The 458,386-nt window shown below is 54.9% G+C and carries 458 protein-coding genes, 15 tRNA genes, 1 other RNA gene, 6 pseudogenes and 1 riboswitch (1 of these 481 only partly in view); of the genes and pseudogenes, 184 read left to right on the top strand and 296 right to left on the bottom strand.

From position 1 onward, the window contains the following. The 7 genes and pseudogenes from AAC621_RS12255 to AAC621_RS12225 all read left to right on the top strand — a co-directional run. Positions 1–334: pseudogene (locus AAC621_RS12255) on the top strand (carboxymuconolactone decarboxylase family protein); the annotation flags it as partial. A gap of 67 nt (positions 335–401) precedes the next feature. Beyond that, positions 402–1,595, top strand: coding sequence for an FAD-binding domain-containing protein (locus AAC621_RS12250; protein ID WP_340256215.1), 1,194 nt, complete (start codon positions 402–404; stop codon positions 1,593–1,595). A gap of 76 nt (positions 1,596–1,671) precedes the next feature. After that, positions 1,672–2,736 carry an Ldh family oxidoreductase gene (locus AAC621_RS12245; protein ID WP_340256212.1) on the top strand — a complete coding sequence of 355 codons (1,065 nt, stop codon included), beginning with the start codon at positions 1,672–1,674 and terminating at the stop codon, positions 2,734–2,736. Then, positions 2,733–3,911 (top strand): NAD(P)/FAD-dependent oxidoreductase, encoded by a 1,179-nt coding sequence (locus AAC621_RS12240; protein WP_340256209.1) that lies wholly within the window; start codon positions 2,733–2,735, stop codon positions 3,909–3,911. The genes AAC621_RS12245 and AAC621_RS12240 overlap by 4 nt, the downstream gene beginning before the upstream one ends. Before the next feature lie 27 nt (positions 3,912–3,938). Further along, entirely contained in the window at positions 3,939–4,385 is a 447-nt protein-coding gene (locus AAC621_RS12235) for an OsmC family protein (RefSeq protein ID WP_340256206.1), read from the top strand. Positions 4,386–4,409: 24 nt separating this feature from the next. Next, positions 4,410–5,219, top strand: coding sequence for an enoyl-CoA hydratase (locus AAC621_RS12230; RefSeq protein ID WP_340256204.1), 810 nt, complete (start codon positions 4,410–4,412; stop codon positions 5,217–5,219). Continuing rightward, positions 5,216–6,847 (top strand): acyl-CoA synthetase, encoded by a 1,632-nt coding sequence (locus tag AAC621_RS12225; protein ID WP_340256201.1) that lies wholly within the window; start codon positions 5,216–5,218, stop codon positions 6,845–6,847. Before AAC621_RS12230 ends, AAC621_RS12225 begins: the two co-directional genes overlap by 4 nt. Before the next feature lie 5 nt (positions 6,848–6,852). On the opposite strand, the gene AAC621_RS12220 is transcribed toward AAC621_RS12225, so the two are convergent. After that, complete coding sequence (locus AAC621_RS12220; protein WP_340256198.1) at positions 6,853–7,785, bottom strand: 3-hydroxyacyl-CoA dehydrogenase; 933 nt, start codon at positions 7,783–7,785, stop codon at positions 6,853–6,855. Between the two features lie 931 nt (positions 7,786–8,716). On the opposite strand from AAC621_RS12220, the gene AAC621_RS12215 reads away from it, so the two are divergent. Continuing rightward, positions 8,717–10,876, top strand: a complete 2,160-nt coding sequence (locus AAC621_RS12215; RefSeq protein ID WP_340256195.1) for a phage/plasmid primase, P4 family — start codon at positions 8,717–8,719, stop codon at positions 10,874–10,876. Positions 10,877–10,974: 98 nt separating this feature from the next. On the opposite strand, the gene AAC621_RS12210 is transcribed toward AAC621_RS12215, so the two are convergent. The 8 genes from AAC621_RS12210 to AAC621_RS12175 all read right to left on the bottom strand — a co-directional run bounded on the left by AAC621_RS12210 (position 10,975) and on the right by AAC621_RS12175 (position 17,503). Further along, the gene (locus AAC621_RS12210; protein WP_340256192.1) at positions 10,975–11,331 is read right to left on the bottom strand and encodes an HGGxSTG domain-containing protein; all 357 of its coding nucleotides are present in this window, start codon (positions 11,329–11,331) and stop codon (positions 10,975–10,977) included. A gap of 251 nt (positions 11,332–11,582) precedes the next feature. Further along, positions 11,583–12,365: a glucosamine-6-phosphate deaminase gene (nagB, locus tag AAC621_RS12205; protein WP_340256189.1), complete on the bottom strand. Its 783-nt coding sequence runs from the start codon at positions 12,363–12,365 to the stop codon at positions 11,583–11,585. Continuing rightward, a complete protein-coding gene (locus tag AAC621_RS12200; RefSeq protein ID WP_340256186.1) occupies positions 12,362–13,255 on the bottom strand; it encodes an ROK family protein in 894 nt (297 codons plus the stop codon). Before AAC621_RS12200 ends, nagB begins: the two co-directional genes overlap by 4 nt. Before the next feature lie 9 nt (positions 13,256–13,264). Beyond that, on the bottom strand, positions 13,265–13,906 hold the full coding sequence (locus AAC621_RS12195) for a putative N-acetylmannosamine-6-phosphate 2-epimerase (RefSeq protein ID WP_340256183.1): 642 nt from the start codon (positions 13,904–13,906) through the stop codon (positions 13,265–13,267). 35 nt (positions 13,907–13,941) lie between these two features. Next, positions 13,942–15,216 carry a TRAP transporter large permease gene (locus tag AAC621_RS12190; protein ID WP_340256180.1) on the bottom strand — a complete coding sequence of 425 codons (1,275 nt, stop codon included), beginning with the start codon at positions 15,214–15,216 and terminating at the stop codon, positions 13,942–13,944. Beyond that, positions 15,213–15,692: a TRAP transporter small permease gene (locus AAC621_RS12185; protein WP_340256177.1), complete on the bottom strand. Its 480-nt coding sequence runs from the start codon at positions 15,690–15,692 to the stop codon at positions 15,213–15,215. The genes AAC621_RS12190 and AAC621_RS12185 overlap by 4 nt, the downstream gene beginning before the upstream one ends. 56 nt (positions 15,693–15,748) lie before the next feature. Next, the gene (locus AAC621_RS12180; protein ID WP_340256174.1) at positions 15,749–16,717 is read right to left on the bottom strand and encodes a sialic acid TRAP transporter substrate-binding protein SiaP; all 969 of its coding nucleotides are present in this window, start codon (positions 16,715–16,717) and stop codon (positions 15,749–15,751) included. Between the two features lie 45 nt (positions 16,718–16,762). After that, positions 16,763–17,503 (bottom strand): FCD domain-containing protein, encoded by a 741-nt coding sequence (locus tag AAC621_RS12175; protein ID WP_340256171.1) that lies wholly within the window; start codon positions 17,501–17,503, stop codon positions 16,763–16,765. 148 nt (positions 17,504–17,651) lie between these two features. On the opposite strand from AAC621_RS12175, the gene AAC621_RS12170 reads away from it, so the two are divergent. Together AAC621_RS12170 and AAC621_RS12165 are read left to right on the top strand one after the other, a co-directional pair. Next, positions 17,652–18,548: a dihydrodipicolinate synthase family protein gene (locus AAC621_RS12170; protein WP_340256168.1), complete on the top strand. Its 897-nt coding sequence runs from the start codon at positions 17,652–17,654 to the stop codon at positions 18,546–18,548. A 147-nt stretch (positions 18,549–18,695) separates the two neighbouring features. Further along, a complete protein-coding gene (locus tag AAC621_RS12165; protein ID WP_340256165.1) occupies positions 18,696–19,382 on the top strand; it encodes a D-lyxose/D-mannose family sugar isomerase in 687 nt (228 codons plus the stop codon). 630 nt (positions 19,383–20,012) lie between these two features. Here AAC621_RS12165 and AAC621_RS12160 read toward each other — a convergent pair. The 14 genes from AAC621_RS12160 to AAC621_RS12095 form a co-directional block, all read right to left on the bottom strand. Beyond that, positions 20,013–21,020, bottom strand: coding sequence for a nuclear transport factor 2 family protein (locus tag AAC621_RS12160; RefSeq protein WP_340256162.1), 1,008 nt, complete (start codon positions 21,018–21,020; stop codon positions 20,013–20,015). 87 nt (positions 21,021–21,107) lie between these two features. After that, complete coding sequence (locus tag AAC621_RS12155) at positions 21,108–22,256, bottom strand: DUF6538 domain-containing protein (protein WP_340256159.1); 1,149 nt, start codon at positions 22,254–22,256, stop codon at positions 21,108–21,110. An 84-nt stretch (positions 22,257–22,340) separates the two neighbouring features. Further along, a tRNA-Arg gene (locus tag AAC621_RS12150) sits at positions 22,341–22,417 on the bottom strand. A 56-nt stretch (positions 22,418–22,473) separates the two neighbouring features. Further along, positions 22,474–23,694: a cysteine desulfurase gene (locus AAC621_RS12145; protein WP_340256156.1), complete on the bottom strand. Its 1,221-nt coding sequence runs from the start codon at positions 23,692–23,694 to the stop codon at positions 22,474–22,476. 9 nt (positions 23,695–23,703) lie between these two features. After that, positions 23,704–24,300: a Yip1 family protein gene (locus AAC621_RS12140; RefSeq protein WP_340256153.1), complete on the bottom strand. Its 597-nt coding sequence runs from the start codon at positions 24,298–24,300 to the stop codon at positions 23,704–23,706. 4 nt (positions 24,301–24,304) lie between these two features. Further along, entirely contained in the window at positions 24,305–24,811 is a 507-nt protein-coding gene (locus AAC621_RS12135; RefSeq protein WP_340256150.1) for a YIP1 family protein, read from the bottom strand. 15 nt (positions 24,812–24,826) lie between these two features. Continuing rightward, positions 24,827–26,125 carry a SufB/SufD family protein gene (locus AAC621_RS12130; protein WP_340256147.1) on the bottom strand — a complete coding sequence of 433 codons (1,299 nt, stop codon included), beginning with the start codon at positions 26,123–26,125 and terminating at the stop codon, positions 24,827–24,829. Continuing rightward, positions 26,125–26,880, bottom strand: coding sequence for a Fe-S cluster assembly ATPase SufC (gene sufC / locus AAC621_RS12125; protein WP_340256144.1), 756 nt, complete (start codon positions 26,878–26,880; stop codon positions 26,125–26,127). Before sufC ends, AAC621_RS12130 begins: the two co-directional genes overlap by 1 nt. Before the next feature lie 33 nt (positions 26,881–26,913). Next, positions 26,914–27,225, bottom strand: coding sequence for a heavy metal-binding domain-containing protein (locus tag AAC621_RS12120; protein WP_340256141.1), 312 nt, complete (start codon positions 27,223–27,225; stop codon positions 26,914–26,916). Positions 27,226–27,230: 5 nt separating this feature from the next. Further along, positions 27,231–27,425 (bottom strand): hypothetical protein, encoded by a 195-nt coding sequence (locus AAC621_RS12115; RefSeq protein WP_340256138.1) that lies wholly within the window; start codon positions 27,423–27,425, stop codon positions 27,231–27,233. 4 nt (positions 27,426–27,429) lie between these two features. Then, positions 27,430–27,624 (bottom strand): hypothetical protein, encoded by a 195-nt coding sequence (locus tag AAC621_RS12110; protein ID WP_340256135.1) that lies wholly within the window; start codon positions 27,622–27,624, stop codon positions 27,430–27,432. Further along, entirely contained in the window at positions 27,624–29,141 is a 1,518-nt protein-coding gene (gene sufB, locus AAC621_RS12105; RefSeq protein ID WP_340256132.1) for a Fe-S cluster assembly protein SufB, read from the bottom strand. Before sufB ends, AAC621_RS12110 begins: the two co-directional genes overlap by 1 nt. A gap of 120 nt (positions 29,142–29,261) precedes the next feature. Continuing rightward, positions 29,262–30,314: a cysteine desulfurase family protein gene (locus AAC621_RS12100; RefSeq protein ID WP_340256129.1), complete on the bottom strand. Its 1,053-nt coding sequence runs from the start codon at positions 30,312–30,314 to the stop codon at positions 29,262–29,264. Next, entirely contained in the window at positions 30,314–30,775 is a 462-nt protein-coding gene (locus AAC621_RS12095; protein WP_340256538.1) for an Rrf2 family transcriptional regulator, read from the bottom strand. Before AAC621_RS12095 ends, AAC621_RS12100 begins: the two co-directional genes overlap by 1 nt. A gap of 255 nt (positions 30,776–31,030) precedes the next feature. On the opposite strand from AAC621_RS12095, the gene AAC621_RS12090 reads away from it, so the two are divergent. Both AAC621_RS12090 and AAC621_RS12085 read left to right on the top strand, forming a co-directional pair. Beyond that, positions 31,031–31,690, top strand: a complete 660-nt coding sequence (locus AAC621_RS12090; protein ID WP_317654925.1) for an alpha/beta hydrolase — start codon at positions 31,031–31,033, stop codon at positions 31,688–31,690. Positions 31,691–31,794: 104 nt separating this feature from the next. Further along, positions 31,795–32,163: a DUF6976 family protein gene (locus tag AAC621_RS12085; RefSeq protein ID WP_340256126.1), complete on the top strand. Its 369-nt coding sequence runs from the start codon at positions 31,795–31,797 to the stop codon at positions 32,161–32,163. Between the two features lie 24 nt (positions 32,164–32,187). On the opposite strand, the gene AAC621_RS12080 is transcribed toward AAC621_RS12085, so the two are convergent. Then, entirely contained in the window at positions 32,188–33,303 is a 1,116-nt protein-coding gene (locus AAC621_RS12080) for a Ppx/GppA phosphatase family protein (protein WP_340256535.1), read from the bottom strand. A 367-nt stretch (positions 33,304–33,670) separates the two neighbouring features. Here AAC621_RS12080 and AAC621_RS12075 point away from each other — a divergent pair, with 367 nt between their 5' ends. The 5 genes from AAC621_RS12075 to AAC621_RS12055 all read left to right on the top strand — a co-directional run bounded on the left by AAC621_RS12075 (position 33,671) and on the right by AAC621_RS12055 (position 38,320). Then, positions 33,671–33,973, top strand: coding sequence for a virulence factor (locus tag AAC621_RS12075; RefSeq protein ID WP_317654931.1), 303 nt, complete (start codon positions 33,671–33,673; stop codon positions 33,971–33,973). A 29-nt stretch (positions 33,974–34,002) separates the two neighbouring features. Continuing rightward, positions 34,003–34,932: a methylenetetrahydrofolate reductase gene (locus tag AAC621_RS12070; RefSeq protein WP_340256532.1), complete on the top strand. Its 930-nt coding sequence runs from the start codon at positions 34,003–34,005 to the stop codon at positions 34,930–34,932. Between the two features lie 6 nt (positions 34,933–34,938). Next, positions 34,939–36,015: a methyltetrahydrofolate cobalamin methyltransferase gene (locus tag AAC621_RS12065; protein WP_340256121.1), complete on the top strand. Its 1,077-nt coding sequence runs from the start codon at positions 34,939–34,941 to the stop codon at positions 36,013–36,015. A 101-nt stretch (positions 36,016–36,116) separates the two neighbouring features. Beyond that, complete coding sequence (locus AAC621_RS12060) at positions 36,117–38,180, top strand: ASKHA domain-containing protein (protein WP_340256118.1); 2,064 nt, start codon at positions 36,117–36,119, stop codon at positions 38,178–38,180. Between the two features lie 66 nt (positions 38,181–38,246). Beyond that, positions 38,247–38,320, top strand: a tRNA-Gly gene (locus AAC621_RS12055). A gap of 15 nt (positions 38,321–38,335) precedes the next feature. On the opposite strand, the gene bhcD is transcribed toward AAC621_RS12055, so the two are convergent. The 4 genes from bhcD to bhcA are packed head-to-tail and all read right to left on the bottom strand — an operon-like array spanning position 38,336 to position 42,650. Beyond that, positions 38,336–39,295, bottom strand: coding sequence for an iminosuccinate reductase BhcD (gene bhcD / locus AAC621_RS12050; protein ID WP_340256115.1), 960 nt, complete (start codon positions 39,293–39,295; stop codon positions 38,336–38,338). 12 nt (positions 39,296–39,307) lie between these two features. Then, entirely contained in the window at positions 39,308–40,471 is a 1,164-nt protein-coding gene (gene bhcC / locus AAC621_RS12045; RefSeq protein ID WP_340256112.1) for a 3-hydroxy-D-aspartate aldolase BhcC, read from the bottom strand. A gap of 4 nt (positions 40,472–40,475) precedes the next feature. Further along, positions 40,476–41,447 (bottom strand): beta-hydroxyaspartate dehydratase BhcB, encoded by a 972-nt coding sequence (gene bhcB / locus AAC621_RS12040; protein WP_340256109.1) that lies wholly within the window; start codon positions 41,445–41,447, stop codon positions 40,476–40,478. Positions 41,448–41,459: 12 nt separating this feature from the next. Beyond that, on the bottom strand, positions 41,460–42,650 hold the full coding sequence (bhcA, locus tag AAC621_RS12035) for an L-aspartate--glyoxylate aminotransferase BhcA (RefSeq protein WP_340256106.1): 1,191 nt from the start codon (positions 42,648–42,650) through the stop codon (positions 41,460–41,462). A 168-nt stretch (positions 42,651–42,818) separates the two neighbouring features. Between bhcA and bhcR the strand changes: the two genes are divergently transcribed. Next, positions 42,819–43,634: an HTH-type transcriptional regulator BhcR gene (bhcR, locus tag AAC621_RS12030; RefSeq protein ID WP_340256103.1), complete on the top strand. Its 816-nt coding sequence runs from the start codon at positions 42,819–42,821 to the stop codon at positions 43,632–43,634. Positions 43,635–43,640: 6 nt separating this feature from the next. Here the strand turns inward: bhcR and AAC621_RS12025 are convergent, their stop codons facing one another. Further along, positions 43,641–44,867, bottom strand: a complete 1,227-nt coding sequence (locus tag AAC621_RS12025) for a urate hydroxylase PuuD (RefSeq protein ID WP_340256100.1) — start codon at positions 44,865–44,867, stop codon at positions 43,641–43,643. Positions 44,868–44,971: 104 nt separating this feature from the next. On the opposite strand from AAC621_RS12025, the gene AAC621_RS12020 reads away from it, so the two are divergent. Beyond that, positions 44,972–45,889: a LysR family transcriptional regulator gene (locus AAC621_RS12020; protein WP_340256096.1), complete on the top strand. Its 918-nt coding sequence runs from the start codon at positions 44,972–44,974 to the stop codon at positions 45,887–45,889. Here AAC621_RS12020 and uraH read toward each other — a convergent pair. After that, entirely contained in the window at positions 45,886–46,239 is a 354-nt protein-coding gene (uraH, locus tag AAC621_RS12015; RefSeq protein ID WP_340256093.1) for a hydroxyisourate hydrolase, read from the bottom strand. The genes AAC621_RS12020 and uraH overlap by 4 nt on opposite strands. 175 nt (positions 46,240–46,414) lie before the next feature. Here uraH and puuE point away from each other — a divergent pair, with 175 nt between their 5' ends. Then, the gene (gene puuE / locus AAC621_RS12010) at positions 46,415–47,827 is read left to right on the top strand and encodes an allantoinase PuuE (RefSeq protein WP_340256090.1); all 1,413 of its coding nucleotides are present in this window, start codon (positions 46,415–46,417) and stop codon (positions 47,825–47,827) included. After that, positions 47,824–48,306, top strand: a complete 483-nt coding sequence (locus tag AAC621_RS12005; protein WP_340256087.1) for an ureidoglycolate lyase — start codon at positions 47,824–47,826, stop codon at positions 48,304–48,306. Before puuE ends, AAC621_RS12005 begins: the two co-directional genes overlap by 4 nt. Here AAC621_RS12005 and AAC621_RS12000 read toward each other — a convergent pair. Together AAC621_RS12000 and AAC621_RS11995 are read right to left on the bottom strand one after the other, a co-directional pair. Further along, the gene (locus AAC621_RS12000) at positions 48,301–49,116 is read right to left on the bottom strand and encodes a bifunctional allantoicase/(S)-ureidoglycine aminohydrolase (protein ID WP_340256084.1); all 816 of its coding nucleotides are present in this window, start codon (positions 49,114–49,116) and stop codon (positions 48,301–48,303) included. The genes AAC621_RS12005 and AAC621_RS12000 overlap by 6 nt on opposite strands. A gap of 112 nt (positions 49,117–49,228) precedes the next feature. Continuing rightward, positions 49,229–49,591, bottom strand: a pseudogene (locus AAC621_RS11995) (GTP-binding protein); the annotation flags it as partial. 180 nt (positions 49,592–49,771) lie between these two features. Between AAC621_RS11995 and AAC621_RS11990 the strand changes: the two are divergent. Together AAC621_RS11990 and AAC621_RS11985 are read left to right on the top strand one after the other, a co-directional pair. Continuing rightward, positions 49,772–50,461 carry a fumarylacetoacetate hydrolase family protein gene (locus AAC621_RS11990; protein ID WP_445322507.1) on the top strand — a complete coding sequence of 230 codons (690 nt, stop codon included), beginning with the start codon at positions 49,772–49,774 and terminating at the stop codon, positions 50,459–50,461. A 25-nt stretch (positions 50,462–50,486) separates the two neighbouring features. Further along, positions 50,487–50,963, top strand: a complete 477-nt coding sequence (locus tag AAC621_RS11985; protein ID WP_340256081.1) for a DUF2938 domain-containing protein — start codon at positions 50,487–50,489, stop codon at positions 50,961–50,963. Here AAC621_RS11985 and pgi read toward each other — a convergent pair. Genes pgi through zwf form a run of 3 tightly spaced genes read right to left on the bottom strand, consistent with a single transcriptional unit; the run spans position 50,960 to position 54,698 of the window. Continuing rightward, positions 50,960–52,570, bottom strand: coding sequence for a glucose-6-phosphate isomerase (pgi, locus tag AAC621_RS11980; RefSeq protein WP_445322525.1), 1,611 nt, complete (start codon positions 52,568–52,570; stop codon positions 50,960–50,962). The genes AAC621_RS11985 and pgi overlap by 4 nt on opposite strands. Continuing rightward, positions 52,571–53,242 (bottom strand): 6-phosphogluconolactonase, encoded by a 672-nt coding sequence (pgl, locus tag AAC621_RS11975; protein ID WP_340256526.1) that lies wholly within the window; start codon positions 53,240–53,242, stop codon positions 52,571–52,573. A 4-nt stretch (positions 53,243–53,246) separates the two neighbouring features. Further along, positions 53,247–54,698 carry a glucose-6-phosphate dehydrogenase gene (zwf, locus tag AAC621_RS11970; RefSeq protein WP_340256075.1) on the bottom strand — a complete coding sequence of 484 codons (1,452 nt, stop codon included), beginning with the start codon at positions 54,696–54,698 and terminating at the stop codon, positions 53,247–53,249. A 412-nt stretch (positions 54,699–55,110) separates the two neighbouring features. On the opposite strand from zwf, the gene AAC621_RS11965 reads away from it, so the two are divergent. Beyond that, the gene (locus tag AAC621_RS11965) at positions 55,111–55,692 is read left to right on the top strand and encodes a YqaA family protein (RefSeq protein WP_317654961.1); all 582 of its coding nucleotides are present in this window, start codon (positions 55,111–55,113) and stop codon (positions 55,690–55,692) included. Beyond that, positions 55,689–56,186, top strand: coding sequence for a disulfide bond formation protein B (locus tag AAC621_RS11960; protein WP_340256072.1), 498 nt, complete (start codon positions 55,689–55,691; stop codon positions 56,184–56,186). The genes AAC621_RS11965 and AAC621_RS11960 overlap by 4 nt, the downstream gene beginning before the upstream one ends. Before the next feature lie 20 nt (positions 56,187–56,206). Here AAC621_RS11960 and AAC621_RS11955 read toward each other — a convergent pair whose 3' ends face one another. Further along, entirely contained in the window at positions 56,207–56,497 is a 291-nt protein-coding gene (locus AAC621_RS11955; RefSeq protein WP_340256069.1) for an usg protein, read from the bottom strand. 253 nt (positions 56,498–56,750) lie between these two features. Between AAC621_RS11955 and gyrA the strand changes: the two genes are divergently transcribed. The 5 genes from gyrA to gluQRS all read left to right on the top strand — a co-directional run bounded on the left by gyrA (position 56,751) and on the right by gluQRS (position 62,677). Then, positions 56,751–59,525 (top strand): DNA gyrase subunit A, encoded by a 2,775-nt coding sequence (gene gyrA / locus AAC621_RS11950; RefSeq protein ID WP_340256066.1) that lies wholly within the window; start codon positions 56,751–56,753, stop codon positions 59,523–59,525. A gap of 143 nt (positions 59,526–59,668) precedes the next feature. Beyond that, the gene (locus AAC621_RS11945) at positions 59,669–60,151 is read left to right on the top strand and encodes a hypothetical protein (protein WP_340256062.1); all 483 of its coding nucleotides are present in this window, start codon (positions 59,669–59,671) and stop codon (positions 60,149–60,151) included. 39 nt (positions 60,152–60,190) lie between these two features. After that, on the top strand, positions 60,191–60,421 hold the full coding sequence (locus AAC621_RS11940; RefSeq protein ID WP_340256059.1) for a hypothetical protein: 231 nt from the start codon (positions 60,191–60,193) through the stop codon (positions 60,419–60,421). A gap of 56 nt (positions 60,422–60,477) precedes the next feature. Then, complete coding sequence (gene trmFO / locus AAC621_RS11935) at positions 60,478–61,827, top strand: methylenetetrahydrofolate--tRNA-(uracil(54)-C(5))-methyltransferase (FADH(2)-oxidizing) TrmFO (protein WP_340256056.1); 1,350 nt, start codon at positions 60,478–60,480, stop codon at positions 61,825–61,827. Then, positions 61,811–62,677: a tRNA glutamyl-Q(34) synthetase GluQRS gene (gene gluQRS / locus AAC621_RS11930; RefSeq protein ID WP_340256053.1), complete on the top strand. Its 867-nt coding sequence runs from the start codon at positions 61,811–61,813 to the stop codon at positions 62,675–62,677. Before trmFO ends, gluQRS begins: the two co-directional genes overlap by 17 nt. Here gluQRS and hisI read toward each other — a convergent pair. Continuing rightward, positions 62,674–63,075, bottom strand: a complete 402-nt coding sequence (hisI, locus tag AAC621_RS11925; protein ID WP_340256050.1) for a phosphoribosyl-AMP cyclohydrolase — start codon at positions 63,073–63,075, stop codon at positions 62,674–62,676. The two genes, gluQRS and hisI, sit on opposite strands and share 4 nt — an antisense overlap. A gap of 57 nt (positions 63,076–63,132) precedes the next feature. Between hisI and AAC621_RS11920 the strand changes: the two genes are divergently transcribed. After that, positions 63,133–63,579 carry an iron-sulfur cluster assembly scaffold protein gene (locus AAC621_RS11920; protein ID WP_340256523.1) on the top strand — a complete coding sequence of 149 codons (447 nt, stop codon included), beginning with the start codon at positions 63,133–63,135 and terminating at the stop codon, positions 63,577–63,579. 173 nt (positions 63,580–63,752) lie between these two features. On the opposite strand, the gene AAC621_RS11915 is transcribed toward AAC621_RS11920, so the two are convergent. The 5 genes and pseudogenes from AAC621_RS11915 to AAC621_RS11895 all read right to left on the bottom strand — a co-directional run bounded on the left by AAC621_RS11915 (position 63,753) and on the right by AAC621_RS11895 (position 69,357). Further along, positions 63,753–63,875 carry a hypothetical protein gene (locus AAC621_RS11915; RefSeq protein WP_317654970.1) on the bottom strand — a complete coding sequence of 41 codons (123 nt, stop codon included), beginning with the start codon at positions 63,873–63,875 and terminating at the stop codon, positions 63,753–63,755. A gap of 90 nt (positions 63,876–63,965) precedes the next feature. After that, positions 63,966–66,065: an ATP-dependent DNA helicase RecG gene (gene recG / locus AAC621_RS11910; RefSeq protein ID WP_340256047.1), complete on the bottom strand. Its 2,100-nt coding sequence runs from the start codon at positions 66,063–66,065 to the stop codon at positions 63,966–63,968. Positions 66,066–66,068: 3 nt separating this feature from the next. Then, positions 66,069–68,258, bottom strand: a complete 2,190-nt coding sequence (gene ligA, locus AAC621_RS11905) for an NAD-dependent DNA ligase LigA (protein ID WP_340256044.1) — start codon at positions 68,256–68,258, stop codon at positions 66,069–66,071. 63 nt (positions 68,259–68,321) lie between these two features. Next, positions 68,322–69,026, bottom strand: a pseudogene (ctrA, locus tag AAC621_RS11900) (response regulator transcription factor CtrA). 64 nt (positions 69,027–69,090) lie between these two features. Beyond that, positions 69,091–69,357 carry a DUF1153 domain-containing protein gene (locus tag AAC621_RS11895; protein WP_340256042.1) on the bottom strand — a complete coding sequence of 89 codons (267 nt, stop codon included), beginning with the start codon at positions 69,355–69,357 and terminating at the stop codon, positions 69,091–69,093. Positions 69,358–69,612: 255 nt separating this feature from the next. On the opposite strand from AAC621_RS11895, the gene mnmA reads away from it, so the two are divergent. Beyond that, positions 69,613–70,758, top strand: coding sequence for a tRNA 2-thiouridine(34) synthase MnmA (mnmA, locus tag AAC621_RS11890; protein ID WP_340256040.1), 1,146 nt, complete (start codon positions 69,613–69,615; stop codon positions 70,756–70,758). 36 nt (positions 70,759–70,794) lie between these two features. Here the strand turns inward: mnmA and AAC621_RS11885 are convergent. The 3 genes from AAC621_RS11885 to AAC621_RS11875 form a co-directional block, all read right to left on the bottom strand. Further along, positions 70,795–70,871 (bottom strand) — tRNA-Asp (locus AAC621_RS11885). A gap of 34 nt (positions 70,872–70,905) precedes the next feature. After that, positions 70,906–70,982: transfer RNA gene (locus AAC621_RS11880), tRNA-Asp, on the bottom strand. 149 nt (positions 70,983–71,131) lie between these two features. Then, the gene (locus AAC621_RS11875) at positions 71,132–71,347 is read right to left on the bottom strand and encodes a superinfection immunity protein (RefSeq protein WP_340256037.1); all 216 of its coding nucleotides are present in this window, start codon (positions 71,345–71,347) and stop codon (positions 71,132–71,134) included. Positions 71,348–71,489: 142 nt separating this feature from the next. Between AAC621_RS11875 and AAC621_RS11870 the strand changes: the two genes are divergently transcribed. After that, entirely contained in the window at positions 71,490–71,966 is a 477-nt protein-coding gene (locus AAC621_RS11870; protein ID WP_340256034.1) for a hypothetical protein, read from the top strand. Positions 71,967–72,030: 64 nt separating this feature from the next. Then, positions 72,031–72,375, top strand: a complete 345-nt coding sequence (locus AAC621_RS11865; protein WP_340256031.1) for a hypothetical protein — start codon at positions 72,031–72,033, stop codon at positions 72,373–72,375. Between the two features lie 49 nt (positions 72,376–72,424). On the opposite strand, the gene AAC621_RS11860 is transcribed toward AAC621_RS11865, so the two are convergent. The 6 genes from AAC621_RS11860 to tgt form a co-directional block, all read right to left on the bottom strand. Further along, positions 72,425–72,500: transfer RNA gene (locus AAC621_RS11860), tRNA-Val, on the bottom strand. Between the two features lie 91 nt (positions 72,501–72,591). Beyond that, the gene (locus AAC621_RS11855) at positions 72,592–73,197 is read right to left on the bottom strand and encodes a histidine phosphatase family protein (protein WP_340256029.1); all 606 of its coding nucleotides are present in this window, start codon (positions 73,195–73,197) and stop codon (positions 72,592–72,594) included. A 58-nt stretch (positions 73,198–73,255) separates the two neighbouring features. After that, a tRNA-Val gene (locus AAC621_RS11850) sits at positions 73,256–73,330 on the bottom strand. A 48-nt stretch (positions 73,331–73,378) separates the two neighbouring features. Beyond that, on the bottom strand, positions 73,379–73,837 hold the full coding sequence (locus AAC621_RS11845) for an HU family DNA-binding protein (protein WP_340256026.1): 459 nt from the start codon (positions 73,835–73,837) through the stop codon (positions 73,379–73,381). A gap of 145 nt (positions 73,838–73,982) precedes the next feature. Beyond that, positions 73,983–76,388: an endopeptidase La gene (gene lon, locus AAC621_RS11840; protein WP_340256520.1), complete on the bottom strand. Its 2,406-nt coding sequence runs from the start codon at positions 76,386–76,388 to the stop codon at positions 73,983–73,985. A 257-nt stretch (positions 76,389–76,645) separates the two neighbouring features. Continuing rightward, positions 76,646–77,776, bottom strand: a complete 1,131-nt coding sequence (tgt, locus tag AAC621_RS11835) for a tRNA guanosine(34) transglycosylase Tgt (protein WP_340256023.1) — start codon at positions 77,774–77,776, stop codon at positions 76,646–76,648. Positions 77,777–77,869: 93 nt separating this feature from the next. Here tgt and rimK point away from each other — a divergent pair, with 93 nt between their 5' ends. From rimK to AAC621_RS11820, 3 genes are all read left to right on the top strand, one after another. Further along, entirely contained in the window at positions 77,870–79,255 is a 1,386-nt protein-coding gene (gene rimK / locus AAC621_RS11830; RefSeq protein ID WP_340256021.1) for a 30S ribosomal protein S6--L-glutamate ligase, read from the top strand. A gap of 84 nt (positions 79,256–79,339) precedes the next feature. After that, a complete protein-coding gene (locus AAC621_RS11825) occupies positions 79,340–79,717 on the top strand; it encodes an SUF system Fe-S cluster assembly protein (protein WP_317654983.1) in 378 nt (125 codons plus the stop codon). A gap of 1 nt (position 79,718) precedes the next feature. Then, entirely contained in the window at positions 79,719–80,096 is a 378-nt protein-coding gene (locus tag AAC621_RS11820; RefSeq protein ID WP_340256019.1) for a HesB/IscA family protein, read from the top strand. Between the two features lie 185 nt (positions 80,097–80,281). Here AAC621_RS11820 and AAC621_RS11815 read toward each other — a convergent pair whose 3' ends face one another. After that, positions 80,282–81,190, bottom strand: coding sequence for an isopenicillin N synthase family dioxygenase (locus tag AAC621_RS11815; RefSeq protein ID WP_340256017.1), 909 nt, complete (start codon positions 81,188–81,190; stop codon positions 80,282–80,284). Positions 81,191–81,267: 77 nt separating this feature from the next. Here AAC621_RS11815 and tpiA point away from each other — a divergent pair, with 77 nt between their 5' ends. Beyond that, a complete protein-coding gene (gene tpiA / locus AAC621_RS11810) occupies positions 81,268–82,020 on the top strand; it encodes a triose-phosphate isomerase (protein WP_340256014.1) in 753 nt (250 codons plus the stop codon). A gap of 6 nt (positions 82,021–82,026) precedes the next feature. Here tpiA and AAC621_RS11805 read toward each other — a convergent pair whose 3' ends face one another. The 7 genes from AAC621_RS11805 to AAC621_RS11775 all read right to left on the bottom strand — a co-directional run bounded on the left by AAC621_RS11805 (position 82,027) and on the right by AAC621_RS11775 (position 94,200). Beyond that, entirely contained in the window at positions 82,027–83,262 is a 1,236-nt protein-coding gene (locus AAC621_RS11805) for a DVUA0089 family protein (RefSeq protein WP_340256011.1), read from the bottom strand. Between the two features lie 89 nt (positions 83,263–83,351). Then, positions 83,352–86,219, bottom strand: a complete 2,868-nt coding sequence (uvrA, locus tag AAC621_RS11800) for an excinuclease ABC subunit UvrA (RefSeq protein WP_340256008.1) — start codon at positions 86,217–86,219, stop codon at positions 83,352–83,354. Positions 86,220–86,411: 192 nt separating this feature from the next. Next, entirely contained in the window at positions 86,412–87,806 is a 1,395-nt protein-coding gene (lpdA, locus tag AAC621_RS11795) for a dihydrolipoyl dehydrogenase (protein WP_340256005.1), read from the bottom strand. A gap of 100 nt (positions 87,807–87,906) precedes the next feature. After that, positions 87,907–88,485, bottom strand: a complete 579-nt coding sequence (locus AAC621_RS11790; protein ID WP_340256002.1) for a DUF924 family protein — start codon at positions 88,483–88,485, stop codon at positions 87,907–87,909. 45 nt (positions 88,486–88,530) lie between these two features. Continuing rightward, positions 88,531–89,811 carry an MFS transporter gene (locus AAC621_RS11785; RefSeq protein WP_340255999.1) on the bottom strand — a complete coding sequence of 427 codons (1,281 nt, stop codon included), beginning with the start codon at positions 89,809–89,811 and terminating at the stop codon, positions 88,531–88,533. Positions 89,812–89,867: 56 nt separating this feature from the next. After that, complete coding sequence (gene queA, locus AAC621_RS11780) at positions 89,868–90,923, bottom strand: tRNA preQ1(34) S-adenosylmethionine ribosyltransferase-isomerase QueA (RefSeq protein ID WP_340255996.1); 1,056 nt, start codon at positions 90,921–90,923, stop codon at positions 89,868–89,870. Positions 90,924–90,966: 43 nt separating this feature from the next. Next, a complete protein-coding gene (locus AAC621_RS11775) occupies positions 90,967–94,200 on the bottom strand; it encodes a YhdP family protein (protein WP_340256517.1) in 3,234 nt (1,077 codons plus the stop codon). A gap of 316 nt (positions 94,201–94,516) precedes the next feature. Between AAC621_RS11775 and AAC621_RS11770 the strand changes: the two genes are divergently transcribed. From AAC621_RS11770 to AAC621_RS11755, 4 genes are all read left to right on the top strand, one after another. Further along, the gene (locus AAC621_RS11770) at positions 94,517–94,981 is read left to right on the top strand and encodes a peroxiredoxin (protein ID WP_340255993.1); all 465 of its coding nucleotides are present in this window, start codon (positions 94,517–94,519) and stop codon (positions 94,979–94,981) included. Between the two features lie 47 nt (positions 94,982–95,028). After that, the gene (locus AAC621_RS11765) at positions 95,029–95,829 is read left to right on the top strand and encodes a ferritin-like domain-containing protein (RefSeq protein ID WP_445322524.1); all 801 of its coding nucleotides are present in this window, start codon (positions 95,029–95,031) and stop codon (positions 95,827–95,829) included. A 200-nt stretch (positions 95,830–96,029) separates the two neighbouring features. Beyond that, a complete protein-coding gene (locus tag AAC621_RS11760; protein ID WP_340255987.1) occupies positions 96,030–97,370 on the top strand; it encodes a M23 family metallopeptidase in 1,341 nt (446 codons plus the stop codon). Beyond that, positions 97,360–97,887, top strand: coding sequence for a bactofilin family protein (locus tag AAC621_RS11755; protein ID WP_340255984.1), 528 nt, complete (start codon positions 97,360–97,362; stop codon positions 97,885–97,887). Before AAC621_RS11760 ends, AAC621_RS11755 begins: the two co-directional genes overlap by 11 nt. 17 nt (positions 97,888–97,904) lie before the next feature. Here AAC621_RS11755 and AAC621_RS11750 read toward each other — a convergent pair whose 3' ends face one another. The 3 genes from AAC621_RS11750 to AAC621_RS11740 all read right to left on the bottom strand — a co-directional run bounded on the left by AAC621_RS11750 (position 97,905) and on the right by AAC621_RS11740 (position 99,088). Continuing rightward, entirely contained in the window at positions 97,905–98,501 is a 597-nt protein-coding gene (locus tag AAC621_RS11750) for a DUF2189 domain-containing protein (protein WP_340255981.1), read from the bottom strand. Next, positions 98,482–98,748 (bottom strand): hypothetical protein, encoded by a 267-nt coding sequence (locus tag AAC621_RS11745; protein WP_340255978.1) that lies wholly within the window; start codon positions 98,746–98,748, stop codon positions 98,482–98,484. The genes AAC621_RS11750 and AAC621_RS11745 overlap by 20 nt, the downstream gene beginning before the upstream one ends. A gap of 79 nt (positions 98,749–98,827) precedes the next feature. Continuing rightward, positions 98,828–99,088 carry an RpiB/LacA/LacB family sugar-phosphate isomerase gene (locus AAC621_RS11740; protein WP_340256514.1) on the bottom strand — a complete coding sequence of 87 codons (261 nt, stop codon included), beginning with the start codon at positions 99,086–99,088 and terminating at the stop codon, positions 98,828–98,830. 120 nt (positions 99,089–99,208) lie between these two features. Here AAC621_RS11740 and fsa point away from each other — a divergent pair, with 120 nt between their 5' ends. Then, positions 99,209–99,862, top strand: coding sequence for a fructose-6-phosphate aldolase (gene fsa / locus AAC621_RS11735; RefSeq protein ID WP_340242504.1), 654 nt, complete (start codon positions 99,209–99,211; stop codon positions 99,860–99,862). 251 nt (positions 99,863–100,113) lie between these two features. Here fsa and AAC621_RS11730 read toward each other — a convergent pair whose 3' ends face one another. The 7 genes from AAC621_RS11730 to AAC621_RS11700 all read right to left on the bottom strand — a co-directional run bounded on the left by AAC621_RS11730 (position 100,114) and on the right by AAC621_RS11700 (position 108,333). Then, positions 100,114–101,277: an iron-containing alcohol dehydrogenase gene (locus tag AAC621_RS11730; RefSeq protein ID WP_340255975.1), complete on the bottom strand. Its 1,164-nt coding sequence runs from the start codon at positions 101,275–101,277 to the stop codon at positions 100,114–100,116. 5 nt (positions 101,278–101,282) lie between these two features. Continuing rightward, positions 101,283–101,720, bottom strand: coding sequence for a 6,7-dimethyl-8-ribityllumazine synthase (locus AAC621_RS11725; protein WP_317655021.1), 438 nt, complete (start codon positions 101,718–101,720; stop codon positions 101,283–101,285). 98 nt (positions 101,721–101,818) lie between these two features. Continuing rightward, positions 101,819–101,953, bottom strand: a riboswitch (FMN riboswitch). A 74-nt stretch (positions 101,954–102,027) separates the two neighbouring features. Further along, positions 102,028–103,155 carry a peptide chain release factor 2 gene (prfB, locus tag AAC621_RS11720; RefSeq protein ID WP_340255973.1) on the bottom strand — a complete coding sequence of 376 codons (1,128 nt, stop codon included), beginning with the start codon at positions 103,153–103,155 and terminating at the stop codon, positions 102,028–102,030. 86 nt (positions 103,156–103,241) lie between these two features. Continuing rightward, the gene (locus AAC621_RS11715; protein ID WP_340256511.1) at positions 103,242–105,791 is read right to left on the bottom strand and encodes a penicillin-binding protein 1A; all 2,550 of its coding nucleotides are present in this window, start codon (positions 105,789–105,791) and stop codon (positions 103,242–103,244) included. Between the two features lie 119 nt (positions 105,792–105,910). Next, complete coding sequence (locus AAC621_RS11710) at positions 105,911–106,651, bottom strand: N-acetylmuramoyl-L-alanine amidase family protein (RefSeq protein WP_340255970.1); 741 nt, start codon at positions 106,649–106,651, stop codon at positions 105,911–105,913. A gap of 122 nt (positions 106,652–106,773) precedes the next feature. Next, positions 106,774–107,118: a hypothetical protein gene (locus AAC621_RS11705; RefSeq protein ID WP_340255967.1), complete on the bottom strand. Its 345-nt coding sequence runs from the start codon at positions 107,116–107,118 to the stop codon at positions 106,774–106,776. A gap of 63 nt (positions 107,119–107,181) precedes the next feature. Next, positions 107,182–108,333, bottom strand: a complete 1,152-nt coding sequence (locus AAC621_RS11700; RefSeq protein WP_340255964.1) for a pyridoxal phosphate-dependent aminotransferase — start codon at positions 108,331–108,333, stop codon at positions 107,182–107,184. A gap of 63 nt (positions 108,334–108,396) precedes the next feature. Between AAC621_RS11700 and AAC621_RS11695 the strand changes: the two genes are divergently transcribed. Both AAC621_RS11695 and AAC621_RS11690 read left to right on the top strand, forming a co-directional pair. Further along, the gene (locus AAC621_RS11695; RefSeq protein WP_340255961.1) at positions 108,397–109,713 is read left to right on the top strand and encodes a M48 family metalloprotease; all 1,317 of its coding nucleotides are present in this window, start codon (positions 108,397–108,399) and stop codon (positions 109,711–109,713) included. Between the two features lie 11 nt (positions 109,714–109,724). Further along, a complete protein-coding gene (locus AAC621_RS11690) occupies positions 109,725–110,486 on the top strand; it encodes a DsbA family protein (RefSeq protein WP_340255957.1) in 762 nt (253 codons plus the stop codon). Between the two features lie 68 nt (positions 110,487–110,554). On the opposite strand, the gene AAC621_RS11685 is transcribed toward AAC621_RS11690, so the two are convergent. From AAC621_RS11685 to purC, 8 genes are all read right to left on the bottom strand, one after another. Further along, the gene (locus AAC621_RS11685) at positions 110,555–113,209 is read right to left on the bottom strand and encodes an Rne/Rng family ribonuclease (protein ID WP_340255954.1); all 2,655 of its coding nucleotides are present in this window, start codon (positions 113,207–113,209) and stop codon (positions 110,555–110,557) included. A 609-nt stretch (positions 113,210–113,818) separates the two neighbouring features. Continuing rightward, the gene (locus AAC621_RS11680; protein ID WP_340255951.1) at positions 113,819–114,502 is read right to left on the bottom strand and encodes a hypothetical protein; all 684 of its coding nucleotides are present in this window, start codon (positions 114,500–114,502) and stop codon (positions 113,819–113,821) included. An 85-nt stretch (positions 114,503–114,587) separates the two neighbouring features. Then, on the bottom strand, positions 114,588–115,910 hold the full coding sequence (locus AAC621_RS11675) for a sigma-54-dependent transcriptional regulator (protein WP_340255947.1): 1,323 nt from the start codon (positions 115,908–115,910) through the stop codon (positions 114,588–114,590). Between the two features lie 22 nt (positions 115,911–115,932). Further along, on the bottom strand, positions 115,933–117,705 hold the full coding sequence (locus AAC621_RS11670; RefSeq protein WP_340255944.1) for an ATP-binding protein: 1,773 nt from the start codon (positions 117,703–117,705) through the stop codon (positions 115,933–115,935). A gap of 83 nt (positions 117,706–117,788) precedes the next feature. After that, positions 117,789–118,457 (bottom strand): phosphoribosylformylglycinamidine synthase subunit PurQ, encoded by a 669-nt coding sequence (gene purQ, locus AAC621_RS11665; RefSeq protein WP_340255941.1) that lies wholly within the window; start codon positions 118,455–118,457, stop codon positions 117,789–117,791. A gap of 18 nt (positions 118,458–118,475) precedes the next feature. Continuing rightward, positions 118,476–119,513 carry a zinc-binding dehydrogenase gene (locus tag AAC621_RS11660; protein ID WP_317655036.1) on the bottom strand — a complete coding sequence of 346 codons (1,038 nt, stop codon included), beginning with the start codon at positions 119,511–119,513 and terminating at the stop codon, positions 118,476–118,478. Positions 119,514–119,525: 12 nt separating this feature from the next. Next, the gene (gene purS / locus AAC621_RS11655) at positions 119,526–119,756 is read right to left on the bottom strand and encodes a phosphoribosylformylglycinamidine synthase subunit PurS (protein ID WP_340255939.1); all 231 of its coding nucleotides are present in this window, start codon (positions 119,754–119,756) and stop codon (positions 119,526–119,528) included. A 47-nt stretch (positions 119,757–119,803) separates the two neighbouring features. Next, positions 119,804–120,562 (bottom strand): phosphoribosylaminoimidazolesuccinocarboxamide synthase, encoded by a 759-nt coding sequence (gene purC / locus AAC621_RS11650; protein WP_340242480.1) that lies wholly within the window; start codon positions 120,560–120,562, stop codon positions 119,804–119,806. Between the two features lie 229 nt (positions 120,563–120,791). Here purC and AAC621_RS11645 point away from each other — a divergent pair, with 229 nt between their 5' ends. From AAC621_RS11645 to AAC621_RS11630, 4 genes are all read left to right on the top strand, one after another. Further along, on the top strand, positions 120,792–121,106 hold the full coding sequence (locus tag AAC621_RS11645) for a DUF1476 domain-containing protein (RefSeq protein WP_340255937.1): 315 nt from the start codon (positions 120,792–120,794) through the stop codon (positions 121,104–121,106). A gap of 162 nt (positions 121,107–121,268) precedes the next feature. Further along, the gene (gene bmt / locus AAC621_RS11640) at positions 121,269–122,282 is read left to right on the top strand and encodes a betaine--homocysteine S-methyltransferase (protein ID WP_340255934.1); all 1,014 of its coding nucleotides are present in this window, start codon (positions 121,269–121,271) and stop codon (positions 122,280–122,282) included. A 135-nt stretch (positions 122,283–122,417) separates the two neighbouring features. Continuing rightward, on the top strand, positions 122,418–123,122 hold the full coding sequence (locus AAC621_RS11635) for a corrinoid protein (RefSeq protein ID WP_317655041.1): 705 nt from the start codon (positions 122,418–122,420) through the stop codon (positions 123,120–123,122). Between the two features lie 6 nt (positions 123,123–123,128). Beyond that, positions 123,129–123,779: a DUF1638 domain-containing protein gene (locus AAC621_RS11630; RefSeq protein ID WP_340255932.1), complete on the top strand. Its 651-nt coding sequence runs from the start codon at positions 123,129–123,131 to the stop codon at positions 123,777–123,779. Here AAC621_RS11630 and AAC621_RS11625 read toward each other — a convergent pair. Next, positions 123,776–124,201 (bottom strand): SufE family protein, encoded by a 426-nt coding sequence (locus AAC621_RS11625; protein ID WP_340242476.1) that lies wholly within the window; start codon positions 124,199–124,201, stop codon positions 123,776–123,778. The two genes, AAC621_RS11630 and AAC621_RS11625, sit on opposite strands and share 4 nt — an antisense overlap. A gap of 128 nt (positions 124,202–124,329) precedes the next feature. On the opposite strand from AAC621_RS11625, the gene AAC621_RS11620 reads away from it, so the two are divergent. Further along, a complete protein-coding gene (locus tag AAC621_RS11620) occupies positions 124,330–124,773 on the top strand; it encodes a hypothetical protein (protein ID WP_340255929.1) in 444 nt (147 codons plus the stop codon). Here AAC621_RS11620 and rnd read toward each other — a convergent pair. From rnd to purM, 3 genes are all read right to left on the bottom strand, one after another. Then, positions 124,770–125,930 (bottom strand): ribonuclease D, encoded by a 1,161-nt coding sequence (gene rnd, locus AAC621_RS11615; protein ID WP_340255926.1) that lies wholly within the window; start codon positions 125,928–125,930, stop codon positions 124,770–124,772. The two genes, AAC621_RS11620 and rnd, sit on opposite strands and share 4 nt — an antisense overlap. Before the next feature lie 76 nt (positions 125,931–126,006). Beyond that, the gene (gene purN, locus AAC621_RS11610) at positions 126,007–126,609 is read right to left on the bottom strand and encodes a phosphoribosylglycinamide formyltransferase (protein ID WP_340255924.1); all 603 of its coding nucleotides are present in this window, start codon (positions 126,607–126,609) and stop codon (positions 126,007–126,009) included. Beyond that, positions 126,606–127,667, bottom strand: a complete 1,062-nt coding sequence (purM, locus tag AAC621_RS11605; RefSeq protein ID WP_340255920.1) for a phosphoribosylformylglycinamidine cyclo-ligase — start codon at positions 127,665–127,667, stop codon at positions 126,606–126,608. Before purM ends, purN begins: the two co-directional genes overlap by 4 nt. Positions 127,668–127,792: 125 nt before the next feature. On the opposite strand from purM, the gene AAC621_RS11600 reads away from it, so the two are divergent. Continuing rightward, positions 127,793–127,869, top strand: a tRNA-Ile gene (locus AAC621_RS11600). 16 nt (positions 127,870–127,885) lie between these two features. Here the strand turns inward: AAC621_RS11600 and AAC621_RS11595 are convergent. Beyond that, the gene (locus AAC621_RS11595) at positions 127,886–129,220 is read right to left on the bottom strand and encodes an ATP-binding protein (protein WP_445322523.1); all 1,335 of its coding nucleotides are present in this window, start codon (positions 129,218–129,220) and stop codon (positions 127,886–127,888) included. A 52-nt stretch (positions 129,221–129,272) separates the two neighbouring features. On the opposite strand from AAC621_RS11595, the gene AAC621_RS11590 reads away from it, so the two are divergent. The 4 genes from AAC621_RS11590 (at position 129,273) to AAC621_RS11575 (ending at position 131,246) form a co-directional block, all read left to right on the top strand. After that, complete coding sequence (locus AAC621_RS11590; RefSeq protein ID WP_340255917.1) at positions 129,273–130,127, top strand: MBL fold metallo-hydrolase; 855 nt, start codon at positions 129,273–129,275, stop codon at positions 130,125–130,127. A gap of 71 nt (positions 130,128–130,198) precedes the next feature. Continuing rightward, positions 130,199–130,273, top strand: a tRNA-Asn gene (locus tag AAC621_RS11585). 88 nt (positions 130,274–130,361) lie between these two features. Beyond that, positions 130,362–130,775, top strand: a complete 414-nt coding sequence (locus AAC621_RS11580) for a hypothetical protein (RefSeq protein WP_340255914.1) — start codon at positions 130,362–130,364, stop codon at positions 130,773–130,775. A 132-nt stretch (positions 130,776–130,907) separates the two neighbouring features. After that, positions 130,908–131,246 carry a TfoX/Sxy family protein gene (locus AAC621_RS11575; RefSeq protein ID WP_340255911.1) on the top strand — a complete coding sequence of 113 codons (339 nt, stop codon included), beginning with the start codon at positions 130,908–130,910 and terminating at the stop codon, positions 131,244–131,246. A gap of 55 nt (positions 131,247–131,301) precedes the next feature. On the opposite strand, the gene ndk is transcribed toward AAC621_RS11575, so the two are convergent. After that, entirely contained in the window at positions 131,302–131,724 is a 423-nt protein-coding gene (ndk, locus tag AAC621_RS11570) for a nucleoside-diphosphate kinase (RefSeq protein WP_340255908.1), read from the bottom strand. Between the two features lie 103 nt (positions 131,725–131,827). Here ndk and AAC621_RS11565 point away from each other — a divergent pair, with 103 nt between their 5' ends. Together AAC621_RS11565 and AAC621_RS11560 are read left to right on the top strand one after the other, a co-directional pair. Next, entirely contained in the window at positions 131,828–133,678 is a 1,851-nt protein-coding gene (locus AAC621_RS11565; protein ID WP_340256505.1) for an ABC-F family ATP-binding cassette domain-containing protein, read from the top strand. Positions 133,679–133,733: 55 nt separating this feature from the next. Next, a pseudogene (locus tag AAC621_RS11560) lies at positions 133,734–134,111 on the top strand (MarC family protein); the annotation flags it as partial. Between the two features lie 11 nt (positions 134,112–134,122). On the opposite strand, the gene AAC621_RS11555 reads toward AAC621_RS11560, so the two are convergent. The 3 genes from AAC621_RS11555 to AAC621_RS11545 all read right to left on the bottom strand — a co-directional run bounded on the left by AAC621_RS11555 (position 134,123) and on the right by AAC621_RS11545 (position 136,545). After that, positions 134,123–134,476, bottom strand: a complete 354-nt coding sequence (locus AAC621_RS11555) for a protoglobin domain-containing protein (RefSeq protein ID WP_340255905.1) — start codon at positions 134,474–134,476, stop codon at positions 134,123–134,125. A gap of 117 nt (positions 134,477–134,593) precedes the next feature. Beyond that, positions 134,594–135,076 carry a DNA polymerase III subunit chi gene (locus AAC621_RS11550; protein WP_340255902.1) on the bottom strand — a complete coding sequence of 161 codons (483 nt, stop codon included), beginning with the start codon at positions 135,074–135,076 and terminating at the stop codon, positions 134,594–134,596. Then, a complete protein-coding gene (locus tag AAC621_RS11545) occupies positions 135,076–136,545 on the bottom strand; it encodes a leucyl aminopeptidase (RefSeq protein ID WP_340255899.1) in 1,470 nt (489 codons plus the stop codon). Before AAC621_RS11545 ends, AAC621_RS11550 begins: the two co-directional genes overlap by 1 nt. Positions 136,546–136,755: 210 nt before the next feature. On the opposite strand from AAC621_RS11545, the gene AAC621_RS11540 reads away from it, so the two are divergent. The 5 genes from AAC621_RS11540 (at position 136,756) to rsmA (ending at position 142,234) form a co-directional block, all read left to right on the top strand. Next, positions 136,756–137,919 carry an LptF/LptG family permease gene (locus AAC621_RS11540; RefSeq protein WP_340255896.1) on the top strand — a complete coding sequence of 388 codons (1,164 nt, stop codon included), beginning with the start codon at positions 136,756–136,758 and terminating at the stop codon, positions 137,917–137,919. Then, entirely contained in the window at positions 137,916–139,010 is a 1,095-nt protein-coding gene (gene lptG, locus AAC621_RS11535) for an LPS export ABC transporter permease LptG (protein WP_340255893.1), read from the top strand. Before AAC621_RS11540 ends, lptG begins: the two co-directional genes overlap by 4 nt. Positions 139,011–139,150: 140 nt before the next feature. Next, positions 139,151–140,410, top strand: coding sequence for a peptidylprolyl isomerase (locus AAC621_RS11530; RefSeq protein ID WP_340255891.1), 1,260 nt, complete (start codon positions 139,151–139,153; stop codon positions 140,408–140,410). A gap of 4 nt (positions 140,411–140,414) precedes the next feature. Beyond that, entirely contained in the window at positions 140,415–141,401 is a 987-nt protein-coding gene (gene pdxA, locus AAC621_RS11525; protein ID WP_340255888.1) for a 4-hydroxythreonine-4-phosphate dehydrogenase PdxA, read from the top strand. Next, positions 141,398–142,234 carry a 16S rRNA (adenine(1518)-N(6)/adenine(1519)-N(6))-dimethyltransferase RsmA gene (gene rsmA / locus AAC621_RS11520; protein ID WP_340255884.1) on the top strand — a complete coding sequence of 279 codons (837 nt, stop codon included), beginning with the start codon at positions 141,398–141,400 and terminating at the stop codon, positions 142,232–142,234. Before pdxA ends, rsmA begins: the two co-directional genes overlap by 4 nt. Before the next feature lie 65 nt (positions 142,235–142,299). Here rsmA and AAC621_RS11515 read toward each other — a convergent pair whose 3' ends face one another. The 4 genes from AAC621_RS11515 to AAC621_RS11500 all read right to left on the bottom strand — a co-directional run bounded on the left by AAC621_RS11515 (position 142,300) and on the right by AAC621_RS11500 (position 145,503). Then, positions 142,300–142,860 carry a DUF4167 domain-containing protein gene (locus AAC621_RS11515; RefSeq protein WP_340255882.1) on the bottom strand — a complete coding sequence of 187 codons (561 nt, stop codon included), beginning with the start codon at positions 142,858–142,860 and terminating at the stop codon, positions 142,300–142,302. A gap of 238 nt (positions 142,861–143,098) precedes the next feature. After that, positions 143,099–143,950 (bottom strand): peptide chain release factor N(5)-glutamine methyltransferase, encoded by an 852-nt coding sequence (gene prmC / locus AAC621_RS11510; RefSeq protein WP_340255879.1) that lies wholly within the window; start codon positions 143,948–143,950, stop codon positions 143,099–143,101. Further along, entirely contained in the window at positions 143,947–145,002 is a 1,056-nt protein-coding gene (gene prfA, locus AAC621_RS11505) for a peptide chain release factor 1 (protein ID WP_340255876.1), read from the bottom strand. The genes prmC and prfA overlap by 4 nt, the downstream gene beginning before the upstream one ends. Positions 145,003–145,047: 45 nt before the next feature. Beyond that, positions 145,048–145,503 carry a DUF1499 domain-containing protein gene (locus AAC621_RS11500; RefSeq protein ID WP_340255873.1) on the bottom strand — a complete coding sequence of 152 codons (456 nt, stop codon included), beginning with the start codon at positions 145,501–145,503 and terminating at the stop codon, positions 145,048–145,050. A gap of 175 nt (positions 145,504–145,678) precedes the next feature. On the opposite strand from AAC621_RS11500, the gene AAC621_RS11495 reads away from it, so the two are divergent. Continuing rightward, positions 145,679–145,885, top strand: coding sequence for a cold-shock protein (locus AAC621_RS11495; protein WP_317655813.1), 207 nt, complete (start codon positions 145,679–145,681; stop codon positions 145,883–145,885). A 63-nt stretch (positions 145,886–145,948) separates the two neighbouring features. Here the strand turns inward: AAC621_RS11495 and AAC621_RS11490 are convergent, their stop codons facing one another. Further along, a complete protein-coding gene (locus AAC621_RS11490) occupies positions 145,949–146,884 on the bottom strand; it encodes a hydrogen peroxide-inducible genes activator (RefSeq protein ID WP_340255871.1) in 936 nt (311 codons plus the stop codon). 173 nt (positions 146,885–147,057) lie between these two features. Here AAC621_RS11490 and katG point away from each other — a divergent pair, with 173 nt between their 5' ends. Together katG and AAC621_RS11480 are read left to right on the top strand one after the other, a co-directional pair. Beyond that, on the top strand, positions 147,058–149,220 hold the full coding sequence (gene katG, locus AAC621_RS11485; protein WP_340255868.1) for a catalase/peroxidase HPI: 2,163 nt from the start codon (positions 147,058–147,060) through the stop codon (positions 149,218–149,220). 186 nt (positions 149,221–149,406) lie between these two features. Then, positions 149,407–150,048 (top strand): hypothetical protein, encoded by a 642-nt coding sequence (locus tag AAC621_RS11480; RefSeq protein WP_340255866.1) that lies wholly within the window; start codon positions 149,407–149,409, stop codon positions 150,046–150,048. On the opposite strand, the gene AAC621_RS11475 is transcribed toward AAC621_RS11480, so the two are convergent. The 5 genes from AAC621_RS11475 to AAC621_RS11455 all read right to left on the bottom strand — a co-directional run bounded on the left by AAC621_RS11475 (position 150,025) and on the right by AAC621_RS11455 (position 154,404). After that, a complete protein-coding gene (locus AAC621_RS11475; protein WP_340255863.1) occupies positions 150,025–150,795 on the bottom strand; it encodes a maleate cis-trans isomerase family protein in 771 nt (256 codons plus the stop codon). The two genes, AAC621_RS11480 and AAC621_RS11475, sit on opposite strands and share 24 nt — an antisense overlap. Positions 150,796–151,088: 293 nt before the next feature. Next, positions 151,089–151,916, bottom strand: a complete 828-nt coding sequence (locus AAC621_RS11470) for a sulfite exporter TauE/SafE family protein (protein ID WP_340255861.1) — start codon at positions 151,914–151,916, stop codon at positions 151,089–151,091. Positions 151,917–152,027: 111 nt separating this feature from the next. Further along, positions 152,028–152,477 carry a YtoQ family protein gene (locus tag AAC621_RS11465; RefSeq protein ID WP_340255858.1) on the bottom strand — a complete coding sequence of 150 codons (450 nt, stop codon included), beginning with the start codon at positions 152,475–152,477 and terminating at the stop codon, positions 152,028–152,030. A 26-nt stretch (positions 152,478–152,503) separates the two neighbouring features. Next, positions 152,504–153,484 carry an Ldh family oxidoreductase gene (locus AAC621_RS11460; RefSeq protein WP_340255856.1) on the bottom strand — a complete coding sequence of 327 codons (981 nt, stop codon included), beginning with the start codon at positions 153,482–153,484 and terminating at the stop codon, positions 152,504–152,506. Between the two features lie 32 nt (positions 153,485–153,516). Then, a complete protein-coding gene (locus tag AAC621_RS11455; protein WP_340255853.1) occupies positions 153,517–154,404 on the bottom strand; it encodes a LysR family transcriptional regulator in 888 nt (295 codons plus the stop codon). 95 nt (positions 154,405–154,499) lie between these two features. Between AAC621_RS11455 and AAC621_RS11450 the strand changes: the two genes are divergently transcribed. The 7 genes from AAC621_RS11450 (at position 154,500) to AAC621_RS11420 (ending at position 162,736) form a co-directional block, all read left to right on the top strand. Further along, complete coding sequence (locus AAC621_RS11450) at positions 154,500–155,948, top strand: aldehyde dehydrogenase family protein (protein WP_340255850.1); 1,449 nt, start codon at positions 154,500–154,502, stop codon at positions 155,946–155,948. After that, entirely contained in the window at positions 155,945–156,985 is a 1,041-nt protein-coding gene (locus AAC621_RS11445; RefSeq protein WP_340255847.1) for a membrane dipeptidase, read from the top strand. Before AAC621_RS11450 ends, AAC621_RS11445 begins: the two co-directional genes overlap by 4 nt. Continuing rightward, positions 156,982–158,682, top strand: coding sequence for a hypothetical protein (locus tag AAC621_RS11440; RefSeq protein ID WP_340255844.1), 1,701 nt, complete (start codon positions 156,982–156,984; stop codon positions 158,680–158,682). Before AAC621_RS11445 ends, AAC621_RS11440 begins: the two co-directional genes overlap by 4 nt. After that, entirely contained in the window at positions 158,672–159,334 is a 663-nt protein-coding gene (locus AAC621_RS11435; protein ID WP_340255842.1) for a DUF3726 domain-containing protein, read from the top strand. Before AAC621_RS11440 ends, AAC621_RS11435 begins: the two co-directional genes overlap by 11 nt. Continuing rightward, positions 159,327–160,583: a glycine betaine ABC transporter substrate-binding protein gene (locus AAC621_RS11430; RefSeq protein WP_340255839.1), complete on the top strand. Its 1,257-nt coding sequence runs from the start codon at positions 159,327–159,329 to the stop codon at positions 160,581–160,583. Before AAC621_RS11435 ends, AAC621_RS11430 begins: the two co-directional genes overlap by 8 nt. A 70-nt stretch (positions 160,584–160,653) precedes the next feature. Further along, on the top strand, positions 160,654–161,661 hold the full coding sequence (locus AAC621_RS11425; protein WP_340255837.1) for an ABC transporter permease: 1,008 nt from the start codon (positions 160,654–160,656) through the stop codon (positions 161,659–161,661). A 25-nt stretch (positions 161,662–161,686) separates the two neighbouring features. Continuing rightward, positions 161,687–162,736, top strand: coding sequence for a quaternary amine ABC transporter ATP-binding protein (locus AAC621_RS11420; RefSeq protein ID WP_340255834.1), 1,050 nt, complete (start codon positions 161,687–161,689; stop codon positions 162,734–162,736). Positions 162,737–162,790: 54 nt separating this feature from the next. On the opposite strand, the gene hemA is transcribed toward AAC621_RS11420, so the two are convergent. The 13 genes from hemA to AAC621_RS11355 all read right to left on the bottom strand — a co-directional run bounded on the left by hemA (position 162,791) and on the right by AAC621_RS11355 (position 174,343). Next, a complete protein-coding gene (hemA, locus tag AAC621_RS11415) occupies positions 162,791–164,023 on the bottom strand; it encodes a 5-aminolevulinate synthase (protein ID WP_340255831.1) in 1,233 nt (410 codons plus the stop codon). After that, positions 164,020–164,478, bottom strand: coding sequence for a DUF302 domain-containing protein (locus AAC621_RS11410; RefSeq protein WP_340255828.1), 459 nt, complete (start codon positions 164,476–164,478; stop codon positions 164,020–164,022). Before AAC621_RS11410 ends, hemA begins: the two co-directional genes overlap by 4 nt. A gap of 68 nt (positions 164,479–164,546) precedes the next feature. After that, positions 164,547–165,818 carry an NAD(P)/FAD-dependent oxidoreductase gene (locus AAC621_RS11405; protein WP_340255825.1) on the bottom strand — a complete coding sequence of 424 codons (1,272 nt, stop codon included), beginning with the start codon at positions 165,816–165,818 and terminating at the stop codon, positions 164,547–164,549. Positions 165,819–165,860: 42 nt separating this feature from the next. Next, complete coding sequence (locus tag AAC621_RS11400) at positions 165,861–166,553, bottom strand: c-type cytochrome (RefSeq protein ID WP_340255822.1); 693 nt, start codon at positions 166,551–166,553, stop codon at positions 165,861–165,863. Positions 166,554–166,556: 3 nt separating this feature from the next. Beyond that, positions 166,557–167,609, bottom strand: a complete 1,053-nt coding sequence (locus AAC621_RS11395) for a c-type cytochrome (RefSeq protein ID WP_340255819.1) — start codon at positions 167,607–167,609, stop codon at positions 166,557–166,559. Between the two features lies 1 nt (position 167,610). Next, positions 167,611–168,879 (bottom strand): sulfite dehydrogenase, encoded by a 1,269-nt coding sequence (gene soxC, locus AAC621_RS11390; protein WP_340255816.1) that lies wholly within the window; start codon positions 168,877–168,879, stop codon positions 167,611–167,613. A gap of 33 nt (positions 168,880–168,912) precedes the next feature. Then, a complete protein-coding gene (gene soxB, locus AAC621_RS11385) occupies positions 168,913–170,607 on the bottom strand; it encodes a thiosulfohydrolase SoxB (protein WP_340255813.1) in 1,695 nt (564 codons plus the stop codon). Positions 170,608–170,691: 84 nt separating this feature from the next. Continuing rightward, on the bottom strand, positions 170,692–171,549 hold the full coding sequence (gene soxA / locus AAC621_RS11380; RefSeq protein ID WP_340255810.1) for a sulfur oxidation c-type cytochrome SoxA: 858 nt from the start codon (positions 171,547–171,549) through the stop codon (positions 170,692–170,694). A gap of 30 nt (positions 171,550–171,579) precedes the next feature. Next, complete coding sequence (gene soxZ, locus AAC621_RS11375; protein WP_340255807.1) at positions 171,580–171,909, bottom strand: thiosulfate oxidation carrier complex protein SoxZ; 330 nt, start codon at positions 171,907–171,909, stop codon at positions 171,580–171,582. 15 nt (positions 171,910–171,924) lie between these two features. Then, positions 171,925–172,347: a thiosulfate oxidation carrier protein SoxY gene (gene soxY, locus AAC621_RS11370; protein ID WP_340256502.1), complete on the bottom strand. Its 423-nt coding sequence runs from the start codon at positions 172,345–172,347 to the stop codon at positions 171,925–171,927. Positions 172,348–172,373: 26 nt separating this feature from the next. After that, positions 172,374–172,856: a sulfur oxidation c-type cytochrome SoxX gene (gene soxX, locus AAC621_RS11365; RefSeq protein WP_340255804.1), complete on the bottom strand. Its 483-nt coding sequence runs from the start codon at positions 172,854–172,856 to the stop codon at positions 172,374–172,376. Positions 172,857–173,008: 152 nt separating this feature from the next. Then, positions 173,009–173,578 (bottom strand): SoxW family protein, encoded by a 570-nt coding sequence (locus AAC621_RS11360; protein WP_340255801.1) that lies wholly within the window; start codon positions 173,576–173,578, stop codon positions 173,009–173,011. A 24-nt stretch (positions 173,579–173,602) separates the two neighbouring features. Then, on the bottom strand, positions 173,603–174,343 hold the full coding sequence (locus AAC621_RS11355) for a cytochrome c biogenesis CcdA family protein (protein ID WP_340255798.1): 741 nt from the start codon (positions 174,341–174,343) through the stop codon (positions 173,603–173,605). A 79-nt stretch (positions 174,344–174,422) separates the two neighbouring features. On the opposite strand from AAC621_RS11355, the gene AAC621_RS11350 reads away from it, so the two are divergent. The 4 genes from AAC621_RS11350 to AAC621_RS11335 all read left to right on the top strand — a co-directional run bounded on the left by AAC621_RS11350 (position 174,423) and on the right by AAC621_RS11335 (position 177,251). Beyond that, a complete protein-coding gene (locus AAC621_RS11350; protein WP_340255795.1) occupies positions 174,423–174,761 on the top strand; it encodes a hypothetical protein in 339 nt (112 codons plus the stop codon). A gap of 101 nt (positions 174,762–174,862) precedes the next feature. Continuing rightward, a complete protein-coding gene (locus tag AAC621_RS11345) occupies positions 174,863–175,171 on the top strand; it encodes an ArsR/SmtB family transcription factor (protein WP_340256499.1) in 309 nt (102 codons plus the stop codon). Between the two features lie 45 nt (positions 175,172–175,216). Continuing rightward, positions 175,217–176,266, top strand: coding sequence for a YeeE/YedE family protein (locus tag AAC621_RS11340; RefSeq protein ID WP_340255792.1), 1,050 nt, complete (start codon positions 175,217–175,219; stop codon positions 176,264–176,266). 64 nt (positions 176,267–176,330) lie between these two features. Further along, complete coding sequence (locus AAC621_RS11335; protein ID WP_340255789.1) at positions 176,331–177,251, top strand: MBL fold metallo-hydrolase; 921 nt, start codon at positions 176,331–176,333, stop codon at positions 177,249–177,251. A 40-nt stretch (positions 177,252–177,291) separates the two neighbouring features. On the opposite strand, the gene AAC621_RS11330 is transcribed toward AAC621_RS11335, so the two are convergent. After that, entirely contained in the window at positions 177,292–177,864 is a 573-nt protein-coding gene (locus tag AAC621_RS11330) for a hypothetical protein (RefSeq protein WP_340255786.1), read from the bottom strand. Positions 177,865–178,045: 181 nt separating this feature from the next. Between AAC621_RS11330 and AAC621_RS11325 the strand changes: the two genes are divergently transcribed. From AAC621_RS11325 to AAC621_RS11305, 5 genes are all read left to right on the top strand, one after another. After that, the gene (locus tag AAC621_RS11325; protein ID WP_340255783.1) at positions 178,046–178,651 is read left to right on the top strand and encodes a LysE/ArgO family amino acid transporter; all 606 of its coding nucleotides are present in this window, start codon (positions 178,046–178,048) and stop codon (positions 178,649–178,651) included. 36 nt (positions 178,652–178,687) lie between these two features. Beyond that, positions 178,688–179,599: a BadF/BadG/BcrA/BcrD ATPase family protein gene (locus tag AAC621_RS11320; protein ID WP_340255780.1), complete on the top strand. Its 912-nt coding sequence runs from the start codon at positions 178,688–178,690 to the stop codon at positions 179,597–179,599. After that, positions 179,596–180,732 (top strand): N-acetylglucosamine-6-phosphate deacetylase, encoded by a 1,137-nt coding sequence (gene nagA / locus AAC621_RS11315; protein ID WP_340255777.1) that lies wholly within the window; start codon positions 179,596–179,598, stop codon positions 180,730–180,732. Before AAC621_RS11320 ends, nagA begins: the two co-directional genes overlap by 4 nt. Before the next feature lie 150 nt (positions 180,733–180,882). After that, positions 180,883–181,878: an inositol 2-dehydrogenase gene (gene iolG, locus AAC621_RS11310; RefSeq protein WP_340255774.1), complete on the top strand. Its 996-nt coding sequence runs from the start codon at positions 180,883–180,885 to the stop codon at positions 181,876–181,878. 233 nt (positions 181,879–182,111) lie between these two features. Beyond that, on the top strand, positions 182,112–182,759 hold the full coding sequence (locus AAC621_RS11305; RefSeq protein ID WP_340255771.1) for an RraA family protein: 648 nt from the start codon (positions 182,112–182,114) through the stop codon (positions 182,757–182,759). A gap of 78 nt (positions 182,760–182,837) precedes the next feature. Here AAC621_RS11305 and AAC621_RS11300 read toward each other — a convergent pair whose 3' ends face one another. After that, on the bottom strand, positions 182,838–183,749 hold the full coding sequence (locus AAC621_RS11300) for a dihydrodipicolinate synthase family protein (protein WP_340255768.1): 912 nt from the start codon (positions 183,747–183,749) through the stop codon (positions 182,838–182,840). A 315-nt stretch (positions 183,750–184,064) separates the two neighbouring features. On the opposite strand from AAC621_RS11300, the gene AAC621_RS11295 reads away from it, so the two are divergent. Beyond that, positions 184,065–184,391, top strand: coding sequence for a GYD domain-containing protein (locus AAC621_RS11295; RefSeq protein ID WP_340255765.1), 327 nt, complete (start codon positions 184,065–184,067; stop codon positions 184,389–184,391). A 50-nt stretch (positions 184,392–184,441) separates the two neighbouring features. Here AAC621_RS11295 and AAC621_RS11290 read toward each other — a convergent pair whose 3' ends face one another. From AAC621_RS11290 to AAC621_RS11255, 8 genes are all read right to left on the bottom strand, one after another. Beyond that, on the bottom strand, positions 184,442–184,648 hold the full coding sequence (locus tag AAC621_RS11290) for a hypothetical protein (RefSeq protein ID WP_340255762.1): 207 nt from the start codon (positions 184,646–184,648) through the stop codon (positions 184,442–184,444). After that, the gene (locus AAC621_RS11285) at positions 184,635–185,009 is read right to left on the bottom strand and encodes a hypothetical protein (protein ID WP_340255759.1); all 375 of its coding nucleotides are present in this window, start codon (positions 185,007–185,009) and stop codon (positions 184,635–184,637) included. Before AAC621_RS11285 ends, AAC621_RS11290 begins: the two co-directional genes overlap by 14 nt. Positions 185,010–185,507: 498 nt before the next feature. Then, complete coding sequence (iolB, locus tag AAC621_RS11280; protein ID WP_340255756.1) at positions 185,508–186,314, bottom strand: 5-deoxy-glucuronate isomerase; 807 nt, start codon at positions 186,312–186,314, stop codon at positions 185,508–185,510. A 19-nt stretch (positions 186,315–186,333) separates the two neighbouring features. Continuing rightward, on the bottom strand, positions 186,334–188,166 hold the full coding sequence (gene iolD / locus AAC621_RS11275; RefSeq protein WP_340255753.1) for a 3D-(3,5/4)-trihydroxycyclohexane-1,2-dione acylhydrolase (decyclizing): 1,833 nt from the start codon (positions 188,164–188,166) through the stop codon (positions 186,334–186,336). Continuing rightward, positions 188,163–190,076 (bottom strand): bifunctional 5-dehydro-2-deoxygluconokinase/5-dehydro-2-deoxyphosphogluconate aldolase, encoded by a 1,914-nt coding sequence (locus AAC621_RS11270; protein WP_340255750.1) that lies wholly within the window; start codon positions 190,074–190,076, stop codon positions 188,163–188,165. Before AAC621_RS11270 ends, iolD begins: the two co-directional genes overlap by 4 nt. A gap of 9 nt (positions 190,077–190,085) precedes the next feature. Beyond that, positions 190,086–190,973: a formyltetrahydrofolate deformylase gene (purU, locus tag AAC621_RS11265; RefSeq protein WP_340255747.1), complete on the bottom strand. Its 888-nt coding sequence runs from the start codon at positions 190,971–190,973 to the stop codon at positions 190,086–190,088. A 43-nt stretch (positions 190,974–191,016) separates the two neighbouring features. Further along, positions 191,017–192,012, bottom strand: coding sequence for an inositol 2-dehydrogenase (gene iolG / locus AAC621_RS11260; RefSeq protein ID WP_340255744.1), 996 nt, complete (start codon positions 192,010–192,012; stop codon positions 191,017–191,019). Positions 192,013–192,033: 21 nt separating this feature from the next. Beyond that, positions 192,034–192,621: a Gfo/Idh/MocA family oxidoreductase gene (locus AAC621_RS11255; RefSeq protein ID WP_340255740.1), complete on the bottom strand. Its 588-nt coding sequence runs from the start codon at positions 192,619–192,621 to the stop codon at positions 192,034–192,036. Positions 192,622–193,019: 398 nt separating this feature from the next. Between AAC621_RS11255 and AAC621_RS11250 the strand changes: the two genes are divergently transcribed. Both AAC621_RS11250 and AAC621_RS11245 read left to right on the top strand, forming a co-directional pair. Next, entirely contained in the window at positions 193,020–194,714 is a 1,695-nt protein-coding gene (locus AAC621_RS11250; protein WP_340255735.1) for an FG-GAP-like repeat-containing protein, read from the top strand. Between the two features lie 374 nt (positions 194,715–195,088). After that, the gene (locus AAC621_RS11245; RefSeq protein ID WP_340255732.1) at positions 195,089–196,258 is read left to right on the top strand and encodes a tyrosine-type recombinase/integrase; all 1,170 of its coding nucleotides are present in this window, start codon (positions 195,089–195,091) and stop codon (positions 196,256–196,258) included. Between the two features lie 313 nt (positions 196,259–196,571). Here AAC621_RS11245 and AAC621_RS11240 read toward each other — a convergent pair whose 3' ends face one another. Next, the gene (locus AAC621_RS11240; protein WP_340255729.1) at positions 196,572–196,946 is read right to left on the bottom strand and encodes an HGGxSTG domain-containing protein; all 375 of its coding nucleotides are present in this window, start codon (positions 196,944–196,946) and stop codon (positions 196,572–196,574) included. 249 nt (positions 196,947–197,195) lie between these two features. Here AAC621_RS11240 and AAC621_RS11235 point away from each other — a divergent pair, with 249 nt between their 5' ends. The 3 genes from AAC621_RS11235 to AAC621_RS11225 are packed head-to-tail and all read left to right on the top strand — an operon-like array spanning position 197,196 to position 201,453. After that, on the top strand, positions 197,196–198,530 hold the full coding sequence (locus AAC621_RS11235; protein WP_340255726.1) for a hypothetical protein: 1,335 nt from the start codon (positions 197,196–197,198) through the stop codon (positions 198,528–198,530). A 49-nt stretch (positions 198,531–198,579) separates the two neighbouring features. Then, on the top strand, positions 198,580–200,541 hold the full coding sequence (locus AAC621_RS11230; protein WP_340255723.1) for a hypothetical protein: 1,962 nt from the start codon (positions 198,580–198,582) through the stop codon (positions 200,539–200,541). Between the two features lie 18 nt (positions 200,542–200,559). Next, the gene (locus tag AAC621_RS11225; RefSeq protein ID WP_340255720.1) at positions 200,560–201,453 is read left to right on the top strand and encodes a hypothetical protein; all 894 of its coding nucleotides are present in this window, start codon (positions 200,560–200,562) and stop codon (positions 201,451–201,453) included. Between the two features lie 2 nt (positions 201,454–201,455). Here the strand turns inward: AAC621_RS11225 and AAC621_RS11220 are convergent, their stop codons facing one another. Further along, a complete protein-coding gene (locus AAC621_RS11220; RefSeq protein WP_340255717.1) occupies positions 201,456–201,857 on the bottom strand; it encodes a tellurite resistance TerB family protein in 402 nt (133 codons plus the stop codon). A gap of 104 nt (positions 201,858–201,961) precedes the next feature. Here AAC621_RS11220 and AAC621_RS11215 point away from each other — a divergent pair, with 104 nt between their 5' ends. Next, positions 201,962–202,510 (top strand): thermonuclease family protein, encoded by a 549-nt coding sequence (locus tag AAC621_RS11215; protein WP_340255714.1) that lies wholly within the window; start codon positions 201,962–201,964, stop codon positions 202,508–202,510. A gap of 151 nt (positions 202,511–202,661) precedes the next feature. On the opposite strand, the gene AAC621_RS11210 is transcribed toward AAC621_RS11215, so the two are convergent. Further along, the gene (locus AAC621_RS11210) at positions 202,662–203,213 is read right to left on the bottom strand and encodes a hypothetical protein (protein WP_340255711.1); all 552 of its coding nucleotides are present in this window, start codon (positions 203,211–203,213) and stop codon (positions 202,662–202,664) included. 75 nt (positions 203,214–203,288) lie between these two features. Here AAC621_RS11210 and AAC621_RS11205 point away from each other — a divergent pair, with 75 nt between their 5' ends. The 3 genes from AAC621_RS11205 (at position 203,289) to AAC621_RS11195 (ending at position 204,826) form a co-directional block, all read left to right on the top strand. Further along, on the top strand, positions 203,289–203,771 hold the full coding sequence (locus AAC621_RS11205) for a hypothetical protein (protein ID WP_340255708.1): 483 nt from the start codon (positions 203,289–203,291) through the stop codon (positions 203,769–203,771). 84 nt (positions 203,772–203,855) lie between these two features. Next, positions 203,856–204,419, top strand: coding sequence for a hypothetical protein (locus tag AAC621_RS11200; protein ID WP_340255705.1), 564 nt, complete (start codon positions 203,856–203,858; stop codon positions 204,417–204,419). Positions 204,420–204,430: 11 nt separating this feature from the next. Beyond that, positions 204,431–204,826 carry a hypothetical protein gene (locus tag AAC621_RS11195; RefSeq protein ID WP_340255702.1) on the top strand — a complete coding sequence of 132 codons (396 nt, stop codon included), beginning with the start codon at positions 204,431–204,433 and terminating at the stop codon, positions 204,824–204,826. Here the strand turns inward: AAC621_RS11195 and AAC621_RS11190 are convergent. From AAC621_RS11190 to AAC621_RS11175, 4 genes are all read right to left on the bottom strand, one after another. After that, complete coding sequence (locus AAC621_RS11190) at positions 204,823–205,740, bottom strand: tetratricopeptide repeat protein (RefSeq protein WP_340255699.1); 918 nt, start codon at positions 205,738–205,740, stop codon at positions 204,823–204,825. The genes AAC621_RS11195 and AAC621_RS11190 overlap by 4 nt on opposite strands. Before the next feature lie 8 nt (positions 205,741–205,748). After that, complete coding sequence (locus AAC621_RS11185; protein ID WP_340255696.1) at positions 205,749–206,747, bottom strand: tetratricopeptide repeat protein; 999 nt, start codon at positions 206,745–206,747, stop codon at positions 205,749–205,751. A gap of 398 nt (positions 206,748–207,145) precedes the next feature. Then, positions 207,146–207,221: transfer RNA gene (locus AAC621_RS11180), tRNA-Thr, on the bottom strand. Between the two features lie 137 nt (positions 207,222–207,358). Beyond that, on the bottom strand, positions 207,359–207,646 hold the full coding sequence (locus AAC621_RS11175) for a DUF2312 domain-containing protein (protein ID WP_340255693.1): 288 nt from the start codon (positions 207,644–207,646) through the stop codon (positions 207,359–207,361). 160 nt (positions 207,647–207,806) lie between these two features. Here AAC621_RS11175 and AAC621_RS11170 point away from each other — a divergent pair, with 160 nt between their 5' ends. The 3 genes from AAC621_RS11170 to AAC621_RS11160 all read left to right on the top strand — a co-directional run bounded on the left by AAC621_RS11170 (position 207,807) and on the right by AAC621_RS11160 (position 209,565). Then, positions 207,807–208,022 carry a hypothetical protein gene (locus AAC621_RS11170; RefSeq protein ID WP_340255690.1) on the top strand — a complete coding sequence of 72 codons (216 nt, stop codon included), beginning with the start codon at positions 207,807–207,809 and terminating at the stop codon, positions 208,020–208,022. A gap of 145 nt (positions 208,023–208,167) precedes the next feature. Further along, entirely contained in the window at positions 208,168–208,605 is a 438-nt protein-coding gene (locus AAC621_RS11165) for a TIGR01244 family sulfur transferase (RefSeq protein WP_340255687.1), read from the top strand. Between the two features lie 18 nt (positions 208,606–208,623). Then, the gene (locus tag AAC621_RS11160) at positions 208,624–209,565 is read left to right on the top strand and encodes a lysophospholipid acyltransferase family protein (protein WP_340255685.1); all 942 of its coding nucleotides are present in this window, start codon (positions 208,624–208,626) and stop codon (positions 209,563–209,565) included. 8 nt (positions 209,566–209,573) lie between these two features. On the opposite strand, the gene AAC621_RS11155 is transcribed toward AAC621_RS11160, so the two are convergent. From AAC621_RS11155 to AAC621_RS11130, 6 genes are all read right to left on the bottom strand, one after another. After that, a complete protein-coding gene (locus tag AAC621_RS11155; RefSeq protein ID WP_340255682.1) occupies positions 209,574–210,350 on the bottom strand; it encodes a DUF1223 domain-containing protein in 777 nt (258 codons plus the stop codon). A gap of 139 nt (positions 210,351–210,489) precedes the next feature. Beyond that, positions 210,490–210,948 (bottom strand): methyltransferase family protein, encoded by a 459-nt coding sequence (locus AAC621_RS11150; protein WP_340255679.1) that lies wholly within the window; start codon positions 210,946–210,948, stop codon positions 210,490–210,492. Continuing rightward, entirely contained in the window at positions 210,945–211,727 is a 783-nt protein-coding gene (locus AAC621_RS11145) for a glycosyltransferase family 25 protein (RefSeq protein WP_340255676.1), read from the bottom strand. Before AAC621_RS11145 ends, AAC621_RS11150 begins: the two co-directional genes overlap by 4 nt. Continuing rightward, complete coding sequence (locus tag AAC621_RS11140) at positions 211,724–212,776, bottom strand: glycosyltransferase (protein WP_340255673.1); 1,053 nt, start codon at positions 212,774–212,776, stop codon at positions 211,724–211,726. The genes AAC621_RS11145 and AAC621_RS11140 overlap by 4 nt, the downstream gene beginning before the upstream one ends. Further along, on the bottom strand, positions 212,773–212,922 hold the full coding sequence (locus AAC621_RS11135; protein WP_340255670.1) for a hypothetical protein: 150 nt from the start codon (positions 212,920–212,922) through the stop codon (positions 212,773–212,775). Before AAC621_RS11135 ends, AAC621_RS11140 begins: the two co-directional genes overlap by 4 nt. Positions 212,923–212,926: 4 nt before the next feature. Continuing rightward, positions 212,927–213,787 (bottom strand): glycosyltransferase family 25 protein, encoded by an 861-nt coding sequence (locus AAC621_RS11130; protein WP_340255667.1) that lies wholly within the window; start codon positions 213,785–213,787, stop codon positions 212,927–212,929. On the opposite strand from AAC621_RS11130, the gene AAC621_RS11125 reads away from it, so the two are divergent. After that, positions 213,786–214,640, top strand: a complete 855-nt coding sequence (locus tag AAC621_RS11125) for a glycosyltransferase family 25 protein (protein ID WP_340255664.1) — start codon at positions 213,786–213,788, stop codon at positions 214,638–214,640. The genes AAC621_RS11130 and AAC621_RS11125 overlap by 2 nt on opposite strands. Before the next feature lie 48 nt (positions 214,641–214,688). Here the strand turns inward: AAC621_RS11125 and acnA are convergent, their stop codons facing one another. Continuing rightward, complete coding sequence (gene acnA, locus AAC621_RS11120; protein WP_340255661.1) at positions 214,689–217,376, bottom strand: aconitate hydratase AcnA; 2,688 nt, start codon at positions 217,374–217,376, stop codon at positions 214,689–214,691. A 178-nt stretch (positions 217,377–217,554) separates the two neighbouring features. Here acnA and ccmA point away from each other — a divergent pair, with 178 nt between their 5' ends. The 7 genes from ccmA (at position 217,555) to AAC621_RS11085 (ending at position 222,949) form a co-directional block, all read left to right on the top strand. Next, complete coding sequence (ccmA, locus tag AAC621_RS11115) at positions 217,555–218,178, top strand: heme ABC exporter ATP-binding protein CcmA (protein ID WP_340255658.1); 624 nt, start codon at positions 217,555–217,557, stop codon at positions 218,176–218,178. Beyond that, positions 218,175–218,831, top strand: coding sequence for a heme exporter protein CcmB (ccmB, locus tag AAC621_RS11110; protein ID WP_340255655.1), 657 nt, complete (start codon positions 218,175–218,177; stop codon positions 218,829–218,831). The genes ccmA and ccmB overlap by 4 nt, the downstream gene beginning before the upstream one ends. A gap of 57 nt (positions 218,832–218,888) precedes the next feature. Then, positions 218,889–219,617, top strand: a complete 729-nt coding sequence (locus tag AAC621_RS11105) for a heme ABC transporter permease (protein ID WP_340255652.1) — start codon at positions 218,889–218,891, stop codon at positions 219,615–219,617. After that, complete coding sequence (gene ccmD, locus AAC621_RS11100; RefSeq protein ID WP_340255649.1) at positions 219,614–219,805, top strand: heme exporter protein CcmD; 192 nt, start codon at positions 219,614–219,616, stop codon at positions 219,803–219,805. The genes AAC621_RS11105 and ccmD overlap by 4 nt, the downstream gene beginning before the upstream one ends. After that, positions 219,805–220,380 carry a DsbE family thiol:disulfide interchange protein gene (locus AAC621_RS11095; protein ID WP_340255646.1) on the top strand — a complete coding sequence of 192 codons (576 nt, stop codon included), beginning with the start codon at positions 219,805–219,807 and terminating at the stop codon, positions 220,378–220,380. The genes ccmD and AAC621_RS11095 overlap by 1 nt, the downstream gene beginning before the upstream one ends. Positions 220,381–220,474: 94 nt before the next feature. Then, on the top strand, positions 220,475–221,638 hold the full coding sequence (locus AAC621_RS11090; RefSeq protein ID WP_340255643.1) for an alpha-hydroxy acid oxidase: 1,164 nt from the start codon (positions 220,475–220,477) through the stop codon (positions 221,636–221,638). 147 nt (positions 221,639–221,785) lie between these two features. Further along, positions 221,786–222,949, top strand: a complete 1,164-nt coding sequence (locus AAC621_RS11085; RefSeq protein WP_340255640.1) for an alpha-hydroxy acid oxidase — start codon at positions 221,786–221,788, stop codon at positions 222,947–222,949. A gap of 85 nt (positions 222,950–223,034) precedes the next feature. Here AAC621_RS11085 and AAC621_RS11080 read toward each other — a convergent pair whose 3' ends face one another. Genes AAC621_RS11080 through AAC621_RS11070 form a run of 3 tightly spaced genes read right to left on the bottom strand, consistent with a single transcriptional unit; the run spans position 223,035 to position 224,633 of the window. Then, positions 223,035–223,820 carry a 2-keto-4-pentenoate hydratase gene (locus AAC621_RS11080; protein WP_340255637.1) on the bottom strand — a complete coding sequence of 262 codons (786 nt, stop codon included), beginning with the start codon at positions 223,818–223,820 and terminating at the stop codon, positions 223,035–223,037. A 54-nt stretch (positions 223,821–223,874) separates the two neighbouring features. Next, entirely contained in the window at positions 223,875–224,168 is a 294-nt protein-coding gene (locus tag AAC621_RS11075) for an FAD assembly factor SdhE (RefSeq protein WP_340255634.1), read from the bottom strand. Between the two features lie 36 nt (positions 224,169–224,204). After that, positions 224,205–224,633: a helix-turn-helix domain-containing protein gene (locus AAC621_RS11070; protein WP_340255631.1), complete on the bottom strand. Its 429-nt coding sequence runs from the start codon at positions 224,631–224,633 to the stop codon at positions 224,205–224,207. 228 nt (positions 224,634–224,861) lie between these two features. Between AAC621_RS11070 and AAC621_RS11065 the strand changes: the two genes are divergently transcribed. Further along, the gene (locus tag AAC621_RS11065; protein WP_340255628.1) at positions 224,862–226,064 is read left to right on the top strand and encodes a pyridoxal phosphate-dependent aminotransferase; all 1,203 of its coding nucleotides are present in this window, start codon (positions 224,862–224,864) and stop codon (positions 226,062–226,064) included. A gap of 170 nt (positions 226,065–226,234) precedes the next feature. On the opposite strand, the gene AAC621_RS11060 is transcribed toward AAC621_RS11065, so the two are convergent. Next, entirely contained in the window at positions 226,235–226,666 is a 432-nt protein-coding gene (locus AAC621_RS11060; RefSeq protein WP_340255625.1) for a DUF6314 family protein, read from the bottom strand. A 108-nt stretch (positions 226,667–226,774) separates the two neighbouring features. On the opposite strand from AAC621_RS11060, the gene purB reads away from it, so the two are divergent. From purB to AAC621_RS11045, 3 genes are all read left to right on the top strand, one after another. After that, complete coding sequence (gene purB / locus AAC621_RS11055) at positions 226,775–228,076, top strand: adenylosuccinate lyase (protein WP_340255622.1); 1,302 nt, start codon at positions 226,775–226,777, stop codon at positions 228,074–228,076. Positions 228,077–228,276: 200 nt separating this feature from the next. Beyond that, positions 228,277–229,050 (top strand): short-chain dehydrogenase/reductase, encoded by a 774-nt coding sequence (locus AAC621_RS11050; RefSeq protein WP_340255619.1) that lies wholly within the window; start codon positions 228,277–228,279, stop codon positions 229,048–229,050. A 120-nt stretch (positions 229,051–229,170) separates the two neighbouring features. Next, positions 229,171–230,286, top strand: a complete 1,116-nt coding sequence (locus AAC621_RS11045) for a serine/threonine protein kinase (protein WP_340255616.1) — start codon at positions 229,171–229,173, stop codon at positions 230,284–230,286. A 151-nt stretch (positions 230,287–230,437) separates the two neighbouring features. Here AAC621_RS11045 and AAC621_RS11040 read toward each other — a convergent pair whose 3' ends face one another. Continuing rightward, positions 230,438–230,728, bottom strand: coding sequence for a DUF1330 domain-containing protein (locus tag AAC621_RS11040; RefSeq protein WP_340255613.1), 291 nt, complete (start codon positions 230,726–230,728; stop codon positions 230,438–230,440). Between the two features lie 90 nt (positions 230,729–230,818). Continuing rightward, complete coding sequence (locus AAC621_RS11035; protein ID WP_340255610.1) at positions 230,819–231,490, bottom strand: GntR family transcriptional regulator; 672 nt, start codon at positions 231,488–231,490, stop codon at positions 230,819–230,821. Between the two features lie 102 nt (positions 231,491–231,592). On the opposite strand from AAC621_RS11035, the gene AAC621_RS11030 reads away from it, so the two are divergent. After that, positions 231,593–232,621 (top strand): C-terminal binding protein, encoded by a 1,029-nt coding sequence (locus tag AAC621_RS11030; RefSeq protein WP_340255607.1) that lies wholly within the window; start codon positions 231,593–231,595, stop codon positions 232,619–232,621. Between the two features lie 15 nt (positions 232,622–232,636). Beyond that, on the top strand, positions 232,637–233,326 hold the full coding sequence (locus AAC621_RS11025) for an RraA family protein (protein ID WP_340255604.1): 690 nt from the start codon (positions 232,637–232,639) through the stop codon (positions 233,324–233,326). A 277-nt stretch (positions 233,327–233,603) separates the two neighbouring features. Here AAC621_RS11025 and AAC621_RS11020 read toward each other — a convergent pair whose 3' ends face one another. Both AAC621_RS11020 and AAC621_RS11015 read right to left on the bottom strand, forming a co-directional pair. Beyond that, positions 233,604–234,548, bottom strand: a complete 945-nt coding sequence (locus tag AAC621_RS11020; protein WP_340255601.1) for a DMT family transporter — start codon at positions 234,546–234,548, stop codon at positions 233,604–233,606. Positions 234,549–234,739: 191 nt separating this feature from the next. Beyond that, positions 234,740–235,519, bottom strand: coding sequence for an SDR family NAD(P)-dependent oxidoreductase (locus AAC621_RS11015; protein WP_340255598.1), 780 nt, complete (start codon positions 235,517–235,519; stop codon positions 234,740–234,742). An 81-nt stretch (positions 235,520–235,600) separates the two neighbouring features. On the opposite strand from AAC621_RS11015, the gene AAC621_RS11010 reads away from it, so the two are divergent. Continuing rightward, positions 235,601–236,596 carry a hypothetical protein gene (locus AAC621_RS11010; protein ID WP_340255595.1) on the top strand — a complete coding sequence of 332 codons (996 nt, stop codon included), beginning with the start codon at positions 235,601–235,603 and terminating at the stop codon, positions 236,594–236,596. Between the two features lie 10 nt (positions 236,597–236,606). Here AAC621_RS11010 and AAC621_RS11005 read toward each other — a convergent pair whose 3' ends face one another. The 11 genes from AAC621_RS11005 to coxB all read right to left on the bottom strand — a co-directional run bounded on the left by AAC621_RS11005 (position 236,607) and on the right by coxB (position 246,804). After that, a complete protein-coding gene (locus AAC621_RS11005; protein ID WP_340255592.1) occupies positions 236,607–237,707 on the bottom strand; it encodes a mandelate racemase/muconate lactonizing enzyme family protein in 1,101 nt (366 codons plus the stop codon). 89 nt (positions 237,708–237,796) lie between these two features. Beyond that, positions 237,797–239,203, bottom strand: coding sequence for an FAD-binding oxidoreductase (locus AAC621_RS11000; protein ID WP_340255589.1), 1,407 nt, complete (start codon positions 239,201–239,203; stop codon positions 237,797–237,799). A gap of 27 nt (positions 239,204–239,230) precedes the next feature. After that, complete coding sequence (locus AAC621_RS10995; protein ID WP_340255586.1) at positions 239,231–239,815, bottom strand: GNAT family N-acetyltransferase; 585 nt, start codon at positions 239,813–239,815, stop codon at positions 239,231–239,233. Beyond that, entirely contained in the window at positions 239,815–241,077 is a 1,263-nt protein-coding gene (locus tag AAC621_RS10990) for a M16 family metallopeptidase (protein WP_340255583.1), read from the bottom strand. Before AAC621_RS10990 ends, AAC621_RS10995 begins: the two co-directional genes overlap by 1 nt. Further along, a complete protein-coding gene (thrC, locus tag AAC621_RS10985; RefSeq protein ID WP_340255580.1) occupies positions 241,074–242,462 on the bottom strand; it encodes a threonine synthase in 1,389 nt (462 codons plus the stop codon). The genes AAC621_RS10990 and thrC overlap by 4 nt, the downstream gene beginning before the upstream one ends. Positions 242,463–242,475: 13 nt before the next feature. Continuing rightward, positions 242,476–243,174, bottom strand: a complete 699-nt coding sequence (locus AAC621_RS10980; protein ID WP_340255577.1) for an SURF1 family protein — start codon at positions 243,172–243,174, stop codon at positions 242,476–242,478. Between the two features lie 91 nt (positions 243,175–243,265). Beyond that, complete coding sequence (locus AAC621_RS10975; protein WP_340255574.1) at positions 243,266–244,075, bottom strand: cytochrome c oxidase subunit 3; 810 nt, start codon at positions 244,073–244,075, stop codon at positions 243,266–243,268. 23 nt (positions 244,076–244,098) lie between these two features. Continuing rightward, positions 244,099–244,656 (bottom strand): cytochrome c oxidase assembly protein, encoded by a 558-nt coding sequence (locus tag AAC621_RS10970; RefSeq protein WP_340255571.1) that lies wholly within the window; start codon positions 244,654–244,656, stop codon positions 244,099–244,101. Further along, positions 244,653–244,862, bottom strand: a complete 210-nt coding sequence (locus tag AAC621_RS10965) for a hypothetical protein (RefSeq protein WP_340255568.1) — start codon at positions 244,860–244,862, stop codon at positions 244,653–244,655. Before AAC621_RS10965 ends, AAC621_RS10970 begins: the two co-directional genes overlap by 4 nt. A gap of 3 nt (positions 244,863–244,865) precedes the next feature. Then, entirely contained in the window at positions 244,866–245,834 is a 969-nt protein-coding gene (gene cyoE, locus AAC621_RS10960) for a heme o synthase (RefSeq protein ID WP_340255565.1), read from the bottom strand. 85 nt (positions 245,835–245,919) lie between these two features. Next, positions 245,920–246,804: a cytochrome c oxidase subunit II gene (coxB, locus tag AAC621_RS10955; protein ID WP_340255562.1), complete on the bottom strand. Its 885-nt coding sequence runs from the start codon at positions 246,802–246,804 to the stop codon at positions 245,920–245,922. A gap of 191 nt (positions 246,805–246,995) precedes the next feature. Here coxB and tldD point away from each other — a divergent pair, with 191 nt between their 5' ends. The 5 genes from tldD (at position 246,996) to AAC621_RS10930 (ending at position 253,760) form a co-directional block, all read left to right on the top strand. Next, entirely contained in the window at positions 246,996–248,456 is a 1,461-nt protein-coding gene (gene tldD / locus AAC621_RS10950; RefSeq protein ID WP_445322506.1) for a metalloprotease TldD, read from the top strand. Between the two features lie 46 nt (positions 248,457–248,502). Further along, positions 248,503–249,594, top strand: a complete 1,092-nt coding sequence (gene dprA / locus AAC621_RS10945; protein WP_340255556.1) for a DNA-processing protein DprA — start codon at positions 248,503–248,505, stop codon at positions 249,592–249,594. Positions 249,595–249,708: 114 nt separating this feature from the next. Beyond that, positions 249,709–252,390 carry a type I DNA topoisomerase gene (gene topA / locus AAC621_RS10940; RefSeq protein WP_340255553.1) on the top strand — a complete coding sequence of 894 codons (2,682 nt, stop codon included), beginning with the start codon at positions 249,709–249,711 and terminating at the stop codon, positions 252,388–252,390. Then, positions 252,387–252,980, top strand: coding sequence for a nitroreductase family protein (locus AAC621_RS10935; RefSeq protein ID WP_340255550.1), 594 nt, complete (start codon positions 252,387–252,389; stop codon positions 252,978–252,980). Before topA ends, AAC621_RS10935 begins: the two co-directional genes overlap by 4 nt. A gap of 78 nt (positions 252,981–253,058) precedes the next feature. Further along, positions 253,059–253,760: an EI24 domain-containing protein gene (locus AAC621_RS10930; protein WP_340255547.1), complete on the top strand. Its 702-nt coding sequence runs from the start codon at positions 253,059–253,061 to the stop codon at positions 253,758–253,760. On the opposite strand, the gene AAC621_RS10925 is transcribed toward AAC621_RS10930, so the two are convergent. Together AAC621_RS10925 and mce are read right to left on the bottom strand one after the other, a co-directional pair. Then, positions 253,754–254,041, bottom strand: a complete 288-nt coding sequence (locus AAC621_RS10925) for a DUF1467 family protein (protein WP_340255544.1) — start codon at positions 254,039–254,041, stop codon at positions 253,754–253,756. The genes AAC621_RS10930 and AAC621_RS10925 overlap by 7 nt on opposite strands. Next, positions 254,041–254,445, bottom strand: coding sequence for a methylmalonyl-CoA epimerase (gene mce / locus AAC621_RS10920; protein WP_340255541.1), 405 nt, complete (start codon positions 254,443–254,445; stop codon positions 254,041–254,043). Before mce ends, AAC621_RS10925 begins: the two co-directional genes overlap by 1 nt. A gap of 144 nt (positions 254,446–254,589) precedes the next feature. Between mce and AAC621_RS10915 the strand changes: the two genes are divergently transcribed. Next, positions 254,590–255,285 (top strand): response regulator, encoded by a 696-nt coding sequence (locus tag AAC621_RS10915; protein WP_340255538.1) that lies wholly within the window; start codon positions 254,590–254,592, stop codon positions 255,283–255,285. Here the strand turns inward: AAC621_RS10915 and AAC621_RS10910 are convergent. The 3 genes from AAC621_RS10910 to AAC621_RS10900 form a co-directional block, all read right to left on the bottom strand. Then, positions 255,280–255,978, bottom strand: coding sequence for a GNAT family N-acetyltransferase (locus AAC621_RS10910; RefSeq protein ID WP_340255535.1), 699 nt, complete (start codon positions 255,976–255,978; stop codon positions 255,280–255,282). The genes AAC621_RS10915 and AAC621_RS10910 overlap by 6 nt on opposite strands. A 78-nt stretch (positions 255,979–256,056) precedes the next feature. Next, positions 256,057–257,835 carry an aspartate--tRNA ligase gene (gene aspS, locus AAC621_RS10905; RefSeq protein ID WP_340256496.1) on the bottom strand — a complete coding sequence of 593 codons (1,779 nt, stop codon included), beginning with the start codon at positions 257,833–257,835 and terminating at the stop codon, positions 256,057–256,059. A gap of 149 nt (positions 257,836–257,984) precedes the next feature. Next, a complete protein-coding gene (locus tag AAC621_RS10900) occupies positions 257,985–258,308 on the bottom strand; it encodes a 2Fe-2S iron-sulfur cluster-binding protein (RefSeq protein WP_340255532.1) in 324 nt (107 codons plus the stop codon). A gap of 147 nt (positions 258,309–258,455) precedes the next feature. Between AAC621_RS10900 and AAC621_RS10895 the strand changes: the two genes are divergently transcribed. Continuing rightward, positions 258,456–258,818, top strand: a complete 363-nt coding sequence (locus tag AAC621_RS10895) for an OB-fold nucleic acid binding domain-containing protein (protein ID WP_340255529.1) — start codon at positions 258,456–258,458, stop codon at positions 258,816–258,818. A 206-nt stretch (positions 258,819–259,024) separates the two neighbouring features. Here the strand turns inward: AAC621_RS10895 and AAC621_RS10890 are convergent, their stop codons facing one another. The 5 genes from AAC621_RS10890 to AAC621_RS10870 all read right to left on the bottom strand — a co-directional run bounded on the left by AAC621_RS10890 (position 259,025) and on the right by AAC621_RS10870 (position 263,926). Beyond that, positions 259,025–260,587 carry a trimethylamine methyltransferase family protein gene (locus tag AAC621_RS10890; protein WP_340255526.1) on the bottom strand — a complete coding sequence of 521 codons (1,563 nt, stop codon included), beginning with the start codon at positions 260,585–260,587 and terminating at the stop codon, positions 259,025–259,027. Positions 260,588–260,710: 123 nt separating this feature from the next. Next, on the bottom strand, positions 260,711–261,412 hold the full coding sequence (locus AAC621_RS10885) for an HAD family hydrolase (protein ID WP_340255523.1): 702 nt from the start codon (positions 261,410–261,412) through the stop codon (positions 260,711–260,713). A 31-nt stretch (positions 261,413–261,443) separates the two neighbouring features. Continuing rightward, a complete protein-coding gene (locus AAC621_RS10880; protein ID WP_340255520.1) occupies positions 261,444–261,758 on the bottom strand; it encodes a DUF3572 family protein in 315 nt (104 codons plus the stop codon). 198 nt (positions 261,759–261,956) lie between these two features. Further along, positions 261,957–263,156 (bottom strand): DegT/DnrJ/EryC1/StrS family aminotransferase, encoded by a 1,200-nt coding sequence (locus AAC621_RS10875; RefSeq protein ID WP_340255517.1) that lies wholly within the window; start codon positions 263,154–263,156, stop codon positions 261,957–261,959. A 41-nt stretch (positions 263,157–263,197) separates the two neighbouring features. After that, positions 263,198–263,926, bottom strand: coding sequence for an HAD hydrolase-like protein (locus AAC621_RS10870; protein WP_340255514.1), 729 nt, complete (start codon positions 263,924–263,926; stop codon positions 263,198–263,200). Positions 263,927–264,100: 174 nt separating this feature from the next. On the opposite strand from AAC621_RS10870, the gene glmU reads away from it, so the two are divergent. The 3 genes from glmU (at position 264,101) to AAC621_RS10855 (ending at position 268,574) form a co-directional block, all read left to right on the top strand. Further along, positions 264,101–265,453: a bifunctional UDP-N-acetylglucosamine diphosphorylase/glucosamine-1-phosphate N-acetyltransferase GlmU gene (gene glmU, locus AAC621_RS10865; RefSeq protein WP_340255511.1), complete on the top strand. Its 1,353-nt coding sequence runs from the start codon at positions 264,101–264,103 to the stop codon at positions 265,451–265,453. 5 nt (positions 265,454–265,458) lie between these two features. Continuing rightward, positions 265,459–267,267 carry a glutamine--fructose-6-phosphate transaminase (isomerizing) gene (gene glmS / locus AAC621_RS10860; protein WP_340255508.1) on the top strand — a complete coding sequence of 603 codons (1,809 nt, stop codon included), beginning with the start codon at positions 265,459–265,461 and terminating at the stop codon, positions 267,265–267,267. A 68-nt stretch (positions 267,268–267,335) separates the two neighbouring features. Next, the gene (locus AAC621_RS10855) at positions 267,336–268,574 is read left to right on the top strand and encodes an aspartate kinase (RefSeq protein WP_340255505.1); all 1,239 of its coding nucleotides are present in this window, start codon (positions 267,336–267,338) and stop codon (positions 268,572–268,574) included. A gap of 366 nt (positions 268,575–268,940) precedes the next feature. On the opposite strand, the gene AAC621_RS10850 is transcribed toward AAC621_RS10855, so the two are convergent. After that, a tRNA-Leu gene (locus AAC621_RS10850) sits at positions 268,941–269,027 on the bottom strand. A 188-nt stretch (positions 269,028–269,215) separates the two neighbouring features. Here AAC621_RS10850 and lipB point away from each other — a divergent pair. The 3 genes from lipB to AAC621_RS10835 all read left to right on the top strand — a co-directional run bounded on the left by lipB (position 269,216) and on the right by AAC621_RS10835 (position 272,370). Then, complete coding sequence (lipB, locus tag AAC621_RS10845) at positions 269,216–269,923, top strand: lipoyl(octanoyl) transferase LipB (protein WP_340256493.1); 708 nt, start codon at positions 269,216–269,218, stop codon at positions 269,921–269,923. 204 nt (positions 269,924–270,127) lie between these two features. Continuing rightward, positions 270,128–271,792: a cytochrome c oxidase subunit I gene (gene ctaD / locus AAC621_RS10840; protein WP_340255502.1), complete on the top strand. Its 1,665-nt coding sequence runs from the start codon at positions 270,128–270,130 to the stop codon at positions 271,790–271,792. A 32-nt stretch (positions 271,793–271,824) separates the two neighbouring features. Then, positions 271,825–272,370, top strand: coding sequence for a DUF2244 domain-containing protein (locus tag AAC621_RS10835; protein WP_340255499.1), 546 nt, complete (start codon positions 271,825–271,827; stop codon positions 272,368–272,370). 14 nt (positions 272,371–272,384) lie between these two features. Here the strand turns inward: AAC621_RS10835 and AAC621_RS10830 are convergent, their stop codons facing one another. Continuing rightward, entirely contained in the window at positions 272,385–272,843 is a 459-nt protein-coding gene (locus AAC621_RS10830; RefSeq protein ID WP_340255496.1) for a GatB/YqeY domain-containing protein, read from the bottom strand. A 196-nt stretch (positions 272,844–273,039) separates the two neighbouring features. Here AAC621_RS10830 and carA point away from each other — a divergent pair, with 196 nt between their 5' ends. After that, entirely contained in the window at positions 273,040–274,179 is a 1,140-nt protein-coding gene (carA, locus tag AAC621_RS10825) for a glutamine-hydrolyzing carbamoyl-phosphate synthase small subunit (RefSeq protein ID WP_340255493.1), read from the top strand. Between the two features lie 228 nt (positions 274,180–274,407). On the opposite strand, the gene AAC621_RS10820 is transcribed toward carA, so the two are convergent. Further along, positions 274,408–275,049, bottom strand: a complete 642-nt coding sequence (locus tag AAC621_RS10820) for a GntR family transcriptional regulator (protein WP_340255490.1) — start codon at positions 275,047–275,049, stop codon at positions 274,408–274,410. Positions 275,050–275,141: 92 nt separating this feature from the next. Between AAC621_RS10820 and AAC621_RS10815 the strand changes: the two genes are divergently transcribed. Beyond that, positions 275,142–275,807 (top strand): pyrimidine 5'-nucleotidase, encoded by a 666-nt coding sequence (locus AAC621_RS10815; protein WP_340255487.1) that lies wholly within the window; start codon positions 275,142–275,144, stop codon positions 275,805–275,807. Here the strand turns inward: AAC621_RS10815 and AAC621_RS10810 are convergent. The 8 genes and pseudogenes from AAC621_RS10810 to AAC621_RS10775 form a co-directional block, all read right to left on the bottom strand. Next, positions 275,804–276,583 (bottom strand): gamma-glutamyl-gamma-aminobutyrate hydrolase family protein, encoded by a 780-nt coding sequence (locus AAC621_RS10810; RefSeq protein ID WP_340255484.1) that lies wholly within the window; start codon positions 276,581–276,583, stop codon positions 275,804–275,806. The genes AAC621_RS10815 and AAC621_RS10810 overlap by 4 nt on opposite strands. Positions 276,584–276,702: 119 nt before the next feature. Further along, positions 276,703–277,107 (bottom strand): annotated as a pseudogene (locus AAC621_RS10805) (RidA family protein). Further along, entirely contained in the window at positions 277,104–277,523 is a 420-nt protein-coding gene (locus AAC621_RS10800; protein ID WP_340242257.1) for a GlcG/HbpS family heme-binding protein, read from the bottom strand. The pseudogene AAC621_RS10805 and the gene AAC621_RS10800 overlap by 4 nt, the downstream one beginning before the upstream one ends. A 63-nt stretch (positions 277,524–277,586) precedes the next feature. After that, on the bottom strand, positions 277,587–277,748 hold the full coding sequence (locus tag AAC621_RS10795; RefSeq protein WP_340255481.1) for a hypothetical protein: 162 nt from the start codon (positions 277,746–277,748) through the stop codon (positions 277,587–277,589). 260 nt (positions 277,749–278,008) lie between these two features. Beyond that, complete coding sequence (locus AAC621_RS10790; RefSeq protein WP_340255478.1) at positions 278,009–280,153, bottom strand: malate synthase G; 2,145 nt, start codon at positions 280,151–280,153, stop codon at positions 278,009–278,011. Positions 280,154–280,280: 127 nt separating this feature from the next. Further along, complete coding sequence (locus AAC621_RS10785) at positions 280,281–280,436, bottom strand: DUF2256 domain-containing protein (RefSeq protein ID WP_340255475.1); 156 nt, start codon at positions 280,434–280,436, stop codon at positions 280,281–280,283. An 18-nt stretch (positions 280,437–280,454) separates the two neighbouring features. After that, complete coding sequence (locus AAC621_RS10780; protein ID WP_340255472.1) at positions 280,455–280,913, bottom strand: Lrp/AsnC family transcriptional regulator; 459 nt, start codon at positions 280,911–280,913, stop codon at positions 280,455–280,457. After that, a complete protein-coding gene (locus AAC621_RS10775; RefSeq protein ID WP_340242252.1) occupies positions 280,910–281,365 on the bottom strand; it encodes an Lrp/AsnC family transcriptional regulator in 456 nt (151 codons plus the stop codon). The genes AAC621_RS10780 and AAC621_RS10775 overlap by 4 nt, the downstream gene beginning before the upstream one ends. 138 nt (positions 281,366–281,503) lie before the next feature. On the opposite strand from AAC621_RS10775, the gene ilvC reads away from it, so the two are divergent. Both ilvC and AAC621_RS10765 read left to right on the top strand, forming a co-directional pair. Further along, entirely contained in the window at positions 281,504–282,526 is a 1,023-nt protein-coding gene (gene ilvC / locus AAC621_RS10770) for a ketol-acid reductoisomerase (protein ID WP_317655201.1), read from the top strand. A 133-nt stretch (positions 282,527–282,659) separates the two neighbouring features. Further along, positions 282,660–283,574: a DMT family transporter gene (locus AAC621_RS10765; RefSeq protein ID WP_340256490.1), complete on the top strand. Its 915-nt coding sequence runs from the start codon at positions 282,660–282,662 to the stop codon at positions 283,572–283,574. 5 nt (positions 283,575–283,579) lie between these two features. On the opposite strand, the gene AAC621_RS10760 is transcribed toward AAC621_RS10765, so the two are convergent. From AAC621_RS10760 to AAC621_RS10750, 3 genes are all read right to left on the bottom strand, one after another. Then, a complete protein-coding gene (locus tag AAC621_RS10760; protein ID WP_340255470.1) occupies positions 283,580–284,038 on the bottom strand; it encodes a CAP domain-containing protein in 459 nt (152 codons plus the stop codon). An 18-nt stretch (positions 284,039–284,056) separates the two neighbouring features. After that, complete coding sequence (hisN, locus tag AAC621_RS10755) at positions 284,057–284,881, bottom strand: histidinol-phosphatase (RefSeq protein WP_340255467.1); 825 nt, start codon at positions 284,879–284,881, stop codon at positions 284,057–284,059. Between the two features lie 72 nt (positions 284,882–284,953). After that, entirely contained in the window at positions 284,954–285,319 is a 366-nt protein-coding gene (locus AAC621_RS10750; protein WP_317655204.1) for a helix-turn-helix domain-containing protein, read from the bottom strand. A gap of 313 nt (positions 285,320–285,632) precedes the next feature. On the opposite strand from AAC621_RS10750, the gene AAC621_RS10745 reads away from it, so the two are divergent. Together AAC621_RS10745 and AAC621_RS10740 are read left to right on the top strand one after the other, a co-directional pair. Continuing rightward, positions 285,633–286,604 (top strand): NADPH:quinone oxidoreductase family protein, encoded by a 972-nt coding sequence (locus AAC621_RS10745; protein ID WP_340256487.1) that lies wholly within the window; start codon positions 285,633–285,635, stop codon positions 286,602–286,604. Between the two features lie 194 nt (positions 286,605–286,798). Then, positions 286,799–287,539, top strand: a complete 741-nt coding sequence (locus AAC621_RS10740; protein WP_340255463.1) for a Bax inhibitor-1/YccA family protein — start codon at positions 286,799–286,801, stop codon at positions 287,537–287,539. A 132-nt stretch (positions 287,540–287,671) separates the two neighbouring features. Here the strand turns inward: AAC621_RS10740 and rpmG are convergent, their stop codons facing one another. After that, positions 287,672–287,839 carry a 50S ribosomal protein L33 gene (gene rpmG / locus AAC621_RS10735; RefSeq protein WP_111731977.1) on the bottom strand — a complete coding sequence of 56 codons (168 nt, stop codon included), beginning with the start codon at positions 287,837–287,839 and terminating at the stop codon, positions 287,672–287,674. Positions 287,840–287,929: 90 nt separating this feature from the next. Continuing rightward, the gene (gene chrA / locus AAC621_RS10730) at positions 287,930–289,195 is read right to left on the bottom strand and encodes a chromate efflux transporter (protein WP_340255460.1); all 1,266 of its coding nucleotides are present in this window, start codon (positions 289,193–289,195) and stop codon (positions 287,930–287,932) included. 167 nt (positions 289,196–289,362) lie between these two features. Here chrA and gatC point away from each other — a divergent pair, with 167 nt between their 5' ends. The 5 genes from gatC to rnpB all read left to right on the top strand — a co-directional run bounded on the left by gatC (position 289,363) and on the right by rnpB (position 293,111). After that, on the top strand, positions 289,363–289,650 hold the full coding sequence (gatC, locus tag AAC621_RS10725) for an Asp-tRNA(Asn)/Glu-tRNA(Gln) amidotransferase subunit GatC (RefSeq protein WP_340255457.1): 288 nt from the start codon (positions 289,363–289,365) through the stop codon (positions 289,648–289,650). After that, positions 289,650–291,134 carry an Asp-tRNA(Asn)/Glu-tRNA(Gln) amidotransferase subunit GatA gene (gene gatA, locus AAC621_RS10720; RefSeq protein WP_340255455.1) on the top strand — a complete coding sequence of 495 codons (1,485 nt, stop codon included), beginning with the start codon at positions 289,650–289,652 and terminating at the stop codon, positions 291,132–291,134. Before gatC ends, gatA begins: the two co-directional genes overlap by 1 nt. A 15-nt stretch (positions 291,135–291,149) precedes the next feature. Continuing rightward, entirely contained in the window at positions 291,150–292,028 is an 879-nt protein-coding gene (locus tag AAC621_RS10715) for a hypothetical protein (RefSeq protein ID WP_340255452.1), read from the top strand. Continuing rightward, on the top strand, positions 292,025–292,717 hold the full coding sequence (locus AAC621_RS10710; protein WP_340255449.1) for an N-acetylmuramoyl-L-alanine amidase: 693 nt from the start codon (positions 292,025–292,027) through the stop codon (positions 292,715–292,717). The genes AAC621_RS10715 and AAC621_RS10710 overlap by 4 nt, the downstream gene beginning before the upstream one ends. A gap of 12 nt (positions 292,718–292,729) precedes the next feature. After that, positions 292,730–293,111: RNase P RNA component class A (gene rnpB / locus AAC621_RS10705), an RNA gene on the top strand. A gap of 13 nt (positions 293,112–293,124) precedes the next feature. On the opposite strand, the gene AAC621_RS10700 is transcribed toward rnpB, so the two are convergent. Continuing rightward, a complete protein-coding gene (locus AAC621_RS10700; RefSeq protein ID WP_340255446.1) occupies positions 293,125–293,580 on the bottom strand; it encodes a nucleoside deaminase in 456 nt (151 codons plus the stop codon). Positions 293,581–293,643: 63 nt separating this feature from the next. On the opposite strand from AAC621_RS10700, the gene AAC621_RS10695 reads away from it, so the two are divergent. Further along, positions 293,644–294,519, top strand: a complete 876-nt coding sequence (locus AAC621_RS10695; RefSeq protein ID WP_340255443.1) for a pseudouridine synthase — start codon at positions 293,644–293,646, stop codon at positions 294,517–294,519. Here AAC621_RS10695 and AAC621_RS10690 read toward each other — a convergent pair. Genes AAC621_RS10690 through ftsY form a run of 3 tightly spaced genes read right to left on the bottom strand, consistent with a single transcriptional unit; the run spans position 294,494 to position 297,301 of the window. Further along, the gene (locus AAC621_RS10690; protein ID WP_340255440.1) at positions 294,494–295,099 is read right to left on the bottom strand and encodes an inner membrane-spanning protein YciB; all 606 of its coding nucleotides are present in this window, start codon (positions 295,097–295,099) and stop codon (positions 294,494–294,496) included. The two genes, AAC621_RS10695 and AAC621_RS10690, sit on opposite strands and share 26 nt — an antisense overlap. Positions 295,100–295,114: 15 nt before the next feature. Continuing rightward, entirely contained in the window at positions 295,115–296,017 is a 903-nt protein-coding gene (locus tag AAC621_RS10685; RefSeq protein WP_340255437.1) for an EamA family transporter, read from the bottom strand. Positions 296,018–296,035: 18 nt separating this feature from the next. Beyond that, the gene (gene ftsY, locus AAC621_RS10680; RefSeq protein WP_340255434.1) at positions 296,036–297,301 is read right to left on the bottom strand and encodes a signal recognition particle-docking protein FtsY; all 1,266 of its coding nucleotides are present in this window, start codon (positions 297,299–297,301) and stop codon (positions 296,036–296,038) included. 490 nt (positions 297,302–297,791) lie between these two features. Between ftsY and AAC621_RS10675 the strand changes: the two genes are divergently transcribed. The 3 genes from AAC621_RS10675 to AAC621_RS10665 are packed head-to-tail and all read left to right on the top strand — an operon-like array spanning position 297,792 to position 299,633. Then, the gene (locus AAC621_RS10675) at positions 297,792–298,076 is read left to right on the top strand and encodes a hypothetical protein (protein ID WP_340255431.1); all 285 of its coding nucleotides are present in this window, start codon (positions 297,792–297,794) and stop codon (positions 298,074–298,076) included. After that, on the top strand, positions 298,028–298,381 hold the full coding sequence (locus tag AAC621_RS10670) for a hypothetical protein (protein WP_340255428.1): 354 nt from the start codon (positions 298,028–298,030) through the stop codon (positions 298,379–298,381). The genes AAC621_RS10675 and AAC621_RS10670 overlap by 49 nt, the downstream gene beginning before the upstream one ends. 40 nt (positions 298,382–298,421) lie before the next feature. After that, positions 298,422–299,633 (top strand): UbiH/UbiF family hydroxylase, encoded by a 1,212-nt coding sequence (locus AAC621_RS10665; protein WP_340255425.1) that lies wholly within the window; start codon positions 298,422–298,424, stop codon positions 299,631–299,633. On the opposite strand, the gene recN is transcribed toward AAC621_RS10665, so the two are convergent. From recN to AAC621_RS10555, 22 genes are all read right to left on the bottom strand, one after another. Continuing rightward, entirely contained in the window at positions 299,630–301,288 is a 1,659-nt protein-coding gene (recN, locus tag AAC621_RS10660; protein WP_340255422.1) for a DNA repair protein RecN, read from the bottom strand. The two genes, AAC621_RS10665 and recN, sit on opposite strands and share 4 nt — an antisense overlap. A gap of 23 nt (positions 301,289–301,311) precedes the next feature. Next, positions 301,312–302,205, bottom strand: a complete 894-nt coding sequence (locus tag AAC621_RS10655) for an outer membrane protein assembly factor BamD (protein WP_340255419.1) — start codon at positions 302,203–302,205, stop codon at positions 301,312–301,314. A 97-nt stretch (positions 302,206–302,302) separates the two neighbouring features. Next, positions 302,303–303,223, bottom strand: a complete 921-nt coding sequence (gene lpxC, locus AAC621_RS10650) for a UDP-3-O-acyl-N-acetylglucosamine deacetylase (RefSeq protein WP_340255416.1) — start codon at positions 303,221–303,223, stop codon at positions 302,303–302,305. Between the two features lie 249 nt (positions 303,224–303,472). Further along, positions 303,473–305,053 (bottom strand): cell division protein FtsZ, encoded by a 1,581-nt coding sequence (gene ftsZ / locus AAC621_RS10645; RefSeq protein ID WP_340255413.1) that lies wholly within the window; start codon positions 305,051–305,053, stop codon positions 303,473–303,475. Between the two features lie 250 nt (positions 305,054–305,303). Further along, positions 305,304–306,638 carry a cell division protein FtsA gene (gene ftsA, locus AAC621_RS10640; RefSeq protein ID WP_340256484.1) on the bottom strand — a complete coding sequence of 445 codons (1,335 nt, stop codon included), beginning with the start codon at positions 306,636–306,638 and terminating at the stop codon, positions 305,304–305,306. Then, positions 306,638–307,573, bottom strand: coding sequence for a cell division protein FtsQ/DivIB (locus tag AAC621_RS10635; protein WP_340255410.1), 936 nt, complete (start codon positions 307,571–307,573; stop codon positions 306,638–306,640). The genes ftsA and AAC621_RS10635 overlap by 1 nt, the downstream gene beginning before the upstream one ends. Further along, a complete protein-coding gene (locus AAC621_RS10630; protein WP_445322505.1) occupies positions 307,561–308,439 on the bottom strand; it encodes a D-alanine--D-alanine ligase in 879 nt (292 codons plus the stop codon). Before AAC621_RS10630 ends, AAC621_RS10635 begins: the two co-directional genes overlap by 13 nt. Positions 308,440–308,587: 148 nt before the next feature. Then, on the bottom strand, positions 308,588–309,508 hold the full coding sequence (murB, locus tag AAC621_RS10625) for a UDP-N-acetylmuramate dehydrogenase (RefSeq protein WP_340255407.1): 921 nt from the start codon (positions 309,506–309,508) through the stop codon (positions 308,588–308,590). Positions 309,509–309,685: 177 nt separating this feature from the next. After that, positions 309,686–310,663: a hypothetical protein gene (locus AAC621_RS10620; RefSeq protein ID WP_340255404.1), complete on the bottom strand. Its 978-nt coding sequence runs from the start codon at positions 310,661–310,663 to the stop codon at positions 309,686–309,688. A 248-nt stretch (positions 310,664–310,911) separates the two neighbouring features. Next, on the bottom strand, positions 310,912–312,312 hold the full coding sequence (murC, locus tag AAC621_RS10615; protein ID WP_340255401.1) for a UDP-N-acetylmuramate--L-alanine ligase: 1,401 nt from the start codon (positions 312,310–312,312) through the stop codon (positions 310,912–310,914). Then, on the bottom strand, positions 312,309–313,415 hold the full coding sequence (locus AAC621_RS10610; protein WP_340255399.1) for a UDP-N-acetylglucosamine--N-acetylmuramyl-(pentapeptide) pyrophosphoryl-undecaprenol N-acetylglucosamine transferase: 1,107 nt from the start codon (positions 313,413–313,415) through the stop codon (positions 312,309–312,311). The genes murC and AAC621_RS10610 overlap by 4 nt, the downstream gene beginning before the upstream one ends. A 4-nt stretch (positions 313,416–313,419) precedes the next feature. After that, positions 313,420–314,586 (bottom strand): peptidoglycan glycosyltransferase FtsW, encoded by a 1,167-nt coding sequence (locus tag AAC621_RS10605; protein ID WP_340255396.1) that lies wholly within the window; start codon positions 314,584–314,586, stop codon positions 313,420–313,422. A 101-nt stretch (positions 314,587–314,687) separates the two neighbouring features. Further along, positions 314,688–316,094, bottom strand: coding sequence for a UDP-N-acetylmuramoyl-L-alanine--D-glutamate ligase (gene murD, locus AAC621_RS10600; protein WP_340255393.1), 1,407 nt, complete (start codon positions 316,092–316,094; stop codon positions 314,688–314,690). A gap of 19 nt (positions 316,095–316,113) precedes the next feature. Then, the gene (gene mraY, locus AAC621_RS10595; protein WP_340255390.1) at positions 316,114–317,199 is read right to left on the bottom strand and encodes a phospho-N-acetylmuramoyl-pentapeptide-transferase; all 1,086 of its coding nucleotides are present in this window, start codon (positions 317,197–317,199) and stop codon (positions 316,114–316,116) included. Between the two features lie 24 nt (positions 317,200–317,223). Beyond that, complete coding sequence (locus AAC621_RS10590; protein WP_340255387.1) at positions 317,224–318,627, bottom strand: UDP-N-acetylmuramoyl-tripeptide--D-alanyl-D-alanine ligase; 1,404 nt, start codon at positions 318,625–318,627, stop codon at positions 317,224–317,226. After that, positions 318,624–320,120, bottom strand: a complete 1,497-nt coding sequence (locus AAC621_RS10585; protein WP_340255384.1) for a UDP-N-acetylmuramoyl-L-alanyl-D-glutamate--2,6-diaminopimelate ligase — start codon at positions 320,118–320,120, stop codon at positions 318,624–318,626. The genes AAC621_RS10590 and AAC621_RS10585 overlap by 4 nt, the downstream gene beginning before the upstream one ends. Before the next feature lie 29 nt (positions 320,121–320,149). Next, positions 320,150–321,955 (bottom strand): peptidoglycan D,D-transpeptidase FtsI family protein, encoded by a 1,806-nt coding sequence (locus tag AAC621_RS10580; RefSeq protein ID WP_340255381.1) that lies wholly within the window; start codon positions 321,953–321,955, stop codon positions 320,150–320,152. Further along, positions 321,952–322,290, bottom strand: coding sequence for a cell division protein FtsL (gene ftsL / locus AAC621_RS10575; protein WP_340255378.1), 339 nt, complete (start codon positions 322,288–322,290; stop codon positions 321,952–321,954). The genes AAC621_RS10580 and ftsL overlap by 4 nt, the downstream gene beginning before the upstream one ends. Positions 322,291–322,301: 11 nt before the next feature. Further along, a complete protein-coding gene (gene rsmH / locus AAC621_RS10570) occupies positions 322,302–323,318 on the bottom strand; it encodes a 16S rRNA (cytosine(1402)-N(4))-methyltransferase RsmH (protein WP_340255375.1) in 1,017 nt (338 codons plus the stop codon). A 2-nt stretch (positions 323,319–323,320) separates the two neighbouring features. Beyond that, complete coding sequence (locus AAC621_RS10565; RefSeq protein ID WP_340255372.1) at positions 323,321–323,896, bottom strand: division/cell wall cluster transcriptional repressor MraZ; 576 nt, start codon at positions 323,894–323,896, stop codon at positions 323,321–323,323. A gap of 172 nt (positions 323,897–324,068) precedes the next feature. Continuing rightward, positions 324,069–324,284 (bottom strand): hypothetical protein, encoded by a 216-nt coding sequence (locus AAC621_RS10560; protein WP_340255369.1) that lies wholly within the window; start codon positions 324,282–324,284, stop codon positions 324,069–324,071. A gap of 132 nt (positions 324,285–324,416) precedes the next feature. Beyond that, positions 324,417–325,532, bottom strand: a complete 1,116-nt coding sequence (locus AAC621_RS10555) for an Mrp/NBP35 family ATP-binding protein (protein ID WP_340255366.1) — start codon at positions 325,530–325,532, stop codon at positions 324,417–324,419. Positions 325,533–325,825: 293 nt separating this feature from the next. On the opposite strand from AAC621_RS10555, the gene AAC621_RS10550 reads away from it, so the two are divergent. Next, the gene (locus tag AAC621_RS10550; RefSeq protein ID WP_317655235.1) at positions 325,826–326,047 is read left to right on the top strand and encodes a DUF1127 domain-containing protein; all 222 of its coding nucleotides are present in this window, start codon (positions 325,826–325,828) and stop codon (positions 326,045–326,047) included. 303 nt (positions 326,048–326,350) lie between these two features. On the opposite strand, the gene AAC621_RS10545 is transcribed toward AAC621_RS10550, so the two are convergent. Further along, on the bottom strand, positions 326,351–328,783 hold the full coding sequence (locus AAC621_RS10545; RefSeq protein WP_340255363.1) for an ATP-dependent helicase: 2,433 nt from the start codon (positions 328,781–328,783) through the stop codon (positions 326,351–326,353). Between the two features lie 112 nt (positions 328,784–328,895). Between AAC621_RS10545 and AAC621_RS10540 the strand changes: the two genes are divergently transcribed. The 4 genes from AAC621_RS10540 (at position 328,896) to AAC621_RS10525 (ending at position 334,387) form a co-directional block, all read left to right on the top strand. Further along, the gene (locus AAC621_RS10540) at positions 328,896–330,047 is read left to right on the top strand and encodes an alpha-hydroxy acid oxidase (protein ID WP_340255360.1); all 1,152 of its coding nucleotides are present in this window, start codon (positions 328,896–328,898) and stop codon (positions 330,045–330,047) included. Between the two features lie 55 nt (positions 330,048–330,102). Beyond that, complete coding sequence (locus AAC621_RS10535) at positions 330,103–330,537, top strand: hypothetical protein (protein ID WP_340255357.1); 435 nt, start codon at positions 330,103–330,105, stop codon at positions 330,535–330,537. A 139-nt stretch (positions 330,538–330,676) separates the two neighbouring features. Then, positions 330,677–334,120, top strand: coding sequence for a pyruvate carboxylase (locus AAC621_RS10530; RefSeq protein ID WP_340255354.1), 3,444 nt, complete (start codon positions 330,677–330,679; stop codon positions 334,118–334,120). A 192-nt stretch (positions 334,121–334,312) separates the two neighbouring features. Continuing rightward, positions 334,313–334,387: transfer RNA gene (locus tag AAC621_RS10525), tRNA-Gly, on the top strand. 82 nt (positions 334,388–334,469) lie between these two features. On the opposite strand, the gene AAC621_RS10520 is transcribed toward AAC621_RS10525, so the two are convergent. The 4 genes from AAC621_RS10520 to AAC621_RS10505 are packed head-to-tail and all read right to left on the bottom strand — an operon-like array spanning position 334,470 to position 337,935. After that, complete coding sequence (locus tag AAC621_RS10520) at positions 334,470–336,458, bottom strand: TRAP transporter permease (RefSeq protein WP_340255351.1); 1,989 nt, start codon at positions 336,456–336,458, stop codon at positions 334,470–334,472. Positions 336,459–336,477: 19 nt separating this feature from the next. Then, positions 336,478–336,975: a DUF1850 domain-containing protein gene (locus tag AAC621_RS10515; RefSeq protein ID WP_340255348.1), complete on the bottom strand. Its 498-nt coding sequence runs from the start codon at positions 336,973–336,975 to the stop codon at positions 336,478–336,480. Next, positions 336,975–337,802 carry a TAXI family TRAP transporter solute-binding subunit gene (locus AAC621_RS10510; protein ID WP_340256478.1) on the bottom strand — a complete coding sequence of 276 codons (828 nt, stop codon included), beginning with the start codon at positions 337,800–337,802 and terminating at the stop codon, positions 336,975–336,977. Before AAC621_RS10510 ends, AAC621_RS10515 begins: the two co-directional genes overlap by 1 nt. A 1-nt stretch (position 337,803) precedes the next feature. Beyond that, on the bottom strand, positions 337,804–337,935 hold the full coding sequence (locus AAC621_RS10505; RefSeq protein WP_340255345.1) for a hypothetical protein: 132 nt from the start codon (positions 337,933–337,935) through the stop codon (positions 337,804–337,806). Between the two features lie 255 nt (positions 337,936–338,190). Between AAC621_RS10505 and hisB the strand changes: the two genes are divergently transcribed. From hisB to AAC621_RS10480, 5 genes are read left to right on the top strand one after another with little or no spacing between them, the layout of a single operon-like run. Then, a complete protein-coding gene (gene hisB / locus AAC621_RS10500) occupies positions 338,191–338,778 on the top strand; it encodes an imidazoleglycerol-phosphate dehydratase HisB (protein WP_317655243.1) in 588 nt (195 codons plus the stop codon). A gap of 5 nt (positions 338,779–338,783) precedes the next feature. Then, complete coding sequence (hisH, locus tag AAC621_RS10495) at positions 338,784–339,422, top strand: imidazole glycerol phosphate synthase subunit HisH (RefSeq protein ID WP_340255342.1); 639 nt, start codon at positions 338,784–338,786, stop codon at positions 339,420–339,422. A gap of 26 nt (positions 339,423–339,448) precedes the next feature. Further along, entirely contained in the window at positions 339,449–340,174 is a 726-nt protein-coding gene (gene hisA / locus AAC621_RS10490; protein WP_340255339.1) for a 1-(5-phosphoribosyl)-5-[(5-phosphoribosylamino)methylideneamino]imidazole-4-carboxamide isomerase, read from the top strand. Further along, complete coding sequence (gene hisF, locus AAC621_RS10485) at positions 340,174–340,935, top strand: imidazole glycerol phosphate synthase subunit HisF (protein ID WP_340255336.1); 762 nt, start codon at positions 340,174–340,176, stop codon at positions 340,933–340,935. Before hisA ends, hisF begins: the two co-directional genes overlap by 1 nt. Further along, positions 340,932–341,243 (top strand): phosphoribosyl-ATP diphosphatase, encoded by a 312-nt coding sequence (locus tag AAC621_RS10480; RefSeq protein ID WP_340255333.1) that lies wholly within the window; start codon positions 340,932–340,934, stop codon positions 341,241–341,243. The genes hisF and AAC621_RS10480 overlap by 4 nt, the downstream gene beginning before the upstream one ends. A 153-nt stretch (positions 341,244–341,396) precedes the next feature. Here the strand turns inward: AAC621_RS10480 and AAC621_RS10475 are convergent, their stop codons facing one another. Both AAC621_RS10475 and rlmB read right to left on the bottom strand, forming a co-directional pair. Next, entirely contained in the window at positions 341,397–341,576 is a 180-nt protein-coding gene (locus AAC621_RS10475) for a hypothetical protein (protein ID WP_340255330.1), read from the bottom strand. A 127-nt stretch (positions 341,577–341,703) separates the two neighbouring features. Next, entirely contained in the window at positions 341,704–342,489 is a 786-nt protein-coding gene (rlmB, locus tag AAC621_RS10470) for a 23S rRNA (guanosine(2251)-2'-O)-methyltransferase RlmB (RefSeq protein WP_340255327.1), read from the bottom strand. Between the two features lie 97 nt (positions 342,490–342,586). On the opposite strand from rlmB, the gene AAC621_RS10465 reads away from it, so the two are divergent. After that, positions 342,587–342,670, top strand: a tRNA-Tyr gene (locus tag AAC621_RS10465). A gap of 30 nt (positions 342,671–342,700) precedes the next feature. Here the strand turns inward: AAC621_RS10465 and gph are convergent. From gph to AAC621_RS10450, 3 genes are all read right to left on the bottom strand, one after another. Further along, positions 342,701–343,357, bottom strand: a complete 657-nt coding sequence (gene gph, locus AAC621_RS10460; protein WP_340255324.1) for a phosphoglycolate phosphatase — start codon at positions 343,355–343,357, stop codon at positions 342,701–342,703. Positions 343,358–343,562: 205 nt separating this feature from the next. Further along, positions 343,563–344,831: an ATP-dependent Clp protease ATP-binding subunit ClpX gene (gene clpX / locus AAC621_RS10455; protein ID WP_340255321.1), complete on the bottom strand. Its 1,269-nt coding sequence runs from the start codon at positions 344,829–344,831 to the stop codon at positions 343,563–343,565. 153 nt (positions 344,832–344,984) lie between these two features. After that, on the bottom strand, positions 344,985–345,611 hold the full coding sequence (locus tag AAC621_RS10450) for an ATP-dependent Clp protease proteolytic subunit (protein ID WP_317655253.1): 627 nt from the start codon (positions 345,609–345,611) through the stop codon (positions 344,985–344,987). Between the two features lie 160 nt (positions 345,612–345,771). Between AAC621_RS10450 and AAC621_RS10445 the strand changes: the two genes are divergently transcribed. Next, a complete protein-coding gene (locus AAC621_RS10445; protein WP_340255318.1) occupies positions 345,772–346,428 on the top strand; it encodes a class I SAM-dependent methyltransferase in 657 nt (218 codons plus the stop codon). Between the two features lie 4 nt (positions 346,429–346,432). Here AAC621_RS10445 and AAC621_RS10440 read toward each other — a convergent pair whose 3' ends face one another. Next, positions 346,433–347,416, bottom strand: coding sequence for a zinc ABC transporter substrate-binding protein (locus AAC621_RS10440; RefSeq protein WP_340255315.1), 984 nt, complete (start codon positions 347,414–347,416; stop codon positions 346,433–346,435). A 96-nt stretch (positions 347,417–347,512) separates the two neighbouring features. Between AAC621_RS10440 and AAC621_RS10435 the strand changes: the two genes are divergently transcribed. The 6 genes from AAC621_RS10435 (at position 347,513) to AAC621_RS10410 (ending at position 353,045) form a co-directional block, all read left to right on the top strand. Further along, the gene (locus AAC621_RS10435; protein ID WP_340255312.1) at positions 347,513–347,995 is read left to right on the top strand and encodes a Fur family transcriptional regulator; all 483 of its coding nucleotides are present in this window, start codon (positions 347,513–347,515) and stop codon (positions 347,993–347,995) included. Beyond that, the gene (locus tag AAC621_RS10430) at positions 347,992–348,777 is read left to right on the top strand and encodes a metal ABC transporter ATP-binding protein (RefSeq protein WP_340255309.1); all 786 of its coding nucleotides are present in this window, start codon (positions 347,992–347,994) and stop codon (positions 348,775–348,777) included. The genes AAC621_RS10435 and AAC621_RS10430 overlap by 4 nt, the downstream gene beginning before the upstream one ends. Next, positions 348,777–349,568, top strand: coding sequence for a metal ABC transporter permease (locus tag AAC621_RS10425; protein WP_340255306.1), 792 nt, complete (start codon positions 348,777–348,779; stop codon positions 349,566–349,568). Before AAC621_RS10430 ends, AAC621_RS10425 begins: the two co-directional genes overlap by 1 nt. 59 nt (positions 349,569–349,627) lie before the next feature. Further along, positions 349,628–350,842: an acyl-CoA dehydrogenase gene (locus AAC621_RS10420; RefSeq protein WP_317655824.1), complete on the top strand. Its 1,215-nt coding sequence runs from the start codon at positions 349,628–349,630 to the stop codon at positions 350,840–350,842. Positions 350,843–350,860: 18 nt separating this feature from the next. Then, on the top strand, positions 350,861–352,153 hold the full coding sequence (locus AAC621_RS10415; protein ID WP_340255303.1) for an NAD(P)/FAD-dependent oxidoreductase: 1,293 nt from the start codon (positions 350,861–350,863) through the stop codon (positions 352,151–352,153). 208 nt (positions 352,154–352,361) lie between these two features. Further along, positions 352,362–353,045, top strand: a complete 684-nt coding sequence (locus tag AAC621_RS10410; protein WP_340255300.1) for a DUF1045 domain-containing protein — start codon at positions 352,362–352,364, stop codon at positions 353,043–353,045. A gap of 59 nt (positions 353,046–353,104) precedes the next feature. Here AAC621_RS10410 and AAC621_RS10405 read toward each other — a convergent pair whose 3' ends face one another. After that, a complete protein-coding gene (locus AAC621_RS10405; protein WP_340255297.1) occupies positions 353,105–355,258 on the bottom strand; it encodes an esterase-like activity of phytase family protein in 2,154 nt (717 codons plus the stop codon). A 328-nt stretch (positions 355,259–355,586) separates the two neighbouring features. Here AAC621_RS10405 and modA point away from each other — a divergent pair, with 328 nt between their 5' ends. Genes modA through modC form a run of 3 tightly spaced genes read left to right on the top strand, consistent with a single transcriptional unit; the run spans position 355,587 to position 358,133 of the window. Continuing rightward, positions 355,587–356,369: a molybdate ABC transporter substrate-binding protein gene (modA, locus tag AAC621_RS10400; RefSeq protein ID WP_340255294.1), complete on the top strand. Its 783-nt coding sequence runs from the start codon at positions 355,587–355,589 to the stop codon at positions 356,367–356,369. After that, entirely contained in the window at positions 356,366–357,067 is a 702-nt protein-coding gene (modB, locus tag AAC621_RS10395; RefSeq protein ID WP_340255291.1) for a molybdate ABC transporter permease subunit, read from the top strand. The genes modA and modB overlap by 4 nt, the downstream gene beginning before the upstream one ends. Next, positions 357,060–358,133 (top strand): molybdenum ABC transporter ATP-binding protein, encoded by a 1,074-nt coding sequence (gene modC / locus AAC621_RS10390; RefSeq protein ID WP_340255288.1) that lies wholly within the window; start codon positions 357,060–357,062, stop codon positions 358,131–358,133. The genes modB and modC overlap by 8 nt, the downstream gene beginning before the upstream one ends. Positions 358,134–358,214: 81 nt before the next feature. Here the strand turns inward: modC and AAC621_RS10385 are convergent, their stop codons facing one another. The 8 genes from AAC621_RS10385 to AAC621_RS10350 form a co-directional block, all read right to left on the bottom strand. After that, positions 358,215–359,228, bottom strand: coding sequence for a YeiH family protein (locus tag AAC621_RS10385; RefSeq protein ID WP_340255285.1), 1,014 nt, complete (start codon positions 359,226–359,228; stop codon positions 358,215–358,217). Next, positions 359,225–360,286, bottom strand: a complete 1,062-nt coding sequence (locus AAC621_RS10380) for an ABC transporter ATP-binding protein (protein WP_340255283.1) — start codon at positions 360,284–360,286, stop codon at positions 359,225–359,227. The genes AAC621_RS10385 and AAC621_RS10380 overlap by 4 nt, the downstream gene beginning before the upstream one ends. After that, positions 360,286–361,722, bottom strand: coding sequence for a carbohydrate ABC transporter permease (locus AAC621_RS10375; protein WP_340255280.1), 1,437 nt, complete (start codon positions 361,720–361,722; stop codon positions 360,286–360,288). The genes AAC621_RS10380 and AAC621_RS10375 overlap by 1 nt, the downstream gene beginning before the upstream one ends. Further along, positions 361,719–362,783 (bottom strand): carbohydrate ABC transporter permease, encoded by a 1,065-nt coding sequence (locus tag AAC621_RS10370; RefSeq protein ID WP_340255277.1) that lies wholly within the window; start codon positions 362,781–362,783, stop codon positions 361,719–361,721. Before AAC621_RS10370 ends, AAC621_RS10375 begins: the two co-directional genes overlap by 4 nt. Positions 362,784–362,806: 23 nt before the next feature. After that, positions 362,807–364,072, bottom strand: coding sequence for an ABC transporter substrate-binding protein (locus tag AAC621_RS10365; RefSeq protein WP_340255274.1), 1,266 nt, complete (start codon positions 364,070–364,072; stop codon positions 362,807–362,809). A gap of 72 nt (positions 364,073–364,144) precedes the next feature. Beyond that, a complete protein-coding gene (locus tag AAC621_RS10360; RefSeq protein WP_340255272.1) occupies positions 364,145–364,669 on the bottom strand; it encodes a flavin reductase family protein in 525 nt (174 codons plus the stop codon). A gap of 11 nt (positions 364,670–364,680) precedes the next feature. Further along, positions 364,681–365,574 (bottom strand): aldo/keto reductase, encoded by an 894-nt coding sequence (locus AAC621_RS10355; protein WP_340256473.1) that lies wholly within the window; start codon positions 365,572–365,574, stop codon positions 364,681–364,683. Between the two features lie 17 nt (positions 365,575–365,591). After that, positions 365,592–366,746: an LLM class flavin-dependent oxidoreductase gene (locus AAC621_RS10350; RefSeq protein WP_340255269.1), complete on the bottom strand. Its 1,155-nt coding sequence runs from the start codon at positions 366,744–366,746 to the stop codon at positions 365,592–365,594. 125 nt (positions 366,747–366,871) lie between these two features. On the opposite strand from AAC621_RS10350, the gene AAC621_RS10345 reads away from it, so the two are divergent. From AAC621_RS10345 to AAC621_RS10335, 3 genes are all read left to right on the top strand, one after another. Beyond that, the gene (locus AAC621_RS10345; RefSeq protein ID WP_340255266.1) at positions 366,872–367,591 is read left to right on the top strand and encodes a GntR family transcriptional regulator; all 720 of its coding nucleotides are present in this window, start codon (positions 366,872–366,874) and stop codon (positions 367,589–367,591) included. 9 nt (positions 367,592–367,600) lie between these two features. Further along, positions 367,601–368,722, top strand: coding sequence for a Gfo/Idh/MocA family protein (locus tag AAC621_RS10340; RefSeq protein ID WP_340255263.1), 1,122 nt, complete (start codon positions 367,601–367,603; stop codon positions 368,720–368,722). Positions 368,723–369,064: 342 nt separating this feature from the next. Further along, positions 369,065–369,988: a 3-hydroxyacyl-CoA dehydrogenase NAD-binding domain-containing protein gene (locus AAC621_RS10335; RefSeq protein WP_340255260.1), complete on the top strand. Its 924-nt coding sequence runs from the start codon at positions 369,065–369,067 to the stop codon at positions 369,986–369,988. A 61-nt stretch (positions 369,989–370,049) separates the two neighbouring features. On the opposite strand, the gene AAC621_RS10330 is transcribed toward AAC621_RS10335, so the two are convergent. Genes AAC621_RS10330 through xdhA form a run of 7 tightly spaced genes read right to left on the bottom strand, consistent with a single transcriptional unit; the run spans position 370,050 to position 379,232 of the window. Beyond that, on the bottom strand, positions 370,050–371,132 hold the full coding sequence (locus AAC621_RS10330; protein ID WP_340255257.1) for a BMP family ABC transporter substrate-binding protein: 1,083 nt from the start codon (positions 371,130–371,132) through the stop codon (positions 370,050–370,052). 51 nt (positions 371,133–371,183) lie between these two features. Beyond that, complete coding sequence (locus AAC621_RS10325; protein ID WP_340255254.1) at positions 371,184–372,089, bottom strand: ABC transporter permease; 906 nt, start codon at positions 372,087–372,089, stop codon at positions 371,184–371,186. Further along, positions 372,089–373,174: an ABC transporter permease gene (locus tag AAC621_RS10320; RefSeq protein ID WP_340255251.1), complete on the bottom strand. Its 1,086-nt coding sequence runs from the start codon at positions 373,172–373,174 to the stop codon at positions 372,089–372,091. The genes AAC621_RS10325 and AAC621_RS10320 overlap by 1 nt, the downstream gene beginning before the upstream one ends. Continuing rightward, complete coding sequence (locus tag AAC621_RS10315; protein WP_340255246.1) at positions 373,167–374,678, bottom strand: ABC transporter ATP-binding protein; 1,512 nt, start codon at positions 374,676–374,678, stop codon at positions 373,167–373,169. The genes AAC621_RS10320 and AAC621_RS10315 overlap by 8 nt, the downstream gene beginning before the upstream one ends. After that, the gene (gene xdhC / locus AAC621_RS10310; RefSeq protein WP_340255242.1) at positions 374,675–375,598 is read right to left on the bottom strand and encodes a xanthine dehydrogenase accessory protein XdhC; all 924 of its coding nucleotides are present in this window, start codon (positions 375,596–375,598) and stop codon (positions 374,675–374,677) included. The genes AAC621_RS10315 and xdhC overlap by 4 nt, the downstream gene beginning before the upstream one ends. Continuing rightward, positions 375,595–377,877: a xanthine dehydrogenase molybdopterin binding subunit gene (gene xdhB, locus AAC621_RS10305; RefSeq protein WP_340255237.1), complete on the bottom strand. Its 2,283-nt coding sequence runs from the start codon at positions 377,875–377,877 to the stop codon at positions 375,595–375,597. Before xdhB ends, xdhC begins: the two co-directional genes overlap by 4 nt. After that, on the bottom strand, positions 377,874–379,232 hold the full coding sequence (gene xdhA / locus AAC621_RS10300) for a xanthine dehydrogenase small subunit (protein ID WP_340256470.1): 1,359 nt from the start codon (positions 379,230–379,232) through the stop codon (positions 377,874–377,876). The genes xdhB and xdhA overlap by 4 nt, the downstream gene beginning before the upstream one ends. A gap of 218 nt (positions 379,233–379,450) precedes the next feature. Between xdhA and AAC621_RS10295 the strand changes: the two genes are divergently transcribed. Further along, positions 379,451–380,827, top strand: coding sequence for an 8-oxoguanine deaminase (locus tag AAC621_RS10295; RefSeq protein ID WP_340255232.1), 1,377 nt, complete (start codon positions 379,451–379,453; stop codon positions 380,825–380,827). Here the strand turns inward: AAC621_RS10295 and AAC621_RS10290 are convergent. Both AAC621_RS10290 and AAC621_RS10285 read right to left on the bottom strand, forming a co-directional pair. Next, on the bottom strand, positions 380,824–381,828 hold the full coding sequence (locus AAC621_RS10290) for a Gfo/Idh/MocA family oxidoreductase (protein WP_340255227.1): 1,005 nt from the start codon (positions 381,826–381,828) through the stop codon (positions 380,824–380,826). The two genes, AAC621_RS10295 and AAC621_RS10290, sit on opposite strands and share 4 nt — an antisense overlap. Before the next feature lie 98 nt (positions 381,829–381,926). Continuing rightward, on the bottom strand, positions 381,927–383,210 hold the full coding sequence (locus tag AAC621_RS10285) for a DEAD/DEAH box helicase (RefSeq protein ID WP_340255223.1): 1,284 nt from the start codon (positions 383,208–383,210) through the stop codon (positions 381,927–381,929). A 371-nt stretch (positions 383,211–383,581) separates the two neighbouring features. On the opposite strand from AAC621_RS10285, the gene AAC621_RS10280 reads away from it, so the two are divergent. Beyond that, positions 383,582–384,466: a DMT family transporter gene (locus AAC621_RS10280; RefSeq protein WP_340255220.1), complete on the top strand. Its 885-nt coding sequence runs from the start codon at positions 383,582–383,584 to the stop codon at positions 384,464–384,466. A 1-nt stretch (position 384,467) separates the two neighbouring features. Here the strand turns inward: AAC621_RS10280 and AAC621_RS10275 are convergent, their stop codons facing one another. Then, a complete protein-coding gene (locus AAC621_RS10275) occupies positions 384,468–385,631 on the bottom strand; it encodes an NADH:flavin oxidoreductase/NADH oxidase (protein ID WP_340255215.1) in 1,164 nt (387 codons plus the stop codon). A gap of 162 nt (positions 385,632–385,793) precedes the next feature. On the opposite strand from AAC621_RS10275, the pseudogene AAC621_RS10270 reads away from it, so the two are divergent. After that, positions 385,794–385,898, top strand: a pseudogene (locus tag AAC621_RS10270) (TRIC cation channel family protein); the annotation flags it as partial. Between the two features lie 123 nt (positions 385,899–386,021). Here AAC621_RS10270 and AAC621_RS10265 read toward each other — a convergent pair. Further along, positions 386,022–386,570 (bottom strand): hypothetical protein, encoded by a 549-nt coding sequence (locus tag AAC621_RS10265; protein WP_340256544.1) that lies wholly within the window; start codon positions 386,568–386,570, stop codon positions 386,022–386,024. 30 nt (positions 386,571–386,600) lie between these two features. After that, complete coding sequence (locus AAC621_RS10260; protein ID WP_317655336.1) at positions 386,601–386,897, bottom strand: hypothetical protein; 297 nt, start codon at positions 386,895–386,897, stop codon at positions 386,601–386,603. 56 nt (positions 386,898–386,953) lie between these two features. On the opposite strand from AAC621_RS10260, the gene AAC621_RS10255 reads away from it, so the two are divergent. Next, positions 386,954–387,220, top strand: a complete 267-nt coding sequence (locus tag AAC621_RS10255; protein ID WP_340255206.1) for a hypothetical protein — start codon at positions 386,954–386,956, stop codon at positions 387,218–387,220. Positions 387,221–387,245: 25 nt separating this feature from the next. Here AAC621_RS10255 and AAC621_RS10250 read toward each other — a convergent pair. The 5 genes from AAC621_RS10250 to AAC621_RS10230 all read right to left on the bottom strand — a co-directional run bounded on the left by AAC621_RS10250 (position 387,246) and on the right by AAC621_RS10230 (position 390,590). Continuing rightward, a tRNA-Ile gene (locus AAC621_RS10250) sits at positions 387,246–387,322 on the bottom strand. Positions 387,323–387,343: 21 nt separating this feature from the next. Further along, entirely contained in the window at positions 387,344–387,583 is a 240-nt protein-coding gene (locus tag AAC621_RS10245) for a hypothetical protein (protein WP_340255203.1), read from the bottom strand. A 167-nt stretch (positions 387,584–387,750) separates the two neighbouring features. Next, on the bottom strand, positions 387,751–388,728 hold the full coding sequence (locus AAC621_RS10240; RefSeq protein ID WP_340255200.1) for a 2-dehydropantoate 2-reductase: 978 nt from the start codon (positions 388,726–388,728) through the stop codon (positions 387,751–387,753). A 10-nt stretch (positions 388,729–388,738) separates the two neighbouring features. Next, positions 388,739–390,250 (bottom strand): AMP-binding protein, encoded by a 1,512-nt coding sequence (locus AAC621_RS10235; RefSeq protein ID WP_340255197.1) that lies wholly within the window; start codon positions 390,248–390,250, stop codon positions 388,739–388,741. Positions 390,251–390,383: 133 nt separating this feature from the next. Next, positions 390,384–390,590 carry a hypothetical protein gene (locus AAC621_RS10230; RefSeq protein ID WP_340245311.1) on the bottom strand — a complete coding sequence of 69 codons (207 nt, stop codon included), beginning with the start codon at positions 390,588–390,590 and terminating at the stop codon, positions 390,384–390,386. A gap of 331 nt (positions 390,591–390,921) precedes the next feature. On the opposite strand from AAC621_RS10230, the gene AAC621_RS10225 reads away from it, so the two are divergent. Next, positions 390,922–391,488, top strand: coding sequence for a hypothetical protein (locus tag AAC621_RS10225; RefSeq protein WP_340255194.1), 567 nt, complete (start codon positions 390,922–390,924; stop codon positions 391,486–391,488). 10 nt (positions 391,489–391,498) lie between these two features. Here AAC621_RS10225 and AAC621_RS10220 read toward each other — a convergent pair whose 3' ends face one another. The 19 genes from AAC621_RS10220 to AAC621_RS10130 form a co-directional block, all read right to left on the bottom strand. Continuing rightward, entirely contained in the window at positions 391,499–391,921 is a 423-nt protein-coding gene (locus AAC621_RS10220) for a CBS domain-containing protein (protein ID WP_340255191.1), read from the bottom strand. Positions 391,922–392,186: 265 nt separating this feature from the next. Further along, positions 392,187–393,149, bottom strand: a complete 963-nt coding sequence (locus tag AAC621_RS10215) for an ABC transporter ATP-binding protein (RefSeq protein WP_340255188.1) — start codon at positions 393,147–393,149, stop codon at positions 392,187–392,189. Then, positions 393,146–394,135, bottom strand: a complete 990-nt coding sequence (locus AAC621_RS10210; RefSeq protein WP_340255186.1) for an ABC transporter ATP-binding protein — start codon at positions 394,133–394,135, stop codon at positions 393,146–393,148. Before AAC621_RS10210 ends, AAC621_RS10215 begins: the two co-directional genes overlap by 4 nt. Next, complete coding sequence (locus AAC621_RS10205) at positions 394,135–395,052, bottom strand: ABC transporter permease (protein WP_445322522.1); 918 nt, start codon at positions 395,050–395,052, stop codon at positions 394,135–394,137. The genes AAC621_RS10210 and AAC621_RS10205 overlap by 1 nt, the downstream gene beginning before the upstream one ends. Before the next feature lie 16 nt (positions 395,053–395,068). Next, entirely contained in the window at positions 395,069–396,052 is a 984-nt protein-coding gene (locus AAC621_RS10200) for an ABC transporter permease (RefSeq protein ID WP_340255180.1), read from the bottom strand. Between the two features lie 72 nt (positions 396,053–396,124). Beyond that, entirely contained in the window at positions 396,125–397,690 is a 1,566-nt protein-coding gene (locus AAC621_RS10195) for an ABC transporter substrate-binding protein (protein ID WP_340256467.1), read from the bottom strand. Between the two features lie 289 nt (positions 397,691–397,979). Next, positions 397,980–398,672, bottom strand: coding sequence for an RraA family protein (locus tag AAC621_RS10190; protein WP_340255177.1), 693 nt, complete (start codon positions 398,670–398,672; stop codon positions 397,980–397,982). Continuing rightward, a complete protein-coding gene (locus AAC621_RS10185; protein ID WP_340255174.1) occupies positions 398,672–399,364 on the bottom strand; it encodes an alpha/beta fold hydrolase in 693 nt (230 codons plus the stop codon). The genes AAC621_RS10190 and AAC621_RS10185 overlap by 1 nt, the downstream gene beginning before the upstream one ends. Next, on the bottom strand, positions 399,364–400,494 hold the full coding sequence (locus tag AAC621_RS10180; RefSeq protein ID WP_340255171.1) for a cobalamin-independent methionine synthase II family protein: 1,131 nt from the start codon (positions 400,492–400,494) through the stop codon (positions 399,364–399,366). Before AAC621_RS10180 ends, AAC621_RS10185 begins: the two co-directional genes overlap by 1 nt. A gap of 27 nt (positions 400,495–400,521) precedes the next feature. Next, the gene (locus tag AAC621_RS10175; protein ID WP_340255168.1) at positions 400,522–401,487 is read right to left on the bottom strand and encodes a cupin domain-containing protein; all 966 of its coding nucleotides are present in this window, start codon (positions 401,485–401,487) and stop codon (positions 400,522–400,524) included. Between the two features lie 48 nt (positions 401,488–401,535). Continuing rightward, a complete protein-coding gene (locus tag AAC621_RS10170) occupies positions 401,536–402,513 on the bottom strand; it encodes a nuclear transport factor 2 family protein (RefSeq protein WP_340255165.1) in 978 nt (325 codons plus the stop codon). Further along, positions 402,510–403,529 carry a LacI family DNA-binding transcriptional regulator gene (locus tag AAC621_RS10165; RefSeq protein ID WP_445322504.1) on the bottom strand — a complete coding sequence of 340 codons (1,020 nt, stop codon included), beginning with the start codon at positions 403,527–403,529 and terminating at the stop codon, positions 402,510–402,512. The genes AAC621_RS10170 and AAC621_RS10165 overlap by 4 nt, the downstream gene beginning before the upstream one ends. Next, the gene (locus tag AAC621_RS10160; protein WP_340255162.1) at positions 403,529–404,293 is read right to left on the bottom strand and encodes an SDR family NAD(P)-dependent oxidoreductase; all 765 of its coding nucleotides are present in this window, start codon (positions 404,291–404,293) and stop codon (positions 403,529–403,531) included. The genes AAC621_RS10165 and AAC621_RS10160 overlap by 1 nt, the downstream gene beginning before the upstream one ends. Beyond that, complete coding sequence (locus AAC621_RS10155; RefSeq protein WP_445322503.1) at positions 404,290–405,333, bottom strand: ester cyclase; 1,044 nt, start codon at positions 405,331–405,333, stop codon at positions 404,290–404,292. Before AAC621_RS10155 ends, AAC621_RS10160 begins: the two co-directional genes overlap by 4 nt. 39 nt (positions 405,334–405,372) lie before the next feature. After that, positions 405,373–406,701, bottom strand: a complete 1,329-nt coding sequence (gene hisD, locus AAC621_RS10150) for a histidinol dehydrogenase (RefSeq protein WP_340255159.1) — start codon at positions 406,699–406,701, stop codon at positions 405,373–405,375. A gap of 58 nt (positions 406,702–406,759) precedes the next feature. Continuing rightward, positions 406,760–407,641 carry a carbohydrate ABC transporter permease gene (locus AAC621_RS10145; RefSeq protein ID WP_340255156.1) on the bottom strand — a complete coding sequence of 294 codons (882 nt, stop codon included), beginning with the start codon at positions 407,639–407,641 and terminating at the stop codon, positions 406,760–406,762. After that, entirely contained in the window at positions 407,641–408,666 is a 1,026-nt protein-coding gene (locus tag AAC621_RS10140; RefSeq protein WP_340255153.1) for a carbohydrate ABC transporter permease, read from the bottom strand. The genes AAC621_RS10145 and AAC621_RS10140 overlap by 1 nt, the downstream gene beginning before the upstream one ends. A 63-nt stretch (positions 408,667–408,729) precedes the next feature. Next, a complete protein-coding gene (locus AAC621_RS10135; protein WP_340256458.1) occupies positions 408,730–409,971 on the bottom strand; it encodes an ABC transporter substrate-binding protein in 1,242 nt (413 codons plus the stop codon). A gap of 89 nt (positions 409,972–410,060) precedes the next feature. After that, positions 410,061–411,110: an ABC transporter ATP-binding protein gene (locus tag AAC621_RS10130; protein WP_340255150.1), complete on the bottom strand. Its 1,050-nt coding sequence runs from the start codon at positions 411,108–411,110 to the stop codon at positions 410,061–410,063. 160 nt (positions 411,111–411,270) lie between these two features. Here AAC621_RS10130 and AAC621_RS10125 point away from each other — a divergent pair, with 160 nt between their 5' ends. Next, positions 411,271–412,260 (top strand): nuclear transport factor 2 family protein, encoded by a 990-nt coding sequence (locus AAC621_RS10125; protein ID WP_340255147.1) that lies wholly within the window; start codon positions 411,271–411,273, stop codon positions 412,258–412,260. A gap of 151 nt (positions 412,261–412,411) precedes the next feature. Here the strand turns inward: AAC621_RS10125 and AAC621_RS10120 are convergent, their stop codons facing one another. Further along, a complete protein-coding gene (locus AAC621_RS10120; protein ID WP_340255144.1) occupies positions 412,412–412,966 on the bottom strand; it encodes a carboxymuconolactone decarboxylase family protein in 555 nt (184 codons plus the stop codon). Positions 412,967–413,070: 104 nt separating this feature from the next. Beyond that, complete coding sequence (locus AAC621_RS10115) at positions 413,071–413,562, bottom strand: flavin reductase family protein (protein WP_340255141.1); 492 nt, start codon at positions 413,560–413,562, stop codon at positions 413,071–413,073. A gap of 108 nt (positions 413,563–413,670) precedes the next feature. Here AAC621_RS10115 and AAC621_RS10110 point away from each other — a divergent pair, with 108 nt between their 5' ends. Next, positions 413,671–414,615, top strand: a complete 945-nt coding sequence (locus AAC621_RS10110; RefSeq protein WP_340255138.1) for a LysR family transcriptional regulator — start codon at positions 413,671–413,673, stop codon at positions 414,613–414,615. Between the two features lie 65 nt (positions 414,616–414,680). Continuing rightward, positions 414,681–415,694 (top strand): Gfo/Idh/MocA family protein, encoded by a 1,014-nt coding sequence (locus tag AAC621_RS10105; protein ID WP_340255135.1) that lies wholly within the window; start codon positions 414,681–414,683, stop codon positions 415,692–415,694. Positions 415,695–415,713: 19 nt separating this feature from the next. On the opposite strand, the gene pcaD is transcribed toward AAC621_RS10105, so the two are convergent. The 4 genes from pcaD to AAC621_RS10085 form a co-directional block, all read right to left on the bottom strand. Next, positions 415,714–416,532 (bottom strand): 3-oxoadipate enol-lactonase, encoded by an 819-nt coding sequence (gene pcaD / locus AAC621_RS10100; protein ID WP_340255132.1) that lies wholly within the window; start codon positions 416,530–416,532, stop codon positions 415,714–415,716. Beyond that, positions 416,529–417,635 (bottom strand): LLM class flavin-dependent oxidoreductase, encoded by a 1,107-nt coding sequence (locus AAC621_RS10095; protein WP_340255129.1) that lies wholly within the window; start codon positions 417,633–417,635, stop codon positions 416,529–416,531. The genes pcaD and AAC621_RS10095 overlap by 4 nt, the downstream gene beginning before the upstream one ends. A 129-nt stretch (positions 417,636–417,764) precedes the next feature. Next, the gene (locus tag AAC621_RS10090) at positions 417,765–419,081 is read right to left on the bottom strand and encodes a TRAP transporter large permease (RefSeq protein WP_340255126.1); all 1,317 of its coding nucleotides are present in this window, start codon (positions 419,079–419,081) and stop codon (positions 417,765–417,767) included. 14 nt (positions 419,082–419,095) lie between these two features. After that, positions 419,096–419,617, bottom strand: a complete 522-nt coding sequence (locus AAC621_RS10085; protein WP_340255123.1) for a TRAP transporter small permease — start codon at positions 419,615–419,617, stop codon at positions 419,096–419,098. A 226-nt stretch (positions 419,618–419,843) separates the two neighbouring features. On the opposite strand from AAC621_RS10085, the gene AAC621_RS10080 reads away from it, so the two are divergent. Further along, entirely contained in the window at positions 419,844–420,920 is a 1,077-nt protein-coding gene (locus AAC621_RS10080) for a C4-dicarboxylate TRAP transporter substrate-binding protein (RefSeq protein WP_340255120.1), read from the top strand. Positions 420,921–420,992: 72 nt separating this feature from the next. Then, positions 420,993–421,874 (top strand): polysaccharide deacetylase family protein, encoded by an 882-nt coding sequence (locus AAC621_RS10075; RefSeq protein WP_340255117.1) that lies wholly within the window; start codon positions 420,993–420,995, stop codon positions 421,872–421,874. A 40-nt stretch (positions 421,875–421,914) separates the two neighbouring features. On the opposite strand, the gene AAC621_RS10070 is transcribed toward AAC621_RS10075, so the two are convergent. The 3 genes from AAC621_RS10070 to AAC621_RS10060 are packed head-to-tail and all read right to left on the bottom strand — an operon-like array spanning position 421,915 to position 425,633. Continuing rightward, positions 421,915–424,305, bottom strand: a complete 2,391-nt coding sequence (locus AAC621_RS10070) for a xanthine dehydrogenase family protein molybdopterin-binding subunit (RefSeq protein WP_340255114.1) — start codon at positions 424,303–424,305, stop codon at positions 421,915–421,917. Beyond that, positions 424,302–424,781, bottom strand: coding sequence for a (2Fe-2S)-binding protein (locus tag AAC621_RS10065; RefSeq protein WP_340255111.1), 480 nt, complete (start codon positions 424,779–424,781; stop codon positions 424,302–424,304). Before AAC621_RS10065 ends, AAC621_RS10070 begins: the two co-directional genes overlap by 4 nt. After that, the gene (locus AAC621_RS10060) at positions 424,782–425,633 is read right to left on the bottom strand and encodes an FAD binding domain-containing protein (protein WP_340255108.1); all 852 of its coding nucleotides are present in this window, start codon (positions 425,631–425,633) and stop codon (positions 424,782–424,784) included. It lies immediately after the preceding gene. Positions 425,634–425,747: 114 nt separating this feature from the next. Here AAC621_RS10060 and AAC621_RS10055 point away from each other — a divergent pair, with 114 nt between their 5' ends. Continuing rightward, positions 425,748–426,209 carry an OsmC family protein gene (locus AAC621_RS10055; RefSeq protein WP_340255105.1) on the top strand — a complete coding sequence of 154 codons (462 nt, stop codon included), beginning with the start codon at positions 425,748–425,750 and terminating at the stop codon, positions 426,207–426,209. A gap of 16 nt (positions 426,210–426,225) precedes the next feature. Next, the gene (locus tag AAC621_RS10050) at positions 426,226–426,741 is read left to right on the top strand and encodes a peroxiredoxin-like family protein (RefSeq protein ID WP_340255102.1); all 516 of its coding nucleotides are present in this window, start codon (positions 426,226–426,228) and stop codon (positions 426,739–426,741) included. A 46-nt stretch (positions 426,742–426,787) separates the two neighbouring features. Here AAC621_RS10050 and AAC621_RS10045 read toward each other — a convergent pair whose 3' ends face one another. Both AAC621_RS10045 and AAC621_RS10040 read right to left on the bottom strand, forming a co-directional pair. Continuing rightward, on the bottom strand, positions 426,788–427,420 hold the full coding sequence (locus AAC621_RS10045) for a TetR/AcrR family transcriptional regulator (protein ID WP_340255099.1): 633 nt from the start codon (positions 427,418–427,420) through the stop codon (positions 426,788–426,790). A gap of 13 nt (positions 427,421–427,433) precedes the next feature. Further along, entirely contained in the window at positions 427,434–427,922 is a 489-nt protein-coding gene (locus AAC621_RS10040; RefSeq protein WP_340255096.1) for an OsmC family protein, read from the bottom strand. 149 nt (positions 427,923–428,071) lie between these two features. On the opposite strand from AAC621_RS10040, the gene AAC621_RS10035 reads away from it, so the two are divergent. Together AAC621_RS10035 and AAC621_RS10030 are read left to right on the top strand one after the other, a co-directional pair. Then, the gene (locus tag AAC621_RS10035; protein ID WP_340255093.1) at positions 428,072–429,028 is read left to right on the top strand and encodes a cyclase family protein; all 957 of its coding nucleotides are present in this window, start codon (positions 428,072–428,074) and stop codon (positions 429,026–429,028) included. Further along, a complete protein-coding gene (locus AAC621_RS10030) occupies positions 429,025–429,654 on the top strand; it encodes a glutathione S-transferase family protein (protein ID WP_340255091.1) in 630 nt (209 codons plus the stop codon). The genes AAC621_RS10035 and AAC621_RS10030 overlap by 4 nt, the downstream gene beginning before the upstream one ends. 12 nt (positions 429,655–429,666) lie before the next feature. Here AAC621_RS10030 and AAC621_RS10025 read toward each other — a convergent pair whose 3' ends face one another. Further along, complete coding sequence (locus AAC621_RS10025) at positions 429,667–430,860, bottom strand: FAD binding domain-containing protein (protein WP_340255088.1); 1,194 nt, start codon at positions 430,858–430,860, stop codon at positions 429,667–429,669. A gap of 77 nt (positions 430,861–430,937) precedes the next feature. Between AAC621_RS10025 and AAC621_RS10020 the strand changes: the two genes are divergently transcribed. From AAC621_RS10020 to AAC621_RS10010, 3 genes are all read left to right on the top strand, one after another. After that, on the top strand, positions 430,938–431,357 hold the full coding sequence (locus tag AAC621_RS10020; protein ID WP_340255085.1) for a hypothetical protein: 420 nt from the start codon (positions 430,938–430,940) through the stop codon (positions 431,355–431,357). Positions 431,358–431,525: 168 nt separating this feature from the next. Continuing rightward, positions 431,526–432,482: an SLAC1 anion channel family protein gene (locus tag AAC621_RS10015; protein WP_340255082.1), complete on the top strand. Its 957-nt coding sequence runs from the start codon at positions 431,526–431,528 to the stop codon at positions 432,480–432,482. 58 nt (positions 432,483–432,540) lie between these two features. Continuing rightward, a complete protein-coding gene (locus tag AAC621_RS10010; protein ID WP_340256455.1) occupies positions 432,541–432,774 on the top strand; it encodes a tyrosine-type recombinase/integrase in 234 nt (77 codons plus the stop codon). Between the two features lie 149 nt (positions 432,775–432,923). On the opposite strand, the gene AAC621_RS10005 is transcribed toward AAC621_RS10010, so the two are convergent. The 14 genes from AAC621_RS10005 to AAC621_RS09940 all read right to left on the bottom strand — a co-directional run bounded on the left by AAC621_RS10005 (position 432,924) and on the right by AAC621_RS09940 (position 441,364). Further along, a tRNA-Phe gene (locus tag AAC621_RS10005) sits at positions 432,924–432,998 on the bottom strand. Between the two features lie 93 nt (positions 432,999–433,091). Beyond that, positions 433,092–433,310: a DNA gyrase inhibitor YacG gene (locus AAC621_RS10000; RefSeq protein ID WP_317655407.1), complete on the bottom strand. Its 219-nt coding sequence runs from the start codon at positions 433,308–433,310 to the stop codon at positions 433,092–433,094. After that, entirely contained in the window at positions 433,307–434,359 is a 1,053-nt protein-coding gene (locus AAC621_RS09995) for a ribonuclease E/G (RefSeq protein WP_340255078.1), read from the bottom strand. The genes AAC621_RS10000 and AAC621_RS09995 overlap by 4 nt, the downstream gene beginning before the upstream one ends. Further along, on the bottom strand, positions 434,356–434,931 hold the full coding sequence (locus AAC621_RS09990; protein ID WP_340255075.1) for a Maf family protein: 576 nt from the start codon (positions 434,929–434,931) through the stop codon (positions 434,356–434,358). Before AAC621_RS09990 ends, AAC621_RS09995 begins: the two co-directional genes overlap by 4 nt. 6 nt (positions 434,932–434,937) lie before the next feature. Then, entirely contained in the window at positions 434,938–435,156 is a 219-nt protein-coding gene (gene infA / locus AAC621_RS09985) for a translation initiation factor IF-1 (RefSeq protein WP_011455993.1), read from the bottom strand. A gap of 73 nt (positions 435,157–435,229) precedes the next feature. Continuing rightward, complete coding sequence (locus tag AAC621_RS09980) at positions 435,230–436,123, bottom strand: carbon-nitrogen hydrolase family protein (protein WP_340256452.1); 894 nt, start codon at positions 436,121–436,123, stop codon at positions 435,230–435,232. Next, the gene (locus AAC621_RS09975; protein ID WP_340255072.1) at positions 436,120–436,704 is read right to left on the bottom strand and encodes a GNAT family N-acetyltransferase; all 585 of its coding nucleotides are present in this window, start codon (positions 436,702–436,704) and stop codon (positions 436,120–436,122) included. The genes AAC621_RS09980 and AAC621_RS09975 overlap by 4 nt, the downstream gene beginning before the upstream one ends. After that, a complete protein-coding gene (locus AAC621_RS09970; RefSeq protein WP_340255069.1) occupies positions 436,701–437,093 on the bottom strand; it encodes a ketosteroid isomerase-related protein in 393 nt (130 codons plus the stop codon). Before AAC621_RS09970 ends, AAC621_RS09975 begins: the two co-directional genes overlap by 4 nt. After that, entirely contained in the window at positions 437,093–437,569 is a 477-nt protein-coding gene (locus tag AAC621_RS09965; protein WP_340255066.1) for an arsenate-mycothiol transferase ArsC, read from the bottom strand. The genes AAC621_RS09970 and AAC621_RS09965 overlap by 1 nt, the downstream gene beginning before the upstream one ends. A 4-nt stretch (positions 437,570–437,573) precedes the next feature. Continuing rightward, a complete protein-coding gene (locus tag AAC621_RS09960) occupies positions 437,574–438,056 on the bottom strand; it encodes a UPF0262 family protein (RefSeq protein ID WP_317655415.1) in 483 nt (160 codons plus the stop codon). Beyond that, the gene (gene hisD / locus AAC621_RS09955) at positions 438,053–439,366 is read right to left on the bottom strand and encodes a histidinol dehydrogenase (RefSeq protein WP_340255063.1); all 1,314 of its coding nucleotides are present in this window, start codon (positions 439,364–439,366) and stop codon (positions 438,053–438,055) included. Before hisD (AAC621_RS09955) ends, AAC621_RS09960 begins: the two co-directional genes overlap by 4 nt. Positions 439,367–439,431: 65 nt before the next feature. Continuing rightward, the gene (locus tag AAC621_RS09950; protein ID WP_340255060.1) at positions 439,432–439,893 is read right to left on the bottom strand and encodes a DUF2948 family protein; all 462 of its coding nucleotides are present in this window, start codon (positions 439,891–439,893) and stop codon (positions 439,432–439,434) included. Next, complete coding sequence (gene murA / locus AAC621_RS09945) at positions 439,886–441,157, bottom strand: UDP-N-acetylglucosamine 1-carboxyvinyltransferase (RefSeq protein WP_340245242.1); 1,272 nt, start codon at positions 441,155–441,157, stop codon at positions 439,886–439,888. Before murA ends, AAC621_RS09950 begins: the two co-directional genes overlap by 8 nt. A gap of 33 nt (positions 441,158–441,190) precedes the next feature. After that, positions 441,191–441,364: a hypothetical protein gene (locus AAC621_RS09940; RefSeq protein ID WP_317655419.1), complete on the bottom strand. Its 174-nt coding sequence runs from the start codon at positions 441,362–441,364 to the stop codon at positions 441,191–441,193. Between the two features lie 176 nt (positions 441,365–441,540). Here AAC621_RS09940 and AAC621_RS09935 point away from each other — a divergent pair. Further along, positions 441,541–441,615 (top strand) — tRNA-Thr (locus AAC621_RS09935). A gap of 136 nt (positions 441,616–441,751) precedes the next feature. Here AAC621_RS09935 and AAC621_RS09930 read toward each other — a convergent pair. Next, positions 441,752–442,426 (bottom strand): endonuclease/exonuclease/phosphatase family protein, encoded by a 675-nt coding sequence (locus tag AAC621_RS09930; protein ID WP_340255057.1) that lies wholly within the window; start codon positions 442,424–442,426, stop codon positions 441,752–441,754. 499 nt (positions 442,427–442,925) lie between these two features. Here AAC621_RS09930 and AAC621_RS09925 point away from each other — a divergent pair, with 499 nt between their 5' ends. Beyond that, positions 442,926–443,186: a hypothetical protein gene (locus AAC621_RS09925; protein WP_340255053.1), complete on the top strand. Its 261-nt coding sequence runs from the start codon at positions 442,926–442,928 to the stop codon at positions 443,184–443,186. A gap of 922 nt (positions 443,187–444,108) precedes the next feature. On the opposite strand, the gene AAC621_RS09920 is transcribed toward AAC621_RS09925, so the two are convergent. Beyond that, a complete protein-coding gene (locus tag AAC621_RS09920; protein WP_340255050.1) occupies positions 444,109–445,002 on the bottom strand; it encodes an NAD(P)-dependent oxidoreductase in 894 nt (297 codons plus the stop codon). A gap of 182 nt (positions 445,003–445,184) precedes the next feature. On the opposite strand from AAC621_RS09920, the gene AAC621_RS09915 reads away from it, so the two are divergent. The 4 genes from AAC621_RS09915 (at position 445,185) to AAC621_RS09900 (ending at position 449,216) form a co-directional block, all read left to right on the top strand. After that, complete coding sequence (locus AAC621_RS09915) at positions 445,185–446,387, top strand: CaiB/BaiF CoA transferase family protein (RefSeq protein WP_340255047.1); 1,203 nt, start codon at positions 445,185–445,187, stop codon at positions 446,385–446,387. Further along, positions 446,384–447,160, top strand: a complete 777-nt coding sequence (locus tag AAC621_RS09910) for an enoyl-CoA hydratase (protein WP_340255045.1) — start codon at positions 446,384–446,386, stop codon at positions 447,158–447,160. Before AAC621_RS09915 ends, AAC621_RS09910 begins: the two co-directional genes overlap by 4 nt. A gap of 108 nt (positions 447,161–447,268) precedes the next feature. Continuing rightward, positions 447,269–448,276, top strand: a complete 1,008-nt coding sequence (locus AAC621_RS09905; RefSeq protein ID WP_340255042.1) for a 4-hydroxythreonine-4-phosphate dehydrogenase PdxA — start codon at positions 447,269–447,271, stop codon at positions 448,274–448,276. 52 nt (positions 448,277–448,328) lie between these two features. Beyond that, on the top strand, positions 448,329–449,216 hold the full coding sequence (locus AAC621_RS09900) for an amidohydrolase family protein (RefSeq protein WP_340255040.1): 888 nt from the start codon (positions 448,329–448,331) through the stop codon (positions 449,214–449,216). Positions 449,217–449,239: 23 nt separating this feature from the next. Here AAC621_RS09900 and AAC621_RS09895 read toward each other — a convergent pair whose 3' ends face one another. The 8 genes from AAC621_RS09895 to AAC621_RS09860 all read right to left on the bottom strand — a co-directional run. Then, complete coding sequence (locus tag AAC621_RS09895; protein WP_340255037.1) at positions 449,240–451,159, bottom strand: acyl-CoA synthetase; 1,920 nt, start codon at positions 451,157–451,159, stop codon at positions 449,240–449,242. A 116-nt stretch (positions 451,160–451,275) separates the two neighbouring features. Beyond that, positions 451,276–453,102: an ABC transporter transmembrane domain-containing protein gene (locus AAC621_RS09890; protein WP_340255034.1), complete on the bottom strand. Its 1,827-nt coding sequence runs from the start codon at positions 453,100–453,102 to the stop codon at positions 451,276–451,278. Positions 453,103–453,198: 96 nt separating this feature from the next. After that, the gene (locus AAC621_RS09885; RefSeq protein ID WP_340255031.1) at positions 453,199–453,834 is read right to left on the bottom strand and encodes a chloramphenicol acetyltransferase; all 636 of its coding nucleotides are present in this window, start codon (positions 453,832–453,834) and stop codon (positions 453,199–453,201) included. Positions 453,835–453,843: 9 nt separating this feature from the next. Next, positions 453,844–455,178: a phosphonate ABC transporter, permease protein PhnE gene (gene phnE / locus AAC621_RS09880; RefSeq protein ID WP_445322521.1), complete on the bottom strand. Its 1,335-nt coding sequence runs from the start codon at positions 455,176–455,178 to the stop codon at positions 453,844–453,846. 7 nt (positions 455,179–455,185) lie between these two features. Further along, entirely contained in the window at positions 455,186–456,061 is an 876-nt protein-coding gene (phnE, locus tag AAC621_RS09875) for a phosphonate ABC transporter, permease protein PhnE (RefSeq protein WP_340255025.1), read from the bottom strand. A gap of 76 nt (positions 456,062–456,137) precedes the next feature. Further along, positions 456,138–457,037, bottom strand: coding sequence for a phosphonate ABC transporter substrate-binding protein (phnD, locus tag AAC621_RS09870; RefSeq protein ID WP_340255022.1), 900 nt, complete (start codon positions 457,035–457,037; stop codon positions 456,138–456,140). Positions 457,038–457,089: 52 nt separating this feature from the next. After that, the gene (gene phnC / locus AAC621_RS09865; protein ID WP_340255019.1) at positions 457,090–457,920 is read right to left on the bottom strand and encodes a phosphonate ABC transporter ATP-binding protein; all 831 of its coding nucleotides are present in this window, start codon (positions 457,918–457,920) and stop codon (positions 457,090–457,092) included. Positions 457,921–458,012: 92 nt separating this feature from the next. Beyond that, positions 458,013–458,386 carry the 3' end of an alpha-D-ribose 1-methylphosphonate 5-triphosphate diphosphatase gene (locus tag AAC621_RS09860; RefSeq protein ID WP_340255016.1) on the bottom strand. 769 nt of this gene lie beyond the right edge of the window, so only the last 374 of its 1,143 coding nucleotides appear in the window; the start codon falls outside the window, past its right edge — the gene reads right to left on this strand; the stop codon is at positions 458,013–458,015.

The raw sequence follows: 458,386 nt of genomic DNA, 5'->3' as shown, positions 1-458,386 counted from the left end.
GGGCTCGGATTATGAATGGGCGCATCATGTCAGCCGTGCGCGCGCCCTTGGGTTTGAAGATCACCGCATCGCGCGTCTCGCAGGCCCAATTCACGAGATCACAGGTCAAGATCAAACCATCGTCCGCGCAGTCGATGCCCTGATGACCACGCGCGCGATCCCCCCCCAGATGCAGGGGCCGCTTGAGGCCGAAATTGGCAAAGAGGGCATTTTTGATTTGATTGCCACAGTGGGCTTTTATAGCACGCTTGGTTTTATCCTTAACTCCTTTCCCCCACCGCTGGATGAGGCGGTCGCGCGCGAGCTGCGCGAAACGCCGTTTGAGGGCGCTTAGGCGCAGTTGACCTCGCCCCCTGCTGCCTTAGCTAGGTTTGCAAAGCACATCCAAGCGAGGCAAAAACATGCAGGCCACACGGGCAGGGGCAGAGGCGCGTCTGATCGAATTCACCCCCAAAATGGGCAAGGCCTATGCCAATGGGCGCAATTACGATCTGGGACATGGTGCACATAAATCTGTGTCGCGCCTGTCGCCTTATATCCGCCGCCGCCTGATCCGCGAAGCAGAGGTTATCAAAACCGCGCTTGGCACACATGGCGCGGTTTCCTCTGAAAAATTCATTCAAGAGGTGATTTGGCGCAGCTATTTTAAGGGCTGGCTTGAGATGCGCCCCGCCATATGGCGCAGTTACGTGTCAGGTCTTGAGGCCGATATGGCCGTGCTCGACCAAGATCGCCCTTTGTCCCGCGCCTATACCCGCGCCATCGAAGGGCGCACGGGGCTAGACTGCTTTGACCATTGGGCGCGCGAATTGGTTGAAACGGGCTATCTGCACAATCACGCGCGGATGTGGCTTGCCTCGATCTGGATATTCACGCTGCGATTGCCATGGCGGCTTGGCGCGGATTTCTTTTATCGTCATCTCTTAGATGGGGATGCAGCGTCTAACACCTTGGGCTGGCGATGGGTTGCGGGCCTACATACGCGGGGCAAATTTTATGCGGCCGAGGCGTGGAATATCGCAAAATTCACGCAAAATCGATTTACCCCGCGCGATGTAGATTTGGCCGTGGTGACAGAAGGGCTTGAAGCGACCGAGCCTGATGGCCTGCCCCCGACCCTGCCACTGCGCAACCCCGTTGCGCCACAGACGGGGGCGAAAACCCTTTTGCTGATCACTGATGAAGACTGCGGGATCACAGGCGCCGATATTGCGGGCTTTGATGTTGGTGCCGTGGTGGGGTTGACCCAATCGCATTTGCGCCATGCAAGCCCAGATGTCGCCGCCTTCGAGGCGGAGGCCATTCGCGATTGTGCAAATCGGCTTGGCCTGACCGCTGAAATGGTCGAGGCGCGCGATCCAAAACTCTTGGCGCAAATGGCCACGCGGCTTGGGGCCGTGCAAATCGCCACCCCCTATATCCCGCAAGGGCCGTTATTCGATTGGATCACCGAAGCGCGCAGGCCCCTTGAGGCTGCAAATATCACCTTCGCCGAATGGTGCGACCCATGGGATCAAAGGATATGGCCCCATGCCACGGCGGGTTTCTTCAAGGTAAAACAGAAAATCCCCCAGCTGATTGCCGCATTGGATTGAGAGATAAATTCTTAACTGGCATCGCCCGTGGCGGTGAGGCAACATGCGCGAAATTGTAAGCTGGCGGGAGGATAACATGACAGCGCAAGGGCAGGATGATAATCAAATTTGGGTCAGTGCCGAGGCGATCACAACCTTTAGCCGCGCTATATTGTGCGCTGCGGGCGCAGATGAGGCCACAGCCACAACCACTACAGATGCCATGATGCATGCCAGCCTGCATGGCGTAGACAGCCACGGCTTCCGCCTTTTGCCGCATTATCAGGCGGTGATGCGCGGCGGGCGCGTCAACCCGCGCCCCAATCTCAAATTCATCAAAACCCGTGCAGGCACAGGCATGTTGGATGCGGATGATGCGCATGGCGCACGCGCGCTTTATGCCGCGGCGGATCATGCCGCCGATTTGGCCCGTGAGGCGGGCATTGGCGCGGTTGGGGTGATGAACAGCTCGCATTACGGCGCTGCGGGGGCTTATACCATGGCCTTGGCCAAGCGCGGGATGGGTGGCATGGTCTTTGGCAATTCAGACAGTCTTGTGCGCCTGCATGACGGGGCCGAACGGTTTCACGGCACCAATCCGATCTCCATCGCCTTTCCCACCGCAGGCAACCCTTGGCTTTTGGATATGGCGACCAGTTCCGTGCCCTATAACCGCGTGCAACTTTATGCTTCCCTTGGCGTGACCTTGCCCGAAGATGTCGCATCTGACGCCGCAGGTGTTAACACAACCGACCCTAATAAAGTTGAAATGTTGGCCCCGCTCGGGGGCGAATTCGGGTTTAAGGGGGCCGCATTGGGGGGCGTTGCAGAAATCTTTTCAGCGGTTTTCACGGGCATGAAAATCTCGCCCGATCTCGATGCCATGGTGGGCGGTGACATAACCCGTCCGCGGGGCGTGGGGGGATTTGTGATTGCCATTGACCCTGAGGCCTTTTTGACAGGCCCGATATTCATTGCGGGCATGGAGCATTACCTGACCAAGCTGCGCAACAGCACGCCCCGCACAGGCGCGCGCGTCATGGCGCCTGGGGATCGCGAATGGGATGTGGCAGCCTTACGCGCTCAAAAGGGCATCCCCCTTGACCCTGTTACCCAAGCAAGCTTTGCCGAACTGACCAAGACAACAGGATTGTCGCTGTGACGGGGCGCTTTGATATCGCGGTGGTTGGTCGTGGCCTGATGGGCACAGCCGCCGCGCGGTATCTGGCGCAAATGGGTCATCGCATGGCCCTAATCGGCCCCTCCGAGCCGCAAAACCGTGCAACCCATGATGGCCCCTTTGGCAGCCACCATGACGCAGGCAGGATCACGCGCGGCCTTGCGGAAAAGGCTGATTGGTCCCGCCTCGCCTTGCGCTCAATGGCGCGATACCGTGAACTTGAGGCGGTATTAGGGCAAGAGTTCTACACCCCATGCGGGGTGATGATGGCAGGGCCAATCGCAGGGCCCGCTGCGGATTTTACGCACGCCTTTCTGCAGGCTGCTGAGGCCTTGGCCATTCCTCATGAGCGGCTTGATGATGCAGGCCTTGCGGCGCGCTTTCCCTTTATGCGGTTTCCCGTAGGAACAGCCGCCGCATGGGAGGCCGCAGGCGGTTGGATCAACCCCCGCTTGTTGCGCGCCGCAGAGGAGCGCGCGATGGAACAGGCGGGGGGCGTGGTGATTGACGCCGCCGCCGTGGCGCAGAATCAGGGCACAGTCACCCTTACAACGGGCGATACAGTGGATGCGGGGCATGTCGTCATCGCCACGGGGGGCTATGCGCGCACCGACAGGCTTTTGCCCGCCCGCCCCGATATGAACGTGATGGCACGCACCGTGCTTTTGGCCGAAATCGCGCCCAATGATGTGGCGCGCTTGGCCGAGATGCCCACGCTGATTTCCATGCCCGAAGATGGGCGCATGGATGAAGACCTGTATCTGCTGCCACCGATCCAATATCCCGATGGGAAATATTATCTGAAAATCGGGGGCGAACCTGCCTCACCAAGCCTGACCACTCAGGCCGAGATGACCGCATGGTTCCGCTCTGAGGGCAGCGCAGAGGCCGCCGCGCGCTTGCAAGGCTATTTGACGGCAATTTTACCTGATCTGCCAGTGCAATCCTATCACACTGATACCTGCGTCATCAGTTTCACCGCCACAGGATACCCCTATATCGAGCGGCTTGATGATCACCTGACCATCCTGACAGGTGGCAATGGGGCCGCCGCGAAAAGCTGTGATGAAATCGGTCGCCTAGGGGCTTTGGCGGCCACAGGCCAACCCCTCGCCCCTGAGGGGTATGACACCGATTTCAAAGCCAAATTTATCTGATTGTAATGAAAGAAAGGTTGCCGCGTTATGAGCCTATCTATCACCCTAAACTGGCAGCGCCAAGAGGCCACGCTGACCCCGCAGAAATACAGCAACGCCCATGAGATCACCTATACTGATGACACCAAGGTCATGGGGGATGCCGCGCCCGATTGGGGCGGGAATCCCGCCTATACCAATCCAGAACAGGCCTTAGCGGCTGCGATGTCGAGTTGCCATATGATGACCTTTCTGGCCCTTGCCGCAAAGGCAGGTTGGCCTGTGGCAAGCTATACCGACCATGCCGCGGCCTATTTGGGCAAAAGCCCCAAAGGCCGCATGGCCGTGACCCGTATTGATCTGCACCCCAAAGTGACCTTTGATACCGGCTTTTCGGTGGATCAGGAAACGGTTGACGAGATGCAGCACCGCGCCCATCGTTATTGCTTTGTTGCGAATTCCATCGCCGACTATGTTGAGGTGACGATCAGCTAAGCCCCTAATCTGGGAGAGGATGCCATGACCATAGCCAGCCAAACCAATATCCTAGACAGCGCGCTTGATGCGCGGGGGATTTTACGTCTGACCCTGAATGACGAAAAACGCCGCAATGCGCTGTCTGAGGCGATGCTGAACCGCCTTCTTGAGGCGATCCATGCGGCAGGCGATGATCCTGAGGTGCGGGTGGTCATTCTTGCCTCTCGTGGCCCCGCTTTTTGTGCGGGCCATGATCTCAAGGAATTGACCGCGGCCCGCGCTGAGGGCGATGGGGGGCGCGCCTATTTTACCAAGATCATGGCGCTTTGCGCATCCGTGATGCAGGCAATTGTGGCCTGCCCCACGCCCGTGATTGCCGAGGTGCGGGGCGTGGCCACGGCGGCGGGGTGCCAATTGGTTGCGACCTGTGATTTGGCGGTGGCCGAAGACGGCGCGCGCTTTGGCACACCAGGGGTGCATATTGGGCTATTTTGCTCGACCCCCATGGTCGCTTTGTCGCGCAATGTCAGCCATAAACACGCGATGGAGATGCTGTTGACGGGCGATATGGTCGCGGCCCCGCGTGCGGTGGAAATGGGATTGGTGAATAAGGCTGTCCCAGAGGCGGAACTCAGCGCCACAATCGAAGAGATGGCCGCCAAAATCGCCGCAAAATCCACAATGACCCTCGCCACTGGAAAATCGGCCTTCTATCGCCAAGCCGAAATGGGTCTGGCCGAGGCCTATAATTATGCCGCGCAGGTTATGGTGGACAATATGCTGACCCATGATGCCGAAGAAGGGATCGGGGCCTTTATCGAGAAACGTCATCCACAATGGCAGGACAAATGAGCCAGATTTATCACGATGACCCAAGCCTTGCGCGGCGCGCGGCCAATCATCAACCCCTCAGCCCGCTGAGTTTTCTTGAGCGCGCTGCAGGCACTTATCCTGATCATGTGGCCATCATTCATGGCCCCTTGCGCCGCGGTTACCGCGATTTCTATGCGCGCGCACGGCAATTAGCGTCTCGCCTGACACAAGACGGGGTGCGCAAAGGCGATAATGTCTCGGTGATCCTTGCCAATACACCCGCCATGTTAGAGTGCCATTACGGCGTGCCAATGTGCGGCGCTGTTTTGCATTCTATTAACACGCGGCTTGATGCGGCCATCATCGCCTTTCAGATCGACCATGCCGAAAGCAAAATCCTGATCGTGGATGCGGAATTCATGCCACTGGCCCAAGAGGCGCTGCAACTGGCGAAATCCAAGCCGCACTTGGTGCAATATGACGACCCCGAATATGACGGCCCGCGCAGCGATGTGATGGCCGAAGATTACGAGGCCTATCTGGCCAAAGGTGATCCTGACTATCACTGGGCCCTGCCCGATGATGAATGGGATGCGATTGCGCTTAATTACACCTCTGGCACCACGGGCGATCCCAAAGGTGTGGTTTATCACCATCGTGGGGCTTATTTGCTGGCACAGGGCAACGCGCTGATCACTTCGATGCAGAAACACGCGGTCTATCTGTGGACCTTGCCGATGTTTCACTGCAACGGCTGGTGTTTCCCTTGGACAATTTCCGCCATTATCGGCACCCATGTCTGCCTGCGCCAAGTGCGCAGCTCGCCGATTTGGCGCGCCCTGACCGAGGATGGCGTAACCCATCTATGCGGCGCGCCAATTGTGATGTCGGTGATCTTGGATGCGCCCGAGCGAGAGCAACTGCCATCACAGGTGAATTTCTTTACCGCCGCAGCCCCGCCACCAGAGCGGGTCTTGGCCGATATGCAACAGGCAGGGTTTGATGTGACCCATCTTTATGGCCTGACCGAAACCTATGGCCCCGCCGTGGTCAATGAATGGCATCAGGAATGGTCAGATTTGCCCCTGCCCGAACAAGCGCGGCTTAAATCGCGTCAGGGCGTGAAATACACGCCGCTGGAACAGCTGGATGTGCTTGATCCCGATACGTTGCAGCCTGTCCCGCGCGATGGGGAAACTTTGGGCGAGGTCATGTTCCGCGGCAATGTCGTGATGAAGGGATATTTCCGCAACCCAAACGCCACCGAAAAAACCTTTGCGGGCGGCTGGTTCCATTCGGGCGATTTGGCGGTGATCCACCCAGATGGGTATATTCAGCTGAAAGACCGCTCAAAGGATATCATCATCTCAGGAGGCGAGAATATTTCCTCAATCGAGGTCGAGGAAGTGCTTTATGCACACCCTGCCGTGGCTGTCGTGGCCGTGGTGGCCCAGCCAGACGAGAAATGGGGCGAGACGCCTTGCGCCTTTATCGAGTTGAAATCAGGGGAAAGCGCCAGCGCAGAGGATCTGCGCGAATGGTGCCGCGACCGCCTCGCCCATTACAAATGCCCGCGTGATTTTATTTTCACGGAGATCCCGCGCACAAGCACGGGTAAAATCCAAAAATTCCAATTGCGCGACATGGCAAAGGCAGGGGCAAGCTAACAGGCTTACCCCCTGCGATCCCCCGCACGCCGCATGCGCAAAAGCTCCATAAGCTTCAGATCGCGCGCGCGATGCGCCTCGGGCAGGCTGTCTTGCGGGTGCAGGGCATCCAAATAGGACGTCAGTCCCTGGTCTAAGGCGGATGACCAATCGCTTATCTTTGTATCGCCCTCAAACATGCTCTGATACATGCCCGCAAAGCGCGTGACATAATCCGACACGCCCCCTGGTGCATTCAGGTGGATCGTTTCAAACGGCCCCATAAACGACCATCGCATCCCCAAACCATCGCAAATGGCGCGGTCAATATCCTCGGGCGCGGCCACGCCGTTTTGCAGCAGCTTAAACGCCTCAATCAGCAACGCACCTTGCAATCGGTTAACCACGAACCCGTCAATCTCGCGCTTTAATGTAATTGGAATTTGCCCTGTCTGTGCAATCAAATCGCGCACTTTTTCGGTGACCTCAGCTGCGGTAAAAGGGGCAGGCACAATCTCAACGGCGGGCACCAGATGGGGGGGATTGATCGGATGCACGACCAAGCAGCGCCCGCGCCCCGCGACATCAGCCGCATAGGACGAGGCAGGAATGCCCGAGGTTGAACTGCCAATCGGCACATCAGGTGGCAGAATTGCATCCATCTCCGCAGTCAGGGCCGCCTTTACATCGCGTTTTTCTGGGCCACTTTCTTGGACATATATCACACCCTCAAGCGCCGCGGCCAAGCTCGCAGCCACGCTGATCTGACTGCGATACTCTCGTGCGGCAATCAGGCCGTGATCGGCTAAATCCTGCAACCGCGCCAAAACCTTTGGCGCCGCGCCATCGGCAACACCCGCGATAGGATCATAAAGCACAACATCATGGCCAGCTGCCACAAACACAGCCCCCCATGCCTGACCAATCAGCCCGGCCCCCACAATCGCAATCTTGACCATATCTCCCGCCCTCCAAAATCATATCTGTCGATATGCTATAGGATCGGCGGGGCGGCATTCCAGATGAAAAAGAAAACTGGCGCACCCGAGAGCAGGTTCGATGCCTATCCTAAGCGCCATCAAGAAACTGAATCCAGCTATTTCAATAGGTTAGCGCATCCTCAAGAAAGTTCAAGTGTCGAAACCTTACCTGCAACCTTGCCGGAGGTATTCCAGGTCCAAGGACCAAGGATCGAGCTCCAGGGGGTTACTTGGCCCAACCGATTTGCACGGGGCGCAGGGGGTGGCCCCGGGGAGCCCTCTATATGCGGGCCGTGCGCCTCGGACCTCGGGCTTCGGTCATAGGTTGGTGGATTTCGTTGGGTGGAATTTTGATGAGGGAATGCGACTGGGTATTTAGCAGGTTCTATCCTATTGGCTTTAAGAGAATTGGACGTAAGAGCAGGACTTTATTTGTTGTGTGCTACCCAACAAGTTGTGGGCTGCTTGTGGCAAAGTCTCGAAGCCACTCAAAGGCAAGCAATTGAAATCTTTCAATATCATCAGAAATTGACTGAAAAATCTTCTAAAATCTTGATTTGATTGGGTATCATCTGGTACTATTGACTGGTCGGAGGGGCGATCACCGACTGCAACTTCGTCACGTGGCGCAGTTGGCCTAAGCGCACAAGCCAAACCCCAAGAATATGTGTGCATCCACTGTTTGGTCTCTAATGAGATCGACCAAGGAGGGTGCACCTATGCATTTTTCTAAACGAACATACGTCACACGCGGTGAACTCGCTGCGGAGCTTCGCGTAACCAAAGCAACTATCCGTCAATGGGAGGCGCTCAGAGGTTTTCCCCAACCACTTCCCGGTTCTGGACGGGTACCACTATACAAGACAGCTGATGTCGCCGCTTGGCTCGAAGGCGCTAAGGAGGATCAGGCATGAGCATTACGCATAACCACTCGCTCGCGCTTTATCTGGCGACCGCACACGGCTTCCCTGTTTTTCCAGCCCGCGAAAAGCCTCACACCTTCACTGACCGGACCGGAAAAATGCGGACGCTTCAGGCAAAATCTCCCTACACTCCGCATGGTTTGAAGGAAGCCACCACGGATGCGGGGCAAATAAACGATTGGTGGAATAAATATCCAAATGCTCTTGTAGCAGTTCTATGCGGCGAACAATCGGGGCTGTTAGTCATCGACATAGATTGTGGTGGAGATAAGTGTGGAGAAGCGTCCTTTGCAGCAACCGGACTAACGATCCCAAAAACAGCACAGACACGGACGATGTCTGGCGGAAGGCATATCTTTTTTAAATATCCGAAAGGATTGAACATCAGGAACTCTGCCTCGACCTGCTTTGGAAAGGATGTCGATGTCCGGGCCGAAGGCGGCTACGTTATTTTTGCGGGTTCTGTTTTGCCTGACGGGCGCTGTTACGAACCTGTTGAGGGACTGAGCATTGAAGAAGTCGAGGTCGCGCCACTGCCGGACCAGTACCTCACACGGCTTTTGGCGCCGCCTAAAAAGACTCAACTTAATATAGCCACGGGTACGCAGGAGGGCGCTAGGAACCACACCCTGTTTCACCATTCAGTACGCGCCACCCATGGGGGGCTATCGGACGATGAGGTTCGGGCAGCGGCGTTTGCGCTCAACAAAACGTTTAACCCGCCGCTTGACGCAGAAGAGGTCGAGAGCACAGTGGGTAGTGCTGTTGGGTACCGTAAGAATAGCCGCCTGCCCTTTACCGACTTAGGAAACGCGGAACGTTTTCGGCAAGGATGGCGCGGAGGCGTCTATTACGCCAGAGAACATCGCACGTGGTATTATTTTGATGGCCAGCGTTGGGTGCCTGATGATGCAGCAGCCGCACGAATGGCGCATGAGACCGTACGGAGCATCGGCAAGGAAGCCGTTGAGGGCGATCCCGACGACCTACAACATGCCATACGTTGGCAAAAAAACTCAGAGGCAAATGCGCGTATCAAAGCTATGCTTGATATTGCGTCGCAGCTTGAAGGTCTCAGCATTAGCCAAGAAGCCTTCGATACTCAGCCCCATTTGGTGAACTTCCAGAATGGGACAATGGACCTAAAGACGGGCAAGTTCTACGAAGCCCGTGCCAACGACAAGATTACCAGGCTGGCAGGTTGCGCGTGGGACCCAGAGGCTAAAGCGCCACGCTTCGTCCAGTTTATATCAGAGGTTGTCGGCGAGGATAAAAATGACGCCCATTATTTGAAGAAACTGACGGGATATATCTTATCCGGGGAACGAAAGGAGCAGCGCCTGCAGATCCTGATTGGCGATGGGGGAGATGGCAAATCCACGTTAATTGAGACACTCAAGAGCCTGTTGGGAGACTACCAAACAACACTGGCTGCGACTTCAATCTCTGCGCAAAACACCGCCGCCATCCCTAACGATATTGCAAAGTTGGCGGGCAAGCGGCTAGCAACAATATCGGAGTTGCCGCAAAAGTTACATGTAAACACACAGTTGGTCAAAGCACTATCGGGCGGCGACACGATGACGGCTCGCTTCCTGCATAAAGAGTTCTTTGATTTCCAGCCTACCGCTCAACTCCTTGTGGCCACGAATTTTTATCCGTTTGCTGATCCAGAAGACAAAGCATACTTTCGTCGCCTGGCAATGCTCAGATTTCCAAATAGCTTTGCGGATGAGAACCCTGACAAGGAACTCAAGAGGAAACTAGCTTCAGAACTGCCGGGGATCGCTGTATGGGCGGTGGAGGGATACCGTGCTTATCTGGAGGAAGGATTGGAGCTTACTCCGTCAATGCGGTACGAACTCGATAAGTATCGCCGTTTTACCGATCCGCTAACCGGCTTTTTTGAAAATTGCCTGGAGGTCACACATCGCGACAGCCATTTTGTTCCAACAGATGATCTAGTCGACGCCGCTGCGAAGTATTGCCGAGCGGAGGATCGTCCCCATCCCGCAAAGTCTGATGTGCTTCGCTATATGGAGCGACGCGGACTAGAGCGTGTCCAACGCCGTGTCGGGAACAACAAGTTGCGGGGCTTTATTGGTTTGCGGGTTGTCAGTTATCAAGAGCGAGACGTGCCGTTCTGAACCCCGTCACAGGTGTCACAGCGATTTAGGGTTTTTTTAGGATTAGAGCCAGAAATAAAAAAACCAAAAACTGCTGTGACAGCTGTTCCAGTCGATGCTCACATGCCGAAATGATGGCGCCAAGTGTTGACCAAGAGGCCGCCAGAAATCAGTTGTTCTTCGATCTCCGCAAGCTCAGCACGGATTTGTCGTCCAACCTCGGCATTGCGCTTCGCTGCGGCCCGCTTCTCTTTCGTTAACCGCCCATGAGTGGTTTGTGCTGCTGCGATCCGCGCACGTCCTTCCTCGGTCCGCGGTCCTGTGCTAGCACCTCCATGGTTTCGGCACCGAGCGCGGCCTTTCAAGGCCGCTTTTTTGCATGGGTGCCCTGCGCGTGTTTTCGCGCCACAACGTTTACCCTGCCAAAATTGGCCGAAGCGCCAAGCTTTCCCGACCGTATTACCTTTTGCAAACATGCAAAACACCCCTTTCATGGAGTGTTACACTATAACATAATTCTGCTGAAGCAAGAAGCGCCCGGAACTAAGTCTCGAGGCCAAAAATAATTGTCAACTAACTCTGAAAGACTGGCCGTGCGGCAACAGCTAATCTGAATGCTCAATGCGAATAATTATGAGATTACTCTCGCGTTTAAGGAGATACTGCAACAATGGTGGAGAGGTTTTGGGTATGAGGATTATGTGAAAAATCAGTGTGACAGCACCGATTAAGGACTGGCAAAATCGTCTCCGTTAGGATGGACCTGATGGTAGTAATCTGTCATTTGCAGCTCGCTTGCTGCTCCGTGATCAACTATGACGGTGACCTTGGGATGCATTTGCAGGGCGGACGCCGGACAGGCGGCGCTGACGGGCCCCTCGACCATCGCGGCTACGGCAGCGGCTTTGGCCCTACCAGTCGCCAAAAGTAGACAAGTGCGCGCCTCCAGTATGGTCGCGATACCCATTGTAATTGCATAGCGTGGGACAAGATTCTGCGAATTAAAAAACTGTTGGTTGGAGTCGCGTGTGGCCTCAGTCAGGGTCTTGACCCGTGTGCGCGAACCAAGACTGGATGTCGGTTCGTTGAAACCGATATGCCCATTCGCACCTATCCCCAAAAGCTGCAAGTCGATCCCACCCGCGTTAGCAATGCAAGCCTCATAGCGTTGCGCCTCAACACAAGGGTCAGAGGCATCGCCGCGCGGCAGATGGGTGGCTTCAGCGCGGATGTCGGTATGCTTGAATAGGGCGTCGAGCATGGTCTGGTGGTAAGAACCAGGATGGTCGGGTGGAAGGCCCACGTACTCATCAAGGTTGAAGGTGCTGATCCCCGCCAAAGATAACTCGCCCGCATGATTCCGACGCACGAGTTCGTTATAGAGCGGCATCATCGTGCCCCCAGTTGCCAAACCTAAAACCGCATTTGGAAGCGTTCGGATTTGCGCCGACACTATATCAGCTGCCCGCAAAGTCACAGCCTGCGCATCTTCCAAAATAAGGATCTTCATTTACCTTCCTCGTCCAGTCGCGCCAACAGCGCGCCGAAAAGTGGGGCATTTGCCCCCAATCGCGCTGCCTGCACAGGCACCCGAAACAGCGGTGGCTCCGCATCAAGGAAGCGGCGCACTCGATCGATGTAGCCATCCGAAAGGCCTATGCTGCCACCGATTGCTACCCCCTGCAGCCCAAGAATCGCGGTCAAATCGGCGATCAGAGTGCCAACCGCCTGCGCACTGTTCTCAACGATCGCCTCCGCCCAAGCCTCCCCCCGCAACGCCGCTGCGCAAATGGCGCGGGCATCGATACCCCTGTCGGACGCGACCAGAGCCATGGCCTGCCCGCCCGCGATACTTTCAACTGTGTTCTTCCTACCGCTGCCGCAAGCATTGCTCGTGGCTCCTTGGGCAGTGGCAAAGCCAACGTGCCCTGCAAGACCGCTGGGGCTGGTCAAAAGCCGTCCCATCAGTACCAAGCCCCCCCCAATTCCGGTCGACACGGTGAGGAAGGCAAAGTTCGTAATGCCCTTACCCGCACCAAAACGCGCTTCGGCCAGGGCAGCGGCAGCAGCATCGTTTAAACAGTTCACGGGTCCAAGCTCAGCCGCGATCAAGTCTGCAAGCGGCACGCTGGAGATTGCACTGAGCGTTCTTGCATTGACCGCATGCCAGTGCCCTTGAGCATCAATGCGCCCGGCGACCGCCACGCCCAAGGGCTCCCCTTTAAGGTATCCGATTTTTCGCGCTATACGAGCCATGGCGTCTACCTGCGCATGGGGTCCATCCGATCCAATGGTTTGGGTAATCTCTCGTGCCACGACCTCTCCCGCAACAATCCGCGCGGCAATGACCTTAGTGCCACCCAGATCAATCGCGAAGCCTTCCAAATCATTTAGCTTCATGCACATCCCTTATACCTGAGCCTTGGCTACAGCGGCATGAAACCATCCTGTGACGATCTCAAGCCGTGTTAGCGCGGTCCCTATTGTGACTGCATCCGCTCCGGCATGCATCGCCGCAGCAGCGTCCTCAGGCGAAATCAGCCGCCCCTCGGCCATCACGAAGCCACCGATGCCCCGAAATCCTGACACAAGGTCGAGGTCCGGGCCATCGTGGTGGCCCAAGGTATCGGCAGTGTAGCCGGACAGGGTAGTGCCGATGATAGCAAAGCCCATATCTCTCGCTATTCGCCCTTCTTCAATAGTAGCGCAATCTGCCATGCCAAGCACTGCCTCCGCTTTAATCGCGGCCCATAGGGCGGTAAGCGGCTCTGGACGCATGCGGCGTGTGGCATCTACTGCAACCACATCGGCCCCGGCGGCCGCCAGATCGTGCACATCGCTTACGAAGGGGGTGATCCGCACCGGGCTGTCAGACAAATCGCGCTTTATCAAAGCGATGATAGGGGCATTTATGACTGCGCGCGTCGCCCGCAAATTAGCCAAGCCCTCGACCCTGACACCGCGCGCGCCACCAGCGATGGCCGCTGCCGCCATTGCGGCCACAATCTCGGGCCGATCCATAGGGCCACCTGTCACCGGTTGGCACGACACCACTAGGCCGCCATGCAATGTAGCCAAAACATCTCTCATCGCATTAAGCTCGGAAGTCCTATAGCGAGCACCGGAAACACACAAACAAGGATCAACACTAAGATAGGCGGGATCAACCAAGGCAGTATCGCCCAAGCGAGGCGCTGGTAAGGAATATTGCCAACTTGGCTGACCACAAAAAGCGCCATACCCATCGGTGGCGTAGTGATCGAAATCATCAGGTTCAAGATCACGATGATCCCAAAATGCACAGGGTCGATGCCGAAACCCGCCGCAATTGGCACAAGGATCGGAACGATCACTAGCAAGATCACCAAGGCCTCAATAAAACAGCCCAGGACAAATATCATCGCGTTAACCGCAATCAGGAAGGTCAAGGGACTGTCAGCAACAGCAAGGAACATCTCCGCGACTTGCTGCGGCGCTTGTTCGCGTGCGAAGATGAAGCTGAAAAGAGACACCCCCGCTATTATGGTCGCAATCGAGGCCGAAGTGACAGCAGTTTCATAGGCAGCGTCCCAAAGCCGCGCCCAGGTCAATTCGCGGTAAAAGACGAGATCAATAAAGATCGCATAAAGGACGGTGACGGCTGCTGCCTCGGTTGGCGAGAAGTACCCTGAGAAAATACCGCCAATAATAACCAAGGGCGTCAGAAGCGCGGGCAGTGACCGCCAGAACAACAACCGGATTTCGCTCGATGACCGGCGCGGGTCACGTGGAAAGTCGCGTCTGAGCGCCACTACGTAGATCATGATCATCAAAGCAATGGCGCACAGTACACCGGGGATGACTCCACCCAAGAACAACTGCCCAATCGAGACATTGGCGATCACTCCGTAAAGGACCATGGTAATGGAAGGCGGCACCAAGGGTCCAATCAAGGACGAGGCTGCGGTAATAGCACCAGAGAGTTCATCATCGTATCCCGCCTCGCGCATTGCTTCGATCTCCATCTTTCCGAGACCACCTGCATCGGCTAGCGCCGATCCGGACATCCCCGAAAAAAACAACGAAGCCAAAACGTTTACATGGCCCAAGCCTCCCCTAACATGTCCGACTAAGGCCCGCGCAAAACCAAATAAGTGGTGAGTTATGCCGGCGCTGTTCAAGATCGCAGCAGCAAGAATGAAGAGTGGTACCGCCAAAAGCGGGAAACTGTCGAGCCCATCTACCATCCGCTGAACAGCAAGAAACATACCCCGTTCGACGTACCAGAAATAACCCAATGACACGAAGATCATGGCAATCCCGATAGGGATGCCAATTAAGACCATAAGAAGCCAAAGACCACCGATGATGATGAGGGTCATAGCGGTTCGACTCCGTCTATCTCACTGCTTTTGCCAACCCAGATGCGCCGTACAATCCTGTACATGACTAAGGCTGCTGCGATCATCGCAGAGGCGTAGAGAGCCGCAGTAGGCAAGGGAAGAGTGACTGAACTTGCGCCAAGGGTGCGCGATACTGTTTGCCAACCCACCCAACACAACTGCCCCATCACACCCAGATACACCAGATCAACGATGGTAAAAACGAACTTTCGGAGCTGTGCAGGCAAAGCTGCGCCAAGAAATCCCATCCGCAAATGGCGGTTTTGGCGCTCAACCTCGGCGATGCCGATAAAGGCCATCCAAACCCAGACCCAACGCGCCGCTTCCTCGGTCCAGACAGGGCCGCGCAAAAGTGGGGTTCGGCCGAGGATTTGAATTGCGATGATGGTGATTAGCGCCAAAAACAGGATTGTAGCGATGCTGCCCTCGAAGCTGTACTTTCGCATTTTTGCCATGGCGCCAATCCTTTAGAAGGGGCGACCGTGCGCCCTAACGCACGGTCTCTAGGTATTCAGTCGCGGCCACGGACACGAGCGATGGCGCCCGCTCCGAACTCAGCCTCGAGTTGATCGTAGTAGGGGCGCATGGCAGCGCGGAATGGGGTCAAGTCGGGACGGGTCACGCTCAACCCGCGCCCTTCAAATGTAGCAAGCAACTCAGCCTCTGCAGTGTTAGTGCGAGTATTATTCTCGACACCGCCTGCCTCGACAGCAGCCATCACCCAACCCTGCTCCTCGGCGCTCAGGCTATTCCAAAGGTCGTTCGACATCATCATCGCAATGGAAGCAATGAAATGGTTAGTGATGGCAACGTGGCTTTGCACCTCGTAGAACTTCATCGCCTCGATCGTTGGCAGCGGGTTTTCCTGTGCATCCACCTGATTTGTTTGAAGCGCCAGATAAACCTCAGCAAAGGCAACCGGCGCTGGGGTGGCACCTACGTTTTCAGCATAAGCGATCAGGAAGGGCACATTGGGTGTCCGCATCCGCAAACCCTCCATATCAGCCATGCTTTCGATCGGACGGTTCGATGTGGTCTGGCGCGTACCATAATACCACAGGTCTAGCATTTTTATGTCCTGCTCCTCAAAGCGCCCAGCCATCTCTTGACCCCATGGGCCGGCAACAATTTCCTGCAAATGGGCAAAATCATCAGCGACATAGGGCGCTCCGATTAGGTTCAACTCAGGAATGACATAGCTCATGTCTGGATAGCCGGTGGTCACCATGTCAAGCTCGCCCGCCTGCACCTGTGCAACCATGGCACGGAAATCGCCAAGTTGCGAGGAAGGGAAGATCGAAATGGTCATCTCGCCACCCGAAACTTCAGCCAGCGTCGACGCCATTACTTGCGCCCCCGCATAAAGGTTCGATACCTCGTTATCCTGCATACCCAGCGTTAATTCGCGCTCGGCAAAGGCTGGCATCGCCATCGCAATAGCGAGACCGCCTGCGATCACTGTTGTCCTATAATGTTTCATGTCGTTTTCCTCCTGTTGGATCCTTGCGCAAGGCATTCTCTGCGCTTACACGTTGTCAGTGGTCACGCCACCACTTTCGAGCGCCGCAGCTTTAAGACGACGGCGTAGTGACCGCGCGAGATGTGCCTCGATCACGTCAGTTGCCGCAGCGACATCGCCATCTAGGATAGCGCCGTAAATCGCGCGGTGTTCTTGGTAAGAGATTTTGTCATTGCCCAGTGGGTCAGCCACTGAGGGGCGCTCAGCGAATAAGCGGCTAACGAACATATCGTGCAAGCTCAGCAAGATTGGGTTCCCCACTACTGACACCAACGCCCTATGAAAAGAGATGTCAGTCGCCGCGAATTGCGGAGTGCCAATGGTTTCTGAGTTTCTTTCCAAGGCTTCTCTCAGCTTCGCGAGCTGAACAGTATCTGCCCTCATAGTTGCTGCGCGCGCCGCACCTGTTTCGATGAACTGCCGCATCTGTTCTAGATGCGCCCCCGCCTCAATATCACCTAGAACTTCGCGGATGTCATCGGCAGCGGTGAGCAAGATTCTCTCAAGCGAGGGGCTTGTAGCGCGCGGACGGTGGCCCGGTTGCGCGTCAAGATAACCGCGTAACTGCATCTGCGAAAGTGCTGCACGCACGGTCGGACGCGAGGCCTCGAAACGGTCGCTCAATTCGCGCTCAGTGGGAATAGGGTCTCCTTTAACTTGGCGGCCAAGCTTTATGTCGGCAATCAATGCCTCGGCGATCGCATCGCTACTAACACGTGAAGTGCCAATGGCCTCAGTTCCTCGCACGGTCGCATTCCCTCATTTGGCTTCATCAAGATGTATTTCTGGTAAATTTAAAATGATTAATTGTCAATTAAATTACATACTATGGACAATTTGAACAAACCAAATTAGATTTTTGGATTATAATCATTTTGATAATTAGGCTGTCCAAATGTCCAAACCTCTATCCGGAATGTACGCCGCGTTGATGTCAGCTTTTGACGATCATGGGGAGTTTAGCCCCGAACGCCAATCAGCATTAAACGCCTTTGTCCTGCGTCAAGGGCTAACTGGGCTTTATGTCGGTGGTAGCAGCGCCGAATCGGGGCTGTTAGAAACCGACGCACTTCTGTCCCAGCAAGAGGTTGTCGCCCGTGACGCTGTAGGCTCTGGAGCGACGCTAATCGCGCATGTGGGGGCGCCTTCGCTTGCGGCTTCCCTGACGCTTGCGCGGAATGCTGCACGCTTGGGTTATAATGGGCTTTCGGCCCTACCGCCGCATTCCTATCCGTTCAGTGACGGTGAGATTTTTAGCTATTATAAGAGCCTTGCCGCCGCGACTGATCTGCCGCTCATCGTCTATGAGGTGCCTATCCGTACCGGGCGCCCCTTGCCATTGCCGCTTTTGATTGAGATCCTCGATTTGCCCAATGTTGCGGGGATAAAGTATACGTCCACCGATCTGTTCAAACTAACGATGCTTAAGACAAAACGTCCCGACAGCACCTACTTCTTCGGTTTCGACGAAATCTACCTTGCCGCTGGAGCCTTGGGAGTCGATGGCGGCATTGGCACAACCTACAATATCCTCGGTCGACTGTACGCCGCCCTGAACGCCGCCGTTTTGGCTGGCGATCTTGAAACCGCGCGACGTTTGCAGGCGGTATCCGCTGAATTTGTAATGGGTCTTTTAGAGGTGGGCGTGCTGCCAGGAATGAAGGCGTCCCTGCGGGCCTGTGGGGTCGAGTGCGGCGCTGCACGCGCTCCGCTTGCCTCCCAGATTGCTGATGCAGATGCTAAGATGAATGCACTTGTGGCACGGGCGTCAATCCGTGACTGGTTGGGTTAACAAAACAAACTGTATTGCTCGACGGGAGCATGCCGTCGTGTTCAACCATTTTGTGACATCCGTTCCCTTTTACCTCCCCCTCCGCCAGTAAAGCCAATAACGGATCGCAATGCCCAACTGAATGCAAACTAGAATAAGTAAGCGCCAATGAAACGTTCCACTATCAACACCATCATGGCGGAAGCCGATGAACTCATTAGGAAGTACGGATTTACGCTGCCACCTTTTGCGTATTGGTCACCCGAAACTTTCACTGATCAAAAAAGGCTTGCGCAAAATGTAATCAATGCACGCTGCGGTTGGGACATCACAGATTATGGCGCGGGTAACTTCGACGAAATGGGTTTGTTTCTGTTCACGCTCAGGAATGGCCGGCTTGAGGATCTGCAGCGCGGAGGCGGTATGTGCTATGCTGAAAAGCTACTGATCTCTCGGCAGGATCAGCTTTCCCCTATGCATACTCATATCATTAAAGCCGAGGACATCATTAACCGCGGCGGCGCTGATCTGATTGTTGAACTCTTTGGCTCGGACGATCACGGAAACTTTGCAGAAGACAAGGGCGGCACCGTATTTTGTGATGGCATTAGAGTCGATTACGCTGCGGGACAAAAGCTCAAATTGGCACCCGGTGAAAGTGTTACGCTTATGCCAGGTGACTGGCACGCTTTCTGGGGCGAAGGTGGCGATGTATTGATCGGAGAGGTCTCAACCGTCAATGACGACGAAACCGATAATATCTTCCGAGAACCGATTGGACGATTTGCAACCATCGACGAAGATGTGGCACCAACCCATTTATTGGTAAGCGACTATGCAAAATGGCTGCGCTGAATGATGGGCTGCTGTCGTCCATCAGCTATGCAATGGCATATCTTTGATTTTGTTTGTCGCAAGTGTTGATATTAACAAAGGTGGCGATATTGCAACTTGTATTCAACCGTTTTCCTGACGACATAGCTTGATTGTTTAAGTTGCTCGCCTTCTGCCACTTACATGCTTGATTATTGTTGAGGTGAGGAAAACTGAAACAGAAGCTATGGCTGATTATGGTAGTTGAACTGTCAAAACCGTCCTCCAATAAATCCACCAACCTATGACCGAAGCCCGAGGTCCGAGGCGCACGGCCCGCATATAGAGGGCTCCCCGGGGCCACCCCCTGCGCCCCGTGCAAATCGGTTGGGCCAAGTAACCCCCTGGAGCTCGATCCTTGGTCCTTGGACCTGGAATACCTCCGGCAAGGTTGCAGGTAAGGTTTCGACACTTGAACTTTCTTGAGGATGCGCTAACCTATTGAAATAGCTGGATTCAGTTTCTTGATGGCGCTTAGGATAGGCATCGAACCTGCTCTCGGGTGCGCCATTTCCCAGTTTCAAGGTCCAAGGACCGAGTACCAAGTGACTGTTTCCACGGATCTTGGTTCTTGAACCTACTTTCTATTATAAGCCTAGGTATTTTGGTTAGTCACGATAGTTCAGCTATTACGTCTACCCCAAGCTGTTTAACTAAGTGAAGGGTATCCAACATGCACCAATTTTCAATAATCTTACCATTTGAGCATCGCCACCAATCACAGTCTCGCATAAAAACACGGTTGCCTGTTGGCTCAATGCCAAGGAATGGGTTTACATGAACCCCTGTAATCATTTTCCATCCATGGAGGAAAGCGTAATCACCATCTCCAGCCTTGCAATCGGCACCAACACCTGAAATGCCATCCTCTTTGCCGTCACCCCAACCAGAGAACGTCTTCTCAAAAGGGCGTTGAAATTTATCAAAAGCCTCAACGGTCGCATAAGTTCCGAGACCACCGGGACCATACCAAACCATATTATTATCCCAATATGGCTTCCACTCAGCGTTCTCAGTTGCCAATCGCTTTAACATTCCCTCAACCAAATCTGCGCTTGCACGAGAGGTTTTGGGGTTGCTTTCGTTGATAAGAACACCGTCATGTGTTGCTGGCCCAGGGACAACACCTTCATACCCCTGACTTAGGGCCAAAGGCCATTTCCCGATTGCAATAATCAATTCCGCAAGACCAAGATAAACATACGTTTCTACAATGTTGCCTTCCTCCATTTTGTGAAATTCACCAAAACGCAGGAAAGCCATCTTGTTGCTTGGGGGAATGCCAAAAAGTGGATTTTCAAAATGGCCGTAAAAATATCCTGTTGAAGTCACCCACTCAGTGCCAAGATACTCACCGCCAATAACGATATAGTTTTGACGGCTAAATCCACCAAATGCTTGAGATATGGGCCAGATGACATCGGTAAAATACCCCGTGCCATCTTGAGCTTCGTTGACGGGGTGACTGGCGTTTATCTTTGCCGTTTTACTGAAGATTTTTTTTGTCTGCGTTTCAATATCTTGAATGCTTAAACCGTCAAAATATTGAAGATAATTTGCATATATTGTTTTGTTTTGAAAACTCGTTGGGGTAGCAATCCCCATTGGTGGTCGGTTCATTCTCGAGTTCATTAGTGCGCACCAAATATGTTTCTATGGAAATCACCACCAACACTAAATTGCCAAGTTTTGGCTGACAACATTTCTTCAGCGCACAATCTTCTCCATCCACTTCGCCTTTACGCTGAGGTCATAGCCTTTTCCATAGCGTTGGCCTATGCCTTCAGTTGTCCAGCCGCCTATGGCATCAACTATGTCGGAGGGGCATTCAACCGCTCTGAGACGATCTCTGAGGCTGTGACGGAAGGAGTGGATCACACATCCCTCTGGTAGCCTTGGCTTAAGCCACTTGTTGAGGGCTGCACTGGCAGAGTTGGCGTTGCACTTCTCCGTATTGCAGTATTTAGGGAAGGCAAACTCTGTCCCCTGAGCCTTGATCTGCTCTGCTGCCCAAAGGGATGCTCCAACTAACGGTATCTCTCTGGTGCTTGAGGAAGTCTTAAGCCTTCGCCATGGATGCTCTTTAAGGTTGATATGAGGGATATCCGTATCCAGAACAATATCTGAAGAGAGTAGGCCACAGGCTTCAGAAAGCCTCATGCCCGTATCACTGATTAGAGCTATTAACCATCTCGGTTCATCATTAAGGCTTCTGCATTCATTCTGGATCTGTCTGATGACATCAACGGGAACAGGCAGTCTCTCTTTCCTTTTATTATCTTCAGGAATGAAAGTTCCGTTGAACACATTGGTTATAGCAAGCCCATGCTCTTTAATGGCTAAGTTCATTATGGCTCTGACAGATGAGAAGACGCGTTTAACTGAGGAGGAAGACATCCCTCGATCAAAGAGGAAGTCCCTAAACCGCCCTGCGTCTGCTGGTTCAAGACTAGTGATATTATCATGGCCAATGCACTCGACCAGATAACGAATGCTTCTCTCTGAGATTTCAAAGAACAGTTTAGTCTTACCTGTCCCTTTGAGCCGTTGATATAAGCCTAAAGCGTCATACATACTCATCTCAGTGTAATTAGGGTTGCTAGCTTTATCAGAAACAACACTAATCCCCATCTCACGGGAATAGATCATCTCCATCCTAATGCTATCCCAGTATCGTTCCAGTCGATCGGAGAGTGCCGCTGCAGACTTAGCCGCCTTTGCTTCAGACTTTGTTCGAAGCGAGACTTCAATCTTTTTCTTATTAAACCGATGACGGAGATCCGAAGGCACCGCCCTCGAGAAGTAAAACGTATCGTTTCTTTTATAAAAGTATACCGGAGACCTTACCCACACCATAGAACACCAAACTCCTGTTCTCAAACATTAATCGTTTGGAAACAGTCACTTGGTACTCGGTCCTTGGACCTTGAAACTGGGAAATGGCGCACCCGAGAGGATTCGAACCTCTGGCCTCTGCCTTCGGAGGGCAGCGCTCTATCCAGCTGAGCTACGGGTGCCTGAGCCCGCTTTTAGCGGCGCGGGCGCGGTTTCGCAATCATCAATCCATATGACCTTAGGCGAAAAGATTGTGGCACAGTTCCAAGGCTTCGACCAAGGCATCTACTTCGGCACGGGTGTTATACATTGCAAAGGACGCGCGGCAGGTGGCCGTCACCCCCATATGGTCCATCAAAGGCTGGGCACAATGATGGCCTGCGCGCACGGCCACACCTTTTTTATCGAGCACAGTGGAAATATCGTGGGCATGCGCAGCCCCATCTATGGTGAAGGAAAAGATCGCGCCTTTATGCGCAGAATTGCCCTGAACATTCAGCCAATTCAGCCCCGCAAGGCGGGTGCGCGCATATTGGGTCAGATCGGCCTCATGGGCGGCAATCGCCTCCATACCCACGGCGCTCATGTAATCAAGGGCAACGCCAAGACCGATTTGCTGAACAATGCCCGGTGTCCCTGCCTCGAATTTCATAGGGGGGTCATTCCATGTGATCTCATCACGATGCACTTCGCGGATCATGTCCCCCCCGCCCAAGAAGGGCTGCATCTCAGCCATGCGCGCCGATTTGATATAGATCGCACCTGATCCTGACGGGCCATAGAGTTTGTGCCCTGTGATTGCATAAAAATCCGCGCCAAGCGCATCAAGGTTCAGTGGCATATGCACAGCCGCCTGCGACCCATCCACCAACACGGGGATATCGCGGGCATGGGCGGCATCAATCACAGTTTTGACGTCAAATACAGTGCCAAGCACATTAGACATATGCGACATCGCAATCAGCCGCGTGCGCGGGGTGATCGCGTCAATCATCGCTTGCGGATCCAAATCCCCGCTCACATCTGTCTCGACCCAGACCAATTTCACGCCAAGACGTTCCCGCAGAAAATGCCACGGCACGATATTGGCGTGATGTTCGGCAATGGTCAGGATGATCTCATCCCCCGCTTGCAGGCGCGGCGCGGCCCAACCATAGGAAACAAGATTGATCCCTTCGGTGGCCCCCGAGGTGAAGACAATCTCGCGCTCGTCCCCCACGCCTAGGAAGCGCGCAATCTTGCCGCGCACCCCCTCATAGGCCTCGGTCGCGACCATAGAGAGATGATGCAGCCCACGATGCACATTGGCATATTCCGCCTCATAGGCATGGGTCATCGCATCGATCACCGCGCACGGCTTTTGCGCACTCGCCCCATTGTCGAGATAGACCAGTGGCTTTCCGTTCACCTCACGGGAGAGGATCGGGAAATCAGCGCGGATTTTATCAACATCAAACATGGAAACCCTTTACGGCATCATTGGGACAAGGCCGAAACTTGTCACGACTAGCGAAAGAAGAAAGACAAAGGCGATGAAAAACATGATAATCGCCCAAAAGGTTTTCCAAACGGACGAAAACCCATGCAAAACAGTGACAAACTGCGCCATGAGCCAAAAGAATAGTGGGATAGAGGCAAGACTGACAATATCGGCAAGAACCGACAAACCGATGGCAATGGCCGCGATTTGAAAGGCCTGCACGACCAGAAACACGGCCTGCAACCAGGCCATCAATGCAAGCGCGCCGTCAAAATCGCCCTTGCCCCCAAAGCGCGCGCCAATCACCGCGATGCCAAGGGACACCAAAACAAGGAAAACCGCCTGAACAATCCCCATCACGACAGGCATCGGCACGCCTGCGCCCGCCTCCGGCATCGGCACCATCAACAACACCGCACTTGCCAACAGGGTTGATAGGGTAATGACCAAGGCCAAGCCCAACCACAAAACATTGCGCGGCAGATTAAGGGCCAGAACCGCCTGCGCCGCCTCTTGCGGGGCACGGATCGTGTCGCGCGTGTGACGCCACAGACCCGATAGGGTGAGAATCTCTGATAGGTTCACGCGCCTAAACCCCTTCTGTTACGGCCTCTGGTGCGCGTTCTGCCTCAATCAGGCACGCGAGCCAAATCACCAAAAAGCCAAGCAATGTCACCAAACCCGTGGCATCGGATGCAGGCCCCTGTCCGATGAACCCTGCCACAAGCCCGTTCAACAAAAATAGCGGTGCCGTCACCAAAAGCGACCAAAACAGCGCCAGCCGTGCAGAATAAAACGTGCCGCGCCCGCGAAACAATTTCGCCAACAGATGCGAAATCCCTGCAAAAACATAGAGCATCAAGGGCATCACCATCATCATTGCGAAAAATGTGATGGCAAGGCGCGCCTGCAGTGGCACCGATGGATCCAAAAACGCCTCACGGCTGAGTTTGGGCCATTGCCCCACAAACATCAGAAAACACGCGATCATGACAAAGGCAATCGCCCGATCCTCGCGGCGGCCATGGTTCAGCATAGACCGCAGCACCTGTCGCGGGCGACGCCAAGAGGCGACAATATCGCGGCTGACTGACATTGCAGACCCTACCCTTTAGCCGCGCCGCCGTGCCAACCACAGCTCCAGCTGGGCCAGTATATCTGACCGCAGCGTCTCATCTTCGATCTCGTCAATCGCCTCGGCCAGAAAGGCCAGAACCAAAAGATCGGTGGCTGTTGAGTGATCCACCCCGCGCGAGCGCAGATAGAACAACGCCTCTTCATCAATCGCGCCAGTGGTCGAGCCGTGGCTGCATTTCACATCATCGGCGTAAATCTCAAGCTCGGGCTTAGCCAAGAACGTGCTGTCATCATCCAAAAGCAGGGCTTGGCTGATTTGATAGCCATCGGTCTTTTGCGCACCGGGCGTCACAAGGATTTTCCCCTGAAACACGCCAGAGGCCCCGTTGCGCAACACCTTTTTGAACACCTGACGGCTTTCGCAATCCTCACCCCGATGGGTCACAAAGACCGTGTCGTCATGATAGAACTCGGCCCGCTTGCCATCGCCAAGTGCCGCACCCGCCACATGGGCAACTGCATTATCCCCAACGATATCAATCACATGCTCGTTGCGGGTCAGAACGCCGTTGCAGGTGAGGGTAAAGCTTTTGTAATGCGCCGCCTCGGCCACGCGCACAAAGCTATGGGTCACGGCGCGGCGGGCGTGATCGCGCCCCTGTGCGCGGATGTGATGAAAGCGTGCGGTCGGAGCCAGATCAACCTCAGTACATTTATTGAACCGCGCCGCGGCAGGGCCCTGTTCAAGCAAGGTCATCTCTGCGCCTTCCTCAACGCGGATCACATGGTGCAGCACGGCATCGGAGGTTTCAGACTGATGCAGATAGATGAGGCTGACGGGCTTGGACAGCCGCCCTGTTGCACGGATCACAATGCCATCCGTGGCAAAGGCCGTGTTCAGCGCGGCCAAGGGGCGTGCAACGGGGTCTTGGCCATGGGTTTCGAGATGACCATAAAGCTCCATCGCCCAGTGGATGTCGGTTTTCAAAACATCCGTCAGGCGCGAGATTTCCAGCCCCTCAAGGTTGAGATCATCTGATTGAGCCGCATCAAAAACACCATCCACAAAGACAATCTTGAGGCGGTCAATGTCCTCAAAGACGCGGCGATCTTGGCCCGGATCAAACAGCGCCGCTGCCGGCGCATCGGCCACGGTCAACTCGGCGGGGTTTGTGTATTTCCAATATTCATCCCGCGCGGTCGGCAAACCCATGGCGCGCAGCCGTGTGAGGGCTGCGTGGCGCGCCTCATTGGCCCAATTGGCCCCGTGCGGCAACTCAAGCGCCGCAATCCGCGCCTCGGTCAAATCAATGCGTGCCTGCGCCAAAGCCATTACGCAACCTCCGCCAACAGATCCGCGTAGCCGTTTTTCTCTACTTCCAAGGCCAATTCTGGCCCGCCCGTTTTGATGATACGGCCATCCGACATGATATGCACAACATCAGGTTTGATATGGTCAAGCAAGCGTTGATAGTGAGTGATCACAAGGAACCCGCGCCCCGCATCCCGCAGCGCGTTTACGCCATCGGAGACCAGTTTCATCGCATCCACATCAAGGCCACTATCGGTTTCGTCCAAGATGCACATCTTGGGCTCTAGCATTGCCATTTGCAGGATTTCATTGCGCTTCTTCTCACCGCCCGAGAAGCCCACATTGACGGGACGCTTGAGCATTTCTGCGTCAATCTTGAGGGTCTTGGCCTTTTCGCGCACCAGTTTCAGAAACTCTGCCGCGCTCACCTCATCCTCGCCGCGCAGTTTACGCTGCGCATTCAGTGCTGTGCGCAGGAAGGTCATATTGCCAACACCGGGGATCTCAACGGGATATTGGAATGCCAAGAACAGGCCTGCGGCGGCGCGCTCTTCGGGTTCCATCTCAAGGATGTCTTCGCCCAGCAAAGTGGCAGAACCATCCGTGACGCTATACCCATCGCGCCCCGACAGCACATAGGACAAGGTCGATTTGCCCGAGCCATTTGGCCCCATGATCGCATGAACCTTGCCCGCCTCTACGGTCAGATCGACACCTTTGAGGATTTGCTTTCCTTCTTCCTCAAGTTCGACATGTAAGTTCCTGATCTCAAGCATTATCTTCTCCTTCAAGGGCGCGGGCCCTTTCCCTTATTCCACTGTGACAGCCGTGCCTGAGGCACTGACCATCAGCATATTGTTGATAACTTCGTAATCCAGATCGACACCGACCACTGCATTTGCGCCCTGCTCGCGCGCGCGATCTTGCATTTCCGCCAGCGCGGTTTCGCGCGCACGGGCCATCTCGCCCTCATAGGCCCCTGAGCGCCCGCCGATAATATCGGTGATGCTTGCGAAAATATCGCGAAACACATTTGCGCCCAAAATCGCCTCACCCACCACGATACCGCGATAGTCCGTGATTTTTTGACCTTCGATAGATTGTGTTGTTGTAACGATCATCCGCCTCACCCCATAATGCCGCGCAGCACGGCCATTGCAACCCAAGCCGCCATGCCCACCAGAACCGAGGTCAAAAAGACCGATCCGCGCACCAATCCACCGCGCTTGCCTTGGCGAGCCCGCACGGACAGGCCGATCAGCGCCCCAAGAAAGGTGCCAACACCGATGCCCGCGGTTTGATGCAACAGCTCTGGCAACATGGGCTTATTTCCGCATGATCATTTTTGCCGACACATGGCTGATAATGGTAGCCGCCACGGCGGCGAAGGCCGCCAGACCTGGCCCACCTGGATGCCAGATGGAATAGGTCAAGGCCATCATCACAACCACACCAATGGCAACCAACAGCGCATAACGCGGGCGTGGTTCCCCTGCTGAGAGCCAATATTTCCAGTTCATCAGCCGACACTCCCCTCAAGACTGATTGCAACCAATTGCTGCGCTTCCATGGCAAATTCCATCGGCAGCGCCTGTAACACCTCGCGGCAGAAGCCGTTGACCACCAAGGCCACCGCTTCTTCCTCATCCATCCCGCGGGAGCGGCAATAGAACAGCTGATCATCATCCACTTTCGAAGTGGTGGCCTCATGCTCAACCCGCGAGGAGTTATTCTTGACCTCAATATAAGGCACAGTATGCGCACCGCATTTATCGCCAATCAGCAAACTGTCGCATTGGGTGTAATTGCGGCTGTTTTTTGCCTTTGGATGCATCGAGACCTGACCGCGATAAGTATTTTGCGCGCGCCCTGCGCTGATACCTTTGGAGACAATCCGCGATTTGGTGTTCTTGCCCAAATGGATCATCTTGGTGCCTGTATCGGCCTGCTGCGCATTATTGGCGATAGCGATGGAGTAGAATTCCCCCTGACTGTCATCACCGCGCAGGATGCAGGACGGGTATTTCCACGTAATGGCCGACCCTGTTTCCACTTGGGTCCACATCACTTTAGAGCGATCCCCACGACAATCGGCGCGTTTGGTCACGAAATTGTAGATCCCACCCTTGCCGTTTTCATCGCCCGGATACCAGTTTTGCACTGTGGAATATTTGATCTCAGCATCATCATGGGCGACCAATTCAACAACTGCGGCGTGCAATTGGTGGGTGTCGCGCATTGGCGCGGTGCAGCCCTCAAGGTAGGACACATAGGCGTCTTTATCCGCAATGATCAATGTGCGCTCAAATTGGCCCGTGTTTTCCGCATTGATGCGGAAATAGGTGGACAATTCCATAGGGCAGCGCACGCCTGGCGGCACATAAACGAAGGAGCCATCCGAAAACACGGCAGAGTTCAAAGTGGCAAAGAAATTATCCGAAATAGGCACAACCGAGCCGAGATATTTCTTCACCAAATCTGGGTACTTTTGAATCGCCTCGGAGATGGAGCAGAAGATGACCCCTGCCTTTTCCAATTCATCCTTGAATGTCGTGCCGACCGAGACACTGTCAAACACCGCATCAACCGCCACTTTGCGCGGTGCGGCCTCGGCATCTGCGCCCTCAACCCCTGCGAGCAACATTTGCTCCTTCAGGGGAATACCCAGTTTCTCATAAGTCGCCAAAAGCTTTGGGTCGACCTCGTCCAAACTTTTGGGCTTTTCGGTCATGCTTTTGGGTTTGGCGTAGTAATGTTGATCTTGGTAATCAATCGCCGTGTAATTCAGCATGGCCCAATCAGGTTCAGCCATCTGCTTCCAGCGTTTGAACGCCTGCAGACGCCAATCAAGCATCCATTTGGGCTCGTTATTCTTTTCCGAGATGAGGCGCACAATGTCCTCGTTCAGGCCCTTTGGGGCGAACTCCATCTCAATATCGGTTTCCCAACCGTATTTATACGCGCCACCCATTGCCTTGACGGTTTCAACGGTTTCGCGATCGACACCTTCGCGGATATCGCTGTCGAGTGCGGTCATGGGATCAACTCCTGTTTCTTCCTGATGGGTGCGTATAGACCACCCACCCCCTCGTGCATCTATTCGATCGCAAGGGGTGCGGCGCGGCGGCCCTGCCGCATCTTATAATGATGCGGCCCCCTAGCGGTTTAACCCTGACCGCGCCTTGCGCCTGTCATAGGCATCGGCCCAAGCCTCCGCGAAGGCCATTACATCGGCCTCCTGCGTTTGTGGCCCAAGAGAGACACGGATCGCGCATCCTGCCATCTCTGGCGTCAGCCCCATCGCCTGCAAAACGGCGCTGGATTTGACCTTGCCACTGGAACACGCAGAGCCTGCGGAAATCGCAAATCCTGCCAGATCCATTGCCATCACTTGGCTTTCCCCTTTCCACCCCTCCGTGACCATCAGGCTGGTATTTGGTAGCCGCGCGACATCTTTCCCGACAAAAATAGTATCTTTGGCGCGATGTTCCAGTGTCTTTTCTAGAATATTTCTAAGTTTTTCCAGCTTTTTCGACAGGCCATTTTCAATATCTTGTATGGCGGCCTGCGCAGCACCACCAAATCCTGCAATGCCAATTAAATTCTCGGTTCCAGAACGGCGCCCCATTTCTTGACCGCCGCCACGAATTTGCACCGCCACATCAAGGCCACGCCGCAAGATCAGCGCGCCGATTCCCTTTGGCCCGCCAATTTTATGCGCCGAGATAAACGCCATATCGACCCCCGACCAATCAAAGGCAAGCGGCAGCTTGCCAAAGCCTTGCGTCCAATCAGATACGGCCAAACCTTCGGGCAGGGATTGGATGATCCCCGTTTCGGAATTCGCAAGTTGCAGGGTCGCGTCTGCGGGATCTGTTACATGTACCTGACCTTGCGCATCGACCTCTAACTCCTCACGGATCCACGCGCGCACAGCGTCATGTTCAATCGCGGCTCCTTTAAGATTGCGCCTAGATAGGGCCAATGCGGCGGCCTCGGTCGCGCCAGACACAAACACGATATCGGCGGCCTCTGCGCCGATGGCACTGGCAATTTGACTGCGCGCACGTTCCATCAACGCCTTGGCCGCACGCCCCTCTTGATGAACTGAGGACGGGTTACCCACCACATCCATTGCAGCGATCATCGCCGCGCGCGCCTCGGGCCGAAGCGGCATTGTGGCGTTGTGATCCAGATAAACGCGCGCCATCAGGCCCCATCCACCACTGTAAACAGGGTCGGAACCGCAGGGCATGGCGTTAGATCATTGCGGATCACATCCGAAAGCCGTGTTTGATGCAGATAGACATAGACATGGGCGCTGAGGCTTTCCCAAAGACGATTGGTCATGCTTTGCGCGCGACTGCCCGACATGCCGCCAGAGGCGCCCGCCCCTTTATGCAGCGCTGAAACCGTTTCCTCGACCGCCGAGAAAATATCGACCACGCGAATTTCTGCGGGCGCTTTGGCCAGCTTATACCCCCCGCCAGGCCCGCGCACAGACACCACCAAACCCTCGCGGCGCAATTTTACAAACAGCTGCTCAAGATAGGGCAAAGAAATATCCTGCCGCTTGGCAATATCCGCGAGAGAGGTCAACGCGCCCTCCTCTTGCAAGGCAAGATCGGCCATAGCCACCATCGCATATCGGCCTTTTGTACTGAGCTTCATCTTGCCCCCCGAATTGTGCCATTTTGGCAGCCCTGTTTCGCAGAAACTTTGCCGCGCGCCCTTATTCAGACCAAGCCCGTGATTGACCTTTTGATCCGTCACGCTTAACTGCAATGCGTGGTGCAAACCGCAGGCACACGCGCGCCCCGCGTTTAGGGGCAAAACCGCAGCATCGCGGTGATACAGGTTCTAGGTAGGGCGATAGCGCAGGTCAAGCATGACGCGCATTCGCCAGAAAGCGACAAGGGGAACGACATGCCCGAGGTGATATTCCAAGGCCCAGAAGGGCGGCTTGAAGGCCGTTATCATCCACAAAAGGCAAAGGATGCCCCGATTGCCATCGTCCTGCATCCGCATCCGCAATTTGGCGGCACGATGAACAACCGTGTGGTCTATAATCTGCATTACGCCTTCTACAACATGGGCTTCACCGTTCTGCGCTTTAACTTCCGCGGTGTCGGACGCAGTCAGGGCGAATATGACCAAGGTCAGGGCGAATTGTCTGATGCGGCATCGGCCTTGGATTATCTGCAAACGATGAACCCCAACTCGAAACATTGTTGGGTTGCGGGGTTTTCTTTTGGCGCATGGATTGGGATGCAGCTGCTGATGCGGCGCCCTGAGATCACGGGCTTTATCTCGGTCGCACCGCCAGCGAATATGTATGATTTCAGCTTCCTTGCACCCTGCCCCGCGTCAGGTTTGATCGTGAACGGCACCGCCGACCGCGTGGCCAAACCCCAAGACACCCGTATTTTGGTCGATAAGCTGCACGAGCAGAAAGGCATCACCATCACCCACGAGGAGATGGAGGGGGCGGGTCACTTCTTTGAAGATGAAGAGACGCAGATGAACCCCATGATCGACATGGTTAAGGCCTATGTGAAGCGGCGCCTGACGGAAAACACGCGGTAATCCACGATGAGCACCCGTCTTGCCGAAGAAATCGCAGATGCCTTGACCCAAGAGGCCCTGCGTGTCGCGAAAGAAACGGGGCCAAGCAGAATCTGGCACGTTATTTGACAGCGCAAAATTGGGATACACGCTTGCCGCTCATCGCCAATTACGGCGGCGCGCATCTCAATGTGTCGATCAAATCGGTTGATGCTGATAAAGGCATTGTCAGCTTCTATGCCCCTGTGCAGGAGGGCGTGGTCTATCGCCCCGCCGCAACCCTTCCCGATGACTATGCCCAAGCCTTTGCCACATCGCTCAGCGATAAGGTCACGGGCGCTGATTACCGTTGTAATTGCATTTTGAACTATCTCTACGGCGAGATGGAGGGCAAATCAGTGTCAAGATTCACAGGCCCAATTACCTTTGGGGAAATTGCCTATATGCTGCTGAACCAAACCCTTGTTCGGCTTGAACTGCAAAAGGCCGCGTAACGGCTTTTTCAAGGCGGGCGGCTGTTACAGAAGCCCGTCTTCCATCACCCCATCGCGGCACATCTGCGCATAGAGCAAGCCCTCGCGCAGGCCACGATCTGCTACAGATAACCGATCCGTTGGCCATGCGCGCAACAGCGCCTGCAAAATCGCAGAGCCCGACATAATCAGACTGTGCCGATCCCGCCCGATCCGCGGGTCATTGCGCCGCCCCTCTGGCCCCAAGGCGAGATAGGTTTGGATCACAGTGTCAATCTGATCCGATGTCATTCGCAGACCATCGACCTTGTTGCGGTCATAGCGCTTGAGGCCCAAATGACTGGCCGCAACGGTTGTGACAGTGCCAGAAGTGCCGATGATCTGGAACCCTTCGCGCGCTTGATCTGCCGCATCGACATAGGGTGAGAATTTGGCAAGCTGTTCTTCGAAATACCATGACATCAGCGCAAACCGCGCCCCGTCATCTTCGACATCGTGATAAAGGTCTTTCAGCGTTGCCACGCCCAAAGGCACAGAAATCCAATCCACGACTTTCGCGCGGGGAAAAATGGTTTCCTCATGCCCAAACCCTTGATGCAGGCGCATGATCGCGCGGGCGCGTTCCGAGGACGCAACCCGAGACAGGTCGATCCAAACCAATTCGGTTGATCCCCCCCCGATATCGACCACCAAAAGCTGTTCGGTTTTCGCTGACACCAATGGCGCGCAGGAGATCACCGCCAGTTGCGCCTCTTCTTCGGGCTTGATGATCTCCATCTGCAAGCCCGTTTCGCGCTTCACAAGGTTGAGGAACTCGCCCCGATTGGTGGCACGGCGGCAGGCCTCGGTGGCTACGATACGCATACGGCGCACTTGGTGTTGGGCCAGTTTGCGCTGACAGATTTTCAGCGCCCCAATCGCCCGCGCCATTGAGGCGCGCGACAAGCGCCCCGAGGCCTCTAGCCCCTGCCCCAGTTGCACCGATTTCGAGAAACTATCAACGATATGCAGATGCGTGCCTTTCGGCTGTGCAATCAACATTCGGCAGGAATTCGTGCCCAAATCAAGGGCGGCGTAAAGATCGGCCGGGTCTGCTTTTTCGATCTGTGCCGGGGCGGCAGGTTTGGGTTTGCTATAGAATCTGCGCTGCCCCTGCCCCATATTCGGATCAAGGCCGCTTGGATCAGAAATATGCGCCACAGGCGCAGGGTTTACCCCGCCCTCTTTTGCGTCTTTCGGTCGGTTTGGGCTGCGCCGTTTGCGGGCCATTTCTGCCCCTCCTTCGTGGGCATGGTAGCGCCCCCATGAAAAAGCGACAACTGCTTTCGCGTGGCATTCGGGGGCAGTTGGACGCTTTGGCACATGATCATCATGAAAATTTTGGGATGTTCGGCCACTCGCAATGTGCGTGTGCGCGGGCTATGTGCCTCATACAAGGTCGGTTGCGCCGATTTTAGTGTCGAAATTAGTCCCATTGCGCGGGAGTTGCGCCCATATGGTGCGCCTTACGAGAAAGGAATCGCATCCAATGCCATCTGTGACCATCGTTTACTGGCGCGACATCCCTGCCCAAGTGATTGTGGGCAAAGGCCGCGCTGCAGCCAAATTGCCCCTGCCCGAACGGTTCGAGCAGGCAATTGACCGCTGCGCGATGAAGGTTGGGGCAAAAGATGACGAAGCCTATCTCGCCGAGTGGCGCCGCGTGGTAGAGGCCGAGGTCGAAGGTGACCCATCCGACATCGCGCGCGTCTATGCAGATCGTTTGGATGCCGACTATGACACCGACCGCCTCAAGCGTTTGATCGCGGGCGATGGGGTTGAGGCAGCCTGATGAGCCTTGAGCGCGTGAGGGATCAGATTATGGCCTTGTTAAACTTTAAAAAACCAAGCGCGCCAGTCGCGCCCCATTCCCCTCAGGTTGAGGCCTTTCTTCAAGGCTATTCGATTGAGGTGATGCCGCGCACCGCCGAAAAGGTGGAAGATTTCCGCGCCCTTTTGCCCAAGGGCACCCGCGTCTATATCGCCCATATTGATGGCACCGAGATTGATGACATGGTCGCAACCGCAGCGCGCCTTGCCCGTGACGGGTTCGAGGTGATGCCGCATTTCCCCGCCCGCTCGATCAAAGACAAGGCCACGCTTGGCGATTGGATCGCGCGCTATCAAGGCGAGGCGGGTGTCACCTCTGGCCTCATCTTGGCGGGCGGCATCCCACAGGCGCATGGTGAATTTGAAAGCTCGATGCAGCTGTTGGAAACGGGGCTGTTTGATCAGGCAGGGTTCAAACGCTTGCATGTGGCAGGCCACCCCGAAGGCAACCGCGACATCGACCCAGATGGCAGCGATGCCAATGTGATGAAGGCTTTGCGTTGGAAACAGGCCTTTAGCGCGCGCACAGATGCAAAAATGGCCCTTGCCACGCAGTTCTGCTTTGAAGCCAAGCCCGTGATTGCATGGGTGAATGCCTTGCAGGCCGCGGGGATTGAGCTGCCCGTCCATATCGGTATCGCAGGCCCCGCCAAGCTGCAAACCTTGATCAAATTCGCCATTGCCTGCGGCGTTGGCCCATCTCTGTCGGTTTTGCAAAAACGCGCGAAGGATGTCTCGAAACTTCTTTTGCCCTTTGAGCCTGACGAGATCATTACAGAACTCGCCGCGCATAAGGCCGCAAATTCTGATTTCGGAATTGAATCCGTCCATTTCTTCCCGCTTGGCGGGATCAAGACAAATGCCCAATGGGCCATCGACCATGGCGGCGCATCCACGCGTCCAGCCGTTGAAGGAGTATAAGCCAGCATGACCCGCACCATCATTGAATCCCAAACCAAAACCACCGTGATCGGTTTTGACGAACCGTTTTGCGTGATTGGCGAACGGATCAACCCCACAGGGCGCAAAATCTTGAACGAGGAGCTAGAACGCGGTGACTTCTCACGCGTGCAAGCGGATGCCATTGCACAGGTGGCGGCGGGTGCGACCGTGTTGGACATCAACTCTGGCGCTGTGTTCTCGAACAAAATGGCCGAAGACCCCCGCTATGCCGACAATAACTTTGTTGAGCCTACCTTGATGAAGGCCTTGGTCGAATGCGTGCAGGAAGTGACCGATTGCCCCTTGTGCATCGACAGCTCGGTTCCGGGTGCGTTGGAAAATGGTCTGGCTGCTGCCAAGGGTCGCCCGCTTTTGAACTCGGTCACAGGCGAAGAAGAACGCCTTGAGATGGTTTTGCCCTTGGTCAAGAAATACAATGTGCCCGTTGTTGCGATTTCAAACGATGACACAGGCATTTCCGAAGACCCCGAAGTGCGCTTTGCCGTTGCCAAGAAGATTGTAGAACGCGCGGCTGATTATGGCATTCCCGCCCATGATATCGTGGTTGACCCATTGGTCATGCCCATTGGCGCAATGGCCACAGCGGGCCATCAGGTCTTTACCCTTGTGCGCCGCTTGCGCGAGGAATTGGGCGTGAACACCACCTGCGGCGCATCCAATATCAGCTTTGGCTTGCCCAACCGCCACGGCGTGAATAATGCGTTTTTGCCCATGGCCTATGCAGCGGGCATGACCAGTGCGATCATGAACCCAGTCGCCCTGCCCGTTGGCCCCAAGGCGATTGCCGAAAAGAAAGCCGCGATTGAAGCTGCAGGAATTATCCTGCCCGCAGATCTGGACGATGAAACCTTCGTCAAATTGTTTGGCATGGGCTCGACCAAGCCGCGCGCGGGCAAGGAGATGGAGGCGATCCGCGCTGCCAACCTGCTGCTTAACCAAGATGACGGCGGGGCTGCTTGGATCAATTTCAACAAAGATCCAGATGCCGCCGTGCAAGGGGGCCGCGCCAACCGCCGCGCAGGGGGTCGCCGCCGCGGCTAAGGCACCATTTTTTGAAAATCGCGGGCCAGAGCATATTTAACCTTATGCTCTGGCTTTTCCGCCAATAAAAGCAATGAAAGACCAAAACAGGATCCTTCCCGATGGGCAGCGCAAGCACAGATAACAAAGACCCTTTGGTGATTTTTACCCCTTCTGGCAAACGCGGTCGCTTTGCCAAAGGCACGCCCGTGCTGCAGGCGGCGCGCGCGCTTGGGGTGGATTTGGATAGTGTCTGTGGCGGGCGCGGCATCTGTTCAAAATGCCAGATCACCCCCAGTTTTGGTGAATTTGCCAAACATGGCGTCACAGTGCGCGACGATGCCCTTTCCGAATGGAACGAGGTTGAAGCCCGCTATGACCGCGTGAAAGGTCTGATTTCAGGCCGCCGTTTGGGCTGTCAGGCCAAGGTATTGGGCGATGTTGTGATTGATGTGCCTGAAACTAGTCAGGTGCACCGTCAGGTCGTGCGAAAAGAGGCCTCAACCAAGCCTATTACCATGGACCCTGCCACGCGGATTGTCATGGTCGAGGTGACCGAGCCTGATATGCATGAACCCTCGGGCGATTTTGAACGTTTGAAAGATGCCCTCGCACAACAATGGGATGTGCATCAGGTCAGCGCCACCCTGCCCGTTTTGGCTAAGCTGCAAACCGTTTTGCGCAAAGGCAAATGGCAAATTTCAGTTGCCCTCTTTCAACCCGATGAGGGCGGCGTGGCGCAAATTCTTGAGATTTGGCCAAATCTTCATGAGGGCGGAATTTACGGCCTTGCGATTGATCTTGGCTCGACCACAATCGCGGCGCATCTGTGCGATTTGATCACGGGCGCGGTGATGGGCTCTGCGGGGATCATGAACCCACAAATCCGTTTTGGTGAGGATCTGATGAGCCGCGTCTCCTATGCCATGATGCGAGAAGGCGGTGCCACTGAGATGACCCGCACGGTGCGCGAGGCCATTAACACATTAGCGGGGCAAATTGCCGAGGATGCGGGCATTGACCCCAAGCTGATCTTGGAAACCGTATTCGTCTGCAACCCTGTGATGCACCATTTGCTCTTGGGGATTGATCCTGTGGAATTGGGCCAAGCGCCCTTTGCGCTGGCAACCTCGGATGCCTTGCGTCTCAGTGCGCCTGACTTGGGGCTGTCTACATTGAACCCACAAGCGCAGATTTACCTGCTGCCCTGTATCGCGGGCCATGTGGGGGCCGATGCCGCCGCCGTGGCCCTATCTGAGGCCCCAGAACAATCTGAGGATTTGGTGCTGATCGTGGATGTCGGAACCAATGCTGAAATCCTGCTTGGGAATAAGACCAAGGTTCTCGCCTGCTCCTCGCCCACGGGGCCTGCCTTTGAGGGGGCGCAAATCTCGTCAGGGCAACGGGCCGCGCCTGGTGCGATTGAGCATATCGAAATCGACCCCGCCACCAAAGAACCGCGGTTCCGCGTCATTAGCTGTGATCTGTGGTCTGACGAGGCAGGGTTTGCCGAGGCCACTGCGCAGACAGGCATCACGGGCATTTGCGGCTCTGGCATAATCGAGGCTGTGGCGGAAATGCGCGCCGCGGGCCTGTTGGACGGGTCAGGTCTGATTGGCAGTGCCGAGCAGACAGGAACCCCGCGGTCTATCCCCACAGGGCGCACCCATGAATATCTGATCTTTGACGGCACCGCCACGGGCGGGCCACGCATCACGGTCACGCAAGGCGATATTCGCGCCATTCAATTGGCGAAATCCGCGCTTTATGCAGGCGCGCGTTTGTTGATGGATCAGATGGATGTAGACGCGGTCGACCGCGTGGTTTTGGCGGGGGCCTTCGGCGCACATATCAGCCCAAAACACGCTATGATTTTGGGAATGATCCCCGATGCCCCGCTTGAGAAAGTCACAAGCGCAGGCAATGCCGCAGGCCATGGCGCGCGCATTGCGCTGTGCAACCGTGCAGCGCGCAAGCGCATTGAGGGGGGCGTGCGCGCCATCCAAAAAGTTGAAACCGCGATTGAGCCAAGGTTTCAGGAACATTTCGTGGCCGCAAACGCGATCCCGCATAAAACCGCCTCCATGCCCAATCTGGCCACTGTGGTCAGCCTGCCCGATGTGAATTTTGGCGCCTCTGGCGGTGGGGGCAATGATGACGGGCGGCGGCGCAGACGGCGGGGCTGACCGAAAAAAGGCAGAGGTTGACGAAACCCCTGCCTTATCGTATCGACTGGCGCATCAAGGCCATGCGCGGGTATGGTGAAATGGTATCACACGAGCTTCCCAAGCTCTTGGCGCGGGTTCGATTCCCGCTACCCGCTCCAGCCTTATGTCTTTCCCTAAAACACGACCTCTGCCCCAAGACCCTGCTCGCGGGCACGGCTGAGGGCAGTTTGGGCTACGGCCAAATCCTGAAGCCCGACACCCGTGCCATCGAAAATTGTGATCTGATCGGGCGAGACACGGCCCTTGGCCGCCCCTGTGACCACCGCCCCCAAGGGGGTGATATCCTGGCGCCCAATCAAGCCTTGCGCCACGGCGTGTTGCGCCTCGCCGATGGTGACAGATTGTGCCACCTCATCGGTAAAGACCGCAGCGCGCGCAAAGAGTGCAGGATCAATCTCCTGCTTGCCGATTGTATCGGTTCCCATCGCAGAGATGTGGCAGCCCGCACTAACATGATCCGCAAGCAGGCTTGCGGCATTGGATGAGGTGATGGTGATGATCACATCGGCCTCCTGCATCGCGGCCAGATCAACGGGGGTAAACTCAACCCCCGCTTCGGCACAGACCTCCGCCAAGCGGGAAAGGCGGTCAGGATTGCGGTTCCATCCCAAAACGCCGGTGAATTTGCGCACCCGCAAGGCCGCGCGCAATTGAAACGCCGACTGATGCCCCGCGCCCACCATGCCCAAGACTTGGGCATCGGGACGCGCCAATTCATCAATCGACAGGGCCGATGCGGCGGCTGTGCGTAAGGCCGTCAACAGGTTCCCCCCCACCATCGCGGTGGGGCGGCCTGTTTCAGGATCAAATAACAGCACGCAGGATTGATGATTGATCAAACCGCGCGCGGCATTTCCGGGGAAGTACCCGCCCGATTTCACCCCCATCACCGCGCCTGCGCGATCAAAGCCCGACTTGAACCCGTATTGACGCCCCTCGCCCAAGGCCTCGCGGATCACGGGGAAATTATAGGCATCCCCATCGGCCATCGCGGCGAAACACCCGCGCATCGCATCAAACGCATCTTCGGCACTGACAAGATCGGCAATCAAACGTTCTGGAATGATATACATCGTCCCGCCGCCTCAATAGGCCTTGCCGCGGGCCGAGATGGGCCAAACCACCTCAACCTGGCCGCCCCGCACGCCGACATACCAATCATGGACATTGCAGGTGGGGTCACAGTGGCCCGGCACAAGACGCAGCTTTTCATTGATGGCCAAAACACCTTTAGGGTCGGCCACCACGCCATGTTCATCGCTGCATTTGACATATTCGACATCATCGCGCCCATAAATCACGGGCAGGCCACTATCGACTGATTGCGCCTTGAGCCCTGCATCGACAATCGCCTTATCGGCCTTGGCATGGCTCATCACCGAGGTCAAGATGAACAGGGCATTTTCCCATTCGCCGCGGTCAATGCGGTTGCCGCTTGCATCTAGAATGCGGCCATAATCCGCATCCATAAAGGCGTAAGAGCCACATTGAAGCTCGTTATAGACGCCTGATGTGCTTTCGAAATAATAGCTGCCTGTGCCGCCACCGCCCACGATATCGCAGGTGATCCCTTCTGCGGCCAATGTATCAACCGCGTCCTTGACCATGGCCACGGCAACCGCAATTTTAGCTTTACGGTCTTCATAGTGATCAAGATGCTGCATTGCGCCCTGATAGGCCTGAATGCCCGCAAATTTCAGCCCCTCGGCCGCATCAATGGCGCGGGCCAAGGCCACAACCTCGGGGGTGGTGGTGACGCCACAGCGCCCTGCCCCGCAGTCAATCTCAACCAGACATTCGATGACCGTGCCATGACGCGTGGCAGCCGCAGAAAGATCGGCGATGTTGCTCAGATCATCGACACAGCAAATCGCACGCGCGCCCAAAAGCGGGATACGGGCCAAGCGATCAATTTTTTGCGGGTCGCGCACCTGATTGCTGACCAAGACATCCCGAATACCGCCGCGGGCAAAGACCTCGGCCTCGCTCACCTTTTGGCAACAGACACCACAGGCTCCGCCAAGGCTTTCTTGCAATTTGGCCACATCGATCGATTTATGCATCTTGCCATGCACGCGGTGACGCATGCCATGGGCGGCAGCATAATCGCCCATTTTCTTGATGTTGCGCTCAAGCGCATCGAGATCAAGGATCAAGCACGGGGTCTGGATATCCGCCTCCGCCATGCCAGGCAGCGCGGGAATGTCATAGCCAACTTCCAGATTTTCAAAACTTGTATGGGTGTTCATGCTCTTAGCCTTTCATCCATGGCAAACGGTCTAAATCGACATTGCCGCCTGTAATAATCACGCCAGTGCGCTTGCCCTCAAAGAGATGTTTGTTCTTCAAAATCACCGCCAAGGGCACAGCACAGCTTGGCTCGATCACAATTTTCATGCGCGCCCAAGTCAGTTTCATCGCATCCACGATTTCATCTTCGCTTGCGGTCAGAATATCGGTGACATGGGATTTCACAAAATGCCAAGTCATGTCTTTCAGCGGCACTTTCAATCCATCCGCGATGGTCTGGGGCGCGTCATCCGCGATGATATGGCCTGCCCGAAAACTGCGCGCGGCATCATCCGCTTGGTCTGGTTCGGCGGCATATATTTTGATTTCAGGGGCGATATTTGACAGCGTCAAACAGGTGCCAGAGATCATACCACCCCCGCCAATTGGGGCCACCACAGCGTCAAGATTGGGCACATCTTCGATCAGTTCGCGCGAACAGGTGGCTTGGCCTGCAATCACGCGCGGATCATTATAGGGATGCACAAAATTGCCGCCTGTTTTGGCCTGCACCTTGGCAAAGACCGCCTCGCGCGAGGTTGTCGAAGGTTCGCATTCCGTGATGATCCCGCCATAGCCCCGCACCGCATCTTTTTTGGCCTTCGGCGCGCTATGCGGCATCACCACATGGCACGGGATGCCCCGCCGCCCTGCAGCGTAGGACAAAGACAAGGCGTGATTGCCGCTCGAATGGGTGCAAACGCCGCGCGCGGCCTCTGCATCGGACAGGCCAAACACCGCATTACACGCACCGCGCACCTTGAAGGCGCCTGCCTTCTGAAAGTTCTCACATTTAAAGAACATCTCACCCCCGACCAACTCGTTCAAGAAGCGCGAGGTCAGAATGGGCGTGCGGTGGATATGGGGCGTGATCCGTGCGTAGGCATCAAGGCTGTCTTGATAACTTGGCACGGAAATTGGGCTAAGGTCGTTCATATTTTTACCCTTTCATTCAGCGGCTTGGCGAAGGGCGCTCTGATCCGCGCGGAAATAATCCTGCGCAGCGGCAACCCCCGAGCCAAGTGGAATGTCCCATCCCAGATCGGCCATGCACATTTCGGCAGTGGCCAGACCAGAAAGAACCATAACATCGGACAGCATCCCCAAATGGCCGATGCGAAACACCTTGCCTGCGACATCGCCCAGACCCACACCAAAGGCCACGCCGTATTTGGTAGCGGCAAGCTGCGCGAGTTCGGTGCCGCATTTCCCCGCAGGCACCACCACCGCCGTTACTGTGTCAGAGGCCGAGGCAGGATCGGTTGCACAAATCTGCAAACCCCATGCCGCAACAGCGCGGCGCACCCCTTCGGCCAGTCGATGATGGCGCGCATAAACAGCCTCTAACCCCTCACCCTCAAGAAGTGCGATAGAGTGAGACAGGCCCGCGATCAGACCAACAGAAGGGGTGTAGGGGTATCCCCCCGCCGCGTAGGATTTCAGCATATCGCGGAAATCAAAGAAGCAACGCCGCAAGGTGGCACTATCCATTGCCGCCAAGGCCTTGGGGCTGACGCCCAAAATCGCAAGACCTGCAGGCAGCATGAAGCCTTTCTGGCTACCTGCCACCGCAATATCGACCCCCCATGCGTCAAACTCAAACGGCATAGACGCAATGGACGACACGCCATCGACAAACAGCATCGCATCGTGACCTGCGGCATCAAGGGCCGCGCGTATCCCCGCAATATCGGAGCGCACCCCTGTCGCGGTTTCGTTATGGGTGGCAAGAACGACTTTGATCTTGCCCTGAACATCCGCACGCAATGCCGCCTCAATCTGCGCAATCGGGGCCGCCTGCCCCCATGGCACATCAATGATCTGGACTTTTAGACCGTGGCGTTGGCACATATCAATCCAGCGATGGCTGAACATGCCAAACCGCGCGGCAAGGACAGTGTCACCCGCACTCAATGTATTGGTGATGGCCGCCTCCCACCCGCCTGTGCCTGTCGAGGGCAGCAAGATCACTTCGCCCTCGGTCATCTTTAACACGCGGCGCACCCCCGCCACGGCAGGCTTGAACATCGCGCCAAAGGCGGGACTGCGGTGGTCAAGCGTGGGGATATCACAGGCTTTGCGAACGCTATCTGGGATATTGGTTGGCCCAGGAATGAAAACTGGATTTTGAAACGACATTTCGTGCGGCCCTCCCTTCAAAGGTTGGATGCAGATTAGCAGGGGGGCTTTACAGCTCGCAATTTTTTCGAAATAATTTTTTAATAGGTGAAAAAATACTTTTTCATCATAAAATTCAAAGCGTTGCAGTTTTTCAATTCTTTCTTTTCAGATGAAAGGGCCGCAAATATGACATTAACCACGCGTCAACGGGGCCGTCCGAAGGCCTTTCATGACAAGACCGAACAAAACACGGTGCAGGCCCTAGATCGCGCGCTGGCGGTGATGGAGGTGGTGGCACAAAAACCTGGTTTGCGGCTTTCTGAACTGGCCGAGGAAACAGGTCAGGCCACCGCAACGCTCTATCGTGCGCTGACCACATTGCAGACGCGCGGGATGGTCGAATGCGATGAGATGCAGCAGGTCTGGCATATCGGCGCAGGCGCCTTTCAAATCGGGTCTGCTTTTTTGCGCCGCACCAATGTTGTGGAACGATCCCGCGCAGGCATGACGCGGCTGATGCGCGAAACGGGCGAGACTGCAAATTTGGGTGTCGAAATGCAGTATGAGGTTTTATTCCTGACCCAAGTCGAAACCCACGAGGCGATCCGCGCCTTTTTTCCACCCGGAACCCGCGCGCCAATGCATGTCTCTGGAATTGGCAAGGCGCTATTGGCATGGCTTCCGCCCGCCCATGTGCAGTCAATCATCCTCAAACGGGGCTTGTCGGCCTTTACCCCGCATAGCCTAACAGTTGAGGCAGCCTTGCGCGCCGATCTTGATCAGGCCCGCGCGCGCGGATTTGCAATTGATGACCAAGAGCGCGCCGAGGGAATGCGTTGCATTGCAGCCCCGATCTTCAATGTGCATGGCGAACCTGTGGCGGGCATCTCAATCTCTGGCCCCGCATTTCGACTGTCCCTGACCCGTTCAATGGATTTTGGCGGCATGGTGCGCGAAGCGGCCGATCAGGTCACCGCCGCCATTGGGGGGCGCTGCCCCTAAAGCGCCCTAGCGCGCGGCTTGCACCCATGCCACGATGGCGTGGCGCGCCTCCTCATCCATTGCAAAGGCATTTGGGGGCGGCATCGCATGGGAAACGCCCGCCTGTGTATAAATCTGGCGGGCATGACGGGCCACATCCGCCTCGGTTTCGAGATAGACATTTTTCGGCGCCCAACGGATACCATCCCATGCGGGTTGGCGGGCATGGCACATCGAGCAATTGCCGATCACGGCATAATAGGCTTCTTCAAACCCGTCTGCCGCGACCATCTCGGCCTCATAGGGCGTCAAGTCGCGGCTTGCGGCGGCCTCGTAGGTTTCCGCCATGCGCGGGATTGATAGCCAAGCGATGACAATCATCAGCAAGACCGTAACCGCCCATGTCCAATGCGGCCCCTTGCCTGTGGCGTGCATCGTATTGAAATAATGGCGAATGGTCACACCCGTCAGGAAGATCAAGCTTGCAATGATCCACGAATATTCGGTCGCAAAGGCGAGCGGATAATGATTGGACAGCATCAGAAAAATAACTGGCAGCGTGAGGTAATTGTTATGGGTCGAGCGCAGCTTGGCGATCTTGCCATATTTCGCATCAGGCGTGCGCCCCGCCTTGAGATCTGCCACCACAATACGTTGGTTTGGCATGATCTGGAAAAACACATTCCCCGTCATAATGGTCGCGGTAAAGGCCCCCAAATGCAGCAGCGCCGCCCGCCCCGTAAAGACCTGATGATACCCCCAAGACATCACCACAAGGATTACAAACAGGATCAACATCAAAGTCGTGGGGTTCTCACCCAAAGGCGATTTGCACAATTGGTCATACAGAACCCACCCCAAGGCCAGCGAGCCGCCCGAGATCAAAATCCCCTGCCACAGCGCCAGATTGGCCTTTGTCGGGTCAAGCAAGAACAACTCGCCCCCGACCCAATAGACAATCATCAACAAAGCTGCACCTGAGACCCAAGTCATATAGCTTTGCCATTTGTGCCAGATCAGATGCTCAGGCATGTTTTCAGGGGCGACCAGATATTTCTGAATGTGGTAAAAGCCGCCGCCATGCACCTGCCATTCTTCGCCATAGGCCCCTTTGGGCATATTCGGCACAGGCCGCAGCCCCAAATCCAAGGCAATGAAAAACAAGGATGCGCCAATCCACGCCATTGCCGTGATGACATGCAGCCACCTGACGGAAAACGCGATCCAATCCCAAATGATGGCCAGATCATACATACCGGCATCTCCCTGTTGTTACTTGTATTTCCTGCATACTAGGCGGCTGAGGTTTATTCTGCTATTACGAGCAAACGCCAAGCAGTATCAAAAAAAGCAAAACAGTGTCCTATATTGATAATATCCGAACCTTTGTCCGTGTCTACGAGCTTGGGTCGATGTCGGCGGCAGGGCGCGATTTGCGCATCTCACCTGCCGTGACATCTTCGCGGATTTCACAACTTGAGGAACATTTGGGCGTGCGTCTGTTTCAGCGCACAACCCGCAACCTCACCCCCACCGAGCAGGGCCAAGCCTTTTATCGCGGGGCAACGCGGATTTTGGAGTCGGTCGAGGACGCCGAAGCGCAGATCGTCAACATCACAGAGAACCTCAAAGGCAGTCTCTATGTGGCCGCACCTTTGGGGGTGGGTCGGCGTTTGATCGCGCCCCATGTGCCAGATTTCATTGCGCAATACCCTGAAATTCACGTGCGTCTGCGCCTGTCAGATCGCAAGATTGATCTGACCACCGAAGGGCTTGATCTGGCGTTCTTCCTTGGGGAACCTGAAGATAGCAATCTGCGCATCCGCAAGATTGCGGATGTCGCGCGGGTGCTGTGTGCAGCGCCTGCCTATATCGCCGCGCGGGGCATGCCCAAATCAGGGGCTGATCTCGTGACCGAGCGGCATGAATGCCTCAACCTGCGATTTCCAGGGGCCAAGGAATTTCAATGGCGGTTGCAAACCAAAGCAGGGTTTGAGCGGTTCCGCGTGGCAGGGCGTTACGAATCCGATGATGGCGATGTCCTGACAGACTGGGCTTTGGCGGGGCATGGGGTTGTGATGAAACCCATCTTTGAGGTGGCCGAGCATCTGAGCTCAGGCGCGCTTGTGCCCGTGGCAACAGAAACCCCACCCTCCCCTATTCAAATGGCCTGTCTGTTCACCCATCGGCGCAGACAAGACCCCAAAACGCGGCTTTTCATGGAATTCATGATTGACCGCGTGGGGGATGTGATCCGCAGCAGCGCGCGCGATTAACTGCCGCGATAGGTGGAATAGCCAAAAGGCGACAGCAAAAGCGGCACGTGGTAATGGGTGTCTTCTGACATGCCAAAGCGGATCGGGATCATATCCAAGAAACGGGGGCTTTCTTTTGGCACGCCTTGCGCGTCAAGATAGGCGCCTGCGTGAAAGCAGAGCTCATAAACCCCGCGCGCAAATTCCGCGCTTGGCAAAATCTGCGCATCGGTGCGCCCGTCTGCGTTGGTTTCAACAGTTTTGATCAACTCCGCCCCAGCATCGCTGATGCGATAAAGATCAATTGTCATGCCTGCCGCAGGGCGGCCTGTTGCCGTATCCAAAACATGGGTGGTCAAATATCCCGCCATAGCGCGCGTCCTTTTGCCTGTAAATGAACCCTAGAAAATCTCAAAACTTGCGCCCATGATAGGCGAGATTATGCGCCTGATACAGTGCAGAGCGATCAAAAGAGTGCTTATAGATTTTTTTTAAAATCATTTGTGATTATCTGCATTATGCCATAGAAAAACAAACGAGGCTGATATGACACGCTACCCCCGAGATTTACGCGGCCACGGGCCAGACGCGCCCCATGCCGCTTGGCCAAATGGCGCGAAAATCGCTGTGCAGATTGTGCTGAATTACGAGGAAGGTGGCGAGAACAATATGCTGCACGGCGATGCCGCATCCGAGGCCTTTTTATCCGAGATCACAGGCGCGCAACCATGGGTTGGGATGCGTCATTGGAATATGGAGTCGATCTACGAATATGGCGCGCGTGCAGGGTTTTGGCGGCTTTATTCCATGATGTCCGACCTGCCCGTGACAGTTTATGGTGTGGCCACAGCCCTTGCCCGCAGCCCCGAACAGGTGGCGGCAATGAAACAGGCGAATTGGGAAATTGCCAGCCATGGCCTGAAATGGGTGGAACACAAAGATATGCCCCCCGGAGAGGAGCGCGCGCAAATCCGCGAGGCCATCCGCCTGCATACCGAGGTTACCGGAACACCGCCACGCGGGTGGTATACGGGGCGCTGTTCCATGAACACTGTGGATCTTGCCGCGCAAGAGGGGGATCTGGCCTATATCGCAGACAGCTATGCCGATGACCTGCCCTATTGGGTCAAGGCGGGCGGCAAGGATCAGTTGATCGTGCCCTATACGATGGATTGCAACGATATGCGCTTTGCCATCCAAGCAGGTTTCACCGAAGGCGCGCAATTCGAGCGCAGCTTGATCGACACCTTTGATCAGCTTTATGCCGAAGGGGTGGCAGGCGCGCCCAAGATGATGTCGATCGGCCTGCATTGCCGCCTTGCGGGGCGCCCTGCCCGTGCGCGGGCGCTGAAACGCGCGCTTGCGCATTTCAAGGCGCATGAGGGCGTTTGGTTCGCCACCCGCGCGGAGATTGCCGATCATTGGGCCGCGACCCACCCCGTGACCGCGCGCATGACCCCCTCACAAATGACACGGGAGGAATTTGTCACCGAATTTGGCGGGATGTTTGAGCATAGCCCGTGGATTGCTGAACGCGCCTTTGAGATGGAACTTGGTGCCGCACATGATTGCGCGGCGGGGGTTCATTCGGTTCTCGCCCGCGCCTTTCGCAGCGCCAGCGCGGCAGAACGGCTTGGGGTATTGCAAGCCCACCCTGATCTGGCGGGGAAACTGGCCGCGGCAAAGCGTCTGACGGCAGACTCCACCGCAGAGCAGGCCTCAGTCGGGCTTGATAGCCTGACAGATGCAGAACGCGCGGAATTCACCGCCTTGAATGACCGCTATACTGAAGCCTTCGGATTTCCCTTTATCATCGCTGTGCGCGACAACACCAAGGCCAGTATCTTGGAGGCATTCAAGCGCCGAGTGACGCAATCGCGCGATGTGGAATTCACCGAAGCCTGCCGTCAGGTCGAGCGTATCGCAGAATTGCGTCTGATAGATCGGTTCGCACAATGAAAATCATTATCGAACCCATGACCGCCGATGCCTTTGCCCCGTTTGGCGATCTGCTTGAGGCGAAGGGCACGCCAGATAAGATCATCAATCAAGGCCTATGTGGCCGTTTCCACGACCGCGCGCGGATGGATTTTTCGGATGGGCGTGCGGGGATCAGTATCTTTCACGCAGAAAAGCGCGATTTGCCCTTAAAGCTTGATCTGGTAGAGCGGCACCCTGACGGATCTCAGGCCTTTGTTCCGATGAGCCACCAGCCGTTTTTGGTGGTCGTGGCCGAAGATCAAAACGGGACACCGCAGAACATCCGCGCCTTCCTGACCGAGGCGGGGCAAGCGATCAATATTCATCGCGGCGTCTGGCACGGGGTGCTGACGCCGCTTTATGACCCTGGTCTTTTCGCAGTCATCGACCGCATCGGCGAAGGCCCCAATTTAGAAGAATATTGGCTGCCTTATGAGGTGATTATCGCCACCTCATAAGGGCATGTGGCGGTTCACATCTTTGTAGAGCAAATAGCGGAACTTGCCCGGCCCTCCTGCATAGCAGGCTTGCGGGCAAAAGGCGCGCAGCCACATATAATCGCCCGCCTCAACCTCGACCCAATCCGTGTTGAGGCGATAGACGGCCTTGCCCTCTAGCACATAGAGACCATGCTCCATCACATGGGTTTCCAGAAACGGGATCACCGCGCCAGGCTCAAATGTCACGATGGTCACATGCATATCATGGCGCAGGTCAGCCGGGTCAACAAAGCGCGTGGTGGCCCATTTCCCTTCTGTGCCCGCCATTGGCGTGGGCGCGATATCGCGCTCGTTCAAGATCAAAACATCAGGGTGATCAAGACCTTCAACCTCTTGATAGGCCTTCCTGATCCAATGAAACCGCAAAGGCGACTGCCCACGATTATATAATTCCCATGCGTGGGCAGGCGGCAGATAGGCGTAACCGCCCTCCTCCAACAGATGGGTTTGACCATCCACTGTCAGGCTTGCTTGGCCCTCCACCACAAACAGAACCGCCTCGGCCGCCTCATCGGTTTCAGGGCGCGCGCTGCCACCTTCGGGCGCGACTTCCATGATGTAATGCGAAAAGGTTTCAGCAAAGCCCGACAGGGGCCGCGCAATCACCCAAAGGCGGGTTTTCTCCCAAAAGGGCAGGAAACTGGTGGTAATATCGCGCATCGTGCCGCGTGGGATCACGGCATAGGCCTCGGTAAAGACCGCGCGATCTGTCAAAAGCTGTTCCTGCGGGGGATGGCCGCCTGTGGGGGCGAAATATTTGGGGCTCATAAAGGCAACTCACATTGAAAACTGAGGCTATGATAGGCGCTTGTTGCGGCACTGTCGCACCCAAAAAGCACGAAGGCAGTTTTCGGGTTTCTTTGATAATCACAGCACTCTATTAGGCAATTTTTGTAGACTGCACCTTAGGCAAGCCGCCCATCTCAAGGATCAGATCACCGATCTTCTCCACGCCCTGCTCATTGCGCAATTGCGCCATCACGAAGGGCCGCCCTGCGCGTGCGCGGGTGGCGTCAGCCTCCATCACCTCAAGCCGCGCCCCGACATAAGGCGCGAGATCAGTTTTGTTGATCACCAAGATATCCGAGCGTGTCAGTGCAGGCCCGCCTTTGCGCGGAATATCCTCGCCCGATGCCGTATCAATCACATAAATCGTCAAATCCGCCAATTCAGGGCTGAAGGTCGCCGATAGGTTATCGCCGCCGCTTTCGATCAACACGATTTCAAGGTCAGGGTGGCGCGCCATGACGAAGGCCTGTTAAAGATTAGGCAGTTCCAGAAATTTTGCCTAGAAAAAAAGCAAACCGCGAAGCTGATAGATGAAGAATTTGTAAAATTCCCTTAAATTTTTATCCAATTGCCAAGCGAACCCCAAGCCCCTAGCGTGGCAGTCGCGTGAGAGCCGAAAAAGAAAATAGCCCAAATGAACCAAGATAATTTTGTGATCCCTGCCCCCCCGCACCCAATGATTCCCGTGGAGGGGGGCGGCGTATTTCCTGTTCGCCGCGTGTATTGCATCGGGCGCAATTATGCCGCCCATGCGATTGAAATGGGTCATGATCCCGACCGCGAGCCGCCGTTCTTCTTTCAGAAAAATCCAGATAGTTTGGATGCGTCAGGCGAGATGCCCTACCCTGTTGGCACGTCTGACTTGCATCATGAGATCGAAATGATGGTGGCGCTGAACTCAGGCGGGCGCGATATCGCACTTGAAGACGCGCTGTCCCATGTGTGGGGCTATGGCGTGGCGCTTGATATGACACGGCGCGATTTGCAGGGCGAGGCCAAGAAATTAGGCCGCCCTTGGGAGATCGGTAAATCCTTTGAGCACTCCGCCCCGATAAGCCCGCTTTTGCCAGTGGCCCAAGTGGGCCATCCCAGCACAGGAGAGATCACGCTGCTTGTGAATGGGGCGCTGCGCCAAGAGGGGGATTTGGCGCAAATGATTTGGAAAACGCCCGAAATCATTCGCTATCTGTCGCAATATTTTGAATTGGCGGCAGGGGATGTGATCCTGACGGGCACGCCTGCGGGGGTTGGCCCCGTGGCGCGCGGCGATGTGATGGAAGGAAAGGTTGCAGGTCTGGGCACATTGCGCGTCCATGTGACCTGAACCTGCAAGCAGGGGAGAAGAGAAAATGAGCGTTATCACACTGGGCCTCATCATGGGCATCTGTGGCACTGTTGCGATGGATATCTGGGCGGTGATCCTGACACGGATTGCGGGCATCCCTGCACCCAATTGGGGCAATGTGGGCCGTTGGGTTGCCCATTTGGGGCGCGGGACAGTGTATCACGCTGATATCAATACCAGCACTCCCGTGGCCCGCGAACGCCTGATTGGTTGGATTTTCCACTATGCGGTCGGTGCGGTCTATGGCGCGCTGTTTTTGGGGATCATGGGCCAAGCGTGGTTAAGCGCGCCCAATTTCCTGCCGCTTTGGATTTTCGCGATCCTGACCATCGGGGCGGGATGGTTTTTGTTGCACCCGGGCCTCGGGCTTGGATGGGCGCTTGCCAAAACCGCCGCCCCATGGAAGGGGCGGGTTTTGGGCCTTATGGCCCACACGGTCTTTGGCCTTGGAATGTGGGTGGGCGCGGTGGCGCTTGGTTAACGATGCGCGTGGATATAGCGCAACAGGCTTGCGGTAGAGGGGTCTAACCCCACTGCCCCCGCTTCGCCCTCAACGGCGGGTTGCAGGGCCAGAGCCAGTTCTTTGCCCAATTCCACCCCCCATTGGTCATAGGAATTGATCCCCAAGATCACCCCTTCCACAAAAACCCTATGCTCATAAAGGGCGATGATCTGCCCCAAAGTGAACGGGGTCAGGCAGGGATAGATCAGCGTGGTTGACGGTCGATTGCCCGTGAAAACGCGGTGCCGCGCTTGGCGTTCCAATTCCGCACCAGAGAAGCCTTTTGCAGCCATCATGCCGCGCGCCACCTCAAGGCTACGGCCCTGCATCAAGGCCTGAGATTGCGCCAAGCAATTCGACAAGAGCAGGGTATGGTGATGCGCCAAATCAGGCTCATGCCCTGCGGCGGCCACCATAAATTCGCACGGAACGACACGCGTGCCCTGATGCATCAGCTGATAAAACGCGTGTTGCCCATTTGTGCCCGGCTCCCCCCAAACAATCGGGCCTGAATGATAGGGCAAATCCTGCCCATCCATAGACACGCCCTTGCCATTCGATTCCATTTCCAATTGCTGCAAATAGGCGGGCAGACGCGACAGGCGTTGGTCATAGGGCAACACCGCGCGGGTCGCATAACCGCAGACCTGATTGTGCCACAGCCCGACCAAGGCCAACAATACGGGCATATTCTCGGGAAGATCAGCCTCGCGGAAATGGGCATCCATGGCCGCCGCACCCGCGAGGAATTCCTCAAACTGTTTTGGCCCAATGGCCAGCATCACCCCCAGGCCAATTGGCCCCCAGAGGGAATAGCGCCCGCCGACCCAATCCTCGAACCCAAACACGCGGGACGGATCAATACCATAGGCCGCTGTTTTATCCGTGGCAGAGGACAGGGCCACGAATTGCGCGGCAGGCTCGCTCACCGCCTGCGCCATCCAATCGCGCGCCGTTTGCGCATTGGTCATGGTTTCAATCGTGGTAAAGGTTTTCGAGGCAACAATTAACAAAGTTGTTTTTGGATCAAGCCCTTGCAGCGTGTCGTTGATGTTTGCCCCATCCACGTTTGACACATAATGCACGCGCGGCCCATCGTGATAAGGTGCCAGCGCAAGCGTGGCCATCGCAGGGCCCAGATCAGACCCGCCAATCCCGATATTGATCACATCCGTGATCTTGCCGCCCTGCCCCTTATAGCGGCCTGCACGCAGATCATCGGCGAACTGTGCCATACGGGCGCGGGTTTCTCGCACGGCAGGCAGAACATCCACCCCATCCACCATGATCGGGCCAGAGGGCGCACGCAAAGCCGTATGCAGCACCGCGCGACCTTCGGTTTCATTGATCTTTTCGCCCGCGAACATCGCCGTGCGTTTTTCTTCGACATTGGACTTGCGCGCCAATTCCACCAAGAGTGACAGCACCTCATCGGTGATATATGTCTTAGAAAAATCGAACATCATATCGCCCGTCTTGGCCGAAAACCGCGCAGCGCGGGCAGGATCATTGTCAAAAAGCTGCGACATAGGGGTGCTGCGCAGGTGATCCCACGCGGTGGAAAGCTCTGTCCAGATGGTCATGATTTACTCAGCCCAATGAATGGTGGCGGTCCTTAAAACAGTGGCAATTGGTGCTTGATCTTCAGGCAAGTCTGCGGCCCGCTCAAGTGCTGCGCGCTTTTCTGGCCCTGTGATCAAGATATGGCAATGCAGCGCGGCTTTCAGCACGGGGGCGGTCAAGGTGATCCGCGGCTCGCCCGCATTTGCGGCCCGCATCGCCATCAGGGGCGGCGCATCTGCGCTGAGGGCTGCGTTGAGATTATCCCCATCGGGAAAGAGGCTTGCGGTATGCATATCTGCGCCCATCCCCAACAGCAAAACCGTGATCGGCAAATGCGGCAACAGCCCGTCTGTCAGATCGGGGATGCCCTCCTCTGGCGTATCGGCGCCGTTAAATAAGGGAATTAACTTTGCCACAGATGCCTTTGATTGTAATAGCGTTTCTTTCAAAAGCCTCGTGTTGGAGCGCGGGCTTTCCTCACCAAGCCAGCGTTCATCATTGAGAAACACTGCAATATCACGCCAAGCCAAATCCACTTCGGCCAAGGTTTTGAACACAGGGCCCGGTGTCGTGCCGCCTGGAACACAGAGCGAGGCATGCCCCGCCATGCGCAAGGCCTGCCCTAATTCCGAGGCGATACGATCCGCCAAGGACATCATCAATAGATCGCGGTCGGGATAGGTGATCAACTCCATGCGATCAGCCCACCTCACGCCAACGGCGCCCATCGCGATGCAACAACATCAGCGCATCTTCTGGCCCTGTGCTAAAGGCCTGATAGGGCACGGGGCGTTCATTGCGCGATTGCCACCCTTGGATGATTGGATCCGTCCAACGCCAAGCTGCCTCAACCTCATCGCCGCGCATGAACAGCGTTTGATTGCCACGGATCACATCCATGATCAGTCGCTCATAGGCATCGGGTGCATCGGCCGCATCCGCCCCAAGCGCCTCGGCAAAGGTCATATCAAGCGGCACATCGACCAAACGCATCCCCCCTGGGCCTGGCTCTTTGATCGTGACGCTGAGATCAATGCCCTCATCAGGTTGCAGGCGAATAGACAAAACATTGGGCTTCGTCCCTGCATCCTCATCAAAAATGGAATGGGGCGGCTCTTTGAAATGGATCACAATCTCGGACATCCGCGCGCGCATCCGTTTGCCTGTGCGCAAATAGAATGGCGTGCCATTCCAACGCCAATTGGCGATATGCACCTTCATGGCCACAAAACTTTCTGTGCGGCTTTTGGGGTCTTCGACATCGTCCAAATAAGACGCGGTCTTATCGCCTGCTTTATACTGGCCGCGCACAATATCCTCGGGGCGCACAGGATCGAGTGCGCGGATCACCTTAAGCTTTTCATCGCGCACCGCATCAGGGTCAAAATGATTGGGCGGCTCCATCGCGGTCAAACACAGAAGCTGCATCAAATGGTTTTGCACCATATCACGCATCGCGCCTGATTTATCGTAATAGGCCCCCCGCCCGCCAACACCGACCTCTTCGGCCACAGTGATTTGCACATGGTCGACATATTGGGCGTTCCACAGCGGCTCGAACAGAATATTCGCAAAGCGGATCGCCATCAGGTTTTGCACCGTTTCTTTACCCAAATAATGGTCGATGCGGTAAATCTGGCCTTCGTCAAAATGCTCGGCCAGTGTTGCGTTCAAGGCCTTGGCGGTGGCCAGATCATGACCAAATGGCTTTTCCACCACAATCCGCGCGTCAGAGCGCGCAACTTTATGGGTGTGCAGACGTTCGGCCAGATCGCCAAACAAGGCGGGCGCGACCGAGAAATAAAAGGCCTGCACGACACCATCACGCATTGTGCCCGCGAGATCGGCCCATCCATCCGTGCCGCGCGCATCAATGGCGACATAGCTCAAACGCTGTAAAAACGCGGCAAGGCTGGTTTCATCGCGTCTAGCTTCGGGGGTAAATTCGGCAATAGCCGCGCGGACAAAATCACGAAAGGCAGCATCATCTTGGGATGTGCGCGCCGCGCCGATGATCCGCGCCTCAGGCGGCATTTGCCCGTCATGAAAGCGCCGATAAAGTCCAGGCAGGATTTTGCGCCGCGCCAGATCCCCTGTCGCCCCCAAAATTACCAGATCAAAATCTTCAACTGGAATGACGCGCGAAACCATTTTCTCTCCTTTGCCCTGCATCTGACCCAGATTCTTTGGGAAATTCACAGGTTATTGCCGCCTTTGGCCGCGATTTACGTTAGCGCTAACGAAAGCTGAGGCGGGCTTAGCCAATCTCAAACCTAAAGTCTAGCAGAGCCTGACGATTTGGCAAAGCGGCGGGGCAGATTTTCGCGCGCTGTGGCGCGGCGTAAAATGAAAAAGGCTCAAGCGGCCTCCCCTCCGCTTGAGCCTCAACGCGACGTGAAACTCCCTTTCGGGGCTCGCGCGTATTCAACGTGCCTGCGACATTTTATCATTTGCAACGATCCGTCAAGAGTTTTGTCACAATCATGTCATCTGGCTTTGGCTTGACCTTTTCCGCCCTGTCGGGCATCGCCTCTGGCATTGGGGCGATATTAGGATAGTTGCGATGCTGCGCGGGCTCTATAATTGGACAATGGGTTTGGCGGGTCATCGCCACGCCCTCTGGGCCTTGGCGATTGTGTCCTTTGCGGAAAGTTCAATCTTTCCCATTCCCCCTGATATTTTGATGATCCCAATGATCCTTGCGCGGCCCAATCGGGCTTTTTTAATTGCCTCTGTCTGCTTAATCGCCTCGGTTCTGGGCGGTATCGCAGGCTATGCGATTGGGGCGCTGTTCTATGACCAAATTGGCGCGCCGATTTTGGCAGCCCTTGGCAAGGCCGATGCAATGGCCGAGTTTAACACGCGCTTCAATGATCTTGGCTTTTGGCCCGTGTTGATCGCAGGGCTAACCCCCTTCCCCTATAAGGTCATCACTATCATGTCAGGGTGGACAGGCCTGCCATTGGGGACATTCATTGTCACCTCGATCATCGCGCGGGGGATTCGATTCTTTGTCATCGCGGCATTGCTGCGCCAATTCGGTGCCCCTTTACGCGATTTCATCGAGCGCCGTCTGGGGCTGATGTTTACATTGTTCATCGTCATCTTGCTTGGCGGGTTTTATGCTGTGAGGTTCATGGGATGATGCGGGATCTGGATTTGCCAAAATTATCGGCCCTCGCGGGTCTTGGGTCTGCCGCGACATTGGCGGGCGCTTTTGGGTTTCAGTATCTTGGCGGGCTTGCGCCCTGCGCCATGTGCCTGTGGCAACGATGGCCCCATGCGGGCGCTGCACTGGGTGCGCTGTTCATCGTAATCATTGCCGCCATTGCCCCCAAATTGGCGCGCGGTTTGACCCTGATCGGGGCGGGCGCGATGCTGGTGAATGCAGGGATCGCGCTGTATCACACAGGGGTTGAGCGCGGGTGGTGGCAAGGCCCCACCTCCTGCACGGGGGGCGCAGAAGATATTCTGTCGCTTTCGGCGAATGAGCTGCTGTCAACAGACACCGCGCCTGCGATTGTTATGTGTGACGAGGTGGCATGGGCCTTTGCGGGCCTGTCGATGGCTTCATGGAATGGCCTGATTTGCTTGGCCCTATTCCTAATCTGGGCCAAGGCCGCAGCGGCCAAACTGTAGCCCCACGCCTGTCCCGCGGGCTAGGGATAGGAAATCTCCTCAACGACATTGCGCCATGACCCGTCAGAAATCAGCCGCCGATGTGCAAAACGCACAGAATGCAACGGCGCCTCAATCTCGCGCTTCCAGAAATCAATAAACCCGAAAATGCGCGGATAATCTGGTGCGAGATCGTAATCCTGCCAGATGAACACGTTGATAACATTACGAAAATCAGGCATCCGATAGTAAAATTCCGCCGTGGTCAGCCCATACCCCTCAAGCATCAGCCCCGTTGCGGTTTCATCACTGTTGCGAGACCCCCAAGTCATCTGCACCTTCCCTTGCTTGGTTCATGGTGCCTGATGATTGCAAATGCAAATTAAAAGTCAACAAAAACAATGTATTAGCAGCATCTTCCTGCGGCTGATAACAGGCGGCAGGCGTTAAGCGCCCAATTCACCTGACAGGAGCATTGCGCCCTATATCGCGGGGGTCTATAGTGTTGAATAACAAAATATAGCTGTGCCAAGAGGTGCAGCATGTCATCGCAGAACAAGATCGAAAAGACAGCAGGCCCGCACAGTGACAGATACGCCCGAAACCCCCGAGAATGACCCCGCCACGCCCCCCGCGCGGCACCCGCATTCTGGCCCTTCGATTGATATCGCCGATGAGATGAAAACATCCTTCATCGATTATGCGATGTCGGTGATCATCAGCCGCGCGATCCCCGATTTGCGCGATGGCCTCAAACCCGTGCATCGCCGCATTTTGTTTGCGATGCATGAAACGGGCAATACGCATGAAAAGGCCTATCGGAAATCTGCGCGCCCCGTGGGCGATGTGATGGGCCAATACCACCCGCATGGCGACAGCGCGATCTATGACGCGCTTGTGCGGATGGCGCAGCCCTTTTCGATGTCGTTGCCCCTGCTCGATGGTCAGGGGAATTTCGGCTCTATGGATGGCGATAACCCCGCCGCCATGCGCTATACCGAAGTGCGCATGGACAAACCCGCCGCCTATCTTTTGGCCGATATCGACAAGGACACGGTCAATTTCCAAGACAATTATGATGGCAAGCAAAAGGAACCCACCGTTCTGCCTGCGCGCTTTCCCAATATGTTGGTCAATGGTGCGGGCGGCATTGCGGTTGGCATGGCCACCAATATCCCACCCCATAATTTGGGCGAGGTGATTGATGCCTGTCAGGCCTTGATCCAAGATCCCGACCTCAGTTCAGAACAGTTGATCGAGTTTATCCCTGCCCCCGATTTCCCTACAGGCGGGATCATCTTGGGCCGCTCTGGCGCAAGGCGGGCCTATACCGAGGGACGCGGCAGCGTGGTCATTCGCGCGCGCACCCATGTTGAGGAAATTCGCAAAGATCGCTTTGCCATCATTATTGATGAGATCCCCTATCAGGTAAACAAGGCCTCGATGATCGAACGCATTGCAGAATTGGTCCGCGAGAAAAAGGTCGAAGGCATCTCAGGCGTGGCGGACGAATCTGATCGCAACGGCGTGCGCGTTGTGATCGAGTTGAAACGCGATGCCACCCCTGATGTGGTGCTGAACCAATTGTTCCGCTTTAGCCAGATGCAGACCTCCTTTGGCTGCAATATGTTGGCGCTGAATGGCGGGCGGCCCGAGCAGTTGGATTTGCGAGGCTTTTTGACCGCCTTTATCGCGTTCCGCGAGGAGGTCGTGGCACGCCGCACCGCGTTTGAGTTGAACAAAGCACGCGAACGCAGTCACATTCTGTGTGGTTTGGCGGTTGCCGTCTCCAATGTCGATGAGGTTGTGGCCACGATCCGCGCCTCCGCAGATGCGGCAACGGCGCGCGAAGCTTTGATGACACGGCGCTGGCCTGCGGCGGATATTGCCGCCTATATTCGTCTGATTGACGACCCGACCCATACGATAAACGAGGACGGCACCTATAACCTCTCCGAGGCGCAGGCGCGCGCGATTTTGGAACTACGCCTGCAACGCCTGACCCAGATTGGCGTCAAGGAAGTGACGGATGAGTTGGAGGAACTCGCAGGTAAGATCAAAGAATATCTTGCCATCCTCGCCAGCCGTGATCGGATCATGGCGATCATCTCGGAAGAATTGGCCGAGGTGAAAACGGCCTTTGCCGTGCCGCGCCGCACCGAGATTGTCGATTGGTCTGGCGACATGGATGACGAAGACCTGATCGAACGCGAAGACATGGTCGTGACCGTCACCGCAGGTGGCTATATCAAGCGCACGGCCTTGGCTGAATTCCGCGCACAAAAACGCGGCGGCAAAGGGCTATCGGGCGGCAGCCTCAAGGAAGACGATGTCGTAACATCGCTCTTTGTGGCCAATACCCACACCCAGCTTTTGTTCTTCACCACCGATGGGATGGTCTACAAGCTCAAGACATGGCGTTTGCCGCTTGGCAGCCGCACATCAAAAGGCAAGGCCATTGTGAATATCCTGCCCATTCCTGTGGGGGTTACGATTGCGGCGATCATGCCCGTTGACCGCCCCGAGGAAGATTGGGGCGATCTGCAAATCATCTTTGCCACATCCGCAGGCGATGTGCGCCGCAACCAATTGTCGGATTTCACCAATGTGAAATCAAACGGCAAGATTGCCATGAAATTGCCCGAAGATGGGTCAGTCAGCCTTGTGAATGCGCGCATCTGCACCGAGGAAGACGATGTGATGTTGGTCACCGAAGGGGGGCGCGCGATCCGCTTCTCTTGCACCGATGTCCGCGTCTTTAAGGGCCGCGACAGCACAGGCGTGCGCGGTATCCGTTTGGGTGATGGGGAATCTGTGGTTTCCATGGCCGTGATCCGCCATTTCACCGCTGACCCTGCTGAGCGCGCCGCCTATCTCAAACAGCGCCGCGCCTTGGCGGGTGCGCCCGAGGATGAGGTCGAAACGGACGAGGATGAGGGCGTGGTGGCCGAAGGCACCCTTAGCCCTGAACGCTTTGCCGAAATGCGCGCCTCAGAGGATTTGATCCTGACCATCACAGAAAGCGGGTCCGGAAAATTATCTTCAAGCCATGATTACCCTGTAAGGGGCCGTGGCGGCATGGGGGTTATGGCTATCGACAAGGCCATGCGCGGCGGGCCATTGGTTGCGGCCTTCCCGGTTGAGATGACCGACCAGATCATGCTCGCCTCATCAACGGGCCAATCTATTCGCGTGCCTGTTGAGGGCATCTCATTCCGCTCACGCTCGGCAGGTGGGGTGAAGGTGTTTAACACCAAGGCAGGCGAAACCGTTGTGTCAGTCGCGCGCATCGTTGAAGGTGATGACGAGGACACCGCCACGGCGGATGCGGATGCGGCCGAGGCGAGCGCAGACACCTAAATCTCAGGCCCGCTCAAACCCAAGGGTTACGGCCCTTAAGATTTTAGATAAATTGCGGCCATTAACCATCTGATATAATTCATATATATTTTTTCTTCACCATGCGCCATTTGCAAAAGAACCTTTGTTGAAAGCGCGTTCGGATGGCTGCACCAATCTCGCAATTTTGCCTTTGCCTCGGCCTGGCCTCTTTGGCTGCGGATATGGCGCGCGCCGATAATTTGGGCCTGCGTGCCGCAACGCTTGGCCTTAACAGCACGGGTGCTGACCAAAATGGGGCGCATCTCAATCTTGATTACACGATCACCGCGCATAACAGGTTTGAGCTGAATTTTGATCTGGCCGATACCGAAATCGGCACAATTGGCGGCGTTCGGGCAGGCCTATACCTCATCCCTGCCGCTGATCGGCGCTATGGTGTTTTTGCCTATTTGGCCGACCTCAACAATGAAAGCAGCCGCTGGGGTGGGCTTGGCATTCAAGGGCGCCGTCAAATTGCAGGGATTGGATTGGGGGCTTTTGGCGGGTTTGGCGTGCGCAACAGCGCCATGGCAACACGCCCCCTTGGGGATGCCGATGTGCTTTTTGCAGATGGTGAGATCCGTCCTGATCTAGGCCCCTCATAGCAGGGCTTTGCGCAAATCGGACTTGCCGAATTTGACTAATTGCGCCTGTCCACAACGCAGATCACTGGCGAAATTGGTGTGCAATGGCTGGATCACAGCGGTGCAGTTGCGGTGACGGCAAGCTATGGTTTTGAAGACTTCTCCAACCCCGCCTTACGCGACAGAGGCCAGTTCCGTCTTGGGGTCGAGATCGCCTTGGGAAAACGCTCTGTTTACACGCCCCTGCCCTTTGCAGACCCATTCCTGCCTGTGGTGGCTCGTGGGCTGTAACGCCCCCCCCCAAAAACCCGTTTCACCCTGCCCCGCTTTTGATCTAAGAAGCGCTCATGTCAGATAACGCACTTCATATCATTGGCGGCGGCATGGCGGGCTCTGAGGCCGCTTGGCAGGCCGCAGAGCTTGGTCAACAGGTCGTCATCCATGAGATGCGCCCAAAGATTGGAACATTTGCCCATCAAACTGGGCATTTGGCGGAAATGGTATGTTCCAATTCCTTCCGCTCGGATGATCACGAACAAAACGCGGTCGGCCTTTTGCATTGGGAAATGCGCGCGGCGGGTGGCCTCATTATGGAAATGGCCTATCACCACCGCCTCCCCGCAGGGGGCGCATTGGCGGTGGATCGCGATGCTTTCGCCGAGGCGGTCACAGCGCGTCTGCGCGCGCATCCCAATATTACGATTGAGGACGGGGAAATCAGCGCTCTGCCCGAAACAGGCCATTGGATCATCGCGACAGGCCCGTTGACATCAGGCGCGCTGGCACAGGCCATTGCCCAAGAGGCAGGTCAAGACAGCCTTGCCTTTTTCGATGCCATTGCCCCCATCGTTTATGCCGAAAGTATCGACATGTCGCGGGCGTGGATGCAGTCGCGCTACGACAAGGGCGAAACCGAAGAAGAGCAGCGCGCTTATCTCAACTGCCCCATGACGCGCGAGCATTATGAGGCCTTTATCGATGCCCTGCTGGCTGCCGAAAAAACCGAATTTCACGAAGGCGAAACGGCGGGCTATTTCGATGGATGCCTGCCGATTGAGGTTATGGCAGAACGGGGCCGCGAAACCCTGCGCCACGGGCCGATGAAACCTGTGGGCTTAACCAATCCGCATCAGCCCGATGTGAAACCTTGGGCCGTGGTGCAGCTGCGCCGCGACAATAAACTGGGCACGCTTTACAATATCGTGGGCTTTCAAACCAAAATGAAATACGGCGCACAGACCGAAGTGTTGCGTATGATCCCCGGTTTGGAGGAGGCACGATTTGCACGTCTTGGCGGCATTCATCGCAACACCTTCATCAATTCCCCCACGCTTCTCGATGCGCAAATGCGGTTGAAATCTATGCCGCATATCCGCTTTGCGGGCCAAATCACGGGGGTTGAGGGCTATGTTGAATCGGCCGCAATGGGGCTGCTTGCGGGGCGCTACGCGGTGGCAGAATTGCGCGGCCTCACCCCGCCCGATTTGCCCAATACCACTGCGATGGGGGCCTTGATCCATCACATCACAGGCGGGGCGGAGGCGAAAACCTTTCAGCCAATGAACGTGAATTTCGGTCTTTTTCCCCCGGTCGAAGGCTTAAAATCGGGGCGGCGCGGACGCAACGACCGCTATAAGGCCTATACGGATCGCGCCAAGACCGATTGGCGCGCATGGCTTGATGCCTTCCCTGCCTAAGGGCTGTGTCACCCGATTTGCCCCGTCCCCCACGGGGCCATTGCATTTGGGCCATGCCTATAGTGCATGTCTGGCCCATGACATGGCTCGAAAGGCGCAGGGGCAATTTCTGCTCAGGATTGAGGATATCGACCAATCCCGCGCCCGCCCGCAATGGGAGGCGCAAATTTATGATGATCTGACATGGTTGGGGCTGTCTTGGCCCCTGCCCGTGATGCGGCAATCCGAGCAGATGGCCCGATATCGCGCCGCTTTGGATCAATTGGCGCAACAGGGCCTGATTTATCGCTGCACCTGCCGCAGGCGGGATATAGAGGCGGCCAGTGCCGCCCCGCAGGAAGGGGCCCCCACATTCGGGCCAGATGGGCGCATCTATCCTGGCACCTGTCGCGACCAGACTGTAACCAGTGCCGCCGAGGCCAAAGGGGCCGCCTTACGCCTTGATCTGGCGCGCGCGTTTGAGCGCCTTGCGCAAATGCGTTTCACAGAAACAGGGCCACGCCTTCAGGGGCCTCATGAGATCACGCGCGATAGCGCGCTGGCCCATATCGGCGACCCTGTATTGGCGCGGCCAGACATGGGCAGCTCTTACCATCTCAGCGTGGTGGTTGATGACGCGGCACAAGGCGTAACCCATGTCATTCGCGGCGAAGATTTATTTGAGGCAACCGCAATCCATGTGATTTTGCAAAATCTGTTGGCCTACCCTGTGCCGCAATATCATCATCACGCTTTGATCCGTGATGAGCAGGGCAAACGTCTGGCCAAGCGCGATGATGCGCGCGCCATTGCCCTTTATCGGGATGCAGGAAAAACCCCTGCTGATATTCGTAGAATGGTCGGGCTTTAGCCCTCGGGTTGCATCAATTCGACCTCGCCCCCCTCGCGGATCGCTGTGTAAAAGCAGCTCCGGCGATTGGTGTGGCAGGCAGGCCCCGTTTGCCGAACCACGAGCAAAAGACAATCGCGGTCACAATCCACACGCAGATCAACCAAATCCTGCACATGGCCCGAGCTTTCACCCTTGACCCAAAAGGCCGCGCGCGAGCGGCTCCAATAGGTGACTTTGCCTGTTTCTAGGGTTTTTTCGAGGGAGGCGCGGTTCAGCCATGCCATCATCAGCACATCGCCCGTCTCGGCGCATTGCGCAATCGCAGGGATGAGACCCGCCTCATTATAGCGTAAACTATCTGGGTCAAATTCCACAGCACCCGTCATTTCCACATCTCGCCCTTTCCAAATGGTCATATTCACACTAGCTCTTGGGGGGAGATCATGGAAGGGGCCGAGACGCGCATGGCTGAGATGAGCGACACAAAATCCGATTTGGTGCAGCTATATTCGCAGCGAATTCTGGCATTGGCGGCGGATATTCCGCATCACGGGCGGCTTGAGGCGCCTCAGGCCAGTGTAAAGCGGCGCGCCCCGCTCTGCGGGTCAACCGTCACAGTGGATTTGGATGTCGCCGAGGGGCGGATCAGCCGCTTTGCCCAAGATGTAAAGGCCTGCGCGCTCGGTCAGGCCTCCGCGGCATTGATGGGTGCCCATATTCTGGGCCGCAGCCGCGCCGAAATTGCCGCCGCCCGAGACGCGCTTGCCGCCATGCTCAAAGGTGAGGGGAACGGGCCAGAGGCCCCATTTGAGGGTTATGAGGTGCTGACCCCCGCCCGCGATTATCGCAATCGTCACGCCTCTATCATGCTGTCACTCGAAGCGACCCTTGAGGCGATAGAGCGCGCCGAAGAGCCCTAAAAAAACCGCCCCTGCAGGGCAATGCAAAGGGGCGGTCATAGTGATGCGGTGTATCGTTTCAACCGTGCGATTGGGGGATCGCGCGGCCTATCGGCATTGGGGACAGATCCGAGGCAAGGATCATGATGCCAAGGGGGCGCATACCGCCGAAACCTGAACCGCAGGCAGAAAACTTAGAAAAATTGCGGCAGATGCAGCAGCCCCATCGCCAAAACAACAAGGGACATCGCCCCGCACAGATCGGCCAAAAGCGTGGTGGATGAACGCGTGATAATCGTTTTTACATCTGACAACATGGGTCATCTCCCGTTAATGTTGCCTGATTGTTCTCATACCCTGACGCGAGTTGTCAAGAACTTTTTAAGAACATTTGTGAACAAAGCGGGTCAGCCCGCCGAAATCAGGCGAATAGCCTTATCTTGCTCGAGCAACCATAAGAGGGTGCGTGCGGCCTGACCGCGCGGCCCCTCTAGCGATGGATCAAGCGCCAAAAGCGCGCGCGCATCGCTTTGCGCCATCGCCATCAAGCCGCCATGTTGTTCCAGATCGGCCACGCGAAACCGCGGCAGACCAGATTGCGCCGTGCCAATCACATCGCCTGCGCCGCGAATGGCCAAATCTTCTTCTGCGATGACAAAGCCATCATCCGTATCGCGCAGGACATGCAAACGGCGCTTGGCCGTTTCTGTCAGGCCATTGCGATAAAGCAGCACACAAGTCGATGCACGGCTGCCGCGCCCCACCCGCCCCCGCAATTGATGGAGCTGCGCCATGCCAAAAAGATCAGCCTGTTCAATCACCATAATGCTGGCATTTGGCACATCCACCCCCACCTCAACCACCGTGGTGGCCACCAGAACCTTGGTGCGGTTTTCATTGAATTCGGTCATGGTCGCATCTTTTTCAGGGCTGCTCATTTGCCCATGGACAAGGCCCACCACCCCCTCGCCCATTCGTGCGCGCAAGGATTTAAAGCGTTCTTCAGCGGCGGTGGCCTCGTAAACTTCGGATTCCTCAACCAATGGGCAAATCCAATAGGCTTGCTGGCCCTCTGCCACCGCCTTTTGCAGATGTGCCACCACCTCATCCATCCGCGCCTCGGACACCAAGGCCGTGGTGATCTTTTGACGATTGGCGGGTTTTTCATCCAAGATCGACAGATCCATATCGCCATATTGCGCAAGGCTCAGCGTGCGGGGAATGGGCGTGGCCGTCATCACCAACATATCCGCCAAAGCGCCCTTTTCCCCCAATCGCAGGCGTTCGCGCACGCCAAAGCGGTGCTGCTCGTCCACAATCGCCAAACGCAGATCGGCAAATTCAACATCCTCTTGAAACACGGCATGAGTGCCGACCAAGATCGCGATATTGCCGCGCGCAAGGGCGGCCAGTTTTGCGGCCCGCTCGCGCCCCTTATCCGCCCCAGTGAGAACCTCAAGCACGACACCGGCCGCTTCGGCCAAGGGGCGCAGATTGGCGGCGTGCTGTTGCGCAAGGATCGAGGTAGGTGCCATCATCACCCCCTGCCCACCCGCCTCGACCGCAGCCAAAAGCGCCATCAAGGCAACAAGGGTTTTGCCCGCCCCAACATCGCCCTGCAACAGGCGGCTCATCCGTTCAGGCGCGGCCATATCGGCCACGATTTCCGCAATCGCGCGGGTCTGTGCGCCCGTGGGGCTGTAGGGCAAGCTTTGCAGAACCTTGGCCCGCAGCGCACCATCACCATGGCTGATCCGCCCTTTGCGCCGCTTGGCCCGCGCCCGCGCAAGGGCAAGGGTCAATTGATGAGCAAACAATTCGTCATAGGCCAGACGCAGCCGCGGCTTGGCATTGGGGGCGGCCTCACTGGGCGATTGCACATGGTGCTGTGCCCGCATCGCAGTGGCCCAATCGGGCCACCCCTCGCGCGCCTTGAGGGCGGGATCAATCCATTCGGGCAGGTCAGGCACGGCTTGCAAGGCATCGGCAATCGCGCGCGCCATGATCTTTTGCGTCAACCCTTGCCCAAGCGGATAAATCGCCTCGAATTTAGGTAGGGTTTCCGCCTCTTCAACAGGCAGGATGTGATCGGGATGCACGATTTGCGCAATCCCATCGAAAAGCTCTACCTTGCCCGAGATCAGACGCCGCGCGCCTATGGGCAAGAGCTTTTCCAGATAGGGCGCGCGCGCGTGAAAAAATACCAGATCAAAGGCGGTTTGACTGTCGGTGACCGTGATCCGATAGGGCCCACGCCCGCGGGACGGGGGCGGGCGGTGACGGATCACCTCAACCTCTAACGTGGCAATGCGCGGTGGGGTGATTTCGGCAAGGCGCGTTACGGGGCGGCGATCCACCACCCCCACGGGCAAGGTATAAATCAGATCTTTCGGGGTTTCGATATGAAGATGCCCTAAGGCCTGCTCAGCTTTGGGGCCGATACCAGATAGGCCCTCAAGGCGCGAGAAGAGCCCGAACAAAACCTCTGGTCGGCCCTGCGCGGCCATGGGTTAAAGATCCCCAATGAGGGCCAACCACGCATCTTCGTCAATGGTTTCAATGCCCAATTCTGCGGCCTTTTTGGCCTTTGATCCTGCCCCAGGCCCTGCAACCAAAAGGTCGGTTTTGGCAGAAACCGAACCTGCGACCTTGGCCCCCAAACTTTCAGCACGCGATTTGGCCTCTGCGCGGGTCATCTTTTCGAGACTGCCCGTGAATACCACTGTCTTGCCCATCACGGGGCTGCCCGACACATCACGAATAGCGGGCGATTGGATCTCAAGATGGGCCACAAGCCGTCCGATTGACGCATATTCACGCGGCTGCGCCCATGCCTCGCAGAGCGCTGTGGCAACCGTATCCCCGATGCCATCAATCCCCGTGATTTCGGCCCATGCGGGACTGTTCTCAAGCAATTTTTTGCGCGATTTGGCGTCAGGCGCCTTTGCGGCAGGCTCAAGGCGGGCGGCATGAATGGCCGCATCCAAGGCGGCCCAACTGCGGAAATGTTCGGCCAAATCCTTGGCCGCCACTTCGCCCACATGGCGGATGCCCAAGGCAAAGATCAGACGGCCAAGGGGGATTTGACGTTTCTCTGCAATCGCCGCGAAAAGATTTTGCGCAGATTTATCCCCCCACCCCTCGCGGTTTTTCAGCTGCTGGATACCGCTGCCATAGCGTGCTTCAAGCGTGAAAATATCGGCAGGCTCGGTGATCCATCCGTCTTTGTTGAATTGTTCGACTTGCTTTGCCCCTAAACCCTCGATGTCAAAGGCCGCGCGCGAGACGAAATGCTTGAGGCGCTCGACCGCTTGGGCAGGGCAGATCAGCCCACCCGTGCAGCGGCGCACGGAATCGCCCTCCTCACGATGCGCCTCTGATCCGCATTCAGGGCATGTGGTGGGAAAGATATAGGGCTGCGCATCCGCGGGGCGTTGGGTGACATCCACATCTGCGATTTTGGGGATCACATCACCCGCGCGATAGACCTGAACCAAATCACCCACGCGAATATCGCGCCCAGCGCGGATCGCCTCGCCTGTGTTGTTGCGGCCTGCGATGTAGTCCTCATTATGCAGCGTTGCATTCGAGACAACCACACCGCCCACTGTCACGGGGGCAAGCCGCGCTACGGGCGACAACGCGCCTGTGCGCCCCACTTGGATGTCAATCGCCTCGATCCGCGTCCATGCCAGTTCAGCGGGGAATTTATGCGCAATGGCCCAACGCGGGGTGGTGGCGCGCAACCCCAAGCGGCGTTGCAAGGCCAGATCATCGAGTTTGTAGACCACCCCATCAATATCATAGCCCAGACCCGCGCGATCATGGGCAATTGCCTGATAATGGGCGATAATCGCCTCAAGGCTCTCGCAGCGAATGGTCAAGGGATTGGTCTGAAATCCAAAATCACGCAATTTCGCAATCAGTCCAAATTGCGTGTCTGCAAGCGGAGCGGAGACAACGCCAAGCGCATAGGCAAAAAACCGCAGCGGGCGGGCGCGGGTGATCTCAGCATCCAATTGGCGCAGCGATCCTGCGGCCGCATTGCGTGGATTGGCAAAGGTTTTGCCCCCTGCCTGCTCGGCGCGCGCGTTGAGCGCGGCGAAATCTGCGTGGCTCATGTAAACTTCACCGCGCACTTCGAGAATATCGGGACAATCGCGGTGGTGGATGGCCTGAGGAATATCGGCAATCGTGCGGGCGTTGGCGGTGACGTTTTCGCCCGTCTCCCCATCGCCGCGCGTGGCGGCATGCACCAAAACGCCGTTTTCATAGCGCAAAGACAGGGACAGCCCATCGATTTTTGGCTCAGCGGTAAAGACCAAGGGCGTGGTATCAGACAGGCCCAAATAGCGCTGAATGCCCGTGATAAATTCTGCGACATCGGCCTCGTCAAAGGCATTGGCCAAGGACATCATGCGTTCGGCATGGGTGATTTTACCAAAGCCCTCGGCAGGGCTGGCGCCGATTTGCGCGCTTGGACTATCGCCGCGGATCAGATCGGGAAACCGCGCCTCAAGATCCGCGTTTTCGAGTTTCAAGCGGTCATATTCCGCATCGCTGAGGGTGGGCGCGTCTTCTTGGAAATAATCCTTATTGGCGCGCGCCAAAATATCGGCCAATTCGGCCAAACGCTGTGCCGCCTGATCGCGCTCTAAGAGGGATACCCCTGCGCCCGTGTTTTGATCTTCTTCTGACATAGACCGCCTCGCCTGACTGCTGCCCTATAGATATGGGCAGCAGCGGCAGAGGTCTAGCGCAGATCAAGCCGTGCCAGCCAAAGCGGCCTTTGGATGCGAGTTACGCAGCACGTAACCACGCCCCCAAACCGTTTCAATATGGTTCTGACCGCCCGAAGCCTCGGACAGTTTTTTGCGCAATTTACAGATGAAAACGTCAATGATCTTCAATTCTGGCTCATCCATGCCGCCGTAAAGATGATTGAGGAACATCTCTTTGGTTAATGTCGTGCCTTTGCGCAGCGATAGCCGCTCAAGCATTTAGTATTCTTTGCCCGTCAAATGCACCGTGCGCCCCGCCACCTCGACCCTTTTGGCATCAAGGTTGACGCAAATCTCACCGGTTTTGATCACCGATTGTGCATGCCCCTGTGAGCGGCGGATAATGGCATGGATGCGCGCCACCAGTTCCTCACGATGGAAGGGTTTGGTGAGGTAATCATCAGCGCCAAACCCGAATCCTTTGAGTTTGGTATCGGTGTCATCTGCGCCTGTCAGGATCAGGATCGGCGTATCAACCCGCGCCATACGCAATTGGCGCAGCACCTCTAGGCCCGTCATATCAGGCAGGTTCAGATCCAAAAGGATCAGATCGTAATCATATAACTTGGCCAGATCGATGCCTTCCTCACCCAAATCGGTGCAGTAGACATTCAGATTGGCGTGCCGCAGCATCATTTCGATGCTTTTCGCGGTGGTTGGATCATCTTCAACCAAGAGAAGCCGCATCTTCTAACCTCCTAATACTCGCTTAAAGAGGACAATCGCGTCAAAAGGTTAATTTCGCTTTAATTCAATATTTGTATAAATTACATATATTATTTATTTTGACTGCGGCCAACTCAATCTTTGCTCGCCTGATGGCGCGCGCGGCAGACCCAGCGGCGGGTGATTTTGCACCCTGCTCGCGTGGATAGTTTTGCACCCCTGTGGCCTTGAGCGTCGCCTCACCATAGCGGCTGGCCTTGGCAAGCCAAGTGTCCAATTCCTCCGCCGAAAGATCCCAACTTGTGAGTGCCTCATCCCGTGAAATAAGGCCTGTGGCAATCGCCCACAACACGCAGGCCTTTCGGCTTGCAACCCAGCGGGTGGTATCTGCGGGGGGGCAAATTTGCACGGGTCATCTGCTGACCATTAGGCAGCGTGACGCTGACACGGCCTTTGGGTTTGCGGATATACATAACCTTGTCCTTATTCACGAACGCAGGCCTAACGCCACCCCCCAAGCTTTAAGGCAAGGTAAGCGTCCAAGCCTTCAGCCCCTTGTGAATAGATAAGATTTTCCTATATTCCGCCCTATCATCTGGAGATCGATATGCCCCTTGACCGCCCCAATGCGCCGCTCAACTCGCTTGGCTTTGCCAAACCCCCGCAGGAGACGCGGGTTGTTGTGGCTATGTCTGGGGGGGTGGATAGCTCGGTTGTGGCGGCCCAATTAGCCGAAGAAGGCTATGATGTGGTGGGCGTCACCCTGCAACTTTATGATCACGGTGCGGCTTTGGCAAAAAAAGGGGCCTGCTGTGCAGGGCGCGATATTCACGATGCGCGCCGTGTGGCCGAAAATATGGGCTTTCCTCATTATGTCCTTGATTACGAGAATATCTTTAAGGATGCGGTGATTGACGAATTCGCCGATGCCTATCTCGCAGGGGCAACGCCTGTGCCCTGCATCCGCTGCAACGAGCGCGTGAAATTCAAAGATCTGCTTGCCACCGCCCAAGAACTCGAGGCCGATTGCATGGCCACGGGGCATTATATTCAGCGCAAAATGGGGGCTGAGAAAGCAGAGCTTCATTGCGCCGCAGATGCAACGCGCGATCAGTCCTATTTCTTGTTTTCGACCACGCAAGCGCAATTGGATTTCCTGCGCTTTCCGCTTGGTCATCTGTCGTCTAAGGAAGAAACCCGCAAACTGGCCCATAAATACGGGCTGCCGGTGGCTGATAAGCCAGACAGCCAAGATATCTGCTTTGTGCCAAATGGCGACTATGCCAGTGTGATTGAAAAATTGCGCCCCGGCGCAGCGGATCCGGGCGATATCGTGGATATGGAAGGCCGTGTTTTGGGCCAACATAATGGCGTGATCCATTACACAATCGGCCAACGCCGCGGCCTTGGTATTGGGGGGCTGGCTGACCCGTTATATGTGGTCAAACTTGATCCAGAGGCGCGTCATGTCGTGGTCGGCCCCAAGGAGGCCTTGGCGACCCGCCATATCCCTGTGCGCGAAATCAACTGGTTGGGTGATACGCCCTTTGACAGCGAAAAAACCCGCGAGATTGCGGTCAAAATCCGCTCAACCCGCCCGCCACGCGCGGCCCTGATCCATCCGACATCCCCGACAACCGCGATGGTGGAATTGCTGACCGCCGAGGAAGGTGTCAGCCCTGGTCAAGCCTGTGTCTTTTATGATGAGAACAGCAGCCGAATCTTTGGCGGTGGATGGATCCACAAAGGGTAAACAGCCCGCGCATTTTTCATGGATCTAGGGAAGAAGTGGCGCGGTTGACGGGGCTCGAACCCGCGACCCCCGGCGTGACAGGCCGGTACTCTAACCAACTGAGCTACAACCGCGCAGACGAACAGGAGCTTTGGGGCGCGATGGTGGTGGCGCGGTTGACGGGGCTCGAACCCGCGACCCCCGGCGTGACAGGCCGGTACTCTAACCAACTGAGCTACAACCGCTCACCATCGGCCACAGGCAAGCCTGTAGCGTGCAGGGTGTCTATGCTGCGCGCCCTGCCCCGTCAAGGCCTCCTTTGGCGCGATTGACGCAAAAAATGCGCAAAAGCAAATTTGCGTTTGACCGCATATGCGCAGGGAAAGTTCAGACCTTACCTTGGCTGCGCTTTTGCCTCGCTCAATAACGCGTAGGCCCGCAGTAAAATCCAGCCCAATCCCGTCCATCCCACCACGATGTTCAGAATGAAGACACCAATGGTACGCTTATGGCCACGGAGGATCGCAACGAGGGTTGGAAAGAAGAACGCTGCGATAATCACAATCGCATAGGTCGCCAGAAACCCGTCCAAACTTGGATCACCTGTCATTCATCTGCCTCTCGCTCATCCCAGATTATCCTGCACCCGTTCCACTGCAATGTCGATATTCACTTTATGCCAAAAACATTAGACAAATTTAGATTCTGAGCTACTTTCATTCTGATAAAAAAAAGAAATTAGGGACAAACAGATGCGAAAAATCTTGCTTTCAGCGGCGCTTGTCACGGGGTCATTCTTCACCGCATCAGCGCACGCGTGTCCAAATTGGAACTTACAAGCCGCCGAGCAATATAGCGGCAGCGGAAGCTATTTTTATACGCCACGCCATTATAACATTGTCGCTGGTGGTGATTATTCGCTCTCAAAATGCAGCCATATCCGACCGGCCACAGATGTCGGCCCCGGATTTTTTCCAGATCGACCAGATTTTAGATTCAACGTCTCTGGCATGGCGGCTTACGAGCTGCATATTCGCGTGGTCAGCGAATGTGACGCGGCGCTTCTGATCAATACCGCATCGGCAACGTGGTATTATGATGATGACGATAACGGAAATCTTGACCCCCGTATCACCCTAACCAACCCGCAAGACGGGCCGATTGATATTTGGGTTGGCACCTACGATGGGGCCTATTGCAACGCCCGTTTAGAAATCGAAACTTTCTGATCAAATTTTGCCGCACAGTGATGGTTGCGCGGCCAATTCAAACGACGATGAGGATGAGTGCCCAATGTCACGTAAATCAATTCTTGCCGCTCTTGCCCTGTGCGGCCTGGCCAATTTTGCCCGCGCCGATGAAGTGGCTTTTACCGTGGATGGACGCAGCTTTAGCAGCAATTATGCCTGCACCACGGCCTCTGAGCGCGCCGTGAACCAAGTCGCCTCTTGGGTCGATTTTGCGGGCGGTGATGGCGAGGAATATGTATGGTATCAAATCAACGGCAATATTTTTGTGACCATGAAATGTTACGACAATCAGCTGTATTTCATTCATGTGCATCGAGTTGGAGATACCGGTGACGCGGCGGCCAATATCCGCGACCGCATCACCGACCGGCTCTATACCGCGAAATAATCGCGCGAGCCCTTAGGATCAGTCAAGCTGAAGTCTGGGAGGAAGCGCGTGGTGGGTGATGAGAGACTCGAACTCCCGACATCTTCGGTGTAAACGAAGCGCTCTACCAACTGAGCTAATCACCCTCGCCAACGCGTGAAGGCGTATTAGCCGCATGATGCAGGGATATGCAAGCCCGATCTGCAAAGAATTTTGTCCCAAAGGCGCAAAGTTTTTTCAAAACCCAATCTTCACCTCACCCCCATTGGCGGTAATCACATAAACCCCGCCCTGCGCATGGCCCAAACGTGCCGTTTGGTCAGGGTCTAGCCCGCGCAAAAGGCCGCGCAAGGTTTGGATCACAACGCCGTGGCTAACCAATAGGCTCGGCCCCTTCAAATCAGCTACAAGATCCTGCAAACGCGCCTCGAGGGCCGCGCGCGTTTCGCCCCCTTGGGTCAAGAGAGAATGACGATAGACCTGCGCCTCGGTGTCAAAGCGCACAGACCAATTCGCCTGCACCTCGGCCCGCGTAAGCCCCTGCCATTGCCCCATATTCACCTCACGCAGACGCGCGTCTTGCACTAGGGTCGGCAAATCGGGATAGGCCCGCGCGATCAACCGTGCGCTGCGTGCCGCGCGCCTAAGCGGGCTGGTTCGGAAATCGGTCACCGCGTCATAGCCTTGGCGGGTGATCATTTCCTGCAACAAACGACCTTGCGCCTGCGCCTGCGCAACCCCATTGGGGGTAAGCGCGGAGTCGAGCCAACCTTGAAACCGATGCGCGTTGTTCCATTCGGTTTCCCCATGGCGCAGCAAATATATCGGAAAATTTCGCCGCATCACAAAGATCACCTCGCCCGTGGGTCACAGACCTGCCCCGCCTCAACAATAGGCCAGATGGTGGGTGATGAGGGATTTGAACCCCCGACATCTTCGATGTGAACGAAGCGCTCTACCACTGAGCTAATCACCCGTTCTGCGCGGGGTTCTTCTATTCAGCCGCGCGCCACTGCGCAAGGGTTTAGTCTTGGTCGGTTTCCTCGGCGCTTGCACCGCGTTTATCAGCCTCGATCAGCTTTATCCGCGCCACCATCGGGCGCCCATCCTGACCATCCTTATCTTTGCGCAACATGACCTTGCCAAATGGCGGCAGGATCAGGTCGCGCCCTTGATCTAGGGCTTCGGCCATCTCGACCAGAACCGCATCCATGACTTCGCGCGCATCTGTGCGTTTGACACCCACGTGCATCGCAACCGCCTCAAGCAGGGTGCGGCGCTTCAGCGCCTCAATCTTCGCCTTGGGTTTGCTCTCAAATTTGGGGGCGGTCACGGCCTTGAGCGCGGGCTTGTCAGACGGTTTTGCTGTTGCTTTTACGGCCGCCTTTGATTTGGGTGCGATCACCGCCGCGACCGAGGCCACCGCAGGTTTTGGTTTAGATGCCGCCTTATCCGTAGTGGATTTTGGTGATCTTGTTGCCATGTGTGCCCCCATTTGGCCAATCCTATCAAAGCCACATGGTATCAGGACATATTATATATGAAAAATATATGTTTTGATTTTGCAGCACCCGAAAAAGAAACCCCCGCCACGAATATGACGGGGGCGTTTCGCGGAATGTGCCACATTAATGGGTTGTGGCACTGCTGTCTTTTGCGGCCTCAAGCGCACGCTGTGCGGCGGCGGCCTCTGCCTCCTCATCCCAATCAATCGGTTCGGGTTGACGGGTCAAGGCCTTTGCGAGAACCTCGCTGACATGGGATACGGGGATAATTTCCAATCCCTCTTTCACATTGTCAGGGATTTCGGGCAGGTCTTTTTCATTTTCCTGCGGGATCAGCACTGTTTTGATCCCACCCCGCAACGCGGCCAACAACTTCTCCTTGAGGCCACCGATGGCCAAGACATTGCCGCGCAGCGTCACCTCGCCCGTCATAGCAATATCACGGCGCACGGGCGTTTGGGTCAGAACCGAAACGATAGACGTCACCATCGCAATCCCTGCACTGGGGCCATCTTTCGGGGTCGCCCCTTCTGGAACGTGGACATGTATATCCCACCCGTCCAGTTTCGGGGGCTGCACTCCAATTTTGGGCGCGATAGAACGCACATAGGAACTGGCCGCATCGATGGATTCCTTCATCACATCGCCAAGCTTACCCGTGGTTTTCATGCGCCCCTTGCCCGGCAGGCGCAGCGCCTCAATCGACAACAGATCACCGCCCACACTTGTCCAAGCCAGCCCTGTGACAACGCCAATTTGATCGTCCGATTCCGCCAGACCAAAGCGATAGCGGCGCACGCCAAGCATCTCTTCAAGGCGCTCACGGGTGACTGTGACAGATTTCTCGCCGCCCTTGAGGATTGCGGTCAGGGCCTTGCGGGCCAGTTTCGCGACCTCGCGCTCTAGGTTTCGCACACCCGCCTCACGGGTGTAATAGCGGATCACATCGGTCAGCGCCTCGGGCTCGACCGCGAATTCCCGCGCCTTGAGATTGTGGTTTTTCACTTGCTTAGGCAGCAGATGCCGTGTCGCAATTTCTAGCTTTTCATCTTCGGTGTAGCCCGAAAGCGAAATGATCTCCATGCGATCCAACAGCGGCGCAGGCATATTATAGCTGTTCGCCGTGGTCAGGAACATCACGTTCGAGAGATCATATTCAACTTCCAAATAGTGATCCACAAATGTGGCGTTCTGTTCGGGGTCGAGAACCTCCAACATCGCACTGGCAGGATCCCCACGGAAATCTTGACCCATCTTGTCGATCTCATCGAGCAAGATCAGCGGATTGGTGGTTTTCGCCTTTTTCATCGCCTGAATGATCTTGCCAGGCATCGACCCGATATAGGTGCGGCGATGGCCCCGAATTTCAGACTCGTCCCGCACACCGCCCAGACTGATGCGAATAAACTCGCGCCCCGTGGCCTTCGCCACCGATTTCCCAAGCGAGGTCTTCCCAACACCCGGAGGGCCCACAAGACAAAGGATAGGCCCCTTCACCTTGGCCGAACGCGCCTGCACCGCAAGATATTCGACAATGCGCTCTTTGACCTTTTCAAGCCCGTAATGATCCGCATCCAAAACCTCTTCGGCGCGGGTGAGGTTCTTTTTCACACGGCTTTTCACGCCCCAAGGCAGTGAGACGATCCAATCAAGATAATTGCGCACCACAGTCGCCTCGGCGGACATGGGCGACATATTTTTCAGCTTCTTCAGCTCTGCATCGGCCTTGTCGCGCGCCTCTTTTGACAGTTTGGTTGCGGCGATTTTTTCTTCTAGCTCGGCCACCTCATTGGCGCCGTCTTCGCCATCCCCCAACTCGCGCTGAATGGCCTTCATCTGTTCGTTCAGATAATATTCGCGCTGCGTGCGCTCCATCTGCGACTTCACGCGGGTTTTAATCTTTTTCTCAACCTGCAGCACGGACATTTCACCCTGCATCAGGCCATAGACCTTTTCAAGGCGCTCGGAGACGTCAATCGTTTCAAGCAAATCTTGCTTTTGCGCGACATCAACGCCGAGATGCCCTGCGACCAGATCGGCCAGTTTTTGCGGCGCTTGGGTTTCGGAAACCGAGGTCAGCGCATCTTCGGGGATGTTTTTCTTGATCTTCGCATAGCGCTCGAACTCGTCTGCGACCGACCGCAACAAGGCCGTTGTTGCCGCCTCATCGCCCAATTTTTCTTCAAGCGGCGCGGCCTCCGCCTCGAAAAACTCGTCCGTTTTGGTGAATTTCTTAATTTTGACGCGGGATTTTCCTTCGACCAATACTTTGACTGTGCCATCGGGCAATTTCAGCAATTGCAGAACCGAGGCCAAGACACCCACCGAATAAATTCCTTCTGGTTCAGGGTCATCAATGGCCGGATCAATTTGACTGGACAGCAGGATCTGGCGATCATCCTGCATCACCTCTTCCAGCGCGCGCACCGATTTTTCGCGCCCCACAAAGAGCGGCACAATCATATGGGGAAACACGACAATGTCGCGCAGCGGCAGAACTGGATAGGTTTCGTGAATTTCTGGCATTATGCCTTCCTTTTCTTCGTGGCAAGAGAGCGCGCGATCCCATCTTTGGCAATCATTTGGCTCTCTCCTCATGGAGCAGCTACATTTGGGCAGCCTTGAGACGCATTTCAAGCGGGGAAGTTAATATATGGTTTACGCATCAGGGCCGCGCCTTCAATCTGCGTGCCATATTGCGCCCCTGCCAATCTTGACGCGTCTTGCGGCTGCATTTCATGCAATGCTGCACTAGGGCGCGGGCAGTGACAAGCCGAAAATCAGGGTTAGATCGGCTCGATATCGCCCTCAGCACGAGCGGCGTGGAAGCCCGCCTCAAACTGGGCGAATTGCCCCGCCTCGATGGCCCCACGCATCCCTTCCATAAGTTCTTGGTAGTAATGCAAATTATGCCATGTCAGCAGCATCGAAGAAATAATCTCGCCCGCGCGGAACACATGATGCAGATAGCCGCGCGAATAATTGCGACAGGCGGGACAGGTGCAATTTTCATCCAAGGGGCGCGGATCATCTTGGTGGCGGGCATTTTTGATATTCACCTGCCCCCGCCGCGTCCATGCTTGCCCCGTGCGCCCCGAGCGCGAAGGCAGCACGCAATCCATCATATCAATCCCACGCGCCACAGCCCCCACAATATCATCGGGCTTGCCCACCCCCATCAGATAACGGGGGCGATCTTGGGGCAAGAAATCAGGGGAGTAATTGAGGCAATCAAACATGGCCGCCTGCCCCTCGCCAACGGCGAGACCACCGACCGCATAGCCGTCAAAGCCAATATCACGAAGCGCCTCAGCGCTTGCCTGTCGCAAATCGCGCTCTAGCCCGCCCTGCATGATCCCAAAAAGCGCATGGCCCGGCCTCTCGCCAAACGCCGCTTTCGAGCGCGCAGCCCATCGCATGGACAACTCCATCGAGGCTGCAATGCGATCTCGATCCGCAGGCAAAGCGGGGCATTCATCGAAACACATGACAATATCCGACCCCAGCAGCGCCTGAATTTCCATACTGCGCTCGGGCGTCAGCATATGTTTTGACCCATCCACATGCGAGCGGAACGCAACCCCTTCCTCCGTCAGCTTGCGCAGATCTGACAGGCTCATCACTTGAAACCCGCCGCTATCGGTCAGGATCGGCTTCTGCCAATTCATGAATTTGTGCAGACCCCCGAAACGCGCAACCCGTTCAGCGGTCGGGCGCAGCATAAGGTGATAGGTGTTGCCCAAAAGAATATCCGCACCTGTGGCCGCAACACTTTCGGGCATCATTGCCTTGACCGTTGCAGCCGTGCCTACAGGCATGAAGGCGGGCGTGCGAATTTGCCCCCGTGGGGTAGAAATCACGCCACGGCGCGCCTTGCCATCTTGGTGTAATAATTCAAATGCAAACTCTTTGGGCACGGGATAAAGCCTCGCTCAGATTGGGCCTCTGTTCATAGGCGATTCTGCGCCAATGCCAAGGCCCGAGAATGATTTCACCAGATGGGGTATCGCATGGATCAAGTCTTGAAACTTGGTTGGGAAGAATGGGTTGGCTTGCCGCAATTGGGGCTGCCTGCACTGAAGGCTAAGGTGGATACAGGCGCGCGCACCTCGGCGCTGTACGCCTTTGATATCGAACTCTTTGGCCCTGCCACTAAGCCGAAAGTGCGGTTTTTGATCAATCCAATTCCTGCCCGCCCCGATTTGGCGATTGCCTGTTCTGCAACCATCCATGACCGCCGCGATGTGACCAGTTCCAATGGTGATACAGAGGCACGCTATGTGATCCTCAGCCCGCTCGAAATCGGCCCGTTGCGGCAAGAAATTGAAATCACGCTGACGGATCGCGCCAATATGAGCTATAGGATGCTTCTGGGGCGGCAGGCAATTGGGACAAATTGGATCATCACCCCCTCAGAAAGTTTCTGTCAACCGCAACGCAGTTACGAAGTTTATCACACCGCTGCGGTCAAAGAGACCGCGCCCAAACGCGCGCAGCGCATTGCCGTTCTGAGCCGCGAACAAAACTATACCACACAAAAATTGCAGGCCGAGGGCGAGGCGCGCGGCCATGTCGTTGAAGTGATCAACACAACCCGTTGTTACATGGCGCTCAATGCCATGACGCCTGCGGTTTATTGTGACGGGCAAGAATTGCCAAAATATGATGCGGTTATCCCCCGCATCGGCCCCTCAATTACAGCCTATGGTGCGGCGATTTTGCGGCAATTTGAAACGCTTGGCGTCTATTGCCTGAATGGCAGCGCCGCCATCACCGCAAGCCGCGACAAGCTGCACGCCCACCAAATTCTGTCGCGCCACCGCATTGGCATGCCCCAAACGGCCTTTGCCGCAAGCCCAAAGGACACCAACAACCTCATCACATTGGTGGGCAATGCCCCGTTGGTGGTGAAATTGTTGGAATTGAGCCAAGGCAAGGGCGTGGTGTTGGCTGAAACCAAGAAGGCCGCGCAATCAGTGATTGATGCCTTTCGCGGCCTATCTGCGAATTTCCTTGTACAAAATTTTGTCAAAGAGGCCGCAGGCGAGGATATTCGCTGCCTTGTGATTGATGGCAAAGTGGTGGCTGCGATGAAACGAGTGGGGGCGGCGGATGATTTCCGCTCAAAATTACATCGTGGCGGCACGGCGGTCAGCGTGCGCATCACCCGCGAGGAACGCGAAACCGCCATTCGATCTGCGCGCGCCTTTGGCCTTGGGATTGCGGGTGTCGATATGCTGCGTGGCGCTGACGGGCCTAAAGTGCTTGAGGTCAACTCTTCGCCTGGCTTTGAGGGCATAGAGGAGGTCACGGGCAAAAACATCGCCGCCCATCTTTACAGCGCCATCGAAAAACACGTGCGCCCCGCCCCGATCAAACGCCGCCCGCCGCGGTGATGAGCGTGACTTACCCTTGCCCTTGGCCCACCCTTTCCTTATATGTTTAGTCAGGAATTCGTCCCGCAAAGGATATGGCCCAAGATGACCAGCACTCCCGATCCGATGCCGCAAGAAACGCTTGAAGGGGCGCCTTTGATTGCGCCCTCTAGCACGGACCACCCGCTTTACGACACGGTGGTCGAAGCCTGCCGCACTGTTTATGACCCTGAAATTCCAGTGAATATTTATGATCTGGGCTTGGTTTACACAATCAATATCGATGCTGAGAATGCGGTCGAGGTGATCATGACCCTAACCGCACCGGGCTGTCCAGTTGCGGGCGAGATGCCCGGATGGGTGGCAGACGCAATTGAGCCTCTCGAAGGGATCAAGCAGGTCGATGTCAAGCTGACATGGGAACCCCCATGGGGTATGGATATGATGAGCGATGAAGCCCGTCTTGAGTTAGGGTTCATGTGAGATGTTCAGCATTTCAGGAAAAGCGGCTGTAACCCTTACCCCCGCTGCGATTGGGCAGATCAAGAAACTGATGACGCGAGACGGGCATCAGGGGCTGCGCATCGGGGTGAAAAAGGGCGGCTGCGCAGGCATGGAATATACGATGGATTATGCCGCGGAGATCGACCCCCATGACGAGGTGGTCGAGGTCGAAGGCGCGCGCGTGATGATTGCGCCCATGGCGCAAATGTTCCTCTTTGGCACAGAGATCGATTATCAAACCTCACTTCTTGAGGCAGGGTTCAAATTCAACAACCCCAATGTGGCCGATGCCTGTGGTTGTGGTGAATCGATCAAGTTCAAGGATGTCTCAGAACTCAACGCAGAACGCGAAGGCTGACGCACCGCATCGCTTGCCAAGCGCTATTTCTGCCCCCTATAGTGAACCCGCTAAACTTGGGACGGGCACAAGGGGTTGATCCGTGCAATCAGAAGAATTTGAGGCGCTTTCGAAAAAAATCGACAGCCTAATTTCGCTTAATGCGCAAATTGCGGCGCAGAAATCCTTGCAGCGCTGATGGCCCCTTAGGCGGTTTTCATATGCAGATAGGTTTCAGCATAGCGGCGGCTGAGGTGGTCGCCTGCACGGATCAGCTGATCTGATCTTGCGGGTGCGACATTGGCATCATAATTAGGGTTAAAAAACAGCGGGATAGAAATGCGCTCCTCCGCACCGCCTGTAACGCGGTGCAATGTGGCCTTCACCCCGCCCTCGCTCCACATCTCAAGCATTTCGCCAAAATTGATGACAAACACACCCGGCTCAACCGCGACAGGCAGCCATGACCCATCCCGCATCTCTACTTCAAGGCCCGCCTGCCCATCCGTGGCCAAAAGGGTGAGGCAGCCATAATCCGTATGGGCCGCGATGCCGAAATCCTTTTCACCCGCCCAATCTGGGCGGGGTGGATAGAAATTTGCCCGCAACAGCGCCATGGGGCGGTCGAATTTATCTGCAAAATAATCCCCGTCCTTGCCAATTGCCCGCGCAATCGCCGCAAGCAGGGCCAAGGACACAGCGCGCGCTTGCGCAAAATACTGCTCGACTGTGTCTTGGAAACCTTGAGGGGCTTCGGGCCAAAGATTTGGCGCATAGACAGGCAAATGCGCCATTGGGTCGCCATCGGGCACTGGCAGGCCACAGTCGAACACTTGTTTATAATCAGGGTTTGACTTCGGATCGACCTGTTCGGATTTGGACGCACCCCACCCGCGATTGGCCCCTGTTCGCGCCATATCCACGGCCGCTTTGGCCGCGTCATCCATTTTGAAAAAACGGCGATAGAGCGCGATTAACTCTTGAACAGCCTCGCCCGAAATCGGCGTGTTCTCAAGCGTCAAAAACCCAACGTCACGCGCGCCATAGGCGATAGTCTCAAGGGTCTCGGCATCACCTGCGATCATTTTCTGAAAATCAATTCGCGGTATTGTCACGATTCTCACCCCATATTGGCTTGACCCTTGGCTGCATCCTTGCCACCCATAAAACCAAAGATAAAGAGGAGAGTGCGATGCGCAGAAAACTTGCCGCAGGAAATTGGAAAATGAACGGGCTTTCGGAGAATATGGCCGAAGTGCAAAGCCTGATTGCGGCATTCCCTGCCCCGCAGCCAGTCGATATTTTGATCTGTCCGCCCGCGACCTTGCTCGGGGCGCTTGGCGCACAGTGCCGCGGCAGCGCCATCGCGCTTGGGGGGCAATATTGCCATACCGCAACGGCAGGGGCGCATACGGGCGATATTTCCGCGCCCATGTTTAAGGATGCAGGGGCAGATTATGTGATTGTGGGCCATTCCGAGCGGCGCGCTGATTACGGCGAAACCAGCGCCCAAGTGCGCGCGCAGGCAGAAGCGGCGCTGGCGGCGGGGCTGACCCCCATTATCTGCTTAGGTGAAAGCGAGGCAGAACGGCGCGCGGGCCAGGCCCGTGCGGTTGTTGAAGCACAGCTTGACGCCTCCCTCCCCGATGAAGGCGCGTTTGTGATAGCCTATGAACCGATTTGGGCGATTGGCACAGGGCTTGTTCCTGAACTGGTTGATATTGCCGAAATCCATGATGCCATGCGCGCTAATCTGGCTGCCCGCTACGGCGCGGATGCCGCAAAAAGCGTGCCGCTGCTCTATGGCGGGTCAGTCAAGCCAACCAATGCCGCCGAGATTTTCGCATTGGAAAATGTCGATGGCGCTTTGGTGGGGGGGGCCTCTCTGAAGGCGCAGGATTTTGGCCCCATCATCACGGCCTTGGCCGCATCAGACGGGGCCTGAACGCGCTTAATTGACCGCCACAAAGCGCTGGATCACCAGACGCACCATGCCTGCGCTGTTATCATATTGCCGCAAGCCCACCAAATAGCTCCCCCCGCCAAGAGGCTGCGCGATTTGGCTGTCATATCCAGACCCGCTATCGTCATTATAGGCAAGCTCACGGCCCACTGGATCGTAAAGGGCCAGAATTGGGTCAGAATTGCCCATGCCAACCGCATCAATCAGCAAAAGCCCATCCTCTGGCATAGACACGAGGAACCATTGCGCCTTGCCTGATACGCTGACATCGCGCACGAACTGCCCCGAAATTGCGCCCAAATCCGTGATAGGATAGCTGCCACCGATAGGGGGGCTGGCCTCTAGCGCCTCATACATCTGCTGCATGGCACGCATTGGGTCGTAATCGCGCAAGGTCACTGTCACAGGCGCGTTTTGATCTGACAAGGCGCGCATCGCGATACAATAGCTGCCTGCAGGCAGCGGGTCAGCCATGTCAATCTGGCTATCAAGACCCATATGGTCGTCATTTTCCGCCAAGAGCCGCCCATCTGGCCCATAGAGATAGATATAGGGATCAGCCGCACTGTTTTCGGCTTGAATGGTCACCGCCGTTGGGGCCGAAAGGCCAAAGCGATAATAGGGCGTGCTTGCCACGCTGCCTGTTTGGCTGATACCTGCGCTCAGCTCAGCTTGGCTCAAGGCCCCCGCCCCCAAAACCGTGGCGGGCGTATCCGCCGTGCAGGGCGTAACCCCTGCATAGCTGCCTGTTCCTGCATCCAAACCCATCGTCAGCGCAGGATCGCGATCACTGCGGCCAATACGCAGGTCAACCGCGCCAGCGGTGCCACTAAAATCGCGCACCGCAACGCAATAGCGCCCCGCCGCCAAGTTGATCTCACCGCGCGCAGCAAGGTTTCCGCCGCTATCGTCATCATTCAAGATCAAACGGCCCGTTTCGTCATAAAGGTCTAAAACGGGATCAACCCCACCCTGCCCCACCGCCTCAACGCGCAGATTTGCAGATTGCGATAATGTGAACAGCCCGACCACCTGGTTGCCCGCAGACAGGCCAAGACCCGTCAGATCAAAGGCCGTGCTTGATTGGCTGAGGTCAGAGGCGGCCTCGGTGCCATTGGCCCAAAGACCCATGGCCCCCATTCCCCCACAAAAATCCTGCGCAAAGGCAGGGCTGCTTGCCGCAAACAGCCCCAGTGACAGGGCGAAAGACATACGTGCCGACATTGGTTAACCCCTATTTATGCTTCATCCGTCACGCCAAGCCTAGACGCAATCAGCGCCGAACGGGGAAAAATTTGCGTGAGGGGGCAAATCTATTGCGCAGCCGTAACGCGGGCCGCGGGCAGCATCGGGGCCAAATAACGTCCCGTATGCGATGCGGCAACGCCCGCGACATCCTCGGGCGCACCTGTCGCCACGACCTGCCCCCCGCCATCACCGCCTTCGGGGCCAATGTCGATCAGCCAATCGGCGGTTTTGATCACATCAAGATTATGCTCAATCACTACAACTGAGTTGCCCTGATCAACCAATTCATGCAGCACTTCCAACAATTTGCGCACATCTTCGAAATGCAGGCCCGTGGTGGGTTCATCCAGAATATAGAGGGTGCGGCCCGTGGCGCGTTTGCTCAATTCCTTGGACAGTTTCACACGCTGCGCCTCGCCACCCGACAAGGTGGTCGCTTGCTGGCCCACCTTGATATAGCCGAGCCCCACGCGCATCAGCGCGTCCATCTTCTCGCGAATGGATGGCACCGCTTTGAAAAACTCCTGCGCGTCTTCGACAGTCATGTCCAATACATCGGCAATGCTTTTACCTTTGAACGTCACCTCAAGGGTTTCGCGGTTATAGCGCTTTCCTTTGCAGGTTTCACATTCCACATAAACATCGGGCAAGAAATGCATCTCGATCTTGATGACCCCATCGCCTTGGCAGGCCTCGCAGCGACCGCCTTTGACGTTAAAGCTGAACCTCCCAGGCTTGTAGCCGCGCGCCTTGGCCTCGGGCAGGCCTGCAAACCAATCACGGATTGGGGTAAAGGCGCCTGTATAGGTCGCAGGGTTCGAGCGGGGCGTGCGCCCAATTGGGCGTTGGTCAATATCGATCACCTTATCGAGATGCTCTAGCCCTTTGATCGTCTCGCAAGGCGCAGGTGTCTGGCGCGCCCCATTCAGCCGCGCTGAGGCTGTTTTGAACAGGGTTTCAATCGTCAGGGTGGATTTGCCCCCCCCCGAAACACCCGTGACGCAGACAAATTTCCCGAGCGGGAAATCCACTGTCACCCCCTGCAGGTTGTTGCCTGTCGCATTGACCACGGTAACGGACTTGCCGCCCTTTTTGCCCTTGCGACGCTCTTGGGGCACAGCAATCTCGCGGCTGCCCGACAGATATTGCCCCGTGATTGAGGCGGGGTTTTCCATGATCTCACGCGGCGTGCCAGAGGCCACAACTTGGCCGCCATGCACCCCTGCACCTGGGCCAATATCCAGAACGTAATCCGCCTCGCGAATGGCTTCCTCGTCATGCTCAACAACGATGACGGTATTGCCCTGATCGCGCAGATTTTTTAGCGTATCCAGAAGGCGGGAATTGTCGCGCTGATGCAAACCAATTGAGGGTTCATCAAGAACATAAAGCACCCCCGTGAGGCCAGAGCCGATCTGGCTGGCCAAACGGATGCGTTGGCTTTCACCACCTGACAAGGTGCCTGCATTGCGTGACAGCGTCAGGTAATCCAACCCCACATTGTTCAAAAACCCGAGGCGTTCGCGGATCTCTTTCAGGATCGCGCGGGCGATTTCATTTTTTTGCGCACTCAAGGCCGCTGGCACAGTGTCGATCCAATCATAGGCCTGACGGATGGACATTTGCACCACCTCGCCCACATGAAGGCCCCCGATTTTCACCGCTAATGCCTCAGCCCGCAGGCGGTGTCCCCCACAAGCACCACAGGGGCGATTGTTCTGATAGCGTTCAAATTCTTCGCGGATCCACGCGCTATCGGTTTCGCGATACCGGCGTTCCATATTGGGGATCACCCCCTCAAACATACGAGAAACCTGATAAACCCGCCCGCCCTCGTCATACCGAAAGGCGATTTCTTCCTCGCCAGAGCCACGCAAGAACACATCTTGCACCGCCTGAGGCAGGTCTTTCCATTGCGCCTTAGGATCAAAGCCGTAGTGACGGGCAATTGCCTCGATAGTTTGCAGGAAATAGGGTGATTTCCCCTTGCGCCATGGCGCAATGGCCCCATCGGCTAGGCTAAGCGTGACATCAGGCACCATCAGCCGTTCATCAAAAAATAGCTCATGCCCCAACCCATCACAAGACGGGCACGCCCCAAAGGGCGCGTTGAAAGAGAACAAGCGCGGCTCAATTTCGGGAATGGTAAAGCCTGAGACAGGACAGGCGAAATTCTCGGAAAACGTAATCCGCTCGGGATCGCCGTCCTTTGGTGCAGTCTCCAGAATGGCAATCCCATCGGCCAGATCAAGCGCCGTGCGCAAACTATCGGCCAGACGCGTTTCACTGCCCGCACGCACCACAATGCGATCCACCACAACGTCAATATCGTGGCGAAATTTCTTGTCCAAGCTTGGCGGGGTTTCTAATTCGTAAAACGCCCCATCTACCTTGACCCTTTGAAACCCCTGCTTGCGCAGCTCCAGCATTTCTTTGCGATATTCGCCTTTGCGGTCGCGCACAATCGGGGCCAACAGATAGGCGCGGGTTCCCTCCTCCATGCCCATAATGCGGTCGACCATGTCCTGAACCTGCTGCGCCTCAATGGGCAGACCTGTTGCGGGGCTATAGGGCGTGCCCACGCGCGCAAACAACAAGCGCATATAATCGTAAATTTCGGTCACGGTTCCCACGGTCGAGCGCGGGTTTTTCGAGGTGGTTTTCTGCTCAATGGAAATCGCGGGCGACAGCCCCGAGATATGATCCATGTCGGGCTTTTGCATCATGTCAAGGAATTGCCGCGCATAGGCGCTGAGGCTTTCAACATAGCGGCGCTGCCCTTCGGCATAGATCGTGTCAAAGGCCAATGACGATTTTCCTGATCCCGATAGGCCCGTGATCACGGTCAGTTGGTCGCGGGGAATATCGACATCGATATTCTTCAAATTATGCTCGCGTGCGCCGCGCACTTCGATTTTCTTTAATTCCACCATCTGACCGCCCGATCCTATATTGATGCACCACAAGCTAGGGCGATCCTGTGCCTGCGCCAGTGCCACAAAGCAAGGGGCAGGATGGCGAGAACAAAACCAAAACGCGCAAACCTGTCAAGCATGGCGCTCGAACAGAAAAAAGGGCAAGGTTGCCCCTGCCCCAATAACCCAGACACCTAAGACGCAGGCCCTCTAGATATGGATCGCCCGCCCATAGGCATCAAGAACCGCCTCATGCATCATCTCTGACAAGGTTGGATGCGGGAAAACGGTCTCCATCAGGTCTTCTTCAGTGGTTTCCAGCTTGCGCCCCACCACATAACCTTGGATCAGTTCGGTCACTTCCGCGCCCACCATATGCGCGCCCAAAAGCTCGCCCGTTTTGGCATCAAACACGGTTTTGATCAGCCCTTCAGGCTCGCCCAAGGCGATGGCCTTGCCATTGCCAATAAAGGGGAAGCGGCCCACTTTTACGGCATAGCCTGCGGCTTTTGCCTTTTCTTCGGTCAAACCGACCGAGGCGATTTGCGGGTGGCAATAGGTGCAGCCTGCAATGCTTTCAGGTTTCACCGCGTGAACCTTGCGCCCTGCAATCATCTCGGCGACCATCACGCCTTCATGGCTGGCCTTATGTGCAAGCCACGGCGCGCCTGCAACATCGCCAATCGCGTAAAGCCCGTCCACGCCCGTGCGGCAATATTCATCCGTCACAACATGGGTGCGGTCTATTTTGACCCCAAGCCCCTCTAGGCCCAAGCCCTCAACATTGCCGACAATACCAACGGCAGAAATGACTGTGTCGAATTCTTGCGTCTCAACCTTGCCGCCCATTTCGATATGCGCTGTGACCTTATCAGCCGCGCGATCCAGTTTCTTGACCACGGCCTTTTGCAGAATTTTCATCCCCTGCTTTTCAAAGGCCTTTTTGGCAAAGGCGGAAATCTCGGCATCTTCCACGGGCAGGATGCGATCCATCACCTCAACAACTGTCGTCTCAGCGCCCAGCGTGTTGTAGAAACTTGCAAATTCAATCCCAATCGCGCCAGACCCAATGACAAGCAATTTCTTAGGCATATGCGGCGGGGTCAGTGCCGATTTATAGGCCCATACGCGCTTGCCATCCGCCTCTAGGCCCGGCAGTTCGCGGGCACGGGCGCCTGTGGCCAGAATGATATGTTTGGCGGTCAGGGTTTTCACGCCATCCTCCGCCTTCACCTCTACCTTGCCTTTCGCGGGAATTGTGGCCGCGCCCATCACGACTGTGACCTTGTTCTTCTTCATCAAATGGCCCACGCCCGAATTCAGTTGTTTGGCCACATTGCGCGAGCGTTTCACGACCGCATCCAAATCATAGGAAATCCCATCCGCAGACAGACCGAATTCCTTAGCGCGGTGCATCAAGTGGAAAACTTCGGACGAGCGCAGCATGGCCTTGGTTGGGATACAGCCCCAATTGAGACAAATCCCGCCCATATGTTCCCGCTCGACAATCGCAACTTTCAGCCCCAATTGGCTGGCGCGGATCGCGGCCACATAGCCCCCAGGGCCTGCACCGATGACGATTACATCGAAATCTTGGTTGGACATGGCAGTTCTCCTGCAATTCGGGCCACGCAGGGGTGGCGAGATTCGGAATTGTTCAACGTTAAACTATCTCTAAACCATCTCTGATCGCGCTGCAATCTATCTAAGATTCCTGCAGGCTGCGCAGCACAGAACCATAACCGCCCGCGCCTAGAAACGCCTGTTCTTCTGCGGTCATATCCCGCCCCAAATCCGCGTTTCGATAGGGAAAACGGCCAAATCGGCGGATAATTTCAGCATGGGCGCGGGCATGGATCACATTGCCCTGCCCCGTCTGCGGCATCCGCGTTTCGATCATCTCAATCGCGCGGGTTTGATCTGCCAAATCCTCGGAATGCATGAAGGGCAGGTAGAAAAACTGACGTTCAGGCTCTGGGATGCTCAGATCATGGGCCATCTCTAGCGCGTCCTTGGCCAATCCCAAAACCTTTGCATCGGTGGCAAAGGCCCGCGGGTCGGCGCGAAACATATTGCGCGGGAATTGATCCAACAGGATCATCAGCGCCAAGGCAGTCGGCGCGGCATTGATCCAATGATCCATCGCGCCTGCTGCCGCCCCCTGCCATGCCGTGCCAAAACGGGCGCGAATTTCAGCGTCAAAATCATCGTCGCGGCGATACCACGCCTCAGGCCCTGCCCCGATCCAGAACTCTGTGATCTCTTGCGCCAGTGGTTCTGCCATCCGATCTTCTCCCTTTAGACCATTGCCAAAGAGAGACTGCCACGATCACGCAGCAGGAGGAAGCGTTCCTTGCGCGTCATCGCCATCATCGGAGGCCGCATCCGCGAAAACCTCTTGCGCCAAGCCCACCACAACGGGCGAGGCTGAGGGCAAAACAGGCGCATAGCTGCCCGTATCTTCCACTGTGGGTGCAGGGCGCACCGTCATACGATAGGCCGCATAAAGCGCCAAAACCGTGACCAAGCCGCCGATGAAATAGAAATACCCCAAGGGGCCAATGGCCTGCATCATGCCGCCCACGACAATCGGGCCGAAAATCGCCCCGACCCCGTTCACAAACAACAGACGCCCCCCTGCTGCGGGCATTTGTTCAACCTCAAGAAAGTCGTTCACATAGGCAATCAACAACGCATAAAGCGGGTTGGCCATGCCGCCTATGAAGAAGGCCGAAATCACCAAGATCGAAAAGATGCCAGAACTGAGCGCGCCCAACAGGCCCGCTGCGCCACAAATGGCCGCCAAGATCATGATCAACAGACGGCGATCCATCCGATCAGAAACCCATCCGATGGGGAATTGCAGAACCAAGCCGCCCACATAAAAGGCCGATACAAAAATGGACAATTGCGCAATTGGCAGCCCTGCCTGCGTGGCGAAAACGGCCGCCATGCCGAACATGGCCGAATAGACACCGCCCATAAGGAATGTGCCAATCACACCCAGTGGCGAGATTTTCAAGACCTCCATCAGGCTCATCGGCTTGGCGGTTTCAAATGCCGGCGTTGGGGTGACCGACAGCAAAATCGGCGCGAAACTTAGCGAAACCAGAACCGACAGCACCACAAAGAGGAAATAGTCGGACGGATCCCCAAGGTTCAGCAGCATTTGCGCGGCAACAATGCCGACCATCTGCACCACCAGATAGACTGATAAGGTTTGACCACGGGTTTCATTGGTTGCGGCATTGTTCAGCCAAGATTCCGCCGTGACATAGACGGCTGCAAAACAGGCCCCAATAATCAGGCGCAACACTGTCCATGCAATAGGATCTGTCAGCACAGGATAGAGGATCAGCACCGCCGATATGACCGAGCCTAGCGCAGCAAAGGTGCGGATATGTCCCACGCGGCGGATCATTTCTGACCCCATACGCGAACCGATAAGAAACCCCGCAAAATAGGCAGACATCACCACGGACATCTCAAAGGTTGAAAAACCCTCAATTTCGCCGCGGACACCCAAAAGCGTGCCCTGAAGGCCATTCCCGACCATCAGGAGCATGATACCCAAAAGCAAGGCCCATGAATTTCGCAACACCAATAACATGCGCGATCCTTACGCTGCGCGGCACCAAACTAATGCCGCGTTCACGCCCTATCCTGTCACGTCTGCGACCCGATTAATAGCGAAGCATCCCCATAAGAGAAAAAACGATAGTTCTGCGTGATTGCATGGTCATAGATCGTCCGAATGTGATCTGCCCCCATCAGGGCCGACACCAACATCATCAGGGTCGATTTGGGCAAGTGGAAATTGGTCATCAACCCATCGGTGATTTTAAAGCGATACCCGGGGTATATGAAAATATCGGTATCCCCCTCAAAGGGGCGCATCTCGCCAGTTTCGCTTACCGCAGTTTCAATCAAACGCAATGCTGTTGTGCCCACGGGGATAATCCGCCCGCCTGCGGCGCGGGTGGCGTTGATTTCATCCGCCGCGCTTTGCGAAACCTCGCCCCATTCGGCATGCATTTTATGGGTGGTGACATCTTCCATCGTCACGGGCAGAAACGTGCCTGCACCAACGTGCAAGGTGACAAAGCTGAACCTCACCCCACGGGCGCGCAAATCTGCCATCAGCCCCTCGTCAAAATGCAGGCTTGCGGTTGGGGCGGCCACCGCCCCTTGGCGCTTGGCCCAAATGGTTTGGTAATCTTCCCGATCTTGGGCATCGGAGGGGCGCTTGGCCTCAATATAGGGCGGCAGGGGCATCGCGCCTGCGGCGTTCAACGCCGCATCAAAATCATCCCCCCCAAGGTTGAAGCGCAGACGCAGCCCCCCTTCAAGGCTTGCCACCTCAGCGTGAAAATCGGGGGTGAACTCCACCACCTCCCCCAAGGCCAGTTTCCGCATCGGCTTGGCAAGGGCCGACCATGTGCCATCGGCCTGTGGCTCGAGAAGGGTCACCTCAATCTTTGCGCTCACGCGGCCTTGTGCGCTGTCGCGCCACCTTTGGCCACGCAGACGGGCGGGAATGACGCGGGTGTCGTTCAGGATCAACCGATCCCCCTTGCGCAAGAATTGCGGCAGATCGCGCACAATCGCATCGGTGATCTGCCCGCCTTGCGCATATAACAGCCGCGCCGAAGAGCGCGGCTTTGCCGGACGGGTCGCAATAAGGGTTTCGGGAAGGTGAAAATCGAAATCATCAAGACGCATCGTAAACCTGACAGAAACGGGCCATCGCAAAGAAACGGGCGGATTATTGGGAATTTGTGTCAAGCTGCGGGCGCATCAAGTCGCGCAGAATGCCTGGCACAAGTATGGAGAGCGGATTGACCCGCACCTGCGGCGTATCGGGCGGGCCGTTCAGAGTAAAATTAAATCCAAACAACCCTTCATCGCGCCTTGCAAACAGCCGCCCGACAACGCCGTTGAGCGCATAAATCGGCGTCAGCACACCGCGAAAGTCCAAGTTCCGCGCAGATGTATTATAGACCCCATCCATGCTGATCCCCAAAGACGGGCCAATAGCGGCGCCTTGATGCACAGTGATCTTTGACGGATCGAGCGTGAAGCGCGCATTTACCTCGCCCATATTAATCCCGTCCCCCGACAGTTGTTCAATCAATCCAATCACGGAGACGGCGTTGAGCAATTCGGCCATAACGGGCGCATCGCGCAGCCTGGGGTTGGTGATTTGCAACTGGCCCTCATAGCTGCGCGCGCCAGTCGCGCCCTGCAATTGCAAGGTCAGCGCGCCACCATAGAGGTTGCGCATGATGCCCGCGCTGCGCATGGCGGCCCCGCCATCATCAGCCTGAAGGCGAATATCAATGCCCCCGCCCTCAAGCGGGGCAATCGCGCCCTCTATCGGAACGGCGCCGTTAAGATTGCCGCGAAACGCCCCTGCCAACCCGCCACCGCCAGAACTGAGATCCGCGCGCAGATCGCTGAGGGCAATTGTGGCGCCAATGCGCAGCTCGTCCAAATTGACAGACAGGGGGGCGCGTGCCGTTTGCGCCTGTGCGCCGCCCTGCGGCAGGCCCCGCAAATCCAACCGCCCCGAAGCAATCCTAAGTGCAGGTGCCAGACCCTCGCCACGCGGCGTCAGCGTGCCTGTCACATCTAGCCAGTCATCAATGGTAAAGCCTTCTATGCGCAACAGCTCAAGACGGCCTTCGGGGCCGAGGTCCCCCGAACCCTGTGCAGATAGGCCCGCCCCTGATAGGCGGAATGCGCGTAGGCTTGGGTCAGGCCCAAGGATCAGGGTGACGTCTAAATCCCCCGCTGCCTCTGCGGGTTTCGTCCACCCCAACGCGGTAAGGGACAGCCCAACGCCCTCAAGCGGTGATGTGAGACGCAATTCTGGGGCCGCACCGCGCCCTGCAAGATCAAGCCGCAAATCCAGTGCTGCATCGCCCTGCACCATGCCATCAGGCAAAATGACACCAAAGGCCGCAAGGGTTTCAGGGCTCAATCGCGCCTGCCCTTCGACATAAGATTGCGGGGCATCACGGTTAAGATCAGGCCGAACCCAACGGCCTGTGAGGGGCTGACCTGACATTGTGGCAGCGCCAGAAATCATCACACCTGCCTCGGAGGTAATCGCCAAATCAAGCGCCTCTGCACGCAGATCGCGATTGGGAACCAGTGTGTCTGAGCGCACATCTATCAGACGGCCCGTGATATCGAGGCTCATCTCACCAATGGGTTGGCGTTGCACCAAATTCAGACCGATCTGACCCGACAACTCTGCCTGACCTGTGGCGAATGTGGCAGGGTCAAGGCGCCCGCCTTCGGGAAATAGGTTTAGGGGCGGCCCTGCAAATAGGGTCAAAAGATCAGGGATTTCTCCAGACACATCCAAATCAAGGGTGGCAGCAGGGCCGCGCATTGCCACATTGGGCACAGTGAACCTGCCTTGATGCATCACGATATCTTGGCCCGTTGGCGCGCGCATCCGACCATCTTGCGCCACAATGGTCAGCCGCGCCCCCTCTAGACGCAGTTGGCCCTGCAGATCCCGCAAAGGCGGCATATCGCGAATGGGGCTAAGCGCGAGCGCGCTAAAATCAAACCCCAAGGCCGCCTGCGCACGGGCATCTTGCGGGGCCTTGCGTAGGGTCAGCATGAGGTTCTGCGCCTGCCCTTCGTGCAGATTGCGATCAATCCAGTCACGCGTTTTAGAGACAAACTCATTTGGCCAATAAATCAGGGCATCGCGCAGCACCATTTGCGCAATACTCCCATCAATTGCCAGTTCCGTGCCATCAGAGCGCGCCACCCCATAGCCTGAAAGGGTCAGCTCAAACGCATCCGTGCGGATCAAAACACGATCAAGATCGAGGCGCGGCTCCTCCCCCAAACTGATCCGAAACTCAGACCGCCCTTGCGAAAACAGCAAGGGTGCCTCGAACATCGCATTGGGGTTCACCAATAGATCATTTAGATCAAGCGTGGCGTCAATTTGCATGCCATCGGGCGAAATCAGCGCATCACCCGTCGCGGTAAAATCTAGGTCGCGCGCATCAACCAACAGCTCATCCAGCGCCGCGCGCCCTGTGGCGGCCTCATACCGAAATCGCGCTGAGATCTCACTAAAGCTTAGGGGGCGCTCTGCGCCCTCAAGGGCCAATTCCCCTGGCCCCAAATCAAGGCGGGCTTCAAGATCACCAACGCCTTCGGCATCGCGCAATTTCGTGCTGAGACTGCCCGACAATGGCGCAGAGATCAGATCAAGCCACCGGAAGGCAGGCGATGCAACAGAAAGGTTATTTGCAGGTATCCCTTGGAATTGGAGGCGTAATTCGGTCTCACGCGCGGCATCGGTGCGGGTCGCCACAAAGGAAAGACGCCCCGCCTGATCTGCCGCCCCCTCCGCGTGGGCCTCTAGACCTGCGGTAACCGCCAAAACCAAATCTTGGCCCTGACGGGCCAGACGCATTTGCCCGTTTTCAATAGATAAGGCCCGTCCTGTGGTGGCATCGCGCAGAGAAATCGTAATCTCGAGGCCAATGGCCTCTTGAAAATTGGCAAAACGCGGATCGGCAAACATTCTGTCAAAGGCGGCCATGGTTTGGGCCAAATCAGCGCGCACGGCGTCTTGATTGGCTGTGAAAGCCAAATCGATACCACCAGTTGCGTCCCGTTCAAGCAAGAGACTGGCACCGCGCATTTCGGCGCGGATGGGGGATATTTGCCCCATCAGCAAGGCGCCTGCATCGAAGGCAAAGCCAAGCTGCGGAAACGCCGCACGCAGGCCAGTTTCGTCGCGCACCGTGACATCGGTGATGACCAAAAGGGCTTGGCGCCCCGTCTCATCAAGGGCAATGGACATATCTGCAATGCTTAACTCATCGCGCACCATACCCGCCTGCATTTGCGCAATAATACGCGCCTGCCATGCGGTAGGCAGCGAAACGGGGCCCTGAGACAGTCGCAGGTAAAACCCACCAAGCACCGCTGAAATGGTCACAAACAGGCCCAAGACCACAGCCAAGACCCACCGCCCTCTGCGCGATTTGGCAGGCTGTGGTTTAGGTTTGGACTCGGCGTTTTCTTTGGAGGTCACGGGAAGCGGTCAATCTATAATCTGTCTGGTCACGAGGTTGGTCACGGGGCTGTTTACGGGTCGGGCGCGGAACAAAGAGAGGGGCGATTTCGGATGCCGCCCTTTATCTTTGCTGTAAATCCCCTAGCTTGCAATCACACATAACAAAACCCTGCAACTGGCCCCGCGCAAATATTCGCCGCACTGGATCACGATGTGGCGAGTTTCCGCGCAAAAGAATGAATAAAGGATGAAGCCCATGCTTGAGATCGGCAGCCCCGCCCCAGATTTCACCCTTCCCCGCGATGGCGGTGGCGAAGTGACGCTATCTGCTCAAAAGCCCAAGAAAGTGGTTCTCTATTTCTATCCCAAAGATGACACATCAGGCTGCACCAAAGAGGCGCAGGGCTTCACCGAAGCGGCAGACGCCTTTGCTGCGGCAGGCACCGTGGTGATTGGTGTCTCCAAAGATAGCGTGGCCAAACACGATAAATTCATCGCCAAATATGATCTTGGGGTGGTCCTTGCCTCGGATGAAACCAGCGATGTCTGCGAACGCTATGGCGCATGGGTGGAGAAATCCATGTATGGCAAGAAGTACATGGGCATCGAACGCTGCACCTATCTTATTGATAGCGATGGGAAAATTTTCCAGATTTGGCGCAAGGTGAAGGTGCCAGGCCATATTGATGCGGTGCTGGACGCGGTGAAATCCTTGGGCTAATTCACCGCCCCATGAGTGATTTACAAATACCCGAGACATTGGCCGAAATGGCGGTGGCGGTTTTGACCACCGCCAATGCAAAGGAGAAATGCGCACTTTCGCGCATTTGTGCCAAGAAATGGTTTGCGGCGCGGGCAGCAGGCACGCCCTTGCCCCTTGGCCGCGCCACACCGCCCGATCAACCCGCGCGCCCTGCACAACCCGCATTGCTTGATCCGCGCGAGGTGCCAAAACGCAAACCTGGCACAGCCGAGGGTCGGATCGCTATTTTGCACGCGGTGGCGCATATCGAACTTAATGCGGTGGATTTACATTGGGACATTATCCCCCGCTTTGCCGAGACGCCCATGCCCATCGGGTTTTACGATGATTGGGTCAAATCGGCCGATGAAGAATCCAAGCATTTCAACCTATTGTCAGATTGCCTTGAACAAATGAGCAGTCATTATGGCGCGCTTGCCGCACATGCGGGGATGTGGCGCGCCGCCGAAGATACGGCCACTGATTTGATGGGCCGCTTGGCGGTGGTGCCGATGGTTCTCGAGGCACGCGGCCTTGATGTCACGCCCTCCATGATCGAGATTTTCAAACGCCCGCAAAATGACCCTGCCGCCAGTGCAGCGGTCGATGCGCTAAACGTGATCTATGCCGAAGAGGTGCATCACGTGGCCTATGGTAGCAAATGGTTTCATTTCCTCTGTGGCCGCGAAAACCTTGATCCAAAGGATGCGTTTCACGAACTGGTGCAACGCTATTTCCACGGCGCATTGAAGCCACCCTTTAACGAAGAAAAGCGCGCCGAAGCGGGCCTTCCACCCGATTTTTACTGGCCTCTCTCTGAACGCTAGGCCATCTATCGGCGAAAACTCGCCCAAATTGCGGGGATGACCTCAATTTCCCGTCTAAATGGCGCAAAAAATATTGAGCCGCACCGCTCAATGTCCTATCCAATCCTCGCGCCCCCCAATTTGGTCTGGGGACGCTGTGATGGGGTGATGACGAGAGGCGCAGAGCAAAGCGCCCGAACGACAAAACAGGGGACTTGGCATTGAAATCGCGATTGATTGAGCGCGCAAACCACGCATTGGATCGGCATTTGCCTGAAAAACGGCTGTTTCTGAAATCCGATACAAGCACGCGCTTTGTGCGCCTGAGGCCCCTGACGCAGGCCGCAATCATTGCCACGACAGGGCTTCTGGTCACATGGACGGCGATTGTTTCAGCGGTGTTTTTCATCGATGCCATCAATGCAGGGTCTAATCGCGATCAGGTCGCGCGCGCCTCGCAGGCCTATCAAGATCGCCTCAATGCAATGTCCAGCGAACGCGACAGCCGCGCCCTTGAGGCACAAGCCGCCCATGAACGATTTGGCGTTGCGATGGCCCAAGTCTCTGCCATGCAATCGCAGCTTCTGGCATCAGAAGAACGCCGCCGCGAATTGGAAACCGCGGTCAACGTGATCCAAAGCACCTTGCGCCGCACCATCAGTGAACGCGATGACGCGCTTGAAGAGGTGGCACAATTGACCGCCGAGATGACCGATGAGAATGGCAGCCTGCAATCCGCCGCAAGCCGTCAACGAGATCTAGAGCAGGTTTTGGCGCTATTGACCGAGGCGCTGCAAGAAACAGCCGAAGGGCGCGATACAACCTATGATCTGATCGCCGAGGCGCGCGCGCAGATTCAAGACTTGGAATTCCAAGCTGCCCTCTCCGCCGAGCGCAATGAACGCATCTTTACTCAAATCGAAGACGCGGTCGCGATGTCGCTTGAGCCACTTGATGCGATGTTCCGTGCGGCAGGCCTGCCCACTGACAGCATTCTTGAGACGGTGCGCCGTGGCTATTCAGGCCAAGGCGGGCCTTTGACGCCAATTACCTTTTCCACCTCCAACGGCCAACCCGACCCTGTTTCGCTGCGCGCCAATGAGGTGTTGGAAGATCTCGATGCGGTGAACCTCTATCGTATTGCCGCAGAAAGCCTGCCCTTCAGCTATCCTGTGCAGGGCGCTGCGCGGCGCACCTCGGGCTATGGCTATCGCAATGATCCGATCCAAGGGGGGCGGCGGATGCATGAGGGCCAAGACTTTGCGGGCCCCGTTGGAACCCCGATTGTTGCCGCCGCAGATGGCACTGTGGTTTTCGCGGGCCGACGCGGCGCCTATGGCAGTATGATAGAAATTCGCCACGCTATGGGATATACAACACGCTACGCACATTTATCGCGTATTCGCGTGACACGGGGCGAAAGAGTGTCGCGCGGCGACAGAATTGGTGATATGGGAAATACTGGACGCTCGACCGGGTCCCATTTGCATTACGAAGTGCGCCAGAATGGCAACCCAACCAACCCGATGACCTTTATCACGGCAGGACGAAATGTTTTCTAAATCAAAAATCAACGAACCAGGACCAAAAGAAACAACAACGCCAAGCGCGGCCCCTGCCGCGTCAGCGCCAAGCGCGCCTTCGGCACCGGCGGCCCCCAGCACATCTGCTGCCCCCGCCAAGCCAAAGCCGCCTGCGTCTTTGCTGAGCTCGGATTTGGTGATTACGGGCAATCTGAAAACCTCGGGTGACATTCAAATCGAAGGCACCGTCAAGGGTGACATCCGCGCACATTCACTGACTGTTGGTGAAAGCGCACGCATTGATGGCGAGGTTCTTGCCGATGATGTGGTCGTGAACGGCTATGTCAAAGGCCGCGTTCGTGGCTTGAAAGTGCGCCTCACCTCAAGCGCGCGAGTTGAGGGCGACATCATTCATAAGACCATCGCGATTGAATCAGGTGCGCATTTTGAAGGCACGGTTCAGCGTCAAGAAGACCCGCTGTCTAGCGGTGCAAAATCGGCCCCTGCCCCAGCCGCAAAACCTGTCGCAGCCGCCGCAGAGCCAGAAAAGAAATAAGCGCAGGCGCGATTTATTTACAATGCACCCCCGCCCGCATCCGCGCGCGGGGGTTTTTCTTTGTCATCATATCGCCTCATGCACAAAGGCGCGGCGATAAATATGCCATGAGGCATGACCCAAAGCGGGCAAGACCAAAACAACCCCAACAGTGCAGGCAGCATCGCCAAAAAGGTCAGGCTTGCGATCAGCGCCCCCCAGATCAGCATCACATTCGGGTTGGCTTTGACCACCGCAATGCTTTTGAGCATGGCGGTGACAAAATCCACTTCTTTATCCAACAAAAGGGGCAGCGAAATCACCGTGAGGCAAAATAACACCAACGCAAAAACCGCACCAAAGCCTGAGCCCACCAACGGCATAATCAACCCTTCGGGCTGAAGCAGATAGGCATAGCTTGAGGTCACATTCATCAGCGCAGATGGCCCCATAAACAGGGCGAACAACATATGCGCAAAGAAAGACCAAAATAGAAAATACACGATGATCACCCATGCCATAGACGGCAATTGGCGCAATCTTTGCCGCCAGATCACGCTGAAGATATCATTGCGGCGAAAGTCCCGATCCCCAGCCTCAAGACGGCGGGAAACCTCATAAAGGCCAACCGCCAAGAAAGGCCCTATGAGGGGAAAGCCAACCGTAATCGGAATAGCCAACCACCCCATATCCAGGATCGAAAGGCTGCCATAGATCAACCAGCCCCCCCACCACATAGATATGGGCAAAGAACAGGCCCATCATCGGCTTTTGGCGAAAATCGCACCACCCTGCGCCAAATGCCGCCCAAATATCGCCCAATCCCATCTTGGCCAATGGCGGCAGGGGCGATGGCCACTCGAGCTGCACGCGGTCGTTCATATTGCGCCCTCCCTTCTTCCGTCAGGAATAGGTTAAGCCCCCGATCCACGCGCCGCCAAGGGAAATTTGGCAGACCGCGCTATCCGCCTAGCGCATCAATCGCGGCAAAATTACTGGCGCTGCGGCCATTGGGGTCAAAACTTTGTGGCAAATAGGCCTCGGCAATGGATTTCGCCAATTCTGCGCCAATCACCCGCGCGCCCATCGTGATGATCTGCGCATTATTCGACAGCGCGGCACGCTCAGCTGAATAGGTGTCATGGGTCTGTGCGGCGCGAATACCGCGCACCTTGTTTCCGGACATCGCCACGCCAATCCCCGTGCCGCAGACTATTTTCAAGCGGTCGTAAGAAAATTGCAATTTGCAGAATTCGTCTCACAAGGTTATCGAAGCGCCAAGCAACCCATTCGTATCAGGCCTCGCCTGCCCCGCGCGAATAAACATCAAGGAGAGCTATCTATGAAATTCTTTGTCGATACTGCCGTGGTCGATGAAATCCGTGAATTGCACGATTATGGTCTGTTGGACGGGGTCACCACGAACCCCTCACTGATCGCAAAATCAGGCCGCGATTTCAAAGAGGTCATCGCTGAAATTTGCGCGTTGGTCGATGGGCCCGTATCCGCCGAAGTCGCCGCAACCGATTTTGCGGGCATGGTGGCCGAGGGCGAGCATTTGGCAAAAATCGCCGATAATGTCGTGATCAAGCTGCCTTTGACCTTGGATGGCCTAAAGGCCTGCCGCCATTTCACCAATAAAGGCATAAAGACCAATGTGACCTTGTGCTTCTCGGCCAATCAGGCGCTTTTGGCGGCCAAGGCGGGTGCAACCTATATCAGCCCCTTCATCGGGCGCTTGGATGACCTCAACCTCGATGGCATGGAATTGATAGCAGAAATCCGCGAGATTTACGACAATTATGGATTTGAGACTGAAATTCTGGCGGCGTCAATTCGGACGGCAAACCATGTGAAAGATGCCGCGATGGTTGGTGCAGATGTGGCGACCATTCCACCCGCAGTGATCAAGGGTCTTGCCAAGCACGTCTTGACCGATAAGGGCCTTGAGCAATTCACCAAAGATTGGGCCGCAACGGGCCAAACCATTCTTTAAGGCAAGTTCATACCGATTTTGAAAAGCGGCGGGACCATAGGCCCGCCGCTTTTTTCATACCCGCAGATCAGATGCGCCTGTATCGATATGGGGTGCCCAGGAAGCCACGCTATCGGCAATATCGGCCACCACGGCCCGATCATCTGGTTCACGCTCTCTAAAGCTCAGCTCAAGGTATTAAAGAAATCTTAAGAACTTTGACGGAAACCGAGGCCATTGTTGCAATTGCAACGGGTATATTGTGGCGTGGGTTATAACGCTTCGCGCAGAATTTCGGTCAAATCAGACGCGGTCAAATCGACTGGATTCGCCTTCATCGAAGACGCGCTTGCCGCCGCTTGTGCAATCTGGTCGATCTTGTCGGCAGGCAGACCCGCTTGCCCCAATCGCGGCAGGTTTTGCCCCTCGATAAATCGCGCCAAGGCCTCAAAGGCCATCTCCGCGCTGACGCCAAAGGCATCGCCCATCCAAGCGCGCAGATCAGAAAAGCGTCCACGCAATGCAGGGCTTTCGGCGCGGGCCTCATTGGCCAAAAGAACAGGCACCAATAAACGGGCGCAAATCAGGCCATGTTGCGCCAGATAGCCGCCTGCAGGCCCCGCCAAGCCATGCACCGCCCCCAAACCCGCATTGGCCAAGGCAAGACCGCCAATCACCGATGCCAAGGCCATATCATCGCGCGCCATCGGATCATCGCCGCCCCGATCAAAGGCATCAGATAGGCGGCGCAGCCCCGACACGGCCCGCGGAATGGCATTCCTGCACAGCGCATCGGTGAACGGGTTGGCGCGGGTGCACAGATAAGGCTCGATCACTTGGGTCAGGGCATCAAGCCCGCTCATCATGGTTTGCGCGCGCCCCATCCCGTCACATAAACGTGGGTCAATAATGGCCAAATCTGGCAGCATCCGCGCATCACGCAAAGATACTTTGCGCTGGTGTTCGGGCACAGAAATCACCGCGTTTTTGGTGACCTCGGCCCCTGTGCCCGCTGTGGTGGGAATGGCCACAAAAGGCAAAGGCGCGGCATCAAGCGCGCGCCCCTCACCGACAACCTCAAGATAACGAAGGGCGGAATGCGGTGCAGGGATCAAGGCGGCGATGGCCTTGCCTGCATCAATGACGGCCCCCCCACCAATCGCCACAACGCAGGCAACCCCTGCCCCGCGCGCGCGCATCACCGCGCCCTCGATGGTTTTCAAATCGGGTTCAGCCGCAATCGCGATCTGCAGCACGGGCGCAAGAGCATCAACCAAAGCACGCGTTCCTGTGTGACGCAGACCAGAGCCGCCCGTGATCACCATCACGGGCACCCCCAAAGTCATAATCTGCGGCGCAAGCCCCGCCCCGACCTTTCCGCGACCAAATTGAATTTGACCTGCGGTGAGAAACTCAAAGCTCAGGGCCTGCGCCATCAGGGTCAAACCTCGATACTTGCGACCATGCGCAAGGCTTGCGCTGCTTCTGCGCCTTTCTTGACGAAATGATCATGATAGAAATCGTGATGCACCGCATGCTCGTGGAAATGATGCGGGGTCAGCGATACGGAATAGGTGGGAATGCCTGTGTCCAACTGTGCTTGCATCAGACCATCAACCACAGCAGCAGCCACAAAATCATGGCGGTAAATGCCCCCATCCACCACCAATGCGGCGCAGACAATCGCATCAACCTTACCAGACGCGCCCAGTTTCTTTGCCAAGAGCGGCATTTCAAACGCGCCGGGCACATCATAGGTCATCAGGTTATACGCCTGACCTGATGCTTTCATATCCGCTTCAAAGCCAACCAAGGCTTGGTTGACAATGTCGCTGTGCCAATTTGCTTTGATAAAAGCGATATTCAGTGTTTTCGTCATTTGGGTCATCCTTTCTAAAGACCAAGGTGCCCAAGGCGATCGTGAACACGCGCCCGCGCCTGAACAAGGGACACGCCCCCGCGCAACCGCGAAACACGGCTCATTCTCTTTCATCCGGACTATAACCGTCGGCTTTGGAATTTCACCAAATCTGCTGACCCTTGGTCGTGAAACCAAGGCGCTCGCGGGCTGTCACCGCCGGTGGGGAATTTCACCCCGCCCCGAGAATGTCAGTAGAAGTAATCAACCAAAGGCTGCAGTGCAAGACGCGAATGCGCCGCATCGCTGCACGCTTGCGTCTCAGGCGTCAATCTTCGGCCTGTGCATCGGCACGGCTTTTGCCAGAGACATCCAGCGCCAAAACCGAGGCCATCAGCCCATCAATTTCGCCATCCAAAACACCTTGGGTGTCAGAGGTCTCAAACCCTGTGCGCAGGTCTTTAACCATTTGATAGGGCTGCAAAACATAAGAGCGGATTTGATTGCCCCAACCCGCCTCACCTTTGGCTTCATGGGCTGCGTTGATCTCGGCATTGCGGCGATCAAGTTCCATCTGATAGAGGCGCGATTTAAGCGCTTTCATCGCGATATCGCGGTTTTGGTGCTGAGATTTTTCCGAACTCGTGACCACGATCCCCGTGGGAATATGGGTGATGCGCACGGCCGAGTCGGTGGTGTTGACATGCTGCCCCCCCGCCCCTGACGAGCGATAGGTGTCAATGCGGATCTCATTTGGGGCCACTTCGATTTCGATATTGTCATCAACCACAGGATAGACCCAAACCGAAGAAAAGGACGTATGCCGCCGCGCGGAACTGTCATAAGGCGAGATGCGCACCAAACGATGCACGCCCGATTCCGATTTCAACCAGCCATAGGCATTATGCCCAGAGATTTTGTAAACGGCGGATTTGATCCCCGCTTCTTCCCCGTAAGAGACAGATTGAAGATCAACCTCATATCCCTGTTTTTCGGCCCAACGCACATACATGCGCGCCAACATCGAGGCCCAATCACAGCTTTCCGTGCCGCCTGCGCCCGCATTGATCTCAAGGAAGCTGTCATTGGCGTCCGCCTCGCCGTTCAATAGGGCCTCAAGCTCTTTTGCGGCGGCGGTCTCGACCAAGGCAGACAGGGCGGCTTCCGCCTCTGTCACAATTGCGCTGTCACCTTCTTCCTCGCCCAATTCGATGAGGCCAATATTATCGCCCAGACCCGATTTGATCGCGTCATAGGTGCCGATTTTATCAAGCAGCACCTGACGATCGCGCATCAGCTTTTGCGCCTTTTCGGGATCGTTCCACAGGTCTGGATCCTCGACACGGGCGTTGAACTCCTCCAAGCGGTGCTTGGCGGTGGTCAAATCCATTCGCTGCCCGAGCAAATCAAGAGAACGGCGAATTTTGTCGATATTGGATTGGGTTTCGGCCCGCATCGGATACCTGCTCCAATTGCATCAAGAAATCATCTGGTCGCGGTGATCTAGACCAGCGGCGGCGTGGCTGCAATCCCCGATGGGGTTTAATAGAGCCCGCCTGAGCTGATCGTGCCAAAGCCCGTATCGGTGGGAACCCGCACTGTTTCGCCAGACGAGGTGCGCACATCTGCGCCCTCTTCCTGCAATGCGCCATCAACCTCACCCGGCCCAAAGACGGGCAAATCCGAGGCCATAGCAAACCCACCATCCACAATGGCCGAACGCGCACCAACAGGGGGCACTTCTGCGGCGCGGAAATATTCATAAACCACGTTTTCGCCGCTTTCCCCATCGGCCAGACGTTCGCCAGAGAAGCGATCAATTGGCACGAACACACCGCCCTCGGGCACGCGGAACGGGCCGCCGCCATATTCGGCCACAGCCTCTTGCATAAATTCTTGGAACACGGGCGCACAAGTCCCACCGCCCGAGGCGCGGCCAAGCGACCGCGGTTGGTCATAGCCGATATAGCAGCCCGCCACGATATTGGAGGTAAAGCCAACAAACCAAACATCGCGGGCGTCATTGGTTGTGCCCGTCTTCCCCGCGGCAGGCACGGGCAGGTTCACCGCGCGCGCCGCCGTTCCGCGCTCGACAACCCCCTCAAGCATCGAGGTGAGTTGAAAGGCGGTAATTGGATCCATAACACGGGCTCGGTTGGATACGATCCGCGGCCCCAAGCCTGCGGGCAATGTGTCGCTCAAACAATCTTCGCAAATACGCTGATCATGGCGATACACAGTTTGGCCAAACCGATCTTGGACGCGGTCAACAAGGGTAGGCTCCACCCGCTCACCGCCATTTGCAAACATCGCATAGGCCGCGACCACTTTGTAAAGCGTGCTTTCTTGCGCCCCCAAGGAATTGGCCAAAAATGGCTGCATCTCATCGTAAACGCCAAAGCGTTCAGCATAGCGCGCAACGGTCTCAATCCCCACATCTTGGGCCAAGCGGATGGTCATCAAGTTACGCGATTGTTCAATCCCTGTGCGAATGGGCGCAGGGCCATAAAACCGATCCGAGGCATTGGTTGGACGCCAAAGACCCTCGGGCGTTTCCACCTGAATGGGCGCATCGATCACGATGGTGTTGGGGCTATAGCCACTGTCCAACGCCGCTGCGTAAACAAATGGCTTAAAGCTTGAGCCGGGCTGCCGCGTGGCTTGGGTGGCGCGGTTAAAAACCGAATACTGATAGGAAAAGCCGCCTTGCATCGCCAAAACGCGGCCCGTGTTCACATCCATCGCCATGAAGGCCCCTTGCACCTCGGGGATTTGGCGCAAGGAATAATGCCGTGGCCCTGTGTCATCCTCAACAGGCAGAACATGGATCACATCCCCGCGCGCAAGCAGGTCATCGGCAGAATTGGCCGCGCTGCCTGTTGTGCCATCTTCACGCAAAGGGCGCGCCCACGTGACATCCTCCGCCAAGATGCGGCCCGTTTCGCCATCCTCAAAGGCAATCAGCGCATCACCGCCCTCAAACCCCGTCACCGCCGCAACGCGCCACTGATCCACATCGCGCGGGATGTCCGTAGCCGAGAGCGCATCGGCCAAACTGGCCGCATCATCAAGGGCTGCCACATCAAGTTGCGCCAAGGCCCCCCGCCAAACCCCACGCCCGCGATCATAGGTTTCAAGCGCGCGGCGCAACGCGCGCTGTGCCACGATTTGAAGATTTTCATCCATCGTTGCGCGCACAGCATACCCGCCTGTGAAGAATTCTTCTTCACCAAACTGGGTCGACAATTGGCGGCGAATTTCATCCGTAAAATAGCCCCGTGGCGGCAGGCTAGAGCGGAAAGGCGCAATATCCCCGCGCTGCACCGTCTCAAGCTCTGAGGCTTGGCTCTCTTCCATCACCTCGCGGGTGATATAGCCATTCTCGAACATCTCGCGCAGGACGTAATTGCGCCGCTCAACCGCATCATCGTAATCACGCACAGGATGCAAACGCGCAGGCCGTTGCGGCAGAGCAGCCAAATAGGCGGCTTGCGCAGGGGTCAAATCGGACAGTGCCGTGTTAAAATAGGTCTGCGCAGCGGCGGCAACACCATAGGAATTTTGACCAAGGAAAATTTCGTTCAGATACAGCTCAAGGATACGTTCCTTGCTCATGGATCGCTCAATGCGCGCGGCCAAAATAATTTCCTGCACCTTGCGCTCAATCGTGCGGCTGCCATCAAGGAGGAAATTCTTCATCACCTGCTGCGTGATGGTGGAGGCGCCACGCACATCCTGCCCGCGCGAGCGCACCGCATCCACAAGGGCCGATGCAATCGCGCGCGGGTCGTAGCCCGCATGCTGATGAAAATTGCGATCCTCGGCACTGATAAAGGCATGAGCCACCAGATCAGGGATTTCTTCGGCTGGCACGAAAACACGGCGCTCTTGCGCGAATTCGTCAATGATACGGCCTTCGCGCGAATAGATACGGCTGATCGTGGCAGGGGTATATTGCGACAGCGTTTCGTAATTGGGCAAATCGCGCGCAAAAACCCAAATCACGCCGCCAACAATAATGGCACCAAACACAACAGCCATGATCGCCGAGGCAAAGAGCCCGCCGAAAATACCCATCACAAAACGGATGATCTGGCCCATGCGTGTCACTTCCCCAAAAAGCCTTACCCCAAGCGCGTGTCCGCTTATATGGCGCAGGCGCGCGCGCGTCAAAAGCTTAAACCTTCACTTCATGGTGAGATCACACATGATTATCGCCGCATCAGGCTGCGGCGCAGATTGTCTTCGGCCAACCATGCCTCGATGGCCCGCGCAATCCCGCCTTGCGCCCGCGCCCGCCAAACAGGGTCAAGGATATTTTCCAAATCCCCACCTTCGGACATAAAACCGATTTCCAAGAGGACAGAGGGGTAATCAGTCGCGCGCAGCACTGTAAAATTTTCCTCAAAACGCGGGCGGCTGTGCAATTCAACCCCTGCCCCCTCAAGGCCCGTCACCAAGGCATCGGCCAAGGCATCACTGCGCGGATCGGTTTCAAGACGCGCCAAATCCATGAGAAAATCTGCGACAACATCATCGGATTGGCCCAAATCCACGCCCGCCAATAGATCGGCGCGGTCATGCTGCGCGGCAAGCGCCGTTGAGGCCGCATCAGAGCCTGTCTCAGACAAAGTATAAACAGTCGCCCCAGACGCCATGCCATCGCCTTCAGCCAAGGCATCGGCATGAATTGAAATGAAAAGATCAGCCCCCGCCATACGCGCGCGCGACATCCGATCAGGCAGGGGGATAAATTCATCCCGCTGGCGCGTCATGAACACATCCACGAGTCCACCACGCAACAGCATCTCGCGCAACTCTAACGCGAAGAGCAAAACCAAATCCGCTTCGCTAAATCCATCGCGTTCTGCGCCTGGATCAATCCCGCCATGGCCTGGATCAAGGGCAATCAAGGGCCTTGTGCGCAGTGGCGGCGCGGGTTCTGCAATCACCGCTTCGGGCGGCTCATCTGCGCTTGCTGGGGTGAGATGGGTTGCGAATTCTTGCGCCGTTGCGGGCGCAGCCGCAAGGTAAGGCGCACCAAGTCAGGATGCTCTGTATCCATCACCGCGCCCTAAACCACCATGGGCGCGGTCAAATTCAGGCTCAACCGCCCCCAACCTGCGCGCGGCGCAGGGCCAAGCGCGACCACCTGCGCGCGATCCGCTCGATCAAACCCATTGGGCAGATTTTGCGCCTCTACCCCTGCCAGATCGACAATCAGCCGCATCGGATTGTCGCGCACACGCAGCCCATAGGCGGTGGCACGATTAAGGCGAAGCTGCACCTCAATCCCTTGGCCTCGATCCGTGACATAGCTTTCGCCTAGATCAAGGCGCACAGATGTTTCGGCCCAAACCATGGGGCCAATCCACAAAAACAGCATCGCAAAAATACTGCGAAACACGACCTGCAACATGGGGTTGTCTTTCTGCTCTTATCCACGCCATGAATATACAAAATTTAGATTTAGATTTAAAATCTATTTTGCATGCGCAGCCATAAAGGCCGTGATACGCGCAACCCCTTCTTCGATATCGGCCGTGCTGCGGGCATAGGAGAACCGCAAGGCGCGCGTGCCCTCTTCGGGATCAAAATCAAGGCCTGGGGTGACAGCAACCCCTGCCTCCTCCAACATCGCGCGCGCCATATCCTGCGCGGGCCAATCAAAGGCGCTGATATCGGCATAGACATAGAACGCACCATCTGCAGGCGCGAGGCGCTCAAATCCCGCCGCGCGTAGCCCTTGCAACAAGATCACGCGGTTTTTGGCATAGATCGCGAGGTTTTCATCCAGTTCCGCACGCCCTTCAGGCGACAAGGCCCCTAGGGCTGCGATTTGTGCCGCATGTGGCGCGCAAATGAACATATTTTGCGCCAAACGCTCGACCACGCGCAGGTGGTCTTCAGGCACGACCATCCACCCCAATCGCCATCCTGTCATCGAGAAATATTTAGAAAAGGAGTTGATGATATAGGCCTGATCGGTCACCTCAAGCGCGCTGACGGCGCGTGCCTCGTAATGCAGCCCGTGATAGATTTCGTCACTGATCAAGGCCACATCCCGCGCGGCGCAAGCAGCAGCCAGTTCCGCAAGTGCGGGCTTTTGGATCATCGTGCCTGTCGGGTTTGCAGGGCTTGCCAAGATCAGACCTGCGAGATCTTCGGTGATCTGGTCGGGGCGCGGCTGAAAGCCACTGCTGGCATCGGTGCGCAATCCCGCAACGTCCAAACTCATTGCCTTTAGGATTTGCCGATAAGACGGATAACAGGGAAGCCCCATACCAACCTTTTGACCCGCATCAAAAAGCGCGGAAAATGCCAATAAAAACCCGCCCGATGCCCCCGCTGTGATCACCACGCGCGCAGGATCAAGGTCGATATCATACCATTCGCCATAAAGTGCGGCGATCCCCGCGCGCAGATCAGGACGCCCGAGCGCCACAGTATAGCCTAGCGTGTCTTCTTCCATTGCGCGCGCAAGCCTCTCGCGCGCGGCGCGTGGCGCGCCTGTGCCGGGTTGGCCGACCTCCATATGGATGATGTGGCGCCCCTCCTCCTCAAGACGGCGGGCGGCCTCCATGACGTCCATCACAATAAAGGGATCAACCTGACCACGGCTTGAATAACGCATTGCTTCCTCACTAGACTGGATGCATCGGTTTGAAACAGCCCTGCCCGAAAAGGTCAATCACAGATGCGATCCTTTCTTTTTGCCGTGATCTTGGGCCTGTGCCTTGGCCTTGCGCCCAAAGGGGCCGTGGCGCAATCCATGATCCGCGACGCCGAGATTGAGGCAGGTTTGCGAAATCTGTTGATGCCCATTCTCGAAGCGGCGGGATTGGGGCAATCTATCCGCGTGATTTTACTCAATGATCCGCAGATGAACGCCTTTGTGCGCGATGCCCGCACGATTTTTATCACTTCGGGGCTGATGATGGCATTGGACGAGCCTGCCGAATTGCAGGCTGTTTTGGCCCATGAGGCCGCACATATTGCCAACGGACATTTGGCCCGCCGCCCGGAGAATGCCGACACGATGAGCGGTGCATCGCGGCTGGGTTTGGTGGCAGGTCTGCTGGCCGCAGGCGTCACGGGGGATGCGGGTGCAGGCGCGGGCGTTGCGGCAGGTATGGCCTCAAGCGCGCAGCGCGTCTTTTTCTCACATACCCGCGCCGAAGAGGCGAGCGCGGATGCCGCCGCCCTTAGATATCTCGAGCGCGCAGGCGTTTACCCCACTGCAATGGCGCGCGTCCTAGATCGCTTTGCAGGGCAAGAGTTACTCTCAACCGACCGCCAAGACCCCTATGTCCGCACCCACCCGCTGACCCGTGATCGTCTGCGATTGGTCGCAAATTTTGACGGCGGCACAGCCCCACCCCCTGACAGCGAGGCGCAATATTGGTTTGATCGCAGCAAGGGGAAATTAGCAGCCTTTCTGAACCCACCCTCTTGGACATTTGCGCAGGTGGGAAATGACCCCTCAGAGATCGCAACAATGCGCCGCGCTGTGGCCTATCACCGCAATTCCGAAGGCGATGCCGCCTTGCGTGAGTTAGAGCGGTTGATCCTAAACTACCCCGCAGATCCCTATTACCAAGAGCTATATGCACAGGTTCTATTTGAGAACCGCCGGTATGACGCGGCGATTGTGGCCTATGAACGGACCATCCAGATGTCTCCTGATGCAGGTCTGATTTTAGCGGGATATGGTCGTGCCCTTCTTGCGCCCGACAGCCCCGCGCGCAATGCCGAGGCCTTGGCGGTGCTAGAGGCCGCCTTTGCCCGCGAACGGCGCAACGCGCGGCTTATGCGGGATTTGGCTATGGCCTATGCGCGCGATGGCCAAAATGGTATGGCCGCATGGGCCACCGCAGAACGCGCGGCCTTGGAGGGGGATTTTGAAACCGCCGCCCTTCATGCCCGCCGCGCCACAGGCCTCTTGCCCCAAGGATCAAGCGGGTGGCTTCGGGCGCAAGATGTGTTACGTCTGGCTGAAACGAAAAACGACTGACAGGATGCGCGATGACCCCTTCCCCGAAAAGCCTGATCTTGGCGCTTGGCCTCACGATCAGCGCCCTCAATCCCGCTGCAGCATTTGACATTGATGCCATGAGCGAGACAGAACGCGCAGCGTTTCGCGCGGAAATCCGCGCCTATCTGCTAGATAATCCCGAAGTGCTGATGGAAGCCCTCGACATTCTAGACGAGCGCCAAGCTGCGGCCGAGGCGCAGGCTGAATCCCAGATTATCGCGGCCAATTCTGACGCGATTTTCGCCTCCCCCTATGATTATGTTGGCGGCAACCCCGAGGGTGATGTGACCCTGGTCGAGTTTCTTGATTACCGCTGTGGCTATTGTAAACGTGCCTTCCCCGATATCGAAGCCATGCTTGAGGAAGATGGGAACATCCGCTTTATCGTCAAAGAGTTTCCGATTTTGGGCGATGCCTCGCTCTTGGCCTCACGCTATGCGATTGCGGCCAAAATCGCGTTGGGGGATGAAGCCTATCGCGCGCTTCATGATGCGATGATGGTGATGCGGGCCGAGGTCAGCGAAGCGTCATTGCAGGCCACCGCCGAAGGGCTGGGTCTTGATCATGCGGCCATCGTGGCCGAAATCAACAATCCGCAAATCGATGCAACAATCAGCCTCAATTACGAATTGGCCCGTGCGCTGAATATTTCAGGCACGCCCACCTTTGTGCTGGAAACGGGGCTCTTGCGCGGGGCCTTGCCGCGCGACCAGATTGAGTCAGCCATTGCAACTGAGCGCAGCGTAAACTGAACAAACGCTTAGAATGAAAATGAAAACGGGCAGGGTTTCCCCTGCCCGTTTTATTTTAATCGGGTCGGTTAGCCGCGTGACCACCACCCGCGCTTCTTTGGCCCATCAGGCGCAGGTTCTGCGGCCTGTGGCGCAGCCACCGCCTCGACAGTCGCGTCTGGCGCAGATGGCGCCTCAGCCACAGGTTCGGCCTTTTTCGCAGGGGTTTTACGGCTGCGCGTGGCCCGCTTGGGTTTCGGTGCCTCTTCCGCAGGCTCTGGGGCCTGTTCGACCTCAGCCACCGATTCTGCTGCGACAGCGGCCTCTTCAGCGGCTTTTTCGGCCTTGGTTTTGCGACCACGGCGCTTTGGTTTTGGGGCCTCTTCCGCCGCCGCCTCCGCCGCTCCTTCCGCCGCCGCTTCTGCAGGTGCTTCTGCGGCGGGATCAGATGGTTCTGGCTCGGCTACCGTCTCGGCCGATGCGTCAGATTTGCTAGACCTGCGACTGCGGCGGCGCTTTGGCTTTTCCTCAGCCTCGGGGGTGGCGTCTGCCTCCGCTGCGGGCGAGGCATCAGCCTCAGACGCGCCTGCACCCTGTGCTGCGTCTGGGGCCTCAGTGGCCTTCTCGGTTGTGCGGGCCTCGTCCCCCTCGCCCCGATTGCGGCGGCGACCACGGCCACCACGGCGGCGGCGGCGGCGTTTCTTGCCCTCGCCCTCTTCGCCTTGTTCCTCGGGGCGGTCTGCCTCAGGCGCCTCGGTGATATCAATCTCATCCGCAGCCTCGGCTTCAGCGGCTTCGATTTCCTCCATCAGCCCTGCATCCATCGAAACAACAGGGCTTGCAGGGGCAATACGGCGGGTGGCTGTTTTGAATTTTTCAATCCGATAATCGGGCGTGATCATCGCAGGATCGGCCTCGACACGGATCGAAACCCCATAGCGCGCCTCGAGATCCGCGAGATATTCACGCTTTTGGTTCATGATGAAATTCACGATGCCCACGGGCGCAGTCAACAACAACTCACGCGAGCGGCGGCGGGTGCTTTCCTCTTCCAACTGGCGCAGGATCGATAGGCCCTGACTGTCATCAGAACGCACAAGCCCCGTGCCGTGGCAGAGGTGACAGGGCTGTGTCGTGGCCTCCAACATCCCAGGGCGCAGACGTTGGCGCGACATTTCCAACAAGCCAAAGCCTGAGATACGCCCAACCTGAATGCGCGCGCGGTCGGTTTTGAGGCGATCTTTCAGCCGCTTTTCCACGGCCAGATTGTTGCGCCGATCATCCATATCGATGAAGTCGATCACAATCAGACCCGCCAAATCGCGCAGGCGCACTTGACGGGCCACCTCTTCGGCAGCCTCAAGATTGGTCTTAAGCGCAGTTTCCTCAATCGAGCCTTCCTTGGTCGCGCGCCCTGAGTTCACATCAACCGCAACCAAGGCTTCAGTGATGCCGATGACGATATAGCCGCCCGATTTGAGCTGCACGACAGGGTTGAACATATCGGCCAAGTAACCCTCGACCTGATAGCGCGCGAAAAGCGGCAGACTATCCGCGTAATGTTTCACGTTCTTGGCATGGGACGGCATGATCATTTTCATGAAATCCTTGGCTTGGCGATAGCCCGCCTCGCCTTCGACCAGCACCTCGTCAATATCGCGATTATAGAGATCGCGGATCGAACGGTGGATCAGGTTGCCTTCCTCGTAAATTGGTGCAGGCGCAATCGAGCGCAGGGTCAATTCGCGCACCTGTTCCCATTGGCGCTGCAAATATTCGTAATCGCGCTTGATCTCGGCCTTGGTGCGTTGGCTGCCCGCGGTGCGGATGATCAGACCCGCGCCCTGCGGCACCTCCATCGATTGCGCGATTTCCTTCAGCTTTTTGCGATCCGAAATATTGGTGATCTTGCGGCTAATCCCGCCACCGCGCGCGGTATTGGGCATCAAAACGCAATAGCGTCCTGCAATGCTGAGATAGGTGGTCAGGGCAGCACCTTTATTGCCGCGCTCCTCTTTGACGACCTGCACCAGAATGATCTGGCGCACTTTGATCACTTCTTGGATTTTATATTTGCGCGCGCGCGGCTTTCGCGCAGGACGAATATCTTCGTGATCATCATCATCCGCGATGGTTTCGGCCTCGGCGGGGGCGGTGGCGTCCTCGTCAGATGCGCCATCTTCGATATCGGCCTCAACCTCAATATCGGCATCGCTTTCAGGGGCGGCCGTGTCAGTCAAGGTCGCATCAAGGGCCTCATCTGCCTCGACCTCAGAGTCAGATTCAGCATCCGCGTCTAGATCAATCACATCCATGCCCGAGGGCGTGCTGACCTCGCCTGTGGCAATCGCATCCCCTGCGGCGGCCTCTGCACGGGTGTCCGAGGATTTGCGGCGGCGCGAGCGGCGGCGTTTTGGGGCGGATTTCTCCTCCTCATCGGCTTCGGCCTCGGCGGCCAATTCCCGCTCCTCGGCCAAAAGCGCCTCACGATCCGCCTTGGGGATTTGGTAATAATCGGGATGAATTTCCGAGAAGGCCAAGAAACCATGACGATTGCCGCCATAATCAACAAAGGCCGCCTGTAACGAGGGCTCAACCCGCGTCACCTTTGCCAAATAGATGTTTCCTGCCAGTTGTCGCTTATTCAGCGACTCGAAATCGAATTCCTCGACCTTGTTTCCATCTGCCACAACAACGCGGGTTTCCTCCGCGTGGGTGGCATCGATAAGCATTTTCTTTGCCATAGGTTCCTTGCACATCCCCGCGCTGCGCGCACCCCAAAGGGTCGCGTGAGAAGGGGATATTGTCCTGAAAGGGCGATGACGCAGGCAGCAGGATGGGCTGGCGCGGCATGGGCCGCCCCGTCACTCACTTGGCTGATCTGCACGCGTTTCATCGCGATTTATCTCCGAAGCTGCGCGTGCACTCGCCCGCGCCTCTCCCATTATGTCCCGCTTGCGCGGGGGGTTAGATGGGCCTGAGGGCAGCACAAGAGCGGCGGTCAGGCTTTGGCATCCTGCCCTCTCTCCCGCGCGGGTTTTCGGACGCGCTTCAAGAAGGGGGCAGATAAACTTTGCAGACGTCTGGCTGGCTCAAACCGCCAGATCACCCCTTTCACCATAGAGGCAGAGCGGGGAAGAGGGCAATGGGTTTTTTGGGGTGTGGGGGTGACAGCCTCGAACGCCTAGAGCCGAATCGCGGCCCCCTGACACACATTAAACGAAATGATGTCTACGCGCGCTAGTCTTTAAGCCGCCGCTTAAGTTCCGCAACTACGGATTTTGGAAACTTGATGTTGTCTAACAACCAACCGATACGTTCTTCCGCAGGTTTCCCAATTATCATTTGTGATTTCAACGCCTGAAATAATAAAAAAGGGAGGAATTAGTGAACGAGAGCATCGGGATCAGGTTAGCGGTCGGTTTCCGCGATAAATCTTCGGGGCCGCGAGAGAACGCGAAATTCCAAGAATGGAAGAGATCTGTGATATCGTCACCGCCAACATTCAAGGTGGCCTTTGGTGGTATTATTGGTCTTACCTGATAGTCAGGCTTTTCCAAAATCACATCGCAGTAAGTTCTGTCTTTGTATTCCTCAAGTTCATTCTCAGGCCAGTCACGCCCAACAATCCAGTCAAGACCTATTGTGCACCTTCGCAACTCGACAACAAGCTGATCCAGCTTGAAAAGATCATCCATTTGTTCCCGATGTGATACAAGGCTATATCTGCTATCTGGTTGTCGTTGTGTTTCTACATCATGAATGAAGTCGCCTACAGTTTGTGGCCTCCAAAAATCATCGTGCAACAATGCAGGCATAACGAAACTGGTGACTGCCAGTTCTCCCAAAATACTGGAATGTTCCTCCCAAAGCGCGAATATCTCATGTCCTCTAGATTTCTTGACACTGACCCCGTTCAACAAAAGTCCAGCTTTGAGATACTTTTCAATGGCTTGGAGCGATTGCCACCAGAATTCACCTGCGAATCCATAAATTCGAATAAAGCGCGCCAAAAAGTAATTTTGGTCAGCAGGCAAAACAAAAAAATCGTGAGTGGCGACACTTTTGAAGTGATTAAGGCTTGTATCAAAAATGATTACCTAACCCCAACGGTTGCCCCCCTCACAAATAATCCGACCTGCTCAACCCATATTTCGCCATTTTCTCGTTCAGCGTACGCCGTGGCAGGCTGAGTTCCTCCATCACGGCGGCGATGGAGCCGCGGTGGCGGCGCATGGTGTTGTCGATCAGCATCCGCTCGAACGCCTCGACATATTCTTTAAGGGGTTTGCCCTCGCCCATATCCTGCGGCACCACCTCGGTCGTGTCGTTCATCAATAGCGCCGTGATCGAGGCCGCGCCACGGCGGGCTTGCAGCGTGGCGCGTTCAGCCAAGTTCAGCAATTGACGCAGGTTTCCAGGCCATGGGGCCTGCAACATCTGCGCGGCCTCTTGGGCATTGGGGTGGATCGGGTCGGTGCCGTATTCTTCAGCATAATTTTCGGCGAATTGCGCGAACAGTGTCAGCACATCCTCGCCCCGCTGCCGCAAGGGGGGCAGCGCGATGCGCATCGCAGCCAAGCGGAAAAACAGATCGGGCCTGAGCGCCGCCTCGCAGCCCGCGGCCCCTTCGGCCCCGTTACAAATGGCAATGATCCGCAGATCGCGGCCCGCACTTTGCGCCTCGTCCAAGGCCGAGAGCAGCCGCGCCTGCAGCGCATCGCTGAGGGTTTCGACATCCTCAAGCACCAATGTGCCGCCGCGCGCGGCGTCTAGGGCGGGGCGGGCCAGATCGTTTTCTTCTGCGCCAAAGATCAGGCTGCGCAATTGCGCCTCGTCCTGCGCGCCACAGGTGACGGTGGCAAAGGGTTTGCCCGCACGGGGGCCGACCGCGTGCAGGGCATGGGCGACAAGGGTTTTGCCCGTTCCCGTCTCGCCCGTGATCAGGACATGACCATCGGCTTGGCCAAGGTCGAGAATATCTTCGCGCAGCCGCTCCATCGCGGGGCTTGTGCCCACCAAGCGGCGCATGATCCCTGTGCCATCGCTGAGTTCCCGTCTGAGCGAACGATTGTCGAGGGTCAAACGCCGCGCTTGGATCGCGCGTTTGGCAAGGCTGCTCATCTTTTCGGGATCGAAGGGTTTTTCGAGAAAATCAAAAGCGCCGATGCGCATCGCCTCGACCGCCATTGGCACATCGCCATGCCCTGTGATCATGATCACAGGCAGGCTGTGATCGATAGAATTCAGCCGTTTAAGAAAGGCCATCCCATCCATGCCGGGCATACGAATGTCACTGATAACAATGCCCGCGAAATCGGATGTGATCTCTTTGAGTGCCTCTTCCGCGCCGCCATAGGTTTCGGTTTCAAACCCAGAAAGGGCCAACCATTGGCTGATCGATTGGCGCATATCCTGTTCGTCATCGACAATCACAACTTTCATTCCAACCCGATCCTTTCGCCGCCTATTCTGCGGCACCCTTTATCTGATGACGCGGCAGCCTGATTTCAAATACCGCGCCGCCTGTCTCGCTGTTGCGCGCGCGCAAGCGGCCGCCAAAATCGGTGACAATGCCCGAAGAAATCGCAAGGCCAAGCCCCACCCCTTCACCAGGCTTCTTGGTGGTGTAAAACGGCTCGAAGAGTTGATCTAAATCTTCGATCCCTGCCCCGCTGTCACGCACCGAGAGAACCGCCTCATCCCCCTCGGCCAAAAGGATTTCAATGCGCCGCGTCTCTTGGCCTTTCATCGCATCAAGGGCGTTGCGCAACAGATTGATGATCACCTGTTCTAGCCGCACGATATCGCCCAAGATCATCACGGGCTGGTTGGGGATGATTTGTGCGATTTCCACCTTCATCTGCCGCATTTGCGGCTCCATCATGGTCATCGCGCCTGTGATCGCATCGCGCAGATCAACGGGGGTAAAACTGTCGCCGCCTTTGCGGGCATAGGATTTGAGCTGCCGCGTGATCGCCCCCATACGCTCAATCAGATCGTCAATGCGCTGAAAGGAGGACATCGCCTCATCAGGGCGGCGGCGCTGCAACAGCAATTTCGCCCCTGCCAGATAGGTTTTCATAGCCGCAAGCGGTTGGTTCAACTCATGGCTGACAGCAGCGGACATTTCCCCCAAGGCGGCCAATTTCTGGCTCTGCGCAAGCGACAATTCGGCCTGCTCCAAATCGCGCTGCGCTTTTTCGCGCTCGGCAATCTCGCGGCTGAGGCGATCATTGAGGCGGCGCAATTCCGCACTTTCGCGTTGAAACACGGCCGTTTGCAACCGCGCGCGGCGCGACAACAGGTAAAACGCGCCCGCAAGCACAAGGGCAAAGCCCATAGTCAAAAGGGCCAATACCCCGTTCACCCGCTCACGCACCGAGGCATAGGCGGTGTAGGACACGATTTCCCACCCGCGAAAGGGCATATCTTGGGTAAGGCGCAGCGTATCATCGCCGAACACATAACCCTCCTCGCCAAAGGCCCAATCTCCCGCATTCTCAATGGCACGGCGAATGGCCGATGGGGCATCTTGGCGGGCCAAGGCATCCGCCTCAATCAAGCCACGCCAACGGGGTTCGGTTGCCAAAATGATCTCGCCTGACCCTTGGGTGATGAATACAGCCTCGGATGCCCCGCGCCATTGTTCGACCACAAGGGCCAAGTTCACCTCGACCATGATCACGCCTAAAAGCTGATTATTATCAGTGATATGGCGCGAAAAGGTAAAGTCATACCGCCCTGTGGCGGGTTCGTTTGAGGTAAACACCGTATCTGCGCTGCGCACCGCTTGCACAAAAAAGGGCTCGCTTGCGCGCAATTCCCCAAGCCGCGCGCGGTCAGTCGCAGCAACAACGCGGCCCGAGCGGTTCAGCAGAACAAAAGAGGCCGCCCCGATTTCATCCAAATAAGAAATCAGGCGTTGTGAGGTGGCAGTAAATTCCCCCTCGCGCAACGCGGTGATGAGGACAGGGTCGCGCGATAACAACAGCGGCACGACAGAGCTGCGCTGTAGCTCTGACATGATCGTGCCAGAATAAAGCGCCAATCGGATTTCTGCGCGGTTGCGGGTGCTTTCGGTTAGGCGCTCGGTCAGAAACAGGTTCACCGCCCAGATCGTAACGACAAAGCCCACCAAGAACAGCGCCAAGAACAAGCGCAATACCCATACGCCACTCAAGCGTGGTAAGGCACGCAAGCGGCGGGGCTCAAGAGTGGGGCGTGTGTTTAGGCTCATGGTGCAAACCTACGCGCGCCCTGCAGGCCAGACAAGAAGATTAGATCACGCTTGCGCGATGTCTTGCCGATGGCAGAGCCGCGCTAGGCTGCAACCAAGGCCTGTGCCAAACCTGCAAAAACGCCGGCACCATCCGTGCCGCCATGCAACGGCTCACAGGCGCGCTCAGGATGCGGCATCATCCCCAAAACGCGGCGGTTTTCTGACAGGATGCCTGCAATATCCTCGACCGCGCCATTGGGGTTTTCGACATAGCGAAATGCCACCCGCCCCTCGCCGTTCAAGCGCGCAAGCGTCTCTGCATCGGCTTGATAATTTCCCTCATGATGCGCGATTGGCACCTCAATCACAGCGCCCTGTTCATAGGCGGTGGTGAAGGCACTTTGCGTGTTTTCAATGCGCAATCCAACCGTTTTGCAAATATAGCGGGTCGACATATTCTGCAGCAGCGCACCGGGCAGCAATTTGGTTTCCGTCAAGATTTGGAACCCGTTGCAAACCCCAAACACATACCCGCCCCGATCCGCATGGGATTTTAACGCGCCAGAAATGGGCGATTGCGCGGCAATCGCGCCGCAACGCAAATAATCGCCATAAGAAAACCCGCCCGGAACACCAACCAAATCCACCCCGTCAGGCAGTTTGGTGTCCTTGTGCCAGACCATATCCACGGAAAAGTCCGCGTGTTCAAAGGCGCGCTTCAGATCGCGGTCACAATTCGATCCGGGAAACACAAGAACGGCGGCTTTCATCTTTGGGGGTTCCTTTCGTCAGGACGTAAAATCAGTGATGACCGCCACACCGGGCGGTGTTGGGCCATTGAATGCGGCAAGCTCGGCCCCTGTTTGCGAAAGCGGGATTTCCCGCGCAATCAGGGGGGACATATCCACGCGCCCCGCCTCGATCAAACCCAACAGGCTTGGATACCGCCAAGAGGGCATGCCGCGCGTTCCGTAAAGGGCCAGATTGCGCATATAGACCGTGTTCATATCAATCTGCATCTGGGCCGTATGCCCAACGGGCATGCCCACCTGCACATGACGCCCCAAGGGACGCAGACATCCAATAGAGCCTGCAACCGTGGCCTCGATCCCGAGGGCCTCGATGCTGACATGCGCACCGCCCTTGGTGATTTCGATGATCTTGGCCGCGACATCGCCATCACGGGCGTTCACGCCTGCGTCAATGCCCAAAGACAGGGCATGGTCGATCTTTTCCTGCACGACATCAACGACAACCACAAAAGCCCCAAGCGCCTTGGCCAAAATTGCGGCAGAAAGGCCAATGCCGCCCGTGCCATGCACAGCGACCCATTCCCCCGCCTGCACGGCCGCGCGCCCCGTCAGCGCGTGCCATGATGTGGTCACACGACACCCGAGCCCCGCCGCAACAGTCGGTGACAGAGTTTCGGGCAAGCGCGCAAGGTTATGATCAAAGGGAACGGCGACATATTCGGCAAAGGCGCCCGGCTCAGTAAAGCCCGGCAAGCGTTGATTGGGGCATGTGTGACCCGCGCCCGATTGACAGGTCGGGCAAGAGCCGCAGGAGAGAATAAACGGGGCAACCAAACGATCCCCCTTTTTATAGGTGGCGCGCGGGCCTGCTTCGATCACTTCGCCGCAATATTCATGTCCGCCGATTTGACCAGGTTTGATGCGCGGATGCTCGCCCACCCAACCATGCCAGTCAGAGCGACAAACGCCACAAGCCAGAACTTTGAGGATCACTCCGTCTTCGGGGCATTCAGGGTCTGACACAGTTTCAATAGACAGGTCTTTGTTATATTCACGCAGGATGGCAGCACGCATCGACAGACCCCTTTAGCTGATCGCGATTTGGTAGCTTTCGATCACAGTATTGGCCAAAAGCTTTTCGCACATCTCGCGGATTTGGTCTTCCCTTGTGCCATCAGCCAGATCAAGCTCGATCACTTTACCCTGACGCACACCCGAAACACCCTCAAAGCCCAAAGCGCCCAGCGCGTGGCGCACCGCCTCTCCTTGTGGATCAAGAACCCCCTGCTTCAACATCACGGTCACGGTTGCGCGCATTACTTTCGCCTTTCTGTCTACGTTCAATCTGCGAAGCGGGGCTTCGCTTAATTCACCAATGTCGGGCCTGACATCGTGCCCTGATCCGGCAAAACGCCAAGGCGCTTGGCCACCTCGGTATAGGCATCTGCCAAATCACCCAAATCACGGCGGAAGACGTCTTTGTCCAACTTCTGGCCCGTTTTCATATCCCAAAGGCGGCAGCTATCGGGGCTGATTTCATCGGCCACAATCAGGCGCATATAATCGCCCTCCCAAATGCGGCCAATTTCAATTTTGAAATCCACCAATTTGATGCCGACACCCATCATCAGGCCAGACAGGAAATCATTCACCCGCAAGCCTAGCGCGACCATATCGTCCAAATCTTGCTGACTGGCCCAGCCAAAGGCAATGACATGTTCTTCAGCCACCAAAGGATCACCCAGCGCATCATCCTTGTAGTAAAATTCAACAATCGGGCGCGGCAGGGCTGTGCCCTCCTCAATCCCCAATCGCTTGGAAATCGAACCCGCGGCGACATTGCGGATCACCACCTCAAGCGGGATGATCTCAACGCTGCGGATTAACTGCTCGCGCATATTCAGGCGGCGAATGAAATGGGTTGGAACGCCAATTGCATTCAGACCCGACATGAAAAATTCGGAGAGGCGGTTGTTCAACACGCCTTTGCCGTCAATCGTGGCGCGCTTTTCCGCATTAAAGGCGGTCGCGTCATCCTTGAAATATTGCACCAATGTGCCTGGCTCGGGGCCTTCATATAGGATTTTCGCCTTGCCTTCGTAGATTTTTTTACGCCGTGCCATGATGTCTCCAATCCCTGATCTGCGGGAGGCAGGTGGTGGTCTGAGATCGGGGGGGGTGCAACGCTGCATCTGGCCCAGACCAATGCTGCGCCCCGCTCTCTCTTGCTCGCGCAATAGACCAAAGCGCGCTGTGTCGCAAGTTGGATTGCCAATCACTGCTTGCGGCCAAAACCCTGCTAAGGCTATCACAGGGATAAACCGCAAGCTCACCGCCCAAGGAGACAGATTAATGAGCACATTTGACGACCGTGAACACGCGTTCGAAGCAAAATTCGCGCATGACGAAGAAATGAAATTCAAGCTTGAAGCGCGCCGCAATAAACTGGTGGGCTTATGGGCCGCCGAAATCTTGGGCAAAACGGGCGATGCGGCCGAGGCCTACGCCAAAGAGGTGATCCGCGCTGATTTCGAGGAAGCAGGCCACGAGGATGTCATCGGCAAACTTAAGGCAGATTTGGGCGATAAAGTTTCGGAAGATGAGCTGCGCGCAAAATTTGACGCGCTCTTGATCGACGCAAAGACCCAATTGGTGAACGAGAATTAATCACCACCCCCGCCTAAATTCTGCGCACCCCGTGCATCTGTTGCGCGGGGTGTTTCTTTTTTGACCTCGCAGATTTTTCATAAAGATCATGTGGATTTTCGGGCTTGCATCATTGCCCCAGAGGGGCCATGTCGCAGCTGATGTGACACAAGGAATTTTATTATGTCGAACCGTTTGCAAACCCTTTTGGAAACCCGCGATTGGCTGATGGCCGATGGCGCAACGGGCACGACCCTCTTTAACATGGGGCTGCAATCGGGCGATGCGCCAGAATTGTGGAACGAAGATCACCCTGATCGCATTGCCGAACTCTATCGCGGGGCCGTCAATGCGGGTTCCGATATCTTCTTGACCAATTCGTTTGGTGGCACGCGTGCACGGCTGAAATTGCATGATGCCCAAGATCGTGCCTTTGACCTAAACCGAATTGCCGCAGAAATTGGCCGCGAAGTTGCTGATGCCTCTGGCCGCGAGGTGGTCGTTGCAGGGTCCATGGGGCCAACTGGTGAGATCATGGTGCCAATGGGGCCTTTGACCCACGAGGCCGCCGTGGAGATGTTCCATGAGCAGGCCGAAGGGCTAAAAGCAGGCGGTGCGGATGTATGTTGGGTTGAAACAATCTCAGCCCCCGAAGAATACGCCGCCGCGGCCGAAGGCTGCAAACTTGCGGGTATGCCATGGTGCGGCACCATGAGCTTTGACACGGCAGGGCGCACGATGATGGGTGTCACCTCCGCCGCGATGTCGGATTTGGTCGAAAAACTGGATCACAAACCCTTGGCCTATGGCGCAAATTGCGGTGTTGGGGCCTCGGATTTGATGCGCACGGTTCTGGGCTTTCGCGCCTCGGGCAACGAGCGTCCGGTGATTGCCAAGGGCAATGCAGGCATCCCCAAATATGTTGATGGCCATATCCATTACGATGGCACCCCTGAGTTGATGGCCCGTTACGCGGTTCTGGCCCGCGATGCCGGGGCCAAGATCATCGGGGGCTGTTGCGGCACCCAACCTGTCCATCTTGCGGCGATGCGCAAGGCGCTAGAAGAGACCCCGCGCGGCGCGGTTCCAAGCCTTGAACAAATCGCCGAAGAATTGGGCGGCTTTTCCTCAGGATCAGATGGCACGGATGGCAATGGCCCGCAGCGCCGCGAGCGCACAGGCCGCCGCCGCAGCTAATTTGGTATGCAATCGCATGGGCAAAGGTCGCCTGCGGCGGTCGTGATGTCGTAAATTTGCGCGTCTGGTGGCGCGAAGAGCTTAGGTAATCGTTCAAACGCTATCGGCTGAGTGCCGCTTCAGGAGACGCTTGAGATGTCTGACGAAAATGATGAAATCATCCTCTCAGAACTGGACGATGACGAACTTGTCCAACAAATGTTCGATGACCTCTACGATGGTCTGAAAGAAGAAATCGAAGAGGCGGTTAACATTCTGCTAGAGCGTGGATGGGCCCCCTACGACATCCTGACCAAGGCCTTGGTGGGTGGCATGACCATTGTGGGTCACGATTTCCGTGATGGCATCTTGTTCGTGCCTGAAGTTTTGATGGCCGCAAACGCGATGAAAGGTGGCATGGCCATCCTTAAGCCGCTTTTGGCGGAAACAGGCGCACCCCGTATCGGCAAAATGGTGATTGGCACGGTAAAGGGCGATATCCATGATATCGGCAAAAACCTTGTCACCATGATGATGGAAGGCGCAGGTTTTGAAGTGGTTGATCTTGGCATCAACAACGCGGTCGAAGCCTATCTTGAAGCCTTGGAAAAAGAGACCCCCGACATTCTGGGGATGTCCGCACTTTTGACAACGACCATGCCGTATATGAAGGTCGTGATCGACACGATGAAAGAGCAAGGCATCCGCGATGATTACATCGTGTTGGTCGGTGGCGCGCCCTTGAACGAAGAATTTGGCCGCGCGATTGGCGCAGACGCCTATTGCCGTGACGCGGCCGTGGCCGTGGAAACCGCCAAGGAGTTCGTTCTGCGCAAACACAACCAAATGGCCGCGCATTAAGCGAGTATGACAAAACCCAGCCCCCATCTGCCAGATGACGATACGTTACGCGATAGCGGCGTTTCAGCATCTGGCAGGGGGCAGGTTTTGCTTTTGGCCTGCGGGGCCTTGGCGCATGAGGTTTTGGCGATCAAAGCAGCCAATGGGTTTGACCATCTTGACCTGCAATGCCTGCCTGCCATTTTGCACAATCGCCCCGAATTGATCCCTGACGCGGTTGAAGCGGCGGTCACGCGGGCGCGTGGGAATTACGACAGTATCTACGTGCTTTATGCCGATTGCGGCACAGGCGGGGCTTTGGCCGCGCGCTGCGCCGCGCTTGGTGTTGAAATGCTCGAAGGCCCGCATTGCTATAGCTTTTTCGAGGGCAATGTTCGCTTTGAAGAATTGGGCGAGGTCACAGCCTTTTACCTGACGGATTTCCTTACCCGTCAGTTTGACGCTTTTGTCACCCGCCCTCTTGGCCTCGATAAACACCCCGAATTGCGGGATATGTATTTCGGCAATTACGAAAAACTGGTTTATCAAGCGCAGACAGATGACGCCGTCTTAACCGAAAAAGCCAAGGCCTGTGCCGATTTTCTGGGCCTTGCCTTTGAACGCCGCTTTACGGGCTATGGTGATCTTGAAACGGCCCTGAAAAAATGGGGGGATTAACCCCGCGCTTCTGCCGCCAATAGGTGAATGCGTTCGACCATGGCCCGCAACCCGTTTGAGCGCTGCGCAGAGAGGTGGTCATTCAACCCCAACCGCGCCAATTCTGCCCGTGGATCAACCGCCAGAACTTCGGCAATGCTCAGGCCCGCATAAAGCGCGTGCAAGACCGCAATCAAGCCGCGCACAATCATCGCGTCACTTTCGCCTTGAAAGTCAAACCGCGCCTCTGGCCCCTGCCCTTCGATCCGCGGCATGATCCAGACCTGCGAGGCGCAACCATCCACCTTGGTGGCGGGAACGCGCATCGCTTCGGGCAAGGGCTCCATCGCTTTGCCCAATTCGATCACATGGCGATAGCGGTCTTCCCAATCATCCAGAAATTCGAATGTGTCTGCGATTTCCTCAAAGCGTTCGCTGGCCATTCTGCCCTCATCCTTTTGTCACCTCCCCCTGACCTAAAGCGCAGCCCCCCATTCGTCCAGAGGCGCTTTTCAAAACCGCCTTGATAGGGTAGCACTCAAAGGGTGATGCTTTGCCAAGAGGGGCCAATATGCTGCGCACTGCCATTTTTGCTGCGATGATCTTGGGGCTTGCGGGCTGTTCCACGCGGCTGAACCCCTTCAACTGGTTCGGAAATGACCGCCAAGAGCAGCGGATCGAGGTTGTGCTGGTCGAGGAATTTGTCGATCCACGCCCGCTTGTCGCAGATATCATCTCGCTTGAGGCGGATCAGGTTGACGGCGGCGCCATCATCCGCGCCGTAGGACGCGCAGAGCGTCAAGGCTATTGGGAGGCCGAACTGGTCGAGATTTCCAATGAGGATGGGCTCATGCTGTTCGAATTCCGCGTGGTTCCCCCGCGGGATGACACGGCAGAAGGTGCGCCGCGCACACGCGAAATTCTGGTCGGCACGTTCCGCAGCGCGAATGAACTGCGCGGTGTCACGCGGATCAGCGTGCAAGGGGCCAATAACCGCCGCACGGTATCGCGTTAAAGTTCGAACAAAACCACTTTGCTGCCTTTGACCCCAAGGCCCACATCGCCTTGAACAAGGCGCAATGCATCTTCGCCAAAGACCTTACCGCGCCAACCTTTGCGCCACACGCCATCCAAATGGCCAGAAGCGATATTGTCCAAATCCGCGCTGGACGCGATCAGCTTTTGTGCAACGCCCGCCTCATCGGCTTTGGCCTTGAGCAAGACACGCAGCAAATCCGCCAAGGCAGGGTTGAGGTCACTGCGATCTGGCCCATTTGGCAATTTGGGGAATTTTTCGGGCGGCGTCTCTATGCCGCGATTGACCGCTGCAATAATACCATCGGCAATATCGCCCCGCCGCGCCTCGCGCAGCAATAGGCGCGATTTCGACAAATCTGCCAAAGAGCGCGGCTTGGTCGAGGCCAATTCCATCAAGGCATCATCTTTGAAGACGCGCGAGCGCGGGATGTTACGTTCCTGGGCATAGGCCTCGCGGAAGGTGGCCAATTCGCGCACAACCGCCAAAAGCCTACCCGAGCTTGAGCGCATTTTGATCCGCATCCACGCGTGATCTGGATTTACGATATAGCTGTCCGCATTGGTCAGCTGCGCCAATTCTTCCTCCATCCATGCGCTGCGCCCAGATCGGGCCAGTTGCGCGGACAGATATTCATAAATCTGGCGAAGATGCGTAACATCGGCCAAAGCATAGGTTTTTTGCGCATCCGATAGAGGACGCCGCGACCAATCGGTAAAGCGTGAGGATTTATCAAGCGCGGCCTTGGCAATTTTGCGCACCAAAGTTTCATATCCCACTTGATCGCCAAATCCGCAGACCATTGCGGCCACTTGCGTATCAAAGAGTGGCGCAGGCACGAGCCCGCCCTCGACATGAAAGATCTCGAGATCCTGCCGCGCGGCATGAAACACCTTGACCACATCACGATTGCGGAACAGCTCATAGAGCGGCTCAAGCGACATGCCTTCGGCCAGTGGGTCAACCAAAACCGCACCACTGTCATCCGTGCCCGGCATCGCCAATTGAATAAGACACAGCTGCGCGTAATAGGTGCGCTCGCGCAGGAATTCGGTGTCAACGGTCACATAAGGGTGCTGTGCGGCGGCCTCGCAAAATTCGGCCAATTCGGATGTGGTTGTCAGCGTCTTCGGCAAGGGCGTTACTTCTTCAATTTTTCCGCGATACACGGGTTTACGAAAAGGCGCAGGAAAAGGAAAGCCCCCCTCTCGATCACGGCGCAGCATCCTCAAAGATCAGCGGGCTGCGATCCCCCGCAGCAAAGCGGCGCAACACGGCAGGGTAAAGGCGATGCTCCTGCACCAAAACCCGTGCGGCCAATGTTTCGGGCGTATCCCCCGCCATCACAGGGACGCGTGCCTGCCCCAAGATCGGGCCATCATCCAAATCTGCAGTCACCTCATGCACTGTGCAGCCTGCAATGTCATCCCCCGCCTCAATCGCGCGGGCATGGGTATGCAGGCCACGATATTTGGGCAATAGCGAAGGATGAATATTCAGCATCCGCCCCTGATAGCGGGCCACAAATTCAGCGGTCAAAACCCGCATAAAACCTGCAAGCGCGATGATATCAGGCTGATATTGGCCAAGCTCCTTGGCCATTTCCGCCTCAAAGGCCGCGCGATCTGCGCCAAAGGGTTTGTGATCGACCACGGCCGTTGGCACGCCTGCGGCCTCTGCCTTAGCCAGACCGCCCGCATCAGGGATATTCGACAAAACCACACAGGCCCGCGCGGGGTGATCCCCCGTCATTGACTTGAGCAGTTCCACCATATTGGAACCGCCCCCTGAAATCAGGATGGCGACCCGTTTCACGAAAGCGCGCCGTCATAGGTCACGCCCGCGCCCGCCTCAACCACGCCAAGCCGTGTCACGGTTTCACCCGCAGCCACCAAAAGCCGCGCAATCGTATCGGCCTCAGCCGCATCGACAACCACGCACATCCCAATCCCAGCGTTAAAGGTCTTGAGCATCTCGCGCGTCTCAATCCCGCCTGTTTCGGCCAACCACTGGAACACGGGTGGCAGGCCCCAAGCGCCCAAATCAATCCGCGCGCCAAGCCCCTCTGGCAGGACACGAGGCAGGTTCTCGGTCAAACCACCGCCCGTGATGTGGGCCAACCCATGCACCCCGCCTGCGCGGATCGCCTCAAGAATAGGTTTCACATAAAGCCGTGTTGGGGCCAAAAGCGCGGCGCCAAGGCTTGTCTCGGGGGCGAAGGGCGCGGGGTCTGACCATGCCAAACCCGACACATCAACAATGCGGCGCACCAAAGAATAGCCGTTTGAATGCACTCCATCGGAGGCCAAGCCAAGGATCACATCGCCCGCGGTGACATTGGCAGGCAGGCTTGCGCCACGCTCCATCGCGCCAACGGCAAAGCCCGCAAGGTCGAAATCGCCTGCGTCATACATACCAGGCATTTCGGCGGTTTCCCCCCCAACCAAAGCACAGCCCGATTGCGCACAGCCCTCGGCAATCCCTTCGATGATCCGCGTAGCCTGATCCACCGCCAATTTGCCCGTGGCAAAATAGTCAAGGAAGAACAAAGGCTCCGCCCCTTGGCAGACCAGATCATTCACGCACATCGCCACCAGATCAATGCCGATGGTGTCCACCGCGCCCGTATCAATCGCGATGCGCAGCTTGGTGCCAACCCCATCGGTGGCGGCAACCAATATCGGGTCATGATATCCTGCGGCTTTGAGATCAAACAAAGCCCCAAAACCGCCCAGTCCCGACATCGTCCCCACCCGCGCGGTTGCGGCAGCGGCAGGTTTAATCCGATCAACAAGCGCATTGCCCGCATCAATATCAACACCCGCTTGGGCATAGGTGAGACTGTTTTTGGGCGCTTGCGCATCTGCGGGCATCGGTCGGGCCTTTCATCAGGGGGCGTGATTTTCCGCCCTGATACCGATCTTCGCCGCCTTCGTCCATAAGCGAGTGATCCAATACTTGACCCCCTCGCATTGGCGCAGTAACCCAAGCCCTACGGGGGCCTGTAGCTCAATTGGTTAGAGCAGAGCGCTCATAACGCTTTGGTTGCGGGTTCAAGTCCTGCCGGGCCTACCATCCTCCCCCATTACGGCTATCGCGGCAGAATGATATCTGCCTTTAATCCGCCCAGATCGGCGCTTTGCCCTAAAGTCAGCCGCCCGCCATGCCGCCGTGCGATATCTTGCGCAATCGCCAAACCCAATCCAACGCCCGAGCCGCGATTTTGGTTTCGCGCCACATCCAACCGCACGAAGGGGCGCATCGCCTCCTCGCGCTGATCTGCGGGGATTCCTGGCCCGTCATCTTCCACAGAAATGCGCCATTGGCGCGGCGTAAGCGACAAGGTCACACGCGCCTCGCTGCCATATCGCTGCGCGTTTGAAATCAAATTGCCAAGCGCACGGCGCAGCGCCGCAGGTCGGAATGTGGCCGTATAATCCTGAAGCATCCCACTGTTCGAAGAATGGGCAAAGTTGATCTGCGCCCCTGACCGCGTGGCATCCGAGACAATCTCGCGCAGGAATTTATCAATATCCAATTCCGCCAAATCATCCAACGCATCGCCACGGGCGAAATCAAGAAACGCCTCGAGCAGGGTTTCCATCTCCTCGACATCACGGCGCAGGGCCGTCACATCTTCGCTTTCCTCCACGACACTCAGGCCCAATTTCATCCGCGTCAGCGGGGTGCGCAAATCATGGCTGACACCAGACAACATCATGGTGCGCTGTTCGATCTGGTTTTCAATACGATTGCGCATATCGAGGAAGGCGCGGCCCGCACTGCGCACCTCCAATGCCCCTGCGGGGCTGTAATCCACGATGCGGCCTTTGCCGAAATCCTCAGCCGCTCGCGCCAAGCGGCGAATAGGGCGCAATTGGTTGCGCAGAAAGAGAAACGCCACAGTGGTCATCAAAATGCCCGTAAACACCATCAAGACCAACAATTGATGCGGGTTGGAGGCCGATACACGCCGCCGTGCAATCTCGGCATCCACGCGCGTGCCATCGGCAAGACTAAGTCCGATCATCACTTTGCGCTCATCGGTGATCAGATCAATCCATGTCACCTCAGGCACCGCACGGCGCAAAACCTCAATCACACTGCGCCCCGAGAGGTCATAAAAGGCGCGCGCTTCCAGTCCCTCGCCCTCAAATGGTTTGGCCCCACCTTCAAAAAGGCTGATCTCAAGCGGGGCGGCCACACTGCGCCCTGCCCAAATCCCGCCGCGCTCAATCTCTTGGAAGATAAAGCGCAGCTCAACCGCCAACCCCTCCATCATCTGACGCGTCACCCCGTCAAAATGGCGCTGCAAAAACGCCGCAGAGACAACAAGTTGGATCGTCAAAATCGGCACAAGCATGATCAGCGCAGCCCGCCCATAAAGGCCGCGTGGCAGCATTTTCTTGATCAATCGCGTCAACATAGGCCATCTATAGCCGCGGCCCGCGCAAAGCGCCAAAGGAAAAACACGCCCGATGATGACCGAGCATGGCTCACTTTTGCGCAGCATCTGCGCCCCAAACCCTTCGCTCATGACGGCAGAGGGCACATTGACCTATATGCTGGGGGAAAGCTCTATCGCTGTGATTGACCCCGGGCCCGCATCAGATCAGCATCTGGCCGCGATCCTCGCGGCCGTGCCGCAGGGCGGACGGATCACCCATATTTTTGTCACCCATGCGCATTTGGATCACAGCGCCCTCGCCCGCCCTTTGGCCGCGGCAACACAGGCGCCCATTTTGGCGGCAGGACCATGGGATATGGGGCGCAGCACGCTGCCTGATCTAGGCGGTGGCGAGGGGGTGGATCACGGCTTCATCCCCGATATCGCCCTGCCCGATGGAGCCGTGATCGAGACAGAAGACTGGCGCATCACCGCCCATCACAGCCCCGGCCATATGGGCAATCATATGAATGTCGCATGGCAAGATGTCGAATTTTGCGGCGATATCGTAATGGATTGGTCAAGCACCTTGATCTCCCCGCCTGATGGTCATTTGGGGGCCTATTTGACCTCGCTCGCCGCAATCGAGGCGCGCGGGCCAAAACGGCTTTTGCCCGCCCATGGGGCCGCGATTGCGACCCCCCGCGCGCGCTGTGCCGAGTTGCGCGCCCATCGCGCGATGCGACATGGCCAGATTCTTTCTGCCCTCACAGCAACCCCGCGCAGCCTCAGCAGCCTACGCGCCGAAATCTACCCCGATCTTCAGCCCGTGCTGCACCCGATGGCTGAGCGCAATATTTTGGCACATCTCATTGGATTGATTGAAGAAAACCAAGCAAAACCAGATAGCTCCCTCGGCGTCACGGCAGGTTTTTCGAGAATTTGATCCAAAGAATGATTTTTTCGCCCCAAAGCACTGGACGCGCAAAAATCGTCTTGCTATACGGCCCAACGTGTTCCGGCGTAGCTCAGCGGTAGAGCAGTTGACTGTTAATCAATTGGTCGTAGGTTCGATCCCTACCGCCGGAGCCAATTTTCTCTGAAATTTCAATTGGCAGAGACGTTGCAGGGCCGCGCTCTAAAGGCGTGGCCTAGGTTATGCGCGCATGACCAATTCTTTTTGATTGCGAATGTGGCGTTCGACCAAGCGGCGGCCCCGAACGCGGCGCTTGAGCATGAACGGGCCGGGGAGTTGTCCGCTCCCTTCGAGACCGACGTCGATCGGCAGGCCTTCCGGGCGGAGATCGCACGGGTGCTGGATGACCGCCAACCCAACCGCCTCGCATCTGGGAATACGGGTGCGCTCGACAAGGTCCTCGAGGACCGGCTGGACAGGTTCTATGTCGCCAAGGTCTATCTGCAGTCCGATTCCGCCACGGCCAATACCGAGGCCCTGCGCAGGTCGTCGATGATCTGGCCGACACCGAATACAAACGGCACCGCGCAACGGACGTGGACGGCGAGACTGAGCGGGGCTAGGTCCATCGAGCGCCACGATGGGCAAGGCACGGATCGCATAAAAAAATCATATTAAATTTTCATGTCATTTTGTAAAAATGGAAGTTTTTGCGCCAAAATCGGCGGATATTCGCGCGTTTTGCCACGTTTCTCGGCACGAAACGAATAAGATAGACCACGCCACATGGCCGCCCCTGAGGATATTACAATGCCAAAACCCGATCCCAATGATCTGCAATCCTTGCGCAATATCGGCCCTGCCATGGCACAAAGCCTGCGCAAGTCTGGGATCAAAAGCGCCTCAGATTTGCGCGAACTGGGGGCAGATCAGGCCTATATCGCGCCGTTACGCTCAGGGGTATCGCCCCGTTTCATCATGTATTACGTTCTGCATATGGCACTTCAAGGTCGCGCTTGGAACGATTGCAAAGGGGCTGAAAAAGTCAAACTGCGCGCAAGTTTTGATCAGATTTACAATGACCACCACGATCCAGACCGCAACGAATTTGAACGCCAAATGGATATTCTTGGCTTGCGCGCAAAATAAAAGCCGCACAGTTCATTAACTGTGCGGCCCTCATTCAAGGACTATGGTGATCGGCTTAGCCGACCAATTCTAGGCCTGCAAAGAAATAGGCGATCTCTTCCGCAGCCGTTTCAGGGGCGTCTGACCCGTGAACCGAGTTTTCACCTTTCGACAGCGCGAAATCTTTGCGGATTGTGCCCTCTGCCGCTTCGGCAGGATCGGTGGCGCCCATGACGTCGCGATATTTCGCAATCGCGTTTTCGCCTTCCAGAACCTGCACAACAACAGGCTCAGACGCCATGAATTCGCACAGCTCGCCGTAGAAAGGGCGCTCTTTATGCACGGCGTAGAACACCCCTGCCTGCGCAGGGGTCAGGTGAATGCGCTTTTGCGCGATGATGCGCAGGCCCGCTGCTTCGATCTTTGCGTTGATTGCACCCGTCAAGTTACGCTTGGTTGCATCGGGTTTAATGATGGAAAATGTGCGTTGCATGGCCATTGGTCTCTCCATGGGAAGGTGAATTTGGCGCGGCCATAACATGAGGGATCAGAATAGGGAAGCCACGATTGACAGCACGCGCCAAGCCGTGCATGAGCCGCGCATGTTGCGCATATCTGATCTCTCTTTTTCTATGGCGGGTCGTCCCCTGTTTGACGGGGCCAGCGCGACCATCCCCACGGGGCATAAGGTGGGCATTGTCGGGCGCAATGGCGCGGGCAAGACCACGCTGTTTCGCCTGATCAAGGGGGAATTATCGCTTGATGATGGGGTGATTGAGATCCCCGCCCGCGCGCGCATTGGGGGCGTCAGCCAAGAAGTGCCTGGCAGCGCGGTGTCGCTGCTCGACACTGTCTTGGCCGCCGATACAGAGCGCGCCGCCCTCATGGCCGAGGCGGAAACCGCTGCGGGCGAACGCATGGCCGAGGTGCAAACACGGCTTGCCGATATTGATGCTTGGTCAGCCGAGGCGCGCGCCGCCACGATCCTGCGGGGTTTGGGCTTTACCGATGCGGAAACCGCCCGCCCCTGTTCCGATTTTTCGGGCGGGTGGCGAATGCGCGTGGCCTTGGCCGCCGTTCTGTTCTCGCAACCTGATTTCCTACTCTTGGACGAACCCACCAACTATCTCGATCTTGAGGGAGCGCTCTGGCTTGAGGCCTATCTGGCCAAATATCCCCACACTGTCCTTGTCATCAGCCATGATCGCGGACTGCTCAATCGCGCGGTGGGGCATATCTTGCATTTAAGCAATCAAAAATTGACCCTTTATGCGGGCGGCTATGATGATTTCATCAAAACCCGCACGGCGCAGCGGGCGCTACAATTTGCAGAAGCCAAAAAACAAGAGGCGCGGCGCGCGCATTTGCAAAGTTTCGTGGATCGCTTCCGCGCCAAAGCCTCGAAGGCAAAGCAAGCACAGGCGCGGCTTAAGATGCTCGAACGGATAGAACCCATCCGCGCGCTCGAAGACGCGGCCCGCACCGTCTTCACCTTCCCCGAACCTGAAACGCTCTCGCCGCCTATTTTACGACTGGACGGGGCAAGTGTTGGCTATGAGGGGCGCGCGGTTCTGTCAAAGCTGGATTTGCGCATTGATCAAGATGACCGCATCGCTCTGCTTGGCCGCAACGGCGAGGGCAAATCGACCCTGTCCAAATTGATTGCGGGAAAATTGGCGGCAATGGCAGGCAGCGTCACGGCCTCCTCCAAGTTACGGGTCGGGTATTTCGCGCAGCATCAGGTTGACGAATTGCATTTGGACGAAACCCCGCTTGATCACCTGCGCCGCGCGCGCCCCGAGGAGGCGCCGACACGCCACCGCGCACGACTTGCGGGGTTTGGTCTGGCGGCGGCGCAGGCCGAAACCAAAGTTGGCCAATTATCGGGCGGGCAAAAGGCGCGATTGTCCTTATTGCTCGCGACTTTGGACGCGCCGCATATGCTGATCTTGGATGAGCCGACCAACCATCTGGATATCGAAAGCCGCGAGGCCTTGGTCGAGGCACTTTCGGCCTATTCGGGGGCGGTGATCTTGGTCAGCCATGATATGCACCTTTTGGGGCTAGTGGCCGATCGGTTGTGGCTGGTCGCAAATGGGCAGGTTGCCCCCTATGAGGGCGATTTGGACAGTTATCGCGCCACCCTCTTGGGGGCGCGGCCAGAAAAACCCAGCAAAGACAAGCCCGCCCCAACCGCACCCCGCCCAAGCCATGACGAGATCAAAGAGATCCGCGCCGAATTGCGCCGTGCTGAAGCGCGGGTCGAAAAGATTATGGAGATGCATGAGAAACTCTCGGCAAAACTGGCCGACCCTGCGCTCTATGAGGCCGCCAAAGCATCTGAATTGGCGCAATGGCAGGCGAAGTTCACCGAAATCGAAGAGGGTTTGGCGCGCGCCGAAGCGCTTTGGGTCGCAGCACAGGCGCGGCTTGACGCAGCGTTGCAAGAATAGCCCCCTCCCCCCGATTTCATTTGACCTTTGCCCCCTCAAAGGTCAGGGATAGGGTATGGAATTTGCAACCCTCATCCCCGTTTTTGTGGCGCTTTTTGTCATTATTGATCCCATCGGTTTGGCGCCGCTCTTTGTCGCGCTGACCCGCGGTATGGGCGTGGCGGAAAGGTGGAAGATTGCACTGCCGGCGACCCTGATCGCCTTTACCTTGTTGACGCTTTTTGGCGTGGCGGGTGAGGCCGTTTTGAACTTCCTTGGTATTTCCATGCCTGCCTTTCGCATCGCGGGCGGGATTTTATTGTCTTTGACCGCGCTTGATATGCTGTTTGAGCGGCGCAGCGCCCGCCGACAGGGACAGGCGGATCAACCCCATAAAGACGACCCAAGCGTCTTTCCACTCGCCACTCCCCTAATCGCAGGGCCTGGTGCCTTGCGCGTCAGCGCCTAAAGCAACCGTCCCGTTGCTTTGGAATAGGCGGAAACATAGACAAAAAGGGGCAGATCAATCTTGGCATGGATCGCCCCCACGCGCTGCACCGAGGCAAAATAATCCGCATCAAAACGCCCAGAAAACAGGTTGATCCAATGCGCCTTTTGCGCTATGAGCGCATGATCAACCGAAGCCTCTATTTTGAAATATTTGGCCAAATCAGCATCGTTCAAGGCATGGGCGTAAAATTCCGACAGAACGGCATCAATCTCGGGCACAATAAGCGTGCCCACATTGGCCAAAAGGTTTAGGTCGCCCCCGACCAAATTGAATTCGGGCAGATGTTGATCAAATTCATAGGCAACCATAGGCCAGACCCTCTCCTCAACGACTGATGGGCGCACAATCATGGCCCAAGGTGACGAGGGTTCTAAAGGATGGAGTCCTAATAATTCGTCAAAGAAATTCGGTTTTTAATAGAAAAATCAATATTTTGTCGAAGGTTGTGGATGTTCACGTTCCATTTTCCACGCCCCTGAGGCCTGCGACCAATATTGAAGACGCAGGCCCGCCTCGGCAAAACTGCGCCAATGGTTGCGCGCATGGGTGACGGCTGCCTCATCTTGGCCGTCAAAAACCAAAACAGCGCGGGTCAGGCCTGCGCAGTCCTCAGGTGTGATCGTGGCCCCGCCAATCGCCACCAGATAATCGGGGCGATTGGCGCGCAGATCGCCTGTGCCAATTAAAATGGGTTGAAGCTCGGCATCCGCCCCGCCCTCAACCCCGTGGGGCAGAAAACGCTCGGGCGGATGCGCGGCCCATAAAAGGTCATCCATCCGCGCCACGCTTTGCGCATCGGGCGCGCGCAAGGCCACGCGCCACCCTTGCGCCAAAGCGCGCTCAATCAGCATGGGCAGAACCTGCTCAAGCCGCGAGCGGGTCAGATGGTAGAACCACAGTTCGGACATCAGCCTTCGTCAAACATCTCTTGGATCAACCGATCCAGTGCCAAAACGCCCCAACCTGTTGCCCCCGCAGGGGCGTATTTGCTGTCCTTAGCAATCGAAGCAACGCCTGCAATATCAAGGTGAATCCAAGGCATGTCTTTCTTGACAAAACGCTGCAAGAATTTGGCCGCTGTGATCGAGCCCGCAGGCCGCCCGCCTGTGTTTTTAATATCGGCAATGCGGCTTTTGATCAGGTCATCATAGCTGTCATCCAGTGGCATCGGCCATGCGCCTTCATCTTCGGCCTTCGCGGCCTTTAGGAAGGCTGCGCAAAGCGCATCATCATTTGCAAAAACGCCTGCATTGTCATGGCCCAGACCAATGATAATTGCGCCCGTCAGCGTGGCCAAATTTATCATCGCCCGTGGGGCAAAGCGTTCTTGCGCATACCACAGCACATCCGCAAGAACGAGGCGCCCTTCGGCATCGGTATTGATGACCTCGATTGTGTCCCCTTTCATCGAGACCACAACATCACCTGGACGCTGCGCGCGACCATCGGGCATATTTTCAACCAAGCCAACCAGACCAACCACGTTGGCGCGCGCCTTGCGTAAGGCCAGACCTTTCATCACCCCCGCAACTACACCTGCGCCGCCCATATCCATGGTCATATCTTCCATGCCTGCGGCGGGTTTTAGGCTGATGCCGCCTGTATCAAACACAACCCCCTTGCCCACGAGGGCAAAAGGCTGCGCATCACCTGCGCCCATCCATTCCATCACCACAACCTTGGACGGGCTTTCCGAGCCTTGCCCGACCCCCAAAAGGGCGCGCATTCCCAATTTTTCGAGCGCGGGTTCATCAAGAACCTCGACATTGACGCCGAGCGCGGCCAAATCACTGAGTTGTTCGGCAAAACTGGTGGTCGTCAGAACATTGGCAGGGGCGTTGACCAGATCACGGGTGAAAAACACCCCTTCCACCACCGCCAAAAGCGGCGCGGCCTTTGTGGCAATCTCATCAGGTTTGCTGCAATAGAGCGTGACGCTGCCATAGCTTTCGGGGGTTTTGGATTTGTGATCGCCAAATTCATAGCCCCGCAAGACCACCCCAAGCGCCAAATCCGCGCTACGTGCGAAATTACCCGCACATATATGCAACTCTGATTTGCCCGCCGCGACCCGCAATTTAGCGCCCGCGCGGCGTGCCGCTTGCGCGGTGACGCGGCGCTCCGTTTTGAGGAGCAACACGGCCTCTGCCGCCATGCCCGCAGGATAGGCCAAGACCATGACATCGCCCGCGCTTAATCCCTCCCATGCAGGGCTGCCAAGCGCCCTATCCACTGCGCCTTTGCTCAGGCGGTTCAAACGCCGCCCCGCTGCATCCAAACCACCCTCTGGCGTGGCCAAACAGGCAATCTTTCCCGAAAGCCCCTTAAGCGCATCTAGATCAATTTCGCAAAACTGTGTCGCGGATGGACGGGTCATGAAGATCCTCACATTGGTTGAAAGCGTCATTTAACGGCAACACTAGGGCGCAAACTGCGGCTTGACCAGATGGGCGATTGCATGAACCCGCGCCCTTCGCGCGCAAGCCTTGCATTAAGCCCCAAAAACCCCCAAAACCAAACGAACTTGTGGGTAATCAGGCCCGCTTGCGCCCCAAGGATATGGGCTCAATTTACAAAGGCTGCGAATTTGACACGATATGATCGTTATATCTTGCTCATGTGCCTCAGTTTCTTTGGCTTCTTCGCGCTTGTTTTGGTGTCCGTCTATTGGATCAACCAAGGGGTTGATTTGTTCGATCAATTGATCTCGGACGGCCAAACCATTTTGGCCTTTCTCGAACTGACCACATTGGCGCTTCCGCCGATTATCATGATTGTGCTGCCTGTGGCGGGGCTTGTGGCGACCCTTTATGTATTCAACCGCCTGATCACCGATAGTGAATTGGTGATTTTGCAGACCGCCGGCATCTCGCCGCTGCGCCTGTTACGGCCCGTTTTCTATTTCGGGGCGATTATCGCGTTTTTGGTTGCGGGCCTTAGCAATGGCTTGGCCCCGCAGGCCCAAGCACAATTTCGCGAAAGATCAAACATCTTGGGCAATGATCTTGTCGCTCAGTTGCTGCGCGCGGGCGTGTTCCAATCCCCGATCTCGGGCATCACAATTTATATCAGCGATATTTCACCTGAGGGTGAGTTGCAGGGGCTGTTTATCCATGATCGGCGCAGTGAAACCCGCGAAGCGACCTATCGCGCGGATCGCGGGTATCTTTTGCGCGATGCTGAAAATGCGCGGCTGATCTTGGTATCAGGGCGCAGGATCACCTTGGATCGGGTCATAAACCGCCTGAGTACTCTCAGCTTTGAGCGATTGAACTATGATATCACACAGGCACAAAGCCCGACTGCATCAGGCAGCGGAGAAGATGACGAAGTTCTGCCCGAAAGCGAGCGCGTGATGTCCACGCCTGCGCTCATTGCGGCGGATCAAGATCTTGCGAACCGCGCGGGCATTGCCCTTGATCGTATAAAATGGGAACTGCATTATCGTTTCGCGCAGGCCATGTTCGCGTTTTTTGTGCCTTTGATTGCGGCCAGTTGCCTGATGCTGCGCAATTTTTCGCGGCTTGGGTTATGGGCGCAGATCCTGCTGGCCGTAGGGTTGGCTATCCCGTTGCAAATGAGTACAAACCTTCTAAGCGCTCAGGTGATCAATGCGCCGCATTTGGCACCATTGGCCTATGTGCAGCCACTGCTCTGCGCCGTGGTGTTCGGGGCGGTGCTGTTGGCCGTATATAAAACTGCGCATTGGCGCCCGATGCGGCAGCCTGATCTGGTTGAGGGCGGCGCATGATCCTGCAACTTTACCTCGCGCAGCGTTATTTCAAAAATTTCCTCACCGTGTTGGCGATCTTTGCGATGATCCACATGGTGGTGGATCTGACAGAACAGATGCGAAAAATCGCGCTCAACGGCGGGGATTTGGGCGATGCGCTCACGCTTGCGCTGCTCAACATGCCGTCAGCGCTTTACTCCCTCTTTCCGCTGGTTGTCATGCTGGCGACCTTGGTCTTTTTCCTGTCACTGGCACGCAGTTCGGAGTTAGTGGTGGTGCGGGCATCGGGGCGCTCGGCTTTGCGGGCCACGATGGCCCCAATTGGCGTGGCCGCCCTCATCGGGATCATAGGTCTTTTGGTGATCAACCCAATCGTGGCCGACACCCAAATCGCGCATGAGCGTAAGTTGGCGCAGGTGCGCGGCACCCAGGAACGCACCTTGGCCATCACGCAAGAGGGGCTTTGGCTGCGCCAAGGCACGCGCGATCAGCAAACCGTCATCAACGCGCTGCGCGCCAATAGCGATGGAACGCAGTTATTTGACGTCACCTTCTATAATTTCGATACATTTGGCCGAATTGAACAGCGCATTGACGCCGATGAAGCGCGTCTTGGACTGCAATCATGGGATCTAACCCGCGCCAAGATTTGGGACTTGACCCAAACCAACCCCGAGGCCAGTGCAGAAAGCTTTGAAAGCTATGCCGTTCCCTCAACGCTGACGCGGGAACAAATTCTCGATTCCTTCGGGGATCCGAGCAATATCTCGATTTACGCCCTTCCCGATTTCATTACGCAGTTGCAGGATGCGGGATTTGCGGGACTGTCGCATCGGGTCTGGTTCCAGATGCAGTTGGCAAACCCCTTGATGCTGATGAGCATGGTCTTGATCGGTGCAAGCCTTACGATGCGTCACACCCGTTTTGGCCGCACGGGGCCTTTGGTGCTCGCCGCGATTTTGTTGGGTTTTGGCCTCTATTTTCTGCGCAGCTTTGCCCAAGTTTTGGGTGAGAATGGTCAGCTTTCCGCCTTTATCGTTGCATGGACACCGCCCCTTGCGGGATCGCTTTTGGCGCTTGGGGTGATTTTGCATATGGAAGATGGCTAAGACAGTGATGGATCGGCCCAATACATGCGGGGGGCATGAATTTCCCCTCGCTTCGCTTGCCCGCCTCTTGTAGGCTTGGCACAAATATAAAACGGGCGCCCTGACGCCGCCCCTCGCAAGAGTGACCGAAGAAGGACAAGATGAGTTCACATCACGTATCTTCCCCAATCTTGGGTAAATTCTTGGGCGCGCGCGCCGCGCGCAACCTTTGTTTTGGTGTGAGCATGGGATGCGCCTTGGCGCTTGCCCCTGCACAAATGCGCGCGCAATCGCTCGATTTCACGCCTGTGATTGCGGTCAATGATACGGTGATCACCCAATATGAGGTGGATCAACGCGCCACGTTTTTGGGCATCTTGAATGCACCAGGTGACCTACAGGCCCGCGCGCGCGAGGTTTTGGTTGAGGAACGCCTGCAAATGGCCGCCGCCCAAGCAGCGGGGCTCACAATCACCCAAGATCAGTTGATGATCGGAATTGACGAATTTGCCGCCCGCGCAAATTTGGACGGCCAAGGTTTGATTGATGCACTTGAGAACGAGGGGGTCGCCTATGAGACCCTGCGCGATTTTATCAATGCAGGCCTTTTATGGCGCGAGATCTTGCGCAGTCGGTTTGGGGCACGCGCCCAAGTCTCTGAGGCCGAGATTGACCGCGCACTTGCGCTTGGCTCCAACGGGGGCGGGGCGCAAATTCGTTTGGCGGAATTGATCCTGCCGATTGAAGGCAACGATATCGACACGCTGCGCGCGGAATTGCTGGCGATTGCCGAAGATGTGGACGGAAACCTAACGGCTTTTGCCGATGTCGCCCGCGCCCGTTCAGCCGCCCCTACCGCGGTTGACGGCGGCGCGTTGGATTGGCGGCCCCTATCATCCCTGCCCCAAGGCCTGAGTGCCATGTTGATCACCTTGGATGTTGGTGACGTCACCGAACCCGTCCCTTTGGGGCCTGGGATTGGGATTTTTCAAATGCTGGGCTTTGAAGAGGTAGGATATCAATTCCCAACGCCGAGCAGTTATGATTACGCAACCATTCTGCTTTCAGGGCCAGATGCCGCTGCGCGCGCCGCTGAGATCGCCGCGCAAAATGACCGCTGCGATGATCTTTATGGCACCCTAGAAGGTCAGTTTGAACGGATCAGCGCCCCGCGCGCCGAAGTGCCCGCAGATATTGCGGCAGAACTTGCTAAGCTTGACCCGAATGAAAGCTCGACCGCCCTGCGCCGCAACAATGGCGCCGATCTTCTGATGGTTTGGCTGTGCAATCGCACAGTCGAGCTTGAAGATGGCGCGCGCGAGGAAATTCGCCAAGCCTTGTTCTCGCAGCGCCTTGAGACTTATGCCTCTGGCTATCTTGAGGAATTGCGCGCGGACGCCATCATCCGTGATTTGGACTGATCCCATGGGTGCGGGCACGACCGGCCCCATTGCGCTCAGCTGTGGGGAACCTGCGGGGATTGGCCCCGAGATTGCCGCAAAAGCGTGGCATGAATTGCAGGGCGCGGTTCCTTTTTTTGTCATTGGAGATGCGGATCATTTCAACGGGCATGGCGCACCTATCGTCAAAATATCTCAGGCAAGTGCCGCCTTTGCCGCCTATGGCGATGGTTTGCCAGTTCTGCACCGCGACTTTGGCCCCGCCCGTGCGGCAGGCCACCCCCAAGCCGCCCATGCGCAAGGCGTTATTGACGCAATCGCGGAGGCCGTAGAGCTTGCCCAATCGGGTGCAGCGCGGGCAATTTGCACCTTGCCCATCCACAAACACGCGCTGCAACAGGGCGCGGGTTTTGCCTATCCTGGCCATACGGAATATCTCGCGGCCTTGGCGGGTGGGGTAAAGGTGGTGATGATGTTGGCCTGCGGAGAATTACGCGTTGTGCCTGCCACCATCCACATCCCCCTCAGCGCGGTTCCTGCGGCCTTTACTCCCGATCTGTTGCGCGATGTGATCCGCGTGACCTCTGACGCAATGCAGCGCGATTTCGGCCTGCAGACCCCGCGTTTTGCCGTGGCGGGCCTCAACCCCCATGCGGGCGAAAATGGCGCCATGGGGCGCGAGGAAATCGCGTGGATGATCCCCTGTCTGGAGGGGTTGCGCGGCGAAGGTTATCAGATCGCGGGGCCGCTCTCCGCAGATACAATGTTTCACCCTGCGGCGCGCGCGCGGTATGATGTGGCCATCTGCGCCTATCATGATCAGGCGCTGATCCCAATCAAGACGCTTGATTTCTCAGGCGGGGTGAATGTGACGCTTGGCCTGCCCTTTATCCGCACCTCGCCCGATCATGGCACGGCCTTTGATATTGCGGGCACGGGCCGCGCAGATGCCACAAGCTTGGTCGCGGCGTTGCGCATGGCGGATCAAATGGCACAGGCGCGCGCGGCATGATTGATACCCTCCCCCCCCTGCGCGAGGTGATCGCAACCCATGATCTGCGCGCCAAGAAATCCTTGGGGCAGAATTTCCTGCTTGATCTGAACCTGACCGCAAAAATCGCCCGCATTGCAGGGGATTTAAGCGCCTGTGATGTTCTGGAAATCGGCCCCGGCCCTGGTGGTTTGACCCGTGGCCTTTTGGCCGAAGGGGCGCGGCGCGTTGTGGCTATTGAAAAAGACGCGCGTTGCCTGCCCGCTTTGGCAGAAATCGCCGCCGGCTATCCCGACCGCCTGAGCGTTCTAAATGACGATGCTTTGGCCGTGGATTGGGCGGCGCATCTGAACCCGCCGATCCGTATCATCGCCAATCTGCCCTATAATGTGGGCACCGAATTGCTCATCCGTTGGCTGATCCCGCCTGTCTGGCCACCACAATGGTCAAGCCTGACCTTGATGTTCCAACGCGAAGTGGCCGAACGTATTGTGGCGCGCGAGGGCAGCAAGGCCTATGGCCGCTTGGCCGTCTTGGCGCAATGGCGCTGTGAGGCGCGGATTGCGCTGAACCTGCCACCTGAGGCCTTCACCCCACCCCCAAAGGTCAGCTCTGCGGTGGTGCATTTAACAGCACTTGAGGCACCGAAATTTCCCGCAGATCAAAAGGTGCTGGAGCGCGTGGTTGCCAAAGCCTTTAATCAACGCCGCAAGATGCTGCGCGCCGCGCTGAAGGGGCTTTGCCCAGATATTGAGGATCGCATCTTGGCCGCAGGGCTGCGCCCGACTGACCGCGCAGAAACAGTCAGCCTTGAGGGGTTTTGCGCCCTCGCCCGCGCTGTCGCGGCCGATTAAGGCAAGAAAAACCCCCGCACCAAGGATGGCACGGGGGCAATGTCATGCAACAAGGTCACGCGCGATTATTCGCCTTGCGCCTCGCTTGGGGCTGCAACCATTGGGGCGGCATCGCTGCCTGCCTCGTCAGATTTGCGCGGGCGGTGGGGGCCACGCGGCGCGCGTTTCGCGCGAGGTTTGCTTTCGGGCGTGTCGACCAAGGTGCTGGCACCCTCCCCATCGCCATCGGCGGCAATCGCCAAACCATCCGTCTCACTGGGCATGACCTCTTGGCCTGCATCCTGCGAAGTCTCGGCCTCGTCCTCGTTCGAATACCCACGGCGATCATGGCCATTCTGGCCGCCATTATGGCTTTGCTGCTCTTCGCGGCGCGCGTCCATCTCGCGCTGCGCCTCGCTTAGGAGGCGGGAATAATGCTCGGAGTGCTGCAAGAAATTTTCAGCGGCCACACGGTCATTGCTCAACTGGGCATCACGGGCCAATTGCTGATATTTGTCGATGATCTGCTGCGGCGTACCGCGCACCTTGCCCTCTGGGCCAGAGCTGTCAAACACCCGATTGATGATATTGCCAACAGAGCGGTTGCGATTGCCCTTTGACCGCGAGCGGTTCTTTGATGATCTCATTGTTCTTATATAGTCCAGTGTTGAAGCCATCCACGGCAGGGTGTCAGGCGGCCTAATGCCAAGTCCGTGCCAATATCCACGATCAGCCTGTGCAATCTGTGCCTTTGTCCAGAATATCGTGGCTGTTATTTCGGGGGAATGTCTTTATAATTCCTCTCCCGTACTCTCCGCTTGCCATGGCTGAGGGGCGCTTACAAGCGGAAATTTGCAAAAACGGCAAAATTATCGGCTTTTTCGCCTAGGAAAGCATCGCTTGCGCCACCACAACACGCGGCTTGCCTGCCAAATCATGGATGACGCGCACAGACCGAAACCCTGCTTGAGCAAAAATTTGCGGCACGGTTTCGCCTTGATCATAGCCGATTTCGACCATTACCGCCCCATCGCGCACAAGATAGGCGCCTGCCTGCACAGCGATCACGCGATATGCGCTCAGCCCATCATGACCATCGGTCAGCGCCGCAGCGCGCTCATGCAAGCGCAGCTCTTCGGGTAGACCTGCATAAGTTGCCTGATCAATATAGGGCGGATTGGATAGGATCAGATCAAACATCGCGGGCTCAGGCAGCGCCACAAACCATGGGCCCGTGAAGAACTGCAACCGCCCCGCCACGCCATGGGTCTTTGCATTTTGTCGCGCTCGGGCCAAGGCACCCTCATCCAAATCGGTTGCAACCCCTTGCGCCTCTGGCCGCGCGGCAAGCAGGCTGATTGCAATCACCCCCGTGCCTGTGCCCAGATCAAGAAAGCGCGTAAAGCCATGCGAGAGTGCGGCCTCTACCAAGGTTTCCGTGTCAGGCCGCGGGGCCAAATCCCCCGCCCCAACCACGAAATCCAATCCCATGAATGCAGATTTCCCAATGATATGGGCCACAGATTGTCCAGCAAGGCGGGCCTCCACCACTGCCTCAAAATCAGTGATGTGATTTTGGGCGGCCAGATCATTGAGACAGGCTGACAACCCCGCCCCTGACAGGCCTGCGGCATGCGCCAATAAAAGGCGTGTATCGCGCTCAGCCTCATCTTGAGGCAAGCGCAAAGACAAACGCGCGCGCGCGGCGGCGTAAAGATCCCGATAGCGCGCGCTCACCCGTCCATCTCAGCCAATAGGGCGGCTTGATCATGGGCGGTCAGCGCGTCAATGATCTCGTCCAAATCACCCGACAAGACCTGATCCAACTTATACAAGGTCAGATTGATCCGATGATCTGTCATGCGCCCTTGGGGGAAATTATAGGTGCGGATACGCTCGGAACGATCGCCCGTTCCCACCTGACTTTTGCGCGAAGCGGCGCGGGCATCATCCGCCTTTTGCCGTTCCAGATCATAAAGCCGCGCGCGCAAGACCTGCATTGCGATCTCGCGGTTGCGGTGTTGTGACTTCTCCGATGAGGTGACGATGATCCCCGTGGGCAAATGGGTGATGCGCACGGCGCTGTCTGTGGTGTTCACATGCTGACCACCCGCGCCTGAGGCGCGCATTGTATCAATACGAATATCGGTGGCTGGGATATTAATATCGACATCTTCGGCCTCGGGCAGAACAGCCACAGTCGCGGCGGATGTATGGATACGTCCGCCTGATTCCGTTTCTGGCACCCGCTGCACGCGATGAACGCCAGACTCGTATTTCATCCGCGCGAATACCCCCTCGCCCGCGATCCGCGCGGTTACATCGCGCACCCCGCCAAGCTCGGAGAGCTGCTGCTCGATCAATTCAAGTTGCCATCCCCGCGCCTCGGCGTAGCGTTGATACATCCGCAGCAAATCGCCTGCAAAAAGGGCCGCCTCATCGCCGCCCGTTCCCGGGCGAATTTCAAGAATGGCAGGGCGCGCATCGGCCGCATCTTTGGGCAAAAGCGCAATGCGCAATGCATATTCAACCTCTGGCAGCGCGATTTTCAGCCGTGCCAATTCTTCTTCGGCCAAGGCGCGCATCTCAGGATCGGCCAACATCGCCTCGGCCCCCTGAAGATCAGATTTGATCTGCTGATATTCGTCAATCTGCGTGACCACAGGTTTCAGCTGCGCATATTCGCGGCTGATTGCGGCAATCGCATTGGCGGCGGGGCCTGCGTTTAATTGCGCCTCGAGATACTCGAAGCGCTCGACAATTTGGCGAAGGGGTTCTGCTGGCAACATAGGCAGGGTTTGGCGAAGCGGCGCGGGCGCGTCAAGCCTGATTGATCAGCGCGCTTCCTGCAACGCAGCGACCCAATCGGCCACGCGCGCTGCATTCACCCCCAAATCGCTATAACCAAAACGCGACCGCGAGAAGATCTGAACCCGCGCGCCCCCCTCATCAGTAGGATCAAGCGTTAGGCTGAGCGCGTCAGGAAAGCCCATCAAACGGCTGCGATAGACATAGGTGACAAAACCATCCTCTGGTTGGCCTGCTAACAGAACGGCGCCATCGCTGGCGGCCTTCAGTGCCACATCGGCCGCCACATCCGCCAGATTGCGCGGCACTACCAAGGCCTCATCCCCCACCAGTAGCGCAAAATTCGGGGTTGATGGCGGCACGGCCAAAGCAGGGCGCATATGATAGCGCGCGGCATCCATTGGCATCACACGAAAGGCCACCGCCGCAAAAATCACGATACCAAAAAGCGTTGCAACGGCCATGAACAATTTGAACAGCATCTTTTACCCCCAACGATTTATCTTTACGCGAAGCCCATTTCATGCGACATGGGCCGCGCTAGTTATCTGATATCGCTCTTCTGTCCCTCTTTAAAGGCAACAGTGCAGCCTATCTCGCATGACGATTGCCAAGCTGCCACATGGTGTGGGCAGCATAATGACAGGAGACACGGAAATGGCCAATGGCACCGTGAAATGGTTCAACGCAACCAAAGGTTTCGGCTTCATCGCACCTGATGAAGGCGGCAAAGACGTATTCGTTCACATCTCTGGTGTTGAGCGTTCTGGCCTCAAAGGCCTCAACGACAACCAGAAAGTGACTTACGAGCTGGAAAAAGGCCGTGATGGCCGCGAAAGCGCCGTAAATATCACGCTGGTCTAAGGCATAAGCCTGATCCAGTTTGGATTGGAAAAGGTGGGCTTTGGCCCGCCTTTTTCTTTTTGGTCACGCGATTTTGGGCATAAGCCCGCCTGTCATGGCCTCGGACGCGCCCGTTTCTGCCGCCTCGCGCACCACATTGGCCAATTTGCGCAACTGATTGGAAAGCGGGCTTGTGCGCCGCCAAATAACCCCGATTTTGCGCGCAGGCGCAGGGGTGCGAAACCGCGCCAAGGCCACGCTCGCGGAGCGCGTCTCAACAGGCACAGCCATTTCAGGGATAAGCGTCACGCCAATCCCCGCCCCCACCATCTGCACAAGCGTTGACAGTGATGAGCCATCCATCACCTCGCGCGGGGTATTTGCGCCAAGCGTGCAAAAAGACAGGGCTTGGTCGCGGAAGCAATGCCCCTCCTCCAACAAAAGGAGTTTCATTTCGCGCAGGGAATTGGCATCGGGCACAGGCTTGCCCGAATCTTCGGGCGGGCGCACAAGAATGAAATCTTCTTGAAACACCTCCACCTCCTCAAAGCTGGGCTCAGATATGGGCAGGGCCACAATCGCCGCGTCCAACCGCCCTTCGGACAATTCCGATATCAAGCGCGGGGTGATCGTTTCACGCAATGCCAAATTTGCCTGCGGGTAATACTGCCCCATCAAGCCCACCACACGGGGCAAAAGATATGGCGCAATGGTGGGGATCACACCAAGACGCAGGCGGCCCAAATCATCACCGCGCGCCGCACGCGCGCTATCGCCCAAATCGTCAACCTCGGCCAATATCCGCTGCGCGCGCGCCAAGAATCCAACCCCAAACGGGGTGGGTCGCACATGGCGGGCCGCGCGCTCGAACAGGGCCAGACCCAAACCATCCTCTAAGGCTTGAATTTGCATGGACAAAGCGGGCTGCGAGATCGCGGATGCGGCGGCCGCATTTCCAAAATGACCATGCTCGGCCACCGCGACCGCATATCGTAACTGTTTCAAGGTGATATTAGCCATAACAAAAACTGATTGCCTACATCAGAAAATCAAAATTAAACTAATCGCTCACTGATGCTAAAACAAGCCTAAGCGCCGTTTGCATGCGAATCCGTGCAACGGCCCTCTGATCACCGAGAACCGCACCCCGATGATGGGGCCTGCATGAGACAACCCAAAAGGAGACTGCCCTCATGGATGGAAATAACATTGGCAAATGCCCCGTGATGCATGGCGCGCAAACCGCGCTTGGCACAACTGTTACCGATTGGTGGCCAAATGCGTTGAACCTCGACATTTTGCACCAACATGATCGCAAGACCGATCCGATGGGCGAGGCTTTTGATTACCGCAAGCAATTGGAAAAGCTCGATATCGATGCGCTGAAGAAAGACATGCACGCGCTGATGACCGACAGCCAAGATTGGTGGCCTGCAGATTGGGGCCATTATGGTGGCTTGATGATCCGCATGGCCTGGCACGCGGCGGGCAGCTATCGCACCGCTGACGGTCGCGGCGGCGGCGGCACTGGCAACCAGCGTTTCGCGCCTTTGAACTCTTGGCCCGACAACACCAACCTCGACAAAGCCCGCCGCCTGCTGTGGCCAATCAAGAAAAAATACGGAAATTCAGTATCTTGGGCGGATTTATTTATCCTCGCAGGCAACATTGCTTATGAATCCATGGGCCTCAAAACCTTTGGCTATTCCTTTGGCCGCGCCGATATTTGGCATCCTGAAAAGGACATCTATTGGGGCGCAGAAAAAGATTGGCTGGGGTCTGAGCGTTATGCCGAAGATCGCGGGTCTGAGACATTGGAAAACCCGCTTGCGGCGGTTCAAATGGGCCTCATCTATGTGAACCCAGAAGGTGTGAATGGTCAGCCCGATCCGCTGCGCACCGCGCATGATGTGCGCGTGACCTTTGCCCGTATGGCTATGAATGACGAAGAAACCGTGGCCCTGACCGCAGGCGGCCACACAGTGGGTAAGGCGCATGGTAATGGTGATGCGGCCAATTTGGGTGCTGACCCTGAAGGTGCCGATGTGCATGAGCAGGGCCTTGGCTGGAACAACCACACCACCCGTGGCGTAGGCCGCGACACTGTCACCTCGGGCATCGAAGGTGCTTGGACCACCCACCCCACCAAATGGGATAACGGCTATTTCCATTTGCTGCTGAACTATGACTGGGAATTGAAGAAATCCCCCGCAGGGGCATGGCAATGGGAACCTGTAAACATCAAGGAAGAAGACAAGCCCGTTGATGTCGAAGACCCATCTATCCGCTACAACCCGATCATGACGGATGCGGATATGGCAATGAAGATGGATCCCGAATATCGCAAGATTTCGGAAAAGTTCTATGCCGATCCTGAATATTTCTCGGAAACCTTCGCCCGCGCATGGTTCAAGCTGACCCACCGCGATATGGGGCCAAAGGCGCGTTATTTCGGGCCAGATGTGCCTGCCGAAGATTTGATCTGGCAAGACCCGATCCCTGCGGGCTCCACGACTTATGATGTGGATGCGGTCAAGGCGAAAATCGCGGCAAAGGGCCTGTCCATCTCCGAGATGGTCGCGACCGCATGGGACAGCGCGCGCACCTTCCGTGGGTCTGATATGCGCGGCGGTGCCAATGGCTCGCGCATTCGTCTGGCCCCACAAAAGGATTGGGAAGGCAACGAGCCTGCCCGCCTGCAAAAGGTGCTGACCGCATTGGAACCCATCGCCACGGAAACGGGCGCAAGCCTTGCGGATGTTATCGTTCTAGCGGGTAATGTCGGTGTCGAACAGGCGGCCAAAGCCGCAGGTGTCGAAATCACCCTGCCCTTCACGCCAGGCCGTGGTGACGCCAACCAAGAGCAAACCGATATCGACAGCTTCGAAGTGCTAGAGCCCGTCCATGACGCGTTCCGCAACTGGTTGAAAGCGGATTACACCGTGCAACCAGAGGAGCTGATGTTGGATCGTGCGCAGCTTTTGGGTCTGACAGCGCCCCAAATGACCGCATTGATTGGCGGTATGCGTGTGCTTGGCACCAACCATGGCGGCAGCGCGCATGGGGTGTTTACGGATCGTGTTGGCACATTGTCGACCGATTTCTTCGCGGCGCTGACCGACATGGCCTATAAGTGGGAACCTGCAGGGTCGAACCTCTACAACATCGTGTCTCGCAAAACAGGCGAAACAAAATGGACAGCCACCCGTGTGGATTTGGTTTTTGGCTCAAACTCAATCCTGCGCGCTTATGCCGAACTTTACGCACAAGACGATAATGCCGCGAAATTCGTGCATGATTTCGCCGCTGCGTGGACAAAGGTGATGAATGCAGACCGCTTTGACGCGGCCGCATAAAGCAGGCGGGTAAGAAAAGACAGGCGCGCGCCCCAAAAGGGCGCGCGTTTTTTATCTTTTACGGACCAGACCTGCCTGCTAGCCCTAGGCGCATGCAAACGGCACTTATACTGATCATTGCTTTGGCTGTTGCGGGTCTGTTGATCTGGCCACCCTTGGCAAAATCGACCCTCCGGCGCGCTATGGTTGGCGCTTGGCACAGATATGCTCGATGGGCAGGGTGTGATCCTATCCCCCGCGACAGAAACGGGCCCCGCAGCCCTGTTTTTGGGGTTTGGGCTGATTGTGACCGTGCAAGGTTTCGAAACGGTGCGGTATATGGGGGCAGAGTATGCCCCCGCGTTACGGATCCGCGCCATGCATATGGCGCTGCTTATCGCCACGCTGATCTATATGGCCTATCTTCTGCCCCTCAGCCTAATCTTTACGCCCGCCCCGCAAGCTGTCATTGAAACAGCCATTATCGACATGATGGGCCGTTTGGCACCAATCCTTGCTCCGCTTTTGATGATTGCGGCTTTGAGTGCCCAGTTCAGCGCCGCCTTGGCCGATACGGGCGGATCAGGCGGGCTGCTGGCAGAATTGACCCGCGACCGCATCGGTGCGCGCCACGGCTATGTCATTTTGGGCGCAGTTGCGCTGATCCTTACATGGGTTGGCGATGTGTTTTCCATCATCGGCTATGCCTCCTGCGCCTTTGCCTTTTATTACGCGCTGCAAGCCGCGATTGCGGCGGCAGGCGCGGGCAATTGGCCAAAGCGCCTGTTCTTTTTTGCGATGGCCCTCCTGGGTGGGGCGATCACCCTATTCGGCACTTCGGGCGAATAGGGGCTCAGCCATTAAGCGCCCCACGCGCAAGGCGGGCCTAATCCCCGCCAATTGGCACATATGCCATGCCATCACTTGGTTGGACGACAGGGCAACGGCACCTGTCTCGGCCTCGATGGCATCAATGACATCTAAGGTGCGCAAATTCGTGCAGGATAAAAATACCGCTTCGGCCCCACCCCGTTGCAGCAGCGCCGTTGCCGCGCGGGTGACAGACGGGCCATCGATGAGCGCAACTGCATGTTCGCGCGCCTCGTTAAAGGTTCCGAACACGGGGCATTTTACCCCTTGTGCCGCGACTGCGGCGCGCAGGCGGCTTGAGACCTCGGGCACATAGGGCGACAAAAACGCCAAGCGCGTGATCCCCATATGACGGCAGGCCGCCACGAGCGCCGAAAGCGGGTCGGTCACATGGGTTGCGGGGCATCCTTTGCGCAGCAATTCAGCCACCCGCCCCGCCCCGATCACCGATGTCGCCGAGGTGCAACCATATCCCAATACATCAAAATCCAAAGCGGGCGGCATAAGGGCGGCGGCATCGCTTAGATGCCCCTCCATCGCAGCAAGACTGTCTGAACTGACGGTTTCAGCACTGGGGACACGGCTGATATACAGGGCCACTTCCTCTTGAGGCAAGATACGGCGCAGATCGTGTTCTAGCGTTTCATCGGATTGCAACACAACCATGCCCAACACGGCACGCCGCCCCAAAATAGGTGCAATAGTGTAGTCAAACACATCTTCCATGGCCAAGGGCCCCATGCGTGATCGCGATTACCATCTATGCTGCGGGGGTTTTGTGATAAATCATGCACGCCCTGCGACCTCTAATGGCCTATTTGCGCCGCTTTTGCCCCTTAGGCCAAGTCACCTATGCAATAAGAAAGACCAAGATAGAATTTTCTTATCAAGTGAAATCATCCATACGCAACTCTATGAATATGATAGCGTTTTCAACACTGCCAAGGGGCATGAGATCTGCAACCTATCTTATAGAAGCGTATTTATGCTGCATTGCTGCTACCCTTGGTGGTACCCGATTAGCCCGTTAAAATCGCATAAACAAAGCGCAAACAGACCAACGCAAGGAAGAGGCCAAAGGCCAATTCCAAATGCCGCCGCGACAGGCTATGTGCCAATTTCACACCCAAATTAGCAGTCAGAAAGGTGGTTGGCACAAACAGGATCATCCCCAAGAAAGAGACATATCCGATGGCATCCATCGGTAAACCCTCTTGGCCGAGGCCCGCGATCATATAGCCAATCGCGCCGGGGACCGAGATCAAAACCCCAATCCCTGCCGATGTGGCCACCGCCTGATGAATGGGGCGGCCATGCAATGTCATGATCATATTCGAAATCTGACCCCCACCGATCCCCATCAGGGCCGACAAAAGGCCAATCAAACCACCATAGGAATAAAGCCCGGCCCCCGTGGGCAAATCAGCGCCCAAATCCCATTTCTTTGCACCAGAGATCATCTTGATCGCATTGGCCCCCGCCACCACGACAAAAACGATCTGAAAGATGAATGGCGGTGCAAAACGGGCCAAACCCGCGCCGATCAGCACACCTGCCAGAATGGGCAGCGCCCATGATTTCAACAGCGCCTCGTCTACCGCTCCGCGTGCCCGGTGGCCCATATAAGAGCGGATTGAGGTAGGAATGATAATGGCGAGTGAGGTGCCAACCGCCAACGGCATCCGCACCTCATCTGAGAGGCCCAAGAAGCCAAACACCTCATAAAGCACAGGCACAATCATCGCGCCCCCACCTACGCCGAATAGCCCCGCGAGCACGCCCGTCACTGCACCCGCTGCAAGCAGCATTACCGCCACGATGGCGAATTCCGCCGTCATGAAATCCATTTATTCACTCCAGAAAATGCGCAGCCCCCGTCACGGAATGTGCACGGCACGAGCGTCACTTTGGAGCCCATATACGAAAGCACCGTGGCGCTGCCAAGCGTAGAAAAGCATCTAAAGGGTGCCGTCAATCACGTAGGCCAGAATTTTCGCAACCTGTGCGGGCGTCTCAGTAACGGCAAAGGCCGCCCCATCAACCTCTTTTAGCGCGTGTTGATGATCTGCTCCATGCACCACAATCAGCGACTTGCCCAAGGCCGCAGCATATCCCGCGTCAAAGGCGGCGTTCCATTGTTTGTATTTTTCACCAAAGCGCACAACCACGATATCGGCATCTGCAATCGCCTTACGGGTGCGAATGGCGTTTATCTTTGCGCCTTTGTGATCGTGCCAGAATTTCTGATCCTCAGCTCCCAAAATGGCCACGCCGCAATCATCACTAGCGGCGTGATCGGTCACAGGCGCGGTAAAGCGAACAGACAGACCCGCTTCGGCACAGGCGGCGATGATCTCCTCGCGCCATGTCGTGTGAATCTCGCCCGAAAGGTAAACTGTTAAATCCATGGGTTCTCTTCCTGTCTCGTGGCGCGCTAGGCTGCCAATCCTGTGATCTTATCCCAAAGGGCCTGAGGCACATTCACCGATGTCTCCCGCACCCGCCCTTGGCCTGGAACACGCGCGCCCTCTTCTTCGGCCACAGCCTCCAACAGTCGCGTGATCCGCGCGCCAAACTGATCGCTAAATGTGCTCGCATCCATCGCAAAATAGAATTGCCCCAATCTATGCGGCGGCCCATCTGGCAATTTCAGCCCCCCGACATCCAACGAATTGACCGAGCCCGTCATCGCAGCGGCCAAGACCTCGGCCATAATGCCAAACCCCCACCCCTTATAGCCGCCCGCACTCAACAATGCGCCTTGCAAGGCCGCTTCGGGATCGGTTGTTGGGCGGCCTTCGGCATCTACGGCCCAACCCAATGGGATCTTCTCGCCTGCATATTTCGCCATGGTGATTTTCCCCAAAGCCACGGCCGAGGTTGAGAAATCAAAATGCACCGACAGCCCCCCTTGCCCATCAGGCACGGACATGGCGATGGGGTTGGTGCCGATGACGCGCCGCTTGCCATTTGGCGCCGCCACAACGGGCGAGGCGTTGGTAAAGCCGATGCACAGCTTGCCCGCTTGCGCGATTTGTTCGGTAAAATAACCAAGCGAGGTGCAGGTATGGCTTTGCGCCACGGCCAGCATGGCCACGCCTGTTTCATCCACCAGATCGCAGAATTGATCTTTGGCCGCGGCAAAGGCGGGTTGGGCAAAACCAAGCCGCGCATCCGACAAGATCGCAGCCGCCTTTGGACGGCTAACAACAGGCATGACCTGCCCATCAACACGCCCAGAGGACAATTGCACACAATAGCTTTCGACATATTGCAGGCCGCAAATCACATTGCCATGCGCCTCGGAATGGGCAGTGGCGCGGGCCACCTCCCCCGCCTGCCATGCGCCCGCCCCATGGGCCATGAGCGCGGCTTTGGTCACGGTTTCAATCTCGCTGATCGCCACTTGCGCCATGGCCGCCCTCCCTATGGTCGTTTTGTCAAAGGCTAAGGGCTTGGCGCAGGGGGTGCAAGCAAGTCCCAAAATGACTGCGCCACAGGGCTAAGATGGGCGGCGCAGTTCCTTATTTTACACAGCTCACGGCGGCTATGCGGATCATTAGGGGCAAAGAAGCGCAAGGCGGGATCGGCTTCGGCCATCGCGGTTTGGGGCAAAATCGTGATCCCGATACCCGCCCGCACAAATGCCAAAAGTGCCGTGGTATTGCGCGCCTCAATGCGGCAATCTTGCAATCCTTCGGTCACGCTGGGGTGATCCACCAGATCGCAAAGCGGGTTGGCAATCAGCGGCTCGTGGATCAAATCTTGCCATTGGACGCCGCGCCCCTTGGTTTTCTGCGCAAATCGCCCGTCATGGCGCGCGACAATCCCCAAAGGGTCGCTCAAAAGGAGCTCCGCCTCAACGGATGGCGCAGCATTGGCACGCGGGGATTGCGAGATTATCCCAATATCCACCTCGCCCATTGCCACTTGTGCAATCACACTGGCGGTGTCGCTGTCGCGAATATCAAGGCGCACATCAGGACGGGCCTGCGAAAAGGCCAAAACCGCGCGCGGCAAAAGCGTGATGGTCGCAGAAGGCACCGCCATGACCCGCACAGTTCCCGCCAAAGATCGCGCATGGCGCGCTATGGCATCGAGACTGCGGGTATAGGAATTGGCGGCGCGCCGCGCCTCCTCCAACACCAAACGTCCCAAAGGGGTGAGGCGATTTTTGCGATCCGTTTCAAAGAGGGGCGCGCCCACTTGGGCCTCAAGCTGTGACAGAGCCATCGACAGGGCCGATGGCGTGCGCCCCAATTTCTGGGCCGCAAGCGCCAAGGCCCCCTCTTCGGCCACGGCCAAAAACACGCGCAACATCTCTAACTTGATCATAGTTCAGAATTCTTGAAATTTATTTCAATAATTTGAGATTGCCTGAAGTATATCCCCCTGTCTAGGCTGAACGCGCGGTAACAAGGGACAAGTTTATGCAGGGTCAGAATTTCATCGATGGCATGTGGCGCGATGGCGTAGCGCAGATTGCGAATATCAACCCATCTGACACCAGCGATGTGATTGGCCATTTCGCCCAAGCCAGTCATGAAGATTTGACCGAAAGCTTGGCCGCGGCGCGGCGTGCACAGGCCGAATGGTGGGCCATGGGCATTGAGGCACGGCACAATGTGTTGATGGCAATCGGCACAGAGATGATGGCACGGGCCGATGAACTGGGCGAGATAATTTCCCGCGAGGAGGGAAAACCGCGCGCTGAAGGTCGCGGTGAGGCCTATCGCGCAGGCCAATTCTTTACCTATTTCGCAGCAGAGGCGCTGCGCAATCAAGGCGACCATGCCGAAAGTGTGCGCGGCGGCATTGAGGTGGATGTGCGCCGCGAACCTGTAGGCGTTGTGGCGATCATCAGCCCCTGGAACTTTCCAATTGCAACGCCCGCGTGGAAAATCGCACCTGCATTGGCCTTTGGCAATGCCGTGATCTGGAAGCCTGCCAACCTGACCCCTGCAAGCGCCGTGATGCTGACCGAGATCATCGCCCGCCAAAACATTCCCAAAGGCCTGTTCAACTTGGTTATGGGCGCAGGGGGCACGATTGGACAGGCTTTGGTGGAAAGTACCGCGGTGGATGCCATAAGCTTTACAGGCTCGGTTCCCGTGGGCCGTGCCATTGCCACATCAGCCATTCCCAATATGACCAAGCTGCAAATGGAAATGGGATCAAAGAACCCTATGCTCGTGATGGAGGATTGCGACCTTGATCTGGCTGTGGCCCATAGTGTGAATGCGGCTTTCGGGGGCACGGGTCAAAAATGCACCGCCGCCTCGCGTTTGATTGTGCACGAGAAAATCCACGATGCTTTTGTCGAAAAATTGGTCGCGGCCACAAATAAGCTCGTGGTTGGCCCCGCCCTAGACAGCGCCACGCAAATCGGCCCTGTGGTGAGCGAAGCCCAGCTTAACAGCAATCTTGATTATATCGCCCTAGGCCAATCCGAAGGGGCCGAGCTTTTATGTGGCGGAACCCGCGCTGATGCGGAAACCACAGGCTATTTCATGCGCCCTGCGGTCTTTGCCAAGACCCGCAATGATATGCGGATCAACCGCGAAGAAATGTTTGCCCCCATCACATCGGCGATTAAGGTGGGCAGCTATGCCGAAGGGCTAGACGTTGCCAATGACAGCGAATTTGGTCTCACCGCAGGGATCATGACCAAAAGCCTTGCCCGCGCCGCCCATTTCCGCGCGCACATGCGGGCGGGCTGCGTGATGGTGAACCTTCCCACCGCAGGCACAGATTACCATGTGCCTTTCGGGGGACGGGGGGCATCCTCCTACGGGCCACGCGAACAAGGCCGCTATGCCGCAGAGTTTTACACGACAGTCAAAACCTCGTACCTTGGGGTCACGGGGGATTTGGAATGAGTGAAACAGGTGCGATGCATCCCGTGCAAAACCCGCTGATTGACGGGCTGCAATATGCCAAGTGGTCGGAAAAAGTCTTTCGCCAGATGCGCGAAGGCGGGGTGGATGCGGTGCATGTCACCATCACCTATCACGAGAATTTCCGTGAAACGGTTCTCAATATCGAAAAATGGAACCGCTGGTTCGAAACCTATCCAGACCTGATTTTTCAAGGCTTTGATGCAAGCGATATTGCCCGCGCGCGGGCCTCAAGACGCACGGCAATTTTCTTTGGCTCGCAAAATCCCTCCTGCATCGAAGATGACATTGGGTTGGTCGAGGTGCTGCATCGCTTAGGTCTGCGGTTCATGCAATTGACCTATAACAACCAATCCCTGCTTGCCACGGGCTGCTATGAGGCCGAGGATACAGGCCTCACTCGCATGGGGCGCGAGGTGGTGGCCGAGATGAACCGCGTGGGTCTGGTCATCGACATGAGCCATTCGGGCGAGCGCTCGACTTTTGAGGCGATGGAACACTCCACTCGCCCGATTGCAATCACCCATGCAAATCTGGCCAGTTGGCACCCTGCCTTGCGCAATAAATCCGATGATCTCTTGCGCGCGCTTGGCCAGTCGGGGGGGATGCTTGGTTTTTCGATCTATCCCCATCACCTGAAGGGCGGGTCTGCCTGTAGCTTGCAAAGTTTCTGCGACATGGTTGCGCGGGCCGCCGATTTGATGGGCGTCTCACAGATCGGCATTGGAACGGATCTATGCCAAGATCAACCCGACAGCGTGGTCGAATGGATGCGGGTCGGGCGTTGGACGAAAAATATCGACTATGGCGAAGGCAGTGCCGCGCAGGCGGGGTTCCCGCCAATGCCTGATTTCTTTGCCGACAATCGCGATTTTGGCCGTTTGGCCGCAGGCCTGCGCGCAGCGGGGTTTGACTCGGGCAATGTCGCAGCAATCATGGGTGGAAATTGGCAGCGCTTTTTCGGCGAAAGTTTCACACCCGCTGTGCAGGCTGTCCCCAATACAAAGGCCGCGCAATGATGGATCGGGCGGCGCCCCATATTATGGGCCTTGCGCCGATTGCGCTGCGGGCGCCTGATACGGTCATGCGCCTCGCGCGGATGGGATCAGCCCACCCCACGCGGCTGTCATTTCTGCGCATCTTGCTGCGCCGCATTGAAACCGAAGGGTGGCGGTTTGAGCGGCATATCTTTGATCTTGACGAAAACGGTGTTGGGTATGCCGTCTATTGCCTTCACGGGCCTAAACGCAGTTATAGCCTTGTGGCCTTTGCCCATGATCTGCCCGCAGATCAACGCTCGGATCGGGTGATTGCGACTGCGTGGGATGCCACCTTTACCCTCTTTGATGGTATCCCCACCGCAGATGATATCACGCGGCTAAGCGCCAATGTGCCCCTGCAAGAGGCAGGGCGCATCAGCCCGAGGGAATTATCCCTCAGCCGCGCCAATCGGTCGGTCAGGTTGTTTGATCATGTTGTGGCCCGCTTGGCCACGGGCCAACAGCCAGAACGCGATGCGCTTGATGAGGTGGGCTATTTAATGCGCACAACCGCCGTTTATGGCTCGTCCAAATTCGGGGCGGCGGAAAATGCCGATATTGCCACGCGGCCAGAATTATGCGCGCCGTTCCAAGCCGAGATGATGTCGGTTTGGCTGACCCGCAGCTTTACCATCGACCTTGTAAATCATCTGGCCCGCGCCAAAGGCGGGGCAGAGGCCACAACGCTTGCGCCCGCATTGGCCCTCAGTCTTGGGGTGGGAAATTCTACAGGTCTTGGCATGGCCCCGTTCTTGGTGCGTCACCCTGCCCTTTTGGACGCTTGGGTGCGGGTGCGCGAAACAGCGCTTGCACGGGTGCGCGGCCAAAGACGGATGTCAGAGGCCGATTTGCGCTCGCTGATCGCGGGCTGCGAGGCCGCGCGCGACACGGGCGCGACATGGCGTTCAAATCACCCTGTGCAACTTGCCAAATTGGCAGATCTGCGGGGGGATTTAGAAAAGCTCCATCATCATCTAACCACAGGCCGCGGACATTGTGTGAAAGACCTGCCATGGAATGCGATATGGCATTGGGGGGAAGCGCATCTTAGCCTTGAGGGGCAAGAAATGCTCTTGTCGATCCTGCTTGAACCCTGCGGCGCGGTGATTGACGATTTGGAAATGTCGCTGCGCGCAGACGAGCCACCCGCCCCCCCGATTGAGGGGCAAGCGCGGCTTGGCGATCTGCGCCGCGCGATTGAGGGCCGTTACGACTGGGCCTTGTCCTATGACTTCTCAACCCAAGAAGCACGAGCGCGGTTCTGGTATGTCTCGGAAGAAAAGCTTGAACCCCGCCTCGGCGCGCGCTTCGAGGAAGAGGGCGCAACCCGTGAAGCCCCGCTTGGCATCGCCGATTTGATCCGTAAGGCCTATGACGCGATGGCCGCCTACCCTGATGCCACGCCCGCCTATGCGTTTCTTTTGGCCCATCCCGAACACCGCCAAATTCTGCGCCGCCTACAATGGTTGGCGGGGCGCGATTATGGCGAGATTCGCGAAAACCTCATCGGCGCTGACATCCTGCCCATTGACATGATGCGCTATAAGCTGGCCTTTTTTGGGGCCAATCACTTTGATCCGCGCTCGGATAAATGGCTGCGCATCAGCCTCTTTGCGGGGCAAGTTTTCCCTGAACATATCTGCGCACCCGCGCATGGGGGAGCAGATGCAGCTTAGCGCGGGGGAATGGGCCAGCTTGGGCATTAAGGCCGCGCGCGGCGCGGGCTATTCTTGGGGCTTGGCCGAGGAATTCGGCGCAAGTTTGGCGACTTTAGCGCAATGGGGCATCAACGGCGCAGGCCCTGCACTTGCGTTATGTGCCGCGCAGGCGGTTTTGGGTCTGCCACAGATGACCGAGATTAACGGAGGCGTTTGGGGGCAAGCTGGCGCACCGCTTTGCCCTGTCACAACGGGCGCGCTGATTTGTGATCTCGGGACGAGCCCCCAAGGCCTTTTTGGGCCACACCCCTTGACGCTTGCCACTGTGGCCGAGCCGCTGATGCTGCTGCCATTTTTGGACGGGCTAGCGGCCCGCGAAGGCCGTGCAGTGCAAATTTCGACACCAAAAGCGGCACTTGTTTTTGGAGGCCTTTTCCCATTGGACGCCAACGAAATCACCCAATTTGCAGATCACGCGCGCGACGCGACCCTAACCCTCTGTGCCAAGCCAAGCCGTTATGGCGCATCTGTACCGCGCGCGCCATATCTCCAAACGATAACTCCCGAGACCTACGCAGATTTGGATCGCTTTGCGCTGGAGACAACGGTGCCCGCAACTGCGCAATCACGCGAGACGGGGGCAGGCGCAGGCCTGAGCGATAATGACTAAACATAACGAACCCGAAGAGCCCTCCGCTAAAACAGTATGGCGCGACCTTTGGGCTCTCGGCAAAAAATACAGTTTGCACGCAAGGTTCAGCCTCACATCGTTGACCTTCGTGCCGAGACCGGCATGCAATTTCATGCCAGAACTCGACTTAGGCGCAGATTTTGTACCGAAGTCGAAAACTAAAACCGCCAATGTCGCTATCGCACGCGAAGTGTCGGTTGAAGAACCTGAAAACTTACAAGTTCGTTGTGAACTTACAACATCATCTGGGAGATACGTTAAAATGAAGAAATTTGCTTACACGTCAGTGGCTGCGCTTATGTTGTCCACAAGTGGTGCCTATGCTTGCGGTCAAGTCAGCGTTGGCGCAATGGGTTGGGCTTCAGGTGAGGCCCTTGCAGCGCTTACCGGGTTTGTTCTTGAGCAAGGTTATGGCTGCGAAGTTACTATCGTTCCAACTGACACAGTACCTGCGGTTACATCGCTAGCTGAAAATGGTCAGCCGGATATTGTTCCCGAGGTTTGGGTAAACTCAGCCACTGTGTATGCTGGTCTTGAAGCTGAAGGTAAAGTCATCACAGCCTCGAACACATTCTCAAACGGTGGAGAAGAAGGTTGGTGGATTTCCACCGCTGCTGTCGAAGCTAATCCTGAACTTGCCACAATCGAAGGTGTCTTGGCCAATGCCGAATTGGTTGGTGGGCGCTTTAACAATTGCCCCGTTGGTTGGGGCTGCCGCATTGTAAACGATGCGTTAAAAGTTGTATTTGATCTTGAAGGAAACGGGATCGAAGTGTTTGATCACGGCTCTGGCGCAAACCTTGCTGCATCAATCGCAGCAGCAGACGAAGCTGGCGAACCGTGGTTCGGCTATTACTGGGGTCCAACTGCGATCTTGGGGAAATATGATCTGACCAAGGTTGACCTTGGCCCAATTGACGGCCCACAGCATGCGATTAATCAAAACGCAGATGCAGACCCTGCAACTTGGGGGCCGTCAGATTTCCCTGCGGCTACTGTTGTTAACGCTGTCACTGCAGATTTGGCCGAACGCGAGCCAGACGTTGCTGATTTTATGCGCAATATGGAAATGCCCAATAATATTGTCAGTTCGATGCTAGCATGGGCCGAAGAAAACGGCGCATCTGCTGATGAAGCTGCGGCCTGGGTTTTAACCAACCACAGCGACATGATCCTTGGCTGGATGTCAGAGGATGCAGCTACGCGCGTTTCAGCGCTTCTGCAATAATCCAAAACCAATGACAAAGGTCAGCGCCGCAGGGCGCTGACCTCTCTCATTTTTGCAAGGAGGGTAACTTATGGCGTATGATTGGATATTCAGCGCGCTTGGCATGACAGACGCCTGCAAAACCGATAGCGGGCCACTTTTGTCATTGTCATCTTTGCGCAACGAAGCGCCAAACCCATGGGATTTACCCTTTCCTTCGCTTGATACACTTAACGAGGCCTGTGCCGCCTTTCCAAAAACACGGGACTTCACCGCCGCATTAGAAGATGGTTTCCTCTACATACGCCCCGCCCTGCGCACTATTCTTGATCCGCTGACCCAGCCCCTGTCATGGGCGCTAGATGGCGCTTTAACGCTGTTTGTGGAAATGCCGTGGTGGATTTTGGTGCCGCTTTTAATCTTGGTGGCCAAGCTTTTGTCGAATTCCTACAAGGTCGCGGGCATCGTGGCGACGTCTTTCTTGTTTTTACTCTTCGTCGATTACTATGAATTCGCCATCCAAACCCTGTCGATCATATTTGTTTGTACGGTGTTGTGCGTGGCCTTCGGGGTGCCGCTTGGAATTGCCATGTCGCGCTCAGACAGGTTCCAAAACGCAATAATCCCGATTTTGGATATGCTGCAAACCTTGCCGACCTTTGTATATCTGATCCCCCTCATTTTCTTGTTCAATATCACCGAACCCAAGCTCTATGGTCTTGCGATTATCCTCTATGCGATTGTGCCTGTGGTTCGCCTGACCAATTTGGGCATTCGCCTTGTGGATCGCGATGTAATGGAGGCGGTCACAGCCTTTGGTTTAACGGATCGCCAGAAACTCTATCGCGTGCAAATCCCGCTTGCCCTGCCCAATATCATGGCGGGTGTGAACCAAACGATCATGATGAGCCTTGCGATGGTGGTGATTGCCTCGCTCGTGTCAGCCCCGGGTCTGGGAACATTGGTTCTCGATGGCATCAACAACCTGCGCCTTGGTGTTGGCTTTTTGGCGGGTTTTGGCATCGTGTTGATCGCGATTATGCTTGATCGCGTCTCCAAGGCCGCCTTGGCACGTATCGACAAGTCGAACAAATCATAAGCACCGCAGAAGGGACTAAGAAACCATGGCTTTGGGTGACGTGAAAATCTCGGTGCAAAACCTATTCAAAATCTACGGCCACAATCCACGCGCCGTGCAGGACAAGGTTTATGATGGCATCGACAAATCCGCCTTAATGCAGGAAACGGGGCATGTTCTGGCGTTGAATAATATCAACGTGGACATGCGCGAGGGGCAAATTACCGTGGTGATGGGCCTGTCTGGCTCTGGCAAATCCACGCTGATCCGCCACCTCAACCGATTGATCGAACCGACCTCAGGGCAGATCTTTCTCGATGGCACAGATATTCTGGCCATGGATGAGGAGGCGCTGCGCGATTTGCGGCGGCGGTCTATGTCGATGGTGTTCCAGAAATTTGCGCTTTTGCCCCACCGCACCGTCTTGGCCAATACAATCCTTGCGCCCGAGGCGCGCGGCGAGAATATCAAACAAGCCGAGAATGAGGCGCGCAAGTGGTTGGCCCGTGTGGGTCTTGAAGGGATGGAAGACAGCTATCCAAGCCAGCTTTCAGGCGGGATGCAGCAGCGCGTGGGTCTGGCCCGCGCTTTAACCTCAAACGCCGATGTGATGCTGATGGACGAGGCATTTTCCGCGCTTGACCCGCTGATCCGCACCTCGATGCAAGATTTGCTGTTGGAATTGCAACGTGACCTGCACAAGACCATCATCTTCATCACTCATGATTTGGACGAGGCGTTGAAACTGGCCGATCACTTGGTAGTTTTGAAAGACGGCTATATCGTGCAGCAGGGTGACCCGCAGGAGATATTGCTGCGCCCCGCTGCACGCTACATTGAGGAATTCATCCAAGACATCAACCGCGCGCGCGTTTTGAAGGTGAAATCCATCATGAGCCCCGCCGAGACAAAGCGCGGCTGCGGTGATGTCGTGCGGGGCGATGATACGCTAGAGGCGGTCATCAACGCCCATAAGGGCCGCATTGATGGCACCTTTGCCGTCTCTGACCCGAACGATGCCACCAAAATCATCGGCAAGGTGAAGATGGAAGATATCTATCGGGCTTTGGTGCGCCCACAGATGCAACATGATTAAGTAAATTAATTCATAGCGGGGCGGCTTTGCGCTGCCTCGATAATCTATGTAAATCTATTGCGCGGCGCGCGCTGTTTGCGCCAATTTACACTCCGCCCAAAGATCAGACAGGGCCTTGACCAAATGATTCATCGCATCTGCGTCGTGAACAGGGCTTGGGGTGATGCGCAGGCGCTCTGTGCCTTTGGGGACTGTGGGATAGTTGATCGGCTGGATATAGATGCCATGCTCATCCAAGAGCCTGTCTGAGATATAGCGGCATTTCACCGGATCACCAACCATGACGGGAATGATATGACTGTCATTGGCAAGATGAGGAATTCCCGCTGCATCCAGGCGCACGCGCAAGTCTGATACCCGCTCCTGATGAGCCGCGCGTTCTGTCTGGCTTTTTTTAAGGTGGCGCACAGCAGCGCAGGCCCCAGCCGCAACCGCGGGCGGCAAAGCGGTGGTAAAGATAAAGCCACTGGCAAAACTGCGGATGAAATCAACCAATGCGGCACTGGCCGCAATATACCCCCCCATCACGCCGTAAGCCTTGCCAAGCGTGCCCTCAATCACAGTCAGACGATCCATTAACCCCAACGCTTCGGCAATCCCGCCGCCGCGTGGCCCGTAAAGACCGACGGCATGCACCTCATCGAGATAGGTCATCGCGCCATAGCGATCTGCCAAATCACAAATCGCGGCGATGGGGGCAATATCGCCATCCATCGAATAAACCGATTCAAAGGCTATTAATTTGGGCTGCTCTGGCGGCAGGGCCGCCAGTTTCGCCTCGAGATCCGCCAAATCATTATGCGCCCAAATGATCTTTTGCGCGCGCGAATGACGGATGCCTTCAATCATCGAGGCATGATTGCCTGCATCTGACAGAACAACACAATCAGGGATTTGCGCGGCCAATGTTCCAAGGGCCGCCCAATTTGACACATAGCCTGAGGTAAATAACAGCGCGGCCTCTTTGCAGTGCAGATCTGCCAATTCCGCCTCAAGCGCGACATGGGCGTGGGTTGTGCCCGAGATATTGCGCGTGCCGCCCGCACCCGCGCCCGTGCGCTGAAGCGCGTCTTGCATCGCGGCAATCACATCAGGGTGTTGACCCATACCTAGGTAATCATTTGAACACCACACCGTGATGTCCCGCGTGCCGCCCTTGTGGTAGTTTTGGGCATGGGGAAAAGCGCCCCGCTTGCGTTCAATATCCGCGAAATAGCGGTAATTGCCTTCGGTGCGCAGCCTGTCGATTTTAGTCGCAAAAAATTTATCGTAATCATAGCCGCTCATTGGTCGCGCGCCTCTAGGATGATCGCGTCCAACAATGCCTCGACCTCTTGCATAGGCCCATCGGGATAGGTGCGGTGACCAATTTGCACGACACCATCCTTTGAAGTAACAAAGATATTATAGGGGCAATGCGCGATATTCGCAGGATCCGCCTCCATCACGCGGCGCGACACAGCTGCGGAGCAAAATAAGAAAATATCTGCCTTATCAAAAATCACCACATCGCTGCCGATATCAGCGGCGGTACGGTTCAGCATATCGCCCGTATATGAGCGATAATCAATGACCAAGCCGCGCCCGATAATGGTGTTCTCCACCGCAAAGGTAGCATCTTCGAAATTGCCGTAATAATCGAAAAACACCGCCTCTTGCGCGCAGGCCTCTTGTGCAGCCAGAGCTGCAACAAGGCCAGTCATAAGACCAACAAAGAGACGGGGGGCAGTGCAGCACGACATAAGCCGTAGTCCTTTAACAAATGGCAGGCAGGGGCGCTCTACGCCCCTGCCCTTCTGATGGTGTTATGTCAGGCAGTGCCAAACATATCTTCAGTAATCGCGTCATACCAACCAAGGCTTTCCCGATAGGTAGCCTCGCGGGTGGCAGCGTCCTCATCCACTTGGCTAACGAACCCGTCAATTTTTGCGATTTTTTCATCGGTCGCTTCGTAGGTTGCACCAACTTTGATACCATCATTTGTATCAATCAGAGACCAGCAGGTATTCGCAAAACGTGCGGGGAACGCTCGGCCGCCTGCAAGATCAGCAACAATAGAATTGGCGCAAACTTTTGCCTGGCTGTTTGCAGAAAAACCTGACTTCGGCATATCACCTTGTGCAGCGGCATCGCCCAGAACATGAACATTTTCATCAATTCTAGATGCTAGATTATATGCTGAGACAGGCGCCCAGTTACCATCAGTAACACCCGCTATTTCCGCGATCCGGCCCGCACGCATCGCAGGTATCACGTTGCAAACGTCAACTTGTTCCACTTGGCCATCAATTGAAACAGTCATCGCGCTTGGATCGACGGACACGTTTGCTCCCCCAAAATCAGGGCCAATCCTTTCGATCATTCCATTATAATGGCGTTGCCAACCGTCTTCGAACAAACCCTGTTTTGAAAACTTGTCTTTTGGGTCGACGATCAAGATCTTAGCTGTTGGATTTGTTTCCTTCAGCATATGAGCGACCATTGACACTCGCTCGTATGGCCCTGGAGGGCAGCGGTATGGGTTGGGCGGCGCTACCATTGCAAATACGCCGCCTTCGCGCATGTTGGCCAGTTGAGCCTTCAATAGCTCGGTTTGGCTGCCCGCTTTGTAGGCATGAGGCATAGCGTTTTGAGACGCTAAGGACCAACCTGGGACACTGTCTTCAATGAAATCGATGCCAGGGCTCAACACCAAACGGTCGTAACTAAGCGATGCACCACCGGCAAGTGTTACCGTTTTCGCCTGTCGATCTACATCTACTGCCCAATCATGCACGACATTGATTCCATAATCGGCAGCCAAAGTGCCGTAACTGTGGCCTAGGCTATCAATTTCTCTGAACCCACCTAAGTACAAATTCGAGAAAAAGCAGGTGTAGTAACTGCGAGTTGGCTCAACCAATGTCACGTTAATAGCGCCCTGGCTGCCATTCGCAATGTAGCGAGCAGCTGTGGCACCACCTGCGCCACCACCAATCACAACAACGTTGGGTGCAGCTTGCGCTCGAGCGAGCATCGGCGTAGCCAAGGTAGCAGAAACCGCAGCTGCGCTACCTAGAAACTGTCTTCTATCAAGTGGCATTCCAAATTCCTCCCTTTTGGTCACCGGTTTAGTTGAACATTACTATTCAACGGTCGTAAAGTATGCTGCCAGAGCAGCGATCTCTTCATCTCCCAACCTATTGGCAATCATGGTCATTACTTGATGCTCACGCTGACCAATTTTGTAGCTCATTAGCGAATGTACGAATGTTGAGGGCGCAAGGCCAACAATTGACGGAATATCGCCGCCCGATTGCGCCGCATGACAGGCGGTGCATTCTGATGACAGATACTCACCATAGGCATAATCGCCCTCAATCGCCAAAATCGCTGCGATTTCTGGGGGCACATCCTCTGTGCTTGTTGGAGTGGCCGTACTGTCATAATTACCCGCCTCCGCTACGATATAGGCTACCAAATCTGCACGGCTGTCGGGGTCGCTGATCCCGCGAAACACCATACGAGTGCCACGATAGTACCCTTGAGGATCTTCAAGAAAGCGGTTGAGGCGGTCTTCTGTCCAAAGCTCGCCCTCATTGCCCGCCTCGGTCAGCGTATCAGAATAGCGGTAATCCGAAAGCCCCCCAACGGGGCGACCCATCAAACCATCCAGATGCGGGCCCACGCGATTGATTGCACCATCCCCAATCATGTGACATGCGGCGCAGGGGCGAAACGCCGCCTGCCCCGCAGCCGGGTCACCCTCGGGCATTGCGGGGGAGGATTGCATTGCCCAAGACATCAAAGCAAAGGCAAAGAGCCCTTGTTTCGCCATCGCCTACTCCCCACCTTCGGTGCGCAGATAAGCGATAATGGCCTCGGCATCTGCCGCATCCCGCAATCCACGGAAGGCCATGCGGTTATTTGGAAGATATCCGCGCGGATCCATCAGATAGGCAGTCAGTGCCTCATCATCCCACACCAGACCATCGGCGCGGGCCTGTTCAAAGGCAGGGGAATAGCGGAACCCTTCGGCATGGGCCGCGGTTGCCATATAGATGCCGTTAAGCTGCGGCCCCGCACCATTGCGCGCCCCCTCGCCCACTTGGTGGCAAGAGCGACAGGCGCGGAAGGCTTCCTCACCTGCGGCAATCAATTCTGGGCTTGGGCCTGTATCTGCGGGCGCGGCCTCTTCGGCGGCGGCGGCAACCTCAACCACCTCAACGGCGGCGGCATCGCCCTCGGTTTCTGGGGTTACATCCAAAACCGCCGCGCGTGCCGTGATCTCGACACTCTCGGCGCAGTTTTCCATACAGACCGCTTCGCTGAACATGGGCAATTCCACCTCGGCGCGGTCATCCATGAAGAAATTCTCTTCATTGGGCAAACGCACCTCGAGGAAATTGTCATTCGACAATTCGAAATCGTCATCCACGAGATCGTTGGAATACATGATATAGGCCACAATCGCGTAGACCTCATCATTGCTGAGGCTCTGAGCATTACCATAGGGCATCGCGCGGTGGACATAATCCCACACAGTCGACAGATAAGGCCAATATGACCCGACTGTCTTGTTGGGGTCTTCGCCTTGCAAAGTGCCAAAACCACCTGCAATCACGGGCCAACGGCCACGGGCCTCGCCAAAGTCACCATGGCAAGCCGAGCAATTATCAATCCATAATTCTTCGCCCGTGAACACATCACCCGACCCAACGGGCAGGCCCAGACCATCGGGGCGCACATCAATATCCCATGCCGCGATTTCTTCGGGCAAAGCGGTGCGACCCAAACCATAGCCGCCATCCCTAGAGGGGGCCGCATTCTCAGCAAGCGCAAAGGTTGCGCCCCCCATCAACAGGGCTGCGGAAAGACTGATTACCTTATTCATCTTATCCAACCTCCACATTTTCCGCATTGCCGTTTTCATCCACCGCCCAAGTCTGGATCCCGTTATTGTGGTAGATGGAGTTCTCGCCGCGCACATGGCGCAGCATTTCCTTGGTGGGCTGCACATAGCCCGTGCTGTCATGGGCCCGGCTTTGCAACAGCAAGGGCCGCCCATCCCAATCAAATTCGAAATAGAAGCGATGCATGGACTTGTCTAAGGATGGCCCTGACATGCGCGCTTGGTGCCAATTAATGCCACCATCCAGCGTCACATCAACACGCGGAATTGTGCCGCGACCCGACCAAGCTACCCCCGTCAAAACAGTTGGGCCAGTCCCATGGGTGATGGGGGCCTGGGGGCTTGGGTTGGTGATGACAGATTTTGCATCCATCTCCCATGTAAAGCGCCGCGCCTGACCATTTTCGAGAAGGTCAGTATATTTCGAGGTTTCCTCGCGGTGATGCCATGGTTGATCGCCCACTTCGATGCGGCGCAACCATTTCACCCACATATTCCCTTCCCAACCCGGCACGACAAGACGCAGCGGATAGCCCTGTTCAGGGCGCAGTGCCTCGCCGTTCATCTTGAAGGCGACAAGACAATCATCAAGCGCCTTTTCCATAGGGATGGAACGGGTCATGCCCGAGGCATCCGCCCCTTCTGGCAGGATCCATGTGCCATTTGTTTTCACCCCTGCCTCTTCAAGCAGCAGGCGCAAGGGCACGCCTGTATAGACCACGTTATGGATCATCCCATGGGTGAATTGGCACCCGTTCAACTGCGCGCCACGCCATTCCATCCCTGAATTGGCCGCGCATTCGAGGAAATAAACGCGGTTCTCACGCGGGAAGCGCATGATGTCCTGCATGGTAAAGACAAGCGGATTATCCACCAAACCGTTGATCATCAGGCGATGATCTTCGGGGGCGATTTCGGCCACCCCGCCGTGATGGCGCTCAAAGCACAGGCCATTGGGGGTGATGATCCCATCAAGCTCATGCAGCGGCGTGAAATTGACCGATGACACGCTATCGGCGGTCAGCCATGGCACATTGCGGCGCACCACATGGGCCTCATGCGGGGATGGCATACCATAGGGCGCGGCATCCACGCCGGGCCCGAGATACTGTGTCCAAGGCTGCATTTCCGTGATCAATGGATCGGGGGCCGCCTGCGCGTAAACCTTGCCTGCAGCAAGAGCGCCACCTGTAACTGCGGCCCCTTTCAGGAATTGCCGCCGCGAAGGGGTGAAACCATCGTCTTTAGCCATGTCAGCTCCTTCAATAATCAATGCGGGCGAGGCTTAGCCCGCAACAACATCCACGCTGGTGTTGGGGTTAACTGTGACGGTGCCTTGCGCACGGATATGGTCTTCGACCACATCCCAAATCGCAGGCCCTTCGGTTCCTTCATTCACGCTGGCCCAACCCGCCACGACATAGGAGGCAGCAGGGTCGATGCGTTCGCCTGTTTCGAGCAGGGTCATCTCGGAAATACGGCTGCCCGCTGGCGCGTTGACATCAATCCGATATCCCATACCGCCCACGCGAACCATATCGCCGCCCTGTTGGTAATAGGGGTCGGGGTTAAAAATGTTATCGGCCACATCTTCCATCACGACTTTTAGGAATTCGCCGGTCATCTCAGTGCGATAGGCCTGCGGATAGCTCATGGCGGTCGCGTTATAGATATCTTCGCGCTTGATCTCTTGACCCGGCAGCACGCTTGGCCCCCAACGGAAACCGGGGGATAGGGCGATCTGTGCGTCCCGTTGACTGATCAGGGCGTTACAGATCACATCATCCCATGTGCCGTTAAAGTTACCGCGGCGATACAATAGCGACCCCGCGGTGCCGATCACCTCGCCCATCTCGGCCTCAAAGGGCGCGCGGGTCTGCGCAATCAAGGCCGCCATGTCAGGATCAGGCGCAATCACATCTGAGAAAATCGGGATCAACCGATGTGTCAGGCCTTGCAGCGCGCCATCGCGCACGTCCAAATCAACACGGCTGACGAATTTGCCATGACTGCCCGAGGCGATGAGGAATGTATTGCCCACCTGAACCGCGTCAGGCAGCGCATCATGGGTGTGACCTGTCAGGATCACATCAATTCCAGGTATATCGCGGGCGAATTGGCGGTCTGTGTCAAAGCCATTGTGCGACAGTAGAACGACCACCTCAGCACCAAGGCCGCGCACCTCCTCGACCACTTCGGCGATGCGTTCACGGCGCAGCCCGAAACTATATTCAGGGAACATCCAACCTGGATTGGCGATTGGCATATAAGGGAAGGCTTGCCCAATCACCGCAACCATGGTGCCGCCGCGCTCGAACAATTTGTAATCGTCAAAAATGGGTTCATCCCATTCAGCGTCAAAAATATTCGCGCCCAAGAAGGCAGGTTGCAGCGAATTTTCGACAATCTCATGCACGCGGTCAGAGCCCAGCGTGAATTCCCAATGCGAGGTCATGGCATCCACGCCAAGCGCGTTGAAAAGATCCACCATATCTTGGCCATTGGTGCGCAAAGCGGGCAAAGACCCCTGCCATGTATCGCCCCCGTCCAAGACAATCGCATCAGGCCGTTCGGCGCGAATGGCGTTGACCACAGTCGCGATGCGGTCAAGCCCGCCCATGCGGCCATAACCTTGGGCAAGGGCCGCGAAGTCACTATAGGTCAGCGCATAATCCAGATGACTGCCCTGAGAGATGCCATAGGCCGCGCGAAAATCCGCGCCCGTCAAATGCGGAACCTGCCCCAAGGCAGAGCCTACGCCCAAGTTGAACTCGGGCTCGCGGAAATAAATCGGTTGGGTTTGCGCATGAATGTCAGTGATATGCACCAAGGTGACATTCCCTGCCCCGCCTGTGCCAATCAGATCTTCCTGTGTCAGAGCTTGTTGCGCGGCAAGTTTGGCCCAATTGCCAAAGCCCGATGCGCCATAAAGCGCAGTCGTGGCCAAAGCAGCTTGAAGGAAATGACGGCGTGCGATCATGTTCTATCACTCACATTCTAAAAATTGCATATATTTAGATACAAAATGCCCGCCTCAGGATCCCTGAGGCGGGCAAACAGTAAATCAGTTTCGAACCGACGGCCCCTCGACCGTCAGACCATTGCCACGCGATGCAACGTAAAGTTCCAGCGCAACAAATTCATCACTGCCGATCGCATAGGTTTCTGCGCGTGTATCACGTACACACCCACGGAAACGGTTTTGGACACCATTAAGTCTCGCATTCTTCAAACGATACGTCGGAAAACCATTAATCTGGCCCTGACTTAGGTGATCGGCACGAATACGATTTCCATAATTTTCTTCATGGCAATTAGCACAACTTAATTCCAGCTGCCCAAACCGTGTATAGTATATTTCACGTCCTAACTCCCAAGTTTCATGGGCAGGGCCGTCGATTGCCACGTCGACTATTTGACCGCGTCCAACGGATGCAATGAACGCAGTGATATCAAGCATATCACCAGAATTAATGCCCCAAGGCTCTTCCATACCCATTTGTTCAGTTTGGCATTCCCGGACTTGCATTTCCACTGTTTGGACTGCACCGTGTTCTGCATCCCATTTAGGATATGTGGCACGAACATTCGTCAAATCGGACGATTGATGACATGAAGCACAGCTTTGCCCATCAGCACCCATAGCCGTGTTGAAAAGCTGTTCGCCGTTTTCAACAAACAACATCCCAGGGTTGTCAAAATCATCCGCTTGCATAGCTTGGGTTTCATCAGCACGGAATACCCAGCCGGAGTAAATGGTGGAAACTGCTCCCTCCAAATGAGCAGGCGCTGCGGTTCGCACCACCATTTCGATTTCACCATTCACTACGAGATCTGCATCTTCGTCAGCATGCAAAACGCTCGATGATGCTGCCACCCCTAATGCAACGGCGATAGTCGCGATTTTGGACTTAGTGTTCATTCGTTGCTTCCTCCCTCGTGCTGACAATAATCAGCTTACTGAAATCTCAGAACTCTCTTCATAAACCGATCCATCGTCGTCATACCAAGTGAAGTTAAAGGTTCCAGACTCAGTAACCTTTGCTTCAAATTGGAGGTAAGGATTTGTGGATATCGATGGTTCCAAAGTAATATCGACGACCACTTCATCATTTAGGGTGCATACAAATCGATTGATGATTGAGCGTGGTATCACTTCACCATCGCCATTTCGACGCATACCGCTTTCCATCGGATGGCTAATAAGCGTGCGTACAGATACTACCTCGCCTACCGAGGCCTCACGAGGTGCACGAACACGTGCAGTTACATTCTCTGCCATTTTAATCTCCGTTTCTCAGCCGCCGCAGCCGCCGATTGTAACCTTTACGTTAGACACAGCCTTCGCGAAGGTCCCATCAGACATCTTAGCGATGGCTATGACGTCTTGCTCACCCGCAAGACGAATACGGGTTGTGGCAGCTTGCGAGCCTGCGGCCGGGCCAAACTTAAAAGTCGCTACGTTCGGGTTTGGATTTCCATCGGCAAATATTACGATCTCCTCAGCGCCAGGTGCGCTCACTTCGATTTGAACCGTATTACCGTTCTCTGCGATCTCAGGCGCTATGAGCGTGAGGCCAGTATCTGATGTAGCTGCACCGCCAGTGTAAGCGGAAATAGCTTCACCAGCTCCTTCTGCTAATGACAAATTAGGCAACACTGTCAAAGCGGCAGCGGAGGTAACAGTTGTACCAACAAACTTTCTGCGCGTAAGTGACATGAATTTATCTCCCATAAACGCTCAATTTAGTATTCAGTGAGGGTCAAAAGATAGGCCACCACATCTTCGATATCTTGCGCTGCCAATAGAGGATCAAGAGCCCCTTCCGCAGCCTTTCCTGTGTAAGCATCTCCTGGCCTTATGTAGCCATCAATTTTATAGAAGCTTGGCATCACTGACTCAGGAAACATAGCCTTGGCGTTGACTACGATCCCTCGCAACCCGGCCTCATCCCAGCGTGCGCCAACACCATCCAGAGATGGGCCAACTTCACCGTGGAATGGATATTCTTGCAACGCAGTTACCTGATGGCATGCAATACAGTTCCCAAGTCCACGAGTGGTCATAACCTCTTGGCCGCGAGCAGGGTCCCCCGCAATTCCGGTCAATGACTGGGCAATTTCTCCGTATTCATTGGCCACAACGGCCGAGGGTGACACAACCTCAGCTTGTGTTGCACCTGCGGACACTCCTAAGAGAGCCGCCAAAATTATATGGCGTGTAAACATTTTTCCTCCCTAGGGCGATTCATGCGCCTCTGTATACAACGGTAAACAAGTGCACCCTTAGATTGCAAGAACATATTTACTTTTTTGAATAGGTTGTAATGCAAGTCACTGAAATTACTTGCACTTAATACTGCTGCAAAACCAAAGATTTCCTATTGCGGCAGCTGATCACGCAGCATGCGGGCATGATAAGCCTGAAAGCCCTCCTCGCTCTCATAGCCCTTTTCCAATACCCAATTGAGCATATTGAAGGTCGTCCACCGGCCAAATGCGCCCGGGATCATCGCAACCGCGGCATCAGGCGCAGTGGCACCTTCTGGCACATCCTCGGGGAAAAACAAGATTGTGGGCGTAAACATCACCCGCCACCGCCGCACCATATCGCCCTCCCACAACGTGGTGCCGTCAAAATCAACCATCTCGGTGCTGCCATACATATTGACACGCACCACAAAGAAATCATCGGTGAGCATCTGTTCAATTTCGGGGATCACATAGACCTCTTCGTGCATCTGCGTGCAGTAGATGCAGCCGCGCTGTTCGATCATCACGACCAGACGCTTGCCCATCGCATTGGCCTCGTCCAAATCCTCGCGCAGATCACGGAACGTATCCATAATCCAATCGGCGCGGTGCAGCCCATCGCCATCCAATTCCACCGCCACAGCCGACAGTGGTAGCAGCGCAAGACCTGCGGCAACGATCATAGTTCTTAGGTTCATATCGCATCCTCCCCTTTTGCCGCCTTAACCCAATTGGCGGAAAATCTCGAAATTCTCGATCAGCCATTGGCCAATGTAATTGAGGGCATTGGTCGCAATCAGCACACCAAAGATGATCAAAAGCGCGCCCATGATTTTTTCGACCAGCCCCAAATGACGGCGGAACCGCCCCATCATGCGCATAAACGGCCCCACAAATCCTGCCGCCAAAACAAAGGGCAAGGTCATGCCTTGACCATAGGCCAACAGCAATGTGGCCCCTTGACTGGCCGTGTCAGTTCCAGCAGCGGTGAACAAAATCGCAGCCAAAACAGGGCCCACACAAGGCGTCCACCCAAAGGCAAAGGCAAGACCGATCACATAAGCCCCGCCATATGACATATTGCTGACCGATCCCGCCTCTGCACGAAACTGGCGATACAAGATGCCAATTCGGATCACGCCGAGGAAATGTAGACCCATTGCAATAATCAGCGCGGCTGCAATCCAACGCAGAATATCAAACCAATCGCGCAGCAATTGTCCAAACACCGAGGCCGAAGCCCCCAGCCCAACAAAGACCGTCACGATGCCCGCGGCAAAGAACATCGCCGCAAGAACCGCACGCAAACGGATTTCACGCGTGATGCCACCGCCCTCGGCAACCTGATTTAGGCTTACACCAGCAAGGTAACTAAGGTAGAATGGCACCATCGGCAAAATGCATGGCGATAGAAACGACAACAGTCCCGCAACAAAGGCACCGCCCAGAGTTACATCGAACATGACGCCTCCTATCGTTTCATATTCAAATATTCATATTGCGTTTACAAATTTGGGCAAGTCAATCTTTGCACGTACAACAATGCTGTTTTTTGCGTTTGGGTTGTGCGCGACCACAGTGGCCTCGGCACAAAATTTGGAATTGCTGATGATTGAAGATGAGGGATGTGTGTATTGCGCGCTCTGGCATGCCGAGATCGGCCCGGAATTTCCGATTACCCCAGAGGGGCAAACAGCCCCTTTGCGTCAAGCGGATATTGATGATGCCCTGCCAGATAGCGTAACACTTGCGCAGCGAGCGGTTTACACACCCACGTTTGTTCTGCTCAAAGATGGTGCGGAAACAGGCCGTATCGAAGGCTATCCAGGCGAAGAATTCTTTTGGTTTTTGCTCGGCCAGTTGATTGATGCTGCAGGTTAAGCTAAACCCTGGCTCAAATTGAGATGCCCCACCCGATCTCGGCAGGATGGACCATGCTTAACGAAGACAGGCCAACAATATTGCCTGACATCACTGCCCCGATGGACAAAGTTCATTGGGAAAAACTGCGCTGCGAGGCACAGGCTGCAAGCGATTTCCTCAAGGCAATCAGTCATGAGGGCCGCTTGATGATCTTGTGCGCATTAACGCGCGGTGAAAAATCTGTGACCGAGATTGAAACGCTCTTATCGCAACGTCAGGCGGCTGTGTCTCAACAGCTTGCGCGCCTGCGTCTTGAGGGGTTGGTGACCGCACGGCGCGATGGAAAGCAAATATATTATCGTTTGACAGATGACCGCGCAGCGCGGATCATCGAACTGGTTTACGAGTTGTTCTGCGCCAAAGGGTAAGATCGGGCAAATCGGTCACCCCTGTTCCGGCGGAAGGGAGGGGACGTGCTCGAAGTATTGGGTGAGCCATTGGCCATTGTGCTGATCGGCCTTACAGGTGGTTTGATCTTGGGCCTTGCCGCGCGTTTGGCGGGATTTTGCACCTTAGGCATGATCGAAGATGTCCATTATGGTGAGAACACAGGCCGCGTTTACCTGTGGCTTGCGGCACTTGGCATCGCCATTTTCCTCAACCACGCGTTGCATCATTTGGGCTATCTTGATTTGGGCCGCGTGGTTTACCTGCAAAGCAGCTATACAATAGCGGGCGCCATTATCGGCGGACTGATTTTTGGCTATGGCATGGCGCAGGCGGGCAATTGCGGCTTTACGGCCTTGGCCCGCTTTGGTGGTGGCGATTTGCGCGCGATGGTCATTGCTTTGGTCATGGGCGTTGCTGCCCTGATCGCCCTATCGGGCATTCTGGCCCCGCTGCGGATCTTGTTGTTTGACGCTACCCCTGCGCATGGCACCCCAACAAGCCTTGCCTTTCTTGTAGGCGATTTGGTGGCCCCTTCGGTTTTAGGAATGGCTCTTGGATTAACTGTGTTTTTAATCGCTATTGTCAAAACCCCAAAGGCGCGGCTCTTGCGCAACACATTCTGGGGCATGACGGTTGGGGTCGCGGTGACATGGGGCTTTTTCGGTACCTATTGGGTGGGGCAAAACGGCTGGCAGGCTTGGCCTGTTGTCTCACAAACCTTTGCTGCATCTATCGGTGAGACCATCCATTATGCAATGTTCTCCTCAGGGATCGCCGCGAAATTTGGAATTGGCTCCGTCATCGGCGTGATCTCGGGCGGTTTTTTAGGCAGCTTGATCAAAGGGGGCTTTCGGTGGGAGGCCTGCGAAGACCCGCGTGAATTGAAGCGCCAATTGTTTGGGGCAGTTTTAATGGGCTTTGGCGCCGTATTGGCCGCTGGATGCAGCATCGGTCAGGGGCTATCAGCCATGTCCAGCCTCTCTATCACCGCCCCCCTTGTCGCGGCAGCAATCTGGCTTGGGGCATGGGTCGGCCTGCGCCAATTGATCCTTGGCTTCGAGGCCGAGTCGTAAATATTAGACTTTTCGAATATGTTTTGCTTGGCTATCCTTCTCCCGAAATTTGGGAGGAATGACCATGCAAATCACCAGACGCAATTTGATCTTATCAAGTGCTGCAGCCACCCTGTCAGGCCTTGCCCTGCCGCGCAAACTATGGGCGCAGACCACGCTAAATATGGGTGATTTTGAGGTGATGACCCTCTCAGATGGCAGCCTCACCTTGCCAGCAGATTTCATCTTTGGCCCAATGGATGACGCGGCCCTTGCCCCCATTTTGGCCGAGGCTGGCGTAGATCGAAACGCGCCGCTGACGCCGCCCTGCAATGTCACGCTTCTGCGAAAGGGCGATGCAACAATCCTGATCGACACAGGCGCAGGTTTTGCTTTTCAAGACAGCGCGGGGCAATTGCTTGATGCACTCAACGCGGCGGGCATTGCGGCAGATGACATCACCCATGTTCTCTTTACCCATGGCCACCCTGACCATCTTTGGGGTGTGCTAGATGATTTTGACGAGGCGACATTCTTCAATGCCGAGCACATCATGGGCGAGATTGAATATGACTATTGGATGGACCCAAACACCGTCAATTCAATTGGCGAGGCCCGCGCGGCCTTTGCCGCAGGGGCCTCGCGCCGGCTTGACAGTTTGGGCGACCAGATCACGCGGATCAGTGATGGCGCCGAAATCGTTTCTGGCCTCCGCGCGAAATTAACGCCCGGCCATAGCCCGGGCCATATGGCCTTTGAAATTGCGTCAGGTTCACAACAATTGATGATCATTGGTGATGTCGTGACCAATGACCACGTTGGCTTTGCACGGCCCGAGTGGACATCGGGATCAGATCAGGATGAGGCCTTGGGGGCAGAAACCCGTGCCGCGCTGATGGATCAATGCGCCGCTGACGAGATCACCATCATCGGCTATCACCTGCCCAATGGCGGGATCGGCCGCGCCACCCGCGCCAATCAGGGGTATCGGTTCGAGGGGGCGTGACAACGCCCCCCCTCTTAATCAGCACATCAGTAGCGAAAGACTAGTTGCGGCCGCGGCCATTGCCGCCGCCGTTCCCATTTCCGTTGCCGCCGCCATTGCCGCCCGCATTGCCATTTCCATTTCCACCGCTATTGCCGCCCGCATTGCTGTTGGACGGGCCGTCAGCGCGGGTGGCAGATGCCGCAGCATTGCCCATATTGCCGCCATTTGCGGCGCGGGTTTCCACGCGTTCCTGCTGACGCGCACGGGCCTGTGCGACTGCCTCGCGCGCGCGATCAGATGCTTGGGCGGGTAAGTCTTCTGCAACGATACCGTTCCTACGCTCGGCGCGCGAAACTATGCCATCCCCATCTTCATCCAAGGCGACAACCATCTCAGTCACCTCAAAGGTTTCAGGATCCAACTCTAGCTCAAGAAGAATGCCGTCTTGCTCTGCGACCAAAGTCGGCGGGGTGAAGATCGAGTCTTCGAGCGTAAACTCAGTATACCCTTCTGTAGCGAGATCACTGACCAATGCCTCAATCTCTGGCGCGACCTCCTGCGCTTGAACAGCCCCGAGAGAAAACCCGATTGAAGCCAAAATAGAAATCGTCAATATACCCTTGCGTGCCATCACATACCCCTTTCATACTCATTACACTCACCCCATAAATATAGGGGATTTTTTCAAAAAATAAGTACTTCCAAGCACTAAGTGGAAATTTAGGGCGTTGAAACCCCAAAGGCACAATAGAAAAACAGTCCCGTATTATGAAAACATTTCAACCCGACACCAATTCACCCATGCGCAGATTATGACCGCCTTCATCACAGGATTTTTCACCAGCCTAACCTTGATTTTGGCCATTGGGGCGCAAAATGCCTTTGTGCTGCGCACAGGGCTGTTGGGGCGTCATGTGTTTTGGGTTTGTCTCACCTGTGCGCTGTCAGACGCGATTTTGATCAGCCTTGGGGTTGCAGGCTTTGAACGGGCGACCGCGGCGCTGCCTTGGATTGCGCCTGCCCTCACCTATGGCGGGGCGCTCTTTCTGTTCACCTATGGCGCGTTGCGATTTCGCGCTGCATTTGAAGGCACGGACGCAATCGACCTGAGCAAGGCCACCCCACCGACACGCCTTTGGGCAAGTCTGACCGCTTGTTTGGCCATCACATGGCTCAACCCGCATGTCTATCTCGACACCATGGTTCTTTTGGGCGCGGTTTCTGCCCAATTTATCGGGCAGAAACCCATTTTTGCAGCGGGAGCCGTTCTGGCCTCTTTTTGCTTTTTCTTCAGCCTTGGCTTCGGCGCACGGCTCGCGCGGCCCTTATTTCAGTCCGCCAAAGCATGGCGCTTTCTTGAGGCGGTCATTGGCGGCATCATGTGGACCATTGCGGCAGGGCTACTTCTTTCAGCCTAGCCCATCAAACTAACGTAGAAACAGGAATAAGCTTTCTTGAGCGACAAATCCTATGCTATCGCAGAGGCTATGAAAAATGCCCCTGACGCGAATGTTCTGGCCATTGATGGTGGCGGCACGCATTGCCGTATCGCCTATGGCAGCTGTGAAAATCACAGCTTGGTAGATATGGGCGCGGCCAATGTGTCGAGTGATTTTGAGGGCACATTGAACACGATCCTTGGCGGGGTCGAGGCGCTTTGTGCCAAATTGCAAATTCCCGTTGCGGATCTTATCGCTTGCCCCTGTTATATCGGGGTTGCAGGGGTGACTGGGCCACAGATGGCCGCGCGCCTGCGCAAGGCGCTGCCCTTTTCTCATGTCCAAGTGACCGATGACCGACCCCCTGCCCTGCGCGGCGCTCTTGGGGCAAAAGATGGCGCGATTGCCCATTGTGGCACAGGATCATTTTGGGGGGTTCAACTGGGCGGCACGCAAAAATTCGCAGGCGGTTGGGGTTATGTTTTGGGGGATGAGGCCTCGGGCCATTGGTTGGGGCGCGCGGTTCTCAGCGCCACGCTAGAAACCGTGGACGGGCGGCGGCGCGCCACTGATTTTTCGAAATCCCTGCTCGCCCAATATGATGGGGCGGCTGGGATTGTGCGCTTTGCCACCCATGCCCGCCCTGATGAGATCGCGGCACTTGCGCCCTTGGTGTGCAGCGCCGCCGCCCAAGATGAACCTCTCGCCCTCGCCCTGATGCAGGCAGGAGCGCAAGAAATCACGCAAAGCCTAACGGCCTTGGGATGGCATGAGGGGCTAGATCTTTGCCTCACAGGGGGGCTTGGAGGCCAGTATCTCCCCTATTTGCCACCTGCCTTACAGGCCCGCATCACCGCGCCTGCGGCCGCACCCATTATAGGTGCCCTCGCCCTTGCCTCGGATTTTGCGCGCGAGGGGGTTGCATGAGCGCGCGACACCACCTGATCCGCAACGCCCGCTATTTTGATGGCGCCACCCTGACGGGCCCCGCCACAGCGCAGTTTGACGGCGATGATTTTGCAGGGGCGTTTGGCACGGATCACCACCTGCAAGGGGCCGCAGAGATTGATCTGGGCGGCGATATTTTATTTGCGGGCTATGTCGATTTGCAGGTCAATGGCGGGGATGGGATCTTGTTCAATTCTGTCCCTCACTGTGACGGCTTGCGGCGCATGGCCAAGGCGCATCGCCGCTTGGGCACCACTGCCTTCTTGCCGACCCTCATCACCGATACCCCCGAAGTCACCCGTGAAGCCATCGCCGCAACCCAAGACGCTGTCGCGGCACAGGTCGATGAGATTGCGGGCTTGCACCTTGAGGGGCCGCATCTGTCACTGGCCCGCAAAGGAGCGCATGCGGGCGGCCTGATACGCCCAATGACAGAGCAGGATCTGGCAGTCTATCTTGACGCGGCGGCATCCCTGCCCTGTTTGAAACTGACGATCGCCCCTGAAAACGTCACAGAAGACCAAGTGGCCCAATTGGCGCGCGCAGGCGTCATTTTGTCCTTAGGCCACACGGATGCAGATTACGATACCTGCCTGCGCTATTTTAAGGCGGGGGTGCGGGCCACAACGCATTTGTTCAATGCCATGAGCCAGCTCAACAGCCGTGCGCCTGGCTTAGTCGGGGCGACCTTGGGCACGGGCAGCGTCAGCGCAGGCGTGATCGCGGATGGGGTGCATGTGCATCCACAATCCTTGCGCGCGGCATGGGACGCAAAAAAGGGGCCATGTGGGCTATTCCTTGTCACCGATGCAATGGCGGTGGCAGGTAGCGACATCACGGAATTTGACCTCGGCGGTCGGCGCATCACCCGAAAGAACGGGGTTTTGACCTTGGACGATGGCACGCTTGCAGGCGCAGATTTAGACCTGACCCGCGCGGTGAAAGTGATGGTCGAAGATGTCGGCATCTCCCTTGTTGATGCCTTACGCGCCGCAACCTCGACACCCGCCACACTGATCGGCCTCAGCTATAGACAGGTGCCCTTGCAACGTATGATGCGCCTCTCGACTAGAAGATGGACGCTCACCCCTTTGGAAAATGACCTGACATGAAACGCTTCTCGATCAATTCCATCATTGCAGACACCGATGAGATGACCCGTCACTTCGGCGCTTGACGCGGGCGCAAGCATTCTCACATTTGGCGCTAACAGTTGAGAGACACATCCCCACGGGTTTTGGCCCGAAGAAAAGGTATAGAGCATGTTGAAAGTTGGACTTCTCGGCGCAGGCCGCATCGCGGGCGTTCATGCCACGGCCATCACCTCACACCCCCAAAGCGAATTGACCGCTGTATCGGATTTCTATCCTGAGGCAGCTGAAAAATTGGCGGCGCAATATGGCGCCGTGGCGCGCAGCACGGATGAGATCATCGCAGATCCCGAGATTGAAGCGGTACTGATTGCAACCTCGACCGATACCCATTCCGATTTGATGGAGGCCGCCACCCGCGCCGGCAAGGCCGTACTGTGCGAAAAGCCCGTTGACCTGAGCCTTGAACGCGCGCGCGCCTGCCAAAATGTCGTCGATGCCACGGGCTGCCCTGTGATGATCGGGTTCAACCGCCGCTTTGACACCAATTTTGGCGCGCTCAAACAAGCGCTCACGGCAGGCGAGATTGGCAAGGCGGAATTGCTGTCGATCACCTCTTTTGACCCCGCTCCACCGCCTGTCGCATATATCAAAGTTTCTGGCGGGATTTTCCGCGATATGATGATCCATGATTTTGATATGGCAAATTTTGTTATGGGCTCTGCGCCTGTTTCGATCACCGCAACGGCTTCCTCAATCGTAGATCCAGAGATTGGTGCGGCAGGTGATTTTGATACGGCGATTGTTACTTTGCACTATGCAGGTGGCGAATTGGCCGTCATCAAAAACTCGCGCCGTGCGGTTTATGGCTATGATCAGCGTGTGGAACTCCTTGGATCAAAAGGCCTTTTGCAAGCGCAAAATATGCTCGAAAATACCGTTGTTAAATCGGGAATACATGGCGTAACGGGGGCTAAGCCCACCTATTTCTTCCTTGAGCGCTACATGCAGGCCTACAAGGCTGAATGGTCTGCCTTTGTCGCAGCGATCACCGAAGGAGCCGCCCTGCCCGTTACCTTGTCAGACGGGGTTCTGGCCCTCGCAATGGCCGAGGCGGCAACAAAGTCCGCGAAAACGGGTCAACCCGTTCTCCTTGCCGATATCTAAGCCACGGAAACGCATATGAGCAGTTACGGTCTTCGTGAGCAATGCAACATTCAGGGTCGTAGTATGATATCCATTTCTCCCCCCCTTGCCGATCAAAGCTGCAACATAACGTACATCGCCCAATCTAGGGGCGCCAAACCGCGCAATCTTTTTTAACCTTGTTAGCTGTATTGACATGATTGAGGTTTATCGCGTGTGTTGGGAACGGAATATCGTGATAAAGGAAACGACGCATGCATGACTTAACAACACGTTTGGAGCGACTGTACTCAAGCGCAGTTTACGATGCGTTGCGTGCGCTAGGGCACGACAATTGTGTTTTGCCCCATGGTATCAGCGCCCTGATACCTGGGCAGAAACTAGCCGGCGAAATTTTCACAATCGATGGGCATTACGAAGTAGGTCAGGATCCTCATTCAACACTGCTGAGTTGGTCGACTGTTCTATCAAAAGCACCGTCTGGGAAGGTCCTAATCTGCCAACCTAACACTTACGAAGTTGCATTAATGGGAGAGCTGTCTTCTGAGGTGCTTAAGAACAAAGGTGTTAAGGGATACATCGTAGATGGGGCCACAAGAGACGTGTCATTTATACTTGAAAATGAGTTTCCGACTTTTTGTCGCTTCAACACGCCAAAAGACATCGTCGGAAGGTGGGTGGCAAAAACTATGGGCGAACCCATTGAGATCGGTGGTGTCTCAATAAATTCGGGAGATTACGTAATCGCTGATCTTGACGGAGTAGTTATTATCCCCCGCACGATTGCTGAAGATGTCGTCAAAGCAACAGAAGAGAAAGCAAGTACAGAAACAGAAATGCGGGCCGCTCTAATGAGCGGGATGGACCCTGTCGACGCTTATAAAAAATACGGCGTTTTTTAGGTCACGCACTGACGGTAATGCTCATCTCTATTTTAAAAGCATAAAGCCTTCGCAGCTCAACAACCTACTTGGATATATTCAACGTCCCCATCGCAATACTACTGGATCTAACGGCTTTAATAAATCTATCAATCGAGATTTAATCTTAGGGTGAAGTTGAGGGATTGGATGACGACAAAAATCCGATTTGATGACACCACCTTCTACCATCGCAACTTTACATGCTTGCCAGCCACACTGGCGATTTTCATGATTTATTGCCATTGCAATGCGTTCATAACAGTCTGTAGCTGATTTAATTTCTCCGGCTAGATGCTTAACAATTACGGGCTTGATTTGGTCAACGATCATACCACTCGTCATAGAACCAGTTGCACCAGCATCAAGGTCAGCTAACAACGTAATACCCTCTTCTCCATCGAAGGGGGCTTCTATTGCGTCGCCACCGTGCTCAATCAAACTTCGAATTTTGTTTGCTGCTCTTGGGCATTCAATTTTGAAAAGCTTAACTGCCTCTATTTCTTTTGCCATTTTAACCAAGAGCGGGACAGAGAGTTCAACGCCAGACAAAGGCGCGTCTTGCACCATAATATCGATACCCACTTTGCCAACAGCCTCAAATTGCTCAAAGCTTTGCTCAGGAGTGCCTTTTAACAGTGCCCCGTGATATGGCGGCATCATCATGACCACATCTGCTCCCAGGTCCTTCGCAAACTGTGCTCTCTGGACAGCTATCTGAGTTGCATAATGACTAATCGTCACTATCACGGGCACCCGTCCAGCGACGTGCTCGACACTAAGTCGAGCTAACTCCTCGCGCTCTGCGTCAGAGATCAGAAATTGCTCCGAAAAATTGGCAAGAATACAAATTCCATCGGCTCCTTGATCAATCAAACAGTCTAAAACACGCTTCATACCATGAAGATCTAAGCTCCCATCTTCGTTGAAAGGCGTGGGAGCAACGGGCCAAATGCCGGAGTAATTACTCATTTTTTCACCTCAAAAAAATTCATGCATAATGTAATTTATACAATGACAATCAGCGCACTGGGTCAGATTCACGTCAAGCTAAAATAACGATTTTCAACCTATCAGTGGCAGCGCAACCAGTCGAATATCTCGCAGCATTAAAGTCAAAAAACCAAGATTTTCGAGGAAATTTCCAGTTTCAGACCCAAACAATACTTCAATTAGTGAGTACAAGCCGACGTGGTTTTAGCCAAGAAAAACATCCTCGCCTTACGTATTTTTTGTTATTTTAAAATTTTTATGCAATTCTGAAATTGCAACATAGGAGATAGGAAAATGAGAGTTTTGTATATTGGAATGTACAGCGAAGAGGGGCTCGAAGGTTTAGAGAACAGCAACTTCGCCAACCGCAAAGAAGCCGCGGCATCAATCGCAAAAGCAGCGGGAGGTGAGCTCCTTGATTTGATGTATCTGCAAGGCGATTACGATATGGCAGCTCTTATGGAATTGCCAAGCCTTGAAGCTGCAAGTGGATTATTAAAAGCAGTGACCGACTCCGGGGCTTGGGAAGATATGGTAATGTTGCCTGAATTTGACCTGGATAAAGGTCTGGCCGCAATTAAAGCAGTAAAATCAAGTTATAAAACTCCAGGAAAGGAGTAGCCTACGCCAACACTGTGTGCTCGCTAGAAAATTCTAGTTTTAGGTGCTGGCTATTTTTTTGCACTGTAAAAAAACCAGCTAAATAAGCAGGCTGCTGTCGGCAAAATGATTAGCCCTGCCATTTGCCATGCGTTCGCATCAGATATTTTTACATCGTCCAGAACGAAAGCGGTCGAAAATACAAACGTTAAGAGCCAAATGATGACGTAGCGCACGCTTGTTAACAGGATTTTGATGGTGGGTTCATAGCGGTTCAATACACGGCCACTCCTCAGCAAGCGACGCGGCTAGCATGCCGACGGGAAAGCTACGAAGACTTGGATTGTCGTTAGCGTAATTCCACATTGTTTGTCTGTAGGCGGTAAGTGAAGTGTTTCCGCCTGATAGGTCTGCCTTTAAATGATTAGGAGTATCGTTGCGATCCAGCTGACAGTTTAAATCCATCAAACTGGACAAACCTACAATTACACCCATGCAAAGACCAAACTGTATATAATCATTGTCATCAACAAAGTCCGTTACTCGAGTGGGCTGACAGACTTCAAAAAACTGCTGTACAGTTAACGGTACAACCGCTTCCGCCCTCACCGGTGAGGTCTGTGCGGTGGCTGCTAACATGCCTATTACAATGTATTTTATTATGACCTTATGCATTGAAGCGTTGTATCAAGCGACGAAAGGTCCCGAAAGCCAGTGCTCATGACCCTTGTTTGCAAAGACAAAAACTGACGGTCTAAAAGAAAACTTTTAATGGTATTGCTCCCATACCTTGGGCCTTGAACATCAGCCCATCCTATGAACCGATTATTCCAAATTAAAATAGTTGTGCTCCAATCACCTTCAGAGCTGGTGTCAGAGACTATTTGATTCTCCAAATCCAACTGAAACGTGGCCAGTTCCCCATCAGGCCATTCACATTCTATCGAGGCGACCTCTGCCCCTAAAGGGGAAGCGAGCGCTGCGGCGATCAGTACGGTTGCCAAGAGGTGTTGCATTCGAGAAAAGCAATCATCCTAACTAAAATGTGTCAAGGCATAGAAGCACTCGACCCCAATAATCAGGAGATATGCACGGCAACAAATATGCAGTCGTGCGCACCTGGGGCGCTAGGCGCTCTTATGCGTCCCGATCCATGATCCACTCGACCTCTGGTGCAGGAACAAAGCGCCATTTCCGCAATGGTCCAGCCATAACATTGAGGTAGTACATCTCGTAGCCATAGGGCGCGCCGCAGGGGTGGTGGCCGCGCGGGACAAGGACAACATCACCATCGTTTACCGCCATCGTTTCATCCAGGCATCCGTCATCTGTGTAAACGCGCTGGATCCCAAAACCTGAGGCAGGGTTAAGCCGGTGATAGTACGTCTCTTCTAGATACGTGATGCGCGGAAAATCATCTTCATCGTGGCGGTGGCTGGGATAGGATGACCAATGCCCTGCAGGCGTAAACACCTCCGTCACCAACAAGCTATCACAGAAGTCTTCGTTCTCCATTGCTATGTTGTTGATATAGCGAGTGTTGGTGCCCTTGCCGCGTTCAGTCAAAGTTATGCCATCCGGGCCAATGCGGCGCGCCTTATGCCCACCATGCCCAGGCGCGGTACAGACGGCGATTACACAGTCAGTCTCGGCTTTGGCCTCCCAATCAGTGCCATTCGGTAAATAGAGACAATGCGGCGGGGTTTTCTCAAAAACGTTCATCCGCTCCCCCAGTACACCCCAATCCTGTCCCATACCATGGATCCTGGCTTTACCTTCAACCATTACAAGAATTACCTCTCGATCATCGGTTGCCTCGGCAGCAGTATCTCCTGCGTTGAGCCGGTAAAGCGAGAAGCCAACGTAACGCCAACCCGCACTTTCCGGCGTAATCTGGTGAACTTTTCCACGGTTGCCGAAGGGTTTTTTCAGAAGGTTAGTCATGGTGTTGTTCCTTTTCGACCTAGTCCGTTCGTTGAGACTTCTTGTTCTCAACATAACTCGCGTAGGCAGCTTTCACTTGGGCCCGTTCTGATACTTCTGGAACTCCAACATCCCACCACGTCCCGCCAGGCTCAGTGGACGGATAAGGATCGGTGTCGATGACGACTACAAAAGGACCCTTAATACTGCTCCGCTTAGAAAGCGCCACTTCCAGTTCGGAAATAGATGCAACCTTAATCGAAGTCGCGCCCATTGCTTCGGCGTGTTTGGCAAAATCTATATTTGAATTTTCACCCCCGATTGCATGTTCCAGGAGATTGTTAAACTCAGCACCGCCAGTGCCCATCTGCAGCCGGTTAATACAGCCGTAACCGCGGTTATCAGTCACTACTACTGTGAAGGAAATCCCGAGCATTGCCGCAGTTGCCATCTCAGAATTCGCCATCATGTAGGTGCCGTCGCCAGTGAAGCAGATCACGTCGCGCTCAGGATCGGCCATCTTGATGCCCATGGCGCCTGCAATCTCATAACCCATACAGCTGAACCCATATTCCATGTGGTACGATCCCGGCCGCCCTGCCTTCCATAGCTTGTGCAACTCGCCCGGCATAGTGCCGGCCGCACACATAGCGACTGTGTTGTCACCCGCGGCACGTTGGACCGCACCGATCACCTGCATGTCGGTTGGTAGCGAATTGCCGTCGCCGGGAGCCTCAGTGATTGGATCAACCTTGGCAAACCACTTGATCTTTAGGGGCTTGACGTCCCGACCAAAGCGCATATTGCCAAGTGCCACTCCCAATTCCTCAAGCCCAACCCGGGCATCCGCCAGCACCGGCATCGCACCATGCTTCATGGCATCATAGGCCTGCACGTTCAGGCTTATAATACGGCGCGCAGGATTGGAAAAAAGCCCCCAAGAACCAGTCGTGAAATCCTGGAACCGCGTACCAATCCCAAGAACCAGGTCGGCCTCAGCGCAAACATCGTTCGCAGGCTCGCCCCCTGTCACACCAATGGGCCCCAAATTCAATGAATGATCCCAGGGCAGAGCAGACTTGCCTGCCTGGGTCTCGGCAACGGGAATGTTGTGGGACTCGGCGAAAGCAGCAAGCGCTTCAGTCGCACCGGAATAATGCACGCCTCCACCCGCTACGATCACCGGCTTCTTGGCTGCCTTGATCGCCTTCACTGCGCGTGCAAGCTCCTCGGCATCCGGGCGCACGCGGCGTTGATACCAAGTAACAGGCTCGAAAAAGCTGACGGGATAATCGTAGGCTTCAGCCTGAACATCCTGACAGAAGGCCAAAGTCACTGGGCCGCAGTCTGCTGGATCAGTCATAGTACGAAAAGCCCGCGGCAAGGCCGTCAGCAATTGTTCGGGGCGAGTGATCCGGTCAAAATAGCGGCTGACCGGCTTGAAGACGTCATTGGCATTGATCGTCCCATCGCCGAAGTCCTCTACCTGCTGCAATACCGGATCGGGGCCACGGTTTGCAAACACGTCGCCTGGGACCAGCAAGACTGGTAAACGGTTCACATGCGCCAGCGCAGCGGCCGTCACCATATTAGTCGCTCCCGGGCCAATAGACGATGTGACGGCCATCGCTCGCCTACGGCTCAACTGCTTTGAATAAGCAATCGCAGCGTGAGCCATCGTCTGCTCGTTATGGCCTCGATACGTCGGGATCGCATCGCGGGAGGCATATAGAGCCTCGCCCAGCCCAGCCACATTGCCATGACCGAATATCGCCCAGACACCAGCGATGAACGGTTCACCGTCTTCCGTCAGTTGGGCCGTAAGATAGCGAACCAAAGCCTGTGCAGCGGTCAATCGGATCGTGGATGTCATGTTGCGTCCTCCTTCGCTAAGTTGCGGGCTTTGTCCCAAATCCCACAAAGGCGGGCATACTTATCCTTCATTTCTATGATGGCCTCATCATTGGACAACTCGCCCGCCATCCAGCGCCGCGCAGCATTACCAAAGATCGTTCGACCTACCGCAAATCCCTTCACCAGCGGCTGTTTCGCAGCCAGCGCAAAGCTGGCAGAAAGCTCTGCCTCTGACGCATCGAGACCCAGTACGACAATCCCACGCGTCCGCGGGTCATTCCGTTCAATCGCAGCAACCGCATTAGCCCAAGCAGCTTCCGTCCTGAACGGCTCCAACTTCCACCAGTCAGGGTAGATGCCAGCATCATAGAATGCCTGAATTAATGTCGCCGAGGTCGTATCATTGACTGGGCCAACCTTCGACGGAATGATCTCAAGCAGGAACTCTAGCCCGTTACGCCTCGCCGCCGTGAACAGACGTTTTACTCTTGCGATCTGCATCTTTGTTGTCTTGTCATCGTCATCGGGATGGCAGAATACCAGTAGTTTGACCACATTCTCCCGCGCCCATTCCCGAAGGCTGCCAACGTCCTCTCCCAATTCGGACTCGAACTGTATTGGCCGCGATCCTGGTAATTCAGTCGGTCGTCCAATCCAGAGGCCTGAGCCAGAGGCACGATGTAGCGCGGAGCGTCCGATACGATTGTCACATAGAATACCATAGCCCGCCTGACCATTTTGTACCTTCAATGCAGCATCAAGGCATAGTTCCTTAAACGCCGCACCCTTGGCCTTGGTGTAGCCCTCCATCTCTTCTAGTTGCAGACGGTGGTCGAAGGCAAAAATCTTTACTGACGGCCAATCGTCCAGACGATTAGTCGCCCAGTGCACCTGTTCAAGCTCCTCGTCATTTCGCAAGTCCGACTGCTTTATCCCCCGCTGAAAAAAGAACTGAAGTTCTTCCCAACTTGGATAGGCGGGCGTGCAGCCATGACGGCTGACGGCGAATGCACCGCAGGCATTTGCGTATTTTAAGGCCGTTGGCCAATCCTCACCATCGAGCCAGCCTTTGAGCAGGCCGGACATGAAGCCGTCCCCTGCCCCCAGCACGTTAAAGATCTCAATCGGAAAGCCCGGTCCTGTCTGGCCGTCATCTAGGGTGCCTGGGATATCACCGTCAAATGCTACCGCCCCCGCTGCGCCGCGCTTGCAAACCAATGTAGCGCCTGAAACCGCGCGTACTGCGCGCAATGCTTCGATAGTGTCTGTCGAGCCGCCAGCGATGTGGAACTCTTCTTCAGTGCCGACAATCAAATCGAAGAGATGTAGCGTCGATTTCAATTTTTCTGTAACGGCCCTGCTTTCTACAAAACGGCTTTCGCCATCGCCATGACCGGCTACGCCCCAAAGGTTCGGGCGATAGTCGATGTCAAGCGCGGTATGCATGCTGTTAGCGCGCGCGATCTCGAGGGCCTTCAGCGTCGCCGCCTCCACCTGTGGGTTGCTCAGATGAGTGCCGGTTGCCACTACCGCGCGGGCGCTTTGAATGAACTTTGGATCGATATCGTCCACCGTCAAACCCATATCCGCACAATTTTCGCGGTAGAAAATGAGTGGAAACTGTTCTTGATCCCGGATGCCCAACAGAACGAGTGCCGTCAGCCTCTCAGGGTCGGTTTTTACACCGTCGGTGTTCACCCCCTCGCGCTGCAACTGCTCACGGATGAACCGTCCCATATGCTCGTTACCAACGCCCGTGATTACTGCTGACTTTAGCCCAAGTCGCGCCGTCCCGCAGGCGATGTTGGTGGGCGAGCCGCCGATATACTTATCGAACGACCCCATATCCTCTAAACGCCCACCGATCTGCGCGCCGTAAAGGTCAACCGAAGATCGGCCGATTGTGATAAGATCAAGTGTCTTAGACATGTCTACCTCCTATCCCATACGTTCCGAGGCGTAGGAGCCCGGCGACGGCGGAAAGACCACAGTTTTGTTTTCATTTAGGAAGACCCGGCCATTCACGTGAGCATGTATGGCCCGCGCAAGGACTTGCGCTTCGACATCACGCCCAAGCGACACGTAATCCTCTGGCGATTGCGCGTGGGTGACACGGATAGTGTCCTGTTCGATGATCGGGCCTTCGTCAAGATCGGCGGTGACATAATGCGACGTCGCCCCAATAAGCTTTACCCCCTTCTCAAAGGCCTGTTTGTAGGGATTAGCCCCCTTGAATGAAGGCAGGAACGAGTGATGGATATTAATGATCCGTCCAGACATCTTGCGGCACATGTCGTCAGAAAGGATCTGCATATAGCGAGCCAACACAATCAGCTCTGCGCCGGTATCTTCTACGACCCGCATGATCCGCGCTTCTGCTTCCGGCTTGTTGTCCTTAGTAACCTTGATGCAGTGGAACGGAATATCATGGTTCACAACGACTTTCTGGTAGTCCATGTGGTTGGAGATCACGCCCACGATGTCAATCGGTAGCGCCCCGATCCGAAAGCGATACAGCAAATCATTTAGACAATGGCCGAAGCGCGACACCATGATGACCACCTTGCGCTTTGTAGCTTCGTCAAAGAACTCAGCATCCATGTCAAAGCTCTTGCGGACGGAAGTGAACGCCTCGGTCAGGTAATCGAGCGCTTTGCCCTCTTCAGATTGAAAACTGACACGCATAAAGAAGGATCCCGTTTCGGCGTCGTCGAATTGCGCGCTGTCCGTAATGTTGCATCCCTGTTCCGCCAAGAAGGTAGAGATTGCCGAGACAATCCCACGGCGAGATTTACAGTGAACGCGAAGAGCGAAGCTAGTTTTCATGTCGTATCATTCTTTCTTCATTTTTAGTATTGTGTCCGGCCCGTCAGAGATCGGCGAGGCTAACCGGTGCGCCGGTCTTGGCCGAGCGTGTCGCCGCCTCAGCCATGGCGAGCGCTGCCACGCCATCATCAAGGGTCACAGGTATGGGGGTGCTGTCGGTGATGGCCGCCACAAAAGCAGCCCACTCCGCTGCATAGGCGGGCATGTAGCGTTCTAGGAAGAAGTAGGTCGGCTTAGCGTGAGTAACCCCTTGACTAGTTGATTTGACCACAGTGTTTTCGAGCATATTTTGCGCTTGCAAGAGGCCCCCAGAGCCTAAGAGTTCTACCCGCTGGTCATAGCCATAGACCGCGCGGCGGGAGTTCTTGATGACAGCAATGCGTCCGTCGGCATAGGTCAGCGTCACTACCGCAGTATCAACGTCACCAGCCTCGCCGATGGCGGGATCGACGATTGACGATGCGGTGGCCATGACGGAAACCGGCGTCTCTCCCATGATGAAGTTCGCCATGTCAAAATCATGGATCATCATGTCCCGGAAGAGGCCCCCTGAAACCTTGATATAGGCTAATGGCGGCGGCGCAGGATCGAACGAGGTGATAGACAAAAGCTCAGCTTTGCCGATCTCTCCTGAATTTAGTGCCGCTTTAAGCGCCCCAAAGTTCGGATCGAAGCGGCGGTTGAAGCCGATCATCACCGGCTGCCCATGACCTTCGATATTGGACTGGCAGGCGCGCGCGCGTTCAAGGCTGAGGTCCACTGGCTTTTCACAGAGAACCGCCTTACCCGCAGCCGTCGCGGCTTCAATTAGGTTGGAATGGGTGTCCGTTGACGTCGCAATGAGGACGGCGTCAATATTAGGATCGGCAATGATCTCTTCGGTCGTGCGCGCGGAGCAGCCATATTGCGCGGAAAGCTTCTCTGCATTCTCCGCGATATAATCCGAAACTGCAACAAGTGTGCTTCTTGGATTGCTTGAAATTGCAGTTGCATGAACGCCCGCGATGCGTCCTGCGCCGAGTAGTCCGACTTTGAGCATGTTTGTCCTCTTTCCGACTTGTTAGAGTAATATGGAACGGCCCTCGGCCGCGCTCTGGCGCGCTGCATCGAGTATGGCCAAGGTACGTGCGCCAGTTTCAGCAGTCACGGGCGGCGGAGTGCCGTCGCGCACGCAGGCGGCGAAAGCCGAATAGTAATCGTGATAGCGGCCCTGTTCGGATGGAATGCGCACCGTACCTTCTGCGTTGCGTAGCGTTCCCCAGTTAGCCTCCGGTTCATAGCCCCAGGACACCAGATCATCAGTCGGTCGCTTGCCCGCAAAAATGTCTTGCGCTTGTATGTCTACGGTTTTGGAAACATAGCTGCCCGTTTCACCAATGACACGTAATTCGCGGTCGTCATAGGCTATTAAATTGCCCGCAGCAGAAATAACCGCTCCAACAGACCTTAGCTCTAATGGATTTTCAAAAGCAAAAAAGTCGGAATAATTTGGTGTAGTTAGTTCATGGCCTGCTGCATAAGCTCTGAAATTTCTGGAGTGGGTTGTCTCAGCCAAAAAATTTTGGGCAAGACCTGGTGCACTCGCATAAACGACAGACAGGAATGATGGCACCAATACCCAAGCTATTCTGTCTGATATGGTTGCCATAAATCCAACTCTTTAAACTACAAACCGCGTTTAGCTAAAATCATTGAAACGACTGGACGGCAACAGAATAACCCAACTCGTTCAGCAAAGACTGGGCAATGCGCGCCGTATCGTTAGCCAAGGCAACCGATGGGAGCAATAAAGCGACCGCGCAGAATAATTCCAAACGTGTAATCATAGCGAACTGTTCTTTCTTGTCATTTTACACAGCCGGTCAGGAGAGTTGGCCACACACAAATCTTTGTCAATTCGGAAAACTACCCCGACACGCAGCCGCACGCGCGCGGGAGCAAACACGCAGCCACGGGCGCAAAACGTTGTGCCACCATAATTTGACACAGGCAAAACCGTGATGCTTTAATCCGAAAATTATTCCAACATTCGACGAGGGAAACACGATGCCTTCCTACACGCTCCATAGGCTTACTTTAGCCGCCTTTTTTTGTTCAATGGCGTCTGCATCGTATACACAAGATTTATCCGCGGACTTTAGAGGTGACCGCGAACTGACACAGAATGTGCAATCGCAATTAAACAACCTCGGTTTCAACGCGGGTGTAGCTGATGGATTATGGGGGCGCCGAACTGAAGGCGCTATTGATGCTTTTTTCAATCAGTATGCAAATCCTGGCGAACAAAACTCTGTCCAAACATTGCTTGCCCTAATGCAGGAGGTTGAGGAAAGTTGGTTTGGTGACCCATTCTATGATCAAACTCAGCTTATCACTCCACCCAATATCTTAAACACGCGCAAAATATTTACGAGCGATATACGTGGCTCCAATTACGATTGCCCGGAATGCACAGGCGTCGTGTCAATGGTACTGGGGGCAGGCGATTTTGATAATGACAACATCGATGAAGTGATAGTGGGTCAACATATTATTGACTTTGCGAACAACGGTTTAGCCGTCGAGCAGAACTCTCGGCTCTTGATTTTGGACCTGTCTGATCAGCCGGGCGTAGTTACCGAGCTTGAGTTCGCAAATGGCCCCCATAACCTGGCCGGGGTACACGAAAGGGAAGCCGTGATAGCAGACTTCAACGGTGACGGAATAGACGACTTTTTTATCGCCGATCATGGTTTGGATCGAAATCCGTTTCCTGGCGCGCAAAACATGCTCGTACTATCCAGCCCTATCGGCCCAATCGATGTCACCGCGACGAATATCCCTCAAATAGATGACATGTCTCACGGGGCTGATGGGGGCGATATTGATAATGACGGAGACATAGATATCGTCGTCTCCACGCATAGGTCTTCTAATCAGTACGAACCCTATGTGCTTCTGAATAATGGGCAGGGCGTTTTTGAAAAACGCGAACTCGCCGATTACATCACTAACCCGAACCTTATACATCTCTACCGAAACAGAGCATATAACCAATACTCAAGCTTACGGTTGATTGATCTAAACAATGACGATGCCCCTGAGTTACTTTTGCTTCGCTGTGACCAACAACAGGATGATGATAACGTAGTTAGTCACATCCTATGGAATGAAGGCAACGGAACTTTCAATGGCAGCACTCAAACCGATTTGCCCACCAATAGGTGGGATTACTACACCTTCACGAACGATGCTGACGGCATTGATTTAGATGGCAACGGCCTTGTAGACCTTATACTCACCCAATCCACTCGCGATGGAATGTGGCAAGGCCATTTCTTGCAAATCTTAATGCAAACAGACCCCGGTGTGTTTGTCGATCAAACTGCATCACGCATGTGGAACCAAGGATACAGAACGCCTCAAAACAACATCGCATTCGCTGATGAAACGGAGGTTATCGACTTAGATGGCGATGGAGATTTGGATTTAGTAACTCGCTCGATCAATCCAGCTATGATGTCTTCCAATCTTGATGATGCGATTGCCCAAATAGCTATCAACATAGGAAATGGGTTTTTTCGTCCACTCGATCCTCGATGGGTTTCTGGCGGTAGAGATTACAACTTCCGCGGACCAATAGCAGGGAATTTTGGGCCGTCAGGTGAGCCAGCGGTAATCAGCCACGATCTTCATGGCAGATACAATCAGCAACCGCATCAAACATGGGGTGCCAATTTCTACATACATACCCTAAGATAAAACCGGCTTATAAACGCATACTTCAGGTCTAAGCTGTTCAGACGTCGGGAGCGACGCACGCGCGCGGGAGCAAACACGCAGCCGCGCGCGTGTGGGACGCGCAACAAAAAAGGTGGATAAAAGGGTGGATTATTTCAAAACAAAATCACTTAATACGTTAATTTATAACGATTTTATGTAAGGAAATGGTGCCCCCACACGGACTCGAACCGCGGACCCTCTGATTACAAATCAGATGCTGATACCGTCCACTGTTGTCCATTTCGTTGATTTTTTCTTATTTTTACTCTTATTAATTGCGGTTCTTATGTGTATTTAGTACACTGCAGTATCCACATATCAACCATTTTTGGCACCCCAGGTGGCACCCCAACATGCCCAATTTCTCAAATACACGTCTCAGCGACACGTTCATCAAGAACCTCAAACCACGTGAGGAACGTTACGAGGTTTATGATGCGAACCAGCCGGGCTTCGCTGTCCGCGTTTCAAAGACGGGTGTAAAATCCTGGATTGTTTTCGGCCGCATAAATGGTCAACGCGTACGGCGAACATTGGGAGCGTACCCTGCCATGTCTCTTGCTAAGGCACGCGAGCGTGCACGTGAAACACTACAAGAGATTCGTGACGGCATTTCGCAAAAACCAGCTGCGCCCTTGCGCTTTAAGGAGGCTCTAGAACTCTGGTATGAACGCGAACAGGCTTCGCACAAATCCTTTCGCAACGTACAAAACGCCATTACTCTGCATGTTGAGCCGGCCCTGCGAGGCAAACTCCTCAATCAGGTAACAAAGCATGATCTACTCAGCATCATTGATGGCTTAGAGGATGCAGGGAAACGAACCCAAGCTAATCGCGTTAGGGCCTACCTAAAGCGGTTTTTCAAATGGGCTGCCGAACGCGACCTTATAGACCTCTCCCCGGCAGAGCACCTGCCTAGGGCTGCGACCGAAGCATCTCGCGATCGCGTCATAAATCAGGATGAACTGCGCGCCGTGTGGCAGGCAGCCGAACAACTCGGCTACCCTTTTGGGCCTATGACGCAATTGCTGATCCTAACTGGTCAGCGGCGTGCTGAAGTTGCTGGCGCACTTTGGTCCGAGATCGACCTTAAAAATAGAACCTGGACCATCGGAAAAGAACGCTCGAAAAACGGTAAGGCCAATATCGTAGGTTTAAGTGAACAAGCCATGCGGCTCATCAAACAGCTGCCAAGACGCCTTGGAAGTGATTATTTATTCACGGTCACTGGCTCCACCGCATCAAGTGGCTTCAGCCATGCGAAAACCCGCTTGGACAGGGACAGTGGCGTTAGTGATTGGAGACTTCATGATCTACGTCGTACCTTTGCAACGCACTCTGTTGAACATCTCTTTGTAGCACCGATGATCGTTGATAAAATCTTGAACCATCAAAGCGGTGTAGTTTCGGGTGTGATGGCCGTCTATCAGCGCCAAGAATTGTTGAGTGAGAGACGCAACGCTTTACAAGCATGGGCGGACTACTTGGACCAGCTACTAGCAAAACAGAGCGGCGCTGCCTGAGTTCCTATATAGGGCAATCTCTCAGGTTTTGAGTCAAACCAAATCCAAACTTGGCAAGCCGATCCCATAAGAGCACTCGAGCAACACTTGTTGACTGTTTGTTTACTGGTTAGAGAAAACCTTTACACCTTTACACCGCCTTTACGGTACAAAAACACTAGTGTAAAGGCACTTAAGCTATTGGTTTTATTGACTAAAACACCTCTCCTTTACGGTCTTTACGCTATTTTCTATGAATGCTGACTCGAGCAAAACCAAAATCTGTGGGAAAAGGCTATAAGGAAACTCAGAACCGAGGTCCGAGGACCAAAGATCAGTCTTCAAGCACCAAAGCCTTATTCAGCTTATCTCGCCAATCCTTATCCAAGTGTCCGCGGTCCAAGGCCCAAGCTTCGATTTCTAAAAGCTCCGCACGGATTTGCCGCCCAACCGCGGCATTCCGTTTGGCTGCCGCGCGCTTCTCTTTCGTTAGCCGCCCATGCGTGGTTTGTGCTGCTGCGATCCGCGCACGACCTTTTGAGGTCCGAGGCCCGGTGCTAGCTCCACCATGGTTTCGGCATCGGTCTCGGCCCTTCATGGCCGCCTTTTTGCATGGGTGCCCTGCGCGTGTTTTCGCGCCACAGCGTTTGCCCTGCCAAAATTGGCCGAAGCGCCAAGCTTTCCCGACCGTATTACCTTTTCCAAACATGCAAAACACCCCATTCATCTGGTGTTATATTATAACATAAAATTGACGAGACAGGGAGCTACAAAACCAAGATAGCAAACAAACCAAAAAATCTTGAGCTTAGTCGCTTTGCTATTGGCTACCGACTTCGCCTTGACGCATTAATCTAAGAATGCTCTCATCGCTGTATGAACGACAGGCAATCTTTTGGTGTAAAAATAATCCATTGAAAATGTTCAAATGGCTGGTGGCAGCATGAGGACTATCAATATGACAGACAACGTATTGCCAACCTTTCTCGCCCAAGGTGAGAAAGCCCGCCTTTTCCCCGTCTTATCTTTGACATCAAAGGAAGGAAGGGCCACTTCGATATTGCTTGGGGTGATGCAACACGTACCGGCATTGGCACAAGCAATCCTCAAGCCATTTAATCAAAGGGTTGGTCAGCGTTCACGTATTACTTGCTTCACCGAGGTTGTATTTAAATCGTCAGGCAAAGTTCATAAAGCTAGACCAGATGGTTTGGTGGTTATGAATACTGGCAAGTCAGAATGGGATTGTTTGGTCGAAGCCAAGATTGGAAACGCTCCGCTAGAGGCGGATCAGATTGAAGAATACCGCACTATTGCCAAAGAGAATAAAATTGATGCCCTGCTGACGATCAGCAATCAATTCACTTACAAACACGATGTCCATCCACTACCACAGGTAACCAACTCCCGATCTAAAGTGAAAGTCATCCACTGGTCTTGGCTGGCAATCGCAACAGAAATAGACCTGCTATTGTCAAATGACTCAGTGACAGACACAGAACAAGTGATGTTGCTAGATGAGTTGAAGCGGTTCCTTAGCCACGAAAGCACCGGGGTTAAGGGCTTTGACCGAATGCCCCCAGAATGGGGAGAGTTAAACAAACTAGTATCAGCAGGCGGCACTATATCACCGAAGAATCCATTGGCGGATGCATCAGTTCGAGCTTGGCAGCAAGAGATGCGCGACCTCTCGCTCCTGATGACGCGAGAGACACGTGAAAACGTTGTGGAGCGATTGCCAAAGAAATGGCGAAATAGTCCGGATGAAAGATATAAAGCTGAGATTAAGCGTTTGTGTGATAAAAACGAGCTGGGTGGCGAACTTACCATTTTAGGGGCAGTAGCGCCTCTCGAAATTCGTGCCGATCTGCAACGCCGCGTCGTTGAAGTCGGGATGACACTAAACGCTCCTGATGACAGAAAGTCGAATACTGCGCGTCTAAACTGGTTGTTGCGTCAGCTTAAAAACATCAATTCTGACGAAGCGTATGTGACATTCTATTGGCCGGGCTCGAGCCAGCCTACCGTTCACTCGTTGGCCGGACTGCAAGCCGATCCCACACTCGTTGAAGATGGAAAGCAGCACCTTCAAACGTATTCTTTCAAGGTGTTCATTTCCCGAAGCCTGGGCGGACGGTTCGCTCAACAACAGAACTTTATTACTGAGCTAGAGCAGTTAGTTCCCGACTTTTATGCCTCAATTGGTCAGAATCTCAAAGCTTGGCAGAAGCCTGCACCAAAAATTGAACCCCGTTCTACCGAGGGGCACCACGATGGCGATGGCTCAGAGTGAAACTCCTCTCCCGATGATTATGATCTGAAATCATAGGAATATTTTAACTATGGCGTTGAATAAAGACACACTAGCCGGCCTGAGTGACCCAATTTTTCAGGATAGTGGCGCTAAATTTCAACGCGAGCAGAAATTTGGTAGTCGGCTTTTTGTATTTGCTTGGGCCGTAGAAATATTAGCAGCGTCATTGGGCCTGATAATTGCGATCTTTGTAGCTTATGACGCATATAGCCAAAGCCCTCTGGATGCAGGCAATCGTGAACTTAATGCCGTAATGGGCGCCCTTCCATTTTTACTAATTGCAATAATTGAACTCACAAAAATCCCACTAGCGAGCGGACTTTACAGGGTACGAAACGTCGGCTGGAAGTTCCTAATATTGGTGGCACTTATCGGTCTTACTACCGTTACGTTCGAAACAATGTTTACCGGTCTTGAAAGACAAATGACCAACATCACGGCCAAGGTCACTGACGGTAAAATGAGCATTCAAGAGCTTGAAAGCACAAACATTGACATCAGAGCAGAGATCCAACGTTTCAACGACCGTGATATCGCTGAAGAAACCCGTCCATTCTCTGAACAGATCGATCAAATCAGGAGCGACACTGAACGCCGGCGCTCTGAGTTGGCAGACAATCACGCCGAACAACTTCAAGTGGTGACGGATCGCATCAATAGAATAAATGCAGAGATTAACACGCAGCTAGAAGCCTTAACGGCGATGTTGTCGGCTCAAGTAACCACTGGCGAACAGCTGATCGAGCAACAAGAAAACGAATTGGCTGATATGCAAGCGCGTATAAATCAATTACGCGAGCAGCTGGATACACATGACAGAATTGCGGAACTACAAGCACGAAACGAACAAATTACCTCTGAAATCAATGAGACAGAAAACTGGCTGACAAGCAATGAAAGCGAGCAAATCAGCCGCGGACAATCAAGGATTGGTGTGAACAATGATGGACGCTATGGCACTAATACGCGACGTAACTTTGAGATTTGGAGGCAACAGCAGCAAGATTTAATCGATGCAAATAATCAACAAATAGACCTTATCCGAAATGATTTGGGCTCTGAAATTGATCGCCTCATCGATGACCGAGAAAACTTGCGGGCTGATCTTTCAGGATCACGTGACAACCTTCGTGAAAAACAAGAGCAACTCACCACATTAAGACGAACGGCTTTGACTAACCCTGATGATCCAAACTTACGAGCGTTAATTGAAAATAAAGAGAGCGAGCTCGCGTACCAGAACCAGCTTCGAGAAACGCAAAATACAGAACGGGAAGACATCGGTAATGACGCTCAAATAGAAATTAACAGGCTTATCGAACAGCGTGCAGGTTTAGAAAATGCCATAAACTCGGATCGAGCCAGCATCCCCGAACTGGAAAGAGAAATCACTGTCAATGAGCAACGCATTCGTGAACTAGAGAACGATATGCGGCGCGCAGCTCGAAACAATCAAGTTTATAGACTAGCTCAAAAGTGGAACGGCCACGAAGATATACTTGACGTCACGGAAGAAGAGTTAACGAAGGTCGGTTTGCTTTGGTTTGGATCCATCGCAATAATTTGCGCCACAATCGGTACTGTTCTGGCTCTAATTGCAAATATTATGACAGACCCTGATGCTTTTGTAGAAAAGCAAAAATCTCGAAAAGTTCGTCCGATACAGCGGGGTTTCAGACGCCTTTTCCTAGCAGGACGAAAAAAGCTGCTTAAGCGTCGGGACGTTATAGTGAAAGAGAAAGTCGTAGAGGTTGAGAAGCCCGTCGAGATCGAAAAAGAGGTGGAAAAAATTGTTGAGGTGGAAAAAGTAGTCGAAGTCGAAAAGATTGTGGAAAAAGAGGTCGACAAATTTGTTCCCGAAATAATTCCAATTCCAATTTTTGTTCCCAGCGACGCTGACCATGAAGCCGAAATGAGCAAAGCTGCCAAATACTATGATGCAATAAACAAACGCATTGATGATGCCGTTGCTAAAACAAACAAAAAATAATTTTTGAGGGCTGGCGACATGGTCAAAATTAATCGCGATTTTCTTGATCCAGCCCTCGGCGCTATCAATGATCACACTGCTGCTTTGGTTGAAAAAGCAAAAGCGCAGCAGAACGCCGTGAACGCAGCCGCTCAGGCAGTTGCGGACAAAGCAAAGTCAGATTTGATTTTTAAAACCAATATAAGCCGAGGGTTGATGGCGGCGACGTTCTTTCTTGGATTAGGGTTGTTAGTGGCTTTGATTGCTTGGGCACTTCCCGATTTAGTGCGCGCATGGAAGCAACCCCCACCCGCGCCAACTCCGGTGATAACCACTGCTCCTACGGCGGAGCCGACGCCAGAACCCAACGTCGTCAATCCCCCTCCAGCATATTTAGTCCCGACCCAAGAATTGAATGCAAATTCAAATCAATGCCTTGATAACAGTAGCTATGAAGCCGCTTGCACTGACGACATAGTCCTCCCTAATGGCTCGACTTACAGCGGCACATGGAGAAATGGTTCGGCGAATGGAACTGGCACGATCTCATTCGCAAACGGCAGCAGCGTGACAGGCACTTGGACAGAGGGGGTACTGACAGAAGTTACCGAGGTCAACGCAGCTACCAACGAAAGCGCAATTTCTAAATCGGTTACGCTATTTACGACGACGCCTGGCGCCCAGATCAACTCACAATTTGGAGCTATTACTGCTGGCCACGACTTTAACAGCATAAACGATGCAAATTGGTCGGCAGCGTTTTGTTATGTGGATTTTTTTGAGGGAGAGGACCGACTAACCATTGAACTGTCTCGCATACAAAACTTTAACGCTGGGGTTGTGAATTTTCCTTATGAACTAACCTCTCGTTACACCCAAAGACAATACCAGCAAGCGCAAGAGGCTTGCCCTTATGAGTACACAAATTTCTGAATTTAGCTTAAATCATCGACGCCAAAGCGAAGCTGTGCCGACAGATGGATACTATTAATTTTTCCTTGCGGTAAATTAAAGGCAGCGCGCAACAACTTGAGAAACTCTGCCTCATTCGGAAGCAACCGCGTATCGGCTAAAACGACTTCAACGCATAGCGCATAAGCCACTAGCTTTACTTCAGAAGTGAATGCCAGTGCAGCCGCTTCAACAATAGCTTCTGCTGTTGCCCCACTTCTGTACTTTTCCAACAATAGGTTTTGTACATGGCCCAGTTGTTCAGCTGTCAAAGCGGGCATGTTTCGGTTGCGACTAACAACATCGAGAATAGTGTCGCGTTCGGCTGTACTAATTTGACCGTCAGCGGCGGCCGCAAGAAGCATTAGCTCAATAAACTTTTGCATATACAAACTCTGTCAGTTCTAATGCTCACAATGAAACATGCGCCAACTTAAGAAGCAATGAAAACAACAAACGTTACATCTAGATATCTGCTAGGATTGTATAATTGACCGTTTTCCAACTCTTTTATGCCGCACTCATCAGCTTGGTGTTTGGATATACAACAAGCGTTGTTCACGCTCACTCCGGAGGATTAAACGGTGATGGGTGCCATGCCGGCTCACGGCCCTATCATTGCCATAGGGCACAGACCGAGATGCCAGCCGCTTCACCTGAAAGCATTGAAGCTGCGAACCCCCAACAAGTAATTACTGGCTACGTCACTCACGTACGCGACGTGGACACAGTTGAGTTAGGTGGTATTGCCGTAAGGCTTAACGGCATCGACGGGCCAGAACTCTCAGAGCGGATTGGACAAGAAGCAAAACTTTTTATGGCTGAGCTTGTCTTGAATAGAGAAGTCGTTTGCAACCTAACAGGTGAACGCAGTCATGACCGGCTAATAGGCATTTGTTATCTCAATGGAGAGGATATAGGGGCCATGGCAATCAGAAACGGGTTTGCGCTTGATTGCAGGAGATATTCAGGCGGCCTATATTCAAGGCTCGAGACAGATGCCGCCATCGCGTCTATTGAGCGCGCATCCTACTGCTGACCGCAACGATTGCACGCAATGTGCTATCAAAAAAAATGCCCTTATCGAAATCCACCAACCTATGATTAAGGTCGCCAATCTTTGTCCCTGTGCTTTTGATTTTATGGCAATTAAATCGGCCTATTTTGTTATTTTGAGCCTATATTCGTTATTATGGAAATAGCATACTGCAGATGTATTCAGCTTGCCGCTGAAAAGCTTCTGTGAACTTCTCTTTCGAATGGGCGCCTGCAAAAAGGTCTTGGTTCGAATACACAAGAACATTAGCTCCCTTACTGATCGCGCGATCAACAGCTTTCTGTGCCATTTCATTGCGTTCCCTTCCTTCAAATTTAAACGGAAGAAAGCATATAAAAGTGAGGTTTTTTAGGTTAAAATTGTCTATTATTTGTAAAAACATACTTGTGCCAGTCCTCCCCCCTAAGCCTACTAAAAAGACGTGGTCAGCCTCGACCTCTAGAATACGGTATAACTGCTGCATGCATGTTTCAAACGACCCAACGTGAAACCTAACAAGTTCATTGGCTGGGCCATCAAACGCAGACAGATCGTATATTTCAGAATTACATTCTGAGGCATCTAGCATGTAATAATTGTCGAAACGTTGTTCTACATTTGTGAGACGCTGCCACATTTTGTGCCCAGCTCCACCCAAACTTATCATAACAAATCCAGGCTTTTGTTTTTCAAGCGTTCTAATCAAATGCCTCTCCAATGCAAAAACTGTGATATCATTTGGTTGAGTGTGCTGACATGGGTACTTCGGAGAAAAATTATAATGAAGCTTAATTATGGAAACATGAAATCTTTGATGGTTCGAGTGACCGCAGGTGCAGTCGTTTCTTTAGTTGTGTGCTTCGTGTTTGATTTCACTCTGCGTAAAGTCATCCTTATGGATGACTATTATTGGTATTACGTTGATGAAATGAAGCAAATGTTCATTGGCGGCGGGATTTCTGCTGTTATTATGGCTTTTGGGTTAATGTTCATTGTCAACTCATCAGAAGTCACTGAAATGAAATTTATTATGGGAGTGTTGTCAGCAGCTGGCTTCTTCATTGGTGGTGCTCTTTTTCAGATGATTTTCTGGGGCATTGCTGCTATCCCATTTGTATTACTAAATATTGAGGATTGGATAAATTCATTTAACCCACTTTATGCGGGCGCATTGCCAATTGGGGTTAGTTTTGGTTTTGTATGCCACTTGCATGGTGGAATAGATGAGCTAACAAGGCAATACGGACAAAAAAAAGGTCGCTGAAACCTCTGCTCAATTACGAAGTGCAGTCGCGTTACAAAACTCCCGTCCCTTGATCCATCGATGCAATAATGCTGTCATCATTGTATGAAACAAACTATCCGTCAAATACCGATAACATCCCTTTTGGCGTATCTGCTGGTTCAGCCCTTGCATGCGGATCCAGTAGAAACGCTGTGGACAGCCCCAATCGAAAGGGTACTCACCTACTATCGCAATGAATGTGCGGCGATGAGGGGTGATGAGCGTGATATTAAATTCATTATCAGTCCCCTGAGATTGCGTGATGACTCAATTTACGAAATTCCGCTTTCCAGATCGGGCATAGCTGCTAGCGTCGTCTATGCCAATTTTGGTTGCGAAGGTTATGGGACGCCTTGGTGCGGAAGTTCCGGTTGTCCGTCGTACATAATTGTTGACGACCAGGTTTTTGGGCCGCTGCGTGGCGGCAGGCCATTTACCACCACCTTCACGACACCATACGATAGTGAACGCACTTTACTGCTTGTAGGAATAAATGGCGGCGCCTGTAGTGACGGGTCTGGTGAACGCGGCATCAATTTGGATCCATGCTATTTATCAGCAGTTTGGGATGATGAAAATCAAACGTTTCGCGCCAACGGTGATCTCGTTGTGTTGTGGAACGAGTAGCATGTTTGCCTATGATTAAGTTCTATGTCGGCTACGCAATGGAAACTCTCGACACCCATCAAGGTGGCTTGCTCAGAGGGGTGTCTGGTCGGCAGGATCACGCTGTTCAGTGGAAGTGCCCTAGCTGTGGTTCGGGAAAAGTCCTGCCAATTTATCCAAAATCCGAGACTAGAGGGTATCAAACTGCATCAAATACAGATCCCAAGCGTTTACCTGGTTACGACAAAACGGTGGTATGGGAATGCTCAGCTTGTAGGCATAATGAAACGGGCGAGCATTTCGTCAAACGCGAAGTACGCCTGCCAGCCTACACGTTGCGCTACTTAAATCGATTGACTGTGGCTTTACTGTTCGTCGCCTTGATCGTTTACGCATTTATAAAGGCTGCACTTCACTTATTTTCTTAATCAAATTGCATTTCGGAACCCTGCAAGGCTTTAAGTGCATCACTTGCTTTTTGATGGCCTGCTTCAGCAGCCCTACCCAACCAATAGTTAACCTGCTTTAGGTTCCGTCGATCCGTGGAGAGGTAGTATAGGCTTCCCAGTTTGTAATGCAGTTCAGGATTCCCATTGCCATTGCTCACGTCCCATTCATACTGAGACAATAAGATTACATATTTCGCGGAATGGTTGGCGTCAGAATCATTCCACCAGTCCTTCGGGGTGAACCCATACAGATGTTGTTCAAACTTTTTACATCCATCTACAAATTTTGATGCCCTATTCCTTACTGCCTCAGCTTCTGAAGCGTTAAGCTCAGCACGTGCAAGTGCGATCCAAGTGCCGTCACTGACATGGCCATTTAGTCGCGCGACTTCCAGCCAGTAGTAGCTTTGTTCAAAGTTTGGTTCTCCGCCCAGAACTGATCCCTCAAAACCAGCCAAAAAGTACTGTAAATCTGAGCGGTTTTGATACGCAGCTTTTCGTAGCCAAAAAATAGCAGTGTCAATGTCCTCATTGCCGAAGTCTGAACCCGCACACCGGGCGGCCAACATGTACTGCGCATGCACGTCGCCGCTTTTAGCAGCTTCTAGATACCATCTCTTAGCCTCTAAGGGGCTTCGATCAATGTGCCAGCCATGGAAATATTGAGATGCCACCGATATTTGAGCTGATATATCGCCGTTTTCAGCAGCCGCTAGCATCCATTTAAAGGCTTTAGCAGAGTCTTCAGGGAAACCTTTTGTACCTTGATACAAAAATGATAACCGCCGTTGGGAAATTGCATCGCCGGCTTCGGCTTTGTCTGCAAGATGTGCGAATGTTTCTGTGGTGCCCTGTTCATTTATAGGTAAAATTTCAGGATCAGTGTTCGTCATCATCAAAATCACTGCAGCGATACATCTGGAATTTGGCAATCCGAATGTTCAAAATCTGAAGCCATGCAACTTGATGCTCGTGCCTGCGCGCGTGCGATTTGTGCATTGGTCATAGAACTTGCGAGGCCATCACGCATGCTGCGAAATAACTCCGCGTTTGAGCCAGCAGCTGCTATGTTGTACCACATATGCGCTGTTTCATGATTTTGTGGCATACCTATTCCACGCTCATACCACTGGCCCAGCATAAATTGTGCCATTCCGTAATTATTCTTTGCAGCAATCACCATCCAATACATTGCGGCATTAAAATCACGGTCGCCATGGCGGTCGTTTTCAAAACTCAAACCTAGAGAGTAGGCTGCATGGTCGGAGCCTAATTCAGCGGCGCGGCGCCAAGTCTCGCGAGCTAAAGCATAATTCTGAGGCACCTCGTCGCCACTAAGGTATAAGTTTCCCAGCAGCTCCAAAGATTCCGGATCGCCCAATTCAGCTCCCAATTTGATCCAATGAGCCGCTACAGAAGTGTCTCGTTCAACGCCATACCAACCCCAATAGTGAATATTCCCAAGCCATGATGCAGCATAACGTTGGTAAGGCTCATAGTTCGAATTGCTTAACCTCGTTAACCACTCCAACCCTGCGCCAAAATCATTTACTTCTGCATATTCACTACCCAGCAGTACACCCGCAAGAATCAGGATTGCAGCTTCACTTTGTTCAGCCGCTTGTGAGAGATAGTTTTTTGCTAAAAATAAATTTTGTGGCACGCCAGAGCCGTCTCGATACCTTTGGCCCATGACTATCTGTGCGGTTGCGGATCCAGCATCTGCCGCTTCACCACATCGCCTGATTTCAGCAGGTTGATTGCTATAGCAAAATCCACTGACATCAGCTGTAGCTGTATCAGCCCAAGACTTTTCTGATTGGGATACAAGTAACGTCAACACAATAAATAACGCTTTCAGACATTTTCTATGGCCTGACGTAGCGAAAAAACTCATCATGAGGTCTCGTCAATTTTATTGCCTAAGTTCATTGTGGTCACAATGCTGGCAATATTGGATCTTGCATTCAAGCGTTTTCCTGGCGAAATCGCTTGATCACTTGAGTTATTCTTCGTCTGCCATCTGCACGCTTGATTGTTTTTGATGTAAAACAAGTTCACCAAACTGTTATGGTCGTTGATGCTAGCTGGCCTCAACAAAACCCCTCCCCAATGAAAATACCAACCCATGACCGAGGCCCGAGGTCCGAGGCGCGCGGTCTGCATAGGGGGTCCCCGCCCCGTGCCCTAGCTTATCAATGCCCCGAATTGAGCCAAGTAACCCTTAAACTTTTGGCACCCATATGGCACCCCAACACGAGGGATTTGCTAAGTAAATCATGTAAGTGATTGATTTAATGGTGCCCCCACACGGACTCGAACCGCGGACCCTCTGATTACAAATCAGATGCTCTACCAGCTGAGCTATAGGGGCACTGCGTGGCCAGATAGGACTTTACGGCGGCAGACGCAAGAGGCTGGATTGAAAAATTTTCGATGAAACGCGCGCATTCTCTATCGACTTTAGGATGCTTGAACTACGCAAATCAGCGGGACACGTATCATTGCGCTTCAACGCATACCCAGCGCCTCTTTATACATTTCAAGCACGGCTTCTTCCTCGGCGATGTCGTCAGGTTCGCGCTTGCGCAATGTGATCAGCTTACGGATGACTTTGGTGTCATAACCGCGTCCTTTGGCCTCGGCCATTACCTCTTTTTGTTGATCGGCAATGTCCTTTTTCTCAGCCTCGAGACGCTCAAACCGCTCGATAAAGGCACGCAGCTCATCTGCGGTGACCCGATAAGTCGCATCCGAGGAAGTGGGGCCAGCGGAGCTTTGGGCAATTTGGTCATCCATGAAACATGTCTCCTTCGGGCGGATCAGCAAAATTCTACGGCCCATGACCTAGCGCCCGTCATTGGCTTTCGCAAGCGCGTTTGGCGCAAAAGGATTGCGTGAAGTTCGCAATCGCGTTAGCCCGCAGGCAGTGAATTTTAAGCCCAAGGGAATATGCGCGATGGAATGGCTTATTTGGATCGGAACTGGGCTGACATTGATCGGCCTTAGCCTTTTGGCCTATTGCATTTTCGCGGCCATAGTCGCCAAACGCGCAGGCCGGCCCGAGGCTGAGTTGCGCGTAAAATTACAGCAGATCGTGGTGATCAACATGGGCGCGCTGTTGCTCTCAGCTCTGGGGCTGATGTCTGTGGTGATCGGAATTTTTCTCACCTAAGACACGCGCTTTTTTGAGCTACCGGGGACCAGCCGCCGCTTCAATGAGTGTCAACTTCTACAATTGCCCTCAGCCCCAAGCCTGCCTAGATTGGGTGAAACGGTCTGTGCAATCAGAAACCGACCACAACAGAGGATGTCCCGAAATGGAACCGCGCCAAATCACCGATAAAATCTTTGTCTCGCCGCAAGTCGCGCCCGAGGATTTGGCCGCCCTCAAAGCAGAAGGGTTCACAGCCTTGATCTGCAACCGCCCCGATGCCGAGAACCCCGAACCCCTCCAAGCAGCGGCATTTGAGACCGCAGCCGAAGCGGCGGGCTTGGAATTTTTTTATAACCCAATGGGGGCTGCGGGGTTAAGCATGGACATGATTAACGAACAGGCCGATGCGATTGAGGGCAGCAGCGGCAAAATTTTGGCCTATTGTGCCTCTGGCACGCGTTCGGCGGTTTTGTCGGCGTTTGCCCTTGCAGGCACCATGGCGCGGGATGAAATTTTGGACGCGATTGCAACTGCGGGCTATCCGATGCCACATCTTGCCCCGCAGATTGACCATGTGGCATCCGCCCGCGCAGATGGCTGAGGGAAAGATACAGCCGCCATGGCCGCCTATGACCGAGATCGCCGCACCCCTGTTGATTGGGTCGTAAACGCCCTGTTCCAAGCGGTTCTGGCGGCGGCACGCGCCCTGCCCTATGCGCAGCGTGTGGCCTTGATCGGATGGCTGACGCGGCGCGTGTTGGGGCCGCTTGCGGGGTTTCGCCGCCGCGCGATGGGGCATCTGGCCTATATCTGGCCTGATCTGCCCGAGAAACGGCGCGCGGATATTGTCAATGCCAGTTTAGATAATCTGGGCCGTTCGGTGATCGAGCAATATTCCGCACCCGACCTGATTGCTCGTGCAAGGCACTGGCAGCCTCATGGCACGGGATGGCAGGCGGCCGAGGCCGCGCGACAGGCGGGGCGCCCGATCCTGTTTGTCTCAGGCCATTTCGGCAATTACCAAGCCTTTCGCAGCGCCATGAACCAACGCGGCTATCACATGGGCGGGCTCTATCGCCCAATGAACAATGGCTATGTGAATGCCCATTACGAAGATACGATGCGCGCATTCGGCGGCCCCGCCTTTCCCCGCGGGCGGCGGGGCGTGGCGAAATTCCTGCGCCACATTAAGGGGGGTGGGCAATGCGCCATCTTGTTGGATCAATATTTTGCAGACGGGGTGCGCGTTGATTTCTTAGGCAAACCTGCACCAACGGCCCTGACGGGGGCGGAAATGGCGTTGCGCCATGACGCGCTGGTTGTGCCAATTTTTGCACGCCGCTGTGAAAATGGCTTGGATTTCGACATTCTGGTCGATGCGCCCATCCCGCATGGCACAGCCGAGGCCATGACGCAGGCCATTTCAGATGCAATATCGCGGCGCATCCGCGAAACACCCGAACAATGGCTGTGGGTGCATCGCCGCTGGAAGCCGGAACGCCAATTGCGTTATTTTGATCTAGATGCCGAAGAGGAAGAGGCGCTGCGCCGCGATTTATAGCGCCCCGTTTATTGAGGCGCCCGTGCAGCCCCCATCACAGGGCCAAGCGCACCAGCGCCAAGGCGGGCCTGCACCACCACGGCCAAATCCATCTCTGCCTCTGCCGTAATCGTGCGCACAAACGGGGCGCGGCCTTCCCAATCGCCCAAAATTTCCAAACCCCGCACCACATTGCTGTAATGGGCATCACGCCCCGCATTCTCGCCACGGGTGATATCCACTTCAGCACGCGGGGTATAGCGGATCACCTGCACCACCATAGGCGCAGTCTGCGTGGTTTGCGCCGTCAGGCGATAGCCGTCTGCACTGCGAATCAGTTCGACCGCAACAGGATAGCCCTGCGCTGCATGGGCGCGGATCAAATCGGCCAATTCCATCGGCTGCGCCCCCACCAGATGATCATGCCCCCCCACGACCATATGCGGCGTATAAACCCGCCGCCCCCCTGCGGCGCGCACATAGGCCTCTTGGCGGCGCGAGAATTGAGGTTGGGCGAATGTGTCGGGCCAACCGATATAATCCCAATAATCCACATGCAGACCCAAGGGCAAAACATCGCCCCGCGTGGCCAATTCATTGAGCAACGCATCCGCAGGCGGGCAAGAGGAACAGCCTTGCGAGGTAAACAACTCCACAACAACAGGGCCTGTTGCGGATAATTGCGCCTCGGCCATTTTGGGGGACAGGGCCATAACTGCCAAAACCGCAAAACAGAGAGCCTGCACCATGGGGCGCAGGCCAATGACCATCCGACCTAGAACCATTTGCAGCAGCGAGCCTGTCATCATCATCCCTCTTGCACTGTCCCCTTTCACATAGGCCGCTTTTCACGACTGCGCCAATCAAGCCTTTGCGAGCCACAGTAATATTCCACCCATGCCACAACTATGGCCGCGATTGTTATCGAAGGAAACCAAAGAAGCGTTAAATCCAACGCGGCGTGGTTTGAATATAGCGCAGGCCCTCAACGCCGAACGCGTGGCGTAGCCCCTCCTCCTCAGGGGCAGCAAATCGTTGATTCACCATCCAAAAATAGAGATAGGGGATCAAGACAGGCGATAGCGCACCCAAAACCAATACCCACCCGATTAAAATCAACACCATGCCTAAATAGATCGGGTTGCGGCTATATTTGAACGGGCCAGATGTGATCAAAGCCTTTGGGGTATGGCGCGGTTCAATCGGTGTTTTGGCCCGATAGAAAAACCAAGTCGCCCATAAGATCACGGCGACCCCCACAGCGATGGTCAGACACCCGCCCACACGAAACACGGGGCCAAAGGCCATGATCAGGGGCAATTCTCGCGCCAAGATCCACACCACCGCTGCGGCAAGGAACAGCCATATCGGTGGAATATCAATATAGGCCCGTAACGCCCTCATAGCGTGATCTTTGGCCAATCGCGCGCAGGCGCAACATGCAGCCTTGTGCCCGGGTGCCGCAACTGACGCCACCCCATGACGATCTGCCCCCAAATCCGCCGCGCCCGAAACCCAAGCGCCGCCATGCCCGACACCGGCAAGCGCGGCTTTTCAATGGCATCAATCAAAGATCGGGTTTCAAGCGCCTGCGGCACCCCATATTGCGCGCAAATATCCAATTGCACCGCCAAAGCAGGCACAGCCTGATAGCTGCGCATCCCATATGTGGAGGAAATAATCGCATCCGATGGCCCACCCACACGCAGCGCGTGATCAAGCATTAGCTTTGCCCCCTTAGGATAGGCGATATAGGCCGCAGAACCCGTTCGATCCTGCCACAGGCGCAGCATCGGGGCCGCAGAATGCAAGACGCGGCCCAAAACCTTTTTGCGACCGCGCGTCTCAAGCGAGATGTGATCGACATCGGTCAACCCAGCAACATCCGCGAGGAAGGCGGGCAAATCCGCGGCCAAGGTCGCGTCATCCTCTAAAATCAAATGCGGGACATCCGCCGCAATCACAGCGCGCCACGCGGCCATATGCGAAGCGCAAAGCGCCATTTCTGTCACCCGCAAGGGTCGCTGCCACCGATGCCATACAGGATCATCGGCAGGCGGGGTTAACGTGTCGGGGGTAATCGCCTCAATCCGCGCCCAGTCCAGACCGAAATGATCCATCTGCGCGGCCATAAAGGCCATACGATCCTTGGCCGTTGCCATATTGATGATCAACACCCTCATCGACCAAAATCCATTGCAGACAAATCCCCGTCAATCAGCGCCAAATATTGCGCCACAACGCGGGATTTGGTGAATTTCTCGGATAATTGCGCTTGGCCCGCTGTCACCAATTGCGCGGCCAAGTCTGGCTTGGCCCGCAATCGCAAGAGCGCCTGTGCCATTGCATCAACATCGTCAATATCAACAAGCAGCGCATCCTTGCCATCCTCACAAAACCATGACGGCCCCTCGCTGCGCGTGGCGACAACAGGGGTGGCACTGCGCCATGCCTCGAGAATGACATTCCCAAGCGGTTCATGGCGCGAAGGCATGACATAGGCATCTGCGCTGGCCACAAGATGCATCGGCTCCTCGACCCAACCCAAAAAGCGAACGCGATCTATCACCCCAAGATCACGGGCAAGCGCCTCAAGCGCAGGGCGTTTTTCGCCCTCACCCGCGAGCCATAAATACGCGCCCTCCACCTGTGCGAAGGCACGGATCAGCGTGTCAAACCCCTTGCGGTGGATAAACCGCCCCGACCCTACAATCAAAAAGGCATCGTCAGGCGTGTCATAGGTGGTGCGCGCAATAGCACGCGGTGTCACCTCGCGCACGAAATTGGAAATCACGCCAAGGGGACGCTGCCACCCTAACGCGCGGCAGGCCTGCGCAATGCCCGGCGTATTGGCAACGATCACATCATTGCGTGCGAAGTTTTTCAAATGGCGCGGATAATCCCCCAAGCGCGTGATCCGCACGCCCCCACCCGATTGGGGCAAGAGTTTCGAGGCGCGCGACATCCATGCAAATGTCGCATCTGGCCGCCACGCCGCGCGCATCTGGCGCAAGCGCCACCGCAGCCCAAGGGATTGTGGGCTGAGAAGCCGAAAATTGGTTTCATAAATCGCGCCAAGCTGGCGAAGATCCTCGGCCCAAGCCCGATTGGGGCGGATCACAAAACGCTGCTCAACCCCCGCTTCTGCCAAAGCCTGACACAGATTGACAAAGAACCGCTCCGCCCCGCCATCGGTACCAAAATGCATATGGATCACGCGGCGTCCGGTCATCGCTGCGCCTTTTCTTCGGCCAGATTTTGAAAAAGGATTACATATTGCCCGATCACTGCCTCATGAAACCCTTGGGTCAGGCGAAGGAAGAACCGCTCTGTGCCACCATCGCGCCCCATCATGATATGGAAGATCCGTTTGACCACGCGCCTATAATCCCTTGGCCCGTGCGCGCGCCAAGTGCAGGCGGTAATTCACGCGATACCGCCCAAAGCGCCACAGCCTGACCCAAATCGGGTCCTTCTGCGCCATTTTTTTGCGGCTATCGCCGACTGTGCCATCGCTCGTCTCTTGCGCGCCGATGGCAATCGTTTGCGGGGCAATCATCGCCACGCGCAAATCAAACTCCCAAAAATGCTTATGATCTTCATCGACAGGGCGGAAAATCGGCGGCACTTTGGCCAATATTTTTTCGGCCCCCGCCCGCGTCAGAACATAGCCCAAAGTGGTAGAGGGAACGCGATCAGGGCGACCCAGCGTAAAGCCCTGCCCAATCGTCTGCGCCTGATCAAGGCGCACAGGCTTGAACGAAAAGAGCTTTACCATATCCCATGCCGCTGGGCGCTTTTGCAAATCATCCTGCAACGCGGATAGGGTCGCGGCAAAGTCACCCGTGATGCGCAGGTCATCCTCTAGAACCACCGCGGCCTCAGCCCCGCTTTCCAACAGCCATTCAGCGGCCTTGATGTGGCTGAGATAACAGCCAATTTCAGGCGGCACCAAATCATGCCGCGCGTAGCGGCGATTGGCGCGCACATCATAGACGCGGGCCAACGCGCCTTCGGACAGCGCCCGACCATTCACTGCAGGCAGGCGCGTCCATGCGACACCCGTGCCGTCCAACTCTGCGCTAACACGGGCGAGCCGCGTTTCATTGCTGTCCATATTGATGACGTAAACAGGCCAGTCTTGCACGCGCGCCGCTCCTTTATCCTTGGGAATGGCATAGCCCAGCCACGGGTTTGAACACAAGCGCCGCGCATCATTGCTTGCCCCAACAGCCGCTTTCATGACAAATGCGCCGCAAGCAGAAATCACCCCAGAGGCGCGCATGGCGCAAAATATCCCAATCTATGTCATTAATCTCGACCGCCGCCCCGATCGGCTCGAGCGGATCAGGGATCACCTGCGCGCGCGCGGCGTGACCTTCATTCGTCATTCCGCCTGTGATGCACAAAGCGCGGATGCCGCCCGCATAGATGCTGTGATTGCGGAATATGGCCCCTTGGGGCGGCTTGGTTTGGGTGACCGCGCCTGCACAGTCAGCCATACCGAGGCTTGGGCCGCCTTTCTGCAAACAGACGCGCAATTCGCCCTCTTTTTAGAGGATGACATCTATCTCGCCGCTGATCTGGCCTCTGCGGTGATGACCTCTGATTGGATCCCGCGCGGCACCGAGGCGGTCAAACTTGAGAAATTCAACGAAGGCATATCCAAACTTTTACTTGGCGCGCAAATTGGTCAAACCCCCTTAGGCCGCGCAATCCACCCGATGCGTTCGCGTCATGTGGGGGGGGGGGCCTATATCCTGTCGCGGCGGGGGGCGGAATTGGCCCTGTCTTGGCGCGGCAAGATGCGGGTGCCGATTGACCATTTCCTGTTCAATGACACGGTCAGCCCCATTCGCCGCACTTTGGCCGCTAGCATCATTGTGCCCGCGATGGCGACACAGCGTGCCTATGCCTATAATTCTGATATCTCAGGCCTTGGCAAAGCAGTGCGCCCCAAAGGATGGGCCAAAACATGGCGCAAACTCAAACGCGGCAGCGCCGAAATCAACCAAGCTCCCCGCCAAATCTGGCAATGGGCCACGGGGCAAGCGCGGATTGTAGAGGTAGAATTCGCCGAAAACCCACCCAAATAAAAAAGCCCCGCGCGATGCGTGGGGCTTTTGGTTTCACTGTGGCGAGGCTTACGCTGCGCGGGCGAGGTTGCGCAGAACGTAATGCAAGACGCCGCCATTCTCGATATATTCGATCTCAACCGCCGTATCGATCCGACATTTCAGCGTGATCGTTTTCACGCTGCCATCGGCATAGGTGATATCACAGGGCACTTCGGCCAAGGCTGTGATTGTATCCAAGCCCTTGATTGCCACGGTTTCATCGCCCGTCAGACCCAAGGTCTTGCGGGTGTCGCCGCCTGTGAATTCGAACGGGATCACCCCCATACCAACGAGGTTGGAGCGGTGGATGCGCTCAAAGCTTTCCGCGATCACGGCCTTGACACCCAAAAGGGCGGTGCCTTTTGCAGCCCAGTCACGGCTTGAGCCCGCCCCATATTGCTCGCCCCCAAAGATCACCAAGGGCGTGCCTTGCTCTTGATAGGCCATTGCCGCGTCAAAGATCGAGGTCTGCCCGCCATCTTGGCCTTTGGTATAGCCGCCTTCAACGCCATCCAACATCTCATTCTTGATGCGGATATTGGCGAATGTGCCGCGCATCATGATCTCGTGGTTGCCACGGCGCGCGCCATAAGAGTTGAACTCGCGCACAGGCACCTGACGCTCGATCAGATATTGACCCGCAGGGGTCGTGTCCTTGAACGACCCTGCAGGGCTGATGTGGTCTGTGGTGATCATGTCGCCCAAAAGCGCCAGAACCTTGGCCCCTTCGATATTCTCGATCTTTTTGGTGTCCATCGTGATGCCTTGGAAATAAGGCGGGTTCTGAACATAAGTCGAGGTCGCAGGCCAATCATAGGTCTGCTGATCAGTGGTTTTGACCCCTTGCCATTTCTCATCGCCTTTGAACACATCGGCGTATTTGGCTTGGAACGCTTCGCGCGTCACAGTGCGCTCAACTGTTTCTGCCACTTCTTGCGTGGTTGGCCAAATATCCTTGAGATAAACATCACGACCATCTGGGGTCTGGGCAATTGGGTCATTGGCCAGATCAATATCCATCGTGCCTGCAATCGCATAAGCCACAACCAGCGGCGGCGAGGCGAGATAGTTTGCGCGCACATCGGGGCTGATACGGCCCTCGAAATTACGGTTACCTGACAGCACCGCTGTGGCGACCAAATCACCCTCGGCAATCGCCTCGGAAATCTCTTTCTGCAGCGGGCCAGAGTTACCGATACAGGTGGTGCAGCCATACCCCACAAGGTTAAAGCCGACCTTATCAAGATCTTCTTGCAGGCCTGCGGCCTCAAGATAGGCAGATACAACCTGGCTGCCTGGCGCAAGCGATGTCTTGACCCATGGTTTACGGGTCAGGCCCAATTCAGCGGCCTTGCGCGCCACAAGACCTGCGCCAATCATCACATAAGGGTTCGATGTGTTGGTGCAGGAGGTGATCGAGGCAATTACAACCTTGCCTGATTCCATGCTGTAATCTTCGCCCTTTACGGCGACCTGCTTGCCCAAAGGACGCTTGAACGTCTCTTCCATTTCTTTGCGGAAGGCTGATTTTGCGCTCGACAGCGCCACATAATCTTGTGGGCGTTTTGGGCCAGAAATGGCAGGCACGATCGTGCCCATGTCCAATTCCAACGTGTCGGTATAAACGGGCGCGTAATTCGCATCGCGCCAGAACCCGTTTTCCTTGGCATAGGTTTCGACCAAGGCGATAACCTCTTCCTCGCGGCCCGTGTTGCGCAGATAACGCAGGGTTTCATCATCAATTGGGAAGAAGCCACATGTCGCGCCATATTCAGGCGCCATGTTGGCGATGGTCGCGCGATCCGCCAAAGGCAGGCGATCCAAACCTTCGCCGTAGAATTCAACGAATTTGCCAACCACGCCTTTCTTGCGCAGCATTTCCACAACTTTCAGCACAAGGTCAGTGCCTGTCGTGCCTTCCACCATTGCGCCCGTCAATTTAAAGCCAATCACTTCGGGGATCAGCATCGAGATCGGTTGACCAAGCATTGCGGCCTCTGCCTCGATACCGCCAACGCCCCATCCCAATACAGCCGCGCCATTGACCATGGTGGTGTGGCTGTCTGTGCCAACAAGCGTATCAGGATAGGCGACCAAATCGCCGTTCTGATCCACATCCGACCAAACCGTTTTGGCCAGATATTCAAGGTTCACTTGGTGACAAATCCCCGTGCCAGGAGGCACAACGCGGAAATTGTTGAATGCGTTCTGGCCCCATTTGAGGAAGGTGTAACGCTCCATGTTGCGCTCATATTCGCGATCCACATTCATCTGGAAGGCGCGCGGATTGCCAAATTCGTCAATCATCACGGAGTGGTCAATGACCAAATCCACGGGGTTCAGCGGGTTGATCTTGTCAGGGTTGCCGCCAAGCGCCTTGATCCCGTCCCGCATCGCGGCCAGATCCACAACCGCAGGCACGCCTGTGAAATCCTGCATCAAAACGCGGGCGGGGCGATAGGCGATCTCGCGCGGGTTTTGACCACCCAACTTGGCCCATTCAGCAAAGGCCTTGATGTCATCGACACTGACCGTCTTACCATCTTCGAATCGCAGCATATTCTCAAGCACCACTTTCAGCGCGGCAGGCAATTTTGAGAAATCGCCAAGCCCCGCGGCCTCAGCGGCGGCGATGGAATAATAGGCATAGGTTTTTCCCCCTGCCGTCAGGGTCTTGCGGGTCGCGGCGCTATCGTGGCCTACGGTGATGGGCATATTTGCCTCCCTCATCGAAAAACGGGTTGAACGGTCACGGCCTTAGCCCTTGCTTTTGGATGTGGCAATGGGGGCTGGTCGCGTTTGTATGCCGTTGCATACATTTTTTCATAAGCAGGCGCAAGCATTCCTGTTTGCGCGCTTTCCAAATTCTTAAATTCCGTTTAGCTGTGAAGCTATGATGTTGGAAATCACCTCTCTGGGCTGCGCGCGCGGCGCTGTGCAAGTGTTGCAAAATGTCGACCTCACCCTCTCTGCGGGCGAGGCCGTGGTGCTGCGCGGGCCGAATGGGGCAGGTAAAACCACGCTGTTGCGGATCATCGCGGGGCTGGCCCCCGCCCTGTCGGGGCAGATCAGTTGCGCCAGCGATAGCATCGCCTATAGCGGTCACGCAGACGGCATCAAAACCAGTCTAACCGTGGCGCAAAACCTGAATTTTTGGGCAGGTGTTTTTGGACAGCGTGACATCACGCCTGCGCTTGATGCGTTTGATCTGCATGATCTGCGTGACCGCCCTGCAGGCGAAATGAGTGCGGGTCAAAAACGCCGCCTCAGCCTTGCGCGGCTCTTGGTGACGGGGCGCCCCATTTGGTGCCTTGATGAGCCGACAGTGTCGCTTGACCAAGAAAATGTCGCGCGCTTTGCTGCCGCCGTGCAGGCACATTTGGCCCGTGGCGGGGCCGCATTGATTGCCACCCATATTGATCTCGGGCTGGCCGAGGCGCGGATTTTCAACATCAAACCTTTCATGTGCAAAAAGCTAGCCGAGACTGACCCGTTTTCGGATTGGGGGGCGGCATGATCGGTCTTTTGATACGCGACTTGCGGTTGGCCGTGAAAGCGGGGGGCGGCTTTGGCCTTGCGCTTGCTTTTTTCTTGATCGTTTCCGTTCTGGTGCCGTTCGGGATCGGGCCAGAAACGGGCTTGCTGCGCGAGGTGTCGGGGGGCGTTTTGTGGCTTGGCGCGCTTTTGGCCTGCCTCTTATCACTGGATCGGATCTTTGCCCTTGATTGGGAAGATGGCAGTCTTGAACTTCTGGCAACCTCCCCCCTGCCACTTGAGATGGTCGCAATCACCAAATCTGCGGCGCATTGGATCACCACGGGGCTGCCCTTGGCCTTGGTGGCGCCGCTTTTGGGTCTGTTGTTGAATTTGCCCGAAGACGGGCATCTATGGCTTGTCATCTCGCTTTTGGTGGGAACGCCCGCCCTTTCGGCCATTGGCACATTTGGCGCGGCTTTGACGGTGGGGATGCGGCGGGGCGGATTGTTGCTGTCGCTATTGGTTCTGCCGCTCTATGTGCCCAGTTTGCTCTTTGGGTCGATGGTCGTCTCAAATGGGGCCTCTGGCGAGGCGGTTGGCACCCCTTTGGCCCTATTGGCGGCCATCAGTCTGGGCAGTTTGGCGATTTTACCATTTGCTTCGGCCTCTGCCCTCCGCGTCAATCTGCGCTAGGCTGCCGCTATTTCAGCCCCTTGTGGCCTTGCGGCGCTACGACTAATCTCTGCGCCTATGAGCATCTGGGAATATGCAAATCCGCGAAAATTTATGTCGCTGTCGGGCGCGGTTCTGCCATGGGTGACGGCCCTTGCCGTTGCCATGGTGGTGGGTGGGCTGATCTGGGGTTTTTTCTTCACCCCGAATGATTTTCGCCAAGGTGCGACCGTGAAAATCATCTATATTCACGTGCCCGCCGCGATCATGGGCTCAGGCACGTGGTTTATGATGTTGGCCGCCTCGCTGGTTTGGGTCATTCGCCGCCACCATGTTAGTGCCCTCGCGGCCAAGGCCGCTGCACCCGTTGGGATGGTGTTTACGCTGATCGGCCTGTTCACAGGTGCGGTCTGGGGGCAACCCATGTGGGGCACATGGTGGGAATGGGACCCAAGATTGACGGCGTTCTTGATCCTATTTTTGTTCTATCTGGGCTACATGGCGCTGTGGGCAGCGATCGAGAACCCAGACACCGCCGCAGACCTGACCGCCATTCTTTGTCTTGTTGGCACAGTCTTTGCAGTGATTGCGCGCTATGCGATTTTGTTCTGGAACCAAGGCCTACATCAAGGCGCATCGCTGTCGATGGATGCCGAAGAAAATGTCGCCGATGTCTATGCCTATCCGCTCTGGATTTGCATTATCGGCTTTGGCCTTTTGTTTATCTGCCTTGTGCTGTTGCGCACGCGCACTGAAATTCGCGCCCGCCGCCTCAGCGCCCTCATCGCGCAGGAGCGGATGGCATGACACCTTTCATCTTTCCCGATCTGGGATCATACGCGGTTGAGGTTCTATCTGCCTATGCAGGGACATTGGCGCTTTTGCTGATCTTGGTGGCAGGCTCTGTTTGGCAGGGGCGCAAAACGCGGATCAGGCTTGAGGAATTCGAAGCGCGCCGCACTGCCAAGCGTCAAAAATCTACGGAAAACCTGTGATGAAATTTCGTCCGATGATGATTGTGCCTTTGGCCGTAACGCTTGGGTTTTTCGGGCTTGCGGCGGTGCAGTTAAGCCGCACGGAGGACGCGCGCAGCATCGGCGTTGACACGGCCGCCCTCCCCTCCACGCGTGAAGGCCGCGTGGCCCCGCATCTTGATCTAGCGGCGCTTGACGACACGCCGCTTCTGACCCGTGCCGATCTTGAGGGCAACGGGCTTATCATTCTGAATTTCTTTGCCAGTTGGTGCCCACCCTGCCGCGCTGAGCATCCGACCCTTACCGCATTGGCCGAAGCAGGAAACCCGCTATTTGGCGTGAACTATCGCGATCAATTGGGCCAAGCGCGTGCTTTTTTATCTGAATTGGGCAATCCCTATGACCGCATCGGTCGCGATGAAGAAGCGCGAAATGGGCGCGATTGGGGCGTGGTTGCGATGCCTGAAACCTTCTTTATCAATTCCGAAGGTTTGGTAGTTTTGCATTTCCGTGGACCGATCACTGATCGCGTACTGAGAAACCAAATTCTTCCAGCTCTTGATGACGCAGGTCACACGTTAATGTTGTCTCAATAGGCAATCTGGCCAATATACTGTGCGTGTAAATTAGTATTCTTCTATGTATGATTGGAAGCCTACACACACATTTCGTCAGGATTTTTATTTTTAAATGACCAAACTTCAACGCATTGCATCCATATCTGATCTGAGGGAGCGAGCACGTAAACGCCTTCCTAGATCGGTTTTTGACTTTATTGATGGCGGCGCGGGCGCAGGTCATACCAGGCGCGCCAATCAACAAGATTTTGAAAAATATACGCTACTTCCTCGTGTTGGCGTTGATGTGTCCAAAAGAGACTTAAGCCAGTCTATATTGGGCGTGTCCAGCAGTTTGCCACTTATCCTAGCCCCGACCGGTCTCTCAGGCCTTTACTATCCAAAGGGTGAAATACTTACGGCTAAAGCGGCACATCAAACAGGCATACCTTTTTGTCTATCGACAAATTCTGTTGCGTCTATGGAAACCATTTCTGATGCAGTTCCATCTTCGGAAAAATGGTTTCAATTGTACTTTCTGAAAGACAAAGGCCTGATGTCTTCCATGCTCACTCGGGCCAAGGAAAATGGATATCGCGTACTCTGCATTACATTGGATGTCCCAATTCAAGGAAAACGTGACCAAGATATCCGAAATGGTTTTACCATTCCTTTGAAACTAAATCCTTCAACGCTTCTTGAAGTGTTGGCGCGCCCAAATTGGACCTGGAATTTTTTAAAAGATGCATTGATACGAAAACAAAAAATTTCATTTGGAAATTTTGAAGGCCATCTCAAAATTAGTAAGTATAAAACTAACGCGCAACTTATTGTGGAGTTGTGTGATGCTTCTGCAGATTGGAATACCATTCGCGAAGTCATCAAAGAATGGAACGGACCCGTTGTCATTAAAGGGATCCTAGATCCAGAAGATGCTAAATTAGCCATCCAAGCCGGAGCACATGCAATCGTTGTGTCGAACCATGGAGGAAGGCAACTTGATCAAGTTCCATCAAGCATCTCAGCCCTACCCAAAATCGCAGAGGCAGTTGCAGGACGCGCAGAAATTATACTCGACAGTGGCGTGACACGAGGCACCGATATTGCAATTGCTTTGTCTTTGGGAGCAAGCGCTTGCATGATCGGCCGCTCATGCTTGTGGGGATTAGCAACAGATGGCCAGACAGGCATATTAAAAGCTATCGAAATTCTTAGGCAGGAACTCGATACCAGTATGGCTCTCCTAGGTGTTACGAAGTTACATCAACTAAAGGCAAGAGCGTGCCTTGAACCATAAGTAACTTGGTGGCTAATTGAAGCTCTGAGGCTAACAGTATCACAATTAATCTATGTACAGGTCCAGTACCCACCATAACTAATTTCATGGATGTATTCTGAACAGAGTGCTGTACTCTCGTGAAAACTTATCTAGCCGGTAAAGCTCTTGGAACAAAAATTGACCAAACTTCAACGCATTGCATCTATATCTGACCTGAGGGAGCGAGCACGTAAACGCCTTCCTAGATCGGTTTTTGACTTTATTGATGGCGGCGCGGGCGCAGGCCACACCAGGCGCGCCAATCAACAAGATTTTGAAAAATATACGCTACTTCCTCGTGTCGGCGTTGATGTGTCCAAAAGAGACTTAAGCCAGTCTATATTGGGCGTGTCCAGCAGTTTGCCACTTATCCTAGCCCCGACCGGTCTCTCAGGCCTGTACTATCCAAAGGGTGAAATACTTACGGCTAAAGCGGCACATCAAACAGGCATACCTTTTTGCCTATCGACAAATTCTGTTGCGTCTATGGAAACCATTTCTGATGCAGTTCCATCTTCGGAAAAATGGTTTCAATTGTACTTTCTGAAAGACAAAGGCCTGATGTCTTCTATGCTCACTCGGGCCAAGGAAAATGGATATCGCGTACTCTGCATTACATTGGACCTTCCAATCCAAGGAAAACGTGACCAAGATATCCGAAATGGCTTCACTGTCCCGCTAAAGCTTCGTTTTTCAACGCTTCTTGAAGTTTTGTCGCGCCCCACTTGGACCTTCAATTTTTTAATGGAGGGTGGGATTTCATTTGGCAATTTTGAGGGTCACATCCAAAAAGACAGCCATCGCAGCATAGCTCAACATATTGCGGAGTTGTGTGATGCTTCTGCAGATTGGAACACCATTCGCGAAGTCATCAAAGAATGGAACGGACCCGTTGTCATTAAAGGGATCCTAGATCCAGAAGATGCTAAATTAGCCATCCAAGCCGGAGCACATGCAATCGTTGTGTCGAACCATGGAGGAAGGCAACTTGATCAAGTTCCATCAAGCATCTCAGCCCTACCCAAAATCGCAGAGGCAGTTGCAGGACGCGCAGAAATTATACTCGACAGTGGCGTGACACGAGGCACCGATATTGCAATTGCTTTGTCTTTGGGAGCAAGCGCTTGCATGATCGGCCGCTCATGCTTGTGGGGATTAGCAACAGATGGCCAGACAGGCATATTAAAAGCTATCGAAATTCTTAGGCAGGAACTCGATACCAGTATGGCTCTCCTAGGTGTTACGAAGTTACATCAACTAAAGGCAAGAGCTTGTTTAAACTTAAGTTGACCAACCTTGGACATAAAAAACACAAGTTGTAATCCAGAACACGGTTCGTGTCCGTTTAAGATTAGCCCATATTTCTTGGGTTACATTATTTAAAAGAACAGCTGATTTGGCCCAGAACTCCGAAATCAGCAAAAACAGTATCTCCATGAGAGATCTCAAGCGGAAGCATGCAGGTGCCAGTGGTTACAATTTGACCAGACTGCAAACCTACGCCAATTTTTGAAAGCTCATTCGTGATCCAAGTTAGGGCTAGCCGAGGATCTCCAAGAACATTCTTACCAACACCATCTCTGATTATATGATCTCCAACTCTGCCAGTAACATGGTGTTCAGAAAGATCTAAGCCTCGCCACAGATCGGGCGCTTTTGGGCCCAAGATAAATTGATGACCACACGCATTATCGGCAATCAACTGTTCTTCCCCAGCTCGTGCGAAATCTGTAAAGCGAGACGCAGGCATTTCCAGAGCCAAAAAAAGCTCTGACACCGAACTCATAACTTCTTCCAAACTGTACGCCGATGTCCTTGGAGGTAAGCTGTGTCCCAGTTTGAAAGCGAATTCTGGTTCTGCAACTCGCATGTTGTTGCCGACAAGCGGAAGAACATCACCATCATAGGATACCATTGACTCAATAAGACGGCCCGCCATCGGGCCATTTACACCAATGTGGTTTTGTCCTGCTGAGCTCGTCGCTGCAATCTTCCATCCGAATAGTGCAGCCTGAGACTCATGTTCCAGTATCTCTTGGATCGCGTACCCATCCATCCGCGTTGATGGCCTATAATGAGGGGGAAGAGCAGAAATCGTAGAGCCCGACTGCCAAGTTGAAACCAGCAATTGAGATGCGCGTCTAATTGCGTCAGTTTCCATTTACTTCAAACCCATGAACGCTGAATACCACTTCAACCAATATAACAACGCCAGTTACTGGTTGTCATTGTGAAACTTTTGGCCAAATTGCTTGCCAATGATTTGAAGGAAACCTGCTATTTCATCAGGCGCCGATTTTTGACCAGATATCCATTGATAGAGGTCTTGATCCGCCTCCTCAAGCACCGCCTCAAACTGATCGAGCGTGGCATCATCAGCGGAGGACAAATGCGCGTCTGCCCATCCGCCCAAAATCAAATCCATTTCTTTGATACCACGATGCCATGCCCGCATCCTAAGACGCTTGAGACGGATTTCGCGTGTCTCTTGGTGAGCAGATTGTGACATAGACAGCCTCTCAGCTTGCGGCGATTTTGCTATTCTCTACTGCCCGCCCGCCTCTTCTACCAGAGTTTGGCGCAATCTTTTTTCGAGCCGGCCCAAAGCATCGGATAGCTGAGCTTGCTCCGCGCGAATGCGCCTTAGGTCTTTCAGGATTGCACTTGTGTCTTCGCTTATCGCAGATGCCACAAATGGGCCATCAATTCCATCACCGCGACCTGTCAACAACCACATAATCGACACGCCTAAAACTCCAGCCAACATTTGTAACTTGTTGGCGCGCGGTTCGGCCTGATCATTTTCCCATGAGCGGATGGTCTTGGCTTTGACACCCATGCGCCGTGCAAGTTCAGCTTGGCCTATATTAGCAGCCTCACGCGCGCCCGCCATACGATCTCCAAATGTGGCTGTATCTTCGTCATACCAGCTTGCATCTGTCTGCTGTTCATGGGTGATTACATCATCGCTCATCGCGGAGGCTCCTTTTCAAATCGGCCAACTTGTTTTCATGCTGCACAGCGCGCAGCTCCCACTGTTCAACCTAAAAGGAACAAAAGCGCATGAAATGCATATATGCGGCACTTCGCCCAACAATTCCGCGCTTGAACAGCCTTGCGCCAAACCCTAAAGCTGTGCCGCAGTGAAGTAAACCGCAGGCCCCCGCCTTTGATGCGTGCGCCGCAAAACTGGAGAAATCCAATGGCCTTTTTGTCCGACACGCTTTCGCGGGTCAAACCCTCCCCCACAATCGCCGTCTCCAACCTCGCCGCAGAGTTGAAGGCGCAAGGCAAAGATGTGATTGGGCTTGGCGCAGGTGAGCCTGATTTTGACACCCCCCAAAACATCAAAGACGCGGCCAAAGCCGCGATTGATGCGGGTCGGACCAAATATACTGCGGTGGATGGTATTGCCGAACTCAAGCAGGCGATCTGCAAGAAATTCGAGCGGGAAAATGGCCTAAGCTATAAACCCTCGCAAGTGTCGGTCGGCACGGGCGGCAAACAAATTTTGTATAACGCGCTGATGGCCACCTTAAACCCCGGCGATGAGGTGATCATCCCTGCCCCTTATTGGGTGAGCTACCCCGATATGGTTCTGCTTGCAGGCGGCACCCCTGTGATTGCAACGGCCACGATTGAAACGAATTTCAAACTCACACCCGAGGCGCTTGAGGCGGCCATCACCCCTAAGACCAAATGGTTCATTTTCAACAGCCCTTCCAACCCCACAGGCGCTGGGTATACCCGCGCCGAGTTGAAGGCGTTGACCGATGTTTTGCTACGCCATCCACATGTCTGGATCATGTCCGATGATATGTATGAGCATCTGGTCTTTGATGGCTTTGAATTCTGCACCCCTGCCGAGGTGGAGCCCGCCCTTTACGAGCGCACCTTGACCTGCAATGGCGTCTCCAAAGCATATGCGATGACTGGGTGGCGGATCGGCTATGCGGCAGGGCCCGAGAACTTGATTGGTGCGATGCGCAAAATCCAAAGCCAGTCCACCTCGAACCCCTCATCAGTAAGCCAATGGGCCGCCGTTGAGGCACTCAATGGGCCGCAAGATTTCTTGGCGGATAACGTAGCCTTGTTCTTGCGCCGCCGCAATCTAGTGGTTGAAATGCTGAACGCGGCAGAGGGCATCACTTGCCCAACACCAGACGGGGCATTTTACGTCTATCCGTCCATCGCAGGCTGCATCGGAAAGACTAGCCCTGATGGCAAAAAAATCGATTCAGACGAGGATTTCGCGACAGCCCTTCTTGAAGAAGAAGGCGTGGCTGTGGTGTTTGGTGGCGCCTTTGGCCTATCGCCCAATTTCCGCGTATCCTATGCAACATCAGACGAAAATCTGCGCGAGGCATGCAGCCGCATTCAACGATTCTGCGCAGGCCTGAAATAATCCTAATCCCCCTCCCGCAGCAGCGCCGCAAGCGCCTGCTGCGGGCGGCACCTCGGGCGCAATCCCGCGCCCATGATGAGGATCTCGAGGATTTCACCCATCACTTGGTTTTGGTGATGAATAATCTTCACAGCGTGTTGGCGCGCCAGAAAGGCGAACGCCAATCGAGATCAGTCTCGATAGTAGGTGGTCACCAAATCCAAATCTTTGCGCGGCCCCGTGATACGACATTGGCACTGCCACTGCCGCGGAAGCGCGTCAAACTGATAGCGCAAGATATATAGATCAGGGGCGCAGTCATGGCGCGCAGGGTGGTCTGCGGCGCGAATGAGGTGAAAGGGACGGTTGTCGTCAAAATCCACTTGCCAACCCTCTGGGACACGCCGCCAAATATAACGCCGCTCTGCATCAAAGATTTGACCCGCGCCATAGGTTAAGCGCCCTTCCTCTTGATACTGCAGAACATTAACCTCAGCCGGCGTGAACCGCGCATGCCCTTCGAAATGACCTTTCAACTCTGCGCGGTGATCGTAGATGTCGCGCGCTACCCGCCACGCACCTGCCAGCGCGTCGCTCTCTGGTATGGAGGAGATATTATCCAATTTGGCATTCCTCATGGTCGCAGGTAGTCGAAAAGCGGTTTCCTCTTCTGTGACATTTAGATTAGAAGGCGCGCAACCCCTTGAAACCGCATCACAGAAGGTTCGCCAATGATCCCCCGCTATGCCCGCCCCGAAATGGTTGCCATCTGGTCGCCTGAAACCAAATTCCGTATCTGGTATGAGATCGAAGCCCATGCGTGCGATGCGCAGGCCGAGCTTGGTGTGATCCCCCGCGAAAACGCCGAAGCCGTTTGGAAGGCGAAAGATGTAGAGTTCGATGTGGAGCGCATTGACGAGATTGAAGCCGTCACCAAGCATGATGTGATCGCCTTTCTCACCCATCTGGCCGAGCATATCGGGGCCGAAGATGCGCGTTTTGTGCATCAGGGCATGACCTCATCGGATGTTTTGGATACCACCCTCAACGTGCAGCTAGTACGCGCGGCGGATATCCTGCTGGCGGATCTCGATAAGGTCTTGGCTGCGCTGAAAACTCGAGCGATTGAGCATAAAGACACAGTTCGGATTGGCCGCAGCCATGGAATTCACGCAGAACCCACTACAATGGGCCTAACCTTCGCCCGGTTCTATGCCGAAATGGATCGCAACAAGGCCCGCCTACAGGCTGCACGTACCGAAATCGCCACCGGTGCCATTTCAGGCGCGGTTGGAACGTTCGCCAACATCGACCCCGCCGTTGAAGAGCATGTCTGCAAAATGATGGGCCTCTCGCCTGAGCCGATTTCGACCCAAGTGATCCCCCGCGATCGTCACGCGATGTTCTTTGCCACACTTGGCGTTATTGCTAGCAGCATTGAGAATATCGCTATCGAAATTCGTCATATGCAACGGACTGAAGTGCTCGAGGCAGAAGAATTCTTTTCAGCGGGGCAAAAAGGTTCCTCAGCAATGCCACACAAGCGCAACCCAGTTTTAACGGAAAACCTGACTGGTCTTGCGCGGCTTGTGCGTATGGCGGTGATCCCCGCGATGGAGAACGTAGCGCTTTGGCATGAGCGGGATATCTCGCACAGTTCGGTTGAGCGCGGGATTGCGCCTGATGCCACCATCACCTTGGATTTTGCATTAAATCGCTTGGCAGGCGTTGTCGAAAAACTCGTGATCTATCCTGAAACTATGCTTGCCAATATGAACAAGTTTAAGGGTTTGGTGATGTCGCAGCGCGTGCTTTTGGCATTGACCCAAGCCGGCGTCAGTCGCGAAGACGCCTATCGCCTTGTACAACGCAACGCTATGAAGGTGTGGGAGCAAGGGGCTGATTTCAAAACCGAACTTCTTGCAGATACCGAGGTGACCGATGCACTCAGCGCCGCTGAAATCGAAGAAAAATTCGACCTAGGATATCACACCAAGCACGTGGAGACGATTTTTAAGCGTGTTTTCGGTTGATTTAAAGCACAACTTCTGAAGATGGCTATCATCTTTTAGAAATATGGGGCCCAGACGAAATAGGCTGGGTCTTTTTGTTCATGCTTAGTCTACACGAAATGTATTTCGGAAATATCTCTGATCAGTTGTTTGGCTCTAAATCATGATGCAGATTAATAGTGTAGGATGCATTAAGCGCCTCTGTCAGCTGGAGAAACGACTTGGATTTAAACCTTAAGAATAAAAAAGTACTCATTACTGGCGGATCCCGTGGCATTGGGCTGGCTACAGCAAAAATTTTTTTAGAGGAAGGCGCTACTGTCACTATAGTCGGCCGAAGTGAGACAAACCTCGAAAAAGCGAGAACTCAACTAGAAGCAGTTTCACGTGGTGTTAGCACTGTAAGCGCAGACCTCTCATGCGAGGAACAAAGAGAAGCGCTATACTCCTCGCGCGACGACTTCGATATCGTGGTCAATAATGCAGGCGCTATTCCCAGCGGCGGCATACAAGATCTCAGCATGGATGAATGGCGTAAAGCATGGGATTTGAAAGTCTTTGGATATATCCATTTATGCAAGCTCTTTTCTGCAGCGATGATGGCTCGAAAGAGTGGTGTCATAGTTAATATCATCGGAATAGGCGGCAGACACACCACCCCATCCTATATCTGCGGCGCCGGAGGCAACGCTGCATTAATAGCTTTCACACAAGCTTTGGGGGCAGAAACTGCGAAGAACGGTGTGCGTACCTACGGAATAAATCCGTCTGCAACTGCTACAGACAGAACAATTGAGCTTCTAAAACAACGTGCTAAGCGTGAAACTGGCAATGAAGAAAACTGGAAAAATTTCATAAACACGGAGACATTGCCATTTGGGCGCCTGCAGAACCCTGAAGAGATAGCAAACATGGCCGTCATGTTGTGTTCAGATAAAGTACAGTATCTCTCTGGAACTGTCATTGACTCAACAGGTGGCTTTCAGTGGTCTTGAAAACATAAACCGCTCCGGCGGAGAGTTGGCTCTTTGGTTACCTGTGCTTTCGCAGGTAACACTGGACTGAAAATTTCTATGCAGTAATCCATAAGCATAAATCAACGAAGTGAAACAAAAATGAAAAACACCGTCGTAAATAGCTGGAATGAATGGGATCCACTGAAACATGTGATTGTCGGAAGAGCCGATGATTGTCACATCCCGCCAGAAGAGCCCGCACTTGACGCGAAAGTTCCTGAAGACAGCGACATGCGCGGCCAATGGGGCCGTCGCCCTCAAGAAACAATCGATAGAGCCAATGAGCTACTGGACAACTTCGCTGGACAATTAAAAGCTCGAGGCATACGCGTCGATCGGCCGTCACCGATTGATCACTCTCTTCCAGTTACTACGCCAGATTTCCACACAGACAGTCAGTTCGGCTGCATGCCTCCCAGGGATGTATTGCTGACTGTCGGATCGGAAATTCTAGAGGCGACAATGTCCTATCGCTGTAGATGGTTCGAATATTTAAATTATCGCCCACTACTAAAAAAATATTGGGAAGAGGACCCAAATTTCAGGCACGAGGCCGCTCCAAAGCCGCGCCTAACGGACGCTGATTATCATCCAGATTATTTGTCGGAAAAAATTGGTGATACGAAAAGGTTAGAGTGGGCCGCAAAGAAATTCTTTGTCACTACTGAAGAGGAACCACTATTTGACGCTGCAGATGTATTGCGGTTCGGAAAAGACTTGGTTGTACAACACGGATTTACAACCAATCTGAAAGGCATTGAATGGCTGAGGCGCCACTTCCCAGAACACCGAGTGCACACTGTTAATTTTCCAGGTGATCCATATCCAATCCACATAGATGCGACTTTTACGCCTCTACGTCCTGGTCTAATTTTGAACAACCCCCAGCGCAGACTTCCAGAAGAACAGAGAAAAATGTTCTTTGATAATGACTGGGAAATTGTAGATGCCGCCCAACCGGCACACAACACACCCCCACCACTCTGCTATTCATCAGTTTGGTTGTCGATGAACGTCTTAGTTTTGGATCCAAAAACAGTTTGTGTCGAAAAATCTGAAGTTTACCAAGCTGAACAAATGGATCGTCTGGGCATGGAGGTGGTGGAAGTTGAACTACGCGATGCTTATGCCTTTGGTGGCGGGCTCCACTGCTGCACTGCAGACGTTTATCGTGAAGGCTCCTGCGAAGACTATTTTCCGAATATTGGAAGTTGAATTAATTGGAGCGCAGTAACTTGGCGCAGCTGTATCAAATCAGTAACGAGTTGATACAGCTGCAATCCAATTTTCATTCGAAATTCTGAACAGCTATTTTTTAGTAAGTGACCGCGAAAATTACATCCATGAAGCACATGGTATGGTCACACTACTCAGTACCCTCAATAATCATGAGGTCTGTATCTGCACATTCTTCTCGTACTGCCTTCGCGGCTTGATACTCGGCACTAAAGTAAAATGTCTCTGCAACTTCCTTGCTGTCAAACTCAATCATCATTACTGTGCCGGTAAGTTGACCCTCATGTCTGTCGGCTGCTGGACCTTTAGCCAAAACCTTCCCACCGTACTTCTTAATAGCCGGCGCAGCCATTCCTGAGAATGTTTGAAACTTTTCGGCATCTTTGACCCTGATATTGGCCACTAAGTACCCTTTTGACATATCAAATATCCTCTGCTGATCGTTACACATAGAAGGGCGATCAGCTTGGGCATTTATGATTACTCCGTCAAGTACGCCAGACCGCCGCGGTTACTTATCATCAGAAGCGTGCAGTGAACTTAAAGCCATACTGTAGGCTTTTCGAGTGCGATCAATGTGCTCGGCAAGTAATTTCTTGATTGTGGAAAGGTCTCCGCTGTGCACAGCTCTGATAATCGCTTTGTGTTCATTGAAGGATAAGTCTGTGTGTTTCGGGAGCCGCGAAAGAAGTTTGCGAAGCGCTGCAATTTTACCTGCATAGCGACTGTAACTAGCTGCCAGGTAATAATTGTCCGCATGTTCGAAAATAAGTTGGTGAAATTGGTTGTCTAATGCAATGTAGGCATCGTCGTCGTTTTTGGCTTTGCTAATAGCCATCATCTCCACGACATTTTCCATATCCGCAGCAAGACCTGCACGATTTCGTTGTAGAGCAAGCTCGAAGGATGCCGATTCAATTGCCTGACGAAAGTCACATATTTGAACGACCTCATTCTCTGTTAAGTTGAAAACTCGTGCACCTTTCTGAGGTTCAATGTGCACTAAGCCCTCGTCACGCAACTGCGCAAGCGCCTCTCGGACTGGAGATTTTGATACACCAAGCTCTTCAGAAATCCTTCTCTCCGAAAGAACCTGACCCATCTGAAATGTGCCATCTATTATGCGCTCGCGAAGGAATTCTAGCGCCAATTCTCTAAGCGATTTTGGTCGCTGTAACGCCATGTGAAATCACTCCGAAACAGTTGCAAAGACAAGAATATCTGATAAAACAACAGTTGCAATCTGGAATATCAGATATCAGATATGCATTTGGAGAAGCCCGAAATGGCAAATACAAATAGTTCCACACCACGCGCCGATCGCCCAATTGTCGTCATCACCGACTATGACTTTGCGGATGTAGAGATCGAAACAAACATCCTAGAAGCCGCAGGGGCCAAGGTAGTTTCTCTACAGGCAAAACAGGAAAGCGATCTCTTCGAAGTCGCACCAAGTTGCGCAGCTATGATGAATCAGTACGCAAAAATCGGGTGCGAAACGATAAATCGAATGACGCGCTGTAAAGTAATCGCTCGATATGGTGTTGGCGTAGATATTGTGGATGTAGACGCTGCGACGGAAAAAGGAATCCTCGTGACCAATGTGCAAGACTATTGCACTGAAGAGGTCGCTGATCATGCAATTTCTCTTTGGCTGGCACTCGCCAGAAAATTATCCGAATACAATCGAGCAACCCATGCAGGCATCTGGAGATGGCAAAGTGGACAGCCAGTTTATCGATTGCGTGGACGCACGCTTGGTATCGTATCACTTGGCAAGATTGGACAAGCTATCACGGAACGGGCGCGTGCCTTTGGCGTCACAATAATCGCCTACGATCCCTTTGTGCTCCCAGATGTCGCCACAAGTTTAGGCGTTGAGCTGGTAGACAAGGCCGAATTACTAGCCCGTTCCGACTACCTATTGATGCAAGCTCCGATGACACCTGAAACATATCATTTTCTGTCGGATGCTGAATTTGCAGCTATGAAGCCTGGGGCCATCCTTGTTAACACTGGGCGCGGTCCAACAATCGATAATACCGCGCTTTTTCGCGCATTAAGCGAAGGCCATCTTGCAGCGGCAGGACTTGATGATCCAGAAGAAGAACCGGCCAAACGGAAAAATTGGTCGCCAGACAACAATCCCCTCTTTAAACTTCCAAACGTATTAGTGACTCCACATTCGGCCTACTACTCCGAGGAATCCATCATCGCCGCTCGGGTTACGGCGGCTACCCAGGTGGCATTGGTGCTAACCAACCAAAAACCAAAATATACGGTCAATGCAGACGCATTGGCAAAAACACCCTGATAACAGGAGATAAAGATGCCAGATACAAGTACAAGTCTCAGGATCTTCAACGACTTTGAGCGCAATCCAAACCTACTCAAAAAATTCGATGCGGTACTAGAGTCCTATTCCGCAGCCGCCATCTTCGCAGATGTGCAATACCGAACTGGCGTGATGGATAGCGCAATCAAGCCAGCCTTTCGCGCAAAGATCACCGGTCAGGCAGTAACAGTCCAATTGTCAAAAGGCGATCTTGTTGATCCTCTCAGGGCTTTGGAAATCGCTCAACCGAATGACGTAATTGTAGTTGATGCTGGAGGCGATTTACAAACTTCGGTCTGTGGGGGTCTCATGGGCGGGCTTGCCCAGAACCGTGGCATCCGCGGCATGATTGTTGATGGGGCTGGTCGAGACACCGATGAACTGGAGGACATCAATTGGCCGATCTGGACCCGCGCGATCACCCCACGCGGAACACACACGATGTTCTCCGAACGCAAAGAAGAGCTTTCTATCAACGTCTCAATTGCGTGCGGTGGCGTAGTAGTTAACCCAGGTGACTTTATCGTTGCTGACCTTATGGGTGTTGTCGTCATCCCTCTCGAAATTGCGGAGGAAACCGTGCGTCTTGCCCAAGAGCAAGCTGATCGCGAAGCCAGAACACGAGAATGGGTTGCTCAAGGAAAAACTGTTGAGGATTTATTGAACGAATTTGGCCGCATCTAAATCAATGTTAATAGTCCCCAAAAATTTGGGAACCCCTACACTTTTGTGCGAATAATTTGCTTCTCAGGATGATAAATCTTTCAGAGAGGTTTCACGGACTGGTTTTTATCCGTTAAGCTTTTAAAGCTTCGCGCATACGAGTGAAGCCACTCTGGAAACACCATATAGGTTCTGAATTGCAAATAGGCACAACCTGTGGTAGGGTGAAATAGCTGGCATGGCATTGAACAGTGTTCCTCTTCCCTTGATCGTGGCGCCATGCCAGCACTCCAATCAATCACTTTGATTTAATTTTAAGCACCGGATTGGACGCTGTAGAAAATTTAGTTAAGCGGCCATCAATTACTACAAAACCGAGGATTATAATCCCAAAGCCAACGAAATCGATTCTTTCGATGACTTCCTCAAGGAACACATGACCTGCAGTTACTGCAAAAATTGGTATTAACAACGTAACCAGCAGAGCATTGGAAGCTCCAGAGAGCTTTATGATCTCAAAATACAATACATAAGCCAGTGCAGTACAAAATACCGATATAGCGATAATTGATGCCCACACTGGTGTCGAGAACATGAAACTTGGAGTGCCATCAGTGAAAATTACGATAGGAGTCATCAAAAATGTCGTAGCGGTCAACATGCCAAAAGCATTTAAAAGTGGGTGATATCCAGAAAGCGACAATCGAGACCATACTCCAGCAAAAGCATAGGAAATTGTCGCAGCCAGCATGGCCATCTGTGCGATACTGAGTAGGTCAAGATTGTGAAGATCCGGCGGTCCTATAATTAAAACCGCACCGCTTACTCCCAGTATACCACCAAATATTTTCTTGGTAGTAAGTGGTTCGTCTTTCAAAAACAAAGCGGCTATTAAAATAGCAAAAACCGATGTGGTGGAGTTCAGAATTGCAGCTAACCCACTCGTAATTTGTGTCTGGCTCCAAAAAATCAGCGAGAATGGAAGAGCGTTATTTAAGGCCCCCATGACAAAGCAGCCAAACCAAAAACGAAAGTCAGAGGGAATTTTGTAACGCTTTTGATATAAAAAAGCTCCTAGAACGGGAACTGCCCAAAGGACGCGATGTAAGGTAAGTGTTGTGGGTGAAACCTCCGTAAGAGCAATTTCTGCAAACAGAAAAGTTGTACCCCAAATAATCGCCAAAGCGAGCAGCAACACCAAGGATCTGATGCTCAGAGATTGCATTTGACGATCAGATCCCATGCACAACGCCTTATCATCGGGCCATATGGGCTATCGGAATTTATGATTTTCCTATAGCCGACCTATTTTTACTACTCGAAATTTTCTTGTTCAGAGCATCTCTATACCGAGCCAAGCTCAGGCAATGAAAACATCACTTTGATGGTAACTCCGCACAGTGTGAATGAGAAATTGCGATATGGGACCTTTGATCACGGCATTAGCTGCCCGCCATTGACCTCGATTGTTTGCCCGATAATGTAGCCAGACAGAGCCTGTGAAGCTAAAAATAGGAACGCTCCCACACAATCCTGTGCTTGTCCAAGGCGCCCTTGCGGAACGGTTTTCAGCATTGCGTCAAGTTGGGCTTGTGTTGAATAGCGTTCATGGAAGGGCGTTGTAATCACACCTGGAGCGACGGCATTTACGCGGACCCCGTACTCAATCCACTCCTTGGCCATACCGCGGGTAACGTTAGATACGAATGCCTTCGACGAACCATACAGACCGGCACCTCCACTGGCTCCATTGCGCGCTGCGATTGAAGTCGTGTTAATTACGAACCCCCCCTCCGCTTTAAGATAAGGCAATGCAGCCTTTGATGCGACGATTATGGATCGCGCATTTAAATCCATTATTTCGTCATAGTCCTTATCACTTGCCTCAGCATACGGCACGCGGCGCACCATACCGCCTGCGTTGTTAATCAAACCGTTTATTCCGCCCAGACGCTCTGCGACATCTTTCACGGCGGAAGCCAGTTCTTTAGAGTTACTGGCATTAGCCCTTACCAATTCAACTGAACCACCAGATTTACGAATATCTGCGGCCAGCTGATTGGCCGCATCTTCAGAAGAAAAATAGTGCAAGCCCACTCTTGCACCTTGCTGCGCAAACGCTTTCGCTAACTCAGCTCCTATTCCGGTCGATGCACCTGTTATCAGGATTTTCTTGCCCTCGAATTCTGAAAAATTAACATTAAATGAAGTCATTGTTTTACCTTTGAACAAAGATGCCTTTATCTAAACGTATAAAGAATTGGCTCCCTGTCTATTGAAATATTTAGGCCCCCCATGACGAATTTACTTAAAAATAAAATAAATTATTTAATTAAAGACATATATATTGTATCATTTGAGCTATTTAAGGTCATGATACCGACTATAATTGTTATTAAAGTCCTCGATAGTTTTGGTGCAACGTCATGGTTGACTATTCAGGTTGCTCCTTTGCTTGGAGTCATAGGGCTACCGGCAGAAGTTGCACTAGCAATTACCACTACATTGCTGACTAACCCCTACGCAGGACTATTGGTCTTATCTTCCACGCCTGAAGCACTGAACCTAACTGTAGCACAAACAACCATTATTGCTTCATTTATGCTCTTCACTCATGGGCTAATCGTGGAGGCGCTAATCTCGCGAAACGCAGGCTTGCGCATTCTACCAACTGTTCTGATCCGCGTGGGAGGAGGATTCATTTTTTGTTACCTCCTACACGTATCCTTCTTAAATTTAGGGCTATTTCAAAACCAAGCGAGCCTTCACCTCCCAACAATGGTGTCTGATCCTACGCTGCAGCAATGGATTTTGGACCAAATTTTTGGGCTGCTCTTTATCCAAGCCATTATCATCGTATTGATGATTGCAATTGAAATTTTAAGATCAGTCGGCGTTGAAAAAATTATCCAGCTGATACTATCGCCCTTTCTCAAAATATTAGACATCGGAACGAACGCCGCAACTATTGTCATAGTGGGCCTCACTCTTGGGCTAGGGTTCGGAGGCGGGCTCATGATCAAAGAAGTTAAACAAGGGGCAATCCCGATACGATCCGTCGTCGGCGCGTTGGTTTTGATAAATTTATTTCACTCGGTATTCGAGGATGTAGGCCTCATGATGCTGCTTGGACCATCTTTAACTACGATTTTGCTGGTGAGAGCAATTTTCGCTTTTGGGTTTAGCTACTTAATAATGCGTCTGAGCTCTCTTCTGCCAGATCCAGTATTCCAAAAATTAATGTTCAACCAAAGGGCTACGCTGTCATCGAGCGTAAGCAAGATTTCCTGACCACATGCCACTAGGATACTAAGCTATTCTCAGCTTCAAGTTTGTCCCAATCAAAAGTCACACCGATGCCAGGGAGCTGTGGCGCAACAGCCATGTGGTCTTGATTAAGCTTTAACGGCTGGTGCGTGTACGTATCGATGGGAAAGGCATGAACTTCCAACCAGCCTGCATTTTCGCGTCCGCACAACAGACTAACGTGAAGTTCCTGCATTCCATGAGTACAAACACTTATTCCGTTACGCTCGGCAAAAGCCGCCGCACGCAACCACGTTGTGATACCACCGCAAGTGGCCACATCTGGTTGAAAAAACTTGAATGCCTTAGTTTTCTCTAAAAGTTCAAAGTCGTGAATTGAGTGACAGTTCTCGCCAATTGCCAGCGGGAAGCCAGTTTGTTCACTTATAATCCTGTATCCGTTTAAGTCATCAGGATCGATCGGTTCCTCAAACCAGGTAATATTGGCATTTTCAAACTGCCGGATGGCAGAAATTGCTTGGTCGACAGACATGCCATAATTTGCATCAACCATAAAGGTCGTGTCTGAACCAATTCGCTCTCGTACCGCATATATTCTCTCGATGTCTTCTTCCAGGTTCTCACGACCAATCTTAATTTTTACGCCATTGAACCCGCTTTGAATGGCCTGGTCCATATTGGACAAAAGTTTTTCAAGGGGGAAATTTAGATCGATGCCACCCACGTAGGCCTTACAGGTTCGGCTTACACCACCAGCCATTTCACACAGGGATAAATTACTTCGTTTGCCACGAATATCCCACAAGGCGACATCAACTGCTGCAATTGCAAAGGCAGAAACACCGCCTCGTCCCACATAGTGAATATGCCAACGCATTTGGTCATGTAATTGCTCAATTTGAGTAGCATCTTTGCCAATCAAAAACGGCGTCAAATCATGCTCAATCATGGCCTTGATCGCGTGACCACCCCATCCGCCGGTATAAGAATACCCAGTACCTTCACTACCGTCATCCAACTTCACAGTAGCCGTAATCAACTCAAAATGGGTGTGGTCTCCGTGCTTCGCATCAGACAATACTTCTGCCAACGGCAACCGGAAAAGGCGGGGTAAGACACTTACAATCTTCGCCATAAACAACACCTCAATAAAAAACTGATCGATGAGCCAAACGTTATAGTAAGCGCACAGTTTTACCAAAGTATTTGAATTTTCAGTTGAAACTATCGGCCGCGCAATACTGCGCCTGGGTTCATGATGCCGTGCGGATCAAGAGCGGCCTTAATCGCTCGCATCGCGGCCAATTTGGCAGGGTCGCCATAGCGTTCAAGGTCATCCACCTTAAGCCGCCCGATCCCATGTTCGGCAGATACGGATCCGCCCATCTCATGCACCAAATCATGCATGGCGCGCTTGATCACATCCCGCTCTGCCAGATGATCCGCCCGGGTTTTGCCTGGCATGGGGAAGATGTTGTAATGCAAATTCCCATCCCCCATATGGCCAAAGCAGTTATGGCGGAATTCTCCGATCTGGGCGATGCGAGCGGGAATGTCCGCGATGAACTGAGGTACCAACCCCACGGGCAAGGAAATATCATGCGAACTCACTGAGCCGATGCGCCGATTTGTTTCAGGGATATTTTCGCGCAGGGCCCAGAAATCATCCCGCTGCGCCATGGATTGGGCAATCACCCCGTCACTGACCAAATCTGCCTCAAAGGCGCGGGCAAAAAGTCCCTCTAATAGCGCGGCGGGATCTTGACCCACACCAAGGCCCAAATCGATCAGCACGCACCACTCGGGGATTTCATCAAAAGGTTGGCGCAAATCTGGCCCAACCTCGGCCAAGAAATCAAACCCTTGGCGGTGCATCAATTCAAAGGCCGAAAGCCCCTCGCCCACCACATCCTGCGTCATTCGCAACAGAGACAGGGCCGCGCTAGGATCAGGCACAGCCATCAGGGCCGCGCCTTGCGCCGCAGGCTCAGGAAAAAGCCGCAAACTGGCCGCTGTGATGATGCCCAATGTGCCCTCTGAGCCGATCAGCAAATGGCGCAGATCATAGCCCGTGTTGTTTTTGCGTAGAGGCGATAGCCCGTGAAAAATGCTGCCATCGGGCATCACCGCCTCAATGCCCAAGACCAAATCCCGTGCATTGCCATAACGCAGAACATTCACCCCGCCCGCATTGGTCGCCAAAAGGCCGCCTATGCGCGCCGATCCTTGGCTTGCAAGGCTTAAGGGGAAAAGCAGGCCCGCCTTTTGCGCGGTCGCGTGAATATCGGCCAAGATGACACCCGCCTCAACGGTTAGGCTGCGCCCATCTTCGTCCATCGCGCGGATCGCGCGCATGCGCTCGAGTGATAAAATCACGCCATGATCAAAATTTTCAGACAGCTGCCCACCGACCAAGCCCGTGCCGCCGCCATAGGGGATCACCGCCACCCGATGCGCCGCACAGGCGCGCAGGGCCAAAGCAACCTCCTCGGTAGAGCGCGGTGCCAAAACAGCCGCAGCTTTGCCCTGCCACCGCCCACGCGGTTCTTCGAGATAGTTCGGGGTCGCCTCGCGCCAGATATCTGCGGGCAAATCGCCCTTCAACGCGTCAAGTTTTGATGAAGCTGTCACGCCTGTCCCCCTTACACCCACAAAGCCTTAGCCCACTTCGGTGCGGCCACGGCGGTCACTGCGCAAATTGGCGTAAAGCACATGATTGCGCCAGCGCCCATTGATCTGCAAATAGCTTTGCGCGACCCCCTCATATTTATAGCCGCATTTCTCCAAAAGACCACGGGAGGGGGTGTTTTCAGGCAAACAGGCGCTTTCAATGCGGGAGAGATCCAGACGGGTAAAAGCATAGTGGATCAAGGCCACCACCGCCTCGCGCATATACCCGTTGCGCGCATATGGCTGCCCAATCCAATAGCCAATCGTTCCCGCCTGCGCGGGGCCACGGCGAATATTGTCCAATGTGACCGCGCCAAGCAGGCTTTGGTCTTCGCGGCGGATCAAAAACAGCGGCAGCGCGCTTTCCTCCGATGAGGCACGCTGTGCCCAATAGACCCGCGCAGAAAAGCTTTTGCGGGTCAGATGATCCGATGACCATGCAGGCTCCCATGGCTGCAGAAAGGCGGCTGATGCTTCGCGCAATCCCGCCCAATGGCGATAATCCTCATGCAGAGGCAGGCGCAGGGTCATGCGCTCGGTTTCAATGGCAAGTTTCGGCCGCCGCCTCAGCATCAAGCCGCCAAACGCTGCGTCAATTGCGCGTAATCAGGCGCTTTGCTGACAGGCCCATAAAGCGCCAAGGCAAGCGCACCGCTTTCGGCAATCCCTGCGCCAAAGTCACGAATATGCGCAAGGCTGACCGCATCAATCCGCGCGACAGTTTCCTCTAGGGGCGGCACACGATCCCAGATAGCCAAAACCCGTGCCAGACGCTCGGCGCGGGAAGATGGGCTTTCCAGCCCCATCAAAAGCCCCGCTTTCATCTGCGCGCGCGCGCGATCAAGCTCGGCTTGGTTCAAATCACTTGCGGCGCGCTTGATCTCATCCATGCTCAAAAGCGCTAAATCCCCCACATCCTTGCCGCCCGTGCCTGCGTAAATGGTGAGAAGGCCCGTTTCATCAAAGGCCCCCACTTGGGCAAAAATCGAATAGCACAGGCCACGCTTTTCGCGCAGTTCTTGGAAAAGGCGCGAGGACATGCCCCCGCCAAGCGCGCTTGCGTAAATCTGCGCGGTGTAGATGTCGTCAGACCGATATCCTGGTGTTTCAAAGGCCATCGCAATATGGGCCTGTTCCAGTTTCTTGACCTTGCGGAATTCTCCGCCTGCAAATTGCGCCAAAGGTGCCGGGGCCGCGCGGCGTGAGGGCAAATGGCCAAAATTCTCTTCGGCCAGTCTCACGATCTGCGCGTGATCCACCGCCCCTGCGGCCGATAGTATCATCTGATCGGGGCCATAATGTTCGGTCACGAATTGGCTGAAATCCTCGCGACCAAAGCCACGCACCCGCTCACTGGGGCCAAGAATGGTGCGCCCAAGCGGTTGGTTGGGATAGGCTGTTTCCTGAAGCCAGTCGAAAATCACATCATCAGGCGTGTCATTCGCCTGACCGATTTCTTGCAGGATGACGCCCCGTTCAACCTCGATCTCGCGCGGATCAAACACAGGGTTCAGCACGATATCGGCAATCATATCAAGGGCAAGGGGCACATCTTGTTCCAGCACGCGCGCGTAATAGGCGGTGACTTCGCGCGAGGTATAGGCGTTGATATAGCCGCCTACATCTTCGATCTCCTCGGCGATTTGCAGCGCGCTGCGCCGTTTCGTGCCCTTAAACGCCATATGTTCAAGGAAATGCGCGATGCCGTTTTGCTCGACCCGCTCATGGCGGCCCCCTGCGGACACCCAAACCCCGATTGCCGCGGATTGAAGCCCCTCCATCCGTTCGGTGATCACCCGCAACCCGTTGGAGAGTTGGTGCATCTCAACACTCATGCGGCCACCTTTTCGCGGATCAACGCCTCAAGGGCGGCAAGGTCATTTGGCACGCGCTGCACCCGTTCGGAACGCTCGAACAAATCTGCCATATGGGGCGGCAATGCGGGGCGGATGCCCGTTGCCGCCTCGACAGCATCGGGGAATTTCGCAGGATGCGCTGTGGCCAATGTAACCATCGGGGTCGTCCCAAGGTGATCTTGGGCCACATGAACCCCGACTGCGGAATGGGGGCAAAGCAGCTCGCCCGATGTTGACAGGCAAGATGTGATCATCGCGGATGTCTCATCCTCGTTTGCACGACCCGAAGCAAAGATGTCCCGCAAAGCCTCAAGCGCGCCTTGGCTGATGTCAAACCCGCCTTCGGATTTCAACGCAGCCATGGATTGCACCACCGCGCCTGCGTCACGACCATACGCATCAAACAGTGCCCGTTCAAAGTTGGACGACACTTCGATATCCATCGAAGGGCTGATTGTGGCCTGCACACCGCCCATATGATAGCCGCCCGTGCGCAAGGCGCGATCCAAAATGTCATTGCTGTTGGTCGCCACCACAAGACGATCAATCGGCAGACCCATTTGGCGCGCGATATAGCCGGCAAAAATATCGCCGAAATTGCCAGTCGGCACAGTAAAACTGACGGCACGATGCGGGGCGCCAAGGCTGACTGCGGCGGTAAAATAATAGACAACCTGCGCCATGACACGCGCCCAGTTGATTGAGTTCACCCCTGCCAAGCGCACCTCATCGCGGAAGGTGAGATCATTAAACATATCTTTAAGCCGCGCCTGCGCATCGTCAAATGTGCCGTCAATGGCCAAAGCATGGGCATTGGCCTCGGTGACCGTGGTCATTTGGCGACGCTGCACCTCGGACACACGGCCATAGGGGAACAGGATGAACACCGACACCGCATCAAGCCCGCGAAAGGCCTCCATCGCGGCAGAGCCGGTATCGCCTGACGTTGCCCCCACAATGGTCACATGCTGCCCGCGTTTGGTTAGGCTATGCTCAAACATTTGCCCAATCAGCTGCATCGCAAAATCTTTGAACGCCAAGGTGGGGCCGTGGAACAATTCCATCAGGAAATGATTGGGTACCAATTCCTTGAGCGGGGCGCGGCTTGCGTGGCGAAAGCCCTGATAGGCGCGGGTGATGATATCGCCAAATTCACTCTCACTGAATGTATCGCCCACAAAGGGGCGCATCACGCGAAAGGCGACCTCCTCATAAGGCAGACCCGCCATTGCGGCGATCTCCGCATGGCTCAACTGCGGGACGCTTGCAGGCACATACAGCCCCCCATCACGGGCAAGCCCCGTCAACATGGCGTCCTCAAATTTCAGTTCAGGCGCTGTGCCGCGTGTCGAGATGTAGCGCATGGTTATTGTCCCTTCAAAGCGTTCTGTGCCTGATACGCCACAGAAGATAGGCTGTCATCCCCAACCATACCGCTGCAAGCGAAAACCATGTCACCGCATATTGCAAATGGTCATTGGGGATGGCGGATGTGTCCACGGGCATCGGTGTCAGGTCTGCCTCTGGCGGGGTTCCATCACGCAGCACCACAAGATAGGGGTCTGTGCCAAGCACCGCGGCCATATCCGCCAAATCGCGCGCGAACCAGATATTTGCGGCGCGGTCATTATCGGGGGTCGAACTGTTGCGATCATCTGGCCAATGCAGGTTGCCCGTGAGGGCAAAGCGGCCTTCTGGCGCATAACGCATCTCATCGGCCACGGGTAAAAACCCACGATCCACAAGGATACGGCGCCCCGTCAGATCATCCTCAAACCCTGAGATCAGGCGATAGCCCGCCCCCACGCCCTTGCGGCTGACCAAGACGCGCAGCGTGTCTTCTGCCTCGCGGATAAACCGCCCCTCAAGCATCACAGGCAAATACCGATCACGGATCGCATCTGGCGCGTCAGGCAAGGTCACCGCTTCGGCAACAATCCGCGCCTCGATATCGGCCAACACGCCCTGTTTCCAAGACAAACGTTGGGTCTGCCACACGCCAAGCGCAATCAGGATAGCGGCCCCCGCAACCCCGAATGACAGAACCGAGAAAATCGCAAAACGCGAATGTGTCATAGCGCCTCTCATCGATGGCGGGTCGAACGAGAAACGGCCCGCCTTTGTGGTGGCGGGCCGTTCCGAAATCAGGTGATCACGCGGGATCAGCTCAGCCGCCAATGCCCCAAATATAGACTGCGGCAAACAAGAACAACCAGACCACATCAACAAAGTGCCAGTACCATGCGGCCGCTTCAAAGCCGATATGTTTCTCTGCGGTGAAATGGCCGCTGCGCACGCGCAAATAGCAGATGAACAAGAAGATTGTTCCGATGATCACGTGCATCCCGTGGAAACCAGTCGCAAGGAAGAAGGTAGAGAAAAACTTATCGCCACCGAATGTCCAGTCTTTGTGCGCCAGCAACTCCCAATATTCAAAGGCTTGCAGCCCCGTAAAGAACAAGCCAAGCGCGACGCCGATCAAAAGGCCCCATTCGACATCCTTGCGGCTTTCATTGTGCACCAACGCGTGGTGCGCCCAAGTCACCGCCGCACCCGACAGCAGCAAAACAAGCGTGTTAATCAGAGGTAGGTGCCAGACATCCATCTGATAGAAACTTGGCTGCACATATTGCGACCCGAGATATTCGTTCATCGGGTATATCGCGTGCTTAAAGAAGGCCCAGAACCATGCGACAAAGAACATGGCTTCGGACATAATGAACATTATAAAGCCATAGCGCAGGCCTATCCGCACAACGGGGGTGTGATCGCCTTGGTTGCTTTCCGCGACCACATCCGACCACCAGCCGAACATCACGTAAAGGACAGCCACAAGGCCCATCAGGAACATCCACGGGCCAGAGCCATGCATCCACAGCACGCCGCCCGTGAGCATTACAAAAGCCCCAACGGCGCCAATCAACGGCCAGAGCGAGGGCGAAATGATATGATAATCGTGGTTCTTTGCATGGGACATCTGTTTTGGTCCTTCGCTTTCGGTCATTCAGTTGTGCCGCTCAGGGCGGCAAGTTCTTCGGTTATATCCATAACATGAAATGTATAGGACAGGGTAATTTCTTGTGTGTCATAGGCCTCTTCATCCTCAAGGATTTCGGGGTCTACGAAAAAGGTCACAGGCATTTCGACCCGCTCACCTGGTTGCAGCACCTGCTCGGTGAAACAGAAGCAGGCGATTTTCGCAAAATACGCGCCCGCCGTATAGGGCAGCACGTTATAACTCGCAGTGCCTGCCACCACTTGATCGGTCGGGTTATAGGCCTCATAAAACACCAAGGCTGTTTCGCCTAGGCGGACATCAATTTCGCGCTGCATGGGGCGGAATTCCCACGGCATGTCGCGCGCGGTGCTTGCATCAAAGCGCACAGTAATCATGCGATCAGACACCACCGCGCTTTCAGTATCCGCAACTTGCGTTGTGCCGCCATAGCCCGTGACACGGCAAAAAAGATCGTAAAGCGGCACAGCCGCCCATGCCATCGCCCCCATAAAGACGATGACACCAAGCAGGCTGTAAACAGTTTTACGGTTTTGTGTCATTGCTGCGTGCCTCCTGATTGCCCCTCTTGCGGAGGGGTCATCGACACGCGCGGTTGATGATCAAAGGCCTCCATCTTGGAGCCTTCACGGATTTTTGCCACCGTCATCCCAAAGACGATCACGCAAAAGGCAACAAGGCTCAGCCCCACGCCGATATTGCGGCTCAGGCGGCGCTTGTGCATATCGCTTTGTTCACGGATCGCCATAGCTTACCACCCCCCCAATGACAGACCTGCGGCGCGCAGGGCAATATCGCCCAAGATCGCGCAGAAATGCAGGAAAAGGTAATACAGGGAAAAGCGGAAGAATTTCTTTTCAGTCGCATAGCCATCGGCCTCTGCCACATCTTCGCTGCGGGCACGGATATCCCACGCGCCTTTCAAGAAGATCAGGTTCAGAACCACCGCTGCCGCCATGTAGAGCGGGCCGCCGATTTGCGTCACACCAATGCCAAGCGCCACAGGCGCCAAGAGCACAGTGTAAATCCAGATATGGCGGCGGGTCGCCGCGCGCCCATGGGTCACCGTCAGCATCGGCACATCGGCCTTGTGGTAATCCGATTTCATAAACAAGGCCAAGGCCCAGAAATGCGGCGGCGTCCACATGAAGATCAAGCCGAACATCAGCATAGAGGCCAGCGAAACATCACCCGTTACAGCCGCCCAGCCCACCATTGGGGGAAAGGCCCCTGCCGCGCCACCAATGACGATATTCTGCGGGGTCGCGCGTTTCAGCCACATCGTGTAAATTACAACGTAGAAAGAGATGGTAAAGGCCAAGAGCCCCGCCGCAACCCAATTGGTCGCAAGGCCAAGGAACACAACCGACATGACCGAGAGCGCAAGACCAATCTGAAACGCCTCTTGCGCGGTGACACGCCCAGACGGCACAGGGCGCGAGGCGGTGCGCTTCATAACGCGGTCAATATCGGCATCATACCACATATTCAGCGCGCCAGACGCCCCCGCACCAATCGCGATGAACAAAATGGCACAGAAAGAGATGAACAAAGACTGCGCCTCGGGGGCCGCGACAATGCCAACAAAAGCCGTGAACACCACCAAAGACATCACACGCGGCTTAAGCAGCAGCACATAATCCCCAAAGCTTGCTTCTTTGGGGTCCAGTTCAGGGGGTTTCGCCGATTTGGTGGTGATATCAATGGATGCATCGCTCATCTGCAGGCGCGTCCTTTGGGGGATTATTTGCGAAATCGCCAAGCCACTTGATTGCGCGGGTGGCTTGGCAGAAGCTTTGCTGCGCTTATTGCGCCGCGGCCAGTTCCACAACCTGTGGCGCACGCGCATCTACGGAGGCGAAATCGCTGATTTCGCCGCGTGTCCATGCGTCATATTCCTCAGGGGTCACTGCGAAGACGGTGATCGGCATGTAGGCGTGGTTCACGCCGCACAGTTCAGAACACTGCCCGAAATAGATGCCTTCACGGCCAGGCTCAACATTGAACCAAAGCTGCGCAAGGCGGCCCGGGATCCCGTCCTGCTTCACACCGAAGGCAGGAATTGTCCAAGAATGGATCACATCCGCGCCCGTGACCTGAACCACAACATCGCGGCCTGTTGGCACAACCATCGCCGTGTTGGTGGCGAGCAAATATTCATCGCGCGTGTAGCCGTATTCGGCCAATTCATCTTCGGCCAACATAAAGCTGTCAAAAACAATGTCATGCTGCGGGTATTCGTAGCCCCAATACCACTGATAGCCTGTTGCCTTGATCACCACTTCGCCATCAGGAATGGTCTGCTGCTTGAACAACACAGGCAGCGAGAAGCCACCGATCACAAACAAGATGATCATTGGCACGACTGTCCAGATGATCTCGATCTTGCGGTTATGGGTGAAGGTTGCAGGTTTTGGGTTCGCACGGCGATTGTGGCGCACGATGGAATAGACCATCAATGCGGTCACGAAGATAACAATCGCGGTGATAATCACCAAAAGCAGATTATCCAACACGCGAACGTCATGCGCCAATTCGGTCACGCCTGTTTGCATATTCACACCACCCAGATGGGGTGCGCCGATAATCTCCAAACCATCGCGCAACGCCTGCGCAGATGCACCACCCGTCAGGGCAAATGTTACCGCTGCTGCGGCCCAAAAGCTTGAGAGCTTGGTACGAAGTGCCATTGTCATGTCGTCCTGTTTTTTCGTGATGCCCGTTTAAGGTCTGTGACATCCCGTTGCGTTCAAAGCTGCAACAACCATATAGAGGGTTACATTACAAGACATTGGATAAAAATGTCTCACCCTTGGGAATGTTGATTTGGATCATTTTCACGGCTCACATGGGGTAGTTATGCTGCCGCCGCGGCGGCGGAATGCGGGCCAAGTGCCCAATTTTGAAAGGAATTTGCGTGTCTGATCGTGCCAGTAGCTTCCGTCCCTTCGAGACATCCCTCGACCAAGAGGCCGCCCTGCGACTGTTGCGCGCAACCCTGACAGGGGCCGAAGACGGAGAGTTATTTCTCGAAAGAAAACGATCTGAGGCCTTGGTTTTTGATGATGGGCGGATCAAGACCGCCTCCTATGACGCAAGCGAGGGATTCGGGCTGCGCGCGGTCTTGGGGGAGGTTTCAGCCTATGCCCATGCGACCGAGTTAAGCGAAGCGGCCCTGTCCCGCGCCAGTGACACTGCCCGCATGGCCATTCGCCAAAGCGGCGGGATCATGGCCGCCCCCCCACAAGGCACCAACCGCCACCTCTATATGCCCAATGACCCAATGGATGGCAGCAGCTTTGAGGCCCGCATTGATCTATTGGGCGAGATTGACGCCTACACCCGCGCCCTTGATCCGCGCGTTGTGCAAGTGTCTGTATCGCTTGCCGCCTCGCATCAAGAGGTCGAAATCCTCCGCCCTGAGGGACAGGTGTTGCGCGATGCACGGCCTTTGGTGCGCTTGAACATATCGGTCATTGTCGAGGCAAAAGGCCGCCGTGAAAGTGGCTCGGCAGGCGGTGGGGGGCGGTTTGCGATTGGCCGCGTCATGGCCCCTGCGCATTGGCAATCGGTTGCACGTGAGGCCCTGCGCGTGGCCTGCGTGAACCTCGACAGCGTCCCTGCCCCTGCGGGCGTGATTGATGTGGTGCTGGGGCCAGGCTGGCCAGGAATCCTGCTGCACGAGGCTGTGGGGCATGGTCTAGAGGGGGATTTCAACCGCAAAGGCCAATCCGCCTTCGCAGGTCTGATGGGGCAGCAAGTGGCGGCCAAAGGCGTGACTGTTTTGGACGATGGCACGCTGCCTGATCGGCGTGGATCCATTTCGATTGATGATGAGGGCACGCAAAGCCAAGCCACCCCGCTCATTGAGGACGGAATTTTGGTTGGCTACATGCAAGACCGCCAATCTGCCCGCCTGATGGGTGTGGCTGCGACAGGAAATGGGCGGCGCGAATCTTATGCCCACCCCCCGATGACGCGGATGACCAACACATATATGCTTGGCGGCGACAACGCGCCTGCCGATATTTTGGCGGATTTGAAAGACGGGATTTATGCGGTTGGCTTTGGCGGCGGGCAGGTTGACATCACCAATGGCAAATTCGTTTTTTCCTGCACCGAGGCCTATCGCGTGCAAAACGGCCAGATCGGGGCGTCTGTCAAAGGGGCCACGCTCATCGGAGATGGGGCCACTGCGCTGAAGCAAATCCGCGCGATTGGCAATGATATGGACCTAGATCCGGGCATGGGGAATTGCGGCAAAGCGGGGCAATGGGTGCCTGTGGGGGTCGGTCAACCTACATTAATGATTGGCGGTCTGACAGTCGGCGGTTCGGCCTGATCCTGCATTAACGCCTTCTCAACCAAGCTGCGTCTAGGGTTGCGGCATGACAGATCATGCCGCCCCTTCTGCCCCGCTCCCTGCCCCGTCCGATGACACGGCCGAACGCCTGGCGCGGCTGCGGTTGATCCGCTCGCCAAAAGTTGGGCCTGTGACCTATCGGCGATTGATTGCCGAGTATGGATCGGGGGCCGATGCCTTGGCGGCCCTGCCACAGATTGCGGCCAAGGCGGGTGTATCAGGCTATGCGGTCTATTCCAAATCTGCGGCACAGGCCGAAATTCGCGCGGCGCAAAGCTGTGCGGCCCGCGCCCTGTTTTTGGGTGAGGCGGCCTATCCTGCAACCCTTGCCGCACTGTCCGATGCCCCGCCTTTTCTGTGGGCCATTGGCGATCTTGACCTGCTCACCCGCCCCATTGTTGGCATGGTCGGCCCGCGCAATGCGTCAGCCCTTGGGTTGCGGATGGCGCGCGCTGTGGCACGCGACTTGGGCCAAGCGGGGATTGTGACCGCCTCAGGCCTTGCCCGCGGCATTGATACAGCCGTGCATCACGCAAGCCTCAGCACAGGCACGGTCGCGGTCATGGCAGGCGGGGTGGATGTGATCTATCCGCCCGAAAACGCCGAACTTGCCGCGCAAATCGGTTTGCGTCTGTCTGAGATGCCGATGGGCCGCGCGCCCCAAGCACGCCATTTCCCAAGGCGCAATCGCATCATTTCAGGGCTGTCGCGCGGTATTGTGGTGATTGAGGCCGCATTAAGATCAGGGTCGATGATCACCGCGCGCATGGCTGCTGAACAGGGGCGCGAGGTGATGGCCGTGCCGGGGCATCCGCTCGACACTCGCGCATCGGGGTGTAATCTTTTGCTGCGCGAAGGGGCGCATCTCATCCGCGAGGCGCGCGATGTCCTCGTAGCGCTTGATCTGGAGGGGGCTTTTGCCCGCGCCCCTGCCAGCGCAGAGCCGCCCGACCCTACAACAGCGCGCGTTAGCGCCCTGTCCAGCGCCGATCTAGCTCGCCATTTGACCGAGTTGGAGCTTGCAGGTGAGATCACCCGCAGCGCAGGCGGCATGGTGGCGCGCAGTGATCATTGCGCCGCAGACCCTGCCGCACAGAGACACCAAACCGCAGCCTAGATGCCACAAAAATAGGGTGATTGTGACAGGGGTGCATTGACAAACCCTGCACAAGACCAAATGTTGCGCGACCTAAGACCGATTACATTTCCATAAAAAGTTAGGTTCCCACTCATGCCCGTTGTCGTTGTCGAATCGCCCGCCAAGGCCAAGACGATCAATAAATATCTGGGCGCGAATTATACGGTTTTGGCCTCCTACGGCCATGTGCGCGACCTGCCCCCCAAGGATGGCTCAGTCGATCCTGACGCGGGGTTTGAGATGAAATGGGAGGTCGCTACAGACAGCAAAAAGCACATCAAGGCGATTGTGGATGCGCTGAAATCTGACCCCGATTTGATCCTTGCCACCGACCCTGACCGCGAGGGTGAAGCGATTTCTTGGCACTTGCTTGAGGCGCTAACGCAGAAAAAGGCACTTAAGAAAGACACGCCCGTGCGCCGCGTTGTGTTCAACGCAATCACGAAAACCGCCGTGACCCAAGCGATGGAAGCCCCGCGCGAGGTCGATATGGAATTGGTCGATGCCTATTTGGCACGGCGAGCGTTGGATTATTTGGTGGGGTTCACCCTCAGCCCCGTTTTGTGGCGCAAATTGCCCGGATCAAAATCAGCAGGCCGTGTGCAATCCGTCTGCCTGCGTCTGATCGTGGAGCGCGAAATGGAAATCGAAGCCTTCCGCGCCCAAGAATATTGGTCAGTGCGCGCGGGCCTTGTGACACCGCGTGGACAATCCTTTGAGGCGCGTTTGACCCATTTTGGTGGCAAGAAGTTGGATAAATTCGACTTGGCCACGCAATCCTCGACCCAGATGGCGGTCAGTGCGGTGGCAAGTCGCGCGCTCACTGTGACCAATGTCGAGGCGAAACCCGCCACCCGCAATCCAAGCCCGCCCTTTATGACCTCAACCCTGCAACAAGAGGCCAGCCGCAAATTTGGCATGGGCGCGCGCCAAACCATGAGCGCGGCTCAGCGCCTCTATGAGGCGGGGCATATCACCTACATGCGAACAGACGGGATCGACATGGCCCCCGAGGCGGTGATGTCCGCCCGCGATACAATCCGCGCGCGATTTGGCGAGGACTTCCTGCCAAAATCGCCGCGGATGTATAAGAACAAGGCCAAAAACGCCCAAGAGGCGCATGAATGTATCCGCCCCACCGATATGTCCATGGGGCCAGAAAAGCTGCGCATCACGGATGCGGATCAGAAAAAACTCTATGAACTGATCTGGAAACGCACCATCGCAAGCCAGATGGAGGCCGCCCGCCTTGAACGCACCACGGTTGATATTTCCTCAAACGATGAGAATGTCGTGCTGCGCGCAAGCGGTCAGGTGATCCAGTTTGAGGGTTTCCTCAAGGTTTATGTAGAAGGGCGCGATGACAGCGATGAGGAAGACGCAAATCGCCTGCCCAATATGGCGGTTGGCGACAAGCTTGGCTTTGATCAAAGCAGTTTGATGGGTGATTTCACCAAGGCCTTGGACGGGGCCACAGCCAGCGAAAGCGGCGGCTTGCGCCTCTCGGAAGGGGGCATCATCGACAATTCAGGCGCAGTATTTGGACAGCGCCACTTCACCCAACCGCCCCCCCGCTACACCGAGGCCACTTTGGTCAAGCGCATGGAAGAATTGGGCATTGGCCGCCCGTCCACCTATGCCTCGATCGTCACCACAATCCAAGATCGCGGCTATGTGCTGAAAGATAAGGGGCGCCTGATCCCCGAGGATAAGGGGCGCTTGGTCACAATATTCCTCAGCAATTATTTCCAGAAATACGTGGGCTATGATTTCACCGCGGATTTGGAAAACCAACTGGATGAGGTCAGTGCAGGTGCGCGCGATTGGCGCGATTTGCTGACCCGTTTCTGGCGCGATTTCAAAGGGGCGGTCGATGAAACCGCCGAGCTGCGGATCACCGATGTTTTGGAAAAAATCAACGAGGTGTTGGAACCGCATCTCTTCCCACAGCGCCCCGATGGTGGTGATCCACGCAAGTGTCAGGCTTGTGGTGAAGGGCGTCTTTCGTTGCGCACAGCGCGCTCTGGCGGGGCGTTCATCGGCTGCTCCAATTACCCTGAATGTCGCTATACCCGCCCCCTCGCCCCCAATGGCGAGGAAAGCGAGGGCGATAAAATGCTGGGGGTTGAACCCGAAAGCGGACAGGCCGTTTGGCTGAAAGCAGGGCGGTTTGGCCCTTATGTTCAATTGGGCGAAGCGACCGAAGACAACCCAAAACCTCCGCGCGCCTCACTCCCCAAAACATGGCCGCCTGCGGGCATGGATTTGGAGAAAGGACTGCGCCTCTTGTCATTGCCCCGCGCGATTGGTGCGCATCCTGAGGATGGCGTTTTGGTCGAGGCAGGCATTGGCCGTTACGGGCCTTATGTCAAACATGGCAGCCTTTACGCCAACCTGCCAGAGGTGGATGAGGTGTTCGAAATCGGCATGAACCGCGCGGTTGAGGTTTTGGCCGCCAAGGCCGCCTCGCGCGGTGCAGGCCGTGGGGCCAAGGCCGCCCCCCTCAAAGAGTTGGGCGAGCATCCTGATGGCGGGGCGGTTCAGGTGATGAATGGCCGCTATGGGCCTTATGTGAAATGGGCCAAAATCAATGCGACCCTGCCCAAGGGCACCGAACCCGAAGCCGTCACGATGGAGGAGGCCTTGGCGCTGATCGCGGCCAAGGCCGCCAAAGGCGGGAAAACCCCGCGCAAGGCCGCCGCCAAAAAAGCCGCCCCCAAAGCCGCTGCCAAAAAGAAGGCCGCCCCGAAAAAGGCTGCGGCGAAAAAATCATGACGGACGCCCCCTATCAGCCCCCAAAATGGCCGCAATTGGCTGAATTTTTGCGCCTGCGCAGGTCTACCCCCGCGCAGCTGCTCAATGCCCCCGCGCCTGAAGGGGCGGTGTTGGAAGATATCCTCACATCCGCCCTGCGGGTGCCAGATCACGGAAAATTGGCCCCGTGGCGCATCGTTGTGCATGGGCCAGAAAGCCGTGCGGGCTTGGCCGCGCTCACCCGCGAATTGGGCCATGGCGCAGGCCGCGTGCCCGAAAAGGTCGAAAAATCCGCCACGGCATTTGACCAGTCCCCTCTTGTGGTCGCGGTTCTGTCTCACCCCGTTGCGCATGACGCGATCCCCCTGTTGGAACAGCAGTTGTCGGCAGGTGCGGTTTGTCTTGAAATGATGCATGCCGCGATGGCCCACGGCTTTGGCGCAAATTGGCTGAGCGGATGGATGGCCTTTGATCCCGAATTTTTATCCCGTGCCTATGGCATTGCGGCGCCGCAATTCGTGGCAGGGTTCATCCATCTTGGAACGCCAAGCGCCAAGGCCCCAGAACGCCCCCGCCCCGAGATGGGCGATATCGTCACATATCGCGATTAGGGCGTGACCTTGCCCTTGCGCCATGATGGGGCCTGCCCCACCTAAGCACAGACCTGCCCCAAAAGGAGCCATCTCAACATGGCCGCATCACTTGCTGATTTCCTAAAATCCGTTTTGCAATTCCGCGACAGGCGCTTTTTGCGCGTTTTGTTGATCGGCGTGGCGTTGACCATTGCTTTGCTGGTTGCGATCTCAGCGGCGGTTCTGATCTTTTTGGGATGGCTATTGCCTGATGCAATCACCCTACCTTGGATTGGCACAATCAGTTTCTTTGGGGCGGCACTCTCATGGGCGGCCGTGCCATTTTTGATCTTGCTGTCATCGGTGATGATGGTGCCTGTGGCATCGGCTTTTACGGGGTTGTTCTTAGACGAAATCGCAGACGCGGTTGAAGCAGAACATTATCCCCAGTTGCCGCCCGCCCGCCATGTGAAATTGGCCGAAGCCATCGGTGACAGCCTACGATTTTTGGGCGTGATCCTATTGGCCAACACATTGGCCTTGGTTCTTTATTTCACGCCCTTCGCCCCCTTTGTGTTCTGGGGGTTGAACGGGTTTCTCTTGGGGCGTGAATATTCGCAGATGGTGGCACAGCGCCGCCTCGATCGCGTATCGGCGATTGAATTTCGGCGCAAAAATCGCCTGACATTTTTTGCAGGCGGGGTCATGATGGCACTCCCCTTAAGCGTACCAATCTTGAACCTCATCGTGCCCATCTTGGGGGCCGCGACCTTTACCCATATGGCCCATCGGGTGGGCCTGACGGGGGCACGTCAATAAGTGCTGTCGCCCATGCCAAAGAGGGCAAAGAGATTAATATCTTCGATAGAGACACGACCCGATAAAATGATCCCCGAGATCACGGCCCAGATCAGCGTGGCAATGGCTGTGTTGATCAACAGGTTGCGGCGCAGATTAAAGCTTGAGGCGGGGGCAGATTGCGATGTGCCGCGCGCAGCCTCGCCCTCATCCCCTTGGGTGCGCACGAAAAACGGCAATGTCAGAAACAGCGACATGAACCATACAATGGCATAAACCACGAGGCCTGTGACAATACCCATTAGACCTGCTCCAATTCGACCAAGGTGCCTGTGAAATCTTTGGGGTGGAGGAATAACACGGGCTTGCCATGTGCCCCAATTTTCGGCTCCCCCGTGCCCAAAACGCGCGCGCCACTTTCCTGAAGCTTATCGCGCGCCGCCAAAATGTCTTCGACCTCGTAGCAAATATGGTGAATGCCGCCCGAGGGGTTTTTCTCAAGAAAGCCCGTGATGGGGGAATTTTCGCCCAAAGGATAGAGCAACTCGATCTTGGTATTGGGCAATTCGATGAAGACTACCGTCACCCCGTGATCAGGTTCGTCCTGCGGCGCGCCAACTTTTGCGCCGAGCGTATCACGATATTGCGCTGACGCGGCCTCGAGATCAGGCACAGCAATGGCCACATGGTTCAATCTACCGATCATTTTCATCTCCTTCGGTCACTCGCCCCACGATATGCCTGCGCAAAATCCTGTGGGCAAGAGGCGTGTGGTCGCGCCCTGTTTACCCTTCGGTAACCGCGACAGGCTGTAATCGGGGAAGGGAATCACCAATTCGAGGTGCCTGAAATGGATGAGTTCAAATTGCCGCCAACCCGTCAGGCGAAAATGCAGGCGCTAAATCCGCTGATGGGGCTGACCATTTTAATCGTTGAGGATAGCCGATACGCCTCGGAATCGCTGCGATTGCTGAGCCTGCGTTCGGGCGCGCGGATAAGGCGCGCCGATTGCCTGTCCTCCGCGCGGCGTCACCTGCAGGTCTATCGCCCCAGCGTGGCCATTATCGACCTCGGTCTACCAGATGGGTCTGGCTTGGATTTGATCCAAGATTTGGCCATGGCAAGCCCCCGCTTGCCCGTGATCTTGGCTTGTTCCGCCGCTGACCCCCATGACAGCGCCGCCGAGGCAAAGGCCGCAGGTGCCGATGGTTTTTTGACCAAACCCATCGAAACCCTAGCGCATTTCCAAAAAACAATCTTGCGCCATTTGCCCCGCGATTTGGCCCCTAAACCCCCCCATGCTGTGGCAGGCGACACCGTGATCCCTAACCCTATTGCCTATCGCGAGGATTTGACCCATGCGATTGATCTCTTGGATCAGCCAGACCCACACCTGCCCTATCTGCACCCCTTCTTGATGGGCATCGCGCAGGAGGCTGGCGATCGTGAATTGGCCGAAGCCGCGCGCAGTCTGATGCGTGACACCCGCGCGGCGCTGCGCCATGCGCTAACACAAAAAATCGCGGAAATCAGCCCACGACTATGAGCCAAGCGCGGGGTCGCGCGCCACCCGCACCAATCCCGTCAGGTCAGAAAGACGTTCGATCTGGCGCCCTGTCGCATCGAAATTCTGCGGTAAAAGCCATGCGATAAAGGCCTCTTTCAGCGCGGGATATTCCGCATCAATGGCGGCAAACCATGCGGTGTCACGATTTTTGCCTTTGACGATATTGTCTTGGCGAAACACCCCTTCGTAACTCAGCCCCAAACGCTGCGCCGCGCGGCGCGAGGGCAGGTTGCGCGCATCGCATTTCCACTCAAAACGCCGATACCCCGCCTCAAAGGCCCATGACATCATCATAAAAAATGCTTCGGTCGCGGCGGGGCTTTTTTGCAAGGCGGGGCCAAGGCATATATGCCCCAATTCAATCGATCCTTTCTCAGGCGCGATACGCAAATAAGAGACCACGCCCATCACCTGCCCCCGCGCCATGTCGCGGATTGCGTAAAACACAGGATCTTCGCCCGCCTCAAAGCCGCGCAAAAAGCGATGATAGGCGGCGGCAGAAATGAAAGGGCCATAGGGCAGAAACTGCCACAAATCTTCCGCGCCGTCATAGGCCCGAAACAGCTCATCCGCGTGTAAATGCGCCCTGAGCCGTTCAAGCCGCGCATAGCGCCCTTGCCGGTGTTGGAATTCGGGCCGCGCGGGCGGCACATATTTTGACAAATCCTGCATCGTAACCCCCATCAAAACGCGTAAAGGCCCCCGCCCATCAGGGCAGAGGCCGCAAAAATTGGCAAGGGTGAAACGGGATCAGTCGCGCGGCAAAACCCGCAGACCCAATTCCATCAGCTGATCTGGCATCGGCTCGGAGGGTGCATTCATCATCACATCTTCCGCGCGTTGGTTCATCGGGAAGAGGATCACCTCGCGGATATTCGCCGTTTCCGCCAAGAGCATCACGATGCGGTCAATCCCCGCCGCACAGCCGCCATGAGGCGGCGCGCCGAATTGGAACGCATTGACCATACCACCAAAACGGCGGCGGACTTCGTCCTCACCATAACCTGCAAGTTCAAACGCCTTGAACATGATCTCAAGCTTGTGGTTTCGGATCGCACCCGACACCAATTCATAGCCGTTACAGGCCAGGTCATATTGATATCCCAAGACCTCAAGCGGGTCACCCGCAAGTGCGTCAATCCCGCCTTGGGGCATCGAGAACGGGTTATGGCTGAAATCGATTTTGCCCGTTTCCTCGTCCTTTTCATACATCGGGAAATCCACGATCCATGCAAAGGCGAAGCGGTTCTCATCAATCAGCCCCAATTCGCGGCCCACTTCGGTGCGCGCGCGCCCTGCAACGGCCTCGAAATCCGCGGGCTTGCCTGCCATAAAGAACACCGCATCACCGACACTAAGACCCAATTGCGTGCGGATGGCTTCGGTCCGTTCAGGGCCAATGTTTTTGGCCAAGGGGCCTGCGGCCTCCATCGTGCCATCCTCGCCTTCGCGCCAGAACATATAGCCCATTCCAGGCAGGCCTTGACCTTGCGCCCATGAATTCATGCGGTCACAGAATTTACGGCTGCCGCCTGTGGGGGCAGGAATGGCGCGCACTTCGGTGCCGTCCTGCTCAAGGATTTTTGCGAAAATTGCAAAGCCCGAGTCTTTGAAATGCTCGCTCACAACTTCCATTTTGATCGGGTTGCGCAGGTCTGGCTTATCGGTGCCGTACCACAGCGCGGCATCTTTATAGGAAATCAGCGGCCAGTCTTGATCGACCTTCTTGCCGCCACCAAATTCCTCGAACAGGCCTTTGAGCACGGGTTGGATCGTATCAAACACATCTTGCTGTGTCACAAAGCTCATTTCCATATCGAGCTGATAGAAATCAGTCGGCGAGCGATCCGCGCGCGGGTCTTCATCGCGGAAACAAGGGGCGATTTGGAAATATTTATCAAAGCCCGACACCATCAACAGCTGCTTAAACTGCTGCGGTGCCTGTGGCAGCGCGTAAAACTTGCCAGGATGCAGACGCGAAGGCACAAGGAAATCGCGGGCGCCCTCAGGGCTAGAGGCCGTGATAATTGGGGTCTGGAATTCGCGAAAGCCTTTGTCCCACATCCGCTTGCGAATTGAGGCCACAACATCAGAACGCAAGGTCATATTTTTTTGCATCACCTCGCGGCGCAAATCGAGATAGCGATAGCGCAGGCGGGTTTCCTCAGGATATTCCTGATCGCCAAAGACCGTCAGGGGCAATTCATTCGCCGCACCCAGAACCTCGAGATCCCGAATAAAAACTTCGATTTCGCCTGTAGGAATTTTTGGGTTCACAAGGCTGGCATCACGGGCCTTCACCTCGCCATCAATGCGGATACACCATTCCGCACGCAGTTTTTCAACCTCGGCAAACACAGGGCTGTCGGGATCACAGAGCACTTGTGTCATCCCATAATGGTCGCGTAGGTCAATGAACAAAACCCCACCATGATCGCGCACCCGATGAATCCAGCCCGAGAGGCGGATCGTTTGACCGACATTTTCCTTAGTCAAGTCTGCGCAGGTATGGCTGCGGAAAGCGTGCATCACGAAATATCCCATATATTGGCCTTGTTTTTGGCCTGTCATCTCTGTGCCGCCGATACACATTGAGCGGGGCGCGAAGTCAACCCCAAGCAGCGAAAAGCCCGCGACTGCACAGCGCGGGCTTTGGTGTCATTTTGAGGCCTGTTAGGTCAAATTTGTTTTTCTGGCATCTGCACAACCAGACCATCAAGCGCATCTGTCACCTTCAACTGGCAGGTCAGGCGCGAACGCCCCTCGTCTGGTTTATAGGCGAATTCCAGCATGTCCTGTTCCATCGCGTCCATGCTTGGCAGTTTTGCTGCCCAATCAGGATGCACATAAACATGGCATGTTGAACAGGCGCAGGCGCCGCCGCAATCAGCCTCAATGCCAGGAATGCCATTGTCGCGCGCGCCTTCCATCACGGTCAGCCCGTTTGGCACATCAACGACGTGCTCGGTTCCGTTATGTTCGATATAGGTGATCTTAGCCATAAACGCGCACTTTCTTGCTGTTAACCTCGGATCCTGCCTAGGTAGCGTTCCCTGATGCCACTTTCTAGCCCCGAAATTTATGTCATGCAGGCGCACTTGCATCTCAAGACAAGTGTTCTATTTTTGTTCTCAAATAGGATATCTGCCATGGAACCCGATCTCGCCCCACGCTTTTGGCCCAAACCGCCCGATTGCCTGCCCCATCATTTGCTGCATCTGCCCCCTGAGGGGGCGCAGGTTGCGGTGGCGGGCTTGGTGGTGCTGCGCCAAAGACCAGGCACGGCCAAAGGTGTGATTTTCATCACCTTGGAAGATGAGTTTGGCGCCTGCAATGTGATCATCTGGCAGAAAATATATCAGCAATTTCGCCGTGCGGTCATCGCAGCGCGGCTAATGCGCGTGACGGGGCGGCTGCAACGGCAGGCGGGCATCACCCATATCATCGCCGAGCAGATCGAAGATATATCGCCACTACTGGACGAGATTGTTTTGCATCACACCGCCACCTAGAGCGCCTAAGCTTGCACGAAGCCATTCAAAGCGGTTTGCCTATTATTGCGGAGAAATAAGAATGACCTTGCGGCATGGTTGGGTGACATTTGGATTCTCGGGCTGTGCCATGAGCAAACCTTTCCAGATTGAGCCGACACCTCGTGTTCAAAATGCACCACATATTGCAAAAGGAACACGCAGATCAGGCCAAACGGGTACCCGCGCTAGAAATCGGTTGGCGCGCCGCCCTCCTCCTTGCGCTTGGCGACAAACGTGTCCAATTCCTCGCGAATTGCAGGATCAATCGGCGGATCTTTTGCTTCGGCCAAGATTGCCTTGTAAATCCCATGCGCGCGCTCGGCGCTCCAAACGGCCCCATCTTTTTCCCAAGCCTCAAAATTGCGCCAATCAGAATGAAACGGCTGATAAAAGGCAGTGCTATAGCGGGCTTGGGTATGTGCAGTGCCAAAATAGTGGCCACCAGCCCCAACATCTCGCATCGCATCAAAGGCAAGTTCGTCATCACTGGTCTGGGTCAAAACGGGGTCAAAATAGCGTTGGAATTGTTGCAGCAATTCGCAATCCATCACGAATTTCTCGGGGCTTGCAATCAGCCCACCTTCCAGCCAACCCGCGGCATGATAGACCATATTTGTGCCAGATTGCACCGCCGCCCAAAGGCTTTGTAGAGTTTCGGCTTGTGCCTGCCCATCGGGCACATTGGCGGCGCAAACCCCGCTGGAGCGCAGAGGCAGCCCATAAAAGCGAGCCATCTGCCCTGTCATCTGGGTGGCACGAATATATTCAGGTGTACCAAAGGCAGGCGCACCTGATTTCATATCGACATTTGAGGTGAATGTGCCAATCACCACAGGCGCGTGCGGCGCGATATATTGCAACAAGGCAATCGCCCCCAAAGCCTCGGCGATGGACAAGGACACAGCCCCCGCAAGGGTCACAGGCGCCATCGCCCCCGCCAAGGTGAAGGGTGTAACCACCACAGGCTGCCCGCGCCGCGCCATACGCATCGCCCCGTCCAACATTGGATAGTCATGTTTCAGCGGGCTGACCGAGTTGATATTGGTGTAAAACCGCGGTGTCTCCTCGAATTCCTCATGGCTTAGGCCTGCGGCGATCCGCACCATCTCCATAGCGTCTTCGACCCGCTCTTTGCCAAGGCAGTATGTGTGCACGACCTTGTCAGTCGCGATGAGCTTTTCATGCAAGCAATCCAAATGGCGGATTGAAGGATGAATATCTATCGGCTCTACGGGGTAGCCGCCTGCAAAGTGGATACAGTTAAAATATTGCGTCAATTTGATGAATTCGCGAAATGTCTCAAAATCGCCCGCCCGTTTGCCGCGTGCCATATCCCATGCATTGGGGGGGGAGGACACATTGCCAAAGAGAATATGCCCCTCGCCAATGGTCAGCTGACGCGCAGGGTTTCGCGGCGTCACTGTAAAGCTTTGAGGCGCACGCGCGACCATCTCGGTCACAAAATCATGATCAAAAAAGATCGTCTCGCCCTCTTGGCGACAGCCCGCTTGCACCAATATTTGCCGCGCCTCAGGGTGCAGCATCTCAAGCCCGAGCTCGGACAGAATCCGCAGAGCGTTGTTGTGGATGGCCAAGACACCCTCAGGCGGCAAGGGTTCGGTTGGTTGATCTATGTTTTGCGGAACACGCCACGGCATTTGCGCAATCGCATGTTGGCTGACACCTTGATGCTTGGCGCGCGCGCCCCCGGAACGGCGGCGTTTTGGATCAACTGTGGTTTCGGTCATAGGATCAGGTCTTACAAAAAGGGAGATCAAAGCCCCTTTAGACTGCCCGCGCGCGGGCGAGAAAAACCCGACAAATTCCGACCAAACCCCCCGCCATTTTGACGCGAATAGACAAACGCAGCTTCAATGCCCCAGCCAAGCGGGAAGATGGCCAATGTCTGGCAACACGGCGTCAGCATGCGGCATGAGCGCGCCATGAACGGCAAGGCCCGTGAGAACGCCCACTGTCGCCATCCCAGCGGCGCGGCCCGCCCGTAGATCATGCAGGCTATCGCCCACCATCACAGCGCGAGCAGGCGCAACACCACAGGCCTGTGCGATATGGGCGCACATGGCAGGGTCAGGTTTTGCACCATGCCCACTGTCGCACCCGATGACTTCGGCAAAATAGGGGCGGATCTCATGTGCCGCCAAATGGGCCTCGGCCTCGTCCTTTTGCCCGTTGGTCGCCACTGCCAAAAGATAGCCCGCCTTCTGCAAACCCGTAAGCAGCGGCGCCAACGGGGCCGCCTCGACCATGACAGCAGATTGTGCAAGCTGATGCAGCAGTGCTGCGATCTGCTGCGGGGTATAATCGGCTCCGAAAAGCGGGGCCAGGTGGTGAGCAGTCTCATCAAGCGTGCCCGCAATAGCTATACTATCGGGCAAAAAAACGCCCCGATCGGGATCAAAGGACAAGCGATCAGCGAGGGTGCGAAATAATGTTTCATCGCCGTCCGCTAACGCCAATAGAGCCGATTTCGCCCAATTGTTCCAAGATCTAGAAAAGTCAAAGAGTGTTCCGTCTTTGTCAAAAATTAGCAATTTAAAGTAATTTTGTTGCATATTTTTATAACCCTCAAAGACGACGATAAACTTATGTCCAATGGGTAGCAGAGCGCCCAAGCATCACCTGCCGCAAGGTAACAAATTCATCTGGCGTAAGGCCAATTGCCCCCGCAGCATCAACCACCCAAGCATCGTCTTGCGAGATAAATTCAACCACGGCGGATAAGAACCCGTGATCACCTTTGGCGATAGCGGCCCGCATATCTTCGACCGACAGGCCAGATGCGCCCAAGAACTGCCCCGTCAGCGCGTCATCGGACGAAAGCCACACGAGGGCTGCAATCGCCTTTTCCTGTGCGATTTTTTTCTTCATTCCAAGCATTCCGGGCGTATCTAGAGACATTATTAGCCATTCCTCTTGTATGACTTCAGATGTCAATTCGGCCATGCAGAGCTTAAGGCAATACCGTATGCCACATTTTAGGGGATGAGCACGAAGACTGTCAGCAACTCCACAAAGATAGAGGTTAAAAGCGCGATAATACTGTGATCTTACACGATGGTCGAAATCGCACAAGCCTTGCCAAACCCGCCTGAGACATCAGGGGGCATGCGCGATCAACTCATCGCGCAGAATCTCGGCGAGAAGATCCACATCTTCGGGCGCAAAGGTCAAAGGCAGCCTTAAGTCAATCAACCCCGCCAAAATGTGATCCGTTTTGGGCAGGGTTTGCGCAGGTGCATAGCGCCAACTGTCATAGCGCGAGGTAAAGGCAACAGGTTCTGCCGCGCCGAACCATTTCAGTTCAACACCCCGCCGCGCGGCCGCTTGGACGAATGCTGTGATTTTATCGGGCGACCAATCGGGCAAAAGGAATTGAAACGAGGATCCAACGTAATCCTCGCGCGGATCGCGCTCGGTCAAGCGCAGATGGGGCAGATTGGCAAGCCCCGCCTCCATCCGCTCGTAAAGCTCGCGCCAACGTGCCACTTGGCGCGGCAAACCGGCCAATTGCGGGCGCAGGATGGCGGCGCGCAAATTATCCATCCGCCCCGAAACATTGGGCGTCTCAAAACGCGCTTGGGCAAAAGCCTCAGGCGGGGGGGCGGCGCGGTGGCGCGCGTAAAGCATGTAACTGCCCGACAGCAGAATGGCCCGCGCCATCACATCGGCATCATCACTGGTAAGGAAACCACCTTCGCCTGAGTTGATATGTTTATAGGTTTGGGTGGAATAGCAGGCGATTTTGCCATGCCGCCCTGAGGCCAGACCATTCCATGCGGCCCCCATTGTATGGGCGCAATCCTCAATCACGGTGATGCTCGCCGCATCGCATATTGCCATGAGGCGGCCCATATCGCAGATATGCCCGCGCATATGCGACAACAGCAACACTCGCGCACCGCTAGCTTGGGCTTTGGTGTTCAAATCTTCAAGATCAATGGTTAAGTTTTCGGTCACCTCGACAAAGACAGGCACAGCGCCCACCGAGGCGATGGCACCCGGCACAGGCGCAAGCGTAAATCCGTTTGAGAGAACCAAATCCCCCTGCCCCACGCCAATTGCACGCAAGGCCGCCCCCATTGCATAGCCACCCGATGCCACGGCAAGCGCATATTTCGCCCCTGTCATCGCCGCGAATTCCTCCTCCAAAAGGGCGGCTTCGGCAATCTCATCAGGCGCGGTGTTATAGCGGTGCAACCTGCCCGTTCGCAAAACCCGATTGGCAGCCTCAATCGCCGCCTCTGGGATTGGCTCTTGTTGGGTGAAAGACCGGGTGAAAATGGGTTTGTCGCTCATAGCGCACAGGTTAGGGTTCTCGCGCGGCAGGTCAATTGAATTCACGCCGATAAGACCCGCTCAATCAGCGCAGGCAGATCGCTGTAATGATCCAAAATCGCCTCAGGGCTGAGCCGTGCAATATCGCCCCCCTCTGGTCCGAAGCCCACGAGAATAGAAGGCACCCCTGCCGCGCGCGCCGTTTCGCGGTCAGTGACTGTATCCCCGATCAAACAGGATTGCGGAAAATCGCGCACATCCGCCCCCAAATCCACGCCAAAGCGCCGCTTGGCCGCACGGCGCAGCGTTTCATGATAAGGGGCCACATCTGGCTTTCGTGTGGGCAATGTATCGGCCCCGACCAAAGCATCAAAAAGATCAGAAACACCCAATTTCGCGACCAAATCCACGGCCAGCGCCTCGGGCTTATTGGTGCAAATCGCCGTTGCATAGCCTGCGACACGCAACGCCTGCACGGCCTGAACTGCGCCCTCATAGAGCCTTGTATGCGTGTCAATCGCGGCCCCATAGGCCGCAAGCAGACGGGGATAGCCCGCCTCGATGAAGGCCTCCTCCTGTGGCAGGTCAGACCCACCCTGCGCCGCAAGCCGCGCATAGGAAAGCTTCAACATCGCCCGCCCGCCCCGAAAGGCACAAAGCGCGTCTTTTGGATGAGACAACATCGGGGGCCATCCCGCCTCTGCCACCGCTTGATTGGCCGCAGCAAGAAGATCGGCGCTGGTATCGGCCAAAGTGCCATCCAAATCGAAAACGATAATATGCGCTCCCATTCCGTCCTCTTGCCTGAGATGTGCCCCGCTTATGACCTAAAGGCGGATTTTCGCCAAGGGCCGATGGCACATCGTAACAAATCGAAAGAGGAAGTGACCACCTGCGGGCTTTGCAGATCAAGTGAAGAAGGTTAAGAGAACACCAAACAGGCATAAATCCCAAAAGGCACCCTCATGAGCACACGCCCCGTTGCCCTGATCATTCTGGCCGCAGGCCAAGGGACGCGGATGAATTCCGACCTGCCCAAGGTGCTGCATCCTTTGGGCGGCGTTCCGATGATTGAACACAGCCTTGCCAGCGGCCTCAGCCTTGAGCCTGCGCGGGTTGTGGTGATCACAGGTCATGGCGCGGATCAAGTTGAGGCGGCCTTGGCCGACCACCCTGTGATCTGCATTCGCCAAAATGAACAATTGGGCACAGGTCATGCCGTGGCGCAGGCCCGCGCCGCTTTGGCGGATTTCGCGGGCGATGCGGTGGTGTTGTTCGGCGATACGCCTTTTGTCAGCGAGGACAGCCTGACCAAATTGATCGCGGCCCGCGCTGATCATGATGTGGTCGTTTTGGGATTTGAGGCAGACACCCCTGCGCGCTATGGCCGCTTGGTGACCAAGGGCACGGCCTTGCATAAAATTGTCGAGGCCACGGATGCGACCCCAGACGAGCTTGCTATAACCTTGTGTAATTCTGGCCTCATGGCCGCAGACGCCGCGCAATTATTCGACCTTTTGGAACAGGTCGATAACGCAAATGCAGCGGGCGAGTATTACCTGACAGATGTGCCTGCTTTGGCGCATAAGGCGGGCCTGAAAGCAGGCTATGTGACGTGCACAGAAGCGGAAACCTTGGGGATCAATAGCCGTGCGGAACTGGCGCGCGCCGAAGGGATTTTTCAAGCCACCCGCCGCGCCGAGATGCTAGACTTGGGCGTCACCATGCACGCGCCTGAGACAGTCTATTTTGCCCATGACACCTATATTGGCCGCGATGCGGTGATCGAGCCATATGTGGTCTTCGGCCCCAATGTGACTGTTGAGTCGGGCGCACATATCCGCGCCTTCAGCCATCTTGAGGGCGCGCATGTCTCGCAAGGGGCGGTTGTGGGGCCTTATGCCCGCCTGCGCCCTGGTGCTGAAATCGATAATGGCGCGCGGATAGGCAATTTCGTTGAGGTAAAATCAGCGCAAATCCAAGAAGGGGCTAAGGTCAACCACCTGTCCTATATCGGGGATGCGACCATCGGCGAAGGGGCCAATATCGGCGCAGGAACCATCACCTGCAATTATGATGGCGTGTTCAAACATCACACCGAAGTGGGCGCGCGGGCCTTTATTGGGTCAAACACGATGCTTGTGGCCCCTGTTACCATTGGTGCGGATGCACTGACCGCATCAGGTTCGGTAATCACCGAAAACGTGCCAGAGGGGGCTTTGGCGGTGGCGCGTGGACGGCAAGAAAACAAAGCGGGGCTTGCCACACGCCTGCGTGCGCGGCTGCTGGCGCTGAAAGAAAAGACCAAAAAGGGGTAAGTGCTATGTGCGGGATCGTTGGCATTTTGGGCAGCCACGAGGTTGCGCCCACATTGGTTGAGGCGCTTAAACGTCTGGAATATCGCGGCTATGACAGCGCAGGCATTGCGACTGTGCAAAATGGTGCGCTTGATCGCCGCCGCGCGGTGGGTAAGCTTGTGAACCTGTCGGATGAATTGGTGCATCACCCTTTGGCAGGCAAGTCTGGTATCGGGCACACCCGTTGGGCCACGCATGGCGCGCCGACTGTAACCAATGCGCATCCGCATAAATCGGGGCAGGTTGCGGTGGTGCATAATGGCATTATCGAGAATTTCCGCGAATTACGCGCTGAATTAAAAGACCGCAATTTTGAAAGCGAAACCGATACGGAAACCGTCTCTCAGCTTTGCGCGCATTACCTTGCCCAAGGTCTAAGCCCTGCTGAGGCCGCACGAAAAACCTTGTTACGGCTTGAAGGCGCGTTTGCGCTTTGTTTCCTCTTTGAGGGCGAAGATGATCTGATGATCGCCGCGCGCAAAGGGTCGCCCTTGGCCATTGGTCATGGCGATGGTGAAACCTATGTCGGTTCGGATGCAATCGCGCTTGGCCCCCTCACCCATGAAATCACCTATCTTGAGGAGGGCGATTGCGCCATCCTGACCCGCAGCAGCATCAAGATTTTTGATGAGGCGGGCCACGCTGTCAGCCGCGCCAAAACCCGCATTGAACAAGGGGCCGCCGTAATCGACAAGGCGGGTTATAAGCATTTCATGGCGAAAGAAATCCATGAACAGCCCCAAACCATGAGCGAGGCCTTGGGGCGCTATGCCCCCAAAGGTGCGCCCGCCTTCCCCGAAGCCTTGGATTTCACCCAATTCGACCGCGTTGTGATGGTGGCCTGCGGGACAGGTTATTATTCCTGCCTGACCGCCAAATATTGGTTCGAACAGGTGGCAGGGATGCCTTGCGATGTCGATATGGCATCGGAATTCCGTTATCGTGAACCGCCCGTGGCGCCCCGCACCCTTGCGCTTTTCGTCAGTCAATCTGGCGAGACGGCTGACACATTGGCGGCCCTACGATATATGCGCGGACGCGCTGCCATGGTGGCAAGCCTTGTCAATGTTGGCACATCCTCAATCGCCCGCGAAAGCGATCTGGCCTTGGCCATTCTAGCAGGGGTCGAGGTCTCGGTGGCCTCAACCAAGGCCTATGTGAACCAATTGACCATCCTTGCGCTGATGGCGGTGCAGGCCGCGGCGCAGCGCGACGCGCTGTCCGCCCATGAAGTGCGGGATCACATCCAAAGTTTGGAAAAACTGCCTGATCAAATGCGCCAAGTTCTGACGATGGAGGGCGAGATTGCCGATCTAGCCGAAGGCTTGAGTGATGCAAAATCCGCGCTGTTTCTGGGCCGTGGCGTGATGTATGCCACAGCCCTTGAGGCAGCGTTAAAATTAAAAGAAATCAGTTATATACACGCCGAAGCTTATGCGTCAGGTGAACTAAAACATGGCCCGATCGCCCTAATTGATCGCAGCCTGCCTGTGGTGGTATTCGCGCCGCATGATGCGCTGTTTGATAAAACCATATCAAACATGCAGGAGGTTATGGCGCGCCACGGCCAAGTGACACTAATCACCGATGAGATGGGGCGCAAAGCCGCCGCTGAAGGCACCGCTGCCACATTGGGCCTGCCCGCAACCACGCCGCTGAGCGCGCCCATCCTCTATGCCCTGCCGGCGCAGCTTTTGGCCTATCACAGCGCAATCGCCAAAGGCACCGATGTGGATCAACCGCGCAATTTGGCGAAATCGGTCACGGTGGAATAGCGCTTCCACTTGCGCCCGCTTGCGTTGGCGCGTAAAGCCTCGGCGCAACTTTATAAGTGGGAAGTGCTATGCCGCTTTTGGTCATGAAATTCGGGGGCACATCAGTGGCCACCCTTGATCGCATCCGCCGCGCCGCAAAACGTGTGGGGCGCGAGGTGGCCAATGGGTATGATGTGATCGTGATTGTCTCGGCCATGTCGGGCGAAACCAACAAACTTGTGGGATATGTGGGCGAAACCTCGCCGCTCTATGACGCGCGCGAATATGATGCGGTCGTCTCCTCGGGCGAGAATGTTACAGCCGGCCTGATGGCGCTGACCTTGCAAGAAATGGATATCCCCGCGCGGTCATGGCAAGGATGGCAGGTGCCCGTCAAAACCACCTCTGCCCATGCAAGCGCGCGGATTGAAGAAATCCCAACCGATAACATCATGGCCAAATTTGGCGAAGGCATGAAGGTTGCCGTGGTTGCGGGGTTCCAAGGCATCAGCACTGAAGGGCGTATCACCACATTGGGCCGTGGCGGGTCAGACACGACTGCCGTGGCCTTTGCCGCCGCTTTCGATGCCGAGCGCTGCGATATCTACACAGATGTTGACGGGGTCTACACGACCGACCCGCGCATCACCAACAAGGCTCGCAAACTTGAGAAAATCTCGTTTGAAGAGATGCTTGAGCTTGCAAGCCTCGGTGCGAAGGTTCTGCAAACGCGCTCGGTTGAACTGGCGATGCGCTATAAGGTGCGCTTACGGGTTTTGTCGAGTTTTGAAGAAATGGATGACAGCGCGGGCACATTGGTCTGTGACGAGGAGGAAATCGTGGAAAGCAAAGCTGTGGCGGGCGTGGCCTATTCGCGCGATGAAGCAAAAATGACCCTGACCGAGGTCGAAGATCGCCCGGGCATTGCAGCCGCTATTTTCGGCCCCCTCGCCGAGGCCGCGGTCAATGTAGACATGATCGTGCAAAATATCTCGGAAGAAGGCAAAACTGATATGACCTTCTCGCTGCCGATTGATCAGGTCAAACGCGCTGAAAAGGCCCTTGAAGAGGCGAAAGCCCGCAATGAAATCGGCTTTTCCGAATTGCTGATCGACAGCGATGTTTGCAAAGTGTCAATCGTAGGGATCGGGATGCGCAGCCATGCAGGCGTGGCCGCGAAGATGTTTGCAACTTTGCGCGATGAAGGCATCAATATCAAAGTCATCACCACATCCGAAATCAAAGTTTCGGTTCTTGTGGATCGCAAATATCTGGAATTAGCTGTGCAGGCCCTGCATGACGCCTTCGATCTAGATCGCGCAGCCTGATTTCACCTTAGGCTGATTTTACGCTGTTTGCTCGGGCCCTTCTTTTGGCGGCCTTGGTTTGTTGACTTTGTACCAGCCCCGCCACAGAGGCGTTTCTTACTGCTATTACGTACGCGCAAATTCGCTGGGCACGAACGACTAGTTTTTATAGAATGAGGCTAAACAATGCAGCCGCACGATTTTTGTTTAAGCAGGCGTTGCTGAACTCGACGGAAGTAGCAAAAAAGGCCCCACACTTATACATACGGAGAAGCCGTTTAATCTTTGTATCAATTAAAATCCCGACAAAATTTAAGCATGAATTTTTAAAATTATAAATTTTATCAAATGATTGCGGCGCGATCTTTAGGTAACTTTTGAAGGGAATGGTGCGGTCGAGAAGACTCGAACTTCCACGGGAGTTACCCCACAGCGACCTCAACGCTGCGCGTCTACCAATTCCGCCACGACCGCACTGTCTGACGCTCAATATGGCGCTGTCTAGACCAAGCAGGCGCCGTGCTCAAGGGTTAAAATTGTGGATTTTGGCCAAGCTGATTTTTCTGTTTAGTATGAAACGCCTACTTGCTATTAACACAAGGGTATGACTGAAAGGGGATGACCGTGCCTCTCGCTCCCGCATACATCATTGCAAAGAAATTATTAAGTTAAAGAGCCTTAAATTGGTTGATTGGATAATATCAGATAAGCTGACCGATTATGAGGATGCACTTCGCGTTATGGAGGCTCGCATCGCAAAAATTTCTTCAGGGGATGCAGCCGAAGCGATTTGGCTGCTGGAGCATCCACCGATTTACACCGCAGGCACTTCGGCCAAGCCCGACGATTTAACTGACCCTGATCGCTTTCCTGTCTACGAGGCGCGCCGCGGGGGGCAATATACCTACCACGGCCCAGGTCAGCGGGTTATATACGTCATGCTAGATCTCAACAAACGCGGTCGTGATGTTCGCCGTTTTGTCGAAGATCTGGAAAATTGGGTGATTGACACGCTTGCAAGCTTTAACTTGCGCGGGGAAATTCGAGAGGGGCGCGTTGGAGTCTGGATTGCGCGGCCCGACAAAGCCGCCCTGCCCGATGGCAGCCCGCGTGAGGACAAGATTGCAGCCATCGGGATTCGCTTGCGCAAATGGGTGTCCTTTCACGGCATCTCGATCAATCACGATCCTGAACTGAGCCATTTTGCGGGAATCGTGCCTTGCGGGATCCGTGATCACGGCGTGACAAGCCTTGTGGATTTAGGCCTGCCCGTGAGCCTAGATGACCTTGATGTCGCTTTGCGCCAAGAATTTGAACGGCGCTTTGGGCCAACGCAGGACGCGGATCTGGCTGACCCAGCTAACCCCTAAAGATCATTGCAACCGCCCCCTTTTCCATTTTCGTAAGATTTCGGCGCGAAACTTGCTGATCTGGCATGAGGCAATTTTTCCCACCTGAAAGGCGTTATCGCAATTGATCGCACGCGCGAGGCGCACTAGAACGGGGGTCAGTGGAACGTCAAAGGGACAGGTGGCCAGACCCCTGCCCCTCATAATTATGAACAGGAGACAGACATGGCCGATGCAGCCATTTCTGGACATGATCACGAACGGCCGGGCTTCTTTACCCGCTGGTTCATGTCCACAAACCATAAAGATATCGGGATTCTCTACCTCATCACTGCAGGTTTGGTGGGTCTCGTATCGGTTGCTTTCACCGTTTACATGCGCCTCGAGTTGATGGAGCCTGGCGTTCAATACATGTGTGCCGAAGGCGCACGCGTCTTGAGCCAAGCTGCTGCGGGCGAATGTACCCCTGATGGGCATTTGTGGAACGTGTTGATCACGGGCCATGGCGTATTGATGATGTTCTTTGTCGTCATTCCTGCCCTGTTCGGTGGTTTTGGTAACTTCTTCATGCCGCTGATGATCGGCGCGCCTGATATGGCCTTCCCTCGGCTTAACAACTTGTCCTACTGGCTGTATGTTGCAGGCACATGTTTGGCCTTTTGCTCCGTATTTGTAGATGGTGGTGCCGGACCGGGTTGGACCTTTTATCCGCCCATATCATGGCAAGACGCCCCTACTAGTCGCGCTGTAGACTTCGCGATTTTCGCGGTTCATGTGTCTGGTGCAAGCTCCATCTTGGGCTCGATTAATATCATCACGACCTTCCTCAACATGCGTGCACCTGGCATGAGCCTGTTCAAAGTGCCTTTGTTTGCATGGTCGATCTTCGTGACAGCTTGGTTGCTGCTTTTGTCGCTACCCGTTTTGGCGGGTGCAATCACCATGCTTCTCACTGACCGTAATTTTGGCACAACTTTCTTTGACGTGGCAGGCGGCGGTGATCCACTGTTGTTCCAACACATCTTCTGGTTCTTCGGCCACCCCGAAGTTTACATCGTGATCCTGCCCGCATTTGGTATTGTCAGCCATGTGATCTCGACCTTCTCGCGCAAGCCCGTATTTGGCTATCTGCCGATGGTTTGGGCGTTGATCGCGATTGGCGGCTTGGGCTTTGTAGTGTGGGCACACCACATGTATACAACGGGCATGACGCTGAACCAGCAGGCCTATTTCATGGTCGCAACCATGGTAATTGCGGTGCCAACAGGCATCAAAATCTTCTCATGGATTGCAACGATGTGGCAAGGTTCGATAACCTTTGAAGCACCAATGCTGTTTGCGATTGGCTTCATCTTTCTCTTCACCGTTGGCGGTGTAACTGGGATTGTACTTAGCCAAGCCGGCGTTGACCGTGCTTATCACGACACCTACTATGTAGTAGCGCACTTCCACTACGTAATGAGCTTGGGTGCCGTATTCGGTATCTTCGCAGGCATCTATTACTGGATCGGCAAAATGTCAGGTCGCCAATACCCTGAATGGGCGGGCAAGCTGCATTTCTGGTTGTTCTTCATCGGCGCAAACCTGACCTTCTTCCCACAGCACTTTTTGGGTCGTCAGGGCATGCCACGCCGCTACATCGATTATCCTGATGCATTTGCAACGTGGAACTACGTTAGCTCGATCGGTGCGTTCATCGCATTCGCGTCCTTCCTCTTCTTCCTTGGCATTGTCGCCTACACCCTGCTTGCAGGCCGCAAACTGAGCGAACCTGCCTACTGGGGCGAGCATGCCGATACCTTGGAATGGACATTGCCAAACCCACCGCCCGAGCACACCTTCGAGGAACTGCCCACACGCGAAATGTGGGACAAACAGCCAAGCCACTAATCTGGCCGCTTTTTGAACAGTTGAGAGAAAATATGCCGTTTCATATCGAGACGCCGCAAATAGAGAAGGCCCCGGAGAAATTCGGGGCCTTTGCTCATCCTGATCGCGGCACACCTCACATGCTGATGCGGATTACGCCGCATAAATCGCTGACACCTGAAGGGTTTGTTTGGTTTGTCGGAGCGACCGCCGCGTTAATTGCCCTGCCGCTTTTCGGCATTCTAGGCACGGCGGTGTTCTGGGCGCTGCTGCCCTTTCTATTGGCGGCAATTTGGGCCATTTGGGCCGCGCTGAAACGCTCATGGCGCGATAAGGAAATCGCAGAAACCCTGACATTGTGGCCCGATCACATAAGGGTTGAACGCAAAGAGCCCCGCAAAGAAACGAAAATCTGGGAAGCAAACCCCTATTGGGTGCGGCTGACCTTGCATAAAACGGGCGGGCCTGTGCCCAATTACCTGACCTTGCGCGGCGATAAGGCAACACGCGAAATCGAGCTTGGCGCGTTTCTGACGCCCAGCGAAAGGGTCAAGCTGAAATTCGCATTGGAAGAGGCCTTGGCACAGGCAAAGGCCTAAGGGTCAGGGGCGGTTTAGGCCAACCGCTCCTTGATCAGCGCCCCTGCAGCACCGAAATCCATCTGTCCTGCATAGGCCGCTTTCAGCGCCCCCATCACACGGCCCATATCGCGAATGCTGCTCGCCCCTGTCTGGTCAATCGCGGCATCAATCGCTGCGGCGATTTCCGCCTCGGACAGTTGGCGCGGCAAGAACCCTTCGATCACTTTGATCTCTGCACGCTCTTTTTCGGCCAATTCAAGGCGCCCGCCCTCTTCATAGACATTGGCGCTGTCGATCCGTTGTTTCACCATTTTGGCAAGGATGGCGAGAATCTCACCTTCATCGACACCGTCGGTCTTGCCTGCGCCTCGCGCTGCAATGTCTTGATCCTTGATCGCCGCATTGATCAAACGCAGGGTTGATAAACGCGCCGCATCCTTTTCGCGCATCGCGTCTTTTAGGCCGTTGGTGATACGCTCTCGCAAACTCATGGTCTTATCCCCAGATTGCAACGGGCCATCTGACCCGCACCAGACCGCCCGTTTAAGGCATTTTTTGCCGCGCAACAACCTTTGAAATAGGGGGCAGAGCAGTGGTTGCATCTTGGTGTCGTAAGGTGCTTGACCCTGCACGCTTGGACACTTAGGTTGCCGCGAATTTCAACATCGCCGTAATCGGAGCAGCGCCATGACTGAACGCCCCACTGCATGTCTTGTTTTGGCTGATGGAACCGTGTTCTACGGCAAGGGTTTTGGCGCCACAGGCCAGACCGTTGCCGAGCTGTGCTTCAACACCGCGATGACGGGCTATCAAGAGATCATGACCGACCCCTCCTATGCTGGGCAGGTCGTCACCTTCACCTTCCCGCATATCGGCAACACAGGCATCACCGCCGAGGATGACGAGACCGCCGATCCAGTCGCGGCAGGGATGATCGTGAAATGGGATCCAACAGAGCCCTCCAATTGGCGGATGGAGCAGAAGCTGACCACATGGCTGTCCGCACGGGGCCGCATCGGAATGGGCGGTGTTGACACCCGCCGCCTCACCCGCGCGATCCGCCAACAAGGCGCGCCACATGTCTGCTTGTCGCATGATCCTGAGGGTAATTTCGACATTGAGGCGATGCTGACGGAGGCGCGCGCATGGCAGGGTCTGGAGGGGCTCGACCTCGCCCGTGAGGTGACTTGCGCGCAATCCTATCGTTGGGACGAGATGCGTTGGTCATGGCCTGAGGGCTATAGCAAGCGCACGGGCACTGGCCCCAAAGTGGTGGCGATTGATTACGGTGCCAAGCGCAATATCCTGCGCTGTCTCGCAAGTGCCGGATGTGATGTCACCGTGATGCCCGCCAGCACCACCGCCGAAGAAATCCTTGCGCAAAACCCCGATGGTGTATTTCTGTCGAACGGGCCAGGCGACCCTGCCGCAACGGGGGAATATGCCGTGCCGATGATCCGTGCGATTTTGGAAAAAGACCTGCCCGTTTTCGGGATTTGCCTTGGCCACCAAATGCTGGCTTTGGCGCTTGGGGCGAAAACCGTGAAAATGAACCACGGGCATCATGGCGCAAACCACCCTGTCAAAGATTTGGAAACGGGCAAAGTCGAAATCACCTCGATGAACCACGGGTTCACTGTCGACAGCCAAACCCTGCCTTATGATGTTTTGGAAACTCATGTCAGCTTGTTTGATGGGTCAAATTGCGGCATCCGCGTCAAGGATCGCCCGATCTTTTCCGTTCAGCACCACCCCGAAGCCAGCCCCGGCCCACAAGACAGCTATTACCTGTTCGAGCGCTTCGCAGCCGCCATGGCAACACGCTAAAGTTGAAGGGGGCAAAAGCCCCCTAAACCCAAGGCTGTATAACGCGGAAATCTTTGAATTTTCGTAAAAAAATTATCCGCGATTAGGATTTTGTTAACCATCGCAGCGCTTCCCTAACGGGGCTTGAAACGCGAAGATTTCAAGTCGGCCATCAGGGGTGCGGGCCCCCGTTTCATTGGGCGAAAACAAAGCATGGGGTTTTTGGTGGCACGGTGGTGACACGCAAACCTAGCTGACCGCGCTCGCCTCCTCCTTGAGGCGCACCTCAAAGGCAATGGAAAGATGTCGCCGCAATGCATCGGCCGCTGCATCCCCATCACGCGCGGCAATGGCGTTGACGATATCATCATGCTCGTCCAAGGCTTTTTCGCCCCGCCCTTTTGCGGCCAAGGATGTGGTGGCCATCAACGCCATTGAGCGATGCACAAGATCCAATTGCTGCACCAAATAACGATTATGGCTGGCAAGATGGATTTGCTTATGAAAGCGGCGGTTTGCACGGCTCAGCGCCTGCGGATCATTCAATAATTTGCGATCCGCCTGTGCCATTTCGCGCAAGACGCGCACCTCCTCGGTTGCGGCATGTTGCGCGGCCAAACGGGCGGCCAAGGCCTCTAACTCGGTGCGCACGGCATAAAGTTCGGCCATCTGTGCATGATCCAATGAGGCCACAATCAGACTGCGCCCATCGCGGGTGAGCAGGCTTTGGGTTTCCAACCGCTGCAAGGCCTCGCGCACGGGTGTGCGGCTGACACCGAACCGCTCTGCCAATTCCGATTCCACCAGACGCGATCCAGGGCGATAGACACCGCCATCTATCGCATCCAAAATCATATCATAGGCGTCTTTTTGCTGTGGCTTGCTGTGCATCGCGTGGGGTCTTTCCAATTCTTAACGCTGCCAAAGCTAAGCAGCCCCGCCCCCCTTGGCAAGCAAAAGCACCTAAGGCTAGTGTAGCGGCCATGAAACACGCAGATTTCCAACATGTCGACACATGGGTGTTCGATCTCGATCACACGCTTTATCCCGCCTCAATGGCGCTGTTTGATCAGATCAATATCCGCATGTCCGCGTTTGTCATGCGCGCCTTGAATGTCGATGCGCAGGAGGCGGATCGTATCCGCCACACCTATTGGCGCGCCCATGGCACAACCCTGGCGGGGCTGATGGCACAGCATAATATCCCGCCCTACCCTTATTTGGACGAGGTGCATGAGATAGATTTCAGCATCCTCAAACCAGATCCGATTTTGGCAGACCGTATCACGCGCCTGAGGGGGCGGCGTATCGTCTACACCAATGGCACCGCTGATTATGCCCGTAATGTTTTGCACCATCGGGGTTTGTCGGGCCTGTTTGACGCGATTTACGGGGTCGAGGACGCCAATTATCGCCCCAAACCAGACCCCGATGCCTTTGCAATGATATTTGGCAAAGACGGGCTCAGCCCAACGCGCGCCGCGATGTTCGAGGATGACCCCCGCAATCTGGCCGTGCCGCATGAATTGGGCCTGCGGACGATCTTGATTGACGAAGAGGGCAGCCATGAGGGCCCAAGTGACCACATCCATCACCAGACCCACGATCTATCATGGTTTTTAGGCCATATCTTGGGTGATCTTGATTAGGCCACATCCGCGACTGGCATGGGCTTGCCATCGGCCTGCCATGCATGGGCCGCGCGGCCAAAGGCCTCGTATAATGGGCGCGAGACAGGGTCTTCTGTGGCGCGATATTCAGGATGCCATTGCACCGAAAGGGTAAACCCCCGCGCGCCTTTGATATAGATGGCCTCGGGCGTGTCATCAGGGGCCCATCCATCAACCACCACATCACGGCCCAAGGTCTTTAACCCCTGACCATGCAGGCTGTTGGTGGTCACCTCGGCGCTGTTATAGAGCCGCTGAAACGGCCCGCCTTGCGTGAAACGCACGACATGGCGCGGTGCGAATTTTTCCTCCAAGGTGCCATCGGGCGGCATGCGGTGGTTCATCCGTCCGGGTAAATCGCGGATTTCGGGGTAAAGACTGCCCCCCATGGCCACGTTCACCTCTTGGAACCCACGGCAAACACCAAGGATAGGCAAGCCCCGCTCGACCGCCGCGCGGATCAGGGGCAATGTCACAGCATCACGGTTGCGATCAAAGGCGCCATGCGCCTCTGTTTCTTCCTCGCCATATTCCTCGGGATGAACATTCGGGCGACCGCCCGTGAACAAAAACCCATCACAAATCTCAAGCAGGTCTTGGTAATTGACGAAATTTGGATTTGCAGGAATGGCCAAGGGCGTGCATTTGGCGACATCCGATACAGCACAACAGTCCATAGCCCCCACTGTATGCGCGGGGTATTGATCATTGATCAGATGAAAATTTCCAATAATTCCAATGACCGGGCGGGCCATGATATCCTCACCTTCAGGCTTTTGGGGACGCCGTTAGGAAAAATCTGTTCCTCAAATCTATAGGCCTTCGCCCAACTCGCCGCAAGAATTTAGCGGGGCTGCTTTCGATAAATTTATCCTCATTTTGAGCCAAGATAGGCTGTCACCTCGATCTCAATCTTCATGCGTGGGTCTTGCAGGCCTGCCACAAACATTGTGGCCGCAGGGCGCACTGCGCCAAGCCATTTTTGCGTGACAGGCCATCACGCGGGCCAAAGGGCGGCATCGTTCACGATGTAATGCACCCGCACCACATCGGAGATTGACGCACCGCCTGCCCGCAGGGCGGTGTCAATGTTGGCAAAGCATTGCTCGGCTTGGGCCGCGATATCGGCATCAATTTGCATGGTGCTGTAATCAAATCCCGTGGTTCCCGACACGAAAATCCAATCACCTTGCACAACTGCCCGACTATATCCGATCTCGGCCTCAAAGGGCGAGCCTGAGGAAATCAGGCGCCGCCCTGATGGGGCATCCGCGCTCATGGTTCTGCGTCAAGCCCTGCTGCGGCAATACCCGCCACAGCCGCATCGCTGTCATTATCGGATGTGTCACCCGTGACCCCAACTGCGCCGATCACAACGCCATCCCGCTTGACCAGAACACCACCGGGCACAGGCACGACACGGCCCCCAAAGGCCCCGTTGACCGCATTGACGAAATAGGCCTGCGCCTCGGCCCGCGCCATTTGCGCCTTGCCGCCCATGCCCAACATCACCGCGCCATAGGCCTTGGCGCGCGCAATCTCAAACCGACCTGGGCTTGCGCCATCCTCGCGCTCAAAGGCTTGAATATTGCCGCCTGCATCGAGAACAACGACCGAAAGGGGCTTTAGCCCCATCTCGCCGCCTTTGGCGCGGGTTGCAGAAATGATTGTGCGTGCCTGATCGAGTGTGATCATCTTGGTCTTGTCCCTCTTGTCTTGATCTTGGGGCCATAGCCCCCGCCGCTTCAGATAGCACGTTCAAACAAAGAGGAAATGGTCTTCTGTCAGCTCTGCCTCAGCCTGACCTGATAAAACGACCGAGCCTAGGCCGTAGTTCAAAATCAAATCCGTTTCTTCGCACGAGAGGCTCAACGCCTCCATCACCGATAGCCCCTCTAGCTGAAAGGCAAGACGATCCATGACTTGCACCCTTCAAACACAGTGTTTGACAGTGACAACGACATTTTCGGGCTTTGTGCAGATGGGCGGAGGGTTAGGTCTGCCGCGCAGAGGTATCACGACCCCTCAAAAGACGCGCGGCGGTCTATCGAAAGTAAAGACACCCGTCTTGTGGCAGGTAAGCCCCCCCTTTTTCGCGCGGGTTCCACGATAAAATAACCCCCGCGCCAGCGATCAGACAGGCACGGGGGGCAGAGATAAACCGATAAAATCGGGTCGCGTTAGGCCGCTTTCCATTCAAGGCGGCGGGCGTGTAAGACTGGCTCAGTATAGCCAGAGGGTTGTACACGGCCCTTGAATACCAGATCACAAGCCGCCGCAAAGGCGATGCCGTTAAACCCGGGCGCCATTGGGCTATAGGCAGGGTCGCCTGCATTTTGGCCATCAACCACCTCGGCCATACGGCGCATGGCGGCCATGACCTGATCCTCGCTGACGACACCATGATGCAGCCAATTCGCGATATGCTGCGCGCTAATGCGGCAGGTGGCGCGGTCTTCCATCAGGCCCACATTGTTAATGTCTGGCACTTTCGAGCAGCCAACACCCTGATCCACCCAACGCACAACATAGCCCAAAATCCCTTGGGCGTTATTGTCCAATTCACGGGTGATCTGGTCTTGCGACCAACGGCGATAGCTGGCCATTGGAATATCCAACAGACCCGTCACATAGGCACGGCGACCACCTGCGGCCAGTTTCTCCTGCACCGCAGCCACATTCACGCGGTGATAATGGGTGGCGTGCAGGGTCGCGGCAGTCGGGCTTGGAACCCAAGCGCAATTTGCGCCCGCGCGCGGATGCTCGATCTTTTGCTCTAGCATCGCGGCCATGGCATCAGGCATGGCCCACATCCCCTTGCCGATCTGCGCGCGACCGCGCAACCCGCATTCCAAACCAATATCCACATTCTGGTTTTCATAGGCGGTGATCCACGATTTGCGCTTGATGAAATCCTTGCGGCTGAATGGCCCTGCCTCCATGGAGGTGTGAATTTCATCGCCCGTGCGATCTAGGAAGCCTGTGTTGATAAAGCACAAGCGATGCTTGGCTGCGCGGATACATTCCTTGAGGTTAACCGAGGTACGGCGCTCTTCATCCATGACACCCAGTTTGACCGTATTTGGTTTCAGACCCAAAACGCCCTCAACATGGGTGAAAATCTCGTCCGCAAAGGCAACTTCCTCAGGCCCGTGCATCTTGGGCTTCACCACATAGACCGACCCTGCATGACTGTTGCGCAGACCATCCGCTTTCTTCAGGTCATGCATAGCGTTCAATGCGGTGATCATCGCATCCATCATGCCCTCGTAAGCGTCGCTGCCATCTTTGAGCAAAATCGCAGGGTTGGTCATCAAATGACCCACGTTGCGCACCAGCATCAAAGCGCGGCCTTTCACGTCAAACGTGCTGCCATCGGGCGCGGTATAGGTTTTATCGGCGGCCAAGCGGCGGGTCATGGTTTGCCCACCCTTCTCAAAGCTTTCCACCAAATCGCCCTGCATCAAACCAAGCCAATTGGAATAGGCCAAAACCTTGTCCTCGGCATCGACACAGGCCACGGAATCTTCGCAATCCATGATAGCCGAAACCGCAGATTCCAAACGGATATCCGCAAGCAAGGCTTGGTCACGGCTGCCAATCGGATGGGCGCGGTCAAAGACCAATTCAACATGCAGGCCATTGTTGCACAGAAGGATGGTATCAGGCGCCTTTGCATTGCCCGTATAGCCCTTGAACTGTGCAGGATCTGCGAGGGGCTTGTCATCCATCATCAACTGCCCCTTATCCACGCTATAGCGGCGGATATCGGCATGGCTTGCCCCCTCAATGGGGAAGCTGTCATCAAGGAAGACCCGCGCGCGCGCCACAACGCGCGATCCACGACCGCGATCATAGCCGCCTTTGGGGGGCAGGCTGCCCATAGCATCCGTGCCATAAAGCGCATCATAGAAACTGCCCCAACGCGCATTGGCCGCGTTCAAGGCAAATCGCGCATTGGTGATGGGCACAACCAATTGTGGGCCTGCCACTGTGGCGATCTCAGGGTCAACGCGATCCGTGTCGATCTGGAAATCTTCCCCCTCAGGCAAGAGATACCCGATCTCACGCAAAAAGGCCTGATAGGCATCGCCATCATGGGGCTGACCACGGCGCGCAATATGCCAATCATCAATCTGACGCTGCAAATCTTCACGCTTTTGCAAAAGGGCGTGGTTTTTATCGGCTTTGCCATGCAAAAGATCAGAGAACCCCGTCCAAAATGCATCAGCGGCCACGCCAGTGCCAACCAAGGCCCGAGTCTCGATGAAATCCGCCAAAACCTGCGCCACTTGCAGGCCTGCACGCTCTACACGTTTGGTCATTTGCGGGGTCTCCTCTCTTCATGCTGCACAAAAGCAGCCCGCGTCCCTTCCCTCGCGTTAGCCAAAAATCAGACGCGAGGCAAGCGATCTGGTAAAATAAACAGACCAATTATCAAGGAAAGGTAAATTACGCTTTGGCCAACTTGCGCGCCGCGCGGCATTTGTCCGAGCAATAGCGCACCTCCTCCCAATCCTTGGCCCATTTGCGCCGCCACACGAAGGGGCGACCACAGGTGGCACAGGTTTTTTGAGGCAGGTCTGATTTGCGTTTCATTTTTGGCATAGCTGAAATTTAGCGCGCTTATCCCAAGGGGCCAGGGCGGCGTTCCTCTGACAACAGCACATTCGCCTCGACATTCCCAACCCCAGGCAGGGTCATGATACGGCGGCGCAGCACACGCTCAAAATCTGGCAGATCGCGGGCAATGATGCGCAGCCTGTAATCATACAGGCCCAGAACATGCTGCACCAACTGCACCTCAGGGATGGCGGTCACCGCGCGCTCGAAATCCTCAAGGCTGACGCGCCCCTTGGTAGCCAATTTCACCCCCAAAAACACTGTCACGCCAAAGCCCAGCTTTTCAGCATCAAGATCAAGACGGCGGGTGGTGATCACACCTGCATCAGTCAGGCGCTTGATGCGCCGCCATGCTGCGGGTTGGCTTAAGCCAAAGCACCGCCCGATCTCGGCGGCCTTTTGCGTGGCGTCCTCCTGCAAAGCGCGCAAAATTTGGCGGTCAATCGGATCAAGATCAATCATAAGGGCAAGCTTTCGCTGTCTTTGATTGCCGCGACATGCATCAGGGCCTCGATATCTGCGATATGCGGCAGGCTTAGAATGCGGTCGCGGTAAATTTCTTGGTAATGCGGCATGGTGCGCGCAATCACCTCAAGGCGCACGTCAACACGGCCTAAGAATGTTTGAATTTCAGTCACCTCTGGCACGGCGCGCGCGGCGGCGATAAATTCATCAAAGGCGCGTGGATCTGTTTTATCCAATGAGATCCGCAACGACACCTGAACCGCATAGCCAAGCGCGCGCCAATCAATAACAGCGCGCGTCCCGCGCAACGCGCCCATCGCCTGCATCCGATCAAGCCGTTTATAGCAGGTCGCCACAGGAACACCCGCCGCTTTGGCCACCCGCGCCACAGGTTGGTCAGGGTCAGACTGCAGATGACGCAAAATGCGGCGGTCCAGATCATCGAGCATGAAATAATCCAAAAATTAATATTCGCGAATGATCTTATCATATAATGATTAAAATAATCAAATATTCATGCACACTTCGAAGCAAACCGCGCTTATACCAACGGCAGATGTAATTTGCAGCCAGCAAGGAGAAAGCCGATGCGCGTCTATTACGATCGCGATTGTGATGTGAACCTAATCAAAGACAAAAAAGTTGCCATCTTAGGCTATGGCAGCCAAGGCCATGCGCATGCGCTCAACCTGCGCGACAGCGGGGCGAAGAATGTGGTTGTGGCCCTGCGCGAGGGCTCCCCTTCTGCGAAGAAGGCCGAGGGCGAAGGCCTCAAGGTTATGGGGATCGCAGAAGCCGCCGCTTGGTGCGACCTGATCATGTTCACCATGCCCGATGAATTGCAGGCTGAAACCTATAAGAAATACGTCCATGACAATCTGCGCGAAGGCGCGGCGATTGCCTTTGCCCATGGCCTGAACGTGCATTTCGGCCTGATCGAGCCTAAGCCCGGCGTTGATGTGATCATGATGGCCCCCAAAGGCCCAGGCCACACAGTGCGCGGCGAATACACCAAAGGCGGCGGCGTGCCTTGCCTTGTGGCCGTTCACAATGACGCAAGCGGCAAAGCCTTGGAAATCGGCTTGTCCTATTGCTCCGCCATTGGCGGTGGCCGTTCGGGCATCATCGAAACCAATTTCAAGGAAGAGTGCGAAACCGACCTCTTCGGTGAACAGGCCGTGTTGTGCGGTGGCTTGGTTGAGTTGATCCGCATGGGCTTTGAGACTTTGGTCGAAGCAGGCTACGCCCCTGAGATGGCATATTTCGAGTGCTTGCACGAGGTAAAGCTGATCGTTGACCTGATCTACGAAGGCGGCATCGCGAATATGAACTATTCGATCTCGAACACGGCCGAATATGGCGAATATGTCTCTGGCCCCCGCATCCTGCCTTACGATGAAACCAAGGCGCGGATGAAAGAGGTTCTGACTGATATTCAGACAGGTAAATTCGTTCGTGACTTCATGACCGAAAACACCGTGGGCCAGCCCTTCTTCAAAGGGACACGCCGCATCAATGACGCACACCAGATCGAAGAAGTGGGCGAAAAACTGCGCGGCATGATGCCTTGGATTTCCGCAGGGAAGATGGTGGACAAAGCGAAGAACTAAGTCGCTTAGCAGCTCAACCGATCAAAGGCCCGTCCGCAAAGACGGGCCTTTTTTCTGTCGCCCCATTGCACATGCCCCCTGAAGGCGGCAGAACCTGCTTTGGCAGGAGCAAAACATCATGACCGAAATCCGTATATCCGACAGCCCCAGTGCCTCTAATTGGGCCTCGATCGCCGCGCTTGGCGTGATCTGGGGCAGCACATTTATGGTCGTCTCCATCGCGCTTGAGGGCTATGGCCCGCTCACTGTTGCGGCTGCGCGCACCACATTGGGGGCGTTGGCCTTGCTTGGATTGATGGTGTCCCTTGGCCGCCCCTTGCCCACCCGCGCCGCATGGCCCTATATTCTGATTATTGGTGCGCTCAATTCCGCGCTGCCCTTCTCACTTCTGTCGTGGGGCCAGCAATATGTGCCTTCGGCCTTTGCAGGTATTTCCATGGCCGCGCTGCCCCTGTTCGTGCTGCCTTTGGCACATGTCTTTAGTGATGAAAAAATGGATCGCCGCCGCGTGATTGGCGTGACTGTGGGCTTTTTAGGCGCACTAACTTTGGTGGGCCCAAACCTTGGCGCGGCGTTTCAAATGGGCACCTCACAAGGATGGGAGGTGTTGGCCCCCCTCGCCTGTTTGGCCGCGACCATTTCCTACGCCGTGTCCTCGGTGATGACCCGCACCTGCCCTGCAGTTGACCCCATCAGCCTTGCGGGAACGACCCTTGCTGTTGGGACAGTTTTGATCCTGCCTGCGATGCTGATCGTTGAAGGTTTGCCGCAATGGCAAGGCCTTCGCTCAGGTGGGGCCATCATCGTGCTTGGCCTCTTTCCCACCGCGCTTGCCGCGCTTTTGCGGGTGTCGGTGATCCGCAGCGCGGGCGCGGTGTTTATGACCTTGGTCAATTATCAAGTGCCGCTGTGGTCGGTGTTCTTTGGCTGGCTGATCCTGTCAGAAGATCTGCCTTTGCGCTTTTTTGTAGCGCTTGGATTAATCTTGTGCGGGGTCGCAATCAGCCAATGGAAAACCGTGATCCGTATCCTCGGCCCACGCGCCTGATCCCCTTAGCAGGGGCGCGCAAGGATCAAAATTTGCTCTGCCCCATTGCGCAAGAAGCCAAACTCACTTGGGCTTGCGGATAGGATCGCTGCGCGGGCGGCGGGATCTGCCAACATTTGATCTACGCCCGTGCGCAAATCGGCCGCATCGCGCGCCACCGCCTCGGCGCTAAAACAGGCAGAATAGCCCGCTTGCGCAATGCGATCCGACAAGGGGGCCAGCCCACCCGAAGCGAGATCAACCGCACGCGCGGCGGCGACACCTTGCAATTTCGGTGAATGGCGCAGCGGAATGGTCAGCCCCGCATCCGCGCGCGCGATGGCTAGATAGGTGCCCACACGCCCAATTTCCGAGGATTGGCGCAGGGAGAGACGACCATCTTGACCAGGCCCGTTTTGCGGCGCGTTTGGCGCGCAGGCCGCAAGGGCCGCAACCACAAGACCAAGCGAAAGAAATTTACGCATGACGCACCCCATAAAAGATCAAGATTGCTCAGACAAAAGCACCAATGCCGCCTGATGTAAATCGCGATTGGCTGCAGCCAAGACCTGCCCGCCCTGATGGGCAGGGCCGCCTTGCCAATTGGTGACAATGCCCCCCGCCGCCTCAATCACGGCAATCGGGGCGGCGATGTCATAGGATTGCAGACCCGCCTCAATCACCAAATCTGCCTGCCCCAAGGCCACCAAACCATAGGCGTAGCAATCCATCCCATAGCGCGTCAAAAGCACCTGATCGCGCACTGCTTCGAAGGCGAGACGCTCGGAGATCGCGCCGATTTCTGGAAAAGTCGAAAAGAGCCGCGCCTCGGCCAAAATTTTGCGCGCGCTTGTCCGCAAGATCATTTCGCCTTGCGGGCCAGTCATGTAATTTTGCCCCAAACCGCCGATAAAACGCTCGCCAATATAAGGTTGGTCAATGACCCCGAAAATTGGGCCTGTCTCATTCAACAGGGCAATCAACACCCCCCAACTGGGTGTGCCCGTCATAAATCCACGCGTGCCGTCAATTGGGTCTAGCACCCATGTCAGGCCCGATTGCCCCGATTTTGCGCCAAATTCCTCGCCCAATATCGCATCTTGCGGGCGGCGTGCCTCGATTAAGGCGCGCATCGCTGCCTCGGTCTCGCGGTCAGCTTCGGTTACGGGATCAAATCCCGCGTTGGCCTTGTTTTCGGTTGAAAGCCCTGCTTGACGAAATCGGGCCAAGGTCGCTTTGCGCGCAGCATCCGCCAGATCATGGGCCAAGGCAATCAGCTCGGCCGCTTCGACATCGGTCACATTGGGCAAATTGCGGGTCGCGGTCATGATGGCATCTCACTGGTGGCAGCAGGGCCTTCTGCCCCGCCCCCGCGCAGTGCCACGCAAAACCGCCCTAGGTCAAGCGGCCGCGTCCGACAGAACCCGCGCCAAATCAAACAAACGGCGGCGCTGATTTTCTGGGATCGCGTAATAAGAGCGGATCAAATCCAACGCTTCCTTATCCGCCAAAAGATCATCGGGTTGATTTGCGGCGGTGGTGTTGGCTTCGTCCAATCCCTCAAAGAAATACTGCACAGGCACGCCAAGCGTTGCCGCAATATCCCAAAGGCGCGAGGCGCTGATGCGGTTCATGCCAGTTTCGTATTTTTGGATCTGTTGGAATTTAATCCCAACATGGGCCGCGAGCTGTTGCTGGGTCATACCCACCATCCAACGGCGATGACGAACGCGCTTGCCGACATGAATGTCTACGGGATGTGTCACTTGGTTACTCCTGCGACTGCGATTGGTGTTTGGCAACAAACGACCGCAAAAGCCAAGCGAGTTCGCAAGACATCACTCAACCCATGCGGCACCGATTGCAAGATAGGGCACAACGAATATCGGTCAAGAAAGGGGAGGGGCAGACCCGATAATTCACGCGCCAAAGCCGGTCACACAACCTGCGTTCGGAGCCCCACGATACCGCATAAGGCGAATTTTTCCTAACGAAAAAGCGCGCGGCGCTTTGACGGCTTGGCGCGATGTCTTAACTGTGCAAGATCAGGGGCTTGGATGATTGGGAAAGGATTTTGCCGTGCAAGCATGGGAGTTGAGCGCCTTTAACACCGCGCCAGAAATCCGTGAACTTCCGATGCCACGCCCTAACAAAGGCGAGATCAGGGTACGCATTGCGGCCTGTGGTCTGAACTTTGCCGATCTGCTTATGATTGAGGGAAAATACCAAGACACCCCGACCCCGCCCTTCGTAATGGGGTTGGAATTGGCAGGCGTGGTGGATGCGCTTGGGGGTGGGGTGACAACCCACGCGGTGGGGGATCCTGTGGCCGTTTATGCGGGCCAACGCGGTTTGGCAGAATATGGATGCTTTCCCGCACAGCGCGCCCTGCGCCTGCCAGATCACATGCCCTTGACCGAGGCCGCAGGATTTTTGATCGCCTATGGCACCTCGCATCTGGCATTGACGCGGCGTGCGCGTCTGGCTGCGGGGGAAACCCTTGCCGTGTTAGGTGCAGCAGGTGGGGTCGGCCTGACCGCGGTGGAAATCGGCGCAAGCCTTGGGGCCAAGGTCATCGCGGTGGCACGCGGGCAAGCCAAGCTTGAAATTGCCAAACGCGCTGGCGCGGATCATGTGATTGACGCAGACACCCCCGATCTGCGCGACCAATTGCGCGCCCTTGGCGGTGTTGATGTGCTTTATGATGCGGTTGGCGGCGCGGGATTTGAGGCCGGATTTAGCGCTATGCGGCCCGAAGGGCGGATTTTAAGCATCGGCTTTGCCAGCGGTACCGTTCCGCAAATCCCCGCCAATCATCTGCTTGTCAAAAATCTTGATGTGATGGGCCTGTATTGGGGCGGATATCTGCGCTTTAATCCAGAGGCCTTGCAACACTCCCTTGAGCAGGTTTTTGGCCTTTACACAAAAGGCGGCCTCAAGCCTCATATTGGTGCACTTTACCCGTTTGACGCCCTGCCTGCAGCCCTTGACGCGCTTAGATCGCGCAAATCCACGGGCAAAGTGGTGATCGAAATCGCAAAGACGCTTTGATACCTATCACAGGCTTACGCGATAGGAAAAAACTATCAAACCTTTGAGTGTGTTTTGCATAGCTTTCACTTGAAAAAATAGCCCTTCTTGCCAATATTAACGCCAAGGACGGGCGGCAGAGTGCCGCCTGCGACCCCAAGGGTCGGCTTTGCCACCCTTTTTGATCGTCACAGCCATCTCTGTAGGAGGGATCAATGGCACCATATCAAACGATGCGCTCGGCGGCGGCCTCGGCCAATGCAGCGCAAATTGATCAGGGCTTGCGCGCCCATATGAACAAGGTCTACGGCACCATGTCCGTAGGCATGGTCATGACCGCAGGCGCTGCTTGGGCAATCGGCAGCAACCCTGCGCTGAACGCCCTGTTCCGCGACCCGATCACGATGCAGCCCAATATCCTTGGCTGGATTGCCATGTTCGCGCCGCTGATCATGGTCTTTGCCTTTGGCGCGGCGGTGAACCGTTTGTCTGCCGCAGCAGCACAGTTGTTCTTCTATGCCTTCGCTGCCGTGATGGGTATCTCCATTTCGTGGATCTTTGCTGTGTTCACAGGCGTGTCCATTACACAGACCTTCCTGACCACCGCCATCGCCTTTGCGGGGCTTAGCCTTTATGGCTATACCACCAAAAAGGATCTCAGCGGCTGGGGCACATTCTTGATGATGGGCGTGATCGGCCTGATTGTGGCCTCGATCATCAATATTTTCTTGGGCTCACCCGCGATCTATTTCGCGATCACCATCTTGGGCGTGCTGATCTTCGCAGGTCTGACTGCCTATGACACCCAGTCCATCAAACAAGAATATATCGACCATGCCGTGCATGGCGATCAGGAATGGCTGAACAAATCCGCGATTATGGGGGCGTTGCGCCTCTATCTCGACTTTATCAATATGTTCATGTTCCTGCTGCAATTCTTGGGCAATCGCGAATAAGCCTGCGGGGCACATATCCAAAAATGAAGGGCCGCATGAACAGTGCGGCCCTTTGTCATTGCTGTATCACGCCAATAAAAAAGCCGCGCAATCAGGCGCGGCTTTTTTATGTATATCCGAGACAGGCAGATTTTATTTGATCTTACCTTCTTTGTATTCGACATGCTTGCGCACGACTGGGTCGTATTTGCGCGCTGTCATTTTCTCGGTCATTGTGCGTGCGTTTTTCTTGGTCACATAGAAGTGGCCCGTGCCCGCCGTGGAGTTCAGGCGGATTTTAATCGTTGTCGGCTTCGCCATGGCGTTGCTCCTTGAACGGCGTTGATCGGCGCGAGAATCCGCGCGCGAGGTAATTATGTTTGGGCGCTTTTACTGACAGGGCGGCAGGTGTCAACCGAAAAACGGGGAAATAAGCGCGCCCGCCCCCGCTATAATCACCAGAACGCGGATCAGGCCCATCTTCTGCCACAGCAGTAAGGTTGCCGCGAGAAGGGTCAAGATCACGGCGGCCAAATCAAGGCTCGCCCAATCAGGCAACCACAGCCTGCTGTCGCGCGTGACCGTTTCGAACCAAACATGCAGTGCGAACCACACAGACAAATTGGCAATAACCCCAACAACCGCTGCCATAACCCCGTCAAGCGCGGCCTGTAGCTTGGGCCATGCGACCAAGCGATCCACTTGTGGCGCGAATAGGAATATCCACAAGAAGCAGGGTATGAACGTCACCCAAAGGGTCAAAAGCGCGGCAGTGACCGCGCCTGCCCACCCATAGGCGCCAAACCCCGCAAGGAAGCCCACAAATTGCGTCACCAATATCAGCGGCCCGGGCGTGGTTTCAGCCAAGCCCAAAGCATCCATCATCTGCCCTGTGGTGAGCCATCCAAAATCCCCGACAACTTGCTGCACCATATAGGCCAAGACCGCGTAAGCCCCGCCAAAGGTCACAAGCGCCAGTTTAGAGAAGAAAAGCCCAACCTCCAACAAGAGCCCCTCAGGCGCTATCAGGTATAAAAGCCCCAAGGGCGCGGCCCACAACCCGCCCCAAAGCGCCAGATGGGCAAGGCTGTTGGACGGGCGCCCTTGCGGCAGGTCTGCCGCCGCCGCAATAGGCGTGATCCAACCCAAATAGCCAGTCAGCGCCGCCCCTGCGATCACCAAAGGAAAGGGCAGATCAAATACGAACAGTGCCGTAAATGCCAGTCCCGCAATCCACACGGCAACGCCCCCATTTAAGGCGCGTTTTGACAGGTTCAAAAAGGCTTGGATGACGATCACAATCACCGCTGCCTTGATGCCCAAGAACAGCGCCGCCATAAGCGGCAGCTGACCAAAGCCCACATAAAGCGCGCTTAAGGCCATGATGACCAAAGCACCTGGTAAGACGAAAAGCCCCCCACCGATCAAGCCACCCAAAGTGCCGCGCAAGCGCCACCCTGCATAAGTGGCCAGTTGCATGGCCTCTGGCCCGGGCAAAAGCATGGTGAAGGACAGTGCCGCCAGAAATTGTCGTTCGCTCAACCAATTGCGCTGCTCGACCAATTCACGATGCATCAGGGCAATTTGCGCGGCAGGCCCGCCAAAGGACAAAACTCCAATGCGCGCAAAAACCGCGAAAAGCGCGCTCAGACTGGGGGGGTGTTGATTTTCGTTCATGCTGGCGCACCTATACTACTGATCACGGCTATGGCGTGACACTGTGACAGGCAGATGACGACCCGCCAAGTGTTCGGTTTACCTAACGGGTTTTCTACGCGTGGCCGCTTGCAGTGCTGCCCCTGCCCCGCTAAACCCGCGCCTGACAGAACAGAAGGGATATTACGATGTCAATTGACACCGACACCGCAGCCCGCGTGGCGAAACTTGCCCGCATCGAGGTTGACCCTGCCGAATTGCCAAGCCTAGCGTCCGAATTCAACGCGATCTTGGGCTTTATTGAGCAACTCTCAGAACTGGATGTCAGCGATGTTGAGCCGATGACATCGGTCACGCCACAGCGCCTGAAGGCGCGTGTAGATGAGGTGACGGATGGCTATCAACAATCCAAGGTTTTGTCGAACGCGCCTGATGCGCGCGAAGGATTTTTTGCCGTGCCAAAGGTGGTTGAGTGATGTCTGATCTGAACAAATTGACCATTGCCGAGGCGCGCGATGCCCTGCGCCGTGGCGAGACCACAGCAGTTGAATTGACCAATGCCTGCCTTAGCGCGATTGAGGGCAGCAGCGCGCTTGGCGCCTTTGTCCATAACACCCCCGATCTTGCGCTTGCCCGCGCCGAGGCCGCAGATCAGTGGATCAAATCGGGCGATGCGCCCGCCCTTTGCGGCATTCCTATTGGGATCAAAGACCTGTTCTGCACCGAAGGGATCGAGAGCCAAGCCGCGTCAAAAATTCTGTCAGGCTTTCGGCCTGAATATGAATCGACCGTCTCAGCGCAATTGCGCGATGCAGGCGCGGTCATGTTGGGCAAACTCAATATGGATGAGTTTGCCATGGGGTCGTCCAACGAAACCTCTGTTTACGGGCCAGCGGTCAACCCATGGCGCGCAAAGGGCAGCGATCAAAACCTGACGCCCGGTGGGTCTTCTGGGGGATCGGCCGCCGCGGTTGCGGCTGACCTCTGCCTTGGGGCCACTGGTACGGATACGGGCGGGTCAATCCGCCAACCTGCCGCCTTCACGGGCACAGTAGGTCTGAAACCCACCTATGGGCGCTGCTCGCGGTGGGGGATTGTCGCCTTTGCCTCTAGCCTTGATCAAGCAGGGCCAATGACCAAAACGGTACGGGACGCCGCAATCATGGGGGCCGCGATGATGGGGCATGACCCCAAAGACAGCACATCCGCCGATCTACCCGTTCCCGATTTCGAGGCGCTTCTGACGGGTGACATTCGAGGCAAAACCATCGGCATCCCGCGCGAATATCGGGTCGATGGGATGCCCGAAGAGATTGAGAAACTTTGGGCCGATGGCGCTGCGATGCTGAAAGATTCAGGTGCGGAGCTGCACGACATCTCGCTGCCGCATACAAAATACGCCCTGCCCGCCTATTACGTGATCGCACCAGCCGAGGCCTCATCAAACCTTGCGCGCTATGATGGGGTGCGCTTTGGCTATCGCGCGGAACTGTCCCAAGGGGACGGCATTACAGAACTCTACGAGAAAACCCGCGCCGAAGGCTTTGGCGCCGAGGTAAAGCGGCGGATCATGATCGGCACCTATGTGCTATCAGCAGGGTTTTACGATGCCTATTACAACCGCGCGCGCCGTGTGCGCAGCCTGATCAAACGCGATTTTGACGAGGTATTTGCCGCAGGCGTTGATGCAATCCTCACACCCGCCACACCATCGGCGGCGTTTGAGTTGGGGAAAGAGGTGGCTGACCCTGTTGAGATGTATCTCAACGATGTGTTCACAGTCACCGTGAACCTTGCGGGCCTGCCAGGTGTGGCCCTGCCCACAGGTTTGAGCAGTGCGGGCCTGCCCTTGGGTCTGCAATTGATCGGCCGCCCCTTTGAAGAGGGTGATTTGCTCAACACCGCCTACGCGCTGGAAACTGCGGCGGGATTTGTAGCCAAACCCAATAAATGGTGGTAAGCTTTCTGCATAAATATGCAAAAAGCTTATGAGGCAGTGATGGGGTTTAAGGTCGGGCATTCCGCAAATTTGCGGGACAAGCTGCGCGTGGGGGCATTGCTTGTGGCCGTAGGAATTGGGGGGAGTGGATGCGTCTCTGCCCCCAATGATGTCGCCCAAGGGGTTGGGTTCAACGATTATCAAAGCTATCTCGCCGCCGAGGCTGCACGGCGCGAGGCCTTGCGCACACCGCCACAGGCAATCACCGCGCCGCAAACGGCGCCGATCGTGGCCAATGCTGCCACACCCGCAGCACCCGTTTTGACGCAAGATCAAATTTTAGCGGCCCGCGCCCGCGCGGCCATTGAGGCCGCCGCGCCACAGGCGGTCTCACAACAGGGCGCGCGCGCTATCGCCGCCCCCGCGCCTAAGGCATCCACGCCACCTGTCGCTGTGACAACCATTGCCTCTGCAGCACCCGTATCTGCACCCCCGACATCTACAACACCCCGTGGGATTTCTGACGAACAGGATTTCAACGCGGTGTCCGCACGTGAGACGATTGAATCAGACGCCGAACGACGCGCACGGATGCAGCAACAATTGGTAGTGGTGGCACCTGAACCCGTGCCTGAGCGCCCCCAAACGGTTGGCCCATCGGTGTTGAATTACGCCTTGGCAACGAGCCATCCGATGGGGCAACGGGTTTATGCCCGTTCCCCCTTGGGTCGGGGACGACATGCGGAAAACTGTGCGGCCTATCGCAGGGATGATCTCGCGCAAGAAGATTTCTTAGCGCGCGGCGGGCCCAATCACGACCCAATTGTGCTTGACCCTGATGGGAATGGCTATGCCTGCGGATGGGATCCTGCACCCTATCGCGCGGCGGCCCAAGCCGCGCGTGCGACCCAATGAGCCTGCCTCGCCAAAGCCCGAATTTCGGGCCAAGGCGCGAGGGGGCAACCCCCTCTTTGATCGTGATCCATTATACCGCGATGGAGGATTACGAGGGGGCAGCGCGCGCGCTCTGCGACCCATCCCGCGAGGTTTCGGCGCATTATCTTATTGGGCGTGATGGCGCATGCCACGCTTTGGTGGATGAGGCGATGCGGGCATGGCATGCGGGCGCAGGGGCTTGGCGCGGGATCGTGGACGTAAATTCCCACTCTATCGGAATTGAATTGGACAATTGCGGATTTAGCCCGTTTTCCGAACCACAAATGGCCTGCCTCGGTGATCTGCTGCTCGGGATCATGGCCCGTTGGGATATTCCGCCCGAAGGCGTTATCGGCCATTCTGATCTGGCTGCAGGGCGCAAGATTGACCCAGGCCCACGATTTGATTGGGCACGGCTTGCGCATGAAGGCCTAGCCGTTATGCCAAAGGCGCGCGGGGCTTTGGCGATAGACCCGCAGCGCTTTATGAATGATTGCGCGCAAATTGGGTATCATGTGGATGATCTCGACCTCATGCGCGACACGCTGCGGCGCAGGTATCGCCCCTATGCTTTGGCAAAGGCCGCCCCGCTTGACGGATGGGATTGCGCGATTGCGGCTGATTTGGCGGCGCGCTTTGGCGTTGACCGCGCGGGCCGCGTCACCTAAAGCGCCTCTTGCGCGGAGGGCTGGATGACTGCGGGCAGCAATGTTCGAGGAAAGTCCGGACTCCAAGAGGCAACGGTGCTAGGTAACGCCTAGGCAGAGCAATCTGACGGAAAGCGCCACAGAAATGAAACTACCCAAGACTTCGGCCTTGGGAAAAGGTGAAACGGTGGGGTAAGAGCCCACCGCGCGCGTGGTGACACGGGCGGCACGGCAAGCCCCACCGGGAGCAATGCCAAATAGGGATCGTTGGAAAGGGCAACCTTTCAGGGCCGCTTCTGCCCCGTGCGATCCGGGTTGGCAGCTAGAGTGATCTGGCAACAGATCGCCCAGAGGAATGGTCATCCATGCCCCGCAAGGGGCAGGACAGAATCCGGCTTATAGGCCCTCCGCGCATATTCTGTCGGCCATCACCCGTCTCGCTTGGCTGCGAAGAACGCGCGCAAGAGTGCGGCTGCCTCATTCTCCATCATGCCAGAATATATCTCAGGCCTCCAATGCGATTGGGGGTGATCAAAGACACATGGCCCCTGCGCCACGCCGCCCGATTTCGGATCAGAAGCCGCATAATAAAGACGCGACAGGCGCGCTGCGGCAATGGCCCCTGCACAGGCAGGGCAAGGCTCAAGACTGACCCAAATATCGCAGCCTGTAAGGCGTTCCTGCCCCAATGCGGCACAAGCGGCACGAATGGCGAGCATCTCGGCATGGGCGGTCGGGTCATGACGCGCGCGCATCTCGTTGCGGGCTTCGGCGATTACCGCGCCATCCTTGATGATCACGGCACCAACAGGCACCTCCCCCTGCAAGGCGGCCTGTCGCGCCAGATCAAGCGCGCGGGGCATATGGCTGTGAAATTCGTTCATATTCCCTTAATGCCTCAGTTTCTGCCTCTTTCCAAGCAGAAGCCAAACCCTTAGGGAGGGCACATGAACACAAGCACACCACAGGGCGAGCGGATCGCCAAACGCCTGTCCCGCGCAGGGATTGCCTCGCGCCGCGAGGCGGAGCGGATGATTGCCGAGGGTCGCGTCAGCGTGAATGGCAAAGTCATCGACAGCCCTGCCCTGAATGTGACCGCGCAAGATCGCATTGAGGTGGACAACGCCCCCCTGCCCGAGATCGCCGCCCCGCGCCTGTGGCTCCATCACAAACCTGCGGGGCTGATCACAAGCGCCGCGGATGAAAAGGGGCGCAAGACCGTCTTTGACGCTTTGCCAGACACGCTGCCTCGGGTGATGTCCGTGGGGCGGCTCGACCTGAATTCCGAAGGTCTGCTTTTATTGACGAATGATGGCGGCCTTAAGCGCAAACTTGAATTGCCTTCCACTGGGTGGCTTCGCAAATATCGCGTGCGCATTAAGGGAAAACCAAATGACGAGGCCTTTGCCCCTCTGCGCAAGGGCCTGAGCATCGAGGGCGAGACATTTCAACCCATGAGCGTCTCACTGGATCGCCAACAAGGGGCCAATGCATGGCTCACCATTGGCCTGCGCGAGGGAAAGAACCGCGAAATTCGCCGTGCGATGGAGGCGATTGGTTTTGAAGTGAACCGGCTGATCCGCATCTCTTACGGCCCGTTTCGCTTGGGCGAACTCAAAGCGGGCGAGGTTGAAGAGATCAAACCGCGCGTCTTGGCGGATCAACTCGGCCTAGAAGTGCGGGTTGAGGGGCACGCGAAGGCCAAAACTGGCCCCAAAACGGGAAAGCTGCGCAAAGCGCCGCCCAAAAAATCTGCGCCCCCCACGCGCGATGGTGGGACGGCCAAACGGGGCGGGTTTAAGCCTCGTCCGAAGGCTCGCTGAAGCGCTCAATCACCTTTGCCTGCGCCATAAAGGCCACGAACAAAAAGGCGGGCAGCGCGAAGGTTTCAAAGGTTACCCAAAACTGTTCCGAAAAATTGCGCCAGACGACCTCATTGGCAACAGCCATTGCGGCGAAAACGGCTGTCAAACGGCGGGTGATGATCATCCAACCTTCATCCCGCATCTTGAGAAATTCACCCATCAACAACTTCAGCCAGCTTTGCCCGCGCAGAAGGCCAATCCCCAACAAGGCCGCAAAAACTGCGTAAACAAGCGTGGTTTTCATCTTGAAAAACCGCTCGTCATTGAACCAGATGGTCAGCCCCCCAAAGAACACGACCATAACCAATGTGAAAATCTGCATGCGCGAGATATGCCCTGTCAGATACCAAAGGGCCGCGATTGCCGCGCCAATCACAGGGATGAACAGCGCGGTCGCCATGATGAAGCCTGAATACTCCACCCCCGCAATGGTGAAGGTCTGATCTTTGATCCACAGATACAGCACGAAAAACCCCAGAACAGGCCCAAGCTCTAGCGTGGTTTTTAACCATGGCGCGATGGGTTTTCCGTTTTGCATGGGTCTGTTCCTTTTCTAGCCTGCTGCCTCAACTATCACCGCGCCCGCTGCAATCAACCCCATAAGGGCCAAACGCCGCGGGCCAACGGTTTCCTTGAGGAAAATCCAACCAATCAGCGCGGCAAACACGGTGGATGTCTCGCGCAGCACAGCCGCCTCGCCCACATGATCAAGGCGCGTGGCCAACATGACCGACCCGAAAGACCCGAATGCCACCAAGGCCCCGATGACCCCGCGCAAAGCCAAACCTGAGAGCGCAGGCGGGTTTTCCATACGCCGCCACGCGACATAGGCAAAACCAGGCATGGCAAAGCCATCAATAAAGAAAAACCATGCCAGAAAGGTAAAAGGGTCGGCGGTGGCGCGAATGCCGTAGGCATCATAATTGGTGTAAAGCGCCACAAATAACCCTGTCAGCACTGCAAATCCCAAGGCGGGGATCAGCGTTTCGCGATCAATCGTCACCGTGGCGATATTATGGGCGGCAAGCCCATAAAGCCCCGTGATCAAAACGCCCACCCCGATCCATTGGCCAAGGGTAAAGACCTCGCCAAACAAGATGCCCGCTCCGATCACAGTAAAGAGCGGGCCTGTGCCACGCATCACGGGATAAACCACCGTATAGGCCCCACGCCGATAGGCCGACAACACCGCCCATTTATAGCCTGCATGGATGATGAACATGCCCGCAAAAATAGGCCACATACGCGGCTCGGGCCATGGCACGATGAACAGGGCAACAGGCCCTGCCACAACTACCATCGCCGCATCAATCGCACCGCGTGACAACAGGGGGTCATGCCGCCCCTTTTGCAACGCGCCAAATATCGCATGCAGCAGCGCCGCGCATAAGGCCAAGATCAGCGCCAATTGTTCGCCCGCCGCCGTGCCCTCAAGGGCGATGATCAGATCCCCCAAGGGCGACCCTCCATCCTGTTACGCATTGCTCTCCAACCCCATAAGAGCGTTTGCAAATTCTTCGGGATCAAAGGGGGCAAGGTCGTCAATCTGCTCTCCCAAACCAATGGCGTGAATAGGCAGGCCAAATCTATCGGCCAATGCCACAAGAATACCGCCCTTGGCTGTGCCATCAAGCTTGGTCATGATAAGCCCGCTGACATCTGATATCTTACGGAATTCTTCGACCTGTCTGAGCGCGTTTTGGCCCGTGGTCGCATCAAGAACCAACAGCGTGTTATGCGGCGCATCAGGGTCTTTTTTGCGGATCACTCGCACGATTTTAGCCAATTCTTCCATCAAATCCGCGCGGTTCTGCAACCGCCCCGCCGTATCAATAAGCAGCAAATCGGCCGCGTCGGCTTCGGCCCGCGCCATTGCATCAAAGGCCAAGGCCGCTGGATCGCCCCCCGTTTCGGCACGCAGCACAGGCACGCCCGCGCGATTGCCCCAAATCTCCAACTGCTCAACCGCTGCCGCACGAAATGTATCGCAGGCGGCAATTACAACGGATTTTCCCGCAGCTTTGAATTGACTGGCCAATTTACCAATCGTTGTCGTCTTGCCAGACCCGTTCACACCAACCACCAACACCACCTGCGGCCGTTTGGGGTAAATCGGCATCGGCTTGGCCACAGCTTCCATAACGCGGGCCACATCGCGGGCAAGCGCCGCTTTGATCTCGGCCACGCTCATGCGGCGGCCAAAATGTTCGGAGGCCAGATTTGACGAAAGCGCAAGGGCGGTTTCCACCCCCAAATCTGCGCTGATGAGGATTTCTTCCAATTCCTCGATCATCTCATCATCAATCACGCGCTTGGCAACGGGTGCAGCGCCCCCTCCCACCAAGCGGCGCAACAGGCTTGGCTTCGCTGCAGGCGCCGGTTCGGGCGCAGGTTTAGGTGCTTTCGCCGTCTCTGCCTGCGCGCCCTCAGTGGCGGTGCGGGCTATTGGTTGCGGCTGCGGTTCTTCCACCGCGGCAGGTTCTGCAGCATCCTCAGGGTCACCCTCAGGGTCTTGGCTTTGCTCTGGCTCTGGCTCGACTTGTGGTTCAGGTTCTAGCGCAGGTTCTGGCTCTGCTGCCTTCTGCCCCTCACTTATGCGCTCGGCTGCTTCGGCAGTTTCTTCGACTATCTCAGGGGCCATATCGTCAGTAGCGCCTTCGGCCACCAAAGCCTCTAACCCTTCGTCAATCTTGGACGAAGACTTAAAGAGCCGCTCTTTCATTTTCTTGAAAAATGACATTCGCTCAAAAACCGCCTTTTACCTTAACTCCCTTCCCCTAATACGCCGCGCGGGGCATTGCAAAGGCTTTGCACTGATTGGCCCGTGCCGGTAAGTTTTCAGCACTTGATTTGGCCAGATCACAGACGGGGTTTTGCGGGAATGAAACTTCCGCCCATTGTTCTATTCGCAGGCGCAACGCTGCTGCCTTTTGGGCTATTGTGGCTTGAGGTTTTCGCACGAGGCCCATTTGGGCTGTTTGCGCTGATTGTGCTGACTGTGGTGGCGGGTCTGGTTGACCATCTCAGTCCGCAGCTCTCCCGCCCACGCGGCGTATCTGCAGGCCCCAACCGACATAGGGCACTGGCCCTGCAATGGATTTTGGGGATCGGTCATATTGCTCTCATCCTTGCCCTGCCTTTTGTGGTGCAACGGGGGGGGTGCGCCCCTCATCTTCACGCTCGCGTTTGCATCATTTGCAGGACAGATCACGCACCCCAATGCGCATGAATTGATCCACCACCCCAGCCGTGCCGCACGGCGCTTCGGGCATGGTCTTTGTGCAAGCCTTGGGATGGGGCATCACGCCTCGGCCCATTTGTTGATCCATCACCCTTATGTTGCAACCGCGCGCGACCCAAATAGCCCCGTGCTTGGGGTTGGGTTTTGGGCTTATCTTCCGCGGGCATGGTGGGGCTCCTTTCATGGGGCGCTTGCCCGCGAGACTGTGCGCCGTGGCGGTGTCACATGGGCGCATATCTGTGGGTGGCCGCCCTCTTCCATATCCAAGCGATGATATCCGATTACATCCAACATTACGGGCTGCGCCGCGCCATTGGCGCAGATGGCCGCCCCGCGCCGCAATCTGCGCAAGACAGCTGGAACGCACCGCGCCACTTTAGCACCAAAATGCTCTTGGCCGCGCCGCTGCATTCAGACTACCACCTCAATCCGACCCGCAGCTATGTGGAACTGAGCTATGCTCCAGATCACCCGTGCCTGCCCTACAGCCTTCCTGTCATGGCCGCCTTGGCAACGGTGCCGCCGCTGTGGCGGCGGGTGATGGATCCGCGTGCAGCACGATGGGCCGCGCGAAAATGACGCTTGGACGCGCGGCAGGGTGCGGCCTATTTAAGGGATCATGAGCGATATGATCGACACAGATATTCTGATTTCGGGTGGCGGCATTGCAGGGCTGATTGCCGCCTCTGCCTTTGGTGCGGCAGGTTTTTCCGTTCTTTGCGTAGACCCAAGCGCGCCGATTACCACCCGCGATGCAGAAGGTTCCGATCTGCGCAGCACCGCGTTTTTACAGCCCTCGCGCGACTTTCTCGATCAGGCGGGGCTGTGGCGGCATTTTGCACCGCATGCAATGCCCTTGCAGATCATGCGCATCGTGGACGCAGGCGGGGTCGAGGCCGTAGCGCGCAGCGCGCATGATTTCAACGCAAGCGATATCTCGGATTTGCCATTTGGGTGGAACCTGCCCAATTGGCTGTTACGCCGTGAAGGTTTGGCACGGATTTCTGAATTGGATCATGTCACCTTTCGGGCGGGCGTTGGCACAAAATCCTTACTTACCCGAAGCGCAGAGGCGCGCGTCACCCTCACCGATGGCACCCGTGTGCGGGCCCGTTTGGTGATTGCCGCAGACGGGCGCAATTCCCCCATGCGCAAGGCGGCGAGCATCCCTGTGACGACCATGCGCTATGGTCAAAAGGCTTTAGCCTTTGCTGTCAGCCATGACCACCCGCATGATAATATCTCGACCGAGGTGCATCGCTCGGGCGGGCCATTTACCCTTGTGCCGTTGCCAGATTACGAAGGCAAACCCTCCTCCGCCGTGGTTTGGATGGAGCGCGGGCCAGAGGCAGAACGCCTCTGTGCCCTCCCTCAATCCGCGTTTGAGGATGAAATGCGCACGCGCTCTGCCGACCTTTATGGGCCGTTGCGTCTGATTTCACAGCGCACGATCTGGCCGATCATTTCGCAAGTGGCGCATCGCATGACAGGCGAGCGTCTGGCCTTGGTGGCCGAGGCCGCGCATGTGGTTCCCCCGATTGGCGCGCAGGGCCTCAATATGAGCCTTGCCGATATGGCGACCCTGCTTGATCTGGCCAAGGCCGCGCCTGACCGATTGGGTGAGGCTGCCATGTTGCAAAAATATGAACGCGCACGCCATGCCGAGATTGCCGCCCGGGTGGCAGGGGTGGATGCGCTCAATCGCGCCTCGATGGCCGATGATCAAGGCTTGCGCGATTTGCGGATGAAGGCGCTGAACAGTTTCTACTCGGTGAAACCTGTACGCCAAATCTTGATGCGCGCGGGGCTTGGCGCGCGGGCAGCGCGCTAAAGCTGGGCTTGGAACACCAAGGCACGCGCCGCCTCGCGCGCGGCATCTGTAATGACATCCCCAGAAATCATACGCGCAATCTCATCGACACGGGCATCCGCATCAAGCGGCGTCACGGTGCTGAGAGTGGTCTCATTTTCAACGGCTTTTGAGACACGCCAATGATGCGCGCCAAGGGCCGCAACCTGCGGGCTGTGGGTCACAACCAACACCTGCCCCCCTTGCGCCAACCCGACCAAACGGCGCCCTACGGCATCGGCGGTCGCCCCGCCAACACCGCGGTCGATTTCATCAAAAATCATTGTTATGTCAGATGCTTGCCGCGTGAGGCACACCTTTAACGCTAAAAGGAACCGCGACAATTCCCCGCCCGAGGCGATCTTGTTCAAGGGCCCTGCAGGCGCGCCAGGATTGGTGGCCACAGTAAAGGTCACGGCGTCAATCCCCTCTGGGCCTGCGGGGGCATCGGTGAGCGCGGTGGTGAAGACCGCGCGTTCCATTTTCAACGGGGCCAATTCCCCCGCCATCGCCGCATCAAGGGCGCGCGCCGCAGCCTCACGCTTGCTGCGCAAGGCTGCGGCTGCCGTTTGATAGGCCTGATCTGCGGCGGCCTCGGCGGCGGCAAGGGCAGCCAAATGCGCATCCCCCCCTTCAATCGCGCTCAGGCGGGTTTGCAAATCCTGCCACATCTCTGGCAAGGCATCACATAGAACGCCGTGTTTGCGGGCCAAAGCGCGCAAGGCAAAAAGACGATCTTCTGTTTCTTCCAAATCCTGCGGATTGAAAATCAAACGATCTGCGAAATCGCCAACCACCCGCTGCGCTTCGCCCAATTCGAGATTGGCGCGCTCTAGGGCGGCCAGTGCCTCGTCCAAGGCGCCTTCACTGCGATCCGACAACCCAGCCACAAGGCGCAGCGCATCGCCGATCTGGCCCTCTGCGCCCTGATCCGACAAAGTGGCAACAAGCCGCGCCACATCTTCACGCAACCGCTCGGCCCCTTGCATAAGGCGGCGCTTGGCATCAAGCGCATCTTCCTCACCCGCTACGGGGGCAAGGGATTCGAACTCGGCTACAGCGTGGCGTAGGAAATCTTCCTCAGCGCGAATTTTTTCAAGATCGTCTAGCGCCGCTTTATGGGCAGATGCGGCCTTGCTGAGCGCCCGCCACAGCGCGCTCAACGCGGCCAAATCATCGCCATGGCCGCCAAACTCATCGAGCAGCGCACGATGTCCGCGCGGGTCAAGCAGACCGCGATCATCATGTTGGCCGTGCAATTCGACCAAAACATCCGACAGGGCGCGCAGAACATCACCGCTTGCGCGGCGATCATTCACCCATGCGGTCTTGCGCCCGTCTTGGGTGTTGATACGGCGCAAGATCAATTCGGGTCCAGAGGGCAGGCCCGCCTCCGCCAAAATCGCCTGAACAGGGTGATCTGTGGGCAGATCAAATACGGCGGATACTTCGCCCTGTTCTGCACCTTGGCGCACCAAATCGGCACGGCCCCGCCAGCCCAAGACAAAGCCAAGCGCTTCAAGAAGAATGGATTTCCCCGCGCCCGTTTCCCCCGTCAAAACATTCAACCCCACCTGAAACTCAAGGCTGAGATGATCAATCAACAGAAGATCGCGAATTTCGAGATGCCGCAGCATCGGCCATGCCCCCGTTCAGTGACCTAGAGCCACGCCCCACGGATCGTGTTGTTCCAAATGCCGCGCAACCAACCCTCGCCTTGCGGTTCAGGCTCGAGGCCCTGCCCCTGCAATTGACGATATGCATCTTCATAGAAGGGCGAAGATCGGAAGTTATAGCCCAATATTGCGCCCGCGGTTTGCGCCTCATCCGTCAGACCCAAAGAAAGATAGGCCTCAACCAAGCGCATCAGCGCCTCAGGCGTGTGCGATGTTGTTTGGAACTCTTCGACAACGACACGAAAGCGGTTGATTGCCGCCATGTAATGTTGGCGCTCAAGATAGTAGCGGCCAATTTCCATTTCTTTTGCTGCCAAATGATCAAAAGCCAAATCGAATTTCAAAGCGGCGGAATTGGCGAATTCGCTATCAGGGTAAAGTTCGATCACCGCGCGCAAGGCTTGCAGGGCTTGAAAGGTCAAACCTTGGTCGCGGCCCACCTGTTCAATCTGATCATAATAGCTCAAGGCCAAAAGATACTGCGCATAGGCGGCATCATCATCGGCAGGGTAAAATTCGATAAAGCGCTGTGCGGCAACCCGCGCCTCTTCGTATTGGCGCGCCTCGTGATGGCTGAAGGCAGCCATAATCAACCCGCGCTTGGCCCATTCCGAATAGGGATGCAGGCGCTCAACCTCTAGGAACAAAGGCGCGGCTGCCTCTGGATCATCTTTATTTTCAAGCTCAAACTCGGCCCGGTTGTAAATTTCTTCGGCGGTCAGGGCCTCAAGGGGCTGTTCCACCACACGCGGCCCAAAGAGACCACGGCGCGGCTCACCATCGGCGCGCGGGCCACAGGCCGTCACCCCAAGCGACAGGATCAGCAGACCAAGCCCAAGCTTTCGTGAAAATCCATGCGCGCGTGACGTGTCGTTCATCTATCTACCCTGTAGAAATCCGCCAAACCCCAAACCTTGGGTATCTTATTCCTAGGGTGTTAGCACATTAATCGGAAGGGCAAAACGTCAGATTGCCTCACGCAACATGCGCCAAATCATGTTGGCCGACCCCCACACCGGGCAAACGGGCAGCCGTCTGAGCGTCACATTGCACCAAACGCATTGCATCAGGCATCGTAAAAAGCGCGCGCAGCAGGCGATTGGTCAACATATGGCCTGCACGCACGCCTTCGTAATGGCCAAGGATCGGGTTGCCTGCCAAGGCCAAATCACCAAGAGCATCAAGCATTTTGTGGCGCACAGCCTCATCCGCATGACGGAAACCACCGGGGGACAGCACATCATCACCATCCACGACAACCGCGTTGTCATAGGATCCACCAAGGGCCAGACCTGCGTTCCACATCGCCTCAACATCGGATTGGCGGCAGAATGTGCGGCTGTCACAGAGTTCGCGAACGAAACGCCCATTGGCCAAATCCGCGTGGCGATGCTGCACCCCAATCGCGGGATCAGGGAAATCAATCGAAAAGGCCATCGTCAGATGCGAGGCAGGCGCAAGCGATGCTTCGCTGTCGCCATCACGCACAGTCACTTTCTTCAGGATTTCAATCGCATAGATGGGGCGATCTTGCGGCGCGATACCCGCAGTAAGAAGGCCGCGCACAAATTCAACTGCCGAGCCATCCAAAATGGGCAGTTCCTCGGCATCAATATCGACACGGGCATTGTGGATACCACAGCCAGCAAGTGCCGCCATCAAATGTTCAATGGTCGATACGGAAACCCCATCAGCGTTGGAGATTTTGGTGCAAAGGCGGCTTTCTGGAACCGCATCATAGCGCGCGGGGATCAGCGGATCCGCATCGCGCACGTCCACCCGGTTGAACCAAATGCCGCTATCGGCCACGCTTGGATGGATGGTCAAAGTAACAGGCTTTCCCCCATGAAGGCCTACACCTTTGAAACTTGCAGATTTTTTCAGCGTTGCTTGCACAGCAAACCTTTCTGTCGTCCTGTGCCCACAATCGTGGGCGCCCCCAACGCAGCCACCCCATCTGACTTCAAGCCTGTGATACAAACTGAGCGGGAGCGAGACAATTCAAGCTTTGTTACTCTCTGCAACAATGCAAAAACGCATCGGCAGAATCTTGCCAAAGACCACAGGATACTCATCTAATAATTTGATTAGAAACGAAAAAGACCGATGCAAGATCGGCCTTTTCGCTGTCATAGTTTCGAAAATTTAATTCGCTTGGCGGCGCAGGAATGCAGGAACTTCGATGCGTTCCTGCTCTGGGTCGACTGCGTCATCCTCCATCATCGGCTGATGCTGCGCGCTGAGGTCAGGGCGACTGCGAGTCACGGGGGAGTCTGTGTTGCTTTGACCCGTCATCCGCTCAAGCAGCGAATTAATCCCAAAGGCACGGCGGGGAGCTGCGGGTTTCTCCGTCAATGCGGGGCGCTGCGCAGTTGGGCGGGCTGTCGTTGCATTATGCGTTGCGATTGCATTTTTCAGCCGATCCAAGGCCTGCGGGCTTGGCGTGCCTGCTGCAGGACGCATCGGGACGGTAAAGCTGGCCGCTTCTTGTTCGTAAACAGGCTCAGGGTCAGCTGCGACAGGGGCGGGGCTGCTCATCGCGCTGTCATACACAGGCGCGGGAACCTCGTTGTGATCCGTCTCCATCATCGGGGCGGGCTCAGCGGCAACTTCATGCTCAAGATCATCGAACAAAAACGGCTCAGGCGATTGATCTGCTGCGAATTCTTCGGCAGGTGCTGGCTGTTCTTCGACAACTTCTGCAGCAGGCTGAGGCGCCGCTGTGTAGCTGCGCTCTGGCTGATAAAGTTGCATTTCAGAAACATCGATACCTGTTGCCACAACAGACACACGCATCCGACCTTCCATCGAGGTATCAAGGGTCGAGCCCACGATGATATTCGCGTCAGGGTCAACCTCTTCACGAATGCGGTTTGCGGCCTCGTCCAATTCAAACAGGGTCAGATCATAGCCGCCTGTGATATTGATCAAGACGCCTTTTGCACCTTTGAGGCTGATTTCATCCAAGAGCGGGTTGGCAATGGCCTTTTCAGCGGCCTGAATGGCGCGTGTTTCGCCTTCGGCTTCGCCTGTGCCCATCATGGCCTTGCCCATCTCGTTCATGACGGCGCGCACATCCGCGAAGTCAAGGTTGATCAGGCCAGGACGCACCATCAGATCCGTGACACCTTTGACGCCCTGATAGAGAACATCATCCGCCATCGCGAAGGCTTCGGTAAAGGTGGTTTTCTCATTGGCCAAACGGAACAGGTTTTGGTTCGGAATGATGATCAGCGTATCAACAACCTTTTGCAGCTGCTCAATGCCCTCTTCGGCTTGACGCATCCGCTTGGCACCTTCGAATTGGAAGGGCTTTGTCACCACACCCACTGTCAAAACGCCCAGTTCACGCGCCGCTTGCGCGATGATTGGCGCCGCACCCGTGCCCGTGCCACCGCCCATGCCCGCGGTGATGAAGCACATATGCGAGCCTGCCAATTGATCCACGATCTCTTCGATGGATTCTTCTGCCGCGCTTGCCCCAACAGAAGGGCGCGCCCCAGCCCCAAGACCCTCGGTCACGCGCGCACCGATTTGGATACGCTGCGGTGCTTTGGATTGCTGCAGGGCTTGGGCATCGGTATTCGCGACAACGAATTCGCAGCCATCAAGGGCCTGCTCAATCATGTTGTTCACGGCATTGCCGCCTGCGCCACCCACACCGAAAACGGTGATCCGTGGTTTTAGCTCTGTCCCTGTGTCGGGCATGGAAAGGTTCAAGGTCATCTGCTCGGTCCACCTGTTTTGTCGTCCCTGATCTGATCTTGCGCCAGATATCTTGGGGTTTGACTGCCTCGTGTTTCTTTTGGATCACAGTAACGATAAATCTGCGCCGCGTCATCAGAAAATTGCAAATTTACCACAAAATAGAGTGGCTTATATGTGACCTTCGGCGTGATCTTGCCGACACCCCCCGCATTCTGTGGTGCGAGGGGGCAATTTCGCTAGGGTTTGACGCGGCAAGCGGGGCGGTTTCTCACCAATTGTCGCGGAACCAACGCACCGCGCGCTTCAGCGAGCGGGCAGGATAGCTTTCAGCAGGTATGTCGAAATCCCACCACTCATCTTGCGGATAGGCCGCAAACAGCGACAGTCCGACCGATGTTGAGAACGCGGGACCACAGGCCGATTGGGGCAAGCCTTGCACCCGCATCGGGCGGCCAAGCCGCACCTGATTGCCCAAAATGCGTGAGGCCAAACCATCAAGGCCCGGCACCTGACTGCCCCCACCTGTCAAAACAATGCGCTGACTGGGCAAATGATCAAACCCTGCCGCATCAAGCCGTGCGCGCACCTCTTCAAGGATTTCTTCAACGCGCGGGCGCATCACGCCGATCAATTCCGCACGACTGACATGACGGCGGTCGTAATTCCAATCGCCTGTATTGCCCTGCAATTCGATCATTTCACGATCATCCATGCCCGTGGCAACAAGCCCCCCAAAACGGGTCTTGATCCGCTCGGCATGAGTCATGGGAATTTGCAACGCCTGCGAAATATCCGAGGTGACATGATCCCCGCCCATGCGCACGGTATCAGCGTAGATCATGTGCTTTTTCATGAAAATAGACAGGCCTGTGGCACCGCCACCCATATCCACACAAGCCGCGCCCAATTCCTGTTCATCCTCAACAAGGCTCGACACCCCCGCCACATAGGGCGAAGAGGCCAGACCCGCGAGTTCCAAATCACAGCGCTTCACGCAGTATAGCAGGGCCTCGATGGCATTGGCCTCGACCGACAGAAGATGCATATCCACCGCCAGACGTTCGCCCACCTGACCGCGGGGATCGGACAGGCCAGTGCGATGATCCAATGAGAAATTGACAGGCTGCGCGTGCAAAACCTCGCGCCCTTCGCCCAAATCAGGCAAATCACAACTGGCCAAGGCGCGGGCCACATCATCATCTTGCACAGTCTTTTCTTGAACAATCGTCTCGCCCGCCATGCCATAGGAGCGCGGACGCGCCCCCGCAAAAGCCACCATAACGTGATCCACGCGGGTATGGGCCATTTTTTGCGCGGTCTGAACAGCGGTGCGGATGGCGCGTTCGGTTTCTTGAACCGTGTCGATCTCGCCAAAACGCACACCGCGCGAGCGCGTTGTGCCCATGCCAATCACCCGAAAAGCAGACTGCCCCGCAAGGGCCGCTTGGCGATCTGTGGAATAGGCCATGCCCGTCTCATCAAACCGCAGAACAAGGCAGGAGATTTTGTAACTGCCCACATCCAAAACCGCCATGACACCGCGCTTGAGCGCCTCTTGGCGTTTGGCGCGCATTGCGCGCTGCATATGATACAGATTGTTCATCATCCTTGCCGTTCTCCACTCACCACCAACTGACCACGCAAAATGTCGAAATTATCTTGGGCCTCTGCGCTGAGGCGTAATGTGGGCCTATCTGGCCTGCGCATATCTATACTGAGGATGTCGCGGCTCAGGATATCCTGCGCCTGATCCAAGGCGATCACACGATCCAAGACAAAACTGGCATTTTCCTCGGGCAGCATAATCTTGCGCCCATCAGAAAGAATGACATCCCAACGCCGCTCACCCACACGCACAAAACCGCGCAACTGATCGGCCAAAGGGGCCGCGATGCGCACAAGGTTCAAGGCCTCGCGCGCGGCAAGATCCGCCCCTTCCCCGCCGATCAAAGGCAAGGCCTGCGAAATAGGTCGGCTGATCAAATCATCGATGACCACACCATCGCCATCAATCAACAAGAACGCCTCGCGGGTTTGCCAGATCAATTCAGGCAACCGCTCCTCAATATCCAATTGCAAGACCCCATCTGCTGCGATGCGCAGTTGGGCGTTGCGCACTGCGGGCATTTCTTGGATCTGCGCCTTCATCTGGGGCAAATCGAGATCAAAGGATGAGAGCGGGAAATCAAGCGACAAAAGCCCGCGGATTTCATCCGCCAAAGCAGGGCTTGCACCATTCACTGACAACAGAGTCACCCGAAATTCTGGGCGCGCCTCAATGGTGCGGCGCAGATCTTCCACCTGCGCGGTCAGCTGATCCATATTGCGCGGGTTCGACAGATAGGCGGCGCTGCCCCCAACAATGATGATCAAAGGCAGACCATAGCGCATAAAGACGCGAAAGACGGGCGTCAGCCAAAGGCGCTGAAACCGATAGGCCATCACCGATGGGGCGGGGTCGCGCTTTTGGCGCGGGCTTGGGGCGCTTGCACCATGTTGCGGTGCGCTTGGGCGCTGCGCGGGGCCTAGCGGTCGCATGAGGCATCCTCCACCATCCAACGACACAGAGCGCCGAAACTGATCCCTGCGGCCTGCGCCTGCTCGGGCGCCAGTGAGGTTGGGGTCATGCCGGGCTGTGTATTGGCCTCAAGCATCACCAAACCCTCTAAGCCGCGCGTATCGTCCCAACGGAAATCGCTGCGTGACAGCCCACGCAGACCCAGCGCGCGATGCGCGGCAATCGCCATATCAAGGCAGGCTTGCGTAATCTCGGCGGGAATATCGGCAGGGATCACATGACGCGACCCGCCGGGTTTGTATTTGGCATCGTAATCATACCACCCTGTCGTGATGATCTCGGTTACGCCAAGGGCGCGATCCCCCATCACCGTGGTGGTCAATTCACGACCGGGCGCATAGGTTTCCACCATCACCTGATCTGGCATCTCGGGGCCAAGCAGGGGGGGGCTATTGGCCCCGTCCATCACTAGATACACACCGACCGAACTGCCCTCATTATTAGGCTTCACGACATAGGGCGGCTGCATCACATGCGCGCGCGCGACATCGTCCCGCGCCACGATCTGGCTGTCCATGACGGGCAGGTTTGCGGCGCGCAAAACATCCTTGGTGCGCTGCTTATCCATGGCAAGCGCAGAGGCCAAAACGCCCGAATGGGTGTAAGGCAGACGCATCCATTCCAACATGCCTTGCACCACGCCATCTTCGCCAAAGCGGCCATGAAGCGCATTGAACACCACATCAGGGGAAATTTCAGACAGGCGCATAGCCAAATCGGGGCCTGCATCGACCTCGATCACCTCATAGCCTTCGCCCGCCAGTGCCTTGGCACATTCGCGCCCCGATGAAAGAGACACCTCGCGCTCTGCCGAGGGGCCACCCATCAATAACGCAATACGGGGGGATGCTTTTGCAGCAGAACCGCCCAAATCTTGCCTCTTGCCTCAATCGGCCTTCAGGGTCTTTGCGCCCCTTGGCCACCGCGTTGCCCGCATCTATGCGGCGGGCTGTAATTGGCGCGCTTTTGATCCTTTACGGATCACCCACGCGCATAATTTCCCATTCTAGCTGCAATCCGCTGTTTTGGAAAACCTTTTTTCGCACATATTCGCCCAAATCTTCCAATTCTTTGGCGGTGGCCCCGCCTGCATTGGTCAGGAAGTTGGGATGTTTATCATTCATCACCGCGCCGCCCAGACGATGCCCGCGCAGACCTGCCTCTTCGATCAGTTTCCACGCTTTCATCTCGTGACTGTCATCCGCGCGCCCAGTCGAGGAAAACCCCGCAGGGTTGCGAAAGGTCGAGCCTGCCGTGCGGTCTTTGGTCGGTTGGCTTGCGTCACGGCGGGCCAGTTGGTCGTCCATCTTGGCGACAAGATCATCGGGTTTGGCGCGCGGCGCCGTGAACCGCGCCTCGATCAAGATCAGATCGGGGTCAAGCCCCGTCTGGCGATAGGCGAATTGGAAATCATCAGGGGCAAGCGTGACCACCCTGCCCGCCCGCGTCACCGCGCGTGCCAAGGTCAAATGATCCGCCACATAGGCACCATAGCAGCCCGCATTCATGCGGCAGGCCCCGCCGATGGTGCCAGGAATGGTGCGCAGAAAGGTCAGGTCTAACCCCGCCTCGCCCGCGCGTCGCGCGACATGGGCATCAAGCGCGGCTGCCCCCGCAATGACCTGATCCCCTTCGATGCGAATGTCGTTAAACCCGCGCCCCAAACGGATCACCACACCGCGCATCCCGCCATCGCGGATGATGAGGTTCGACCCCACCCCAATCGGAAAAACGGGAATGGCAGGGTCAAGCGCGGCAAGGAAGCCCTGCAAATCCTCGAGATCCGCAGGCTGAAACAGATAATCCGCAGGCCCACCCACGCGCAGCCAAGTCAGATCCGCCAAAGGGCGATCTGGGGTCAAGCTGCCACGGGGGGTTGGAAGGCTTTGGGTCATATCGGGGAAGTAGCGGTTGCGATTCCACCAAGCAAGGGGTTTGTGGCATCAGTCGGGGCTTGCAGCGGTTTCAAAGTTTTGGCGCGCATGACCCGAGGGGTGGGCCTCGCGCCTCACCTCTAGGATTTTGCCACGCACGGCCCATGTGCCATCTCGCACCCCGTCAGGGTTTTGTGGTTAGCCCCCTGTTATATATCGCGCCAGGTCAGACAATAGCTTCGAAAGCGCGCCGTTGCTAAAAACTTCGACCAGCAAGGCCCCGACAACCTTATCAGCCCAACCACCGCATTTGCGAAGAAACGCCAATAGCGCTTTCTTCATCCATTCAGCGATTTCAGCTAAAAGCGACTTGTCTGGCTTCGCCTTGGTTAACTCATGTTCAACCTGATCCAGCCCCGCCCAAATGATCAAGACCTGCTGTGGCGGGTCTGCATTTTCGATCAATTCGGGCGGGTTATTGTGAGAACGTTGAAAGGCACTTGCGGCACCATCGGGCAAGGCCTCTTCAATCGCGCCCTTGATTGAACGGGTTTCCTCCAAAAGGCGCAGGCGCTCAAAATTATCAATCACCTCCGCGATTCGTTCGGCAACCGCCTTTGGCCCAGCCCGCCAGATCCCATCCCCGATCAAAACCACCTCGCGGAGAAGTTCGAGCGGGAATGGCATTGTGCCGCTGATCAGGCCATCCCACCACCTTTCCCAAAAACTCCAAGTTTCTGGGTCTTCAGCCCAGATGGCGCGGGTCTCGCGGTCGGCACGGGTGAACCAATCAGGTGGTTGGGTGGGCCAGAGCTTGAAGTTTATCAGCCTTGTCTCTGAGCTGTCGTTAGACAACTCCAGTTCACCATAGAAGAGGGCATCACCCCGCAGTGGATCAACGACGGAAATATCGATAAAGTTTTTTTCAACAGCTGCGTGGTCGATGGAATCATTAGCTCGCCAAATAGTATCAAAATGTTTTTGCTCGATCATAGAGACAATCACGTTTCCAACCGCAGCTCTTGTTCGGAGCATATTTGAAGCGGCGGGTCGAACTATCTGGAAACCCCCGTTCACGCCTTCGGAAACGTATTTTCTACACGATCTGAAAACATTTTTATTTAGGACTTGAATGTCTGAAAACGCAATCCATTGCAAACACATGGCACGCAACAAAGGAAGAGAAGACGCATCGGATCGCTAAGTCGTCGATCGCGTCTCGATACTTCCCCAAAGCGGAAAAACCCGAGCCGCTGCGCGAAAGGCAAGCTGCGGAGCAACCCGCAATGCCTGATCCTCTGGCAGGCCCTTAAGCCACGCCCCTAGATCATCTGCCGATTGAATATCTTCCGCTTTCATGCTGCCAAACCCCTGACTCCGTTCCTCGAGTCAAGAGTGGCTCAATTCAGACCTAAATAGAAAACCTATTTCTGCAATCGCCCCACAAGGCCATGCGCCCATGCGCTGATCGTGCCTGCGCCGAGGCAGACCACGATATCGCCTGATTTGGCCTCGGCGCGCACAAGCGCCTCGAGCGCGTCTTCGCGGTCCACGGCGCGGGCGTTGCGGTGGCCGTGGCGGATCAACCCTGCCACCAGATCATCGCGGGATGCGCCCTCGATCGGGGTCTCGCCTGCGGCATAGACCTCGGCGATGCCCACGACATCGGCATCGTTGAAACAGGTGCAGAACTCTTCGAACAGGTTCGACAGGCGGGTATAGCGATGGGGTTGATGCACCGCGATCACGCGCCCCTCGCTGGCCTGCCTTGCGGCGCGCAAAACGGCCGCAATTTCCACGGGGTGGTGGCCGTAATCATCGATGATGGTCACGCCCCCCACCTCGCCCAATTTGGTGAAGCGGCGGTTGACCCCCTTGAAGCCCGCAAGGGCCGCGCGGATTTCATCCGATTTCATGCCTAAATGGCGCGCCACAGCCACGGCGGCCAACGCGTTTGAGACATTGTGATCGCCGGGCATAGGCAGGGTGCAGCCCGCAATCACCCGATCCTCGCCGCGCAGTGCGATGTCGAAATACGCGACACCCTTGACGTAATGCAAGCCCACCGCGCGCACATCGGCCTGCGCGTTGAAACCATATGTCACCACGCGGCGATCCGTGACGCGCCCAACCAGCGCCTGCACCTCAGCATGGTCGGTGCAGCAGACCGCGAGCCCGTAAAAGGGGATATTCGAGACGAAATCGTAAAAGCCTTTGCGCAGATTTTCGATCGTGCCCCAATGTTCCATATGTTCGGGGTCGATATTGGTAACGATGGCGATGGTGGCAGGCAGGCGATTAAAGGTGCCATCCGATTCATCGGCCTCTACCACCATCCATTCGCCTTGGCCCACGCGGGCGTTTGAGCCATAAGCATGGATGATGCCGCCATTGATCACAGTGGGGTCAATGCCGCCCGCATCGAGCAGGGTCGCCACAAGGGTCGTGGTGGTGGTCTTGCCATGCGTGCCTGCAATCGCCACATTCGAGCGCAGGCGCATTAGCTCTGCCAACATCTCGGCACGGCGCACCATCGGCAAGCCCCGAGCGCGCGCCGCGTCAAATTCAGGATTGCCCGGTTTGATGGCGGAGGAAATCACAACCACCTCGACCCCGTCCAAATTTTCTGCCGCCTGTCCGATAAAGATCTGCGCGCCCAACGCCGCAAGACGTTCGGTGATCTTGCTCTCTTTCAGGTCAGAGCCTTGCACCGCATAGCCGTGGTTCAACAGCACCTCAGCAATACCCGACATGCCAATGCCGCCAATCCCTGTGAAATGGATCGGCCCAAGCTGTGTGGGAAGTTTTGTGGCGGCGGCGTTCATGATCTTCCTTTCGGTGCAATTTCCTCGACCATCGCAACGAGACGATCGGTGGCATCTGGCACGGCTTGCGCAAGCGCGGCATTTGCCATGGCTTGGGCCTGTGCGGGGTCGGCCAAAACCTCAAGCATGGCTTCTGAGAGGCTGTCGGCGTTCAGCTCATGTTCCGCAATCGCAAGGCTTGCCCCTGCAGCGACCATAGGGCCAGCATTGGCGGTTTGATGATCTGCGGTGGCGGCGGCAAAGGGGATAAAAATCGCAGGCCGCCCAATGACCGAAATATCCGCAACCGAGGACGCGCCTGCGCGGCTGATGACCAATTGCGCCTCCGCGATCCGGCGGGGAATATCATCGAAAAATGGCTGCACCTCGGCAGTGACACCCAGATAATCATAGGCACGGATGACGCGATCAATATCCTCGGGGCGGGCCTGTTGGGCCACGCGCAAGCGCGCCAAAATCCCCTTGGGCAGTTTTGCCACCGCATTTGGCACAATTTCAGACAAGATACGCGCGCCTTGGCTGCCACCCATGATCACAAGTGACAGGGGCCAATCGCCGGGCGGTGTATAAACGGCGCCTGCGCGCGCCATCACCGCAGCCCGCACAGGGTTGCCGATATGATCCGCCCTTGTGCCCTCCGGCAGGCGCGTGGGCCATGTGCCACAGGCCACCCGATCCACGCGCCGCGCAAACAGATGATTGACGCGGCCAAGCACACCATTTTGCTCATGCAAGGCCCGTGGACGCCGCGCGATCCACGCCGCGGCCAATGCGGGAATGGTGGGATAACCGCCAAAGCCTATGACAATATCGGGCTGAAGGCGGCGCTGCAGCAGCAAGGCCGATAGAATACCCCCCAAGATCTTATAGGGCGCCTTAAGTTTATCGGCCAGCCCCCCTTGGGCGAATGTGGCCGCCGCCACTGTTTGCACAGACACCACATGGGGAAATCCCCCCGCATAGCGCGCGCCGCGCGCATCCGTCGAAAGCGTCACCTGCCACCCCTGCCGCACCAAGGCCTCGGCCAAAGCTTGGGCGGGGAACATATGCCCCCCCGTTCCCCCTGCCGCGATGATAGCGTGACGCGCGCCTCGAGTCCCCATCGGATTAACGCCCCCGTTTGCTAAAGATATCGGCCAAATCACCCTGTGGCCGCGCACGGGTAAGGGCCAAAATCATCCCCATAGCAAGACCTGTTGCAAGGATAGAAGACCCGCCATAGGACACAAAGGGCAAGGTCATGCCCTTGGCAGGCAAAAGCCGCACCGCAACGCCCATATTGATAAACGCCTGTAGCGCGAACATGGTCACAAGACCCGTGCCTGCAAGGCGGATGAACGGGTCGCGTTCTTTGAGCAAACGCAGGAAACTGCGAAAGGCGATTGCCGCGAAGAGGGCGATGATGATCAACACAAGGATCACACCATATTCTTCGGCAGCGACCGCGATAATGAAATCGGTATGCGCATCAGGCAAAGTCCATTTCACGGCACCCTCGCCCAAGCCTGCGCCAAAAAAACCACCTTCACGGATCGCATTGGACGCATAGGCAAGCTGGGTGTTCGGGGCCACTTCGGCGCTGAGGAACCCATCAATCCGGCGCGCAAAATGCTCGGAGGCATGATAGGCAAAGATGCCCCCGACCCCAGCAAGCGCCACAACGCTGACCATGAGAACAATGGGCGCGCCTGCAACGAAATAGATCACGCACCACCCCATCAAAATCAGGGCCGCCTGACCGAAATCAGGCTGCATCACCAAAATGCCAACAATGAGAATGGTTAATCCAAAGGACAGGCGCTTGCCTGGTGGGCCTGCCAATTCTTGGCTTGCGGCGACCATCCAAGCGACTGTGACGATATAGAGGGGTTTTAGAAATTCGGATGGCTGCACCGAAGCAAACCCAAGCGAATACCACCGCACAGCGCCTTGCCCAAAATCAGTGCCAAAAATCGGCAGCGCCAAAAGGGATAGAAACGCGCCAGCAAACCCCACCACCGCAAAGCGGCGTAGCATGAGAGACGGCAGCATCGACACTAACAGCATCCCGATCATCGCCGCGCCGCCAAAGATAGCTTGGCGTGTTACATAGTGAAAGGGCGGGTGACCATTGCGTTCGGCCAAAGGTGGCGATGCGGCAAAGCCCAATAACAGGCCAATCGCAAAAAGTGCCAAAATGCAGCCTATCGTGCCGCGATCAACAGTGCGCCACCAACGGGGCAAAACCGCTTCGCCTGATTGCACAAGAACTGTGCCATGCGCCATTTCTGTCATGGGATATACCGTCCGATACTGCCTCAACCGCCCGATTTTTCGGGTCTCATGGGCAAATTAGCGAAATTTATTCCCAAAAGCCAGAGAAAGCCGCATCAGACCTACGATTGCGCAAGAACTTGCGCAACTTGGGCGGCAAAATCATCGCCCCGCTTCTCAAAATTGTCGTATTGATCAAAACTAGCGGCGGCAGGGGCCAATAAAACCACATCGCCCGGCTCGGCCTCGGCGACAGCGCGGGCCACGGCGGTGGCCATATCGGTGCAAATCTCTTTAGGAAGATCCCCCAAATTCAAGGCAAATTTTGCAGCTTCGCGCCCAATGACATAGGCCTTTTTGACCGAGCCGAAATGTGGCCGTGCCACATCAAGCCCGCCCTCTTTCTCAAGCCCGCCACAAATCCAACGGATGGCCGGATAAGCGGCAAGCGCTTTGGCGGCGGCATCGGCATTGGTGGCCTTGCTGTCATTGACGAAACGCACCCCCCGCAGTTCGCCCAAAACCTGACTGCGATGCGGCAGACCCTTGAAGGAATGCAACGCGTCCTCGATCACGCGCGGCGCAAGGCCAAGCGCGCGGGCCACCGCATAGGCCGCACAGGCGTTTTGATGGTTATGCGCGCCCGCAAGCCCCGCGATATCGCGCAAATCAATAGAGGCCACCTGACGCCCCTTGCGCCATTCCGACAGCCAGCCTTTACGGGCAAAGACATCCCAATTCGTGCCGTCTAATTTCTGCGCAGAGGAGATGCGGATCACCCGATCATCCCCTGCCCCTTGGGTCAGTTGATTGGACAAGGACAGCCCTTCAACCTCATCAATCCCAATCACGGCGCGATCTGGGCCACCTTCGGCAAAAAGCCTGCGCTTGGCCGCATAATAGCCTCCCATCCCACCATGACGATCCAAATGATCCGCTGACAGATTGGTAAAGACCGCGATATCGGGCGTCAGGGCGCGGGCAAGCTCGGTTTGGTAGGAGGACAACTCCAACACAACCACCCCCCCATCTTCGGGCGGATCAATATCCAAAACGCCGCGCCCAATATTGCCCGCAAGCTGCACAGATACGCCTGCAACATCCAAAATATGGGCGATTAGCGCCGAGGTTGTCGATTTCCCGTTTGACCCTGTCACCGCGACCACGCGCGGGGGGCGGTCAAATTGCGCCCAATCCGCCTGACCAAGCGCCGCGAAAAACAGGCCCACATCATTATCAACGGGCACATTGGCGCGATAGGCGGCCAAAATTGCGGGATGCGGCGCAGGGTAGAGATTGGGGATACCGGGCGAGGTGATCAGGCGCGACACGCCCTCAAGAGCGCCTGCCTTCGTTAGATCAGTGACCAGAAACCCGTCCGCCTCGGCGCGCGCGCGCGCCTCTTGCCCATCATCCCAAACAAGCGCAATCGCCCCACCCGCTTGCAGCGCCCGCGCGGTGGCAAGCCCCGAACGGCCCAAGCCCAAAACAGCGATTTTTTGACCTGAAAACCCAGTGACGGGGATCATCTGACCGCTCCTTGCTTTGTTAGCGCAGTTTCAGTGTCGCAAGGCCGATAAGCGCAAGGATAAGGGAAATGATCCAGAAGCGGATCACCACTTGCGGCTCAGCCCAGCCTTTTTTCTCAAAATGGTGATGGATGGGGGCCATCAAAAACACGCGTTTGCCTGTGCGTTTGAAATAGAGAACTTGGATGATCACGCTCATCGCTTCGGCCACGAACAAGCCGCCCACGATGGCCAAAACGATTTCGTGCTTTGTAGCAACGGCAATGGCACCCAAAGCCCCACCCAAGGCGAGCGAGCCTGTATCCCCCATAAACACGGCTGCGGGCGGGGCATTATACCACAAGAACCCAAGACCGCCGCCGATAAGACCCGCGCAAAACACCAGCAATTCGCCTGTTCCCGGCACGTAATGCACATCAAGATATTCCGTGAAATCGACCCGCCCCACCGCATAGGCAATCACGCCAAGCGTGGCTGCGGCGATCATCACGGGCATGATGGCCAAGCCATCCAAACCATCGGTCAGGTTGACGGCATTGGCGCTGCCCACAATCACAATCATGGCAAAGGGGATAAAGACATAGCCCAGATTGATCAGCACATCTTTGAACACAGGCACTGCCAGTTGCAGCGTCAGATCATCAGGGTGCAAAACTGAGGCCGCAATGCTGGCCACAGTCGCGATCACAAAGCCAAGCGCCAAGCGCAATTTTCCCGAAAGCCCCGCCGTGGTTTGGCGGCTGACCTTGGCCCAATCATCCGCCAGACCGATCAGGCCAAAGGCCACAGTCACCCCCAGGACAATCCAGACAAAGCCATTATCAAGCCGCGCCCAAAGCAGCGTGGACAGCGTCAGCGCCGCAAGGATCAGCAAGCCCCCCATCGTGGGCGTGCCTGCCTTGGTTGCGATGTGATGCGCAGGCCCATCTTCGCGAATGGGTTGTCCTTTGGCATAGCGGCGGCGCAGCGCGTTGATCAGCGGGCGGCCAAAGATAAAGCCAAAGATCAGCGCTGTGAAAAACGCGGCCCCTGCACGGAAGGTAATATAGCGGAACAGGTTAAAGAGGTCGCCGCCATCTGACAATTCGCTGAGCCAATACAACATATGGCGGTTCTCCCCTTAGCGTTCCTAAACGGATTGCCCGAGATTGCGCAATGCGTCAACCACGCGCGCAAGTTTTACGCTGTTTGAACCTTTCAGAAGGACAATATCGCCCTCTTCGAGGGTCTTGGGCAGGGCGCGCGCCATCTCATCGGCGGTTTCGCAATGCAGCCCGCGCTTGTCGCTTGGCAGGGCTTCATGCAAATGTTCCATCAAGCCGCCCACTGTATGAATGCGCTCGATCTTGGCGATACTTGCAAGATCAGCCAATTCTGCGTGCATCGCGGGGCCTTGTGCGCCCAATTCCAACATATCGCCCAAAACCGCGACACGGCGGCGCGCCTCTGCAGAAGCCAGAACATCAAGCGCGGCTGCGATAGAGGCGGGATTGGCATTATAGGCATCATCTATCATTTCAATCTCGCCGGCATGGGCATGACGATTTGACAGGGTCAAACGCTCACGGGTGCCGCGCCCTGTTACGGCTTGCCAATCAGACAGACCAAGGGCCGCAAGCGCCACATCCCCTCCCAAAGCAGCAACACTGGCCATAACGGCCACCGCATTCAGCGCCAAATGCCGCCCTGCGGTGTTCAACTTGAACAGATGCGTTTCCCCGTCAAAGACCATTGAGACAATGGTGCGATCCTCGATAATCTCGACCGAAACCAAGCGCGCCTCAGCGGTTTCGGCCTCGCCAAAACGAAGGACGCGGGCGGCACAGGAAGTTGCTTTGTCCTGCAAAATGGCGCGCGTCTCAACATCGGCATTAACAAGGGCGATCCCACCTGTCTCAAGCCCCTCATAGATGCTCGCCTTTTCATGGGCGATCCCCTCAAGACTGCCAAATGCCTCTAGATGGGCGGCGGCAACAGTGGTCACAATGGCCAAATGGGGCCGCGCCATGCGCGCCAAGGGGGCGATTTCGCCCGGCCCATTCATGCCGATTTCAATCACCGCGAAATCCATCTCGCGCGGCATCCGCGCCAAAGTCAAAGGCACGCCCCAGTGATTGTTATAGGAGGCAACCGAAGCATGCACCCGCCCCAAGGGTGCGAGGGCTGCGCGCATCATTTCTTTACTGGTGGTTTTGCCAACCGACCCCGTGATGGCAACCACCTGCCCCGTCATACGCGCACGCCCTGCGCCCCCCAAATCCTCAAGCGCGGTTTGCACATCCTCTACAAGGATCAGGGGCGCATCTTGTGCAACGCCGTCAGGAATGCGGCTGACCAACGCGCCTGCGGCACCTTTGGCCAAGGCATCTGCCACAAAATCATGGCCATCCCGCGCGGCAGATAAGGCCACGAAGAAATCCCCTGCCATAAGGCTGCGGGTGTCAATTGAGATGCCCGTGACCTTAAAATCTGGCCCATGCGCGCGGCCATGGGTGGCGGCGGCAATCTCGGCTGATGTCCAAAGCGCGCTCATTGCTGACCCTCCAATGCGCTCACGGCAAGGCTTGCCTGTTCGAGATCATCGAACGGATAGGTAACGTCACCGACAATCTGCCCTGTTTCATGCCCCTTGCCCGCAATCAAAAGCGCATCGCCTGGCGCCAAATCGGCCACGGCGCGCAAAATTGCCTCGGCGCGATCGCCGACCTCGCGGGCCTGCGGGCAGGCCTCAAGAATGGCGGCCCGAATGGCGGCGGGGTCTTCGCTGCGGGGGTTGTCATCGGTGACAGTGATGCAATCTGCATGGGCGGCAGCCTCGGCCCCCATCAAAGGGCGCTTGGCGCGGTCGCGATCCCCGCCTGCACCAAAGACGACATGCAGCCGCCCCATAACATGCGGCCTGAGCGCCAAAAGCGCCGTGCGCAACGCATCAGGCGTATGCGCATAATCGACAAAAACAGGCGCGCCATTGGTACGGGTTGCGGCAAGCTGCATCCGCCCGCGCACGCCTTCTAGGCGCGGCAACGTAGCAAAAACCGCGTCAGGGGCGGCCCCTGTCGCAATCACCAAACCCGCCGCGACCAAGACATTCATGGCCTGAAACCCACCAATGAGGGGCAGCCGCGCGCGAAAAGGGTCATCTTGCCATGTAAAGAGTAAATCCTGACCCCGTTCATCCAAGCGCCGCGCCGTAATACGCAGGCGTGCATTTGGCGCATCCTCACCCACAGTGATCACTTCAATCTCTCGCGCTTCGGCGATGGCGGCAATGGCCGCCCCTTTGGGATCATCGAGATTGACCACGACAGTGCCATTTTCATCCAAAACTTGGCGAAAGAGGCGCGCTTTGGCCTCGAAATAGGCCTCCATCGTGCCGTGATAGTCGAGGTGATCTTGGGTGAAATTGGTAAAACCCGCCGCGGCCAAGCGCACACCGTCAAGGCGATATTGATCAAGCCCGTGTGACGAGGCCTCCATCGCGGCATGGGTGACCCCCGCCGCGGCCATATCGCGCAACAAGGCGTGTAAGGTCAAAGGATCGGGCGTTGTGTGGGTGCCTGCGGCGGCAAAACTGCCCTCCACGCCCGTGGTGCCGATATTAACCGCATCAAAACCCAAGGCGTTCCAAATCTGACGGGTAAAGCTTGCGACACTGGTTTTCCCATTGGTGCCTGTTACTGCGACCATGGTGTCAGGCTGCGCACCAAACCAAAGGGCAGCAGCCTGCGCCAATGCCGCGCGCGGCTCGGCCACGACAACCAGGCTGGCATTGTGGTCAGCGCCAAGATCACCAATGATCTTTGCGCCCTCAGGGTCGGTTAAAATCGCCGAAGTCCCCGCGGCAAGAACCGCTTGCGCATAACTGGCCCCATGGGCATGGCTGCCTGAAAGGGCCGCGAAAACCTCGCCCTGTTTGATCTTGCGGCTATCAAGACACAAACCCGTCACCGCCACATCCCCACCCCGCGTTGGGGTCAACCCAAGCGATGAAAGGCGGACTGTCTCATCGCGATGGGACGCAGGCATGGGTTAATCCTTTGGTCGGTTTGGCAAAATCACTCGATATGACTCGATAGCTGAGAAACCCCACTTTGCGCAATCTCTGCTGCACCACGTGGTTGCAAATTCAGCAAAGGGCCTACGCGGCGCAGGATTTCTGCGGCCACTGGCGCAGCCGTCCAGCCCGCGGTGCGGCGCGTCTCGCCAAGGGCGACAATTTCAGGTTCGTCCAAGGTGACGACAATCACATATTGCGGGTCACTCATTGGAAAGGCCCCTGCGAAGGTCGCAATCACGCGATCCTCATAATAGCCGCCCGATGGGTTGGGCTTATCGGCCGTGCCCGTTTTCCCGCCCATCTCATAGCCTTCGACTTCGGCAAGGCTGGCTGTGCCGCCATCGACCACGGCACGCATCATGGCACGGATTTGTGCAGAGGTGTCTTCGGAAATGATGCGCGCACCCGTCTGCGGCGCGCCTCGCTGTGCGATCAATGTCGGCGCAACCCGCGTGCCACCATTGACCATCGCGGCAAATCCCGCCGTCAAATGCAAAGGCGATATCGACAAACCATGGCCGTAGGACACAGTCATTGTTGATAGCCGTTCCCATCTCGCGGGGATCATCGGGCGGCCCGTTGGGGCCTCGACAATCTCTAGGGGGGTTGGTTCAAGCAAGCCCAAATCTTCGAGGAACAGGCGTTGGCGATCTGGCCCGATCTCGTCAGCAATACGCGCCGTGCCGATGTTTGAGGAATGCACAATCACTTCGGTCGCGGTTTGGCGTGGCCCGTAATTATGGAAGTCACGGATGTTAAACCCTGCAATCCGCAACGGGCTGGTTGTGTCGATTGATGTCTCAGGCGTCACCATGTCCAATTCCAAGGCCTGCGCCATGGTGAAGATTTTGAACACAGACCCAAGCTCATACACGCCCTGCACCGCGCGGTTAAAGAGCGGGCTTTGGCTCGGATCATTGCCCGATGTCAGCGGACGGGGCCGCGCATTAGGGTCAAAATCAGGCAGGCTTGCAAGTGAGATCACCTCGCCCGTATGGGCATCCATCAACACCGCCGAAGCGCCGCGCGCATTCATCAAGCCCATGCCAGAGGCGAGAACTTCCTCGGTGGCGGATTGGATGGCCAAATCCATCGACAGGTGCAGCGGCGTATGCGCACGGGCAGGATCGCGCAATTCGGCGTCAAACTGCGCCTCAAGCCCCGCAACACCTACGATTTCTGCAGCATTCACGGCCTCTTGCCCGAACCCTGCGCCACCCAAAACATGCGCGGCAATCGCGCCATTGGGGTAAAGCCGAATTTCGCGCGGGCCAAAGAGCAAGCCAGGCTCGCCCAGATCATGCACCGCTTGTTCCTGCTCGGGGCTGATGGAGCGGCGCAACCAAAGGAAGCGGCGCTCAGAGGTCAGTTGCGCGACCAAGCGGTCATAGTCCATCTCAGGGAAGATTTCGACCAAACCTTCAGCCGCAGCAAGCGGGTCGACCATCTCATGGGGGTGGGCGTAAAGCGCATTGGTCAAAAGATTGGTGGCTAAAATGCGCCCCTGCCGATCGACAATGTCCGCGCGGGCGGTCTGAATTGCGCTTGTAACAGAGGTCACACCAGGCTCTTGCGGTTCGGAGGCGGCCAAGGCGCCCATGCGCACGCCAACCGCGCCAAAGCCAAGCAAAAAACACAAAGCCACGACCAAAATTCGCCCCTCAGCCCGCAGGCGCAATTTGTCCCGCTCCGCTTCGTGGCGTTGGCGCAGGTTTTCGCGCTCGATATAATCGGGGTTTTCACCCTTTTGGCGCGCCTCGATTACCCGCGACAACGGGCGCAAAGGGATGCGTTGACCGCTCATGGTTGATCCTCCAGCACTGCCTCATCCCACACGAGGCTTGCCTCCGTCAGCGCGGCCAGAGGATCAGGGAAAGACACTTCATGAATGGTGGCAAACTGATCTGGCTGGATCGGCAACAGCCCCAAGCGATCAAAATTCATATCGACCAATGCGCGCAAGCGATCCGGACGATTGAGAAAGGCCCATTCCGACCGCAAAATGGCAAGCCGTTCGTGATGGGCGGCAATCTCGGTCTCTAGGCGCGCCACTTCGCGTTCGACTTGCTGGGTAAGGATATTTTGCTGATAGGCCCAAAATCCAAGGCCAATAACGGCAATTGCTGTGAATAAGGACATCAAAGCGCGCATTATGTTACCTCTAACGGGGGCAGGCCCAAAGCACTAAAATCAAGGGGGGCGGGGGCGGTTGCCCCACTGCGCACAGCCAACCGCAACTTGGCCGAGCGCGCGCGGGGGTTCTGTGCGGCTTCCTCGGGGCTTGGTGCGATGGCCTTGCGGGTATTTTGCAGGAAACTGGGGGTCTGGCGCGCGCGCTCTGGGGCGTAGCGCGACCCGCCGCCGCCCGTATCACTGCACAATTGTATAAAGCGTTTGACCACCCGATCTTCCAACGAATGAAAGGTGACCACCGCCAAAATGCCGCCTTCGCGCAAGATACGCTCTGAGGCCAAAAGACCCTTAACCAATTGGCCCAATTCATCATTCACAGCGATGCGCAAAGCCTGAAAGCTGCGCGTTGCGGGGTGGCTTTGATTGGGCTTAGGGCGCGGTAGGCAGCCCTCAACGATTTTGACAAGGGCGGCAGTGGTGGTGATGCGCGCGCCCTTGCGGGCGGCGACAATCGCGCGCGCAATGCGCCGTGCGGCGCGTTCTTCGCCGTAATGATACAAGATATCCGCCAAATGCGCCTCGGGCGCCTCATTCACCAGATCTTCGGCGGACATCCCTGCTTGGCTCATGCGCATATCAAGCGGGCCATCGCGCATGAATGAAAAGCCACGTTCGGCCAAATCAAGCTGCATAGATGAAACGCCCAGATCCAGCACAACGCCGTCAAGCGCATCATAGCCCACAGAACGGGCATGAACATCGAGATCGCCAAACTCGCCCGCAACCAATTTTAAACGGTCACCATATTGAGCGCGCCACGCTTCGGCCATCTCAAGCGCCAGAGGATCGCGGTCGACACCAATCACCGATGCCGCCCCCCGATCAAGCAAGCCACGGGCGTAGCCACCAGCGCCGAAAGTTCCATCGAGCCAGTCCCCGGACACGGGTGCGATCTCGGCCAAGATCCGATCCAATAGAACAGGGATATGCGGCCCCTCTGCCCTCGCGGGTTCGTTGAGCTTGGCCGCCGCCATGATCATACGCCCCCGTCATGATCCATCGCTCCGACACCACCAGCCACGAGGGACAGCGGATCAAAGAACTCGTCACCTTGGGCAAGACTGTCAATCAACGCATCAATTTGCGCCTCAGCGTCTTTTGCATCGCTTGGGTTGAGGATGTGAAACTTGTCGCCCATGCCTTGGAACAGCGCCTCATCGGCAAGCGCGATCTTGTCGCGCGCGGCTTGAGGCAGAACCAAACGGCCCGTGTCATCCACGGTGGTTTCATCACATTTCTGATAGTAAAGAAATTCCAAGGCGCGGCGCACAGGCGTGCCCAAGGGCGCGCGGCGGATCATCGCGTCAATTTGGTCGAAGGCGTCACCAGACAGACATTCAAGGTAATTCTTCGATTTGTCGCCATAGGCAATATAAAGGCGCGGAGAAGCGCCCGCCGTGGCCTTGGCATCGGAATTGGCAAGCACACGGCGAAACTTGACCGGAATCGAAATTCGGCCCTTTCCGTCCACCTTGTTCAGGCTCTCGCCCTGAAACCTGCGCTCCACTGCCCTGCCCTCGTTATGGCCCCAATGGCCGTTTCCCCGTAACATCTTCAAACTTTCCCGACCCGTGAAACGACAACGGCGGACCGAGACAGTTTTATGCCCGATCCGCCGCCCTCATCCCGTCATCGGGGGCCAATTGCGCAGCACATCTGGGGGGATGGTCTGCTCGCTTACGCAACGGCGCTTCAGCAATTGAGATGCCTGTATGAACACCTGCCTAGAGTTCTTTTTTATTATATGCGCCCGCCTGTTTCAGGTTCTGGGCGCGTCTCTTTTGCTGTGTCATCTTTGTCTCATGGAAATATTTCCCAATCAATCCCTTTTTTTGGGAATTTTCCCCAAGATGTGCCTCTAAAGGTCTGAAAATTGCAGCATCTTGTGCCAAAACGGAAAAACCACCCCTGCATGGGGTGGTTTGGAAAATCTCAACCACAATATCTTGATTTTCGGGGCGGCCTTCGATTTGGGGCGAAATGGGGGAAATTTTCATCCAACCGCGCCAGATCTCGCAAAATCAGCGCATTTTCGCACCTAATTACACGAATCACCTTTGGTTTTTAGGTGATTATGCCATACCACCCGCCACAAGACGGGCGGCCAATTGTGCATAGGCCTCGGCGGCCGCGCCCTCGCTGGCGGCAATCGGCGTGCCTGCATCCCCCGCCAAGCGTGTTTCAAGGGAGATCGGCAAAGCACCCAAGAACGGCACCCCCATCTTTTCGGCCTCAGCCGCCACGCCGCCCTGCCCGAAGATATGCGCCTCATGCCCACATTCGGGGCAAACAAAGCCCGACATATTCTCGACCAGACCCAAAACGGGGGTCTTGAGAGTGGCAAACATATCAAGCGCCTTGCGCGCATCCAGAAGGGCCACATCCTGCGGGGTGGAGACAACAATCGCACCTGTCAGCTTTGATCGCTGGCACAGCGTCATCGCCACATCCCCCGTTCCAGGCGGCAGGTCGACCAAAAGAACATCCAATTCGCCCCAATCAACTTGGGTCATCATTTGCTGCAACGCGCCCATCAACATCGGCCCGCGCCAAACAACCGCCTTTTCTTCGGGCAGCATCAGACCAATCGACATGAATGTGACGCCATGATTGTGCAAAGGCAGGATGGTTTTGCCATCTGGCGAAGCGGGGCGCTTGGTCAAACCCATCATCCGCGGCTGTGAGGGCCCATAGATATCTGCATCCAACAGGCCCACTTTGCGCCCCTGCCGCGAAAGGGCCACGGCGAGGTTAGAAGATAATGTCGATTTCCCAACACCCCCTTTGCCCGATCCAATCGCGATGATCCGCGCAACGCCCTTGGGGTTCATCGGCTCCGATTGCGGCTTGGCATGGCCCCCGATTTTCAGACTTGGGGGGGCATCGGGCGCAGGTTTCGCAGAGTGCGGGGCTTGCTGCGGGGCTTGGGTCGGTGCGGTCAGGGCTATTGAAACGGCGCTCATCCCCGCCCGCGTCTCAAGGGCCTGTTGCAACGCCGCCCGAAACCCCTCGAGAGCCCGCGCCGCCTGCGGCGTTTCTGCTTCGATGATGAATGTGATGCGGCCATCTTCGACTCGCAACGCCCGAACCATATCCCGCGAAATCAGATTTCCGCCGTCTGGAAGGGCAAACTGTGCCAAAAATGCATCAACTTCTGCGCGGGTGATCTGCGACTTTCCGTCCGACATTGGGCGGCAACTCCACGTTTTGGCTCACTCATCCTTATGTCGCGCGGCGCATGCGCGGCTGCAACCCCCTCTTTTGCCCATAAATAGGCAAAAATTACGAAAGTGATAAAATTATGAAATAGGTCAGCATTTGCTATGCATTTGCTGCATAGCAGAATTGATGAGAAGACCTATTGTGCAATCGCAGCAATTACCTACATTCATCCGTGTCGAGCCAACACGGCTTGGAACCAAAGCGCTTCGGATAACCCAAAAGCGCGAGCGGTTATGAATATGAACTAAGGAACACTGAAATGGCCTATCTTGCCACACGCCACGCACCGAGCTTGAGCTTCGCCGAACGTCTGGGGGAAATGAAATCCCACCTGACCGCAGCGATCAAAGCCCGCCGCGTCTATCAGCGCACATTTGATGAGCTGAATAGCCTGAGCGACCGCGAGCTGGCCGATTTGGGCATCGCGCGCAGCAACCTGCGCAACATCGCCCTTGAGGCTGCTTACGGGCGTTACGCCTGAAACACGGGAACATCTCTCGCTTCTCCTCCTCCCTTGAAGCGCGGGATTTAGCGGGAACCACTTCCTCCTCCCTTAGTGGTTCTCGCAAGAACAAGGGTCGAAAGACCCGCAAGGACGTGCCCCTCCTCCTCCTTTGGGGCCGTATCACGGCAAGAATCCGCTCCTCCCTTAGGATCCGCGCCGCCACAACTGCGCCCTCTCCCTCCTCCCTTGGGGATGTGGTTGAAAAAAAGAAGCGGTGATGCCTCCTCCTCCCTTGGCATCACCGCTTTTTTATTTTCGAAATGCTAAGATGAGCTGCGCTTAAAAGTGCTGATCGCCCGCGCTGTCCGCCGCAACAACAAAGCGCGCCACCACTTTTTTCACGCCTGCCTTGTCAAAAGCCACATCAAGCTTGTCACCCTCAATCGCGGTAATTGCCCCATAGCCAAATTTTTGGTGAAAGACGCGCTCGCCTAGATCAAATGGAACCGTTGCCGCCTCGTCAAAACCCGCGCGCTTGCTTTCGCGGGGTTGGCTAAGGCCATATTCCTCCTGCCGCGCCTGCAAGCGCCGCCACCCAGGTGAATTATAGGCATCGGCCTGCGCTGCGCGGTCTAGCAGGTTCGAGGCAATCTGCATTTGAGAAACAGGTGACGCAGACTGCCCCATTCCGTGGCTTTGATGACCATAAAGGCCTGGCGGGGTTAAAATCTCGACATGGGCTTCGGGCAATTCATCGATAAAGCGCGAGGGCATCTGGCTTTGCCATTGGCCATAAACACGGCGATTGCCCGCAAAGGAAATTGTGCAAAGCTCCTCGGCCCGTGTGATACCCACATAGGCCAAGCGGCGCTCCTCCTCTAATCCTTTGATCCCTTCTTCATCCATCGCACGCTGGCTTGGGAACAGGCCGTCTTCCCAACCTGGCAAAAAGACTGCGGGATATTCCAGACCTTTGGCCGCGTGCAAAGTCATCAAAGTGACCTTGGCCTGACCATCATCTTGCTCATTATCCATGATCAGGCTGACATGTTCGAGAAAGCCTTGCAGGTTTTCGAATTGCTCAAGCGCCTTGACCAATTCCTTGAGGTTCTCAAGCCGCCCCGGGGCCTCGGGGGTTTTGTCGTTTTGCCACATGGCGGTGTAGCCCGACTCCTCCAAAATCGTTTCGGCCAATTCGATATGGCTCAGCCCTTCGGGGTTTTCGCGCTCGATCAGATCATCGGGGGCGGGGCCTGCAACCACACCCTCGCGCAATAGATTGCGCCAATGGGCGATCTGCAGCACGAAACGGGCCAATTCCTTGCCCCCCTTGCCGCCAATCGCGCCACTTTCCACCGCCATCGCCGCCCCTTGCAAAAGGCTGACACCCTTTTGGCGGGCGATTTCATGGATGGTGGCCTGTGCTTTGTCGCCAAGCCCGCGTTTGGGGGTGTTCACGATCCGCTCAAAGGCCAGATCATCCTCAGGGCTGATCACGAGGCGGAAATAAGCCATGGCATCACGAATTTCCAACCGCTCGTAAAAGCGCGGGCCACCGATGACGCGATAGGGCAGGCCAATGGTAAGGAAACGATCCTCAAAGGCGCGCATCTGATGCGAAGCGCGCACGAGAATGGCGATTTCCTCGGGGCCAATTGCACGCAATCCGCGCGTGCCAATGCCAAGCACCTCAATTTCCTCGCCGATCCAGCGCGCCTCCTCCTCGCCATCCCAGTGGCCGATCAGACGCACAGGCGCGCCATCCTGGCCTTCTGTCCACAACTCCTTGCCAAGGCGCTGCGAATTGCCCGCAATCACCGCAGAGGCGGCTTTTAGGATATGGCCAGTCGAGCGGTAATTCTGCTCTAGGCGGATCACGGCGGCCCCTTTGAAATCTGCCTCAAAGCGCAGAATATTACCCACCTCGGCGCCACGCCATCCGTAGATGGATTGGTCATCATCCCCCACCACGCAAAGATTGGAATGCCCTTGTGCCAAAAGACGCAGCCATAAATACTGTGCCACATTGGTGTCTTGATATTCATCAACCAAAATAAAGGCGAACTGGCGCTGATACTGCTGCAAAACATCTTCATGCGCCTGAAAGATGGTTACCATATGCAACAGCAAATCGCCAAAATCGCAGGCATTCAGTGCCGCAAGCCGCTGTTGATAAAGCGCATATAGCTTTGGCCCCTTGCCGTTGAAGGCCCCACTTTCAGCGGCGGGCAGCGTATCGGGACGCCATGCGCGGTTTTTCCAATGATCGATGATCCCCGCCAACATCCGTGGGGGCCAACGCTTTGCGTCAATGCCCTCGGCCTCGATCAATTGTTTCAGCAGGCGGATTTGATCATCCGTGTCCAAAATCGTGAAATTGGATTTCAGCCCAACCAATTCGGCATGGCGGCGCAACAGTTTAACGCAGATCGAATGGAACGTTCCAAGCCACGCCATGCCTTCGGTTGGATGACCAAGGGCCGCGCTGACGCGTTCGCGCATCTCGCGCGCGGCTTTATTGGTGAAGGTCACGGCCAGAATACTGCGCGGCGTGGCGCGGCCTGTGGAAATCAAATGTGCAATCCGCGCGGTCAAGGCGCGGGTTTTCCCCGTGCCTGCGCCCGCCAACATCAACACGGGGCCGTCCAAGGTTTCTACGGCCTTGCGCTGCTCTGGGTTCAACCCCTCCAAATAGGGCATGGGCCGCAGGGCAGCGGCCCTCTGCGACAGGGGAACGGTGGCGGCAAGGGTGTTATTTTCAGAACTGCTCATGAGCGGAACCATAGCGATATTCGCGCGGCTCGAAAAGATATGTTCTGTAATTGTTCGCAAAACCTTATGTCAGGGTTTACAAGGGTTAAATTTTGCGCACAGGATCGCCGCCATGACGCAGTTTCACAGCCGCTATCCCGCCCTAAGCGATCTCAAATCGCGTGCCCGTGCGCGGATCCCGCATTTCGTGTGGGAATATCTCGACAGCGCCACAGGCAGCGAGTCCGTGCTGCGGCGCAATCGCGCCGCGCTTGATGCCGTCTTGATGCAGCCCGCAGCCTTGCGCGGGGAAATTACACCTGATCTCTCCTGCCGCCTCTTGGGGCGGGACTATCCCCAGCCCTTTGGCATCTCGCCCGTGGGGATGTCAGGCCTTGTCTGGCCCGATGCAGAGCGGATTTTGGCAGCATCCGCCACGCGGGCGCAGATGCCCTACTGCCTTTCGACTGTGGCCACCCGCACCCCCGAAGAAGTGGCAGATCACATTGGCAATCAAGGGTGGTTTCAGATGTATCCGCCGCGCGATGCAGGCATTCGGCGCGATATGCTTGCGCGCGCAAAAGGGGCAGGGTTTCACACGCTGGTGTTGACTGTGGATGTGCCTGCCGCAAGCCGCCGAGAAAGGCAGACGCGGGGCGGGCTGACACAGCCCCCGCGCCTCAGTCCACGCCTTGCGCTACAGGTGGCGCGCTGCCCGTCTTGGGCATTTGGCACCCTAAAACACGGGATGCCACGGATGCGGCTGATGGATGGTTATGCGCCCAAAGAAATGACGGGCGGCACCCTGCCCTCAACCGCGCATATCGGTTACCTTCTACGCGCCGCCCCAGATTGGGACTATCTGCGCATTTTGCGCGAGGAATGGCACGGCGCGTTGATCCTGAAAGGCGTGATGGAGTCTGAGGTCGCGGCCCAAGCCCAAACCGATGATCTGGCTGACGCGATTTGGGTATCGAACCATGCGGGGCGTCAGTTTGATGGTGCGCCTGCGGCGCTTGACGCCCTGCGCGCCATTCGCCCAGCCATCACCCTGCCCCTCATTTTTGACAGTGGGATTGAGGGTGGATTGGATATTTTGCGCGCCTTGGCCCTTGGCGCAGATTTCGTCATGATGGGCCGTGCGTGGCATTATGCGCTCGGTGCGCTTGGCGCGGATGGCCCTGACCATTTGGTTGACCTCTTGCGCAAAGACATGATTTCAAACATGGCGCAGATTGGCGCGCGCCGCTTTGCCGACTTGCCCGCGCGGCTGTTAACCCTTTAACCAAAGCGGGCAATTAGTCTCGCCGTGCCTGTTAACAAATGTTAACATGGCCTCCATGAATGAGGCTGACCTGATCCCGATTGTTTGCGCGATGCTGCTTGGCGGTGAGGCCGAATTGCGCCTGCCCTATAGCTTGAACGACAGCGCCCATTATGTGCGGGTGGATTGCGTCACAGACACCCATGCCATCGAAATCGGGTTGGATGATCGCCGCTCGTCCCTCGACAGTTTGCAACAGGCCTTGTTTTACGGCGCGCTATTGGATCGCGCGCCCATGGTGATCTTGATCGACACGGACGGGCGCGAAGACCCAACCGAATTTCAGGTTGAAACCGCAGCGCGTGCCACGGGCGTGGCTTACCGCGTGATTGATTTGGATTTCCTGATCCGTCTGCAAATCACCGCGCCATTTCGCAGCAGCCACATCGAAAACGATCTGCTCAGTAATTATACATCAAAAAGACAAAACCCCATTTCCACGGCTGATTGACTCTTGCCACACTGCGGTTAATGCTGCTTTGCAGCAATGACGTTAGAACAGATCATAAAAAGTTTTGTGAAAGGTGGCCGAACCGCGCGACCTGAACTTGCTTGCCCCTCCCTTCGTTTTGAGAGCCCAAGGACATGACATGCCCGAATTCAAGAAAATCCTGATCGCCAACCGCGGTGAGATTGCCATCCGCATCATGCGCGCGGCCAATGAGTTGGGAAAACGCACCGTGGCGATCTATGCCGAGGAAGATAAGCTGTCGCTGCACCGCTTTAAGGCAGACGAAGCTTATAAGGTGGGCGAAGGTTTGGGGCCTGTTGCGGCTTATCTGTCGATCCCTGAAATTATTCGAGTGGCCAAGATGGCAGGGGCTGATGCCATTCATCCAGGCTACGGGCTTTTGTCCGAGAACCCCGATTTTGTCGAGGCTTGCGCCGCGGCAGGTATCACCTTTATCGGCCCCAAAGCCGACACGATGCGCGCCTTGGGTGACAAGGCCAGCGCACGGCAGGTGGCGATTGCGGCAGGGGTGCCCGTGATCCCAGCCTCCGAAGTTTTGAGCGATGACATGGATCGCGCCCGCGAGGCCGCGCGCAAAATTGGATATCCATTGATGCTGAAGGCCTCATGGGGGGGCGGCGGACGCGGAATGCGCCCCATCCTTGGCGAAGACGAACTTGAAACAAAAATCCGCGAAGGCCGCCGCGAGGCAGAAGCCGCCTTTGGCAATGGCGAGGGGTATCTCGAAAAGATGATCACCCGCGCGCGCCATGTTGAGGTGCAGATTTTGGGCGACAGCCATGGCAATATCTATCATCTCTATGAACGCGATTGTTCGGTGCAACGCCGCAACCAAAAGGTCGTAGAACGCGCCCCTGCCCCCTATCTGACCGAGGCACAGCGTAGCGAGATTTGCGAACTTGGCCGCAAAATTGCGGCTCATGTGGGCTATGAATGCGCGGGCACTGTCGAATTCCTGATGGATATGGAAAGCGGGAATTTCTACTTCATCGAAGTAAACCCGCGCGTGCAAGTGGAGCATACTGTGACCGAGGAGGTCACGGGCATTGATATCGTGCGCGCCCAGATTTTGATTGCCGAAGGCAAAACCCTGCTCGAGGCCATGGGCGTGGCGGCGCAAGATGAGGTCACGCTTTCGGGCCATGCCATTCAGTGCCGCGTCACAACCGAAGACCCGACCAATAACTTCATTCCTGATTATGGCCGCATCACCGCCTATCGCGGGGCAACAGGGATGGGCATCCGCCTTGATGGCGGAACGGCCTATTCGGGCGCGGTCATTACGCGCTATTATGATAGCCTCTTGGAAAAGGTGACGGCATGGGCCCCCACTCCCGAGGCCGCGATTGCACGCATGGATCGGGCCTTACGCGAATTTCGTATTCGCGGGGTTTCGACCAATATCGCCTTTGTCGAAAACCTGCTCAAGCACCCAACATTTTTGAATTACGAATATACAACGAAATTCATCGACACCACGCCAGAACTTTTTGACTTTGCGCCGCGCCGCGACCGCGCAACCAAAATCTTGCGCTATATCGCGGATATTACGGTGAACGGGCATCCTGAAACGGTTGGCCGCCCCCGCCCTGCGGCTGATCTTAAACCACCGCGCGCGCCGCGTGTGGGAACCGATCCTGTCACCGATGGCACAAGGCAGCTGCTTGAGCGTGAAGGCCCGCTTGCGGTTGCCAAATGGATGAAAGATCAAACACGGCTTTTGATCACTGACACAACCATGCGTGATGGCCACCAATCGCTGCTTGCGACACGGATGCGCTCGCATGATATGATTCAAGTGGCCCCTGCCTATGCCGAGAAACTGCCGCAGCTGTTCAGCGTAGAATGTTGGGGCGGGGCGACATTCGATGTGGCCTATCGTTTCTTGCAGGAATGCCCATGGCAGCGCCTGCGCGATATTCGTGCGAAAATGCCCAACATCATGACACAGATGCTTTTGCGCGCCTCGAATGGTGTGGGCTATACGAATTACCCTGACAATGTGGTGCAAAGTTTCGTCAAACAGGCGGCGCAGTCGGGTGTCGATGTCTTTCGCGTCTTTGACAGCCTCAACTGGGTTGAGAATATGCGCGTGGCCATGGATGCGGTCGGTGAAACGGGCAAAATCTGTGAAGGCACGATTTGCTACACGGGCAACATCCTTGACCCCAATCGCGCGAAATATGACGTCACATATTATGTCGATATGGCCCGCGCGCTTGAGGCCGCAGGGGCGCATGTTTTGGGCCTAAAGGATATGGCGGGATTGTTGACGCCAGCCGCGGCATCGGTGCTGATCCCCGCCTTGAAGGATGCGGTTGATCTGCCCATCCACTTCCACACCCATGACACGGCAGGTGTTGCCTCTGGCACCATTCTGGCGGCCAGTGCGGCAGGTGTTGATGCGGTCGATTGTGCCATGGATGCCCTATCGGGCAATACCAGCCAAGCGACCCTTGGCACGATTGTGGAATCCTTGCGCTATACCGAACGCGACACAGGTCTGGACATCGCGGCAATCCGCGAGATTTCAGACTACTGGGAGGCGGTGCGCGCTCATTATTTGGCCTTTGAATCAGGGCTACAGGCCCCTGCATCCGAGGTCTATTTGCACGAAATGCCAGGTGGCCAATTCACCAATCTCAAGGCACAGGCGCGCTCCATGGGCCTTGAAGAACGCTGGCACGAAGTGGCGCAGATGTATGCGGATGTGAACCAAATGTTCGGCGACATTGTCAAAGTGACGCCATCCTCCAAAGTGGTCGGGGATATGGCCCTTATGATGGTGTCCCAAGGTCTGAGCCGCGCCGATGTTGAAGACCCGCAGAAAGACGTCTCCTTCCCCGATAGCGTGATCGACATGATGCGCGGCAATTTGGGCCAACCGCATGGTGGCTTCCCCCCTGCAATTGTGGCGAAGGTTCTCAAAGGCGAGGCACCAAATTTCGAACGGCCCGGCAAGCATCTGCCCCCCGTTGATCTAGAGGCCACGCGCAAGGAATTGGAAGCTACACTTGATGAGGCGGTCGATGATGAAGACCTTAACGGCTATTTGATGTATCCCAAGGTCTTTACCGATTACGCCATGCGTCACGCCGATTACGGCCCTGTGCGCACCTTGCCTACAAAAACCTTTTTCTATGGGATGGATGTTGGCGAGCAAATCGAAGTCGAAATTGACCCAGGTGTGACGCTGGTTGTGCAGTTGCAAGCGGTCGGGGACACCAACGAAGAAGGCGAAGCCAAAGTCTTCTTTGAATTGAACGGCCAACCCCGCACCATCCGCGTGCCAAACCGCAAAGCCGCCGCAAGCAGCACCAAACGCGCCAAGGCCGAAGGCGGCAACCCTGCCCATATCGGTGCGCCCATGCCGGGGGTTGTGGCCTCAATTGCCGTGTCAAACGGGGCCGAGGTCAAGGCAGGCGATCTTTTGCTGACCATCGAGGCGATGAAAATGGAGACAGGCCTGCACGCGGAACGCAATGGTCGAATCAAATCTGTGCATGTCACCCCCGGCGCACAAATTGACGCAAAAGACCTTCTTATCGAGTTCGAGGCCTAAGAGATTGTTGCGGCGCTGTGGATAGTGCCGCAACATCCCCCGCCCTGTGGCCACGGCCTTGTGGCGGGGATTTTCCTAGCCTAAAATCAGATCAAAAATGCGCATGTCAAATGGCGTAAAAAAAAACGCGCGCATTGTGGACTTTCCCCCTTGCAAACCCCGATCCATGGTCATAGAACCCCTCTTCAAAGAGCGGGCGTAGCTCAGGGGTAGAGCATTACCTTGCCAAGGTAAGGGTCGTGAGTTCGAATCTCATCGCCCGCTCCAATCTTCAAAATCGAAGATTTCAGAAAAAATTTCTCTCGATTTCGAGAGGGTTTTTTCTTGTGTCATGATTAGACCCAACCGCTTAGGTTTTTGCCTGATAGGGGTGCTGTTTGGCCTGCCACCAGTTAAGCCCCAAAAGGACAAGGATCGCGACAAGACCGAGCGCCTCAACCATGGCCGATGACCAAAAGACCGCAACAATCGCAGGGATCAGCGCCGCACGGTGCCAAAGCGCCATTGAGGTAAAAAGGAACCCTTCGAGAACGGCGGCAAAGGCCACAATCCCCGCAAGCGCCAAGATGCCTGCAAAAATGACCATATGCAGCGGGCCACCAAGGATGATCTCATCATTATAGACCATGAAGAGCGGGATCAGATAGAGGCCCTTGGCGTATTTCCACGCCTGAAAACTGGTCTCCATCGGTTTTGATCCTGCAATGGCCGCGCCTGCAAACCCTGCCAATGCGACAGGTGGAGTGACGTTGCTGTCTTGGCTATACCAAAACACAACCAAATGCGCGATCAACAGTGGAACGCCAAATTCCGTGGTCAAGGCAGGGCCGACCAAGATAATCAAAACGATATAGGCCGCGGTGACAGGCAGGCCCATGCCAAGGATCAAGGAGGCCAAGATCACGAGGATCAACGCCAAGAACAGATTACCGCCTGAGAAGGCCAACATCATGGCCGAGAATTTCAGACCCAACCCTGTGAGCCCGACAACCCCCACAATCACCCCCGCCACGGCGCAGGCGACTGAAACGGCAACCGCGTTGCGCGCCCCAAGTTCAAGCGCCTCAAGGGTCAAGGCCCCGCCACGTTTGCACAGGGCGAAAAAGCCTTCGACACTGGGCGCGTCCCTTGAAAATGTCCAAAGCGCGCGTGCCGCTGCCGCCGCCATTACCGCCACAATCGCGTAGAACCCCACCCGCATCGGTGAATATCCTGCCACCAATAAAAAGATGAGCGCCACAAGCGGGAAGATGAAATGCCACCCTTCGCGCATCACTTGGCGCACGCTGGGGAGTTCTGCAGCAGTCAAGCCTCGCATCCCCTGTTTGACAGCCGCGATATGCACAAGCAGGTAGACGGCCCCAAAATAGAGAAAGGCCGGGAAAATCGACACCAACACGATGTGAACATAGGGCAATTGGGTAAATTCGCTCATCAAAAAGGCGCCTGCCCCCATCAAGGGCGGCATGATCTGCCCGCCCGTTGAGGCAGCGGCCTCTACCCCGCCTGCTTGGGCAGGGCGATAGCCCAGTTTTTTCATGAGGGGGATTGTGAAGGCCCCAGTTGTGACCACATTGGCGATGGCCGATCCCGAGATAGACCCCATCCCCGCAGAGGCGACAACCGCCGCCTTGGCAGGCCCGCCGCGCTGACGGCCTGTTGTCGCATAGGCCAGATCAATAAAAAATTTGCCTGCGCCCGTCACCTCAAGGAAAGCGCCAAAGAGAACGAATACGAAAATAAATGTCGCGGCCACACCTAAGGGGATGCCATAAATTCCTTCAGCCCCCAAAGTCATCTGGCTGGCCAAGCGATCCAAGGAATAGCCACGATGGTTAAGGATACCGGGCATGAAATCTGCCAAAAACGGCAATTCTCCGCGCGATCCCGCAAAGGCATAGAGCAAGAACACGCCCGCGATCACCATCATCACCCAACCCACCGCGCGGCGCGCAGCCTCAAGCACCAAAAGAACGGTCAAAACCCCCATTGCAACATCGATGTCGCGGGGAAAGATTTGATTTGCGATTGTGTCAATGTTCACAGGCACCCAAGCCCCAACCGCTATGGAGGCGAAAATGAGAAGGCCGTCTATCGCATATTCTGAGGGACTGCGCCCTTTGGCGCGGCCACGGGGCGGATAGATCAAGAAACACAGAACAAGGATAAAACCCAAATGGATGGGCCTTTGATAGAACAGCCCCAAAGGTTGAACACCCGCGGCGTAAAGCTGAAACAGCGACAACGCGATGCCCACCACTGCGATTAAGCGCAGGATCAATTTTGGTTCAGCCGCGTCTTTTGGGCCAATATCCGTGATGTCGATCTGATCTGCCATACCCCAAATCCTTTTTTCGTTACGGGATCAGCGCAATGCGCACCCGCTGATGTTCTGCCATGCGCGAGAGCGAGATTTCAGTCGCGCCCGCGTGGATACGGTGATCCACCGTCATCGAACCCGGCCTCAAGATATAGGCATTGCCTGCTACAGGCTCGTTAATGTCTTCAATGATATAACCGCCCTGCCCGTCAGAGATTTGTCGACCCCGGCCAATGATATGGTCAAGACCCGCGGCAAAATCTGGCAGATGCGACCAAACAAGCACCATTTGCCCGTTCTGCATCGCGTAGCAATCTTGCACTTCAAACCCTTTGACGGAATGCCGCCACAACACGCACCATTCTGCGGGGTCAGGCAGGACAATTTCGACCAATAAAGTGCCAGTCTCGGCCAAACTCACCTCAAGCGATGTAGCGCGACTGGTCTGCGGCAATAGGAACAGCGCCACCCCTGCGATCAAAGAGAAAAAAGGGGCGGCGCAGATGCGCCACCCCTTTGCATTACGCCCTAACATTAGGGGCGCATACGGTCAGGAATTGTTGCGCCTGTTTCTTCGTAATACCGAATTGCACCAGGATGCAGCGGGATCGGAGAGGCCGACAATGTGAAGCTGATCTCAGTCTGATTTGCAGCAGGATGCACGGCGCGTAGATCTGCGACGTTTTCAAACATCGCCTTGGTGATCTCATAAACAGTGTCATCACTCATCTCAGAGGAAGCAACCAAGACGTTGGGAATACCCAGACCGGGTACCGGTTCATCAACACCCTCATAAATGCCGCTCGCCAGTGCGGCGCTGGCGAAAATCGGATTAGCCGCTTGTGCCGCAGCAATCTCTTCTTCGCTGAGGGCAATCATGCGGATCGAATTGGTAGTGGAAAGGTTCAGAATTGACGATGTTGGTGCACCGACCGAGAAGAAACCTGCATCAATATCGCCATTAGCCAATGCATCTGCGGTTTCGTTAAAGTTCAGGCGCTGCTCGTCAATGTCATCATAGGAAATGCCATTGGCGGTCAAAATAGCCTCTGCGTTAACTTCGGTGCCCGAACCGGGCGCGCCGACTGACACGCGCTTGCCCACCAGATCATCAAGCGTGGTGATGCCGCTATCGGCCAAGGTCACGATCTGAACGAGGTTTGCGTAAAGAACCGCAACGCCGCGGATCATCTCAAGCTGCTGACCTTCAAAGCGACCTGTGCCTGATTGCGCCTGAAACACAGTATCGGCCAAGCCAATCGCCAGATCCGCGTCCCCTGTGGCCACAAGGCCCATATTTTCGACTGATGCGCCGGTCACTTCGGCTGTTGCAGAATACCCATCAACGTAATTGTTGATCACCTCAGCCAAACCACCCCCCATGGGATAGTAAAACGCCGCCCGTGCCGCCTGTGGCGATGGAAAGCTGCTCTTGCGCCGCAACGGGGCTTGCGAGCAGGGCCAAGGCAAAGGCCAGTTTGTGCGTGTGTTTCATCCGATGTCCTCCCTAGACAATTAACGGTGTGATGGAAGCTAATTTAAGGTGATGGGGCAAGTGATCAAATATTAATTTCGCTCTGGTTTTCCGAGAGCCCCGAACCAATGGGCGGAAAAGGACGCATCTGCCCGAGATTTGCGTGTCAGAACCGACACATCGCGTAAATTTGTCCCGCGCATTGGCGGGCTTGGCACGAAAGCCACATCCGCCTATAAGCCCCCTGTGACACAGCACACGATAAGGATATGCCCCATGCGCCGCGCAAAGATCAGCCGCAGCACGACCGAGACATCCATTGAGGTTGAGATCAATCTCGATGGCACTGGTGCCTATGATGTGAAAACAGGGGTCGGCTTTTTTGATCACATGGTCGAACAACTGGCTCGCCATTCGATGATCGATATCACATTGCGCGCGCAGGGCGATTTGCACATTGATGACCACCACACAGTCGAGGATAGCGGGATCGCGCTTGGTCAGGCAATTGCCGAGGCTGTTGGCGACAAGGCTGGGATTCGCCGCTACGGTGCCTGCCTTTTGCCGATGGATGATGCCTTGGTGCGGGCGGCCCTTGATCTGTCGGGGCGACCCTATCTGGTATGGAATGTGGCCATGACAGCCCCAAAAATCGGCACATTCGACACCGAACTTCTGCGCGAATTCTTTCAGGCGCTATCCACCCATGGGGGGATCACCCTGAATATTGCACAGCTTGACGGGGTCAATAGCCACCACATTGCAGAGGCGGCCTTTAAGGCCGTTGCCCGTGCGCTGCGCGAAGCGGTGGAAGAAGACCCCCGCCGTGCCGGCGCAATCCCCTCCACCAAGGGCAAGCTGTAATCGCCGTGACCACCATTCTGATTGATTACGACAGCGGCAATCTGCATTCGGCGGAAAAAGCCTTTCAACGCATGGCGCGCGAAACGGGCCAAGGCATGGTGCGGGTCAGCAACCGCCCCGAGGATGTTGCAACAGCCAGCCGTATCGTCTTGCCAGGCGATGGGGCGTTTCCCGCCTGCCGCCGCGGCCTCGCCGCGATTGACGGGCTGGAGGAGGCGATCGTCGAAGCGGTGACCAAACGCGCTATTCCCTTTTTGGGCATTTGCGTGGGGATGCAAATGTTGGCCAATGAGGGCCATGAATATGAAACCGTCACAGGCTTTGGCTGGGTCGCGGGCAATGTGCGCAAGATCGCACCTAATGATCTCGCCCTCAAAGTGCCACATATGGGGTGGAATGATCTGGTCATCGACCAACATCACCCCGTTTTAGAGGGTATCGCCACAGGCGCGCATGCCTATTTCGTGCATTCCTATCACATGGAGATGCGCGACCCCGCCCATCGTTTGGCCCATTGTGACTATGGCGGCGATGTCACCGCAATTGTGGGCCATGCCAATGTGATCGGCACGCAGTTTCACCCGGAAAAAAGCCAAGAGGCGGGGTTGCGCCTGATTGCAAATTTCCTCAATTGGGCGCCGTAATCTCGCTTAGAAAGACCAAAAATAAGATGATCCTTTATCCCGCAATTGACCTTAAAGATGGACAGGCCGTGCGCCTTTACAAAGGCGAAATGGAACAAGCGACCGTGTTCAACGACAACCCTGCCGCGCAAGCGCGCGCCTTTGTGGACGCGGGGTGCGAATATCTGCATTTGGTTGATCTTAATGGGGCTTTTGCAGGCACGCCCATTAATGGCGCTGCGGTTGAGGCAATTTTGGCGGATGTCGATGTGCCAACGCAGCTTGGCGGGGGTATCCGCGACATGGCCACGATAGAGATGTGGCTTACGCGCGGCATATCGCGGGTCATTCTTGGCACCGTGGCCGTGGAAAACCCCGATTTGGTGCGCGAAGCCGCGCGCCACTTCCCCAATCAAATCGCTGTGGGTTTGGACGCACGCGAGGGCCGTGTGGCCACCCGTGGTTGGGCCGAAGAAACCGATATCATGGTGACCGATCTGGCCAAATCCTTTGAGGATGCAGGCGTGGCCGCGATTATCTACACCGACATTAATCGCGATGGCGCAATGGCTGGCCCAAATATCGAGGCGACCGAGGCCTTGGCGCGCGCAACCACACTGCCTGTGATTGCCTCGGGCGGTGTGTCATCATTGGCTGATCTTATCGCATTGCGCGACACAGGCGTAATTGCAGGCGCGATTTCGGGCCGCGCGCTCTATGATGGCGCGATTGATCTAGCGGCGGCCTTGGCCGCGTTGCGTGAGGGCGCGTAATGCTCAAGACACGGATCATCCCCTGCTTGGACGTGGCCGATGGCCGCGTGGTGAAGGGTGTGAATTTCGTGGATTTGATTGATGCAGGCGACCCTGTCGAACAAGCCCGCGCCTATGATGAGGCAGGCGCGGATGAGCTGTGTTTCCTAGACATCCATGCCACGCATGAAAACCGCGGCACCATGTATGATCTGGCCACCCGCACCGCGGAGCAATGTTTCATGCCACTGACCATAGGTGGTGGGGTGCGCACAGTGGAAGATGTCCGCAATCTGCTTCTGGCAGGCGCCGATAAGGTCAGCTTTAATTCCGCGGCTGTAGCAGACCCCGATGTGGTGGCCCGCGCGGCAGATAAATTCGGCAGCCAATGTATTGTCGTGGCCATTGACGCCAAAACCGTCAGCCCAGGCAAATGGGAGATTTTTACCCATGGTGGGCGCAAACCCACGGGGATTGATGCGGTGGAATTCGCAAAACTGGTCACCCAAAAAGGCGCAGGCGAGATTTTGCTGACCTCGATGGATCGGGACGGCACTAAATCGGGCTTTAACCTGCCCCTCACCCGCGCGGTTTCTGACGCGGTGAATGTGCCCGTGATCGCCTCAGGCGGGGTGGGGAATTTGGATCACTTGGTCGAAGGGGTGACCATCGGCAAGGCAAGTGCGGTTTTAGCCGCCTCGATTTTTCATTTCGGAACCTATACGATTGCCGAAGCCAAGGCGCATATGGCCAAGGCAGGCATCCCAATGAGGCTGACATGAGTGATATTCTGATCCAATTGGCGAAAACGATTGAAGCCCGCAAAGGCGCCGATCCTGAAAGCAGTTGGACAGCAAAACTTCTGTCTAAAGGTCCCGAAAAAGCCGCCGAGAAATTCGGCGAAGAGGCGGTTGAAGCCATTATCGAGGCCGTAAAGGGCGACAAGGCGGCGCTGACGCGGGAGGCCGCCGATGTGATTTATCACTTGATGGTCATGCTTGCCGCGCGCGATGTTGCGCTCTCAGACGTCCTTACAGAGCTTGAGCGCCGCACAAGCCAAAGCGGGATTTCCGAGAAAGCCAACCGCTGAAAAAAACGCCTGCGGGCCAAAGGCGCGCAGGCGATAAGGTACGGAACGAGGGACAGTAACATTGGCCAACATGGCGTTCCGAAGCCACGTTGGCATGTGTTAAAGATATGAATGCACAGCGCGCGAAAAAGACCCGCCCACGAATTTGTGAGATCAGTCGAGGATGTCTTCGACCAGATCAAAAATCTCGCCAAAGGCCTTTTTCCAAAGCTTCTTCTTTTTCTTCTGAGCGGATTTCTTGCGTCCTTGGCCAAATTCTGTAGCGGGGCGCGGTTTTGGCAGCGCATATTTCGCTGACCCGCTTGGGGGTTTCAGCGCCTTCATTTCATGCAAAGGCGCGCCACATGATCCACAGGCCAGTTAATGCCCACCTCGGGCGGTTAGTTCCAGAACCGTGCGCCGCCCGCAATAGCAGCAGGTGGCAATTTTGCGATCATGGGGCATTGGCACCCCCTCCTCATTACGGTTTTGCTCTTACCGCATATAGGGAGACTGCCGCCGCATTTGAGACATTGAGCGATCCAAACTCGCCCAAAAAGGGGATTTTGACCAAATGGTCGCACAACTCGCGGGTGCGTTCCCGTAATCCTGGCCCCTCGGCCCCGAGAACCAAGGCAAGGGGGCGATCCCGATATTGATCTGCGATGCTGTCAATCTCATCCTCAGCCTCGCCTGCAAGGCCGAGGCAGATATACCCCATCGCCTTAAGTTCTTCTATCGCATCGCCAAGGTTTTTGACCCGCAGATAGGGTTGCCGCTCCAACGCGCCCGAGGCCGTTTTGGCAAGCGCGCCTGTTTCGGGCGCGGCATGGCGGGCGGGGGCGATCACCGCACGCGCGCCGAAAACTTCGGCCGAGCGTAGGATTGCACCGACATTATGCGGGTCTGTGACCCGATCCAGCAGCAACAGCCGCGCGGGCCCGTGACCATCCGACAACGCCAGATCAGCCAGACTGCCCCAATCGAGCGCCTTAACCTCGAGGGCTGCCCCTTGATGGACAGATTGCGGATCAAGCGGCGCGTTGAATTTGCGCGGATCCACTAATTCTGGCTCAATCGCGGCCATTGCAATCGCATCGGCCAGTTTGTCATGTGCGTTTTTGGTAACAATCAGGCGCAATTTCTGCCGCGCAGGATTCATCAGCGCATCTCGCACCGCGTGCAGTCCAAACAGCCAAATCGTAGCGGCCGCAGCCGCCTTTGCGCCGCGTTCCTTTTCCACCACCCATATTGGTTTTTTTGCCATGGCTGACCTTGATCACTCTGCGCGAAAAACTGCAAGCCAAAAGCGCGCATTTGCCCTTGACCCTGAGGCCTGTGGCGGCTATCCCGCCTCTCGCGTCGGGCGACGTGCTGCAAGGTGCGGCAGCGGACTGTAACTCCGCCGGGGAGACCCATGCCTGGTTCGATTCCAGGGTCGCCCACCATTTTCCCCCTCATGGAATTGGTGGTTTGGCTTAGGCCTCACAGGCCAAAATTGCCTGAATTTGCGCGGCCATATCGCGGTGATGGCTGAAGGTTGCAGCGCGCTCCATCTCGGCCAAGCGGCCATGATTATAGCCCTCCGTGTAGAGCAAAAACGGCACGCCTGCCGATTTGGCGGTCAGGGCATCGGTCATGCTATCGCCCACATAGATCATAGGCGAAACCCCAAGCGCCGCAATCACGGCCTGCAAAGGGGCGGGATCTGGTTTGCGCTGCGGCAGGCTATCGCCTGCGATGACATGATCGAAATAGCCGTCCAGATCGAAATGCGCCAAAACCGATTGCGTGGGCAGCAGCGGTTTATTGGTGCACAGGCCCAAACGATGCCCGGCCGCGCGCAAATCATCAAGCGCGGCCACTGCGCCCTCGTAAATTACGGTGTGATCATGCGCCTCGACATAGACCTGTTGAAATCGGCGGTGGCGCGCCTCAAACCCCGCCTCAGGCAGGTTGCGCAGCTTTGACATCCGCTCGACAAAGACGCGCGCGCCATTGCCTATAAATGACTTTGTCTCATCAAGGCTGATGGGGGCGGCCCCCTCCTCGGCCAAGACGGTATTGGCGGTGGCGCAAATATCAGGCGCCGCATCAATCAGCGTGCCGTCTAGGTCGAAAATGATCGCCGCCATTTGCCCCTGTCCTATTCCCTTGCTATCTGCCCCCTCTATCGCAGCGCGAAAGGGCCTTGCCAAGGGCAGCATGGTGGTTTGCCCCGTGACAGCGCAGAGAAAGGGGCGTGAGGCGCGGGCCTTGTTCGATCAAAAAAACCTGCCCCGAAAGGAGCAGGTTATTCGAAACAGACTGCGCAATGCAGGCTATTGGATGCGCTGAACCTTAACCTGCCGAGGAGGCGGCCTCATTTTTTTTGCGATCCGCGTAGATCATCAGGGGCTGAACGTCTGACGTCACGGCCTCATCATTGACCACAACCTCCAACACGCCTTCCGCGCCTGGCAATTCAAACATGGTATCAAGCAGGATATCTTCCATGATTGACCGCAGGCCGCGTGCACCCGTCTTACGCTCAATCGCACGCTTGGCAATCGCACTCAGGGCGTCATCGGTGAATTTCAGCTTCACATCTTCCAGTTCAAAAAGACGCTGATACTGTTTCACAAGCGCGTTTTTCGGTTCGGTCAAAATCGTGACCAAAGCCGCCTCATCAAGATCGGTCAGCGTTGCGATCACGGGCAAACGGCCCACAAATTCGGGGATCAGGCCAAATTTCAACAGATCTTCTGGCTCAAGTTCCTTGAACATTTCACCGACACCGCGGCTGTCATTGTCTTTGACATCGGCGCCAAAACCGATGGCCGACCCTTTGCCACGCTGCGCGATGATTTTTTCAAGACCCGCAAAAGCGCCGCCGCAGATGAACAAGATATTGGTCGTGTCGACCTGCAAAAATTCCTGCTGCGGGTGTTTGCGCCCCCCTTGGGGCGGAACGCTGGCAACCGTGCCTTCCATGATTTTCAGAAGGGCCTGCTGCACCCCCTCGCCCGATACATCACGGGTGATGGAAGGATTGTCAGATTTGCGCGTGATCTTATCAACCTCGTCAATATAGACGATGCCGCGCTGCGCACGATCCACGTTATATTCAGAGGCCTGCAATAGCTTGAGAATGATGTTTTCGACATCTTCACCCACATAACCCGCTTCGGTCAGGGTGGTTGCATCAGCCATCGTGAACGGCACGTCCAATATCCGCGCCAAGGTTTGCGCAAGGAGGGTCTTGCCGCAGCCAGTCGGGCCGATCAGCAAGATATTGGACTTCGCCAATTCAATCTCGGATTTATCCGAATGGTTCAGGCGTTTGTAGTGATTGTGAACCGCAACAGACAGCACGCGCTTTGCATGCTCTTGGCCGATCACATAGTCATCGAGAACCGCGCAAATGTCGCGCGGGCTTGGCACGCCGTCAGTAGATTTCAAGCTTGAGGATTTCGTCTCCTCCCGAATGATATCCATACAAAGCTCAACGCATTCATCGCAAATGAACACTGTCGGGCCTGCAATAAGCTTGCGAACCTCGTGTTGGCTTTTGCCGCAAAAAGAGCAGTAAAGCGTATTTTTCGAGTCGCCACTGGCGGAATCTGCCATCTCAATCACCTTCGAACGGTTCGGCAGGAACGGCCCCTGCCGCAAACTATCTGCGCCTGTTTCATCTTTGGCTCATAGCGTAGAACAGCAAAACCGCCACCACAACGCCAAATTGCATCAGGCGAGGTCATATCTGCCCCGCCCGTGCCATTCTTATTTCTCTTCCAAGGCTGCGCGGCTTTCCACGATCTGGTCAATCAGACCCCAAGCCTTGGCTTGTTCAGCATCCATGAAATTGTCGCGCTCAAGCGCCTCGACCACTTTTTCGAACTTCTGGCCCGTATGTTTCACATAGATCTGGTTCAATCGATCTTTCAGCTTTTGCGTCTCTTGTGCATGGATCATGATATCGGTCGCCTGACCCTGATACCCGCCGGAGGGCTGGTGCACCATGATGCGGCTATTGGGCAGAGAAAAGCGCATGCCCGCCTCACCTGCGGTTAGCAAAAGCGACCCCATCGAGGCCGCCTGCCCCACCACCAAAGTCGAGACCTTTGGTTTGATATATTGCATGGTGTCATAGATCGACAGGCCAGATGTCACCACGCCACCGGGGCTGTTGATATACATCGAAATCTCTTTTGAGGGATTTTCGGCCTCAAGGTGCAAAAGCTGCGCCACGATCAGGCTCGACATGCCGTCATGGATGGGGCCAGAGATGAAAATGATCCGTTCCTTCAGCAGGCGCGAGAAAATGTCATAGGCCCGCTCCCCGCGCGAGGTTTGCTCGACCACCATAGGCACAAGCGTGTTCATGTAGGTATCAATCGGATCTTTCATGGTGCATCCTCAACTGGGGTTAATTGCTGTTTTGGCGCTGTATCATCGAAGTGTTACCAAGAGTCTTAGTCTTGCAGGACAGGGGCTGCAAGGGTGGCACGCTTGACTTGTTGCCATATTCGCGCAATGCCGCAGACAAGATTTACGGGGAAATATCACAATGGCCAGACCTAGCGCGACCACGCTTGAATCCGAATGCACCGCAGAAGAGCGCGCAGTTTTGATGGAAACCTTGAAAAATTCCGCATTTTCAGGAGCGCATTTGGAAATTGGCACCGCGGCGGGCGGCACATTGAAAGAGATGATGGGACAATACGCGCCCGATGCCCGCCCAGATTTTTTTGTGATTGATCCGCTGACCTATTACCCCGATCAAGAAAATATCATCACCCGCAACCTGATATCGGCGGGGATTGACCCCAATCTGGTCACCTTTTGGAAAGGTGTGACCCAAGATTTCATCGATCCTGCCCGCGCGTCAGGGCAGATGTTTGATTTCGTTTTCATTGATGGCGACCATCGTCACTATTACGTCACTGTTGATTTGCAATGGGCCGATTGCGTCACCAAAGGTGGCGTTATTGCCCTGCATGATCACGGCGCGGCATTCCCCGGCGTAGGATGGGCGATTGACACATTCCTCGCCCATAATTCCGATTTCAAAATTGAGGCACGCGCAGGCAGCCTGACGATCTTGCGCCGCATTGCGGTCACCAAGCGCCCCGCCGTCACCCCAGCGGATTTGCGCCATGCGCGGCGCGTCCATCTGATGTTCCGCTGGAAGCGCAGCCTCAAAAAGCGGCTTGGCCTAAGCTAGGCCATTAGCCCTTGCAGCCCGAAATACCTGTCGCCAAATCCTGCAAAAGCGCGGGGTAGAGATCGACACCCGCGAGGATATGCCCGCCATATGGGTCAATCACCGCGATTGAGACAGGGGCCGCATCGGCCACGGCGCTCAGGATATCTGGGTCGAATTGTGGCTCTGCAAACAGGCATTCAACCCCCTGCTCGGCCACAATCCTGCGAATTTCAGACAGGCGCGCCACCGAAGGGGAGCTTGCATCTGACAGGCTAATGGCCCCTTGCGCGGAAATATCAAACGCATCTTCAAAATACTGATAAGCATCGTGGAACACGATGAAGGCGGGCGGCGGCGTTGCCGCAAAATCCGCCTCGATTTGATCCGCGAGATCTTCCACCTGCCGCGCGGCGTTTTCGGCATTTCTGAGATATGTCTGTGCATGGTCGGGGTCTGCCGCCGCCAATTCCTCGGCAATCGCAGTCAGCCACAGGGCGGCATTGTCAGGATCAAGCCACGCATGGGGATCAATCGCGTCATCATGCGCATGGTCTTCGTGACCCTCATCTTCATGATCATCATGACCTTGGTCATCATGGCCGTGATCATCGTGATCATCGTAGCGATGCGCCTCAAAACGCACATCTTCGCGAATGGGCAGGAGATCCGTCTGCGGCACCGACAAAAGCGCCATCTCTTTCCCCGCCCCCGCAAGATCAGCAATCGCCCCCGACAAGGCAGGTGACAGGCCCGCCCCAATCCAGATCACCAAATCAGCCTCTTGCAGCGCGCGCGCCTGAGAGGGGCGCAAGGCAAAGTGATGCGGACTTGTGGCTTGGTCGATCAACAAATCAGGCACACCGACCCCCGCCATGACCTGTGCCACAAGCGAATGCACGGGGGCGATATCTGTTACAACCCTCGGCACCTCTGCGACCGCCGCAGACGGCGTTGCCGCTGAAAAGGCGCAAATCACACCTGTGCCAAGTAAGAATCTCATAGACATCAGCGCACCCTCATGATTAGAACGGGGTGAGAGTTAGTAGATATGTTATAACATATCAATACTGAAAATCGGCAACATGAAAGGTTATGCGCGCCAATGTCGCAAAACCAATTCCACGACCACGACCATCAAGGCTGCATCGCCTCGGCGCTTGCCGCCGCCGAAGCACGATGCGCCACAGAAGGCCTGCGCCTGACAGCGCAGCGTAAACGTGTCTTGGAAATCCTGCTTGAGGAGCATCGCGCCCTTGGGGCCTATGATATTCTGGCGCGACTTTCGGCCGAGGGGCAGAATGCCCAACCCCCTGTGGCCTATCGCGCGCTTGATTTCCTGGTCAGCCATGGCTTTGCGCATCGCATTGAGCGCCTAAACGCCTATATCGCCTGCACCCTGCCCGATGAGGGGGCGCATATGCCTGCCTTCATGATTTGTCGCAACTGCGATATGGTTGCAGAAACGGGCGGGCCTGAGGCAGAATTGGGGCTGGTGAGCGAGGCAAAAAATTTGGGCTTCGCGGTTGAACGCAGTTCGGTCGAATTGGAAGGGCTCTGCCCCGCCTGCCGCGAGGCACGGCCATGAACGCACCTATAAAACGGCCCCTGATCAAAACCCAAAATCTGCGCCTGAGCCAAGCGGGGCGCGTGGTGTTGGATCATGTGAATTTTGAGATTGCTCTTGGTGAAATCGTTACAATCGTGGGGCCGAACGGATCGGGGAAAACCTCGCTTTTACGCGCCTTGATTGGGGCGTTGCAGCCTGAGCGGGGCATAATCACACGGGCCGAAAATTTGCGCATAGGCTATGTGCCGCAAAAGCTGCATATTGACCGCAGCCTGCCTGTGACTGTGGCGCGGTTTTTGTCGATGCCGCGCCGTCACAGCCCCGCAGAAATTGCAACCGCCTTGCATCAAGCGGGTTTGCCCGATTTGGGCGCGCGGCAGATGACCGAATTGTCAGGGGGGCAATTTCAGCGTGTCCTGTTGGCCCGCGCCATTCTTGACCGCCCGACATTGTTGATTTTGGACGAAGCCACACAAGGGCTGGATCAACCGGGTTCTGCCGCCTTCTACACCCAAATCGAAGATCTGCGGCGCGAGGTGGGCTGTGCGGTTTTGATGGTCAGCCATGAATTGCACGTTGTGATGAGTGCCTCGGATCGGGTGATTTGCCTCAACGGGCATATCTGCTGCGAAGGCCGCCCCGAAACAGTTGCAAGCGCGCCTGAATATCGCGCGCTTTTTGGAACGGGCACGCATGGGGCATTGGCCCTGTATCGGCATGAACATAGCCACAGCCATGATCACGACCACGATCACGGCCATGCTCACAGCCGCGACCATAGCCCCGAAAAGGTGCAATGATGCTGGATGATTTCATGATCCGCGCCGCCCTTGCGGGGGTCGGGGTCGCTGTGGTTGCGGGTGTTTTGGGCTGTTTTCTGGTTTGGCGGCGCATGGCCTATTTTGGCGATGCCACGGCCCATGCCGCACTATTGGGGGTTGCCATCTCGCTTGCGTTGAACCTGTCGATTTTCACAGGGGTTCTGGTGATCTGCCTGATCGTGGCCTTGATGGTGACAAGCCTATCGGAACGCTCACTCGGTCTTGACAGCTTGCTTGGCACCTTCGCCCATGCGGCGCTTGCCATTGGCCTTGTGGCCGTAAGCCTGACCAAAGGGGTGCGTGCCGATTTATCGGCCTATCTTTTTGGTGACATCCTGGCAGTTAGCCGTGCTGATTTGGCGGTGATCTGGCTTGGCGCGGCGGTGGTTTTGGTGCTGATCCTCAGCCGTTGGCAGGCGCTGTTGACTGTGACGCTGTCGCCTGAATTGGCCCATGCCAGTGGCATTGCGCCACGGCGTGAGAATATGCTGCTGACCCTTGCACTTGCCATCAGCGTGGCTGTGGCCATCAAGGTGGTGGGGGCGCTGTTGATCATTGCATTGATGCTCATCCCCGCTTCAGCGGCACGGCCCTTGGCCCGCAACCCAGAAGGGATGGCCATTTTGGCCTCGCTGATTGGGGTGGTATCGGTGGCGCTTGGACTTTGGGGATCATTCGCCTATGACACCCCCACAGGGCCAAGCATTGTCTGTGCAGCCGCCCTGTTCTTTGCGCTTTCTGCCCTTATTGTGCGGGTGCGCATGGGTTGAACCTTGCCGCGCTTCGCGGCAATGTCGACCATATGTTTTTTGCTTTGGAGGACGTAACGATGCCAGATGGTCACAGCGCAAAATCAGGCCCTGCTCTCGCGGCTTTTGAGTGGGCAGATCCCTTTCATCTGGCAGCGCAGCTTGCGCCTGAGGAAGTGATGATTTCCGAAAGCGCCGAGGCCTTTGCCCAAGACCACCTCGCCCCCCGCGTCACCGAAGCTTATTTGAATGAAACCACTGCGCCCGAACTGTTTCCCATGATGGGAGAAATGGGCCTTTTGGGTGTGACTGTGCCCGAAACCTATGGCGGCATTGGCGCAAGCTATGTCAGCTATGGCTTAATCGCCCGCGCTGTAGAGCGGGTCGATTCTGGATATCGTTCGATGATGTCCGTGCAATCAAGCCTCGTGATCTACCCGATCCATGCTTACGGGTCAGAGGCACAAAAACAAAAATATTTGCCCAAACTGATCAGCGGCGCGCTTATTGGCTGCTTTGGTTTGACCGAACCCGAAGCGGGCTCTGACCCCGCAGGGATGAAAACCACGGCCACGAAAACCGCAGATGGCTATGTGTTGAACGGCGCAAAGATGTGGATTTCCAACGCGCCGATTGCGGATGTCTTTATCGTTTGGGCAAAATCGGAGGCTCATGGCGGCAAGATTCGTGGCTTTATCCTTGAGAAAGGAATGAAGGGCCTGTCTGCGCCCAAGATTGAGGGCAAACTTTCCTTGCGGGCTTCGGTCACGGGCGAAATCGTGATGGATCAGGTTGCCGTGCCAGAAGATGCGCTTTTGCCAAATGTCGAGGGACTGAAGGGGCCGTTTGGCTGCCTCAACCGCGCGCGCTATGGCATTGCGTGGGGGGTGATGGGTGCCGCCGAAGATTGCTGGCATCGCGCCCGCCAATATGGGCTCGACCGCCGCCAATTCGACCGCCCCCTTGCGCAAACACAGCTGTTTCAGAAAAAGCTGGCCGATATGCAGACGGAAATCGCACTTGGCCTACAAGGGGCCTTGCGTGCAGGTCGCATGATGGATGAGGGCAGCTGCGCGCCCGAATTGATCAGCCTGATCAAACGCAATAATTGCGGCAAAGCCTTGGCCGTAGCGCGCGATGCGCGGGATATGCATGGCGGCAATGGGATCATGGCCGAATATCATGTGATGCGTCACGCGCAGAACCTTGAGACGGTCAACACCTATGAAGGCACACATGACGTGCATGCCCTGATTTTGGGGCGCGCGCAAACAGGGCTTCAGGCGTTTTTCTAATCACAAAGGGGCGCGCCGATGCAGGCGTCTGGGGCTTTTGGATCAAAGGGCAATCTGTGGCACAGCACCGCGCGCGAGCAGGTGACAGCCGACAGCGCAGACGCTTTACCAAGCGCGGTTGATCTCTTGATCATCGGGGGCGGGTTCACGGGCCTTTCCGCGGCGTTAGAGGCCGCACGCATGGGCGCCAAGGTCGCGCTTCTTGAGGCGCAAGAGATTGGCCATGGTGGATCGGGGCGCAATGTGGGCCTCGTGAACGCAGGCCTGTGGTTGCCGCCGCAGGAGATCATCAAAACCCTCGGCGTCAAAACGGGTGAAGCGCTGATTGATACGCTTGGCGCGGCCCCTGCCCGTGTCTTTGATCTGATCGCGCGCGAGAATATCGCCTGCGAAGCCACGCGTAACGGCACCTTGCACCTGGCCCATAACGCGGCGGGATTGGATGATCTGAAAACCCGCCATCGCCAAGGCAACCAATATGGCGCGCCCTTGCAGTTGCTTGATGTCGAGGAAACCACCGCACGCACGGGCAGCCCTAACTTTGCAGGCGCGCTGTTTGATGCGCGTGCTGGCACGATTCAACCTCTGGCTTACGCACGCGGGCTTGCCCGCGCGGCCCAAGCGGCAGGGGCACAGATCTTTGCCCCCCTCACAGTTGAAGATTTAACCCATCAGGGCCGCGCTTGGGTGGCGCGCGCCGCAGGGCGCGAGATCACCGCGCGATCCGCATTGATTGCCACTAATGCCTATCACATGGCCGGATTTTCCAGTTACAGGCCCAGCTTCATCCCCGTTTATTATAGCCAATTTGCCACGACACCCCTGCCGCAGAGCTTGCGCGCCGAAATTCTAGCGGGCGGTGAAGGGGCATGGGATACGGCAATGGTCATGAGTTCCTTCCGCATGGATGCGGCAGGGCGCCTGATTTTGGGCGCGATTGGCAATGTTGAAGGGCGGCTTGGGGGCGGCACGCATCACGCGTGGGCAGCGCGCAAATTGGCGCAAACCTTCCCGCAATTGGCAGGTCAAGGCTTTAGCCATATCTGGCAAGGGCGTATCGCCATGACGGGCGACCATATTCCCAAAGTCTTGGAGATCAGGTCAAATGGTGCGGCGGTGTTTGGATATTCAGGGCGCGGGATAGGCCCTGGAACCGTATTTGGCACAGCGGCCGCGCAGGCCCTTTTACAACAAAACCGCAACCTCTGGCCGATGCCACCATTGCAAAAATCGGTAACGGGATTTGGTCAATTGCGCGCGGTCTATTACGAATTAGGGGCGACCATAGCGCATGCCTTGCAGCGGAATTAGGATTAAACCATGATATGTGCGACCGATCCCCCGTTCGGGTAAGTGAAACTCGGCCAAGGGCAGCGGTGTTTGGGACAGCACCCCCAAAGGGGGGGGGTGGTGTCCACCATCTGCCACGACCAGAGGATAGACCTTATTGGTTAATTAATCATTGCCAAATCAGGACGCAGAACCTAGGCCGACCCCAAGCCAAAAGGGGGAACGCGGAATGTCCGACTATAGCCGATATGCGGTATATTTTCTGCCCGATGGCGGGTTTTATCGCCTTGGGGCGGATTGGTTGGGCTGGTGCAGCCGCCAAGGCGCTGCGCGCACGCATCCCGAGCTTGCGGGCCTATCGCGGCCCATCGCACAAATCACCGACACCCCCCGCAAATATGGGTTTCACGCAACGATCAAGCCACCTTTCAAACTGGCCAAAGGTCAAAGCGCCCATGACCTTGCGGCAAGGTTCCGGGAATTGTGCAAAGCAACATCGCGGGTTGAAATCCCCGTTTTGGAAATCCGCCGTTTGGGGGGCTTTGTCGCCGCTGTCCCCGCAAGTCATAATCCCGCGCTCCAAGAGCTGGCCGCAACGATGGTCAAAGGGTTGGATCCGTTTCGCGCGCCTGCATCCGAGGCGGAATTGGCCAAGCGCAGATCAGCCAACCTCACCCCCCGTCAGGAGGAGATGTTGGTCGCATGGGGCTATCCCTATGTGATGGAAGAATTCCGCTTTCATCTGACCTTGTCAGGCCGCCTGCCACAATCCGAGGCTAATGATCTGGTGTCCCGTCTGCATGCGCATTTCGCGCCTGTGATCCCGCAGCCCTTTGAGGTCGCCTCATTGGCCCTTATGGGCGAGGATGAGACGGGGCGGTTTCATCATATCGAAAGCCAACATTTGGCATAAGAAACCCCCCGCAAATCGCTTTGCGAGGGGCGTTTTTCGCTCAGTCAAACTACCGATGGTTACTGCGCCGAGATCGCGAACAGCATCGTTTCGCCAGAATGGTCGTCCACACCATCATTGTCGGTGGACACCCACATTGTGCCATCTTCGGCGATTGCCAGGCCTTCGACCTTGTCCAAGACAAAGCCGCCTGTCGAGGTCAGATAAGGCAGCAGATCGACAACAATCTCTTTGGTCAGAACGGGTGGCGTTTCGCCCAGCGCGACCATCCCCGCCATCTGATCCATTGAGACGCGGGTGATCAGCTTGGTCATTGCTGCATCACCCAGTTGATTGTCACGCTCGAGGAAGTAGAGGTCATCACCATGCGCAACGATTTCCGAAAGACCAACCCAACCCGTAGATGCTTCGGTCAGCGGGTAATGTGCCACGCTCCACGCTTCGGTTTCTAGGTTATAGCCCAGAACCTTCACATGGTTTTCAGGATCATCGCGCCATTCACGCTGCACGGCCATATACAGCATATCGTCAACACGGGTGATCCCCTCAAACGCGAAACGCTGCTCCACGGCCAGCAATTCATTTGGCAGGGCGATGTAATCCTCAATCGCGCCATCGGCCCCAATGTGATAGATCGCGTGCGGCACCAAGCGGTCACTGCGCCCTTCTGAGGCGACCCAGAAACCGCCCTCACCATCAAGCGCGATGCCTTCCATATCCATCAACTGCGCGGGCTGACCTTCGCGGGTGACGCGAATTGCATCAACAATACGCGCAGGGGTTTGGCTAACATCGATGTGGAAGATGGTTGGCTGCATGGCATAGAAGCTGTCAGCCACTGCATAGAGTGTTCCATCTTCAGCCATAACCTGCCCCGAGATCGCACCCCAGCCTGTCAACTCATCCATACCTGCGCTCGTCAGATGCGGATATACGGCAGGGGCGTTTTGATATTCATAGATCATCACATGGGCAGGCGCGCCGCCATCGCCCCGCGCGTCATATTCATTGGCCGTGGCCAAAATATTCCGCGAGGGGATCGCAATCGCACCCTCAGGGGAAATGCCAGAGGGCAGAAGCTGTGCCAATACAGGCTGAGCAGGGTTCGACATATCATAGACGCCCACGATAGAGGAGCGTTCGGCCAATAGGAACATCATTGGCACGCCGCCAAATGTTGCAAATTCCATCCCTTCAGGCTCGACACCTTTGTTGCCAGAGCGCTTTTCGGGGTAATGGCCGATTTCCACAATCGCGTATTCAAAAGCCGTGCCTGCCTCAAAAACTTCGGTGCCATCGCGGTTGAACACGGTAAAGCCGCGGCTGCCACCATCCATATCGCCTTCATTTGCAATCGCGAAATGGTCTGTATCGATCCACTGCACCCCATCAGGCTCGCGCGGGACTGTGATGGTCTGGTCAAAGATCAGCGCGCCTTCTTCCTCGGTGTCCACGCCGTTAAGCGTCACCTCACCCGCCGAGAAATGGCTGAGCACCTCACCTGTAGCAGAAACGACAACCATGTGGTTGTTTTCCTGCATCGTCACAACGATGTCGCCATTGGCGTTCACGTCAACGAATTCTGGTTCAGGGTCTTCTGGGGCGATATCAGCAAGCCCTGTCAGATCAACACGGATCTGCGCCGCGCAATCCATCGCGCCATTTTCACCCAAGGGTTGGATCACCAAATGACCCGCAGGCATTTGCGGCACGCGGCCATCGCCCAGATCCTCGTCTCGCTCGTTCTCAATCGCAACAGTGATGAAGCTGCCATCGGGGGCAACAGCCGTGCTGTCGGGCTGTCCACCCAGATCACAAGAGGCGAGAACGTCACGGCTCCCTGCATCAATCGCATGCAAAACGCCTGACGGGTTGGTGAAGCTTTCCGATGTGTTTTCCGCGACAAACACCGTGTTTCCAAGCGCGGATACGGCTGTTGGCTCGCCATTTGGCAGCGCAAATACGCCTGCGGCAACAGGGTTCGCGGGATCAGTGATGTCGATAAAACCGATCACACCTGCAGGGCTGTCGGAATAGACCAATGTCATGCCATCGCCCGTGGCCGCGATAATCTCGGCTGAGGTTTCTTCGGCATCGGGCGTATTCGCGGCAACTGGAAAAGACGCGATACGGTTAAAGTTCATATCTTGGGCCAATGCAGGCCCTGCAAACAAAGCAAGGCCTGTTGTGGCCAAAAGCATGCGCAGGTTCATCAGGTATCCCCCTTGGGTAAAACAGAGTACCCCACGCCATTGCCCTATCTAAGTTACGACCGCGCAACAGAAAGGTGACAAAGCCATGAAACAACAAGGGGGCTAAAGTTGGGGTTTCTTGTCAGGGGGCGCGGGTCGATATACAGTTAAAGGGAAATGGCCCGAGGCAGCATCATGCACATAAAGATATCCCCCCGCGGGACTTTTGGTCATAACACCGCGCCGCGTTGGCGATGCGCGCCCACGGTGGCGTGGCTATCCAGCAGAGGTTATCAATAGCGCATAAGACCCTTGCACAAGCGGCATTGGTCGCGGAAACTCTGCCCCTATGAACGCCCCGATCCGTCTTATGTTTTTGGCCCTTATGCTGTGCCTTAGCCCGACTTTGACACGGGCTGAAGAGATATTAGTGTTCGCGGCCTCTAGCCTTGCGACAGCCCTAGATGAAATCGAACAGAAATTTGAGGCAGCAAGCGATTTCGAGGTCAGCATGGTTTATGCAGGGTCCTCTACGCTGGCCCGTCAGATTGAACAGGGCGCGCCTGCCGATATTTTTATCTCAGCCAATACCGACTGGATGGATCGCATCGCCCAAGCGGGATTGATTACGCCCGATGCTAGGTTTGATCTCTTGGGCAATCGATTGGTTCTTGTGGCGCATGGGGAAGGTCTAGATCAATCGGATCAGAATATCACGCCCGAGATCAATTTGGCCGATTTGCTAGACGGCGGTTATCTGGCCATGGCCCTTGTTGATGCCGTGCCTGCAGGGATTTATGGTCGCGCCGCGCTCAGCCATCTCGACCTTTGGGACACGGTCGCGGATCGGGTCGCGCAATTCGACAATGTGCGCAGCGCCCTTGCCCAAGTTGCAGCGGGAGCAACCCCCCTTGGAGTGGTCTATCGCAGCGATGCTATGATCAGCACGCAGGTGCATATCATTGGCACCTTCTCGGCAGACAATCACGACCCAATCCGCTACCCTGCCGCCGCGCTTGGTGCGGAGATGAAACCTGCGGCCGCGGCTTTTCTCGCCTATCTGTGCGGGGATGACGCGGAGATGATTTTCACGGCGAATGGATTTGAGACACTGGCGGAGGCTGAGAAATGAGTGATCTTCTCGGCCCCGCAGAATGGGCCGCAATCGCGCTATCCCTTAAGGTCAGTTTTTGGGCCACCTTGGCCAGCCTGCCTGTCGCACTTTGGGTTGCCTATCTGTTGGCGCGCTGTAACTTTTTTGGAAAGCAAATATTGAATGCAGCGGTTCATCTGCCCCTGATCTTGCCGCCTGTGGTGACGGGATATGTGCTGCTTTTGGCCTTTGGCGCGCAGGCCCCCGTGGGGCAAGCCTTGGCTGCACTAGGTCTGGGCTTTGCCTTTCATTGGACGGGTGCAGCCCTTGCCGCGGCGGTCATGGCCTTTCCGCTGATGGTGCGCGCGATGCGCCTATCGCTTGAGGCGGTTGACCCCAAACTTGAGGATGCAGCCCGCAGCCTAGGCGCGCCGCCTTGGGCGGTCTTTGCCACCCTCACCTTGCCTCTGAGCCTGCCAGGGGTTCTGGCTGGCGCGATTTTGGGGTTTGCAAAGGCTATGGGGGAATTTGGCGCCACCATCACCTTCGTTTCGAATATTCCAAATCAAACCCGCACAATCCCTTCGGCGATTTACACATTTTTGCAGCAACCAGACGGGAAACAGGGCGCGCTGATCTTAGTGGCCGTGTCGATCTTTATCGCTATTCTTGCCCTCGTTTTGTCGGAAATTCTGGCGCGGGCTTTGTCCAAACGTATCGGGGGACATGATGCTTGATCTAAGGCTTCGTCACCAGATCGGTGCGTTTTCACTTGATCTCGACTTCCAAGCCGCCCGCGGGATCACCGCCCTTTTTGGCCGCTCGGGCGCAGGCAAAACCACCGTGATCAATGCAGTCGCGGGTCTTATCACGCCTGATGACGGCTATATCCGCGTGGGGGATATGGATCTGTTTGACCCTGCGCGTGGGATAAATCTTGCCGCGCATGAGCGCCAAGCGGGCTATATTTTTCAAGAAGCGCGCCTCTTTCCGCATCTGAGCGTTGCGAAAAATCTTCGTTATGGGATGCGCTATCGCGGCGCGCGCCCTGCCCCGAATTTCGCGGATATTGTCGAGATGTTGGGGATCGGGCACCTCTTACAGCGGCGACCCGCGATGCTATCAGGCGGCGAGAAGCAACGCGTGGCAATCGGGCGCGCGTTGTTAGCGGCCCCCCGTATCCTTCTGGCAGATGAGCCACTGGCAGCCCTTGATGAGTCGCGGAAGCAAGAAATCCTGCCCTATTTTGAACGTCTGCGCGATGAAATGGACATTCCCATTCTTTATGTAAGTCACGCCCCCACCGAGGTTGCGCGCTTAGCAACAGAAGTGATCACGATTGAGGCGGGGCGGATACAGGCGCAAGGGCACCCAAGCGAGGTCTTTTCTGACCCCCATAGCCTGCCTGCAGGGTCACGCGAAGCGGGGGCCGTTATTGAGGCCACGCTGACGGCGCATCACGCGGATGGGGTCAGCGAATTACGCAACGCCGATGTGGCACTTTTTGTGCCGCGTCTGAGTGGCGATTTGGGGCGAAAATTACAACTGCGTATTGCCGCGCATGAAGTGATTTTAGCCACCCAAAAACCACAAGGACTATCCGCGCTCAATGTCATCGAAGGCACAATTCACAGTATGCGCAGCGGCGATGGCCCCGCCGTTTTGGTCGCAGTCGACACGAAATTGGGGCGGATCTTGGCCCGTGTGACCCGCCGCTCGGCCCATCTATTGGGCCTGAACGAAGGGCGGGCGGTCTATGCCATCCTTAAAACCCTATCGGTCGCGCGCGAAGATATTGGCTGATCATGCCGCCTTTGAGATCGGCATGAACAAGGTGCGCGCCAAAATACGGGTCTGCAAATCAGCCCCGCAAAACAAGTAGGCCTAGACTAAGACCGCGAGGCCAATGGCCACCAAAGCCGCAATCAGCAGCGTCAGGGTGATCAACAACGCCAAGGCGCTGCGCCCAACTGATGCAAATGCCTGCAACGAGGTTTTCATCCCAACGGCGGCAACGGCCACCACAAGGCAGCTTCGCGAGACAATGTTCACGCTCTCTGTGATCAGCGGCGGCACAAGCTGCATCGTGCCCAGAATGGCCAATGCAATGAACCCCGCCACGAAAGCAGGGATGAGCGGCGGGGCTTTCCCGCCCTCGCCCGCCTCAAGATGGGCTTTGCGCAGGATCAAAGACGCCACCAAAATCACGGGGGCCAACATCATCACGCGAAACAATTTGACCAAGGTGGAAAGATCCCCCGTCTCATCCGAGATGGAATAGCCCGCCCCCACAACTTGGGCCACATCGTGAATGGTGCCGCCTAGGAATATCCCTGCCATATGGGTCGACAGACCAAGCGAGGTGGCGATCATCGGATAGATGATCATCGCGACACTCGAGAGCACCGTCACCCCCACCACAGTGAAGGTGACATCATCTTCGGCCACATGCCGTTTTGGCAGCAACGCTGAAATGGCAAGCGCCGCAGAGGCACCACAAATGGCAACAGAGCCACCCGCAAGAAACCCAAAATAGCCCGATCTGCCAAAACGCGGGGCCAGCCAAATTCCCGCGCCAATCGTGGTGACGACCGCCATCGCCAGCATAACCGCTTCGGCCACGCCAATGCCTGCTAACAATTGCGCGCTAATGCGAAGGCCAAGCAGCGCCACCCCAATGCGCAGAACGGTGCGGGCCGCGAATTGGATGCCTGCGGCCATACGCGGCTCTTGCGAGAGGAAATGAAATGGGATGCCGAGCAAAATCGCCATCAGCATCACGGGCGCACCGTAATGATCAGACAGGAATTGCGCAGCCATCGCCACCAAAAGCGCCATCAGCAACCCTGGCCCAATGCGCTGAAGGCCAGAGAGGATGTCAGCGTTGCGCAGGGTCACCGACACACGCGCCCTGTATCGGCACGGAAGATGTGAACGGCCTCAGGGGCAAGCTTGACGGCAACTGTTTGGCCAATGGCGATATCAGTCTGACCCGCTTGGTGGATCACCAGCGGCTCCCCTGACGGCAGGGTGACAAAGATATAGCTTTCGCTGCCCAATTGTTCGACTTCGGTCACTTCGCCCTTCACGCCGCCTGTTTTGGCAATGCTAATGTCGCGTGGGCGGATGCCCAATTCGATTGCATCGCCTTGACCGACACCGCTGCGCGGCCCAAGGGGAATGTGCCCCCCGGCGGCCAAAGCCACCCCACCTTCGGCGATTTCGCCCTTCAGGAAGTTCATCGCAGGCGACCCGATAAAGCCCGCAACAAAGCGGTTATCTGGATTATTGAACAGCTCTAACGGGGTTCCGAATTGTTCCAGCCTGCCATCGCGCAAAACCGCAATTTTATCGGCCATTGTCATCGCCTCGACCTGATCATGGGTCACATAGATCATCGTGTTCCCAAGGCGGCGATGGAGGTTGCCAATCTCGCGGCGCATCGTCACGCGCAGCTCAGCGTCAAGATTGGACAGCGGCTCGTCAAAAAGGAAAATCTTTGGCTCGCGCACAACCGCGCGGCCGATGGCAACCCGCTGACGCTGACCGCCTGACAATTGACCAGGACGACGGTTCAGATACGCCTCAATGCGGAGCATACGCGCGGCTTCCTCCACGCGGCGGGAAATTTCGGCTTTCGGCATTTTGAGGTTCTCAAGCCCAAAAGACAGGTTTCCGCGCACCGACATATGTGGATAAAGCGCATAGGATTGAAACACCATCGCCAATTCACGCTGTGCCGCGGGCACATGGTTGACCACAGACCCATCGATCACGACATCGCCGCCCGTGATCCCCTCAAGCCCCGAAATCATCCGCAGCAGCGTGGATTTTCCGCAGCCAGATGGGCCAACAAAGACGCAAAACTCGCCTGACTTGATCTCAAGATTAATGCCATGGATCACTTCGACCGAGCCGTAGCGCTTGATCACTGATTTCAGCTGTAGGTCACTCACTATTTCAATCCCGTATTGGCAATGCCCGTGGTGATGTATTTCTGCAAGAACACAAAGACCAAGGTCGCAGGCACGAGGCTGACCATGGTCATAGCGAGGCGGAAATGCTCTTGGCTGAGATGCTCGCCACGGAATTCAAGCAGACAAAGTTGAATTGTATAGGCCTCTTTGGTGGTCGCGATGGCCACCATCGGCAAGATCAGATCATTCCAACGCCAGATCACCGATAGGATTGCCAAGGCCGCAATCGCGGGCAAGGCCAAAGGCAAAATGATGCGCCAATAGACCTTCCATTCGCTCGCCGCATCCATGCGCGCTGCCTCGATCAACTCATCGGGGATCGACAGCATATATTGGCGGAGCAAAAACACCCCCGTTGGGGTGGCCGCCCCTGGAATGATAACGCCCCAGATCGACCCTGACAGGCCCGTGGCATTGATTGCCTTGAACAAGCCCACAAGCGTGATGGTGGGGGGCACCATCAGCGTGGCCAAGATGATCACAAAGAACAAAACTTGGCCGCGGAATTTATATTTCGCCAGCGCAAAGGCCGCCATCGAATTGATGAGCAAGGTCAGGGCCGTGGCTATGGCTGTAACCAAAACCGAATTGGTAAAGCAGGTCGCAAAATTCACGTTTACGCCAAAGGCACGCCCTAAAAGGGGATCGGTGTAGTTTTCCCAACTGGGGGCAAAGCTGCGCTCTGTACGAATGGTGGCCGTGGCAAGCTGCACCACCTCCGCGCTGCGGTTATCAACATAGCGCGCAGGCGTTGTGTCGCGCGTGGGGTTGATGCGCGACACCCCAAACAGTGTCTCAATGCCTGTAACTGGATCAGGGGCGCGGGCCAAAATCTGAACGGAAATAGCGGATGGCTCGTAAGGATCAAGCGATAGAAATTCCGACAAAAGTCGCTGATCTTCGGGGCCAAGCCCCGCGATGATGGCCGAAACATCATATTCACTGCGGGCCTGAGCCGACATGGACACATAGCGCAAAATCCAATCAGGCAGGTTTTCCCGTGCAACCAAGTCACGCGTCATCTCAGGCAAAAGGCCCAAATGTGCCCGCAAAGCATAAAGTGCATCCCCATCATACCCTGACAAGAAGGCGGATAAATCGTGTCGTGCCTTTTGCGCATCGGGCAGATCCGACCAATCCAAAACCCAATAGGGCAGATCATTGATGTAGAAAATGCGCTTGCCCTCTGGCCCTGTGACTGTGGCGCGCGCCACCTGTTCATAGCGGGCAGGCAAAAGCGATAGGTCTTGGCGTTCCAACTGCGCCGAAGATTTCAACGAATTCAGCCCCAGCCACAGCACAGGCACGAGGATCACAATCACGCCAAGCAAAAGATAGGCATAGGTGAGGTAATCCAACCAATTCGCGCGTGGCCCGCCTGCCTTGCGGGTCAGAAATGCCCATGCCCCGCTCATTGCCGTGCCCCCCGCGATGAGAGCCAAACCTGGAACAACGACAGCACGATCAAAACCGCAGCCACAATCAACGATGCCATCGCCGCAACCCCCAGACCATTGGCTGTGGCCTGCCCCCGCAGACCTGATGTTTCAAAAATATACGCCACAAGCGAAGACCACCGCACCGACATGGCATAGAGTTCCTCAAATGCTTGAAAGGCTTTGATCAGCGACAGAACTGTGACCACCAACAGGGTCGGCGCAAGCAGCGGGATGGTGATGCGAGTCAATTGCCGAAAGGCGGATGTGCCATCCATTTCAGCAGCCTCATACACATCGCGCGGGATTGCCTGCAACCCTGCAAGCAGGATCAGCATATAGAAACCAAGATGCGCCCAAGTGTAGACGAAGACAGACCAAAACATTGTCCATGACGGTTCGGTGAGCCATTGGATCGGCTCCTCAATCCAGCCCCACATGATCAGGCTTTGGCTCAAGACGCCTTGCCGCTTGAGGATCAAACTCCACAAAAATCCGACCACCACGGGCGACAGCATCACAGGGTAGAAAAACACCGCCCGCCAAAAGCCGCGCGCGATGATTTGGCGGTTCAGGGCAAGCGCAGATAAAAGCGCCGCGAGGATCATAACGGGCACTTGGAAAATCACGAAGATCGCCGTGTCGTAGACGGCCGAGAAAAACTTGTCGTCCTCAAGATTGGCGGCGCCCGTGTCAATCTGTGTTTCGGCCACAAGACGGCGCAGGTTATCAAGACCTGCGAAGGCACGCTCATCAAAGAGAATGGATTGGCCTTCGGTCACCGCGAACCCCAAATTGATAAACATCGGGGCAAAGGTGAACAGGCCAAAGACCAACATATTGGGCAAAAGGAACAAATAGGGCAGACCAGTCGCGCCTGCGAGGCGCTGTGTCATCTCAATCGGCCATCCCATGATCGAGGCTAAATGCCCCGTGATTGGGCCAGTGGGGCGGATCAACACCCACCCCACGGCCAAGTATAGAACCAGATAAAGTGGCCAAGGTGACCCTGCAAATGCGGCGATGAAGGCGTCAATCATTGCAGGGTCGTCCTTTGGTTCACTTACTGGGCGATTTGTGCGGCAACATCCGCATCAATCGCGGCCAAAGCATCATCAAGGCTCATTTCGCCAGTGATTGCTTTGGTCAGGTAGTCAGGCACAACACCATAGATTACGAAATTCTTGGCGTAACCTTGGAAGGTGTAAGCCTGCGGTGTGGTTTCTGCTGCCTTGCCAGCATTTGCCGCAAAGACAGACAGCGCCGCCGCAACGGCAGGGGATGCATCACCATAATCAACACCCGAAGCCTGAAGGCCCTGATGCGCAGTGATGTTGCGGGTTGCAGATGCAAAGCGGGCCGCATTTTCCTCAGAGGCGAGGAAATCAATAAAGGCCGCAGCTGCTTCAGGTGCATCGGTCGATTTGAACGCCGTGATCGCGGCACCCCCTGGCATTGCGCCACAGCCACCTACGCCACATGGCGCTGGAACCGCGCGCCATTCGAAATCGGTGATGTTTTCCGAGTAGGAATTGATCATCCACGAGCCCGACATATGCATTACAGCTTCGCCTGATTGGAACAGCGGTGCAGCGTTGCGATATTGCGTACCCTCACCTGCAGGCCACCCTTCTGCGGGCATCAAGCCCGAGGCGTGCCAACCCACAAATGTTTCTGCAAAGTTACGGAACCCTTCATCCACAAGGATCGGGTTGCCCGCATCATCAAAGAACTTCGCGCCATAGGAAAACGCGGGGCCCGCCATACGATGCGCCGTGCGATCCATAGCCAAGCCTGCGGTCACGCCTGTTGCGGCCTGAACTTCGGCCAAGGCCGTTGCCCAATCGTCCCATGTGGCGCCATCACCTGGCATATCCACGCCCGCATCTTCAAAGAGCGAGACGTTGACATAGGGACCTGTCACAGTCAGCTGGGTCATCCACCCGTAAATGCCATCATCCCCCGCACCTGGTGCGCGGAACCACGGCAGGGTTGCGCCATAGGCCGCTTCCCATGGGCCACGATCGACATAGGGCGCGAGATCAAGGTAATACTGGTTCAAGCCGCCCAAATTGGTCACGCGTGCGACATCAGGGGCCGCATCCGTTTGCAACTGGTTTTCCAACTGATCACGGATCACGTCATAGGCAACGGTTTCCATGTTAACAGTATGGCCTGTGGCAGCGGTGAATTCGGGCAGCATTTCGCCGATCACATCGCATTCATTGCCGTCCTGGTAGCACAAAAACGTAATTTCATCCGCGAAAGCGGGGGCTGCGCTTGCAACCATAAGTGCTGCAATTGCAGTGCTGGTAAACTTAGCGGTCATGTAATTCCTCCCTTAAACATTACCGTTGGTTTTGGTCGTCTCACTTTCCCCCTTTTCATCGGGGTAACTTGGTTATGCGGGCTCAGTCTCCCTCACGGTGAAATGGCCAAGCTTGCCGCGGAAAAATCCCAGCGACCCACCCAAGTCGCGATAGCCCGCACGCTGCACTTGGCCGACCATGATGTCATGGTCACCGCCCGCGTAATTGGCCCAAGCTGTACATTCAAACCGCGCAAGACAGTCATGCAGCACGGGCACACCTTCGGCATTCATATCAAAATCATCGGGCCCAAGCCCCTTTGCATCTCGCGCAATGCGCCAGCAAAGATCTTCTTGATCCACCCCCAAAACATGAATGGCATAGGCAGGGGCCTCACCGAAAAAGGGGTAGCGGCGCGAAGCGCGATCAATCGACCACAAGACTAATGCAGGATCGAGAGACACGGATGTAAAACTATTCGCTGTGATGGCCACGGGCCCCTCATCGCTTGCCACTGTAACAATGGTGACACCCGTTGCAAAACACCCAAGCGCCGTGCGAAAGGCGCGCGGGTTTGCCGGGTCGGGCACAAAGCTGCTGAGGGGGTGGCGGCGCATCTTCTGATCCATCAGGCGACCTCGTGGCCAAGCGAGGCCTCGTAAAGCGAGAACCAATCGCGCCGATCAATACGCACGCGCAGCGCGTCTGAAATAGTGGCAATACGCGGCAACGCATTCGTGCCAAGCACAGGCAAGATTGTCGAAGGATGGGCCAAGAGAAAGGCCACAGCAACAGCCGCACGATCCACGCCCTGCTCTGCCGCAATCGCGTCAAGACGCGTGGCCAACAACCCCTCGCGTGTCGTCATCAGCGCACCACCCCCCAAAGGTGACCACGCCATGACGGGCTGTGCATGGCGTTGATGGAAACTCAAATCCCCATTTGTGAAGGGCGCGATATGAGACAGCGACAGCTCAATTTGGTTGGTCACCAATTTCGCGCTCATCGCGGATTGAAGCAACTCCCAATCCCAAGGGCGGAAATTCGACACGCCCGCTGCGCGGATCTTGCCCGCTTTGATCAATCCATCAAGGCAGGCCCCCGTCTCGTGGTGATCCATCAGCGGATCGGGGCGGTGAATGAGTAGCAGATCAATCTGATCAATCCCCATCTCGCGCAAAGAGGTGTCGACAGATTGCGTGATATGAGCTGCGGATGTGTCGTAAAATTTTACAGGCGCGTCAGAATAGCGGCCAATCGGGGCCACGATATCGCATTTTGTGACGATTTCCATTTTGGCCCGCAGATCGGGCCGCGCGCGCAACGCGGCACCCAAAATGCCCTCAGCGGTATAAGCGCCATAAATATCCGCCTGATCAAAGGTTGTGATCCCTTGGGCAAGGCAGGCTTCGATTTTTGCGATGACATGATCGGTGGAGGTATCCGTGTCATCGCCAAGCCGCCACATCCCGTAGACAAGACGGCTAAAACTCAGGCCCTCGGCGATTTGGACGCGGGGCATGGTGGGGGGTGTTTTGGTCATTTGCGAACGCCTCCGCCTAGGGGTGTATTTGGCAATGTAGCGGGCACGCGGCCATATTCATGGGGCAAAGAGCAAGTTTTCATCTGCGGCAACACGCGGCTGCCAAAATGCTCTGCCTCGTCTTTGTGCGGATACCCCGAAAGAATAAAGGCGCGAATGCCCATTTTCTGGTATTCCTCAAGCCGTGACAAAACCTGATCTGTAGAGCCAACAAGCGCCGCCCCACAGCCAGACCGCGCGCGGCCAACACCCGTCCAAAGATGGGGTTCGATATAGCCGGCATCATCCGCAATCTCGCGGTTTTTCGACTGGTGGCTCACCCCAAGGGATTTGGCATCAAGCGCGCGATTGCGGATCGCGTCCCCCTGATCCTTGTCAAGTTTCGAAACGATATATTCGGCATATTCGCGCGCTTCGGCCTCGGTGTCGCGCACAATCACATGGACGCGCAGACCGTAATCAAGCGTGCGCTTATAACGCTCGGCCACGGCATTCACGGCCTGCATCCGTCCACGCAACTCTTCCTCGCGCTCAGGCCACATGAGATAGACATCACAATGCTGACCGCAAAGCTCAAGCGCATCAGGCGAGTAACCTCCGAAATACAGCAGCGGCCCGCCTTTTTGATAGGGACGCGCGGGATCTGTGGTCAGGCCTTCAAAGTTATAAACTTCGCCTTTGTAATTGATCTCGTCCTGCGTCCATGCCTGCTTCAGGATTTCCACAACCTCGCGCGAACGCTGATAGCGAAATGAACTGTCGGCCACCTCACCGGGAAAATCCGAAGAGATGATGTTAACAGTCAGGCGGCCTTCCAGCATGTGATCGAGTGTTGCGATGGTGCGCGCCAACATAATGGGCTGCATCTCGCCACAGCGCACAGCCGCCAGCAGGTTAATCTTGGAGGTGATCGGCGCACAGCCCGCAACGAAGCTCAGCGTGTCTTGTCCCACCTGATAGGACGAGGGGCACAGCACATTGCGAAAGCCGTGGTTTTCAGCGGTTTTCACAATATCCGAGCAATGCGCAAAAGATGAGCGCAACGCCCCATCTGGCACGCCCAAGAATTGATAATCATCCGAGCAAAGCGCAGCAAACCACGATACTTCGGCGGCATCTAGATCGGCAGATGTGATGGGAACCACGCTCAAATCTCTTCTCCCCTCCCTGCGGCGCGTTGATCTGATCGTCATCGCTGCCGCTTGACTTTCCCCGAAATTAGCCGTGTCCTTGATCTGGATCAATAGTGTATCAATTTTTTCGAAAGGCCGCTTCGATGCGCGATCAAATCGACCGCAGACCCGCCTCATCGGCACTGCCGCTTTACGTACAATTAAGCGAGGTCTTGATCCGTGAAATCGCAGCGGGACGCCTGCCCGATGGCAGCCGCCTGCCGCCCGAACGCACGCTGGCTGCGCAGTATCAAACCACGGTGCGCACATTGCGAAAATCCCTCGATATTCTTGAAGAAAAAGGTCTTTTGCGCCGCGTGCAGGGTTCTGGAAATTATGTGCAATCAAGCGCACAGATCAGTTCGATTTACTCGATGTTTCGCCTCGAACTTCGCACAGGCGGCGGGCTGCCAAGCGCGCAAGTTTTTGCGTTGGACTATCTCGCGAAACCCGCCGATCTGCCCAGTTTTGGCACGGCCTCGCATGCCACGCGAATCCGCCGTTTGAGGTTCCTCAATTCTCTGCCAGTGGCGGTGGAGGAGATCTGGCTAGACGGGGCTGCGGGCCGATTGGAGGCCGAAAAGCTGTCTGATTCGTTGTATCTGACCTATCGTGTGCAATTAGGCCTGCGGATCCTTCAAGCTGAGGATTATGTCAGCATCGCCCCCATCCCCGATTGGGTGCCGCCCGATTTCGCGCGCCCAGCCACAAGCCCCGCCCCCTTTGTTGAGCGTTACAGCCATGCAGATGGTCGGGGCATCATTGAATATTCCCGAAATTGGATTGACCACACGCGTGCACATTATGTGCAGCGTCTAAAGTAGAGAGGACAAATGTCTCAAATCACACGCTACGGCATCATCGGTTGCGGTATGATGGGCCAAGAACATCTGCAAAATATCGCCCTGCTAGACGGGGCGGAGGTGGCCGCGATTTTCGAGCCCGATGCAGGTATGGCTGCGAAATCACTGGCCCTTGCACCGAAGGCCACGCTTTACGATAGCCTTGAGGCACTGGTGGCCCATCCCGATCTCGATTGTTACCTGATCGCCAGCCCAAATTTCCGCCATGTCGAGCAGTTAACATATCTCGCCATACATCGCCCCCTGCCCGTCCTCGTGGAAAAGCCGCTCTTTACGGATCCCGCGCAACAAGACAGCCTGCGCGAGATCCGTGACAACTATCCCGCGCCTATTTGGGTCGCGATGGAATATCGTTATATGCCGCCAATCACCGCCTTCCTTGAGGCCGCCGAAGGGGCCACAGGGGGGATCAAGATGCTGTCTTTGCGCGAGCATCGCTTTCCTTTCCTTGAAAAGGTTGGCGATTGGAACCGCTTTAACCGCTATACTGGCGGGACATTTGTTGAGAAATGCTGCCATTTCTTTGACCTGATGCGCCTCGCCCTGAAATCGGAACCCGTGCGGGTGTTGGCCTCGGGTGGGATGGATGTGAACCACCGAGACGAGGCCTATGACGGCGAGACGCCAGATATCCTCGATAATGGGTTTGTCATCGTGGATTTCGCCAATGGCGCGCGGGCGCTGCTCGAACTGTGCATGTTCGCTGAAGGCAGCCGCTATCAAGAAGAGGTCTGCGCCACTGGCCCTAAGGGCAAGATTGAGGCCTATGTGCCCGGCCCCGGTCGGTTCTGGCCCAATCATTTGGGCGAGGCCCCAATCCCGCAATTGATTGAAAGCCCACGAGACCCCAAAGGACCTATCGCCCGCGACATCGCTGTCGACCCGACCCTATTGGCAGCAGGCGACCATAATGGATCAACCTTTTATCAGCATCAGAAATTCTTAGATTTGGTGCGCGGTAAAAGCCAAGCACCCGAAGTCAGCCTCAACGATGGCTACATGGCCGTCATTATGGGAATGGCTGCACAAATTTCGATGAAGGAACATCGCGCTGTAGAGATTTCAGAACTTACCCGCGCGATGGATGGGTAACTGAAAGATGCCCCATCACCTGCTAGTGGCAGGTGATGGGGAAATCCGAGGCAAGCCTCAGCCTGGAACTTTGTTTGCCGCAGGCGCTTCGATTGGCGCCGCAACGGGCTGCGAAGAGCACGCCGACAGAGCAACAAGCGCTGTGATGCAAACTGCAACAGATAGTTTTTTCATGATTAATTACTCCTTATGGGCAGTTGTATGGAATCAAATCCACGCACAACAGTCAATAACTACTAGATGTCGTGGAGGGTTAAGTTATCATTATTTCATATTACGAGGATGTAATTCATGTATTTGAAATTGTTAATAAACAATAAAAATACCTAAAAAGTTTCATATATGTCGAATTTACGCCAAATTGGAATTGTTGGAGGTGGTTTGATCGGTCTGAGTTGGGCCGCTTTAGCGTCATCATTGGGTCATAAAGTGGTCATTATCGACCCCGACCCTGAATGCAGCCACAATCTTTCAGCCTTTTTGGCCCATGCATGGCCAAACCTGGCAGAATTGGGGTTGGCCCATCAGCCGACTGCGCCTGATGTCAGCCCAGATTATGCGGCTCTTAAAGGGGCCAGATTTGTCCAAGAAAATGCGCCAGAGCGGATCGCGGTCAAGCATGAGGTGATCCGCCAAATCGAGGCTCAGGTCGGGGCTGAGGTCGTGATTGCGTCAAGCACCTCGTCACTCATGGCAAGTGATTTACAGCAGGGCGCCAAACACCCTGAGCGCATCTTGGTGGCGCATCCAATGAACCCGCCGCATCTGATCCCGATGGTTGAACTGGTTGCAGGCCGCCTCACCTCACCAGAGGCAATGGGTCAAGCCGAAGCGCATTATCATGCTCTGCACCGCGTGCCCATTCGCGCAAAGCGAGAGGTGCAAGGCCACATCGCCAACCGACTGACCGCAGCACTCTATCGCGAAGCGGTCAATCTTGTGGCCAAAGGAATTGCGGATGTCGCCGATATTGATCGCGCCATTGCCAATGGGCCAGGTCTGAGATGGGCCTTGATGGGGCCACATCTCACCTACCACTTGGGCGGTGGCGCGGGCGGCTATCGCGCTTATCTTGACCATCTTGGCCCCACGCAAGAGGCGCGATGGAAAGACCTTGGTCATCCCGAACTGACCGAGGCACTCAAGGCGGAATTGGTTGCAGGTGTCGAAGCGGAATTGGCGAGCATGGGCGGCGCAGATTTGCGCGCGCGCCGCGATGCTGCATTGGTGGCGCTTCTACGCCTAAAGGGAGATCAGGCACTATAACCCACCGCAAAGAAAAAGTGGGCGCAGATGCGCCCACTTTCACGCCCAATAAGGGTTGGGATCAGGACGGGATATCGCCCTCGACCCCTTCGACATAGAAGAACATACCCGCAAGGTCGCCATCGGACGCGGTTTCGCCCTCAGCCAACCATGGGCTGCCATCTTGCTTGTTGATCGGCCCTGTGAACGGATGATATTCACCCGCCGCGATTGCATCGCGCAGCGCTTCGGCCTCGGCCTTCACGTCTGCGGGCACAACATTGGAAATCTCGCCAATGCCAACCATTCCTGCGCTGATGCCATCCCACGTGTTCACGGATGACCACGTGCCATCGATCACCGCCTGGACGCGGTCGATGTAATAGGGCGCCCAGTTGTCGATGATCGAAGAAATACGGGGCATCGGGCCATATTCCGCCATATCTGCCGCCTGACCAAATGTATAAACGCCCCCTGCCTCACGCGCGGCCTGATGCGGCGCGGTCGAGTCGGTGTGCTGCAGAACAACGTCACAGCCCTGTTCAATCAATGCCTTGGCCGCATCTGCTTCTTTCGCGGGGTTCAGCCATTCAAAGATCCAGATGATCTTGAATTCCACATCAGGGTTGACCTTTTTGGCGTGGATATAGGCCGAGTTGATGCCACGGATCACCTCAGGAATTGGCACAGACGCGATATAGCCAATCTTGTTGGTGGTGGTGACACGACCCGCCAATGTGCCTTGGATCGCGCGACCTTCATAGAAGCGCGCGGAATAGACAGACACGTTATCCGCCTGCTTATAGCCTGTTGCGTGTTCGAACTTCACATCAGGGAAATTCGCAGCCACGTTCACGGTTGGATCCATAAAGCCGAAGGATGTGGTAAAGATAATATCCGCACCACCCAAAGCCATTTGGGTGATCGCACGCTCGGCATCTGGGCCTTCTGGGACGCTCTCTTGATAGACAAATTCAACCGCATCGCCAAAATGCTCGACCATTTCCATTGCGGAGTGATGGTGGTGCTGTGTCCAGCCACCATCATTGATCGGGCCAACATAGATAAAGCCTACCTTGGTCTTGTCCTGCGCGCGCGCCGGCATGCCCATTGCTGCGGCAAGGGCGGCACCTGCGCCAGTCGCAAGTAGTGTTCTGCGTTTCATAATTACTCTCCCGGTTTGCCAGAGATCAGGCTCTGGTCGTTGCTGAAACCCTCATGACGAGGGGTGAAAGGGTTTGCCCAATGAGGCAGGCGCCCGTCCTGCGCGTATCATCACAAGGACGATGATGGTCGCAAGGTATGGGGCCATTGACAGATATTCGACAGGAATTTTCAAGCCTTCTGCCTGCAAATTAAGCTGAAGAACAGTGACACCGCCAAAAAGATAGGCACCTGCAATCAAGCGCCATGGCTTCCAAGAGGCGAAAACCACAATAGCCAAAGCAATCCAGCCTGCGCCTGCTGTGATCCCGTCAATCCATTGGGGCACGCGGACAAGGCTGATATAGGCCCCTGCAAGCCCTGCACAGGCCCCACCAAATACAATCGCAAGAACGCGCACACGGCGCACATTATACCCTAGCGCATGCGCGGCTTCGTGATTCTCACCCACAGCCCGCAGGATCAGACCCGCACGGCTATATTTCAAAAACGCCCAAACCCCCGCCACGATGGCAATGCTCAGATAGACCATCAGATCATGACGAAACAGGATCGGCCCCAAAACCGGAATATCGGACAAAATGGGGAAAGAGAGCTTCGCCACGGTCAAATCAGGTGATCCAACCGCATCTTGCCCGATCAGCGATGACAGGCCCAGGCCGAACATCGTCAGGCCCAAACCTGTGGCGACCTGATTGGTCAAAAGAAATTGGGTCAATACGGCAAAGACCAAGGAAACGACTGCACCCGCACTAGCCGCCCCCAGAAAGCCGAAATAAGGGTTGCCGCTTGAATGGCCCGCAATATAGCCGCAGACCGCGCCGACAATCATCATCCCCTCAACCCCAAGGTTCAGCACCCCCGCGCGCTCGACCACCAACTCACCGATTGCCGCAAGCAAGATCGGCGTTGAGGCCACCATCAGCGCGGCCAAAAGCAGGATTGGATTGATATCCATCAGCGCGCCTCCCCTTGGCCGAATTTGAAGCGATAATTGGTCAACACATCCACAGCCAAAAGGCAAAAGAGCAACATGCCCTGAAAGGTCAAAATTGCCGCTGCAGGCAGGTTCAACTGTGCCTCAGCCGCCTGTCCACCGATATAGGTCAGCGCCATGATGAGCCCCGCAAAAAGAATGCCCACAGGATGCAACCGCCCCAAAAAGGCCACGATAATTGCGGTAAACCCGTAAAAGGCGGGGAAAGAACCAAGGATCTGCCCCGATGGCCCTGCCACCTCAAACAATCCTGCAAGTCCCGCAAGCGCGCCCGATATACCCATACATAAGATCACAAGGCGATTAGCATTGACCCCTGCGAATCCCGCCGCCCGCGGGCTTTGCCCCGCAAGGCGCACGTTGAAGCCAAACTGATGTCGGGTGAATAGGATATAGGCCCCCACCACGGCCATCAGCGCCGCTAAAGCCCCCCAATGAAAGCCTGTGTTGGGGATCAAATCCAAATTGGCGGCCGATGGGTATTGCCGCAAATTGCGGCTTCCAGGCATGCCAAACCCCTCGGGGTTGCGCAAAAGGCCAATGGAAAAGGCCTTGATCAAAACCTCGGCCACATAGACCAGCATCAGCGATACAAGGATTTCGTTGGTCTTGAACACCACCCGTAAAATCGCAGGGATCATCGCCCAAAGAAGCCCCCCCAAGAGCCCCGCAACGATCATCAGCGGAAAGATCAACCAGCGCGCCTCCATCGGGTAAAAGGCCAAGGCCACTCCTGCCCCGCAAATTGCGCCGATGATATACTGACCTTCGGCACCGATATTCCAAATTCCCGCCCGAAACCCAAAGGACAGCCCCACGGCGATCAGCACCAAAGGGGCAGCTTTCTTGACAATCTCGGGGCGGTAAAAATGCGCAAAGGGGCCAAAGATTGGATCCCAGAAAATCGTCTTGATCGCGATCAATGGGTCTTTGCCCAAAATCGCAAACAGACCCATGCCAAGAATGATGGTCAAAATCACCGCCAAGACGGGCGCGCCATATGTCCACCCGCGCGAAGGCTGTGGCCGTTTCTCAAGCCTAAGCATGGGCCACCTCCAGATCATGCGCACCACCGAGCATCAACCCGATTTTCTCCATGGTCAGCCCCGATGTTGGCACCGCTTGTGATAAGGTGCCTTCGTTCAATGCCGCGAAGCGGTCAGTGATTTCCAACACCTCCTCAAGGTCTTGCGAGATCACAAGCACCGCTGATCCTGCACTGGCCAAGTCCAGCAAGGCCTGACGGATCGCAGCCGCGGCCGCAGCATCAACGCCCCATGTGGGTTGGTTGATCACCAAAACGCGCGGGTTTTGGCTGATCTCGCGCCCGATTACGAATTTCTGCAAATTCCCGCCCGACAGCGCACGCGCGGCGGTTTCGGGGCTTGGCGTGCGCACATCGAAACGCGCGATCACCTCTTGGGCGAAGGCCCGACTGCGCGGCCAATCAATAAACCCGTTTTTCAACAAAGAAAGCCGCGTTTTCGCGGTCATCAATGCGTTTTCCACTAGGCTCATATCGGGGGCGGCGGCGTGGCCATTACGCTCCTCTGGCGCGGCACAAAGGCCAAGGGCGCGGCGGGCATTTGGCCCATCGGCGCCAATACCCTGACCCTCTAATAGGATCATATCAGCATGTGTGCGCATCTCTCCGGACAGGGCTGCGACCAATTCATCCTGACCATTGCCCGCAACACCTCCGATCCCCAAGACCTCGCCCGCTTGTAGGGTAAAGCTGATCTCTTTCAGGCTTGTTCCGAATTGGTGCGGCGCGGGCGCGCTCAGGCCCAATACTTGCAACAAGGGCTGTCCAGTGAAGACAGCCGCGCGTTTTGGCGCGGTAAGGGTCTTGCCCACCATCATCTCGGCCATGTCACGGTTGCTCATTTCGCGTGGGTCAAAGGTGCCCACAACCTCACCTTGGCGCAAAACAGTAGCGTGCTCACACAAAGCGCGGATTTCCTCAAGTTTGTGCGAAATATAAAGGATTGATGTCCCTTCAGACGCCAATAGACGCAATGTGCCAAACAGGATATCGACCTCTTGCGGGGTCAGGACGCTGGTTGGCTCATCCATGATCAAAAGCTTGGGATTCTGCAGCAAACAGCGAATGATCTCGACCCGTTGCCGCTCGCCCGCTGATAGATCGCCCACAATCCGATCAGGCGATAAAGGCAGCCCATAATTCTCAGATGCAGCCCGAATTTGCGCTGCAAGGTCCTGCGTCTTGGGTGGGTTTTCCATACCAAGCGCAATATTCTCCGCCACGCTCATTGCGTCAAACAGCGAGAAATGCTGAAACACCATCGCGACGCCTGCGGCGCGCGCAGCGCGCGGGTCACTGGGGGCAAATGGCGCGCCCTCAAGCAGCATCTGCCCCTCATCGGGGCGCACAAGACCATAGATGGTCTTGACCAAGGTCGACTTGCCTGCACCATTTTCGCCAAGCACGGCGTGGATCTGGCCCTTGTCGATATCAAAGCTAACATCGCTATTCGCGATGACGCCTGGATAGGCTTTGGTCAGTCCCTGCAATTCAAGAAGCTTCACATTGCCCCCGTGTTTTTATGTGCTGCCTCTTCTGCCCGAGACAGCAAGGCTGTGGCAACCCCCAAGGCAATGGCCTGCGGGTGTTTGCCCAAGGATATATCCCCTATTGGGCAGGATATGCGTGAAATTTGTGCGATGCTATGACCAAGCGCCGATAATCTGCCTTTAAACCGCGCCCATTTTGTGGCTGACCCGATTAATCCTGCGCTGCCAAACTCATGACCAAGCAGGGCATGGCACAGTTCGAGATCAAGGGAGTGGCTATGGGTCACGATGATATGATCAGCCGCCTTTGGCGCGTGGCGCACCACCCCTTGCGGCTTCTGCACGATCAATGACGTGACATTGGGGGGGATGACCTCGGGAAATCGAGACTGCGCGATATCCACCCAAGTCAGGGCTAGATCAGGCAAAGGCGCAAGCACACCCACCAAGGCCTGCCCTACATGACCCGCCCCCCAGATCCAAATTTGATGCGGGGCGGCAGGCCCAGTTTCGATCAGCCAATCCCCAACAACAGCAGGGCTGTGGGATGGATGCAGACGCTCGGCTGCGCGCGCGATTTTTGCGCCCCAATGCGCATTTGGTCCAAGCGGCCGCGCATAGGGCAAACTGTCAGGAATATCTTTCGCAAAGACCTCGAACACCACGCTGACGAACCCGCCGCAGCATTGACCCAAATGTGGCCCAAGCGGATAGTTCCGCACCGCGATCCCGCCTTGCGGCAGCATCGCGCGGGCCTCTGCCACAGCCTCCCATTCAAGACGCCCCCCGCCAATTGTGCCCTCTTGACCTTCGGCCCAAACGATCATGGAGGTGCCCGCCTCGCGCGGGACAGACCCCGCCGTGCGCGTGATCAAAATCCGCACAAACGGCCCCCGTGCCGCACAAGCGCGCAAATATGCCAAATCAAGGCTCATGGTTGCAAGCCTTGGATGGCGCGCAAAATACGTTCAGGCGTTGCAGGTGCATCCAGATTTGGATAGCCCCCACCGCAGGCCGAAATTGCGTCTGACACAGCCAGAAAGGCGGATATGCCCAGCATAAAGGGCGGCTCACCCACCGCCTTTGAGCGATAAATCGTGGCTTCGGGGTTTTCACCATCCACAAGCGCCACGTTAAAAATCGCGGGCCGATCCGAACAGGCAGGTATTTTATAGGTGGATGGCGCATGGGTGCGCAAATGGCCCCGATCATCCCAGACCAATTCCTCGGTCATAAGCCATCCCGCGCCTTGGACATAGCCGCCCTCAACCTGCCCGCGATCAAGCGCAGGGTTCAGCGATGCGCCCACATCATGCAAAATATCGGCGCGCAAGATACGGTTCTCGCCCGTCAATCGGTCAATGACCACCTCACTCACGGCGGCACCATGCGCAAAATAAAAGAAGGGCCTGCCCTGCCCTGCGGCGCGATCCCATGACAAATCGGGGGTTTTGTAAAATCCCGTGGCCGAAAGCCCAACGCGCGCCTGATAACAGGCCGCCACAGCCTTGGCGAAACTGATATTTTGGTCGCCCCACATGACACGGCCATCGGCAAACCGCACCTCTGCCCCTTGGCCCAGAAACTCGGCCATGCGGGAGCGAATGGCGTCACACGCGGCCAGAACTGCCATCCCGTTCAGATCACTCCCTGATGAGGCCGCGGTGGCCGAAGTATTAGGAACCTTGGCCGTGTCGGTCGCGGTGATCTTTACCTGATCAACCCCAACCCCAAAACGGCTTGCCGCCACTTGGGCCAATTTTTGGAATAGGCCCTGTCCCATTTCCGTGCCGCCATGGTTCATCATAATTGACCCATCTTGATACAGATGGACCAGCGCACCCGCCTGATTGAGATGGGTGAGGGTGAAGGAAATTCCGAATTTCACCGGGGAAAACGCAATGCCACGTTTCAGGATGGGCGAGGTTTCATTCCACGCTGCAATTTCTGCACGCCGCGCTGCGTAATCGCAATCAGACAGCAGTTGATCTGTCATCTCATGCAGCAGAAAATCGCGCACCTCCATCCCATAGGGGGTGGTGTTCGCAAGCCCTGCACGCGCGGCGCTCTTTGGGGCAGCATAGTAATTTCTGCGCCGCACAATTGCGGGATCAAGGCCCAAATCATGGGCGATATGATCCATCACCCGTTCAATCCCCAAAACGCCCTGCGGCCCCCCAAACCCGCGAAAGGCCGTAGCCGATTGCATATTGGTCTTTAACCGCAGCGAAGTGATTTCCGCATGGGGCAAAAGATAGGCGTTATCGGCGTGCAACATAGCGCGATCCGCAACGGGTGCGGTTAAATCCTGCGCCCAGCCGCCCCGCGTGATCTGCGTGAACCGCACCGCTTCGATCTGGCCTTGATCATCAAAGCCCACATCATAGGCAATACGAAAATCATGCCGTTTGCCCGTGATGATCATGTCATCATCGCGATCATAGCGCATTTTGCAGGCGCGCCCTGTCTGAAGCGCAGCCACGGCACAGGCCACAGCCAATGCGTTGCCTTGGCTTTCCTTGCCGCCAAAGCCACCCCCCATACGCCGACACTCCACCCGCACCCCATGCATGGACAGGCCCAAAGCATCGGCCACTTTGTGCTGTATCTCAGTCGGGTGTTGGGTCGAGCTGTGGATCACCATATCCCCGCCCTCTTGTGGAAGGGCCAAGGCGACTTGACCTTCCAGATAGAAATGCTCTTGCCCGCCCATGGTGATTTCACCTTGCAGGCGGCGCTTTGCCTGACCAAGAGCGGCTGTTGTGTTCCCCTTGGCCCAAACACGCGGGCCATCTTCAAAATAACTCTCCGCGGCCAGTGCATCCTCAATGCTGAGGATCGGTGGCTCCGCCTCAATCTCAATCTGCAAAAGCCGCGCAGCTTTGCGCGCCGCAAGGTGAGTATCTGCCACAACCAAGGCCACGGGCTGCCCCATGTAATGCACCCGATCTGTCGCCAATAAAGGTTCGTCATGCACCGAAGGGCTGACATCATTGGCAAAGGGCAGATCAGCAGCAACAAGCACCGCGACCACGCCTGGTGCGGCCTTCATAGCGGCAAGATCCAACCCGCGGATCACCCCACGCGCCACGGGCGACAGGGCAAAGGCCAGATGCAAGCAGCCCTGCGGAGTTGGAATATCATCGACATAGCGCGCGCCCCCCGTAACGTGCAGGCGCGCGCTGTCATGGGCCATGGGGGCGTGAACGCTCATGGGGTCACCTCCAGCACGGATAGGGGTGTGCCTTGGCGTTCGGCGTAATAGCGCCACATCATGCCTTGCGCCGCTGCCATCCGATAGGCGGCTGATGCCCGCATGTCAGAGAGCGGCGTGAAATCATTAGCTAAGGCTGCGGCAGCAGCCGCGATTGTAGCCTCGCCCCAAGGTTGGTCGATCAACGCGGCCATTGCCGCGCGGGCCAGTTTGGGCGTTCCTGCCATACCGCCAAATGCCAGACGCGCGTCTTGAACAATACCATTTTTGACCACGACATTGAACGCACCGCAAACGGCAGAAATATCCTGATCAAAGCGTTTCGACAGTTTGTAACACCGCAAATCAGGCGCGGATTTCAGCAAAGTGACCGCTTCGAGAAATTCCCCGCTTGCGCGGTCTTGGTGGCCGTAGTCGATAAAGAAATCTTCAATCTCAATCGCACGCCGCACATCGCCCTTGCGCAAATGCAGACGCGCGCCAAGCGCAATCAATGCGGGCGGGTTATCCCCAATGGGTGAGCCATTCGCGATATTCCCGCCGATTGTGGCGGCGTTTCTTACCTGCTCTGACCCATAGCGGCGGATCATCTCGGCATAACTGGGGTGATACTGCGCCATCACCTGATGCACCTGCGCCATGCTAACCATTGCGCCCAAGCGAATTTCATCTTCGTCCAACTGCACATCAGCCAGATCAGCGCATTGGTTGAGAAAAATCACCTCGTCAAAATCGCGCAACTGTTTGGTTACCCAAAGGCCTATATCGGTGGCCCCCGCAATCAATAAGGCGTCAGGTTTTGCAGCATAAAGCGTTGCCAATTCATCGCTGTTTTGCGGGGCATGGATGCTTTTTTGTGCTGTGGCCACCCATGCTGCATCGCGCGCAAGCCACGCGGGTTGCGCGCCATCTTCGGCCGCTTGTGCCGCGCGGATAATCGGGGCATAGCCCGTGCAACGGCACAAATTGCCTGCCAAAACCGTGTCGTGATCACGGCGCCCATTGGCATGGCCTGCGACCATCGAAGCAATAAAGCCGGGCGTGCAAAAGCCGCATTGCGACCCGTGATGCGTAATCATGGCCTCTTGGACAGGGTGCAGCGCGTCAGCACCAATGCCCTCAACGGTGCGAATGGCTTTGCCATCAATCTGGGGCAAAAACAGAATGCAGGCATTAACCGCGCGAACCCCGTCAAGATCCTGAACCACCACGCTGCAGGCCCCACAATCGCCCTCGTTGCACCCTTCCTTTGTGCCCGTCAGACCCCGCGCTCCGCGCAGCCAATCGAGCAATGTCGCAGTGGGATGGGTCGAGACCTGCACGGCCTCTCCATTCAGAAGAAACGAAACCTCCATCGAGAATTTAACCTGCCGCTTTACCCCGTCATATGCCGTCACATCCTCAGGCGTCGATGCGGCGTAGAGACCTGAGCGGCTGTGTTAACAACAATGAAAGCGAGGGTTTTCGCGTTTGGCAAGAATTTTGTCGCGCCGCCCGCAGCCAAAACGCTTAACTTGCACGCAAATGCCCGTATATGATGCAGACTTGCACGATAACCAACAGGACGGCACCCATGGCGCAAGAGACGCTTTTGATCAAACACGCAGATCTTCTGTGCACGATGGAGGCGCGCCCAGATGCGCCCTATGGCGATGAGATCACCGATGGCGCGCTGTTCGCACGCGGCGGGGTGATCGAGGCGGTTGGAAAAACCGCGGATTTGCCGCAAAGCGCAGATTGCGTGATTGATATGCGCGGCCATGTGGTGATCCCAGGAATGGTGAACACCCATCACCATATGTTCCAAAACCTCACCCGCGCCGTGCCTGCAGCGCAAAACGCACCGCTTTTTGGTTGGTTGCAGACCCTTTACCCCATCTGGTGCAATATCGGGCCAGATCATATTTATTGGTCAGGGGCCTTGGCCATGGCGGAATTGGCGATGACGGGCTGCACAACCTCCTCTGATCATCTGTATCTCTATCCCAATGGCGCGCGGCTTGAAGATAGCTTTGCCGCTGCCGAAGATATCGGTTTGCGCTTTCACGGCACTCGCGGCTCGATGAGCATTGGCGAAAGCAAAGGGGGGCTTCCCCCAGATCGTCTGACCGAAGCCGAACCCGCCATTCTGGCCGATTGCCAACGCCTGATCGAAACCCATCATGACGCCAGCCGCTATGCCATGCGGCGGGTGGCTTTGGCCCCGTGTTCGCCTTTCTCCGTCAGCATGGATTTGATGCGTGAAACCGCCACTATGGCGCGCAGCTACGGGGTCGGGATGCACACGCATCTGGCCGAGAATGTCGAGGATATCGACTATAGCCTTGCGACCTTTGGGATGCGCCCGGGTGAATATATCGAGGCGGTTGGTTGGACAGGCCATGATGTTTGGCACGCCCATTGCGTTCAATTGGATGAGGGCGAGATCAATCTCTTCGCTCGAACAGGCACGGGTATTGCGCATTGCCCCTGCTCGAATATGCGGTTGGCCAGTGGCATTGCACCCGTCCGTCACTGTCTGGATGCGGGGGTTAAGGTGGGGCTTGGGGTTGATGGCTCGGCCTCCAATGACAGCGGCCACATGCTCAATGAGGCGCGCCAAGCCATGCTGCTGCAGCGCGTCATGAAAGGGGGCGATGCGATGACCGCGCGCGAGGCTTTGGCGGTGGCAACCCGTGGCGGCGCGTCTGTTCTAGGCCGCGATGATATCGGGGTGCTTGCCAAGGGCTATGCCGCCGATCTTGCTGCCTTTGATACACGCGGCATCGATTTTGCAGGAGCGCAATGGGATCTCCTTGCAGGTCTGTTGTTCTGCGGCTCAGGCAAGACCAATTACACCATCATCAATGGCAAGGTCATTGTTGAAGAGGGGCAGTTGGTCTGCATGGATATGAGCAAACTCTTGGCAAATCACGCGGCCATGACCCGAGATTTGATGGAACGGGCCTAAGCGTAAAAGGCGGGTTTTTTGATCATTTCAACCCGCTCTTTGACGCCCGAGAGCAAGGCACGCACGCCTGTATCCGCAACAAGGGCGGCGGCATAGCCATCCCATGTGCTGGCAGCCGCTTCTGGCAAAATACCCGTTTGCACAAATCCCATGAAATCGCGATTTTGCGCGACATAGGCATCATGGTAATGACCGCGCCAATCCTCGTCATAGCGGATCGCCGAACTCAGCCGCGCATCAAGGCGGGAATGCGCCACTTTGTTGGTTGAGATACTGCCAAGCTCGCCGACCAATTCTGCGCGCACATCATATCCGTAGGCGGCGTTATTATTGACCTCGACTGTGATCAATTGATCATCATCGGTTTCCAGAACCATCACCACGGGCGCCACAACATCATCGCTGCGCCTAGGCTGATGGGCGGTGATCGTGGTCACCTCCACCCCCAAAAGATACCGCGCGATGTCAAACTCATGCGGCGCGGAATTGGTAATCGCCATGGCCCCCGTGAAACTGGAATAAGGCGTGGCGAGGTTGCGGTGAAAGTTATGCATCATCAAAGCCCGCCCCAACACACCTTTGGCAAGGGCTTCGCGCATATCCAAATAGGCGCGATCATAGCGGCGCATGAAGCCAACCATGATATGGGGCGCCCCTGTCGCCTGTTCGGCGGCCATCACATCCAAACATTCGTCAATCTTTTGGCTTAGGGGCTTTTCACACAAAACCCGCTTGCCGCGTGCAATCAGCGTCTTGGTGTAAGGTGCATGGGTAAAATCGGGCGAGGCGATAATCACCGCATCAATATCTTCGCGCAACAGCGCGGCTTCGGGGTCATCTGTGCAATCAACCGCACTTGTCGCATCAGCCACGGCGCGCGCCCGCGCGCCATCCATGTCGCAGACAAGTTGCAAACAGGCATTCGGCACATCTTGGGCGATGATCTTTGCATGATCCGCCCCCATCACGCCTGCGCCAATGACCGCCACACGCACCACCATCTTGTCCCCTCCCAAGAAACACTTTGGTGCTTTTGCTAAACCCCGAAGGACGGGGGTGCAAAGAAAAAAGGGGGCGCATGGCCCCCTTTTTTTTAAGATTATGCTGCCTTTTGGCGTGGCCCGCGGGCGGGTTTGCCACGGCGGCGATGACGCGGTTTGCCATCCGCCGCGCCATGCCCTGCATTGGCCTTTGGCTTAAAGCCACGGCGAGGGCCGCCGCGATGCGGGCGACCGCCACCTTGCTCGGCCCCCTCGGGCGCGCTGCCGCTGGCCACGGGGATTTCGAGTTTCATCAGCTTTTGCACTTGGCGCAGCAAATCCATTTCATCAGCGGCGCAAAAGGCAATTGCCTCTCCCTCGCGCCCTGCGCGGGCCGTGCGGCCAATACGATGGACGTAATTCTCAGGCACATCTGGCAAATCATAATTGACCACATAAGCCACACCTGGGATATCGATGCCACGGGCCGCAACATCGGTTGCGACCAACACAGTGATCTCACCCGCGCGGAATTGTTTGATGGCACGATCGCGCTGACCTTGGCTTTTGTTGCCGTGGATCGATGCGGCCTCATAGCCATCCTCAACCAAGCCTTTCATCAGCTTTTCCGCACCATGTTTTGTGCGCGCAAAAACAAGCGTCAGCGCGTCCAAATCGCGGCTCAGGATTTCGCGCAGTTTGGCAGGTTTATCGCCCTTAGAGACAAAATGCACCGACTGCGTGATCTTATCTGCCGCTTTTCCTGGAGGCGAAACTTGAACACGGCGGGGGTTATTCAAATAGGCGCTCGACAATTCTTCCATCTGCTTAGGCATGGTGGCCGAGAACAGCATGGTTTGACGCGGGGTTGCCAAATGCGGCGCGATTTGACGCAGCGCATGGATAAAGCCCAGATCAAGCATTTGATCGGCCTCGTCCAAAACCAGATGGCGCGTTTGGCTGAGATCAACCGCGCGGCGATTGAGCAGGTCAATCAAGCGACCGGGTGTGGCCACCAAAATATCAGTGCCGCGCGCAAGAAGGTTGATCTGCTTGGGGATCGATTGCCCCCCCACCACAGAATGAACCCGCAACTTGGACCCTGCCGTCAGAGGCTTGAGGCTGTCTGCGATTTGGTTCACCAATTCACGCGTTGGCGCAAGCACCAATGCCTTGACGGTTTTTGGTTCAGGCTTGCCCTGCTTGCCCAACAAATGGTTGATCAGCGGCAAACCGAAGGCCAGCGTCTTGCCTGTACCTGTTTGCGCCAGACCCATAATATCGTGCCCTTCCAAGGCCAAAGGAATGGCTTGGTTCTGGATCGGGGTGGGTTCGGACAAGTTTGCGGCTTTCAACGCCGCGTTCAATGTGGGCTCAAGTCCCAGCATATCAAAATCAAACAAAGAGATATCCTTTTCACAAAGCCCTATGCAAAGCGCGCACAAAGCCGTTTGGCCGCCAAATGATAGGCAGCCGTTTCGGGTTCACAACGACATTGGCCTTCCCGCCACCCTATCGCTGTATCAGGAACCCTGCGTGTTGGGATACTGAGTGGTGATGCCCCGCTCGGCCCGTCTGTCGGGCACAACTCTCTCACGCGATCACGCGGGTACAGGCCTTGCACCTCGTGTATCTTAGATGAGAAGTCAAGCGGTGATTGGTGCATAGCCGCTATGCAACCCACCCCTTGCATTTGGGCCACAATCCGCGCGATGGTCGGGCTGCGCAGCTTCCGCGCGCAAAACCCCTTTGCAATGATGGATGACACCCGCCAATGACCCTTCCCCTCAAAGGTCTTTTCGCCGCTCTAGCGACTGTCACGATATGGGCCCTGTTTCTGGTCGGCACGCGGTTTGCCGTCAGCACGAATTTTACAGTGGAGGAGGTCTTGCTTCTACGCCTTGGCACAGGATTTTTGATCACGATCCCACTTATGCTGAAATTAGGCGTGGTCCCGTACGGCCAAAGCGTGACAGGCGCAATCATGCTGGGACTTGGGGCTAGTGCGCTCTTTCCCTACATAATCTCAATGGGTTTGTTCTTTGCGCCAGCCTCGGATGCGGGGGTCTTGGCACCAGGAATGCTACCATTTTGGACGGCTATCGTCATGGTGTTTATGACGGGAGAGCGTCCTTCAAGGCCGCGTTATATCGGCTTAATTGTAATCTTTATCGGCGCTTTAATGGTGGGACTTTGGCAAGTCATACATAGCAGCGTAGACGGCGCATGGCGCGGACATATCCTATTTTTATCTGGCTCTTTCCTGTGGGCAATTTATGCAGTCTATTTCAAACAAAGCGGGTTCACGCCTCTGCATGGTTTGGTGATTGGGCTATTCTGGGGAACCCTCGCCGTGGCGCCATTCTTGGCCCTCTCAGGGAATGTCAGTTTTGCGGGAGTAAGTCTGCAGGACTTTCTCGTCATGGCTGTACTTCAGGGTGTTTTGATCGCTGTTTTGGCATTGGTTCTCTACTCTATCGCCGTGCGCCAATTGGGGGCTGCGCAAACCGCTGCCTTTGGCGCATTGACGCCCGTTCTCGCCTTGATCGGGGGTGCGCTGTTTCTGGGCGAGACTGTTACACTGATCAAATTGACCGGTGTAATTTTGGTGGCCACAGGGGTAATTTTGGCTTCTGGCCTTTTTGACAGCAGAGCTTAAGTCAGCCCCCCTGATATTGCCCAAGCTCGGCACGGCGCACGATCGCCCAGCGATATTGTTCAGGCCAGAGCGAAAAGGCATCCGCCTCGCCAAGGGCCTCGGCGGCGTGAAGGGGCCAAAACGGATCATGCATCAATTCCCGCCCCAAGGCGATGAAACTGGCGCGCCCCTCTTGCAGGATATCCTCGGCCTGCTGCCCGTCCACGATCCGTCCAACCGCCATGGCAGCAATACCTGCTTCGCGCTCCATCGCCTCGGCATAGGGCACCTGAAATCCCAAAGGTCGCTGTCCGCCTGCAGGTAAAGGCCGCCCATCATCACTGGCGCGGAAGGCGGGCGCGCCCGCGATCCCACCTGATGAGCAATCAATCACATCAACCCCAATCGCCTTGAGCGCCTTGGCCAGCGTGACGGAATCCTCAAGCGACCACCCCCCTGCATCCACCGCAGAGATACGGAAAAACAGGGGAAGTTTCTCAGGCCAAACCGCGCGCACCGCGCGGCTGACCTCCAAGGGAAAGCGCATCCGCCCCTCAAGATCCCCACCATAGGCATCATTGCGCTGATTGGTGGCGGGGGACAAAAAGCTATGGATCAAATACCCATGCGCGCCGTGAATTTCGATCACCTTGAACCCTGCGGCAAGCGCGCGTTTTGCGGCATCGGCAAAGGCCGCAATCAGCCCCGCGTTCTCATCCACACTCAACGCTTTGGGGCTTGGCCACCCATCGGCTACAGGCAGGCCAGAGGGCGCAACTGTTTGCCACCCCCCCTCGCCCCATGTTGTGTCATCGGGGGCAACAGGCTTGCCGCCACCCCATGGGGGTGCGCTACTGGCTTTGCGCCCCGCATGGGCCAATTGGATTGCAGGCACCGCGCCCATCTCAGTGATGAACCGCGTGATGGGTTTGAACGCCTCCACCTGCGCATCGTTCCAAATTCCCAAACATTTGGGCGTGATCCGTCCGCGCGGCTCGACCGCAGTCGCTTCGGTAAAGACCAATCCCACCCCGCCGCGCGCAAACGCTGACAGGTGGGACGCGTGAAAATCAGAGGCCAAACCATCCTGTGCGGAATACATACACAGCGGCGAGAGCACGATACGATTGCGGAAGGTGAGCCCGCGCATAGTTACGGGTGAAAATAATTTACTCTCAAAGGGCATAGCAGACCGCCTATGATAAGACTGGATGAAATGGGTTGCCCCTGACTTATGCGCTTGACTGAGAAAGTAAAGTGATCTCATCACAAACCAAAAAGCGCGCTCCTTTAGAAGCGCGGCAAGAGCCGTTAAGATCGCAGAAAATATATCTGGAGCGTGCCGCCGATGACCTCGATTGAAACCCTTGATTACGTGGGCGTGGCCCTGTTCGCCGCCACAGGCGCCTTGGCCGCATCGCGCAAACAGTTGGACATTATCGGGTTCTTCTTCCTAGCGGCTGTATCAAATCAAACGCCAGATCGAAATCACTTCGAAACTGGCCGCGTAAGCATTTACAACGAGCGCACGTCCATTTTTCGGGGCGTGCGCTTGCTATTTCCGCTTTTTTCAAAGCTATTTCAACTCTCGCAAGAGCCGAAAGCCCATCATCGCGATGAGCAACACCACTGCAAAGCCAAGAACATCTCCAGCAAAAATAGCGCCAGAGGCCCGCACGTCTGTTACATCCAAAGTGTAGTGCAGGGCCGCATTCATCATTGCACCAAACGCACCTGCGAGAACCAGACTTTTCCAATCGATTGAAACCGAGAGATAATTACGCTCAATAAAGTCAAAGCGGCTCAATACCTCGAAGGCCAGCACGCAGGCCACGAGGCTCCCCAATGCCAGAACAAGCCCTTCGAGGATCGTGGCCGCATCCCCCCCAAGCCCCGCATAGACAGCGCTGATAGGCAGTAGGTAGAGGATGCTCCGCCAGCCAAACAAATAGGCCGCCAGCACTCGAACACCATGAGGGAAGAACAGCACGCTGGCATAAATAATGTCAGGTAGCACGAACTGCTGCAATTTATCCGAGACAACAAATACGGCCTCAAAGGCCATTGCGTAAAAGATCGAACACATGACCAAGGCCACAAGATCGGTCATAAGTGGATGCCGCATAAACACAGCCTTACTCGGGAAATTAAAAGATCAAGCCACGATAATATAATCGGACTTGCGACCTGCGCCTGCGCGCTTCAGCTTGCCCTTATCGATCAGGCAGCGCAGCGTACGGAATTTCGTGCTCACGGGCATGTCCGCAATCAAATCCTGCGCCTCTAAATCATGAAGCGAAAATGAGCCGTCTGCTTTTGCGGCCAATGCCGCGGCACTCAGCACATATTTCTCAGCCTCAGTGAGTTGGTGAATGCCCACTGACGCCTCCATTTTTTCCAACGTATAGCGCAACCGCGCGACATTGGTGAGGATGTCAAACTTCATCGACACGTATAACTGCTCCTTCTGCTCTCATATTAGCAGTCGAATAATTTCAGATAGATTATGTGGGTCTGCCGCTTAAGTCCAGCACAGCGCCGGACAGCCGCAACCCGTTGCGTTATCGCAAGGGTTTCTTGACAAACGACCTGACCGAACACGTCCCGAATATGTGGCTCAACACATCTGAGGCACAAAAGGCAGATCAACGCATTTTTTCTGGTTTTTTGAAGTGGCGCCCGGGCGAGGAGCATAATTTTCATTGCAAAGCATATACTTACGAGCTGGTGGGGCTTTTGAAAAAATTAATTTCATTGGATTTTTCGGGATCTTAGTCCCACCCGATAGGGCAAGTTTTTATGGTAGGCCCGGCAGGACTTGAACCCGCAACCAAAGCGTTATGAGCGCTCTGCTCTAACCAATTGAGCTACAGGCCCGCAAACTCAGACGTAAAATTATTATTCGTTGGTGTCCACTGTGATTTGAGCTTCCGCTGCACGTATCCAAGCGCTCACAGCAGCTTGGCAGGAGACGCCTAATCCTACGAAACCTAAGAATTGAATTTCGTAAAAGACACCTTCTCGTTCTGCCTGCCAATTTCCGCCATACTCAAGTACAGCGGCCTGCATAGACTTTACAGGATCTTTAGCCGTTCGTAGACGGTTAAGGATATCCGAAATATTGGACACGTCCGCCATTCGCTCACCCATCATAGCCACGGCCAAATATTTGGTGAACCCTTACAAATGTTCAAGGTTTTAGGAACAAAATTGATTTCCAGAATACAATAAAGTTTATCGCATCCAGCTGCTTGTTAAACATCCAACAATCGAAATTAGCAGAAGATCTGCGTCCGACTTAAAAGTCAGCTGTAAAGCCCAGCACTGCGGGCTCTTAGTCGGATCAGAGCCAACACCGTATCAATGGTTGGGGTGGGGATACCCGTAATCTTTCCGAGTTCTTGCACAGAGGACACTAGGGCGTCGATTTCCATCGGACGGCCCAGATCTAAGTCTTGCAACATGGAGGTTCTGTGAGCGCCGACTGCGGCACCACCATCAATTCGACGATCGACATCAATAGGAAACTTCACACCAAGCGCCTCTGCTATTTGTTGCGCCTCGAGCATCATGTTTCGGGCAACCTCTCTAGTCCCGGCATCCGTGCATAATACATCCAATGTAGCATGTGTAAGTGCTGAGATGGGATTGAATGACAGGTTGCCCCAAAGCTTAACCCAAATCTCGTCTCGCAACTTTGGGCGTACCGGAGCCTTTAACCCCGCCTCGGACAAAGCAGCCGATAATGCCATGGCGCGCTCTGACTTAGACCCGTCAGGTTCTCCTAAGGAAAATCGGTTACCCTCAATGTGTTTAATCACACCTGGCTCAACAACTTCAGCGGCAGGGTAAACAACGCACCCCAACACGCTATCTGGCCCAAACGCATCCCATTGGGCATCTCCAGGATCCACGGACGCAAGACGCGTGCCTTCTAGAGGCCCACCAATCTTGTGAAAGTACCACCACGGCACACCATTGACGCCTGATACAACCGCAGTTCCATCCCCAATAAGCGGGGCCATCTTGGATACGACTGGAGGTACAGAATGTGCTTTAAGCGTGACAACAACATAATCTTGGACCCCTAGCTCCTCGGGGTTTTCAGACGCGTTAACCTCTACGGTTGTTTTGCCGCTCTCCTCGATCAGAGTTAGCCCGTTCTGTTGCATGGCTTTCAAATGTGGACCACGCGCTACCAGGCTGACGTTAGCTCCAACTCGAGCTAACTTTACCGCCATATAGCCACCAATTGCGCCTGCACCAAAAATACAAATTTTCAAAGAAATACCTCTATGCAAGACCCAGTTTTTCAGCCAACCCGATACGTTGAAGTTTACCGGTGGCACCTTTTGGGATTTCATCCAAGATAAGAACTGTGCGCGGGACCTTAAATGCTGCTAAGCGCGCAGCTAAAAACTCACGGATCTCAGCATCGGTGGCAACTTGCCCTTCCTTCAACACGACAGCTGCGCCAACCTCCTCACCCAACTTGTCGTGCGGGATAGCAAATGTAACGCATTGGGCTACGCTGGGATGATCCGACAATATGCCGTCTACTTCCAATGGACTGATTTTCTCTCCACCTCGGTTGATGATTTCCTTCAAACGGCCAGTGAGGCTCAAATAACCGTCTTCATCGAACATGCCTTGATCACCTGTACGAAACCAACGCTTTCCTTCTGCTTCAAAAAAGTTCTTTTCATTAGCTTCTGGGTTTGCCTCGTAACCAGGCGTTACATTTGGCCCCGATATGCTCACTTCACCAAGACCATCAATCAAACGATTTTCTGTTTCGTGTGCAATGCGGACCTCTGGCCCAGCCGGCAACCCGACAGCGCCTGGCTTTTGTTGACCTGGTTCAATCGGGTTACAGCACATTTGGTGAGCAGCCTCGGTCATGCCGTAAGCCTCTACAACTGGCGCACCAAACGTTTCAGCAAGCTGTATCATTACTGGACCTGGCAACGATGACGACGAGGAACGCAAGAAACGCAGGCGAGACTTCTCAATAATGGCCTGGTTGCGGGGAGCTCGTGCTAGAATTGCTTGGTGCATCGTTGGCACCGCCGTGTACCAAGACGGGTCGACCTCTTCCAGCCAACCATAAAATTTTAATGCATCAAACCCTGGCGCACAGCTTATTGACGATCCAGCGGCGAGAGACGCGCTAACAGCAGCGACCAGGCCGTGAATGTGAAATAGCGGCATAACATTTAGACAGCAGTCATCTTCGGTCAGCGCCAAAGACTTCATGATGTTTTGAGCAGATGCGACAACATTTGATTGAAGTAACGGCACAATTTTAGGTCGTGATGTCGTTCCGGATGTGTGAAGTATGAGAGCAATGTCATCAGCGCCTGGAACGGCCGCTGTGGCTTCGCCCGTCAAATTCGCTGAGAGCGTGAAATTACCCGCAGGTTCTAATGATGTTAACTCAAAAACGATCATGCCAAACCGTTCTGCCACGGCAAGCGCGGGACCATCATATCCAGCTGCAACAACAAGCGCGCGCGCTTTTAAATCTTCGAGATAGAACCCAAATTCTTCCTCCCGATACGCAGGGTTCAAAGGAGCTGTAGTAGCGGATTGAGCTATGGTCACAAACGCCGCTGCCATTTCTGGCCCATTAGGAAGCACAATAGCCACACGATCAGACGCTCCGATGCCCGCTTTTCTCAGCGAACTATTCACATCTCGTGATAATTTTCTGAGACCGTCATATGTCATCCATCCACGGCCTGGCGCACCTATTGCGCGTGAGGTTCCAGAATGACCCGATATCAGATCCGATAACGTCTTCATATTACTCTTCCCTTGCTTGATACTTATGCCCATGCCGCGACGATTGTCGCAAGCTGTGAAGACAAAGCCTTAGGATAGAGCCAATGGGTCTGGGATATGGCACCATCATTGATGATAAAGTTTAAGAACTAAGCTAGAATCCGTTCCATGCAGAACGCGTCAAAGATTGGCCTTTCAAAGACGCATAAAGTGCCCGACCGGTTTCGGTCACACTGATCTGATTACCCTGTCGTTCAAGCCACTGCTTACTTATACCAAAGACCTCTGGATCCATTTCTTTTCCAGATGTGAGCTGACTACAGAACTGCAAAACTAAAGCTGCTTCATCATTAGAAAACATGCGAAATACCTCCCCGTACTGAGAATGTACTGCATTGTTTTAATTTGGCAAAATGAATACTTTAGTATACTTTGCGGCCAAAATTAATGCGCCATAAAGTGGGTCAAATCTGATCGGTGATGAAGCAGAAAATTATATATACCCATGGCTAGCTCAATCGCCTTAAAGGCGACAAGCGCAATGTGTGGGTTGCCTGATACTGAATGAAATTCTCATTGCATAATTTGACCCCTCAACACTGGAATAGCTAGTTCTCATGCGGCAATCCGTGGACTTGTACGCAGTATGCCCCGCTGATTTAGTGCTTGATAATTATAGAAAGACCTATCCCATGAATAAACGTTACCTTTTCGCAGGCATAGCAGTTCTCAGCACACTCACGGCAGGTGCGTATATCGTTGAAGCACAGATGATGACCCGGCATGAGCGGCTTCATGCGCAGCACGGTGGCCATGGCATGGGGCATGACGAACATACCATGCCAGGACTTCGAGGGGCTAATACGACAGCGGGTGAGACTGCCGAAATGCAAACCTTATTTCGTAACTTCACATTAATTGAGCGTGAGGTGAGCAATCTGGAAAACGGCATATATACGGTAACAACAACCCGTGACCCTGATACATTCAACGCTCTGGTGAGCCATGTGACGGGCATGATTGCACGTGTTGAAGCGAAGGATGACCCACAAGTCATTATTCAAAGCCCAACGCTGGATGTTTTCTTCATGCGCGGTGAGCATATAGATACTGAAATTGAAGTCATCGAAAACGGCGTTGCAGTGACCCAAACATCAAACGATCCAGAGCTGGTATCGGCGTTACATCGCCATGCCGCTGAGGTAAGCGACATGGTGGATCGTGGGATGCAAGCTGTGCATGAACGGATGATGAATTGATCTGCTATGATCAAGAATTGATGAACGCCCTCATAGCTTCAGCCTCATCCTGATACTTCTCAAGCGTACGGTTCATCACATCTTTATTTGAGACTACACCCACCAGCTTCCCGTCGTCTAGAATTGGCAGGTGGCGGCAATTATGATCTGCCATCACTTGCATCATCTCTGATGACAGAGCCTTTGTGGTCACCGTAGCGACTTTTTTGGTCATGATGTCCTGCGCAATCCAACCACTAAGGTCTTGCTCAGTTGCAAGGTGTCTCACAATGTCACGCTCGGAAATGATGCCCTGCACTTTACCAGAGCCATTTTCGACGACAACGGCACCAATATTATGCTCTGCCAATAACGTGATGATTTCCGACAGTGTAGCCTTAGGGCCCACTGTATAGCATGGGCGTGCGATAAGGCTTTTCATAAACGGCGTCATGTCATCCCTCCCAAGAACTACAATCGACTCGCCTTAAAATTGTATCTTGGGCGCGTAGGAACGCAATAGTCATGACTAAACCATTCCAGCAGTAGCTCCATAGTTGCCTCTCACCCACCATGAAGGCAGCAATTATGAAGTAAGAAACCTCAGCTAAGCTTAGATTTGAGACATTCGGAAAAAGTGGTTGCGGGGGCGGGATTAAGCCTATGTCGAACCACAGTTAAGCACCAAACACCTGGAATAAAGTGGGTGTAAGCATAGTCTAAACATGATGGCAAGAAACGCGCGTATCTCCAATCAAACGCATCTGAGGGCGAACCGTTTTACACAAGCTTGTAGCAAGTGGACACCGTGGATGAAAGGAGCAGCCAGGCGGAGGATTAATCGGGTCAGGTATTTCGCCTTTGGGCACATCAATTTCTCGCCCAAACCCATCCAATCTTGGCGCAGCATCAAACAGCATACGCGTGTAAGGATGCAAAGGTGAAGCGAAAAGCGTTTCCTTTGGGGCCTCTTCAACCAAAGCTCCCAAATATAACACACCAATCTTATCGGCCATGTGCTCCACAACAGTAAGATCATGGCTAATAAATAAATATGTAAGACCCAGTTGCTCTTGCAAATCCGACATCAAGTTCAAAACTTGGCTTTGCACTGATACATCCAGCGCAGAAGTAGGCTCATCACACACGATCACCTTAGGCTCAGACGAAAGAGCACGTGCAATGCAAATGCGTTGCCGCTGTCCACCCGAAAACTCATGTGGATACTTATCTGCATCCTCTGGTGATAAACCGACTTGTTGCAGCAACCTTTCGGGCAAACCTTTGGTCTCAAAGCCTCTCAATTTTGCAGGCTCTGCTATAATGTCACGTACTTTCCAACGCGGATTCAAGGATGCGTATGGATCTTGAAAAATCATCTGCAGTTTTTGTCGAGCCTCAGAAATTTTTGCTTTCTGATCATTACCAGTTATCGCGGTGCCATCAATTTCAATGGTCCCATCAGTTGCACTAGTTAACCCTACAACCATTTTGCCGATAGTTGATTTCCCAGAACCACTCTCACCAACTAACGCGTAAACTGAGCCTTCCTCAATTTCAAAATCTACATCTGCAACAGCCGTCAAAAAAGCCTTTGGCTCCCTTTCGACAACACGGTTCAACCAGGGCTTGGAGACATCAAAGAGGCGTCTTAACGCTTTTGCTCGGACAATCACACTCATTTTGACGACCGTAATTTAGTGTGCTGCAATGGGAACCAACATGCGGCTTGAGCATCCTCGTCTGCGATAAATGGCGAAGATCCGGTTTTACAAACTTCCTGAGCAAAATCGCATCTTGGTGAAAAGGCACAGCCTTCTGGTAAAGCTCCTAACCGCGGCATTGAACCAGGGATCTGCTTCAATCGTTTCAATCCTCTACTTGCCAACGGAGTAGAGCCCATAAGCCCATACGTATAAGGATGCTTTGGCTCAGTGAGCACATCTTGCACCGCGCCAAGCTCGGCCAACCTTCCAGCATACATGACAGCTACACGATCTGCCGCCTCAGCAATTACGCCCATGTCATGAGTAACCAACATAACCCCGACGCCACGCTCTCGGCACAACCGCTTTAAAAGTGCGATGATCTGAGCCTGAACTGACACGTCAAGTGCCGTAGTCGGCTCATCTGCGATTACTAAGTCAGGCTCAGCGCATAATGCTAAAGCTATCACCACTCGTTGCCTCATACCGCCGGAGAACTCGTGGGGATAGCTACCTATCCGCTCTCGCGCTGCAGGGATACCGACTTCTTCCAGGGCTGCGATGGCGCGCTCCTGCGCTTCTTTCTTCGAAACCGCAAGATGTTCAATGATGGTTTCGACCAGTTGCTCTCGGACAGTTAAAAGTGGGTTTAACGAAGTCAAAGGATCCTGAAAGATCATACCAATCTTTTTACCCCTGATTTTACGGAATTCAGAGGCTGATAAGTTGTGGATCGGGTTCCCTGATAATAGCACATCACCTGACACAATTCGCGCCGGCCGCTCTAACAACCCAATTACAGCGTTCCCTGTCATTGACTTTCCTGCACCGGACTCGCCAACGATACCAAGAATTTCACCTGGAAAAATGTCATAACTCACTCGATCTACTGGCCTGAGGATACCTTTCCGAGTGGGAATTTCCACAACCAGGCTCTTTATTGAGAGGACAGGTTGCACCATCAGCGTAGCCTCGGATTCAAAGCGTCACGCAACCAATCACCGATTAGATTTATCGATAGCGCGAGAGCCAAAAGAGTGATCGCAGGGAAAAACAAGATCCACCATTCTCCAGAGAACATATATTCTTGCCCGATACGAATTAGTGTTCCCAAACTCGGCTTAGTAGGCGGAGCACCCACACCCAAAAAACTCAAAGTAGCTTCGGCAATGATAGCCAAAGCCAAACTAATTGTGGCAATTACCAAAACGGGGTTAAGAACATTGGGCAGGATGTGTTTGAGCATCACCGCTAAGTTAGCTCGCCCGATGAGCTGTGCCGCTTGAACGTACTCCTTCTGCCTTTCAACCAAAGTAGCACCGCGGACCACGCGTGCAAATTGAACCCAGTCGCTCAGACCAATGGCAAGAATGAGGACCCAAATAGCTACCTGATCACGGAATTCCGCCGGCGTGACGCCTTTCGCGATACCAAAAATCAACATCGCAACCAAAATAGACGGAAAGGTGAGCTGCACGTCAGCAACCCTCATGATAACAGCATCCAGCCATCCGCCGATGTAACCCGCTAAAAGACCAAGAATTACACCCAAAATCATCGCCAGAAAAACAGCCGAGAACCCAACAAACAGAGATATTCGCATCCCAAAGAGAATGGTGGACAAGACATCACGACCCTGATCATCAGTCCCCAAAACAAAAACATCTTGTGTGAATTGGTTAGGCGTCAGTGGTCCCGTAAACCCATTCATCAAGTTTAGGGTGGCTGGGTCAAAAGGATCATAAGGCGCTAATAATGGGGCAAATATCGCTCCCATTATTAAAGACACAACCACAAAAAATGACATGATCGCCACCGGATTTTTTCTGAATGACCAACCTAAATCACTGTTTAAAGCCTGAGAAAATTTTACAAAAATCGTGGTGTGCCTCAACTCAATACCCCCCTACGCTTCGTTCAATCCGCAAACGAGGATCAATGGCAAAATAAAGGACATCGACTATCAGATTAATTCCCACAAACATTACGGAAATCATCATCAAATAAGCAGCCATGACAGGTATATCGACAAACTGAACAGCGTTGATGAACAGCAGCCCCACGCCCGGCCATTGAAAAACAGTTTCCGTGATGATCGCAAAAGCGATGATACTACCGAGCTGGAGACCAGTTATTGTGATGACTGGCACAAGTGTATTTTTCAGAGCGTGCCGAAAATTAATTGTTTTTTCGGTCAACCCACGCGCTCGTGCAAAGCGTATATAGTCCATGCGCAATACTTCTAACATCTCAGTGCGAACTAGACGCATGATTAACGTCATTTGATAGAGACCAAGCGTAATGGCAGGAAGAATTAATGCTTTTAAACCACTGGCTGTTAGGAAACCTGTGGTCCATCCCCCGAGGTCAACGACCTCACCACGGCCAAAACTTGGAAGCCAACCAAGCTCAACAGAAAATATATAAATCAATAAAATTCCAATCAGGAACGTTGGTAGTGACACTCCGACAAGCGACGCTGTCATAATAAAACTCGGCAGTACACCGTGTCTCCGTATTGCAGTGAACACTCCCAATCCAACCCCACCAATAAAGGCTAATAACCCTGACACGAGCGCCAATTCCACTGTAGCAGGCAATCTTTCAGCGATAATTTCTGAAACAGGCCGCCCTTGGCGATAACTTAAGCCAAAATTTCCTTGAGCAGCTTGCTCCAAAAAGCGCCAATATTGCACTATAAATGGCTGATCTAGTCCAAGCTGTTCGCGCAAGCGCTCAATATCAGCCTGCGTGCGTTCTTGACCCAACATGTTATCCACGGGGTCTCCCACGAAACTGAACATCGCAAAAGCAACAAAGCCAACAGCGAGTAACACTATTAAAGACTGAAATATCCGGCGTAGGATGTATGCCAGCATGAAAAAATTTCCCAATGGAACAAACTGATAAAAGGGTTACTGCCCCTCTAATTGAGGGGCAGTAATTCACAATCAGTTCATCGTGAAAAATTTGAACTTCGGATCATCTTCAGGGCTAACGTCAATACCAACTGCATCACTCATACCCCAGTTAAGAACCTGGTGATGTATTGGTAGGTACAACTGCTGTTCTTGAACATCGTCCCAAATCGTTTGGATCGTAGCATTTCGGGCGCTTAGGTCAGTTTCAGACGCTAAGCTCTGGATCATGGCATCCATCTCAGGGTTTGAATAGCCAGTCCCGTTCCAGCTGCCTCGGTCTTCTCCACGAGTGTGCGTCAAGAAGTTAAAGATATACTCGGAGTCATATGTAGGAACGCCCCAACCCAACATGTAGAAATCGGTTTCACCATTTGTAATGAGTGGGAAGTGTTGTGCCTTTGGCTTAGCGTCCAAGTTAACGGTGATGCCAATTTGTGCCATCATGCCGACGGCTGCTTGGCAAATCGCTTCATCATTGATGTAGCGATCATTTGGGCAGTCCAACTGGATGGAAAACCCGTCGCCATAACCCGCTTCGGCCATCAAAGCGCGTGCAGCATCAATATCAGTTGAGACAGAACTATCCATCTCTGCTGTCCAGCCGTTTACAAATGGCGGAGCAATCATACCAGCGGGTTGCGACTGACCCCGCATAACTACTTGTTGAATTGCATCACGGTTAATCGCCATATTCATTGCGCGTCTAACACGGACATCCGCAAGCGGGTTGGCACCATCAACATTGTCATTTGCAATGTCCGCTGCCCCCATATTCATTCCGAAGAAAATTACGCGGTTTTGTGGAGCTGTCTTAACGATGAGACCATCCGTGTTTGCAACACGGTCCAAGTCTTGTACGGGAACATCTTGGATGAAATCGACTTCCCCAGACAACAGCGCTGCTACTCGTGTCGCAGCATTCTGAATAGGTGTGTAAATGATTTCCGTAACTTCAAGTGGGAACTGCCCAATACCCCAATAGTTTTCGTTTTGGGTTAGAACTGTCCGTACATCGGGTTCACGGCTCACAAGCTTGTAAGCCCCAGTGCCATTTGCGTTCGTAGCCGCAAAAGTCGTCTCTCCACCTTCGACGTCCTGCACTTCTACAACGCCATTTGATTCAGCCCAACCACTATCCATCATAAAAAGATTTGTAAGGTTCGATGGTAGGATTGGATTTGGACCATCCGTAACCATCTCAACAGTTAAGTCGTCAACCGCACGAACTTCAACAATTGAGTTCAATAGTTCTTTCATATTGGAATTTTCTGACTGCGCTCGTCCAATTGAGAACACAACATCTTCAGCGGTAAATGCAGCGCCATCGTGATAAGTTACACCTTCACGCAAATTGAACACCCAGACATCTGGATCATCGGGGGACGGCGCCCAGTCAGTAGCCAATGCAGCCTGAAACTGCCCCGACATATCGCGTATTATAAGTGGTTCGTAAATTTGATGGGCGAGAGTATGAGTCGGGCCCTCGTTTTGTGCATGCGGATCCAACGTCAATGAATCCCCTGCCCGCGCCCAACGCAATGTTTCCGCGCTGACTGACGAAATGGCTACTGCTGACACTGCAGCAGTAAGAAGCATAGTTCGCAACGTTTTCTTAGAGTGGGTAAGTTGCATTTTGTTCTCCCTGTTATAAAGCACCCGTAGAGGATTTTAGGACAACAACATGCAATGAAAAGAGATTTCGCTCAAAGGATTTCATCAGAAACCTCATCTGCCAATTTGTTTTTCCTCATTTAAACTTACAGGCTAAGGTAAAGAGCAGAAGACATGAGTGAAGCTGTAGTTTGAGACATTCGGAAAAAGTGGCTGCGGGGGCAGGATTAAGCCTATGTCGAACTCAAATTCACCCACGAGATCTTTGACGCATTCAAACGCGCGATTTTTCAAATGCTGCCCATGCTTCTTCAAAAGCAGCAAAGTCAAAATTTTCACCGCGTGCTGGGCCTAATATTAATTGTTCCGTCTCCTGCATTTTTTTGATGGCAGCGCTGAGTAAATTAATCACATCGGTTGGAATAACCACTGCACCGTGGCGATCAGCATGCACCAGATCACCAGGAGACACTGATAAGCCCATTACGCATACAGGCGCATTAACACTGCGGACATGGACGAAACCATGGCTGGGTCCAATGCTACCCGCTATCACGGGGAAATCAGGCGCTAAATCGCCCAAGTCTCTCATCACGCCATTCGTCAAGGCACCCGACATGCCAAAGCCCTTGTGAATAGTCGTGTTAACTTCTCCCCAGTACGCTCCGATCGATTGAGGATAGTCTAAATCTTCCACAACCGCGATCGATGGCTTTGGGGCTTCTGACATCGCTTTGTAATAGGCCATGCGCCGTGCACGAATAATCTCGGGGCTTTCTTTTGGCGGCTCTAATGCCGCAATTTGAGCGGTCACCGCATAACCAACAATTACGCCTTTAGGATCACTTACGCTCATTGTGCCATGGGTAAATGCGTTGAAGCCCCGTCTCCCCTGCGCCACTTCTATCGCGTTGCATACAGTTGGGGTGTCGACAGAGCGCAAAAGAGTAAGAAGATCTTGATCCATTATACCCCCAACCAGCGTCGCAAAGCGGCTGTTGTTTCCTCAGGTTTTTCTAAACTTGGTAAATGCCCAGCCTGCTCGATTATCGAAAACGTACTGTTTGACAACATATCATGCATAGCCTGATGGCGTTCCACAGGACAAAGCACATCATGTCGACCGCACAATACAAGCGACCGACCTTTATAATGACTTAATGTCCGCGACTGATCGATACGGTCACGCAGTGCGATAGATTGATCGCAAAAGACATCAGGCCCTAAGGCCAATGCCATATCCATGCAAAGATCCATCAACCCAGATTTTTCTGGTGCATCGTATAGGTAATTCGGCTTCATCTCGTCTCGCATGACCGCCTCGAGGTGACCAGCACGCGCCTTTTGCATTTGTGGCGTCCGACGCAATTTGACGCTCTCGATCTCTGCAAATGGGTTGGTATCGAGCAGCGCTAGATGCGTAACCCTTTCTGGCGCTTGGCGAACGACCTCCATTGCGACAATGCCACCCATAGAGAGCCCTGCTAATGCAAACCGTGCTGGTGCAGCGTGCAAGACGTTTGAGGCTAACTTTTCTATTGTATCCGCCCCAATCAACGGACTGACCATGACAGGCAGATACGCGGAAAGAGATGCGATTTGGGGTGCAAACAGCCGCGCATCACACATCATGCCTGGCAGAAATAAAAGGGGCGTCACTAAGTGCCTCCAACGCGCGCCGCGCCTTCCGCAAGAGAGGCAAGTTTGGCATAGGCAATTGCTGGATCAATCGCGCCAAACCCCGCAAACGTGCCGAAACCACAATCACTTCCCGCAATTACTCGATCGTGACCTACGATATCGACAAATCTCTGGATCCGTTGCGCGACAAGTTCAGGATGCTCTACAAAATTCGTGGTCGTATCAACGACACCTGGCACTAGGATCTTATCATCAGGGATGTCTGCTTTGCGCTCTTTGAACACAGCCCATTCATGGCCGTGACGTGGGTTCGAAGTTTCAAACAGAACGTAACCCGCTTTGGTGCTCATTAATGTGTCGAACATCTTTGACATTGGTATGTCACAGCAATGCGGGCCTTCATAATTCCCCCAACAAATATGAACACGCACCTTCTCTTGCGGGATATCTGCAAGCGCATGGTTCAATGCTTCAACGTGCATATGCGCAATCTTTATGAACGCGTCATCTGAAAGGTCGTTGAACAACATGTGACGGCTTAAGGCCAAATCGGGACAATCAAGCTGCAGATCAAGACCCGAAGCCACAATTGTCTCATATTCCGCTTTCATTGCATCTGCCAAAGCTGCCAAATAAGCTTCACGGGTTTTGTAAAACGAATTTTGCAAAAAGAGCGAGATTACCCCAGGGCTTGCTGCGTTCATGAAACCACGCTCGACGCCCGCCTCAGCCATTGCTGCTTTTAAGTTATCAATGTCCTTTTCGAGCTCACCCTGCCCTTTTGAACGCACTTCCTCAGTACACATGGGGCGTGCGTATTTCGGCGTGCCACCTTCGTTGGCCAATCTCTCAAGGAAACTAGGAAACATCTTAAGATCAGCAGGCGCATTCCGAGGACTATCGCCTGAGAAGCCCGTGTAACGATCCTTCACATAGGTGGCATAAGAAATCTTTGAGGTTTCGCCATCTGATACGATATCAACACCCGCGGTTTTTTGCTTCGCAACTGTATCAGCCACCGCTTTTTTCATAGCGGCATCGAAAGCCTCTGTATCGTAGGCTTCTTCTCGCTCACGAGCGAAAATAAAATCAACGACTTCTTGAGTGCGTGGCAGACTGCCAACATGAGTGGTGAGAATACGTGCCATTTGTTATCCTTTCACATCCGTCAGACTTCAAGCTTTCCAAGTTAGCCCTGCAGGATCGTCAGTTGCCACAATGTGATACAGGGCTGCTTCACCCGTCATGGAAGGCACAGCACTATGCGAAAGATTTTCGGGAACTGACATCGTGTCACCAGGCGCCAAAACGGTGCTTCCGCCATCCCAATCTACCCGCCAATGACCTTTGACAGGCATCAAAACTGATGGACGATCATGCGTATGTCTGTCGGCGGTCGCTGATGCAGGTGTCACAAAATCAACTTCAAAACCAGGTTTGTCTTTTAACAAACCTGTCTGCCCAATCACTTTGCACGGCATGCGATCTGCGTAAGCAACCATATCCCAGTATCGCGCCACATGGTTTGGCAGCACTTCAGCCGTTGTGGGTTCGGGACGTTTAGCAAGCTCCTCCGCACTCATGAGCGGCATGGGTTTAACTCCTTCAGGGAGTTGCTCACCTTTTTTGGTGTCATATAGCTTGCCAGTTTCAGCTAAAATCAACCCATGAGCAGCTGCATCTTCAATGACCTGTGGTGCCCACATGACACCGCCCCCAGCATCATCTCCACCAAGGATTGCCATGATCATGCCATAATCAGTACCAATATTCTCAAACCCACGGAAAATACCTGTTGGGATGTTGAAAATATCCCCCTCCTCCAAAGTTACTTCGCCTGCCGTGCCATAACGGCCCCAAAAAAACCGCCAGCGACCAGAAAGCACAAAAAACGCTTCCGCAGTGCGATGGTCATGTAAAGAATTGCGACATTTCGGAGGTTGCCCTGCCGCCCCAATATTAAATCCGTGAGGAAGGCTGATATGGACATGTTGGTCAGGACTTTCAGAGACACCGCCCCCAATGATTGTGAAGTTTTCCTTTTGATCACTGCCTGGCGTATGCGCATCAATAAATGCGGTTTTACACGGCTTTAGATCGCCGTAACGGACAATCCGATTTTCCATTTCTTGCGGTGTCATAGAAACTTTCCTTCACATGGTCGTCAACGATAGATGCCAGTTGCAACGCTATTCAGCCGCACCTGTTCCAATCAAAATCTGTTTCCAAATCGCGGTCTCATCGAACAGAGTAAATTCACGGCGAATGCCGCGCGGCCCAAATTCCGCATGACTGATCCCCATCACATAGACATCAGTCCCAGTTGGTGCGCCGAATGCACCCCAACCGTCATGTTTTCCGTGTAGACTCCAACGAATAGCAGCACGCGGTGACATCAATGGATCATCGCGGCCAATTTGATGCTCAATCGCAAACTTAGCGTTTGGAAAAGCAGCGCGAAGACCCATCCAAAACTCATCCACGGCAGGATAGGAATGACCTGTTACGCCACCTGGATACTCTGTTTGAACAGCCCGGTCATACTCTCGTGGAATGACCGCCATGTCAGCAAACATAATTTTATTGAGCACATCTGCATAGCGCTCGCCCCATTCATTGTCATTACCCCGCCCTTGATACGGGCCCGCGACATCTATTTTCGGCACAAAAGGCAACGCAGCTTTTACCACACCGCCTTCGCGAGAAATTTGATCACGGGCATAGTCTCTAGGGTCCCATCCCATTTGACGAACAATTGCGCCCTGATCGCGGATCAGCCACTCATCGTTAATTTTATTACTGATAGCATGACAGTCTGCAATGATGCGGTAGGTGAGCTTGGTGCCAGATGCCTTGCCGTAGATGCCACTACCAAGATGCGTGGCGGTCGACAGAATGCGATGCGAAGAAAGCATTCCCGTTTCTGGTGCACCAGACCAAATGACATCTTCGCCAAGCAATTGACGATCTGGAAATTCTGCCAAAGTGGCCATCGTGGCCCCAATCACACCATCATTGCCCACCACGACAGAGGCGGGACTACGCACAACGATATCCTCCGCGTAGTATTCGTGAAGGGTCGCAATACCACGGTCTTCCCAAATTTCTTTGGTTATTCCCAAGATATAGTCGGGGAAATCTGCAAACTTTGGATCAAAGCCCTTCATTTTTTATCTCCTGGAGGAAGGCGGGCAGAACCCCGCACAACAAGCGGGCCATCAATGGCCACTTTACGCGCGGGTGTTGTTGGACTCTCTATACGCGACAGCATCATCTTGACTGTCTCTTCCACCATTCGGTTGGCAGGTTGGCGTACAGTCGTCAGGTTATAGCTGGGCCAAGCGGAAATCGTGACGTCGTCATAACCCACTACAGACACATCATCAGGGATACGAAGCCCCAATTCATAGCGAAGCACATCCATCACAGCGAAGGCCATATGATCATTGGCAACGAATACGGCATCCGGGCGGTCTTCTTTGTCAAACAAAGAGCGCGCGGCCGCTTGAGCTTGGTCGGCATGGAAGTTACCCGCAGCTCGTGAATGCAGGGTCATATTTGCTTCTGCCAACCCTTGCATAAAGCCTGCTTCACGATCTCGCTGCGTAGACGCACCATCCCATCCAGCGATATGCGCAATCTTCTTGTGCCCCCCTGCGACTAACAACTCTGCAAGCTTTCGACCACCTGCAGCATTGTCAGAGGCGACCCCCGATAACATCTCATCGTCCTGCAAACGGTTGAACAAAACCACCGGCACACCGATGGCCTCGCAACGCGCCGTCAAGTCTGAAGACATTGCAACTGAGGCCAGAATGATCCCATCAACCTGGTAATCAAGCAGCTCATCCATGACGCTGTTGATATTATCCGCACTGTTGGATGCCATGAAAATAAGAACGTGATACCCTTTTGCCTGAAGGGCATTCGAGAGTTTTTCCAAGGCTTCTGGATAAAACTGATTTTCGAGATAAGCGACCACTAGGCCAATGATCCGCGAGCGCCCCGTGATCATCGCACGTGCTAGAATGTTTGGGCGATATCCCAAATCAGACGCTGCCTTGCGGACTTTAGCTGCCGTTTTCTCAGAAACGGAGGCTCCAGGTGTGAACACCCGTGATACCGCACTTTGAGACACACCAGCTCGCGCGGCAACCTGAAGGGATGTGACTTTATCCACCATCAGTCAGCCGTCCAACCTCCATCTACCATCAACGAGCTTCCGGTAATCAAAGCAGCTGCTTCAGATGCGAGAAACACAACCGCTCCCATCACATCCTCGACTTCCCCCGGGCGGCCTAATTTTATCTTCTCTTTGATCCAAGCTGCACGTTCTGGGTTGTCAAATGTGCTTTGCGTCAGTGGGGTAAGAATAAATGTCGGACAAATTGTATTAACTCGAATTTGCTTTGGGCCCCATTCGATCGCCATTGCTTTCGTAAAGCCTTCGACTGCGTGTTTCGTCGCACAATAAGCCGCACGATCTACACCACCCACATGCGCCATCTGGCTAGAAATGTTCATAAGTGAACCTGGCTTGCCGGCGTCAATTAAGCCTTGCGCCACAGCGCGGGTCAGAAAATAGGCGCCTTTGATATTCAATGCGCTCACTGCATCGAAATCAGCCGCCGTAGTTTCCAACGCAGCCCCATGTCGCGCCAGGCCTGCAGAGTTGACTAAGATTTCAAAAGGACCAGAGGATGCAATATCACGCCCAGTGCGTTCGATATCTGCCACATCCATCACCATCGCTTTGGCAGCCCAGCCTTTCGTCGCCATTTGTTCAACAAGTACTTGCAGTTTGTCACCACTTCTTGCTGCAACGGTCACCTCTGCTCCCGCCTCAGCCAGAGCAACCGCAGCCGCCAAACCAATACCGGATGACGCCCCAGTCACCAGCGCCCGCTTACCATCCAACCGAAACGAAGGTGTCTGAGGTAAGATCATGCATGCCTCCAATCTAATTGTGGTAACCTCTGCAAAGCTCTCGTCTTGTTGAATTCGCGCATTCTTGCGAGAACATCGACGCCAAGCTGTTGATAGGCGTCTAACAAATCAACCAGTACCCAGTTTTCGCGGATCAATCCCTCCTCTAAACGCCAAAAGTCGAGACTTCGCAGAAGAATTTCTTGACCTGTAGGGGCAATACCCATCCATCCATCACCAGTTACACTCAACCGCATGTTGGGCCACCCGGTTTCGCAGACATATTCACCCTCACCGATCCAGTGAGACATTAAATCACCTAAAGCATCGAGCTTACGATCAGGCATTCCGCGCAAAAACGGCCCTTGGTGCCAGTTTCTGAAACCTGCAATGCCACGCGCAGTGCCAATGCCTGCCGGGCCATACCAATTCATTTTTGGGTGCCAATAGTCATGCAGCCGCATTATTGCAGGGTCTGGATTACTGGGGTAGCGACAAAGATCTGTGAGCATTGCAATCACGTGATCTAACGCCGCCTGCCCATCCCCAGAAATTGTCAATCCATCGCCTGACATAGGAGCAGGTGTTGTGATGAGTGACCCCAATTGTGGTGCCATCGGCCAAGCCCGCGCTTGCATCATCAACTCTGGAATGTCCCAGATTGCCTGAACTTCAATGATTTCATCGCCACTAAAGCGATAAAACTCATGATATCGCATGTGGACTATGTGGCCTGTTGGCGGAATGTCCAAAAAAGGGGCTGAAAAAGTGCCCGAATAATTACCCATTGCGCCAAGCCAGTTTTGGCCTTCGGGCGTCGTGCCCGCCATAACAATCATGTCTCGCCGCTCAAGGTCGGGCAAAGCCCCTAATAATGGGGTATAGGCCTGATCAAAAAACTCCTTGCCGCCATGGATCTCACCAAATGGATAGCACATCAGGAATCGTGCTTTGCGGGCAAAATCCACCAAAGCGGTTCTAAGCCCATCACGCGAGCAATCCCGCTGCGCGGCAATAAATTGGGCAAATGCCTCCTTTATCTGGGTCGCACGCTCAGACATAGCCTAGCCTCGCATGCCGGGCTTTATGTCGGTTGGATATCACTCAGCAGCCTCGCGGTGAGGCGCACCTTCGCCATAAGGTACGTTTAGGCCACCATAACGGCGCACACGCACATTACATTGCTCCGCATGACCAACAAAACCCTCTAACATACAGAGACGTGAGCCATATTCACCTATCATAGTGGCCGCTTCGTCCGTCAAAACCCGTTGATAACTGTGCGTTTTGAGAAACTTTCCAACCCAAAGGCCACCCGTATAACGACCCGCTTTCTTCGTAGGCAATGTGTGGTTAGTGCCAATCACCTTATCGCCATTTGCAACATTAGTGCGGGCGCCCAGAAACAAGGCACCATAGCATGTCATGTTTTCAAGGAACCAGTCATCCCTGTCCGTCATGACCTGCACATGTTCTGAGGCAATGTCATCCGCTACAGTGAGCATTTCCTCGTAGGTATCGCATAGGATGACCTCGCCGTAATCCTCCCAACTCGTTCGGGCTGTGTCCGCGGTAGGAAGGATAGAGAGAAGGCGATCAATTTCTGATAATGTGTCTTGTGCGAGCTTACGTGAGTTCGTCAAAAGAACTGCAGGCGAGTTGTAACCATGTTCGGCCTGCCCCAACAAATCAGTCGCGCATAGTTCTCCATCTACAGTATTGTCAGCAATCACCATGGTCTCTGTGGGGCCCGCAAACAGGTCAATGCCCACGCGACCGTAGAGCTGACGTTTCGCCTCTGCTACATATGCATTGCCGGGGCCAACCAACATGTGGACAGGCTCAATTGTCTCTGTCCCAAGCGCCATTGCGCCAACCGCCTGGATGCCTCCCAGAACATAGATTTCATGGGCACCCCCAAGATGCATTGCAGCAATAACGGCGGGGTTCGGTTTTCCTTGCCATGGTGGGGTGCAAGCAACAATCCGCGGCACACCTGCAACTTTTGCGGTTGCGACCGACATATGCGCGGAAGCCACCATTGGGAATTTTCCGCCAGGCACATAGCAACCGACTGACTGAACGGGAATATTCTTGTGACCGAGAATTACACCAGGCAGAGTTTCAACTTCGATATCTTGCATTGAGGCCCGCTGAGCCTCAGCAAATTTCACAACCTGCTCTTGTGCGAATTTGATATCAGCTAGTTCCCGTGGAGACAGCTCTGCGATTAAGCTCTCAATCTCGGCCAGAGACAAACGATAGCTTGCTGGCGAATAGCCATCAAACTTTTCTGACAGTTCCCTGACAGCTGCATCACCGCGCGCCTCAATATCAGCGAGGATCGCGTCGACAGCTGCGCGCGTCTTTGCATCATCATCCGCACGCTCAGTGGCCGGCTTGCCTGATTTGAGATATTCAATCGTCATCTTCTTTTCCTTTGTTCGCTTCTGCGGCTACTTTCTTGTTGCAAGATCAACATTGTGGTCATCCTTTGACCGCCCCAGCAGTCAAACCAGACACAATCTGACGCTGGAAAAACATCACGAGAATGAACAATGGGGCAGTCGCTGACACCACGGCAGCAACCGCAAACATTACATTTCCCTCAGTGTAAGTGGTCCCCAAAAAAGCGGCAATTTCTGGAACCATTGTTCGATTGCTCTCACTCAACAACATCGAGGTTACTGCAAAGTCATTGTATGCAAGCAAAAAGCTGAATAACCCAGTTGTGATCACTCCCGGCCACATGACAGGCACGATCACCCAACGGAAAGCTTGAAACTGCGTGCAGCCATCAACTTTGGCACTTTCGTCCAGTTCTTTAGGGATATTTTGAAAAAATGAATGGAGCATCCACAACGTAAACGGCTGGTTGATAGCAACCAAAACAATGATCGTGGTTGGCAGAATACCCCAGACGTTCCACTCAAAAAATGGAAGCAAATATCCAGAAACAAGTGTAATCGGAGGCATTGCGCGAAAGATCAGCGCAATAATCAAAAGCCAAAACGTGTAGCGGAAAGCTGAACGTGAAAGTGCATATCCACCTAAAGTGCCGATCGTGAGAGATGTGCAAACAACAAAGAAGCAGACAATACCTGTGTTTATTACGGCACGCCAAAATTCTTCTTGAACCCAAGCACCATGATAGCCCACGCCAGTAAACGGTGATCCATATGTCCGCTCAGTATTGTAACCGGTTAGCGCGTTCGTCCAATCAGCAATAGAAAAGAAATCAAGTTCAACTTTAAATGAGCCCCATAACGTCCAAACAAACGGAAACGCGGCCAGTATGAGCCAAAAGACAATAAATCCGTTTGTCAACAAACGTAGTGAAAATGGTGCGCGTAACGTTTTCGAGGCCATTACATTTTCCCCTTAAAGTCGCGCCAGGTGCGAACCAAAACAGGTGACAGCAAAATCGCGACACCAATAATGGTCATAACTGAAGTGGCAGCAGCCGCAGAAAGTTGGCGCGTTTCGCCTCCCAGATCGTTAAAAATAATCCAGCTTAAACTTGTCGCGTGAGCTGAGGCGTTGAACCCAACAATCGGCTCAAATACTCTGAAGTTATCCATCAATTGGATGAGGGCGACGAAGGTCACTAACGGCATAAGATGTGGGACAACAATGTATCGCACCTGCTGCCAACGAGAAGCACCATCGATTTGCGCAGCTTCGATTTGATCCTCGGGCAACGTCTGGAGGCCCGCGTAAAACACTACAAATGCAAAAGGTGCAGAATGCCAAATGCCATATACGATGAGAGAAATCCACATTAGCCCGGTGGAGGCTTTCACAGATAAATCTGGGTCACTGACCAACCAGCTCAGAAAATTGCCTAAAACGCCACGATTGTCGATCATCCAAAACATGATCAACGAACCCACCAAAGGAGTCACAATCATTGGCAAAAGAGAGAAAAATATAACAACGCCCTTCAGCGTCTGCGCCAAGGTGTTGACTGCCAACGCAATCGCCATGCCAAGGATGATCAGCAATGGGGTAACAGTGAATGTGTAGGTCAACGTGAAAGCCATTGCGCGATAAAATGGCAAATCACCTAACTCGCGGAAAAACGCAGTTAGACCATTACTTGTGCGCCAGGCTTCTGCTACTTCTGCGGTGGCAAAATGACCGCGATTGAAGTAGATGTCCAAGCCAACAAATCGCCCCAGCGGTTTGGCCTCGCGCAGGGCGCGCGTAGCTTCCTGATCAATCGTTGTTTCTTCAGTGCAACTGAACGGCGTGCACGTCTGAGCAGTAATTAAAACGGGCTCATGCGGCGCAAACACTGACTGCAAAACGACGGATACAATCGGCGCTGCGATAAAAAGCAGCATCGCCAAGCCTGTGGGCAAAAAGAACCAAAAGAAAGTGCGATGTTTCATCTAAAAGGCCTAAGCACAAAGAAGCTTCGTGGGGCGATCACCGCCCCACGAAAACTGACAAATTTATTGCAAATAGCCCTGCTCACGCGCAGCTGCGGTGTAAGCAGCTTCAACGTCAGCGAGAGCTTGCTCAGCGCTTTCGTTGCCTTGCATGAAATCAGACAACTCGTTGCCAAGGGCCGTGTGCATCAAGCCCATATATGGCAACATTGGGTAAGGAATTGTGCCCATCTCTGCCGCAGCAAATACGCCAACGGCTGCAGGAGTAGGCTCATAACCAGGGATCAACCAAACGGCTAGGGTCCGGATATCTTCATTTTCCATTCGTGCGGGGCTGATGCCATTCATCATCGCAATGAAAGTTGCTTCGGCTTCGGCGTCAGAGATATTTTTAGCAACGGTCCAACCGTCCCACCAAAGAGTTGATGCAGGGATGTCACCACCACCGACTGTCATTGGCGCGGCAATCGCAAAACCATCTACAACTTCTTGTGGTACACCATCTGCTTCAACCAAGGTGGCAGCTCGGCTACCCCACATGTTCATCAGCGCTACGTTTCCTGCACGATATTCGGCATTTGTTGCATTGCTATCGTGTGTCAGGAAATCCGGATTCATATACTCGGAGAGCGCCTTCATCATTTCCAGCGTTTTAACACCAGCTTCGCTGTTCACAGTTGGTTCAGCGGAACCTTCCACGAAGAATTGTCCCCCGTAACCAAGAAACATGTTGTTAAATTCTTGTGCCAGGTTCCAACCTGCCGCGTAGGCACCGCCCACTGGGTTTTCCATGATGCCAGCAGCCCGAATAGCTTCAGCGGCTTCGAGCATCTCTTCGTAGGTCGCTGGTACATCTAGGCCCACTTGTTCCAAGACATCAGAGCGGTAAACTAAATGTTGTGCATTTGCCATAAATGCAATTGCCATCACCTGACCGTTGATGGTTACCAACTGGTTCGGTGCCAAGCCTTCGCCATATTCAGCAACAAGATCATCTAGAGGACGGATCACATCCTCGTTCATCAATGCCACAATTGAAGAATTGGCAATAATCGCAGATGTATATTCTGCTGGATTTCCCGACATGCCGGCAACATTGATTTGCTGATGGTCCGCCGTGAGGTTTGTCGTCACTTCTGCTCCAGAACACTCTTGAGCACCTGCGCCAACAGACTGGATCGCAGGAAATTCGTTCCCAACAATCGACACACGTGCTTCGATTGAACAGCCGTGACCGCCTGCAAAAGACGCGGTTGACATCAGTACAGCCAACGACCCGGCAGTGGATAGAGTCTTGAGATACATTTTGCTTCTCCCGTTGGTGATGATGAAAACTAGCAAGATGCCATTCCCATCATATACTCCCGCGCTTCTGCCACGGGCATGATTGAGGATTACTCCCCTGTGTTTGCACCTGTTTGTGCATCAAACAGATGGCATTGATCCGCTGAAACCTTGATCGATACCGCATCGCCAATTTTCGCACGGAAACTCTTGTCTGTTTTGGCGCTGACCAGTGCGCCGCCAATCTTGAGACTGACCATGGTTGCCTCACCCAACAATTCGAGTGTGTAGATTGGCCCTTTGATTTGCCCGCCACGCGAAACAACAGAGGCGTCCTCTGCTCTAAAACCGAGGGTAACCGGGCCATTGGGGCCCTTTAGGCCAGAAATCTTTGTATTGGGTGCAGTGAACACACCACTCTGCAACTCGCCCTCTATAAGGTTCATTGCAGGGTTACCGATGAAACTGGCTACAAAGGTGTTAGCCGGACGGTCATAGATCTCCGTTGGCGTGCCGACTTGTTGAACAACACCATGGTTCATCACAACCACACGGTCAGCTAACGTCATGGCTTCAATTTGATCGTGTGTCACGTAGACAGTCGTAACTTTCAGCTCATGAGATAAATTCTTGATCTGAGCTCGCGTAGAAACACGCAACTTCGCATCCAAGTTCGAGAGGGGCTCGTCCATCAGAAATACATTTGGTTCGCGCACAATGGCCCGCGCCAGTGCAACGCGTTGGCGTTGCCCGCCCGAGAGCTCAGCAGGTCTACGGTGCAAAAAGGGCTCCAACTCTACCATACGCGCAGCCTTCATGACTTTTTCATCATGGAGCTTTTGATCGATTTTACGGACTTTTAAGGGGAACCGGATATTTTCATAAACATTCATGTTTGGGTACAGACCATAGCTTTGAAAAACCATAGCCACGTCACGGTCTTTCGGCTCTAGACCGTTTACCACTTTATCCCCGATTAAGATTTCTCCATCCGTTGGGTCTTCTAGACCCGCAATCATCCGCATGGTGGTCGTCTTACCACAGCCGGATGGACCGAGCAGAACCAAGAACTCCTCATCAGCAATAGTGAGATCAAACTGATCGACGCCGATGAAACTGCCCCATCTCTTCGAGATGTTGCGCAACTGGACTTCTGCCATGACCCCTCCCAAGGCGCGTTTTGCATACGTTTGTGAAGGCTAGACATTAGTGCGACAACTTGGCAAGGTTTTTTTGCAAACGTATGCAATACTTGTGCTCTTAAGCCATCATGAAACAAACATTTACACGCTAACACGCTGATAAAGGGCCAATTTCTAAATGGATTTCCAAACTGAGAAAGAAGTCGTACTCGGCTTTTATAAAGCTCTCGAAAACACAGCTCAGAACGAATCGCGTGCAGTGTTCGAAAACTATTGCTCTGCAAATTGGCTTTGGCGCGGCGTGCATCCCTTTGACGTCCAAACGGGTCCTGACGCAGTTAACACCATTTTTTGGTCAGGTTTTACACACGCATTCTCTAGCTTGCAGCGTCGTATGGATGTGTTCATGGCAGGCAAAAATTCATTATCCGATACTAAGGAAATCTGGGTCACAAGCATGGGCCATTTTATGGGCCTTTTTGACAACCCTTGGCTCGGTATCAAACCGACACATAAATTATTTATGCTGCGCTACGCAGAATTTCATCGGGTAGAAGAAGGCAAAATTGTAGAAACCGCTTTGTTTCTGGATATCCCCGCGCTGATGATGCAGGTGGGCTTACGGCCCTTCCCAGACCAAACAGCAGCGCAGTTTGTTCAACCTGGCCCACTTCCCCATGACGGAATAATGACGGTGTCACAGCCTGCCAGTGAAGGCGCAAAAACACTGGAAGCTATAAACCGAATGATCTCGGATCTGGGCCAATGGAAATTAGGACTACCACTGGAGGAAGAACTTTCCAGATCGTGGCACAGTGACATGGTTTGGTGGGGGCCAGCTGGAATTGGTGCCACATACACGATTGAACGTTACGCTAAACAGCATTCTGGGCCATTTCGTGCTAGCTTTACCGAACGTAGCGGTACAGGCCACATCTGCCGCTTTGCCGAGGGACATTACGGGGGCTTTTTCGGGTGGCCAAATTTCACTGCTAAACCAACCGGCGGTTTTCTTGGAATGCCTGCATCACACACAGCAGGAGAATTCCGGGTCGTTGATATTTACCGCAGACGGGATGACAAACTGATCGAGAACTGGGTGTTCATCGACCTTCTACATTATCTTAAAACTCAGGGGCTTGACGTTTTACAGCGCCTAAAATCATAAAAATCAAAGAATTTGTTTAACTATTGTACCTCTCTCAAAAGCTGAGAGCTATTGATCACCATTGCTAGTGCCAAAAGGCAGTCGCGGAGCCACGATTGCTCTCGAATAACGCTGGCATTTGTGCAAACAAAAACTCATACGAACAATAAAATTACACCTTAAGCTGTAAAAATGGAGTTTCGCGCAGCTCGCGCGCGACCGCCTCATCCAGCGGTGGGGGGAAGGAGTTAAGGATAAATCCAAGCGTGCTGTAAAAGCCCACTGTGGCAATCAAATCAAAAATGCCCTCTTTGCCAATTTCCGCCTCAAGCGGCCCCTGCATCTGGGGGGGGATCGCGCGCGTGGTCATCAGGGCATCGACTGCGCGGGCGATGGTTTGATCTTGACCTGTGATCTCGTCAATTGGGCCTGCGAGACGCGCGATGCGGTGATCTTCAAACCCAAGGGCGCGCGCACGGCTGACATGATGCGCCCATTCATAATCCGAGCCCATCCAATGCGCGGCACGCAGGATCACCACCTCGCTCAATTCGGGGCCAAGCGCGGTTTTGACCACCACATGATCCCGCAAATCCGCCCAAGCCCGTAATAATGCAGGGTGATGTGCCATCACCCGATAGACATTCAATCGCCCCGCAAACCCCGCTTGCATATCTGCGATTTCGGCGGGCCAATGGGTGTTGTCTAGGGGCGGGTAGCGGGTCATCGGGATCTCCATCTAAATGACTGAAGTGATTGAAGCCATCGCTATGTAAAGGAAGAGTCGTTAGATTGTGTGACACATTTAACGACAGTTACTAGGTAAGCTTGTCAGCCGCAAAGGCCAGACATTTTTCCACGATGAAAAATCAGTGGATCACCCGCTCCCTGCCAAAAATGTCTGACCGCACCCACAATGAGTTTATGATCTCCACCATCCAAAACTTGGCTAACGACACACTCAAAATGAGCCAAACTGCCATCAATACTCGGAGGCCATACCACAACCGATGGCCGAGATTTCACATTCGCAAACTTGTTACGACTAGGTTTCGCAAATTGCCAAGCAATCTCCTCCTGAGACGCCGACAGCACGTTCACAACAAATTCTTTCTGTTCTGCCAGCAAGCTCAGACTTGCCTGCGAATTTCCAAGCGAGAATACACAAAGAGGAGGATCCAAGCTTAAGGATGAGAAAGAATTGACCGTTACTCCAGTGGGTGAACCATCGTTGTCCAATAAGGTTACGACGCAAACTCCAGTAACAAACTCACCAAAGGTATTTCTTAGTCGCTTCGAGTGGGAGAGATCAGTATCCAGCATTTCTAGTACCATTAGAGTTGACCTATTCTTGCTTTAAGTTAGCGCTTCCAAAAATAAGTAAAAATGATATTTTGTGATAAAAAATATCAAAAAGAGAGATGCCAAAAAATGCCAATCCCCAAAATCTCTATAAGAGCATTGAAAGCTTTAATCTCAATTTACGAGGAACAGTCGTTCTCACGAGCCGCGGCTCGCGAGAATGCGACACAATCTGGCATGTCGATGCAGATCAAAACATTAGAAGAGCGTCTTGGGGTGAAAGTTTTGGAACGCGCCAGAAACCAACTTAATCTGACCGCAGAGGGTCGAATTTTGTATGATGAAGGACGAAAAATCATAAAATCATTGGTCGAGGCAGAAGAGAAAATTTCAGCACGAGCAGACACGCTTCAGGGCTCTTTAAAAATTGGCATCATCCCAGCGCTCACAAGATCTGTCGTTCAAGCGGCATTAAGTCAGTTTAAAACTATTGCCCCTATGGTGGAGATTTCATTAGTGGAAGAGTATTCAGGCAGCCTGATCAATCGAGTTGTGGCTGGAGAAATTGACTTTGCTATCGTCCCCGCAGGACCAATTGGCCCAGGGCTGGATGCAGAATATATCGCTCAGGACAACGAAATGTTATTGTGCAATTCTAAAATGTTTCCTGAATACTCACACCTTTCAACAGCACCACTTTCGAGCCTGAAGAAAAAAAAGTTGATAGTTCCATCGCATCAAAATGTAAGACGGATCCAAATTGAAAAGCTACTTGATAGCTATCAAATCGAAGTGAGCGACCTGTTAGAAATGGATGGGATGCTCGCCACAATTGAGTTGGTCGCACAGTCTGATTGGGTTGCAATATTACCTTCAGCGATTTGTCATGCAGATTTAGATGGACGAATGCGAAAATCACTCAAAATCACCGAGCCGGCAATTCCGTTAGACTACATCATGGTCAAAAGGAATGATGTAACCTTCACACTACCCGCTCAAAAAATGGCTGAACAAATCAAATATCAAACAAAAAAAATCATTTCCGAATTCCAGGAAAATTCAAAGTTACATTAGAGAAAACTATGTGAACGCTCTCGTTAGATGTACGATGGTTTAATCATGATAAGCAGCGAGGTGACATGATGATAACTTGTGCAGTAGTGGGCTTTGGCTGGTGGGGTCAGCACATCTCGCGGATACTGAAAGATTTAGATGAAATCAAAATCGTATGTGTTGTGGAACCGGACATTCAAAAACGTTCTCATGTAGAAAGCTTAGGCCTCAAATACGAAAATGACTATGCAGATGCTTTATCTCAATATTCTATAGACGCGGTCATATTAACGTCACCAAATGATAAACACGACGAGCAGATTGCACTAGCAGCGAACAAAGGTATCCATGTGTATTGTGAGAAACCACTTTCTCTCACAGCAAATGGTGCACAGTTTAGTATAGCTACATGTAAACAGAACAACGTTGTTTTAGCCATTGGTCATGAACGGAGGTTCGAGCCAGGCATCCAAATCATTAAGGAAATGATCACGTCTAGCCAGCTCGGCACGCTGATGCATGGCGAATTTGCATTTTCCCACCAAAAACTCGCAAGTCTACCGACGACTAGCTGGCGCACTAAAAAACAGTACGCTCCAGCTGGTGCGATGACGCAGATGGGCATTCACTTGACGGACCTCATGATATGGTTCTTTGGGCCCGTAGAAACCGTTCACGCTATAACTGCAGACCGCTCTTTAGGTTGGGAAACTGGAGACCTTACGAGCGTTCATTTTCAATTCGAAAGCGGAGCAACAGCAACGCTACAGGCCATTTTGAACACACCGAATTACATACGTACATTCGTCAGCGGTACAGATGCGTGGGTCGAGGTTAAAAACTCGAGCCATCCAGATACACCAGGAGGTATAGTTTCAATACAAAAACTGGACAAGCATGGCACGAAAACCGAAGAAGAATTGCAGTGGTCAGATGCAGTTAAAGCTAACCTACTCGCTTTCTTTCAAGCGATATTAGGCCACGCAGATTACCCGTTCAGCGAATTTGAACTTATGCATAACATCGATGTGCTCGAGGCGATCATAAAATCAAGCGAGACTAAGACTTCTGTCAAGGTGCATGCCACTAAATTAGAATGATCTATTGGAATGAACTTGCCTAAATATTTAAAAAATTTCCGATTGCCGCATTGAACGGCTCTGGCGCATTTATGTTTGCAACGTGCGCAGCATCTCTAATCTTGACGTATGTCGCGTTAGGCGTCACTCCAGCCATATTAGACATTACCTCTGGTGAAGCACCTTTGTCTAGATCACCGCCAACGTAAAGAACTGGCACAGTTAATCGTGGTAAGTCTTTGAGATAATCAAGCTCTTTGAGAGCATAGCAACAACTCACATATCCTTCTGGATCGTTGGATAGGAGCATTTCTTTGATCTCGGCGACGCGGCTTGGATTTCGCTCTACCCAATCTGAGGTGAACCATGACTTTATTGTACCGTCCACTATGGCTTGAAGGCCACCATCTTGAACTTTAGCAATCCTATCGTCCCACATATTACGGAACACTTCTGGTGAGTCAGCACGTCCATCGGCACACACAATTTTACTGAAGCGCTCCGGGAGCTGAAGACCAAGACCAAGGCCAGTCATGCCTCCCATCGACAAGCCCATGAACACCGCTGACTCAATTTCAAAGTGATCTATCAACTGCAGCACATCAAAACACAAATCGTCAAATGTATAACGGCCAATTGGCGTCGAGCTACCACCATGACCTCTGGTGTCATAACGCAATACGCGAAACTTTGACGACAGCAGCGGGATCTGATCATTCCACATATTCAGGTTTGCACCCAGTGAATTTGAAAGAATTATCCAATCACTGCTTTCTGCGCCATCAATACGGAAATTGATTTTCGACTTAGGCGTCTCAACAAACCCAGTTTCAACAAAATATCTACCCGTCTCCATCATTCTGCAGCCTTACTAGACCCGGCTTCGGCGGTATTCACTAACGGTTTAACCTGCTCAGCTAGCAATCGCATGGAACGGCGTGATAATTCTAAATCGGCCCAATCCTTCCCTGCGTAGAGCAGTGTGCCAAATCTTCCAACCTGCTCACGAAATTCGAGCAATTCGTCGGCCACTTTGTCTGGCGTGCCCCAAATAACCAGCCTATCAAAAACACTTTGCAAAGTGACTTCATCATCCGGCTGGTCCTTGTACTCTTTAAAAAGGTTAATACGACCGTGCTTCTTAAGTTTAGTGTATAGCTGCTTGTAATAGAAATAATATGGTCCGTTGGGATCCGTTGCGTAGTTGCGAGCGGTGTCCAAATCATCTGCCACAAAAATACTCTTCGCAACGCGCCAGTTTTTCAGATCTGCCACGCGCCCCACACGCTGGCAACCTTCAACGTACTTTGGCCAGTGGCTAGCCACCCATTGCGGCATTAGAAAGTTTGCACTTATGGGATCCCAACCACGTGCAGCTGCTTCGGTCACACCGTTAGAAAATGGTGCAACTGCCGTCACAACGATTGGGGGATGTGGCTTTTGGAGCGGCTTCGGCATAATACCCTGGCCTATCTCTGTCATAGAAGTCCGCTCTGTACTGATATTCCAAAAATCGCCAGTGATATTATATGGTGCCTCGCTTTCCCAAATTTTCAGTACCATATTGATACTTTCTAGGAACATCGCAGGGCGATCTTTGTCCAAGTTACCAAACACTTCAGCATCAGAAGCTAGCCCCCCAGGAGAAATACCGAGATTGAACCTACCATCAAGCATGTGATCTAACATTGCCGCCTGCGCAGCGATAGCGGCAGGATGATTGTTCGGCATGTTGAAAGTGCCCGTTCCCAAGCGAATGTTTTTGGTCGCAGCTGCCAAATAGGCGACGAACGCTGCACAACTGGTAATGTTTTCAGCGGCGTCGGTTACATGCTCTCCAACGTATCCCTCCACGAAACCCAATTCATCAGCAAGTAGAAACGCTTCTCTATCTTCGGCAATTGACTGCCTCCAATCCTTGTCGATTGGGTGAATAGGCATGGTGAAAAAGCCAAGTTCCATCAACACAACTCCATGTCAGTGCAATCTACGTGTCTCTTTTTTATTAAGATAGATCGCTACATACGCCTCGGAAAATTATAATTTCAGAGTATTTTCATCAAAAAAAATGATGCAAGCGCTGGCGTCTAGTCAGAGCATAACCTGCGGGAGCCACGTTGCGAGACCGGGGATAACAATAACAAGCATAGCAGCGACAAGAATTAGAACAAAATAAGGCGCTGATCCTTTGAAGATAGTCCCCAATGAAACAGTTTTATCTGGCAGAGCACCTTTGACAGTGTAAACGAGAAGCCCGAATGGAGGCGTTAACAAACCAGCTTCAATCACCAAGATGCCAAAGATAGCAAAGGCTATTGGATTGAAACCAAGAGCCATGGCCAGCGGAGCAAAAATCGGCACGGTTAGCAGAATTATGGAAACACTATCTACCAACATCCCAAGAATGATCCAAATAACGGCCATTATCATCAAGATGATCCACGGGTCCGCACCTAAACCTAAAAAGATGGACTGAATAAAGTTAACCGCCCCGCCCATAGCCAAAAGGCGCGAATACATTTGGGCGGTAATAAGCAAAAACATTATCGGTGCTGTGGTGCGACCGGCTTGTAAGATTGCATCCATCAGCTCAGCTTTTCTCATGCCTTTCACCAGCCCGATCACAAGAGCTCCGATAGCTCCAAAACCCGCTGCCTCGGTCGGAGTGAATAACCCAAACCAAAGCCCACCAATGACCAAGCAAATAAGCCCAACAATGCCTAGGCCTCCAATTAGTTCTTGTTTGCGCTCTTCAGAACTTAGGATTACCAAATCTTGATTGGATGAGGGTGCTACATGCGGCCTGAGCTTGGCGGCTGTCACTACATACCCGGAAAACAATAACGCCAAGACAATACCGGGAATTATTCCGGCTATGAATAAAGCACCCACGCTCATTTCCGTTAGAATTGCCCAAACGATCAGCAAGATTGATGGAGGGATCAGCATCCCTAAGCACGCAGAACCGGCAACGGCTCCAACAGAAAAAGTATCTTTATAACCAAGCTTTTTCATTTCAGGGTATGCAATTCGAGAAAATGCTGCAGCAGCAGCTATGGAAACACCTGTAACCGCCGCGAATACGGTGTTGCCGGCTATGGTTGCAATCGCGAGGCGTCCAGGCAAACGCTTCAAACCTCGATCGCATATTCGATACAAATCTCCCGCAGCACCAGATCTCGAAATTATGTCACCCATAAGTACGAATAGCGGGATTACGGCAAAAACGTCTTTACGCACGGCCTCGTATGCCGTGTTACCCATGATAGAAACAGCCGCCTCGAAGCTCCCGATCATTAGCCAAACGCCGAGACCTGAACACAAAGCCAACGCTATTCCGATGTGTACTCCCATTACGATCAGGGTCACAAGCAGCGCCAGCATCCAAAGAACAATATCTGCACCCATGCCTCTTCAGCCCCTTATTCTTCTAGTGGTGGAAGCGCGCCAGGCGCCTCGGCCTCGTATTCCAATTTGTTTTGCCAATCCAAAACCATCATTGAGAAATATGCCCAAGCCGCGAAGATAGATGTTACTAAGACCACCCCGCGAACCGGCCAAGTAGGCACGCGCAGAGCTCCCTCGCCCTCATATTCGCCAATCCGATACGCATCCCAGAAAGAGGGATACGTACTCTGAATAATGCCAATAAACACACTAAAACCAAGTAAGCAGGTAATGGTTCTCAATACTTTTCGCCCCAATGGAGGCAACGCATCTGAGAAAATCGAGGTACGCAACATTGACCCTGAATATATCGCCAACGGGATCTGTAGAAAGGCAATGGAAACGATCGAATTCTGTAAAATCTCCTTAGTCCCCGGCAACGGCTGATTGAAAATAGTTCTACCCATTACGTCGATAAAGATGAGTACAGCCAGGCCAATGACCCATACAGATGAAACTAGGTGGATTGCTTTAGCGACGGAAACCGACTTTAGCATCTTTCCTGCGCACCTCCCCTTGCACACCTCAATACCGATGAGGCTATCTAATTGAGAATTTGGGTCAAGAAATAAATTAGCGAGCGATAAATAATCTCAACGCTTGACGGACGAGGATTTCTGTATTGAACTGAAAAGGTGTTTAGCAATCGATAAATTAAGGCGAGTAAGAAACTCGCCACTCAACCATAGATAACTTCGATGGCAAGCAAATAGGGAGAATGAAATGCATCACAACCGACTATCAATTGCCAGCCTTTTGGCAGCTACAGTGTCAACTATTGCTGCAACCAGTGCAGCTGCTGAAACGTTTACGCTACGCATCGGAGCGGGGCATCCAAATGGCCCTGCCGCTTACGTGGCGGATGTTGCGAATGTGTTCGTACCAGAAGTCGTTAGACGGGTTGCGGAAGAAACTGACCACGAAATCGAGTTCGTGGAAGGTTATGGCGGTGCTATTGCTGGGGTAGCTGAAACGCTAGAAGCCGTTCAGAATGGCATTTTGGACATTGGTGCTTACTGCATTTGCTTCGAACCCGCCAAATTGTTCCTTCATAACTTCCCATACTACGCTCCATTTGGACCTCAAGACTCTGCAGACGAAATGCGTGCAGTACGAGCCGTCTATGATCAAGTGCCTTGGTTGACTGAACAATTTTCATCAGAATATGGCCAAGAGCTTCTAGGGCTCCACGGCTGGGACAACTATCACCTCGGGACTACAGACCCATGGGAGACCGTGGACGATTTGCAAGGAGTGAAAATCGGAGGCGCAGGACCCAACTTGCCTTGGCTTGAATTTGCAGGTGCCATCCCTGTTCAATCGACCTTGCCAGACGGGTACTTGTCGCTACAAACTGGTGTATACAATGGATGGCTGATGTTCCCATCAGCTTATCTTGGCTTCAAATTTCACGAGCCTGCGCCATACTATACATTGATTGGCTTCGGAGCGATGGGCGTAAACGCGCTAACAGTGAACGAGCGGAGCATGGCAAGACTTCCAGAAGAAGTACAAGCCATTATTCGTGAAGTAGGCCAGCTGTACGAAACACAAGCCGGTGAAACATTGAACGCACGCCAAGCCTCTGGCATGGCTGGGCTTCGTGAAGCTGGAGCTACAATAACTGAGCTTTCTCAAGAGGCTCGTGCAGGTTGGGCGGCTTCTCTCGCATCTTTCCCATCACAACAGGCGGCAGATGCAGATGGTCGAGGAATGCCTGGCTCAGAGGTTATGGCGGCTTATCTCGAAGCGGTGGCCGCTACCGGTTACGAATGGCCATACGAGTACAGTCTTGACTAAGCTTCACAAAAAGGGGGCGAAAGCCCCCTTTTTTTGTGACTTGGCGAATTATCCCACCATCGAGATGCATAAATGTTGAACAACCGAATTCCATACACTGCCATTGTTGATCGTCCCAAACTATTGTTACCCAATAAGAAAAAGATGGCTGTTTGGGTGATCCTGAATGTAGAACATTGGTCTATCGACAAACCTATGCCACGAACTGTCCTACCACCACCAATGGGAAAACCGCTCATTCCAGATGTACCGAACTGGTCCTGGCACGAGTACGGAATGCGGTCGGGCTTCTGGAGGCAATATCAAGCTCTAGTAACACGCAAAATTCCGACAACTTTAGCAATCAACGGCAATGTATGCGTTTCATATCCGAGAATTGCTTCTGCCGCGCTTGAAGCAGGCTGGGAATTCATGGGCCATGGATTTTTACAAGGGCCCATGCATAACTTAGAAGACCAAGAAAAAGAAATATGCAAAGCTCTCGACACCATAGAACAATTTTCTGGCAAGCGCCCCACGTCATGGGAAAGCCCTGGATTAACTGAAACTGCTGAAACCGTTGATCTCTTGAGAAAGCACGGTGTCAAGTACGTTGCAGACTGGGTTATTGATGACTTACCAGCAACCATTGACACACCACATGGGACGATGACCACTATTCCGTACACAGTCGAAACAAACGACATAACGGTATATGCGTTGCAAGCGCATCGCTCACCGGAATTTTTCGACCGAGGGAGAGATCAATTTGATCGACTTTATGCTGAAGCGGAACATAACGCGCGAGTGATGGCAATTTCTATTCATCCATACATTACGGGTGTGCCCCATCGCATCAAGTATCTCGAAGCGTTACTAGATTATATTGGAAGTCATGAAGAGGTTGAATGGATGACCGCCAGCCAAATTGGTGACTGGTACGGGAACGAATTACAAAGGCTTTCGGGAAAATAGTTTAAGCGGTTTGGGCCATTAGTTCTGGCCCAAACCAACATCAATTTTCTGCTGTTCTTTCCGCCAAGGCAGAAAGAATGCGATCCGGTGTCATTGGCATTTGATAGATTGTTACTCCCATATGACGGAGAGCATCGTTCACAGCGTTCATAACGGCAGCTGGTGCACCTCCAGTACCGGCTTCACCAGCTCCTTTAGCACCCAAAACAGAAGATTTTGTGGGTGTTTCTATGTGTGCCACATGAATATCAGGCATCTCCGACGCCATCGGTACAAGGTAGTCTGCCAAGGACGTATTCAAAAGCTGCCCTTCGTCCGAATAAAGACACTCCTCATATAGGGCGCCACCAATTCCTTGAACCACTCCGCCTCTAATTTGCTCGTCAACCAAGAGAGGATTAATCACGCGACCACAATCTTCAACTGCCCAAAAATCTAAAACTTTCACGAAGCCAGTCTCAATATCCACCTCTACATGTGCTGCCATAGCCCCATTAGTAAATACAAATGGCGCATCGGTGACGCGATAATGACGTGTCGCAACTAGCTCTGGCTTTGCTTCATCAGGTAACTCGTTGCCACGATAATAAACAGTCCGGGCCAAATCAGATAAGTTCATCTTCTCAACAAAAGTCTTTGCGTCCACAACCTGTCCATTCTTTATGTCAAGCTCGGACGGTTTGGCTTGCAATATAACAGATGCTGCATCCAAAATCTGCTCTTTCAGCGCATTTGCAGCTAACAATGCAGCTTCACCACCAATACCAGCGCCGCGGGACGCCCACGTTCCACCGCCGTAGGGTGTAGTTTTTGTATCGCCGGTGGTAACTTTAACCCGAGCTAGATCTACTCCTAACACATCCGCTACAATCTGGGCGAGTATGGCATTAGTTCCTTGGCCTTGCTCAGTGACTGACGATGATACGTGGATACCGCCTCCAGCATCTAGCCTAACGGTCGCCCCGTCTTGGCTGGCAATTGGAGCACCGCCGATCCCATAAAACATTGGGCTTGGGTTCGTAACTTCCACCATGGAAACAAATCCAATACCCCTGAAAACTCCATCTTTACGCTGCTCTAATTGGTCAGCGCGCAGGCTGTTATAATCCATCATTTCGATCAGTTTGTTCAGCGCGGCCTGATGCGACAACTCGTCTAATTTCATCCCAGATACACTGGTGCGCGGATAGGAGTTGTCAGCCATCAAATTAATGCGGCGCACTTCTACCGGATCCATTTGAATTTGAGCCGCCGCCTCTTCAAGCAGGCAGTCGCAGATAGCCATAGCAATTGGATGCCCCACAGCACGATATTGGCACATCAAATTTTTATTTTGAAAAACTACCTTTGATGTTGCTCGATAGTTCGGGATGACATACGGGGCACCGGTCAGGTTCAGTACCTGATTAGCTTCAATCGCAGATGTCCGCGGATACATCGAATAAGGCCCTATCCCAGTCACGTCGTCAAATTCTAAACCAACAATTTGACCGGAGGCACTAACGGCCATTCGCGCATCAACCACATGATCTCGCGCATGAATGTCAGACATAAAGCTCTCGTAGCGATCTGCGGTGAATTTTATCGGGCGCCCCAAGAGCTTTGCTATTGCGGCAACAGCGACTTCATCGCCATAGGTGTGCACCTTAATCCCGAAAGATCCGCCAACATCCTGTGAAATAACTCGAACGTTCTCTTCCATAAGGCCAAGATGCTTGGCAAAAATAAACTGCATCATATGCGGCGCTTGGCCAGAATACCAAACCGTCAACTGATCATCAGATGGGTCATATTCTGCAATACTCGTTCGAGGTTCTAAAGTAACGCCAGTATGTCGCCCGAACTTGAACTTCTTTTTTACAACAAAATTTTCAGGATTACTGAACGCGTTCGATACATCGCCTACGTCAACTGTGCGTTGCCAAGCGAGATTAGAGTCGTAGCCTTCGTGAATTAGGGGACAACCCTCATCGAGTGCCTTTTCCATATCAACCACTGCTGGCAGCTCATCATATTCTATCTCAACAAGTTCTGCCGCATCTTCTGCCTGCGCTCTTGAGTGAGCAAGGACAACAGCTACTGGCTCTCCTTGCCACTTCACATAGTCAATGGCTACTGGCGCCTGTGGAGGGGACCTCAGACCCGCCAAGTGACTTAGAACTCCGACATATGGCTCGACAACGTTTTCTAAATCTTTGCCAGTAAAAACACTTACTACACCATCTGCATCCATCGCTCTGGATGCATTTATTGAAACAATTTTACCGTGGGCAATTGGCGATCGTATGAAATACGCGTGGAGCATTCTAGGAAGTTGAATATCGTCAACAAACCTTCCGCGTCCGTGCAGTAAACGCTTCGCATCTAAACGTGCTTCAGGCTGACCAATTAATTTAGTCGGTTTATCGAAATCGAACTTAACGCCAGTCATGTTTCAGCACCCACCTGTATTACATCACAAATCGCATCAACGATTGATTGATAACCAGTACATCTGCAGTAATTCCCTGATAAGTGCTCGCGAATTTTTTTGCGATCTAGCTCTCCAATTTTCTCAATATATTCAACGGCTGATGCGAGCATGCCAGGTGTACAGTAGCCGCATTGGAGTGCATTTCGTTTCAAAAAGGCATCTCGCAATGCTGATACCGGTCCACTGTCAGCTAGTCCTTCAATCGTGGTTACCTCGAGATCATCCACTTGGACAGCTAGCATCAGGCAGGAACGAACAGTTTGACCATTAACACGCACGGTGCATGCTCCACATACACCATGTTCACAACCTACATGAGTACCAGTCAGCCCCAGATCATTTCTTAAAAAATCTGACAGATTTGTGCGTACGGCAACGTCTCGTTCAATTCGCTCACCATTAACCATCACTTTGATTTTTTTAGTCTGCCCCATTTACATCGCCTCCAAAGCGCGGCGCACACACACAGTCGCAAGCCGCCGTTTTGTGTCCTGAGAATTGTGCAAATCAGAATCAAAAATTAAATCAGACAACGCTTCACTAGCGCCGCGAATTTTCCGTTTATCAGTACGAGCGACACCCACTAGGCTCTCTTCAACAGACTTTGCACGCAGCGGGCGATCAGAGACACCAAACAACACAACTTTAGGGGCGTTAAATGTTTCAGATGGGCGACTGTCATCAGAAATGCAAACGCCTGCTATTGCGTAATCTCCATGCCTTCTTGCCAACTCATAAAACCCAGTGCTCAGCGACTTAGAAGAATTTGGTATAAAGACCGACAAAACCAACTCATCGTCTTTCCGGTCAGTAAGATAGAGCCCTTGAAAAAATTCATCCGCCAACACAAATCTGGTGCCTCGTTGGGACGCCAGCTCAACACTGGCCCCTAGAGCCATTAACACCGCAGGCATTTCCGCGGCAGGATCAGCAAGCGCCACACTTCCGCCAATCGTTCCTCGATTTCGTATCGCTGAATGAGCTATATGAGGCAGAACGCTATCAAAAACCTGCGAAAACTCTGACACCAGAGCTGACGCTCCCAACTCGCTGTAGGTGACAGTGGCGCCGATGCGAAGGCCATCATCTACGGCCACAATCTCTTTCAAGTCTTTCAACCCACTCAAATCAATCAGCGTTTTCGGAGCCGCGAGCCTAAAATTCATCATCGGCAACAAACTCTGGCCTCCCGCCAGAAACGCCTTTTCGTCAGCATCTTGCGCAACTATAGCGAGTGCCTCAGATATTTCCGTGGGGCGTTCGTAGGTAAACTCTGACGCTTTCATAGGTCTTCCCTTAAATCAGCATTGCACCACAAATTTGGTTGCACTGCTCGGCGTCTGTCAATAACAATTTATCAAACTATAAACTAATCCATGGCTATCAAGGAAGGGCTTCCGATGGCAATTCGTCCCAAAACCACCATTCAAATGTCGCTCACAGGGTCTGGACAAACTCACGCGCGCACGGTCGTTAAAACGAGAGATGTAACCGCTTTAATAGACGAACCAATGATCAGGGGCGGAACAAATCTGGGCCCGAGCCCAACTGAAACCTTCATGGCATCGCTGATCGGTTGCACGAATGTAATTTCCAGCCGCATAGCCCAAAAGATGGGGCTAGTATGGCAAAACTTAGAGGTAGAACTGTCCGCAGAATTTAACCGCCTCGGCACAATGCTGGAGGAGGAAGTTGAGCACCCTTTTGCCAACATCGTTATGGATATTTCAGTAGAAACAAACGCATCGGAGCAAGAACTCGAAAAGTTAAAAAGCGATCTGTCAAAATTTTGTCCAATCGCGAAGGTGATCCGGAACAGTGGCGTCACCATCACAGAAAACTGGTCAACTAAATCGATTTAAATCAGAGGTTTACACTATGGACACCAAACCAACGCCTGGGAACTTTGCTCCCAATCTAGAATTAAAACTTATCGGCGGCGAAACATTTAGCCTTAAAAGCAGCAAGCCACAACTGATTGACATGCTTGTGTTCTACAGGGGCTATCATTGCCCACTTTGCAAGGATTTTCTGCATAAATTAAATGGACTAGCAGGCGCATTTTTAGAATCTGGCGCTAACGTTGTTGCCGTGTCTATGGACACCGAAGAACGTGCCCAAAAATCAAAAGAAGAATGGGGATTAGACAACCTTTCCATTGCTTATGGGCTTTCGGAAGAAGCGGCACGCGCTTGGGGCTTGCACATCACAGAATCTATTAAAGAAGTTGAACCTCAAACATTTAGCGAACCTGCTTTATTTTGGGTTCTCGCGGACAAGAAAATATATCTAATGGATGTTGCAAGTATGCCTTTTGCTCGCCCCGACCTAGAACTGCTACTTGCTAAGGTTCCGGCTATCACAGCTGGATACCCCGCTAGAGGAACTAAATAACATCATCTTGCGGCGCCACTGCCATGGATGGCGCCGCCCTTATTTGCTAATTTAAATTGTGTTTACGAATGGCCACAAGTTGGTGTGTCCATGCTTGAATACTGTTTTCAATGACAAATGACTTATCAGGGTGCACAGCCATATTGTATATCAAGAGGCGTACACCGTAATAAAAAATTCCTCCATGTATCGTCCAACCAAATTCTATTTCATCATCACTCGGCGGCATTTGGTCTACATGATATTCTGCTAAAATTTCTCGCGTAATTACTTCAATGAGGTTCTGACGAATAAAAAGCAAATATTCACGATTCAGACCAATTCCTTTCAAGCCCGAAAATAAAAAGATGCGCATCCAGTCGTCTCGGAAAATCACATCAGTATATTGGGTGTAAAATAAATTCAGGCGATCTTTAATTGACTTACTCCTGTCTATTAACAAATCATTCCACTCATCACGCCACCTTTGAAGATAAACAGCCTCGTAAACCTCACGGATTAAATCCTCCTTTGAGGGAAAATATCGATATAGAAGAGGCTGCGTGACGCCCAAACTACGGGCTAAATCACGGGTCGAACTCTCAAAGCCCTCTTTTGCAAAGAATTGAACAGCTTTTTCGACAAACTGTTCTCTACGTTCATCATACGGCAATCTCTGCCTTACAGTTTTATTTGGCATAATAGTCTCAAATTCAAACTTCAATCCAACCAGAGTTGTCTTTTAAGCGATGCTTGACCTTCACCCGATCTGAGAGTGACTGCTCGATAAAACAACCCCTGGTTGCAGCCTGTATCAATGCAATTTTTTCAGAAACATTAACATCTGTGTCCATCTCGATGTCCAATGTAAACAACTCTGGCATAGAAACATAAGGCTTATTACCTTCTTGCTCAGCACTCCAATGCAATTTGGTGTTCACTTTCAAATCATGTATTTGAACATCCAACCTGTTCGCAAAAGCTCTCAGTTGTGTCATCAAGCATCCAGTAAGAGCTGCCGTGAATAACGCGAGTGGCGGTGGCGCTGTGCCGTCTCCCCCATGGAAAGGCCCTTCATCAGTCGCCAGCTCAAAATGCTCATTCATCATGGGCCAACTGACAGCGATGTCATTGCGCATCTTACCAGTCGCAACTCCAACACCTTCAAAAATCACACTAAATTTTTTTATACTTCCAGCCACAAGCTCAACTCCACATTAACACAATCATAAATTATTCGGCGATTGACACCCACAAAGTAACAGTCAACCGCGATGCATTTTGCTCGATTGACAAATTTTACAGCTTATTTTTCAATTGATAAATAGTGGAGGATCAAAGGAAGCCATAAATGCCTAAGTTCACACGTGATTACATTTATCAAACCGCTAAGGAGCTCTCCAATTGGGGACGTTGGGGCACTGATGACCAGATTGGCACCCTCAATAACATCTCACCAGAAGATGTTGTTGAAGCTGGCAAGCTCATACGAAAAGGCCGGGTATTTGCTTTAGGCCTGAACCTTAAAGAGCAGATCCAGTCTGGGCTTTTTGGCGGCAGGTGGAACATGATTCATCAGATGCTCGCCACCGGCACTGATGCTGCAATTGGAGCTCAAGACGGCGACGGTAAAGCCTACTTGCGTTATGCTGATGACGCCATCAACTTACCATGCCAAGGATCTACGCAGTGGGACGCCCTCTGCCATATTTTCTTGGACGACAAAATGTACAACGGGTTTCCTGCCACGGACGTGACAGTACAGGGCGCAAAAAAGCTTGGCATAGAGCATGTACGAGACAAGATGGTCGGGCGCGGAGTCTTGCTCGACATAGCGCGTTGGAAAAATCAAGAATTTTTACAAGATGGTTATGCAATCACGCCTGAAGACCTAGACGAGTGCGCCAGTGCACAGGGCGTTAAAATCAAAAAAGGAGACTTTGTAATCGTTAGAACGGGCCAACAAGAGCGCTGTCTGAAAACCGGTGACTGGACAGGATACGCTGGCGGTGATGCTCCTGGCTTAAGCTTTGAAACAGCTCGTTGGATAAAAACGAAGGATATCGCAGCAATATGCGCTGATACTTGGGGTTGTGAAGTCCGACCCAACGAAACAGATGAGGCGAACCAGCCCTGGCATTGGGTGGTTATTCCTGCAATTGGCATCTCAATGGGCGAAATTTTTTACGTGAAAGAATTGGCACAAGACTGCGCCGAAGATGGCGTGTATGAATTCTTTTTCAGCGCACCTCCACTTCATATTCCTGGAGCCGCAGGCTCGCCGATCAACCCTCAGGCTATAAAATGATTACGCTCTGGGGAAGAGGAAGCTCTGCTAATGTTCAGAAAGTTATGTGGGCATTAGCAGAGCTCAACTTACAATTTCGCCACGTTATAGTGGGAGGACCTTACGGAGGCACCACCTCGGAAGAATTTAAATCACTTAACCCAGTTGGCAAAATCCCTGTTTTTCAGGACGATAATATCACTCTCTGGGAGAGCCATGCCATATTGCGATATTTATCTCGCAAACATGGAGGACACCTTTCCATAAAGGAAATTGATCAACCTTTCGTTGATCAATGGCTGGACTTCACAGCAACCTGCTTCTTTCCACCATTTGTCGGCTTGTTCTGGCAATTGGTTCGCACCCGTCCAAGTGACCGCTCGCAAGAGTTAATAGCTCTGCATACAAATAATTTAGGCGCCGCTTTGGACATAATAGACGAACAGCTCAGGAAAAGCAGGTGGTTGGCAACAAATACATTCACGATTGCCGATATTGCAGCCGGCGTAACCATGGAAAGGTGTTTAGAGATCATCGATCTACACCAAAACCGACCGAACCTCACGAGATGGCACGGCAAACTAGCTTCTCGTGAGGCTTACAAAACGGTAGTTGCGACGTCCTACGAAGAGCTACGTGCTAAATAAAAACTATTGACGCTAAAAATCAGCTGTAGCTGTCAAGCGGACAATTTCATCTTCAAAGGGGTGAGAGGCTCCATCCAGGTTTCCTTTTGGATCTTCGCCTTGCACAAAACTTCCCAAACGCTGAGACCGGGCATTTATCATCAACGCAATTGGACGCCTTGCAGCGTCATAGGCCTCAAACGCCTCTTCAATGGTTCGGTTGGCGCGCAGACAACTCGAAAGACAAAGCGCGTCTTCTGCCGCTTTTGTTACACCCATTCCGACGTGCGGACGAATTAAGGCCGCAGCATCGCCTAATAAGCAAACATTGCCGCAACAAAAGCGTGGAGAGACATAATCATAAATCGGCGCGAGAAAGGGACTAGCCGCGCATTTGAATGCTTCAGAAAACATCCAAGGCAAGTCCACCTCTGCTGCCATCAATGCGCAATCTACAACTTCACGACGAACCAAAGGCGGCGGTATTGAAATCTCATGGACTTTGCCACTTTCATCCGTCAGTAAATCGACAAGCTCATCGTGGGATGTGGGCTTATACCAAACAATATTATATCTTCTCGATCCTTTATTCGTCTCATTATCGAACCCTGGTATTGGATATCCAATCACCTGGCCTCTGTTGGGTATAAAAAAGGAAAAATCGTCAAAAAAAGCATCTCGAAGATTGGGCTCGATTGACGTTTCGTCTACAACGGCTCGCCAAACAACATAGCCAGAATAAGCTGGCGCTGGGCGCTCAACAAATTTGGACCTAACCGCTGATCTATAGCCATCCGCACCAATCAGTGCATCGAACTGTTGAACCGAGCCATCAGACAAATGGACGTTGACTTTGCCTGCTACATTCTCCCAGTTTAAGACGCTTGTGTCGGTGAAATAGAGCTCACGCGGCAGCCGTGCGTGAAGCAACGAATAGATCATATCCCAACTTGTAACTAGTTGTGGAAACTCGCGCTCTGAGACAATCTTACCAAACTTATCGAAGACCCGACGAGAGCGTACCTCCACGCCTATATCTTGCAATGATACCCCAATAGATCCAAGAGCTTTCAGCAACGGCTCGTGCGTGACAATGCCAGCTCCTCTGCCTGAAAGGGCGCTTCTAACTTTTTCGAAAACGGTAACCCGCCATCCAGCTTCGGCCAAAGCCAGTGCAGCAAACAAACCACCTATAGATCCGCCAGATACAGCAATGTGACCGCGCATTCGACCGAATGTTTCCCAAATATGATAACTATGCTAACTTTATCACACGATAATTTAGTAACAATGGTATCTCAAGAATGTCTGACAATTTTGACCAAGAAAATAATACTGACGCCAACATTTGGTCCAGCTGGACAGCCGATCTGAAACAGGAACTGGACCGCAACGCGGGTAAAAATGGCCGAGTAGGATCTGAACTCGTCAGTACTACTGATCGAGTTAGAATTTGGTTGATATCGCTCCATCCCGGCCAAAGGTTAGAGTTTCATACCCATGTACTAGACTACTTCTGGACTGCAACGAGCAGCGGCAAAGCTAGATCTCGTTACTCAGACGGTCGCCTGGTTGAAATGGAATACACAGTGGGCCAAACACAACACCATAAATTTAAGTTTGGCGAGTCAATGACACATGATCTCGAAAATATCGGTGAAAACGTTTTGAGCTTCACCACAGTAGAATTTCTTGACAGCCCAAACTCTCCTTTAAATATATAAATTAAATCTCAAGTATGATGCTCTAGAAGGTTTGCATAAATGCTATAAAAATAAATTAAAAATATTTCGAGTAGAGGCATTTCAAACAATACGTGCCTTAACGCCTGAATATTGTTTTCGAAACTTTCCGCGTACTCTCTGCACGCCCAAGAACCAGTGACCACTCGAATGAATAACGAAGAAAAAAAGACCGGCTGGCTAGAAAACTTTCCAGTTTTACTATTTACGGTAATTATGGGGTATTCAGGTTTGACCCTCGCTCTTCAGATAGCAGGCGAGGTCTACTTAAGCAAGATCACACTACTAATTACTACGTGTCTGTTTTTACTTATCCTGCTAATTTATATAATGAAAATTATAGTATGCCGAAATTCGGTAATCCATGAATGGCAGCACCCAATAAAAATTTCCTTTTTTCCAGCTATTTCTATCTCTATCCTCTTACTTTCAATGCTTTTTAAGACATTTTCAATCGAAATCGCGACGATCTTATGGCTAGTGGGCATAGCTGCTCAAACGCTCTTAGCTCTTTCGGTACTGGCAAATTGGATCGGCAATCGTCCTTACAAAACCATACATATTTCTCCTGCTTGGTTTATCCCCACGGTAGGAAACATCATTGCTGCAGTGGGCGGCGTCGATTTGGGATTCATACAAATTTCGTGGATATTTTTTTCAGCAGGAGTGATATTTTGGATATTATTATTAACATTAGTATTTAATCGCTTAATCTTTCATGATCCACTTCCAGAACGGATGGTTCCCACGCTAGCAATTCTAGTCGCCCCCCCTGCCGTCACTTTTCTGGCATGGATAAAGTTTAATGGTGGAAACGTTGATAGCATGGCGCATGCAATGTATGGAGCTAGCATTGCGTTCTTGGCGTTAACTCTTACTCAGGCCAGGCTACTTATTCAGCTTGCATTCTCTTTGTCTTGGTGGGCCTTGAGCTTTCCCTTTGCGGCGCTTGTTTCGGCAACCATGATCTATGGAACATCACTGAATAGTCAGCTTCACCTACTACTAGGGAGAGCCGGCGTATTTCTTCTTTTCTTGCTCATCGTTGGGCTGTCATTACGTACTGTATTAGCGTTCTTTCGCAAAGAAATTTGTATGCCTGATTGAACGCCCCACCGCCGGTGAAAATATAATAAATGCTAGAGCGCAGGACTAAAATACAGCCATCATCTCATTCCTGGTCACGCAGCATGGACGCCCCTTCACCGCGAATGGCTTTGGCAATTGGCTCCGCAAACAATGCGATGAAGCAGGGCTCAAACATTGTAGCGCCCATGGTCTCCGGAAAGCGGGCGCGGCCATCGCAGCAGAGAACGGCGCAACGGAACGCCAGCTCATGGCAATGTTCGGCTGGAGCACCCTAAAAGAAGCGTCCCGTTACACGCGGTCTGCTCGCTAAAAAATATTGGCAACCGCCGGCATGCAGCACCTATCGCGCCATCAAAATGAGCCCAAAGGGTGAACAAAAAAGTCCCACTTTTGCCCCAAAACCAAAAAGTGGGACTAAATCCACATCAAGGCACTGATTTTATTGGAATATTTTTGAAGTGGTGCCCGGGGGCGGAATCGAACCACCGACACGAGGATTTTCAATCCACTGCTCTACCCCTGAGCTACCCGGGCACGGGAGATGGCGGAACACCATCAGGGTGGGGGCGTTCTAGGGCCTTCGTGGAGGGCTGTCCATAGGGTTTGCGCAAAATTATCGCGTTTTTTCTATTGCAGCGGCCCTGCGTCATCCTCGCCATCGCCGTTGCGACCAAATGCTTTGGCGCGGGCCGCTTGATCAAGGGCTTCTTCGATATCTTCGGGGTCATTGGACGGCACGGCATATGATCCGTTCAACCATCGCGCCAGATCCACATCGGCGCAGCGGCGCGAGCAAAAAGGGCGATAGGCCGCGACTGTTTCTTTTTGACAAATCGGGCAACTCATGACGGCCATATCTCGTGCAAAGGCGCGCGGTCGCGCTTGCGCTGCAGTTCAAAATGGCCAAGCGGTGTCCATCCCGCAAGCACCGTGTCGGTCGCGTCAGAGCGCAAGGCACTGCGCAATTTATCCTCGAACAAACGGCGGTCTTTTTTGGGCATCGGGGCCAAATCCATTGTAATCTGCCCCGACAACCCACGCAGACGCAATTGACGCGGCAAATCACGCACCAAAGCCAAATTGGCCTTAAGCCCTGCCGCAAGGGATAAATCCCCGCCAGTGTTCACATCAATCGCCACGAGGGCAGAGGTAGGTTCAAACATGGCCCACGCCCCACCACCCAACTCCACCCGCGGGGAGAGGAGGGCATCAACCGCCTCCTCCACGCCGAGATCGGCGAAGGCGGCAGGGCTTTCCACCACTTCATCAGGCATCGGGCTTGTCCAATCGCGCCACGCCACCTCATGAGATGTGGGGGCTGCAACCAGCAATTCGGGGGTGCCAGTCACATCGGCCACCACGGCCTCGGCCAAGGCGCGCATGGCGCTGACATCCTCAACTATATCTTCATCCGCCGCCTCAGCGCTTGCTGAGCGAATGATCACGCCAAAATCCTCAGGCGCGCCCTCCATCGCCTCATGCGCCAGTTCCAAAAGGTGATCGCGGTCTTCTTCGTCACGGATCGAGCGGGCGATGTTAAATCCTGCCGCCGCGGGCGTGACAATGGCGTAGCGGCTTTTGAACAACAGCCTTGTCGTCACAGGCGCGGCCTTATTGCCTTCGGCATAGCCCATGACCTGAACAATCACGCTTGCCCCTTGCTCAAGGCCTTTGACCCCGCGCAAAAATCCCGATTGCCCATCGGGAAGGGTAACCATAACGCCGCCCTGCCCGCCCATGGCACGGGCCACCTTGGCACGGTAAATCTCGCCGATCTCGGGGCTTGGGTCATTTTCAGGGGGATCAATACGGATATCCTGCAGGCGGCCATCAACGAGCAATGCTGCCGCCTTGCGCCCTGCAACCTCATCCAATGCAATGACGCAGCCCTTCATTCTTGCCTCCAAACGGGATAGCCCAAGGCCGCCAAGGCACTGGCTGTTTCGGCCAAAGGAAGGCCCATAATGGCGGGATAACTGCCTGAAATCCAGGGAATAAATGCACCAGCAGGGCCTTGAATGGCATAACCACCTGCCTTGCCGCGCCAATCGTCTGTCGCCAGATAAGCCGCGATTTCCGCATCGCTGAGGGATTTCATCTTCACACGGCTTTCAACTGCGCGCTCGATCACGCGCGCGCCTTTACGGGCAGCCAAGGCCGTGATGACGCGATGACGGCGGCCCGACAAAAGGCGCAAAAACGCCTCTGCCTCCACCGCATCCGCAGGCTTGCCCAAGATCCGCCGCCCCATAAAGACGGTCGTATCTGCGCATAGAACGACATCCTCGGGCGCAGATGATACAGCAGCAACCTTTTCGCGCGCGATACGGGTGACATAGGCGCGCGGATGTTCCCCCTTTTGCGGGGTTTCATCAATTTCAGGCGGGGCGATGTCGTCAGGTGAGATCCCCAACACTGCCAGTAACTCCCGCCTGCGCGGGCTTGCTGATCCCAAAATCAGGCGCAAAACAAATCACTTAAAGCGGTAATTGATACGGCCCTTGGTCAGGTCATAGGGGGTCATCTCAACCTGCACCTTGTCACCTGCCAGAACGCGAATGCGGTTTTTGCGCATCTTGCCTGCCGTATGTGCGATGATCTCATGGCCGTTTTCGAGCTCGACCCTGAATGTCGCATTTGGCAGGAGTTCCTTCACGACACCGGGGAATTCGAGCATCTCTTCCTTGGCCATGGTCTCTCCTTAGCTTTCTCACTGCCCCAAATGGCAGCTTCGCCGCGGTAAATGCGCCCAAAGGAGCGGATTTTCAAGGTAAATCTTTCACCTGCGGCACAAGCGCTGTGCGCGCGGCGCTCTCGGGCCAATCGCGGCGGGTTAAAACAGTGCCGTTTTGGCGCAGATCTCGCAGCCGACCAAGGTCAATATCGGCCATCACCCATCCTGGCTTGTTCATTGCGCCTTCAGCAAACACGCCATTGTCACAAAAGCCCGCTTCAGCCGGACCGTAGATCGCCGCTGCGCCATGGTTTTCATCCACTGCGGGCGACCATGCCACTTGTCCGACTGTGGGCGATTGTAAAACTGCGCATTGCCCCTCTAGCGCGCGGGCCATTGCCCCCACTCGAACCCGCCAATAGCCTGCGCCGCTATCCGTGCAGGATGGCACCAGAAGCAAATCAACCCCCGCCTCAACCAAGGCGCGCGCCAAAAGCGGAAACTCCGCATCATAGCAGATCAACACACCCACCCGCAGATCGCCAAGGTCAAAGACCTGCAAAGGCCCGCCCGATTGCACATGCCAAATCTCGCGTTCAAAGCGGGTCATAATCTGCTTGTCTTGATGCCCAATCCGCCCCTGCACCCCATAGATGCAGGCGCGATTGACGGGCCGCAGCCCATAATCTTGGTCAAAAATAGGCGCAGACGGCGCCAGTAGGGCAAGGCCATGCTGCACCGCAAGCCGCGAAAAAAGGGCATCCGCCTCAGGCCAAATATCACTGACTGCGCGCAGGCTGCCTTCAAGATCGGCCGCAACGGATGGCCCTGCAAGATGGGCCAATTCCATCGCGCCGTATTCAGGAAAAATCGCAATCTCTGCGCCGCGATCCGCGGCCTCAGCGACCCATGCGGTGATCTTCGCTTCAAAATCAGCAAAACGCGTCAGCGGGTCAAGCGGATAGGCAGCGGCGGCACATTTCATAGGTGTTTGATCCAAAATTGCAGGCGCTTTTGGGTTTTTTCGGAATATCCGATATCGAGCCATGAAAATTCTGCAAAGGCGCCATCCAATTTCTGATAGCCCCGCTTTTTCCAGAATTCATTAAGCGGGCGGTAGTCCTTTGGGGCCATCGGATGATCCAGAGGGCGCACCACTGCGCAAAAGGCGCTATATGTTTTTCGCTGTGCGCGGGCCTCTGCCTCGCGTGCATCGAAAAACATATGCCCTGCCCCATGCCCGCGATGGTCTTGCGTCAGAACAGACTCTGCGCAGTAGAACACATCTTCGGCGGCGATATCGCAGGCCGCCAAAGCACCGGAGAAATCATCATCATGCTGAAGCAAGGGCATCCCCGTGGCCGCGCCAACCATCTGCGCGCCATCATAGGCGGCAACCACTATGGCCCCGCCTTGCGCATAGCGAGCAAGGTAACCCGTCTCATAGGCCAAATCCCCCTCATAGAGATAGGGCCAATCACGAAAGACCGTGATGCGCAGCCGTGCCAGATCGGGAACAATTGCCGAGATCTCAGCCCCGCGATAGATGCGATAGTCGAGGCTCATGCCAAAACCTGAGCGATCCAATCAGCAAGGTTGTAATAGGTCACAACACGGGTGATCTTACCGTCCTCAACGGAAAAGAAACTGCCAGCGGGCAGGACGTATGTCTGTCCGCGCGCCTCGGGCAATCCTGCATCCGTGGCCAGGTAGGTGCCATTCACGATAAATTCGGCGGCAACGCGATTGCCTGCTTCATTCTGCATCACCACGATATCGTTGAGATGTTCTTTATAGCAGCGGTTCATATGGGCGCAAAATTCGGCAAAGGCCGCTTTGCCCATGCGCACCTGCCCCTCATTGACATGATGCGCCACATCTTCGCTGAGGCAATCAAGCATGGCCTCCAGATCGCCCGCATTAAACGCGGCGTAATACCGATTGATCAGATCCATTAGTCCCCCTCTTGTTCTAGCCCCGCATCTGGGGGGCCAAAACGATCTAGAATGCGTTTTTTGATTTGATCACGGGCTTGGCGATAGGCATCCAATTTCGCCTCGCGCGTTTCACCCAACCCTGTTGGGTCAATGATGGGCCAATATTCAATATCGAGATGCGCATGACGCGTCAGATCCAGCGCGCGGCGTTGACTGGCGGGCGAAAGCGCCACGATCAGATCAAACCCCGAGAGATCATCCCCCCATTCCTCCATTTCATCGAAAGAGCGCACGCGATGACGTTCAAGGGCGACACCGATCTCGGCGGAAACAGAGACGGCAAAGCCATCTATCTCCAATTCATGATGCACACCCGCAGATTGAACATAGGCGCGGTGGCCGTAATATTTCTTCATCAGCCCTTCCGCCATGGGGGAGCGGGTTGCGTTATGATCGCAACAAAACAGAACCGAGGATGGAAATTCTTTGCCCACCACATCAATTCCCGAAATGCAGCACGCAGATCAGGGTAAAGAGGCGGCGCGCGGTATCGGTATCAATCTCGGCTTTGCCTTCAAGCCGTTCTTGCAAAACGCGCGCACCCTCATTGTGAATGCCACGCCGCGCCATATCAATCGCCTCGATTTGGGCCGCAGGTAGCTTTTTCACGGCAGAATAATAGCTCTCACAAATCTGCCAGTAATCTTTGACCACCTGACGAAATGGCGACAGTGAAAGGTGGAATTCGGCGGCCAGTTCCGTCTCTTGGGTGGCAACAGAAAAGACCAGACGTTTGTCACGAATGGCCAAGGCCAAATGATAGGGCCCATCGGGCGGTGTGCGCCCATCCCGCGCAGGCAAAACAAAACTGTTTTCTTCGAGCAGATCAAAAATCGCTACGCGCCGTTCCTGCTCAATCTCAGGGGTTGGTGCAGGCATATTCGAGGTGTCAATCTGAATATCGGTAATGTGCATCGTCATTCACCATCCCCCTGATTGATCCGCGCAAGCCGTGCCAAAACGGATAGGCCATGTGCCTCAAGGCTTTCTGATTTCGCCAATGTTGCCGCCGCAGGGCCAATGGCCTGCAGGGCTGCGGGTGTCATTTGCGCCATGGTGGAGCGTTTCATGAAATCAAGCACCGATAGCCCGCTAGAGAACCGCGCAGAGCGCGCGGTCGGCAGCACATGGTTTGGCCCCCCGATGTAATCGCCAATCGCTTCGGGCGTCCACGCCCCCACAAAAATAGCCCCAGCATGGGTGATCTTATCGGCATAGGTTTCGGCCTCAGCCACGCAAAGCTCGAGATGTTCAGGCGCAATGCGGTTGGAGAGCGCAGCCGCTTCATCCAAATCACGCGCAACAATGATAGCGCCAAAATCACGCCAACTGGCCCCTGCGATGGCCCGCCGCTCTAGGGTTTCGAGGCGTTTATCTACAGCCTCCGCAACAGCGCGGCCAAATTCTGCATCATCCGTGATCAAAATGGATTGCGCGCTTTCGTCATGTTCCGCTTGCGACAGAAGATCCAGTGCGATCCAATCGGGGTCATTGTCACGATCTGCGATCACCAAAATCTCAGACGGGCCTGCGATCATGTCAATGCCGACCTTGCCAAAGACCCGCCGTTTTGCGGCTGCAACATAGGCATTGCCGGGCCCTGTGATCTTATCCACGGGCAGCACGGTTTCAGTGCCATAAGCCAAGGCTGCAATCGCCTGCGCACCACCCATGCGGTAAATGCGATGCACCCCCGCAAGACGCGCCGCCAAGAGAACAAGGGGGTTTACCTTACCATCGGGCGTCGGCACCACCATCGACAAATGACCAACCCCTGCAACGGCCGCGGGGATTGCATTCATCAAAACGGATGAGGGATAACTAGCTAGTCCGCCTGGCACATAAAGACCCGCGCGGGAGACAGGGCTCCACCGCCACCCAAGTTTGGCACCAAGTTCGTCCTGCCACGCAGCATCTTCGGGCAGTTGGCGGGCATGGTAGGCGCGTATGCGCGTGGCGGCCAATTCCAGTGCTGCGCGCTCGGCGGCGGGCACAGTGGCAATGGCCGCATCAATCTCGGCCTCGGAAAAGATCAACTGCTCGGGCGTCAGACGGACACGATCAAATTTTTCGCCAAAGGCAATCAAGGCTGCATCGCCATCACGGCGCACCTGCGCAATGATATCGGCAACCACCGCATCTACATCAGGGCTATCCTCGCGCTTCATCCCGAGAAGCGCTTCAAACGCCGCCTCAAAATCCGCCGTATCCGTGTTCAGAAAAATAGGCATACCCGTCTCCGTCAGAATAGGAGGGGCTTACCTTTTGTTGGCCGCGTGCTCAAGACGCGAAAGCGTCACGGGTGCGAGGGGGTTTTTCCTGAGGGGGCCTGATAGGGCCTGGTCACATCGCGCAGAGCAAGATTGATTGCCTCGACCTCAAGCACCAAGGCCCCATCGCCTGCAAAGGTCAGGGTGAGGCGCCCCATACCATCTTCGCCCGCCTGCCACTCGACCGAAAGCAATGATAAAACCACATCGCGCGCCTTCGGGCTGATGCCTTGCGCGACCATGCTCAGCACATCATCCACAATCAGCAAGCTGCGCACCCGCTCAGGCGGGCTGACGCGCGCGCCATTTTCCCAACGAAAGCGATTGAGCAGCAGAACCACCTGACGTTTGGCGCGCGTGTATTTGATATCAGCCACCGTAAGGACGGCATCTTGCGCAAGCGCAGACAGGATTTTCACATCCTCCGCATCTGCGGCGGCAAGCGCCAAAGGCGCTTCGAAACCATCCTCAAATCGGGCGTCAACCATGGTCTGCCACCCGTTCAATATGTGCGCCAAGGCCGCTGAGTTTTTCTTCAACCCGCTCATACCCGCGATCAAGGTGATAGACGCGGTTCACACGGGTTTCCCCTTCGGCTGCAAGCCCCGCGAGGATCAAACTGACCGAGGCGCGCAAGTCCGTGGCCATCACAGGCGCGCCGCGCAATTGTGCAACGCCGGTCACCTTAGCTGTTCCGCCATGCACATCAATTTTGGCCCCCATGCGGATCAATTCGGGCGCATGCATAAAGCGGTTCTCAAAGATGGTCTCTTCCAATGTGGCAACCCCGTCAGCGGTGCACATCAGCGCCATCATCTGTGCCTGCAAATCGGTTGGAAACCCTGGGAATGGGGCAGTGGTCACATCCACGGCCCGCACGCGGCCCGTTTTGTGGCTGACGCGCAAGCCGCGATCGGTTTCAACAATTTCGACCCCCGCCTCTTCCAACTTATCGGCCAAGGCCGCCACAATAGCACGGCTGCCGCCGATCAATTCTACGCTGCCGCCTGCAATCGCGGGGGCAATCATATAGGTGCCCAGTTCAATACGATCTGCGATGACACGATGCGTTGTTGCATGCAAACGATCCACGCCACGAATAACGATGGTGTCTGTGCCTGCACCTTCGATATCTGCGCCCATTCCTTGCAAACAATGCGCCAGCGCCACGGTGTCAGGCTCGCGCGCGGCATTGCGCAAAACGGTGGTGCCTTTGGCCAAAACCGCCGCGCAAAGCGCATTTTCCGTGGCACCCACGGAAACAAAGGGAAAGCTGATCTCAGCACCTTTGAGGCCATTTTTTGCCGTTGCGTGAACATAGCCTTCACGCAGATCAATTGTGGCCCCCAAAGCCTCAAGCGCGGTCAAATGCAAATCCACTTTGCGCGCACCAATTGCACAACCGCCCGGAAGCGAGACAACCGCCTCACCAAATCGGCCCACTAAGGGCCCAAGCACGTTGAAAGAAGCGCGCAGCTTGCGCACAATGTCGTAATGCGCGGTTAGATTGGTCACATCGGCAGACGAGATCATCATCGCGCGGCCATCTGCCAAACGGGCCACTTCGCAGCCCAGGCTTTCCAACAAGCTGCCCAGTGTCGCCACATCAGACAGGCGCGGCACATTGGTCAGCGTCAAAGGTTCATCCGATAAGAGGGCCGCACACATCAGCTTTAGGCAGGTGTTCTTCGCGCCCGCGATGGGAACCTCGCCCGAAAGCGGGCCATTTCCTTTAACAATGATACTGTCCACGGGTGCTGCCTCTTTTGCTTTGCTCAGGCCGCGTCAAGATGACGGGCCCGCGCCATTTTCGCCATCTTCCGCACGTCTTTTGCGGGCCTGCGCCTTGCGGCGGGCCAAATTGGCCTTAAGCGCTGCTTTCAACCGCTCCGTGCGAATGTCTTGCGCGCTTCTTTGACCAGAATTTGATCTTTTCTGCGGGTTTGATGGTTGCTTCATGCCGCCTCTCATAGCGAAGCGGACAATTCGCGTCTAGCGCGATGCAAATCGAAATTGGCAAAAATTGCCCATGTGCATCTGCACCCACCAAAAGGAATTAGGCCTTGGTGCAAATTTTCGCCTGCTTTGGTCTTGCATGGGTCTGCGATTGCGTCTAATCCACGCGCCACACGTGCGCTGCAGTAGCTCAGTGGTAGAGCACTCCCTTGGTAAGGGAGAGGTCGGGAGTTCAATCCTCCCCTGCAGCACCATAAAAACTCAATAAAATCAATAGATTATTCAATAATAGTGATCCTGTGTATCACGATGTTGTTGGGATTCTGTTAGGGATTTTATTATGTGGATGGCTAAACAGCTTCGTTTTTAAGCTGCCTAACTGTGCTGCGATCAGGCAAACTTCGCAATTATTGGATCGTGATCACTCAAGGCGTCTGCACTTACGACATCTATCTTGATTAATTTAGAGTACAGGCCCTCAGTCACAAACATATGGTCTAACTCCCAAGGGTAATCGCTTCTCGCATTGCGATGTGTTTGGACTGGTGTTGAACGGAACTTCCTCATGCAGTCGTGGAAGCCCATATCCTCAATAGCATTGAAGAAGTTATTGTGCGGATATGTGTCTTTGAGCGCAAATACTGAACCAGTTGGATTATCATCCATGCGCCGATCCATGTTGAAATCGCCAGCAATGAGTATTTCCTTAGCTGACCTATACCTCCGCAGGTAACTAACTGATGACGCAATCATGCCAAGTAGAGGCGGGTTCACTGGTTTGAAATCAAGATTTGCATACACGCAAATGAAATGTACGCCATTGGCCTCAGTAATTACCATGCCCATGCCATGATCACGACCAACCCTAATGTTTAGATGATCGCTATTTCTGGAATAGAATGCTGACCTATTGCTCTTTTTAGTTGTTGTTTGGATCGTAGCGGTGAGGCCTTGCGGAAGCGGACTGGCTTCTTGAGCAAGAACATAATCAGGGTTGTGAGTTTCAAGCAGCCACTCCCAACAACCTGATTTCCTCTTGTTCATATTCCAAGACACTATCTTCATTTACTCAACTTCGCTTTTGATCTGCTTGGTTTCTGGTATGGTTAGCTAAATACTCTCGTACAGGCTGAGCAACGGTATCCAACGTTATGTTGCGCTCAACACAGTAAGACTTTTGTAGCCATTCTATGAGAGGCAGTGCACCCTTGCTGCTGTTACAAGAGCCACACGCATACCCCACGGTTTCAATGTTGTTTCAAGGTGGCTCGTGATTGAAATGCTCTATCGTTGCAGAGTCTGATCTACGCTTGGTGTCAAACGGATAGATCATCTCTTTGTGGCAATACACGCATAGGCGATCACGTATTCGAAGTTTAGCTAATGCTTCTTCTGACAAACTATAAGGGTTAGGCATCCTAGCATACCAGCTCAGCAGAAGCGGCTCCTGCGAATGTGGCGGCTAAAAGCGTGGCGATTGCGGTTTGACTAATACGGATGTTCATCCAAGAATGAGAGCATCAAAGCTAACAAGCGTCAAGTTTTGTGAAATAAAGGATGTTCCATGCTACAATTAGTCGGAATAATCATAATTGGGTTAATATTATTTGGTTTGATTTATGCGTCATACATGTACAGGAAAGGATTCCGCAGCAAGGCGTGGGCAACAGGCCTTGGGATAATCGGAGTCTTCTTAGGCGTTGCACAAATTAATGGAAGTCACTTCTCGCTCCACAACAAAGATGCCGCTATTTTAAGCCTTGGAGGCTTCATCCCAAGTGCGGTTTTGCTTTTAATGGCTTGGAAATTTTTTACAAAAAAGTAATACGGCCTGTAATTGGTAAATTATGGATAAGACTGAAGCGAGATTAGTTTTATGACCGTCCAATGCACCGAATGCGGAACCTCTCTTAACGAAGGATATTCTAGATGTCCTGCTTGCGGACGAAAGCAAAAAAAGCCGCTACGTATTCCAAACTTATTTGATGCGCTTTTTGATCTTTCCTACGAAAGTCCGAAATTTTTTCTTAATATTATATGGATCTTGGCGTTTCTTTTAATTTTGTTTTTGCTTTCGTTTTTGTCAAAGCTCTTAAGATTTCTCGGCTTTTAGGAAGTTACCATCTTAGATAAGTAGTTCGGCGCTAATCTCTTGCGGCTAGAAGTGTCACGGTGAGCTCTATGGCTACGAAGCGCTTCATCACGTGGCTCCTGTTTCACCACAGCTTGGGCGCACAGGGTTGCTTGGTCAAGCTTTGAGGGGCTAAGGCGCTTTACAACTTCACACCGCACGACAACACTCCGCCATGCTAGGTAGTCTACCCTCATAACATGCCTCAAGTGCAGCTTAAGGGGTGTCGTAAGGACCATGCATGGACCATCTGTTCCTTTTGTCAGGATATTGAGAACCATGAAGCTGTTATCAAATCCATTTTTTGTTAGTAAAACTATTAGGATTTTGTTAGGCAACTTTTAGCTGAGACTACCCTTATCATAAATAAATTATTTATAAACAGACAGTTAACTTATTATCTGCGAACAGATGTAATTCCTTTGGTAAGGGAGAGGTCGGGAGTTCAATCCTCCCCTGCAGCACCATCAAAATCATATGATCACTAATACGACAAATGCTCTAGTTAGTGTGTGTAATTCAATTAGCTCTGAGCCTGCAAAAGTGCAGACTTTGCACACGATCAATAGAATGACTAGCTGATCAAAGTGATCCACAAACTTATAATTAATTTATATTATGTATATTTTTTTAAATAGTACTCACTGATAGCAGCAGAGTCGGAAAAGTCGTTCCCGTCATTCGCGTAGGATGTGTAGATTTCTATAGATTTATCAATAAGCGGTAGTCCGCCATTAATAGCCTGCATAAAGGCGGCAAGAGCGGTCATGTCTTTAGCTAACTGCCTTGCGTAAGCTTTAGGGGGATCAAAATCTTCAGAAACCATCTGCTTGTAGATCCGTTGCAAAATTTGAGAATCCGCCATTCCACCCGCTAATGCTTCTGGCAAAAGCTTGGGATCAATCTGCGCTGATCGCGCCAATGTCAAAACCTCTGCCATCAGTACATAATTCGTTCCAACAATCGCCTGATTTAAGGTTTTAGCAATTTGACCAGCACCCAATGGACCCAATAAAGTTGAGGTCTTTGTTAGAGCATCAAGTATCGGAATTACTCTTTCAAAATCGGCCTGCACACCGCCTAGCATCGCCGTTAAAGTTCCTGTCTCTGCTGGATCAGGACCTCCTGATACGGGCGCGTCAATCCAAGCAACTCCGTGTTCAGCCATTCTACCAGCAATTCTCACAGTGTCTTCGCGTGGCACAGTTGAAAAATCAATAATCAGGTCGGCGCCACCATCTGAGTTGGCAAAGCCGGTAGGACCAAAGCAACAGTTTTCAACTGCTTCAGTGTTAAGAACACACATTGCAAGGATATCACTGCACTCGCGCACTTCTGCTGGAGTGTCTGCCCAAATTGCTCCATGCGGCAGTACCTCTAAAGCCCGTTCCGGCTGTAAGTTCCATACAGTTACTTTAAAGCCACGCGACAGAAGGCGCCGCACCATCGGGGCGCCCATAATCCCAAGCCCGACAAATCCAATTTGAGGTAATTTCGAATGGTCTTTCATAATAGCTCCAGTTTTATTGAAAACGACACTTTACGGACATTCGAAAAGCGAACACGAGCTCGATAAATCATAGCTTAATCTAACCAAATTTGCTTAGCTTTCAGGATAAGAATCTTGGACTCAGCCAATTTATAGTCTCTCATATTGCAAACAAATTGCGACCTCAAAGAACTGATAGAGATATGCCCAGCCAAATAAGCAATTCAAACTTACCACTAACAGGATTGAGAATAATTGACCTGACACAGGTGATGGCTGGGCCATTCTGTTGCATGATGCTTGGAGATATGGGGGCAGATGTCATAAAAGTTGAGCCGCCAAAAGGTGATCAAACCCGAGCGGCAATGGGCTTTCGGATGAAAGGAAATGACAGTCCCGGTTTTTTTGCGTTGAACCGGAATAAAAAATCAGTTGTCTTAAATCTAAAGAGCTCTGGAGGCATGACCATGTTCATAGAGCTCGTTAAAACAGCCGACGTGCTGGTTGAAAACTATCGACCAGGTGTCACAAAGAGGCTGGGCATAGACTATCAATCTCTCAAACAAATTAACCCTAAACTGATTTATGCAAGCATATCTGGTTTTGGGCAGACTGGGCCTTGGTCTCAGCGTCCAGGTTTCGACCTTATGGCACAAGCTATGTCTGGCGTTATGAGCGCCATGGGGCACCCCGATATGGGACCAGTAAAGTCTGGCGTTTCTGTTGGCGATTTGGGAGCAGGCTTATTCTGCGTTTATGGCATTCTAAGCGCAGTAATTGGCCGCACAAAATCTGGTACGGGTCAATATATTGACGCTTCTCTTTTTGAGGCAGCGCTATCTCTATCGATCTGGGAAACCACCGAATTTTGGGCCACAGGCAAATCGCCCCAGCCACTCGGTACAGCAAATCGTATGAGCGCGCCCTATCAAGCATTCATGGCAAGCGATGGTATGTTTGTTGTAGGCGCTGCAAACCAAAAATTATGGGAGTTATTTTGTGATGTGATTAACCGCCCAGAAATAAAAGAAGATCCGCGCTTTATGACTAACATGGATCGGGTCGCTAACCGCAGCCAATTGGAAGCCGAACTCAAACCTATTTTCAGCGAACAGAATGTAGGGTTTTGGGTCACAAAGTTTTTAAACTACGGTGTTCCAGCGGGCCCAATTAACGACTTTGAGCAAGTGTTGAGTGCTGATCATACATTGGAACGCGACATGGTTCTGGAAATCAATCACCCCGTTGAAGGGCCAATAAAATCTTTGGGCTTCCCGGTAAAGTTGCAAGACACCCCACAACAAGTACGTTTACCTCCGCCTCTGCTGGGGGAGCATACTCATGAACTAGCAATTGAACTAGGATTAGATACTAACAAATTACGCGCAGAAGGAGCTTTTGAGTGAGTAGCGGTGAGGTACATATGCAAGTCGAGGGATCTATTGCTACAATTTGGTTTGATCGACCGGAAGCAATGAATTCGATGACTTGGAAGATGTACAATGACTTTGAAAAAATAAGTCTTCGTCTACAAACAATGTCAAAGCTAAGAGCGATAGTTTTACGTGGTGTGGGTGGTAAAGCCTTCGTCGCAGGTACGGACATACATCAATTCTCCGATTTTGATCGCAGTGAGCATGGCGTTGAGTATGAAAAAAAAATGGACCGAATACTCAATGAATTCGTGTCGATTCCGGCGCCTACTCTGGCAGTGATTGACGACCTGGCGATTGGTGGTGGCCTAAATATTGCAGCATCATGCGACTTGAGACTAGCTGCTACCGGCGCTCGGTTTGGTGTTCCGATATCTAGAACACTGGGAAACTGCCTCTCTATGCGCAACTATGCCAATATGATCAGTCTTATTGGCGAACCCGCTTCAAAACGAATGTTGTTTTTAGCAGAACTAATGACCGCCGAAGAGCTTGCCGGAACTGGGTTTCTAGCCCGCGTAGTCCCCCCACAGGAGGTGGACACTGCGAGCGATGAGTTGATTGAAAAGCTATGCTCCATGGCGCCCCTCACCATCACGGCAAGTAAAAAAGCACTTCAACGTTTAAGGACTGCAAATTTACCTAGCGGCGAGGACTTGATCGAGCTTTGTTATGGGAGTTCAGATTTTCAAGAAGGCGTTCAAGCTTTTAAGGCGAAAAGACGCCCTAATTGGACTGGGGAATGAGCTAATGCAGGTGATATCTGTCGTCTATTTCGAGCCCCAAATGTCCATGATCGGTGATTTCTCCAACACGATTTTAAACTCTACGGATATGATAGAGGACTTTTGAAAGTGAAGCATCCAATAAAACCAAGAATTGCTATTATTCCAGGAGATCCATCCGGTATTGGGCCTGAGCTTATCGCTAAATTATTACAAGAAACAGATGTAAAAGAAGCGGCGAATATCCTTCTTGTAGGTGATGCTCATATTTGGAAACAAGGCGCGAAGCAGGCCAGAAAAGATGTAGATCTAAATACAATACCCCGTTCAGAAATTTCCAGTTTTGAAGGAGTTGCACACCTCAATTTACAGACCTGTGAACCTGAAGAAATTGAAGTGGCCAATATTTGTTTGGCAAGCGGAAGATCTTCATTACGCAACCTGGAAAGCGCCCTAGATCTTGCTAAACGTGGTCTTATCGATGGTATTTTATTCGCACCGTTTAATAAGGCAGCGTTGACACTCGCAGGCATGGAAGAACAGGACGAGCATCAATTTATTGCCAAGTATATAGGGTTTTCTGGCCATCACTCTGAAATAAATGTCTTGGACGACATCATGACCACCAGGGTCACAAGCCACATAAGCTTGGGCGAAGTGGCCCGCAATATAAATGAGTTATCAATCAGCCGAGCCATTGATTTAGCCGCTGTAACTCTCAAACGCTTCGGAATTGAATACCCTCACATAGCGGTTGCAGCACTCAATCCCCATGCCGGAGACAACGGAAAATTTGGGCGCGAAGAGATTGATGTAATTGGGCCAGTAATTCAGAATTACCAACAAAGTCAGATGAAAGTCACTGGGCCTTGGCCCTCTGACACTGTGTTTTTAAAAGCGCAGAACCGCGAAGTGGATGCTGTGGTTACAATGTATCACGACCAAGGGCAAATCGCGATGAAATTGATGGGGTTTGAGCGTGGAGTAACCGTTGCAGGCGGTTTACCAATACCAATCGTCACCCCTGCGCACGGCACTGCTTTTGATATTGCCGGTAAAGGCGTCGCCTCTGTCAGCGCGACGCTTCAAGCTTTTCGTTTATTACTGCGCACAAGACACGTTAATGCAGTAATTTAATTATCTACAATAACCCAACTTTCTGCTGATTTATCTTTATCGGGAGCGAAATATGAAAATCATCGACGCTCATCATCACTTTTGGGATCCAGACTTAAATTACCATCCTTGGCTCCGCGACGAGCCCCAAATCCCATTTAGATATGGTGATTACTCCAGTATCCGCACAAGGTTTATGCATGAAGAATACGATTTAGTATCAGCAGATTGGGAGATTGTTGCAAATGTAACAATGGAGGGAGAATGGGATCCCGCGGACCCAACTGGTGAAGCAATTTGGATACAAAAAGTTGCAGATAGTACAGGAAAACCAGCCGCGCATGTCGCTCAAGCATGGTTGGACAAAAACGATTTAGATGAGGTTCTTTCTACTTTAGCCAATCTACCAATTGTCAAATCCGTACGCCATAAACCACGGTTCAATGCATCTCCAGGAGGACCACCGGGCGGTATGACAGACCCATATTTCAAAGCCGGTTACAAAGCCTTAGCAAAATCAAACCTGATGTTCGATTTACAGACCCCGTGGTGGCACTTGTGTGAAGTAAAATCGATGGCAGATATGGCTCCAGAAGTGCCAATTATACTCAATCACACTGGACTTCCTTCTGATAGATCCGCCGAGGGTTTGGCTGGGTGGTACGAAGCGCTAAAAGATTTTGCGCAAATTCCCCAAACATTTATCAAAATTTCAGGATTAGGTGTTCCAGGAAAGCCTTGGTCCCTAGCGGACAATCGCGACATCATCAGAAGGGCAATTGATATTTTCTCGCCTGACAGATCTATGTTTGCGTCAAACTTCCCGGTGGACGGCTTGTGCGGAGATTTCAACACTATTTTTTCAGGGTTTGACACCGCTACCAATGACTATTCAAACGAGGAGAGACAGTCATTGTTTAGCGGCACTGCATCGGAAGTATACGGGATCAAGATTTTATAATTTTTAAGATACAAAATTTATAATCATTTGGTCAATAATTCTGAGATCAGTTGAGGCTCAGCTCGATACTCCCACTTCAATGAAAACCTATCCATAACCTGCGATAGCTTTGCTTCCTCCTCATCAATATTACTATTCAAACAAACAATTAGACCAAATTTTATATCATCGCGCACTGATACAACACGGGCCGCAAAACCCGCCTCAGCAAGGTTTGCGTCTAATACGCGAGCAATCGCGAGTTTGCGTAAAGCAGGCTTAAAGGTTTTACCTACGGCAGTTTTCGGTAATTCAGGTAAAATTTCGACATATTTGGGCGCTGCAGCACGTTCGGTAACATGGATGCGGGCATGTTCCATTAAGGCATCCACGGTCACATCTGCCCCTTCAACTAATTCCACATAGGCGCAGGGCAGTTCGCCGGCGATTGGATCAGGCTGGCCAATGGCCGCTGCCATTGCCACTGACGGATGAGTGGCCAAAGCCTCCTCAATAATTGCAGGATCGATGTTGTGACCACCGCGATTAATCAAATCCTTCGCCCTGCCAGTGATCCAGAGATACCCGTCCGCATCAAACCGCCCCAAATCGCCCGTGCGCAAATATTGGCCCTCATACATTTGCGCCGCCGATTTTGTAGCGTCTTTGTAAATACCCTGCTCCGTCACGCCGGGGCTTGCCACGCAAATTTCGCCGATCTCATCAATGGCACATTCTGTGAGGCCTTCGGGCGTATCTTTGAGGATGATCACGTTACAATGCGGAAAGGGGATGCCAACAGACCCAACCTTTTTCTCACCTTCAACTGGGTTACAGGAGACAAGACAAGTGGCCTCGGTCAGGCCATATCCTTCGACAAGGCTGACGCCCGTTGCGCCCTCAAACCGGCGAAACAATTCCAATGGCAGGGGAGCTGATCCTGAGAAAGCGGTTTTCACAGAGGAGATATCCGCATCTACAGGCCGTTGCATCAACACCGCAAGCGCGGTTGGCACCGTGATCAAGAATGTGACCTGCCAGCGTTCGACCAATTTCCAGAAATTATCGAACACCCCTGCTCCGCGATATCCTTGCGGGGTCGGAAAGACCGTATGGGCGCCTGAACACAGTCCCCCCATAAGGATCACATGGCTTGCAAAAACATGAAACAGCGGCAGCGGGCAGAGCACCGTATCGGTTTCTGTAAACAACAGACTGTGACCTACCCAACCATTATAGATGATGCCCGAATAGCTGTGCTGCGCCACTTTGGGCATGCCGGTTGTGCCGCCTGTATGAAAACAGGCAGCGATACGATCTCTCCCCTGATCTGGGTGGCGCAACAGATCAGCCGTCTCGCCCGCCATTTCCGCGCGCAACGACAACACGCAGGCCTGATGCGTGACCTTTACCTTGGGCCGCAGCAAGGGCGCGATCACCCGCTTGATCCCCGTCAGATAGCGCAGAAGATCAACTTCCAATACAGTTTCAACTTCGGGGGCCATGGCCACGGCGGCGGTCTTTTGTGCAAGATCCGTCTTGGGAAATGGCGCCAAAGTGACCACAAGCCGCGCTTTCGTTTCGCGCAAGATGCTTGCGATTTGATCAGGCTCAAGCAGCGGGTTTATGGGCACCACAACGCCCGCAACCATCCCCGCCAGAAGGGTCAAGACTGTTTCGGTGCTATTGGGCAGCACAAAGGCAACCGCATCCTCTGGGCCAATGCCAAGCCGTGCAAACAGATTGGCCAGTTGGGTCACCTCCGCCCTGAGGCTTTGCCAATCCAATGTCTCTGCTTTTGCGTCAGGATCTGAAAACAGTTGAAAGGTAACCGCCGGGCGCGCGGGATGGCGCGCTGCAACGTCAGTCAGCAATTCATAAATGCTTTGCGCAGGCGCGGCCGCAGGCCACGGGTGATCTGTCTCAATTTTGCGCACATCTTGATTATTCGCAAAAGGCAGCATGGCCTTGCCTCCCCCATCATTCTCCCAAATGGTCCTGCGGTCACGATGCACGCGGTCGCACGGCAGGCTTTGCGTGAGAATGAAGAGAAAAGCGCGTTTTCGCAAGCACGCTGTGATTATTCAGCAGCGATTCCATCGGTAAATTGCAACCGTGCCAGACGTGCATAAAGTCCGCCTTCCGCGACAAGCGCATCATGGCTGCCTTCGGCAACAATCTGCCCCGCATCAAAGACCAAAATGCGGTCGGCCTTTTTCACCGTTGCCAGACGATGCGCAACAATCAAGGTCGTGCGCTCGGCACTGAGATCTGCGACCGCGCGCTGCACCAATCGCTCACTTTCAGCGTCAAGCGCACTGGTCGCTTCGTCTAACAGCAGGATCGGCGCATCGCGCAAAATGGCGCGGGCGATGGCAATACGCTGTTTCTGCCCCCCAGACAGCATAATCCCCCGCTCGCCCACATAGCTGTCATAGCCTTCGGGCAAAGCCGCAAGGAACTCATGCGCGGCGGCGGCGCGGGCGGCGGCCTCGACCTCAGCATCGGTGGCGTCAGGACGGCCAAAGCGAATATTGTCACGCGCAGAGGCCGCGAAAATCACAGGGTCTTGCGGCACCAGCGCCATAGCCGCGCGGAACCCCTCACGGCGCATATCGCGCAGATTGACCCCATCAAGGGTGATCTTGCCTTTTTGCGGATCATAGAAGCGTTGCAGCAATTGGAAGATCGTGGATTTACCTGCGCCTGATGGCCCGACAAGCGCCACTGTCTCACCCGATTTAATGGTGAAGCTCACATCTTTGAGCGCCGCAGTTTCTGAGCGGGTCGGATAGGCAAAACCCACGCCGTCAAACACGATATCGCCCTTGCCCGCATGTGCCAGGGACACAGGGCGGACGGGGTCGGTGACTGCGTCCTCAGCGTAGACAAGTTCTACCAACCGCTCGGTCGCACCAGCGGCGCGCTGCAATTCGCCCCAAATCTCAGACAGCGCACCCACCGCGCCTGCGACCATAATTGCATAGATCAAAAACTGGATCAGCGCGCCGATGCTCATTGCGTCTGCGCGAACATCCCGCGCTCCCACCCAAAGTACCCCCACAATCCCCGCAAAAACTAGGAATATCACAATCACTGTCATAAAGGCACGGGTTGAAATGCGGCGCTTGGCACTGTTGAAACTGGCCTCTGTAACGTTGGAAAAATCATTGGAAGAGGCTCGCTCATGAGTAAAGGCCTGCACAGTTTGAGCGGCCAAAAGCGCCTCAGATGCTGCGCCAGAACTTTGCGCAATCCAATCTTGGTTTTCACGCGACAACACGCGCAGCTTGCGCCCCAAAACCACAATCGGGACGATAATCGCAGGCACAAGCAACAAAACCATCCCCGTCAGCTTGGGCGATGTGACAACCATCATCACCAAGCCGCCCATTAAAATCAGCGCATTGCGAAGGGCTACAGACACCGAAGAAGAAATCACACTGAGCAAAAGCGTAGTGTCCGTGGTGATACGGCTAAGCACCTCACCCGTCATGACCTTCTCATAAAAACTTGGGCTCATCGAGATCATGCGGAAAAACACTGCCTTGCGAATATCGGCAATCACACGCTCACCCAATCGTGTCACAAGGTAATAACGCGCGCCCGTGCCTAGGGCTAAAAGGCCCGCGATCCCCAAGGCAGCAAGAAAATAGCTGTCCAAGAGGGCGGCGGTGTTTGTCTCAAACCCATCTACGACACGGCGCACGGCCAAGGGCATAATCAGCGCCACAAGCGCCGTGGTCACAAGCGCCAAACCCGCCCCGATGATCCAGACACGATACGGCACGAGAAAGGGCACAAGCGCACGCAGCGATCCAATCTTTTTGGAGCGCGCACGCTCCTCCGTGGCATTGGCGGCCTTTGCAGGCGGTGCTGCCTTAGCGGCATCGGTTTGGCTGGTCATGGTCGCGTTTATCCTCAATCTGTGAAAGTGGGATAAAGCGGCACGGCTCATCAAACAAGCCCCGCGTGGCGCGACTTAATGCGCGCAGAAATGAAATCAGGGACGCGGCCCGCGATATTTGGCAACAAATTCCGCCGCAGGCATTGCGCGGAAATCAGGTAATGCGCGGCGCAGACGGGCATGATCCCAGTCCCACCACGCCAAATCCATGAGATCTTGCGCGACCTCATCGGCAAAGCGCATGCGCAAGGGCTTTGCGGGCGTGCCTGCCACAATCATAAAATCTGGCACATCCTTGGTCACCACAGCGCCTGCGGCAACAATCGCGCCGATGCCCACGCGGATTTCGGGTTTGATAATCGCACCATGACCGATCCAACAATCGGCCCCAAGGCTAAGACGGCGCGCCGCACGCGCGGCAAAAAATGCAGCATCGTCTGACGCGTCATCGAAATAGAGCTCAGAGCGATAGAGGAAATGATGTTGCGCCGCATTGCGCATCGGGTGATCGGTTGGCCCGATCCGTGTCATCGCGGCAATGTTCGAAAATTTGCCGATATCGGCATTGGCAATATCGGCCATACGGTCACAATAGGCGTAGTCCCCGAAAGCCGAGTTCAGAACGCGCGAGAACGCCCCCACCTCGCAATAAGCCCCGAAGGTAGAATTGGCGATTTCGCAGCCTTGATGGATCAGGGGCGTATCGGCTGTCAGTTTTTTTGCGTCACTCATGTTGGCCTATCACTTGCCTGAGCCATCGCCTTTGATCAGGCGCGCCCGTATACGACCAGAAACCGCATCCATTGCAACCACCATCAGCACGATCAAGGTTATATAATAAGTGACCTTTTCCCAATCTGCCGTGGTCTGGATGGCTTGGGTCAGCAATAGACCGATGCCCCCGCCCACAATCGCGCCCACAATCGTGGCCGAGCGCGTGTTCGATTCAAAGAAATACAACACCTGACTGAGCAAAATGGGCATGACCTGCGGCAAGACGCCGAAACGATTGCGCTGCACTGCATTCGCGCCTGTCGATGCCAGCCCCTCAATCTGCTTTTCATCGACATTTTCAAGGGCCTCGGAAAACAGTTTGCCAAAGCTGCCCGTATCTGTCAGCAAAATAGCCAAGGCCCCTGTCATCGGCCCTGGCCCAAAGGCCCGCGATAGGATGATGGTAAAGATCAGCGCATCCAAGCCACGCACAAAATCAAACAGGCGGCGGATGACAAACCGCACCGCTTTGGACGGAGCGAAATTTGTTGCCGCAAAAAACGCCAAAGGCAGCGCAATCATTGCCGCGCCAAATGTGCCCAGAAAGGCCATCAGGATCGTTTCCCCCAAAGCCCAAAAAACATCCCCATGCCGCCAGATTGAATTGTTCCAGACATTCGACAGCATCAGACCAAAATTGGAATGCGCGGGGTCAATTTGCGCGCCGCGGGTGATGGTCGCGAAAACCTCGCCCGCGCTCATGCCTGAATAGGGGCTGGCCAGATCGAAAAAGAACATCTCCCATCCCGCGAAATAGCGCATGGTTTCGGTGCGGTTGCGGGTGACAGACAGCCGCCCACCTTCGGTCGCAATCGAGACGCGATTGCCAGAGGCATTGATGAAATCAGGAACCGCCTCGGCGGATAGGCGCAAATCAACCCCATTTGCGGTATCAATGACAATGTCGCCAAATTCAGGATGGTGATAGGTGATCAGCGACCCAGCATAGGTCACGCGATGCCCATGGCGCAGTTCGATTTCGGCTGTGTGGCTTGCCACTTCGGCCCAAGCGGGGATTTGATCAGGCGCATAGGTGGCACGGCGTGAACCTTCAATGGCGACCGTGATCTCGCCTGAGCGATTATCGCGCGTGACATGGGTTTTATAGCTGACCGCATCCGACACCAACACCGCCGCATTATCCATCCGCGCCCGTTCTGCCAGACCCAGAATGTCAAAGGCAAAAAAGACATAGACCGCATAGGCAAAGATCACCGCTGGGATCGCAAAACCAAATAGTTTCTTGCGCCCAATGCGGCGGATTTCGGAGGCACGCAAAGCCGCAACATCTTGGGTAGCCATGACCATATCAGAACGTCCCCTTGGTCAAATAATTGCGCAGGCTGCTTGAGAGCTGATCAACCGCGACAATGGTCAAAAACAGGATCATGAAAACGGCGGCGGCCTGATCGAACTTGCCCTGCCCGAACGTCAGCGCGTTTTTCAGCTCGTAGCCAATGCCACCCGCGCCCACAAAACCAAGGATGGCTGACGCGCGGATATTGATCTCAAAGCGCAGCAACCCATAGCTGAGGTAATTGGGCAAAACCTGTGGGATGACACCCAACCAAATCCGTTGACCCCAATTTGCACCGACAGACTGCAACCCTTCGACAGGTTTCATGTCCGTGTTTTCAGTCACCTCAGAAAACAATTTGCCCATGGCACCCATCGTATGCAGCGCAATGGCAATCATTGCAGGCACAGGGCCACCGCCCATGATGAAAATCAGCACCAATGCCACCACAACCTCAGGGATCGCGCGCAAGATGTCGGTGATACGGCGAAAGAACGGGATCAGACGCGGCCAATAGGCCAGCCCGCGCGTGCCCAAGAGCGAGAACACCACCCCACCCGCGCAGCCAAGCAAAGTCGCGACCGCCGCAATGTTAAGCGTCTCAATCAAAGCAGGCAGTGCATCCACCATATGGCCAGGCAGGTTTGCTGCTTTTTCAATCGCCTCAGAAATCAGATCAGCAGGGAAATCAAAAAGGCGATGTAGGCCTTCCAAGAAACCACCTGCATTGCGATCTTCTGCAATAGAGAATCCAGAAATCAACATCACCGCAAAGATCAAAATGAGTAGACCTGAATAGAGACGGCGGCGCTGCGTCATCTGCAGATAATCTTCGCGCACTGTTTCACGTCTTTCCCGATCGATCTGGGATGAGGTGATATCGGTCATGGTCAACCTTTCTTGAAGATGGGGGCGCGCAAATCTGCGCACCCCCCAATGTCATGCACCAGTGTGCAACAAGGGCTTAGTTACCTTGTGCCAAACGCACAGCGATGATGGTCTCATAGGCTTCGTGGCTGATGGGTGCGAAACCTGCGGTTTCACCTGCCGCCACGCCATAAGCGCAGGCCTCATCTGTTTCGTGCAGATTGGCCAAAAGTTCGGTTACAGTCGCCTTTACATCGTCAGGCAGCGATTGACGCAGAACGACAGGGCCTTCTGGAATTGGCTTAGAGCGCCAGATTTCAACCAAGTCGTTCATATCAACCAGACCTGCATCAACCGCGCGGCGCAATGCGCCCGAGTTGTAGCCGTCTTCCCAGTTGCCCAAACCATCGGCCCAAGTCACGCCTGCATCAATATCGCCATTGTTTACGGCGATGATTGTCTGCTCGTGACCGCCTGTGAATACAACATCACCAAAGAAATCGCCTGGCTCCATCGAGTAACCCAACTGTGGGATCTCAACCGAAGGGATCAAGAAACCAGAGGTCGAGTTTGGATCACCAAAGCCAAAGGTTTTGCCTTCAAGATTGGCCAAATCGGCAATGCCGCTGTCAACGCGGGCAAAGCCGATGGAATGATACGAGAAAGAGCCATCCAAATTGGTCTTAACCAAGACAGGCTCGACCGCGTTTTCATCTGCGATATAGGTCGCGGCATAGGAAGACGCTCCCAACCATGCGAAATCAAGCGTGCCGCCAAGCAAGCCTTGGATCACGCCGTTGTAATCTGCAGGGGTGAACAAACGGGTTGGAACGCCGAGGGCCTCTTCAACATAGGCGCGGAAGCATTCGTTATTTGCCAAACGGTCTTGCGCGTTTTCACCGCCCAAAAGGCCGATATTGAATTCTGTGATTTCTTGCGCCGCCGCAGGCCCAGCAAGGGCTGTTGTCACTGCGAGGAGGGTTGCCAGTTTCTTCATGAGAAGTCTCCGTGAGATGAGATGTCCGAACAGATGGACTGGGGTTTTGGCCCTACATCAGGCCTTGTATCGCGGGATGTTTGACCCGCTTTTCCGCCACCGCCCCAGCACCCGAAATCTTGGTAGAGGTAGCGAATTCGTTGAATGTTTCATCCGCGCCATAGATGTCGCGCGCGACACCCGTGGTCAGTTGCGCAGGAGTGCCATCGAACACGATGCGCCCGTCCCGCATTCCGATCACGCGGTCACAATACTGGCGCGCCGTATCCAATGTGTGCAGGTTCGCAATTACCATGCGCCCGTCTTCTGTGTTGATCCGCTTGAGCGTATCCATCACGATTTGGGCATTCATGGGATCAAGGCTGGCGATTGGCTCATCGGCCAGAATGATCTGGGGATCTTGCATCAAGGCGCGGGCGATGGCGACCCGTTGCTGTTGACCACCGGACAACGCCTCAGCCCGTTTGGGTGCTTGTTCGGCAATGCCCAGACGATCAAGAATATCAATCGCGCGGGAAATATCGGCCTTTGACCAAAGATTAAACATCGTGGCCAAGGTCGAAGCGTGGTTCAATTTCCCATGCAATACATTCGAGACAACATCGAGGCGTGGCACAAGATTAAACTGCTGAAAGATCATGGCGCAGCGGCTTTGCCATGCGCGCGCCTCCGCGCCGCGATAGGCAAGCACATTGGTGCCATCAACCAGAATTTCGCCATCCGTGGCATCGGTCAGGCGGTTCATCATCCGAAGAAAGGTGGACTTGCCCGCCCCAGAGCGGCCAATGATCCCGACAAAGGCAGGTCGGTCGATAGAAAAGCTAACGCGGTCAACGGCAATCTTGCTGCCAAAAACCCGGGTTACGTTGCGCACTTCGAGCATAAGGTCCCCTTCCAAAATCTTGAGGGCCGTATCGCCGTGCAATGATTCAGTTACGTGACCGAATTGTTACCGTTTCGTAAAAATATCATCGGTCAGGCAACGCGCAGGCCGCGCGACCAAACCCCGCGCAAACGCGGTGTGCCGCCCGCAACAGACAGGCGCAAAACGTCACCGCGCAAGCCTTGTTCGATGCGGCCACGATCCTGCAAACCCGCAGCCTTAGCAGGGTTGGCCGTCACTGTGGCCATGGCGCGCGGCAGATCATTCCACATTTGCCCCAAGCGATAAGCCGACAGCAAAAGCGCGGCAGGGACATAATCGGAGGAGATGATATCCAACAGGCCCGCTTCGGCCAGTTCGGCAGCCGAAACATTGCCCGAATGTGACCCGCCACGGATCAAATTGGGCGCGCCCATCATAACCGCGATGCCATGCCTATGGCAGGCCTCGGCCGCCTCGCGCGTGG

The organism is Roseobacter sp. HKCC-CH-9208 (assembly GCF_037805125.1).
In the GTDB taxonomy this organism is placed as follows: domain Bacteria; phylum Pseudomonadota; class Alphaproteobacteria; order Rhodobacterales; family Rhodobacteraceae; genus M30B80.
Note: the sequence above shows the minus strand (reverse complement) of the source record. Positions and strands in the feature narration are given on the sequence as shown.

Coding starts and splice junctions, on each gene's coding strand:
- AAC621_RS12250 (WP_340256215.1), top strand. CDS start 402: ATGCAGGCCACACGGGCAGGGGCAGAGGCGCGTCTGATCGAATTCACC.
- AAC621_RS12245 (WP_340256212.1), top strand. CDS start 1,672: ATGACAGCGCAAGGGCAGGATGATAATCAAATTTGGGTCAGTGCCGAG.
- AAC621_RS12235 (WP_340256206.1), top strand. CDS start 3,939: ATGAGCCTATCTATCACCCTAAACTGGCAGCGCCAAGAGGCCACGCTG.
- AAC621_RS12230 (WP_340256204.1), top strand. CDS start 4,410: ATGACCATAGCCAGCCAAACCAATATCCTAGACAGCGCGCTTGATGCG.
- AAC621_RS12225 (WP_340256201.1), top strand. CDS start 5,216: ATGAGCCAGATTTATCACGATGACCCAAGCCTTGCGCGGCGCGCGGCC.
- AAC621_RS12220 (WP_340256198.1), bottom strand. CDS start 7,785: ATGGTCAAGATTGCGATTGTGGGGGCCGGGCTGATTGGTCAGGCATGG.
- AAC621_RS12215 (WP_340256195.1), top strand. CDS start 8,717: ATGAGCATTACGCATAACCACTCGCTCGCGCTTTATCTGGCGACCGCA.
- AAC621_RS12210 (WP_340256192.1), bottom strand. CDS start 11,331: ATGTTTGCAAAAGGTAATACGGTCGGGAAAGCTTGGCGCTTCGGCCAA.
- nagB (WP_340256189.1), bottom strand. CDS start 12,365: ATGAAGATCCTTATTTTGGAAGATGCGCAGGCTGTGACTTTGCGGGCA.
- AAC621_RS12200 (WP_340256186.1), bottom strand. CDS start 13,255: ATGAAGCTAAATGATTTGGAAGGCTTCGCGATTGATCTGGGTGGCACT.
- AAC621_RS12190 (WP_340256180.1), bottom strand. CDS start 15,216: ATGACCCTCATCATCATCGGTGGTCTTTGGCTTCTTATGGTCTTAATT.
- AAC621_RS12185 (WP_340256177.1), bottom strand. CDS start 15,692: ATGGCAAAAATGCGAAAGTACAGCTTCGAGGGCAGCATCGCTACAATC.
- AAC621_RS12180 (WP_340256174.1), bottom strand. CDS start 16,717: ATGAAACATTATAGGACAACAGTGATCGCAGGCGGTCTCGCTATTGCG.
- AAC621_RS12170 (WP_340256168.1), top strand. CDS start 17,652: ATGTCCAAACCTCTATCCGGAATGTACGCCGCGTTGATGTCAGCTTTT.
- AAC621_RS12165 (WP_340256165.1), top strand. CDS start 18,696: ATGAAACGTTCCACTATCAACACCATCATGGCGGAAGCCGATGAACTC.
- AAC621_RS12160 (WP_340256162.1), bottom strand. CDS start 21,020: ATGAACCGACCACCAATGGGGATTGCTACCCCAACGAGTTTTCAAAAC.
- AAC621_RS12155 (WP_340256159.1), bottom strand. CDS start 22,256: ATGGTGTGGGTAAGGTCTCCGGTATACTTTTATAAAAGAAACGATACG.
- AAC621_RS12145 (WP_340256156.1), bottom strand. CDS start 23,694: ATGTTTGATGTTGATAAAATCCGCGCTGATTTCCCGATCCTCTCCCGT.
- AAC621_RS12135 (WP_340256150.1), bottom strand. CDS start 24,811: ATGTCAGTCAGCCGCGATATTGTCGCCTCTTGGCGTCGCCCGCGACAG.
- AAC621_RS12130 (WP_340256147.1), bottom strand. CDS start 26,125: ATGGCTTTGGCGCAGGCACGCATTGATTTGACCGAGGCGCGGATTGCG.
- sufC (WP_340256144.1), bottom strand. CDS start 26,880: ATGCTTGAGATCAGGAACTTACATGTCGAACTTGAGGAAGAAGGAAAG.
- AAC621_RS12120 (WP_340256141.1), bottom strand. CDS start 27,225: ATGATCGTTACAACAACACAATCTATCGAAGGTCAAAAAATCACGGAC.
- AAC621_RS12115 (WP_340256138.1), bottom strand. CDS start 27,425: ATGTTGCCAGAGCTGTTGCATCAAACCGCGGGCATCGGTGTTGGCACC.
- AAC621_RS12110 (WP_340256135.1), bottom strand. CDS start 27,624: ATGAACTGGAAATATTGGCTCTCAGCAGGGGAACCACGCCCGCGTTAT.
- sufB (WP_340256132.1), bottom strand. CDS start 29,141: ATGACCGCACTCGACAGCGATATCCGCGAAGGTGTCGATCGCGAAACC.
- AAC621_RS12100 (WP_340256129.1), bottom strand. CDS start 30,314: ATGGCGCGCGTTTATCTGGATCACAACGCCACAATGCCGCTTCGGCCC.
- AAC621_RS12095 (WP_340256538.1), bottom strand. CDS start 30,775: ATGAAGCTCAGTACAAAAGGCCGATATGCGATGGTGGCTATGGCCGAT.
- AAC621_RS12090 (WP_317654925.1), top strand. CDS start 31,031: ATGCCCGAGGTGATATTCCAAGGCCCAGAAGGGCGGCTTGAAGGCCGT.
- AAC621_RS12080 (WP_340256535.1), bottom strand. CDS start 33,303: ATGGGGCAGGGGCAGCGCAGATTCTATAGCAAACCCAAACCTGCCGCC.
- AAC621_RS12075 (WP_317654931.1), top strand. CDS start 33,671: ATGCCATCTGTGACCATCGTTTACTGGCGCGACATCCCTGCCCAAGTG.
- AAC621_RS12070 (WP_340256532.1), top strand. CDS start 34,003: ATGGCCTTGTTAAACTTTAAAAAACCAAGCGCGCCAGTCGCGCCCCAT.
- AAC621_RS12065 (WP_340256121.1), top strand. CDS start 34,939: ATGACCCGCACCATCATTGAATCCCAAACCAAAACCACCGTGATCGGT.
- AAC621_RS12060 (WP_340256118.1), top strand. CDS start 36,117: ATGGGCAGCGCAAGCACAGATAACAAAGACCCTTTGGTGATTTTTACC.
- bhcD (WP_340256115.1), bottom strand. CDS start 39,295: ATGTATATCATTCCAGAACGTTTGATTGCCGATCTTGTCAGTGCCGAA.
- bhcC (WP_340256112.1), bottom strand. CDS start 40,471: ATGAACACCCATACAAGTTTTGAAAATCTGGAAGTTGGCTATGACATT.
- bhcB (WP_340256109.1), bottom strand. CDS start 41,447: ATGAACGACCTTAGCCCAATTTCCGTGCCAAGTTATCAAGACAGCCTT.
- bhcA (WP_340256106.1), bottom strand. CDS start 42,650: ATGTCGTTTCAAAATCCAGTTTTCATTCCTGGGCCAACCAATATCCCA.
- bhcR (WP_340256103.1), top strand. CDS start 42,819: ATGACATTAACCACGCGTCAACGGGGCCGTCCGAAGGCCTTTCATGAC.
- AAC621_RS12025 (WP_340256100.1), bottom strand. CDS start 44,867: ATGTATGATCTGGCCATCATTTGGGATTGGATCGCGTTTTCCGTCAGG.
- uraH (WP_340256093.1), bottom strand. CDS start 46,239: ATGGCGGGATATTTGACCACCCATGTTTTGGATACGGCAACAGGCCGC.
- puuE (WP_340256090.1), top strand. CDS start 46,415: ATGACACGCTACCCCCGAGATTTACGCGGCCACGGGCCAGACGCGCCC.
- AAC621_RS12005 (WP_340256087.1), top strand. CDS start 47,824: ATGAAAATCATTATCGAACCCATGACCGCCGATGCCTTTGCCCCGTTT.
- AAC621_RS12000 (WP_340256084.1), bottom strand. CDS start 49,116: ATGAGCCCCAAATATTTCGCCCCCACAGGCGGCCATCCCCCGCAGGAA.
- AAC621_RS11990 (WP_445322507.1), top strand. CDS start 49,772: ATGAACCAAGATAATTTTGTGATCCCTGCCCCCCCGCACCCAATGATT.
- AAC621_RS11985 (WP_340256081.1), top strand. CDS start 50,487: ATGAGCGTTATCACACTGGGCCTCATCATGGGCATCTGTGGCACTGTT.
- pgl (WP_340256526.1), bottom strand. CDS start 53,242: ATGGAGTTGATCACCTATCCCGACCGCGATCTATTGATGATGTCCTTG.
- zwf (WP_340256075.1), bottom strand. CDS start 54,698: ATGGTTTCGCGCGTCATTCCAGTTGAAGATTTTGATCTGGTAATTTTG.
- AAC621_RS11965 (WP_317654961.1), top strand. CDS start 55,111: ATGCTGCGCGGGCTCTATAATTGGACAATGGGTTTGGCGGGTCATCGC.
- AAC621_RS11960 (WP_340256072.1), top strand. CDS start 55,689: ATGATGCGGGATCTGGATTTGCCAAAATTATCGGCCCTCGCGGGTCTT.
- AAC621_RS11955 (WP_340256069.1), bottom strand. CDS start 56,497: ATGACTTGGGGGTCTCGCAACAGTGATGAAACCGCAACGGGGCTGATG.
- AAC621_RS11945 (WP_340256062.1), top strand. CDS start 59,669: ATGGCTGCACCAATCTCGCAATTTTGCCTTTGCCTCGGCCTGGCCTCT.
- trmFO (WP_340256056.1), top strand. CDS start 60,478: ATGTCAGATAACGCACTTCATATCATTGGCGGCGGCATGGCGGGCTCT.
- gluQRS (WP_340256053.1), top strand. CDS start 61,811: ATGCCTTCCCTGCCTAAGGGCTGTGTCACCCGATTTGCCCCGTCCCCC.
- hisI (WP_340256050.1), bottom strand. CDS start 63,075: ATGACCATTTGGAAAGGGCGAGATGTGGAAATGACGGGTGCTGTGGAA.
- AAC621_RS11920 (WP_340256523.1), top strand. CDS start 63,133: ATGAGCGACACAAAATCCGATTTGGTGCAGCTATATTCGCAGCGAATT.
- AAC621_RS11915 (WP_317654970.1), bottom strand. CDS start 63,875: ATGTTGTCAGATGTAAAAACGATTATCACGCGTTCATCCACCACGCTT.
- recG (WP_340256047.1), bottom strand. CDS start 66,065: ATGGCCGCGCAGGGCCGACCAGAGGTTTTGTTCGGGCTCTTCTCGCGC.
- ligA (WP_340256044.1), bottom strand. CDS start 68,258: ATGTCAGAAGAAGATCAAAACACGGGCGCAGGGGTATCCCTCTTAGAG.
- mnmA (WP_340256040.1), top strand. CDS start 69,613: ATGCCCCTTGACCGCCCCAATGCGCCGCTCAACTCGCTTGGCTTTGCC.
- AAC621_RS11875 (WP_340256037.1), bottom strand. CDS start 71,347: ATGACAGGTGATCCAAGTTTGGACGGGTTTCTGGCGACCTATGCGATT.
- AAC621_RS11870 (WP_340256034.1), top strand. CDS start 71,490: ATGCGAAAAATCTTGCTTTCAGCGGCGCTTGTCACGGGGTCATTCTTC.
- AAC621_RS11865 (WP_340256031.1), top strand. CDS start 72,031: ATGTCACGTAAATCAATTCTTGCCGCTCTTGCCCTGTGCGGCCTGGCC.
- AAC621_RS11855 (WP_340256029.1), bottom strand. CDS start 73,197: ATGCGGCGAAATTTTCCGATATATTTGCTGCGCCATGGGGAAACCGAA.
- AAC621_RS11845 (WP_340256026.1), bottom strand. CDS start 73,837: ATGGCAACAAGATCACCAAAATCCACTACGGATAAGGCGGCATCTAAA.
- rimK (WP_340256021.1), top strand. CDS start 77,870: ATGGATCAAGTCTTGAAACTTGGTTGGGAAGAATGGGTTGGCTTGCCG.
- AAC621_RS11825 (WP_317654983.1), top strand. CDS start 79,340: ATGACCAGCACTCCCGATCCGATGCCGCAAGAAACGCTTGAAGGGGCG.
- AAC621_RS11820 (WP_340256019.1), top strand. CDS start 79,719: ATGTTCAGCATTTCAGGAAAAGCGGCTGTAACCCTTACCCCCGCTGCG.
- tpiA (WP_340256014.1), top strand. CDS start 81,268: ATGCGCAGAAAACTTGCCGCAGGAAATTGGAAAATGAACGGGCTTTCG.
- AAC621_RS11805 (WP_340256011.1), bottom strand. CDS start 83,262: ATGTCGGCACGTATGTCTTTCGCCCTGTCACTGGGGCTGTTTGCGGCA.
- uvrA (WP_340256008.1), bottom strand. CDS start 86,219: ATGGTGGAATTAAAGAAAATCGAAGTGCGCGGCGCACGCGAGCATAAT.
- lpdA (WP_340256005.1), bottom strand. CDS start 87,806: ATGTCCAACCAAGATTTCGATGTAATCGTCATCGGTGCAGGCCCTGGG.
- AAC621_RS11790 (WP_340256002.1), bottom strand. CDS start 88,485: ATGGCAGAACCACTGGCGCAAGAGATCACAGAGTTCTGGATCGGGGCA.
- AAC621_RS11785 (WP_340255999.1), bottom strand. CDS start 89,811: ATGTTATTGGTGTTGCGAAATTCATGGGCCTTGCTTTTGGGTATCATG.
- queA (WP_340255996.1), bottom strand. CDS start 90,923: ATGCGTCTTGATGATTTCGATTTTCACCTTCCCGAAACCCTTATTGCG.
- AAC621_RS11770 (WP_340255993.1), top strand. CDS start 94,517: ATGCTTGAGATCGGCAGCCCCGCCCCAGATTTCACCCTTCCCCGCGAT.
- AAC621_RS11765 (WP_445322524.1), top strand. CDS start 95,029: ATGGCGGTGGCGGTTTTGACCACCGCCAATGCAAAGGAGAAATGCGCA.
- AAC621_RS11755 (WP_340255984.1), top strand. CDS start 97,360: ATGTTTTCTAAATCAAAAATCAACGAACCAGGACCAAAAGAAACAACA.
- AAC621_RS11745 (WP_340255978.1), bottom strand. CDS start 98,748: ATGAACGACCGCGTGCAGCTCGAGTGGCCATCGCCCCTGCCGCCATTG.
- fsa (WP_340242504.1), top strand. CDS start 99,209: ATGAAATTCTTTGTCGATACTGCCGTGGTCGATGAAATCCGTGAATTG.
- AAC621_RS11730 (WP_340255975.1), bottom strand. CDS start 101,277: ATGGCGCAGGCCCTGAGCTTTGAGTTTCTCACCGCAGGTCAAATTCAA.
- AAC621_RS11725 (WP_317655021.1), bottom strand. CDS start 101,720: ATGACGAAAACACTGAATATCGCTTTTATCAAAGCAAATTGGCACAGC.
- prfB (WP_340255973.1), bottom strand. CDS start 103,155: ATGCGGGCCGAAACCCAATCCAATATCGACAAAATTCGCCGTTCTCTT.
- AAC621_RS11705 (WP_340255967.1), bottom strand. CDS start 107,118: ATGTTGCAGGTCGTGTTTCGCAGTATTTTTGCGATGCTGTTTTTGTGG.
- AAC621_RS11700 (WP_340255964.1), bottom strand. CDS start 108,333: ATGCGTTATTCAAGCCGTGGTCAGGTTGATCCCTTTATTGTGATGGAC.
- AAC621_RS11695 (WP_340255961.1), top strand. CDS start 108,397: ATGCGATCCTTTCTTTTTGCCGTGATCTTGGGCCTGTGCCTTGGCCTT.
- AAC621_RS11690 (WP_340255957.1), top strand. CDS start 109,725: ATGACCCCTTCCCCGAAAAGCCTGATCTTGGCGCTTGGCCTCACGATC.
- AAC621_RS11685 (WP_340255954.1), bottom strand. CDS start 113,209: ATGGCAAAGAAAATGCTTATCGATGCCACCCACGCGGAGGAAACCCGC.
- AAC621_RS11675 (WP_340255947.1), bottom strand. CDS start 115,910: ATGAAAGTTGTGATTGTCGATGACGAACAGGATATGCGCCAATCGATC.
- AAC621_RS11670 (WP_340255944.1), bottom strand. CDS start 117,705: ATGAGCCTAAACACACGCCCCACTCTTGAGCCCCGCCGCTTGCGTGCC.
- purQ (WP_340255941.1), bottom strand. CDS start 118,457: ATGAAAGCCGCCGTTCTTGTGTTTCCCGGATCGAATTGTGACCGCGAT.
- AAC621_RS11660 (WP_317655036.1), bottom strand. CDS start 119,513: ATGCGTGCTGCCATCCTGCGTGAATATAACAAAGACCTGTCTATTGAA.
- purS (WP_340255939.1), bottom strand. CDS start 119,756: ATGCGCGCAACCGTGACCGTGATGTTGAAGCAGGGGGTTCTTGATCCA.
- purC (WP_340242480.1), bottom strand. CDS start 120,562: ATGGCACGGCGTAAAAAAATCTACGAAGGCAAGGCGAAAATCCTATAT.
- AAC621_RS11645 (WP_340255937.1), top strand. CDS start 120,792: ATGAGCACATTTGACGACCGTGAACACGCGTTCGAAGCAAAATTCGCG.
- bmt (WP_340255934.1), top strand. CDS start 121,269: ATGTCGAACCGTTTGCAAACCCTTTTGGAAACCCGCGATTGGCTGATG.
- AAC621_RS11635 (WP_317655041.1), top strand. CDS start 122,418: ATGTCTGACGAAAATGATGAAATCATCCTCTCAGAACTGGACGATGAC.
- AAC621_RS11630 (WP_340255932.1), top strand. CDS start 123,129: ATGACAAAACCCAGCCCCCATCTGCCAGATGACGATACGTTACGCGAT.
- AAC621_RS11625 (WP_340242476.1), bottom strand. CDS start 124,201: ATGGCCAGCGAACGCTTTGAGGAAATCGCAGACACATTCGAATTTCTG.
- AAC621_RS11620 (WP_340255929.1), top strand. CDS start 124,330: ATGCTGCGCACTGCCATTTTTGCTGCGATGATCTTGGGGCTTGCGGGC.
- purM (WP_340255920.1), bottom strand. CDS start 127,667: ATGCCCGCAGATGCGCAAGCGCCCAAAAACAGTCTCACCTATGCCCAA.
- AAC621_RS11595 (WP_445322523.1), bottom strand. CDS start 129,220: ATGTTGACGCGATTGATCAAGAAAATGCTGCCACGCGGCCTTTATGGG.
- AAC621_RS11590 (WP_340255917.1), top strand. CDS start 129,273: ATGATGACCGAGCATGGCTCACTTTTGCGCAGCATCTGCGCCCCAAAC.
- AAC621_RS11575 (WP_340255911.1), top strand. CDS start 130,908: ATGCCAAAACCCGATCCCAATGATCTGCAATCCTTGCGCAATATCGGC.
- ndk (WP_340255908.1), bottom strand. CDS start 131,724: ATGGCCATGCAACGCACATTTTCCATCATTAAACCCGATGCAACCAAG.
- AAC621_RS11565 (WP_340256505.1), top strand. CDS start 131,828: ATGTTGCGCATATCTGATCTCTCTTTTTCTATGGCGGGTCGTCCCCTG.
- AAC621_RS11555 (WP_340255905.1), bottom strand. CDS start 134,476: ATGGTTGCCTATGAATTTGATCAACATCTGCCCGAATTCAATTTGGTC.
- AAC621_RS11550 (WP_340255902.1), bottom strand. CDS start 135,076: ATGTCCGAACTGTGGTTCTACCATCTGACCCGCTCGCGGCTTGAGCAG.
- AAC621_RS11545 (WP_340255899.1), bottom strand. CDS start 136,545: ATGACCCGTCCATCCGCGACACAGTTTTGCGAAATTGATCTAGATGCG.
- lptG (WP_340255893.1), top strand. CDS start 137,916: ATGATCCTGCAACTTTACCTCGCGCAGCGTTATTTCAAAAATTTCCTC.
- AAC621_RS11530 (WP_340255891.1), top strand. CDS start 139,151: ATGAGTTCACATCACGTATCTTCCCCAATCTTGGGTAAATTCTTGGGC.
- pdxA (WP_340255888.1), top strand. CDS start 140,415: ATGGGTGCGGGCACGACCGGCCCCATTGCGCTCAGCTGTGGGGAACCT.
- rsmA (WP_340255884.1), top strand. CDS start 141,398: ATGATTGATACCCTCCCCCCCCTGCGCGAGGTGATCGCAACCCATGAT.
- AAC621_RS11515 (WP_340255882.1), bottom strand. CDS start 142,860: ATGAGATCATCAAAGAACCGCTCGCGGTCAAAGGGCAATCGCAACCGC.
- prfA (WP_340255876.1), bottom strand. CDS start 145,002: ATGTTGCCAGCAGAACCCCTTCGCCAAATTGTCGAGCGCTTCGAGTAT.
- AAC621_RS11500 (WP_340255873.1), bottom strand. CDS start 145,503: ATGCTGTTCAAATTGTTCATGGCCGTTGCAACGCTTTTTGGTATCGTG.
- AAC621_RS11495 (WP_317655813.1), top strand. CDS start 145,679: ATGGCCAATGGCACCGTGAAATGGTTCAACGCAACCAAAGGTTTCGGC.
- AAC621_RS11490 (WP_340255871.1), bottom strand. CDS start 146,884: ATGGCTAATATCACCTTGAAACAGTTACGATATGCGGTCGCGGTGGCC.
- katG (WP_340255868.1), top strand. CDS start 147,058: ATGGATGGAAATAACATTGGCAAATGCCCCGTGATGCATGGCGCGCAA.
- AAC621_RS11475 (WP_340255863.1), bottom strand. CDS start 150,795: ATGGAAGATGTGTTTGACTACACTATTGCACCTATTTTGGGGCGGCGT.
- AAC621_RS11470 (WP_340255861.1), bottom strand. CDS start 151,916: ATGGATTTCATGACGGCGGAATTCGCCATCGTGGCGGTAATGCTGCTT.
- AAC621_RS11465 (WP_340255858.1), bottom strand. CDS start 152,477: ATGGATTTAACAGTTTACCTTTCGGGCGAGATTCACACGACATGGCGC.
- AAC621_RS11460 (WP_340255856.1), bottom strand. CDS start 153,484: ATGGCGCAAGTGGCGATCAGCGAGATTGAAACCGTGACCAAAGCCGCG.
- AAC621_RS11455 (WP_340255853.1), bottom strand. CDS start 154,404: ATGATCAAGTTAGAGATGTTGCGCGTGTTTTTGGCCGTGGCCGAAGAG.
- AAC621_RS11450 (WP_340255850.1), top strand. CDS start 154,500: ATGCAGGGTCAGAATTTCATCGATGGCATGTGGCGCGATGGCGTAGCG.
- AAC621_RS11445 (WP_340255847.1), top strand. CDS start 155,945: ATGAGTGAAACAGGTGCGATGCATCCCGTGCAAAACCCGCTGATTGAC.
- AAC621_RS11440 (WP_340255844.1), top strand. CDS start 156,982: ATGATGGATCGGGCGGCGCCCCATATTATGGGCCTTGCGCCGATTGCG.
- AAC621_RS11435 (WP_340255842.1), top strand. CDS start 158,672: ATGCAGCTTAGCGCGGGGGAATGGGCCAGCTTGGGCATTAAGGCCGCG.
- AAC621_RS11430 (WP_340255839.1), top strand. CDS start 159,327: ATGACTAAACATAACGAACCCGAAGAGCCCTCCGCTAAAACAGTATGG.
- AAC621_RS11425 (WP_340255837.1), top strand. CDS start 160,654: ATGGCGTATGATTGGATATTCAGCGCGCTTGGCATGACAGACGCCTGC.
- AAC621_RS11420 (WP_340255834.1), top strand. CDS start 161,687: ATGGCTTTGGGTGACGTGAAAATCTCGGTGCAAAACCTATTCAAAATC.
- hemA (WP_340255831.1), bottom strand. CDS start 164,023: ATGAGCGGCTATGATTACGATAAATTTTTTGCGACTAAAATCGACAGG.
- AAC621_RS11410 (WP_340255828.1), bottom strand. CDS start 164,478: ATGTCGTGCTGCACTGCCCCCCGTCTCTTTGTTGGTCTTATGACTGGC.
- AAC621_RS11405 (WP_340255825.1), bottom strand. CDS start 165,818: ATGCCACTTGATAGAAGACAGTTTCTAGGTAGCGCAGCTGCGGTTTCT.
- AAC621_RS11400 (WP_340255822.1), bottom strand. CDS start 166,553: ATGGCGAAACAAGGGCTCTTTGCCTTTGCTTTGATGTCTTGGGCAATG.
- AAC621_RS11395 (WP_340255819.1), bottom strand. CDS start 167,609: ATGAATAAGGTAATCAGTCTTTCCGCAGCCCTGTTGATGGGGGGCGCA.
- soxC (WP_340255816.1), bottom strand. CDS start 168,879: ATGGCTAAAGACGATGGTTTCACCCCTTCGCGGCGGCAATTCCTGAAA.
- soxB (WP_340255813.1), bottom strand. CDS start 170,607: ATGATCGCACGCCGTCATTTCCTTCAAGCTGCTTTGGCCACGACTGCG.
- soxA (WP_340255810.1), bottom strand. CDS start 171,549: ATGAACACTAAGTCCAAAATCGCGACTATCGCCGTTGCATTAGGGGTG.
- soxZ (WP_340255807.1), bottom strand. CDS start 171,909: ATGGCAGAGAATGTAACTGCACGTGTTCGTGCACCTCGTGAGGCCTCG.
- soxY (WP_340256502.1), bottom strand. CDS start 172,347: ATGTCACTTACGCGCAGAAAGTTTGTTGGTACAACTGTTACCTCCGCT.
- soxX (WP_340255804.1), bottom strand. CDS start 172,856: ATGTTTACACGCCATATAATTTTGGCGGCTCTCTTAGGAGTGTCCGCA.
- AAC621_RS11360 (WP_340255801.1), bottom strand. CDS start 173,578: ATGAACCTAAGAACTATGATCGTTGCCGCAGGTCTTGCGCTGCTACCA.
- AAC621_RS11355 (WP_340255798.1), bottom strand. CDS start 174,343: ATGTTCGATGTAACTCTGGGCGGTGCCTTTGTTGCGGGACTGTTGTCG.
- AAC621_RS11350 (WP_340255795.1), top strand. CDS start 174,423: ATGCTGTTTTTTGCGTTTGGGTTGTGCGCGACCACAGTGGCCTCGGCA.
- AAC621_RS11345 (WP_340256499.1), top strand. CDS start 174,863: ATGGACAAAGTTCATTGGGAAAAACTGCGCTGCGAGGCACAGGCTGCA.
- AAC621_RS11335 (WP_340255789.1), top strand. CDS start 176,331: ATGCAAATCACCAGACGCAATTTGATCTTATCAAGTGCTGCAGCCACC.
- AAC621_RS11330 (WP_340255786.1), bottom strand. CDS start 177,864: ATGGCACGCAAGGGTATATTGACGATTTCTATTTTGGCTTCAATCGGG.
- AAC621_RS11325 (WP_340255783.1), top strand. CDS start 178,046: ATGACCGCCTTCATCACAGGATTTTTCACCAGCCTAACCTTGATTTTG.
- nagA (WP_340255777.1), top strand. CDS start 179,596: ATGAGCGCGCGACACCACCTGATCCGCAACGCCCGCTATTTTGATGGC.
- iolG (WP_340255774.1), top strand. CDS start 180,883: ATGTTGAAAGTTGGACTTCTCGGCGCAGGCCGCATCGCGGGCGTTCAT.
- AAC621_RS11305 (WP_340255771.1), top strand. CDS start 182,112: ATGCATGACTTAACAACACGTTTGGAGCGACTGTACTCAAGCGCAGTT.
- AAC621_RS11300 (WP_340255768.1), bottom strand. CDS start 183,749: ATGAGTAATTACTCCGGCATTTGGCCCGTTGCTCCCACGCCTTTCAAC.
- AAC621_RS11295 (WP_340255765.1), top strand. CDS start 184,065: ATGAGAGTTTTGTATATTGGAATGTACAGCGAAGAGGGGCTCGAAGGT.
- AAC621_RS11285 (WP_340255759.1), bottom strand. CDS start 185,009: ATGTTAGCAGCCACCGCACAGACCTCACCGGTGAGGGCGGAAGCGGTT.
- iolB (WP_340255756.1), bottom strand. CDS start 186,314: ATGACTAACCTTCTGAAAAAACCCTTCGGCAACCGTGGAAAAGTTCAC.
- iolD (WP_340255753.1), bottom strand. CDS start 188,166: ATGACATCCACGATCCGATTGACCGCTGCACAGGCTTTGGTTCGCTAT.
- AAC621_RS11270 (WP_340255750.1), bottom strand. CDS start 190,076: ATGTCTAAGACACTTGATCTTATCACAATCGGCCGATCTTCGGTTGAC.
- purU (WP_340255747.1), bottom strand. CDS start 190,973: ATGAAAACTAGCTTCGCTCTTCGCGTTCACTGTAAATCTCGCCGTGGG.
- iolG (WP_340255744.1), bottom strand. CDS start 192,012: ATGCTCAAAGTCGGACTACTCGGCGCAGGACGCATCGCGGGCGTTCAT.
- AAC621_RS11255 (WP_340255740.1), bottom strand. CDS start 192,621: ATGGCAACCATATCAGACAGAATAGCTTGGGTATTGGTGCCATCATTC.
- AAC621_RS11250 (WP_340255735.1), top strand. CDS start 193,020: ATGCCTTCCTACACGCTCCATAGGCTTACTTTAGCCGCCTTTTTTTGT.
- AAC621_RS11245 (WP_340255732.1), top strand. CDS start 195,089: ATGCCCAATTTCTCAAATACACGTCTCAGCGACACGTTCATCAAGAAC.
- AAC621_RS11240 (WP_340255729.1), bottom strand. CDS start 196,946: ATGTTTGGAAAAGGTAATACGGTCGGGAAAGCTTGGCGCTTCGGCCAA.
- AAC621_RS11235 (WP_340255726.1), top strand. CDS start 197,196: ATGACAGACAACGTATTGCCAACCTTTCTCGCCCAAGGTGAGAAAGCC.
- AAC621_RS11230 (WP_340255723.1), top strand. CDS start 198,580: ATGGCGTTGAATAAAGACACACTAGCCGGCCTGAGTGACCCAATTTTT.
- AAC621_RS11225 (WP_340255720.1), top strand. CDS start 200,560: ATGGTCAAAATTAATCGCGATTTTCTTGATCCAGCCCTCGGCGCTATC.
- AAC621_RS11220 (WP_340255717.1), bottom strand. CDS start 201,857: ATGCAAAAGTTTATTGAGCTAATGCTTCTTGCGGCCGCCGCTGACGGT.
- AAC621_RS11205 (WP_340255708.1), top strand. CDS start 203,289: ATGAAGCTTAATTATGGAAACATGAAATCTTTGATGGTTCGAGTGACC.
- AAC621_RS11200 (WP_340255705.1), top strand. CDS start 203,856: ATGAAACAAACTATCCGTCAAATACCGATAACATCCCTTTTGGCGTAT.
- AAC621_RS11195 (WP_340255702.1), top strand. CDS start 204,431: ATGATTAAGTTCTATGTCGGCTACGCAATGGAAACTCTCGACACCCAT.
- AAC621_RS11190 (WP_340255699.1), bottom strand. CDS start 205,740: ATGACGAACACTGATCCTGAAATTTTACCTATAAATGAACAGGGCACC.
- AAC621_RS11185 (WP_340255696.1), bottom strand. CDS start 206,747: ATGATGAGTTTTTTCGCTACGTCAGGCCATAGAAAATGTCTGAAAGCG.
- AAC621_RS11175 (WP_340255693.1), bottom strand. CDS start 207,646: ATGGATGACCAAATTGCCCAAAGCTCCGCTGGCCCCACTTCCTCGGAT.
- AAC621_RS11170 (WP_340255690.1), top strand. CDS start 207,807: ATGGAATGGCTTATTTGGATCGGAACTGGGCTGACATTGATCGGCCTT.
- AAC621_RS11165 (WP_340255687.1), top strand. CDS start 208,168: ATGGAACCGCGCCAAATCACCGATAAAATCTTTGTCTCGCCGCAAGTC.
- AAC621_RS11160 (WP_340255685.1), top strand. CDS start 208,624: ATGGCCGCCTATGACCGAGATCGCCGCACCCCTGTTGATTGGGTCGTA.
- AAC621_RS11155 (WP_340255682.1), bottom strand. CDS start 210,350: ATGACAGGCTCGCTGCTGCAAATGGTTCTAGGTCGGATGGTCATTGGC.
- AAC621_RS11150 (WP_340255679.1), bottom strand. CDS start 210,948: ATGAGGGCGTTACGGGCCTATATTGATATTCCACCGATATGGCTGTTC.
- AAC621_RS11145 (WP_340255676.1), bottom strand. CDS start 211,727: ATGAGGGTGTTGATCATCAATATGGCAACGGCCAAGGATCGTATGGCC.
- AAC621_RS11140 (WP_340255673.1), bottom strand. CDS start 212,776: ATGACCGGACGCCGCGTGATCCATATGCATTTTGGTACCGATGGCGGG.
- AAC621_RS11125 (WP_340255664.1), top strand. CDS start 213,786: ATGACAAATGCGCCGCAAGCAGAAATCACCCCAGAGGCGCGCATGGCG.
- AAC621_RS11130 (WP_340255667.1), bottom strand. CDS start 213,787: ATGAAAGCGGCTGTTGGGGCAAGCAATGATGCGCGGCGCTTGTGTTCA.
- acnA (WP_340255661.1), bottom strand. CDS start 217,376: ATGCCCATCACCGTAGGCCACGATAGCGCCGCGACCCGCAAGACCCTG.
- ccmA (WP_340255658.1), top strand. CDS start 217,555: ATGATGTTGGAAATCACCTCTCTGGGCTGCGCGCGCGGCGCTGTGCAA.
- ccmB (WP_340255655.1), top strand. CDS start 218,175: ATGATCGGTCTTTTGATACGCGACTTGCGGTTGGCCGTGAAAGCGGGG.
- AAC621_RS11105 (WP_340255652.1), top strand. CDS start 218,889: ATGAGCATCTGGGAATATGCAAATCCGCGAAAATTTATGTCGCTGTCG.
- ccmD (WP_340255649.1), top strand. CDS start 219,614: ATGACACCTTTCATCTTTCCCGATCTGGGATCATACGCGGTTGAGGTT.
- AAC621_RS11095 (WP_340255646.1), top strand. CDS start 219,805: ATGAAATTTCGTCCGATGATGATTGTGCCTTTGGCCGTAACGCTTGGG.
- AAC621_RS11090 (WP_340255643.1), top strand. CDS start 220,475: ATGACCAAACTTCAACGCATTGCATCCATATCTGATCTGAGGGAGCGA.
- AAC621_RS11080 (WP_340255637.1), bottom strand. CDS start 223,820: ATGGAAACTGACGCAATTAGACGCGCATCTCAATTGCTGGTTTCAACT.
- AAC621_RS11075 (WP_340255634.1), bottom strand. CDS start 224,168: ATGTCACAATCTGCTCACCAAGAGACACGCGAAATCCGTCTCAAGCGT.
- AAC621_RS11070 (WP_340255631.1), bottom strand. CDS start 224,633: ATGAGCGATGATGTAATCACCCATGAACAGCAGACAGATGCAAGCTGG.
- AAC621_RS11065 (WP_340255628.1), top strand. CDS start 224,862: ATGGCCTTTTTGTCCGACACGCTTTCGCGGGTCAAACCCTCCCCCACA.
- purB (WP_340255622.1), top strand. CDS start 226,775: ATGATCCCCCGCTATGCCCGCCCCGAAATGGTTGCCATCTGGTCGCCT.
- AAC621_RS11045 (WP_340255616.1), top strand. CDS start 229,171: ATGAAAAACACCGTCGTAAATAGCTGGAATGAATGGGATCCACTGAAA.
- AAC621_RS11040 (WP_340255613.1), bottom strand. CDS start 230,728: ATGTCAAAAGGGTACTTAGTGGCCAATATCAGGGTCAAAGATGCCGAA.
- AAC621_RS11035 (WP_340255610.1), bottom strand. CDS start 231,490: ATGGCGTTACAGCGACCAAAATCGCTTAGAGAATTGGCGCTAGAATTC.
- AAC621_RS11030 (WP_340255607.1), top strand. CDS start 231,593: ATGGCAAATACAAATAGTTCCACACCACGCGCCGATCGCCCAATTGTC.
- AAC621_RS11025 (WP_340255604.1), top strand. CDS start 232,637: ATGCCAGATACAAGTACAAGTCTCAGGATCTTCAACGACTTTGAGCGC.
- AAC621_RS11020 (WP_340255601.1), bottom strand. CDS start 234,548: ATGGGATCTGATCGTCAAATGCAATCTCTGAGCATCAGATCCTTGGTG.
- AAC621_RS11015 (WP_340255598.1), bottom strand. CDS start 235,519: ATGACTTCATTTAATGTTAATTTTTCAGAATTCGAGGGCAAGAAAATC.
- AAC621_RS11010 (WP_340255595.1), top strand. CDS start 235,601: ATGACGAATTTACTTAAAAATAAAATAAATTATTTAATTAAAGACATA.
- AAC621_RS11005 (WP_340255592.1), bottom strand. CDS start 237,707: ATGGCGAAGATTGTAAGTGTCTTACCCCGCCTTTTCCGGTTGCCGTTG.
- AAC621_RS10995 (WP_340255586.1), bottom strand. CDS start 239,815: ATGCTGAGGCGGCGGCCGAAACTTGCCATTGAAACCGAGCGCATGACC.
- AAC621_RS10990 (WP_340255583.1), bottom strand. CDS start 241,077: ATGAGTGTTGAGATGCACCAACTCTCCAACGGGTTGCGGGTGATCACC.
- thrC (WP_340255580.1), bottom strand. CDS start 242,462: ATGCGCTACATCTCGACACGCGGCACAGCGCCTGAACTGAAATTTGAG.
- AAC621_RS10980 (WP_340255577.1), bottom strand. CDS start 243,174: ATGACACATTCGCGTTTTGCGATTTTCTCGGTTCTGTCATTCGGGGTT.
- AAC621_RS10975 (WP_340255574.1), bottom strand. CDS start 244,075: ATGTCCCATGCAAAGAACCACGATTATCATATCATTTCGCCCTCGCTC.
- AAC621_RS10970 (WP_340255571.1), bottom strand. CDS start 244,656: ATGACACAAAACCGTAAAACTGTTTACAGCCTGCTTGGTGTCATCGTC.
- AAC621_RS10965 (WP_340255568.1), bottom strand. CDS start 244,862: ATGGCGATCCGTGAACAAAGCGATATGCACAAGCGCCGCCTGAGCCGC.
- cyoE (WP_340255565.1), bottom strand. CDS start 245,834: ATGAGCGATGCATCCATTGATATCACCACCAAATCGGCGAAACCCCCT.
- coxB (WP_340255562.1), bottom strand. CDS start 246,804: ATGGCACTTCGTACCAAGCTCTCAAGCTTTTGGGCCGCAGCAGCGGTA.
- tldD (WP_445322506.1), top strand. CDS start 246,996: ATGCGGGCCAAGTGCCCAATTTTGAAAGGAATTTGCGTGTCTGATCGT.
- dprA (WP_340255556.1), top strand. CDS start 248,503: ATGACAGATCATGCCGCCCCTTCTGCCCCGCTCCCTGCCCCGTCCGAT.
- topA (WP_340255553.1), top strand. CDS start 249,709: ATGCCCGTTGTCGTTGTCGAATCGCCCGCCAAGGCCAAGACGATCAAT.
- AAC621_RS10935 (WP_340255550.1), top strand. CDS start 252,387: ATGACGGACGCCCCCTATCAGCCCCCAAAATGGCCGCAATTGGCTGAA.
- AAC621_RS10930 (WP_340255547.1), top strand. CDS start 253,059: ATGGCCGCATCACTTGCTGATTTCCTAAAATCCGTTTTGCAATTCCGC.
- AAC621_RS10925 (WP_340255544.1), bottom strand. CDS start 254,041: ATGGGTATTGTCACAGGCCTCGTGGTTTATGCCATTGTATGGTTCATG.
- mce (WP_340255541.1), bottom strand. CDS start 254,445: ATGATCGGTAGATTGAACCATGTGGCCATTGCTGTGCCTGATCTCGAG.
- AAC621_RS10915 (WP_340255538.1), top strand. CDS start 254,590: ATGGATGAGTTCAAATTGCCGCCAACCCGTCAGGCGAAAATGCAGGCG.
- AAC621_RS10910 (WP_340255535.1), bottom strand. CDS start 255,978: ATGCAGGATTTGTCAAAATATGTGCCGCCCGCGCGGCCCGAATTCCAA.
- aspS (WP_340256496.1), bottom strand. CDS start 257,835: ATGCACGCTTTCCGCAGCCATACCTGCGCAGACTTGACTAAGGAAAAT.
- AAC621_RS10900 (WP_340255532.1), bottom strand. CDS start 258,308: ATGGCTAAGATCACCTATATCGAACATAACGGAACCGAGCACGTCGTT.
- AAC621_RS10895 (WP_340255529.1), top strand. CDS start 258,456: ATGGAACCCGATCTCGCCCCACGCTTTTGGCCCAAACCGCCCGATTGC.
- AAC621_RS10890 (WP_340255526.1), bottom strand. CDS start 260,587: ATGACCGAAACCACAGTTGATCCAAAACGCCGCCGTTCCGGGGGCGCG.
- AAC621_RS10885 (WP_340255523.1), bottom strand. CDS start 261,412: ATGCAACAAAATTACTTTAAATTGCTAATTTTTGACAAAGACGGAACA.
- AAC621_RS10880 (WP_340255520.1), bottom strand. CDS start 261,758: ATGTCTCTAGATACGCCCGGAATGCTTGGAATGAAGAAAAAAATCGCA.
- AAC621_RS10875 (WP_340255517.1), bottom strand. CDS start 263,156: ATGAGCGACAAACCCATTTTCACCCGGTCTTTCACCCAACAAGAGCCA.
- AAC621_RS10870 (WP_340255514.1), bottom strand. CDS start 263,926: ATGGGAGCGCATATTATCGTTTTCGATTTGGATGGCACTTTGGCCGAT.
- glmU (WP_340255511.1), top strand. CDS start 264,101: ATGAGCACACGCCCCGTTGCCCTGATCATTCTGGCCGCAGGCCAAGGG.
- glmS (WP_340255508.1), top strand. CDS start 265,459: ATGTGCGGGATCGTTGGCATTTTGGGCAGCCACGAGGTTGCGCCCACA.
- AAC621_RS10855 (WP_340255505.1), top strand. CDS start 267,336: ATGCCGCTTTTGGTCATGAAATTCGGGGGCACATCAGTGGCCACCCTT.
- ctaD (WP_340255502.1), top strand. CDS start 270,128: ATGGCCGATGCAGCCATTTCTGGACATGATCACGAACGGCCGGGCTTC.
- AAC621_RS10835 (WP_340255499.1), top strand. CDS start 271,825: ATGCCGTTTCATATCGAGACGCCGCAAATAGAGAAGGCCCCGGAGAAA.
- AAC621_RS10830 (WP_340255496.1), bottom strand. CDS start 272,843: ATGAGTTTGCGAGAGCGTATCACCAACGGCCTAAAAGACGCGATGCGC.
- carA (WP_340255493.1), top strand. CDS start 273,040: ATGACTGAACGCCCCACTGCATGTCTTGTTTTGGCTGATGGAACCGTG.
- AAC621_RS10820 (WP_340255490.1), bottom strand. CDS start 275,049: ATGCACAGCAAGCCACAGCAAAAAGACGCCTATGATATGATTTTGGAT.
- AAC621_RS10815 (WP_340255487.1), top strand. CDS start 275,142: ATGAAACACGCAGATTTCCAACATGTCGACACATGGGTGTTCGATCTC.
- AAC621_RS10810 (WP_340255484.1), bottom strand. CDS start 276,583: ATGGCCCGCCCGGTCATTGGAATTATTGGAAATTTTCATCTGATCAAT.
- AAC621_RS10800 (WP_340242257.1), bottom strand. CDS start 277,523: ATGATCACACTCGATCAGGCACGCACAATCATTTCTGCAACCCGCGCC.
- AAC621_RS10795 (WP_340255481.1), bottom strand. CDS start 277,748: ATGGATCGTCTTGCCTTTCAGCTAGAGGGGCTATCGGTGATGGAGGCG.
- AAC621_RS10790 (WP_340255478.1), bottom strand. CDS start 280,153: ATGACCAAACGTGTAGAGCGTGCAGGCCTGCAAGTGGCGCAGGTTTTG.
- AAC621_RS10785 (WP_340255475.1), bottom strand. CDS start 280,436: ATGCCAAAAATGAAACGCAAATCAGACCTGCCTCAAAAAACCTGTGCC.
- AAC621_RS10780 (WP_340255472.1), bottom strand. CDS start 280,913: ATGATTGATCTTGATCCGATTGACCGCCAAATTTTGCGCGCTTTGCAG.
- AAC621_RS10775 (WP_340242252.1), bottom strand. CDS start 281,365: ATGCTCGATGATCTGGACCGCCGCATTTTGCGTCATCTGCAGTCTGAC.
- ilvC (WP_317655201.1), top strand. CDS start 281,504: ATGCGCGTCTATTACGATCGCGATTGTGATGTGAACCTAATCAAAGAC.
- AAC621_RS10760 (WP_340255470.1), bottom strand. CDS start 284,038: ATGCGTAAATTTCTTTCGCTTGGTCTTGTGGTTGCGGCCCTTGCGGCC.
- hisN (WP_340255467.1), bottom strand. CDS start 284,881: ATGACCGCGACCCGCAATTTGCCCAATGTGACCGATGTCGAAGCGGCC.
- AAC621_RS10740 (WP_340255463.1), top strand. CDS start 286,799: ATGGCACCATATCAAACGATGCGCTCGGCGGCGGCCTCGGCCAATGCA.
- rpmG (WP_111731977.1), bottom strand. CDS start 287,839: ATGGCGAAGCCGACAACGATTAAAATCCGCCTGAACTCCACGGCGGGC.
- chrA (WP_340255460.1), bottom strand. CDS start 289,195: ATGAACGAAAATCAACACCCCCCCAGTCTGAGCGCGCTTTTCGCGGTT.
- gatC (WP_340255457.1), top strand. CDS start 289,363: ATGTCAATTGACACCGACACCGCAGCCCGCGTGGCGAAACTTGCCCGC.
- gatA (WP_340255455.1), top strand. CDS start 289,650: ATGTCTGATCTGAACAAATTGACCATTGCCGAGGCGCGCGATGCCCTG.
- AAC621_RS10715 (WP_340255452.1), top strand. CDS start 291,150: ATGCAAAAAGCTTATGAGGCAGTGATGGGGTTTAAGGTCGGGCATTCC.
- AAC621_RS10710 (WP_340255449.1), top strand. CDS start 292,025: ATGAGCCTGCCTCGCCAAAGCCCGAATTTCGGGCCAAGGCGCGAGGGG.
- AAC621_RS10700 (WP_340255446.1), bottom strand. CDS start 293,580: ATGAACGAATTTCACAGCCATATGCCCCGCGCGCTTGATCTGGCGCGA.
- AAC621_RS10695 (WP_340255443.1), top strand. CDS start 293,644: ATGAACACAAGCACACCACAGGGCGAGCGGATCGCCAAACGCCTGTCC.
- AAC621_RS10690 (WP_340255440.1), bottom strand. CDS start 295,099: ATGCAAAACGGAAAACCCATCGCGCCATGGTTAAAAACCACGCTAGAG.
- ftsY (WP_340255434.1), bottom strand. CDS start 297,301: ATGTCATTTTTCAAGAAAATGAAAGAGCGGCTCTTTAAGTCTTCGTCC.
- AAC621_RS10670 (WP_340255428.1), top strand. CDS start 298,028: ATGGGCGCATATCTGTGGGTGGCCGCCCTCTTCCATATCCAAGCGATG.
- AAC621_RS10665 (WP_340255425.1), top strand. CDS start 298,422: ATGAGCGATATGATCGACACAGATATTCTGATTTCGGGTGGCGGCATT.
- recN (WP_340255422.1), bottom strand. CDS start 301,288: ATGCTGCGGCATCTCGAAATTCGCGATCTTCTGTTGATTGATCATCTC.
- AAC621_RS10655 (WP_340255419.1), bottom strand. CDS start 302,205: ATGAACGACACGTCACGCGCGCATGGATTTTCACGAAAGCTTGGGCTT.
- ftsZ (WP_340255413.1), bottom strand. CDS start 305,053: ATGACCTTGAACCTTTCCATGCCCGACACAGGGACAGAGCTAAAACCA.
- ftsA (WP_340256484.1), bottom strand. CDS start 306,638: ATGAACAATCTGTATCATATGCAGCGCGCAATGCGCGCCAAACGCCAA.
- AAC621_RS10635 (WP_340255410.1), bottom strand. CDS start 307,573: ATGCGACCGCTAGGCCCCGCGCAGCGCCCAAGCGCACCGCAACATGGT.
- AAC621_RS10630 (WP_445322505.1), bottom strand. CDS start 308,439: ATGGGTGGCCCCTCGGCAGAGCGCGAGGTGTCTCTTTCATCGGGGCGC.
- murB (WP_340255407.1), bottom strand. CDS start 309,508: ATGACCCAAAGCCTTCCAACCCCCCGTGGCAGCTTGACCCCAGATCGC.
- murC (WP_340255401.1), bottom strand. CDS start 312,312: ATGAACGCCGCCGCCACAAAACTTCCCACACAGCTTGGGCCGATCCAT.
- AAC621_RS10610 (WP_340255399.1), bottom strand. CDS start 313,415: ATGGGGACTCGAGGCGCGCGTCACGCTATCATCGCGGCAGGGGGAACG.
- AAC621_RS10605 (WP_340255396.1), bottom strand. CDS start 314,586: ATGACAGAAATGGCGCATGGCACAGTTCTTGTGCAATCAGGCGAAGCG.
- murD (WP_340255393.1), bottom strand. CDS start 316,094: ATGATCCCCGTCACTGGGTTTTCAGGTCAAAAAATCGCTGTTTTGGGC.
- mraY (WP_340255390.1), bottom strand. CDS start 317,199: ATGTTGTATTGGCTCAGCGAATTGTCAGATGGCGGCGACCTCTTTAAC.
- AAC621_RS10590 (WP_340255387.1), bottom strand. CDS start 318,627: ATGAGCGCGCTTTGGACATCAGCCGAGATTGCCGCCGCCACCCATGGC.
- AAC621_RS10585 (WP_340255384.1), bottom strand. CDS start 320,120: ATGCCTGCGTCCCATCGCGATGAGACAGTCCGCCTTTCATCGCTTGGG.
- AAC621_RS10580 (WP_340255381.1), bottom strand. CDS start 321,955: ATGAGCGGTCAACGCATCCCTTTGCGCCCGTTGTCGCGGGTAATCGAG.
- ftsL (WP_340255378.1), bottom strand. CDS start 322,290: ATGTCCTTATTCACAGCAATTGCCGTTATTGGCCTTGGATTTTGGGCC.
- rsmH (WP_340255375.1), bottom strand. CDS start 323,318: ATGGCGGCGGCCAAGCTCAACGAACCCGCGAGGGCAGAGGGGCCGCAT.
- AAC621_RS10565 (WP_340255372.1), bottom strand. CDS start 323,896: ATGTTACGGGGAAACGGCCATTGGGGCCATAACGAGGGCAGGGCAGTG.
- AAC621_RS10555 (WP_340255366.1), bottom strand. CDS start 325,532: ATGTCGGACGGAAAGTCGCAGATCACCCGCGCAGAAGTTGATGCATTT.
- AAC621_RS10550 (WP_317655235.1), top strand. CDS start 325,826: ATGGCCTATCTTGCCACACGCCACGCACCGAGCTTGAGCTTCGCCGAA.
- AAC621_RS10545 (WP_340255363.1), bottom strand. CDS start 328,783: ATGAGCAGTTCTGAAAATAACACCCTTGCCGCCACCGTTCCCCTGTCG.
- AAC621_RS10540 (WP_340255360.1), top strand. CDS start 328,896: ATGACGCAGTTTCACAGCCGCTATCCCGCCCTAAGCGATCTCAAATCG.
- AAC621_RS10535 (WP_340255357.1), top strand. CDS start 330,103: ATGAATGAGGCTGACCTGATCCCGATTGTTTGCGCGATGCTGCTTGGC.
- AAC621_RS10530 (WP_340255354.1), top strand. CDS start 330,677: ATGCCCGAATTCAAGAAAATCCTGATCGCCAACCGCGGTGAGATTGCC.
- AAC621_RS10520 (WP_340255351.1), bottom strand. CDS start 336,458: ATGGCAGATCAGATCGACATCACGGATATTGGCCCAAAAGACGCGGCT.
- AAC621_RS10515 (WP_340255348.1), bottom strand. CDS start 336,975: ATGTTAGGGCGTAATGCAAAGGGGTGGCGCATCTGCGCCGCCCCTTTT.
- AAC621_RS10505 (WP_340255345.1), bottom strand. CDS start 337,935: ATGAAACACACGCACAAACTGGCCTTTGCCTTGGCCCTGCTCGCAAGC.
- hisB (WP_317655243.1), top strand. CDS start 338,191: ATGCGCCGCGCAAAGATCAGCCGCAGCACGACCGAGACATCCATTGAG.
- hisA (WP_340255339.1), top strand. CDS start 339,449: ATGATCCTTTATCCCGCAATTGACCTTAAAGATGGACAGGCCGTGCGC.
- hisF (WP_340255336.1), top strand. CDS start 340,174: ATGCTCAAGACACGGATCATCCCCTGCTTGGACGTGGCCGATGGCCGC.
- AAC621_RS10480 (WP_340255333.1), top strand. CDS start 340,932: ATGAGTGATATTCTGATCCAATTGGCGAAAACGATTGAAGCCCGCAAA.
- rlmB (WP_340255327.1), bottom strand. CDS start 342,489: ATGGCAAAAAAACCAATATGGGTGGTGGAAAAGGAACGCGGCGCAAAG.
- gph (WP_340255324.1), bottom strand. CDS start 343,357: ATGGCGGCGATCATTTTCGACCTAGACGGCACGCTGATTGATGCGGCG.
- clpX (WP_340255321.1), bottom strand. CDS start 344,831: ATGGCAGATTCCGCCAGTGGCGACTCGAAAAATACGCTTTACTGCTCT.
- AAC621_RS10450 (WP_317655253.1), bottom strand. CDS start 345,611: ATGAAAGATCCGATTGATACCTACATGAACACGCTTGTGCCTATGGTG.
- AAC621_RS10445 (WP_340255318.1), top strand. CDS start 345,772: ATGGCCAGACCTAGCGCGACCACGCTTGAATCCGAATGCACCGCAGAA.
- AAC621_RS10440 (WP_340255315.1), bottom strand. CDS start 347,416: ATGTCTATGAGATTCTTACTTGGCACAGGTGTGATTTGCGCCTTTTCA.
- AAC621_RS10435 (WP_340255312.1), top strand. CDS start 347,513: ATGTCGCAAAACCAATTCCACGACCACGACCATCAAGGCTGCATCGCC.
- AAC621_RS10430 (WP_340255309.1), top strand. CDS start 347,992: ATGAACGCACCTATAAAACGGCCCCTGATCAAAACCCAAAATCTGCGC.
- AAC621_RS10425 (WP_340255306.1), top strand. CDS start 348,777: ATGCTGGATGATTTCATGATCCGCGCCGCCCTTGCGGGGGTCGGGGTC.
- AAC621_RS10420 (WP_317655824.1), top strand. CDS start 349,628: ATGCCAGATGGTCACAGCGCAAAATCAGGCCCTGCTCTCGCGGCTTTT.
- AAC621_RS10415 (WP_340255303.1), top strand. CDS start 350,861: ATGCAGGCGTCTGGGGCTTTTGGATCAAAGGGCAATCTGTGGCACAGC.
- AAC621_RS10410 (WP_340255300.1), top strand. CDS start 352,362: ATGTCCGACTATAGCCGATATGCGGTATATTTTCTGCCCGATGGCGGG.
- AAC621_RS10405 (WP_340255297.1), bottom strand. CDS start 355,258: ATGAACCTGCGCATGCTTTTGGCCACAACAGGCCTTGCTTTGTTTGCA.
- modA (WP_340255294.1), top strand. CDS start 355,587: ATGAACGCCCCGATCCGTCTTATGTTTTTGGCCCTTATGCTGTGCCTT.
- modB (WP_340255291.1), top strand. CDS start 356,366: ATGAGTGATCTTCTCGGCCCCGCAGAATGGGCCGCAATCGCGCTATCC.
- modC (WP_340255288.1), top strand. CDS start 357,060: ATGCTTGATCTAAGGCTTCGTCACCAGATCGGTGCGTTTTCACTTGAT.
- AAC621_RS10375 (WP_340255280.1), bottom strand. CDS start 361,722: ATGAGCGGGGCATGGGCATTTCTGACCCGCAAGGCAGGCGGGCCACGC.
- AAC621_RS10370 (WP_340255277.1), bottom strand. CDS start 362,783: ATGATTGACGCCTTCATCGCCGCATTTGCAGGGTCACCTTGGCCACTT.
- AAC621_RS10365 (WP_340255274.1), bottom strand. CDS start 364,072: ATGACCGCTAAGTTTACCAGCACTGCAATTGCAGCACTTATGGTTGCA.
- AAC621_RS10360 (WP_340255272.1), bottom strand. CDS start 364,669: ATGCGCCGCCACCCCCTCAGCAGCTTTGTGCCCGACCCGGCAAACCCG.
- AAC621_RS10355 (WP_340256473.1), bottom strand. CDS start 365,574: ATGCCCCGCGTCCAAATCGCCGAGGGCCTGAGTTTTAGCCGTCTTGTC.
- AAC621_RS10345 (WP_340255266.1), top strand. CDS start 366,872: ATGCGCGATCAAATCGACCGCAGACCCGCCTCATCGGCACTGCCGCTT.
- AAC621_RS10340 (WP_340255263.1), top strand. CDS start 367,601: ATGTCTCAAATCACACGCTACGGCATCATCGGTTGCGGTATGATGGGC.
- AAC621_RS10335 (WP_340255260.1), top strand. CDS start 369,065: ATGTCGAATTTACGCCAAATTGGAATTGTTGGAGGTGGTTTGATCGGT.
- AAC621_RS10330 (WP_340255257.1), bottom strand. CDS start 371,132: ATGAAACGCAGAACACTACTTGCGACTGGCGCAGGTGCCGCCCTTGCC.
- AAC621_RS10325 (WP_340255254.1), bottom strand. CDS start 372,089: ATGGATATCAATCCAATCCTGCTTTTGGCCGCGCTGATGGTGGCCTCA.
- AAC621_RS10320 (WP_340255251.1), bottom strand. CDS start 373,174: ATGCTTAGGCTTGAGAAACGGCCACAGCCTTCGCGCGGGTGGACATAT.
- xdhC (WP_340255242.1), bottom strand. CDS start 375,598: ATGAGCCTTGATTTGGCATATTTGCGCGCTTGTGCGGCACGGGGGCCG.
- xdhB (WP_340255237.1), bottom strand. CDS start 377,877: ATGAGCGTTCACGCCCCCATGGCCCATGACAGCGCGCGCCTGCACGTT.
- xdhA (WP_340256470.1), bottom strand. CDS start 379,232: ATGGAGGTTTCGTTTCTTCTGAATGGAGAGGCCGTGCAGGTCTCGACC.
- AAC621_RS10295 (WP_340255232.1), top strand. CDS start 379,451: ATGGCGCAAGAGACGCTTTTGATCAAACACGCAGATCTTCTGTGCACG.
- AAC621_RS10290 (WP_340255227.1), bottom strand. CDS start 381,828: ATGGTGGTGCGTGTGGCGGTCATTGGCGCAGGCGTGATGGGGGCGGAT.
- AAC621_RS10280 (WP_340255220.1), top strand. CDS start 383,582: ATGACCCTTCCCCTCAAAGGTCTTTTCGCCGCTCTAGCGACTGTCACG.
- AAC621_RS10275 (WP_340255215.1), bottom strand. CDS start 385,631: ATGCCCTTTGAGAGTAAATTATTTTCACCCGTAACTATGCGCGGGCTC.
- AAC621_RS10265 (WP_340256544.1), bottom strand. CDS start 386,570: ATGCGGCATCCACTTATGACCGATCTTGTGGCCTTGGTCATGTGTTCG.
- AAC621_RS10245 (WP_340255203.1), bottom strand. CDS start 387,583: ATGGCGGACGTGTCCAATATTTCGGATATCCTTAACCGTCTACGAACG.
- AAC621_RS10235 (WP_340255197.1), bottom strand. CDS start 390,250: ATGAAGACGTTATCGGATCTGATATCGGGTCATTCTGGAACCTCACGC.
- AAC621_RS10230 (WP_340245311.1), bottom strand. CDS start 390,590: ATGTTTTCTAATGATGAAGCAGCTTTAGTTTTGCAGTTCTGTAGTCAG.
- AAC621_RS10225 (WP_340255194.1), top strand. CDS start 390,922: ATGAATAAACGTTACCTTTTCGCAGGCATAGCAGTTCTCAGCACACTC.
- AAC621_RS10220 (WP_340255191.1), bottom strand. CDS start 391,921: ATGACGCCGTTTATGAAAAGCCTTATCGCACGCCCATGCTATACAGTG.
- AAC621_RS10215 (WP_340255188.1), bottom strand. CDS start 393,149: ATGAGTGTGATTGTCCGAGCAAAAGCGTTAAGACGCCTCTTTGATGTC.
- AAC621_RS10210 (WP_340255186.1), bottom strand. CDS start 394,135: ATGGTGCAACCTGTCCTCTCAATAAAGAGCCTGGTTGTGGAAATTCCC.
- AAC621_RS10200 (WP_340255180.1), bottom strand. CDS start 396,052: ATGCTGGCATACATCCTACGCCGGATATTTCAGTCTTTAATAGTGTTA.
- AAC621_RS10195 (WP_340256467.1), bottom strand. CDS start 397,690: ATGCTTCTTACTGCTGCAGTGTCAGCAGTAGCCATTTCGTCAGTCAGC.
- AAC621_RS10190 (WP_340255177.1), bottom strand. CDS start 398,672: ATGGATCAAGATCTTCTTACTCTTTTGCGCTCTGTCGACACCCCAACT.
- AAC621_RS10180 (WP_340255171.1), bottom strand. CDS start 400,494: ATGGCACGTATTCTCACCACTCATGTTGGCAGTCTGCCACGCACTCAA.
- AAC621_RS10175 (WP_340255168.1), bottom strand. CDS start 401,487: ATGACACCGCAAGAAATGGAAAATCGGATTGTCCGTTACGGCGATCTA.
- AAC621_RS10170 (WP_340255165.1), bottom strand. CDS start 402,513: ATGAAGGGCTTTGATCCAAAGTTTGCAGATTTCCCCGACTATATCTTG.
- AAC621_RS10165 (WP_445322504.1), bottom strand. CDS start 403,529: ATGGTGGATAAAGTCACATCCCTTCAGGTTGCCGCGCGAGCTGGTGTG.
- AAC621_RS10160 (WP_340255162.1), bottom strand. CDS start 404,293: ATGATCTTACCTCAGACACCTTCGTTTCGGTTGGATGGTAAGCGGGCG.
- AAC621_RS10155 (WP_445322503.1), bottom strand. CDS start 405,333: ATGTCTGAGCGTGCGACCCAGATAAAGGAGGCATTTGCCCAATTTATT.
- hisD (WP_340255159.1), bottom strand. CDS start 406,701: ATGACGATTGAATATCTCAAATCAGGCAAGCCGGCCACTGAGCGTGCG.
- AAC621_RS10145 (WP_340255156.1), bottom strand. CDS start 407,641: ATGGCCTCGAAAACGTTACGCGCACCATTTTCACTACGTTTGTTGACA.
- AAC621_RS10140 (WP_340255153.1), bottom strand. CDS start 408,666: ATGAAACATCGCACTTTCTTTTGGTTCTTTTTGCCCACAGGCTTGGCG.
- AAC621_RS10135 (WP_340256458.1), bottom strand. CDS start 409,971: ATGTATCTCAAGACTCTATCCACTGCCGGGTCGTTGGCTGTACTGATG.
- AAC621_RS10130 (WP_340255150.1), bottom strand. CDS start 411,110: ATGGCAGAAGTCCAGTTGCGCAACATCTCGAAGAGATGGGGCAGTTTC.
- AAC621_RS10125 (WP_340255147.1), top strand. CDS start 411,271: ATGGATTTCCAAACTGAGAAAGAAGTCGTACTCGGCTTTTATAAAGCT.
- AAC621_RS10120 (WP_340255144.1), bottom strand. CDS start 412,966: ATGACCCGCTACCCGCCCCTAGACAACACCCATTGGCCCGCCGAAATC.
- AAC621_RS10115 (WP_340255141.1), bottom strand. CDS start 413,562: ATGCTGGATACTGATCTCTCCCACTCGAAGCGACTAAGAAATACCTTT.
- AAC621_RS10110 (WP_340255138.1), top strand. CDS start 413,671: ATGCCAATCCCCAAAATCTCTATAAGAGCATTGAAAGCTTTAATCTCA.
- AAC621_RS10105 (WP_340255135.1), top strand. CDS start 414,681: ATGATGATAACTTGTGCAGTAGTGGGCTTTGGCTGGTGGGGTCAGCAC.
- pcaD (WP_340255132.1), bottom strand. CDS start 416,532: ATGATGGAGACGGGTAGATATTTTGTTGAAACTGGGTTTGTTGAGACG.
- AAC621_RS10095 (WP_340255129.1), bottom strand. CDS start 417,635: ATGGAACTTGGCTTTTTCACCATGCCTATTCACCCAATCGACAAGGAT.
- AAC621_RS10090 (WP_340255126.1), bottom strand. CDS start 419,081: ATGGGTGCAGATATTGTTCTTTGGATGCTGGCGCTGCTTGTGACCCTG.
- AAC621_RS10085 (WP_340255123.1), bottom strand. CDS start 419,617: ATGCTAAAGTCGGTTTCCGTCGCTAAAGCAATCCACCTAGTTTCATCT.
- AAC621_RS10080 (WP_340255120.1), top strand. CDS start 419,844: ATGCATCACAACCGACTATCAATTGCCAGCCTTTTGGCAGCTACAGTG.
- AAC621_RS10075 (WP_340255117.1), top strand. CDS start 420,993: ATGTTGAACAACCGAATTCCATACACTGCCATTGTTGATCGTCCCAAA.
- AAC621_RS10070 (WP_340255114.1), bottom strand. CDS start 424,305: ATGACTGGCGTTAAGTTCGATTTCGATAAACCGACTAAATTAATTGGT.
- AAC621_RS10065 (WP_340255111.1), bottom strand. CDS start 424,781: ATGGGGCAGACTAAAAAAATCAAAGTGATGGTTAATGGTGAGCGAATT.
- AAC621_RS10060 (WP_340255108.1), bottom strand. CDS start 425,633: ATGAAAGCGTCAGAGTTTACCTACGAACGCCCCACGGAAATATCTGAG.
- AAC621_RS10055 (WP_340255105.1), top strand. CDS start 425,748: ATGGCAATTCGTCCCAAAACCACCATTCAAATGTCGCTCACAGGGTCT.
- AAC621_RS10050 (WP_340255102.1), top strand. CDS start 426,226: ATGGACACCAAACCAACGCCTGGGAACTTTGCTCCCAATCTAGAATTA.
- AAC621_RS10045 (WP_340255099.1), bottom strand. CDS start 427,420: ATGCCAAATAAAACTGTAAGGCAGAGATTGCCGTATGATGAACGTAGA.
- AAC621_RS10035 (WP_340255093.1), top strand. CDS start 428,072: ATGCCTAAGTTCACACGTGATTACATTTATCAAACCGCTAAGGAGCTC.
- AAC621_RS10030 (WP_340255091.1), top strand. CDS start 429,025: ATGATTACGCTCTGGGGAAGAGGAAGCTCTGCTAATGTTCAGAAAGTT.
- AAC621_RS10025 (WP_340255088.1), bottom strand. CDS start 430,860: ATGCGCGGTCACATTGCTGTATCTGGCGGATCTATAGGTGGTTTGTTT.
- AAC621_RS10020 (WP_340255085.1), top strand. CDS start 430,938: ATGTCTGACAATTTTGACCAAGAAAATAATACTGACGCCAACATTTGG.
- AAC621_RS10015 (WP_340255082.1), top strand. CDS start 431,526: ATGAATAACGAAGAAAAAAAGACCGGCTGGCTAGAAAACTTTCCAGTT.
- AAC621_RS10000 (WP_317655407.1), bottom strand. CDS start 433,310: ATGAGTTGCCCGATTTGTCAAAAAGAAACAGTCGCGGCCTATCGCCCT.
- AAC621_RS09995 (WP_340255078.1), bottom strand. CDS start 434,359: ATGAAGGGCTGCGTCATTGCATTGGATGAGGTTGCAGGGCGCAAGGCG.
- infA (WP_011455993.1), bottom strand. CDS start 435,156: ATGGCCAAGGAAGAGATGCTCGAATTCCCCGGTGTCGTGAAGGAACTC.
- AAC621_RS09980 (WP_340256452.1), bottom strand. CDS start 436,123: ATGAAATGTGCCGCCGCTGCCTATCCGCTTGACCCGCTGACGCGTTTT.
- AAC621_RS09975 (WP_340255072.1), bottom strand. CDS start 436,704: ATGAGCCTCGACTATCGCATCTATCGCGGGGCTGAGATCTCGGCAATT.
- AAC621_RS09970 (WP_340255069.1), bottom strand. CDS start 437,093: ATGGATCTGATCAATCGGTATTACGCCGCGTTTAATGCGGGCGATCTG.
- AAC621_RS09960 (WP_317655415.1), bottom strand. CDS start 438,056: ATGACGATGCACATTACCGATATTCAGATTGACACCTCGAATATGCCT.
- hisD (WP_340255063.1), bottom strand. CDS start 439,366: ATGCCTATTTTTCTGAACACGGATACGGCGGATTTTGAGGCGGCGTTT.
- AAC621_RS09950 (WP_340255060.1), bottom strand. CDS start 439,893: ATGGTTGACGCCCGATTTGAGGATGGTTTCGAAGCGCCTTTGGCGCTT.
- AAC621_RS09940 (WP_317655419.1), bottom strand. CDS start 441,364: ATGAAGCAACCATCAAACCCGCAGAAAAGATCAAATTCTGGTCAAAGA.
- AAC621_RS09930 (WP_340255057.1), bottom strand. CDS start 442,426: ATGAAGATAGTGTCTTGGAATATGAACAAGAGGAAATCAGGTTGTTGG.
- AAC621_RS09925 (WP_340255053.1), top strand. CDS start 442,926: ATGCTACAATTAGTCGGAATAATCATAATTGGGTTAATATTATTTGGT.
- AAC621_RS09920 (WP_340255050.1), bottom strand. CDS start 445,002: ATGAAAGACCATTCGAAATTACCTCAAATTGGATTTGTCGGGCTTGGG.
- AAC621_RS09915 (WP_340255047.1), top strand. CDS start 445,185: ATGCCCAGCCAAATAAGCAATTCAAACTTACCACTAACAGGATTGAGA.
- AAC621_RS09900 (WP_340255040.1), top strand. CDS start 448,329: ATGAAAATCATCGACGCTCATCATCACTTTTGGGATCCAGACTTAAAT.
- AAC621_RS09895 (WP_340255037.1), bottom strand. CDS start 451,159: ATGCTGCCTTTTGCGAATAATCAAGATGTGCGCAAAATTGAGACAGAT.
- AAC621_RS09890 (WP_340255034.1), bottom strand. CDS start 453,102: ATGACCAGCCAAACCGATGCCGCTAAGGCAGCACCGCCTGCAAAGGCC.
- AAC621_RS09885 (WP_340255031.1), bottom strand. CDS start 453,834: ATGAGTGACGCAAAAAAACTGACAGCCGATACGCCCCTGATCCATCAA.
- phnE (WP_445322521.1), bottom strand. CDS start 455,178: ATGGCTACCCAAGATGTTGCGGCTTTGCGTGCCTCCGAAATCCGCCGC.
- phnE (WP_340255025.1), bottom strand. CDS start 456,061: ATGACCGATATCACCTCATCCCAGATCGATCGGGAAAGACGTGAAACA.
- phnD (WP_340255022.1), bottom strand. CDS start 457,037: ATGAAGAAACTGGCAACCCTCCTCGCAGTGACAACAGCCCTTGCTGGG.
- phnC (WP_340255019.1), bottom strand. CDS start 457,920: ATGCTCGAAGTGCGCAACGTAACCCGGGTTTTTGGCAGCAAGATTGCC.